The organism is Vibrio tetraodonis (genome assembly GCF_003350295.1).
GTDB classification, from domain to species: Bacteria; Pseudomonadota; Gammaproteobacteria; order Enterobacterales; family Vibrionaceae; genus Vibrio; species Vibrio tetraodonis.
The window spans coordinates 1-460678 of sequence record NZ_QLYY01000005.1 but is presented as its reverse complement, the minus strand read 5'-3'; the positions used below and the strand labels follow the sequence as shown (position 1 = coordinate 460678).

Below are 460678 nucleotides of genomic sequence, written 5' to 3'. Positions count from 1 at the left end.
GCCTATAATTTAGTACGTTTAGAAATGATTCATATTGCCGAAGATGCGAATGTAAGTCCAACTCGGGTTAGCTTCACAGCAGCAATAAATTTGATAGATGCCCAGTTGCGCTGGCTAGCGCTCAGCCCCGATGGCACTTTACCTGTTAGGCTCAAACAAATGCGAGAGAGCATCAGCCATTTCATTTTGCCAGATAAAAGAAAGGACCGAACGTTTCCACGTTCAGTCCTCTTTGTTCGGGCCAAATATCCATTTAAATATAAGTGTTAATACTTATCCGAACGGCATTACACCATTAGGTGTGGCATTTAACTTCCTCGATAAGAAGAAAAACTATAGGGAGAGACCAGCAGGGGAACGTGTATAAGTGATGTTGGATCACTTAGCCCGAATCGAATAACGATATCGTCGAGAAAGCTGGGGTTTTCGCTTTGCGCAAAATACGCTCCAACATAAAAAATCAGCTGATATTTACCAGCTTTGTATTCACTTCCGTGAAGTAAGGCGTCGTCAGTTCGACCATCTTGGTTGGTTATCACAGTGCTAACCTTTGTCCAGCCTTGGTTCTCTTGACGGTATATCTCTATGCTAATACCAGCTGCAGGTAGGCCTTTCATGGTATCGAGTACATGTGTGGTAAGCTTTGTCATTGGAGATTGTCTTCACTTTAAGGCTTATTTTGCTTGTATTTACAGTATAGGTGGACTTAGGTTAGTGTTAGAAAAAGAGTCGCCACTTTGCCATTTATGGAGCCGTATACTGATCGAGATGTTTTCGTCTGCGTAAAGAGAGTCGGATAATAGGAAAAATAAAATCATGAGCAAATTAACACTATTTTACGACGGGACCTGCCCGCTTTGCGCTAAAGAAATGCGTGCTATTCGAGATAAAGATAGTCATGGCGAGATAACAACTATCGATATTTATAGTGAGGCTTTTAGCAAATACCCAGAAATTGACCCTGTGGCTGCCAATAAAGTACTCCATGCGGTAGATGATGGTGGGCGGCTCTTGCTTGGTTTAGATGCTGCGTATCGAGCATGGGATATTCTGGGCCGAGGCTGGATGTATGCTCCTTTAAGGTGGCGCTTTATCAAACCAGTAGCCGATAGGCTTTATTTGTATTTCGCTAACAACCGTTACCGCATTTCGTATCTGTTTACTGGTACATCACGCTGTGATAGTCAATGCACCATTAATCCCACCCAAGGGGAAAAACAGTAAAGGAAGTACTTAATGAACTACGATGCACATAGCATTGCTATGATGGAACCTAGGAATCGAGCTCGTTTTATCAATAGCTTATCTGGATTTAAAAGTGCGAATTTAATAGGTACACGCGATAGTGATGGCAATGAGAACCTCGCTATTGTCAGCTCTGCGTTTCACCTTGGCGCGACCCCTCCTTTGATGGGGCTCATTATCAGGCCAAGTAGCGTTGAGCGTCATACATTAGAAAATATTTTGGCCACCGAGTGTTATACCATCAACGCGGTGACACACGAGTTTCTCGCAGCGGCTCATCAAACATCAGCGCGATACAGTAAGCTTGAATCTGAATTTGAAAAAGCAAACCTTACTCCCTACTACATTAATGACTTTAATGCGCCATTTGTGATGGAAAGCCCGTTGAAATTAGCGATGAAGCTGGTAGACCATCAAACTCTGGCGGTTAATGGAACAGAGATGGTGATTGGTGAGATACAAGATGTTCTTGTGTCAGATAGCGCGGTAATGCCAGATGGTTATGTTGATATAGAAGCGCTCGATCTGGTCACCATATCAGGTTTAGATAGCTATCATATTACCCAGAGAATAGGGCGTTTGAGCTACGCCAAGCCAGATCAAAAGCTGCATCCATTGACCAAAGAAGGTGATCCTTCTTCTTGGGATGCATTTGGTCTGAGTGATTTTGACCGCTGATTTAACGATCGACTCTGACATGTCTAGCCAGAATACGTTTGCCTTCGGCTTTAACATCACCTCTACTTCGCCATGACCAAAGGCGTTGTCTAGCGTTTTGTGCTTCTGCTTTTAAATCAATGACAGGGTTTAGGTAAGGGCTATCTTCAGGTAACTGATACATGGTGGCTTCAAGTGGTGCTAATTTCCATGGCTCAAACAACAAAGGTGTTGGTACATGCTGTAATTCTGGGACCCATTGGCGAATAAATTCCCCAGTGGGATCCTGCTCTTGGGCCTGTTTGGTAGGGTTGTATATTCGTATGGTATTGATGCCAGTCACCCCAGCTTGCATCTGAAACTGTGCATAATGTATACCGGGCTCGAAGTCGAGAAACTGCTGAGCTAAATGCGCGACACCCAAGCGCCAGTCACAATGGAAATGGTGGGTTAACACACTCACTAACATGGAGCGCATGCGAAAGTTGAGGTAGCCTGTTTGGGCTACGCTGCGCATGCTTGCATCAACCATGGGTAACCCTGTATTCCCGCTTTTCCACGCTTCAAGTAAACGCTTATCGTTTGGGCTTTGCTCTATCAATGCTTCATACGCATGGTTAATACACCTGTGTTCCATTTCACTCTCTGACTCAAACTTTTGTATGAAGTGACAGTGCCAATGAAGCCGAGAGCTAAGTGCGCTTAGACTGCGGCGCCAACCTGGGTTGTTCCAATGTGCAAGCAGTACCTGATACACCTCTCGTAAAGATACATTGCCCCATGCAAGGTAGGGTGATAGGCGAGAGCAGGCGTGTTGGGCACTCAAGGGGCTGGAGAGATTTTTAAAGTAATTTTTGCCGCGGTGATTAAAAAAGCTGCTCAGTACTTGATGAGCATATCGGCTTCCACCATGCTGAAATGGTTCGGTCTCGCTTTGCCATGAACTAGGCGATGTAAAGATAAACTGATCTTTACACTGGTAATTCAAAATAGGGGAGCTCGCGGTGATAGATATAGGTTCGATTGGGGCTCTCATGGTGTTATTCCACTTGGCATCCCATTTTTCTCTGCTTTTGGCGCCGCGAACCACAGCGCCTTGCTGACTTTCAACCCACTCAATTTGGTGTGACTTAAACCAGCTAGCGAGCCTAATATCACGTTCGAACGTTTTTTTAAGGCCAATTTCTTGGTGAGAAAATACGCGATCAATATGGTAATCCACCGCGATAGATTCAAAACACGCCAGCGCTTCTCCTTGCATAATGGTAACGCTATGGCCGTGTGAATTCAGTGTTTGATTGATATCTTGAAGTGACTGCCAGACGAAACGCCAATGCCTTTCGGAGTAATGCTTATCCTCCAAAAGCTCAGTTTCAAAAATGTAGAGTATCAGTGTCTTTGTTCCGCGGTTTAATGCTCGATTAAGCGGCTGGTGGTCGGTTAGACGAAGATCTCTTTTGAGCCAAACTAAATTGATGCGCTCCATTTTTACTTCCAATGCAGTTAGTTACAAAAGTTTTACGTACAAATAGAGCTGAGGATCGTCTTATCTAAAATATTCTTTGTCTCTGGTCTATTTGATCGAGATGACTTTATTGGTTGGTCTGAAGACAGTCAGCAGCTTCCGGCCGCGCAGTGGCTGACTAGAACGTCGTGTGGTAAACCTTGCCGACTGACGACAACCACTATGTCTGCGCAAGTCAGCGCTGCTCAAGCTGGAATAGGTATGGCAATTTTTCCTCACTTTATTGGTCAACAAAAAGGCTTAGTCTGCGTACAAAAAGACGTTGGCTGCGACCAACCTATTTGGTCAGCAGTGCATTCCGACCTTATTCACTCTACAAGAATAAGAGCTGTGACTGAATTTTTAACCGAGCTTATACAGGCCAAGAATCAAGAATTAACTTCTGAAAGTGCTGGTGGTGCGCAGTGAGGTGAGGGTTGGCCCAAAAAACGTATTTCGAATATATGGCAATGCACTTTTAATAGGCTGAGTTTGATTTAGTTTCTTCTATGCTAGTACAGTAGTTCACTGATAGTTTACATGCTCCTTAAGTCCTAATTCAGTGAGGTACGGGTTGTTTTGGGTAAAAAGCAATTGGCGTGCATCGACGCCAGTCCAGATAGCTTCTAAGTTAACTATTCCAAGGCCTTAATATGGGCCGTGCTTATCAAGCCTTCTGATCACGATTGAGGCTTGAGTCCAAATTTTACCCGCAGCTCAGGTTAATGAATCTTTATTTGATTAAGTCAAAGCTTTTCTTGGTTGTTGAGGCTAGAGCTGAATTAACTGAAAAGGAAGATAGTGCTTATGGGCATTCAAAAAAACATTGGTGTTGTGCCTGGTTGGCAGGGAGGCTTTGAAGAGTCAAACCCTGAATTTGCGTACCCTAATCCAAACCTAACCTCATTGCCAATGCTAGACAATATGGCGAATATTGACTTGCTGCAACGTCAGCAAGCGGTGAAGTGGCCAGAGTTCAGTTGGGAAACGGAAAAAGGCAGCGAAAACCCAAAACGCTGCTTTCAGATGTTTGCCCCCGATATTTCAAGACTTGGATACACAGATAAAGGGAGGGTGTATTCGATTATCTGTCCTCAGCAAGGGGTCTATTCACCCTCACTAGGGACTATGAATGTTGAAGTCACAGTGACAGGTCAGCGAGGCTGGGTGAATGAAACCGATCGTGAGCTGGCAGCTGATATGAGTGTGGTTGGCAAAATTTGGTTTAGCCCGAGCGCATTGCAAAATCCTATCGTTAAGTTGTTATGGTCTCACTTTGAAAAGAGTAAGCAGCCTTTTCCTTTTCGAAAATCGAGCGCGATTGTTGTTTATACCCACAAAGTGGGGCAAGCGGACCAGCCGATATTCCCACTAATTAAAGGCGAAAGTAGCGACTTTGATATTCCTGATTTTGCCAAACATCCACAGGCATGGAGTGTCGGGCATTTAGGCGTAGAAATAGGAGCGCCCTTAAGGACGGGTTACCCAGTCGTTGATGAGTTTAACAAGCTGATCATGGATGTGTTTAATTTAGGCTCAGGCAATATGCTGCAAATGGGTAATGTGCTGACTTGGAATGTCTGGTTTACTGAGCCTGAGCTCGTTAATACTGAAGAATGGAGAACCCATGCCCAAAGATGGCGTGAATCTATCGATGTGGACCATTGCTCTCCAGATGGTGATGGAACTAAAGCTAAATACTTTGATGGCACCCTATTTAAACCCAATCTTGACCTTATTAAAGAACTAGAGAAGGAAAAAATCGGCCACTTCCTCAGTCATTTGGAGGGAGAGGTTAAAGAAGGTATCAGTAAGTGCCTTAAAGAGATTTAAGTTTATGCCTCCGCTTAACAGGAAGCGGAGGCTTTTTCCTGCCCGCACCTTAATCCAATTAGGGCAACTAGCCCTACGAATAAAATCATTTGGTGAAATACTAACTAAGGACGCAATAGAACAAGGGTAAACTTTTTAAAGAAAAAGATATCTATTGTTTTGAGATAGTGTATAGTGTTCGCCAGCTCATATGGTGAGCTATTAATGGCTTATTTAGTTCAAGACTTTCTCAGTTTTCTTCCGATTTGATTCGTCATCTCTTTTCTGCGATACCTTTTTCTTCATTCCTTATTTAGTAGCTCACTTATTTATTTAAACAATCTATCGAGATATTCATGTCAAATAAAACAACTGGCTCAGTAAAATGGTTTAATGAAACTAAAGGTTTTGGATTTATCACTCCAGACAACGGTGGTGCCGACCTATTTGTTCACTTTAGATCCATTGCCACAGATGGCTTTAAAACGCTTGCAGAAGGCCAAAAAGTGTCTTTCAACGTAGAGCAGGGCGGTAAAGGCCCACAAGCTGCTGACGTTACTGTTCTCTAAGAGCCTAAGCGAGATCTTGCCTTTTCCTAGTAATGGCGAGATCTCTCTTGCATGTTGAATAAGGAGTAGAATGAATCGAAGAAAAGTGTATTGGTATTATGTTTTGCGTGAGCAAAAAATACCAAAAGAGAAGAAATTAATTGTACCAAATCAGATATTACCTTTATCACAATAAAGAATCATGGTCATCGACCATAAATCAGCTCAATAGCGACGTGTTGCAACGTCATATTCTCCCCAAAGCAAATGCGAACTTCTTTAATCTGAATTTTTCATTTTGTGAGTCCGAAAATACGGGTGAAATAAAAAATTCACAGGGTATGGTCTTGGGAAATTTTACTATTTCATCGTGCAAAGGAGACTAGACGTTGAAAAAACCAACAGGTCGTAAATTAAAAACCATCAATGTTGAAGATAACATCAACGATGATCGCAAAGAAAGTATTCATAAAATAAGAAAAAAAATCGAAGACATCCTACTGGAACGTGAACAGAAAAAGTTGTGGGATCTGTGAGGTAAATATGCGAAAACCAATAAAAAAATCAAATGCAAGAATACGGAAAAATAACTTCGAAGAACGATTTTCCGCTATGGTGGCGGAATATAACAAGGCCAAAGACCTTCTGGATACAATGAGTGAAGGAACTCCAGAATATGCCAAACAAAAAAAGGTTTGTGACAGGTTATTTGCAAATGCTGAAAAATTTATCAATGCCAAATAAAACGTTAATCACTTTTAAAATAAACAACATAGGTCTCTGACTAGATAGGGGCCTCACTTCAAGAAATCAGTGGTACTTGGAACTTAACCCTCCGAATAGAAAACTTCCAAACAAACATCTTTAAATTGCTTCTTGTAACCAAGCTTCTAATTTTGTTTCTAGCCCTAAATGTGTAACTAGCTGGTTATCAATCGGTTGGTTATTAATGATACTACGAGCAAAATAGATTGCGCTTGCAGCGCCAAAGGGGAGATCAAAAAGTTGCTGGGGAGTATTTTGCAATGAAATGGCATCGAGCATTTTTTGTGGAAAACCCCAATAGCTCAGGAGATAAACAGCAAGTTGATAAGAGTCGGTTTTAAAGATGTGAGTTTCAATATGTGATTTGTCTCTACCCTTTGTTTTGGGATCGAGCAAAGCGCGCATCAAATCAGGCGTGATCTTGAGTCGCACATATTCTCCAATTCTATGTAAAAGGCCAGCAAGATAAGTGAAGTCTTTTTCGTCATCTGGGACCATTTTTGCAGCCAGCGAAGCCACTTTATAACTGTTGGCTTGAAGTTCTTGCAGCTGTGCACTTGGAGAGTTATTGGAAATAGAATGAGCTTCCATCATATCTAAAATATTTGATATGGCTTGTATACCAAGTCTTGTTACTGCTTCTTTGAGGCAAACAGTGTCCTTACCACAGTGAAACATTGCATTGTTAGAAATTTGTATTATCTTTGCGCTCAATGCTGGGTCTTGTATCAGGGTATCGGCTAAATCGTCAAGGGATGGTTGATCGCATTCGAGGATTCGTTTCATTTGATAGAAGTTAGCCGGATAGGTTGGCAGTGAGTTAATGCTGCTAATAGCATTTTGGATGATATTATCTGGAAACACTTCTAGTAGCATAGAGATTCGGTTGATTTCTCTTTCTAGTGTCTTGGGATCGCAAGGCTTGGTAAATGCAAGGTGGGAAAAAAAACCCCCTCTTATGGTGAGGTCACCATCAGAGTACCCTGAAAGCGACGCGCGAATCACACTGGGATACTTCTTACTCACTTTCTCAAGTAGTTGAGCTCCATTCATTTTAGGCATGAGGATATCTGAGATAACTATGTCTATGGCTTGGCTTTCGAGTATTTGCAGCGCCTCTTGCCCACTGGTTGCTATAAATATCGACCATTTATTGGCAAATAACGCTCTTTTTAGACCTCGAAGGATCATCTCTTCATCGTCAACTAACAGGATCTTCATCACGATGCTCCTTCTTTATTTGAGCTTTTGGCGCCGAAATTGGCAACTTAATCGTAAACCTTGTTCCTTCTCCAACCTTGGTTTGGGTATGAATAATGCCTTTATGGTGCTCAACAATACATGAGTATGCGAGATTCAACCCTTGCCCAGTGCCTTTTCCTACATCTTTAGTTGTGAAAAAGGGATCAAAAATTTTATCGACAATATCTTCGGGAATGCCTGTGCCGTTGTCTGCTATTTCAATAACAAGATATGTTCTTTCAGGAAAGACACTCACTTTTATTGTCCCTAATTGTCCATCTTGTCCTTTAAATTTCTCTTCAATGGCATGTGCAGCATTGATGATAAAATTGAGAATAACTTGGTTGAATTCATCTCTTCGACACGGAATTTTAGGAGTGCATGGACTAAAGTCAGTTTCCACATTGGCGACATAGCGCCATTCGCTTCTCGCGATTGTAATCGTTGATTCAATGGCTTCGGTTATATCGACTTGCTGTACTTCGCCGTGGCCAGAATGTGTGAAGGATTTCATCGCGCGAACAATTTTACTGATTCTGTCGAGCCCTTCTAAAGACTGGTCGATAGCAAGTGGTATTTCTTCAGCGATAAAGTCAAAATCGTGTTTTTGTAAAACGTCTGAAAAATCTGGCACGTTTGGTTGTGGTGTTGATTGCGATTGATGGCTTTGTTTGAGTTCGTTGACGATATCTAAGACGGCTTCAAAGGAGCTTTTCAAAAAGTTGGTATTATCTGCCACATACTGTGTTGGCGTATTTATCTCATGAGCGATACCGGCGGCAAGCTGTCCCATAGATTCGAGTTTCTGGGATTGCCTAATAGCTTTCTCTTGTTCCAATCTGTCAGTGATGTCTCTGACAATACAGCTGAAGTACTTAGTCTCTTCATTGACACCATCAAGCTCAGATAAACTGACTTCGATTGGAAACAGCCTATGGTCTTTTCTTTTCCCTTTAAAGACAAGCCCACTCCTTAGTCTATGCTCCAATGCCGCCGTTTCTTCCACCGATTGTTTGTCAAAAGAAGGCATCAGGCTCTCAATAGACAGACCCTTGATATCATCGCCTTCATAGCCAAACATTTTTATGCCCATTTTATTGATGCTCTCGACTCTATTTTCACCATTTATGATGATAAGACCGTCGGCTAAGCTGTTGATAATTTGTCTTTCTCTTTTGATGCTTGCTTGCACTGAAGACTCGGCCGATTGCAGTCGGCTATCGATCATCGAAGTAAAAATAGTGGCGACAAAAATAAGCACGATAAACATAGTCACAGCAAAGGCAATGACATGTGAGTCACCCATAATGTGTGCGGAGTGCTCGATATCGGGGTTTTTAACGTAAAACCGAACCGCTAACATAGCGGTGTAATGCATCCCAGCTATCGCGACGCCCATAATCATTGAAGTGAAAGTTCGATCCACAAAGCTTCGATACTGCGACTTAATCTTGCTGCTGTACTGAGTCCTGATAAGCGATATGGCGACCAATGCAAAACCAAAAGCAACGATCAGAGAAGTAATAAATAGAGTAAAATCGTATACCATTACGGCATTGGTTTGCATTGCTTCCATACCTAGAAAGTGCATGCAGCCAATGCCGAGGGCTAAACTCAGTGCACTCAACAGCATATTTGGTAGCGAGAACGTTCGTGATTGTAGAATGTGGAATGCGATTAGAGCACCCACAATAGGGGGAAGGAGAGAAGCGAGTGTTATAGGCAAGCTGTACTCCATCGGCATGGGGATCATGTAGGCCAGCATACCAGTAAAATGCATTGCCCAAACGCCTAGCCCATACACCACTGCGCCAAAAAATTTCCACAGAGTGGCCACTTTAAAAGAGTCTGAATACCAGATGCGTTTAAGTATAATTAAGCTGGTATACGCCGCTAGGCTCGAGACAAAAATAGATAACAAGACTAAATACACGTTAAATTGAGCACTAATCTCGGTATAGTAAGCGGGGTTGATCGACTGAAAACGCCAAAACTCGGTCATCATGTTACTCTCTTTGCCTGGTGATTAAATAAGAACTAACGCGGTCGTGATATTATAAAACGGCCTCTAAATACGGTTTGTATCTTGTGTTTTCTCTATCTTTTCTGTTTCTAACATTGAGACTCGAACTTCGCCAGATATGGCTTTGTTTTCGATACAGTGATGAATGATCTTCATCAGGGTATGGGTGACACGTTGGCCTTTTTTGGCGACCAGTTGACCGCGCTCGGTTGTGATCTCTTGTTCAATAACCATGCTGGGATTGAGGCTGCGAACATCCACAGACATGAGTTTATTGGTTTCAACCAGTGATACTTTGAAGGCTTTCAGTAAATCAGGGTCGTAAAAATCAGCTTGTTCGTCTAATGCACGAAGTGTTTCTGAGCTGGTAAACCCGCTTCTTTCAAGCGAGCAGAAGTCACAGACTATTTTGAGCATTCTTGCGCCTAGAGGAATCTCTTTTCCTTTGACGCCGTCGTTTGGTATACCCTCACCATTAAAACATTTTTGTTGGTAAAGTAGTGTTTTGGCAATAGAGTCCATTCTGGGGATCTGTTTTAATAGATCGTATGCTAGTGAAGGGTGCTGCTCGAACAATTGTTTGTCTTGTTCTGAAACTAGTTTTCCACTCTTTATGTTTTTTAGCGTGGTTTCAGGGAAGATAATGTAACCAAGCTGAGAAAGTTTTATGATTGGCTCGAAGCTCCAGTGCTTTTTCAGCTTGATTGCTTTGGCAAGATTAAGCATATGAAATTGCACTCTATGTGTGTTATCAGTAATGTCGGGGACAGCGATAGACATGACTTCACTCAACACATTAATAACTCCCTTAAGGGTTTTGTTTAGCAGTACTCGCTCCGCGATAAGCAGATCGTATTGCCGAAGCCCCGCGTTAATGTAAATAAGTAAGTCTTCCGATGAGCAAGGTTTATTGATGAACTTAAAGACATCCGCATGGTTAACCGCATCTGCAGCCGTTTTTTGATCTGAATTGCCAGTAAACATCATGCGAACAGTTTCAGGGGAGCTTTCTTTTACTGCCTTCAAAAGCTCTAATCCACTCATTTCGGGCATTTTCATATCAGAAACAATAACAGCGTATTGTTTATTGCTAATAAGTTGTAATGCTTCTTTTCCGCTGTTTGCTAGTTCAATATCGATATGGTTTCTGAGGTTGCGCTTGAACGAATTCAAAATATTGACTTCGTCGTCAACCAACAACACTGTTCTATTCATTTTAAGCTACCTGATGCATATTGGTTTAGTTTAGACCACATTCATCGAGCTCAAAGTGACTAGTGCGCAAAAATTCTGTGTTAGGTGATTAATCTACCGCTCGATAGACCACAATACCGGGTATAGTTTTGACATATTCTAGGAAAGGGGTATCTACCACGCGATTGTTGGTTCGTTTGGAAGACGCGTTACGATAGACAGGGCCGTTATCCGTTTGAATAAAAATGCCAGTATGAGTTACATCAAGCCCTTCGATATTAGAGTAGGTGCCAACATAATCGCCATCTCGCATATTCTTTATGACGTCTTCATCCACCTTGTCACTGGGTATGTAGGTGATGTCGCGCCTTTTTATGGGTAAGCCAGCCAGAAACAGGCCTCCATTTTCCTTTTGGTTGAGGTTTTTTGTGACCATGATAAAAAAGTTAGATAACTCAGCAGTGATATCAATTGCGTTATAGGCCTCTTCACTTACCCAGTCTGAGAAAAAGTGACGTCGGGTTCTATAGTCTACTTTACCGTTAATGTATCGGGTCTGGATAAGATTATCTTTGAAGTCATCTAGCTGCTCTGATTTTCGCAAGGCTTCCACGTAATCAAGGTAGGTAAAGCAATCGAGCTCACCTAGCTTGATCACTAACTGTTCATCGGTATTTTGATCACCAATCATCCGATTAGCAGCGTAGGGAACATCGATAAATACAGAAGAAAACTGGCGAATTTTGTCTGAAGTAGAAAGTTGTTCGGTATCAATGATGGCTTCTAAGCGTGTCTGTGCTTGGGTATAGAACGAAGCATAATCAGAAAACAACCTTGTTTTACTGTTGTTTGCATCTCTCGCAGATGACTCTGTGTTCCAAGCAGATGCTGGATTATGAGAGAGCGTGCTAACGCAAAGTACCAATAGGGTTGTTAACTGCTTCATAACAATGACCTACTTCCTTCGAATTCTAGGTGTTTAGGGGATAAATAAGCGCTTGCTTCAGTCTCGCTATTTATCCATAAAGATCTGGCATTCTAATGTTAAAGTTGTCATTAGTCTGTTTTGAATTTGAGAAAGTACCGAATTATTTTAAGAGAAGTCGAACGCTTGCTACTACAAAGTCACAAGGTGCTCTTCTATCTCATATTTTTTTGTATAGGCTAAATTTATAGAGTTACTGAGTGTTTTGATAACTTAATGCCAAGGAGCTGGTATGGATGAGGCCTACGACAGAGACTTGATTGGCTATGGCGCCAATCCGCCTCATCCTAAGTGGCCGGATGGTGCACGTGTTGCACTGTCATTTGTGCTCAATTATGAAGAAGGAGGCGAACGTTGCCTCTTGCATGGCGATGATGAATCCGAATCCTTCTTATCTGAAATTCCCGCTGCTATGCCCATTCCAAGTGCTCGGCATATGAGTATGGAGTCTATCTACGCATATGGCAGTCGCGCTGGCGTATGGCGTGTTTTGCGTTTGTTTGAGCAATATTCCTTTCCCTTGACAGTTTTTGCGGTTGCCATGGCGATAGAACGTCACCCTGATGTGGCCAGAGCAATGGTAAAAGCAGGGCATGAACTATGTAGTCATGGCTATCGCTGGATTGACTACCAGCATATGGAAGAAGCGCTCGAACGAGAGCATATGGCCAAAGCGATACGTATTATCGAACAAGTGACGGGCACTCGTCCGCTGGGTTGGTATACTGGCAGGGCCAGCCCCAATACTCGCCGCTTGGTTGCAGAAGAAGGCGGTTTTTTATACCACTCTGATGCGTATGATGATGATTTGCCGTATTGGCAAACACAAGCAGGGCGGTCTCAATTAGTTATTCCTTACACCTTGGATGTCAACGACATGCGTTTTGCCACCACACAAGGTTTTAATAGTGGTGAGCAGTTCTTCCAGTATTTAAAAGACAGTTTCGATGTTTTATATGATGAAGGAGCGTTGGCGCCCAAAATGATGTCTGTCGGTTTGCACTGTCGTTTGATTGGCCGTCCTGGGCGAATTGCAGCGCTAAAACGCTTTTTAGATTATGTCCAAGCAAAGGAAAAAGTATGGGTATGTCGGCGGATTGATATTGCTCGGCATTGGCATCAGCACCATCCATATTGCGTGGGAGAGAACTAAGATGACCCACTTTAGTTCATGTACGCCTTCAAGCATGTCCTTGAATGAATTTGTTGATCAGTTTGGTGAGGTGTATGAGCACAGCCCTTGGATTGCGGAATCTTCTTACCGACAAGGGCTAAGCGAAAAAGACGATGACATTGAGTTCTTACACCAACGCATGGCCCAAGTACTAATTCAAGCTGATAGAAATAAGCAGCTTGGTGTTATTTGTGCCCATCCAGATTTAGCAGGACGGGCTGCAATAGAGAAGCAGTTGAGTCATTCTTCTCACAAAGAGCAAGCAGGGGCTGGACTTAGCCAATGTACTTTGGAGGAGTTTAAGTTATTTACTGAGTTAAATGATAGATACAAAAGCCGCTTTAATTTTCCCTTCATTATGGCTGTGAGGGGGGCGAATAAAGCACAAATTATCGATGGCTTTAAAACCAGAATTGATAATGAACCTGAGTTTGAATTTGCTCTAGCTCTTGAAGAAGTGAATAAGATTGCGCTATTTCGTTTACGAGATATGTAAATGAGCCACTTTCTGAACTCTGGTAAACAAGCACTGATGTGCTAGTAGATTGGTGAGGGTACCGCCATGTCATTAGACGTTGAACATTATATTAACCTTGCTGATGAGAAGCTGGGCGCTCAGGTGATTTATGCCACGGATGATTTCTTTGCCGATAAAAGTCGTTTGATACGGCGGGATGACCCTAAATGGAGAGAAGGCGTTTATGATGAAAATGGAAAATGGATGGATGGCTGGGAAAGTCGCCGTAAACGTGAAGAAGGCCATGATTTTTGTATTGTGCGCCTTGGCTTAATTGGAGTGGTTGCAGGCGTAGATATCGATACCTCTTTTTTTACCGGAAACTTTCCGCCTGCAGCATCAATTGATGCCTGCTATTGGCCTGATGGCGATCCGTGTGCGCTAACTCAATGGCAAGAAATCCTACCTAAAATGACGTTATATGGTAATAGTCATCACATAGAGAAAATCGATACCGACGAAGTATATACTCACTTACGTCTCAATATTTATCCTGATGGTGGTGTAGCTCGTTTACGAGTTTATGGCCGCCCCAGTGTCGATTGGCAAGGTTTGGATCACAGACAAAGGGTTGATCTTGCAGCGGTTGAAAATGGTGGCCGCGCATTGGCATGCAGCGACCAACATTACGGCAATAAATCCAATATTTTGGGAGTTGGGCGAGGCGAAAATATGGGAGATGGTTGGGAAACGGCTCGCAGAAGAACGCCGGGTAATGATTGGGTACTTGTCGAGTTGGGACACGCCGGAAATATCGAGTGTGTAGTGGTGGATACAGGGCACTTTAAGGGGAACTTTCCCGATTACTGCTCGATTCAAGCTGCTTATGTTGAAGATGAGACAGGCGAGGCATTGATAAGTCAAAGCGCGCTTTGGTCTGAGTTATTACCTCCTCAAAAACTCAACGCCGATGATATTCATGAATTTACCGCAGAAGTCGTGGGTTTGGGGCCTGTGACTCACGTACGATTAAATATTTTTCCGGATGGAGGCATCAGCCGCTTACGTTTATTTGGTACTAAGGCGTAAAGGTGGTAAGGCGATGGTGATTAAATCAAGACGGTTAATTGTTGAGACGCTCACACCCCATGAGTTTGCTGCCTTTGGTGAAGTGATTGAGATCGATAACCGCCAGTACACCAGTATCAATAATGGCCGTGCGCACCGCTTCCATAAGCTTGCGACAGCAGATGTGCAGGATGAAGGTGGGGAGGCCATTATCAGTATCTTCAGAGCACATATCCCAAGCTTTCCACTAATAATTGATTCACTCGAGCGTCATCCACTTGGATCGCAGGCTTTTATCCCACTGCTAGGAAACCCGTTTTTAATCGTTGTTGCACCAAAAGGTGATAGCCCAAAGTCTTCTAAAATTAGGGCATTTGTTACCAACGGTCGTCAAGGGGTGAACTATTTCAAAGGCGTTTGGCACTTCCCTTTACTCGCATTGGTGGAACGGGATCAATTACTGGTTATTGATCGAGATGGGGTTGGGGAGAATTGTGAGACTAAAGCATGTGATGGCGGTGTGGTTGAGTTGCACAAAGAATCGATCCCTTCTTCCACTTTATTAGGATTAAGCTGGCGTTAAACAGGAGCTCACTATGGATCCTCACATCACAGAGTGGCTGAATTTAGCAATTCGCTGGGCTCATATGGTGGTCGGTATTGCTTGGATTGGAGCCTCTTTCTATTTTGTTTGGTTGGAAAATAATCTTAATCGCGTTAATCCCAAACAAGGATTAGCGGGCGATTTATGGGCTATTCATGGTGGCGGTATCTACCATCTTGAAAAATATCAGCTTGCCCCGAACAACATGCCAGAGCGCTTGCACTGGTTTAAATGGGAGGCCTATTTTACGTGGATAACGGGCATGCTGCTTTTATGTGTTATCTACTATTTGAATGCTGAGCTCTACCTCATGGCTGCTGATTCTATGCTCTCTGCCCCTGTTTCTGTGGCACTCGGTATCCTATCACTTTTTGTGGGATGGTTCGTCTATGACGCGCTTAGTGACTCGGCGCTGAGAAACTACCCTGTAGTATTGGCATTGGTGCTGTTTACCTTCATTATGACCGCTAGTTATGGAATGGTTCAAGTTTTTAGTGGCCGCGGGGCCTATATTCATATTGGCGCCATGATAGGCACCATTATGGTTGGTAACGTCTTTCGGGTTATCATGCCTGCTCAGCGTGATTTGGTGCAAGCAATACAAGAGCAGCGACCACCTGATCCCGCATTGCCTGCAAAAGCGTTACTTCGTTCTAGGCACAACAACTACATGACACTTCCTGTCCTATTTATTATGATCAGTAATCACTTTCCTAGTACTTATGGCTCAAGTTTTAACTGGGCTATTTTGGCCGGTTTATCTGTTGTGGGTATTATGCTGCGTCATTATTTTAATACTCGTCATCTCAGTCAGAAGTTTGTTTGGCTCATCCCTGCAGCTGCACTGGGAATGATTATACTTGCCTTTGTCTCTTCACCCTATAAAAGTACAGGTAACGCCCAGCAGAAAACTCATGATGTCGCTATGGCGAGCGTGGATGATGTGAAAAGGGGACTTATTAGCTTTGAGGAGGTCAATGATGTCATTCGGCTGCGTTGCACGGTTTGTCATTCTACCGAGCCTTCCAACCTCTTATTTTCTACCGCACCTGCGGGTGTGATGTTTGATACCCCACAAGACATTGTACGTCACCTCCCCTCTATCATCATTCAGTCGGTTCAGAGTGAGGTGATGCCACCGGGTAATACTACGCAAATGACCGATGAAGAACGTGCTCTGATCGGAGCCTGGGCGGCGCAAGAGAGGCCTGAGAAGGAGTAAGTTAGATTGAGACGTCGTCGTGGGATGCGATATTTTGTATTTCGCATCAATCAGTTGAATCAAGCAGACTCGCTAAGCATGGTCTCATCTTCGTCTATACTGAAAGACAAAGTCATAAGTCTTGAAAATAAAACCTGTATCATTTCTGAGAGGTTACTATGCGCCAAGCCGTTGTTGTCAGTTTGATGAGTATTGGGTTGCTGTTTGCCAATGTGGTTTCAGCCCTGCCAGCCCCAGAAGGAGAGCCAATACTCTGGGTATCTGGCAAGATCACTGAGTCCAATAGCGCGGATGGAGTTGAATTTGATAGTAAAATGATCAAACAGCTAGAGCAGGGGACCATCACTACTCACAACCATGTTGTTGCAAAAGCGCTCGAATACAAAGGGCCTAAATTGAGTGCTTTGCTTGATTATGTCGGGGCCAAAGGGTCATCACTTAAAGTGGTGGCTTGGGATGACTATGTGGCTACTATCCCAATAGCAGATATCCGAAAGTATGGCGTCCTTCTTGCCACTCATGAAGATGGGATTAAGATGACCATTGATGGAAAAGGGCCTTTTTTCATCGTTTTTCCGTTTGTAGAACATCCTGAGTTAGATAAGGATCTGTACTACGCATTGTCAGTTTGGCAGGTGCGCGACTTGATCATCGAGTAGCTTACATGAGCGAGAATTTCTGGGAAAGAGGTAGGCATTTCGTTGCTATTATTGCTGCACTATGTCTTATGTTGGTACTCGTCATTGTTTACGTTTTTTTCTCAGTATCAAAAATAAAAGAGGTGACGCCAGAGCCCTATGTCACCATCATTAACAACAATATTACCGCAAAAACTAAGTTGCTAACTGTAAAGGCAGCCATCCTTACTTATACCACTCATCGGGACAAAAAACATCTGGCACAGCTCAAGTTCAAATCCAAAGTGTTTCGAGCAAGTATCTATCATGATTTACTCGCAGAAAGAACCCTTGATTTGCATTCTGATTATGGAGACGTCAATGAACTCAAGCAGATCAATGACCAAATTGCTAAAGCTTTCGATGGCATAGACAGGCTCACTTTAGGTGATATACAAAGCGCTCAGACAGTCAACGGTTTGTTTGATAAATCCTACAAGCGGTTGAATGCCTATCTGGCGGGATTTGTGAACAGTGTTCAGCAGAGGCAGGCGGAGTTCCTTGATTTTAAGGAGTCATTTTATAACAAGCAGTATGTTTATTTGGGTATTATCCTTTTGTGTTCAATGTTAATGATTGGTGTGATTTCCTGGATGTACTTGAACCAAATACGTTTGGGTAAGGATTTGGAAAGTAAAACGAAAATCATGGAGGAAGCCAAAAAAAATGCGGAGCAAAGTGCAAGTGCCAAAGCACGTTTCTTGGCCAATATGTCACATGAAATGCGTACTCCTCTCAATGCGATTATTGGCCTGAGTCAAAAGGAGTATTATCAGTCATTAGATGAACAGACACGCCATTTTATCTCTATGATCAATAGCTCGGGTGAACATCTTCTAAAGCTTATCAACAATGTTCTGGGCTTGAGCAAAATAGAAAAAGGTCGTTCGGCAATCTCTTATGATGATTTCTATATCAGTGAGCTTATCGATGTATCAAAAACCGTGTTTGTGAATTTTGATAAGCAGCATGAAGTAGAGGTCTTTTATAGCACAGGGTTGACAAGCAATTATAAAATTCGCTCAGATAAAACCAAGCTTGTTCAAATCATCAATAATTTAGGCTACAACGCCCTTAAGTTCACTGAGAAGGGATTTGTTGATTTATCTATCTCTATTGTGAAGCAAGAGGACCAAACTCAACTCAACATTTGTGTGAAAGATAGTGGTATAGGGATGACCCAGGAGCAGCTTGACAAAGTGTTTCAAGAATTTACTCAAGCTGATGAATCGATCACAAGAAAGTATGGAGGAACGGGGCTTGGGTTATCCATCTGTCAATCTTTAGTCTCTATGTTTGGCGGTAGAATACAAGTAAGCAGTGAACTCGGACAAGGCAGCGAATTTGTCGTCAACATACCTACACAGATAGTGGAAGAAAAGCCTTTGTTGAGCCCGCTATGGGAAAAGAAATCGGTACAAGTTATTTCCAGTCACCAAGATGTACGCTCATTGATAATTCGAGAACTAGACGCCTTGGGTCTTTATGATCCGCAAGGCTCGACATTATTGTATTACCTTAGCAATGGAGAGCAATTGGGTGATCAACTTAATCAATTCGCTGAAACCAAGCCTGATTCTATATTGGTCTATGGTCATCTGAACACACCTATGCCTTTGTTAGATAACACGAGACTGCTAAGTAAGCCTTATGATTTATTAAATTTGATAGATCATTTACAAGAGGAAGTGACATTATCAGTGCCCACTTCTAAGGCTAAAGCACAGCCTGAGCAAAGAAAGATCTCAGCCATGCTAGTGGAAGATATTCGTATGAATCAAATAGTGGCAGAAAAAATGTTGTCGACATTGAGCGCAGAAACAACAACGGTCAACAATGGGCAAGAATGTCTCGATGTATTGCGTCAGCAAAGCTTCGACATCATCTTTATGGATATTCAGATGCCTGTTATGGACGGCCTAGAAGCTTTAAAGCGAATCAAGTCTGAAGGCCTTGCGCCAAATACACCAGTTATTGCCCTAACTGCTAACACGTTTGATAGTGATGTGGAGCAATACTTGGAACAAGGGTTCAGTAATGTTCTTAGTAAGCCTTTTAAACTGGAGTGGTTAAAGGGCATACTCGATAAGCATGCCCATAATCGGAGGTAAGCTTCTTTCGACCATTCGCTTAGCGCGTTTTTATACCCACTAACATACCGACACGCTGATTTTCGATGCCAAGTATTCGTTTCTTGAATGGGTTTAAGTTACCAAAATCATAACAGTGTGCTGAAAATACGCTATTGAAACCTGCTTTTATTAATTGCTCTCGCCAGTGTAGTTCAGAGTTGAAGCAGACACCCACTCCTGCTGTGTTAGCACCGAGCGCAGAAGTAACAGGCTTGAGTAATTTAGATGAGGTTAACTGGTATATTAGCTTGCCCGGCGAATTGGTATGCTCTTTCCCTTCATAGAAGTTTTCAAAGATGATCACTATGCCCTCAGATCCTAGCATATTGTAGGCTGATTTCAGCCCTTCTAGTTGCAGAGCGTGGGTTTCTGCATAAGAATGGGCAATAAAGTGGTGCAGTACCCAGTTAAACTGGATCATATCGTAATCTTGTAATCCCTTGAACTCCTGATAGACGCTATTGACTAAGACTTTATGGTCATTGGGTTTGTTTTTGGTGTTCATATGTGAGTCAGGTTCAACAATGTCGACAGAACAACCCGGATATTGGGCAATGAGTTTGTCAGCATATAAGCCGTTTCCCCCGCCTACATCGAGAAAGTGAGCTTGGTGTGGATAGTGCACGTTTTGGTCAATCACACTACATACGAGTCGAAATAACGACTTGTCTATATACTCAACATCAAAATTTGCAACTTGTTGAGGATTCAGTAATCTAATATTTTCAGACATAATAAAATACCCCCAGTATCAAGTATTTAGCAAATTTTATGCCGTCAATTACTAAAAGTTAAGTTATTGTTTTATAGATGCTTATCAGAATTGAATACATTGAAACTGACTGAATTCTTATTATGCGTCTTATTTTGGAGTTTTCGTCTAACTTTATTAATCGCCTATCGAGCCTGGTTGAAAGGCTTTTTCTCCCATAATGTAGGTTTGATGTATGTTGCGTTCATCGCCAAGCATCATAAGTACAAATAATCGCTCTTCTAGCGTTTTGGCTTGCTTCATTCTCATCGCAAACAACGACGTCGACTGTAAATCGAGCACAACAAAGTCCGCTTCTTTACCTACTTGGAGGTTGCCTATTTTATCTTCTAGATGCAGCGCTTTTGCTCCTCCTAGCGTTGCCAGATAGAGTGACTTTAGTGGATGCAGTTTCTCTTGCTGAAGCTGCATGATTTTGTATGCTTCATTCATGGTTTGTAATAGAGAGAAGCTGGTGCCTGCGCCTACGTCGGTCCCCATACCGACTCGGATTTGATGACTTTCTAACTTGGAAAGGTTGAATAAGCCTGAACCGAGAAAAAGGTTTGAAGTTGGGCAAAACGCAACCGATGAATGAGTTTGTGCCAGGCGCTGGCATTCATGATCCGATAGGTGAACACCATGAGCAAAGACAGAACGCTTATGCAAAAGCCCATAATGATCATACACATCAAGATAGCCAGAGCGTTCAGGGAAAAGCGCTTTAACCCAATCAATCTCTTTAAGGTTTTCAGACAGGTGCGTATGCATATAAACGTCAGGGAATTCTTTTAACAGTTTACCCGCCATTTTAAGTTGCTGTGGACTGCTGGTGGGGGCAAAACGAGGTGTAACTGCATAGAGAAGTCTGTCTTTGTTGTGCCATTTTTCAATTAATGCTTTTGAGTCTTGATAAGCCGACTCCGGAGTATCGGTTAGCTCTGGGGGAGCATTTTGGTCCATGAGCACTTTTCCCGCGATCATTCGTAGGCGGCGCTTATGTGCCTCTTCGAAAAAAATATCAACAGATTGTTTGTGTACGGTACCAAAAACTAAGGCTGTCGTGGTTCCGTTACTCATCATCTGTTGGAAAAATAAGTTGGCCATATCTCTAGCGTATTGAGGATCGCTAAAACGCATTTCTTCTGGAAAGGTGTAGTTTTCTAACCAATCGAGTAACTGTTCACCATAGGAAGCGATAATCCCAATTTGAGGATAATGAATATGAGTGTCGATAAATCCTGAGGTAATAAGTTTATTCTCATACTCTTGGGTGAGAATTTTCTTTGGCAGCGTTTTCATTAGTTTATTTGACTCGCCAATATCGACTATGTATCCATCTTCAATGACGATAAGACCATCTTCAAAAAACTCATAACAATTGTCGAGACCGACGTCTTTGGGATCGGCGATACAATGCAGGATGCTGGCGCGATATGCTTTGCGTTGACTTGCCATATAGACTTCCTTTCTTGGCTGCAGTCGGTAATTAGGCGATTTTATCTTGTGCTGAACTGCCACTTTTCTCATTTTGTTCAGTGACTTGCAGATGTTTAGCACTGCCTTGGTAGTGCGTTATCAGCTCTCCAGCAACAGACACAGCTATTTCGGCAGGGTGTTTACCGCTGATCTCACTTATGCCAATCGGGCAGGTAAGAGAATGGATTTGTTGCTTTGAGTATCCTCGCTGAGCTAAGCGCATATGGAATCGTTTTCGTTTCGATTTTGAACCGATGACGCCAAGGTATAGGCTGTCAGCTCGGTCCAAGATAGCTTTTGTCAGATCGAAATCGAGCTGATGGTTGTGTGTCATGACTAGATAGTAGCTTTGGGAAGCTTGGTCGCGGACTTCAAGAACAGGGTCATCAGAGACAACCTTTGTCACATTACTTGGGACCAAGTCAGGAAAGATGTCACTACGCTGGTCAATCCAAGTGATATGGAATGGGAGTGTTGACACAACATGTATAAGTGCTTGGGAGACATGACCCGCACCAAAAATGACCAAAGAGTTTGAGTGACAGCCGACCGGCTCAAAACTTAAGGTTGCCACGCCCCCACAGCATTGGCCTAATTTGGCACCAAGATTAAACCGCTCTATTTTCGGAGATGTTTGGCCAAAAGAGAGCATGTCGCGCGCGATCTGTGTTGCCAAGTGTTCAAGGTGGCCACCTCCAATGGTTGCGATCAATCTATCTTCGGTAATCAGCATTTTGGTTCCCGCATTTCTTGGTACAGAACCTGTTGTTTCTAGTACAGTTACCATTACACAAGGTTGTTGATTTTGTTCTAGTTTAGCTAATTCCTGAATCCAATTGTCGCTGTACATGGTTTTCTCCTTAGCTGATTACCTATTTAAGGCCTCAGGCACTGGCATTTTTTGCACTGTGAATCGCCATTAACACCCGCTCAGGCGTTGCCGGGGTATTTAATTGTGGCGCTGGCCCTTTAGGTACAGCATAAGTAATGGCATTTCTTAATGCGCTCCATACAGAAATAGCAAGCATAAAAGGAGGCTCGCCGACCGCTTTTGAATGATAGACGGTGTCTTCTGAGTTGGCGTGGTTTTGAAGTAATTGCGTATTAAACTCCAATGGCATATCAGAGATGGCAGGAATTTTGTAACTTGCAGGTCCGTTTGTTGTTAAACGTCCTTGCCCATCCCAGCATAATTCTTCGGTAGTAAGCCAGCCAACGCCTTGAATAAAGCCACCTTCAATTTGTCCTATGTCTATTGCTGGGTTCAGCGATGCTCCAACATCATGCAGAATGTCCACTCGCAGTAGTTTGTATTCGCCAGTCAAGGTATCAATAATTACTTCCGAGCATGCTGCGCCATAAGCATAATAATAGAAAGGACGACCACGCGCTCTGTCATGGTCATAGTGGATTTTTGGCGTGCGATAAAAGCCTGTGCTCGACAGTGAGATCTGGTTGAAATAGGCCAATTGAACTAAGGCATCAAATGTCATCTGCTTTTTACCAGCCATGACGTGACCATGTTTAAATACCACCTCTTTCGTCATTACCTTAAAGTGCTTTGAGGCAAACTTAATCAGTCGCTGCTTTATCGTCTTTGCCGCATTTTGCGCGGCTTTTCCGTTGAGATCAGTACCTGAAGATGCCGCAGTAGGAGAGGTATTTGGAACCTTGTCGGTATTTGTGGCTGTAATTTGAATGCGTTCTATTTCAACCTGAAACTCTTCTGCGACAATCTGCGCTACTTTTGTATTGAGGCCTTGCCCCATCTCAGTACCACCATGGTTAAGATGAATACTGCCGTCAGTGTATATATGGATAAGAGCACCAGCTTGATTTAAAAATTTAGCCGTAAAGGAAATACCAAACTTTACTGGTGTAATGGCGAGTCCTTTTTTAAGAATCGGGCTTTGTTTGTTGTATTGATTAATAGACTTGCGGCGAGCTTGATATTTACAATCTCTAACTAGCTTATTGGTGATACTTGTTAGGCAATTATCTTCAATTTTTTGATGATAATGGGTGATATTTCGGCCTTGGCCACCGTAATAGTTAGCTTTGCGGATGTCTAGGGGATCTTTTTTCAGGTAATGGGCAATTTCATCCATGATGTGTTCTATTGTCATCATTCCCTGGGGCCCACCAAAGCCTCGAAAGGCGGTATTGGAGGCCTTGTTCGTCATACATCTGTGCCCTGTAACACTTGCAGCACCGAGATAATAAGCATTATCTGAGTGAAACATCGCGCGGTCGACAATTGAACTGGATAAATCTGGCGAGTACCCACAGTCACCTGAAACAACAATGTCGACACCTTCTATTATGCCCTCATCATTGAATCCCACCTTATACTGATTATAGAAAGGGTGCCTTTTTCCAGTGATTATCATATCTTCCATGCGAGGAAGACGCAGTTTGGTTGGTCGTTGAGTGAGATTGGCAATTACAGCGGCAATGCACGCAGGTATCGCCGCTTGTGTTTCTTTTCCACCAAAGCCGCCACCCATCCTGCGTATTTCAATCACCACCTTGTTGATTGGTAAATTGAGAACCTGAGCGACTTTATGCTGCACTTCTGTTGGATTTTGGGTTGATGAGAAGACTTGCATCCCGCCATCTTCAGTAGGTATCGCGCTGCTTACTTGTGTTTCAAGATAAAAATGTTCTTGACCACCAATTTCAAGCTCACCTTCGATGATGTGTTTGGCACGCTTAAAGGCGCGTTGTAGATTTCCCCTTGTCTGCTGATGGCTTTCGCTGACAAACTGCTTTTGTTTTAGTGCTTGTTTAACGTCGAGCTGAGGTGGAAGAGGTTGATACTCAATAATAACGGCTTGTGCTGCTTCTCTCGCCGTATCGATTGAATTTGCGGCGACTGCAAAAATGGGTTGACCATAATATTGGACTTCACCGTTCGCAAGTAAAGGGTCTCCGGGTAAAATCGCGCCTATGTCTATGTCTCCTGGAATATCTTGCTGTGTAATCACGCATGCGACGCCTGCGAAATTATAGCAAGAAGAAGTATCTAGTTTTGTGATTTTTGCGTGGGCTTGTGTGCTTGTCCCTATATACACATGCAGCTGATTGGGATACTCAAGTCGGTCATCAACATAAGTGGCCTCGCCCGTTACCTGTTTGGCAGCACTGTCGTGCTCGACACTTTTACCCACGCCAGTTTTGAGCGTTTTTTTGTGTAATTTAGACATAGGTGGTCACTCGTGTTTCAATTTGACTGCTGAGATAGTTATATTCGATAAATAGTCGTTGAAGCATGTTTGCCGCAGTGGTTGAACGATATTCCTTACTGGCTCGAAAATCGCTCACTGGCTTGAAATCTTTGCTTAATGAAGCCATCGCGGAGTCAATCGTCTCTTGACTCCATATATTACCAATGAGGGCTCTTTCGCATTGAGTGGCCCGTTTGGGAATTTCAGCCATTCCACCAAAAGCAACTCGAGCGCTGACGACTTTGCTATCGTTTACTTCGATATTGAAAGCGCCACAGACTGCAGAGATGTCATCATCCAGACGTTTAGAAAGTTTGTAGGCGTGAAAAAAATCCGGCTTTCTAAGTTTGGGTATTTGGATCTGCTCAATGAACTCGCTTTTTTGTTGTGCTGTTATTTTATAACGAACAAAGAAGTCTTCGAGAGGTAAAGTACGAGTTTTATTGCCACAACGCAGCTTTAGCTTGGCATTTAGCGCGATGAAGAGCGGGGCAATATCACCAATAGGTGATGCATTAGCAATGTTACCACCCAATGTACCCAAGTTACGTATTTGCGGAGAGGCGAATCGATGTAACAGTTCCCTAAAGTCAGGAAACAGCCTCACAAGTGCTTGCGCTGCATCAGTGATATTGGTGTTGGCACCAATGTGAAGCATGCCTTCTTTTTCAAAGCATACTTTCATATCTTCGACTAGGTGTAAGCAAATAAGAGTTTCAATTTTTTTATGTTGTTGAGTAACCTCGAGAGCGAGGTCGGTGCCTCCTGCAACCAACTTGGCAGAGGGGTTTACACTGTAAATTTTGGCAAGTTCTTTCATGGTGCGTGGCAGGTAGGCTTTGAGTTCACCATATGTTAGTGATGCGGATTCTTGGTTTAGTCTCTTGAGTTGCGAAATGGTATTCTTCTCGCTGGCAAAAAAATGATCGACTAAGGGATGGTTAGACTCAAGAGAAAGCGCTGCATCGAGTATGCTTCTGTAGCCTGTACAGCGACACAAGTTTCCGGCCAGAGATTCTATGATTTCTTGTTTGTTAGCGCTGGGTCTGTTTTTGACAAGTGCAAACATCGACATGATAAAACCAGGGGTGCAATATCCACACTGAGATCCGTGATACTCAACCATGGCTTGCTGAACAGGATGTAACTGATCGCCTTGACGTAAATCTTCAACGGTAATGAGTTGCTTTCCATGTAATGAGGATACGAATGTAATACAAGTGTTAATTGAACGATATTGGAGTTGACCGTGTTTGACTTCAGCCAAAACTGCGGTGCAAGCACCACAGTCTCCAGATGCACAGCCCTCTTTGGTACCTGTCTTGTAAATATGTGATCTTAAGTATTGAAGCACCGTCATATTGGGTGAAATATGATGTTCTTGTTTGACTTCTTGATTGAGCATGAAAGTAATCAAGAGACCTCCAATTTAGCACTGTTACGAGCTTTTCCTTGGCGGATGAGATAATACCAAGCAATCTATTGTCAATTTTAAGTATATGAATGATGGTCGATATTTTCTAACATCGAATAAAAGTAATTAACTTGTTTTGCTGATAGTGATGTAGACAGCTTAATGAAAGGTAGAGTTGAGGGCGTTTAATCTCAGTATTAATCAGGTGTGTTATTTATAGGATAAAATACCAGTCAACTAAGGTCGACTGGTATTATGCCTCGACTAGATGTTATGAGTTAATAACTCGCGTTCAGAGTAACTCCATTGTATGTGCTGTAGGCATTAAGCATTATGTGGTAGCGACCATTTTGTGTATTTGAAATGGTGCAAACCTCATTATTACCTGAGCGATAAGGGCGACAGTCCCAAGTGCCAGTTGTTGGTTGTGCGCCAAAGCGTACATATAGATCTGCATCACCAGAGCCACCAGTCGTTGTTACACTGAGCGAACGGCCTGCAGGCACATCAATATAGTACTGTTTCTGTGCCCCACGGCTCGCGCTGATATTGCTGACAGGGGTTCCATTGGTCAGTTCACCATCAGGAGTTGGCGTTGGATTATCACAATCTGGTTCACAGGCGCTGCCACTGAGGCTGTACGCGAGCTTGTTAACTGTACCACGAGTGTCAGATATTTTACCTGATGTTGCACGTGTGCTGATAAGGTTAGATACTTGTGAAGGTGATAATGCATTGTTTTCATGCAGATAAAGAGCGGTTACACCTGCCATATGGGGCGCTGCCATAGAAGTACCACTTATTGTCCTGTAGCCACCACCTATCCATGCTGATTTAATGCTTGAGCCCGGAGCAAAAACATCTACACAGCTTCCCCAATTCGAGAAGCTTGAGCGGCTATCACTGCTTGTGCTTGAGCCGACAGTTACCGCACTCTGCTCACGAGCTGGTGAAGAGTTACAAGCATCAGCGTTTGAGTTTCCTGCTGCCAATACAAAAGTGATTCCAGATTGAACAGCACTCGCTACTGCACTATCTAGTGAGCTAGATACGCCGCCGCCTAAGCTCATGTTGGCCACCGAAGGGCCAGAAGCATTGGCTGCAACCCAGTTTACACCTCCTATTACCCCTGAGTTAGAACCAGAACCGCGACAGCTGAGTACTCTGACACCAACAATATTGGCATTCTTTGCTACACCATATTGGCTACCAGCAATAGTGCCCGCTACATGAGTTCCGTGTCCGTGACAGTCGGAACTATCATTATCGTTGTCAACAAAATCGTAGCCTGAAGTTGAACGGCCACCAAACTCGCTATGATTGTTTTCTACACCAGTGTCGATAACGTAAGCCGTGACACCCGTACCGTCATAGTTGTATGTATAACTGCCGCTAAGCGGTAAGTTACGTTGGTCAATACGATCCAAGCCCCAAATAGCATTGGTTTGGGTGCCTTCGTCGGACAATACAGGATCGATAGTTACGATTCTGTCCTGCTCAATATAAGCCACTTGTGGATCTTCACGAAGTGCTTTGAGTTGCTCCTTCGTCAGAGTGGCAGAAAAACCACTCAAAACATGATCGTATATTCTCTCTGTTTTAAGCGAGTGTTGACTAGCCAATCCAGTTACAGTTTGCTGAGTAAACTCTACAAAAGCTTGCGAGCCCTCAAGCAACATTTCTGGTTTTTTGAGCACGACGATATATTTATTTTTTATGCCCTTCTCATCTTCGACTGTGAGTAAAGGTGCAAGATTTTGACCTTCAGCTAAGACCGATTTCACCTCGCCTTGTTGTGCAAGCGCCAAGCCAGACATAACTGAAAGAGCAGAGGCGATACAACAACTTATAATATTTTTATGCATGTTATTTTCCTTTGGATAATAAAAAATATTGTTGAACATGACCTACCACAAACATCAAGCGTTTAACATTTTTCGGCTCTTAAAGAACCTATCTACAAGTTACGCACAAATTACACACATGGAAAAATTGGGACTTTTAATTGTGCTGTTTTATCAATAAGTTTGCGTGTGATTTATGGAAATGTGTGAAATCTAAATATGAGGCCACTTTTTTATTGAGACGCACTTCAATAATCAGAGTCTTTACTCTATGAACTGTTGTGGACGTGCTAAGGGAGGGTGAGTCGTGGAAAAGGGAGAAAATATAGGGCCTGCTTTCACAGGCCTTGGCTGTGCCTAGACTTTAAATCGACCGACCAAGTCGTAAAGCTCATTGGCTCTATGGTTAAGCGCTTGGCTACCTGCTTTATTTTCATTGGCTAGATCAGCCGATTGAGAGCTTTGGTCTGAGATAACCACAATGCGTTCAGAGATCTCTTGACCCACTATGCTTTGCTCTTCTGTTGCCGTAGCAATAAGCGAGTTCATATCCATAATAGTGCCAATCGATTCTTGAATTTGGATCAGAGCTTTGGCCGCCGCATTCGCTTCTTCTACCGTGCTCGCGCCACGTTTTTGGCTTGATTCCATCGCCTTAACTGCGTCATCGGAAGCGGATTTGAGCTGTTCGATCATTTTATGAATTTCACCTGTACTGTCTTGTGTGCGGCTGGCCAATTTACGAACTTCGTCAGCAACCACAGCGAAGCCACGACCCTGCTCGCCCGCCCGAGCTGCTTCTATTGCGGCGTTTAGTGCCAGTAGGTTTGTTTGCTCAGCAATATCCTGGATCACTTCCAAAGATGAGGAGATATTCTGAACATCACCTTCTAATCGAGAGATGACGCCATTGGCTTGAGATACTTCTTCTGCAAGCGCTTCAACTGATTTGGCTGCCGAATTGACGATATTTTGCGCATCTTTAGCATTGTCATCAGCTTCTTTAGCTGAGTCAGCTGCTTGGCTGGCGTTATTCGATATTTCTGACGCTGTGGTTGTCATTTGGGTCATTGCTGTAGCAACTTGTTCGGTCTCTGAGCGTTGTCCTGAAGCAATTTCATCCACCTTGCCCGCGCGTCCAGACATATTTGTGGTCTCGGATACTACTTGTTGACCGACTTCACTCACACTTCGAATGATGGTTTGCAGGCTTTCAACAAACGCATTGAAATTTTTGCTTAGCTGCGAAAATTCTGGTGCTTTGAAATCTTCCATCCGCGCTGTAAGGTCAGCATCCCCGCTGGCGAATGAGCTGATTGATGCGTCAAAAAGTTCGAGCGGTTTGAGGATGGTACGATTGACCCCAACGGAAAAGACAGCAACAATGACTGCGATAATGATACAGAACACTATGATTGCGGATAAGGTTTCTTGTAAGGCTTCGGTTGTGGTGTTTTCCATTTCAGCGACGATTTCATCGATGTCATCGGTATAAAAACCCGTGCCCAGCATAAGATCCCATTCGGGTATATAGATAGAGTATGCCAATTTTGGAAGTGCTACTGTTTCGCCGGGTTTAGGAAAGTAGTATGTTGTAAAGTCACCGGTTTTTGAATTCCGTATTAAATCTCGCACTAAATAGTTACCTTTCTTATCCTGTAAATCCCAGTAACTATCACCTACCCCGCCCATGCTACTGCCTTGTATTTGCCTAATACCCTTGGAGTTGTAGCCAAACATATAACCTGTTTTGCCGTATTTGAGTGCTCTGAGCGTTGGGAAGGCTTCTTCGAGACTTGCCCCTTTGTCAATCAAAGGCTGAACAGCGGACTGTGCCATTTGAAGATAGTGCTTAAGCTCTTCCTTCTTCATGTGCATCATATTGCTTCTGGTAACTTCGATTTGTTGAGCATTGAGCTCGTTAGTTTTTACATAAGTAAAGCCAAGCATGCCTAAAGCTATTACAAGCAATGGGACCAGTGCCAATATATAAAGGCGGCTTCGAATTGTAAGGCTCATACAAACATCCTGTTTTCAAAGGTTCATAGGGCGCCAGTGTTAGTGCCAAGTTATAATTTGCCGAACGCAGTTCCATGGTCTCAGCGTTTCACAGACGAGAAAAGGTTCAACTATTTACTCCTTTAAGATTAGACAATATGTAAGAGTAGGTATGCTTTATTGATAAAATAGTTTCTTATGGGTTAGGAAGCCAGAATACTGGAGAGTATATTTTTACAGAAGAAGGGCCTTGTTTATCATTTTTGTCAGTATGTTAACTGGTTAAGGGCTGTAGGTAGTTTATCGAGATTTCTTGTATTTTTCACTGGACTGATGAGTTGAGTTGTACTGAAAAATAGCCATAAGTATTCTGTCAAGTTTATATCTATCGAATGCTGACAGTGGTCGCCAAAGTTTAGGTCTAGGTTTTTCGGCAATACAAAAGTTCTTATTTATGGTAGAGTGTTGGGTCTTTTTGATTTTCAGAGCATGACCTAATGAGCACTAAGCAAGAGCTGCAAAACCTTAACAATCGCCTCGACAAGTATAATCGTAAGCTAGATGCTGCTAAGGCTCGTGGCGATCAAGAAATGATCACCAAGTTTACTGATGAAGTCGATAAACTCGCAAAGAAAGTTCACACTATCAAAAGTAAGCAATCCTATGACTTGAATAAAGAGCGCAAGAAGCTAAAAGCCATGGGCTTTTCTCGTGAAATCACCAAGTCAGAGCAAGCCGATATTGGAAAATTAAAAAAATCAGTTAAAGGTTTAGTGCTGGTACATCCGATGACAAAACTGGGTAAGTCGATGGAGCTCAGTGTCATGACAGGCTTTGCGTCGAGTCCTTTTTAGTCCTTACCCATCTTATATTCTGTCGTTTGACTAATCATTGTCTTTGTTGACCGTATAATTTCTTGTTATCCGTTTGGTTTTATCTTATTGATATAAAAAGATATCTATATTATTTTTTCTCTCCATAGTAGTGATGTTAGGAAGTATCATGAGTGAGCGATGCCTTGAAATTGTTCCAATAATCCCAGCCCATGACGCAGCAATATGCGAGATCATTAAACGGGTTGGTGAAGAATATGGCGCGGTGGGAGAGGGGTTTGGCCCATCGGACGCTGAAGTAGAGAGTATGAGTCAGTATTATCTGCCTGAGCAGAATTCTTTGTATTTGGTCGCTCTACTTAATGGCAGAATCGTCGGAGGATGTGGTATCTCTCCATTTTCCGATGATGGAAGAGTATGTGAACTCAAAAAGCTTTTCTTGCTAAAGGAAGGTCGAGGACTAGGGCTTGGAAAGCAGTTAACTCAACAATGTCTTGATTTTGCTGAGCAGCAAGGGTTTGAGAAATGCTACTTAGATACTCTGTCGAGTATGTCGCAGGCAATTAAGTTATATGAGAATCTTGGTTTCAAGCACCTTTCCTCTCCACTAGTGGGTACCATACATGGTGGCTGTGATGTATGGATGCTTAAGCACTTCTAACATCTTTATTTAGTCCAGAAAAACCTAAAGTTAGGCCCAGCAAAGCAGGCCTAATTTAATTTCTAGATTTACTATAAATCCATCAAACTTTCGATCGACTCTTCTACCGATAGGTGATAGTACGAACGTATCGTTTTTCCATCAACAGCATCAATCAATATGTTGCTAATTCCAGAGGTGCCGTGTTCTTCTATCATCTCTAGGCTTTTTTCAACATTGTGATACGTGAGTTTGTGATTATTAGTGAGCACAATAGTGCATGTATGTAAGTTCATAGCCAACTTCCTTTTTTATATATTTTATTCTTCTTCATTGTAACTCTAGATGAGTTTCAACTGATAGCAAATTCGATTCGTTTCCGAAAATGGCTAGTATTTCGGCTCCGCAAAGATAGACTTTACTCAAGAATTCAAAAGATAAAAATGCCATGGAAAGAATTCCGACAATCCCGTTACATGAGTGTCAAAAAGCTCGTCAAGCCAGAGATGCACGTTTTGATGGACGCTTTTATATTGCGGTGAAAACAACAGGTATCTTCTGCCGCCCGATTTGTCCGGCAAATTTGCCCAAAGAAGAGAATGTGACCTATTTCTTTGATAAGGCTCAGGCTTTAAAAGCCGGATATAGACCATGCTTGCGGTGTCGACCTGATAGCGCACCCAACTCATGGGCTTGGAAAGGTGTCGAAACGACATTTTTACGTGCAGTTAAACTCATAGAAAAAGGAGAACTTCAGTCATATAGTCTCAATGATCTATCTCAACGATTGGGTATAAGTGACAGATACCTACGTCATCTATTCCAACGCTACCTCGGCATGCCTCCCAAGCAGTATGCTTTGTACCATCAACTGATGTTTGCCAAGCAATTACTACACTCTAGCTCGATGTCAGTTACCGACATTGCTTTTGCAAGTGGTTTTACCAGCGTTCGCCGCTTTAATGATGCATTTAAGCAGGTTATGAGGTTGACCCCCACGCAAGTGCGTAAGCAGGGGGAGGTAACCCAGAATAATAAAAATTACATTGATCTTGCATTCAAAGGACCGTTGGACTGGGAATATATGTTGCAGTTTTACCGTTTAAGAGCGATTGAGGGGCTGGAATATGTCAGTGATAAGAGCTATCAAAGAAACTTTGTGATTAATGGAGCATCAGGCACGTTTATGATTTACCCTATTCGACCTGGAGTATTACGAGTAGAGTTTGAACTCTCTGATCACTTTCAGCTAAGAGCTTTGGTTAATAAACTGCGTAGGATGTTCGATCTGGATAGTGATATCTTAACAATTGAAAATGTTTTGCAAAGACTGAATCCCAAGTTAATCAAACGAAGCGGTATACGCATTCCTGGGGTTTGGGATACTTGGGAAGCGGGTGTGCGAGCCATATTAGGTCAGCAAGTGTCGGTAAAAGCTGCCATCACACAGCTTAATTTATTGATACATGAATTGCGAAGCGAAAAAGTAACTCAATTTCCGACACCACAAGAGGTTAGTCAAGCCGATCTCTCTTTTTTACGTATGCCAGAAAGCCGAAAGCAAACGTTACTCAGTTTTGCTGAATATGTGCAAGAATACCCTGAAGGGCAGTGTGACAAATGGTTAGATATTAAAGGTATCGGCCCATGGACTGTCAATTATGCAAAATTGAGAGGTACATCTGAAGCTAACTGTTTTCTGCAAGGAGATTTAGTTGTGAAAAAAGTCCTGAAGCAGTTTCCTGAACTGAATTCTGAAAGTGTTTCTCCATGGGGGAGCTATGCCACTTTTCATTGTTGGAGCCATGTATGAATATCTGTTATACCACCTTTAATTCGCCATTAGGTAAGATGACTATTCAAGCGAATGACGATGGCTTAATGGGAGCTTGGTTTGAGACTCAGACCACACAACCGCAAGACTTAGGTAAAAAAGCTCCAAAGCATCCTATACTTATTTTAACAATCAACCAGTTACAGGAATATTTTTCACATCGTAGAGAAATGTTTCAATTGCCACTGGCTGCTAAAGGTACTGAGTTCCAGCAACAAGTATGGCAAGCATTAAAGACAATTCCTTACGGAGAAACATGGAGTTATCAGCAGCTAGCAGAAGCCATAGGGAATCCGAAAGCAGTGAGAGCGGTTGGATTGGCAAATGGAAAAAACCCTATTTCAGTGATAGTACCTTGCCATCGAGTTATTGGTAAAAAAGGTAAGCTTACAGGATATGCGGGTGGGTTAGACAGAAAAGCAGCATTACTAAAACTAGAGCATTGGGAACCTGATTAATGCGGTTAAAATATAGGGGTATTTTTGTAATATTCACTTTGATGTTACAGGGATGCTTTGAAGATAATTTAAATAGAATGATAAATAAGCCAACTTATGACTTTGAAGGGGTCTATGAAAACTTATATACCCAAGATTTACTTTTGTTCAAAGATGCAAAAGTTACCATCAGCAAAGTTGGCGCTCCAGATGTCATCAAGTCATTCAAAGTTGAGGATAATTATTTAATTATCACAATGAGAAACAGCTCTTTAGAGAAAAGAGAAGATATAGTGATGCGCATCCACGGTGACAATGAAGCTCTAACTTGCAGTATTTGCGCAAAATATCAGTTATCGAGTGTTTGGCAACGCAGGCTTGAGTAACAAACCTGTATCTCCCAGAGTAGCCGACGTCTGCCCTAGGAGCTTTATATCGAGAGGTCAGAACAAAGAAGCATTAAGTATGAGGTGAAGCCCTATACTCGCGGCGTATCCCATAGCAATGACAGGCGCCCATTTTAGGTGGCCGAAAAAGGTATATTTACCATGCGCGGCGCCCATGAGAGCTACGCCAGCCGCTGATCCGATTGACAGTAAACTTCCTCCAACACCTGCGGTCAACGTGACCAACAACCAATTTCCCATTGACATGGAAGGCTCCATGGTAAGGACCGCGAACATAACGGGAATATTATCGATGATTGCTGACAGTATCCCGACCATAATATTGGCTGAAATAGGATTCCATTGAGAATACATGATCTCAGAGACGAGCCCTAAGTAACCTAAAAGACTCAAGCCGCCAACACACATTACTACCCCATAAAAAAATAAAAGCGTATCCCACTCTGCATGAGAGACTCGCCGGAATACATCGAATGGAACGACTGAGCCAAGACGCTTTAACGCATTATCGTCACGGTTAGCAATAGCGATAGCAGCCTTTCTTTGCAGTGATGATTTGAGTGTTTTGCGCAGGAAAAAACCGAAAAACTGTAAGTAGGCGAGGCCCATCATCATACCTATGACAGGTGGGAAGTGCAGAGCAGCATGAAACGCAACGGCAGTGGCAATCGTAATGATGAATAATACGACAATCCGGCGAGCGCCGCGTTTAAGTTCAACATGTTGATGGATGACATCTGGCTTTGTTTTGGGCACAAACAGTGACATTATTGCCGCCGGTACCAAATAATTGGCAACCGAGGGAAGAAAGAGCGGCATAAACTCAGAAAATGAGACATAGCCTGCTTGCCAGACCATTAATGTTGTGATGTCACCAAATGGACTAAAGGCTCCTCCAGCATTTGCCGCTACAACGATATTGATACAGGCGATGTTAATGAACTTGTTATTCCCTGCTCCTACTTTCATCACTACAGCACACATAAGTAATGCGGTAGTTAAGTTGTCTGCAATCGGAGAAATAAAGAAAGCCAATATCCCAGTAAGCCAGAACAGTGACTTATAGTTAAAGCCTTTACCAACCATCCATGCTTGCAGTGCATCGAATAGTCGTCTTTCTTCCATCGCACTTATATAGGTCATTGCGACGAGCAAAAATAGCAGTAATTCTGCATATTCTAAAAGGTTATGTTCGAGTGCAGATTGAGCAATGTGTATTTGCCCTTGCTGCGAGTAGACATAGCCAATCAGCGCCCATATAAGACCAGCCGCCAATAAAACGGGTTTGGACTTTCTTAAAGAAAGGTGCTCTTCGAGCATGACCAAAGTATAAGCTCCAACAAAAATCGCCAAGGCAGCGTAACCAATAAATGATTGAGTCAATGGTAGCGTTTCTTGGGTATTGATGGCGGAAAAAGAGCTAATAGGAAATAACAAAAGGGCGATTAAGGCTGGCCATCGCATCGTCATTATTTCACTCCTTGAAAGACGTTACTAATAACAGTGCCATTATTCTAGAGTGCTTTTTAAGATGGGTATGTGAGTTAGGTTCAATCTGACTTAATTATAAACAACCTAAGATCTTGGGTTGTTTTGTTTGATTTATTTTAAAGCATAAAATCTGTTTAATATTTGAGCTAAGGTGGAGTTTTTATGTATTCAACTTGTTTCATTTTTGTTGCTAAAAGATACTCTAGCCAATTTTTAAACATAAAGAGTGACATATAATGAAGCAAAGTGGTGTTTTTCTGTCCTTAAGTTTGGCTTTTTTCCCGCTAATGAGCGTGGCACAAGAATTTAGTATCTTTTGTTATGATCAACAAGAAGATGAGTGGGACTGGTCGGAGAATAAACAGGTGTTTGACTGGCCAGTGATGACCCAAGAGCAGCCTTGGGAAAACAGCTATTTCAAATTTGTACCCATTTCAGAGAGCACATACAAATCTCTTGATGGTTTCTGCCCTCAAGGTAGTGTGCCCCAGCCGGCGGAAGGGAACTTTTCGATCTGGAAAGTTTTTTATGTTTCTGATGGTCAGCGTTCGTATTTTGCGCCGGGAAAACGTTCCTACCACACCCTGATTGACCATGTTTTTCTTCGCTTTAGCGATGCGAACCTAAAAGAAAATGTGCAGCGCGTTACCAATACGCTGGATGCATTGAGAGAGATGAATGGTTATCGTTATAACTACATTGATAAAAATGAAAGAACTGAAATAGGTTTGATTGCCCAGGAGGTTGAGCGATTGTACCCTGAGCTCATTTATACACATTCTGAATCTGGATATATGCAGGTAGATTATAGAGGAATGGTGGCAATTCTCTTAGAATCGATAAAAGAGCTCGATGAGCGAGTGTCCGACATGGAAAACAAGCAGCCTTAGTAGAGCAGTAATAGTTGGTCTTACATGTATAATACTTCGTTGAAAAATGAATGAGATTGGCGTTATGTACGATTCTCAACGTCAATTTGGCTGCGATCTAAAAAGCGCTCTGCGTAAGATATGTGCAAATTTTGTTCTATGAACAGAGTGAAAAGGTCGCCATCGATATGTTTGTTGGTGACCATCTCTTCCATGATAGCGATGGCTTTACTGAGTGTGAAGGCTTTTTTATAAGGGCGGTCGGCGGCTGTCAGGGCCTCAAATATGTCTGCAATTGCAAGAATTCTTTCTTTTACCGAGAGTTCATCTTCGTCCAGCTGACGAGGATAACCTTTACCTGCCAGTGTTTCATGATGTGTTGTTGCAAGTCTGGGTACTTGCTTTAGGTCATCAGGGAAAGGCAGACTTTCTAGCATTTTAATTCCGCTTACCATATGTTCATTGATTCGGTAGCGATCTTCTTTGGTTAACGTTCCTCTTTGAATTGATAAATTATAGATTTCGCCATGGTCACTCAAATATTCAGGTGCTTGCATCTTAATACCATAATCGTAACAAGGAGGGTGAAAGCGGGGTATTTTGTGCTCTGGTAAATCTTTGAGTAATGTTTGCATTATAGAGGATTCAGATAGGCGGTCTTTTTCGACAGGAGAGAGGCCGATAGTATCATCAAATTGACGACACCAAGTTTGGGCCCCAATTTTTTTGAGTTTGATGATGTCTTCATCCGTTACGGGGCGATCGCCTGTATTTAGTGATGCGACAAAAGTAAATTCCTCTTGAAGCCTGACTTGTTGTTCCTTAATCCATGAGAGAACTTGGTTTTCATCTTCACCACTAGCTCTTTTCATATAGCCCTTAATGGTAATATCTCGCCACAAAACCTCAAAGCGCATACGTATTTCATGTAAACGGTTGTAGTTGGCCTCAAGTTTTGTGCCTTTATCGACAATATATTCTGGTACGGTTATCTTACCGCAGTCATGCAGCCATGCCGCCATTTGAAATTCTCGTTTTTCGCGCTCATTGTTAAAACGAAAGTCACTAAAGGGTTGTTCTGTTGAGGTTTCTGCGGCTTCTGCAAGCATCATTGCAATGACTGGAACTCGGTTGCAATGGCCTGCGGTATAGGGAGATTTATCATCGATTGCTCTTGCAATAAGCTGAACAATAGAGTCAAGTAAGGCCTCCTGTTGTTTTTCATGAGCTTGTAATTGATTAGCCATTTCTACGACAGAATCAGATAGCTGTGAAATTTCTCTAATTCTACTTTTGACAGGTTGAACCTGATTGTAGTTACGATTTTGTATCTTTTGTGTTTCTTTTTTGAGTGACCGGATCGCCTGAATCACAGGAGTACCAGATAGCCACGCGAGCCATAACATAGGTAGCATGATTAATGCAGATATCCCCGTGGCGTACAAAACCTGACGTACGACTTGGCTGTGAAGAACGGAAACGGGTAGCGTTATGGCCAAGAATTCACTGGGAGAGGAAGAACCTACTGGTTGCAGATAAACATAGGTATTTCCTGCTTTTGTGGTGGTACTGATTAAGCTGCCATGTTGTGATGGCGATGCCATTAGATCGTAAAAGGCAGCATGAGGAATGACTCTATGTTTTGTTGCAGAGGAGTCACCGAGCCATTTGGCGAGGAGAAACTCTTTTTGTGTATCGTTAATTTGTTTGATAGCACGATTAATTATGGGTAATAAATTGGCGTAGCCTTGATTGAGTGCTATGTGAAACTCGGTTTCAAAACCCTGATTGAACGGAGCGATGTCTTCGATGACAGTCACTCCATCAGTGAAATATTGATGTACTGCGTGCTTGAGAATGGCACTAGTGTCAATAAAACCTTTTATTTTTCCTGTTTTTAAAAGGGTCAAGCCCTCAAATGAGTCGCTGACTTTGATGATTTCTATTTCGGGGTAATTCTTTTTGAGGCTTGGGATAATAGACCAGCCCGACAAAATGGCTAACCTATCGCCATTAAATGCTTTGAGATCGTTAACTTGTCCTAAATTGTCCGCAACTAAAATACCAAAGGGTAGAGAAAAAATCGGGTCACTAAATACCCCTTTAGCATAGCCATCTTTGTGGTATTGAAGAGAATGTAAAGCATCGAGCTTATCGTTATTGAATTGGCTAACAAGTTCACTCCAATCGAGCCCGTTACTAAATGCCCATTGTATACCTGTCATCTGGCCTATCATTTTAACCATATCAATGGCATAGCCTATTGGCTCTCCGAGTACACTATAGTCAATGGGCGCCCAATTTCTTTGATTGGAAACACGCAAAGGGCCTAAACTTTCAATCAGAGCTTTTTCTTGTTCTGTCATCGATAAAAGAGGCAAAGTAGGTAAAGGTTTCTCTTGAGGAGTCGGGTGAGTATCGGCGAGAAGTTCACCTGTCTGACGAAAAACATAGGCTTCGCTTAGCTGCTCTTCAAATGTTTGGTTAAGTATGGTGGAAAGGGTTGAGAGTAATACATCGATTCCTATTACTGCTGTGCCTGAGGTATTTTGAGTGGCGTAAGTTTGTCCGGACATAGCCACTTGGCTAAAAATATAGGGCTCGGTTTTAATGACTTTGTCCGCTTGGGCATGAGCCTTTCTATACCAAGGTCGCAGTGAAGGGAAATAGCCACTTAACGTTTCTTCGGCTTTGCGTACCTTAAGATCCTGACTGACGAAAGAAACCGTTTTCTTTCGTTGCCCGCCTTCTGTTTGTTTAACATTAACCATTACCCATCTGTCGTCAGGTTGTGCGTCCATACTTTTTCGTAATGTCTGTTCGACATCAAGATTGATGATTTGGTAAAAGTCATCATCTTTTGTACCAAAAAAGACACTATAAAGCTCAGGAGTTGCCTCTAATGTTGCAAGAAAAGCAGGTAACCACTGCTGATTCTTGTTGAGCGGATCGATGACTTGTGCAAGTGTGAACGCAATGTTTCGCATACGGGTGTCAGTTTCTTTCATGGTGTCACTGACATTCTCGGCAACGGTGGAAGACTCTTTGAGTTGATGCTCTTCTAACGTTTGATAGATAAAGTGATAATGAATGGACAGTGCTAGTGTTGCGGTAAGAGCGGTGACCAGCAATAGTAGAGATCCAATGGTTACGCGGATCGAAAAAGTTTGCTTCTTGGCTTTAGGCTGAGTCATGAATGTGTTCCAAATCTGATAATGTCTTACCGCAAATAAATACGGACTAAAAGCGTGTCAGTTAACTGGAAAAAACGTATCGAAAGCCACTAGAAAAAGTATCGATCCGCTTGAAATTATTCTTTGATTACCAATTCTATGAGGTGATGTTAGTCACTCAATCAGTGTTGCTAACCTCATAAAATTAAAGACATGTTTGGGGTTATTTGCAAAGTATGTGTTGCTTGGTTTTGGATTCTGTGATCAAAAAGCCCCGAAACATGTGTTTCGGGGCTTGACGCTTTACTTATGAAACCTATGAAATCATTAAGTATTAATGGTCATTAGGATGGTTTCTCTATGCTTCTGAGTGTTTTAGATTCACTTGTTCTTCTTTTTCACCTGCTAGTGGGTTGTTAAAGCGTTCTTCATCGAGTGCGCCTTCCGACTTAGCAACGATGACGGTAACTGCGTTATCACCTGTGATATTAACTGCAGTTCTGATCATATCAAGCAATCGGTCAACACCCATAATTAACGCTATACCCTCTAAAGGCAGGCCAACTTGGTTAAGTACCATAGCAAGCATAACTAGGCCGACTCCAGGTACGCCCGCAGTGCCAATAGAAGCGAGAGTAGCGGTTAGGATAACCATTAGGTAGTCACCCATGGTGAGGTCAATATTAAACGCTTGAGCAATAAATGCTGTTGCTACACCCTGCATGATCGCCGTACCGTCCATGTTCACTGTCGCTCCAAGAGGGATAGTGAAAGAGGAAATGCGGTTATCCACGCCCATACGATTTTTCGCTGTTTCCATAGACACAGGGATGGTTGCATTTGAAGAAGCAGTCGAAAAAGCAAACATAATCGCATCTTCCATTTTCTTCAAGAAGGTAATAGGACTTAGGGCAGTAAAGCCTTTTAGCATCAAGCTGTAGGTAACTAGTCCATGAAGAACTAGGGTGCCGGCAAGAACCAAGAAATATTCGGCAAGGTTTGTTATGGCGCTTAACCCCAAACCAGTAAACAGTTTAGCCATTAGGAAGAAGACACCGTATGGAGCAAGATTCATCAGTAGTGCGACAAGCTTCATAATGACTTCGTTTAAATCGGCAAATACGGATGCGATTCTTTCACCAGGTTTTCCTGCGGCACTGATTGCAATACCAAACAGTACTGCAAATACGATCACCTGCAGAGTTTTACCTTCAGCCATAGAGCTAATAGGGTTAGTCGGGAACATGTTGATAATAACTTGTCCCAAAGAAGGTGCTTCGGCTGACTTAAACGAACTGGCAGCAGTGAGGTCAGCTCCTGCGCCCGGCTGGAAAACACTTCCCATAACAAGAGCAAAAGTGATAGCAATAGTTGTCGTCGCAATATAAAAAGCGAGCGTTTTACCACCCATTCGGCCCAAGGTCGAAAGATCTTTAAGTGAGCTTGTACCACAGACCAGTGAAACAAAGACTAGCGGTACAACAAGCATTTTTAAGCTGGCGACAAAAATTTGGCCACCAACGTCAAACAATCCATTGACTATGTATGTGTCGACAAATCCGTTGTCGGCGAAAAGGCTGCGAATGGCAAATCCTGTCAAGATACCCGCTACCATACCTAAGATAACACGGCTGGTGAGCGACATAGGTTTCTTGGTATTCATCGTGAACACTCCTTATAGTTATTCACCTTGAGTTCACTTCAAGGTGCTCGGAGGGTATCAGGCGAAGAGAAAAATACGAACGTAAAATTTATTGTTAGATTTGTAGATGTGATACACATCACTTAAATCGCATAAAATTTAACTAATGGCTAACATTTTTTGATGATTTTGCTGATAGATTTAATCCTTACTTTACACAAAAAGACGTTTTAGCTCAAAATGGCGACATTATCTTCATATTATTCATTTTGTGTATACTTTTTCTTTAAATGATCTATATTGAATTATAATTCATAAATGTTTAATTTTAATGCAGTCGGTGTTTAGAGTTAGCTTTATGAATTATTACTGTACGTATGACTCTGGAGCTCAGTTTTGAATGTGGATTACTCTTTGTATTGACTTAAATGTCAATTTTGTTGGGTTCTGCCAGCTAATAACTTTGTGTCTTAGATTAACACGTCTGTATATTACCATGGTAACAAGTGCATAGTTAGTGGATAGTGTATTACGATTTTTCGTTTAAGCAGCGGACCTAGGGTTTTGTTACCTCAATTTCATTCATCGTGTTTATAGATTGTTTTATGCCCCTATTAATAAAGGTAGCCCTACCAAGAGCATGACTTTTGCGGTTTAATGGAGGCAATTGTAGTATTGGGAAGAATAAGTAATGAAAATATGGGTAGATGCTGACGCGTGTCCAGTTGTGATTCGTGATGTATTATTTCGTGCATCTGAGCGAACAGGGGTCGAAGTGACGTTGGTGGCAAACCAGTTTATTCGCACTCCAGCATCACCAAAAGTGACCATGCTGCAAGTTCAGCCTGGCTTTGATGTAGCAGATAATGAAATAGTGAAGCGCTGCGAGAAAGATGATTTGGTGATCACCAGTGATATCCCTTTAGCCGATGAGATCATAACCAAGGGTGGACATGCATTGAGTTCTCGTGGCGAGCTATTTACGAAAGAAAATATTAAGTCTCGCCTTAGTATTCGCGATTTTATGGAAACCATGCGCAGTAGCGGCGTACAGACAGGTGGACCAGCTCCTTTAAGTCAAGCTGATAGGCAGCAATTCGCTAATCATTTGGATAAGTGGTTAGTACAAAGGCAAAGAAATTTAAAGTTGCATAAATAGGGCACTGCCTGTCCGCTTTACACATTATTAATAGCTTTAGTGGCGAGCTCTTCAGAGCTCGCGGATATTTAATCTTCAAAGTTTTATTTTTGTGTTGAGTAGAAGGTGAAACCTACATCGACATCACACAGAGTTAGGCACCCAATTTTCTCATTATTTGTCTAAATCTTTTTTCGTTGTCTATGTCCATCATGGCTCTGCCATGATATGAACTCTCATAGTAAGAATCATAGGCATTAGATAAATCAATTGGCCAAAACCTGTTTGAGTCTTTATCGAACATAATGTTGCCAGAATGCAGATCTCCATGAATGATACCTACATCATTTAGATCAGATATCATTTGGAAAAACAACGTACGCGCATTATCTGGTAATTCAGATGGATCGCACTTATCTAAAGACACCCCTGGTACTTCTAACATGCGTAAATAAAGCCCATCCGCTTCTTCTATCACTTCAGCGCTTCCTTCTCCATAGATACGAGTGAATAGGCTACATTCTTTTTGCGCGATCTCGTTGGCAAATCGGCTAAAGCTTTTTAACACAAACCCTTCATGAGCGATATCTCTTCTAACCTCTCCGCATAAACCACTGCCTAGCATCTCTCCCTTTTTTGTTTGGGGCATGGTTAAGGATAAGCCGAGCTTTTTAGGACGCTTTTTATTGGATACAGAACGTACCTTGTTTGCCAAACTAAGTTCATCAGTTTGTTCTCTATGGCCCCTATCTTGCTGATTGACGATACTACTGATTGTGTTTAGATACATGTTTCCACCCAAGATATTCAATTAATGTCATATTTTATTGGTGGGGCATATATTAATTCAAGCTTTCATCATGATAATAAGTGTAAAACTTTGTATTGGAGTTTGAATAAGGTCATCAATTAGTTACGTCAGAAGACTTTAAAGAGGTGAGTTAAGCATGATTTTTAGTACAGAGTGTCATCAGAGTTTCTGAGACGTCCTTTCCTTCTATACGGTAGCAATCGGTCATTTCACCTATAATTTTGAACCCAGACTTTAAATACAGGTTTTTCGCAGGAAGATCATCAGAAAGAACATTAAGATCTAACCAATCGATAGCTCTATTTATACTTGGCCAATATATTTTTCTCTCGCTTTTGAGCACGAAATTTTGACATGTGCTTTGAAAATTCTTTAGTGATATTTCTAAAGCTAGACTTTTTGGAAATACATAATAAAAACGAGACCGTATCAATGGTTACGGGGAGTTCCATGACTAAATTTCGTTTATCATGAATCGCTAAGAGATATTCTGCAACAACTTGGTCAGTGGCCACTACATCACCTCTGCGCTTTGCAAGCATACTTAACGAGGTCGATAAGTCTGATTGAAGGAGCCTAGTATAGGGCCCTTCTGAGAATTTAGAATCCCCCCACCCATTTCCTACATAATCTAATATTTTGAAAGCTTTGAGGTCTTCGATATCTGACACAGTTTCTAGCTGGTGTTGACGTGGGTGACCTTTGTATGTGAACAGGGTTATTGGGCCAATAAAAACCGGCACCTCTGCAGCATCGACATATTCTAATCTAGCTGGTGTGGGGAGAGAGATAAAGGCATCAGCTTGCCCATTAAAAACCATTCTCTGTGCACGTCCCCATGGAAAGCCTTGGTGAGATACGACTAACCCCATTTCTTTTTCCAATATTTCTTTCGCAATATCAACCAGGATCCCTTCCATCTGCCCATCTGAGTTTTTATATGAGTAAGGTGGGAAAGAGTCATAATAAACAAGTCTCAGTGTATCGTTTCCAAAAGAAAAAAAACTAATGAAAATCAGAGACAAAATGGCTGTTTTACGAATCATAGTCGATGTAACGCTGAAAGTTGTATTGATACATAAGTCAATATTAGTGTGTCGAGAGAGAAAGAGCGAGTAGGTTGATGCGATGTATTAAATATGAAAACTATAAAGAGGGTTGTCGGCTGCGAGCACAAGCAGTAAACTTATTATTTTGGATGTAAATAAAAACTCTGATTTTTATAATAAAAAATTCCGATTTAGTTTAATGGAGATGGATAATGAACGAGAGTTGGGCGAATTTTTTTCCGTACTTTGCTGGAGCTTTTAAGCTTATCATATTAGGTATTGGAGCCTTTTTAGCAATTAAGTGGCATTTTGATGAAGAGATAAGGGTAAGACAAGCAGAAGGTATGGTGTTTGATAATAACCCAAGTTTGATGAAAAAGTTGGCTATGAAATTGAGTATACCATTTTTTCTTAGCTTTTTAATTCTTGTCGTTATTTATTTGACTGACAGGCTTCTCTACTAGCAGAGTTTATTACGACTTTAAATCATTACTAATTGCAAATAATTCACTATACACTACTGAATACCTTAACTGGTAAAATCGAAGTATTAAGCACCCAGATATTTTCTCTACCTCTAAGCCTTGATTTCGTTTTGTTCTAAAGTGGTCTTTCAATTCATCATTCTGGTGGAAAGACATGAACGAATGACGCCGCTACTTTCTTTTCCGTTCCCCAAAGTTTGCATGATCGCTTATTTTTCATCCATGTCTCTATGAGACCTGGTGTGATTTTCTGACCCACTTACTAAAACCACGTCTTTCCCAAGGCCAATAGCATCATTGCTTCTAGTAATAAATAAGGCTAGTTAAACCTCTGTTTTTCTTATAAAGGGTGCTTACCATTTACATTTATTGACATTTTTATCTTTAGGTGATGTTTTATAAATGATAGTGTTAATGATTCTCAATTGCATTTATGCTCGTTATATAAACACTTTATGAAAAACAACATTAAATTCAATCTAATATCTATGGCTATTATGGCCGCTAGCACTCCTGTTTTAGCCGAACAAGAAGAAACAATAACCGTTGTTGGTGAAAGAACTCAGCACTCTCAAGTGACTACGGCTACTAAAGTCGCAACACCTGCAAAATTGGTTCCTCAGACCATTGAAAGCCTGCCTGTTGAAGAAATCACCGCCTTTAGTAACAGCACTCTCAGTGAAGCCCTGGTTGGTATCCCTGGCGTTAATGCTAGCGGCGATACTCGATTTGATGGCTTAAATATTCGTGGCTTTAAAGCCTCTAATGATTTCTATTTAGACGGATTTAGAGATGACATGCAGTACACGAGAGATCTTGGAAATATAGAAACAGTCGAGATTCTAAAAGGGCCTGCAGCTGTTCTCTATGGCAGAGGTAGCTCTGGCGGTATTATAAATCGAGTCACCAAAAAGCCAGAAGCTGGTCTAGGTTCTAAATTGACAACTAGGATTGGTAGCCATGATTTCTACCGAGTTGATGCTGACCTCAATGGTGAAGTGAATGATGACGTTCAGGTGCGTCTTAACATGTCTTATGAAGATGCAGGCAGCTTTCGTAAAGGTGTCGATAGCAAGCGAAATATGCTTGCTCCTTCCGTTAACTGGAATGTCAACGATGACGTGACATGGCTTGTTCAGTATGAACGTCACGAATCAGAACGTGTTCCAGATAGAGGAATTCCAAGTGTTAATGGCTCTCCCGTTGATGTTCCAATTGATACGGTATATAGCAATACAGACCGTGACTACATAAAAGACATTGCCCAATCAGCACGCTCTAGACTCACTTGGCAGATTAATCCTGAAATGCAGCTTCGCCATCTTTTTAGTTATACCAATCTTAGTAGCGAATTTGATAACACTTATGTATCAGGTGTAGAGGCGAACGGAGATTTAAAACGCTCTCGCTGGCAGCAAGATTTAAACGCCAGTAACTTTTCAAACACTTTTGAATTAGAGAACCAATTCGGCACTGGTATCGCTGAGCATAACTTGCTCCTTGGCTGGGAGCAGTCATGGCAGGAACGTATTCCCAAATTATATAAACACTCTGGTACCATTCCAACTGCTAATGCCTACCAGCCGGATATGATACCTAGCTATGATGGCTCCATGAAGCTTCAATTTGATTCTGAGCACAAAGTAGAAAGCTATGGTTTGTACCTTCAAGATCAGGTGACAATTGGCAACTGGATTGCTTTAGCAGGTATAAGGTATGACGACTTTAAAATTAAAACTCATAAGAATACCGATAACTCTGAAGAAACTGTTTCTAATACAAGTTGGAGCCCTCGCCTTGGCCTAGTTTGGAATCCAGTTGAAGAGCATGCCGCTTACCTTTCGTACAGCAAGACGTTTTCACCTGTCGGTGGTGGTCTTATCGGTATTAGTCCGGGTAAAGAGGCCAATCAGTTAGACCCTGAGCATACCCGTTTATATGAAACAGGCATTAAAAGTGATTGGTTTAGTGGATCTCTTGCAACGACTTTGTCGGTATACCGCCTAGAGATGTACAACCGAAGAACTAGAGACCCTCTAGATCCAAGCAAAATCATACTTACTGGCCTGCAAAGAACTGAAGGTATCGAGCTGTCGTTCAATGGCTTTATTACCGAACAAATTACGGTGAGAGGTGGCGTCGCATACCAAGATGCAGAATTGGTAAAAGCGGAGGGTAATGTGCAAGGTAACCGCCCAACCAATACCTCTCAATTGAATGGTCAATTGTTTGTTGGATATAAGCAAGAATCTGGTTTGTTTGGTGAAACCGGGTTTATTGCGGTTGGCGATAGATTTGCAGATAAAAAGAACGAGGTCAATCTACCTGGCTATGCTCGCTTCGATGCCCGCGTTGGATATGAGTGGGATAACTGGATTGCCCAGCTAAGTGTCGAGAACCTCTTGGATAAAGAGTATTACGTCAGTGCTACGAGTGCTAGCCAGATCATGCCAGGTTCTCCGAGAGAGTTTTACCTAACGACGAGTTATAAATTTTAACCAAAAGGTATGGCCAGAAAATGCTGGCCATTTTTTATGAAAAAACGCAGATTCCCCCTACATAACAACAAATGGTTACGCCGAATACATGCATGGACTGGAATCGTACTGATCCCTCTCATGCTTCTTTATGGCCTGACGGGTTTGTGGCTTCAGCATAGGTCAACACTCAAAATACCGGGTCCCAAAACCGAGATGATTGACCAGACCCTTAACTTAGATCATCCGTTTAACAGTACTCATGAGTTTAAGTCTTTCTCTAGAAGTCTATATCTCGACTGGTTTGATGATACTGAAGTGATGGTGAAAGAGTCTATATCCTTACCTACCAAGGCCGGATCCATTTCTATTCCACCGGTGTGGAGCTTAAGTAAGGTTGGTCTTAACGGTAGTCTTCGTGTTTATTACGTGCCAGAAACATTGGTGGTGAGAATGAAACAGCAAGATCCTAATTTTGGGGCTTTCATGAATAGACTTCATCGAGGAATGGGGACTGGGATAAGCTGGCAGTTCTTTGGGGATTTAGCCGCCCTATCTCTGATTTTATTCTCGTTGACGGGCTTATTTATGTGGACCAAGTTACATGGTACCTCAAGGGCTGGTGTCGCTTTGTTTATCTCCGGGATAGGGGCAACGCTTACCATTGTACTTATTAATCTATTGTAATTGAAAAGAAATAGATCACCCAACGGGGTGATCTATTTTAGGTGGCAAGCTAATTAGTGCTGATGCTTCATGCCGCTCATCACCTTTTTGATAGGGGCAGAGACGACTTTCTTTTCGCCGTTAGCAAAGGTGAGGGTGACATCAATATTTTCACCTTCAGCTAGAGGTTTTTTCAGGTTGAACAACATAATGTGCAAGCTACCAGGCTTTAATTCGATCATGCTATTCGCTGGGATAGTGAGCTTATCGACTTGACGCATCTTCATTACGTCGCCTTCTTTTATGACGTCATGCAATTCTACTTTGCCTGCCGCTTCTGTTGTTGCTGAGACTATCACACGATCTTTATCGCTGTGGTTCATGATTTCACTGAACACTGCGCTGGTTGCAGCATTAGGCGGAGTTGCGCGTGCATAGGTATGTGAGAACATAATGTCGTCGCAAGCATTAGCAAGTGGGCTAAGAGCGAGAGAAGCGAGAAGTAGGGCTTTGAACTTCATTACGAATTTCCTTGTGAAGTAAGTGTTTTCATTGCTTGGACCAGAGGTGCTGGTGTCAGCGTGTGCGGCACTTTAGTGATTAATTTGCCGTCTGGTTTTAGGAAGTAAAAATAAGAGCTGTGATCTAGGGTGTATTTGAGCTCTGAATTTTTTAACTGAGTTTTACGGAAAATGACACCGTATTTATGAGCTAACGGCGTCGTGACATCCAATGGCGCTGACAACCCCTCTATCATAGGATGAAAATATTGTGCATATTTGTATGAATCTTCCGCTGCATCTCGCTCGGGATCGAGGGAAATAAATACAGGTCTAAATTTCGATTTGGTTGAATCATCAATTTGGTTGAACGCACCTGCCAGCATGGCAAGCGATGTAGGACAGACGTCCGGACAGCGCGTAAAACCAAAATACACGATACGAATTCTTGAGTCCTGTTGATCAAAAATAGAAACAGGCTTGTCATCTTTGCCAAACAGAATAACTTCTTTGCTTGAGGCTATGGGAACCTCTTCGTCGGGCTTTGAATCCAGATAAGAGTTAATGCCAAATCCGAGTGCAAATGCTGCGACTAAGATTAACGACCATTTTTTACTCATTGTTCCATCCTAATTGATGTGTATATACTTTGCTGACCGTCAGTGATCTCCCCAACCCAAGTCATAGTGGTACTGGTGCAGACTGGGAGCGTCACTGACCCGCTATATTGATGAGCACCGCTTTTGTCGAGCTTAAACATTAGGGTCCCCATCTCCATTTCATAGCCCTGCAATACTACAAGCAGACTTTGTTCCTCAGTACTTGGCCAATCAATGATGAGTTTGGTCGGGACTAAAGGTTGGCTAATATCGCGATCAGCTTCTACACGAATATTACCAAGTTCACAAGCTTGAGTCGTCAGAGGGCAATATTCTGACAAAGGTTTGACTTGCGAGCGTGTGCTCACCCAACGATAGAGATCACTTGCAAAGAATCCTACACCAAGGGTACAGACTACCAGAAAGAGTTTGAGTATCGAAGGCACAGGACATTCTCAGTTTAAAGTAAGCGTTGATCCTATCACTAGACACAGATAAATGGCCAAGCCGAAAAAGAAATTTGTGCGGGCCGTCAATGAGTTATTTGTTGATAAAGAATGACCCAATCTAAAAGCACGCAATAATGAAATTAAGTGCTTAAAAAGCCAAACCTTAAATGTAGCACGCCATTCTCCCCGATATGCAATAGACATCACATTTATATGAGTGCTAATTATTTATGTGTAGTCTTGGATAAATGGTTTGGTTTAGCCTGTTTAAGCCAGATGAAGTTGAGTGATAAGAGATGGATGTACTGCTTGATAATGTCAGTATAGACTTGCGTAACTTGTTGTTTGAGATTGCTATTGCCCTTGATGCTGTTGGGGTTGATGATATCCAGCATGGCTATCGTGTTGCGTATATGGCCTATCAATGTTCTAAGAAAATGGGCTGGGAAGAGGAATTTTCTCAAGTTTCTTTTTCGCTTGGGTTGCTTCATGATTGCGGTGTATCTCAGCCTAAAGAGCGCGCATCGTTATTCGCAGCAATGCAACCTGAGAATGTACAAGCACATTGCGACAAAGGATACCAACTTTTAAAGGCTTGTTCGCCTCTGTCAGGACTCGCTTTGCCCGTCTTGTATCATCATACCGAGTGGCGAACGCTGGCTCAAGAAACTCGACCTTCGCCAGTTGACAAAAAGCTCGCCAGTTTGATTTTTATATGTGATAGGGTGGATTTTCTCTATCTCGGAAGCACTCTTGACCAATTTGGTAATCTCACAAAAAACGATAAGAACCTAATCATTGATGAACTCGCTGAACACTCAGGTTCCTTATTTGAGCCTAGTCTAGTGATTTGTATGTCAGAGCTTATAAACAGTGATGACTTTTGGTTTTCTATGCAGCCAGAGTATATCGAGACTTTAGCCAGTCGTTTTCCAAGCGTGCCTTTTTTTTCGGCGCGAATGGGCCTAGAGGATTCTATTTCAGTTGCTGAACTTTTTGCGGAGATTGTTGATACAAAAAGTCCATTTACCAGCCAGCATTCCCGTAAAGTCGCCAACCTTAGCGCCTTTCTTGGCAAAAAACTAGGTTTTTCGGCCAAGGCGCAGCGTATGTTGTATCTAGCTGGGTTAGTGCATGATATCGGCAAATTAAAAACGCCTTCGGTTGTTCTTCATAAACCAACAGATTTGACCAAAGAAGAATACGCATGTATCAAACGTCATGCGACAGATACCAGGCATGCCTTGATGAATATTTTTCAGTCTAGCCAGATCGTGGATTGGGCAGCTAATCACCATGAGAGGCTTGATGGTACCGGATATCCTCTCGGAAAGACGGCGAAAGATATTGACTTACCCAGCAGAATCATTGCTGTTGCGGATGTTTTTCAAGCTTTGACTCAGTCTCGGCCTTATCGTGATGGTTTAAAAATGAGTGAAGCTATGCCAATAATACGCGCTTTGGTTGAAGCGGGTAAGTTAGACAAAGTAGTGTTTGAGTGTTTACGAGCACATGAACAGCATTGCTTCGGAATCTCAACTGGTTATGTCGAAGAAGCCAGCGTTTAAACACGCTGGCAATTGCGTCTTATGAGCCGTTACTTAGCAAGAATTGTTTGAAGCGAGATTGGGTTTCAGCATCGGCTTTGTTGTACCAAAAATGCAACATTTCTTCAGCTGTTGAATCAGTCTCTAGATTTTCACTCGCCGTTTTGTTTGCTGACGATGGTATTGTAGAGGAAGTCATGGTTCCAACTGCTGCCACACCACCTCGACGGTTATAGTCGGCTAGCTCTAATTTGAAATTTCGACCAACCTGCATCCCATCTTTAATGAGTTTGTCTTCTTTGATTGTTAAAGCTGCGCCACTTGCTGTGGTTAGCTGCCACTTAAGGTTTTTGATTTCCTTTTCACCTTCATAGCGATCTTTGTACTTAGGCAGATCAAAGTTTAGTTCGGCATCGCTGGTATTAAATTTAGCAATAATTGGATCGCTTTCTAGGATGATACGATCGCTACCTTGAGTGAAGTACGGCTGGTAACGAAATAGTATTTGGTTTTCTCCATCAGGCAGAGTGAGGTTTTTTGTTGAAGAGAAGAAACTGCCAGAAAGCTCTGGCTTACTATCGTTTACCACCAAGACATCGATAGTGTCTGGTACTGTAATAGTCACATCAGCCATAGCTAGATTACTTATCGTTAGAGCTGCCGCAGCCAGTAGTGTTGGTTTGATGTTCATGACTCGATCCACTTTGTTTGGAAAGCGTACACTTTGCCTAGTGCTATCCGATATTTCAATTGGAGGAATGTCAAAGTGATAAGATTTCACGGAAAGTTAACTTTCCTAGTTAATAATTGGATCACTAACTAGGGATAATCTTTATAAAGTTTCGGTCGAAATCCACTTTAATATGTAACACAGTAAATTTGCTTCGCGAATTTTTAAGCTTGACTCGAAAACAATGTTTATTTTTTTCTTTAAAAAAAAAGTCTCTTAAATACTCAAACTATGTCCATCGGAATGTGACAAGAGGTTGAGTTAGCTGATCACGCTCCCTTTTTCTGGTGTTTTTTCTGATAAGGGCAAGAACAAGATTCCCAGTTCAGGGAGATAGACAAGAAATAAGAGAGACAAGTATGAATAGGATAACTTTGTATGCTGCGAGTATCGCTTTGGCATCATCAACCTCAGTAATGGCTTTACCTGCAACCCCAACCATTGATGTATACGGATCGAACAACCTTCAATTTTCTAAGATTGAACTCGCGATGGATACCACCTCTGGATACAACCAGATGGTGAAGTATTTTGATGAAGCTAATATCACAATCAAGTTTAACCAATGGAGTGGCACAACAGGAGATACATACAAGGTTTACTTTGATGGAGTTGAAGTTGCCAGCGGCAATATTTCAGGGAGCCAAACATCCGCTAATTTCAAGTATGCGCGAGGCGGGCGTTATCAGTTAACGGTCGAAGCATGTGATTCGTCGGGCTGTAGTGCTAGCTCTCCAGGACAAATTGTGGTTGCTGATACTGACGGTGCACACCTAGAACCCTTGCCGATGAATGTCGATCCAAATAATAAAAACTACAACATAGACGCCAACACTGTTATGGGTACGTATTTCGTCGAGTGGGGCATCTACGGACGAGAGTTTACCGTAGATAATATTCCCGCTCATAACCTCACCCATATCCTTTATGGTTTTATTCCTATCTGTGGTCCCAATGAATCGCTTAAATCAGTCGGTGGCAACAGCTATCAGGCACTAAAAACGGCTTGTACAGGAGTGCCTGACTATGAGGTGGTTATTCATGATCCATGGGCGGCATACCAAAAGAGCTTTTCTCAAGCCGGACATACCTTTAATTCACCTATTAAAGGCAACTATGCCATGTTGATGGCACTCAAACAGCGTTATCCAGATCTTAAAATTATTCCATCTATTGGAGGCTGGACTCTTTCCGATCCCTTTTATGATTTTACCAATAAGACCAATAGAGATACGTTTATCGCTTCGGTTAAACGATTCTTAATCACGTGGAAATTCTATGATGGTGTTGATATTGATTGGGAGTTTCCTGGTGGTGGTGGTGCTGCGCCTGATTTGGGTGACCCCGTAAATGACGGCCCTGCTTATGTGGCTTTAATGCAAGAACTACGTGCTATGTTGGATCAACTCGAGCGAGATACAGGCCGAACATATGAGCTGACCTCTGCGATTGGTGTAGGCTATGACAAGATTGAAGATGTCAACTATGCCGATGCGGTCCAGTATATGGACTACATATTTGCGATGACCTATGACTTTTATGGTGGTTGGAATAATGTGCCTGGTCACCAGACAGCCCTCTATTGCGGAACTTTCATGCGTCCTGGTCAATGCGACGGTTCTGGTGTGGATGGAGATGGTGTTCCCTACAAAGGTCCAGCTTATACGGGGGACAATGGAATTAAACTTATCCTTGATCAGGGTGTGCCAGCCGACAAATTAGTGCTGGGGACCGCCATGTATGGAAGAGGCTGGGAAGGGGTTAAGCCAGATACTTTGATAGATCCAAATGATCCTATGACAGGCACAGCAACAGGGAAGCTTAAAGGTTCGACACAGCAAGGAGTTTGGGAAGATGGTGTGATCGATTATAAAGGTATCAAAACCTATATGCTTGGGGCCAACAAACAAGGTGTTAATGGTTTTGAGTATGGTTATGACAGCCAAGCTGAAGCACCTTGGGTTTGGAACTCTAAAACAGGTCAGCTTATTACTTTTGATGATGACCGCTCCGTAAAAGCCAAAGGCGCTTATGCTAGAAGCTTAGGTTTAGCTGGTTTATTCTCATGGGAAATTGACGCTGATAATGGTGATATTCTTAACGCTATGCATGAAGGCTTAGCGGGTGGTCCACCGGCGAATAGAGCTCCTATAGCCAATGCAGGGCCGGATCTTAATGTTGTTGGTCCAACAAAGGTTGTTATTGATGGCTCTGCATCCACGGATCCTGATGGACGTATTGAAAGCTACCTATGGGAGCAGACAGCAGGAACGCCAGTAACCTTAACAGGAAATGATACGGCTAAGGCAAGCTTTGATGTTTCAGAAGTGACGCAAGTTGAAACTCTGGTGTTTAGGCTAGTAGTCAGTGATAATCAAGGAGCAACAGGGACAGACAGCCTTGTCGTCAAAGTTCAGCCTAAAGATACTGGGCCAGGCAACACACCGCCTATTGCCAAGGTATCTGCCCCAGCTAAAGTTAAAGCTGGAGACTTAGTGGTCGTTGATGCTTCGGGGTCAATTGATGCGGATAATGATCCATTAACTTACCGTTGGGATATACCTTCCCAATTGAAAGCTGATATTGATGGAGCGCGAGTCAGTTTCATCGCTGCAGAGTACGATCTAGACACCTCACTATTGTTTACTGTCAATGTCAGCGACTCAAAAGCCAATTCGGTTGCATCAGCGACGGTCGTTGTAGCAAAAAAAGGGACAGGTGGTGGTCAATGTGACAATCTCTGGGATGCAAGTGCCACCTATAATGGAGGCGACAAAGTGACTTGGGATCAAAGAGAATGGCAAGCCAAATGGTGGACACGAGGAGATAATCCCTCGCAATCTGGGCCATGGGGCGTGTGGGAAGAGTTAGGACCTGCCAACTGCTCTACGAATTAAGTCGATTGTTGTAGCGCATACGCTTGATTGTGTGCGCTACGCGGTATTATCTAATCTAAATAAACCTTTCTTCTTAATGCGATTACCATGGCGATGTTGTCCTTGGCATACGCACTCTCATTGATGAAATGTGACTCGTCATATCTCTGATTGTTCTGGTATAGATGAAGAATGGTGCTCGATAATAAGCCATTGATTTCCATCCCATCGATAGACAAAAGTAAATCTTGCTTGGACTACTGAAGTGTCTATAAAGCTGAAACTATAGATCCCAGAGTTGATTGCTATATTCCCGATAATCCGAATATTGTATTCATCTATTGTTCCGACAGGGTTACGTTGTAGAAAAATGTCAAAATAATCTTCTATTTCTTGATGATTGTGGCGCACCACATTTGAGATTGTTGGTAAAAGAATCGCGTCTTGGGCATAGAGTGTGGAGACAAGCTCAGGGTCACCAGTTTGTAGCGCATTGTTCCAGCGTTGGAACAAATCTAATATTTCCGTTTTCATTACTTTCATTCTTGCCTTGTACCGTCATAATGTGGAGCGTGTTTTAATGATTAATGTCGTTCAAAAAGCATGGATGTGCTTTTGTTATTGATGATCTATTGAGATACTATTTTTATCAACGTTGTGTTATGTTATAACATAACGTTTGCTCGTTTCAGGTCAGATGACTTAACGGTATTAAAACGTGTCCTCCTTGCTTGTATGGCAGAACTGAACTTAAAGAGAGTTTAAGGATGTGATCACATATTTTATTCATGTGGTGGTTGCAGCAACCATTCGGAGCAGTTTAAACATTAAGTTTAGTCGCTTAGTTATGGTCAATTAGAAAAATATATTACTTTTCATAGTTATATTGATTCAAAACAAAATAGTATAAACTACGTATGAAACAAATTTGATACAAGTTTGATATTCATCTAGTCTAATAAAGTAAGTTGTAATTAGTTATGTTATCACATCACTGGTGTTAATCTTTAGCTCTTGGATGTGAAAGCTAGGTATAGTTAATAATTAAGGTGAGTATAGATATGTCAGATGTACGTACACGAGTAGACTTTAAAGTTGGGCTTAAAAGTAATATCGATGCGGAAATAGTATCTTTTCATGGTCTTAAGACAGAAAAAGAACATGTGGCCGTCATATTTAAACAAGCGGACAAAATGTCAGACGTGCCTTTGGTGCGCATGCATTCTGAATGTTTGACTGGCGATGTATTCCACTCTTCGCGTTGTGATTGTGGAGAACAGCTTGAAGAAACGATAAATCGAATGGGAGAGTCTGGTGGCATTATCTTGTATCTGCGACAGGAAGGGCGTGGTATTGGTTTATACAACAAAATTGATGCCTATCGACTTCAGAGTCAAGGTATGAACACCTATGAAGCAAATAATCATTTAGGCTTTGATGATGATCTTCGTGATTTCACAGAAGCGGCACAAATGCTTAAAGCGTTATGTATTACCAAGGTGAAGCTAGTTACGAACAACCCTAAAAAAATTAACGAGCTTTCAGCTTATGGTATTGAAATTGTGGAAGTCGTCAATACTTCGGCACACATCAAAGACGGCAATGAACACTATTTAAAAGCCAAAGTTTCCCATGGCAACCACCTATTAACCGTATAAAAGAACAGCCCAATGCACTTGCGTGTATTGGGCTAATTGTTTCTATCCATATTCAGTATGTAAAACTATCAATTAACCGCGCGTATATTGCCTTGTCTTAAATTATTGAGCACTTCAGCTTTTGGTCCGTCGGTTATGATAGTGCCTTTTTCCATCACGATGATTCTATCGACCACATCCAACATGGACGTTTTATGAGTGATCAAAACCAGTGTTTCTGACTCTTTAAGCTGAGAAAGCTGCTGTTTAATATGCATTTCAGAGCGATTATCCATAGCACTGGTTGGCTCATCCATTAGAAGGACTGGTGGCCTATGTAAGAATGCTCTTGCAATCGCAACCGCTTGTCGTTGCCCTCCAGAAAGCAGCAGTCCGCCTTCACCGACTTGGCGCTCAAGACCTGCCGGATCTTGTTGAGTAAAAACGGTCACTCCAGCGCGATTGGCTGCGTCCATGACATCTCGGTCATCGGCGAGCGGGCGACCAAGTGTGATATTGTCACGTATTGAACCATAAAACAGCTGACTATCTTGGGGAATGCACCCAATGTTGCGTCTGATGTCAATGTGGTGAAGTTGTTGTATGTCTGTATCGTCAATACGGACATGGCCCTCAGTTGGCTGATAAAGCCCTAGGATTAGCCGTTCAAGAGTGGTTTTTCCTGAACCTATTCGGCCTATAATAGCAATTTTCTCACCAGGGTTTATGGTGAGATTTAGATCGCGAATTGAAGCGACAGGAGAGTCCGGATAGTGGAAAGTGACCTTATCCAACTCGATTTTACCTTTCACTATTGGCCTATGAATATAGCGTTTTCCCTCTTCTTGTTCATCGGGCATGGCCATTATTTGCTCTATGATAGACAACGAAGACTTAGCTTGATTATATCGAGTAGAAAGGAGTGATAGCTGAACCATAGGACCTATAGCTCTGTTACTGAGCATAGTAGCAGCTATAAGGCCGCCCATAGTAAGCTCACCATCGGCAATCAAATACACCCCAAGAATGATCATCCCTACGTTTGAGGCTTGTTGAACAAAGCCCGCCGTGTTGTGAATACCGTCTGTTATTCGTCGACTTTTAATACTCCAGTTCGACATGTGGGCAACGGCTTCTTCCCATTTGAACTGAAATTGACTTTGAGCCCCAAACAGTTTGAGCGTCTCTAATCCAGATAAACTTTCGATGAGGTTGGCATACTTTTGTGATGCCAAACGAGACCCTTCTTCAATCGATTGCTTGAGTGGTCCTTGTATGATGGCGGAATAGATGATGAGGATCACAACGCCTAAGATAGGAATCCAGACTAGGTTTCCTGCCATCAGCCATATTAATAACAAAAACAACAGTGCAAAAGGAAGGTCGATAAGAGAGCCAATCGTTGCTGAAGTAAAAAATTCTCGAATTGATTCAAACTCCTGCAAATGTCTTGCGAAAGCGCCGACTGAAGGAGGTTTGGCTTCCATTCGAATCCCAAGAACTTTACTGAAGAGTTTTGATGATATGAGTACGTCAGATTTCTTTCCCGCCACATCGATAAAATAGCTGCGAAGGATTTTCAGTGTGAGTTCAAAAAGAAAAATTACAAAGATACCACTGGCCAAAACCCACAGTGTTTCAAAGGCTAAATTGGGGACAACCTTGTCGTAGACCAAACGTGTAAACATAGGGGCTGCTATTGCAAACAAATTGATCATTATCGAAGCGATAAAAACGTCTCGATAGATATTCTTTGACTGCCACAATGTTGACCAGAACCAGTGACCTTGACGAGTTTTTAAAATTTCTGGTGAGCGTTCATCATAACGAAACTGCTTTTTCACCAGAAAATAGCGGCCAATATAGAGCTCATTAAGCTCCTCAATCGATATCGAAATGGGCACCAGTCCTGATTCGCCAGTGACTACTTCGGCCTCTTGCTTTTCTAGGTTAATCGTATTGAGTACACAAGCGTCCCCACCTTTAAGAAGCAATACAACTGGGAGGACTAGCTCTGATATTTCGGTTAATTTTGAGCGGTTTTCTTTCGCGACCAGTCCAGCGCGTTCAGCTGAACGAGGGAATAGAAACGGGGTTAATTTACCAGACGATAATGGCAAGCCGTTGATCAGAGCTTCTGGTGAATTCGCTAACCCAAAGTAGCGGCTAATGTATATGAGTGAATTGAGTAAAGGATCTTGCATTAACGGCTGTAACCTTCTTACTTATCTACAATGAAGCCTTGGAACACATCGATAAAATGCTCCGCTAAAAAGTCGAGTTGCGCCTGAGTTTCTACACGAGATGCAATCGTCTTAATTCCAAGGTTATGTGCTGTGCGCGAAATTGAAGTTAAGGTAAATTGCTGTTTTTCCTCGTCTAAGTGGTGCGTATAAAGATAGTCAACTTTAACATAAGCGGGTCTGAATTCGTTGATGTAATCCAAAGATTGGAAATTTCTTCCGTAGTTATCGACACCAAAATCAGCGCCAGCGTTACGAATCGCATTACAAAAGAGCGCTGTATGATGAGGTGTATTAACAAAGCAGTTTTCAGGAATTTCAAAATGCAATAGCGGGGCAGCTGACTTGTGACGGCTTAAGATTTGCGTAACCCAGCGAATAAAACTTGGTTCAGCAATACTACTTTGTGAAATGTTAATCGCTACAGGATCAGAGAAAGTGCCTTGTTCGAGTTGATTAATCATAGTTTGAATGACGTACTCATCGAATAGATGGCTGGCATGAAGCTGCTCCAAAGCAAACATATACTGATTGGCACTGAATCTTTCACCATCCCTTTCAATCGCAGAGAAAACCTCTCTGTGGTAGGTTTTCCCTGAGCCATCATTCGCGGCCTGATAGCGGAATTTAAACCAGTCGTTACTCATGGCTTCTTCGACTAGCGCTTTCCACTGTTGTTTGCCCATTAGATTTTCAGAGTTGTCACTGGTTACGTAACCATAGGTAATTTCTGGATCAGATTTTGCTGTCGCTAACGCGTTATCCAGCATAGTTAGAATGCTGGATGTGTCTTTTGGCACCTCGTTGTACACAACACCTAGCGCTACATTTGATTTCGCCATCCCTGTTGGGTCAGGGTTAATGCCTTGGACATAGTTAATGATGCTCTCAGAGACATTTTTCAGTTCACTTTCACTCATGTTAGGGATGATAAATGCAAACTCTTCGGGAGAGATTCGCGCTATGGTGATATCTGGGAAGGTTAATGAAACACTGAGGTGATCAGACAGCTCTCTGACCATACTGTCACCAGCTTTATAACCTTTCTCTTCATAGAGATCATGAATAAAGCTTGCGTCAAGCATGGCAACCCCACCAACTCCACCTTCGCCTAACCAAGCATTGAGCTGATTCATATAGTAGGCGCGATTACCCAGTTTTGATACGGGATCAATGTAGGCGCGTTCTCTGAGTTTTTGGGCTTCTTGTGCTTGGGCTTTAAATGATTGCTCCAATTGGGAAGACATACTATTGATACCGTCGACAACATAGATAAGATCTTTAGTCGAAGGCCTGGGTAATGGCTCTCCAAATTGATTGCGCGCCACTTGCTCCATTTTAGTAACGATGAGTTGTAAAGGACGCAGTGCGCGTTTGAGGATAAAAGCAATCGACATTAAGCCAATGGAGAAGATAAGACTAAAGGCTATAGCTAATCGAACAAATGCATTCCAAAGCTGGGTGTAGGCGTCCCCAGTATGGCTTACGATTTCTACCTCAGCGAGTTGCATCCAGCCGCTGGTCACGACCCGGCGATCGTGGATACGATCAAATAAATGCAGGCCAGTAAACCAGTCGGGTACATCGAGTGGTTTGACGGGGTAGGAACGGATAATTTCTTCCCCATTATCAAGGAAAATGAGACGCACGATGGAATAGCTACTGCCATCAAATAGAGCATTAACGACCGATTCAACCGCTACTTGATCTTTACTTTCTAGGTAGGGTGCCAAAGCAAGACCGACAGTGTTGATGGTATTGTTCATTTCTGACCGTTGCTGCTGGATCAGGCTGTTTCGCGTCGTGTTAAATTCGATGATGAAAACCGAAACCATCAGCATCAAAAATACCGCTATCATTCCCGCGACAAGCTGTTTATATAAAGTCATATTGCCTACTCATCGTATTTCAAAATTGGTTTATTCAATTTGAGTGATTTCTCTCTGGCCCTGAGATCATTCCATAAGCTTAATCTTGATGATTTCCCGGCCAGTTGCCCTTTCTTCGATTTCATTAGCCACAGATTTTTACCATTAAAGCTGTATACAGGTAATAAATCTCGACGTTTGGATGCTCTTTTAATCTGTGGATCAATGTTATCGAGCAAAATAGGTTCTGCGCTTGGTTTCGAATAATAGGCCAGTACCATATGAAATTGGTTTAGCTTAATTGCTTTAACGTAGACCAGCCTGAGTTTTTTATCTGGGACCCCAAGCTCAAGCAGTGAAAAATACTTTGCGATAGTAAAATCTTCGCAATCTCCGCCATTACTGCCCAAAAATTCAAGTGGGGTTGCCCAATAGTCTTTCTTGCCCCAAAGCCTATCATCATTGACGAAATTGAGTTGATTGAAAAAGCGATTTACTTTGACCAGCTTTTCTTTCTCCGGAAGTCCTTTGAATTGGACCATTTCACGACGCCAAGTTTCGACTCTTTTCCCTGCTCTCTCTCCATATGTCTTCCTAACCGCATCAACCCAGCGTTGTTCTTGGGTATTGAGTGCCTGTGAAGCGGTTGAGACCATAAGAAACACTAGAAGTGAGAGCAGAAGTTTCATTTCGTCACTGTCTATGCAAATAAGTAAGTAGAGTTGCTGGCATTGTTATTCCTTAAGTGCGTTGTTTTTGGCTCCGAAGATCGGCTTTAGCAAATATTCCATTACTGTACGCTTTCCTGTAATTATATCAACTGATGCTGTCATACCAGGTATAATGGGCAATGAAGCATCATTATTTAGGCTTGTTTCTTTGGTTCTAACCCTTACAAGGTAAAAGCTGTTACCCTCTTCATCTGTGGTTGTGTCAGCACTAATATGCTCAAGTTTGCCCTCTAGTCCACCATACTTAGTAAAATCATAAGCGCTAAATTTAACAATGGCACTTAAGTTTGGCCTTAAGAAGGCAATATCTTGAGGAGCGATCTTGGCTTCTACTAATAATGTGTCTTCACTGGGCACAATTTCCACAATGTCCATGCCTGGTTGGATAACCCCACCAACCGTATTCACATTGAGAGTTTTTACTGTCCCAATAACAGGAGATATGACGACAGTTCGATTGACTCTATCTTGGAGGCCAACACTCGATTCTGTAAGTGCAGAGAGTTTGTCTTGCGTTTGGTTGAGCTTTTCTTGTTGCTCGGAACGAAACTTTTGCGCAGCATCAATTCGGTTTAGCATTGACTCTTGAATAGCAGATTGGAGTACTGGCACTTTAAGCTCGCTGGAAGTCATTTCTCTTCGCGTATCATTGACTTGCCGCTGCAGTTTCAGTAATTCTATTTGTGGCACCACACCCTCATCAGCCAATGGTTTGGTGATTTCGAGCTCTTTGAGAGCAAAATTATAACTTTCACGTAAATTTTTTACCCTAGCTTGTATTTCAACCAGATCTTGTTGCTTCTGCTTTACTTGTTGGTCAATGAGTGAAATTTGGTTATTCAGGTTGTTGAGATCTTGCTGATATTCAGCTCTCTGCCTTGCAACAAGGCGTGGTTGTCGTTCAACCAGAGAGGGAGGAAAAGCCAATTTATTAAAATTAATTTCTACGCTTTTTTGCCAAGAGCTCGGGGTAAATTTTTCATTGACGGTAACGCTCGTAAGTGAGGCAGATAATTGCAATACACTTGCGGTGAGATTGGCAATTTGCTGCTCACGTTCGCGAAAGTCGGACCGAAAACGTGTGTCATCTATTAGCAGTAGTTGTTGGCCTTTTTGAACCGTTTGTCCCTCACGTACTAAAATTTCTTTAACAAGTCCACCTTCAAGGTTTTGAACGATTTGAACTTGAGACGAAGGGACTACTTTTCCTTCTCCCACGGTTACCTTATCAATCTGTGCCCAAGACGCCCAAACTCCCGCTAAAATTAAAAATAGCAACATCACCCACAGCATAATACGGGCACTACTGGGGGTGTTGAGTAACAAGGCGGCGGTTTTATCATCCACGTACTCAAGTTCGCTGTCAGAAAGCTTGCTGTAGTTATCCTGAGTCATGAGTTGATTCCTGTTAATGTTACATGTCATTTAGTTGTGTATTAAGAATAGCCAATTTTATTAAGATACAGTAGTAAGTTATAGCTGTATCAAGCACTTAAACTGCGGAAAAGTGATAATTTGTGCGCTGAGTAGGGTGAACGTATACGAACAATAGCGTGTTTTTGGCGTGGTTTGATTTAGGCTGTTTTCCGCGCATTAATCTATAGTTTAGTGACTAAGCTTTTCGGGTTAATCGAAGTTTTTATTGGACGCAATAATTCCAAGGAGTGGCAATGAAAAAAACAAACAAAGGTTTTGATACAGAAGCAGCGTTATATGAAAGCGTTTACAACGCGATTAGCCGCTCCCAGGGTGTTATAGAGTTTGAGCTTGATGGCACTATTTATAACGCGAATCAAAATTTTCTCGATGTTGTTGGGTATTCTTTGAATGAAATTAAAGGCAAGCATCATCGCATGTTTGTCACGCCTGCACACGCTAGAAGCAAAGCTTATAAGGATTTTTGGGCTAAGTTAGGCAAGGGTGAGTACGATTCTGGTGAATATAAACGTGTTGCGAAAGGAGGGCAAGAAATCTACCTTCAGGCAACGTATAACCCGGTATTTGATAGTAATGGTAAGGCTATACGGGTGATTAAAGTTGCAAGTGATATTACCGATACCAAGCTTGCCAGCATCAAGGCGAAAGCACATACACAAGCGATTGACCGATCACTAGCGACGATAGAATTCGAGCTAGATGGCACCATTATTACAGCGAATCAGAATTTTCTTGACCTGATGCATTACACCCTCAACGAGATTAAAGGTAAACATCATAGAATATTTTGCGAAGATGAATATCGCCAAAGCGTGGAATACAGCCAATTTTGGGATAATTTGGGTAAAGGGGAATTCAGTTCGGGTGAATTTGTTCGCGTGACTAAGGACGGACAAACCGTTTTCATACAAGCGACCTATAATCCTGTGTTCAATGAACAAGGTAAATTGGTCAAGGTGCTAAAAGTTGCATCAGATATTACCGAGTTCAAAACGATCAGTAATGAAGCTCAGGCCAAAGCCGATGCGATTGACAAATCATTGGGAACAATAGAGTTTAATCTTGATGGAACAATTATTACCGCTAACAAAAACTTTTTGGATCTCATGGGTTATAGCTTGGCAGAGGTTCAAGGTAAACATCACAGGGTGTTCTGTGAGAAAGAGTATAGTGAAACAGAGCAGTACAGAGAGTTCTGGCGTGAGCTCGGTGCAGGGCAGTTTAATTCGGGGGAATTTAAGCGCATTGCCAAAAATGGTCGAGAAGTTTATATCCAAGCCACTTATAACCCAGTCTTAGACCTCAAAGGCGAACCATACAAAGTGCTTAAGGTCGCCTCGGATATCACTGATCGTAAGAAAATGTCTGAGGAACGAGCAAAACAGGCCTCGATGATTATGGAAATGTCGACACCAGTGATGCAGCTTTGGGACAAAGTACTTATGTTACCTGTGATTGGCCTGATTGATTCAAGTCGAATCCAGATGATCATGGAAGCTGTGCTGCAAAAAGTGATCGATTATGAAGCGCGTGTGATTGTTATTGATATTCAGGGAGTTCCGACCGTGGACAGCGCTGTTGCTAATCATCTTTTGAAGGTTGCCAAGGCTACAAGGCTGATGGGGTGTGTATGTATCGTGACAGGGATCTCTCCAGTGGTTGCTCAAGCTATCGTCAATCTTGGTATCGAACTCAATGATGTAGTGACTCAGTCCACGCTCAAAGAAGGCGTGAATAATTCCTTTAAAATCGCTGGGTACACATTAAGCGATAGCAACGATGATCAGGACAAATGGCATGAGTAATACTCCAGCAGATATGATTAAAGTGGTTGTTCATGATATGAGTCGTTGCTTGATTGTTCCAATACAAGAAGAGCTGTCGGTTGATGATGCAAAGCGAGTACAAGAAGTGTTGCTGGATAAGCTAGGAGCACGACACGTTAAAGGTGTTGTCATTGACTTTTCCGGTGTTGATATTGTTGATAGTTCGCTGTGGGATGTATTTATTAAGCTAGTCAATATGGTCAAGGTTATGGGCTCTCGAACTGCAATTACGGGGCTAAGTCCTGGGATCATAGCATCGATGATTGATTCCAACATGGACATTGAAGGTTTGACGACCAAACGAAATATGGAAGAAGCACTGGAATATTTGCGCTCTTATCAATGAGCATAAAGGTAAGAGTCTGAGTGCATGAACCTATTATTCCTGGGGGCTGGGTGACAGAGAATGCCAAACTAGACATTGTGACTGACTCAGATGTCGGTTACGCCAGTTTAGATGCGAAACTTTTTGCGCAGCAGCTCGGTTTTTCTACTGTGGACCAATATATGATTTCAATAGCGGTCAGTGAGTTAAGCCGAAACATCCTTAATCATGCTGGGCGGGGGTTTTTGTACCTTAAATCTGTCCAAGAAGGAGAAAAAACAGGGGTTGAAATCATCGCTAAAGACAACGGTGGAGGTATACGAGACCTCGAAAAAGCTCTGAGTGATAACTACAGTACAGGCGGGACCATGGGCGTGGGTTTACCTGGCACTAAACGACTGATGGATTCGTTTCATATAGAGACAGAACTAGGTGTTGGCACTGCTGTCACGGTAAGGAAATGGCTAAAGTAATGACAGAAAAAATTGAGATCGCGATTGGTGAAAAGCCGCTCGAAGACGTGAATGGCGACGATGCTTTTTATCAGCAAAATGGCAGTGATTATTTTATTAGTCTATTTGATGGGGCTGGACACGGTAAAAGCGCGCACAGTATCGCCAGTACGACTAGGCGCTTTTTAAAACAGTTCTATCAGACAGATCTTGCAGAATTAATGGAGCAGTTACATAACAACTTACGAAGTACAAATGGCGGCGTTGCCATTATTGCCAATCTGGATATGGAGTCGCTGTGCCTAGAGTATGTTGGTATTGGTAACATTTTCATGTGTAAGGTCGGTAAAGAAGTACAAAGATTTATCTGTCAACAAGGTGTACTCGGCTATCAGATTCGGACGCCTAAAAAAAATAGGGTGCAGATGGTGCCTGGAGAAATATTAATACTTTATTCTGATGGAATTATGAGTAATTTTGATCCAAAAGATTACCCAAACATCTATACTGATAATGCTGAAACTATTGCCCAGAATATCACTCGGAAGTTCGCGAAAGCGTCTGATGATGCCACGTGTCTAGTAATCCGAGTTAATTGAGAGCTCGGAAATGGATTATGAATCTCGAAACTGTTCTAAAAGAAATGGAGCAAGCGTCTAACCAAGACAATATCAAGCTTGCCGAATATAGCATAGAGGACAGCCCATCGGTTGTTGACTTCAGGAATAAAGTGAAAAGGCTTGCTCTTGATTGTCATTTTTCGAGGGTCAACGCCGTTCGTGTGGCTACTGCGGCCTCTGAAGTTTGTCACAAAATGCTATCGACATGCGATAGCTTCAATGCGTCACTTTCTTTTTCACGGACTGCTGAACATTGGGGGATAAAACTCGAGTTTCACAGCGCTGTTGGGGCGCTTTCATCTATGAATTATGACTACATCTTTGATTCTTTCAGTATCGAGACTGCGAGTAATCATTCTCATACCGTGATGGCCTTTAAGCGCTTTCCTGATCTTTCCTTTAATCCACAAGAGAATACCGAGTTTCAACGCCATAAACTCAATCAGCTGTCGCAACAAGAGTTGATGCGTGAGCTACAAATATCGTTGGAAAGAACCAAAGAGGCTGATGTGGCAAAGGGTGATTTTCTGGCCAACATGAGTCACGAGATACGTACCCCGATGAATGCCATTATTGGCTTGAGTGAGCTGGTTCTCAAAACACAATTAACGTCAAAGCAGCATGATTATATTGGTAAGATTAACTCAGCGGGTCGTGCACTACTGGGTATCATCAACGATATTCTCGATATCTCGAAGATTGAGGCTGGTAAAATGGAAATGGAAAATATTCCGTTCCAGCTTGATAAAGTTTTTGATGACCTGTGCACCATCATCACGCTAAAAGCACAGGAAAAAGGTATCGAGGTGATTTTCTCAACCCCACCTGAACTGCCCAACTCACTCGTTGGAGATCCTTTACGCCTTGGCCAGATACTCACCAATCTATGCAACAACGCAATTAAATTCACTGAACAAGGCGAAATTATTGTTAAGATCACTCATTGTGAACAAGTAAATGACAGAGTTAAGTTAAAGTTTGAGGTCAAAGATACGGGCATTGGCTTGAAACCCGAACAAATACAAAAGCTGTTCAGTGCATTTAGTCAGGCAGATACCTCAACCACTCGAAAATATGGCGGAACGGGCTTAGGGCTTAGTATTTGTCAAAACTTGGTTCACTTGATGAATGGTGATATCTGGGTAGAGAGTGTTTATCAGCAAGGAAGTAGCTTCATTTTTACTGCTGAATTCGGAGTGCTTGACAATGAGATAGAAAATCAGCAAGAGCGTATTTACAACTGGAAAAAGCTCAAAGGCATGAAAGCTTTGATTGTGGACGATAACAAGAGTGCTCGTGATATTAACAAGGAACTTCTTCACTCCTATGCTCTTGATATATCCACTGCGATAGATGGCTTTGATGCGATTGATAAAGTTAAAAAAGCCATGGCTGAGGATCGACCCTATGAACTTGTTTTAATGGATTGGCAAATGCCTGAAATGAACGGCATTAAGGCATCGGAAATCATTAAAACGCTCGACTGTTCTCCAAAAATCATTTTAATGACTGCATATGGAAGAGAGGAAGTGGTTCTTCAAGCTGCAGAGGCTAAGATCGATGGTTTTCTGGTTAAGCCTGTTAGCGCATCGGCTTTGTTGGACACTGTCATGGAAGTCATGGGTAAAGCAGTGGTTGTTGATAGTGCAGGGCAAAAAAATGAAACCGAACTCCTATTCGAAAGCTTTGCGTCGGTGCGTGGGGCTCCGGTACTTTTGGTTGAAGACAATGAAGTCAACCAAATTATTGCTGTGGAGTTACTGGAAAGTGTTGGCCTGAATGTGGAAGTGGCGAACAATGGTAAGGAAGGGGTAGACAAGGCCCTTGATGGTGAGTACGCGCTGATTCTCATGGACTTACAGATGCCGGTGATGGATGGTTTAGAAGCTGCAAGCGTGCTGAGAGAACAACCTACTCACCATGATATCCCCATTATTGCAATGACAGCTAATGCGATGCAGCAAGACAGAGAACGGTGTGCCGAAGCGGGCATGAATGATCATATCGCTAAACCGATAGATACCAGTGAGTTGTATAGTAAGTTGCTCAAGTGGATTGATCCCAGTTTTAAAGATGAGAATTTTGAATGTTCACCGACTCAACACAGTGATGAGGTTGACAAAGAGTCAGCACTACCAGAACTAAACGGTATCAATACTGAAGAAGGTTTATCTAGAGTCAATGAGGATAGATCTTTGTATACCAAACTCCTCACTAGCTTTTCGAAAAATAATCAAACGACTTTCTCTGATTTAAAAACATCGTGGCAAGACAAAGATTATGCACAGGGTGAGATTACTGCGCATACCTTGAAAGGGGCCTCAGCATCGCTAGGGGCGCACCGCTTATCACAGGTTGCTTTTACCTTTGAGCAAGCGTTTAAACAGCAGGCTAAAGACATTCTGCCAGAGGAATGGAATGAACTTTCATCTGCCTTGCAGGAGGTCCTCGAATCTATTGCGCTTATTGACACTCAAATAGATGCTTCGCCCATTGTGTCTCAGGAATTTGACCTTGAAAAAGTAAAAGCTCTGAGCGAGGAAATCAGGGAACAGCTAGAGCTAGGCGAATTTGAAGAGGAAAGCATTGCAAGCTTAGTTGCCATGTTACAAGGAAAAGCTGCAGCTGATGGACTAGAGCGCTTGAATGAAGCGATTGAAATATACGACAGTGACGAAGCGCTAGAATGTCTAGATAAAATACTGTCTAACATATAAGAGTTGAGGTTAGAGGCTAGAATGGATAAAACAATCTTAGTGGTTGATGATGTTCCAGATAATATCCGAATTCTGAAAAGTGTATTGGAGAAAGGCAATTACTCCGTAAGGGCAGCCACAAGTGGTGAGAAAGCGCTAAAGCTCGCAAATACGTTGCCTCAGCCTAATATTATTTTACTTGATATTATGATGCCAGAGATGGATGGATTTGAAGTCTGTCGAAGACTTAAGCGTGAGCCAGAAACGGCCCATATTCCGGTTATTTTTATCTCAGCGAAAGACGACACAGATGATCAATCTAAGGGGTTTGATCTAGGCGCCGTTGATTATATTACCAAACCTTTCTCACCGTCTATTGTTCTTCGTCGTGTCGCCACTCACCTTTCTCTAACTCGTTTAGCTGAAGTTGATTCTTTGGCTCTATCAGCGATTCGAATGCTGGGTGTTGCAGGTCATTATAATGATACTGACACAGGCAGCCATATTTGGCGTATGGCCGAGTACTGCAAGTTATTAGCCAAAGCTGTGGGTTGGGATTATGAAAACTATAACTTATTGGAACTTGCGGCCCCTTTGCATGACACAGGGAAAATTGGCATACCTGATGCGATACTTAAAGCGCCCAGACCTTTGTCTGAGGACGAATGGGTAGTGATGAAAAAGCACTCTGAAATTGGTCATGAAATATTATCTATGTCTTCTAACCCTGTATTCCAGTTGGGTGCTGAGGTAGCCAAATCTCATCATGAACGCAGGGATGGAACGGGATACCCAGAAGGCTTAGCTGAGGAGGAAATACCACAAGGCGCTAGGATCGTCGCTATCTGTGATGTATTCGATGCTTTGACTATGGAACGTCCTTACAAAGAGGCGTGGTCAATTGAAGACGCGTTAAGCGAAATACAAAAGAACGCTGGCTCACATTTTGACCCACATTTAGTGGATACCTTTTTAGGCTTAGAAAGTGAGATTAAAGAAATTTGTCACAAATGGAGTCTTAAAGACGAAAACTCGATTGAGTAGCTTTATTGCCCAGTCAAGCGCTAGCACCATTTCTACTTCTGAATGGATGTCCAACAGACTTCTAATGTCGATTGTATCTCCAACTTTACTCAAGTCTCCTGACAGGTTCTGACAGTGAGGTGGATTATAGTCATTCCACTGTTCACTTACTTTATCTGTTGAGGAAATAATATGTTAACTATTGATGCCTATGTTCTTTATGTAGAGGATATTCAAATTAGCCAAGGTTTTTATACCAAAGTGCTTGGTTGTGAGTCGAGAGCCCTGTCACCGACCTGTATGGAAATTAAGTTTGCAAACGATACAACATTGTTACTAAAACAGAACTCAAATTTAGTACCAACAAGTTGTATAACAGGTGGTGGAACCGAGTTGTCCATATTGGTTGAAGACCAAACAAAGCTCGAGTCTCTATACCAAAACTGGAAAAATCAATCGGTTGAGTTTGCTCAAGAGCCTAAAGAACTGTCGTACGGGGTTAGCTTTGTTGCGTTGGACCCGGATGAGCATCGTATTCGTGTCACCATTCCCATGGGTTTATCTGCCTAGATTGGACTTGGTCTATGCGCTTTCAAACAACTCGAGCTGCGCTTGCTCGAATTTTTTCTGGTGGCGGTGTATTTTGCCTTTCGGTGTCTCATCGACTCCGAATGAGAGTACGCTAGTGACTGAGTAACCAGTAATAACAATTTCTCCTAGCTGATCTAACTTCGAGTTCAGCTTTAGTATGCAGCGTATAGTAGAGCCGCTTTGAAAACTCATTTTCTGACTTAGAACGCTTTGTTTAAAGTCTTTATCACACATGGCAAAGTTGATATGTTGACCTTGCCATATCCCTTTCCATTTATATTTACCCTCCCCAAGTACAGGTGCAATGATTTCAATGGTTGCATCATCAAAGGTTTGTATTGGTAATCGATGGGAGGGCAATACAAATTTCTTGAATTTGGATCGTTTGATCAATGACTCTGGGACTAATGGCGTACCATGACAATCTAGTTCGTTTACTCCAACCTGGGTGACTTTTGAATAGGCACAAAGATGTTTAAATAGGTTTGAGCGGCGTGTGATCACTTTATGACTTTCGTTGACGACTTCTGCCACTTGTCTGATGGTTTCAGGTTCGATTTTATCCTTGTTCCCCTGCTGTTTTAATGCTTGTATTCTAAGCCTCTTCTCTTCAATACTTAGGCGTAATTCTTCTTTTTGGAGCCGTTCTAACTCTGAATCTGATTTGGGAAGCAAAGGTATCGCGATCGAAGCAACACCAACGATGACAGATAGAATGCCGGCATTTGAATTGGCTAACCTCCAAATATCACGAAGTCCACCTTCTTGGCGAGCTTCACTCTCTATTGTAACTGACACATCAAGAATATTGGCTATTTCATACAGTATTGAAATGATCTCTGTCTCACATTGGTTGCGAACTATGGCATCCATAGAATGAGATTCATTATTAAAATAATAGTGAAACTGAAGCTTTCTCTCTTTCAACTGTTTATCCATACAGTGTCTTTGTGTGAAATGATAGGTAATCAAGTATGAAATTCAAGGGATGCCTTGTGACAGGACTCAAATTTCAAATTTAGGATAAAGAGTTGGTCTTCGTTACGTGATAAATGACCCGAATCGGCGTTTAAGTGATGAGCTCTATAACAATATTTGTTTCTGTTCTCCAACGGCTTAGTCTGTTGACCAGACATTTTTGATATCGGGCCAACCCCAGTTGGTTAGCTCAACATTTTTAAGTACACCATGAAAGCGCAGTGTCTGTCGATGGTGAAATAAAGGTGTTACCCAGTACTGATGAATAAAGGTTGAAGCAATGGGCTCTATTGCATCGAGATACCGATCGAGAGGTGTCGTTTCACGAATTTGTTCTAGCGAGTGTATGAGCCACTGTTTGGCCTTGTGACCAATACAAGTATGAAGTACCGGATTAGTGTACAAGTTGTAAAAGGTTGAAGAATGTCGATTATCATCCAAGTTAATATTGGTCACGACTAGCGTTTCGGTTAATTGGTTGTTTTGCGACATTTCATAAAGCTTACGATACGAGTAGGTACTAACTCTAGCTTCAATACTCAGTTTATTTAATAGGCTTTTAATGGCGAGAGCACAATCTATCAGCGCTCTGTAGTCATAGACAGCAATGTCGATATGTGGGGGAAGGTCAGCCTCTGGCTCTTGTGGCCTTAGCACTGGTGGCCATGCAGGAAGCATGTTGTATGCTTTGCTGCAACCAAATAGTGTCTGGTTATGTTTGAGCTGGTCATAAACATGCTGTGGATTGAGTATGCATGATAAATAGCGTTTTTGGTTGTCATCAAGCGCGGAAGGAGACGATTGATTGAATAAAACCAGCATGCACCCATCTTCGAGTCGTGATTTGTGGCTATTGTTGTGAAGTTGAGCGTCATCTGTATGAGAAAGGTGGTATTCACACTCGTTATTATCTTGGACTCCAGGTTGGTTGGTTTGAATTTGTCTATTCGTCAGTTCTTTTTCGTCCAATTTCCAGATAGTGACTTGGTCAGTTAAAGCACGGCAGCCATAATAGCGCTCGAATGCTTGTAGACAAAGGCGATCTTCTCTGTGTTCTCGTACTTCAAATGGTCCAGAGCCGATAACACCATAATGGTTTGCATTATTGACTTGGCTGGTAGGTTGGATGGCGTACTTCACACCTGAAACCAAACCGCCAAACCCAAGATCGGGTTTTGAAAATTCGAATACAACCTTATTAGGCTGTGGTGAAGTGACGCTTTCTAAATGAGCCAGCTCCTCTTGGTAGTTCGGCAATGTCGATAGTTTAGCAAAAAGACTCACAATACTATCGGCATCAATAGCGGCGCCATTATGGAACGTCAATGCAGGCCTAAGGTAGAAAGTCCATTGATGACCGTTTTTTTCGCATTGCCAGTGGTGAGCTAGTTGAGGCTCCAAGTGGCCTTCTAGGTCGCTACTCACTAGGCAGCAGTATATTTGCCTGAGTAGATAGCGTTCGCTCGAGCGCTGTAATTGGTGTGGCACTATGCGTTCAAAAGAGCGTTTATAAGTCAGCTGTATATGCAGTAGTCCCTCACGTATTGTGGCTCCTGACGTACTTTGTAGCAAACGCCCAAATGCTTTTTGATCATCATCGAGAATGCTTAAGGCCTGTTCGTATTGACCTTGTCGTATGCGTTTGCTTGCCAACTGAGATTTGAGGTCTGTCAGTGTTAAGTTGAGCACAAGAGTTGACCTTTGATGCCTTCCCACTTTGGGGGCCCATGATAGCCACTCTAGTTGTTGCATTTGATTGAGTAAGTTTCTTGCATGGCGATGGCTAGTAAATAGCCGTTCAGCGATATCCGGTAGAGCTGTTTTAATGTCCTCCCCAACACCAAGTGGTTCAAGGCGTGCGTAATAGCGCAGCAAATTGAGATCTGACATTTCGGCTCCAAAATAAGCATTTTATTGAAGTGTTATTTTCCCTATTTTATCAGAAGGTAGTCGGTTTCAGTGGGATTATGGTTATTTTTATCAAAATTAGGAAAGATATTTTTATAATGTCTCAGTTTTAAGTTTCCCTATATGGCGCGATAATGGCTGAGGTAATAAGAGAGGACAAAATGATGAATACGAATAAGCATAACCAGATGGCGACCTATTATAGTGCCAGGCTAGAGCTTGCCCAGTCTAAATGGGAGCGTCGTGCTATTTTGAACTTGATTAACCTATGCCAATGGTCATTCTGATTTGGTTGGACGGCTTTAAGATAAACTGAAACCACAAAATAAATAACTTATGCAGCACTAGCATTTAAACATGCTCCTAACACCCCTAAGAACATGCGGTTAGTGCTGCTTTTTCTCATCATGAACTCAGCGTTTTGTTAACCCTTTATGATTTAGGTAGCCTTTGATGTGTGGGCGGGACTCGCCAGCAAGCTTGTTAGTCACTTCTTGAGACCAAATACTTTGCTTTTGATTGGAGCTGCGACTTGCGTAGTAGTCTTGCATCTTTTTATCGTAACTCTCTATGTTGGATAAATCTAAAGCTTGATAGCTGTTTTCATGCATGATCACTTTCGCTGGTAGTCGGGGTTTGATCTGCGGATCTTGATCAGGATGACCAAGGCACAATCCGAACAAAACCGCGCAATGCTGCGGCAATTCGAGAAGTTCATCGACCTCAGATGCCGAATTTCTGAGTCCCCCAATATAAACGCCTCCTAACCCCAGTGATTCAGCAGACAAAAGGCAGTTTTGAGCCATGATTCCACAGTCTACCGCTCCAATGATAGTGAGTTCTGTATACTCAGTATTGACGTTAGGATTGATAGTAAAATGCCTGTGATAATCGATGCAAAATACCAAAAACTCCGCTGCGCTTTCTACATAAGGTTGATTGCCAGCGAGCTTTGCTAAGGTTTTACGTTTGTCTAAATCAGTGACGCGAATAATAGAGACCACTTGAAGCATGCTTGAAGAAGACGCAGCAAGTCCTGATTGAATAATGGTATCTAGCTGCTCAGGGTCAATCGCTTGCTCGGTAAACTTACGAATGGAGCGATGAGATAAAATTGTTTCTATAGTCGGGGTCATCAGAACATCCTTTATAACCTAATGATTGAGAAACATATCGACAGTGGGCTCTTATGTCTAGTCGTCATATTGTGGAATTTGGGCTGGTTCTTATAAAGGCGAACTAATTGGTTTATTGGAACTAGAGAATAAAAGGGTGTTGGTCTTTAAGTAGCGAGAGGACCAACACACTTATCTTTTATAGAGGCTTGGTGATAGTAATAGGTTCTCCCCTGTAGGTGCCACTAATGTTCACGCTTCTTACCTGGCCACCTAATACATTCCATTCTAAGTTAATGTTTTCAAATGGAGTCAGTGTGTTATGAGCTTCCAAGTTAGTGTATTGAGGGGTTTGGTTTAACATATCATACAAAGTAATTGGGCCTAGCTGTGCTTTTCCCCATTCATTGACTAATTGTTTGGTAATAAAATGAGTGGCAACGATCAGCGGAGGGCCAGAAATATTAGCAAACTGGAAATAATCAATTTTGCCTTCTCCTATTGCAATCGCTTTATCATTCTGGACAAATAAGTTTGTCATGCTGGTTGCATCAAAGTTGATTGTTTTGGAAATCTGCTGCGTTTGATTATCAAGTAAGTAGATATTTTTTTTCGTAACTGCAACGGTAAACTTACCATCGGGCGATGATTCTAAATACTTTATAACGCCTTGGCCTTGGATACTATATAAGGGTTTACTCGGTGCGCTTTTATTTACCCATGTGATTTTGTGCTTTGTTTTATTTTCGTCTTGTAAGGCAAATACAATCTGTTGGTTGGCAGCGAAACTGGCGGTAGTAATAATGGGGTAATTGTCGTCTTTTTGAAGTTTGATCATTGATGGAGAACCAAAACTTCGATTGGTCATTGAGATCAACTTAGCTTCTAGTTTGCCAATTGTTTGGCTGTCACTATCCGCAATGAGCAGGATGTCTTGCTCATCTTTAGATACAAGGATATTTTTTTCAGAGACTTGATCCAGTAGCGATAGTTTATTTAGGTTTATTTCATCTAACAGCCAGAGTTGGTCCTTTGTTGTATCTAAGCCATTATCCCAACGGGCTAGAATATTACTCTGACTGTATAGGGGCTTCATCCATTCAAAGTTATCATTGTAACAGGCTGCAGAAGAGGGCTCAATCACCACTGGCGCTGGTGGCAAGGTTGGTAACTCGCTGCCAGATGCCCCGCCGATAGTATCAATAGCCATAGCTGGTTGAATTGTGATTACGTCAGGAGCCTCTGAAGAGCTGTCGTGGCCAGTGTTATCTTGCAGACTGGTCAGTAAAATACCATTGCCTCCGCTTGCTTCACATGCATCGGCCTGGATAGCGTGGTTTTGAGGGTTATAAAGCTTATAGGATTGTACGCCATTTAATGCAGGTAATACTTGCTTTAGCTCTCGAGAAGCATCCTTTTCAAAATATGGCAGTTTACTTGCGTTACCACCAAAATCGTCGTGTTCCTTATCATGGTCTGATTCGTGATGGTCATCACTTCTTAGACTTGCTCTTGTTATTGGACTTGGGTCTATTGCTCCCTCTGAGGGCGCTTGCTGGTAAGTCGCTAAGCCAGCTGCTCTTTTGACTGAAGTACTCAGTTCTTTAACCGTATCTAAGTCGTCGAGATAGAGGAGTTTATTGTTGGCTGGGTTTAGTGCAATCGATTTAAGTGACTTGAGTCCCTTTTCCTCCTGAGAACCATGTATAAGAACCGCTCCATCAAGGTTCAGCTGTTGTGAACTCTCTTTATCTAAGTTTATTGAGTTAAGATCAAGCGTTTTATGCTTTATCATCACATCAAGAGCATGAGCGATTTTGACCAAAGGAGAAGCGCCACTTGGACCGCTTTGTTGCGCTTGAATAAGCGATTGAGTTAAGACTTGGCTCTCATTTTTAGGCCCGTAATTGATATCGAGTGTGTCGAAGTTAACACCAACATAATTGCCTAATTTGGCCTGTAAGTAAGCTTTGGCATTGACGACTTGACCTTGAACCATGGGATTATAAAGCATTTCGCTGTGTATTAAGGTTGTAAAGGGAGAAATAATATCAAGTTCGCCGGGAGCGGTCAGAATAGTGCCACCAACATTGAGCATCTTAGGGTAACCACTGCTTAGTAATACTTTTTGTTCATATTGACTGCATTGGCCATCAAAGTTTGTATCAGCGCATGTTTTTTGATTGTAGTGAGCATAGCTCGCTGTTGGCGAAGTACTGTCTGAGTTATCACTGCCGCCACATCCATAAAGCGAGATTGCTGCTGAAACAGCGATTGCAACCACGCAAGGTGATGGTAGTTTGTTCATTTTGATCAATTGTTTACCAAATTTGGTTTAAAGTGTTATCGTGTGCGCTTATTTAATCACTTATGCAAATAAAAGATCAAATGATATTGATAGTAACTATCATTTGCATTACTATCTCGGCCTGATTTTGTAGGGAACACAAAGTTTTAGGAGTAATTGGTCGTGAAAATAGTCGCTCAAACCTTCGGTATTATGGCCTGTGCGGCTTTTATTGCCGGGTGTGGAGGAGGCAATGAGTCGGATTCTAAGCTCGACGCTACTAACCTTGCCGCTAACACGACGACAGATAATGTCTCTTCTAGCAATAACCCCAAATTCCCAGCACCAGAGAAAATGGACATTCTATCGACGTCAGATGATAACCCTATCTACGGGAATATGATTTCTTGGGACGACCTCAGTGTGAGCATTTGGAATTCGCCAGTCACATTCGATCAACCTGAGCACTATGAATATACCACTGATGGCGGAAGTACTTGGCAGACGGTGGTTTCCAAACCTCAGTTTATTGGCCCGCAAGCATATGCAAAAAATAAGGTTGGTATACGCGTAAAGCAAAATGCTCTTGAAGGTATGCCAACTCCGCCTAGCGAGACTCTTTTTGCCACCAGCACCAGTCGAGGTGAGTTTGTAGCACTGCAATTTGTTCCTATGGATAATATAAACCAAGTGATGACCTTTGGTGATATTGGCTGGGACTACACGCGAGCGAACTGCGTTGCAGAATATAATCCAGATGGCTCCGGTGAGCCTATTTTTTGGATTACGAGTGAACGCTTGAAAAGTACTACATTTGAGAAGACAAATGACCAAGCGTCCAAATTGGATGTTTGTGGCATTAAAGGGTGGGGACTTATCGAGGCTGACGCAGCGAAAAGGTTACGAAGTCGTACAGTTGATGAAAAAGTCAGAAGTGTTGTAATCAATAGCCTTTCAGGTCATCTAGCGGCGACTAGAAATGGAACACTCGTTTCTATTAAAGAGTCCGGTGAAGGCGAGATTGATCGATATCTCTCTCACCAATGGTTTGCTGTATGGTCTTTGCCTGCTGGTGCTCAGTTAGTCGATGAGATTGATGGCGCCCAGCTTACTCAGAAAGTTCGATTAAGTGAACAAGCTGCTCGTTTACAACAAGCTCGTGATGCGGTGGTGAATCTACTTAGCTTGTTAGATTATACCGTGGTTGATTACACCAGAGTCAGTGCTGACAGAGCTCAGTATCAAACTCTATTAAGCAGCGCCTTGGCATCATGGCAAGATATCTATTCTGGGCACCAGCCCGCGATGACTTTTTTTGTTCAGCAAGCGATTCTGGCCAAAAATCGTAGCGACAGCAAAAGCCAAGAGTTTGTGTTAAAGGTGAACAACTATATTAGTGACTTGCGTGAATATGAGTATAACTTTTTAGTCGCAGCAGCTTTACTCAAAGAGCTGCAAGTGGTTGATAGTCTGGCTAAGCTCCAGCAGCAAAACGCTATTATTGCCAGTAGCATAGCTGCACTGGATGCGACACAGGACGGTAAAAACCAGCATATTGGCGCTAATCGTCTCCACAAGGCCTTTTTTACTTCTCAGCAATTAAGGGCTGAGTTAACGGCCTGGCTTGAGAGTCTACCAAACCTAAAAAGTAATGGTGCCTTGGCGCTGATAAATAAATACGATTTGTTAAGTCACTACGATAAGGAAAAGATAGAGCCGCTTATTACAGAGGCACGGGAAAAGGCACAAAACTCAGGGGAAGTTGTCTCTCAATCTGAAGCCATGATTGTTGATGCAGCTGGTAAACAGTATGCCAAGTTGGATAAAGCAGGGCTGTATTTAGCCAAAAATACTACTTACGAGCAAGGTTGGCGCTGCGTGTTAGAGCTTGGTTCGGGGGATAGAAGAAGAATTTGGATGCTACAGCCTAGATTAGAAGCAAACGCTTTGGAGTATTTGGCTTATCAAGGCAGCAATGATGAAAGTAAAAATGTGTTAGGCCCCAAAGGGTATATTTCAAAAGTCAATCAAGAAGCACTTTGCGGGGTCAGTGATTGGAAAGTGCCCAATATTCTCCAGCTACAAAGCTTGGCCTCTGTGTATGTTAAATCCTCCGGGTATTTAGGTGATAAAGGCCTTAGCATCGACACCAATGTATTTGTCAATCATCCGTACAATCAGCCAGTTTATTATTGGTCTTCCAAGCCAGATAAAGAGGGTAAACAAACGGCTTACTCCTATGCGTCAATAAATGACAATGACAATAACGAATACAATGACAGTGACAAAGAGGTGTCCAAGTCCCTACTGGCTAATAGTATGACGGCTCTAGTGCGTCTTGTGAGTGAAAACAATTTACTTAATCAATGGCAATATTTAGATGTAAGTGGTGGGTCGGTAGAAAGCCGCGTAGAGGCAAGTTGCGCAAAAAATCTAATTACTGGCCATGTTTGGCAGTTGTTTGATGATAACGACAATAGTAAGAGATTAGTTTCTCAAAGCGAGCTTATGGATCGTTTAAACAGCCAGAATTCAAACCAAGTGTGTGGAGCTTCGAATTGGCGTTTACAGGGTATTAGTGAGCTAACTAGCCTATTACCGATAGATAGAGATGTATTTGTTTACAGCGAAGTCGTGGATCCTCCTAGGATGTTAGAGACATATTTTATCTCTATTACGTCTACGTCGGATAATAGCTTTAGCCATATGAATTTGAAAGATCGCCAATTTGGTCTTGATAGTAATAAATACCTATACCGTTTTATCGCAACACCTTAAGTCTAAATGAGACTGAACAGCATTTTCAGGAGTTTATCAATGTTACGTAATACAAAGCAACGTGGGGCAGCAGCGATTGAATACGCTATTTTAGCCGCGGCCATGTCTGTGGTTCTACTCTCATTTGTGGGTGGCAGCGATGGCAAGCTGACAAGAGCAATTGTTGGCGCCTATGACACTGTGATTGAGTCACTCGAACAGACTCAAGACTCAGGCAATTAAAAAGACAAACAAGGACAAGTCATGACAGCGAAGAGATTGATGTTGGTGTCTATCTTATTGTCAGGTATAGGGATAGGATTGCTGCTTTTAAACTCACCCAAGCCACAGTCACTTGAGGCTAGCCAAGCTGCAGCGGTGTTTAAGCGAGTTCTGGTTTCAAATCAAAATATTGAAGCAGGCGATGTGTATAGTGCTACTATGTTTCGTTGGCAGGCAGTGCCCCAAAATGAGTTAGATGATTATTTAGATTACATTACAGAAGATGAGCTTGAGTCTGCTCACCTTTCTGCTGGGATTGCGCATATTGCGATTGAGAAAGGTCAGGTGATAAGTTCTGCGGATTTAACGCCACCTAGAGGCGGTGTATCACTGGCACTAAAAGTAAGGTCAGGTTATCGAGCTATATCTGTGCCTGTTGACCAAGTCACGGCTAACTCAGGCTTTGTTCAACCGGGCGATAAAGTTGACGTGTTACTTTTGGCATCAAAGCTTAGCGAACTGAAAAAGTATGACAATCGAGTTGAAGGCTTATATGTCAGCACTATTGCGCATAATGTGCGTATCCTTGCTTTCAACAACTTGTCATCATCAGAAGGGTTTCAAGAGCAGCGCCGAGACTACGGCGCCAAAATACCCGACAACAGTTCAGTCTCGCTCGAAGTCACGCCAGAGCAAGCAACACAAATTGTTTTAGCCAATCAACTCGGTCGGCTTACTTTGTCTTTGCGCGGTGCTGGAGAACCGAACTTGACGGAACCCGTTAATTCCATGATTACTTCGACGCAGCTTAACCCACAAAGCAAAATAATCGCGCCAGATGTGGATTTGATTGAGCTTCGTCCAAATAACAAAAATAACTAACAATTTCAGGAACAACCAATGACTACATTACTGCGCTGGTGGGGCTTGTTATTGCTTCCTAGCTTGTTTTTTACATGCTCTTCTTGGGCGTCAGCGCTTGAAGTAAACATAAATGAAGCGCAAATGGTACGTTTGCCCCAAAAGGCAAAATCGATTTTTATCTCTAACACGCATATTGCTGACTATCAGCCAATGACAAATACCAAATTAATGGTATTTGGTAAGCAAGCTGGCACGGCGACAATGACCATTTTGAACGATAAAGAGCAGGTAATATACAGCAATAAGATTCGTGTTGTTCATGATACTCAAGAGTTAGATAGTCTGATTAAAACTCAGTTTCCTGAGGCCTCAGTCAAGACTGAATCTTTGGGTGGAAAGTTATGGCTTAAAGGTTCAGTACCAAGTCCAGCTATGGCACATAGCATAGTTAATGTGGCGAAAGGCTATCTATCTCCGATCACTGCGTCCCAAGGCTCAAATGATAGTGATTCTTCTCAATCTGATAGCTCATCAACACAACAAGCCGAGCCAAGCTCAGAGAACAATGATGAACTGATCAATCAGCTACTTGTCACCATGCCAACCCAAGTCAACATACGTGTTCGAATTGCAGAAGTTTCTCGTAATGTGTCAAATACATTGGGCATTAAATGGGGATCATTAATGGGGGAAGGGAGTAGCGCTGAGAATGTGATTGGCAGTTTTATGTACAACAAACCATCTGGTGTCAGCAGTTGGACTAAACCTAACTTTAGTGCCTTAGTTGATGCCTTGGCATCGACGGGTGATATGTCGATTTTAGCTGAGCCCAACCTATCGGCAATTTCGGGTGAAGAAGCGAGTTTTCTTGTCGGGGGAGAAGTGCCAATTCCTTTGATTCAAGGCGATACTGCAAAGGTTGAATACCGTCCTTTTGGCGTTAATCTTAACTTCAAACCTATAGTGCTTGGCCCTGATCGAATCAGTCTAAAAGTTGAGCCGGAAGTGAGCAGTGTCTCGGTGGACAATCAAGCCGTATTTAATGGTAATGTGCTGCCCTCTTTCACTTCACGTAGGGCTTCAACCACGATAGAGTTGGCGAGCGGACAAAGCTTTGCTCTTGGTGGTTTGTTGCAAAGTAGTGAAATCGATCAGTTACAAAAAGTGCCAGGAATAGGGGATATTCCAATCTTAGGTACTCTATTTCGCTCTAACCAATATCAGCGTCGAGAGACAGAGCTAATCATCATTGCGACGGCTTATCTGGTTGAGCCTACCCGCTCTAATAACTTTGCTTTACCGACGGATACTTTGATCCCCCAGAGTGACCTAGAAAGGTTATTAGCACTACCGAGTAAAAAGGATGCCGCAGCCAGCGGTGATGCAACTTATACCGACAACCGCAAACCGCGTTTGTTAGGTGATAATGGATTTTACTACTGAGGTGAAGATGAGACTAAATCTGTTTGTTTTGCCGATTTTATTGGTATTGGGTGGCTGCGTGCATGACCGTATTGCTAAACAACCTGCTATTGATGTTGTTGCTGTCACCAATAAGCTGACTCTTACACTTGATAACAATGAGCTATCTACCGAGCAGATCCTGAAAGTTGAAGACTTTATTGCTAAACGCGGTAATCCCTATGGTTTGCGAGTCAAGTTGGTTAGTGGTTCAGCCCAGGGAGGTGATCAATTAGAGAAAATACGTCAAGTTTTACTCGCTCGCGGCATTAGTGAAAGCAAAATAATTACCCAGGACGCAAGCCCACCTCTGCAAGGTGATATTCAGCTTATTGTTGAATCATTTCGCGCCAAAGTGGCAAATTGCGGAGCCAGCAAAATGCAGCCAGTAGTGTTTAACCAATATCAATCACATCAGGCTTATGGCTGCAGCAGCGCGGCTGCTCTTGCTCAAATGGTTGCCAATCCGAAAGAGTTGATTGTGGGAGAGCGTTTGGGACCTGCCAATGGCGAAAAAGCAGTTGCTGCTATCGATGCTTATGTCAGCCCTTCGGCGAACAATAGTAGTAGCCAAAACTCGGATTCCAGTGTCGGTATTACAGCAGGTAACCAATGATGAAAGTCGATAGCTTTTCAGTATTAGTCGCGGCCTCTCCTTCCCTTGATACTTATCACTTAAGTTTGGCGTTTGCTGAGCGTGGGATAACCCAACTGACTCAAGTTGCTTTGGACAGAGAACTACTCATCAAGCAAGCCTTATCGGACAGCCACGATGTGATAGCCCTAGATGTAATGAGTATGCCTGTAGAAGAGGCGCGTGTTTGGGTGAGTGATATGAATCGTCGTACGGGCTGCAAAGTGATTGCCATCGGTGATGATCAGACTATCCCTTACTATCGTGCTATTTGTGAAGCAGGGGCGATTGAATATCTGGTTAACCCTGTGCTTGAACATGGCTTAGTGGCGGTGGATTTTCATGACCAGCAGCAAACTCAGTCAATGGGCAGTCGTATTTCTGTGGTTGGTTGTAAAGGTGGGGTCGGGACTTCGACCGTTGTCGCCAATTTAGCTCGAATTTTGAGCGAGAGGCGGCAGTCAGTGATGGTCGCTGACCTTGATTTTTCAGCAGGCGATCTGGATTTACATTTTGACGTACAAGGCAATGCGGCATTGGTCGAAATGCTGCAATATCCTGAGCGTCTCGAACCTGTGGTATTTGAGCGAAGCAGCATAAATGTAGATACAAATCTGTCGCTCCTAACTGGTTATCTGCCGTTGGATAGCGATCCATTTTGGCCAGAAAAACAAGCGCTTGAGCATTTTAGTAAGTTTTGTTCACAGCACACAGACAGTCTAATTTTTGATATCCCGGCGTTTTCACTGAGAGATCAAGTAGGTATGAGCGCATTAAAGAGCTCTGATGCGCGTATTTTGGTCATAGAACCTAGTTTGGCCGCGATTCGTAATGCTGGACAGATATTAAGTATTTTATCTTCCGGGGAGCAAGCGGCTTTCAACAGAAAGAACTTATTGGTGGTCAATCATACTAAATCTGATAAAGCGTCATTATTAACATTAAACGATATTCATCGTGCTTTAGGCGCTGAAATTGATGTCTCGATTCCTTTTGCTCCTTTACATTTTTTAAACAAAAGCGCGCTTGGTCAGTCCGCAGTCAAGGGCCACCGTAAAGTCAGCCGAGCGTTTTGTTTGTTAGCTGATAAAGTGATGGGCGTTGAAAGCCCGAGATCATTCCAGTTTTGGAAGAGGGGCGCTTAATGTTTAAGTCTTCTCGACTCATTGACACTCCTAGCCATACTCAGCTAGGTACGCCTCACTCCGATCCCATTCGTGATCATTACCAGCTTATCCACTCTAAGGTGGTGAATACGATAGAAGCGAGTGCGGTTGTAAAACTGAGCTCGAATGAGTTGGAGGCAAGAATTCTTGCATTGGTTACAGATGTGGTTGCTACTCACCAACTGCCGCTCGGTCATCGTGAAGTCACTAAGGTTGTTCAGCAATTGGTCGATGAGTTACTGGGTTTAGGACCTCTTCAACCTTTAATCGACGATCCCAGCGTAAGTGACATCATGGTTAATGGACCTAATGAGGTGTATGTCGAGAAGCTGGGTAGGTTGCATAAAACCGCCATCGAATTTCGCTCTGAAGAACAATTACTTAACATGGCGAGGCGAATTGTCAGTAAAGTTGGACGTCGCATTGATGAAAGTTCTCCTTTGGTTGATGCTCGCTTGGAAGATGGCAGCCGTGTTAATGTGATGATCCCTCCGCTAGCGCTCGATGGAACGTGCATTTCTATTCGCAAGTTCAATCATGAAAAACTGTCCTTAAGCCAAATGGTACAAAATGATGCGTTGAGTGAAGGGATGATGCATTTGCTTGATGTCATTGTTCGTTGTCGATTGAATGTGCTCATCGCTGGAGGAACGGGTGCGGGTAAAACCACATTGCTCAATGCGATGTCGTTTAGCATCCCTCCTCATGAACGTATTATTACTATTGAAGATGCGGCGGAGCTTAAACTCCAGCAACCTCATGTGGTGCGTTCAGAAACGCGCTCTGAAAATGCCGAAGGATTGGCTGCAATCACTCAAAGAGAACTGGTTAGGAATGCATTAAGGATGCGTCCTGACCGCATCATACTTGGAGAAGTAAGGGGTGAAGAAGCCTTTGAAATGATGCAGGCGATGAATACAGGTCATGACGGCTCTTTGTCTACTTTACACGCCAATTCACCTGCCGATGCATTAGTCAGAGTTGAAAACATGCTTATGATGGCGCAATCGACCTTACCCTTATTTGCCTTGCGTCGTCAAATTGCCGATACGATAGATATCGTTATACAAGTTGATAGGATGCGTGATGGAAAGCGGCGCATAGTCGCGATAACCGAAGTGGTTGGCATCGAAAGCGATCAATATATCACTCAAGATTTGTATCATTTTGATACTCATGGTGAAGATCACCAAGGTAAGATTTTAGGTGAATATGTCAGTGCTCGGCGCCTTCCTTCCTTTGTTGCTAAAGCACAGCACTATCAACTTGATTCTCAGCTGCGCGCTGCAATGAGGCTTGCAGTATGAGCATAATCTTGTTCACGATTTGGTGCTTAGGCAGTCTACTGGCTTTGAAACACTATTGGCAGCGTCGTCGGTGCGTCAAACTGCGGTTAGTCCGATATATTGCTCAGCCCAAGCCTATAGCGAAAGCTATTGTTAAGCCGCGATATTCAGCAGGGCCAGTTGGAGGCTTTTGGCGCCGGACTCAAGCACTATTGCGACGTCAAGATAAGATATTTCTGGCTTTAACAGCTTGCATACTGCCGTTTTTGATTTCTTGGTGGCTACCACCGCAACATTGGTACTGGCAAGCTTTGTTAGTTATCTCTTGTATGATTGGGCTGTTTGGCGTTTTGTTTGCCTTGCGCCGCAGGCAGCAGGTCGAAGAGTTTGAGAAAGCTATTGTACAGGTCTTGGGTTTAGTGAGCCGAGCGGTTTCTGCTGGGCTGTCTGTTCAGCAGGCGTTAGAGCAGGTAGCGAAAACTCAAGAGGGGGTACTAGGTAGAGAATTTTCTCGCATTAACGATAACTTATCTCTTGGTATTCCGCTGCGCCAAGCTTTGGATGAGGCATGTACTCGTTTGCCCTATAACACTTTTCGATACTTTACTGTCGCGTTAGTACTCAATCAAAGTAATGGCGGGCAATTGAGAGATATCTTGCACAACCTGAGCAGAACGCTGCATGACAATCGGGCGATGCGAAAGAAGGTTGCCAGCATAACCTCAGAGCCTAGGATGACGGCGAAGTTTTTGTCGTTTCTGCCCGTTTTTCTTGTATTGGCGGTTTCTTGGATTGATCCATCTTTGTTCGAATTACTCATCTACAGTGAAAGTGGCCAGTGGGTGCTCATTTATTGTGGCCTCAGCCTAGCGCTAGGTGGGTTGATGCTGCATTCGCTCACCAAAAATAGGAAGTTCTCATGATCACCATGATAGCGACTGTTTTGATTATTACTGGTGTCTTTAGTTCCTTGATGTGTTTTAGGCTAGCGCGTCAGCAAGACTTGGTTCAGCGCCGCCTTAATCAGGTGAGCTCTGTGTCTCTTACCGCTAACTCACAAAGGATCAAATGGCGTTGGAAGTCCGACCCTGAGCGTCGTAAAGCATTAGCGTTAATCGGGTTTAATCACGATTTAGCTGAAACACTGTTTGTATTGTTTCGGCTTTCTATCATGGTCGTGGGTGCATTGCTGTGGTTTGCTCTGAGAGATCTAACAGGGTCTCTAGTAGATGTGGCTCAGTGTGTCGCCATTTCTATATTACTCGGTATTCTAGTCGACCGCTTACTAAAAGTATGGGTGGACAGGATTCGTTGCCAAGTAGCCAGGGTACTTCCAGATGCACTCGATCTTATGGTTGTGTGTGTTGCGTCTGGCTTGACGCTTGAGAGAGCATTTCGAATTGTGGGCGAAGAAATGGCAGACGTTTCTTCGGCGTTTTCTGGTCAATGGTGTCAGACGGCGACAGAAATGGCCGTACTTGATTCGCCCATACAGGCACTCACTAATCTAGATCAAAGGCTGGAACTTTCCGATATCAACAATATGGTGGTAACCATGTGTCAAGCACTGAAGTTTGGTACACCACTTTCGCAGGCTTTGAGCCTAATAGCAGCGGATAGCCGCCATTATCAGTTGCTTGAACTCGAAGAATGGGCAGGTAAGATCCCAGCAAAAATGTCTTTCCCTCTTGTCGTTTTGATCATGCTTCCTGTGGTGGTCATGATCGTTGCCCCAGTTGTCTTAAGCCTATTTGATACCTTGGAGAGATTATGAGCCGGTTGTTGATCCTCTTATGGGCTGGAATCTTTGTTGTGGGTTGTCAGTCGACAAAAAATCAGCCTAGCGACCAAGATTTACAGCTTGCACAAACCGCATTAACTAATGGCCATCCAGATAATGCTTTAGAAATATACAAGCAAAAGCTCAAGCAAAACCCCAATGATGCGCAGCTGCTCTTTTTGGCTGGTAATGCTTGTAATCAAGCTGCGCGATACGATGAAGCGCTACATTATCTGACAAAAGGCAGTGCACTGGCACCATCATCAGAATTTGATCGGGAATTAGGTCGAGCGCATCTTGCTATTGGTAATGTCCAACTCGCTGAAAGTAAGCTGTTTGATGCTGTTGAGACGAATAAAATGGACGACGTAGCATTAAATAGTTTGGGTGTGGCTTACTCACTACAAAAAGACTACATCAAGGCTCGTGATGCGTTTAAAAGCGCGATAAACATTCGGCCCGACAGTATGGAGTATCGAAATAACCTAGCGTTAGGTTGGCTCTTAGATGGTCGGCCAGAACAAAGTATTCAAATCTTATATCCTATTTATAGCCGAGGAGAAGCAACAAGTAAGATGCGGCTGAATCTCGCTTTATCTTATGCGTCTAGCGGTAAGCTTGACGCGGCTAAAACTATCGCCTCCGCTGAGCTCAGTCGATCAGAACTTGAGAGCACGCTTTTTTATTACCAAGCTCTTGCGAAACAAGGAATTCGTTAATGATGTTTCGTCGCAACAAAGGTAGTCAGACAATAGAGTTTGCGTTGGTAATATTGCCGCTGATGATGCTTGTGTTAGTCGGCTTTGAGCTAGTTCGGCTTATGTGGGTGACTATGGTTTTTGAATCTGCGGTATCGTCAGCGATTCGTGATGCCCGAACAATGATACCTTCGCCTACCGTCGCAGAAAAAATGCGCGAGCATATTGCTCAGTTCCCTCTATTGAGTTTGGATAATATTCAAGTTGATGCTCCTAGCTATGCCGATAGTGTAGCGTCTTTAGCATCAGGTCAGTTGGTCAGTTCGCCTCAGGCTGTGCTTGCCCAATATCGTATTAACTATCAATTCCAGTTTTTGTTGGCTCCCAAATTTTCAGAGTCTTTGCCATCTCTGACCAACTTAAGCCGCACAGTGTTGGTGAGCTATGATGTGTAAGGCGCACAGGCAACGCGGTTCAGCTGCTATCGAATTCCCTGCAATGGTTGTAGGGTTTTTGGTGATCGTTCTGGGTTTGTTCGCGGTATACAAAATCTTGTATCTACAAACTCGCTTAGACAGTACGGCCTATTCTCTGGTCAGCGCTGCATCGCGAGCGCTAGTGCCAAATGGGCAGATCACACCGTACTACCCCGAGAGTGCTGACCACCTAATGGTTTTAGCGAAACCCTCCTTACCCGATGATTTGGATTTAAGCCGCGTAGGTTTGATATTGGAAATGCGCTTTTCTTCAGGGAATGAGACCCAAATTATCACCCAACGCTTAGGCAACGATTGTCAGGGTGAAAGGCAGATTGAATCACTTGCCTCTCTTGCTCCCAAAAGTCAGAGAATGATTGCGTCTCTTCAAGGAAAGACGGCTGACCTTTACCAAGTCACTTTGTGTGTGTCTAAACCTTTAGAATCTGTGAACTCGATTTTTGAGTGGTTAGATTTTCCGTTGGCTACAAAGCTTCAAAGTCAAGCTGCGGTGATTGGGAGAAAGTACAGTGCGTAATCGGGTGTTTGGTTCTGTTTCTTTGTCTTTTCTTGCTCTGTTAGTACCTTTATTAGCATTAGCACTGACTACTATTATGGTTGGGTTTAATATTCAGCTCCACAATCGTGCGATGCAAGCAGCCGATACGGTAGCATTAGCTTGTGCATTTGGTGCCACCTCTGAAGCTGATCTTTCCCAGGCTTACTTAGACTATTACCAACCTAAAATACGTGGGGTGAGTGGTGAGTATCAGTTTGGTACGGACTGTGAAATTAGCATCAATTATCATCTTGATAGTCCCTTTTCTCTATTGGGCATAGGTCAGGGCTCTAACGCTGCTGAGTCTCGAGCATTGGAGCATACCCACATTCACCACGTAGCAAAAGTGACGCCTACAGAAATGGCGCTAGTACTGGATATTTCTAGTTCCATGGTTGACTCCATTCAAACCCTGAAAAACATTCTTAGCCGAGCGGTTAATCGCATTGAACATAACAATGTTGAGCTTGCTGGGCGCAGAGCGGTGAGTATTTCAATTGTGCCTTTTTCTGACGGTGTGTCTGTGATTAATCCCGCATGGGCAAATGTCACGGGTGTGCAATGTGCTAATGGGATAAGCAAAGATGAAAACGATAGGTTTTCTGCCGAAAAGACAGTATCTAACTTAGATAAAATTCACTCAGAAAAGACAGTGGAACTGAAAGAACAAAATGATTTTCTTCTTGATTGCAGCGGCTCCTCGCCCGTTATGCCACTGACCGACAATATGCGGGAGGTTAAACATGCCATTGAAAATTTGCAAACTACAGGTGGAACAAGTTCATTCCAAGGATTGATTTGGGGCGCTAGACAGCTCATACCCGAGTGGCGTCAAGAGTGGAATTATCGTCCGTACTCTACTCATCCTACACAAAGGTTAATTTTGATGACAGATGGTGTTGACGGCAGTTCAGCGTTGGATGAGCTTATCTCTGCAGGAATTTGTGATCGCTTGGCAAATGAGTTCGGTATTCAGTTGAACTTTATAGGCTTTAATATTCCTGACTATCGACTGGATCAGTTTAGCCGCTGCGTTGATGCCGCACTCAATATCGAATTGAAAGGTCAAGTTTTGTCGGCAACCAATACTCAGGAACTGGATGAGTATTTTTCAAAAGTATTGTATGTCGACTATGACACGACACTTAACTTTGGACAGAAATAAGTTCAGAAAACATAAGGAAATAAAAATGGTTAAGTTATTGGCTATGGTGCTCGTTATATGTACCCCTTTTACCACATTTGCATTTCAAGAAGGGGAGACACTGACAGAGAGTGCTTCGAATGAATTAAAGTTGGATCCTAATCGACTGACTATTGTCGATTTCTTTGCCGAATGGTGTGTGTCTTGTCGCCATGAATTACCAGTCGTTAATCAGTTATATAGAGAGCTATCTGGGACAGGCGTTACTTTTGTGGGTGTTGACGTTGATGAGGATATTGAAGTCGGGCTCGAATTTCAAAAGTCTCTGGGGCTTAATTTTCCTGTGGTAAACGATCCAAAGCAGCAGCTAATCGCACAATTTAAGCCTGTAGGGATGCCCGCTCTGTATTACGTATATCAAGGCCAAGTGGTGAAAGTTCGTTTTGGCGCGATCACGGATATTCGCAGCGTTATTTTAGATGACTTGGCCCAAATGGGAGTTCAGCTATGAGGCTAAGCATATTGATTTCAACTCTGTTTCTTACTTCAGCTGTGTTTGGCGCAGCGCCCAAAATCGATTTGAGTCATTTGGGTAAAAAAAGCACTGTGGAGAATGAGCATCCAGTGCAGCAAAAGACGGTTGAAGAAGAGGTTATCTCAAGTCAGGTATATACCAGTGGCCGCTCTGAAGTCGGAGTTCGGCGCAATATTGAATTGGTGAAACCAAAGGCAGAGAACTTAAATTTACCTAAATTGACACCCAAGGCAGAGATCAATGACACCTCCGCCTTGGCTTTTGTCGATGAAGCGCTTGGTATTGAGGCGGTCAAACCCTGGCAAAAAGGGACACTTGCTAAAAAAGAAATGAAGCCCGGTGGGCCTGTACCTGAATTCGATTTGTTTTCTGAAAAAGTCTTTTCGTACAAACAAGGCTCAGTGGGTGGCAGTGGCGTCGGTGGCGGCGGTTGCGGTTGTAACTAGATTATTAAACTAAATAACAATGAAGAAATTACCTATTACTCTGCTTGGCGCAGCGGCTGTGGCCAATAACGTAATGGCTGAAGATCATATTTCAGTACACTACCTTAATTACCAGGAATACGATGACAAAGTGAAAGCTGGTGACAGTATTGTTTCGATTGAAAAAAGCATTGGTTTGGATTGGACAATTAACCTTGAACTGGGTTATGACACTGTCTCTGGGGCATCTCCATCATGGGGGCCCACAACACCGATTGCGAGTGTGGCTGATGCAAATAATCGAGCACTCAAAACTCAGCAAGCACAGGGGATGACAGACCAAGTTATACGTGCAGGTTATGATCCAAACAGCAGTAACTACAAAGTGCAAAAGTACGAACTAGAAGACACTCGTCAATCAATTAATGGCAGCGTCACTTATCGAGATGAGCTGCGCAATGAATGGACTTTTGGTGGTAACTATTCCACCGAAGAAGACTATAGAAGTCTTGGTGTGAATGCCAAAGGGTTAATATATGCTGACTCCCAAAAGAACCGCTCATACAGTTTGGGTATGTCAGCTTTGTTCGATGAGACCATGGCATTTGGTAAGTATGAAACTACGGGAAACTCGCAAGCTTGGGAAGATATATTTACTGCTAACTTAGAAGCTGGATTATCGCAAACTTTTACGCCTAATTATTATATGATTTTAACGGCTTATGCGGGATATCGCTCCGGATATTTGAGTAACCATTACTTGACCGTCCTAAGGGAAGTAGATATTGATGGCAATGGCAGTATAGGGTCTGATGAAGTCTTTTTGGGTCAGGATTCGCGTCCAGATAAACGCGTGTCTGGTGGTGTAAATATTCAAGCTTTCTGGTCCCTGTCTGATTCCATTGTGCTGCGTCCGCGTTACAAGTTTTTCAATGACGATTGGGGCGTTAGCTCACACCAGGTTGGGGGTAAATTTTCTTGGCAGCTAAATAGTTGGTTAACACTAGCACCTGGATATTTTTGGTACACACAATCGGCGGCTGATTTTTACCGCGACCCTGATGGAAGTGACCCAACTTTTGCATCAACAGGATATGCGACATCGGATTTGCGCCTGGGAGATTTTACCGCTAACTCGTATGAGCTTGGAGTGAGTGTAAAGCTGCATAAAACGTTACGTTTGAATCTTTTGGGCGCTTATTATGAGCAATCCAATGGATTTGAAGCCCAGTGGTGGGCGGTTGGAGCAACCTATGAATTCTAGTTTTCCTTTTATGCATAGGTTTCGAGCCATGACAGTCGTGTGTGAAGTCCAGATATACGGCACTGCTGATGCGCAAAGTGTCGCGGCGATGATCGAGTCCAATACCCAGCGATTAGAAGAAAAGTATAACTTTTATTCACAGTCATCATGGCTTAACCAAGTTGTTAATCAGCGTAAAACCTCTACTGTAACCTTGGATGATGAAAGCTACACAGTGTTTGAAGTTGTTAGACGTTTAGTCGATGGAACCAAAGGAATATTCGATCCAACAGTTGGAACAGTTAAGTCGCTAATCAATAAAAACCCCGAACTGGATAAATCTACGGCTTATGAGAGTGCTAAACACTTTATGGGGCCTAAAGCTTGGTCGATAGCAGAGCATACGCTTACTGTCCCAGCACTAGAGACTCAGTTTGACCTTGGTGGTGTGATTAAGGAATTTGCTGTTGATCAAGCAATTAATATCGCTCAGTCACTGGGTGTATCATCAGCATTGGTTAACTTTGGCGGAGATATTAGAGCCTTGGGTCAAAAGCCAGATGGCTCTGCGTTTAATGTGGCGGTGAGAAACCCAAAGAATAAAAGTGAGCCGTGGTTCTCTTTGCCATTAGTGAATGCGGCGCTAACCACTTCGGCTCATTATGAGCGGAGCTTCCAATTTGCTGATCAGCAAAGCTCGCATATTTTATCTCAATGTGGAACACACCCTAACGTACTCTCAGTCAGTGTGCTGGCTTCTACCGCACTAGAGGCCGGTGCATTGAGTACCGCACTCACTATCGATCCCAAACTAGAAGTACCAAGCGAGGTTGGGGTTGTATTTATTGACGATCAATTATCCATCCATCAGGACACGGAGTTTGTCGCATGCTAAGGACGTTTATTCTTGCACTTTTCATCTACTTTCCTTGGATCGCTTTGGCGCAGGAACAAGAGTTTCTGCCTGTTGAGGAAGCCTTTCCTTATCAATGGTCTGTGACAGAGCAAGGGGTACAGATCCATTTTGCTATCCAGCCGCAATATTATCTCTATAAAGGCAGGTTTAAGTTCTCTTCCAATAGCAAAGTTTTGCTTAGCGAACCTCAGTTTTCGTATGCGGGCAAACCTAAGCAAGATAAGTATTTTGGTGATGTGGTTGTCTTCAATCAACCTGTTACGGTACTTATTCCATACAGTGGTGAAGGGCAAATTAAAGTCCGCTATCAAGGTTGCTCTGAACAAGGTTTATGTTATTTACCCAAGACAATAACACTGGACTTACCAGCTCGCTTGTCTAGTTCACCACCTGATTTGAGTTGGAAAAATATCAGTGGCTTAGCAGAAAATACCACAGGATTATCTGAGCTGTTGGTCCACATGCCCAAAGCACAAGCCTTGCTGATTTTCTTTTTACTCGGTCTTGGCCTTTCCCTTACTCCCTGCGTTTTACCTATGGTGCCAATCCTTTCGAGCATTATCGGCGGTGACGCTAAGATGACAGGCAAAAAAGGGCTGATGCTGTCAACTTCCTATGTGTTTGGTATGGCTTCAAGCTATGCGTTGACAGGTATTTTGGTGACCACCTTAGCCAAAGGGGTTAACCTTCAGGCGGCCATGCAGCAGCCATGGTTATTGTCTCTGTTCGCTATCGTATTTATTCTACTTGCATTGGCCATGTTTGGTTTTTATGAGCTACAGCTTCCATCAACATTGCAGCAAAAGCTGACGTCTCGTTCAGATAATATTGGTGGAGGAAAAATTGCTGGTGTTTTTGTCATGGGCGCTCTATCTGCTTTGGTCGTATCACCTTGTGTGAGTGCGCCACTAGCAGGTGCTTTGTTGTACGTGTCGACCACACAAAACTGGGTGCTAGGTGGTGTGACCTTATTTGTTATGGCATTAGGCATGGGGGTACCATTGATTTTAATTGGGATGAGTGGGGGTAAGTTGTTGCCTAAATCCGGGCCTTGGATGATAGCCATCAAACAAGTATTCGGTATTTTTTTACTTGCTGTGGCGATTGTTTTGATCAGTCGATTTGCGCCCTCATGGCTTGTTATGCTGTTATGGGCACTACTTGCTACTGGCAGTGGTATTCATTTTGGGGCTTTGGACTCTGCCCAGCCTGGTTGGGCGAGAACGAGAAAGCTAGCGGCATTCATGTCTTTGTTTTACGGACTTGTTATTTTTGTGGGCATGTTACTTGGCTCACACGATCCTCTTAAACCTTTGAGCCTTGTTTCTGCACCAACCAAACAAGGACAAACGTCTTTATTGCCTTTTGTAAAAGTGGATTCTGTACGCGCATTAGATCAAAGCCTAGCTTTAGCGAAGCAGCAAAACCAGCGAGTAATGTTGGATCTGTATGCGGATTGGTGTGTGTCGTGTAAGGTCATTGAAAGCGAAGTGTTTACTGATCGAATGGTACTTTCTAAGTTTTCTGACTGGAAGACTATAAAGTTTGATGTCACTGAAAGTACTCCTGAACAGATGGCTTGGTTAGCAGATCGAAACGTGTTTGGCCCTCCTGCAGTCTTCTTTTATGATGCCAGTGGATCAGAAATTGCTCCGCAGAGAGTGGTCGGCACTATTGGACTTGAGCATTTTAAGTCGGTCATAGCTAAGTTGTAATACGTCTAAAGTACATAGATTCTGATGACTTGATTAGAATTGTGTTTTTGGTCACTGCGCTGTGTAATGTGGGCATACTATAGTTATCGGACATAAAGGCAATTGGGTAATATAACCAGATGGAAGGCGTTGTTGATTTTAGTCGCTGGCAAAAAGAGCATGTCCGCACTCAAGAAGAGCTTTACCAACTCTATGCGGAAGTAAAAACATATTATCAAAACGAGCCTTTTTCGACCCATAGTGCCCGTATAGAGAGACTCAAGTCTCTTAAGCGGGCGTTGGTTGAAAACCAAGATGCTCTTATCGATGCATTAAGTTTAGATTATGGTTCAAGAACTCGTTTCGATAGCCTAGTTTGTGATTTACTCCCAGCAATAATGCACATCAATTACACCATTAAGCATCTCAAAAAGTGGATGAGATCGAGTCGGAGAAAGTCTGGTTTATTTCTATTTCCATCTTCGGTGAGAGTCGAGTATCAGCCTCTTGGTGTGGTGGGGGTGATCGTCCCATGGAATTTTCCAATTGTTTTGAGCATTGCCCCAATTGTTACCGCCATTGCAGCGGGCAATCGCGTCATGGTTAAGTTAAGCGAGCATACTCCTCACACCAATCTTGTATTAAGTAATATCTTTACCAGTGTGGAGGGGCATATTTATCCAGTTGAGGGTGAAGCTGATATCTCAAGCTATTTTTCTAAGCTGCCTTTCGATCATCTTATTTTCACTGGCTCAACTCAGGTCGGGAAATTGGTTGCTCAAGCTGCGGCGCAAAACCTTACCCCCATAACTTTGGAGCTGGGCGGTAAGTCACCAGTCATCATAGATAATGACATCGATCTAAGATCGGCCGTGGATGCGGTATTACTTGGTAAATCGATTAATTCAGGGCAAATTTGCGTCTCGCCAGATTACGTACTCCTACCTAAAGGAAAAGAACAGACATTTGTTGATCTGTATCTAAAACGCTACCACGAGCTGTATTTGCAAAACAAGGATACGACCCAGATCACACACATCATCAACTCAGCTCAATATCAGCGGCTTAGCAGCATGTTAGATGATGCTCGCGATCGAGGCGCTGATGTGCACACAATTGAAAATATTGCCTTGGAAGAAGGTCAAATGCTGCCTCACCTTGTAACGGGTGTCACAGAAAATATGCAAGTAATGCAGCAAGAGATCTTCGGCCCTATCTTACCTGTGATTGGCTACAGCCATCTCTATGAAGCACTGAGCTACATTAATTTTAACCCCAGACCTCTCGCTTTGTATTTGATGTCAACCGATAAAGTTCTGCAGCGCCAAGTTATAGAGCAAACACACAGTGGCGGTATTGCAATTAATGACTCATTACTGCAGGTTGCCATTGAAGATGCTCCTTTTGGTGGCATTGGCGCATCAGGTATTGGTCAATACCATGGGAAAGAGGGCTTTTTGACCTTTTCCAAAGCAAAAACGGTTCTGTATACACCAGCTTGGTTGCCAAGAAGTACCATGTTACTGCGATTTAGAAACATGGCTGAAAAGCTCCTCAGTTGGTTGTTTGTTCGCTAGAAATTTATATATTTCAATAACTTTCATTTATTGCATAGTGTTTTTGACTATCAATAGAAAACTCAAAATAAACTTACCTTGTCATGTAGGCTTCAACGAAGTGAAACACAACTGTCACAATTGAGTCCTAAAGTTAGCATCGATCATGTGAAACAAAGTGGCAATGATGCCAGCTAAGGAAATTGTGATGAAAAAGACAGTTATCGGTGCAATAGCACTTCTAGGTGCAATGGCAGTGACTTCCGTTTCTGCTAAGGAAACGATCTCTGCGGTAGGCTCTAGTAGCGTAACGCCACTGATGGAAGTTTTCTCAGAAACATACATGAAAACACACTCGAACGTGTTTATTGAAGTGCAAGGCCCAGGTTCATCTGCTGGTGTCAAAGCGGCAAAAAATGGCTCGGCAGATCTTGGCATGTCATCTCGCAACTTAAAAGCATCAGAAAAGGAACCTGAGCTTAAAGAGATGAAAGTTGCGCTTGATGGTATAGCGGTTGTAGTTAACCCTAAAAACACGTTGCAAGCTTTAACTGCTGATCAAGTTAGCGCTATTTACAAAGGTGAAGTAACTAACTGGAAACAGGTTGGTGGTGAAGACAAACCTATTGTTACCATTACTCGTGACACAGCTTCTGGTACACGCGGCGCGTTTGAAGACATCATGAAGCTTACCAAAAAAATCTCTGGTACCAAGGTTTCGGCCATTTCACAGCGCGCGCAAGTGGCGAACGGCAATGGAGCACTGAAAACTATGGTTGCTTCAAACCCTTACGCTATTGGTTATATTTCTCTAGGTACGGTTGATAACTCAGTCCATGCTCTACCCATTGATGGTGTAGAAGCTAATGTCGATAATGTGAAAAATGGCTCGTACAAAGTAGCTCGTCCGTTCTTGGTATTGTACAAAGATGGCAAGCCTTCAGCTGAAACACAACAATTCCTAGACTGGATGCACACTCCTGAAGCTCAATCTTTGGTTGAGAGTAATGGCTACATCTCAGTTCACTAATTAAATTGATATTTTTATTGCTCAGCCTTCTTTGGGCTGAGCTTTTGCTTTACTTCGAGCAAACTCAGTTTGTAAGAAGGGTATGACGATTATGACCATTGCAACAAATAGTGACGAGCTTATGAATACTCAAGCGACTCAGTTACCTAAGCCACGTTTGCGCACTAAACGTCGCGTTGATGTGAAAGAGCGTATCTTTCATGGCTTATTCCTCACTAGTGCCGTTATTGGCATTGTGTCTCTGGCGGTTATTGCCTACTTCATTGTTCAAGAATCCATTCCTGCCTTTGAGGAGGCTGGTGTCTCTGGCATTGTTCTTGGGCAAGATTGGTTGCCTCCAGCACTTTATGGTGTGGCGACTATGATTGTCGCCTCTGTGGTTTCAACGTTTGGCGCTGTGTTAGTCGGCGTCCCTGTGGGTGTTTTGACCGCTATTTTTATCGCTGAAATTGCCCCAAAACGCCTTGCAGATATTATCCGTCCTGCGGTAGAACTATTGGCAGGGATCCCATCGGTTGTGTACGGATTCTTTGGCCTTGTCATCATAGTACCTTTAATTCAAGATATTTTTGAGGTGCCAGCTGGGAATACCATCTTGGCAGGGATAATTGTTCTTGGCGTGATGATTCTTCCGACCGTTATTACTGTTTCTGAAACATCAATTCGCGCTGTGCCTCACACCTATAAAGAAGGCTCGTTGGCGCTTGGCGCTTCAAAAATATTCACGATTTTTAAATTGCTTGTTCCCGCAGCGCGTTCAGGAATCATGACGGGGGTTATTTTGGGAATTGGCCGTGCGCTTGGCGAGACAATGGCCATCATTATGGTGATGGGTAATGCGCCTGCTATGCCGCAAGGTATTTTAGATTCAGCGCGCACTTTGACCGCTAATATCGCGATTGAAATGTCATACGCGAGCGGTGTGCATGCCAACGCTTTATATGCGACTGGCGTAGTGCTTCTGGTATTTATCATGATGCTAAATGCTGCACTGCTTTATCTCAATCGTGAAAAAGCCAAATAAGCGGACGAGGAAGTAATCATTATGGATCGCACGGCATTAAAACAACATCGCCAGTTTAAAGATAATATTCTAAACGCTTTAATCTGGACTGCTGCGGCATTGACCGTTGGATTTTTATTCTGGATCATCTGGTACATATTATCCAACGGGCTCCAACACGTAGATTGGAACTTTATTACCGATAACTACACTCGTACAGGTGAAGAGCATGGCATCTTCCCTATGATTGTCTCCACGCTTTATATGGTTATCGCTTCGATTGCGGTTGCCGCTCCCATTGGGATCATGACGGCGATTTACCTTACCGAATATGCCAAGGTTGGTAGTAAGCTGGTTAAAGTGATTCGTTTTTGTACCGAATCTCTCGCAGGCATACCTTCTATTATCTTTGGTTTGTTTGGTATGACTTTCTTTGTCGCTATTCTCGGGCTGGGTTTTTCGATTCTTTCCGGTGCTTTGACCTTAAGCATTTTGATATTGCCGGTGATTATTCGTACCACAGAAGAAGCCTTGATGGCGGTGCCTCAGACTTATCGAGAAGGCTCGTACGGCCTAGGCGCTTCCAAGATTTATACCATTTGGCGACTTATTCTGCCAAGTGCTATGCCGGGGATCATCACCTCTGTTATTTTGAGTATTGGCCGAGTGATTGGTGAATCTGCACCGGTATTTTTGACCGCAGGCATGGTAGCTCGCATACCTGACTCGCTTCTTGATTCAGGTCGAACGCTTACTGTTCACTTATATAAGCTCACTACGGAATTATTTACTATTGAAGAGTGGAATCAAGCATACGGTACAGCGACAGTGCTGATTGTGGTGGTTCTTGTGATCAACATGATCACTAAGCTCATTGCGCGCCAATTTAACACAGCGAACTATTAGGCAACAGAGCGTTAAAGACCCATTTTAGATTTAAGAGATAAAGATCATGAACAAATTTGATATCGAAAATTTAGACCTGTTTTATGGTGACAATCAGGCACTCAAGTCGATTAATTTACCGATTCCTGTTCGCCAAGTAACCGCATTAATTGGACCATCTGGCTGTGGGAAGTCAACCTTGCTTCGTTGTCTTAACCGAATGAACGACCTGATCGAAGGTGTGAAAATCACAGGTAAGCTGGATATGGATGGCAATGATATTTACGGCAATATCGATGTGGCAGATCTGAGGATAAAAGTCGGCATGGTATTCCAAAAGCCAAACCCATTCCCAATGAGCATCTATGAGAATGTAGCTTATGGCCTTAGAGCGCAGGGCATCAAGGACAAAAAACACATTGATCAGGTTGTTGAGCGCTCATTGCGCGGCGCCGCTTTGTGGGATGAGGTAAAAGACCGCCTAAAGTCGCATGCGTTTGGTTTATCCGGTGGCCAGCAGCAGCGCTTATGTATTGCTCGTACCATTGCAATGGAGCCAGATGTGATTTTGATGGACGAGCCAACTTCGGCGCTTGACCCTATTGCGACCCACAAGATCGAAGAGCTGATGGAAGAGTTGAAAAAGAACTACACCATAGTGATTGTGACTCACTCAATGCAGCAGGCGCGCCGAATTTCAGATCGTACCGCTTTCTTCTTGATGGGTGAGCTGGTGGAGCATGACTCTACTCAGGTTATTTTCAGTCAGCCTAAAGATGATCGTACTAAGGGCTACGTGAATGGTGACTTTGGCTAAGTTTTAGAATCATAAGATTATCACTATAACAAAAAAGCGATGGTCTCTTGCCCCTCATTATGAGGGGCTTTTTTGTGGGTGACTATAGTTTTCAGGAGGAGAGAGTACTTCTGGCTTAGATAACTCAGTTTCTTGAATATTGGTGTCCCACTGATAATTTCTTAGTGGTGAGGCACTGCTGCTATTAACTTGACCAGTTTGGCTCCAGAGTCGATTGGGATAGAAGATATAGCCAAGTTTGAGCATGTCCTTGGCTAGCGTTTGTAACTCTTGCTGGTTGTTCGCGCCAACCACTTTTTCCCACGGGGTAAAAGCAGTAATAGGATAATCTAATTCGGTGACAGGGTTATCGACTTCACAGCCATGATGAATCACATGACTCGCGCCGGCCTTCTGATTGATTTCCTGTTTCACTTCCTGAGTAAGATGTGAAATTTTGCCTAGGTCATCATCAACTATTCTACGTTCTTTCTGGGCAAGTGCGCTTTGCACTAGTTTTACCACGGGCTTAAGCCGTGTAGGTTTTTCAGAACTAAATTGGCTTAGGTGTGGTGCAACACAAAAGAGATCATAGTCTGCAGTTAAGGGGACACTATTTGACGGCTCTGCCAATACCATGAGTGGTTCTATTTTTTGTCCTTTAGTCATTACCCAGTAGCCCTTTTTAAGGTGTGGCATCACTTTAAACATGGGCAAAATATCCGCATGATACTGACGATGGAAATGTGTATACTCGCTAACAGGCATACGTTCATTAGGATAAAGAATAAAATCTTGGTGAGGCTTTCCATGACTGGTGACCTCAATGACCCCATCACTTTTCGATATCACATGAAGCATTTGTTGTTTGATGAGGAACTGCAATCTTTCACCAGAGATCAGCAAAGGTACTGCTTTTGCATAGCCGTCACGTATAGACTCAGTGACTTTAAGGTTGAATCTCTCTATCTCTTCTTGGCCTTTGTGAACCAACTTACTATAGGATTGATCGCAACATATAAAGCCAGCTTGTGGGCCCCAATCCGAGGACTTGCCTTTTACATGCAAATCTTTGGTTGCGTAACCTTCTTCAATAAGAGCGGTAGAGAGCGGGTTTACAGGGCGAATCATGATAATACAGTCGTGTCGCTTAGCTGTATTTATAATAATATTTTTGTGAGCAGGAACAATTCCCGATTGTTGAACCGCAGAGTCATCGAAATACATAATCGTTAAAATAGTGATGGATGATACAGGTCAATATATCTAACGAGATGGCTATGAGATTGGCAATTTCGCCCAATACCCATGTAATTTTAAACCAATGAAGAATGGTTAGGCTTTGTCACTCGTGTGAAGTAGGTCAATACTGCCTTTGCTTCTGCAGATACAAAAAAGCCCCGATATTCGGGGCTAAGTATTCAATCGAGAGGTGACTAGGCGTTTTGTTTGTGCTTGGCTTTGCACACAGCGGCAGTAAATACTACGTCTGTTGAGCTGTTTAGTGCTGTTTCAGCAGAGTCTTGTACAACACCAATAATAAAGCCTACCGCGACAACTTGCATTGCGATTTCATTTGGAATACCAAATAAACCACATGCCAGAGGGATCAGTAACAGCGAGCCCCCGGCAACGCCTGATGCTCCGCATGCTGAAACTGCAGCAACAATGCTAAGAAGCAGAGCAGTAAGGATGTCGATTTCGATACCCATAGTATGTACCGCAGCCAGCGTTAATGTGGTAATGGTGATTGCAGCACCCGCCATGTTTATCGTTGCACCAAGCGGGATAGAGACAGAATAGGTATCTTCATCAAGCTGTAGTTTCTCACACAAGGCCATATTCACTGGAATATTTGCCGCGCTTGAGCGAGTGAAGAAAGCCGTAACGCCACTTTCGCGTAGACATTGGAACACGAGAGGGTATGGGTTTTCACCAGTTTTAACCAATACAATAATTGGGTTCACAACTAAAGCGATGATAAGCATAGCGCCAAGTAAAACAGCCAATAGCTGTGCATAGCCCGCTAATGCATCAAAGCCTGTTGTGGCTAGAGTCGATGATACGAGACCGAAGATACCAAATGGCGCGAGACGAATAATAAAGCGTACGATTTGGGAAACGCCATGGCTAAGATCTTCAAACACGGCTTTGGTTGTCGAAGACGCGTGGTGCAGAGCCAAACCTAAACCAATCGCCCAAGCCAAAATGCCAATGTAGTTTGCATCCATTAGCGCATTAACTGGGTTATCTACGATTTTAAATAGCAGCGTATTCATGACTTCGCCAATACCTTGAGGCGGCGTCGCACCTTCAGCACCAGACACGAGAGTTAACGTCGTTGGGAACATGAAACTTAATGCGACGGCTGTTAGTGCTGCGGTAAAGGTACCAAATAGGTACAATACAACAATTGGACGCATGTAAGTGTGTTGGTTCTTTTTCTGGTTGGCGATTGAAGCGGCAACAAGGATAAAAACAAGAATGGGAGCGACAGCTTTTAGAGCACCGACAAATAGACTTCCAAGTAAGCCAACACTTTGTGCGTATTCGGGAGATATAGTGGCAAGACCTACACCAAGTACGATACCGGCTAAGATCTGTAACACCAAATTTCCGCGCGCAAAACGGGCAAAAATAGAGTTGTGTTGCATAGTTTTCCCTGCAATGAATTGTTATATAAATTTCACGTGAATTCAGTTTTCGCTAACTGAGAGAGCTAATACTAGCGATTTGAAATAATGTGTCTAGGGTTAATTGACGATTAGAATGAAAATTTGGGCATATGCACCGACGGCTTAGCCGACATCGACTGAATATACTTTAGCGCAGTAAAGTTAATGATAACTTCTCATCCCCTAGGTTAAATACCACTGCCACTATAGCTCTTTTAGTATCTTGTATCTATTGTTGTATTGCTTAGCCACGTTCATGTTTTGTGCTTAATCTATATTTTTGTGGGTATGAGGGAATTGGGTATACACTTAAAACCACGACTAAATTTACGGTTTGGATTGATGTTATGGCAAAACAAAAGCCCCAAGAACCGGAAGATGTAGCGGGTCCTAAATCCGCTCAAGAGGAGCAAGAGGCACAATCGCCCAGTCCGGAAAGTGTTCAATGTGGTGAAGACGTTTTCAGTGATGTTAAACCACTAAGTGAAGTTGCTTTCTTTATCATGACCCCAACAGGGAAAATATTTAAAGGTAAAACCAAATATGTGGGTCTTCACTCCAACAACTTGATGTTGCTTGAAACTCCTAATGCATCGCCAAAAGAACTCGCGGTGTATTTTCAGCGTGGATTTCCCATCAAAGCGTGTGTGATTTCTGAATCAGGAGGTGGTGCTCGAATTTATTTCAAAAGTAAGGTTGAATATGTCATTGATGCCGGAGAAAACAGCCTTTTTCTGATCTCTCTTCCTTTGGCAACTCAAGTTGCTTCTGGTTTGAGAGAAAGTGCCCGTCTGGAGCTAGCTCTAGATGGCATACTGGCTCCTACCAGCCATAACTTTAGCTGTCAGGTACGAGATATTTCGAGCCATGGCTGTCTTGTTGTTTTAGAGCGTGATTTAGCCAAACACAGAGTCGGTGACATTATTTCTTTGCGTATTGAAGATAAAAGCGGTGAAGAATCGGTGTCTTCAGAAGTACTTGAAGCTGTGGTTCGTAATGTTAAAACAACAGGTCGTTATAATAAGATTGGGGTAAAGTTTGAGGAAACTAGCCTTGAGCCAGTGGCAAACTTGATTGATAACTTACACTTTTGTCGAATGAGCCAAAAGTTCACATTGTAGCCATGGGTTGGTAAAGCATAGCTATCAAGCCCGACTCAAGGTGAATCAAGCTTGATGACGGTTAGCTGATAGCTATAGCACTATTTTACTAAAAGCCTTTTATATTCTCCGCTTCTAATTCAGTAAAGTATTTCACGGTTTTGACTTTCAATTCTTGAGTTGAAGGCTCGTCACACACAATCACAGATTTAGGGTGAAGCTGCAGCGCAGACACAGTCCAAAGGTGATTAACACATCCTTCTACAGCGGCTTCTAGTGCAAGTGCTTTGTTATGTCCAGTCACTAATATCATGATTTCTTCAGCGTCGAGGAGTGTGCCTACACCTATGGTTAGCGCGTATTTCGGAACCTGGTTGATATCACCACCAAAGAAACGAGAGTTAGCAAGACGAGTATCTTCAGTCAGCGTTTTTATTCGGGTTCTAGAAGATAATGATGAAGCAGGCTCATTAAAGGCGATATGCCCATCATTACCGACGCCACCCATGAATAAGTTGATGTGGCCATAAGATTTTATTTTATCTTCGTAGCGCTTACATTCGGCTTCATGATTGTTGGCGTTCCCATCCAAGAGGTTGATATTTTTCTCTTGAATATCAATATGATTAAAAAAGTTGTTATACATAAATGAGCGGTATGACTCTGGATGATCAGCGGGTATACCTATGTACTCATCCATGTTAAAGGTAACTACGTTTTTGAAACTTACCTTTCCTGCTTTATACAGATCTATCAATGCGTTATAAGTTGCTAGCGGAGTACCGCCAGTTGGAAGTCCAAGCACAAAAGGGCGTGCTTCTGATGGGTTAAATTGATGAATGCGCTTGGCAATATGTGCTGCAGCCCACAGACCGACTTGAGCTGCATGGCGTAATGGGATGAGTCTCATTGGTAACCTCTGATGAAAAATACTAGCACTTCGATTTGTTATTTTTCATTATAAAATAAGATCCGGTGCTAGGCTATCGTTTTCCATCAGCATTGCTCATATTTTGATTCTATTGAGTTTTAAATACGCCTTTATAAACGGTTTTACTGCTAAAACTTTCTATCGAGAAATAAGGGCTAATATTTGATCTTGAGGGCGATTTTTCATTTTATTCATCAACTAATCCTAAGAGTACTGTACACTTACATAATAAAGGTAAATGCACCAAGCCTCAGGATAATCTGGGTCTATACAAATAAAACCGTTTTGAATTATATGTGAAGAAAGTAAGCTGATGAATTTGATAGGGATAGCGATTGGCGCAACGGGTTTGTTATTACTGGGCACATTCATATGGATGCTTGTATTACAAATGCGTAAAAAGAGATTAGAGCAAGAGCGCGTAGAGCGCGGTATTGCCAAGCGCAAAGCACTGGAAAAAAATCGCCAGCAAGAAGAGAAAGATCGCGTCAATAAAGCCGAAGGTGGAGATATACCAACGATTTTGTTCCTTGCTAAAGAAGCTGAGCGGATGAACCAGAAAGATGCAGTTTACTGGTATACGAAAGCGGCTCAGCTTGATAACACCACAGGTATGTTCGGAATTGTTCGTTTAAGTGAGAAACTCAACGATGTTGTTTTAAAAGAACAAGCAAAATTTTGGCAAGTGTGTATCCAAGCTCAAGAGGGTAGTATGCCTCATAAATTTGAGATGGCGACTGCACTCTTTAATGGTCTGGGTACAGAGCAAAATGTAGAGAAAGCTGTTCAAGTCATGCGAAATGCTGCAGATAGTAACTATGTTGAAGCTCAGCTATTTTTAGGTGAATGGTTCGTATCGCCCAGAAACCCAGAGCCTAATCCAAGCCTGTCGACTCAGTACTACCAGAAAGCAGCTGCGATGAGAAGCAATGAAGGGCGTTTAAAGCTTGGTCAAAACTATCTGAATGGGATTGGTGTTGCACCTAATTTCCTCAAAGGCTGTTACTGGATGGAGCGGGCTGGTGAAAAAGGGCATACTGAATCCATGTATCAAGTCGCTGAAGCGTGGATGAAAAAGCCACCTGATGGAGAATGTGTTGCATATATCTGGTTGTTCGTTGCTGCTCATCTTGGCCATAAACAAGCGGCAGGGCTTCGTGATCAAATAGCTCTAACTATTGGTGTTGATACCGTTGTGGGCTTGCAATCTCTTGCTAAGCCGATCTTGAAGAAAATTCGTGAGAATAAGGTGGGCAAGCACTCGGTAATTAAAGCCTTAAATAAGCTCTATAAGCGGGGTATTATCCTAGAAGATCAAGAAGTTTTGCGGGAACAAGATCCTGATACCGATGCCGAAGCCCCTCAAGATACTGTATCTACAGAACCGGCGAGTGATGAAGCTTCAGCTAATGCACCGTCTTCTGATCAGAACCTTGATTTTACTCAGTCAAATATAGATAAAGCTTAGCGGTTTATTACTCCTGAATTGGTGTTTTTATGACCAAATATTTACAGTATTACAAACCTACCTTCTTGATTTACATTTATTAATAAATGGTAACTTTTGATTGATTATTATTGCTAATTCGCTCACATTAGGCGAAAACAATAGCGAGGTAACCAATGTCTACAGCGAGCTTTGTACGCTTAATTTGTCTTGCTGCCATTTGGGGCAGTTCTTTTCTCTTCATGAAGATTTCGACTTTTACCTTTGGTCCAGCATTTCTTATTGAGTTTAGAGTTGGTTTTGCCGGGCTTAGTTTGTTTCTGGTTTCTATTTATTTACGTAAAAAGCTAGCGTTTTTGGATAGCTTTAAGCATTTCATGATAATAGGCTTACTCAATTCAGCGCTACCATTTTTATTGTTCGCCTATGCAGCTCAAACCCTTAACGCCTCAACTCTTGCAGTGCTTAACTCTACGGCGGCGATCTGGGGAGCTTTAATAGGTGTGTTTTGGCACAAGACTATTTTGACACTAAAAGCCTTCATTGGTATGGGTTTTGGAGTCATTGGTGTGGCTGTACTCGTTGGGCTAGATGCGGTAAATATAGGTATCGATGCGACTTTGCCGATTGCTGCAGGTGTGATGGCTGCTTGCAGTTATGGTTTAGCAACCAACTATACCAAAACAGCGCCAAGTATTGATTCCTTTGAAAATGCGCATGGCAACATGTGGGCAGCGGTGCTTTGGATTTTGCCTTTGCTTCCTTTTGTACCTATGCAAGGAGAGCCCTCCATTAAAGAAATGTGGTCGGTATTGGTGTTAGGAGTTCTTTGTACAGGCGTAGCCTACTTGCTTTACTTCAGATTAGTTGTTGATGAAGGGGCCTCTTCCGCGCTTTCAGTGACATTTTTGGTCCCCGTATTCGGTATTCTGTGGGGGGCGCTTATTCTTGATGAACCTATAGGATTGAATACTTTTGTTGGTACATTTCTAGTTCTATTGGGGACTATGTTAGTGACTGGATTTTCACCTGCTCAACTTATTCGTAAAAGACAAAAGATTGAGCAGGTATAGTTATCATCACTTAGCTTTACGGTTAACAGTTTAGCTCTAAGGTCATAAAGTTACTGTTGGGGTCAGGTTGATAGTTTGCAAAGGGAGAGCAGTACTTAAAGCCGAATTTTTTGTACAACTCTCTTGCTGGTTTGAAAAATGACATGGATCCAGTCTCTAGGCTAATACGCTGGTATCCATCATTCTTCATTTGATCGATGATATGTGACAATAATGCGGATGCGACCCCCTGATTACGCGCTTTTTCAGCAGTGCGCATTGATTTTAATTCGACATGTGAGTCAGAGATGTGCTTGATCGCGGCGCACCCTAGTAATTCACCTTCTTTCCAACTTGTCCAAACTATGGTGCCTTGTTGTTGCAATTCTTTTTGATCCAATGCATGAACGCTCTCCGGTGGTGATGTGGCATTCATATCTTCCATGTGTTCTTCAAGGAGTTTTATCACTTTAGGGTGATTTAATTTATCTACTTTAATTTGCATTCCTTGCCCTTGTAGACGATTTAAAAACGTCACTCATTCTGCATCATACTCTTTTTGAAGACAAATACTCTTCTAGTTGTATATGTGAGTTACATCAAACTACTGATTGCAGTACGATGATTTGTATAACAAAGCCTTAGATCTCATAAATAACAATTCACTAGGTTCATCTTTCAATTGATGCTTGATTCTAATCTCATAAATCAATCTTATAGATCAGCAGCTCAAAAAAATCGATATCTCATATTGAAATGACCAATAATAGGACGAGTGAATTAAGATGAAAGAAGTTAAATTTAGGACGATAGATAAATTGTTCATAAAAATGTCTATCAACGACAAAGTATGGGTACTGTTCGTTCTTTTTTTAGTTGCCATAGGAAGCATTGCAGGGAAAGGGTTTTATTCGCAATTGCAGCAAATAGAACCTCGGGCGATTGAGATTGCACATCAGCGATTGGATGCCATCATTCATGCAGTACCTGTCAATTCAATAGAAAACCAAGTCGATATTAGTAAGGTTGAACGTGTTAGTGAGCCTAGATATAAAAATGGAGTCGCAACCGTATCTAAAAAAACCTCTGATGGTTCGATTTACCAACTCACATTTGATAATCAAGCACAGGATCGTCAAGCGCGCTCCCGAGCTATATATGATTTAGTTTGGGCGAGTATTTGGCTGGTACCTTTTGCTCTTTTTTCCTATTGGACCGCGACTTTTATTGGCGGTGCACTATGGGTTTTGCATACTACAACGCAGAAAATAGCGGCTGGAGATCTAACCTCACGTTTGGGTTTCCACCCTGGGCGCGATGAGTTTGGAACCATTGGTTGTGCGTTAGATGATGCTATGGATACGCTAACTGATCTCGTGAACAACGTTAAGGCCAATACCGATACTTTAAGTGAAACGTCTGCATGTTTTGAGCAAGAAGCCAAGCTCAGTGAGGATCAGATTCATTATCAATATACGTCTTTAGATTCGGTTGCTACGGCGATGGAAGAATTGACGGCGTCTGCCAAAGAAGTCTCTAGTATAGCCCAGCAAGCAATGCATAGAACGGAAAGTGACATGCAGCACATTGACCAAAGCCAAAAGCGTGTTCAACTTACCATTGATCAGATAGACCAGCTTTTGGGTTATATTGAGCAATCCTCTCAATCGGTAGAAGCTCTGAATAAAAAGACGGCCGAGATTCATGAAGTCATTACTACGATTAATAGGGTGTCTGAGCAGACCAATTTATTGGCGTTAAACGCAGCGATTGAAGCGGCAAGAGCGGGAGAGCAAGGTCGTGGCTTTGCTGTAGTCGCAGATGAAGTTCGTGCACTTGCTGGCAGTACACAATCAGCAACCATTGAAATTCAATCAATGATCGAAAAGCTACAATCTGAAAGTGGTAATATTGCTCATATCACTCAGAAAACGGTTGAACAAGCACGGACAAGCAGTCAAATGACCCAAGAGGTTGGTGATGATATACGCTCGATTTTTAATTCTGCACAATCACTCATGGATATGAACATTCAAATCTCAACGTCTGCTGAGCAGCAAAGCACGGTAGTTAATGATATTGCGTCCGAGTTAAGTGATATCCGCTCTACAGCGAATACGATTCGTGAAGTTGCTGAACAATCATCAATTGGTATCAGTAATCTAACCAAGGCGTCAGAGTCTTTGTCAGACACACTTATTCTATATCGCACCTAGTTTATGTTTAGTGCAGAGCGACAAGCCTATCTGAGGATAAGCTTGTTGCCGCTAAATTTGAGCTTGGATAGCAGAAGCTTGGAGCCTTCAATGCCTTTTTCATCAAATTCAACGCCATAACTAGCATAGTGGATTGAACTTTGTGAATTTCGAACATGACCTGTCATTGATTGGAATTTGTGCTTTTTAGCCAATGCTTCGTGAATGCAGACTGTAATTTCATCGCCGACTTGAAAAGCCTTGCTTAAAGGTGATGTGACAAAACGACAGCCGTGGACAGACAAGTCTCGCATTTGACATTCCATTTTTATTCCCTGACATTTCACGCTCGCTGGAAGGTCGAGGTTATATCTTGGCTCCCTACGCAGTTGATTCACTTGCATGGTATTTGGAATGTTAAATGCCACGATTGGGATGGGACTATGCAAAACGTATTCTAGTTGTGTTTTGAATGACACTAAGGCACCTTCACCACGTGGTGAAATAGCCCTGATTGTTGCCCAAAATCCGGACTGGAAGAAAAATCCTGTATCTTCGAGAGACAAATTTGGCAGTTCGGCTAGGATCAGGTTGTGTGAGTGAGCACCAATGAATAGTGTTTTGCAACTAAACGCACGGCCAACAGGTGTCGTTATGGTGACGGTTAGCTCGCCGCCATGCTCTAGCATCGCAAGGGCATCTGTACTGTTGATCGATGTAAAGCCTTTCTCCGAAGAAGGATTCGAGAGACGATCTGAATGATCCTCTTCCTTTAGTTCCATCTAGCCTCCAACAAAATGATGTCCTTATTGATGATATTATAATTATAAATCGACCTAGTCAAAGTTTAGAATGCTCATTTATCGTACAGAGATGTGCTGGATTTTACCCAAGGATTGGGAGACCTTAATGTTTTCGTGAGCTTATGCAACTGAAGGTTATGCAATTTAATTTTTCTTGGTAAATTAATTGTAAATAAATTTGTCTATTGGTTTGGACGGATTTAAGCTAAGCCTACTGGTTTAAAAGGACTTAATCATGATTCATCACTCTAGCTGGAAAACCCCCCAGAATTTTTTAATTATTATCTCTATTGTTGTGCCGATTGCTTTTTCTAGTTGGATGGCGCTGCTCAACAACTTTGTTGTTGAGCGTGCGAATTTTGATGGTTCAGATATTGGATTGCTGCAAAGTGTGCGTGAGATCCCTGGCTTTCTGGCGTTCACTGCTGTCTTTGTTCTGGTGTTCATTCGAGAGCAGAAGTTCATTTTGCTTGCACTTGGCGCCTTGACCCTAGGAACTGCAATTACCGGGTTCTTTCCGTCTCTATTTGGGTTACTTTGCACCACACTTCTCATGTCGACAGGTTTCCATTACTTGGAAACGCTGAAGCAGTCTTTGTCTCTGCAATGGTTGTCAAAAGACGAAGCACCAGAAATGCTGGGTAAGTTTATTTCGATTGGTGCCCTTGCATCTTTATTTACCTATGGAGCGTTATGGGTCTGTTTGGAAGTTTTTAGTCTAGATTACCAATGGGTTTATCTTATTTTTGGGGGGGTAGGTTTTACTCTTGTGGTTTGGATGGCCTTGGTATTTCCCCAGTTTCAAACCGAAGTTCAGCAAAACAAAAAGCTAGTACTGAGAAAACGATATTGGTTGTATTACGCCTTAACCTTTATGAGTGGCGCCCGTAGACAAATATTTACTGTATTTGCGGGATTTTTGATGGTTGAACGATTTGGTTACACGGCTGCAGATATTACCCTGCTGTTTTTAATCAATTATTTGTTTAACTTCTTATTTGCTAAAAAGATTGGTCGCTATATTGGAAAAGTAGGCGAACGCAAGGCCTTGATGTTTGAGTACGTTGGTCTCATTGGTGTCTTTGTGGGTTATGCCTTAGTGCAGAGTGCGCAGTGGGCGGCGGCTTTGTATGTTATCGATCATTTGTTTTTTGCTTTAGCATTGGCTATCAAAACGTACTTGCAAAAAATTGCCGATCCTGCGGACATGGCTTCAACCGCAGGTGTTTCTTTTACTATTAATCATATAGCGGCGGTATTCATTCCTGTATCTTTTGGTTTTATTTGGCTTGTATCTCCTGCGGCTGTTTTCTACATCGGGGCGATAATGGCAGGCGTATCCCTGATTCTATCTTTAAATATTCCAGCCAAACCAGAAGAGGGTAATGAAGTGCGTATTCTTTTCTGGAACTGAGCGAATATTTGCTAAGCACTTTAGCTAACTAGAGCTTTACTCTATAATCTCGCACGTTTTTAATAAGGGTGTTTGTACCCTTTTACCTTGGATTTATTATGATTTCGAAAAATCAGCTCAAACTTTTGCGTGCTTTAGGCCAGAAAAAACAGCGTAAAGCTCAGGGACTGTTTTTAGTCCAAGGAGAAAAAAACGTACTTGAGTTAGCAAACAGTAACTTAAAAACCAAGCATATTTTTGCAACGGCAGATTTTCTGGCCTCTTATCAAGATGAGCTTAATCGTTTTGAGTGTGTGCAAGCAACGGAAGATGAACTTACCAAAGTCAGTACTCTAGTGAGCAATAATGCTGCGATTGCAGTTGTTGAGATACCGGATACCAAGGTACCTAAAGCTGAGGGAGTTATTATTGGATTAGATGGTGTTTCTGATCCAGGAAATTTGGGAACCATAATCCGTGTTGCCGATTGGTATGGTATAAAGCACATCGTTGCTAGTAGAGATTGCGCGGATCCGTACAACCCGAAAACCATTAGCGCTACTATGGGCAGTTTTGGCCGAGTGACAGTGACGCAGCTTGACTTGCCTGAATATCTTGAGCAGTCTGAGGTTCCTATTTATGGAGCATTTCTGCAAGGTGCTAGCGTCCACAAAACAAGCTTTTCAGGCCAGGGTATTTTACTGATGGGGAGTGAATCTCACGGTATTCGTGAAGCCGCAGCCAAGTTTGTGACTGACAAAATTACTATTCCCTTATTTGGTGGGGCTGAATCACTTAATGTGGCTATGGCTACAGGGATTATTTTGGATAATATGCGTCGCCAGCAAGCATATAATGAAGCTTGAGTACTCAGGATGTATGAGGTAGTGATCGAATGAGTAAAACATTGAATGAATGCATAGTGCCTATGTATCCCACTTTACAGGCATTAGATGTTGATACTTTAGAGCCAGGAGAACACAAGTTTTGGTTCGCTGTTGCAACTGATGCAATTGGTCACCCTCAAACTTTGCCCGTGAGAGTTTTTAAAGGTAGTAAACCTGGTAAACGTATCGTCATTACCGCAGGTATTCATGGTGATGAACAAAACGGGATTTTGACTGCTCAGAAATTGGCAAGAGTGTTGGAAAACCAAACGATCAAAGGTTGTATTACCATAGTGCCGACCGTGAACCTATCAGGTATAGTTCGCCACAGCCGAGACTTTCATTCTGCGGCTCCTGATAGTTCATCGGCAAACCTCAATCGTATCTTCCCTGGCAGTCCTAACGGAGATGATGCTAATCGTTACGCCAACAGCCTTTGGCAAAACCTGCTTCAGCCCAATGCGGATCTGGCTATCGATCTTCACTCGCAAACCAGTGGTTCAGCGTATCCTTTGTATACCTTTGCGGACTACAGACTGGATGATGCGATTAAGATGGCAAGGCTAGTTTGCCCAGATGTTATCTTAAATGATCCCGGGGATCCTGGCATTTTGGAAACCGTGTATAACCAAGCGGGCATCCCCTCGATTACGATTGAAGTGGGCATTGGTCGATATACGGATATTAACATGATAGAGCGTGCTGCTCATGGCATCTTAAACATTTGTAAGCACTATAAAATTATTGATGGTCAAGTTGATACACAGAAAACACCATGTGTTGAAGGGAGTCGCATAACAAGTATAAGAGCAGAGCAAGGAGGCTTTGTTATTTGCCATGTTTCTTTGCTTGAAGTTGTCGAAACAGGGCAGGTGTTAGCAACACAATACAATAGCTTTGGTGACGAAATTCATACCTATCGCTCACCTATTAAAGGCACTGTTATTAGCCATAATGTTGAATCTGTGCGTGCGCCAGGCTCGCTTGTGGTACGCTTAATTGATTAGTACCACATTTAGATTATTGCCTTATCTATTCTCGACCGAGATTCTGCATACCATGCGTTATGACTTTTGTTGAATTTGCTGACTACTCACCACAAATCCACACTCTTTAAAAAACAGTAAACCCTACTAACATTATTAATATTACTGTCATTATATAAAGCGATAATCGTGTAAGGTGTAGAAAATGAGTTTAAAGAAGCTGTTAGCAACTGGGTTTGGGTTGATGTTAGGTTTGATTTTTGTGCTCGCAATAGTCTCATCTATTAGGTTCAACCAATCAAGTGATTCATTTGGTACCTATAGAGGATTGGCATTGACAAGTGTTGCGACAGGCCGAATACAGGCGAACATCCTTGAAGGTCGGTTATCTGCTTTAAAATATATTCAGACCAATGATACCGTACATATTGATAGCCTAGCACAAAGACTAAATATCGCTCTCGAACTAATAGATGAACAACTAAAAACAGAACTTAGTAAAGACTTGGAAAATGAGTTCCGTTCAATCCGAAGCCAACTTGAACAATATCTAAATGGCTTTCAACAAGTGGTCGAATATACCCAGGATATCAACCAGCTCGTCGACCAACAACTCAAACCCTCTGGTCAACAGATGAGACAATCAATTACCGACATTATGAGCCGAGCATACACCGACGAGGACATAGAGGTTTCGATTAATGCTGGCAGTCTACAGCAGTACGTCCTTTTAGCACGTTTATATGCTTCACAATTTTTATCAAGCAATCAACAAAGCTACGCTGAGCGTGCTATCTCCGAGTTCACAAAAGTTGCAAAGTGGTCTGAAAAACTAGAGTCTTCGCTAATTTCCAGTGAACAAATATCTCAGTTCAACCAATTTGAATCTTCCCTTCAGCAGTACAACTCAAGTTTCAAGCAAGTTATTGAAGCCGTGAACAGCAAAAACCGTGTCATCACTGGAACCTTAGACGTTGCCGGTGTGGCTGCCGCTACATCGATTGAAAATGTTAAGCTTACGACCAAAAACGAACAAGATACAGTCGGTCCCGCGATGGTTGAACGCTTTGCGAGTACACAAATTCTGATTGTATCACTTTCAGTCTTTATAGTGGTGTCTGCATTAGTGATTGCGTTTAAGATTTATCGCAGCGTTTTCACTGTAGTAGGAGGGGAGCCAAGCGAAATCCAATCAATAGTCGCAGAAGCTGCATCTGGCGATCTATCTTCTCAGGTAAAAGTTTCGGGTCAAGAAACTGGCATATACGCAAACATTATAAAAATGCGAGTTGAGCTGAGGAGAATAATTGAAGGGATCCATCAAATCTCTGACAGCGTATCTTCCTCATCAGGCAAGCTTAATGAGGTTATGACGATTACGGAAAATAATGCTCAGCAAGAACTTAGCCAAATGGAACAAATAGCCACGGCGATTAATGAGTTATCAAGCACAGCTAGTGAAGTTAGTCAAAACGCAACACACGCAGAGAGTTCTGCGAAGAAAGCGACTGATAGCGTTAACGTCGGGAGCAACTCTCTTAATGCGTCAGATGATATATCCAAAAAAGTGGGCGATTCCATCGACGAAACATCTAAAATTGTCAATCAGCTACAGGAGTACTCTATCGAAATTGGTACTGTGGTAGAGGTTATAAACTCAATTTCAGAACAAACTAACTTACTAGCTCTCAATGCAGCTATTGAGGCAGCGAGAGCTGGAGAACAAGGACGAGGCTTTGCTGTGGTGGCAGATGAAGTTCGTGCATTAGCTGCCAAAACACAAAAGTCTACAGTCGATATCCAAGATATAATCTCAAGACTGCAAGCACAAGCAAAGGAAGCAAATCAGTTTATGGAAGCTAATCTTTCTCTATCGCATCAATCCAGAGATTATTCAGAGCAGCTAAGGTCAGCCTTTTCATCGATAACAGAGTCGGTGAATCTGATTTCAGATATGAATACACAGGTTGCTACGGCTTCCGAAGAACAATCAGGTGTCACGCAAGATATATCTCGTAATGTTTCTCAAACCTTTGACATCGTTAATCAAAACGTAGCAGGTGTCCAAGAGAGTAAAAGAGCAAGTGAAGAGCTTTCCGAGTTGGTCGCGAAACAAAAAGACTTGCTGACCTTCTTTAAATTGTAGTGGTAACAAAATTCGTTTGCGGAAAGACAACTCCTCATTCTGGGCCGCCTAATCTGTTCATGCATGGTCCGGGAAGGGCGCTTTCCTGTTACTGTCCGATGGTATTTAAATAATGTAGAGGGATTTTATGTAATGAGCTTACGCTCGCTTTAGTCCTTGAGCCAATGTTTAGCAACACGTAAAGCATTTGCCGTTTTCAGCTAATCTTACGCCATTATCAATTGGTGAGATAACAATTAGCATTATTAGTTATTTCAACTCCGATAAGTCCAGAATACGAATTTTTTCGTAACACTCATTAAAGACAAAATGGGAGAGTCAAGAGTGAGTGAAAAGATTGGACTATATTGGTTTCATTGTGATTTAAGAGTTCAGGACAATGATCTGCTTTTCAAAGCTTCTCGGGAAGTGGATCGGTTGATTTGTTTTTATTGTTTTCCCAGTGTGGACCAGTACCTTTGCCAATATTCACAAGAGCGAGAATTGGGTGAACAGAGGCAAGCGTTCTTGTCTCATAGTGTCGTATCCTTATCCCAAACACTTGGCAGTTTGGGTCAGAAGCTTATCGTTCAACATGGTGAACCTTTCGATATACTCTCAGATTTTATCAAACAATATAGAGTTACCCACTTCTACAGTGATTTGTTCTCTGGGTCTAATGAACAGAGTACGGTTGAATTATTATCCCGCCTATACCCTCAACTCATATGCACTCAGCTACCGGTAAATAACCTATTTAGTGAAGCATTATTACCTTTTTCATTGGAAGATCTGCCCAATACTTTCACTCAATTCAGAAAGAAAGTTGAGCATCTTCCCATAGGCTTGACGCCGAAGATTTTGGAATTACCACCAATTGTGTCAGGCTACATGGATTCAAACGCATTTGAATCCATACCTTGCAAGCAGTTTTTAGGTGGTGAGCACGAAGGAATGGCTCATTGTGAACACTATTTTTCAGGTCACTTGGCTAAGCAGTATAAGCAGACTCGTAACGGGCTAGATGGTATTGAATTTTCGACAAAGTTTTCACCATGGTTGGCTTTGGGATGTGTGAGCCCAAAGAGAATTTTTATTTTACTCAAAGAATTTGAGAGTAAGCAGGGTGCCAATGATTCAACCTATTGGATTTTTTTTGAACTACTCTGGAGAGAGTACTTTCGATGGTACGCGAGAAAGTGGCGAGCGCGCTTGTTTCATTTCTCCGGCATAAACCGACAGACGCCGTTAACGAGCTTTTATAGTTATCGGTTTCAGCAATGGAAACAAGGCGAAACACAATTTCCTATTGTTAACGCCTGTATGAAGCAGATGAAAGCGACCGGATATATGTCCAATCGCGGTAGGCAGTTGGCAGCAAGTTGTTTGATTCACGAACTTGAGCTCGACTGGCGTTATGGCGCGGCGTATTTTGAAACTCAGCTCATTGATTATGATGTCGCTTCAAATTGGGGAAACTGGCAATATCTGGCAGGTGTCGGAGCTGATCCGAGGGGATCTCGCCAGTTCAATTTAGATAAGCAAACTCAGATGTACGACCCAGATGAAACCTTTATCAAAAAATGGCGAGGTAAAGCGGTGATGAGACAATTAGATCAAGTAGATATGGTGGACTGGCCGATAGAACCCGCTAAAGGAGACAACTAATATGGGGTATCGTACCGTTCGTCTCATTCTGGGAGATCAACTCAACGCTCGTCATTCATGGTTTAAAAAAGCAGATAGCTCTGTCTTATATGTGATTGCTGAGCTTCATACAGAAGCAACCTATGTTAAGCATCATGTCCAAAAAGTTTGTGCATTTTTTTGCGCTATGGAGGCCTTTGCCAATGAACTACGAGAGATGGGGCATCAAGTCGAGCACTTAAGGCTTGATCAAACCAAAGACTTTGAGGCTATCACTGATCTTATACAATTTGTCGTGCAAAAAGCCGATGCGACAAGATTTGAGTATCAAAGGCCTGATGAGTATCGTCTATTGAGTGCTTTGAAGGGATTTACTCTCTTGGAATGTCATATTGAATGTGTCGAGACTGAGCACTTTCTGTTGCCATATGATGAGATTGAAGAGTTTTTTCCGACAGGGAAACACATCATGATGGAACATTTCTATCGTAAGATGCGCAAGAAATTTGGCATTTTGATGGATGGGAACAAACCTGTTGGTGGGAAATGGAATTACGACGCCAGCAACAGAAGTAAGCTCAAAACGTCAGATATAGCGACCCTACCTTCGCCTTTACTTTTTAGCACCGATGTTTCTGAGGTATTGAAATCTATAGATGAACACAAAATTAAAACCATAGGGCACATGTCTGGACCGCTTTTATGGCCGATAAATCGCAATCAAAGCCTGACGCTTTTAGCTCACTTCTGCTCAATATGCCTACCAAACTTCGGCCGCTTTCAAGATGCAATGACCAAAGAACACAAAGCTAAATGGTCGCTGTATCATAGCCGACTTTCTTTTGCGCTGAATACTAAGATGTTAGACCCATTAGAGGTGATAGATAGTGCACTATCAGCCTATGAAGCGAACTCTGAGGTTGATATTGCTCAGGTAGAGGGGTTTATTCGCCAAATTTTGGGTTGGAGAGAGTACATTCGAGGTGTGTATTGGGCCAATATGCCCGATTATGCTGAGCGTAATCACTTTCAGTTTCGTCGCGATCTACCAGGCTATTTTTGGTCAGGTGATACCAAAATGTCATGTGTAAAAGAGGCGATTGGTCAGTCTCTAGAGTTTGCTTATGCCCATCACATCCAACGTTTAATGGTAACTGGAAACTTCTGCCTTCTCACTGAGATAGAACCAGACCAAGTCGATGACTGGTATTTAGGGATATATGTCGATGCAATCGAGTGGGTTGAAATGCCGAATACACGCGGTATGGCTTTATTTGCCGATGGTGGAATCGTTGGAACAAAACCTTACGCAGCGAGTGGATCTTACATCAATAGAATGAGTGACTACTGTAAAAGCTGTCACTACGATGTGAAAGGCAAGTCAGAGCCTAATGCTTGTCCACTGAATAGTTTGTACTGGCGTTTTATGCATAAACACAGGGAGCTTCTCACCCAAAACCCTCGCGTGGGCATGATTTATCGTTCGTGGGACAATCGTGACGATGATGCTCAAGGAAAAATTTTGCAAAAAGCGGAATACTATCTGCAACACTTGGATGAACTCTAATTATGATTAAGTTAAATAAATGTCAGAAACTCACTTTTGAGAGGGAGCTAAACGGCAAAATTAGAGTATGATAAAGACTCCAATTTAACAAAGTCTTAACAGATATGTACAGTGAATGGATAACCAGCGAAGCATTAATTGCGGCGTTTTTGATTTTTTTAGGCTCATTCGTTCAAACAGCAATAGGCTTTGGTTTGGCTATCGTTGCTGCGCCTTTGCTTTTTTTGATATCACCAGATTACGTGCCAGCACCTATATGTTTAGTTGCTCTATACATTTCCATTCTCAATGCCCTCAAACATAGAGAGAGTGTCGAAATTGGAGGGCTTAAAATGGCGTTAATCGGCCGTGTCCCGGGGTCGGTTGCTGGTGGTTTACTACTTGTGATGGTATCGACTGACATCTTAGCTTTATGGTTGGGTTTACTGGTATTGTTAGCTGTCGGAGTGAGTCTACTGCCATTTCGTATCGAGCCTACTTCATCGAGGATGGGCATCGCGGGCTTTTTCTCTGGTTTTTTTGGCACCAGTTCAGGGATTGGTGGCCCCCCAATGGCATTATTGCTACAACACCAAGAAGCGAATCAACTGAGAGGAAACCTCTCGGCGTTTTTTGTCTTTAGCTCAATTATGTCTTTAATTGTTCAGGTTCCGGTTGGCTTTTTGACATTCCACCATTTATGGATAACCGTGCCTTTACTTCCTGCAAGCTGGTTTGGTTACAAGTTAGCACTGGCAACCACTCAGAGTTTACCCAAAGAAAAAATTCGTCTCGCAGCCCTGCTGCTTTGCACTATTAGTGGTGTGACAGCGGTATGGCAGGGGGTATCATAATTTTTGTGCTGATGTTCATTCTGTATTCAGAAAAAATAATGATAATAGAATCGATACTAGGGTTTTTGATGAGGAGAAGGATCAGGTGTTAAGAACGATAGGTAATATTCTGTGGTTTGTACTGGGCGGAGTCATGATGGGACTAATGTGGTGGTTCTTTGGTCTACTTGCGTTTATCAGTATAGTGGGAATACCTTGGGGGCGAGCCTGCTTTGTTATAGGAAAATTTTCCTTTTTTCCTTTTGGTCACGAGGCTGTTGCTCGTGATGAACTGACCAAGCAAAAAGATATAGGTACTGGAACTTTGGGGCTCATTGGTAATGTTATTTGGTTTATATTTGCAGGAGTATGGCTAGCCATCGGGCATATCATGTCTGCGGTCGCTTGTTTTATAACCATAATAGGGATTCCATTTGCTCTCCAACACTTGAAATTGGCCTATATCTCTTTAGCCCCGATCGGAAAAACCATTGTACCCAAAGAACAAGCGGCAATGGCAAAATATGGACGCTAATTAGTCATTACTCTCAACAAATTTATACCCTACCTCAGCAGCATTTAAACTCTGCTGAGGTTTACCTCTTGATACAAACACGATAATTCTTGCACTACCACTTTAGTTCTACTTTTTGTTTAGCATGACCTAATTCAAACTGTGAAAAGTCATTTATTCTTTATAGAGACACAGACGATAAAGAGGCAGGTTTTATTTAAATTCTTCTATTCTAAAAAAATGGAATAATATCATTCACTCATCCAGTTTTATTTATGCTTTATGTCATAATATTTTGTTAATATAATTTTTATTCTATTACTAGAAGCTGGATTATCATCATTAATGAGTCACTATATTATTTGTTTATATCCCAATATAATCTATTTGAATATCCATATAACTAGTTAATTATTCTGTTTTTGGTGTTTTTTTTCTCTTATGATGAAGCATTTATTTGTATTAGTTAATATTATATACAAATATCCCTTTGCGTTTTGTGTAATTAAATCGATACAACAAGATATTTGTATTTTTACTGTATGATTTTATAAATTATAAGTTAAATTTATTGTACACGTGTTTGATTTATTAAATTGATGTTAAAAATAGGTAGTATTTTTTTTAATCATTAGTGTTATGGTTCTAGTGGCATTTATCAATGCCATGATAAGGAGAATCATAATGAAATTAGACAACCGTCTATTGGCTGTAGCCGTAGCCAGTGCTCTTTCAATGTCAGCACATGCCGGTGAGTCAGTCTATCTGAGCAAACCCATCAACTTTACTTCTTTTTCTGGGCTGAACTCTCAGCTTGGTGTGGATAATTCCTCTAGCTTCAAAATGGTAAAGCAGGTCAACATACAGAAGCGTGGTATTCACAAAGTTAAGGTTCAACAAAACATTTGGGGTGTACCTGTTTGGGGACACTACCTAAATGCAACACAAAGTTTCCGTGGGGGTGCGCTTAAGTCGGTTCAGGGTAACTATGTCAAGATGACAGGCGTTGATCGTAAGTTTGTTAAGCCTTCTTTCAATCGCGCTCGAGCCTTAGAGCTAGCAAGTAAGGACATTAAAACTGGCCTAACAGGTGATAAGTCGTTATCCAACACGCAAGATAAGCTTTATGTTTACCAAGATGGCGACAAAACTCGCTTGATTTATGTGGTTTCTTACTTAGTTGAAGGTCAAGGGCACCCATCACGACCTTTCACTATGCTCGATGCTCATAGTGGTGAAATCATTAAACGTTGGGAAGGTATCGCGCACGCAGAGATTGGTACAGGCCCAGGTGGTAATGAAAAAACGGGTATGTATGAGTATGGCACGGACTACCACTATCTTGATGTTCAAGAAGAAGGTACTGACTGCATCATGGAGTCGGAAAACGTTGTTACCGTTGATTTAGATGGGGCAACTGACGGCACAACACCATACAAATATGAGTGTCCACGTAACGAACACAAATCAATTAACGGCGCACACTCACCGCTAAACGACGCACATTACTTTGGTAATGTTGTGTTCGATATGTACAAAAACTGGTTTGACACTGCGCCTTTGACATTTAAGTTGATGATGCGAGTTCACTACGGAAGCAGTTATGAAAACGCTTTTTGGGATGGTCAAGCGATGACATTTGGAGATGGTGGAAGCCGTTTCTATCCTCTTGTCAGTCTTGATGTATCAGCTCATGAAGTCAGCCATGGATTTACAGAGCAAAACTCGGGTCTAATTTATGCGAATCAGTCAGGTGGCATGAACGAAGCTTTCTCAGATATTGCTGGTGAGGCTGCTGAGTACTTCATGAAAGGAACCAATGACTGGATGGTGGGCCGTGACATTTTCAAAGAGGAAGGTGCACTGCGCTACATGGACGATCCATCTCGTGATGGCGTGTCTATTAATCATGCATCTGAATACTACGATGGGCTGAATGTTCACTACAGCTCGGGTGTATTCAATAAAGCCTTCTACCATATTGCGACGACAGAAGGTTGGGATACCAAAAAAGCCTTTGAATTGTTTGTACTGGCAAACCAGATCTACTGGGCGGAAGACAGCAACTATTGGCAAGGCGCTTGTGGTGTTAAAAACGCAGCTAATGACCTAGGTTACAGTACAGATGATGTCGTTGCAGCATTCGATATCGTTGGTGTTGAACCTTGTGCTGAGCCACCACTACCACCAGAGCCAGAATACCAACGCCTAGAAAATGGCGAATCAGTTAGGGTTGCAGGCGAAACAGGATCTAAAACCTACTTCGATATAGAGGTACCTGAGGGCCAAGACAAATTCACTGTAGAGTTGACTGGTCCAAGTGGTGACCCAGATATCTATATTGGTTTGGATTATGCGCCGAATCAGCAACAGAACATCTGTAAGAGTGATTCTGTATCTGATGAAGTTTGTGTGATTGAAAATCCTGAAGCTGGACGTTACACAATCAATGTATTCGGTTACTCAGAATATGCAGATGCAAGTCTAACGGCTTCGTATGGTTCTGACAGTACTAATGTGCCACCAGTAGCGTCGTTTGACTATGTTGTCACAGGTGAAAAAGTCGACTTGACTAGCACAAGTACTGATAGCGACGGCCAAATTGTGTCTTACCAATGGGATCTTGGTGACGGTACCTCGAAGTCTGGTGCTGTTGTTAGCCATACTTATGCAGCAGCAGGTGATTACGTGGTAACTCTAACAGTAACGGATGACGCAGGCACAGCGACTTCGACCAACAAGACGGTCACTATTGAAGGTGGTCAAACCGATGCATTCCCACTAAGACTGCAATTTGGTGATAAGCAGCCAAATGGTAAAGCGCGAGTTAAGTTAGCATGGGAATATGCGACGGACGACTACTACGTAGTGAAGCGTGACGGTAAAGTGGTAGGTGCGACTGAGTTCACATCTTACGTTGATAAGTTCCGCCATAATGGCAGCATAAATGTTGAATACCAAGTCTGTACTTCAGGTGGTATCTGTTCTGAAACCAAGCGCTATCGCTTTATCAAAGTTCAATAACCAACCCTAAACCTTCAGGGCTCCATTTGGAGCCCTAATTTGCAATTCGTCTAAAGAAGTCACAAGGAATTGAGTCTCATTATGAAAAAAACACTATTAGCTATTGCTTTAATAAGCAGCACATCTGCTTTTGCCTCAATGGATAACAGCATATTAAAAGAGGGTGAAGTTTGGATTACTACAGATGCAGATGCGAAGGAGCTGATCACTCAGCATGGGGCTACTGTATTGAAAAGTTTTGCCCATAAAGGCTTTGCAGCGTATCCAAATGCGGTTATCGCGAAAGTTAAAGAGAGTCAGCTTGCTGCGGTATCAAGCCACATGCACAAGGATAAACATAGATGTGGTGGTTACATGGTGCACGCTGATAAAGAAAGTGCGATAAAAGCGGCATCTATGCCTCTTTCTATGAGCGATTTCGAAAAACCAGTCATTAGCCATAATGATACTGTGGAGTCTCTGATTGCTCAGGTCGAACCGAATAATCTGGTTGAAACGATTGAAAATCTGACGAGCTTTACCAACCGTTTTTATACTACCTCTACGGGTATCGCGGCGTCAGATTGGTTGCTTGAACGATGGAGTGAGGAAATTAAGGATGTTCCTTTTGCATCGGCACGTCAAATAGCTCACAGCGACTACCCTCAAAAATCAGTTGAGGTGACATTATTGGGGGCTAAACATCCTGAGGAAATCGTAGTAGTTGGTGGTCACTTAGATTCGACTGTTGGTTCATGGACAACAGAAGGTACAATTTCTCCGGGAGCCGATGATGATGCTTCGGGAATTGCCACGGTCACTGAAGCGCTTCGCCTTATGATAGCGAGTGGTATTCAGCCTGATCGTACGATCAAGTTTTATGGCTACGCTGCTGAAGAGGTGGGTCTGCGTGGGTCACAAGATATTGCTGAAACCATGAAGGCGGATGGCGCTAATGTGGTATCAGCGCTGCAACTTGATATGACCAACTATAACGGATCTGCGCATGATATTACCTTTATCACTGATTACACAGATTCAAATCTAACCGCATTTCTGAAAGAGCTCATCGATACTTACACTAGCGAAATCACTTACGGGTTTGATCGTTGTGGTTACGCTTGTTCTGACCATGCTTCTTGGCACAATGCTGGATATCCAGCAGCTATGCCTTTTGAAACCATGTTCCATGAATATAATTCCAATATTCATACTGCGGAAGATACGTTAGAAAATTCTGACCCTACCGGCAGCCATGCAATGAAGTTTGCCAAATTAGCCATTGCTTATTTGGTTGAAACGAGCCTTGATGATGTTGAATCTCCGGTAAAAGAACTAGAAGATGGCGTGCCTGTTGAAGGCCTCTCTTCAGGGTATTTCGATGAGCAATTCTTTACCTTCAATACGACTGAAGCTGGAGAAGTAACCATTTCGATTTCTGGCCCACAAGGTGGTGATGCGGACCTATATGTGACCTACGAAGGCTCAGTATCGAAGACTGAATTTGATTGTCGTCCATTCCAAAATGGTAGCAACGAGCAGTGTGTGTTCAACAAGCCAGCAGGCGAATTCAACATCATGGTTCGTGGGTATAGAAACTTTGAAGATGTCGATATTGTCGCAAGTTACAGCCCTGAAAGCTCTCAAGACTAACCTTTCATCTAGTCACATTTAATCAGATTACAACAGTATAGGGCTCCTCATGGAGCCCTCTTTTGTATTTAAGCAACATTAAAATAAGGATGGAACTTTGTATGAATAAAACGCTTATCGCTATTGGCTTACTTGGATATATGTCAGCATTTTCAGTAGGATCGACCGATTTAAAAGAGAGAGAAGTTTGGATCACTACAGACGCTGATGCTAAACATCTTATCGTGGAACATGGAGCAACGATACTTACTAGCTTTGCTCACAAGGGTTTTGCAGCCTACCCTAATGCGGTTGTCGCAAAAATTGATCAAGGCCAGCTCGCGGCATTGTCGAGTCATATGCATAAAGACAAACACCGCTGCGGCGGCTATATGGTGCACGATAACGAGGAAAGCGCTTTAAAAGCAGCAGCAATGCCCCTTTCCATCAGCATGTTTGAAAAACCAGTCATAAGTCATCACGAAAAAGTCGAATCACTAATCGGTCAAGTGGAACCCAATAACATAGTGAATACTATTGAACAGCTTACTAGCTTCACTAATCGTTTTTATACTACAACCACAGGAGTGGCAGCCTCCGACTGGCTTTTTCAGCGCTGGAGTGAGGAAATAAAAGAGGTGCCTTTTGCCTCGGCAAGGCAAATCTCACACAGTGATTATCCACAAAAGTCGGTTGAGGTAACCTTACTCGGTGCTAAATATCCTGAAGAAATTGTTGCAATAGGCGGGCATCTTGATTCGACAGTGGGTTCATGGACAACTGAAGGGACGATTTCTCCGGGGGCAGATGATGATGCATCGGGCATTGCTACAACAACTGAAGCTCTACGCCTTATGCTATCTAGTGGTATTCAGCCAGACCGAACAATTAAATTCTATGCGTATGCAGCAGAAGAAGTGGGCTTGAGAGGTTCTCAAGATATTGCTGAAACGTTAAAGGCAGAGCAGGCTAATGTGATTTCTGTGTTGCAGCTTGATATGACCAACCATCAGGGTTCGGCTCATGATGTGACCTTTATGACGGATTATACAGACGCTAAGTTAGTCGAATTTCTTACCGAATTAATGGATACCTACGTCAGTGAATTAACTTATGATACCGATCGTTGTGGGTACGCATGTTCTGATCATGCGTCTTGGCACAATGTAGGTTACTCAGCAGCAATACCAGCACAAAGCTATTTTCATGATACCAACCCAAATCTTCACACACCAAATGACACGCTAGAAAATTCTGACCCTACCGCAAGTCATGCAACAAAATTTGCCAAATTGGCGATTGCTTATTTGGTCGAAACAAGTCTTGATGATATTGATTCGCCAATAAAAGAATTGGAGGATGGAGTACCAGTTGAGGAGTTATCCTCTGGCTATTTTGATGAGCAGTTGTTCAGTTTCACAACAACGGAAGCGGGCGAAGTAACTATTTCCATTTCTGGTCCTCAAGGTGGTGATGCGGACCTATATGTCACTTATGAGGGGCCAGTATCCAAGACTGAATATAGCTGTCGTCCATTCCAAAATGGGAGTAACGAGCAGTGTATTTTCAATAAACCAGCAGGAAGCTTCAATGTTATGGTCCGTGGTTATCGGAATTTTGACGATGTCAGTATTGTGGCAAGCTTCAAGTTAGAGAGCTCTATTAATTAACGCCTAGAGTGTAAAATAATGCCGTTCATTGAATATGAACGGCTATTTATGTTTGGTGTTGTGATACAGGGGTTACTTACCTAACCAAGCTGATTTCGTTGCTGCTTGAATGAGTTTTTCTCGATTTTCTGGTGTTGCTTCTGGCTCAGATTGACCAAAAATGGCAGCGAGCCAGTGGCCATCTGTTGGGTTAGGAAAAAGGATATACTTGCTGCCAAAAAGATCTTTATCTTCTTCCATTTTAGCTATGCGTCCTTTCACATCACCTTTGATGTAATACTTACGCCTGAAATCATTGAGGTTGTCACCAAGAAAGACAACCACGTTATAATGCCTCAATATTTCATTTTGGCGTGTTTCTTTGTTGGATGTGTCTGTCAACACGGTGAGATGAGCATCGTCTTTTAGCGGGAAGCCCATAGCTAAGATATTTTGCTTGGCTAACTTCCATGTTGGCTCTCCTTGATCGCGAGAGGTGACGTAGAAGATGTCTACATTATTGCGAGTTGCGTATTCAAGAAAATCATTAGAACCAGGGCTTGCAACCATACCGTTTGTTGGGATCCACTCATCCCATAATGGATCTTCAAAGAAATCCTTATTGTTTTGTATCAACTTTCCCCAGTATTCAAGTGGCAGCACTAAAGTATCATCAAGATCTGTTACTATAGCGAGAGGCTTATCTCCCTTTTTATGTTCCGCTAGGGCGGTGTCAAGATGCATTTTGGCAAGATTAAAGCCCTGATAATAGAGTGCTCTATACTCTGCTGCGGTCTGTTTCCAAGCAGCGGAGTAGCCGAGTAAATTGTGATTGTTATCAGTGGCAGAGCTCGTATTAGGGAGGATAGATGCCAGTGTCACTAAGCCCCAAGCTACCATATTTTTTCTGCTGTTATTCAATGTTCGTTCCAATCCGTTAGTCAATCCTTTTAGGATTTTGATGTATAGCGTAAAACCTTCCGATAGTCACTTCAAAAATGCTTTCTAACCAATAATGCACGTTATTGATCCAAAATTTACTCATATCTTTTTCATTAATTAGTTTGCTCCTTAGTTAATGGGATATGCGTTTGGTCTCACAGGTAAAATAGACAATAAATTATTTCATTTGGTGAAATAATTATAAACATTAATAAATTAGTCTGTATTTTATTTTTTATAAATTAAAAATAATAATTCAAATATCAATTATTATTATAATTAAAATAAAAATTAAAGTTTTTACTCTATCACTTAATGATTATTAATATCAATATGTATTTAGGCTTGTTTTTGTTTTTGCGATCCATGGTTAAAATGAAAATAATTCCACTTCTCAAATTATATTGATAATTGTATTTGTGTCGAGACTATTTTTTTTAATTAAAATTCGTTCTAGACAACCATGGATGAAAGGGCAATATTATGATTATAAAACAATTGCTTATGCACTTGATTTCTAGTTAAGTATAACGCTCAATTACAGTCATTTCTGATTATAATAATATAGTTTTATATGAAAGAGAATGAGATCTATTAAAAGGTAGGACCTAAATGACAAATTTGTAGAGGTTTTTATGGTATTAAACAAAAAAAGGACACTTATCGCTGTTGCTATTGCTTCATGTATGGCATGGAATACAGCAAATGCGACAATAAATGAGCCCCAAGGTGTATCTGTTCAAATGTTAAGTGGCTTACAGAATAGTAGCCAAGTAGCCTATATTAATGCTAGCTATTGGATGAATGGAGAAGTTGAGCCACCATCGATGATGACCATCAGAGATAATGTTTTAAAGTTTGAACGACGTTATCTAATTGACTTCAGTACAATTGAAGACCCATCTCAAAAAGAAGAAGCAAAAAAGCTTCTTAGTAATAAAACTGGACTATCATTTACTAGCGATTTTTTGGTTATTACACCACATAAAGGAGAGTTGCTCTATACTCCGCTAGTCAATGAAAACGATCCTAACATGTTTGAACTAGAGACCCCTCTAATCTCCGAACTTCGAGACGGCAGTGAAAGTGTCAACTCTGATGCAAGTACTCTTCCTCATGTAGCATTCTATTTGAGGGTAAATCGTCCAATTACTGACCAAGAATGTACCTTTGATAAGTCACTCAACTTTGAAAATAAGGGTCAAAGAGTTTTTTGTGATAACGCCAATATTTCTCTTATTTACCGTGTTATTTTGGAGCGTTCTCTACCCTATGGTAAGTCTGGTTCTGCAACTCCTGATGCAAAAATTGTTCGTATTAGTTTAGATGATGATACATCAGGCGTCGGTATTCATCTTAATGAAAATCTTGATCATGAGTTTTCCCATATCGATCTCGTGGCTAACAACACAGCGCTTATAGGAGCCTCTAGCGTTGGACCACTTGCCCCCATTGCTACGATTGGTACGCTTATCGGTCTTGGTATATCAGGTACCGACTATAATACTTATGATGGGTATGTGACAGATTGGGCAACAGATGCTATAGCTCAAGATTATGAATTTGCCTTTAGTGCTTCAAACGATAAAGCGTCAATCTTGAGGACCGTCCCAAGTAGAAACTTAAATAAAAATTATAACAGCACGGAAGTATCTACTTTCCAGATAGGTGGCAGCCTAGAAGCAGGTGCTGGACCTGATGGACCTAAAGCTACTTTGGGCGCAAATGCGAGCTATAGTCAGCAACTTCGCTTCTCTTTCGATACACAGGATTACCGTGTTGAAAGAATAGGTACCGATGCTCAGAACATTCGATTTAAATGGGCGCGTGAGCAATATGATACTGCTGAGTCACTGATGAACCGTTCGACAGACGCTCTCTGGGCCAATGTGTATCCATTGGACATTAGCAGGATAAGTCCTATCAGCTACACAGGTTTTGTTCCGAAAATGGAAGTTATTTATACGGCGGACCCAAGTGTGACGGGTAAAACTGAATTTACCATTGACTCTTCGGTGAATATCCGTCCTATCTATAATGGGACCTATAAACATATTATAACAAACCATTCATATCATGGCTTTGAAAACGATGGCCGTCGCCGAGTTAATGAGAGTGTGTCGTTTGAAGTGGATTGGAATCACCCTGTGTTTACCGGTGGTAGACCTGTTAACCTGCAACTGGGTGGGTTCAACAACCGCTGTATTGGTGTTAGCAAGGATGGAACTATTGTGCCTGAAACTTGCGATTCTACCAAAGATGCACAATCTTTCATCTTTGATAAATCAGGGCGGTATATGAGTGCAAACGATGTGAGCATGTGCCTAGATGGCGAGTCATTAGACAAGCTTCAAACATGTAGCCAAAACCTGAGCCAGCGTTGGAGCTGGAAAGATAACAGCAATCACTTGGTCAATGGCCTTAATAACCAGAATTTAGGTCATGATAAATCAACGGGTCAGTTAGGCTTGTATTCGCAAGAAACCGACAATGCTGAAGTTAGCCTTCGCACAATCACGACTTATGCCGATGTCTTTACTGCTGACGCTCAGTAGTTTACTTAGTGTTTTAGACGTCGACAGCGTGTAATTAGGACCATTATACTTTTTATTTCTATCTCAAGGACACACTTACATTAAGTGTGTCTTTTTTATTTCTATTATCAGCTTGAATTCCCCACTATCATATGCGCATGATCTCTTATTTGTAAAATAAGAAGGAATTTTGCTGATGAGTTGTCCGCATAACAGTTTTCGTGAGATGGAAAAAGACATTCATACTGATTTTAAAGATGATATGTCTTATGGTGATTACCTTAAATTGGATAAAATTCTTTCCGCTCAAACCCCTTTATCTGCACAACATGATGAAATGTTGTTTATCGTTATTCATCAATCCAGTGAGTTATGGCTAAAGCTTGCTGGCCACGAGTTGTGTGAAGCAATAGAAAATCTTAAACAAGGAGATTTTGGGCATGCATTTAAAGTGATTGCTCGTGTCAAACAGATTTTCAATCAACTTACTCACTCTTGGACCATTCTTTCGACATTAACCCCTGTCGATTACTTAAAATTTCGAAATGCTTTGGGTCATTCTTCAGGTTTTCAATCTTATGGTTATCGAAAGCTTGAATTTTTGCTTGGCAATAAAAATCAAGCATTTCTTAAAGTTCATGAAAGCGATGCTAAAGTTTATCACGAGCTTAAAGAAGCATTAGAAGCGCCCAGTTTATATGACGTAACACTATCTCTGCTTAATGACCAAGGGTTAGAGTTAGATCAAAACCACTTGTCGAGGGATGTGAGTTTACCTTATCAGAGAAATACGTCGGTGCTCAACGCGTGGGTTAGGGTTTATCGAGGTGCTGACCGATATTTTGAGTTGTATGAGTTAGCAGAAAAACTGGTGGATATTGAGGATAGTTTCCAGCAATGGCGGTTTAAACATATGTATACAGTGCAGCGTATCATAGGCCACAAAAAAGGGACTGGTGGTTCATCGGGTGTGGCATTTTTAAAAAAAGCGCTTGATATAAGCTTTTTTCCAGAGCTGTTTGAAGTACGTACACAACTTTAGACGAGGTGAGATTAAATATGGATATGACCAAAGACCTGCAAACGCATTATCAGGGCTTTGATGTGAGTGAGCGCATTTTATTATCTGGGCACTCTCATCAAGCATGGCCTGATGTGGCCAAACAGGGCGTGGTAGATTGTTTTAATGATGCTGCCAAGCACATTGATGACAAGTGGGAGCTTGTGTTTGAAAAAGCAGAAAAAGTCAGGAATTTCTATCGCCGTGCTATGTGTGATCCTAGTGGACAAATGGCACTTGGAGAATCAACACACGAGCTTATCTTGAGGTTTTTATCGGATCTCAATTGCTTCAAAGTTAAGAAAAGCACACAGATAAAAATAGTCACGACGGATGGCGAGTTTCATTCAATGCGCCGTCAGTTAAATAGACTAAAAACACTGGGCATTAATATCGAGATCGTCCCAACTCTACCACTTGAGACCTTATCCAATCGGATTATCGCAAAATTGGATCGATCGACTGACGCAGTCATGTTGTCAGCGGTCTTCTTCGCAACCAGCCAAATATTTGAGCAAGTCGGTGAAGTTGCACAGGCTGCAAAATCACTCAACATTCCATGTGTTGTTGATGCCTATCATGCGATTAACGTGCTTGAGTTTGATCTTGCCAAGTGGCAGTTACAAGGTGCTTTTGTTATTGGTGGTGGGTATAAATATTGCCAAGCAGGCGAGGGCAATTGTTTTATGCGTATTCCTCCTGACTACCATGGCTCCCCCATTATCACAGGCTGGTTTGCTGAGTTTGATACGCTCAGTCAAGCCCCTGGTCAAGTGAGCTATGGACAAGGGCAAGCTGCATTTGCTGGCTCAACTTATGATCCTACTAGCCATTACCGCGCTGCTGCTGTGTTTGAATTTTTTGACCAGCAGGACTTATCGATAAGGCGACTTGCTGATCTTAACAAGCAGCAAATAAAAAGGCTTTGGCAAGGCATTGAGAGTTTAAACCTAGACAGCACAGTCTTAGCTCTTCCGCAGCACAACATTGAAGATAACGCAGGCTTTTTATCTTTGACCTCACCATATGCCTGTGATTGGGTGAATCTACTTAAGGATAGAGGTATCCATTGTGATAGCAGAGGAAACAAGCTCAGACTCGGCCCAGCGCCCTATGTATCCAATGAGCAAATCGATAATGCGCTTAATGAGATAGAGACGGTAGCTAAGCAGTTTTCTTAACGGTCCCTAAAAGCATACAAACGGAAATGTATAGGACACTCAATACCGTAAGTGTCCTAGTATCCTAAAGAGTTGATTTGTAGTATTTCACCATTTTTTTGATCAATATCCTTACAGTCAAGGCTCTGTTGCTCTCTAGTTCACGAAAGACTGTTTATCATCTTACCTAAACCATGAACACTCACACGCATTAAATATTAAAAATTTAATGCTTTTCGATAAATATTTGTTGTTTCTTTGGCTTTTGATGCTAAGATGCCTCCATCAATTAATAGGAGACTTTTATGCAACAGATTCAAATGTACAGCCGAAGAATAGGACTAATTCTTAACATCTTGTTGGTGTTATTACCCATAGCAACGATTTACTTTTGGCTCACGGTGCAAACTTCGAGTGATGTTTTAAACGAGACTGGCATCATCCAGCTATCTTATGATATTGACGCTTATATTCATCAGCCTTTAACGCTACAAACTCGCCTCTTGGCCTTGTTGGCTAGCGGCTTGCCTTGTGGGATTTTGTTTTATGCCCTTGTTTTATTAAAGAGGTTATTTAGAAGTTATGAAAATGCTGAAATATTTACTCTTCAGACGGTTAAGTATTATCGGCAGCTTGGTTTGGTATTCTTTTACTGGGCGATTGGTGGTTTCATATACTCAGGGCTTATTTCAGTGGCGTTAAGCTTTAATAATCCGCCAGGTGAGCGTGTTTTGTCGCTAAGTTTTTCAGGTTTGGATGTGATGGTCATATTCTGCGGTTGTATTGTATTGGTTATCTCACATGTTATGCACCAAGCCCAGCAAATTGCCGATGAGCAAAAACACACAATTTAGGAGTTTGCGGTGGATATTATAATCAATCTGGATGTGATGATGGCCAAACGCAAGATGCGCTTAAAGGAGTTATCTGAGCGAGTAGGTGTCAGTGAGCAAAACCTATCAATCTTAAAAAATGGTAAGGCTAAAGCCATTCGCTTCAGTACATTAGAAAAAATCTGTCAGGTCTTAGAATGCCAACCTGGTGATATTTTAGAATATCAGCCAAGCGCTTAATCAAGATAATGTGAACTAGGCGCTGCTATTCATCGCCAGTGACTGAGGAGAAATCTATGTCCACTAAACCATCAAGACTATGGCTTGGGCTGTATTTGTTTGTCATGGGTATAATTGCTGTGAATATCCATATACAAATGATGCATATGGGGGTGTTATACCCGCAATGGAAACCGACTCAATGGATAGAGACCGCTATGTTTGTCATTCAAAGCTTAGGGGTGTTATGGCTGAGTTTGCAATTGGTGCGTTGGAAGTCATCAATCAGCTTTGCTCAACTATTTGGCATCGCTTTTGTCACTATGGCTGCAATCCAAGAGCTTTTTATCCGTTTACCACTTACTGCTGGCTATACCGTGGACCAGAAGTATTTATTTGTCTGGGCTTTAAGTTATCTTCCCGAGCTTTTAGTCACCTGTGCGACAACGCTTGGTGTTATTTGTCTCTATCGCTACTTAACGAGGCGTTACAATATATTTATCATAGCAATAGTGGTCACTTTTTATAGCGTTTGGGTACACCTCTGGCTAACCCCATTTTTACAAGAAATGGTGGACCCACTTGCTCAGTATCTTACTCCGCCATCCGATTCGGGGGTGCTGTCTTTCCCATATCCTAGGATAGTCGACATTATTGCATCAGTGACCTTTATTGAACCTATGATTGCCGCCTATTTTGTGTGTTATTTGATTGGTCAAAATGGTACTAGAAATCTAAAAATTCTTGTGCTCAAAACCATCGCTGCACTATTAATACTGACTCAAAGCGGCGCAAAGTTTGTATTGTATATGTGGATTTCAACGATCGATGATTTGATGGACCGTTTGCTAAGTATCAGCCAATTTACCCTAGAATGGGTGTTTATTGGCGTGGCGGTTAGTGTTGCTGCTGCGTATTTTCAATCAAGGAAAAGTAGGGAAGTCTCTCTCACCAATGCTACTGACTAAACTCCTGATATCCTATTGAGATAAAGCAAACAAGGTTCAGTTTTCTGAATTCTGGCTAGGATATAGTCTTGTTTTCGTCTACTTGATTGATAATAAGGCTGTTTATGTTTGATTCGATTCCGATACGTTCACTTGTTTTGGTTTCATTAATTGCCAGTAATATGGTGTGTGCAGCGAGCGCTGACACGCCATATGTGATTGATGATGAGATGGTAAAGAGGCAAGTGGCTTTATCTCCCAATAAGGAGCCTAAAGCTCCCAGTCCATCTGATTATGGGTTTGGTCCGGATGGGCGTTTTTATCACCCAAAGGAAGCGCCAAGCTCGCATCGGGCCCAGCCATTTGAAGGCCAGTTGGACTATTGGGATACACAAAGCTATCAGCATAATATGACGGTTGAAGCCTATTATCCGATAACGGTTGAGCCTTTTCATACTTGGCAAAATATGGTGGATTTTGATGGCAAGCGCTACTTATATCAGTATGTCAGAGGTGACCTAAAAATCTTTGATGTGACTAACCCTAAAGATGTGCGTTTGCTACTAACCAAAGGTCATACTTGGGGGAAATCTGGCCCTGGAGAGCTGCAGTCACCTTTCAAAGACGGAGAAATGATGGGCGCAGCCTCGATTCAATGGAGTGAGTCTGAGCAAAGTTATGTGATGGTGCAAGCTTATGAGGTTAGGCGCTTTGGCTTGCTTAAGGATAAGTATCGTAGTCCAGAACAAGTTAAAGCCATTCGGCAAAGTCAGCATTTAAAAGGCTTTAAAGTTTACAGCATGAGAGGGCCCATGCCGGAAGACTGGACTTTGCTTGCTGAGCGCACCACAGATATTCTTCACCCAGATGCGCCCGTTGGTCAACAGCAAGGCTCTGGTGTACGCGATATCCCAGTGTATTATGGTGACGGCGTTATGTATCTTGCTGCTGCCCCAGATAAACGATATGCCCTAACTGAATATGCCAACGATCTTTATAGCGCGGGGTATCAGGCGTGGGATATGTCAGACCCTCGCAACCCTCGTTTGCTTGATATGCTGTCGGTTCCGGGCCAAATTGCCGGTGATGATGAGCATGAAAAAGTGTATCAAGATAATCCGAGGGCAGGTAATCGCACGTCGTGGATGGGCGCTCGTATGTCCTTATTTTTGAGTGATAAAGATGCGGACTATGCCTATGCAGCTATGGGTGGATTAGGTTTTTATGTGGTCGATATCCGTGATCCTAGTCAGATGAAGGTCGTAGGACATGTGAACTTTCCACCGAGCGTAGCAGGCACAGAAGGGGATTTTATTGATGTGTCTCAAGTCCAAGAGACGGGTCTAGTATACTACAGCGGCTATCCACTTAATGAAGACTGTTATGAACCCTATAAGGACGTTTATATCATCGATGTATCAGAGCCCAGTAGTCCGGCGGTAAAAGGAGTCCTCCCTCGTCCTATGCCGCCAAAAGAGGCAGATTTTAAAGACTATTGTCAGCGTCGAGGCAGCTTTGGCCCCAAACGAACAGGAGCCTACCATCAGCCAGGCACGGCCCAATCTGGTTTGCTGCCCTACAACTTCTACAATGCTGGTCTACAAGTGTTTGATGTTTCCAAGCCAAATGAAGCGTCTGTCGTAGCTTATTTTGTTCCACCTTTTGCACCAGACAAAGTGGTTGACTATGCCATGGGCAATTTATCTCATTCTGTCTATGTTGAGTACGACCGAAACCTATTTTGGCTCTTCACAAACCATGGCTTCTATGTCTTGTCGAGCCCAGTGCTAGGAGAGCCTAGTTTCCAAGCACCGAAGAAACCATGGCCTATTAAAGGAGAATAACGGCATACTCAACATGAAAATTATTCATGTTGAGTATGAAGAAAACTAACTTTAACTTGCGTACTGTTGTGGTTTAATGATTACTTGGATGTTAAGACGTATGGATGTCTAAATGGTTAAGCTTACAATATTAGACGGCGGAATGGGGCGCGAGTTAAAACGCATTGGCGCGCCCTTTTCTCAGCCCTTGTGGAGTGCGCAAGCACTCATCGAATCACCAAAGCATGTCAAACAAGCTCATCACGGTTTTATTGATGCAGGCGCACAAATCATAACCGTCAACAGCTATGCTTGTGTACCTTTCCATTTAGGTGAAGCTATTTATGCGGAAAAAGGATATGCGTTGGCTCAGCAAGCCGCCCAGCTTGCCCTAGAAGTGAAACAAGAGTCAGATAAAGAAGTGCTAGTTGCTGGAGCGATCCCTCCAGCTTTTGGGTCTTATCGTCCAGACTTATTCGATGCGCAAAGAGCACAGGAAATCACAACCCATCTAGTCGATGCTCAGCAGCAATATGTGGATGTTTGGTTGGCAGAAACGGTTGCAAGCCTTGGCGAAATGAGGTTAATTACGCAAGTATTATCTAACACTGATAAGCCCGTATACATCTCTTTTACCCTGCAAGATGAGACTACCCAGTCACCATGCCTTCGTTCTGGAGAGCCAGTTTCTGACGCAGTTTCTGAGCTGCTGGATAAAAACGTAGCAGGTATCTTCTTTAACTGCTCAATACCTGAAGTGATCGAACATGCGATCCAAGAAGTGAATCAAGTAACAAAGCAAACCGCTAAAGGGCTTATTATTGGCGTGTATGCCAACAGCTTTGCGCCGATTAAATCTGATCATCAAGCCAACGAATCTTTACAAGAGATGAGACACTTCTCACCTTCGGAATACCTTGAATATGCGCAAAAATGGTATCAACTGGGCGCAAGTGTCATTGGGGGGTGTTGTGGTATCGAGCCAAGCCACATCCAAGCATTAGCAAACTGGAGAGATAGCCTTGAAAAATCTTAACTTAGGACTGGCTATCCCTGCGATTGTAACGGTTTTATTTATATTGCTGGTTTCATCGCTTTACCCAGAGCAAGCTCAAGGCTTAGCGGGTAATGCGATGACTTTTGTTACTGATTGGTTTGGCTGGTTGGTACAACTGAGCAGCCTTGCGTTGGTTGGTTTTTTGCTGTGGTTGGCGTTCTCAAAATACGGAAATATTCGGTTGGGTGATGATAAGCCTGAATACTCTAATTTCTCTTATGGAGGAATGATCTTTACCGCAGGTGTGGGGGCCTCTTTAATTTATTGGGGAATTGGCGAACCCATGTATTATCTACAATCGCCTCCTCTTTTTGCAGAAGCCAATAGTTACAGCGCTGCAGCCTGGTCTGTTACCTATTCTATTTTTCATTGGGGGATCACTGGCTGGGCGATTTATTGTTTCCCTGCGATTCCGTTTGCTTACGCCTTTTACGTCAAAAAGCAACGAACTTTGAAGCTTTCTACCCTGTGTGAACCAGTACTAGGTCGCAATAAATTAATTGCTAAGTGTATAGATTTGCTGGCGATTTTTGGCACCTTATCGGCTTTCGCCAGCTCATTGGCATTGACGGTTACTCTGCTTAGCGCGGGCGCTGCTCAGTTATTAGGCGTCGAGAATAACCTTGTTTTACAGGGCAGTATAATATTGCTGTTTGTACTGGTTCTTTTTGCTGTCACCTTGGTGGGATTTAATAGAGGAATCAATAAGGTATCTGACTATACGGTGATATCGGCGATTATTTTCGCTCTATTTGTTCTGTTCTCGTCCAATGTACAATTTATTTTGAATAACTTCACCGACTCTCTTGGGGTCATGCTTGATAGTTTTTTCCGCATGTCACTTTGGACAGATCCGGTGCAGCAAAGTGGTTTTCCGCAAGCTTGGACCCAGTATTATTGGTTCTGGTATTACGCTTATCTGATCATGATGGGTTTATTCATTACCCGTATATCCCGAGGTCGTACGATACGCGAAGTTATTCTTTATTCCATTTCCATGGGCTCTTTGGGCTGTGCGTTCTTTATCTCTATTTTTGGTGGTTATGCGGTTTGGGCTCAGTTATTGGGGGGGGTATCCAATCCAAGACTGGATGGGTGAAGGTGGACTCACTTTTGCTGTAGTATCTTTAATTCAAACACTACCAGCTAAGAACTTGGTTCTTGCTCTGTTTTTGATTATCCAATTCTTTTTAATGCTGACGACGATGTCGAGTGCGAGTGTTGCTACCTCTATGCTGACGACTAACCAGTTGTCGTTAAATGGAGACCCTGATATTAAGGTTAAGCTTCTTTGGGCAGCAGCCATTGCATTGATTAGCTTTAGCGTGTTTCTAACCGGGGGAGGCATCAATACCATAAAATCGCTTTGTGTGGTGGCTGGGCTTCCTATGATGTTTATTTATGGCATTTTGATAAAACAAATCATGATGGAACTTAAGGGTAAAAGCGAGCTACGGGAGCCTCTCACGCAGCCATTAGTATCTAAAAAGTTGATCGCCTAGCGGTAAAAAATATCAAAAAGCAGACCAAGAGTAGAGGCAGTGACGGGCGGTTCTTGTTAAGATGAAATGTATCAGTGCAGTCGCCTAGGAGATTTCATGCTTAACCCTGTCACAGCCAAAGCCGTCATTGATCATGCCCTATTCTTAGGTGCTGATTTTGCCGAGCTATTCGTTGAACATCATCAGACGAATACGGTTCAAGTTGCTTCAAGTGAGGTAGATAAAGTTAATTCGGGTATCGATTTTGGTATCGGTATCCGGCTTTTTTATGGCCAAAAAGTCCTATATGGCTACACCAACAGTACGGATGAAACTGAATTAAAGCGCGTTACGTCTTTGCTTGCAGCCAAAGATAAACGTGAGCAAATGGCCTCAGTAGGAGAGTTGAATTTAAACCCTTACTCAGTTCAACACAGCTGCACAATGCCTCTTAGTCAAGACGCGAATCTCGATGCAAAAATTGCCTTTTTGCTGGATGCAGATCGAGCAGCGCGTGAAGAAAGTGAATGTATTAGCCAGTTTATCGGTAGCGTCCTTCAACGTGAGCAGAAAATCGCTATCTTCAATTCCGATGGCTTACAAGTGGATGATACTCGTCATTATATTCGCGTCGCAGGTAATACTGTTGCACAAAAAGGCGGTGAGCAAACATCTGGCTCTGAAGGCCCCGGTGCTCTCTCAGGTTGGGAATTTAGTCAGCATTTGGATGCGAAAGAGCTTGGGCAAACTATTGCTCAGCAAGCTTTGGTGAAATTAGGTGCAGACGCGTGCCCATCAGGTGAAATGCCAGTTGTGATCGGTAATGGTTTCGGCGGTGTGATTTTCCATGAGGCCTGTGGCCACTTGCTTGAAACCACAGCCGTTGCTAAGAAAGCTTCTGTATTTCATGACAAAATGGGTGAGATGATTGCACACTCTGCGGTAAGCGCGGTAGACGATGGCACTATGACCAACGAATGGGGATCAATCCATATTGATGACGAAGGCATGCCGACGCAGCGTACTCAGCTAATTAAAGATGGTCGACTAACCAGCTTTATGGTTGATAAAATGGGCAGTCTAAAAACAGGTTATCAACCAACGGGTTCTGGTCGTCGTCAAAACTACAAGTTTGCCCCAGCTTCGCGGATGAGAAATACCTTTATCGAAGCGGGCAGTCATTCTCTTGATGATATGTTTGCTGGTATAGAGCGAGGTATATACGCCAAAAAAATGGGAGGAGGCTCAGTTCAACCTGGAACGGGAGAGTTCAATTTTGCGGTGAGAGAAGCTTACTTGATTGAAAATGGCAAAGTGACCAAGCCCCTCAAAACGGCGACCCTAATCAGTACGGGACCGAAAGTACTCAAAGAAATCAGTATGGTTGGCCAAGATATGGCTTTGGCACCGGGCATGTGCGGTTCGGTCAGTGGCTCTGTTCCTACCACAGTTGGCCAGCCTTCGCTTAAAGTAGACAATATTTTGGTTGGAGGTGGCAACTGATGAGCCAAGAACAACTTTTAGAATCCGTGGATTACGTGTTATCTCAAGCCAAACAACATGGCGCTGAAGCGGATGTGATTGTCAGTCGTAACAGCAGTTTTTCTCTAAAAGCAAACCAAGGCCAACTTGATGAGTATAAGGTAAGCTCTAGCCAAGTTATGGGTGTGCGCGTTATCAAACAAGCACGCGTAGCGACCAGTTATTCCGAATCATTGGAGCCATCTAGTTTAGATTCGATGTTGGCTAATGCGTTAGAAAGCGCACGATTTGCCAAGCAAGATGAGCATCAAACCATCGCTTGTACCGATAGCCAGATTGAAACTGACGTAGCCGAGCTGGCCCAGCAAGACACAACATCAGTCGATGAAAAAATTGAACTAGCCCTTGGGTTAGAGCAAAACCTTATCGATAAGTCGGAAGGCGTCAGTTCACCTTACAATGGCTATAGCGATGGTGAAGTCCAGCTTATTGTAGCGAATACGAAAGGTAGCTTGTGTCAGCACTTTGAACGCTCGTTTAGCTGTTATGCCTATGCCTTACTTGAGCAAAATGGTAAACAAGCCATGGCGGGTAAAATGTCGGTCGGTCGACGCTTCACTGATTTAAATTCGAAATTATGTGTTGACGAAGGCTATCGTCTAGCCCAAGAGCTACTGGATGGGACTCCAGTAGCGACCGGAAATTATTCTGTTGTGTTCGCTATTAATGCCCTTAGCAGTTTATTTGGTGCTTTCGGTAATGCTTTTTCTGGTGTGAGTGCAATGAAAGGAGTGACGCCGCTCTCCGACAAAGTTGGACATAAGGTTGCCAGCGAACTGATTTCTCTGTCAGATGTGGCTTATATGCCGAGCGGTATGGCGATTTCGGGCTTTGATAGCGAAGGTTTTGCAACCCAAGACAACATCTTGATTGCAAACGGTGAGCTGAAAACCTTACTGCATAATAGCCATAGTGCAAGCTATCTAGGAGTTCAATCGACAGCAAACGCTGCGCGAGGGGCTAAATCCAGTTTGGATGTTTCGGCAAACCACAAAGTGATTGCACTTGGTCTTAGTAGTCTTGCTGAAGTCCAGTCTGGTGAATATCTTGAACTTGTAGAGCTGCAAGGTGTTCATTCTGGCGCTGATGTTGTCAGTGGTGATTTTTCGTTTGGCGCTAGTGGGTTTTTGTGTCGTGATGGGCAGCGTATTCAACCGGTGCGCGGAATAACCGTGGCTGGTAACTTCTACAAGATGTTAGCTGAAGTCGATGCTGTAGGGGATACACAAATGAACAATGATAGTCATACCTTCTTTGCACCAGACATTCGATTTGCTCGATTAAGTATCGGCGGTAAATAAACCCAAAAGTCCAAGAGAGGACTCGCAGAGTCCTCTTTTGTTCGCCTATAAACTGGAAAGCTATACAAAGTCTTAAGATGAGCAACTGTAGTGGGAAACGCCGCCAGAGGCAAAAAACTCTAGCGGTCTTAAACGATAGTATTTTTCCTCTACCTGTGATGATTGCTCACCATAAGGATCTTGGAGTACTTCTTCTAACTCATGAATAAGTGAGTAATCCCCTCGCTCTGCTTGCTGATAGGCAGGCACAACCAGCCATTCTCGCCATGTATACTTGGGATTCACTTTTTTCATCTGATCCGACGCAGATTCAGAACTTGAAGTGGAAAGAACCTTATCTCGCCATGAAGATAACCATTGCTGCCATTCATTGATGACTTCTTCACTTGGCTTGGAGTAGAAGCTTGGCTCAATACCTGAGACGTCATCTGGAATATGACAAAGCTCGCGGAATAAGATGGTAAAGTCGACATGGGTTTTCATCATCAGAGTAATAAGTTGATTGAAAAGAGCATTGTCGAATGTTTCCCAGCCAAGTTTGTCGGCCCACATCTGACTGACTTTACTCTGCATCATGGGGGAGAAGCCTTCACAAATATCGTCCAATTGCTCTTGTTGCTCTGATGAAGAGTGCAACAGTGGCTTGAGTGCGGCGCAGAAGGTTTCAAAGTTTTTTTCTGCAGCCAAGGGTTGATTTAGAAAAGCGAAATGGTTTCCACCGCCTGTCCATGGTTGGAAATAAGGTTCAAAATATTCACAAAAACCGAATGGTCCGTAATCTAGAGTGAAACCTCCTGCAGCGCAGTTGTCACTGTTGAAGTTACCTTGGCAGTAGCCGACACGAATCCAATTTGTGACAAGAGAGGTTAATCTCTCTCGAAATTTATGGGCAAGAATAACGACTTTCTGTGTGAGTGGCAGTGATTGTTCAATCTCATCTTGATATTCTCGCTTTATGATATGCAGCACTATCATCTCGAGTTCTTTCATGGCCTCAGCATCAGTAAGGCTGCGAGCACGACGACTAAAAAGTTCAAGCTGCCCAACTCGTAAGAAAGAAGGCGCGACTCGCGTGGTAATCGCGACGGGGTTAGACACCATGATGTCGGGATTCTCTGAGCGAGTACCTTCACTATACCATGGTCGGTCGACAGTGTCGGTTCGAGATACAAAAAGGCATAAGGATCGAGATGAGGGTATCCCTAAAGCATGCATGTATTCTTGAGCAAGATATTCCCGCACACTTGAGCGAAGCACTGCTCTACCATCCGCTCCTCGACAATAAGGCGTTGGACCACCGCCTTTCAGTTGCATTTCCCAGCGCTTGTTGTTTAATACGCCTTCAAATACTGAAATGGCTCGCCCGTCACCGTAACCATTACCGGTTCCAAATGGGCACTGTTGTATGTATTCGGTACCGAAGATCGAGAGTGCATAACCCGTTGCCCAGCCTGTATTTTTCATCTCTTCAGGCACATGACTCATGTCACCAGAAAAAAGGTGTTTGAACTCTTCTGACTTTGCTAGTTTGTCACTGAGGCCTAGTTCTTTAAAAAACGTCTCACTGTGACTGATGTAAACGGGATCAGCAATTGGAGAAGGTTTAACTGGCACATAGTGCCCAGAGAGCACCTGTCTTGGCAGATGGTCCTCACCACTGCTTGTTGCATAGGGATCGGGATTCAGAGTGTTGAGCAAAGAGTAGTTTGATGCCGCAGCAAGGCTTTGAATGTCAGTCACTTTGTTCAAGATCTGGTCGTCTTTTGGCTTACTCATTGCCTTAATACTCCAATGATGAATTGTAATCTCTAGCCATGATACGGTGCTATTGATAAAAAGACATCAGTTCAACGCTGATCATTTTGTCTGGCGGGTTATAAGTTAGCAGTCCGAGTTTTCAACTCTGACACTGCATACACAGCCTCCAGTTGGGCATGTACCTCCTGTTCTTCCTCCAAAAGAGTCGTATATTACGTAACAGCCTGTAGGTAGAGTGTTAATGTTCTGACTGTTGAGTTGTCCGGATGAAAATGAATGGTTAAACCCAATGACTGTATGTCTGTTACCTATCGCTGTGGTTAGATTCCCACTTGTTTCCAAGGTTAAAAAGTCTAGCATGGTGAGAGCGTCTGCTGATTCCCCTTCACTTTCAGGGCATAAAGTTGCCCAGTCAACCTCCACAGAGCCGATTCCGAAGTCAATCACATATTCACTTTGATTCGGGTTCCCGGAATAAACGAGATCAGGTGTAAGCCCTTGGATATACGCTTTTGAATTGACTTGAGTTATCACGGACTCCATTGCAGCCGCGATTGAGTCTAGCGATGCAACGCGAGCAGAATTATTTATGTTCATAATTCTTGGGGCAGCGGTAACCGCCAACACACCTAAAATTAAGATAATCACGATCAGCTCGATGAGGGTGAAACCCTTACAACAATCATTAGTATTCAATTCATTAATTGGGCTCAGGTTATATTTACACCCTAATTATGAGAAACGATATACCTATGATCAAGCGAGAAAACTAAAGATAGTCTTAAGTCAATTATTTCGAATATAGATTGATCTGTCTGTGAGTAAAATTCGTAAACCGTGTCCAACGCACAATTTACTTTCTTGACATTTTATGAATAAAATTAACCCCGCTAAGCTTGCGAATAGTAAATGGACAGCTGTTACTCCCTTAAAACGAGAAAAACATTTTTTGGTGACAGACGCTGAATATGATGAGGAAGGTAGGGTTGTCTCTTGCACCCTGCAAGCGATTCTTTCAAAAAATGACTATCTTATCGATTGGCGTGATTTAAAAGATGCAAGCCAGTGGCAATATGGTTGGAAGTAGTGTTGATAGCCGTTAAGTGATAAATTCAATCGCTAACAGCAGTAAGTAAGACATTATTATGGTGCAATGGCCCTGTATATTTAAACTTGAAGGGGATTGTGAGCTGATTTTTCTCGCCAGCGAACAAGCTTTATCCAGCGAACTCGACGGTCTGATTTTTAGCTCGTCCGATTGTCTGATTGACGGTCTTGGCCAAACCTATCAAGTCAAATCTTGCCGACTTGGCTATACGCTTGAATCACGGGACCGAATGCTCTCGCTTGCACGTGTAACTGAGCTTATTCAGGAGCACCAGTTTGTTCAAGCCGAAGTATGTCTGACAAAAATCCAGTTCATTTCTATTGCCGAGGCTATCAACTCGATAGCGGTGTTGTAGCGATAGGTTGCTAATACTGCTCTTATCTTATGCCTACTCTTCGACATAACTATTCGGCTTTATTTCTAACTAATAATAGAATCACTTAACTAGTTTGTGTTATGTTATAACGTATCAAGTTGGTTCAAAGCTGTCATGTAATGGAAAATCCGAATTCACCCGTTCTATCAATCGAGCATCTTTGCGTTGACGGTCCTGATCACTGGCGAGCCGTTTCAGATGTTACCTTCGATGTTTATCCAGGCGAATGCGTGGCAATTATTGGTCCAAATGGTAGCGGAAAATCAAGTTTGCTTAAAGCTATCATGCAAGAATATCGAAGTGTTTCTGGCTCTATTGAAGTCTCAGGTCAGCGCATTGAGTGCTTGCATCGGCAAGATATGGCCAAACGTATTGCTTTGGTTGCTCAGCATGAACATGTTGATCCACGAATGAGAGTGACTGAGTACGTGGGTTTGGGGCGATTACCACATCGCTTTTGTTGCACTAATAAAGAGCATTCTAGAGCTATAACGCAAGCCATAGAGGATGTTGGTCTTGATCATAAAAGTCAAATGTATTTTGGACAGCTGTCAGGAGGAGAGCAGCAAAAAGCCAGCATTGCTCGTGCTTTCGCTCAAGAACCAAGAATTCTACTTCTTGATGAGCCTACTAATCATCTCGATCCATTGGCTCGCCTTGAATTGTTAGCGCTTATAAAGAAAAAAAACGTCGCGTCAGTTGCGGTGTTGCATGATTTGCCTTTGGTCACTCCTTTTGCTGACAAAGTGCTACTTATGTCAGAGCAAAAAATGTCTGCATATGGGGCGCCAGATATCTTATTACAAGATGAGTTTATGACGCCTGTTTTTGGTTTACGTGTGATTCCATTTAAGCACCCCAACATCGATTGCACCATTCATCATTTTGAAGCCGCCTCATCTAACCATTATTCACCCTCAATAGGAACTCAGCTATGAAACGGCTTTTCGGTTTTGCCCCCTCTTTGCTACTTTTTCTGCCATTGTCTATCGCGTTTGCGAAAAGCACCGTTTACCCTGTCACAATCGATAATTGCGGAAACCCATTGATCATTGAACAGCGTCCCTCACGCGCTGTCATCCACGATATCAATATGTCGGAAATGGCGTTCTCCCTTGGCTTGCAAAAGGATATAGTTGGTGTCACGGGCATCACTGGCTGGTATAAAATGTCACCTTCTTTTAAGCAGCAGTTAGGAAAGATTTCAGAGCTTGCTCCCAAATACCCATCACTTGAAACCCTTATCGCTTCAAAAGCGGACTTCTTTTTTGCCGGATGGAATTATGGGATGAAAGTTGGAGGCGATGTTACTCCAGAAACGCTCAAGCCTTACAAGATAGATACACTGGTTCTCAGTGAAAGCTGTAGCCATACGATAAGTTCTCAGCAAGCTGCGAGTATGGACCTTTTGTATGATGACGTTAAGAAACTAGGTGTCATATTTGATGCACAAGACAAAGCCGATCATTTGATTGAATCCTGGAAAGCACGTATCGAGCAAGTCAGTGAGAGTAACCCGGCGAAAAGCCATTCTCCTGTAAAAGTATTCTTATATGATTCCGGACAGGATAAACCTTTCACGGCTGGCAAATATGCTATGCCAAATGCTCTTATTGAAGCTGCTGGCGGTACCAATGTGACAAGTAAGATGTCTGCTGGTTGGGCGACAACGTCATGGGAAAGTGTTGCTCAAATGAATCCAGATGTAATCATATTACTTGATTATCAAGGTGCGAATGGCGCCGATTCACTGCAACGTTTTTTGGAAGCTCATCCATTAATGAAGTATACCAACGCGGTTAAGTCGGCTCGTTATGTTCGACTGAGATATGAGCAGCTTACCCCTGGCCCTGCCAATATTGAAGCCATTGAAAAAATTGCAGAAGCTATCCGCCCTAAATATTTCTAAGTCTGTTTGGTTTTAATCGTGGTTAAATATCTACTCGCATGGCTTGTTGGAGTTTTTGCGCTGGTGACTGGTTTTATGCTTAGCATTAAATTTGGTTCAGTGACGTTATCATTCTCAGACTTAGTATCGGCGTTGGCTGAACTTAGCCGAGATGAACTGAGTATTACCAGTCGTATTCTGGTCGACATTCGATTGCCAAGAGCAATACTCGCAATTATTGCTGGAGCTGGTCTAGCTATGGTTGGTGGTTTACTCCAAACATCGACTCAAAATGACTTAGCCGATCCTTTCTTGTTTGGGTTGTCGTCAGGTGCATCAGTTGGTGCCGTCTTAATTCTTACTCAGTTTGGTAATGCATTGGGTATATGGTCATTGCCGATTGCTGCTTTCACAGGTGGGATTGTATCAGCTGCTGCTGTTATTTCTCTTTTTACGATACAAAAGAGGAAAGGGGGAAATGACCTCATATTGTGCGGTTTGGCCATTTCTTTCTTATTTGGCGCTTTGACGAGCTTTTTAATTTATTCAGGTGACCAACGTGCAGCCAGCTCGATTCTATTTTGGACTATGGGGGGATTAGGCCTTGCCCGTTGGGAGAATATTGGTTTTGCAGCTTGTGGTGTACTTGTGATCTTGGGATTAGTTTTTAAACGTTGTCGACAACTTGATACCTTGTTGGTCAGTGAACAAACTACTCGTTCTTTAGGCATCAACGTACATCGTCTTAAAAGCGAAATTTTTTTCTGTTGTGCACTTTGTACCGCTTCAATTGTTTCACTGACTGGTGTGATTGGCTTTATCGGGCTTATGGTTCCTCATCTTGTGCGCCCGTTTTCAAGTGTGACACATAAGCAGTCCATTCCTTTGATCGCGCTATGGGGGGCGGTCATTTTACTTTTTGGTGATTTGATCAGTAGAACTGCTCTCGCACCACAAGAATTACCTGTTGGTATAGTCACAGCGGCTTTAGGTGGTTTGTTCGTACTTTACCGTGTGGGGTACCAAAAATCATAAATGTGCTATGGATGAATATTATGAAAGATGTAAAAGGCGTATTTAGAAACTTAGAGAAAATGTTGGAACAAGCCAGTTGGTTTGATCATGGTTGGGAGATCTATAATCGTGGAAACTACCTCCAGCTCTACAAAGAGAATTGGTGTAACCACAACCAAGGTGGTATTCATTTTGAAACTTTTATCGAAGGACCACAAATTAAGCAGAAATCTTTTCCTGTTTGTATGCACGCAGAGGAAGACTGCCCATATCAGTCTGAATTTATCCGTCAATTTCTAGAGTTTGAGCAAGAACGTATTGTCAGTTGGAAAGGATATAAAGTTCTGACAAGCAGTTATGGGATATGCCAGCGCACTTTACCACTTAATTTTAAAAATTTGGAACAACGTATCTTTGAGGAGTTTAACCGACTGCGCATACTAGAAGCGAGTATCGATAAGGTTCTCTTAAATGTTTAGCCTCACAATGATGTACATATAGCCATAGGTGTAATGATGAAAAAGAATAAAAGTCCATGTATTGATATTTGTGAGTTTTCTGGACCTAAAGGATGGTGTATTGGTTGCGGTCGAACCAGAGATGAATGTCAAAAATGGAAAACACTCAAACCTTATGCTTTGAATATTTTATGCAAGGAACTCGATAGGAGAATGGCACATATAAAGCAAAATTAGATTGGAGTGCAGAGATTTCCCCATCGTCTGCACCTGCTATTCCACCTTTCTTACACCTTTATTTCTCCTGGTGTTGGGTTTTTACACAATAAATTACCACTCTATTTGTGATGGAATTTTGCAAATCAAAACTCAATGATATTTGAGCGTTTAACTTACATTTTGTATGGGTATTATAGTACAAGCTTTGTTGCTCTTTTGCTTTGGAGACATCGATGAAATCTACTACGAAACGACATCAAGACATTACCGAAGTGCTCGATAAGCCATTCACCATTCGAGTCGATGGGAAACCTATCCCAGCCGTTGAAGGAGAGAGTGTCCTCAGCGCTTTACTTGCATCAAATATACGTCATTTTATGACTAACGATTATGGCACTAACTCTGGCCCTTATTGTGGAATGGGAGTGTGCCACTGTTGCCTGTTGCATGTTAATGGCCGTTTTAAGCAACGAGCCTGCCAAACTCTTGTGAAACCTGATATGGAGATAGAAACCAACCGCAATCAGGTATTAGAGAGGGGGAAGAAACATGGATAAGAAAGTCGTCATTGTTGGAGCTGGACCTGCTGGAATATCAGCGGCCACTGAACTTGCCAAATTTGGTGTGCACACCACTGTGATTGATGAAGCGCCAAAAGCAGGTGGTGTAATTTATCGTGGTCCTTTGCGAAAAACCCATGATTTGCCTCATTTAGACACTAAGCTCAAAAAAGCTATGGATAAATTGCAGGAAGATTATCGCAGTAACGCTTCATATATTGACCTTAAAACTCAAACGAAAGTCTTGGGGCCTTTAGGTGACAGAACTTTGCTCATTAGTCATGATGATGAGCTAGCTCAAATTGATTATGACTACTTGCTATTGGCTACAGGTTGCCAAGAACGCAGCATTCCTTTTCCAGGGTGGCAACTACCCGGGGTAATGCTTCTTGGCGCTATCCAACTTCAGCTAAAAAGTGGTTTGGTCAGGCCTGGTAAAAAACTGGTGATCACAGGCACAGGTCCACTGCTTATTTTAGTTGCCTGCCAGTTGCATAAAGCCGGTTGTCAGATAGATGCGATTTATGAAGCGGCAAAATTTTCTTCGATTGCAAAGGAAACAATCGCTATCTTAAATCGGCCCCAACAGGCACTGGATGGATTATCTATGATGTTGTATCTAAAGCAGCATGATATTTCAATCCATTATGGCTGGGGGTTAGTTAAAGCAGAGGGAGAGGGACAGTTGCAGCAGGTTACTGTCGCTCCTTACGATGATAATTGGTGCCCCGATCATTCTAAAGCGGTAAAACATAATGTTGATACCTTAGGAGTCGGGTATGGTTTTGCAGCACGTTCTCAGTTAGCTCAACTTATCGGGCTTGAAATTCAATACGATCATATGAGTGGTGCTATTCCGTGTGTCGATGAGTGGCAACGTAGTAGTCAGGAAAACATTTATTGTGCTGGTGATAGCGCAAAAATTGCTGGTGCTGATGCTGCTGCTCTGGAAGGAAACATAGCGGCTAAAGCAATTGCCTCTGAGCTCAGTAAATTGGGGCGATTGGATGCCCAACAAGATATTTCAGCGATGCGTAAACGTTTAGCGCGCTTGTATCGCTTTCGTGAAGCTTTTGACCATGCTGGCTATAGAGAACTCGGCTTACTCTCGTTACCAGACGAAGATACGGTGATATGTCGTTGTGAGCAGGTGAAGCGAAAAGCGATTGATGACGCCATCCAGCAGGGGTGCAGAGATATTGTGACTTTGAAAATGCGCACCCGCATAACTATGGGTGATTGCCAAGGAAAAACCTGCGCGCATTACTGCTATGACAGGCTAAAAAAAAAGGGCTTAGCCGCTGAGCAAGGCATGGTTCGCCCGAGGTTTCCTCTCGACCCTATCCCATTTTCTGCTTTGGAGGAGCAATCATGAAAACCTATGATGTTGTTATTTGCGGTGGTGGTGTTATTGGTGCTTCGATAGCCTATTTCTTGAGTAGAGAAAAAGATCTTAATATTGCGCTTGTAGATTACAAATACCCCGGTAATGCTTCACGAGCGTCAGCTGGTGGTTTATGGGCAATGGGCGAATCAACTGGGCTAGGTTGCGGGGTTATTTTATTCAAAACCTTATCTAAACAGATGCAAGAGTCGGGATCTGATATCGCGCCTAAGATGCAGCCCCATATCATGCCTAAATCATTTTTTGATATGGCAATGATGTCAAATGCTATGTATCCAGATTTGTACAATGAGCTGGTAGATAATCATGGTGTTGATTTTAAATTTGAGCAAACCGGGCTTAAGTTTCTTATGTTTGACCAGTATGATCGAATGTATGCTGAACAAATAGCAGCCGCAGTTCCCGATAGACATCAGTATGTGCGATGGTTGAGTCAAAGTGAACTGCACTCAGAAGAGCCGAATGTATCTGAGCAGGCAATTGGCGCGATGGAGTTTGATTGCGACCATCAAATAAATCCTTACCGCCTTAATGAAGCGTATCTTGAAGCTGCAAGACAAAATGGCGTTGAGCTTTATTTAAATACCAAAGTTACGGGGATTGAAAAGCATCAAAGCCGTATAACGGCGGTTGAAACTGAGCACGGAAAATTGCCCTGCAAAGTCATTATTAACGCGGCTGGAGCCTGGGCTGAGAATATCAGCCGCTGGGCAACCGGTTACGATCTGCCGGTTTTTCCTGTCAAAGGTCAAGTTATCATCACCGAAAAACTCCCCAAGTTGCTTAATGGTTGTTTGACTACCAGCGATTGTTATATTGCCCAAAAAGACAATGGTGAGATATTGATCGGTTCGACAACCGAGGAGCGAGGTTTTGATACGACCAATGATATAAAATACATCAAGCAACTTGGGTTAGGCGCTATGAAGTCGATACCTGCCCTAAAAGACATGAACATTAAACGTTGCTGGGCTGGACTCAGGCCTGGCTCACCCGATGAACTACCAATTATTGGCTCTGTACCGGGTACTGAAGGGTATTTTAATGCTTGCGGACACTTTCGCACCGGTATGTTGACTTCAGCAATTACAGGGAAAATTTTGAATGAACTTGTCAGAGAGCGGCCAACTTGTGTCGACATATCGGCATTCTCGTACCAGCGCTTTCTCAACAAAAGGGGAGAAATGGTGGGCAAGTATCACCTAGACCATGCTCTATAGCTCTTCTCACTTTTGGCTCAAGAGTCAGTTAAGTCTGGCTCTTACGCCAATCGATTGAAACCGTTAAACTTAGAGTGTTAATTTTAGCGTATTCAGTCTTTTTTCGATTACCTCAAACAGCGTGACACACAGCCTATTTTATTTATCATTATGGGCGTTATTAATCCACAAACATTCAAACAACGTGAATTTGGTCAAGCTATGAGACAAGCAGCGAAAGTGTCAGACACTATACTTTTCGAGTTTGTCGAGGAAATAACAGTCCCCATAATGGAGTAGATCATGATTAATAAGCGTTTTTTTAAAACTAAAGATGAGGTGGAAGTGACTTTCGAGCTCTCGGCTACGCAAGTGCGTGAGTCTGTTTCGATTGTGGCTGACTTCTCAGGTTGGCAGCCTATGGCGATGAAAAAAGTCAATAAATCAAAATCCTATAAGTTTAAAACGCGGTTACCTAAGGACAATCATTTTGAATTTCGTTACTTAATTGATGGTCACCTTTGGGTGAATGACCCGAATGCAGATAAATACCAACCTAATGGATTTGGTTCCGATAACGGTTTAGTTTCAACTTTTCATAACCTTGAATTAAATTGACAAATTGATATTTTTATCAAAAATTGGTATTAAGAACATAAGTTGGTTCGTCTCTTTTTGATTTAATAATGACAATCAGAAGGTGACAAGCCTTCCATAAATACGTAACCTTAGTCTTTTGTTTTAACCATGTATAGGTCAAAGTGTGCAACCCAATAGTTTGAGATCCCGTTTTAGAGAGCTATCTAAATCGAGAAAGATGATACTTTTGAGTCTTCCTATTGTTGCTGCATTGGTTATGTCTGCAACAAATAATACCAGTCAAAGTAAACGTACAATTCACCTTGCTATACAGGACTCCAGCCTTGTAAGTGACCAAAATAGTCAGGCAGAAATAGTTAGTGACGTACCAGATTATGAGTACATCATCAAGAGAGGAGATAACCTTAGTACTATTTTTGATCAGCTCGGCTTTGGTTACAGTGAACTGATGAAAATCATGGAAACGGACCTAAACTACTTGGCATTAGATACCTTAAGGCCCGGTAACACTCTGAGGTTTTGGCGAGATGGTGATACAAAGCGTCTTGCTAAAATGGAATTGGAATTCAGTATCGTTGACAGAGCCGTCTATAAATTACTCGATGATGGTAGCTACGCATTTAACGAAGTGAAGATTCCTGGGGTATGGAAGGAGCATGCATTAGTCGGCGAAATTGCGGGCAGTTTTTCTCAGTCTTTACATCGTGTCGGCTTAGGCAGTAGCGAAAATGAGCAAATCGTTACTTTATTGAAAGATAAACTTAATTTTTCCAGGGATCTCCGTGCGGGAGACGTGTTTGAAGTTGTTCTATCGAAGCAGTATGTTGGAGATATAGATACAGGAAATAAAGAACTGCAAGCGATAAAAATTTATAACCGTGGCCGAGAAATCACCGCCTACTTGCACTCAGATGGCCAGTATTACGATAAAAATGGCAACAGTTTACAAAGAGCTTTTCAGCGCAAACCTGTCAGTGGACACTATCGCCTTAGTTCAGGCTTTAATCCAACCAGAAAGCATCCAGTAACGGGGCGAATTGCCCCTCATAATGGTACAGACTGGGCGACTCCAACTGGAACGCCGATTCAAGCTACGGGAGATGGCGTAGTTATCATGACTCGCAAGCATCCTTATGCGGGGAATTATGTAGTGATTCAACATGGAAGCCGTTATAAAACTCGCTACCTGCATTTAAGTAAAATTTTGGTCAGCAAAGGTCAAAAAGTATCTCGCGGGCAGCGGATTGGCTTGTCAGGTTCAACAGGTCGTGTAACAGGCCCACATATTCATTATGAGTTGATTGACCGAGGCCGCGCTGTTAATGCGATGACGGCTAATATACCTATGGCAAGCTCGGTTCCTAAAAGTGAAATGTTAGCATTTAAAGCACGCCGTGATGAGTTAGACATTATGTTAAGGCAGCAAGAAATTCAGCTTGCTGGCCATGCTAGATCCGAACCAACGGCAGGTTAACACTCGAAAGGTAGTTTTTACACTAGGATTGCCATTGAGCAAGAATAGCTGAAACAATAAGTGAATGACTCTTTCAGTTGTTGAAATAAAAACGCACACAATGCCCAGCAATGTGTGCGTTTTTTGTTATCTTTAATAAACTAAAAGGTAGTGTCGCTATTTATAGTCTGATGGTGAGCGTAAATTGTTCATAATTTGATATAAATGATGTTCATTTTTTAGTCTCAGTATTACAGATAGCTATTTATCGACTAGAATTATTGATTGAACCGTCAATTAGGATTTGTTTTATGAAAATGTTGCAAAAACTGCCGACGAAAGTACTCATTTACAGTGCTCTCATCGTTGTCATTATCGGGTTTGTGTCTGTTGCTATGTTGGCCAGTCAGTCAAATCAGAATGTAATGCTGAGCCAAAGTCAGGTTTCCAAGACATACACAATAAAGGGCAAGCTAGACAGTTTGCTGGAACAAATCCTCAATATCGAAACTGGGTTTCGCGGTTATATGCTGACGAAGTCTCAAGGTTCTCTCATGCCATACAATCTAGGTGTAGAAAATATTGAGAAAGATATGAAGTATTTAGCGGATATCTTCATAAACAATCCCACTGATGATCAAACCAAACGCTTAAACGAGATCAGACGATTGTATGAAGAATGGAGAAGCGTCGAGATTGATAAGGGAATCCAGCTAAGAGGTTCGGCCAGTGATGCCGAGGTACTCGACTTTATCCAGCAAGATCGTCGCAAGTACGTGGATGATATGCGAGTTATTTTCCAGCAGATTGATGGTGCGGAAGAAGCGTTTTTGCAAACTCGTTACAAGGCCCTTAAATCTTCTCTGTCCTCTTCGGTTTTCAACGTTATTTTATTGTCGGTAGTCTCGTGCCTTGTATCGGGTTTGTTCCTGATGTTTATCAATCACTCGTTGGCAAAAAATATCGACGAAATGTCAAACGCGATAAAACAACTTGCCAAAGGTGTGTTGAAACCTCTGCAGCTTGTCCCATCAAAAAATGAGTTTTTCAAAATCAAGCAGACTTATAACCAGTCAATTGAGCAGCTTTCTCAGCTGATTCGAGAGTTAACAGAATCGTCGGATAATACCAATTCCGCATCTAGTCATCTAACTCAGCTGATGCAAAATACAGCGGATAATACTCAGGATGTGCTTAATCGAGTCGAGAGTATTTCTACGGCGATTAATGAGCTATCGAGCACCTCCAAAGAGGTTTCATCAAATGCGGTACAAGCCGAAGAAGAAACCAAGAAAGCAATCAGCAATGTGAAGAATGGTAACACAGCGTTGGATAAATCAATTGTCTTGACTCAAAACATCAACAAATCCGTACAAGAAACAGCCAGTATGATTGAGGAGCTGAAAAATAGCGCGGTCAATATCGGTGAAGTGACCAATGTGATTAGTTCTATTTCAGAGCAAACTAATTTGCTGGCATTAAACGCCGCGATAGAAGCTGCCCGTGCTGGTGAACAGGGACGTGGTTTCGCTGTGGTTGCCGATGAAGTTAGGCAGCTAGCGGGTAAGACACAAGAGTCTACGCAAAACATTCAAGAGATTATTACCAAGCTCCAAGAGCAATCGGAGAAAGCCAATAACAATATGATCGCGAATGTTGCCTCGATACAGGAGTCTGTGGACTTATCTGATAACGTGAAGTCATCGTTTGATGACATAGCAAATTCTGTCGAAGCCATTTCAGGTATCAACACCCTTGTTGCTACCGCTTCTCAGGAACAATACAGTGTGACTGAAGAGATATCTCATAGCACGGTAACCATGTTTGATTTGGTGAATGAGAACGTTGGTGCTGTTGAACAAGCGAAGAGCTCTTCGTCAGACTTAGCGCTATTAGCAGACAAACAAAATACTGAGCTATCGTTTTTTAAGGTTGACCAAAGCTAGTGAGTAATGGCGGATAAGTGATGCAAGTTTCTTGATTGGCGACGGCTACAAATTTTAACTAAGGCTAACGCTCATACAAGATAAGAGTTTTTACTAAAAGAAAAAGCCAGTAACTTCTGAAGTTCTGGCTTTTTTTTGAATTACTGTTTAGGCTCAAACCATTGGTTTGGGACTTTTACAGCAATAATTGTACTTTGACAGCTCAGCGTGTCATCGGCAAGTAAATCGCAGGTGAGTACAATTTTGCTCTCTTTCGCTTCTGAAATCGAAGCAACTAATTGAACGTGGCTGTCAATTGGAACGGGTTTTGCGAATTTGACCTCTAAATTCCCAGTTGCAAACCACACTAACTCACCTTGTCCTATCTCTCTACCACGCATCAAATAGCCTTTGGCAATCGCAGTACACACACAGTGGCAATCAATTATGGTTGAAATGATGCCACCATTGAGAAAATGTAAAGGTCCGGCACTATGGTGTGGTAATGGAGTAAAATCACATACAGATTGGTTTTCACCACTCCAGTAGCTTTGAATTTTCAGTCCTTGATGATTCTGAGGTCCACAACCAAAACAATGGTTATTTGGGATTTGTTCTTGAAACGATCGTCTAAGCTCCATGCCTGCTCCTCAGATTTGAGTATTATAAAATTCAATCACTTAAGTCGACCTTAGTTAAGCACGTTCCATACATTCTTCAAGTTAATAATACAATTATGTGATGCTTTACGATTATTTCGAACTGCATAGAGTTAGAAACAAAGGATATTTATCCATATGTTATACAGTATTATGGAATAGTCTCTTTGTGGGATTCTATCAGTAATTATAAAAACATATATATCAATAGAATTTATCTCAAACTTTAAGAGATAAATGCCGATAATAGTGAGATCTTAATATCATTTAATTGATGATATGAATGATTTTATGCGCTTTGCATCTTATCGTTTTGTTCGCTTTTTAAGCGTTTAATTAAATAGGATGTAATTAAAATGAAAAATGGATATAAACTTTCTACGCTTGCCATCGCTGTCATGGCGTCGGCGTCGGTCTCTGCGGGTATCACTGTTGAACCCAGTCCCTTTATCACAGATGTGAAGGGAAATATTGTTGAAGACCATTCTCAGAAATCGACAAAGCCTGCTGCTTTCTCGCCGATGAATATGATGGTTCCGCCTTCAGAGCAACGGGGTGACTGGTTCAATATGTCAGCGAATTACTCAAACCTTCAGGGTGTGGGTGCTGACTATGTGTATGAATCCATGCTTCCACCACTTAAACCTCAACCAGTGATTGTTGCGGTACTCGATTCTGGTGTTGATATTGAACATGAGGATTTAAAAAACAAGTTGTGGACAAACAAAGATGAGATACCAGGTAATGGTATCGATGATGATGGCAATGGCTACATCGATGATATTCATGGCTGGAACTTTTTGGGTAACTCTCTGGGTGTAAACGTAGATCAAGATACCTTAGAGGTTACTAGAGAATACAAGAAGTATCTTGAAATGGTTGCAGGGCAAGAGTGGATTCCACCAAAAATGCTCGAATATTTCAAAGGTGTAGAAGCTGATTATCAAAGCTCTGTGTCTAATTATCAAAATTTACTTGATAAAGTGGTTAAAGCCACAGAGGAAGCTAATGGCTTTAAAGCCGCTATTCTAGAGTTAGTTGAGCATAAAGATTTTACTGTTGATGGGTTACAAATACTACTGACGAACTCAAACCCAGAAGTGGTAGAGGCGGCGAAGGGCTTGTTGGCTGTGTTTGAGTCATGGTATTCATTCGATTATCTCGAGTCTCGCAAGGTTCGCTACCAAACTTCCCTCGATTATCACTACAACTTAGAGTTTGATACACGTAAAGACATTGTTTTGGATGACATCGATAATGCGTGGGAAAAAGGTTACGGTAACAACGATGTAAAAGGGCCGGTTGGCTCACACGGTACACATGTTGCTGGAATTATTGCTGCTGAACGCCGTAATGGAATCGGTATTGATGGTATCGCTCAGTACGCTCAGATAATGGCAGTGCGCATGGTGCCAAATGGTGACGAAAGGGACAAAGACATTGCTAATGCTGTTCGTTATGCGGTCGATAACGGAGCAAAGATAATCAACATGAGTTTTGGTAAGAGTTACTCTCCACGAAAGTTTGTTGTTGATCACGCGTTTCGCTATGCTGCCCGCAAAGGCGTTCTAATCGTTCACTCGGCGGGTAACAGCCGTAATGACAATGATGTCAAACCAAGCTTCCCCAATAGATTTGCAAAACATCAGTGGTCCAAACCTATTTCAACATGGATGGATATCGGTGCTTCGGCAAAATATGCCGATGATGCCCTTGTCGCGAGCTTCAGTAACTACGGTCAGGAAACGGTTGATGTATTTGCCCCTGGATATCGAGTTCTCTCTTCGACACCTGACAATACTTATTCCACATATAGTGGTACTAGTATGGCAGCACCAGTCGTTTCAGGAGTAGCCGCTATGGTATGGTCCCATTACCCTGATTTATCCGCAGTTGAGCTAAAAGAACTGTTGATAAGTAAAGCTCGTACTTATCCAGAACTTTTAGTTAAAAACCCAACAACACCTGAAGATTTAGTGCCATTTAGTACTTTATCTATCTCTGGGGGGATTGTTGACGCAGAAGCGATTTTTGATGAGCTTCAAAGTCGCTAATTTTATATTTCCCATTGTAAAGGGCTACTTTGAGTAGCCCTTTTTTGTCTCTATCTCTCCAAATCAATCACTTTACAACGTATAGGCAAAATTGACATCGCGGCTCCTGAAGACAGCTGACGAATAAAGTCCATTGCTTTGGTAATATCTGCCGTTTCAATTTTAAGCGCATTATCAATGCGCCCATCATTAGTCATGTCTGTATCGACGACACTCGGGCACAAGCAACATACCTTTATGTTATAGGGCAAAAGTTCCTGATATAGAGACTGGCTATAGCTTACTATTGCAGACTTAGTGGCTGAGTAAGCCGCAATTTTCGATACAGGTGATAAACCTGCTGTTGAGCCAAGATTGTATATTTCCCCATATTTTTGATTGCACATTTTTTGTGCTACTGCATTACAAACGATCATGGTCGAAGTGAGATTAACATTAACTAGATTGATGAGTTGAGATGTAGAAATATCAATGTGGCCAGCCTCTAATACACCAGCGCTACTGACAAGTATATCGATGGAATTCAGATCGGCTAAAATGGCTTGAATTGATGTGTCTACTTTTTCTGGATGAGAAAAATCTATGCTAAATGTTCTTATAGAGAGAGCAGGAAACTTTATACTGAGCTCAGAACTGAGTTTCTTTAGGTTCTCAGTGTTATGAGCGAGTAGCACTAAATTATAGCCTTGCTTAGCAAGGTAGTGAGATATGGCGTTCCCAATACCACGGCTAGCACCTGTGATGACTGCTGTTTTTGTCATAGTCTGTACTCTTTGGATCATATGTCTTTAATATCTATGGATAGACTACTAAATATTTCCACATAAAGTAATAGTTATTTTTTCCTTATTTACATGTTTTCACAAAGGCTAACTTGTGAAAATTACATGATATATCTCAATGTACAGTCTAACTTACGATATTTATATGATAATTATTACCTATAAGCACATACATAAAATAGTTATTTAATAAAATTTTAATATTTATTTTTTTGTAAGTAATATAATGATTATAGATTAATTTTAATATAAATCTTAATTTGATATTAAAATTAATTCCATGCTTGGTTCTAATTATTATTATTACTCTTTAATACCTTGTTATTAAGTCTTAATTATAATGTTTTAATTGACTTATAATAGATAAAAATATGCAATTGTTATGGTATATAATAAGTTGACTTACTACTCTTAAAGGAGTTAGTCTGTACAAAACTTGTTGATTTTTTTGGATAAATATTCATTATGTGAATAAGGAAGAAGTTTTTTCTTAATTTCATTCGTCATACGAATTTCAATTGAGCGAAGAATTGTGTGAGAATGACCATAGAGAAATGATTACAGTAAATAATATGCATCAAAATTCTTTAAGCACCCCAATTCTTATGATGATGGTTATGGTCATATGGCTTGAGTTAGTAAATGAAGAATCTTTATTAAAGCCGAGAATTTCTATTGTGATACTTAGTAGCTTGAAGTTGATGCATACTGTTTGTATTAAAAATTCAGATTCATTTATTATTATTAAGCTTGCTGATGAGATGAATCAAACTCCATGATTTAGCTATGGCTATTGCGATAAGAATGACTTTCCTAGGTTAGATGAATAAAGGCAATATTGCTCCCTATAGAGAAAGAAGAACAATTATCATTAAAAGAATATTAACATGGGAATGCTAATGAAAAATTCATTTCTGCTCCAGCTCGAAAGGAGACGTTCTGTATATTACTTGGGCAACTGCGTCACTCTCCCTAAGCAATATATCTCCGATCTGGTTAATAGAGCGATTAAGCTGTCGCCGTCGGCATTTAATTCTCAAAGTACACGTGTTGTCGTTTTATTCGGTAACCACCACTGCAAACTTTGGGCTCTGGTTAAACATGAGTTAAGTAAGGTCCAGACGTCTGACGCATTAGATATAAGTCTGTCAAAAATTGATGCATGTTTTGCATCTGGCTTTGGTACGGTTCTCTTTTTTGAAGATATTGAAGTGATTAACCAGTTACAGCAAAGCTACCCCGACGACTCTGATAGCATGGAAAGTTGGTCTGAACAGGCTAATGGTATGGCGCAACTATCCGTTTGGGCAGCTTTAGCCGCCGAGAATATAGGAGCTTCTATCCAACATTACAACCCAATTATTGATCAGGGTGTAGCACAAGAGTGGAATATTCCTAGTACTTGGAAAATGAGAGCTCAACTGCCTTTTGGCACCATAGAAAAGCGCCCTGAAGCGAAATCCATTATCAGTGATGAAGAGCGTTGCATTATCTATGAGTAGTTTGGAACGACGCCGACAGTGCGTTTTGAGCACCTGCTTACGCCCGGTATCTAGCCTAATTTTGGAGGATAACGGAGCCAAGCATACCCACTCTATAAAAATTTGGAGTGCGCCCAAACTACAGCTCATATGGCGATAGGTGAATTGAAAGTAAGTTTGTTTTTTTATACTGTACAATGAGTTAAGTAATAATGCCGTTTACAAGCCCAAATATGAATTACCTAAGACGAGTTGACCTCAATCACTTAGTAACCTTACAGGCACTGCTGTCTGAAAAGCATATTTCTCGTGCTGCAATTCGGCTCAGCAAAAGTCAGCCTGCGGTTAGTCACTCTTTGGCTTATTTAAGAAAAACCTTTGATGACCCTCTTTTGATCCGTCGAGCGGGGAAACTGGAATTAACGTCGAAAGCCGAAGAGCTTCTCCAGCCTTTAGAAGAAGCTCTCGCTCAATTGACCACTTTGTTTGAACCACCAGAGTTTTCGCCAAGGCTAGCCAATCGAACTTTCCGTATTGCGATGTCAGACTATGGTGTTAGGGTGCTTTTACCCAACTTATTGTCTCAAATACGGGCAATTGCTCCCAACATAAAATTTATTATAAAGCAGGGCAGCAGAGAGGCAATGATAGCCAGTGTTATGGACGGTGAGTGCGATATCGCCTTTGGGGTCTTTCCAGATATTGATAAGGAACTTCAAACAGAAACACTGTTTGAAGATGAGTTTATTTGTGTTGCCGATAAGTCAACACTTCCTGATTGTGGCTATTTAAGCTTATCAGCTTGGTTGTCTCGTTTTCACCTTCTTATCGCTCTTAAAGAGGGTGTTGATAATGAAATTGATAATTCACTAAGTAAAATAGGACATAAACGCAATATAAGTGTGATCCTTCCTCATTCGAGTATTGCCGGCGAGTTAGTGAGAGGTACGGACTTGATACTAACGGTAGCTAAGAGGACATTAGGAACACTGGAAAAGCAATCAGAATTGACTCTGTTTAGGCCGCCATTTCACATTGATTCGTTTAATTTTGATGCGATTTGGCACAAAAGAAAGGCAACGGACCCGAGTCATATTTGGCTTAGAAAAATGATTTATCATTCGCTGACAGTAAAGGTTACGCCTAATTCAGTGTGTGTTTGAAGGTATTATTTTCGGCCAATATTTCTATGAACTTTTTAGGTAAATGTTGTTTCTGTTCATTACTATAATTTTCCGATTAAAATCACTAAATTGGACTATTTTTTGCACTTTTGATACATCGACATGTCTATTACATCATCATTTAGTAACAATAAAGCAACATTAAGACTTCGATGAGGAGGGGATCTTGCTAAATCCACAGACAATGACCTTACCAGCTCCAGCACTGGCTGCATTGCTTGATAGTGACTTTAGGCTCAGTTTTGCGTCTTTTATCGAACAGATTCAGTTAGTGAACAAACCGTTGTCGCTAGCAACAATTCGTTTCATATTAGAGAATGTCGATTTGCAAGATGATGAAATAAAATCATTAGCAAGTTTTGATGAAGATAATTATTGTCGCAAGCGTTTATTTAAGAATCAGCATTGTGAAGTGTTGATCTTGAGCTGGCTCAATGGCCAAAGAAGTAAGATTCATGATCATCTCAATACAGCTTGTGGTGTTCGTGTGCTCAAGGGGGAGGCCATAGAAACCCTATTTGAAACGGCTGAGAATGGTTACATTTATGCGGCTCAATCAACACATCACCGAGAGGGAAGTGTGACAGTGAGTATGGATAATGACATTCATCAAATTTCCAATTTACAGGCAGATGATAAACCTTTGGTCACACTACATGTTTATTCACCCCCACTAAGTCAGTTTCATTTGTATCAACTTGAAAAAGGCCAACCTGAGCTACTTGACTTGCAGCAAGACACTTGGTTTTACGAGATCTAACTTTCAAAGTTCGCTTATCTCAAATATAGAGAGGCGTTATAGCCTCTCTAAAGTTTTTAATCTGCTCTTGCTAAGAGTTTTCCCAACCCTTGGCTTCTTAGAGTTTGTTCCATAATATCGATAACTTTTCGGCTTGTCTTAGCTGTAATTAGTGGCGAGCTGGTTTCATTGTTGATAATTAATTCTGAGATATGAGTTGCTTCATGTTCAAAACCTCCTCCCGTGATGGCAGGGGATATCACTCTGTGTTCCTCTTTGTAGAACACATCAATTTTGGTTGGGTTCCACCACTTTTCGTGGATGATAATCTTTATGTCTGGGCCTAGTATAATGGCACGGCGCTCTAAATTTCGAGTAATTGAAGCTTTAATATTACCCTTTATGCCTTGTTTAAAGCTGAACTCGATAGTTTCATCGACCTCAGATTCTGGGTTGTCTTGCCAATAGTTGACTTTGGGAAGGAAAACATCTGAGCCAGTCAGGTGACATATGTCAACATATAACCACAATGGGTATACTCCTACATCTAGAGTGGCTCCGCCGCATAAGTCGGGATTGAATATTTGTTGCTTGGTATCGAACTCGTGCCAGTTGCCGAAAGCTGCCTCAATCGACGTGATTTCGATGTGGTTTTGCTCGATAAACTGACGCAGACTCTGATACGCAGGGAAAGCAACTGACTTCATCGCTTCTATTAAGAGTACTTCCTTTTCAGAGGCTAAGCTCTGCATTTCATCCCAATCTTTTACTGTTGTAAAAGCGGGCTTTTCCACCAAGACGTGTTTGCCAGCACTTAAAAATAACTTGGCCATGTCATAGTGAAAAGGATGGATGGTTGCGATGTAAACGGCATCAACATTCGGATCGTTTGCCAGATCTTGATAAGAGGCGTAGGCTTTTTCTGCGTTGTAGTGATCAGCAAACATTTGCGATCGTTTTTCTGATCGAGAAGCAGCCGCATATAAGTATCCGTTTGCAACATGCTTGGTTAGGTCCTCGGCAAATCTGTGGGCTATTTTACCCAGTCCAGCAATCGCCCAGCTAACTCTGTGTCCTGACATCTTTATTCCTTAAATCGCCTATTCGGATTATGGCCAATACTAGGGTTCTAATGGGCTTTGAGTCAATAGTGAAAGTTTCCAACCGATAACAAGACTGAGTTAGGTGCGAATAACACATAATGGTGCACTTTATGGGGATAGTTAGTTGATAAAAAGTCGATTCTCTTAGCATTAAAACATGACATTTTGACCTTATCTGATAATAGTAAATTTTAATGACGTGTATTTTGTGGGCATAAATGAATAAAGAGGAAATATTAATACTATTTTTTTAACTCGGTACAAAAGCGACTATCGAGGTTGTTGCATAAAAATCAACTGACAACTAACACTAAAAGACCAGCAAAGGCGTTTCGATGTTGTGAATTTTGCTCGTAACTAAATGGCAATCTACATCATATTCAGGACATAAAAGGTTCGATTTATCATGAAGATAGTGGCAAATATCATCATATTGGTATCATCAGTAGTATTTTCTACCTTAGGCTATGCAGCGATAGGAAATTACCCTGTAATACTCATTCATGGTTTTCAGTCAGATCAATTACAGTCAAAACCCGATAGAGCGCAGGTCGAGAGAGATGGAGAAGATTCTTGGAAAGAGTATTGGATTCAATATGCCGATGCCCGTATAGATTGGCCTTCTCATGAGCGAATTGAAGGAAAAATTTCCAGTCAATATGTATGGCCCAAGTTACAAGAGCTGTCGCGTGATGGAATTTGTCGGTCTGGATGTATCTTAGTCACCCACTCTGCAGGTGATCTTATCGCGCGCTACATACTCGACAATCAAGAGAACTGGCTGTTAAATGCGGGGCTTGAACCTCTTAATATTGTTGCAACCTATGATTTTGCAGGTGCGGGAGGAGGCTCCGAGCTTGCCGATATCATTATGAATGTTGCGGAAGGTGGTGGCCTAGCCAATCGTGCTATGCGTTACGCTATTTCGTTATGGCTTGGCGAGATGCCCAATCAAACGAATACCGGCGTACTCAATGATCTGAGGGTGTCTAATGCACGAAATATAGCGAGCTTGTCAGACAATCGGATTCCTAGGATTCGTTGTATAGGTAATGGTACAGAATACTACAAAGCAACGTCGGTATTTTTGCCAGGTAATGATGATGGAGTTGTTGCTGCACATTCTGCATGTGGAGCTCTCAGGGTCGGTAGTTTTAACAGTTGTTCGTCCAGTTTAGCGATGAATGGCAAAGTAGAACGACAGTCCAATGGAGTCTCAGAGTTTATGCCAGCTCATTATCCTGTGCTGATGGGAGATGGTTATAGTCATAGTGATGTGGTTGAAGCTGAGTACAAGGGTAAATTGACGTCGAGTATCAATGATATCTCTCTTGCTAATGGACAAAGTGTGGGAGTCGAAACCTATCAAGAAAGTAAATGGTGGCGAAGTAAGTATCTCTACGTTGAGGGTTCGGATAGCAGAACCATGTCTGAAATCGTGTCCAACCTTCACTGATTTTTTGGGGGGAAACGTGTACCTACTTGTTGGACATTTGACATGACTGTTTTGGCAAGAAAAATTGGCGTGCTCTCCGCTGCTGTGACTTTGGGTGGTGTATTGCTGTGGCTTGACATTGACTTGGGTGATGAAGCCGATATTGCTCAATCTAGTAGAGTGACGGCTAAGGCTGATGTTAGTCAGCTACCATCAGATATTGGCTCAACTACCCCTTATCCAGCTTTAGCAGTTAAAAATGTGCAACCCAACTGGCACAATGTCGCATTGCGTCATGAAGATGAACTCAGTTTTCCGTCCTATTCCCAACCGATTAAAAATAGCACCTATCAAAACTGGAATCAGTTTATACCCATAGAGGTTCCTGTTTTGAATGGACAAACGACCGCAGCCCTAGTGGCTGAGAAGTTTCGCTACTTTTATCCTGAAGCGATTCAGGTGGAGTTAGTGAGCAATGAAGTGGTTCAAACAGCCACACTAGATGTAGTTGATACAAATACTCAGATGTCCTTGGCCTCTTTTGATATTGATGATGGGAAATGGCACATTACACCCTCTAAAACTTGGCCCCAAGAGTTGAGGTTGGTGGCCAGAATCGATTTCAGTAGAGGCTATGATGTTATTAGTGCCGATGTTCGCTTGTATCATTCTGTGGCGAGTATCGATTCGGTATCTCCGAGTTTCGCAAAAGGTCCAGATTTAGTGATACCCGTTAATTTAGACATCAAGAAAGCAGGCATATTTCGTCTTAGGGCTAACTTGTATAAAACGGATGGTACTGCTTTAGCGTCCTTGGTTGAAAAAGAGCACTTGTTGGAAGGGTTACAAACAATGGAGCTTAAAGCATATAAACGAGTGTTGCCAAGTGGAAGATCCAGTTATGAATTGGGCGATATCATCATAGAACGTATGTCGGGCTTCCCAGGAGAGAAGGCTATGTATGGTAATGCTAGGCCTGAACGTTTCCCACTAGGGAGTTTTGACACGGACTCCCTTACCGATGAAGCTTATCAAATGACAGACCATGAGCGCCAGCAGCTCAAATTCTTAAATCAATTGGCTGGCAACTAACTCTGTTCTGTTGTGCTAACTGTACAAACCTTTGCTTCAAATTGATTGGCTGGCAGTACCGAGCAGTGTTAATCTTTTTCTACAAGCCGAGCAAAAGACAAATCTGAGCTTTTAACCAAACTCCCAATTTATTAGGCGGTATTATGCGTGGCGCTCATCAGCCAGACTTGAATCAGTCAACTTCTCATCTTTCATCAAGCCGTTCAACCATGACTGAACGGCGATCTTTGCATGTATTGGTCGAATTAATACAATTTATTGGTCCATACCGCTGGAAAGTTTCGGCTGCGTTGCTGGCTTTAGTCATGACCGCATGCCTAACATTATCTGTTGGCCAAGGAATTCGACTACTTATTGATCAAGGTTTTGCCCAGCAATCTGGAGAAGCACTTAATGTGGCCATCGGTTTTATTCTATTGGTCACGTCATTGATTTCACTCGGCACATTCTTTCGTTTTTACCTAGTGTCTAGTGTTGGGGAGAGAGTAAGTGCAGACATACGTCTCGCGGTATTTAATCATGTTGTAACACTGCATCCTAGTTACTTTGAAACTCACGGAAGCGGCGATATAATGGCCAGAATAACAACAGATACTACATTGCTGCAAAGCATCATTGGGTCATCACTTTCAATGGCTATGCGTAGTGCTCTGATGTGCTTAGGTGCCATTATTATGTTGTTTGCGACCAATATTAAGTTAACTCTTATTGTTCTGATTTCTGTCCCTGTTATCATTCTACCTATTCTTGTTTACGGTAAGCGAGTTAGAAGACTTTCTCGACAAAGTCAGGATTCTATTGCTGATGTCGGAAGCTATGCAGGTGAAGCGATAGAGCAGATTAAAACAGTTCAAAGTTATGGAAGACAGAATTTAGAAAGTCATGCTTTCGCTATCGAAGTAGAACAAGCCTATGATATCGGTCGCCGCAGGGTGAAACAAAGGGCCATTCTTATCTCAGGCGTTATCTTAATTGTATTCAGTGCTATTGCAGGTATGCTATGGGTGGGTGGCAATGATGTGATCAATGGCACTATTTCAGGTGGAGACCTAGCAGCGTTTGTTTTCTATTCGGTTATGGTCGCATCATCGTTGGCAAACATATCTGAAGTGATGGGCGAGCTGCAAAGAGCGGCGGGAGCAACGGAGAGATTGATTGAACTTCTTCAAGTTGAGAGCCAAATTACCTTCCCGAGTAAGCCTTCAACGGATGTAGCTTGCTTATCTACCGAGCTTAGATTTGATGATGTCACTTTTTCTTATCCATCGAGACCGGAACAACCTGCTATTGAAAAGCTGAAGCTAACGGTAAAAAAAGGCCAAGTAGTTGCGCTAGTAGGGCATTCAGGGGCAGGAAAAACAACATTGTTTGAATTATTACAGAGGTTCTATGATCCGCAGTATGGTTCAATAACACTTGGCGGTACCGATATTCGTGATTTGGATCTTAACGCTTTCCGTAAAAAAATGGCGATTGTTCCTCAACAGCCCGCTTTATTTAGTCAAGATGTATTTTATAACATTCGGTATGGTAAGCCGGATGCTACGGATGAAGAAGTGATTAATGCAGCGAAAAAAGCGCATGCGCATGATTTTATCCTTAAATTACCTGATGGCTATAATAGCTTCCTTGGTGAGCGAGGCGTTCGTCTTTCTGGTGGGCAACGTCAGCGTCTCGCAATAGCACGAGCTATTCTTAAGGATCCAGAGATATTACTACTTGATGAAGCAACAAGTGCACTAGATAGTGAGAGTGAACACCATATTCAACAGGCGCTTGATGCTTTGATGCAAAATAGAACAACGGTCATTATTGCTCATCGACTATCGACTATCCAACATGCCGATCAGATAGCGGTGTTAGAGCAGGGTAAATTAGTCGATATTGCCGACCATAAGCAGCTACTTAATCGCTGTGAGTTGTATCAGCGGCTGGTCGCCCTACAGTTTAATCCGGTCAATGAGTAGGTATAGAGCACAGCCTAAAATGAGACTACCCTGAAAGCCCTTAAAGAGTCGCATCATAATGAAAGTCAAGTGTATTTTCAAATTAGGAATTTGGAGTGGAATGCTCATAATATACTGAATATAAAGGGTTAAATGTTTGGTTTGAAACTTGCTTGCACTGCTTTGTAACCTTCATTAGCAGAGTAAAAATATGGCAAATTTCAAACCTCTTATCATAGCATTCGGATGTTTACCTGGTTTTACCCAAGCTTTAACTACCGATGACTTCACCTTTGTATCAGGTGATGCGGTGAGCAATTATTCTCTGAAGGGAAAACCAACCAACGCCTATTCTATTGCAGACTCATTGCCGCAGGATGTTCTAAAAAATGTCTACTCAATGCTGCCTGAAGGCGCTGTCGTAAACAGCGCCTTCATTGCGCCAGATAAGTACTCAAGCATCGATATTGATGATGAACTCAACGGCGCTCCTTATGCTACGGCTAAGGTAACGTTTTTAAACGAGGGGGCAGGGTATAGAAATAGTTTGGGGTATTTCGTCTTTGATACTAACAATCCGCCAACTTCAAAAGATGAAGTCGCTGCTCACGTTATTATCTTCCCAAATGCTTCCAAACCTGGAGAAGGTGAACTTCAAGAAGGGGATACGATAGACCTCAACGTTCAGCTAACTAGCGGCCAAACCCTTGCTTTTTTCGTCATACCTAATGGGTGGGGTTGGAGTGGTTCTTATAATAATATCAACAGTTTGGGTAATTGGGGGACGCCATTCTACAGTTATCCAGCCATAAATCCTGAGAATACAGCGGAACATCGAAGGCATAATGTTGCGTTTATCGATCCAGCGAATGAATTCTTGGTGTTGGGGTTTGAAGATCTTTATAGGCCAAACGGTGATAATGATTTCAATGACTTAATTTTTACTGTACAGGTGTCCCCTTTTACAGCTGTAGATGGTGTAAACCTTGACGGTTCTACGGACTCTAAATACGAAACGCTAACACAACAAAACGATCCAGATATTACGGTTACCTCGGTTTATCCAAGTTCTGATACCTATGCAATAATGGGGTTCGAAGATAGGTGGCCATTAATGGGTGATTATGATTTTAACGATGTGGTTCTGAAGTATCGTGTTGTAGAGCAGCTTAACGGTCAACGCGAATTGAAAAGTATCAGCATTGATTACACTGTGCAGGCGATGGGAGCAGGTTACTCTAACGGTTTTGCGGTCAAGTTGCCCAATGTTGCCCAAAGTAATATTTCATCAGCGGTGGTTACACGTAATGGAGTAGAGTTAGCGCACAGTGTTGTAGATCCCGAAGATAGTGATACGGTATTGATTGTTGAAGAGAATTTGAGGTCTACGCTAGTAGAGCTGGGAGAGTTGTCTGCTGAGTGTAACTTCTATCGTACACAAAGTCAGTGCCTTGATACACAGAATGAAAATGTTCTTAATTACCAATTGTCAGTCTCTTTTACTACACCAGTCGCACGAGATTTAATTGGTTACCCCCCCTATGATTCGTTTATTTTTGCCGCTACTAATACTTATCACGGAAACTTTTTCCAGTATATGCCGGGAATGAAGTGGCAAACTCATTTCAAAAAATTCACTGGAACTAGTCGAATGGATACAAGCTTATACAACCAATACGACGATCATTCATACGGGTCACAATGTTTTTTGACTGCTAACAATATGCCTTGGGCTATTAATGTGAGGGACGATTGGGCTCACCCAATGGAATATATAGATATCAGCCAAGCATATACCAATTTTCCCAAATGGGTCGAAAGCAGTGGTGAAACTAACAGCGGTTGGTATCAACAACCAAGCAATGGCTTAGTTGTACCAAGTTCGAATCAATAAGGAGTGTAGAATGAAACTAAAATGTAAACCTGTAATACTCATGACTTCCTTATTCCTTATGGCATGTGGTGGCGGAGGAGGCGATGGTGGAGACGTCGCTGGCGGTAATAGCGGTCAAACGGCAGTTTCTGAAGCAACAGTCAGATCGCAAGATATTGTCGCTGATAGGGATTTTGATTTTGAGCTAGGGAGTGAGATAACTCTGTCGGTTGATAATTCAAGCGGTGAGACTGGGGCGCTTCATTTGTACTCTAGTGTTGAGTATGTATCGCAAGACGGGACGATATACGCTGATCCTATGTCCCGAATTACCACTATTTACCCCAATGAAACACCGACAGTTTCGATTGAAGTAAATGAAAATTGGTCTCAGTTATACGCGCAATGGGTGCCAATGAATAGTGGCTCTATGGAGAGGTCCTGGGTAATTGAATTAAACCAACCGAGCCAAAGCTACAGTCTTTCATTTTGAGTCAAATAGTTGGTCAATAAAGTTTTTATTATTGACCAACGCATATAGTTCACACATCTCCTGGCTGTTCTTGAGTGGCGTTCCATCCCATGAAATTATACCAATGGTAACGAGCTATACCAGTATATTCATGCAGCGCAAAATCAGTAACGGCGAAGTTGTACCAAAGTGGTATGGTAGAAACCCTAGCGTCCATATAATCAGCCCTAACAGGCAAGGTGTTAACCCCGAAGTGCTTAAAGTAGAGCTGACTTCGTTTCATGTGTAAGCCAGAAGAGACTAACACCACAGTTTCTGTTTGTTGTTGGTTAAGAAGTACTGAAGTGAACTGAGCATTTTTCCAAGTGTTGACGCTGTCCGCTTCCAGAACGATGTCTTGTACAGGGATGTCGAGTCTTAATAGTTCCTTTTTATAGATATCAGCTTCAGTAACACCGTTTCCTTGTGCATCCCCACCACTAATGATGATCTTACATATCGAATCTTGTTCGGCGCAGTCGTAGTATTGTGCTGCCGTTTCATGTATTCGTCCAAAGGAAAAGAAGCTTGGTTCAAAGTTATTACTTCTTTCAATAAATTGTGTACCAGCACCGAGTAAAACGATGGCATTATTGTCTGACCATTTCACTTTATGTTTCACTTGATACTGTTCTTGTAATGTGGACAGTAAATAGCTAGGAATAATTCCTGTGCCTATAAGTAAAAATAGAGAAGAAAACATCAGTAATGAAACAAAAAATACTTTTCTCCATTTTAACGCTTTGGCTGTAAACGCAAATATTAGCAATAAAGAAAAAATAACAAAACTCATACATACCCTTTAGTTAAAAATCACCCACCCAATGAAAGTAATACTCATAAGTATACCTGAACTTAGCCTTTGATGTATGTATAAACTTTAATAGTACTATAATTTATTTTTGATAAAAATATTTAAATATCAGTACTTTATTAGATAAAACAGTGAGCTAAAAACCTTAAATTTTGCATGTTTATTACGTTTTTTTATTTTAAAATGATCATGGTCAAATTTTCATGACTACTTTTAAAGCAAAATCCATATAATGTTTACCATGTCTATTAGGTAGATTTAAAAAGTATTATATAAGAAAATACAAGAATAAAATTAAAAATAATTATCTTAAATATGGTTATTAATACTGTGGATATTTTATTGTTTGTCTTAACAAATTTTTATCTTTCAACTATTAATAACCTTTCAATCTATATAGATAATAAAATAAATAGGCATACAAGATGCGAGTATTACTTACTTCTTTAGTCGTGCTTAAGAATTAAAAGCTCCGTGATCATAAACGGAGCTTGTCAGTAGATTACTGAAACTGGATGTGGACCTAAGTTTAATACTATTGTGAAGAATCTGCTTGCTTGTTTTGAGGCACTTTTCTCTGTAAATGTAATGCCTTAGCAATTTTGCTTTTGTTGCTGAGTGCTTTTGAACGCTCAGCTTTGAACGGTTTTTTCGTCCATGTCGCTTTATGTAGCTTTTCTGTTTTTACAAATTGGCTAATCAGCAATAGATTCAAAGCCTCAAGAGTGTTAGCGAAAATGTCTTCATACTGTTTGTCTTCCGCTTCTTCTACCGCTTTCTTATAGGCCCGCATATGGTCAAAAAATTCGGTTTCTGTTATCAGAGATCGGCCCTCTTTTTGCGCCTCTTGCAGTAGTGTATGTGCTTGATGGTTCGCGGCACTATCGGTATCGCTCATTTTAACAAACATTTGTTGGAAACTGGCTTGGTGTAATTGTACAAATTCATTCCAAGGGTTTTCTTTTGAGGTAAGATCTTTACCCGCATCTTTATACAGTTTATTAAATCTGACTAGGCTGTATATAAGATCGTTAGGGTCAATATCTTCGCCGACCACTTTTTGCTGCCTTTGTTGATAGCGTAAGTTGGCATCGAGTGAATAGCCAGCTCCCGTTTGAAGACTGCCAGTTGTGCTTGTTACTATATCGCTCCCCACATAGTAGCGGGTGAACTGGCGCTGCACTTGGTCATTAAAGGCGAGCTGTTTGGCGTCAGGCTTAAACCAACGTTTCTGTATGGTAACTAACCCTGTCAGGTCGAGTTGTAATAGGGTTTTTATGCTAATAATAGAGTCGAGCTGGTGGCTAGCCAATGCTTCAGAAAGCTGCTGTTGTAGCTTAGGAAGCTGCAGTAGATCGGTTAAATTAGTGCTTGCTGACAGTGTAACGTTGACATCTCTGTAGTCGCCGCATCGAACTCGACTTGGATGAATAAAGTGTCGCTCGCGTTCATGAATAGTAAGCGTAATGGGGCCAACTTGCACTTTGGCGGTTTGATTGATGTCTTTTTTGGTCTCCGTAACATGTTGTCTGACTTTGGTAAGTCGATTAAGTCGAGTTTGAGAGTAGTTAAAGTCAACGTTTTGCAGCGCTTGCTTTACGCGGTCTGTAAGGCGAGAAAAATCGTTTTCTGAATGTGTTGAACACGGGGATAACTCGCGAGCAGAAGCATTCAGCCATGCATGGCACAAATGGAAAAATTGCAATTGTTGATGGCGGCCAATATTGCCATATTTATCTTCTAATCTGTGCTTATTGCATTCATGCGATCTATTCCATCGAGTGGATGACTTGAGATAATCATGTTTTTTGACGCTACTGGAGTAATCTATGATGTCTTTTTCTAATTGCTCCGAAAAGGCGATCCATTCCTTGGGCTGTTTGGTATCGGGCAAAAAAGCGTTGAGAAAAGGCGCAACTTGAGTGATTTTTTCTGGCTTTGTTAGATGCTGGGTAAGGTCTTCATACACTGTCTCAACGGTGCTTTCTTTGCTTTTGGAAGCTTGCACTGCAGCTTGAGCTCCGAGTGTATAATGAGGACTAATCGCAAGCTTTGCTGTTGCATTTACCTCGCCCTCAGAGGTTCGCCTATTTTTGATACCATGCTTATATGCTTTCTTCTGCTCTGGTCGAATTGACTGATATAGGTGATCAAACTTCTTGTCATCTAAGTTGGTCAGATGCTCAGAGAGTAGAGGGACCAAAGTATCTTTAGCATTCAGGGCTTTTTGCTGCTGCTGTATCAGTTTAGATGAGGATTTTTTTGCTAGATACTGAGCAAGCTCGGTGTGATTGGTAAATTTTTTGTATTTAGTTTGAGTTGTTGAAAACTGAGTTTGAGCGCCTGCACCCAACTCAACTTGGTCACCTATTTTAAAAGACAGGCCTGTCCACAGCCTAGCCATAACACGTTGAACTTTGTTGACTCGCACTGAGCCTTCATCATTATTATCTAGGCGACGGCCAGACTCGAAGCCTAATGTTTTACTCAATACTTTCGCGCCGCTTGCATCAACACTACCAGTGATATTAATGCCCGTGGAGGTTTGCTGCCTAGAGCCCACTTTACCCAAAAAAGCCGTTTCTTTACAGTACTTTTCAGTTCGTGATTTATGATCTTCTACTAATTTGTCAATTTTACTTAATCGCCCGAGCTCTTTATTTAATAATCGAGCCTCTTTTAAATTGATGTTATCGCTTATAACGCTATCTTTGCCAACTTGATGAAGCTTTAACGTTTTCACTTGATGCGATATATCTTTCTTCAGCCGTGAAAGCTTGACATTGTTAGCGTCAATTTTTCTATTTTTGATATGAACAATACACTGGGCTAGGCTAGGCAGCTTGTAAGATTGCACATGTTCGCTAATCGAGCGAAGAGTAGGAAGATGAGTATCAATGTTCTGCATTTGTAAAACTGTTGTCATAAGTTGTTGGCATGTAAGCTAAACTCCGAATATTTCGTTTTTATGAATATATTGTCGTATGTGTATTTTTTGTACGTTATGGATTTACCTGGTGCAAACACTAGTCATTCAAATGTTGGCAGAAGATCACAAGGCTCTCACTAATAAAATTTATAATTGCTGTCTCTATATCATAATTTATGAAAAATATGAGTCGTTGTGCTTGTTAGAGTTGTTGGCCCTAAAAGTATTGCTATCTCTCGTAACCTGTATCCACTATTACTACTGTTTTTAGCACATAAATTAAATAGCCTGCTTGACCATTTGTATATTATAAATCTGTTATTTCATAGACTGTTTTATTGGGCGCAGATCATAAATAACAATTAAATGTAAATAATAATAAGATCTATAGTTTGACATAAAACCATCAAGAACTAGCTTTAATTTATTAATTACTGTGAAGCGGAAAATTTAAATGGGAGCTAAGGTTGATTTAGACTTTTCATTAAAAAATTCTATGTTTAATGAAATTAATAAGCAGTGCCAAAGGTTAGATTACTTTGTCAAAAATACCTTTAAGGATAAGGACGTAGAAATAAGATTGTTAAATAATAGTCAAGATCTGGAGGAATTATCATATTTAAGAAAGAAAGTTTATTCAGAGAAAAATGAATCTATTTTACATGGATATAAAGAAAAATTATTTCTGGACGAATATGATATAGACTCATATATATTTTCTTTTTTCTCAGAAGGAAAAATGACAGCAAGTCAAAGAGTGCGCTTTTATCCTTTTGAAGTAGGTCACTATATTAATGACAATGATATAACAGCCTTTTTAGGTCAAGGTTTGGAAAATGATTATATTGAGTATTCTAGATTAGTCGTTGATAACACTCCGGGGATCAGAAGTCGCATGGTCGCGCATTGCTTGGCGCTTGTTTCCTCGACATCCATCATACTCTCGACAGGTATTCGAAATGCTATTACATACACTAAGCCTAGAATGTCTCGTAAGAATATTAGCTTTAGTAACGACACATTGGAGTTCTATATCAAGGAAAGAGATCATAACTACTTACTATTTAAAGTAGATATGTTTCAAGACATGATAAAACGTCTAAATCTGGATGTTGATAGCGAAGAAGAAGCGATCGACATTCTGGATGAAAGAGTTAACAACAAGCAGAGTATCTAACTTTATGAAAGAAAATATTTCCTTGGTACAAGAATTTTATACCGATGTTTTTATAAATAGAGATTTTTCTAGATGTAAAGAATACATGGATGAAAATTATATTAACAATAGCAACTTTGTTGATAATGGAAGAGATGGATTTATGGAGTACTTTAGTAATTATAGTAAGAAGTTTCCTAATGGTTCAGCTTCTATAGAAAAGATACTTTCAAGTGATGATCATGTACTTGTTTATGCAAATCATTGGACAAAATTATTAGGTTTGACACTAAGGTACAAAGCTATAGATATTTATGAAATAAAAAACAATAAAATAAAAGAGCATTGGGACTCTGTTGAAGGATTGAATGGAATATCGATATTCATATTTATGGTTAAACGTATATTTGGGTTATAAGGGTGAATAATGTCTAACTTAATTAATGAGTTAAAAGAAATATGTGATTATGAATGGAGTAAAATAAAGCGAGGGCAATTCTTTAAGCTAGCAATGGAAATGGATAATCCGGATCTCTATGTTCTTGCTATGGTACAAGTGTATCACTACACCAAGTATAATTCTCTAAATCAAGCTTCGGCGGTATTTCCAGAAAGCTATAAGAATATTGGTTTGATCCATTTTGCTTTGAAACATGCAATGGAGGAACTAGGTCACGAAAATATGGCGGCTCATGACTTGAAATCACTTGGGATCAATGAAGATGTTCTCAAGTCACCGCCATTGCCAGCGACGGCAGCACTAAGTGGATATCTAGATAGTGTTGCGATGAAATTGGGTGTGGCAGCTCGCCTTGGCTACAGTTTTTGGGCTGAAGATAGTTATGAACATCTGCAGCCGCTGTTAGAAGTATGTAAAAGCAGGCTGGGATTGAGAGATGACCAAATGACCTTCTTTATTGCCCATGCGGAAATTGATGCCCAACATGCCAAAGATGTGGAGATGGCGATCACTAAGTGGGTGACATCAGATATCGATAGGGAAAACATTAAGCAGGTAGCGAGAGTGACATTAAATCTTACGGGTAAAATACTTGAGGATGTTGCCGAGCAGTATCTTGAAAGGCAGTCGAATATTAATGCCTAAACATACCATTAAAGTGAACGGTGAGTTGATTGATTGTGCGCATAACCAAGGCCTTTCTTTGCTAAGCCAATTAGAGCAGGTTGGCTATTGTATACCCAGGGGTTGCGGTATTGGTTGCTGTGGCGTGTGCAAGCTCAGACTTAGCAAAGGTCAAGTGGTTATGGATCACAAAGGTGGCATATCAGACAAAGATATTGAGCAGGGCTATATATTACCCTGCTGCTCTTATCCTAGCGAAGATATAGAGATTCAAGTGTAGTTACCATCTCTTAATATACCGTTTGTGGTACAGAGGTAGTCACGTTGTTGCCAATACCTAGCTGTCCGTTAATATTATCTCCCCAGCATTTCATAACACCATTATTGAGTAAGGCACACGAATGTTGCTTGCCCAAAGAGATGCTGTCTATATCCTGGCTTATATCCACGTTAACAGGTCTTTCCTGAGTAATGTCATTACCATTGCCCAATTGTCCATACTGATTGTTCCCCCAGCATTGCAGACTAGAGTCTGAGAGAACTGCACACACATGGTAGTCACCCGCAGCTAAATCAACAGCATTATCGATGAGATCGACATTCTGAGGTAAGGCTGAATTTTGTCTACTTCCGATTCCTAGTTGACCAAATTGATTGTTACCCCAGCATGAGACACGGTTATTTTCCATCAGAGCACAACCAAAGAATTTTCCGGTAGAGATCTTGATAGCTCTACTCTCAAGGCCTACGGTTTGAGGCAATAAGTATGAACGAGTGTCTTGTACATGCCAGGGTGGAAAACCAATACCTAGCTGCCCAAAGTAATTGTTCCCCCAACATTTAACCTGTCCACTATCGTTAAGTAGGCATGAAAAGTTACCCCCAGTTTCAATTTGTTCGATACCTTGCTCGTTAAGAACGGCTTGGGGATAAAGTCGTGGGTTGGTTGATCCTGTTCCTAATTGACCATAAAAATTTTCTCCCCAACATTTAGCGGTTTTGTCAGCGAGAATGTAGCAAGCATGATCATGACCAATACTAATCTTAGTGGGAATATCGTCTAGTTCGTAATCGGTTGGAGAGATGATCCGATGCAAATTTGGTCCCAGTAGGTGTCTACGGTTGCTCCCCCAACATTTTACAGAGCCATTGGTTAATGTTAAGCAAGCATGGGTCCCTCCCAAATCAACCGAATAGATAGAATGACGAATATTGACGTTTTGTGGCGTGTTAAAAAAATCCAGATCCGACACACCCACCCCTACTTCACCAGAATAGTTATTTCCCCAGCAGCTTAACTGGCCATATGTAGATATGGCACAAGTATGAGTACTACCCAGGTCCATATGCTGCCATGTACGAGGTACTTGAGCTTGGACCGAGGCAATCCCGAGTAATAACAGTATGAAACCAACTTTCATTAATAGCCTCTGCTTTATTATTGTGTGAATATGCATCCTGACTAATAACGTGTGAATTTTCTAGAGGTTTAGATAAAAAATCATTACTTTATTTAATTGAATTAAAAGGGTTTTATATGGGTACCTTATATCTCCGTATAAGATTTTTAGTATCGAGTGTATGTTTGGGCTTTCAATGATGCCCAAACATGTATTTTTTACTGATGAGGTCAGGTAATAGGCAGATGGATTTCTGTTAGCAGGTCACACTCATCCACTTGATGGCTAAAGTTTATATACCGAAAGAAGCAAGGAAAATCCCGTAAACTGGCTCCGCTTTGAGGAAGCCACTTTTGATATAGGTATTCTATCGTTTCATTCATACGGCTATAGCTTCCCTTGTGAATTACCACTGCGCATCTACCGCTAGGGATGACTCCAGATTTTACCCCATATTCATTTTCTGGTATTTTTCCTTGATAAGAACCGCAAATATCAAACTGGAACTCTTCATCTGGTGTGATACTTGGGTCAGAGTGCGGGATACCAAATGTGTCATGTGTTTTTATTGGCGATAATCCTGTCGACTTTCGCCACTGTATAAACTTTGAGACGGTTTCGTAAATCAGCTTTTCAGAGCCGATATGCTCAATTAAAGCAATTTGGGTTTGTTTGAAATCAATGATGTTTACATCCATTACCTTATCTCCAACTTTTGGGGGATGATAGTCATATCGTGAGTGCCAACCATGCCACTCAGGTTGATTTCTAAATTGAGAAGGAGACTGACCAAATATTCTCGAAAAAGCGCGAGAAAATGCCTCTAGGCTTTCAAAGTGCGCTTCAAATGCAATGTCCGTAATACTTACTTCATGTTCGAATGCCAAACGAAATGACGCTCTCTTCATGCGAACCAACAATACATATTGGGTAGCACTTATACCCACAGAAGACTTGAATATTCGATGAAAATGGTATTTGGAACTTGCTGCCAGTGCGCTGAGTTGTTCTAGTGTGAACTCATCATCTAGATGATGATCAATAAAATCGCATACTTTTTTGATATGCTGCTCACGGCGTTTGGTCGTTGTCATTCTTTGCTTATTCCCAATTCAGAAGTCGCACTAATAGTAATTAAGATGGTTTATGGTTGCTTGATTGAGATTGCGAGATCTCTTTCTAAGCTGGTTTATACGTAAAAATGAAAACAGCATGATTTTCAATCTGAGAGTCTGTTAATAGGTGTTTTGGCTAGTTTAGTGTAATCTGAGTCCAATTGTTTAAAGAGGTTTTCTTCATGTCAAAAAAATCAAAACTTCATAACGAAGACAAACTAGTCAAAAAAGCGTTAGAAATTGGTGGTAAAATGGCCAAGATGCAGGGTTTTGACTTACCTCAGTCTCCTCAGCCTTTGAAAGTAAAAGCCATCTATCTGTTTTTGGTTGATGCTAAGCAAATTACACCCTTGCCAGAGAGTAAACTTGATGGAAGCAGTATCAAACATAGATTAGCACTCTGGATTCATAATGCCTTACCGGACGATGATCCTTTGAAATAGAGGTGTTGGGACTTCCATACACGATAAATTGAGTAACAAGCGATGGAGTTTGAATACTTGCTCCTGCTACCGAGGGCCGTTAAAAGTTGTAAGACATGTTAAGCCAAAATGTTGGGGTTGTTATGCGGCTATCTGATTGCGGAGGCCCACCAACCGTTCGCCATGCGACTGTAGTATCCATCTCAATGTTTTTAAATGTATATTGAAAACCTAAACCAGCGCCTCCTATGGTTCTGTCATTATCTAATGTTGTCCAAGGAGTATGATTTGTTCTGGTATACCCATAATCAAAAAATAGATATGAGCTAACTCTAGTGTTATAGACACGACGAAGCTCTATCTGGCTTAAAATACCCTCATCCCCGTATGACTCTCCAACAGGGTAAGCGCGGACTCCATTTGGTCCTCCAAGGCCAAAATCTTCTGAAGAATCAAGGTTCTCAAATGCCTTTTGACCTGTAATCCGAACGTATAGGCTGTGGAATTTGATAGGAAGATTATTGATGCGTCGCACGTCGAAATTTATCTTATCAAACACACCATCAGTATGAGCGGTTAGATTATCAATCGCATATAAACCGTCATCAAGGTCAAGGAAGCCATGAGTCCAAGTTATCGAGCCATATGTTACCCCACCTCCACCTATTAGATCTTTAAAATCAAAGTTTAATGCCGTGGTGATAACATGACTTGATTTCTCAGCTTTTGTCGCTGTAGCCCCTTGTTTATCGACCAACCATTTTTGCTGATAGGTGGTGAAAAGTGATATATTTTGTTGCTGGGATCGTACTAAAGGATATTTTAAGCCTGCACTTAATATATCTGCTGTGCCGTGAGCATCTAGGCTCGTAAACTCTTTACCTAATTGATAATCCGTATGTTGAATCCCAATATTTCCTCGTAAGCCAGGATAAAGCAGTGGTAAGCCGTATGACAATGAACCGAACCACATATTTTCTTCAGTGTACACCAGGCTAGTGTCTAGTTTGTCACCAAATATGAAAGGGCTATTTAGATAGCCATCTAGCTGAATACGTCCACTTCCCGTATAACGATTCCCCTTGTTATCCAGTTTAACGCTCCCTCCATAAGGTTTGTCAGGGCGAATGTTTACAACGAGATCTCCTAAGCCAATCTTTTCGCCGGGCTTAACCACAGGAATCACGCTGAATCCGGGTTGATCATCTAAGATCAGGCAGATGTTTTCAAGCTCAGAGCCTTTTATGACACTTCCCGAATTAAGCACAGATAAATACTCTTGCGCTGATTCTTGATATTCGACACTAGTGTCGTCGCTTGATACTGAAATCTTGCCATAGCGACCTTCAATGATTTCTATTTTGAGTTTACCTTCTGTTAAGGTTTGAGCTGGTAGGATAGCTCGAGCAAAAGGGTAGTCTTGTTGGTGGTAGAAGTCTGTTATTTTTCTGGCCAAGTTTTGTAAACCAGCAAAATCATATTCTTTCCCCTCAATATCTAATATTGCTAATAATGCTTGGTCGTTAAATACAGAGTTACCGTTAAGCTCGATGCTTTCTATTTGAACGATAGCGCCACCTGACTCGATATTTTGAGGTGTTGCTGGGGTTGTAAATGATGGTACAGAGGATGATTTGGGGGTCACAATTTGGTTGTTAAGCTCTTGGCTTGTATGTCCCGCATCAGGTTGTTGCTGAGCTTGAGAAAAATGGGGCATAGTGCTGGTAAGCATGATTAATGTGCTGGACCAAAATAGCGCTACTCTAGTCAAAACCTTCTACCTTTACTCGCCTTTACCATTAATATCGATTTGATTGAATAGGGTCCTGAACTCTGGTGGAGCCCAAGAAGGGAAACGAATACCTCCATCGATGATAAATACCTTTAATGGGCCCAATATATCATTTTCACGGCTTAATAAGGCACTTGAGATAGTGCTGTTATCGTCTGAGGTGTTCGCAGTACTTTCTACATCATTACTGCTGATTTGCACTATATCTAAGGAGCCAATTTCATTTGAATAATCTAACTGGGTAGGAGAGACGACGATTTTGTAGGGTATAGGCGTTATAGACTGAACAACAGACACCGCGGTAGTCTGTGGTATTGAAGAGTCTATTGGCTCAGGTACGGTAATAGGTTGTTCAGTTGCGGCAATAAGACCGGTATCATCAGCCACAGTTTGAACGATGTTTTCAATATCACTGGCTTTTCCGGCAGCGTAATACCAATTAATGCTTTCACTTGTGCTGGGATCTAAGTCGTTCATACGTAAAAATAACGCGTAAGATCCATCAATTTGGTCTGTTATTACTTCCGAGGTGCGCGGATCCTTTTGCATGATTTTGGAAAATTTGCCAAAACCTGTGGTAACAGTATCGGCACCATCAGAGGTTGAATAGAATAATACCGCTGCGCCAGTACCATCGAGTGTTTCAGTAATTTCAATCGCTTTGGCTTGAGTGTTTTGTTCCGAAATCTGAACAAAACCATCGGAGATATTTCCTTTCGCCATATAACTTTTATCTGACTCACCAATAAAGTCGTCCCTAGTACCAATCCATAAACGAACATTGGTTAAGGAGGTCGTAGTACTGTTATTCGATATGGTCGTTGTAGTTCTTACAAATCTTTTATCCTTTCCTAAAGTGTATGAGTGAGTAATATCAATGGTGTTTGCTGTTTCAGCAACATTAACATTAGTCGTTGCCACAAGAGTTCCTATTCCTTCATCGTAGTTGGCTATGTTTATTGAAAGTGAATTCTTAACACTGTCAAGTAAGGTTACGCTGCCTGCCTCTCCGTTGGTTGCCAACACTTCTCCATTGTAATTCCAATTGTTCGTGCCATCCCCATCAGTCCCAACCCCAAAATCTAGTGGATAATCCTGATAAGTCAGTTGGTACCAATCAGCATTGCGGCTCGATGAGGTGCCGTCATCGTAGTAAAAAGGTTGAAGTAGTTCCCCAGTATCCGTTATTGCAGCGTCAGCATTGTCGCCAAATTTGATCAAATTATTACCGAAGTAGAGGTTATTGACTGCTCCGCTACTGCCTTTTTTCCAAGTAAAATTTGATGCCTTGGGGATTAATACGTCTACATTGTCTGCAATTGAATAGGTACTAGTTGATCCCGAAGTCGAATCTAGACCATATTCAAATGCTAAACTCCCAAGGCCCGTTGCCACCAAGTTAGCGTTAATGTTGATATTGTTGTTTGCGGTTAACGTGAGTTTGTTTGCTGACCATGAAACAGCATCATTAACATATAAGTTACCGCCTGTGCCTGTGGTTTGAATTTGCACGTTTCCGCTGGATAAGTTGCTTGATAGTGTAGAACCTGAAATATCTCCTCCACTGGCAGCAACGATAAAGTCGTTAGGGTCTATCAGCCATGTACCACTTTCTCCTTGGGAGGATGATGTAGTAACACGGGTATCATCTTTGATGTCGATATTTTTCGCACTGGTTTCAATAAAACCACCGTTTCCTCCATTTGGTGCGGAAGCATCAATTATCCCTGTTACTTTTGTTGTCCCGTAATCCATATCACCCAGTAGGATAATCTCTCCTTTTTCTCCGGTAGATAAAGTCTGTGCTTCTGTAATACCAGTGTGATTGATGACGCTAGTAGCTAGCTCATCAACAGCCTTTGCCGATAAGTAGATTAATCCCCCATCTGCATGAACAGCTCCACCTTGTGATATCAAGCTTTCAATAGCACCTTCTTCTACTTGAAGTTTCACTGGGCCCCCAAGATCGAGAGTGACTTTATTCCCTGAACCCATTAAAACATTACCAGATTGAGCTGAAATATGACCTTGATTAATTATTTTTGCAGCGATTAATGCAATTGTCCCATCTTGGCTTGCGCTTATATTACCTTGATTAACTATGACGCTAGTGCTTTGTCCTTCAAACACATAGTTGTCAGTCAAAAAATCGTGGGTGCTGATGTCTAATGTTGAGGTGACAAGCCCGCCGACATTAATTTGTGCATCAGAAGTAAACGTTATTCCATTCGGGTTTACGAGAAAAACACGTCCATTTGCATTTAACGCGCCTTGGATGACAGAGACATTGTTTCCTAATACCTTATTTAGTGCTACAGATGATTGAGAAGGTTGAATAAAATTAACAGTATTTTCTTTTCCTATTGAAAAGTCTTGCCAGTGAGTCACAAGTTTTGGGCTGGCTTGGGTAATGTTCATGGTATTCTCAGAAGCGGTAATCTTTCCTGAGCCACTAACAATATCTCCTCCAGTTGGAAGAGTTGCAGAAATAGAAAAAGACAACGATAGTGTAGCCACAAAAAAGAGTGACTTTCCTATAATATGTGGATACATAAGAGCTTTCCTTTACAGCGTATCCTATGTAAAAAATAGCATAAAATTATATGTTTTGATGGTTTTTCAATATCGAGGTTAGATGTATAGCTTAAAAATTAGGAGGGAATATTAGAAGCCTATCTTTATTATTGATATTAGTTTGAAGCCTAGAGGTTGAATGTCACAGTTAAATACTTTTACTAAAGAAGCTATGATGATGTTTTGTTACTAGGCTTGGAGATGTAGAGTAAAGTAGAGTTCGTGATTATTAAAGCCGATAGGCAGACGGTATTCCCCTTGAATCATAGGTTGTTTTATGGCCGTCAAGTAGAATTCTTGTACCATCGGTTTTTTGTATTTCAAACACTTCCCACCCTGATGTTCTTCGCTCTGCTGGCTGTGGCACATAGCCAGCGGGACAGCTAAACGCTTTACTGTCATAATGACTTTCTATTACACGAAATACATTAAAATATCGCCCATTATTTTGTGTAATCCTTGCCCATGTCCCCTCTATCGTTTCGTAGTTTCCATTGTTATCCAGTAACCAATCCCAGTCGCTGCCATCGGGTAGTCCACAATAAACATAAGTCATTGAGTATGATATTGAGGGATAAAGCGACAATATAAATAAAAAATAAGCGAGTATCTTTTTCATTACTATTTAATTTCTGCCATATAAGTTTAAAATATTTTAATTTTTACAATGAGCGAAGGTAATGATTTTGAGGACGGCTAGTATTGTGATAAGACTTATGCCCGTCCATAAAATAGGTCGAGCCATTTGGAAGTGTTATTTGGAATACTTCCCAATATGAGGTATTGCGGTCAGCAGGTTGGAGGTTATAACCCGAGGGGCAATCAAGGTTTTTTTCATCAAAGGTTGCTTTCTCTACGTTGAATACATTGAAGAAACTTGAATCATGAAGAGATACTCTTCTCCATTGCCCTTCTATACTAATGTAGTTTCCTTGTTCATCAAGCAACCAATCCCAATCACTACCATCTGATAAACCACAGTAGATATAAGTGAGAGTTGTCGCTTGAGAAGTATTTATTACACTCATGAAAAAAAATAAAATTACGGCTAATGTCTTCATTATAAAATTGTTCGGTATAATTACATCGGATGTTTTTTAACATAAAAAAAACATTTTTGAATTGGATATTTTAAATTAATTGCCTTTCGTCACTAAAATTGATTATTTTAAAGATAAATCAATCACTATTTTGATCTTTATATTTTATTGGTTAGATATTCTATATCATCCTTTTTATCGTTTATATTATGTGGTTAAATAGTTTATATTATGTGGTTAAATATATTATCGCATTTAATGATTATTAAAAATAAACACATTACTAACTAGTGAGACTCTATGTTAAAAAATAACACTCTTTATTTCATTACTTTCTTTATGGCCTTTGTATCTAATTTAGTCAATGCAGACAATCTACCACAACCAAAAGTGTGTCCAGATAAGTTTCAACCATGGTGCAGTGATATCAAGTTAAAGAAAAATATTACCAATATTATATCCCCAATAGAGAAGGTGAACCGCATCCAAGGTGTTCGATACCAACTTAACGGTTCAGATAGGACAGAGTTTGGCTTCATTGCTCAGGACTTAAAGCTTGTTTATCCTGAAGTTGTTCATGATGATCCAGAAGCAGGTTATTTGAGAGTTGACTATCGCTCAATGATTCCAATCTTGCTCGAAGCCATTAAAGCACAAAATAAGCGCATTCAAACCTTAGAGAGTCAGATGAATAAATAAAAACCATCAATCTCTGACTTCAATATGAAACGGATATTTGGTCTTAATTCTTAGGCTATGATAAATATGGTAATTAATTATATTATCTGGCCTAGATCTATTAATGAGAAGTATGATAAATATGTTCTCATAATTTGTAGAAGAGAGGCCATCGATTTTGAACTTTAAACTATCCAGTGAAGCTAGGTTAATTTATCAAGCCAGTGTTGCAATTTTTCCATTGTGTTTAGCAGTAATCCCTTGGGGAGTACTATGTGGTTCGTTGACGATTCAAGCAGGCCTTTCTCCGATACAGGCACAGGCAATGTCATTGTTTGTGTTTGCTGGCGCCGCTCAGTTGGCGGGTATTTCTCTATTTGGAGTAATGAGTCCTACATTGCCCATACTGTCTTCAACTTTTGTTATCGGCTCTCGTCATCTTCTTTATTCAGCGGTTTTTCAGGCACATATTATGCAGCTATCTTGGTTTAAGCGTATGGCTTTCGCTTTTTTTCTTACCGATGAAATGTTTGCTGTTTCAACCAGTCATATTGATAAAACTCGCTCGTTCAGTTACGTGTATGCCATGACTGCAGGAGTGGGCTTTTATTTGGTTTGGAACCTTGCGACGCTCGGCGGAATAATCGCAGGTTCAAGTATTGATAATATTGAGGAACTCGGACTTGAATTTGCAATCGCTGCAACATTCATTGCTATTGTTATCCCATCAATAAAAGATCGTTCGACTCTTTTTGCGGTGCTTGTCAGTGGCTTTTCTGTACTGGCTTTAGACATGGTAGGATTTGAGTATTCTCTTATTGGTGCGACGATACTTGGAATGATTACCGGCTTTTACACATCGAATGGAGAAAAAAATGACGCTTAATACCGAGTGGGTGATTTTCTTAATGGCTCTGATCACATTTTCATGTCGATATCTGTTTTTTATGAAATCAATGCCGATTTCTCTTGGTAGTAAAACCAAGCAGCTTCTTAGGTATACGGCGCCTTCTGTACTGACTGCCATGTGGGTACCAATCGTATTTTTAGGTCATGGTTCTTCTCTTGAGGCATTGTACACTAGTCCATTTTTTTATGCTGGCGCCATTACCGTTTTGTTGAGCTTGAGATACAAAAATACATTACTGATTGTTGCCGGTGGTATGGTGGTATTTTCTGTTCTCAACTGGTTGTTAGCTTCACTATAGATAGATAAAAAGCGATAACTTCTACTTTTATATATAGGGTCGCTTAGAGAATATATATCTGTCAATCACCTCAGGTTTTCACCTGATATCATGTGTTATCTCATTAGGGTAGGCTGTGGCTATGGCTTGCTCTAAGTCGCTGACTTTTATACCGGTTATGGAATAAATCAGTGTGTTCTTCGAATAAGAACAGGGCAAGTCTTACTATTGCTTTATTTTCTTATTTAACTGATAAAAGCCATGAAATTTATAAAATCATTAATGAACCAAGTTCAAACTCGATTGACCCTATGTACGAATAACCAAAAAACAAGAGATCGGAATCCAGCTAGAGTTGACCAACTGACAGCTTCTTATCAAGAACATCCGTCATGCCATACAGAAATGGGTTCATCCATTCTAAAAGGAGTTCGTCGATGATCAAGAATGTTGCTGTTATGGCCTCGATATTATGGTCCACGCATATTTTCGCTGCCTCTAATGATGAAATCGTAAACTTCTTATCTATCCATGAAGTACCAGATAGTCTCTCCATTCTTCCTCCTCCACCGACTGAAAATACAGTTCAATGGAGTGCTGATAAGCAAGCCTTTATCCAAACACGACATCTTGAAGGAGATAGAAGGTGGAAGCTTGCAATAGCCGATGCCAACTTATCTGCTAATCACATGGGTGATGCATTCAGTGGCGTTTTAGGCATTGATATCTCACCTACAACAACACCTAAACTTATTGAAGTTCTGAAAAGGGTACGTGGCGATAGTGCTAGGCTGGCGGTTCGTTCAGCTAAGCTTGAATATATGAGAACCCGCCCATTTGTTTATTTTGATACCCATTCCTGTACGCCAGAAAGCGAGAAGACCTTGTCAAAAAATGGGTCTTATCCTTCAGGTCACGCTTCATATGGTTGGGCCGCGGCTTTGGTGTTAGCAGAGTTAGTCCCTGAGAAACAAAACGTGCTGCTAGCGCGCGGCTATGACTTTGGGCAAAGCCGTGTTGTATGTGGTGTGCACTGGCAAAGTGATGTTGATGCGGGAAGACTAATGGGCTCTGCGGTATTTGCAAGGTTGCATGCTAAGCCTGAGTTTCGTCAAGCAATGGCAGAAGCCTCAAAGGAGTTAAAGAAACTAGGCGTGATACCTAGTGCTCAATAATAAAAATTAGATTTTTCGCATAAGGATGCCAAGGATATGGTGTCCACTTTTCACCAAATCACCTAAATTTTTCTGTATTGATTTCGACAATAAATAGCCTGAAATGCATTAATTATGTGCTTGATTGTATATATTGATTTTATTATAGTCACTAATAATCAATCTGTTAGATTGAAGATGCCTATCCATTGGCGAAAATAAATCAATTTCGTGTTAAGAAATTATCTATTCTCGATAATTTTTGGCAGATTTTATTTTGGATACTGCTTTTTTCTGGCTCTGTTTGGCTTGGAATTTCACCGTTAGAGGAGTCTCCACTGTGGTTAAAAATCGTCGTTGCAAGCCTTACCATAGTAGGGTTTGTTTTTGGACTCACTCGCTGCGCGAAATATGCCCTTCAAATAGAGTTTCGCCATATCGATGAAACAGGTGCTCAATGGGTGAACGTAGCGAAGTCGTATTCGGCATCCGATAACAAGTTATTTATACAACAAGTACAAATATAGAAGGACTGGAGTAGGCAATAAGCCATATAAATATTAGGTAAATTATTCAGGTGTATCGACCCTATCTTTGTTGAGGAGAAGTATGGATATTGAAATAAGGCGATCACAAGCCTCAGATGCTATGCAAATTAGAGATATTTACGCATCCACCAACGCATACAGTAATACGCTGCAACTGCCTTTTCCATCGGCTGATTTTTGGCAAGATAGGGTCGAAAATATAGCAGATAACTGCCATAGATTTGTCGCCTTAGTAGAGGGTGAAATCGTCGGGGATATTTCTCTCATCATTAGTGTAAATCCACGTCGCAGGCATGTAGCTTCTTTTGGGATGGGAATTAAAGACAACTACTCTGGTCGAGGAGTGGGTAGTAAGTTGCTTTCAACCATCATAGATCTGGCAGATAACTGGCTAAACTTATCTCGCATCGAACTTACCGTATACACAGACAACCAAGCCGCGATTGGTCTATATAAAAAGTTTGGCTTTGTTATTGAAGGTGAATCTGCCGCTTTCGCCTACAGAAATGGCGAATATGTGTCTGCCTATCATATGGCGAGATTTAAGAGCTGACTCCTGATACTGATATTCTTTAGTGGCATAGCCTTTGAATGTGTTAGTAAGTCATTAATGATTATTATACTCTGCGAAAAAAAGGGGCCATATGGCCCCTTTTTGGTGGTTCGATTTGCATAGTTAGTTAGCAACTAGGGGTGTATTTAGTCTTACACTGGCGGCTGTCATTCTCGGGCCATAAAAGCCTTGCCAACTTTCGCTATCTTGACCTCCGTCTTCAAAGCGAATATAGCGGGCACCCTCAACATAGGGAATATCAAATCTTTCTTCATGCCAATCCGTATCCCAGTTACACTCACCTTCAAGATATCTATCACCTGTTGAGTATGTTTTTAGTTCTTGCTTTTGGTCATTGAGTATAGTTGCTTTCATAAAGTATCTATCTCCACCACAGTAGGTACGAGTAAACATTTCAGAGACAATGAAACTAGGTTTTACTTGAGCAAGTTCTTGTGCTGATAGACCAGTACTGGCGACTAGGTCTATCGTTTGATGACGCTCTGCGAGCAAATAAGAGGTAGCGAAGAAGTTTGCAAATTTTGGTATATCTTTTATGTCAGCTTGTATCAAGTTACCGCCTGGATATTTATCCAGAAGCTGTTTTATCTCCGGAGATGCTGTTTCAGCTAGAGGCTCTCCGGGTAAAAAATGTTGCATAGCTAGGGTGCCTAGATATTTATGTAAGAAGCTCCATCTACCATATTCTTGATCGGACAGATAAAAATTAGCTTCGTCATTAAAAGTCCAGCCTTCACCATTTGCTTTATCATTATTGGGATTGTTAACAAGGTTTTTGTGTTTATCAAGGTTGGTATCTCCAGCTACAACGCTGTTGACAAAGTAATTGTGTGATTCAGCACTTGTATATAGGTTTGGATCATGCTGATAGCTCGTTTCATGAGCACATACCACGGAAGCACCGCTAGTAAGAACTCCTAGAACACTTGGCTTTCCGTCATTAATTTGGATTAGTGGCGAGCCACTATCGCCGTGGCACATACTCGAAAAAGGCTCATTTCCGATAGTACAATATGAGTTTGCTGATGATGCCAAAGGTGATACGCCAATTGATTTTTTGTTTTCACTTGTGTTGGTTGCATTTGCCGCGGAAGCATGCTGTTTGCATGTTTCAACGTCTATTATGCTCATATCAATGATGGCAAGCGTGTTCGCTTGTTCCTTTGTTGTTATACGTCCTCTTGACCCATAACCTACACCATACAATGTTGGATTGTCCTTATTGATAGTACCAATCTCTACTGGTTCTATATCGTTTACCTCACGACGAAGCTTAATTATTCCTATATCATGAGTAATATAATGCTGTATATCAAATGATTGAGATTCGTCTTCATCGATGGTTTCAAATATTTTTGTATATATAGAGTTAAATGATGGGTGTATATGTATGCTCTCTGCCTTATATATTTCACTATTACCTGAATCGTTTGGAAAACTTATATTAAGGCTCTCTAAGCTACCTTTCTTTTCATCTAAGCAGTGTGCTGCGGTGAGTATTGTATCTTTACTTATAAGTGCACCAGTACAACTGTTCTCTATTTGCACCTGCTCGGTAAGCTGTGAGTCCCGAGTTATTTTGGTAACCCATGGAAACTCATCTGGCTGGGCGTTTGTACCATTTACTACCGCATATACTGGAGCGAAAGGCATAGAAAAACAGCTTAATAAAATTAAATTTCTCTTCATAACTCTTACTATCCTATATCATTATTGATATTTTAAATTCCAAGTTTAATTTATCAAGAAAGATAATTAGCAACAATTAGCCTATTTGTTATTTTTAATTAAATAACAATTAATGATTACTTAATGAAAAGCGGCTAAAAAATATTGAGATTTTTTTGATCTATATTATTAACTTTTCTCTATTCTATAAGATAGTTAAAAATTACCTAGCCCAACTGAATATAGCAGCGGTTGACTGTTTTTGTCTGAGATAAGTTTTAGGTTTACTTGCCGACAATTCATGCTTTAGCTCACTAATCGTTATGCTTAAAGTTCATCGCGGCGTGTGGTTTTAGCCTCATCACAATTATTATTCAGTTTTTTCGAATAACACCATCATCGATATGGGATTTAACTCTTACTTATGTACGACTAGTATTGAATTTAAGTCAAAAATAGTGGTCATAACGATAAGTTTGTTGTTATTTGAAAATATTGAGGAATGAACTATGAAAGCACTGTTTCGATCGTTATCAGTTTCAAATTCGGGATTTGAAACACTCATTTTGCGTATTCCAGTCGGCATTATATTTATGGCACATGGAGCACAGAAATTATTTGGTTGGTTTGGCGGTTATGGTTTAGCAAGCACAGGGCAGTGGATGGAGTCGATAGGGCTTGGCCCCGGTGTATTAATGGCCTTTTTAGCGGGCAGTGCTGAATTTTTTGGTGGGCTTTTTATTCTGCTTGGGCTTTTAACCCGTCCAGCGGCAATACTGACCGCTTTTACTATGGTGGTGGCCATCTTTAGCGTGCATATCGAAAATGGATTATTTATGTCTAACAATGGCTACGAGTTTGGTTTGGTGTTACTTGCTGCCTCGGCTTCATTAGCCGTTAGCGGTGCAGGTAAAATGGCGTTAGATAACCATATAGCGAGACGTCTAAGTCAGCCAATAGCAGTCTAGTTCGGGGTGCATAAATTATCCGCGCGAGATTGAACATATCCCGCGCGGATTTTTTATACTCAGCCGACGCCCTCAACCTATACTCAGTGCGTCAGATAAGGTAAATATTGGTTTCTATCGTCTATCGATACTACACGTAAAGGTGTGGCTTGGAAAATCTGCTGGTACTGGCGGTGGCACAGGGATAGCGTTTAGTCTGATAACAGCAAGTTCTTCTGTTTCAAAGTAGTTTGGCGCGTGGTATACACGGTAGTTGAATCCATAGAATCCATCGTGGTATTCAACATATTCTGATTGGCCAATCCATGCATCTTGCGATTCTGTTTTTAGCTCATGCAGCTCATTTACACAATATTTAGAAAGATGGTATGTAGATTGTTCATCATCATTAAGCATTTTAATGAAAGAAGCGGATGCACTTGTTGATGCAACAAGTAACATTGATGCAAGGGATAGAGATTTTAACTGCATAATCAGCCAACCTTATATTATTCAATTCGTTATTTTTTGTTTGAAGTTTAGCTCGTGTATAGTCAATAAATCGTTGATTAATATGATCTTTGACTGCGGAGCAAGGCGGATGATAGTGTTTGATTATTATACTGAAAAGCTCTATCTCATTACTGATAAATGAAATACATTAATGTTTAACTGCCATCACTTTTTTTTATAAATTAACAACAAGATAATAAACATATTACTCTACGAAGTGTTGTTGAACTGTATAAAACTTTGTTTACGTATCACCCACTGTCAAAAGTAAGATAGTGGAGTAGTAGCAGTTCACGTTCTTGAGTTTCACTCTACCAATCAGTTTGACCACAGTTTGCCATTATTCTAGGGTTTAAATAAACGCATCTTTCTTATTGTAATTCGTTGAGATAACAATTGATTTATTGATAAAGGTTAGAGTGGAATGCTGAACATGGTTAAGAAACTAGCTCCGTTACTCCTTTCTTTTTTTTTTGCTTTTGGAACTATTGCAGCTACCCAACAAGGGACGCTAACGTTTGAAAGTTCACTTGGCTTATTAAATGGTTCTTCAACAGAATTAGTTTATCAAAATTCTGGGCAGAAGCTTAGTCAGCTTGATTGGGAAATTGAAAGCGTCCCTACTGTGAATTTTTCAGCTTCTTGGTCTGCCAGTGAGCGATGGATTCTTGCTGCACAGTTGTGGTCAGTTCTAACAAGCGACGGAGATGCCCATATGGAGGATAGGGACTGGTTGGTTGCTAACCAAGATTCACCATCGCATATTTCCATTCATCCAGATACTAAGCTTAGGCACGCATTTGAAATAGATTTGAGTTCGACATACTGGTTAGTGCAGCGAGGCTATTTCAGTTTAGGTCTACTAGGTGGTTACCAATATAATGAGTTTAAATGGGACGGTATCGGAGGAACTTATTCATACAACAACGGTGCTGATGTCGGCTCTTTCGCTGATATAGTTGTCATTGATTACAAACAACAGTTTAGTGTCTGGTATATGGGTCTAACAGGAGAATACCAATTAAGCTCTCGTTCATCACTGAACAGCACTATTAAGTGGAGCCCTTTCGCTTATGCTAAAGATGTTGACAACCATTACTTGCGTAATTTGAGATTTTACGACGATGGTAACGATTTCTCCAACTTTCTCTCATTATCGCTCAATTACAGCTTTAGTCTTTTACCTCAAACTTATATTTTTACTGAGTATGTCTACACGAAATATTTCGAGTCAAGAGCTGATATAACGCAAGTTAACACAGATACTGGTGCCACGTCGTTTTCGCCCAATGCAGGCGGTTTAGACAACGATCATTCAATCATCTCAATTGGGCTGAAATACATGTTTTAAACTTTCATCAGGTACGTAGGATTGGGTGTAGTATGCCTTACTGCGTTTTGGGGTTATGAAGAACAAGTCCATCGGGTTTGACTTTGCCCATCATCGAATTAGCCTTTGGTGTCGGAACGCTTGACCCAACCGATGTGGCGAGAATTCTTGCGCAGGTGCTAGCCACAGTGGCGGCTGTCGTCACCTGAGATTGCTGCTGATTATTGATTGCGTTGTGCATTGCCAAGCCAATAGTATCGGCAAAGGTACTGTCAGTGAGTTTGGTGCCTTGTTTAGAGAAAGGCGAAGAAGACTCGTTCGATGTCGGTTCGGTAAATTCATTCATGTGTGGGGCTTCAATGGCCTGCATGGCAGCTTCTTGCGCGGCTTGTCCTGCTCTTCTCGCTGCTTCTTCTGCCTGCATAGCGGCTTGCTTCGCCACCTGATTTGCGGCTTTCTTTGCTGCCTGTTTGGCTGCGCGCTTCGCTGCTTGTTTTAGGAACCAATTCATAGTCTTTCCATATCCGTAATGTACAGATCGCACGTAATGATTTATTCATAGTAAAGAAAAGTGAATCGAAAAAAGAGGGAAAAAACTATTAAACCTCGGTAATAAATGAGCATTGTTACAATGTGTTAGGTAATTCATACGATTATATTAAATCGTTATTAAGTATTATAATATACTGAATCTGTGATTATCATAGCCTTTATTGATTAAAATTATAATTTAACTAATATTTATATTGACTCTATATATAAATAAAAATATATTAAGTCATCTTTATAGAAAAGTTATAACCAGTTGGATGGTCTATAGTTTTATTTAAATAATATGAGATTAATTATACTTCCTATACTTTTTTTTCTCTCTCTATTCTTGCTTTTAGATAGAGAAGAAGAAAAAAGAATAAAATCCATGACTATTGGTGATTTAAGTTTTACTCTAGATAAAAAAATATTAGGTAAGCCATGGATTAGTAAAGAAAAAAACTACTTATCTTTTGATCTCTCTTTACCTGATCTTAGCCCTTATCAGAGCGAGAAACATGGTAAGAATAAGGTTAGAATCAATGTGAAAGTTGTAGGACAAAATTATATTACCATTGAAGCTAGATTAGATAATATTAAGAATCACTTTGGGACGACTTTCAATGCTAATTCGCCATATTCAGATTTAGACTATTACTCTACTGACGCTAAACATAATGTTGAGTATTTTTATATGGAAGCTCAGGATGACTTACTAATGGCTGACTGCCATAAAATAAAAGAACCTTACTCACCACAATGTGATATTTCATACATATCACTATCAGATCAAGTAATAGTGACATACTTTTACCCTCGAATATTCTTATCTGATTGGAAGGTAATACACTCAAAAATAAGATCGTTATTAACTAGTTTAATTAATAAGGAAAGTTAATGTATCAGCTAAATTCTCAACAATTAAACTTACTCAAGCAGCATTACCAAGCAAAGCAATATGTTGAAGCTTACAAAGTAATTACTAATAGCGTCAGTCAAGAATACAATGCCTATCAGTGGTTTGACTTAGCTGCTGGAATAAACGCAAATCAGGGTTATGCGTCAGCATATATTCGCGGTTATACGGTAGTTGCAGAAGCTTTAGGTGATGTTATAGCCGGTGAAGATATGACAATTATTTCTCGCGATCAGTTACAAAATGCGTCTGATGGCATCGCAGCATCGGTATTACTTGGAATAATAGAAAACAATGGCATACTACCTGATGAAAGTGATATTTATAGAAAGGATGCGCAGGTAGCAAAAGATTATTTACAGCTTAATGATGCAGAGTGGGGAGGAATCGTTCCTGCTGCTATCGGCTATATCAATTATCAAGGCGATATACCCCAAGGGCTGGAAAATAACACACTAATGTTTATCTCTACGATTTATGCCAGTGCGTATGCTGGGGCGGCGGGAACCGCTGATGCGGCCTCTTCCTTCATTGACGAACTTTCATCCATGTTTGGTACTGAAGTGAATGCGGATCTTGATAGTAGCCGTTTTAGTGATTTCTTCAGTGATATTTTTGATAACCTATCGTCATTGTTTGGCGGCGACACGTCAGCATCAGAAAATAGACATTCTGTAAGTGTAAATAGATTGGTATCTGCGATGTCGAGTTTTGAAGTAGGGAATTATTCTGGAAGCCTTATTCAGCAGGGTGTTAGAGACAGCCTTTCTCCCCTATTACTAGATAGTTCGCCAGCTCGCTAATGACTGTAGCATTTAACAAGCAGGTGAAGCACACTTAAAAAAAGAGTGGGAGAATTCCCACTCTTTTGGTGAAAAGCATTCGGCTAAGCGATTAATACTTAGCTTTGCACATTGCTAAAATAGCCGTAGCCATTTGCTCTGAGCTAGGTAGATCTGCGCCCATTGACTCATAGCCGATGCCTTGAAGTTGCATATTCATGCTTTGGAATAACGCATTCAGTGCGCCTCTTCTTTCTGGATTACGCAGCTCTTCAAGTGAAGCCACTGCACAACCACGCATATCCAATGTCGCTGCAGCTTCGATCAACTGGTTTTCTTTTTCTGTTAGTGGGGCTGTATTAGCAACTGCACCAGTTGAAGCGAAAAGAAGTGTAGCCAGCAGCGTTGTTGTCATTTTCATAGTATTAAACCCTGTTATTTTGTTAGGTAGAATTGATAAAACAACAAATAAATTGTTGATTTGTATGAATTTAAATTCGAATTCAGCATAGCTACAAATCAGAATCTTCGACAAACAAAGGATGAGAAATTATGCGAAAGCTGTGAGTGATGATGCGGTGAAAAGCAACCATCAAGATTGTAAGCGGCGTGATTTGTGATGCGCCCAGCGATGAAGGGGATTTACTTGGATTTATATCATCAAAAACTTCGGTGATGTAAAGGAGAAATTAGTCACTATTTCATACGCTTATATGCGTATTCAAACCATTATTCAATCAACCTGAAGGCGTTGTTGCTCGTAATCCTCTAGTGCTTGGTTAATGTGGCGAACTGAGAAAAAAGCCACACCATCATCAAACATAAAAGCGCCTATTGGGATAAATAGGATACCTGTCATATAAATGCTTAGCTCACCACCAGTTATTATTGTATGGAGAGACCACATAAAGCCCAAAAAGCCAAAAGCAGCAATAAGAGCGCCAGCGATAAGGTTGTATAACTTCATTAGGGTTTCAAACAAGCTAACCTTGATACGAAATGAGCACTGCTCTATGCCGGAGATATCGGGTGTATTCTTAAATGCTCGCAAAACATGCCGAAAGGCGACACTATCACCTAGTCTCTGATTGAGTAAAAAGACAGCGTTTAGCCTAGGTGTACTTAAACGCACGCCATGCACGCTCTTAAAATATTCAATATCCAGCTCATTTCTTAAGTGGCTTTTTAACTCGGATGATACTAAAGGCTCTTGCAACGCGGCTAAAATTTGGGCTTGTCTATTTTTACGCAGATAAAAGTAATACTCAGTCACTTTCTGGATGTTGAGCAAAATAGAGACCAAGGCAATCGTCATCGCTATCCAATATTTGCCTTCGGAAATGGCGTCTAGAAAAAGGTTCATTATTTTAGTCGCTACGTCACTTAAGTATATGAATGTTAGTGCGTGAATTTACGGTGAAGCTGAGATTAAATCAAGATTAATTGGTAGAGAACAAGATTTTGATATAAGAGAATATGTAAGGGTTTAGTTTTTTTACATTGAAAGAAAATTCGGCAGTAGCGTGCTGGATAACTGTTTTATTTTCTCAAAGATTGGGTTCTACCTATGCTGACTCACCTTACCCTGTTTGAATTATACATAATTGGGGCAAAATAACGAAGAGGTATCAAGCAACTCGCGAATGAATGTCGTTGGTTATAGATTCAGATACTCATGCACTGCCAACATTTTATCTACAGCAATAAAGTCTATAAACTCCAGAACTATTATTTGTAGCTATTCCTTTAACCCATAAAGCATTTGCAGCGCTTCTAATTTGCCTTCTGCATGGTTTTTAAAGTAGTTATTGAGAATCGAGACGATTTTTTCGGCCTCTGGGTGATCTTTGCGCACGGCGGCATGTAAAGGGGTGGAGTCAAAATAGGTTTTACTGTAGTGAAGGGTGCCTTTGGGGATTTTCATCCCATAGGCGGTCCATCTTGCCACGGCTTCATCGGCGACAAGTACATCGGCTTTTTTGGCCAGCAAATAGCGAAAGCTGTTGGGTAAATCTAAGGTTTTGACGATTGTCATGTCTGGGTAGTCGCGCAAGTTGTTGGCGTAGGCATAATCGTTAACTAGTGCTACTTTCATGCCTTTTAAGCTATCGAGTGATTCATATTCAAATTTGGTGAAACACCATATCATTTTGCATATAAGGCTCTGTGTATAAGAGAAAGTGTTGCCTTTCTTCGGTTTTCCACAGCGAAATAATCACGTCACTTTGACCCGATTTGGTTTCTTTTAGTACCCGTGTCCATGGTTTAACCGTGTATTTGAGATCGTAACCAGCAGAGATTAACGCATCGGCAACAATATCATGGGCAATACCGCTGCCTTGCACCGAATTCATAATGTAAGGCGGCCATAAATCTTGTGAGAGTTTTAAGGTGGCTGACCAAGTAAACTGGCTCCAGAGAAGCAATAGCACAGAGCCTAAATAAGATAGCGTTATCCTCATTACAACAGTCCTCTCACCACGTTTTCATTTTACAATAATTATTCACCTTCCCTTTGGAGGATAGCTTATATCTGCCGGGTTAGCATTTGGGTATCGACTAGAGATGGGCAGAGTCATCGCCACTGGTGTAGGTCTCAGTGAGTTTTAATATTCGCCTTGTGGCAACGCATTTATCGCCAAACCTTTTTATTCCGTCTGCTCTCATATCGGCAGACATCTCATTGATATAGGCTTGAAGGTTGTTTTCATTGTCGACATAGTAGGAGGCAACGATATTTGTCTTACCGTCTTCCTGCTCGGTATTTTGGTATAGTTCGGCCTTGATAAACCCTTCGAATTTTAACATTGCTTGGATATGTGGTTTGAGCCATGCCATATAGTCATCGGCAATCTCATTTGAAATAGAAAGGTTGACCTCGTATAAAATCATGCTGAATTCCTTTTTCGTTTAATAAAGGTCATGTATTGTTGATCTTAAGTAAGGGTTAAGTCTATCTCAGCTAACTCTGGATAATCGCTAAATTCTCGAATTATCGTTTTCGCTGAGTTCATCACCTTGTCTTTCAGTTGATTAAAGTGAAGTGGGTTGTCGCGTGGCTTCCATGGAACAGTGACGATACATGATATCAATTGGTTTTCATGACTCAACGAAAATGAAAACAGGTTGTAGTACCCATGGTTTGCCATTATTTGAATGTAGTTTGAGTTATATTCCCCTAATTGATTTGGATAACACACTCGGCCAGCGTTTTGCTCGGTAAAATCAAAAGTATCATCGATTTTATGGTACTGATTTTGGTAATAGATATCTTTGTAAGCGCAAGGCATATTCGAGATGATCTGACTTTGTTCTCCACTGGTGAGTTTCAAAGAAAGGTATACCTCGTCCAACTTTATCCTATGGTTAATCTCTGTAGTGATACTCACAAATTATCCGATATTCAGTCTGTTACAAGAAGAAAATAATGGTTGGCCGTCTTCGAGTCAATAAAAGACGGTTGTCCAGAAACGTTTCTCTATGAGTTATGCAAAGGCTATGTTTTTGAGGTACTTAATTCCTGAATTTGATTGAACACTTCTTCAGCCTCGGCGGTAAGTCTAGAGTAGGTTCTTATGTCACCATTTCTTTGCGCGTGCATCGCTTGCTCTAGCAACATTGAGTGACGTTTTTTAAGTTTTTGCGCGGGTCTGTTTTTAAAGAAAGAAAACATGGATAGCTCCTTTGAAGTATGAATTTATATGTACGTTCAAGGGGAGAAAAGAGCTCAATGTATGAGTAACTTCTAGCTACTGATCTAATTATGATCGGAGAGTAAAAGTAGGCTTTCTAATCGAGTTGAAACACATAGTGTATTAAGGCTCAAAGATAAGCTCCCAATCGGGAGCTTTTACCGGTGTTATATCCGCACTATTGTCTATCTTGATCAAAATCACCGTGGAAGTGATCATGATCAGACACGCTTTCGGCCGCTTTGAGCTTCTCGCCAATACGCAGTTTTTCCTTAGGTTGCGATGTAAGTGAGCTTGCCATTGCTTGTGGCTTAGTTTGGATCTCTTTATCAGGGAACAATTGCTCGCTTAACGCATAATAGGTAGTGGTATAAGCCATGGCTTGGGTGTTTTTGTATATGGCTATATGGTTGATGTTGTTTATATCGTCACAAGCTTGGTGGTAGCATTTATCGTAAGAAACCCCCGCTTCGCCCCCATATTTTAGGACTTCTGCGGCGGTTTTTACTTTTTCAGCGCCGGTAAATAGGCCGCCAAATGCAATCCCCCAGTCGGCAAAACCCGCGTAGTCTGAACGCTTTGACAAAGCTTGAGGTATGGTTGATTCTTCCCTTTCCGTGAAAAACTCATTGAAAATAGATTCAATATCCGAGGTACCATAAGGAGGTTTAAAATCTCCCTTATAGGCGTTATCTGGGCTGTCTTTGGTATCAGATAAGTCGCCATCCATTACACCGTAAATATAGTTGGGCGAGCCTATCATATCGAAGTTTAGGTACATTTTAACCCGGTTGATTTGTGTGTATCTGGCTTCGACTAAATCCACTTGTTCTGGGGTCAACTCACTTGGATCTTTTAGGCCTAGTTCATCGAGGATTTGCTGCTGGGCTTTATCATAAATCGGTGCAAACAAGTTTTCTGTGTAATATTCAGAACCCACAAGCCCCGCTTCTTCGGCTGCCCACCAAGCAAAGCGAACCTTGTTTTTCACAGGCACTTCTAGCTCAGATAAAGTAACCGCATATTCAAGTAATCCCGCGCTGCCTGAGCCATTGTCGTTGATCCCCGGGCCTTCAGGAACCGAATCAAGGTGCGCGCCGAGCATAACGACCTGCTCTGGGTTACCAATCGGGGTTTCGGCCAAAATGTTTTGTGTGACTACATCTTCATCTTGAGTGTTGACCGTTAGGCTTGCCAATACTGGCTCGGATTGGCTCTTAACGTACCAGTCGTATCCAAGTTCAAAGCGTGCACCGATGGCGGGAATAACAACTTGGGTTGTGCTGCCCAAGGTGCCGCTCACCACGGATTTTCGCCCTTCATTATTGCCTTGGTTAAACACGATTAGCGCTTTTGCCCCTGCATTTTGTGCATTAGAGGCTTTAGTATCAAATGCACACCCACCACGTTGAATTACCGCGATTTTTCCGTTGAGATCTTTACCTTCAAAGTCAGAAGCCTCACACCCATCTGTGCTGTCATAATCGGGCTCATCGAATCTAAAATCAGGGGTGACAAAGGCCAGCTCGCCATTAAGCTCACCATCAGTTTTTCCTGAATATGACATCAGAGCAAAGTCAGGCTCGACCCCATCGGGCGCCGTTTTTTTGCTGATTAGGTTTTTACCGTCTACTGTGGCTTTGGTTCCAGCAAGCTCTTCCCATGCTCTAAAGTCGAATTCTTGGAGTTTGACAATAAAGCCACGCTCTTTCATTGTTGCGACGATAAACTCAGTCGAATTCTGATACCCCATGGTACCCGCGGCTCTTGTAATGGATTTTCCGTCAGTGGTTTTGGATGCCAAGCCTTCAAGAGTGACTAGGTGGCCAATTAACTGCTCTTTATCAACACTATCACTGACGTAATTTGCGCCGCGGCGCGGATCATCCCAGAAACACCCTGTCAGCATGGTTGTACTGATCACTGTTGCGAGGATAGATCTTTTACTTGTTATGCTTACCTGCATTTTTGACTCCTTGTTAATCAATCCGTTTTATCTTTAATCAAAAATTCAGATAGTAAGAAGACTAATACTTGTAAATATTTATGAATATGAATGTGTATCAAGAAATAATTGTCATAAAAGTGAAAATAGAGGTACGGATTAATATTCTCATGCGTTTTAGTTCACATGTTTTTATTGATATTTATGTTTTTAGTGATGGGGGGAAAGAATAATTATAAGAAAGGGATAACTCTATTTATTACATTTAAATGTGATTTGATATTAATTTATCAAGGGGGCTGTTTAACCCCCTATGAAATATTTAATTAATAAGTCTTTATTAATTCTATAACAGTATGACCTGTTGGTAGCTTTTGAGTCTTAACCACTTTTAATTTACTTTCGCTAAATAACTCTTCAAGATCGGTGAAGCATCTTTGATAGGTACCATCTTCGCAGATGACAGATTGAAATAAGGCATTAAAAAGCAATCGAGGTGAGTTCTCTTCTGGCTCAACGAGAGGTTCTATTACTAATAGCCTGCTGTTTTTTAGCGATTGACTAATGTTATTAAGAATTTTTTGACACGACTGTGCGTTCCAATTGTGTAATACGTTTTTTAATACATACACATCATAGTCTTCTGGAATATCAGCAAAGAAATCACCTGTGCAAGTATGGATGCGATCTTTGATGTTCGCTGGCAGAGACTCAGAGCTTCGCTGGCAGACATCTTGTCTATCAAAGATACATGCGGTCAGATGTTGATGGTGTTTTACCAGCTCCATTGAGATGACGCCACTTCCTCCACCGATATCAATAACACTTTTCGCTTGGCTAAATAGTTCGGCGCAGACATTTGCTAACAAAGTGCCAACGGGCCTTGAGAAGTCTCGCATTGCTAAATCATATACTGAAGCTCTGGTTGGCGTTTCATCCAAGTATTGGTACAAGGTTTTATCAAACACATGCTTAAACCCAGACTGACCAGTTTTGCATGTGTGATGTAACCCTTCATAGCCGCGATAATATTCGTCACCAAATAGCATGCAAAAATGGCGCATTGATTGAGGATGATCGGATATGAGCAGCTCTGAGCTTGGGCTATTTTTGACAATCTTTTCTTGGTCAATTGAGAAAAAACCAAATAGCTCAACCACTTTAAACATATTGAGCAAGATGGTTTGGTCAGCATTGCAGGCATGTGCCAGTGCATCGATTTCTAAAGGTACCTCTTTAAGCAAGTCGGCGACACCTAACTCAGCGAGAGTAGAGAGCGTCTTGGCTGCGAGAGGCATCATCATTATTTCTGATAACTTTTTTGCTGATTCTGCATTATTCATAACACCACCATTATTTGTCAGTTGTTATGCAGCAAGCTAGTTAACCTTTCTTAATATTTAATTAAGATGTGTAAAATCGATATATAGATAACTCAATCAGCTTCTTTGTAAGAAAATAGTAAAATTAATATCAGAGAAATGTCTTAATGTTTATTATGTTAATTCAATATCATGAAAGCTATGACATTTATTTTTTATAAATAACCAACTCCAATCATTAAACAAACACCAATTGATTTCCTTAAATAAATCCTAAGTTTCAAAGACTATCTTTCTAAGTATTCCCGATGGAAATATTGTGGCTTATATAAACTTATAACTGTATTTTATGAGAGGTGAGTGGCGTGATAAATCTAAATTCAATATTTAAAACTATCTCAAACTATTCATCACTTATTCCTGATAAAGTTGCCGTTATATATAAAGACAGCTATTTAACTTTTGCCGAGCTAGAAGAAAAATCGGATCAATTAGCTGGTCATTTGCGCGAACGGTATCATCATCAAAAATCAGGTAAAATTGCGCTTTATATAGAGCCCAGTCTTGACCTACCTATTGCGATATTAGGTATTATGAAAGCGGGCCATAGCTATGTGCCACTTTCCTCGTTTCAGCCAGTTCAGAGGATCGCGCAGATAATTGATGATTCACAATCCTTTCTTGTTCTAACCAATAAAACCTCTTATCAAAAATACAAACTTTACTTAAACCAATCGATAGTTCTTGATATGGACGATATTAATTGGAGCGCACAAGCTGTCAATACCGAGTATCCAGAGTTAGATGGGTCGCAGCTTGCTTACACCCTGTATACCTCAGGCTCGACGGGCAGGCCTAAAGGAGTAGAAGTTGAGCATCGTCATTTAGCTTATTACATTGACTGGTTTAACACCCATGTATGGTCACAGACTAAGGCGCAACTGCCTTTGACGTCATCACTAAGCTTCGCCGCGGCTGTGACCCAATTATTCTCTCCACTCGCGCGTGGTGATACGCTGCATATTTTGCCAGAAGGTTCACTGAATAACCCCAAATTCCTATTTGAGTGGTTTGCAGCTCATTCAAACACGGCGATTTACTGTGTACCGACCCTTTGGAAGGAGTTACTTAACTACAAACACTTGATCGATCCTACGGTGAGCTTTCCTGATACGGTCTTTTTGTCAGGTGAAGCAGTGGCAGAAGATCTCAAGCAGCGCACTTTTGCTGACATAGACAATATCAGATTATTCAACCTCTATGGACCAACCGAAACCGTCGCCAATTGCGCCTTTATTGAATTACAGCCAGAGTCACCCATTACAATAGGTAAGGCGATGTCGGGTAGTGAATTCATTCTACTTGATGACAACGGCATGCAAGTTGAGGGTGGGGCAATTGGAGAGATTTGTATTGCAGGGCCTGGCGTTGCTCGCGGCTATGCGAACCTTCCACAGCTAAGCGAAGATCGATTCTTTACCCATCGGGGCTTGTCGGCCCATAAAACCGGTGACTTAGGTCAATTCGATGCTGAGGGCAACATGGTCTACCTTGGCCGAAAGGACCGTCAGGTCAAGTTGTGCGGCGTAAGAATTGAGCTAGGTGATATAGAGGCCTGTTTACGTCGTCATTCCAGCGTTCAAGATGCGGTGGTTAAAATGGTAGACGAAGAGCTTATCGCCTATTTGGTTACCAGTGCTAAGCCAACCGCTTGGGATCTCAGAGCTTATCTTAGTGACTATTTTTCGCCAGTGATGACTCCAGCTCAATTTGTCTACCTAGACAGTTTTCCAAAGCTACCGAATGGAAAGCTTGATAGTGCGCGATTGCCAATGCCTGCCTCGTCTCGGCCTGATCTTAAGTGTGACTATCGCGCCCCCTCAAACGATCTAGAGCAAGATTTGGTCGATATCTGGCAAGAGGTATTAGGTCTCAAGGGACTTGGTGTGGATGATGACTTTTTTGCCTTAGGCGGGAATTCATTGCAGGCGATGAGAGCCAGAAATATGATCCGCCGTCGTTTGTATAGTGACCTTGATTTTGATCTTGTGATGCGCAATGCCACGCCAAGTCAGCTTGCTGCAATTATTCCCTATTACCTCACCGACGGCACAGAATCAGACTCGATTTCTCAACCCAAAGCGGAGGAATCACAAGATACATTTAGCGTACTTTCTCCATCACAAGCGTATTTTGTTACTTTGGAGCAAACCAGTGCTAACCCTGTCGCTTATCAGCCTGCATTTAGTGTTTTGCTTGAAGGTCAAGTCAATGAAGACGCTATCCTATGGTCAATAAATAAGGTTTTGGATAACAACCCAGTACTGCGCTCTCGTTTCAATCTTGATGATTTTACGGCTAAGCAAGGTGGCTATACGCTTGAACAATTCAATATTCAGCACCACAAGCTAGCGAACTTAGATAAGCCTTTGGCGGATTATTCTCAGCAAGAATGGTTGGCAATGGCCGATATGTCTGTGATCGATATTGATACCACTCCTGCTATCAATGTGACCTTGCTTAGTCACCAAGATAGTCAATATGTGGTGCTGGTTCGGGTCCATCATGCTGTGTTTGATCATGAGTCAATTGCGCTGTTCTTTAACCAGTTCAAACAAGCCTATCAAGCTTATTCGGTAGGCGATCTGAGCTTCTCAAGTAAGAGTGCTCACAATCTCAACTTGGCTCATCATAAAGGCGCTGTGGTTGAGCAAGAAAGTCAGATTCACTTTTGGCTTTCAACTTTGCAGCGATATTTACATCAGGGCGCGGACGCTTCTTTGCACGCAGTGAAAGATTACCCGACTCCAGATGGTTACCAGATTGAACTGTCTGACATCTTTACTCAGCAAATTAAAGCGTTTGCCCGCGAACATAACACCACTACATATGTGCTACTTCTCACGCTGTTTAACCTCACATTAAATCGCGAAACGAGATATAAGAATGTGACGATTGGCCTGCCTACATCGAGTCGGTCATTACTTCAAAATGATGATCAAATTGGCTGCTTCGTTAATATGGTGACTTATTTTCAGCCCGTCTCTGATGCTGACAACAGGCTGGCGCTAATACAGTCAAGCAGCAAGACAGTGTATTCGCTTTTGGACAATCAATCTGTTTCTTATCAATTGCTTGCTGATGAAATGCGACGTCATGCTTGGTTAGATAAGCTGCGTTTTCCTATTACATTTAACTATTTATCTGCAATGCCTTCGACACAAAATGTGGCGCAATGTCAAATGACGGCCCAGCACATAGTAGAACCATCTGCACGATGTGATTTAGCACTGACTGTCGATGATGGTGAGAGATTGCGTTTGAGCTTTGACTTTGAAGCATCTGCCTTCACCAAGCAGCAAATCATGCTCTTTGCAGAGCAATATTTAGCCATGATATCCGAGACACTATCTTTGTGATTCTGGGTTTGTTTGACCGATGAAAGATCATCCAATTGTGGGAGTTTGGAAATATGTCGACATTAGTTCATCTTCAGTTTGCTAAACAATGCCAGTTAACACCAGATAATATTGCCCTGCGTAGTCGTGGTGGAAATCTCACTTACCGTCAACTTGAACATTGCGCAGATATCATCGCACAGCAATTGCTCTCGCGGGGGATTAGCTCTGGTGATGTTGTAGGCGTTTATATGGAGCGCAGCCAACATCTTGTTTCAACACTATTGGGTATCATGAAAGTTGGAGCTTGTTATCTTCCGCTAGATCCTTATTACCCGCACAATAGATTAACCTATATGGTTGAGCACTCTGAAACCAAGCTGGTTGTCACTGATCGAGCGGACGAATTGGAATGGTTGCCAGAAGATTGCCAGATCATCGATATTGTAGCCGCTGATTTCTCTCAACCAGTGTTGTCAGTTGAGCCTAGCACTGATGATAATCAGCTTTGCTACATTATGTACACTTCGGGGTCGACCGGCACACCGAAAGGCGTCATGGTCAAACATGATACCGTGGTCAACTATCTCAATTGGATGCAAAACGCTTTTAAGCTCGAGCAAGATAGTTGTGTCTTAAGCCAAACCACTTTTAGTTTTGATATCTCAGTTTGGGAGATGTTTTGGCCATTGATCACGGGTGCGAGTACTGCGCTTATCTGTGAAGAAGTTAAGTACGATCCTGCATTGTTGGCGGAGTTTATCAAGTATCATCAAGTAACGGTCGCACAATTTGTCCCAACCGCGCTTAGAATCATTGTCGATGAAAGAGTCCTAGATCAATGCCAGTCACTTGAACACATTTTCTCTGGTGGAGAAGCGCTACCTCAGTGTTTGGTTAATGATTTATCGAAGCAATTTGAGGGTCAAATTCACAATTTATATGGCCCAACAGAAGCGACTATCTTTGCTTGCCATTGGTTATGTCAGCCCAATTCAGCCGACACCATAGTGCCGATAGGTCGCCCCATTCCTCATGCGGAAGTTCTGGTATTGGATGAGAATTTAGAGCTGGTGCCGCCCAATCACAATGGTGAACTTTACTTGGCCGGAGACATATTGGCTTTGGGGTATTTAAAACGTGAAGACCTTACCGATGAACGTTTCTTAACAAATCCTTATTCATCCAGCGAGACATCGAAAATGTATCGGACTGGCGATCTTGTCAGTGTTAGAGATGATGGCGTACTGCTTTTTCATGGTCGAATCGACTCACAAATAAAGCTAAGAGGCCATCGGATTGAACTAGCGGAGATTGAAGCCCAGTTGCAGGCATTGCCTTGGATATCAAATGCTGCAGTGATAGTCGATGGCAGTGATGATGGAAAAAGCCAATACCTGACAGCGTTTTATGTCCCTTATCAAGACACGGATACCGATATGCCGGCAATTAAGCGAGAAATGGCACAAGTGCTGCCTTATTACATGCAACCCTCGCGCTACTATGCCGTAGACAGTTTACCCACACTCCCCAATGGAAAAATCAGTAAATCAGCACTTGGTGCTAAGTAACGAGAAGGCGCGACAACATGCTAAACAACAGACAGGACTCTGAAGTCGAAAAGCAGATCATTGCTATTTGGAAATCAGTATTAGACGTTAAGAAAATAGCGGTAGATGAAAACTTTTTTGATGCTGGTGGCAACTCATTACTGATGAGTAAAGTGCATCGTCAAATCAAAAAACAACTTGATATTCCTATTAATATTATTGATTTATTTCAATGTCCTACTGTTGAGTCTCTAAGCAAAAATATATTGAAAAAGTATCCGAATGTTTTACGTGAAACATCAGATGAAGTTTAAACATCAATACCTTTAGTTAAACCTTAGTCATTAGGAAATACCGATCCCTCGCCTTGAGGCAGGGACGCGTTTGCCCTGATTTTAGAAACCCAATACACCCTATTACCAAATCACGATATAGAACCATGAGGTAGCATATGAAAGACCAAGCAACATTGCGCGATAAAGACATAGCTATTATTGGCATGTCAGGCCGATTCCCTGGAGCCGAAGATCTCTCAACGTTTTGGAGTAATCTTGCTGAGGGGCTAGAAACCATTACCACTTTCAGTGAGCAAGAGCTGAGGGAGTCGGGCGTTGATGAAGAACTGATTGCTTCACCTCACTATATCCCTCGTCGGGGAATTTTGGGCAATGCCGAGCATTTCGATGCGCATTTCTTTGATATCACGCCTCGTGATGCGGAAATTATGGATCCTCAACACCGTGCGTTTCTGGAATGTAGCTGGCATGCGTTTGAAGATGCGGGCTATGTTCCGGCAAGTTATCCAGGCAAGGTCGGGGTCTTTGGTGGAACTGGCGCAGCATGGCATTTGAACAAAGTCCACTCTCATCCAAGTGTGACTCAGTTTGCTAGTGGCGCATCGATTGTTACCAACAATGATAAAGACTATGTCACCACTCGAGTGTCCTATAAGTTGGATTTAAAAGGCCCAAGTGTCAACGTACAAACTGCCTGTTCTACTGCTATGGTGGCGGTCGTGATGGGCATTAACAGCCTGTTAAGCGGCGAGAGTGATCTTGTGGTGGCGGGCGGCGTGTCCATTGATACTCCTGAGCGTCGTGGCTATCCGTATATGCAAGGCGGCATGGATTCAGCAGACGGACGTTGCTACGCGTTTGACTCTCGAGCCAATGGTACTGTCTTTAGCCGCGGAGTGGGATCTGTATTACTGAAACGAGCAAAAGATGCCATTAAAGATGGAGATCATATCTACGCAATTATTAAGGGCGGCGCAATCAACAATGATGGCGGCTTAAAAGCAGGCTTTACCGCTCCAGGCATTGAAGGGCAAGTAGAAGTTGCCAAGCAAGCTATTGCGAATGCCGATATTGATGTAGAGAATATTCGCTTTGTTGAAGCGCACGGCACGGCGACAGCGCTTGGCGATCCGATTGAGTTTTCTTCTCTGTCGCAGACCTTTCAGCAGTACACAGACAAAAAGCAGTTCTGCCGTTTAGGTTCGGTTAAGACCAATATTGGTCACACAGATGCAGCATCTGGTGTCGCGAGTTTAATCAAAGCCTCGTTAGCACTCAAATCTGGTCAGCTTCCAGCGTCTTTGCATTATTCTAAGCCGAATCCAAACATCGACTTTGAAAGCAGTCCCTTTGTGATGAATACTGAGCTTACCTCGTTTAAGCAGTCAGATAAGCCCAATAATGCGCTCGTCAATTCGTTTGGTGTGGGCGGCACTAATGCCTGTGTTATTTTGGAAGCGGCGCCTGAACTTTCCTCTGGTGATGAGCACCAAGCTCCGGTATTGATGACATTTTCAGCCAGAAGTCGCAATGCGCTTGGCGAAATGAAACGTCGAATGGCCGCGCATCTCGAAACTAACCCAGATGCAAATCTTGCTGATGTTGCTCATACCCTACAAACTGGACGCAAGCAGTTTGAGTTTTCAACCAGTGTGGTTGGCCAAGACCGTGAATCCCTTCTGGAATCTTTGGGCAAGGCATCCCCAGTCGCGGTTAAAAACAAGTCTAAGCGTCCTGTAGTCTTTATGTTCCCAGGGCAAGGCAACCAATACGCAAACATGTCGTTGGACCTTTACCAGACATATCCTGTGTTCAAGCAAGAAATGGATCAGTGCTGCGATTATCTCACTGCAATTCTTGAACAAGATCTGAGAGAGATAATCTTTCCAAAGGACGAAGAAGTTGCGGCACTTATTAACCAAACAAAATTCACTCAGCCAGCACTGTTTGTCGTCGAATACAGCTTGGCCAAATTGTGGATGTCATGGGGTATTCAGCCAGATGTGATGATCGGCCACAGTGTTGGTGAATATGTGGCTGCTTGTTTATCGGGTGTTTTCTCTCTAGAAGACGCATTAAAAGCGGTCGCGATTCGTGGCAAGCTGGTTCAAGCACTGCCGCCAGGTGCTATGTTAGCGGTATTGATGGAGGAAGCGGAATTAAGTGAAAGAATCGCTAATCTGGATTTGGACATCGCTGCTGTTAACTACCCAGAGCTGTCTGTCGTTGCAGGTGAGTTAGAGGCGGTGAAAGCATTCCAATATGAGTTGGAAGAAGAAGGTATATTCTGCAAACACTTAGATACCTCACATGGCTTCCATTCCAGCATGATGGATCCTATGTTGCCTGAGTTTAAACAGGTGATAGATGGTATCGAGCTTCACACTCCGCAAATTCCGTTTGTCTCTTCGGTGACAGGTGAGTGGATCTCTGAGGCATTAGCCAAAGACAGTGATTATTGGGTGCGCCATGTAAGAAACCCTGTTTTATTCTCGCATGCGTTTAAGACCTTGATGGAAGAACACCAAGACGGCTTTATTGCACTGGAGGTGGGACCTGGTCGCTCGCTAGAATCAGCAGCAAAACAGCACTTTAAAGAAGAAACTGATATTGAAGCGGATATATTCTCTTCGCTCCCCACTGCAAAAGAAGTGGCGTTATCAGGTCAATATTTCGTCTCAACACTCGGCTCTATGTGGGCGCACGGTCTGAAAGTGGATTGGTCGCTATTATACACAGGTGAGCGTCGTTGCCGTGTATCTTTACCTGGCTATCCGTTTGAGCGAAACGAGTTTAAGCTGCCGAGCATTCAAGGCGGTAATGCTGATAGTCCATCCCTAGCGGTTGACGAATCTTCTCTAAAACGTAAAAAGCAAGATATTGCAGATTGGTTTTACATGCCAGCATGGAAACGTACTGTGCCTGCGGCATTTATGCCAAACGAGAAGGCTGAAAACGAGACGGACTGCTGGATCCTATTTGCCGATGAATACGGTGTTGCTGCCCAAATGCAAACTCAGCTACGTGAGACTGGTGCACGTATTGTGAGCGTGCTTCAAGGGGACAGTTATGTTGATAATTCAGTACCTGAAGATCATACCTTCAACTTCATCATTAACCCTCGTGAGCGTGAAGATTACATTCAGTTACTTCAGGCAATCAAAGCACAGGGTATGGCGCCAGTGCGTATTGTCGATATGTGGAACTTGTCACCTCAGCATAAAGGCTTGGATCTAGAGCAGTGTCAGAATGGTCAATACGCTTCTTTCTATGCGCCATTGTATCTACAGCAAGCCTTGGTGAGTGAAAATGTGTTAGATAGGGTGCGTTTATTATTCGTTACCAACAACACATTTAGCGTGTCAGGTGAAAAGGTTATTTGCCCAGAGAAAGCCTTGCTTGTTGGCCCTGCTAGAGTCTTCTATCACGAATATCCAGATGTACAGTGTCATTTGGTTGATATCGATCTCCCACTTAATGAACAGGGCGAGATTGACCAATATAACCAGCAAGTAGCCAATTACTTAATTGCTGAAACTGACCTTGCGACAGACGGTAAACTAGTGGCGTATCGAAGCGGTTGCCGCTGGGAAGAGGAATATCAAGCGGTTCGTTTGCATGAACAAGTGTCTGGTATTAGCGCTGAGTTCAAAGATGAGGGCGTGTATCTCATTACCGGAGGGCTCGGTGGCCTTGGTATGTTAGTCGCAGGCCATATCAGTGAATTGTGTAATGCGACACTGGTATTAACTTACCGCAGTCGTTTACCTGCCAGGGAAGAGTGGCAAGCTTGGATCGAGCAACATCCCGTTGATGATGCCATGAGTGAGAAGCTGGTGAGCATTCTTCGTCTAGAGGAAATGGGTAACACCATAGACTTGGTTCAAGTCGATGTGTGTGATTACGCTGAAATGGAGAAAATGTGTCAGCGCTACCCAAGATTTGACGGCATTTTCCATACTGCGGGTATTGCGGGTGGAGGAATTATTCCGCTTAAATCTGATCAAGACTGCGCGAGCGTTATTGATCCCAAATTGACGGGAAGCCTTATCCTCGATGAATTAACCAAAGACAATCAACCTGATTTTATGGTGCTGTTCTCTTCCATCACATCGATACAAGCAGATGAAGCACGTATTGATTACTGCGCGGGTAATGCCTTTTTAGATATCTACGCCAGCTATCGTAATCAGAACCGTAATGGCCGCACTATTTCAATAAACTGGGGTAAATGGGGTGATGTCGGCATGGCGGTTCAATATGGCCGTGAATTGGATGAGAAAAAAGCGCAGCTGGCTCAACCTGAAGATTCGGGGCTATTGACACTGGTTGATCGTAAAGGTCTAGAAGAAGTGTATCGAGTGAATCTCGATGTTCAAAAAGACTGGGTATTGAACGAGCATTGTTTGTCTGAGCAGCCAACCATGGTCGGAACCACCATACTGTCTATGCTGCATAACTTCGTCAATTACTTCAAACCGCAAGAGCCGCTGCAGGTGAAAAACCTGCTGTTGACCAAACCGGCTATTTATCACAATGCTTGGCCACGTGAAATGCGCTTATTTGTTCGCGCAGAAGGCACTGGCTATAGCTTTAGCCTGCGTAGCCGAGGTATTCGAGAGATTGATTGGGAAGAGCATGCAATCGGTAATCTTGGTTCTGGTGTTGAGACTACAGAAAGTCTTGCCGCTTATATTGAGCCACTCGAAGCCATTCAAACGCGTTGTAGTGAGCGTTTAGACGAAGAGGATGTTGGCAAAGAGTACATCAATGCGATAACTGGCGAGGTTTTCCTCTCTCTTAGTGACCGCTGGAGTACCACTAAGACAGCATGGCAAGGGGATAATGAGTGGCTGATTCACAAAGAACTTGATGCTCAGTATCAGGGTGATTTCGAGCAGTACCCCTATCACCCAGCGGTAATAGATTCTGTGTCGATTCGTTGTATCAACCTGATCTCAAGAGAAAACTTCTTGCCAATTAGTTACGGTAAGGTCAGCTACTTAGCGCCGCTTGACGGGGATTGCTATGCCCATATCAAGCTAAAGCAAGCCTATAAAGAAGAAGATAACACCATCATCATGGATATCACTTTCTTGGGCGTAGATAGTCAGCCATTAATGGTGATAGAGAATTACACCTTGGTTCGCATGAAAGCAGACAACCAAGTGCAAGACTCCGTCTCAACGTCAAGCAAGGCAAGGTTTGATGTCAATGTGTCTGACAAAGACATCATGTTCTACGAAGGACTTGATGCACTCAAGCGTCAGTTAGCTCATTTAGAGTTTGAGCAAATGGTGGTTGTGACGAGCGACTTGGGCCAGCTTATTCACGAAGCGATTCCTGAGCGAGAAGAGGTAGAAACCATCGCGACCGACTCAGAGGCAAACCAAGGTCATGCTCGTCCTGAACTGTCCGTTGAATATGTGGCGCCAGAAAATGACATTGAGAAAGAAGTCATTGCTGTCTGGCAGTCTGTTTTGGGAATTTCAGGGATAGGAATCGATGATAACTTTGTTGAACTTGGAGGCAACTCTCTGCTTGCGGTGCAAATTGTCTCCAAAGTATCGGCCAAGTTCGAAGTCGATATCCGAGTGGATCTTTTCTATCAAGATCAAACCGTAAGAGGGCTTGCTGGATTAGTCATTCAGGCTTTCGAGTCACTATTAGAAAGTGAGTAAAAATGATGCCCGAGCAAAGCTTGGGCATCACATGAATTTTTGGCTGCTTTCGCGAGCAGCCTAATCGACCAAATACGATAGGGGCATGGCTGTGACGACTAAAACACATAAAATTTTGCAATCAATGGGGATTGAAGAGCTCAAAAGACTTGCTAGAGAGAAAAAAAATAGCAAAACACAGCTCACAAAAGCGAATCCAACATCGGATAACAATCGAAAGATTTTTCCTTTGACTGATGCACAAAAGAGTATTTGGGCGTTAGAGCAGTACCAAAAAGGTAACAAAGCTTATAACAATCCACTTGCGGTTACTTGTCACGTTGACCATGAATTTAGCCCCGATCGTCTTCAAGACACATTAAACAAAATGGCCGATCGCCATAATATATTTCGAACTAAGATCCGTATTGTTGACAACGAGCCGTGCCAATATGTTGATGACAAAGTGACGATGTATGCTGGATTTGATGATATTTCGTCCATGCCTGAAGAGGAAAAGCACCATTGGATCATGCAGGTGGCAAAAGAAGAAGGATGTAAATCTTTTGACCTAGAAAATGATGCATTATTTCGCTGGAGAATGGTGAAGACACAGTCTAGTGAATACGTAGTCATGCTGACCTTTCATCACATTATTTCTGATGGCTGGACGGTCAGTTTATGCTTTTTGGAGTTCATGAAAACCTATTTTGGGCATGGTAATGAACAAGCGCCTCAATTTACGGAATATGCGCTAGACCAAAGCCTCTATTTTGAGCAAGGAAAATATCAAAAAGGTATTGAATACTGGAGTGATAAGCTAAGCGGAGCAGAAGGGATTCTAGATATTGCCACGGGTCATCCTCGCCCCGATACAATGAGCTTTGCAGGCAGTTATGTCAGCAAGTTTCTTAGTGGAGATTTTTGCCAAAAACTTCAATCGGCTGCAGCTAAGCAAGGTGCGACCACATTCCATCTAATGCTGGCAGCCTATCAACTGCTCTTGCATAAATACAGTGGTCAACAAGACATCATTGTTGGCGTTCCTTTCGCTAATCGTCTGGATGCAAAAACGCAAGATATGTTGGGTCTTTTCATGAATACCTTGCCACTGCGTTTTCAATTAGATAGTCACTCGAGCTTAGCATCCGTTGTTGAAGCTGCGAAAAGAGAAAGCTCGCAGGCAATGACGCACCAAGATGTGCCTTTTAATCGTATCCTTGAGGCTATTGATCATCCACGTGATTTAGCAATCAACCCATTGTATCAAGCCGTGTTAAGTTACCAAGTTTACCCCCATTCACGCGGACAAAAAGGATTTAGCTATACGCCATTAAAGGTCGATTATGGTGTCGCTAAATTGGATCTAAACCTATGGGTAGAGGAAGACGGAGAAGGTTTAGTTTGCACCATTAATTATGATACGGCTCTATTTGAACGCGCGACAATAGAAAAAATGCTCGATGGTCTAAACACGATTCTTGCTGCTATTGTAGAAACGCCAGATAAGACAATTGCTGATTTGTCTTTGCTGACTCAGAGTGAAGAGCAGCAACTGCTTGAAAACTGCGCTGCCAAAGAGCAGACGTCACTACAGCCGATCCACCTTAACTTTGAGCATAATTCAGAACATTTCCCCGATGATATTGCGTTGAGTTGCGCTAATCGGACGCTTAGTTACCAAGAATTAAATCAGTCAGCTAACCAGCTAGCGCAAAGGCTACTGTTAGAGGGTGTTAGCCTAGGTGAACCTGTTGCTATCGCGATGGATAAAAGTGAACTCAGCGTGGTTGCTATTTTGGCGATTCTCAAAGCGGGTGGCTGTTATCTTCCTATCGATATCAATTTGCCTGAGTCAAAAGTCGAGTACATCTTAAACGATGCAAAAGTGAACAACCTTGTATACGCAGGAAATATTCCACAACACTTAGAAGACCTTGCGCAGCGAACATCATTAAGCTGGATCGATCTACTGGATGAACGAGAAGGCCATGAATTATCACAGGAAAACCTGTTTACTGACCCGAACAGTCAGCGTCCAGCTTATATAATTTACACTTCAGGCAGCACGGGCAACCCTAAAGGTGTGTGCGTTTACCACTCGCAGATCAGTGCCTATTGTCAATCAGTTGCACCAGTATTGGCGCAATCTGAACAAGCTCGCTATGGAATGTTTTCTTCATTCTCAACTGACCTCGCTCATACCATGCTATTTCCTGCTCTTGTTGGGCGAGGGGAGCTGGTTATTATCACTAAAGAGATGTTAGAAAGCCCAGAAACACTGGCAGCTCATCTAAAAGACCAACCAATTGATTGCGCTAAAATAACCCCTACGCATCTTTCTGCCTTGTTGAATGTTGCCAATGCAAGGGATCTGTTACCCAAAAGCACTTTAGTTCTTGGAGGAGAAGCCTTACCAGCTTCCTTGGTGGAAAAAGTCAAAACCTTAAGGCCGGACTGCCGCCTTGTGAACCACTACGGACCAACAGAATGTACTGTTGGGGTGACCACATATTTATTACCCAATGAGTTAACCCAATTAGACGCTAAGTTTGTTCCAATCGGTCAGCCTTTACACGGCAATCATGTATTGATTTTGGATGCAAACCAGCAGCTTGTGCCATCGGGTTTAGCGGGTGAAATTTGTATCGGGGGCCGACAAATTGCAAGCGGGTATATAGGTGAATCGAACATCAGTCAACGTCAGTTTATCGACCACCCATATCTAGCGGGAGAGCGCTTGTACCGCACAGGAGATAAAGGTCGATTCAACAGCCATGGCGATCTTGAGTATCTTGGCCGGTTGGATAGGCAAGTAAAGGTCAGAGGCTTTAGGGTCGAACTCGGCGAAATTGAGAAAACCATCGGTGAGCAAGGTTGTGTTGAGAGTGCGGCTGTGATTCAAAAGCATCAAGATCAGCTAAGTCAGTTGATCGCCTATGTGAGCTGCTCTCCAGAGCAAACCAATAGCGAAACTCAATCAATTATTAAGCAGCAAGTTGAGAACAGTTTGCCCGCTTATATGCATCCTGAGAGCTGGGTTTGGCTTGAGTCTATGCCCATGACAGCCAGTGGAAAGATAAACTACCGACAGTTGCCTGAAGAGTCGATAAGTAATCAAGGTAACAATGCAGTAGAGCCCAAAAATGACTTGGAGGTGCGTTTACAGGCAATTTACTACAGGGTGTTAAGCCGCGATATTATGAGCACGGAAACCAAGTTTCTTGATCTTGGCGGCAACTCTATCAGTGCTTTGAAACTTCTGATTGAAGTGAATAAAGCATTTTCCATGGCAATGACCTTAGGCGAGTTTTTTGCACACAGCAGCATAGTCGAGCTCGCCATGTACATTGAGCAATATTCGGAAAGTACTGGCGGGCGTCAATCGTTAGTGCTTCTAAATGAAGGTAATTCAGAGACCCATCCAAGCTTGGTTTTAGTCCATCCGGCTGGTGGAAATGTGCTGTGCTATGACGAGTTTACTCACGGCTTAGATAGGCGTTATCCTGTTTATGGTATTCAAGTGTCAGACTTTAGCACTGTGGCTGAATACAATCATGAATTGTCTCGTTTGGCTGAACATTACGTAGAGCAATTGGGCAAGCTGTCTCAGCATTCTGATCTTATTATTGGTGGATGGTCTTTAGGTGCAACGATCGCGTTTGAAATGGCTTGTCAGATTGAGCAGCTTACGGGTAATCAGCCCAAAGTTTTGGTGTTTGATCAGCCAGCGCCTCAAGTGAATGTCGACGATAGTACCACTATGCAAGAGCATGAAAGGCTGGCCTATTTTGCGCACAAAGTTGAGCGGTTTACTGGAATACCATTTAATACTTCGGGTCCCCAATTGGCTGCTATGTCTGATATTGAGAGAAGCCATGTATTTCTTGATGGCTTTCGCCGTGCCCAAATGGTACCAGACAATATCAGCGCGGAAGACTTTCAATATTTTCTGACTATCTTACAAGCGCACATGACAGCAACCGACCAATATCAAGGACGTGTTTATGGTGGGCAAGTGATCGTTGCAGAGGCGCAAGAGATATTACCCGGCCGTATCCGTTTGAATGAAAGGGGACTGGGCTGGCAAGCCTTTAGCCAGCAGCCTGTGAGTGTCATTCCAGCATTGGGCGATCATATCTCTATGATGAATGCTCCATTCGTGACTCAATTGGCACATGGCCTGCAGGAGACCCTAATTTGACCAGTATTGCTACGGCGACGCAGGAGAATGAAGTCGTTGTTTCAAACAAGGAATGGTGGGCGATAGTCGGTGGTCTTATCGGTGGCTTTATGGCCATATTGGATATTCAGATCACCAACTCGTCGATGAAAGTCATACAGGGGGCGTTGTCTGCTTCCTTGGATGATGCTTCTTGGTTGATGACTTCATACTTTACGGCCGAAATAGTAGCGATTCCACTGTGTGGGTGGTTATCTCAAGCTTTGGGAACAGGGCGATACTCTCTATGGTGTATTGGTGGTTTTCTTTTCTCCTCGTTATTGTGTTCTATGGCGTGGAATCTCGAATCCATGATTGTATTTCGGGCTATGCAAGGTTTTTGCGGCGGAGCGCTTATTCCTTTGTCTTTTCGGCTCATTATTGAAATTCTGCCGCAAGAGAAAAGGCCGATGGGGATGTCGCTCTTTAGTATCATTGCGACGTTTGCGCCAGCGATTGGGCCTGCCGTCGGTGGCTGGCTTACCGAGCACTTCTCATGGCATGCGATTTTTTACGTCAATGTTTTCCCCTCAGTATTGGCTTGGGTGTTGATTCAGCGCTCTATGAAACACCCCATCATTGATTGGAAAATTATTCGCCAAGGCGACTATTTAGGCGTCGTGACTGTGATGGTTTTTCTTGGCACCTTAGAAGTTATCTTGGAAAAAGGTGGAGATGAAAACTGGTTCGATTCAAGGATGATTTGTATTTTAACCCTTATTTCGGCCATCAGTTTTATTATCTTTGTATACGATCAGATGGTATGTCGTCATCCATTAATCAATATTCGTTTGTTTAGGGATCAGCAATATTCTCATGCCTTATTGATTTTTGCCATGCTGGGGTCGGCGATTTACGGCACCTTATTTCTGGTGCCTTATTACCTCACCATGATTCATGATTACAACGCAACAGAAATAGGTCATGTGGTGATTTGGATGGGGCTGCCGCAGCTGGTGATTTTACCATTTATACCCTATTTGATTCGTCGATATAATCCTAAGTATCTTATCTTCATTGGTTTTATGGGATTGGCCATCAGTTCATTTATGGACTGTTTTATGAGCGCCGATTTTGCAGGGCCGCAGATGATTGCTTCCATGTTGGTAAGAGCATTGGGTCAACCTTTTATCATGGTGCCACTTTCTATGCTCGCGACGCAAAACATCAAAGCGGAAGATGCCGCATCCTCTGCGGTTTTGATTAACGTATTTCGCAGTATTGGCGGCTCGATGGGCACCGCAATATTGTCGACGTATTTCATCACTCGGATTGATTTTCACCTCGATGCGGTTAAATCCAGAGTCTCAATTGGTAGCCAAGAGTTTTACCACTATCTGGGCGATGTAAAAAATGTTCTTTTAAATCAGGGGCTACCGACCGATAACGAACACCTGCAGCAAACGGCCGTCAACATTCTTGGAGAAAGAATGGCTGTGCAGTCACAAATCATGGCATTTAACGATCTATTTATGATCATGGGTGTCATGATGCTGGCAACGGCAATTATGGTGTTGTGTTCAAACCGTGATTTTCGGCTTCAACTCAAGCAGGAGGAGGCAATATGAGTGATAAAAAGTCTATGGGGATCAGCAGCTATTTGTTATCTCGTGAAGCTCGCCTGACGATTATTATCCCTATCCTCATATACAATATTGCTTTTTGGGTGTTGGGTGCCGGTTTAGCTTTAATCATCACGGCATGCTATTCAGCGGCGCTAGAGATGTTTAGTCGACGCACTGGTTCCTTGGCTATTATTGCGCTTATTTTAACGTCAGGTTGCGTTCACTATTTATATTTGCATGGCTACCGTTTTTTGGGAATTGGCGAAGAGAGCGTTTTACTGTCTGTGGGTGGCTCTCTCTCCGTTATTCTTGTGTTTGGCTTCTATTCCTTCATTGGCCGCCCTGTGGTGCGAACGCAAGCGGAAAACGCGCTTCCTCGTTTGACTCAGATGTCTATATACGGCACGCCTAAATACGCTCGGGTATGGCAAGAGGTGTCTCTTGCTTGGATGTTTGCTTACGCAGTTAAAGCACTGCTTGTGGTTGTGCTTGCAAGCGATCTACCTAATTATGCGGACTATTTTGTTTTTGTTGGCGCGTGGCCTCTGACCATCGCTATGATTTGTTTTAGTTTTTATTGGCCTAGCTTTCGCTTGGCATCAGAAAAGTCAATCAAATCTTCAACAGGCGACTCATCACCGTAGAAGATTGATCGTTATGGGCAGACTTTACACATCATTGATAACCAAAAACTCAAAGGGAAACAATATGAATAAATTAGTCAATCCGGCAATTGTTCTTGATAGCTATCCACAAGGTGCTATTGCTACGGATAACTTTCGTTTATCAAACAATCCGCTCGGAGAGCTAAAGGAAGGTGAATTCTTGGTTGAGAATTTATGGTTATCACTGGATCCATATACTCGTCCTCGCCTGAATAAAACCACGGCTTATGTTGAACCGATCGGATTAGGCAATGTCATTCAGGGTGAGACGATTGGCAAGGTGGTTGAAAGCAAAAGCTCAAAGTATCTGGTAGGAGACCTAGTGGGGACTTTTTCGGGCTGGCAGAAATATTATATTGCTCACGAAGACGAGCTCATGGTTAATCGTCTTCCTGATACACATTTATCACCCACTCTCTTTCTTGGCGTATCAGGCACACCTGGCCGCGCCGCATATTTTGGTCTGTTTAAAATCGGCAAACCTAAGGCAGGTGAAACCATGGTCGTCTCTGCGGCATCAGGTGCGGTCGGTTCTGTTGCTGGGCAAATAGGAAAAATGCTTGGCTGTCGAGTGATTGGCATCGCAGGGAGTGAAGAAAAGTGTCGTTATGTTGTCGATGAGCTTGGATTTGATGAGTGCGTAAACTACAAAGATGACAACTTTAGTGACGCCATTGCCAAGGCTTGCCCTGATGGGGTGGATGTTTATTTTGAAAATGTGGGCGGCCGAACGTCTTCGATTGTAGCTAGGCACCTCAATGAAGGGTCACGTGTTCCTATTTGCGGAAGTGCTGCTTTATACAACAAAGGTAAAGATGTTGACTCGAATACCTTGTCACGTTTTTATTCATCGTTACCCACAGCCCCTGAAAATCGTTTTTTCCTAGTGACAGAGTGGATGAATGATGCTGCAAGCGCGGTTCGATGGTTAACCGATGCGGCTGAAAGCGGTCAAATTAAGTTTCGTGAAACCATAACCGATGGACTGGAAAATACGCCCCAAGCGTTTGTTGATTTGCTGGAAGGGAATCATTTCGGCAAACCATTAGTTAGGATTTAGTTTTTTCGCCTTTTTTAATGAGTTGGTCATGTTATGAAAAAAATACTCAAGATAGTTATTCCGCTAATGACGTTAGTAATGATTGGTAGCGCTTATTGGTATTACTACGGGCGTTTTTTTCAAACCACAGATAACGCCTATGTACAAACCGATATTACTCACGTTAGCTCGCGGATTGACGCTGAGGTAGTAAAAATCTTTATTCATGACAACCAACGAGTTAAAAAAGGCGACGTATTGGCACTGCTTGACGACAGAGAATTAATCATAAAAAAACAGTTAGCAGAGGCCAATTTAGCTCAAAGTCGGGCAGAGCAATCTAATGCGGATGCCGCCTTCCAAATGCAGAAAAGTACCATTGAAGAATATCAAAGCAAGGTCATTTCTGCCAAAGCAAAATACCAATACTCACTGGAACAATATAAACGTTTCCAAGCGTTAGAGAAACAAAATTACATCTCTAAAGGGGAGCGAGACAATAGCGCTTCTGCTTACAAAGTGGACGAAGCGGCTTACTATGAAGCACAAGCCAGTTTAAAAACGCAGCAAGACAAACTTTCTGTGCTAAAAAGTGAAATTGAACAAGCCAATGCGATGGTGATTAAAGCTGAGGCGAGTCTCTCACAAGCCAAGTTAGAACTCGGCTATACACGTATCCTTGCTCCCATTGATGGCGTCATTAGCAATCGAAATTTACAAGTCGGTATGATGGTTCAGCAAGGACAGTCCATGGTCAGCATAGTGTCTGATCGCATTCCATGGGTTTTAGCCAATTTCAAAGAAACTCAGAAAGCTCGCATGCATAAAGGGCAACCAGTCAATGTCACTATTGATGCCTACCCCGGAAAGACATTTGCAGCAACCATTGATAGTCTCGCTCCGGCTACAGGTGCGACCTTTGCTCTACTTCCACCTGATAATGCTACAGGCAACTTCACCAAGGTGGTTCAACGAGTACCTGTAAAGATAATCTTTGACCAACCTGTTGAGATCGACAATGGTTTATCGGCTGTTGTGACCGTTGATACTCGCTGAAATTTGCAAAAATTTAAACCTTTTTTAAGTCTGATAGATTAAGTTGGTAGCATGTGTCGGCCTTTTGTGTTGACTGTGATTCTTGATAAGTAGGGAGATGAAATGCGTATATTACTTGTTGAAGATGATCCTATGCTGGGTAACGCAATTACGGCCTCCCTTGCTAGGCATCATTATACCGCTGATTGGGTCACTTCTGGAGAAAGTGCTTTGCATGCACTTAAAGCCGATGATTTTCTTCTGATCATTCTTGATATTGGTCTACCTGGTATCAGTGGATTACAGGTACTAAAAGAGCTCAGAGACAAAGGGGATAAGACGCCGGTATTAATTCTCAGTGCCCGAGATGAGTTAAACGATCGTGTTTATGGACTTAATCATGGGGCAGATGACTATTTGGTCAAACCCTTTCAGCTTGAAGAGTTACTGGCAAGAATGGGCGCTCTGATCAGACGTTCTGCAGGGATTGCAGATGATACTATTGTGGTGGGAGACGTATCCGTGTCTGTCAATTCTCACAAGGTTGCGGTGGCGGGCAAGGGGATCAATCTAACACCTAATGAGTTTAAAATACTGCTGTATCTCGTCACTAATTCAGGTCGGGTGCTGAGTAAAACCCAAATATTACAGAACATGCATGGCTGGGATGAAAGTGCAGGGCTCAATTCTATCGAAGTTCATATTCATAATTTAAGAAAAAAAATGCCCAAAGATACGATAAAAAACATTCGTGGTGTTGGTTATATTGTTCAGTAAAAACATGAAGTTAAAATCAATAAAGCGCCGCGTTGCAACCGTTAGTGTTGAGCTGTGCTTGGCGGTGATCACTGTCTCCATCATCTGGGTTTACTTTGATACGTCAAAAGCAATCAATGATGTTAATGATGCGCGCCTTGAAGATTTGAGCGAGAGTTTTTTGAAGGTGCTGGTGATGACTGACCCTTCGGTCTTGGGCGAGAATCAAGACATGGCGCCAGAAGACATGTTAGCTCAAATCACAAGTAAAACGTCACCAGAGGACAAGCTTGAGCAGTGGTCATCAGAAAAGCTGCTTAAAGATGATTTTGCATATTTGTTGCTAAACCGACAGGGTAGCGTATTGGCTAATTCGGCTAACGCGCCACCTGTCGATTTAGACTTGATGCGTCGACCTGGTCTCAACGACATAAAAGACCATCAAAAGGGCAATACATGGCGCGGGGTTACTATGGTGTTGACCCAACCCAAAAGCGGCGAATTACTCTGGTTATGGCTTGGAGAGGACAAGCAATTACGCGGTAAGATTGAAAATAAAATCGCGATGCCAGCCATTGTTCCCTTGCTGGTGACTACTCCGCTTTTATGTGTGCTACTAGTGCTGTTTACCTACCATTTGTTTGCCCCTATCAGCCGTCTTGAAAAGGAAATATCTGAAAAGTCGATAGACAATCTGTCTCACGTCAACATCTCTGATGTCCCTACCGAGATTGACGGCTTAGTAAAGCGTTTAAATTTCTTATTTGATCAGGTCGATGCGGCTTGGCAAAGAGAAAAACGTTTTAACCAAGATGCGGCGCATGAGCTAAGAACACCACTTGCCGTCATAAAGCTCAACGCCCAGAATGCGCTTAAAACCGATAATGCAGAAGAAAAGAACCACGACCTCGCCCAAATAGAAGAGAGTATTGTTCGTTCAGAGAGGACAATTGAACAGCTTCTTACTTTAGCCAAGGTAGAAAGTGGGTTAACGGTAGATCTCGACAAGCCCGTTGATGTGGTCTCTTTGTTACGCAGTGTTATTGCCGAGCTGGTGCCGCTGGCACTTAAACAAAATCAGGAGATGATGCTGGATGCTGAGTTCGAATCTTGCGTCATACAAGGAAATGATATCTTTTTAAATTGCCTTTTTCGAAACTTGATTGATAACGCGATTCGCTATTCAGGAGATGGCACTAGCATATGGGCAGAAATTGTTCCAAGCCATGATAGCGTACAAATCATCATATCTGATAGTGGCCGTGGGATGAGCGCACAAGATATCGAACGTATTTTTGATCGTTTTTTCCGAGCCAGAGAAACACAAAATAAGGTTCAAGGCGCCGGATTAGGCATGGCGATAGTAGAGCGGGTTATTGCTTTGCACAATGGCACTATCACAGTACAAGCGCAGCACCCGGGTCTGGCTTTTATCATTACTTTGCCCTTTCAGCGCAGTGAAACCCAAGCACTAATAGCCGAAATCTAGAAAATTGCTTTCAAAGCAAGTATCTGAACAGCATTAATTTTTAAATAGTGAAAAAATTCTTGCGTGTTTTGACTAGACCCAGCAAGGTAAATACGCATTACTAAAATGTTATATTTTTAACCAACATTGGAAGTGAAAATGCACATCGAAGTAACTTGCTCACCGAATAAAGAAGATCTTGAATTTCTAAGTAAGGGAATTCAGTCTTTTAATCAAAAACACATGTCTGATGAAGTCGTTTTTGAAGAAGACACTAAGTTTGCAGTATTAGCTAAAGATGAAAATGGCATAGTGCAAGGTGGTATTAGAGCCACTGCATTTTGGAATTATTGTATAATTGAACTGCTTTGGCTCTCCGAGGACACTCGTGGTCTGGGAGTTGGCACTCAATTAATGGAAGCTGCTGAACGCTTTGCCAAATCAAAAGGTTTTCACTATTTGCGTACGGAAACCTTGCGTTTCCAAGCAAAGCCATTCTATGAAAACCTTGGCTTTACAGTTTTTGGTGAGTTACCCGACTACCCTATAGGACACACAACATATTGTTTAGTCAAGAAAATATAGCAAACCGCTGAGCGGAGCGTTATATTCCCAGTTGACACCTGTTGCGCAACACGCTACACTTCGCTTAATGATCAAGACATTCAAACACAAAGGCTTGAAAAAGTTCTTCGAGACTGGAAGCAAAGCTGGGATTCAAGCTAAACATGACCGCCGTTTGAGAATGCAACTAGCCGTTATAGATACCGCGTCGGTTATCGAAGATATCGATTTACCAGGATTTAAGTTGCATCAATTGAAAGGCAATCGAGACGGTGTTTGGTCAATAACTGTAAATGGCAATTGGCGAGTAACATTTGAATTCAAAGATGGTAACGCCTACATATTAAACTACGAGGATTATCACTAATGACTATGCATAATCCACCGCATCCGGGTGAATTCATTTCCGATGTATATATGGAACCTTTTGGTTACAGCTGTAGATTTGTCGCGAAACAATTGGATGTCTCAGCCTCAACTCTTAACAGAGTCCTTAAGGGACAGAGCTCCATTACCCCTGAAATGGCATTAAGATTGTCTAAGGCTTTGGGTAGAAGTCCAGAAAGTTGGCTATCTATGCAGGACAATTACAATCTTTGGCAAGCTAAACAAAACGTTAATTTAACCAAAGTTCATCCTATCAGCTTCGCTGCAGCGTAATGGGAATATAACAAGAGCCTAAACTCCAACAATGTTAAGTTGTCATGGTTTTGGCAAACAACGCAAAAAGCTACACCAATACATTGCGTGTTAGGCGGACGCCGGCGGATCCCCCCATAAATTTCCTAGTCCACAGGTGTGCAAGGCGTTGGTATTCCTATTAAATCCATTTAGTCAGTTGTATTTTTGGCGAAATTCGTTAGATCAGAATGAGCGATGTGCATGTAATCATTGTTTTATATGGAAATTATGAGGGGATTCGTAAGACAGCGGCGTTAGATTACAAATGGATACTAAATGCAAATTATCGAGAAAAGTAGAAACCTAGATTTGGATGAATTTTTATCTCAGCCCTTATATGCTTTTTTAGCAAGTGAGTCACAGGATGGGCCGTGTTGTTCTCCTGTCTGGTTTTTGTGGGAAGATGGGAAAATTTGGATCATCTCCGTAAAAGGTGACTCCTTCTCTAAAAGAGTGGCGCAGCAGCCCAAAAGCGCCATCAGTATTGTGTATTGGGATAGGACATCGGGTAAATCTATCCATGCGGGTTTTAGAGGCATTGCAAATGTTCACGAGTTTGACTCTTCGCGTGCTGAACGTTTATTGAATAAGTATCTTGGTAACGACAAATCAAAATGGAATGCACGTTTTATCGACTTTCAGTCTAACTCTGAGAATGTCTTTGTATGCTTTGCGCCTGAAAAAGTCGTATTGCGTGACCAATCTTATTAAAATAAAGCCTTGTAAACACCCCTGCGCTGCGCTTTTTGGACTTGGTATGAGTGTTACAAACATTTCAATGATCTTTTCTCGAATTTAAACGGACTTTTGATGCTCGCTATTCCCTTACCATTTGTCGCGTCGTTGTTGTTATTTATAGCTGGCGTGGTGCTTCGATGCCGTTACCCACAAACTAGTCAAAAACCATTCCGGTTTATCATGCTGTGTGTATTAATGATGATGGTCGTAGGGCTGAGATGGACGCTAGATATTGCCTTGGTTCGCTTCCTGCAGCCCGTTCTTAGCGCATGTGTGCCAGTCGCGGCTTGGCTCTGTTTCGCGGGAGCTCATCGGAGTATATCTAATACGCAGTTACATTGGTTAGGCCCGTTTGCGGTTTTGGTTGGCTCATTTTTTTATCATCATATCTGGGTTGGTACCGTCGATGTTTTGCTGATCTTTCTCTATCTCGGCTATGGTGGCTTGTTGCTAAAGTCGTCGTTCAGTGTGCCGGAAAATGTCCGGCTAACTGATCTATCGAAAGTGGTTGTAGCTGAGCGGGCTGCGGGTGGACTTCTGCTGTTTTCTGCTTTGGTTGATGGCGTGCTCTCTTATGATATTTTGCTGCTCAATGCGCAGCACACGAGCTTGATACTCTCGGTTGGTTATCTTGTGCTTATTCCTGCTATTGTTGCTGCAGTGGTGGTTGTTAGCCTAAGTACAACCTCTGCGAGCGAATGCCAACAGCCTCAAGTTGAGCCTTCCATGTTAAATGGCTTTCCTGAACAAGCGGATATGCCAACCAATTCAGTGAAAAGTTTAGATGAAGACAAAGCTGAAGAAACTGCGCAGATCATGACTAGGTTTGATGCATTGATGAAAGAGCAACAAGTATTTAAAGACCCTGATCTGTCTCTTAATCGGTTAGCGAGAAAGTTAGGTATTCCGGCCCGAAAAATATCGGCTGCGGTTAATCAGACTTATAAGCAAAATATCTCAAAGGTTATCAATGCTTATCGAATTGAGCATGCGAAGACCCTTCTTAAGCAAAGTGATGAGGCAATAACGGATATTTTTCTTAGCTCGGGCTTCCAAACCAAATCTAATTTTAATCGTGAGTTTTCAAGGATAACTGGGCGAACTCCAAGTGAGTATCGAAGCTCGCCACAAGGATTAGATTGAATCGGTTTGCTTGCTGTTTAGCGGTTTAGAAAGTTAAGGATGTCATTTAACATCAATTGATGTAGCTCGCGGCGCGATGCACCTATGCCATCTTTGCAAATAATGCCATCGCCTGATACCTCATTTTCGAGCATAACCTCTGCTCCGAGTTTACAGTCTTGCATAAAACTGAAATGGGCCGCTTTTTCATAGACTTTGTAGCGTCTTAAATTTAGAGATATGTGCTCAGCAATATAGCCAGACTCTAATGCCTGAGGCAGATCGCCTATATCGACGCCAGCCGCGAGTATTAAGCTTGGTACATTAATGTCTCTTAAACTCTCGGTAGAAAAGCTTCGAGCAAGACCTAAATCCAGACTCACGATACGCTTGATTCGCGGATCTCGCAGCGCTTTATTGTGTGGCTCTGAGACTTGGTCCCTTGATAACCCAAGCTCTTGAGACAGTCCACAGGTTCTTGGGTTAGGGTATAGTAGACAATCAGCCTCAAACCTTGCTCTATCTATTTTCGCTCCAGCCAATAACATCACTGTCCAGCCGCCCAATGAATGTCCAATCGCAGTAATATCGCTAGGGTTAGTAGATGGTTTCCATTTGGTTGCGGTTAATAAATAATCCAGAATGCGTGACACATCTTGCGGTCTTTCCCACCATTTTGCGGCTTGGACGGATGATTGGTCGAAAGAGGTAGTTCCCGGATGATCAGCGGCCGCTACTATGTAGCCGCGCTTAGCAAGCCCGGTTGCCAACCAGTTTTGGTTTCGCCAGTTTCCTCGGTAGCCGTGTGATAACACCACCACAGGAAATATGCCTGATTTGATATGGGCACCTTTAATCAAATGCGTTCCAACGAAAGCTGGGTTGTCACCAATCAAGGTTGTCGCTGAAACATCTTGTGTAGGATACCAAATAGCGGTATTTAGTGGTCGATGAGGGTCATCGGTTAAGGTGATTTGTGTGAATCCAACACCTGAAGCAGTGACGGTAGCGCAAAGAAAAAATAAGGATGCGAACAGAAAATATGTCCATTTCATGATTTTAGCTCCGACTGAATTGATTGGAGCTAATATGGACTAAAGCTAGGTCTCACGAGACCTAAAACACGATCGAGGACGCTCTAGATCGTGTTTGACTACCGAATGTATCGACCAAGGTTTGGTTGTTTGTCTCCAAGACTTTTCTATTAATCTTTATAAAAACAACTTTCGGAATTCGCGGTATTTTCAATCGGACACGATTCCATATAAGGATCATGAGGTACGCAGAAGGTATAAGCGCCATCTGTTTCTGCACGAGTGCCTTTTACCCAATCATAAGACCAATTATTGTACACAGCATATCGACTGCCAGGCTCGTTGCTCTCTGCACTCCATACATATCGTTCATGCATGGGCTCTTGATTTGAAGGCTTGGTGTTTTTGTCATTAAGATAATCAATGATTATTTGATAGGGTGGAAGCTCCCAACCGCTATTGGCACAGCGCCCAGATGCTTTAGAAAAATCCTCCCAATCAACGTAGTACTCGTAGGCTCCATTAAGGAGAAAGTACTCGCTACATACCCATACTAAAGAACCATGAGAATTGATTTGCGAGCATTGCTTCTTCTTCACATTAGAATATGAGTTAGTGGACCATGTTTCCGAAAAGTAATCCGATGGCGGGATATAGGCATCATAATCTATCATGGAGCCAATTTTATCACCTTGGGCCCATGACTTACCGGTTTCGTCGGTACAGGCTTTGTTAACAGTATGGGTAACTTCGACATGTGGCATGGGTAATCCAGCGACACTGATCTGTTTGATATGCGTAGTTGTCGAGTTATCTACGGCAGCGCACTTTCCAAACCAATTAAAATCACCGCTCCAACTACCTTTAATCGTCCAGCCTTTAGAGAAAGTGCCCATATAGCATTCGTCGCAGCCAATTTCTGGCTTTTTATCCAAGAAGTCACAGGTAAAATTGCCTGGCGTACTCCATGAATTGCATGAAAGACGAGTGGACGTTTGAGAAACTTCCGATGCTTGTTCCTCAAGGCTCTGTGATTCATTTTCACTGGCAATCGCGATAGGTGGGGCGAGCATCAAAGGTGCCCATAGCAAAGTAAGAAATTGAATGATTTTCATAGTTTACCACCTACCTAATTCGCCGACTTTTTGCTACTCACTAATGTTCAATGTTTTGCGAAACACTCAATAGCAATGTGTTGATAATATTCCAAACTACATTAATTGAGTTAATAATCAATAGGAATTTAGCATGTATCGGTATGGAGTAAAACTCTATATCGGATGTATGTTTATGTTTTCCCATGAATCTTAACTTTATTCACTGATGTGGTGATGGGACTCACTATGCAATTCTGTACTTTGTTTAAAATCCGTCACTTTTACGGCTAATATTATCATCTAAAGACAATATTATCAGTGATTTGCTTTTTTATCGTATTCCATGTTCTTGATCAACTCATATGCACACATAAGCGTTTAGATTCGTATGTGTGGGGAGTATGATGACTGCCAGTGGTAGAAATTGTTGTACTGGCGATGACTTTATTTGGGGCAGGTTTTCGTTAGTGAGCCACGTAATAATGAGTTCCACAAAAACGTTGAATAAAGGAAATCGACCATGGTAACCGATGCAGTAGAAACCAGAGAATCTGAACAACCAGCTGTCGAATTACATTCTGAGAAAGTTGGACTGTCATTTTATGATTACAGTTCAAATGGTTGGCAAGACTCCCCTTTGACCATCAGTACTGACGATAATGTCGGGGCACTGAATAGTGACGGGTATTATAAGGTCAGCAAGTTAAGGCTGAAGTATAAGTTAAGAATTCATATCTCCAAAGTTGGAAAGGAGCAGATAGTCAAAGCAGGTAGTACTGTTATTGACTACATCAAGAATCATCTAACTTTACGCGTTCACTATGGTCAGCGTAGTGTCGTCGCTGATAACTACGCTCTAGAAAATGACACAGGAAAGATAGCCTTTAGTCGTGCACATCGGTCGTCAACCGCGCCAGCAGCATTTAGCGATATTGTTTCAAACGAAGTGGTTAGTGAAGAGAAACAAGGTGGTCACGGTCGGGATTATCACTATTACCTTTCTTTCGATATTTCTGCACAGGCTGACCATAAGTTTGAGATAGGTAGCAGCCTTTCGACAGCCAAACCCATTTGGTTCACCATGGAGGAGATAGCCAATAATTTCTTCTCGGCAGAACACATAGAGCCGATCCACTTCTTTTATAACGACCACGATAACAAAGAAGTAAGCGCTAGTAATCAGAGAGACGTTGTCACAAATCAGAACTTTGTCGTTTTTTCAAAAGAGCTTGAAACGTATCCAAGAGGTTCAAACCAGTCAGGAAGACTTCAGCTAGGTCAGAAAAATTATTATGGGTTCGATCCTTCTTTTACCAATCTCAGCGGTTGGGCTCAAAATGATATCAATCTCGAAACGACAGAGGTAACCACTCAACTCAACAAATTAGCTAACGCGTTAGTTGGTGCAGGATATGAGGGTACAAGCTTTGAGTACACGAGTGATTTAAGCAAGGCTAAGATGGTTTTCAAACGAGATCCTAACCAAGCATCACAAGGTGCATACACCATCTTCCAGAATGGGAGAAATGAGTTTATCACCAATACCGGTAGGCTATTTACTTGGAACCACAGTTACCATGTGGTGATACATGAAGCATTACACGCATTTGGTCTGCGACACCAAAGTAATCAGGTTCAGTCGATAATGAACTATAACAGTCTGCCGAATGGTGGCCTGATATCGTACCAGAACAATGATGCTTTTTCAGATTTAGATAAGCTGATGATAGGTAAGCTTTATCAATCAACCCATCCAGCAGCAAGTACTGATTAAAGCGCCGTTGATTTCTCAGATGAGCTGGTCAATTACTCTAATCAAACGGAAACACAGTAGTTGGCGCAGCTCATTGAGATGAACATGTTCTTGTAACACCCAGAGCAGAGAGAACTTCTCTCATCTAAGTATTGGGTCATATCAGTACTTATCAATCTTAATTGAAACCAAGAAACAAAATGTTCTCTCGGTTCTTCAGGACTGAGATGGAGACAGAGGTAATTTGTACCCTATGTGTTTTTGATATTTATTATGTGATCTAATGTTTGCAAATTGTTTCATATTTTTTATTTATTGTTTGCTTATGGTAGATTCGGTGAAATCTGAGCTTTCCGAAAGAGAAACGACCGGTAATAAAAAATATTATCTGTGCAAAAGTCGGAGGAACAATGACAGAGATAATTACTTCTGAAACACCTGAGGATAAAGAAATAATTCTTGGAGATGATAGCTCGAATCAGGCTATCAGCTTTAAGCTAGCCCAAGCATTCTACAATGAAATTACAGGTAAGTCTGAAAGAGTAACTGAAGATTTTAACCCGTCGTTTATTCTTACGATGGATAATATCAGTCAACTACATCACCGGATTATTCAGTCTACTACTCAATATAATGTGCAGTCGGCCAATGCTTCATTCTCAGTTGAGTATGTAAATGATTCTAGCGAAAGATTTAGCTCCATAGAGAGATTTATGGCACATGCTGGTTCAAAGGGGCAACCCGTTGAAGAAGTTGCTATTAGTTACAATCTTCTTGTAGTTCTACCACAGACCCATAAACCACAGGAATACAGAATCAACATATTACTTGCTTCACGCTCTGCAAAGGTTGAAGGGATGAAAGAGCAAATCGATGTCATTCCTTTCTCTATTCCTTTGTGGCAGTTTGAAAGTAAGTTTACGTGCAGAGCTTCTGTAGACTTTGTTGATATTACAGTCGCTAACTCATTTATGTCTGTTATTAAAAATTGGATTGACTGCCTAGAAGTTACTAGTATGAACCCAGTCCTAAAATGGGTTAGGCCGACGTCGAAATATCTACCCCTGATAGGTCAGTATAGTCTTCTTGCAATAGGAGCATATTTCACTAATCAACATGTGTCTTCTTATTTTGAGAACCCAGAACCTACAACCACAGCCTCATTTGTGTTGATAGCTTTTTTATTTAACTTTCTTCTGTTTAAATTTGGTAGGTTTATTGGTTACAAATCTGAGCGGCATCTTGATAGCATCTATCAACTTTCTTACATAGACTTTTCAGGTGCTGATCGTCGGTTAGCGACAGAGTCATCATCTAGCGTCAAGAAGAATATAGTGAAGTCAATCGCTTATATTCTTTTCTCAATTACAGTTGCATTAGTCTCAAATGAGCTATCTAAGCAAATTTTCATCAGTTAATAAAGCCAGATAAATAGATAATACAACTGTCGCTTAGGTCTTTCGTATTGGCTCCTGTAGACAGGTAGAACCAAATACTTAGAGAGTTTGAATAGTATGGAAAATATCGAAATGATTATTGCCACAGCAATAGTCACATTAGTTGTAACAGTTTTGGCTGGAATTACAGTTGAGTATTTTAAAAAAATTAAGCCTAAGTTGAGCTATTCAATAAAGGAATCTATCCCAATTACTTTGAATGATAACAAGATCGGCGCAAATGTAATTGAGGTGCATAACCCTTCCTCTAAAACTGTCAAAAATATTACGATTAGGATTAAGTCTTTAGGTGTCGATATAAAGAATAGTGGTGTTAACTCTACTACGGGTTTAGATTACGATATTGATGAATTGGGAGACAGCATAGAAGTTAAAATCCCATTTTTGAAGTTTAAAGACTATGTGTCTATCACAACTATTATGGAAGATAGATTTCATATTCCTAATAAGCCAGAGGTGACTATTCGTTCTCCTGACCAGTTCAAGTCTATTTTGGAATCAAAGGAAGATACAAGTATCGTTAAGCGTTTTGATTCTGCTATGGTGCCTGCGACTGTAGCTGCTATGGTTGTTGGTTTAAGCTTATCCATAAGTAGTAATGGTATATATACATTAATGAGTGCTCGCATCGACCAATCAACTCAATTGACACTTGCAGCAACAAAAGTTGATTTTCCTCAACTAGTTAGTCGATATTCAACCGGTAATGATTTTACATACTATACCCAAGGTCCATATATTTACTCATTGGTGATGAACTCCCATACGCAAGAAGAAGTTCAAAAATATTATGACTTTCTGGGTTTAGTTGTCCAACACGCATCGAGAATTAACTCATCAAGTAAAGCGGCTTTAGAATTTTTCATTGGGAGAGTTAGCTTAGTAATGGGAAATGAGAGTAATGCAAAGTCTTGGTTTTCAGCATCTATGAACACAGATGAGGCGGAGTACTTATACTTAAAAGATATTTATGGAACAACTGATTAACAGAACAAGTTAGCACATGATTAAAATACTACAAATTCTTTTGTGTTTAATTAAAAACTTACAAGTCAAGTCATTCGATTCAGATGCAAAAAAATGCACCTGTGTTTAAATTGTAGGCATAGACAACAGGAAAAATATGACTTTCGAAAAATTTGTAGCAATTGTTGGTTTGATTGCAACGATACCTGTCTATCAAGGTTGGGTAATTAAAATTTGGGTTTGGGGTAAGGCTAAAAAGGTTTCATCTTTGGAACAGCGACTTGAGCAAATAGAAAAACTGCACAGTGATAACAAGTATCTGATGATTTACATTGGTCAGTCTATTCTTATGGTACTTGCTTTGATTGCTATTGCACAGGTTTACCAGCTGATGAATATCGCTTCGGATGGGGAGGATATATCGTCTATTTTTATTAGCTTGATATCTCTAATAGCATATCTTGTGGCTATTAATTGTGGGGGTAAACTCACCAAGGTTAAGAACTTCGATAAGTATCGTGAAGACATAAACGGAAAAATCGAGCGTTTACAATCCTAACAAAACACTCTGGCGCCAATCTTTAATTTTTGGCGCCGTTTAATCCTCTTCGTAAAATCAATGCTTTACATTTGAAACATCCTTGTAACGCAACCTCTAAAATACCCCTTCTAGGACTATGTGTTTCAGGCTGGGAAAGGCCTGAGTGCTTTTAAAAGGCCACTCAATGCTGATTTAGCTTCCCCACTTGACACAAATCAACTGACTGTTTATATATTTTTGGTGAATATTTAAACAAAAATGATACCTGAACCACACTATTGTTAATATTGTTAATTTATTTGTTTACTATTGATTCTATTTATGCGATCACTATTGACTGAACTAACAGTAGGAGTGTGAGCTATGAGAACATCCAATACTTTTAAAGTTTTGATTCCATCCGTGCTTATTTCCGTTCTGTCTGCAAACGCACAGGCTAAGATTTATCCTGACCAGTTGGTTACGGATCAACTGGGTGAAGATGTCTGCCGTACGGGTTACCGCCCGATAGACCGCTTCGAAGCAAATGCACAAAAGGACTACATTGTTTCTCGCATGGGTCAGTGGCAAATTACTGGGTTAAAAGATGACTGGGTGATCATGGGACCTGGCTATCACGGTCGAATCAAGCAGGATACTCCCAATAGTACCACTTGGTGTTACCCTGTTAATGCGGTGTCTGAAATTACCACTATGCCTAAGGCATCCATTCCTGAAGGTGATGAGGTAGACATTCAGTATGCGCTGGTAACTGATCACGCTAACTTTGTGCGTCCATTGAGTTATCTTGCTCATTACCTTGGTTACGCTTGGGTTAGTGGCAACCATAGCCAATTTGTCGGCGAAGATATGGATGTTAGACGTGAAGGCGACGGTTGGGTGATTCAAGGCAATAAGGATGGCTCGTGCGACGGCTACCGCTGTGATGAAAAAAGCAAAATCACAATCAATAATTTTGCGTATACTCTCAACAATAGCGACTTCTCCCACGGTGACATAACCGAATCTGATCGCCAGCTGGTAAAAACGGTGACTGCGATTGCTCGCAATAGAAGTGACATTCCACAGCAGGTGGTGGTGGATCTGTCATTGGATGAGTCAACCAATTGGTCTAAAACTGACACCTATGGTTTTGCTCAATCGGTATCCACAGAAAATGAATTTATGTGGCCTTTGGTTGGTAAGACTAAGCTGTCGATTTCAATTGAAGCTAATCAGAGTTTCTCTAACACTAATGGCGCCTCAACTAGCCAGCAGGTGACGCTCCAAGCAAGACCAACTGTGCCTGCTAATTCTGAGATCCCAATTCGTGTCGAACTTTATCGCTCGAGTATTTCTTATCCATACAGCTTTGGTGCGGATGTAAGTTATGATGTCACATTTGATGGATTTTTACGTTGGAGTGGTAATGCTTGGCATTCTCACCCAGATGACCGTCCTAACGTAAAACACACTTTTACTATGGGACGTGGTAGCGACAAATCAGCAGATATTCGTTATCAATGGGACCACCGTTATATTCCGGGTGAAGTCAAATGGTGGGATTGGAGCTGGGCTATCACTGAAAATGGCTTAGAAAATATGCAAACTGTGACAGGAGAGAGCCTACGTCCATTTTACTCTCGTGTTTCTGGTGATTTTAATGCGGAATCACAATTTGCTGGTACGATAGAAATTGGTCAAGCCACACCGATAAGTAATCGCGTTAAGCGCTCAGCGGAGCCTCTGGTCAGTGAACAAGTTGGTGATGTCGAAATCACAACCAACTTTGATGCGCAAGAACTAGCAGAGCTTGGCTTTACTGATGCTCACCTAAGCATTACACCTGCCGAATAATCGAAACCTGAATTCCAGCTTCGCTGGCAGATGTCAGTCCTAACAGAGCAGCTTAGCTGCTCTGTTTATTTGATTTGGGCTTAATAAAAGCAAAAAGGTGAACCAATTGGTTCACCTTAGATTTAAGCAATTATAGGCTGTGATATATTGAATATCTTATGCTTCTGCACGGCGGTCACGATTATGACCACGCTCACCGCGATAGTTTCCGCGATTGTCGCCACCACGGTTACGATCGAATCGACGCTCTCCATCACGGCGTCCACCTTCGCGATTACCACGGAAGTTACCTTCACGACGACCACCTTCGCGATTGCCACGGAAACCACCATCGCGACGTCCGCCATCACGACCGCGACCTGAGTCACGACGTCCACGAGGCTCACGGAAATCGTCAAAGTCACACACGACAGCATCTACCTGCTTTTGGCGGATACGTAGTTTACGCAGTTTACCCGCAGTTTCAGAAGGCATTGCTTTAGGTAGCTGAACGTAAGTTTCACCTTGCGCAAGTTTGATAGCGCCGATTGAGCCTTTAGTCAGACCAAGCTCATTGGCTAATGCACCAACGATGTCTTTAACCTGAACGCCTTGTTCACGGCCAACTTGAAGTTGGTATGTATCCCAATCTTGATTGTTGAAGCTACGATCTCTACCACGGCCATCTCTACCACCTTCACGACGCTCTTTACGGCGTTGTTTGTCGCGTTCGATTGCTTGGATCATCGGATCTTCGCCAATGTAAAACAATGGGCGTTTACCTTGCTGACGCTTAAGTAAGATTGACGCCAGTGTGGTTGCATCTAGCTCTAGAGTCTCCTGAAGCTTTTCTACTAGCTCAGTGAATTTTTCTAGAGATTTATGTTCTTTATCTTGCTCTAGTTCAGCACCTAGCTTAACTAAGCGAGCTTCTGCCACTTTATCACGCAGTGGAAGTTGGATTTCTTCCATCGATGATTTAGTCACACGTTCGATAGTACGAAGCATACGGATCTGATTGGTGCGAACTAAAAGGATCGCTTTACCTTTACGTCCTGCACGACCTGTACGGCCAATCCTGTGAATGTAAGACTCTACATCAAAAGGAATATCATAGTTAAATACGTGAGTGATTCTTGGAACGTCTAGGCCACGAGCAACAACATCCGTTGCAACAAGAATATCGATCACACCTTGTTTGATATGATCAACAGTACGCTCACGTAGAGACTGTGGAATATCACCATGCAGCGCTGAAGCTTTAAAGCCGCGAGCACAGAGCCAGTCTGCTAGGCGCTCTGTATCTTGACGGGTGCGAACGAATACAATAGACGCGTCAGTTTCTTCGGTTTCCAACAGGCGAGACATTGCTTCATCTTTCTCAACACCTTTTACAACCCAGAATTGCTGCTCAACTTTATCTACAGTGTGATTCTTACCTGCGACATCAATTGTCACTGGCTCACGCAAAAAGCGCTCAACAATGTTTTTTAGCATTGGAGGCATAGTTGCAGAGAACAAAACACGCTGAGCAGACTCAGGAGCATGCTCCATGATTTCTGTAACGTCGTCGACGAAGCCCATGTTTAGCATTTCGTCTGCTTCGTCGAGAACAAACGTATGTACTTCGTCTAGATGCAAACGTTCGCGGTTGATCAAGTCTTGAACACGACCTGGTGTACCAACAACAATGTGCGCACCGTTTTTGAGCGCTCGCATTTGATCAACGATGGATGCGCCACCGTAGATCTCAAGAACTTTTAGACCGGATATGTTTTGGCCTAGGTTTTTCATTTCTGCAGCAACTTGGATCGCTAGTTCGCGAGTCGGTGCAAGAACAATAGCCTGAGGTTTACGTTGAGCCAGATCTAGCTTGTTCAATAGTGGAAGTGAAAATGCTGCGGTTTTGCCAGTACCAGTCTGAGCTTTACCTAGTGCATCGGTGCCTTCCATCAGGTGAGGGATAGCAGCAGCTTGAATAGGGGTTGGTGATACAAAGCCCATTCCGTCTAGAGAAGAAAGGATAGCGTCATTTAGCGCTAAATCGCTAAACTGAATTACAGAATCTGTCATTGGGATCCTACTAAAGTAAATGTCAACAAAAGGTCCCACGAGCTCTACCAATTCCATTACCAATCCAGTGAGTGCTGAATCCGTTCAGATGCGGATAAGTCGTAAATCGCATCAAGCCGCTAGGGACATATCTAAGGGGGGCGAATTATTCCTTAAAACCATAAAAAAATCCAGAAAAAATTGAAATACATCACAATTTTTTCCTAGTTTTGATTGATTAAGAACAGAAGATTCCAGCGCTTTGTTCATTAGATAGATACAGGCCTACTCGGTGTTTGTCATTGATATACATAATAAATTAGTAAAGTTCATATGAATTAGGTGGTCAATTTCTGCGATATACATTAGGGGCATTACCTAGTAAAATGTGATACACAAATTGGCTCGACTGGATGTGGTTGTGACGGGTTGAACCCCGCAATTGGTTTAATCAGCTGTAAATGTACTGGTTAATGTGATACATCCAGAAAATAAAACGAATTAGTTAAGAAGTTTGCATGTTCCAAGATAATCCCCTACTGGCTCAACTGAAGCAGCAGATACAAGAAAACCTTCCTAAGAAAGAAGGTACGATTAAAGCGACTGAGAAAGGCTATGGCTTTTTGGAGGTCGATAACAAAACGAGTGTCTTTATTCCGCCACCGTACATGAAAAAATGTATGCATGGAGATAAGGTAAGAGCCATTATTCGTACCGAAAAAGAGCGCGAAGTTGCAGAGCCAGAAGCCCTATTGGAACAGGGCATTAACCGTTTTATCGGTCGAGTTAAGTGGTTTAAAGGTAAGTTAAACGTTAACCCTGATCATCCACAACTTAAAAAATTATCGCTTAAAGCTAAGGTCACAAAGGGCTTAAAGCGGGACGATTTGAAGGAAGGGGACTGGATTGTTGCCCATCTAATCCAACACCCATTGGCTGACGATAATGGCTTTTTGGTCGAAATATCAGAAAAGATTACGGATGCCGATGACAAAATAGCGCCTTGGTGGGTGACATTAGCACAAAATGAATTACCCAATACCGAGCCTCCAGGCATAGAAAACTGGCAGATTAAGGATGACGCTGATCTAGAGCGTCTAGACATGACGCACTTGCCTTTTGTCACTATTGATGGTGCTTCGACTCAGGATATGGACGATGCTCTGTATGCTCAGAAGCGAGATGATGGAAGCTATGAGTTAATGATCGCGATTGCTGATCCTACGGCCTATATTACCCCAAACTCTGAAATGGATAGAACTGCACGTCAACGTGGATTTACTATTTATTTACCAGGGCGCAATATTCCTATGCTGCCAAGAGAGTTAGCTGATGACCTGTGCTCTTTGGTAGAAAATGAGTTAAGACCCGCGCTTTGCTGTTCTGTTCACATTGGAGCTGACGGTGAACTAGGCGATGACGTTAAGTTTTTTGCAGCCACTGTGAAATCCCACGCACGTCTAGTTTACGATAATGTTTCAGATTGGCTGGAAAACAGCGAGTCACAGTCATGGCAACCTGATAGCAGCACAGCTTCAGTGATAAACGCCCTTTATGAGTGTTCGCAGGCTCGAATTCAGTGGCGCGAGAAAAATGCCGTTGTTTTCCCAGATCGCCCAGACTACCGTTTTGAACTTAGCGAAGATAATGATGTTCTTGCTATTCATGCAGACATTCGTCGTAGCGCAAACAAAATAGTTGAAGAATGTATGATTACTGCAAATATTTGCGCAGGTAAAGTTCTTCAGTCTAGTTTCGATTCAGGCGTGTTCAATACCCATTCTGGTTTTAAACAGGATAAGCTGAGTGATGTTATCGATCTTATCAACAGCGAAAACAGCGAGCAGACCTTTACCATAGAGGGCATTGCTACATTGGCTGGGTTCTCTGAGCTTCGCCGTTGGTTAGCTAAGCAAGATACCAGTTATCTCGAACACCGTATTCGCAAGTATCAAGCGTATAGCGAAATTGGTAATCAAGCTCTACCTCATTATGCAATGGGGCTTGAATTGTATGCTACTTGGACCTCACCGATTCGTAAATATGGTGACATGGTCAACCATAGAATGTTGAAAGCTCATATTATGAGCAAAGCATCGGTTCAAACTGCTGATGGTGATCTTGGCGATGAATTAGCCCTGCACCGTAAACACCATAAAACGGCGGAACGTAATGTCGCTGATTGGCTATATGTGCGCACTTTAGCGGAAGAACCAGCAAAAGGTACCCAATTTCATGGTGAAATTTTTGATGTTTCTCGAGCAGGGTTACGCGTTCGTTTACTCGAAAATGGTGCGGTTGCATTTATACCTGGTGTTCTAATATTGGCCAATAAAGAGCGTTTAAAATGTAATTCAGAGCTTGGATTAGTGTCTATCGACGATGAGATTGTTTACCGAGCAGGTGATATCATTAAGGTTGTGCTAAATGAGGTAAATCAAGAAACTCGTAGTATTGTAGCTAAGCCTGTTGAAGTATTTTCTGAGGCAAAAGAAACCTAGTAAAGCGAGATGGATAAGTAAGGGCTCATTACTTACTTATCCGCTTCCCTAATCACTCTGTTTACCAAAACACTGATTTTGGATCTTTACCCATTTCTCTCATAATCACCGTTAAATCAATACTTTTCACAAAAATGTAACCTTACCTACATATTATGCCAGCAGTGTATATCCTTTATTTGAATCGGAGATTGTTATGATTCGCACTGTTTTCACTGTTTTCACTGTTTTATTAAGCGCATGTTTTAGTTTTAACCTAGTGGTAGCCAGTGAGGTCAATGTGTCAGGCTCGACCTCAGTAGCGCGCGTGATGGATGTGTTGGCTGAAGACTTTCATCAAAGCCACCCTGAAACCTATATCGCAGTACAGGGGATTGGTTCAACAGCAGGTATTACCTTATTGAAAAAAGGAGTCGCCGACATAGGTATGAGCTCTCGTTATTTGACAGAGAGCGAGCAAGATGAATCTCTCACTGTCACTCCTTTGGCTTATGACGGTCTTGCTGTTGTTGTGAATAAATCCAATCCGATCAGCAATATCAGCCGAGAGCAGCTTTTTGACATTTATAAGGGCAAGATAGTCAATTGGAACTCAGTGGGTGGTCTTGATCAAAAAATTGCAGTTGTGACTCGGGAGGCTTCATCTGGTTCTAGGTACAGCTTTGAGAATCTTCTTGGGCTAACTAAGATAGTCAATGGTCGACAAGTTTCCTCAATCAGTCAAAATAATTTGGTCGTGAACAGTAATAGTATGGTGAAAACCTTGGTCAGCCATAACAAGCAAGCGATAGGCTTTATATCAACTGGTTCTGTAGATAGCTCGGTAAAAGCGATTAAATTCGATGGAGTAGAAGCGAGTACTCAAACTATAGCGACAAATAAATATGGTCTATCTCGACCTTTTTTGGTGCTGTATAAACGCTCTGAATTAGGTGAACAAGCGAAATCGTTTGTTGAATATTTGCAAGGAAAGCAAGCGAAGGGCTTAATCCGCGAATACGGATATACACCCATTAGCAAATAGATAAGTTACGGGAGAGGGGATGCTGGCCCCTCTTTAAAAATGAAGTTGTATTACTGAGACAACAACTGCTCCAGGGCGTCTAACCCCTTCGATCTCAACTTTGATTTCACGTTCTATCTCCAATCCTTTTTTGATAGGTGTCACTTTAGATAGCTTGCTGACAGCGCGAACGCGGCTATTAGCTTTGACTGGATATGGAAAACGTACTTGGTTCAGACCAATGTTGACCACCATTTTGGCTGTTGGGAAAAGGGAATGATCTGGGTTGACACTGTCTGTGAGCTTTGGAAGCATAGCCAGAGTTAAAAAACCATGTGCAATTGTTGTCTTGAAAGGTGACTCAAGTTCGGCACGCTCTGGATTGGTATGTATCCACTGCATATCTTCAGTGACTTCACCAAATTGATTAATACGTTGCTGCGAGATTTCAAGCCACTCGCCTGTATGAATCACTTGGCCAAGCTTTTCTTTAAGCTGATCGTAAAGTACCTGTGCTTCAGGTTTTAATTCAACCGGCTTATTCTCAACATCATTTGATGCGTTGGGTGCCTGGACCTCATCATTGACCGCTGGTCTTTGCATGTCCCAAAAACGTGCAAATAAATAGCGGTGGTTATTTGTCTTTTGTATAAACTCATCCCAATATTCACGCACGGCAGGAGACATCCACTGCATAAACTCGGATTGCGACTTTTCACCACGATGTTTGAATAGGTCTGCGACTTTCATAAAACCTCAGAAATCTGATATTAATATACGTCAACTTTTTAATTTTGAATCACTTCACAATTGTGCGCAACGACTTTCGGGCGTACACATGTTTTCTGACTGCTACATTGTTTTTATTTATCAGCTATTTAGCAATAAAACATTATTTTATTAGATGATTGTCACTAGAGTACATACCCTAGATAATCGTCTTGTGTGAGAACGAAAGTTATTCATTGCTCCGATGCCCGCTCAGCACGTAGACAATCCATGGTCTAGACTACCAAACAAAACTCGTGCCAAGATAGGTTGAACCAAGCTATTAGCTTTATTTATCATACCTTAAGCTCTTTTCTTTTTTCATTGTATTGTTAATGCGGAGAGAAATGGTTTGGCTAAGGCGGCAATATTTGTTCTCCCTTAGGCTAACGCAATGTTAAGGAGCTGGATAAACCATAGGGAATTCTAGCATAGGGTGTTTTCCTATCATGCAGCGATAACCATACACCGACATAATCATCTCTGCGGACAAAGCGTCTTCGGGGGATGCATCGCAGGCTATGATGCCTTCGTTGAGTATGACAAGACGATCAGAATATTGTGCGGCAAGATTTAGGTCGTGTAACACCACCACTACCGCCGTATTTTGTTCATCTGCTAGCTGTTTCATTTTGGATAAAGTACTGTGCTGATGTGTGAGATCCAGAGCTGAAGTCGGTTCATCAAGCATTAATATTTTACGCTCCCCCGACTGTGCTAATTGCACGAGAACACGAGCTAAGTGCACTCGCTGTTTCTCTCCTCCTGACAAAGATGGGTAGAGCCGTTCGGCAAGATGGAAGACGTCAGTCACCCTCATATAGTGATGGGCAAGATCTCGCACTTCACTACTGGCTAATGTTAAGGGAATTGCGCCTAGCTCGACGACCTCTTGCACAGAGAAAGGAAAAGTGAGCGTATTTTGCTGCGGTAACATGCCTAAATGTTTGGCTAATTCCTTAGCATCCCAGAGATTTTTTTCTTTACCAAAATAGGCTATATCGGCGTTGGATTGTCTCTCACCACAAAGTACTTTTAGTAGCGTGCTTTTACCTGCACCATTTGGTCCTAAGAGGGCGGTAACTTCGCCAGCACGGATTTCGAGACTCACATTGTTGAGGATGAGACGTGAGCCTACGCGTACAGAGATATTGTTTGCGCAAAGTGCATGACTATTCATTAAAAAATCTTTCCTCTTTGCTTAAATAGGAGGTAAATAAAAAATGGAGCGCCAATCATTGCGGTGACGATTCCTACCGGAAGTTCGGCCGGCGCAAGCACTGTGCGTGAAATCATATCGGTTACCGTAAGAAGCAATGCGCCTAGGCAGGCTGATATTGGTACCAGGGAGCGATGATCGGGGCCACACAACATGCGGCCTAAATGAGGAATGATTAAACCGATGAAACCTATCATGCCAGACACACTAACGGCGACGCCAACCCCGATCGCAGTTAATAACATCAACAAACGCTTGAGCTTTTGTACTGGGATCCCGAGATGAGCAGCTTCCGCTTCACCCAAGAGTAAAGCGTTTAAAGGCATTGCATTGCGTGTGAAGCAGACTAGCAATACGAAAAGAGTAGTGGCGCAAAGTAAAATACTGGTCCAACTCGCGCCGGCTAGCGATCCCATCTGCCACAATGAAATGTCTCGCAGCATCTGGTCGTTGGCAATAAAATTGATGTACCCAAGGCCCGCAAAAGATAGAGCAGTTATTGCTACACCCGCTAATAGCATGATGGTCACAGACGTACCTAATTTGTTAGTACCTAATCGATATACAAAACCAGTGGCCACTATGGCACCCAAAAATGCAAATAAGGGGACAGCAATGATATTAATAACATTTGGGTAATCAGTGTTGTATTCAGAAAATAGGACGATCGCGACGGCTCCGCCGAGAGATGCGCCTGCAGAAACCCCTATAATGCCTGGTTCAGCGAGAGGGTTGCGAAACAATCCTTGGGTTACTGTGCCACAAATTGCCAATATCGCGCCGACAAGTATACACAGCAGGGTTCGTGGTAGACGAATTTCATGGATGACCATATGAATATGATCAGGAAGCTGGTTTGAATGTGTTACGACACTCATTAGACTATCCATGAAGCTGATATTCATGGGACCGACACTAATAGATCCGACAGCGGTAAGTAAAATAAATGAGCTTAAAACAATGAGTATTGAAGAAAGGGAGGTATGACGTAGCATAGTAAAGAGCTCTACTTCATTGTATTAAGTATTTTGTTTAAACGCTCGGCCTCTGAGAGGCTTTTTAAACCCAAACCACCAACGATTGCGTGTCCATCAATTGGAACAATGTTTTTGGCTTTTCCGGCCGGTGTCGCAGCAAGGAGAGGCATTTTGTCAAAAATGGTCTCTATCCCGCCGATCTTATCAAGGCTTCGGCCACTGACTAATATGATGTCAGGCTGCATCTCTAACATTGATTCTGTAGAGAGCGGCTTATACGAATCAATTTTTTGCGCTGCTGGGTTTAAACCACCAGCTAATTGAATGATTGCGTCTGGTACCGTGTTTGCGCCTGCAACATTTGCAGGTCGACCCTCATGTACGAGAAGAAACAACACTTTTTGCTTTCGTTGCAATGTTGAGCGGTTTGTCTCTAGCGCTTGAATGGTTTGTTGTATGTTGGCCTTTAGAGCTTGTGCTTTCTTTTCACTGTGAGTGATTGAGGCAATGTCATCGATGCGTTCTAATAGGCCTTCAGGTGTGGGTGATGAATTGATCACATCAACACTCACCCCTGCATTGGATATTTGGTCTAACACATTTTTGGGACCCATTTCTTCAGAGCCAATAACAAGGGTTGGATTAAGAGCAAGTAGACCTTCTGCGGAAAGGCTTCTGTGATAGCCAATCTTGGGCAGTTGATTTTTTGATGGCACTTCACTAGTGATATCTACTGCTACGATTTGGTCTTGTTTATCAAGTGCGATCAGTAGTTCGGTGACAGCACTACCGGCACTAATTATTCTGTCACTTGCTGATGTTGATGCTGTAACAAGAAATAGGGAAAGCGTGGTGACGCCTTTAGCAATGATAGGTTTGAGCATAGCTTGACCTTAGTGTTTTGTGTCTTGGGTAAGTAACTGGGCAGCTTGAATATTATTTTCTTGCAGAAAGGCAAGTAACTTTACTAAATGCTGCACATCTGCCGTTTTTTCCGCTCCTATAACGATAGATTTTTGATTAGATTGATATGCCTGCTTCACTGCATGGGAGAAAGAGTCCCAATCTGAATACTCTTGACTATTTAATGCCCAGTAAGGCTCTGTTGGTAAAATGTTCAGTGTGATTACTTGGTTTTCCACACTCGTTGTCATTGGCGAGTCTATGGTGGGTAACTTTACCTCCAGAGAATCAAGTTTGACGGCAGCGGTTAGCATCAAAAAAACCATAACAATAAAAATAATGTCTAATAAAGGTGTTAAGTCCGGTGTTAAGCTAATGGGATTCGATTGTCGATTCACTTTGATCATGGCATCGCCTCATGAGAGGCTGGGGATGGTTGAGTTTTTGCTTGTTGAAACTCGACCCCCTCTAGCCAGAGGTTAGTAAAATTGAGAGTGTGCGCCAGTTTAGCCATTACCTTGTCTGCCCAAAGGCCAAGTAGCTGAGCACTTGCGATAGCTGGCAAGGCAATGAGTAGGCCTGCCGCCGTTGTTCGCATTGCGATACCTAGGCCATCGGCTAAGTCATTTGGAGTAATGTTACCTGATGATGTTGCAACACCTTTAAACATCTCTATCAGACCAAGTACAGTTCCGAGTAGCCCAATTAGAGGGCTTATCACGCCAATTAAGCCAAGAAGACGAAGGCCTGAGTTGAGTTGCAGACGTTTTTCTTCCAACCACATACCAGCGGTATCTTCGCGTAAATTTTTCGGATAACAATGATGTTGGAGCAAGATGGAAACGCCCTGATAGAGAGGTGGTCGATTGTGAGAAAACTTTTCAGCAAGGCGAGTAATTTGTTGAACATTTGAAGGGGAGATTTGCTTTAGTTCGGCGTGAATGGCTTTTCTTCCTTTACCAGAGTAGATACAAAGCTGGATGAGGCGTTCGAGTACAATCATTACTGTTACGAATGAGCATAAGATGAGTGGCCATGTCATTAGGCCCAGTTGTTGCTGGAGGTAATTTATGTGTTCCATTGTTAATCCATATTGAAACGTACGGGAATTCTGACTCTATGAGCGATTTTCTGGCCGTTGATACTGTGTGGAGAGAACTTCCACTTCTTTATCGCCTTTAGTGCGGATTTATCTAAGATAGTTTGGCCTGAAGACGATATGAGTTGTTGAGACACTTGCTGGCCATCTTCATCTAACCAAACTTCATAAGTAACCACGCCTGTTAATCCTCTTTTTCTCGCCAACCTAGGGTAAATGGGTTGGACTGGCTTGGATATAAAACTTGGTTTGTCCACCAACACGGGTTTTGTGGTCGCGCCCTGATGAGAACTTGCAAGTTGAGGTTGATCAATTTTTTCTTCTGTGGGCTTATGAACTGCTCTGTCTGGCTGTTGTTGCGGTTTGTCTGATTGTTCGCTGACCTTTTTTTTACTTACAAGCTTAGCGCTATCTTTTTTATTAACAGACGTGGCCGTAGCTAATCGTCTTTTGACATCATCAGTGACTTGTGAGGTTGTTGATGAGTTTTGCTCTGTTTTGGGCCTAGCTCTCTCACTCTTTTGGTTTTCTGCAGAAGGTGATGTGAAATGGACAGAGACTGAAGAAGGTGCATTGCCTACAGGTATGACATAGGCTTTAGGCTCAAATTCCACTCCAAAAATCATGCTATGGATAGCAATTGATAGACTACCCGCAATCACATACCTATTTAAATGCATATCAGTGTTATGACAAAAATCCTCAAGAGATAAATTATCTAACAAGATGCAAATAATATCAATTATCAATTGCATTATCATTTCTGTACTTCTATGATTGCGTGAATTTTGTCACGCTAGGCTGTTACTACGGTAAAAAGGCTTTCTCATTGATGTTCGAGGAATGTATCTCACTGTTGTTAGCGGCTTGGTGCTATGAGGAACATATATGCAGACATTGAAGGAAAAAGTGGCCGAATTGGTCTTTGCAGAGCCAGCGTTATTACCCGCAGAAATTGCTGAGGTATTAAATGTTTCTGAATTTGAGGTTGTGAGCGCTTTACCGGATGACATGGTGGGTCTTGCTGGTGGGGAGCAAGCCCAATTCTATCTTGAAAAACTGGTTGGATTTGGCCCTGTGACGACTATTGTGCATTCCTTTGGTTCAATTTTTGAAGTAAAGGCGCCTTTCCCAAAAGGTAAAGTTGCAAGAGGTTATTACAATCTGATGGGAAAAAGTGGAGAGTTACATGGCCACTTAAAGCTGAGTAATGTGGTTAATATAGCTTTGGTTAGCAAACCTTTCAGAGGTCGCGAGAGTCACTATTTTGGTTTCTTCTGCGAAAAGGGGAACAACATATTCAAAGTTTATCTGGGTAGAAATGATCAGAGAGAGTTAATTCCTGAACAGGTAATCGCGTTTAAGGCAGTGGCAAGAAGACTTAAAGTAATATCAATCGTAGAAAATAAAAATCCGATAAATCAATCATCATAATAACAAGGAGATAATATATGGATGATCACGTTAAACAAGAGCGTTTACAAGGACGCTTGGGTCCCGAGATTCAAGAGCTTCGTCAACATTGTCTCACTCTTCAACTTGCTACTGTTGATGAGCAAGGTCAGCCTAATGCCAGTTATGCGCCGTTTGTACAAAATGAATATGGGTATTTTGTATTAATATCTGACATTGCCCGCCACGCTCGTAACCTTCTTGTGAGCCCCAATGTTTCGATTATGATGATCGAAGATGAAGGACATTCCAAACAACTTTTTGCTCGTAAACGTCTGACGTTTGATGCTACTGCAGTGGTAGTAGAAAGAGACACACCTTTATGGAATGATGTTATCACACAAATGAGTGAACGATTTGGCGACATTATTGATAACTTATGTCAATTACAGGACTTTATTTTATTTAAAATGCAACCTAAAAAGGGATTGTTTGTGAAGGGTTTTGGTCAGGCTTATCAAGTGTCTTGTGATGATCTCGTTGACTTTGTTCATTTGGAACAAGGACATAAAAAAGTGCAGCAGTCTTAGCGTAAAGGAGCACATGATGCTCCTTTTTTGCTTCGGCTTTTTAATCGATATGTTCTCGTTTTCAATGATCGAGATTAATCTGGAAAGCTGACACCTGCCTCTCTAAAGAGTCTCTGGCACGCTTTCCCATCACTGTGGAATAGATGGCAGCGATTGGCGGGTATATCAATAATGAAATTATTACCTACCTCTATGTCTAAGGTATCTGGTTCGCGATATATAACATCTGCGTCGGCTGCGCCAATATGTAGGTAAACTTGAGTTTCATTTCCGAGTTTTTCGACGATGTTAACTTGTCCCTCAATTGAAGCATCACCTTGACCACATGGCAGCAAATGTTCTGGTCTAACTCCCAGTGACATACGTGAACCTCTTGTGACGCTTGTTCCGTCAACTGGGATCCAAAATGCGGTGCCATTGGCAAGCTGAACCATGACTTTATCGTCTTCTACCGCCTCAATGAAAACACTAATAAAGTTCATCTTAGGTGAACCAATAAAACCAGCAACGAAACGATTACTTGGATAATGATAAAGCTCTAATGGCTTGCCAACTTGTGCAACATAACCGGCATCGAGAACGACAATTTTATCCGCCATTGTCATCGCTTCCACTTGATCATGTGTTACATAGATCATGGTACACCCCAGCTTTCGTTGCAGCTTGGTGATTTCTGAACGCATTTGTACCCGCAAGGCAGCATCTAAGTTGGACAAAGGTTCATCGAGTAGAAACACTTTAGGTTGTGACACCAGAGTTCGCCCGATAGCAACTCTTTGCCTTTGACCGCCAGATAAAGCTTTGGGTTGTCGGTCGAGCAGATGACTGAGTTGGAGTACATCGGCTGCGTGTTCGACACGTTTATCAATTTCACTCTTATCTGCTTTACTGAGCTTGAGACCAAATGACATATTTTCATACAGATTTAAATGCGGATATAGAGCATAGGATTGAAAAACCATACCGACGCCACGTTTAGATGGCTCAATATGATTCATCAGTTTAGAGTCAATATAAAGCTCTCCTGATGTAATGTCTTCGAGACCAGCAATACAGCGCAGTAACGTTGATTTACCACACCCTGAAGGACCGACAAAAACAACAAACTCGCCTTCTTTTATGTCTAGATCAACATTCTTTGAGATTAATACGTCGCCATAAGCCTTTGATACATTCTTTAATGTGACACTTGCCATCTCGCTTGTCCTTGATCAAAATTCTATCTTTTTATTAGGTTGCATATCAATTATCTATGTGTGGTTATATTAAGCTGCACCGATGGAAATCACCACTGGGCGTAAAATATGGTCACAGGTAACTATCAAGTTGTTACGAAAGCTAGTGCTTGCTCGACATGCTGGGTTCAATGTAAGAAATTAGGGTGGTGGAGTTCACACCACCCGCCATCGCCAATACAGAGTCCGTTCCCCTACGTGAAAATAACCGTATCAGACTCACTAACAAAATCGCTATTTGGTGTATGTGATGTTACACGATTATTGCCTATTACGGCGACTCCTGGCCATGTAATCCAGTTTTTCGACTTAGCTAGAAAAGTCTGATAAAAACTGGAAAGGTTCCTACTTGTCCGCTCTGGGACCAAGCTAGTTTGCTTTTTTGACTATTGTTATACATCCTCCTAGTCCTTGTCTATCTGGGGGGAGTAGTGAGGGAGTAGATGCATCTGTTGTTTGATGGTGTGTCTAGATCAAATTCAAAGAAATACAGAGCTTATTGGTGAATTTGATCACGGCATGCGTATTTTATGTGATTTATGTCATTTTTGTTCATCGATGCAGATCACGAAAATACGCCATAATAGGCGAGGCGTAGAAGATGGGATGATGAGCTAATTGATAATTTGGCGAGAATTAGTTATCCCAGTGGGTAATAACCCCTGAAATAGCTTGAGCTCATAATTCAAAGACAAAAAAGGATGTGAACATGAGAAACCCCCTGACTAAAGTAACTCTAGCCGCCCTGTCGGTGTTTACTTCCATAAGTGTGAATGCGGCTATCGAAGAGGGGCAGTTGACCATATGGGTAGGAGGGGATAAAGCTTATGAAGGAATGGCTCAAATAGGTCAGCGTTTCGAAGAAGATACAGATATTAAAGTCACGGTGGCTTTTCCTGAAAAATTAGAGGAAAAATTCCCTAAAGTTGCCGCTTCCGGAGAAGGGCCTGATATTATATTTTTTGCTCATGATCGCTTTGGTGGTTATGCAGAAGGTGGATTACTTGCCGAAGTCAAACCCTCGAAAGAAATTGAGCAAGGAATTGTTGATTTTGCGTGGGATGCCGCTACGTATAAAGGTAAAAAAATAGCCTATCCTGTTGCTGTCGAGTCCGTCTCTTTAATCTATAACAAAGCACTATTACCTGCACCGCCAAAAACGTGGGAAGAGATCCCAGCCTTAAATGCAAAACTTCAAAAGTCAGGTAAAAAAGCCATTATGTGGCCACTGCGAGATGGTGCTTATTTCACTTGGCCGCTTTTATCAGCCGATGGTGGGTATGCGTTTAAGCAAGTCAAAGATGGCTATGATATTAACGATGTAGGAGTGGCTAAAGATGGAGTTCAAGCCTCTTTAACCTTTATCAATGACATGATTAAAAATAAGGTTATTTCTGCTGATATGAACTACTCCGTTTCTGAGTCAGAGTTTGCGGCTGGCAAGGTTGCTATGACCATCAATGGCCCTTGGGGTTGGGCGAATATAGATAAAGCAGGAATTGACTATGGAGTAACGACATTACCTAAATTCAATGGTCATGCTTCAAAGCCGTTTGTCGGTGTTTGGGTTGGAGGAATAAGCTCGGTTTCTCCAAACAAAGAGCTGGCCGTTGAGTTTCTTGAGAACTATTTGCTCACTAATCAGGGGCTTAAGAGTCTTAATGATGATAAACCACTTGGTGCAGTGGCTTTAAAATCATTCCAGAAGTTGGTTGACACAGATGCTCGTATTGCCGCAACAATGGATAATGCGATGAATGGAGAGATAATGCCAAACATTCCCCAGTTTACGACCTTTTGGTATAGCATGAAAGATGCACTAGATAATGTGGTTGATGGACGTCAAAGCGTAACTGAAGCATTGAAAACAGCTGAAAAAAGAATGACGCAATAACTAACTTGGTATCGAGAAGGGGGGGGATGAGCCTTCCTTCGTTTTTCTATCATCGTGAGCAGGATATTATATGCAGTCAGTTCAAGGCACGGTTACCATGCCATCGCCAGGAGTCAGCTCGCTTTCTAACAAAAAAGTGTTGATCAAATGGGCCTTTTTGGGCGTGTTAGGCATTATCAACGGCTACGCTAGTATATTGATGTACTCAAGAGGTGAGTTCGCGTTTGCGCTCCTTACCCTTACCCTCACTGCACTAGCCTTGTTCATTTTTGGCAGTGCTAAAACCTATGCACATCGTTATATCTATCCGGGTATCGCCGGAATGATACTATTTATTCTTTTTCCTCTAGCCTATACGGTAAGCCTTTCTTTCACTAACTACAGTGCTAAAAATCAACTGTCTTTTGAGCGTGCTCAATCTGTTTTACTTGAACGCACTTACCAAAGTGGTGAAAGCTATCCGTTCTCGCTATTTCGTACATCGACAGGGTATCGTATTGCAATCACTAAAGCGGACAGTTTGTTTGTAACCGATGAGTTAGATTTGGAGACGTTGAACTCCGAGCTATATTTATCGTTTGCAAAACAAGTTGAGGGGAAAAAAGAAGCAATAAAAACCATCATAAAAAACAAGTCTTTGCTTGGTGGCCTTGCACTTCACTTACCGTCAGGAGAAGTGGTAAGAATGAGCGGACTGCGTAAGTTTGCTGCCGTGGGACCAGTTTATACACTGCAAGCTGATGGTGAAACTTTATATAACAATGAGACTCAGCAGTATCTGCGTCCAAATAATGAAATTGGCTTCTACCAACCAGTCAATGACGAGGGACAGTTTACAGGTTCTCCGGTCTCACCTGGCTATATTGTGACGGTTGGGACATACAACTTTGAACGCGTTTGGAAAGAAGATGGTATTAAACAGCCATTTGTCAGTATTTTCGTCTGGACTGTGGTTTTTTCCGCTTTGAGTGTTGGGCTCACTCTCATCCTAGGCTTAGTTCTAGCGAATATCGTTCAGTGGGAAGCGTTAAAAGGTCGCGCCATTTATCGAGTGCTTTTGATTTTACCATATGCCGTTCCTGCATTCATCTCAATATTGATTTTTAAGGGCTTATTTAACCAAAGTTTTGGCGAGATCAATATGGTATTAGAGGCTCTTTTTGGAATTAGCCCTAGCTGGTTTTCCGATCCTTTGATGGCTAAAGTCATGATCATTATCGTTAATACTTGGCTTGGTTTTCCTTACATCATGATCTTATGTATGGGACTTTTAAAAGCCATTCCTGATGATCTCTACGAAGCATCAGCGATTGACGGAGCAAATTTCATTGATAACTTTCGTCGAATTACTTTGCCGTTAATGATTAAGCCGTTAACACCTCTTCTTATCGCGAGCTTCGCATTTAACTTCAATAACTTCGTATTGATTCAACTTCTTACTCAAGGCGGCCCTAACATGATAGGCACGACAGAGCGAGCCGGTCATACGGATTTATTGGTAAATTATACCTATCGAATTGCGTTTGAAGGTGCAGGTGGACAAAACTTTGGTTTGGCAAGTGCAATTGCAACTTTGATTTTTCTTCTCGTCGGGGCATTAGCATTGCTTAATCTTCGTGTCACCAAAGTCGCTCAGGAATAAGGAGAGTTGTAATGGCAATGGTACAAGGTCAGTCACTGAAATACCGAGTTTGGGCGACACACATCTTGTTATGGTGTTTTCTTGCTTTGATTCTATTTCCTTTATTGATGGTTATTGCAATTTCCTTGCGTGAAGGTAATTTTGCAATTGGGAATATTATTCCTGATAACCCTTCTTTGGAACACTGGAAATTGGCGTTGGGATTTTCGGTGACAAATGACGACGGCTCTATCACTTCTCCACCGTTTCCAGTTCTGACTTGGTTGTGGAACTCGATTAAAGTTGCCGGTATCTCATCAATTATGATTGTCGTACTTTCAACAACATCCGCGTATGCTTTCGCTCGAATGAAGTTTAAGGGGAAAAATACCATTCTTAAGGCGATGATGATCTTTCAAATGTTTCCGCCGGTACTTGCATTGGTGGCTATTTATGCCTTGTTTGATAAGCTCGGTCAGTACATTCCATTTTTGGGTTTAAACACTCATGGCGGCCTAATTTTCGCTTATCTTGGTGGGATAGCTTTACATGTATGGACGATTAAAGGGTATTTCGAAACCATAGACAACTCCCTTGAAGAAGCAGCAGCTCTTGATGGTGCTACACCGTGGCAAGCGTTTAGATTGGTTCTTTTGCCTTTGTCGGTACCGATTCTTGCGGTTGTGTTCATTTTGTCATTTATCATGGTGATTGGCGAAGTTCCAGTGGCGTCGGTGTTGCTTTCTGATGTAGACTCATATACGTTGGCTGTTGGAATGCAGCAGTATTTATACCCACAAAATTATTTGTGGGGAGACTTTGCAGCAGCAGCGGTTCTATCCGCACTACCAATAACGGTGGTATTTTTATTGGCGCAGCGTTGGTTGGTAGGAGGTCTTACTGCTGGCGGTGTGAAGGGCTAATTCTAATAACTAGGGTGCCTGCGAGGTTATCCCATTGCTTCTCGACTCTACCTACTTTGGTTTGGCCGCCGATCAGTTGAGGAGAGAGCAGCTCTGGCGTTACGCATAGCTGGCTGTTAGCTTAGATTCCTTACGATGTTACTACTAACAGTTTTTGTAACCATAACCCGAGTAAAATCGGGTTTTTATTTAGGTGGTACGCGCATGGGTTCTTTGTCACTGTTTAGTATTCTTATGGGGCTAAGAGAAGCTTTACAACTCTCGATTAGAAGGGGCGCAGCCTAGATATTTTAGCAGAACGTAAATACTTTCTTGTGATAAAGCAACTTTGCGAAACAAATCGGCAAAGATATCGTCTCCGCCGAAACAAGTTTGGATATAATGATTAATGTCGCTACTGGTATACCCCTCAGCGTATAGGCATCTTACCCACTGATATTCGAGAGCTTGCTTGTTGAGTAGGGTTGTTTCACTGAGAGTGATCTGGTTCAACTTCAACCTGATTCCTTAGCCTAAATTAATCTTTGCTAATTAAACCAGACTAAGGTGAAGAAAAAATGACAAGGCAGTGACTTTCACTAGTTTATATCGTTTCACTATTTGAGATATTTAACATGGGCTTCCATCTCTTCCCCAATTTTTGTCCGCATGTTCATCAATCTTATGGCGGAGTCTCTTAACTGTATATCATCCTCTGTTTCTGGTACCCACTCTGGAACGGCAGAGGGTTTTCCTTCTTCATCTACAGCCACCATGATTACAATACAGTGAGTTGTAAGCCTGTTTTCCAGTACTTTGGGATCACTGGCTTGTACATCAATAGCAATATGCATGGATGTTTTCCCTGTATAAATTACTTTTGCGCTTACTTCAACAAGGTTGCCGACATGTATCGGAGCAACGAAGCGAATACCGCCAGCGTAAGCTGTAATGCAATATTTACCACTCCATGCAGCCGCATTCGCGTACGCAGCCAAGTCAATCCATTTCATTACGGCTCCGCCGTGGACTTTCCCGCCAAAATTTACATCTGCAGGCTCGGCTAAAAAACGGAGTGTTATTTCTCGTTGGCCATTACTCATTCGTCAATTCCTTAATAATTTCCATTATCTTATTTAATAATAATGTTAATTAAATGCAATCATTAATTCCAGCTTAGTCTAAAAACACAATATGCCCCAGAATTGAAGGATGAGTCACTGAGAGGGTGTATTTTAAACAGTGGGGTTAAGTGTGAGGTTTTGTCCAGTGAGTATTAGTATGAGAGAGCGGAAAGGCGTTTGGTTGAGTAACTGAATTAGTACGGAATAGAACTTACAATGGCCGCAGTGGCGACAGCGGCCAGATAGAAAGTAAACGCAGTGGTTTTTTGAGTATGGTATTTAATGTCTTCTATGCTACTTTGAGATGTCTTCATATTCCCCCTCCAAGACAGAGCCACTAGATGACTGTTGAAAGCGCATTCTGCTCTGGCGTAAAGATTTTTCTATTTTTCTTCCTGTTAGAAGAGCGAAAATGGTTAGTGGAACTAACATTATCATGCTGAAAAATAATGTAAAAACACCTATAAATAAGGCTAATACGCTTACTATTACTTTATTCATATCAACTAAACCTCTTGTTTGATGTTTCTATAATAAAGCGTCATAAATGAACCAAAGATGAATAGAAGGTAAGAAAATAAAAAAGCCGCTTTCTTGGAAAGCGGCAAAGATAAAGGATATTGTTATTGTAGTTGTGGAGATAGGTTCCTAATTTGTATTAGGAAAAGCTTGTCTGTTCATACACAGGGATAGGTTTTGTAACGAACCCCCATCATTTGTTCCATACAGTGTACAACTTGACAGCTATATCCAAACTCATTGTCATACCAGATGTAAAGAACACATCGGCTGTCTTGTGCAATAGTTGCTGCTCCGTCTACAACACCAGCAAAACGTGATCCTACTAGGTCAGTTGATACAACTTCGGTGGACTCTGTGTAGTCGATCTGGGCAGAAAGTTCAGATTTGAGCGCCATCTCACGCAGGTAGGCATTGAGTTCATCTTTATTTGTTTCTGCGCCAAGGTTAAGGTTGGCCACAGCCATAGAAACGTTTGGAGTCGGAACTCTGATCGCGTTGCCTGTTAGTTTGCCTGCGAGTTCTGGCAGTGCTTTTGCGACTGCTTTTGCTGCGCCTGTTGATGTTAAGACCATATTCAGAGAAGCGCTGCGGCCTCTTCGCTCTCCTGAATGGAAGTTGTCAATGAGATTTTGATCATTAGTAAATGAATGAACTGTTTCTATATGTCCAGAAGTGACGCCATACTTATCATTGACCGCTTTTAGAACAGGTGTAATGGCATTTGTTGTACAACTGGCCGCAGAGATTATGGTGTCTTGAGGAAGGATGGTATTGTCATTGACGCCAAAGACTATGTTTTTGATATCACCTTTTCCAGGTGCGGTCAGCAGCACTTTTTCTGCGCCTTCACAGTCAAGGTGTTGAGCGAGACCTTCGCTATCTCTCCATACCCCAGTGTTATCAACCACTAGAGCATTATTGATTCCATAAGCGGTGTAATTGACGTCTTGAGGTTTATTGGCATAAATGAATTGGATATAGTTACCATTGGCAATGATGGCCTTGCGTTCTTCATCAACGATTATGCTGCCGTTGAATTGGCCGTGGACAGAGTCTCTTCGTAGTAAGCTTGCGCGTTTCTCCAAATCACCTTCTTTGCCGCCACGTACAACGACAGCGCGTAAACGCAGAGGGTAACCCGGCCCACTTTTCTCTACGAGAAGGCGAGTGAGAAGTCGGCCAATACGGCCAAATCCATACAAAACAACATCACGGGGCTCAGTAACTGTCTCTCCATTCATTGCGCCAAGCAAAGAGGTATGAAGAAAATCCTTCACCCCATGGTCATCATCTCGGCCTTTCCAAAACTGATGAGCGAGTTGCCCAATATCGACTCGACATGGTGATAGTTCCATCTCAGATAAGCCTTTAATAAGCGGGAGCGTTTGTTCGGTAGATAATGGCGTTCCAGTGTATCTTCGAGCAAGCTTATGTGCCTTGATAATATCGATAGTAGCGGCATTGACCAAAGTTTTACCAAACAGGAGAACTTCAACGCCTTTATCACGGTAAAGTTGACCAAGTAGGGGAGAGATTGTTTCCGCAATCGTTTGGCTTATCTGCCACTCTAAGAGATGTTTCTCTGGACTCATGGTGTTTTTGGACCTTTCACGTTTTTTGGACTGGCTCTACACCACTGTGTAGGGTAGCTGGTGTAGAGGAAATATAATTTTATTTTTACGGCGCGGATTGTAATACCTAGTGTCTTTTTCTGCTAGAAAAAATAATTCATTGTTTAGATGATTTCTTATTGGCTAAAAACACATTTTTCAACATATTACGCTTGTGGATGTTTAAAGTTATCAGAGCTTATTTTTTAACGAAAAATATAATGATCACATTATTATTCATAATTAAAGGCGTAATTGTGTTTTTATTGTGTTTCAAGTCACGTTTTTTTTGGGTTTTTCTGAAAATAAATTAGTATCTGTAGTCTGAGGAAGAATTCTAGACACGCATGACCTCAACATGGAAGAAATTAATGGATATAACATGAGGCTATAAGTACTAAATCTAAAACTTAGTGAAAAGCCCTATGGGGTTGTCAAAAAATCTCATAAATTCCGTGTTTTAGACAAGATTTTATTGAGTTATGGTCTAATATAAGATCTTTAGTGGATGTAAAATGATTCGAAGGAACGAGTCTCGATGCTACTCTCCAATATCTCGATTAAAAGTCGATTATTGATCTTGTGTCTAATCCCTACGTTAGTGATTGTCGCGCTCTCTGTGCATCTGGTCAGGCAGGTACAAGTGAAGCTTCACACTAACTTAGTGGTTAGTGAAAAAGTTGAATCATTGAAATACTTAGCCCTGGTGACCACTCATTTGCATCAAGCTCTTGATCAAAGTAATGACATGCATACTAGAGCTAACGGGGAACTTCTTGCGAAAAATTCCATTAACACTATCTATAAGGTCGCCCATACTGAAGAACACATACACCATGGCATTTCAGATTCAAATAACACACTTTCCGATATTCAGAATCTTGATGAACTGATATCAGGAATCGTTGAACTGGATGGTAGAGAAAGACTAGATAAAGGTAGAGAGATATACAGTGCGTTGTTAACTCTTTATAACGCGGTACTTTCAATGGACGTGCACGGTTTAGATATGAGGACTCAGCAACTTGATGTAGCACTGACCGACCTTAATTGGATGTATTTTTGGATGGAGCAAGAGGTATGGCTTGCTCAGGAAGTAGAAGCTAATCAATTATCTTATATTCAGTTTGTAGAAGAGTACTTTAAGATAAATGGACGACAGCAAATCCACCTAAATAGAATTATCAGTAGAAGTCCTCATCTCCATCAGTTTGAACCTTTAATAGAAATGCTGTCGGAAATAAACTTGCAGCGAAGCCAATATTCAGAGCAAATCATTTCGTTAAGCCAGATAGAAACCTATGACTCTAAAAACTTTTCTTTCTGGGTTGAAAACCGGAATCATTTGGTGGCGAGCCATTTAGAAGCATTATCGGAGGGGCTACGCGGCGAGTTATTGGCAAACATTAAATACCATGAACGCGTACTCTATGCTTTTGCCGTTATCAGTATGGTTTTTTTGGCAATGATGTTTTTTTGGGGAGCCAGTACCTTATATCGAATTAATTCTAAACTGGCCAATATTCTCTCTGCCCTTGGCAGTCTGCGAGGTAGCAAACACATTGATCTGATCCAGGTTGATGGTAAGGATGAGTTCACTAAGTTTGCTCAAGGAGTGAACTACGTTATCCAAGTACAAAAAGACTATGAAAAAGCTTTGCTTCTAGCCAAAGACAAGGCGGAATCTGCAAACCAAGCTAAAAGTGTATTTTTGGCTAACATGTCTCATGAAATTAGAACACCTTTGAATGGCATTATAGGGATGACGGAGATTTTATCGGAAAGTCACCTCAACCCATCTCAGAGAGAGTTGCTATCTGATATAGATGTGTCTTCCCAAGCTTTACTTGTACTGATTAACGATATTCTCGATTTGTCGAAAATTGAGTCTGGAAGCTTCGAATTGTCACCCATTCACACCGATATTCGTGAAGCGACGTTCGAAGCCATGAGTATGGTCAGTACCAAAGCACTGAAACAGCAAGTAGAATTGAATGCACATTTTTCTTCAAATATACCTGATAGCCTGTATTTGGATGAGTTTCGTTTTAAGCAAATTCTTATGAATTTCCTCAGTAATGCGGTTAAATTTACCCAAGAAGGTAGTGTTTCCGTGGTTATTGAGCTTTGTGAGGATGGCCCAAAGACGGTTTTGAATTGCCGAATTTTAGATACAGGAGTTGGCATACAAGGAGAAAAGTTAGAGGAAATTTTCCTACCTTTCATTCAACAAGATGATAGCATCACCTGCCGATACGGTGGTACGGGATTAGGCTTAACCATTTGCCGCCAAATTGCTGAGCTTATGGGCGGGGAAGTATCAGTAAGCTCGACTCTCGGCGTTGGCAGCTGCTTTAGTTTTAAAGTACCAGTACAAGAAAAACATATAGGTACATCAAGTCCAAACCAAATAAAAGGTCAGGCACTTCTGGTTGCCAATGACAGTCATTATCTAGCGTTAATTCAAAGTGAAGCCAAACGTTTTGGGCTAGAGCTTACTACAGTGCTTAATACCCATCAGGCTGTACTTATAAATGACCAATTTAATGTAATATTCTACAACTATCATCCCCAATGCAGTTCGCGAAAAGATATTGCAGCGTTAAAGGCGCACTTTAATTTTTCTGAAATTATAGGGCTTCAGCATCATTTATATATGTTGCCTGACTATGCAGTATTCGTGTCTTCTAATCTAACATTACCATTTCTCGGTCGCCGGTTTGAGTCTGCGATTTCAAAAGCAATAAGTGCAACTAAGCTTGATGTGATTGATGCAAGTAAAGAAAGGGCTCCAAGTGTTGCTGGTGGTGAAATAGGGTGTATTTTGATTGTTGAAGACAACTTAATGAACCAGAAAATTGCTAGTTTCTTTCTTGAAAAAATAGGCATTGAGCACCAGATTGCTAGCAATGGAGCAGAAGCAGTGGCTATGGTTCAATCTGGTCAATCATTCATGGCAATTCTTATGGATTGTATGATGCCTGTGATGGATGGACTTACGGCTACTAGAAATATTAGAGCTTGGGAAGCAGAATTAGGCAAAGAGCGAATACCGATCGTGGCATTGACAGCAAGTGTTTTGCCTGAAGAAATAGATCGCTGCTTTGATGCTGGAATGGACGCTTACTTATCCAAACCCTACAAATCTCAGCAGCTCTTTGATGCACTCGAACAATTAAATGTCGCTGTCTAGGTCGTCAATCGGCAGCCAATTGACTTTAACACCAGCTTGAAGAAACATTTCTTGGCTAATTTTAATCTTCTCTCCCCAGCGAGATAAAAAATCTTGAGTTTGTTCAGGGCAGTGTACGGAAGAAATTCCCGTTTGGATGATTTTTGCAGCGCAGTTAGGGCAGGGGAAATGGGTAACCCATATCTCGCAACCATCGAGATCGCGTTTAGCGAAGAGAATAGCATTTTCTTCTGCGTGGAGGGTTTTAAGGTATTTCATTTCTCTGTCGTCTGTCATTGCACTATCCGAAATTCCGTGCGGATAACCATTAAATCCTACCGAGACGATACGATTTTGTTTAGTAATAACAGCGCCGACTTGAGTTGAAGGATCTTTGCTCCAAGAGCCTACTAGGACTGCCATCTGATAAAATCGCTGTGCCCATTTAGATATCATGTTGTTATTCCTCTATGAAAGAAAACCCTAAACAGGGAAAGTGGAGTGGCAAATATCAAAGATAATATCTTGTTTTGTTCTGATTTAGTCTAGAAAAATTCATTTAGCAATTATGGCTATGGTCCCACAGTATGATTTTTGTGATTTTTGCCACATTTTAATGTTTACCAAACAATATGGAAAACAGGTAATTTGCCCTTTTGTTTGTAAGATATATCTCACAAGGCCGTGAGCTTAGTGATAATTATGGATGCCATTATCACTACTTTTTGTTTTCAAACCTTTGTACATAAAGATTTTTTTGATATTTCTTTAAGCTTGGGCTGAAAATGCGATCGAAACCACTATTGCTAAATTTCTTGGTTATCTTAATCTTAAGTTGTCAGCAGGAAGCAGACATGGAACAGGAAAGACCCACGGAAAGGTCATCTTCAGGAAGAAGATTTGATTATTTAGGATGAATAATCAGCACGGAGAGCATTAGGACATTAGCTGGACGCTGGTAACTAGGATGGTTACAACAAGGAAAGTTAATGGACACTCAAGGGACAGAGAATTAGCTGTTAGGACGACAGCACAAAGGACACCGCTTTAGGACGAAGCGAAGAGAGTTAACTAGGATAGTTAACGGGCTGGATTGCCGAGGACACCGCTAGGAAGGCGACGTTAAGGAAAGTGCTGAAGGAATCAGCGTACTATCATGGATTAGATGCATGGAGCACTGCAAGTAGCCGGAATGCTGCGAGTAAGAATAAACCCCACTAAGCGAAAGCTTAGTGGGGTTTTCTTTTATGTTTTGATAACTTTTTAATCCTTTAAGAAGGATTATAAGAAATGAAAAAAGCCAACCTCAATAAGTGAGGTTGGCTGTGAAACTGTGAACAATTCATCATTCACTAACAACGTCAGTTGGCTAGGTGACTCTCTGATTCTAGAGGGTCATAACTACTTATGCATTTTATGTGCCATGTTGTATATCGCGTAAATGCACTGTTTTCGACCAGTAAATGCTGAATTTTAGGTTTCTATGTGCATTTTGCAATTGCAAAATGCACATGCATTCATATTGCTAATGGTAAGTGTAATGATATAGTGTCACTTGAAAATCACTATCCTACCTGTGTCGTTAGCTCGTTTTGTAAGGTAACTGCCTAGCAAGGATTGTATTCATATGAGCTGATTGTTGTTACTCAGCGCCTCTAAATGGAATAAAAGTAGTAAAGCTGAGACTTCATCCGGATAATTATTCCTCTGAGCACATCAAGAAAAGCCATGAAGCTGATCGGTTTTTCGGCACTAATCCATGCTAGACCAACAGAGCCAACAGGAATATCGTACCCCTCAGGCTCGTCGATTTTTAAGCGCACGAAATGATGCTTATTTTGGAGATTGTTACCTGTAGTCATTCGAACAGAGTCATCCCAACCAAGTAAATTTCCTTGTGATTCGCCTGTGGCTTCAACTATACCTTCAACATGTGCGGAAAATATTTTTCCTGGATAAACGGATGAAGAGAACTCTGCAGCTTGTCCTGGCTTTACATTACGTATTGCTTGGTGATTAACACGCATTAGCACATACTTTTCATTGGTGTACATCTGCAATCTGGGTAGCTGAGATACCAGTTGACCCTGTCGAAGAATAAAATTAGTCACAAACCCATCAGCTGGAGCATAAACATCGGTACTGTCTAGATCCCATTTAGCCTTGGCGAGTTGTTGCTCCGCTGTTTTTAACTGAGACTTTTTCGTTTGAGTGTTTAATTGCGCTTTTTCGATGGCCAGTTTTGCTTTTTCAACGTCTACTTGTTTAGTCTTTAGCTGTGATTCAAGAGTTGTCATGTTTTGCTTGGCTAACGTTGTCGATGTTTGCTGTTTGTCGATATCACTAGCGGTTATCGTATTACTCACGAGCTGATTTTGTTTCTTATAACGGCTTAGCATTTTAAGCTGCAAGCGATAGTCTGCTTTTGCAGCGCCCAATTGACTTTTGATGGTATCTAACTCTTGCAGAACAGACTGGTAGGCGCTTTTGGAAATGGCAATATCTTGATAAGCGACATCTAATTTTGCCTTTGCTGAAGCTTGCTTTTCCTTTGCTTGAGTATAGGTAATTTCGTATTGAGTTGGGTCTATTTGGTAAACTAATTGCCCTTTGTGAATTTTTTGATTGGGGGAAATATGGATTTGTTCGACTTTTCCTGCGACATTTGGTGAATCTGGTCTAAGTTGGATATGTGGTGATTGAACAAGTGAGCCGCCGGATAAGTCCATCGGAGCATAATTGAGTAGTCCAACCCAAACAAACAGTAACCAAGAGACACCGCCTAAATAGGAAAATGACTGGGTAACCTTATTCCACGGCATTCCGATCAGCCTGAGAAGATAAATGAGTAGTGACCATACAGCAAGACCTTCTAACATTATGCTTCCTCATGTTTATCATTTGATTGCGGCGCATGCTTCCATGTATCTCTCAAGTGCACAATCGCTTTTTCCATGTCAATAAATGCAAACATCACAGCAACAACCCAAACCCAATGCCAGATAAAGCCTATCCATGTTAATGCCGTTATCAGCCCAATCTGATGATGTTCTTTACTGTGTGCTTTGTTGATTGGTAGCTCGTGAAATCTCCATATACCGTACAAAGTCGCGCTAATGGTAACAACCAAGAGAGCCGTTGCGATGACATGCAAAACAGTATCTACACCTGTGTCGACAAAAGGAACACTGAATAAACTCATAATCACTCCCAAATAAATAGAGAAAGTATTGTGATCGAGATTTGAACTTCTAGTTTTAATGTGACAGATTAATTTAAAACAGGTATTTGAATGACGTGATTTGTACATGAAAGGGATTAGATTTATGCGAGCTTTGGGTATTGAACATATCCACCGAGTAGCAAAGCTTAGATATGGCATACTAGATAATGGTTTGGGTATTCCAGAGTCTGCCTTTCAAAACCCCATGACATTAATCCCCATGTCAGAAATCAACGTTTGGTACGACAGACTAGAGCAAGAGACGAGGAACCCAGATGTGATCCTTGATATCAGCTTTGATGCTGATCTGAGCCATATTGGAGCGATGTCCCGTTGGTTACTCTCTGGTAGTGATTTGGCTTCTACGATTAGAAGGGTCAATTATGGTTTCACAAGCCTTCAAAACGGAGCGTTTCTATCTGCGTCTATTAGTGGTCCACTGATTAAATGGACCTATCAAAATCCGTTTGTCGCTTCTCAATCTAAAGTTCATGATAGTATTCGTATTGCATTGGTGTTGACCAAGGTATTGCGTTTATATCTTGGCAGTGATTTTTCGCCCTTACGGGTACAGCTGCAGGGTAGCCGCAAGAACAGTGCGAGTTATCAAAATTACTTTGGTTGTGACATTGAGTGGAATCACTCTACGACTCAAGTGTGGTTTCATGCGGATCTGCGCTTGGCAACTATGCAAAAAACGAGAGTACAAATTGGTCCGCTAGCAATGAATTATTCTGATCTTGATGAGCTATTGAACATGCCAGATGCAGAAGATGAAATAAAAGTGATCTATGAGATCCTAAACTATAGTCGTCATCATGGCTTGCCAACAATAGGATTGGTTTCTAGCCTACTCGGGCTATCAATACAGCAATTTCAGCGCCGTTTGAGAAGCTTAGGATTGAATTTCACTACGGTTAGTGGTTATGTAATGAGTAATATTGCAGTAGAAATGATGCGCCGTGGACTGTCTCCTGAGGATATTTGCTTTAAACTGGGGTATCAAAACCAAGGCAGTTTTTCACGTATGTTTAAGAAACAGAGAGGCTTAACACCAAGTCAATATAAACAGCGTTATTTCACTTAACGCTGTTTAAGCCTTACCTTGGTTGTTATTGATTACTGAACCAACGCTCCCCATACGCAGCGCTGTAATCTGGCTCTATTATATCGCTCGAAGAGTCTGCGGATTGTAGAGGCCCGACAACCGTTTTATAAGGCAGTACTCCAGCCCATACTGGCCGGTCCAAGTCATATTCTTCATCTCTTACTCCATGACAACTGATTTTAACGGACGCTTCTGTTAAAGGCATTTTAAGTAACATGGTTGCAGCAAGCTCTCGCTGATTGCTGGGTCGCACATCATGGCTTCTACCGGGTGCTATTTGTTCTAAGAAGTGATTAAGTAGTAGGTCTTTCTCAACGTTATCGCCGAAAAGTTCAAATTTTCCTAACACGGCTGCTGAACGGTAATGAGCACTATGATGAAATGCAGACTTTGCTAGCACCCAACCATCAAATAGAGTAAAGGTTAAACAGGTTTGATATGACTTACCCAAGTAGCGTATCAAACGGCTGTTGTTTGCTCCGTGAATATAGACGTAGTTGTCTATCCTCCATGCAAGCATGGGTAGAAAGGGCAGCGAGTTACCATATTAACATACAGGCATTAAGCTACTATGAACATAGCAGGATAGTGAATCGATCGTGGCAAGCGGTAGCGCTGGGTTTTGGCAACATGCCGCTAGAAGAGATAGGGCCTATCATAGAATTACTTGCTAGGTTGTTTAAATCATGATTCTATGCCTAATATTATCAATAGTTTTAAGGAGTTTTTATGTGCCGTTGGTTAGCTTATCAGGGTGAATCAATTTATCTCGATGAGTTGGTATACGAGCCTGAGCATTCATTAGTGCAGCAGAGTATCGATGCCAGAAAAGCGGTTACGCGAGTAAATGCAGATGGTTTTGGCCTTGGTTGGTATACAGAAAGAGAGACTCCAGGTCAATTTCACGAAGTATTGCCAGCGTGGGGGGATGAAAACCTTCGCTCTCTCACCCATCATATCCGCTCTCACCGATTTATGGCGCATGTGCGCTCTTCCACAGGAACTCAAGTGTCTCGCTCTAACTGCCACCCATTTATTATTGATAATTGGATGTTTCTTCATAATGGGCAGATCGGTGAGTTTGAGCAGGTGAAATATGACTTACATCAGCAGTTACCTGAAGATCTGTTCTTAAAGAGAATGGGAACCACAGACAGTGAGCTTATCTTTCTGCTTATGCTCAAAAATGGCTTACGAGAACAGCCCGTTGACGCGATAAGACAAACTCTGCTGGATATTACTCAGTTAATGGAGAACCGCAACATCAAAGAACCCCTGAAAGCATCAATATGTATTTCCGATGGTGTGAAGCTTTGGGCGGTTCGCTACAGCTCTGATAATGAGGCGCCGACCGTGTTCATACGTAAAAAAGGATCTAACATTTCGTTGGCATCTGAGCCTTTGGAGCGAAATCGTGATTGGAAGAAAATTACTGCGCAGAGTATCTTAGTCATTGAAGGTGATACTGTAACCTCACATACCATATAGAAGTTTGGCAATTCTATGTCGTTAAATCATACCAACCTTAACTTGCTACGCTCTTTACAAGTATTACTCGAAGAATGTCATGTAAGTAGGGCCGCATTTAGACTTAATATCACGCAATCAGCAATGAGTCGTCAACTTGCCCAATTAAGAGAATTGTGCAGTGATCCCTTGCTAGTAAGGCAGGGAAACACTTTAGTGCCGACTTCAAAAGCCGTGGGTATGCAAGAGCAGCTCACTTATCTTTTGGAAGAATTTGAACGACTGCTACGCGACAAGCCATTTGACCCTAAAACATGGCAGCAGGAGTTCGTGTTCTCTTCCAGCGACTATGTGGCTCAGTATATCGTCCCTGATATGGTTTCTGAGATGGTAAAGCAGGCGCCTAATGTGAATCTCGCTTATCGCTTATGGAAGCCAGACTATATGCAGAATTTTTCTGAGATGGGTATACATTTGGCTTCTACTATGCAACCTAAAAAGCCCGAAAATATGATGAGTATTAAGATTGGCGAAGACACATCAGTGTGTCTAATGCGTAGAGGGCACCCGGTATCAAAAAATAAAGATATAACGGTTAATGATTTAGCTTATTACCCGCACGTTAAAGTAACGGGTGGGGGAGATAAAGACTCAATAGCAGACGAAGCATTGCGAACCATGGGCGTGGATCGTCGTATCGCATTACAAATCCCATTTTTCTCGGCAGCAGTGAATGCGTTGCTCTCAAGTGACTATCTTATGATAGTGCCTAAGCATATAGCGGCAAATCTATCTCAAGAGCATCCACTGATGTTTTCTTCCCTGCCATTTGATCCTGACCCTCACCGATATTGGCTGATGTGGCATCCAAAATACGATCAAGACATGGCACATTCTTGGATACGTGACTTGATACTTGGTTGCATTCGTACATCCAAACACTCGGTCGCTATGATTTAAAGTCATAACTGCTATCACTAGCTTTGATTTCAAATCATTTCTCTGATTCGATAATCTAAAAGCATGGGATCTTTTAGAGAAATAGTATGACAATCACAATTTGGTTATCACTTTTTACAATCTGTATTTTAGGCGCCATGTCACCGGGGCCTAGCCTTGCTATGGTCGCGAAGCATAGTCTAACTGGTGGTCGGGGAAATGGGTTAGCGACAGCTTGGGCCCATGCTTTGGGTATTGGTGTTTATGCGTTCGTGACTTTGATTGGTTTGGCTGTCGTCCTTCAGCAGTCACCTCTGATCTTCAAAGCGATTAGCTATTGTGGTGCGGGGTATCTAGCCTATCTTGGTTATAATGCATTGCGCTCTAAAGGAGGCGTGGCAGCGAAGCTAGAATCTGGCGAAGAGACCTCGCTGTGGCAATCCGCAAAGGAAGGTTTTCTAATTTCGATTCTCAGCCCTAAGATCGCGCTATTCTTTATTGCTTTGTTTAGTCAATTCGTTGCTGTTGGAGACAGCCTAACTGCAAAGTTAGTGATTGTTTTGACTCCGTTGGTAATTGACGGTTTGTGGTACACCATTATTACTTTTTTACTATCAAGCCCGCGCCTGTTAGATAAAATTCGTTCCAAAGCGCAATTAATTGATCGCTTGTCAGGTATTGTTTTGATACTTTTAGCATTAAGAGTTGTTATGACTGTATAGCACAACAAATTTTCGAGTAAGTTAACCAAAGGAGCAGTTTGCTCCTTTGGTTATGGTTGGAGAAAAGTGATGGTAAGACTTGCCATAGTGGGGACTAACTGGATTACTGACCAGTTTATTGAAGCGGCGTTGAAAACCCAAAAGTACCAACTCGTTGGTGTGTATTCTCGTTCACTTGACAAAGCGAGAGAGTTTTCTGAGAAGTATGGCTCTTTGGCTTTGTATGATGATTTTGATGCGTTTACAAAGTGCTCGTCGATTGATGCTGTTTATATTGCCAGTCCTAACTCACTTCATGCACCTCAAGCAATAAAATTACTTGAATCGGGTAAACATGTCATCTGCGAAAAGCCATTGGCAGCCAACGATACGTTAGCAAAAAAAATGTATCAAACGGCCTTGGATAATAAAGTTGTCTTATTTGAAGCTTTTATGTCCCCTCATACTCCAAACTTTAAGCTGCTTAAACAGCATTGCAGTAAGCTTGGTAAGCTTAGCAAAGCTTTTATCACTTATTGCCAGTACTCTTCTCGTTATCCTAAATATCTAGCGGGGGAGATGCCTAATACTTTTAACCCAGAATTTGCCAATGGCTCAGTGATGGATATTGGCTACTATTGTGTAGGTTCGGCGGTCGAGTTATTTGGTGAGCCGCTGTCTGTTAAAGCACATGCCCAGCTTTTAGACTCAGGTGTTGATGGCAGCGGTAGCATTATTTTGGGTTATGATGGATTTGAAGTGGTTCTGCAGCACTCCAAAACCAGTGATTCTTATCTACCGAGTGAGATTCAAGGTGAAGAAGGTGCGCTGCTAATGGAAATGATTGCTACCGGTAAAAAGTTAACCAAGATTACCAAAGGCAGTGTAGGCATTGATTTAACGGTCAAACAAGATCCTAACCCCATGTATTATGAAGCATTGGCGTTTGCTGACCAATATGCTCAGAATCAAATTGATGAAGAGTGTATGAAGCGCTCATTGATAGTGGCTAAGTTATTGACAGAAATTCGCAGGCAAACGGGTGTGAAGTTTCCAACTGATGGAGAGTAAAGGTATGAAAGCAGAAGTGAAATGGGTGGAAGGACTCAAATTTTTAGGTCTTTCTGAATCTGGACACTCGATGGTTATGGACGGTAGCGGTGGTGAGTCGGCACCCAGCCCAATGGAGATGGTACTTATGGCCGCAGGTGGGTGCAGCTCTGTTGATGTCGTTGATGGGTTAAAGCAACATGGACAACGAGTTTCGGCGTGTAGCGCAAAGTTGACCACTGAACGTCGTGATACTGCCCCTCGACTATTTACTAAGGTAAATATTCACTTTGAAATATCCGGAGACGGCTTGGACACTGCCATTGTTAAGAAGGTCACGGCAGAGTCACTACAAAAATATTGCTCAGTGTGCTTAATGCTGGGGACTGGTGTCGAAATGACCCACAGCTGGGAAGTGAGTTAGTACTCCAATGAACCTATCGCTGTTGTATGCGTTCTATAAAGTTGTTATTAAGGTTTGGATTTGAATAAGCATAGATTTACTTGCTGTGGTATTTTAGCGATTTTGCTTTGGAGCAGTGTGACTGGGATGGCGCGAGCGGTCACAGAATTACTAGGACCTGAGGGCGGCGCTGCAGCGATTTATACAGTCGCTGCTTGTTTTTTGGTACTTGTGATGGGGCTTCCTAAACTAAAACGCTACCCTCTAAGGTATGTTTTAGTAGGGGGTGGGTTGTTCGTTGCTTACGAAGTTTGTTTAGTCCTTTCTATCGGATTAGCACACTCACGTCAGCAAGCTATTGAAATGTTGGTAATCAATTATCTCTGGCCAGCGCTCACCGTTTTATTGGCAGTAGTGGCAAGCCCTAAAAAGACCAATTTACTCATTTATCCTGCCATTGCACTAGCGTTTTTTGGAGTCGCGTGGAGCATTTCTGGTGAACAAGGTTTATCTATCAATCAGATAGTAGCGAATGTGAAAACGAACCCAATTACTTATTCCATGGCATTCGTTGGGGCATTTTTGTGGGCAATTTACTGTAACCTTACGAAACGCTTGGCTGGTGGGCAGAATGCTATTACCCTATTTTTTATCATGACGGCGGTCGCGCTATGGGCCAACTATGCGATTACTGCAGACCAAGATATGAGTTTGGATCTCGAATCTGCTACCTGGCTTATTCTCGCTGGTGTGGCGATGGGAAGCGGTTATGCGCTGTGGAATTATGCAATCATCGGTGGCAACATGGTGCTTTTAGCGACCTTATCATACTTTACTCCTGTACTCTCCACGGTTATCTCATCTTTCATATTGGGGTTAGTACTTACTGATGCATTTTTACAGGGTGTCGTTTTAGTGACATTAGGTTCTTTGCTTTGCTGGTGGGCTACACGCGAGTCGAAAAAGGTTGGAACTGAGGAAGGAAAAATTTGTGACAACTGATTTACCATCGAATATCAATCGGGGTACCTGGTTGGACTAGAGTGAGTAACTCATCCATCTCTTCATTGGTGATAGCAATACAACCATTGGTCCAGTCAAAGCTTTGAACAAAGTTAGCTGGGCGTGTTTCGCCATTTCGTAGGCCATGGATTTTGATATTTCCGCCAGGCTTTATTCTCCGTGTGGTTGCATAATCGATATCGCTTTGGTTAGGGTAGCTGATGTGGATTGAACGATAAAATTCTGATTCATCAATAATAAAGTCTAAGTAGTAACGCCCTTCTGGCGTGCGTTGATCACCTTCTTGTCTTTTGTGGCCTTTTGGTGACTTCCCTAACGCAATGCGAAACTCACGTATGATCTGATGGTCATCAATCAAATACATTCGGCGTTTCGACTTATCGACTTTGACTAAATCAACTTGTGCCACCGAGATAGACGTAAAAATAAGACAGCACGCTGTGATAGCAATTTGAGCGATCTTAAGCTTCATTTCCCTTCAACTTAAAATAGAAAGGTAGCGTTTGAGCTACCTTTCGTGACAAATTATTTCATCAGGGCGAAATAGAAAACATATCACGCTCTGTAAATCCCAGGTTCTTTAATGCTTCGATTGCTTCCGCGCGACTCTTAGCATCGACTTCAAGGGAAGTCATGTGGGACCCATCGAAATAAACGATGACATAATGAGTACTGGGATCTGGCTTTTCAATTGCCGACATCATTCCTCCAGTTACCATTTCTCAATGTACTAGGACTTGACTAATGCCTCTTTATTTCTTGCCTTCATTTCGGTTACAGCTTAGCCAATTCCTCCTCAGGCCTATGATTTGAACGAGGCATCTTGTCCACCTTTTTAATAAGTTTAAGCAGGTTTGTTGCATTCCAGCCAGTTTCTTGCGAAGAAAAACAGGATTTCTGCATCAGGTCTAACTCACTTTTCACTTCGTCAATCACGGTTTTGTCGTCAATACTCACCTGATTAAGCCACTGTGAGGCGCAGTGCTGAGCCTTAAAGTAGTCTTCGGACTCTAGAGCATCGATAAGAGTTGAACTTGAATTTGGCTCCAATTTTCGGTCGGTTTTTGGTTCTGAGCCCTTAACTTTACTTCGTACTAGCAGTCCACTGGTGATGAGCCAAAGTAGTGCAAATAGGGCGGTGAGATATGGCCAAAACCCCGCGTCATGCACGGTAATGGTTTTAGTCTCAACAGGCGTGGAATACTGCGGCGCTGGAATTGAATTATTGAGATTCTCTCCTGGCTCAACAGTGAGAGATAACCCTTCGATGTGCGCTGTATTTTGTTTTTTGTTTTGACTATCCCACCAGTTGAGGTCCAGGCTTGGTAGCTCGATACCGCCAGCCTGTTTAGGGATCAATACTTGTTTAAGCGTCATACGCGTAATGCCATTTTCAAGCTGCGAAAACTGGGGCTTTTCTGCATAAACGCGAATATTTTCTGGGTAGTTGATATTGAGCTTAGGAAGGCGTTCTTGAGGTAGTCCTTCTACATCCAAGGTTATCTCACGAGTAATCGAATCGCCCACTTTGGTCGCAAGCTCGGTGCTGGGTGTGATTTTCTCTCCATTGGCTGCAGTCCATGTCTGTTTAAGAGACAGCATTGAACTCGGTAGCCATACGCCAGAGTATCCCTCAGGCTTTGGTTCAACATTTATGTTAAAGACTTCTGCGGGGATATCGACTGAGACAAGCTTTGTTGTACCCACTCTGTCGTTCCCGTAAATCACTGACCCTTTGAATGCAGCGCTGTGCAAGGTATAGTCTCCAGAGTTGTCGGCAGTCACTCGATAGTTTTGGTCAAGTACGGTGACTTCAACGCCATCAAGTACACTTTGATACTGATTAGGCTCACCAATTTGTGTGAGGGTAAGCCCCTCGACTTTTGGTGGCACAACTTGGGGATTTTGTAAGCGTCTTGGATCTGCTTTAATGATCAATCGCGTTCTTAGCGAAGCACTTTCATCTGGGTAGAGTTGGGTTTTATCTAAAGAAGTTCTGAGCTCGACCAAATCCGATACTTTTGGCTCGTCAGAGTCTTGTGTTACTTGTATCGCAATGGGTTTAGAGCTATTGCCGTCAATGGTAAAAGCAGGGATTTTGGCAAGCCCCAGCTTTTGTGCTGCCAAGGTGATATTCCATTCACTTCTGACGGTCCGATTGCCATTGACAATATTTATTGATGAACCAAAGCTCGGCCTGCTGACGTAGAAATCTTTTTCAAGGGCACTGAAATCTAGGTCATCAGAGGACGCTTTTTCGTCGACCACAACACGCAATTGGAAAACTTCATTTTTGACGACTTTATTCTTGCTTACGGTTGCCCATATATTGGCAGCGATAGAAACAGGGCTAAAAAAGGCTATTGTTAGAGCGACTATGCTCATCAGTTTAAATGCTCTTTGATTCATAATTACCACTTCTTACCTGTGTTCTCTGGTGGTTGCTTTGATTTTGCTTGTAATATCAGTTGTGCTTTGAGAAGACGACTGGGATCTCGAGCACTCTCTACTTGTTCAAGTTTTCGCAGCGCTGGATCGATAGGTTCAGCCCCTTCCTGTTGAGAGAGTTGTTGTGATTCTTGTTCTAAGGGTTTATCGGGCGTCTTTATTTCCTTTGGCGTTGATTCGTGCTCAGAAGAGGTTTGTGCAGTTTCCTCTTTGTCTTGTGATTGTGACTTCTGCTCATCTTTTGCCATTTTTTGTTCGTCAGACTGGTTCTGCTTGGACTCTTGTTCTTGGGATTTTTCCTCTGCTGAAGAATTTTCCTCTGATTGAGAGCCTTGTTGTTGCTCTGATGAAGAACTCTCATCAGACTCTTGTTGCTGTTGCTGTTGCTGTTGCTGTTGCTGTTGCTGTTGCTGTTGCTGTTGCTGTTGCTGTTGCTGTTGTCGAACAATTTCTAGGTTATGTTTGGCATCTGAGTTATCAGGTTGCTGCTCTAGTACTTGTTCATAAAAGCTTATCGCTTGGTCAAAATCTTTGTTTTGAGCATATGCATTGGCAAGGTTATACTTTCCTCTCGGTGTTTGTACGCCCTTTAATGACTCAATAGCAGCGGCAAAATCACCTGCTTCATATTGTGCCATGCCTTGCCATTCTTTATTTTTAAATAGCTCTGCTGCTTGCTTATATTCTTTAGAATCAAACAGCCTTTTTGCTTGCTGATCGTCATTAAGCCAAGGTGAAGCCTCGACACTATTGATGTTCATGGTAGGCAGAATGACAACGAGTAGAGCGAAGACCACACCACGACGAAACATGATGAGTGCAGGTATTAGTAATAATGGTACTAACCAGATACCGTTGTTTACTCGGTCCATGATTTGTTTGGCTTGATTGAGCTTACTGGTTGCTTCTACTTCATTGGTTAAGCGACTGATCGCTTCAATATCACTGTTGTTAAGCTGGATAGGAGTGAACAAGCTTTTAGATGTGCGAGCAAGTTTAGCCATGTTGACGAAATTTGATTTTGCCACCACAGTGTGTCCAGACTCAGTTTTAAGTAATGTACCATCGGAGAGCTGAATAGGAGCCCCGGATTGGCTGCCCACACCTAAAATCGTCAGTCGCCACTTTGTGCCCTTGAGCAGAGTTTCAATGTTATCTGCTTCTTGGTCATCGATGTCGTCTGTAAAGAGCACTAAGTCACCTTGAGACAAGCCAGTATTTTTCATCATACTAATGGCCTGCTTTACAGCAATTGCAGCATTAGCACCTTGAAATGGCATGAGATCTGGGCTGAGATTTGGGATTAAGTTTAAAATGGTGTGGGTATCTGACGTCATTGGACTGACGGTATATGCATCTCCGGCATAGACGATAAGACCTGTACTCCCTTCATTCCACTGCTTTAGTAAGTCACGGGCTTTATACTTAGCTTGAGTTAGTCGATTGGGTTTAATATCAGTAGCATACATGGACATAGACATATCCATGATAAGCACTCGACCACTTTGGTTGGAAAAGCTTGGCCTTTCTGATGCAGTAAAGCTTGGACCAGCTAAAGCAACAATGGCAATAAACCCTGTGAAAGCTGCTATGCTGATGCTCAAGTTACGAGAGGAGTTATGACTAAGGCCCATTGCCTTTGCTAAGTGAGGAGCAATCAAGGTTTTACTTCGACTGCGCTTAATCAGCCAAATAACCATGATAGCAAGTGGTAGCATCATTGCTAACCACTCTGGGTAAAGAAAGCGAAAATCAGACATGGTTTCTCCTGATAATCAACAATGAAAAGAAGCTGACAAGTGCAATAGCTAAGGGGATAGTGAACCAATCTTGCTGGGGTCGCCAAGTTTGCGTTGTTTGACTAATAGGCTCAAGTTCATTGATGGTATCGTAGATGTTGGAAAGCTCTTGGCTATCTCTGGCCCTGAAGTATTTTCCACCAGTCATTGAGGCAATTTCCTTTAGGGATTTCTCATCTAAATCTTTTGCTGTATTGACCTTTCGAGTCATAAAGAACTCTTTTACCAGCATCTCACCCGCTCCGATACCGACAGTGTAAATAGTGACGTTGTATTTTTTGGCAATATTGGCCGCCTCAATCGGGTCAAGAACTCCTGCGGTATTGGTGCCATCACTGAGTAATATCATCACTCGTTGAGGGGCATCTCCGTCGACGAAAGTTTTGGTCGCTAAACCTATCCCTTCTCCTATGGCCGTCTTATCGCCAATCAGGCGAAGAACGGTCTGGTTGAGTTGCTGGCTGACTGTTTTCCTATCTAGCGTTAGTGGGGTTTGCAAATAAGCATGATCGGCGAATAGAACTAAGCCCAAACGATCCCCTTGACGCTGATTAATAAAGTCGCCTAATACCTGTTTTACTGCCGTTAGGCGATCAATGTAGTCCCCATTTAACTGCATGTCTTCTTGGCTCATTGAGTACGAGAGATCGACCACTAGCATCATATCTCTGTGCTTAGGTTGTGTGATGACAGGATCGCCGTACCAAACTGGTCTTGCAGATGCAGTAACCAGAGTAATCCAGATCACTGCGGTTAAGCCTTTAGCCATTAAACTCCACGATGAGTTACCTGCCGGCGACTGGGGCAGGTAGGGCATATAAACAGGAGATGATGTTTGAGCTGGGGGCAATAAAAAATAAATTAGTAGTGGCAAAGGCAGCAGAAGGAAGTTCCACCACCATACAAACTCTATATTAGCCAACTTTTGTCCTCCTTCGTTTGGGGGGAAGTGCTTCATTGACCCATTGTGAGCAATGAGAGACGAGTTCTGACGCATTACCTAAGGGCTCTTTTGAATAAAGAGCAACTTGCCAGACGTCGTAATTATCTAAAAATAAGGGGGCTTTTACTTGCGTATCGAGGAAGGCATACCACTCCTTGCCAGTCAGTTTGGCAACTTCTTCTCTTGGGTAGTAACACAATGCAGCTTGGCGAAGCAATTCAAACGCTTCTGCTGGCTTTTCACCAGCTTGAATCAACCTTAAAGCGGTTTTCTTTGGCGCCAGCCTTTTCTTATTCCAACGATAAATGAGCCATATGACCAAAATAGATAGAAGAGTGGCGCCAGCACTTGCCCACCAGCCCCAAGCGATAGGAAACCAAGAGGGGAGTTCAGGCAAATGCATCGGATTGAGTGGTAACAGAGAATCCTTGTTTAATGTGCTCATTGATCACGTCCTGATAATTGTTGTAGTAGTGATTTTTGAGTCGAGAGACAAGTAAAGCTCAAACCATGACTGTGAGATAAGCTTTTTAGCTGATGCTGCTTTCTTTCAAACGCTGCAGCAATCTGATTACGTACTTTGCGAGAAGAAAAGTCTACCCACATGGTACTGCGCTTATCAGACACCTGCTCAACTCCCCGATAGTCCGTAATACCAGACTCCAAGGGGTCGGATATTTGAACTAATCTCACTTGATTGTGGGATCGCAGGCGAGAAATTAACAACTGATTTTGCTCGGAAAAGCGTAAAAAGTCGCTGATTATCACAACTTCGCTGCCTTTAGGGCAAAGACGGTTTAATGCATGAAACCCCTCATTCATATCGTTTGAGCGGATATTAGCGGGATCAAGCAATATGCTTTGATGCAGCTTTACCAAATTTTGGATCATTGCCAACGGACCTTGGTTACGGCTGCTTGGCTTAAGCTCGGTAAGCTGGGTTCCTGTATCGACAATGGCGCCCACACGGTCTTTTTGTGCCACAGAGAGCCAGGCTATTAAGCTCGCCATATGGGCTGCGAGGACTGACTTAAACATGAGTTTTGAGCCAAAGCGCATGCTGGCACTCAAGTCAATGTACAGAACAATCGGCTTTTCTCGCTCTTCCGTGAATAACTTTGTATGAGGTTTGCCAGTGCGAGCCGTAACTCGCCAGTCTATGCTACGTACGTCATCGCCGGCTTGGTATTGCCTGACTTCTGCAAAGTCCATCCCTCTGCCAAGTTGCTTACTTTGGTGTTGGCCAAGTACCTGAGACCATAAACTCTTTGCTGGTGGTAACCAGTGAATAGCGTGTTGTTTAAAATACAACAGTTCATCAAGACAAAGATTTACGCCATCAGAATATGGAGATAGCTGTTTATCCATTGGTAAACCCTACGCGCTGCCTACGAGCGACAGCAGTCGATTGACGACTTGGTTGGTGCTAATCCCTTCGGCCTGAGCTTGATAGCTAAGTAGGATACGATGTCTAAGGACAGGGAAAGCCATCACTTGAACATCTTCGGCGGTAACATAATCACGGCCTGATAGCCAAGCGTGAGCGCGCGCGCATCTATCAAGTGCAATCGTAGCACGTGGGCTGACCCCCATCTCTATCCAATTATTCAGTGTATCGTCGTATTGAGTCGGCTGGCGCGTCGCCATGACAAGTCGGATAATATAGCTCTCGACGGTTTCCGCCATGTGAATGTTCAATACTTCTTGTCGTGCGGAAAATATGTCTTGCTGACTAATCTTAGGAGCTGTAATGTTTTGCTCACCTTTGGCCTCTCCTCGATTGAGGCGTAGTATCTCGAGTTCGCTCTGTGCATTAGGGTAGTCAACATTAAGGTGCAGAAGAAATCGGTCGAGCTGCGCTTCGGGCAGAGGATACGTCCCTTCTTGCTCAATAGGATTCTGTGTTGCCATGACGAGGAACAAGTCCGGTAGAGGGTAGGTTTTTCTGCCGGCGGTAATTTGCTTCTCAGCCATAGCCTCTAGCATTGCAGCTTGTACTTTTGCTGGCGCTCGGTTGATTTCATCGGCTAGGATTAAAGAGTTAAATATAGGTCCAGCTTGGAAGGTAAACTCCCCTGTTTCTGGGCGGAAAATATCGGTTCCTGTCAGATCCGCGGGTAATAAGTCAGGAGTAAATTGTATGCGGTGAAAGTCGCCTTCTATACAATCGGCAAGTGACTTAACCGCTCGGGTTTTCGCAAGGCCTGGCGGTCCCTCGACTAATATGTGCCCATCAGCAAGCAGTGCAACTAAAAGTTGTTTGACTAGCTCAGTCTGACCAATGATTTGTGTGCTTAAATACTGCTGTAACTCGTTAAATGGTTGAGAATTCATCAATACTTATCTCCTAACTTTTTCTCTTAGTGGTTTTATTGACGAAAAAGTTCATCTAGTCTGCTTCTATGATCTAGCGATTGAATAATTGTTAATCAAATCAGATACCAGATATAAATATCATTATTTCAATTGTTTACATTATGGGGATTAATGCTCATCTTACAAGTCATCAATATTGAAAAATGGGTTTTACAAACTTGCAAACACCAGCGTTTACTCATGCCAGTATTCGAGAGATAAAACATGGTTAGCTCAGCTTAAGCAGTTAGGGTAAAATAATTTATTGTGATGAATTTAATTGAGCCCCAAAAATATGAGTAACATAGAAAATGAATTAGAGCTGATGGCTAACGAGATTAGTGATGAGCCAGAAATTGCTCTGCCGTCACTTGAAGAACAAAAAATGATAGCGGCCGAGCTGAAAAAGCTTGAGGAAGCAGGAGAGTTAACCCCTGAAGTACTGGAGCGTTACTTTGGCAAGTTTTATTCGAAAACGGACAAGCCAGTTCATTAAGCGTAACGCTTGTCTCCACTTCTATCGATGACAGCCAAGATTTAGCTTGTCGAGGATGGTGGATCGTAACGGTGAGACTTTTTAAAGTAGTTGAACAGGGCCTTTAATATGGTTTTATCTGTGACAGATGCGCCATCAAATTTTAAGCCGTAACTGAAATAGTCTTCGACAGGGACGACGTGCATAATGGTTGCTTTAATCGTTATGCTTGTTCTGCCATCTTTGGTGACTTCTTGTGGTAGGTTAATTTCTATATCGACAAGACTATTGCCTTTAAATTCTGTGTTGGAGCGGACTTTGGCGCCTTCCATACTAATGTCACTTGTTAGACCTTCAGCATGAGTACTTCCCTGTGACATTTTAACCCGAATTTTGTTATCTGCTCTTGGCTCGGCACGTTGCTCATCTTCTGGCATTGCCATCGACTCATTGACATTCGTTTCAAAGCCTCTTAACTGCTTGTCGAGTGTCTCGGATATTTCATGCAGGTCACCAGCAACCAGCGAGGTTGTCTTGGCTTTACTGCTACTTTCTGAAAGCACTTTAAACAGTTCTTTTAACTTGGTGTCTAGATATTGCAGATTATCAGCTTGCTCTCGATTGAAATTAGCAATCACTTCAGCACTCTCTGTGGTTTTACTAATTCCATCAGACATGGTGGTAAAAGACTCGACGGTATTAGCAGAGGTTTTCTGAGTTTGATGTACAGCGCCAACCACGGCTTGCATTGAGTTGACCGAGTTTTCGACTTTTTCCATCAGTTGAGTGATAAGATCTGAAATTTCTTGGCTTGAACTTGATGTTCTTGCAGCTAGATTTCTTACTTCATCTGCCACAACGGCAAAGCCTCTACCTTGATCGCCAGCGCGTGCCGCTTCTATTGCAGCGTTGAGTGCGAGTAAGTTTGTTTGCTCGGCAATATTGTGAATAGACTCTGTAATTTCATTGATTTGAAGGGTGAAGTTTTTCAGCTCCTCGATTTGTTCGGCGGTATGATTAACAGAGTCCACGGCTGTGTTAAGTTCTTGAATACTGTTGTTTACCACCACAATACCAGCTTGCGCGGTTTCCATGGTCGTTTTAGATGTACTCTCGGTGCTTTTAATGTGTTCGCTGACTACATCAGAAATCTCTAGCAGCGATGTAATGGCTTCTAGCACCTGAGATGAATTTTCTTGCTCTAACTGACTGCTTGATGATATTTCAGAGGAAACCGCTGAGACTTGGTGAGCGGAATGAGCCATTTGGCGGCTATTTTGTTGGACGACATTAATCACATCATGCAGAGACACACGCATCTGCTCGATGTTTTGGGTTAGGTTGCCCATCTCATTATTAAAGTGTTCCTTTTCATTGTAATCTTTTAAATCACCTGTGGTTATGCGCCGGGTGGTTTTTACCGCCTGCCCAATTGGCCCGAGTACATTTCTTAACGTTACTTCTGCAAGAATAATTGTGATCAGGAGTGAGATAATCGCGATGATGATCTGATTGCGCTCCATTTTAAGAATCTTCTCGAAGGATTCATCATTAAACATGAGCACGGCTTTATTCATGTTTGCCAACACTTTAACACTGTATTCACTAAGTGCTGCGAGATTTTCAGGACTATCCCCATCTTCTAAGATACTGGCGACATTTTTCTTTTGTTGCTCCCACATCTGTTTGACTACCTTTAGCTGCTTCTGGATGTGGGGAGGCGCGGGCGGAATATCGACTGGCTTAGTCATGCCTAAATCTTTGTAGGTTTTTCCTCCACGGGTGAGCGCTTCGAGAGTAATATCAAACAACTGCTGCGTTTTTCGGCTGGCTGAGATGTCGGGCTTACTCTTCTTCTGGTGAGCAATATCCATTGCAAGCAAAAACTCTTTGGTGAATTTCTGAGTCAGCATTCGCTGTCTGCCCGCGATATTAATAATCAAGCCGTCACTTTTTTGTTTATCGAGAGAGGTGATGGTATAGCCAATGATAGTGGTAAGAATCAGAGTAAAAAGTACGGTTAGGAGTCTGAGTTTTGCCTTGAGGCTTAAACTGGCAAAGTTGAACAAAACATGTTTCTGCATTGACATCGATTTTCCTTAAACCTTTCTCGAGTTGATTTTTTAATCACAACTTAAAAGTTATATCCATACTTCACTATCATCAAGTTGGGAAGGCTGAACATTTTTCAATCTGTGGTGTAAAGGGGGGGGGATGTTTTTGGTATTGACTCGCTCTGCCTTAGCCGTACGCAAAGCCCAAAGAGTGTTGCTAGTTAGAAGTTATAAAATAAAAAAGCGCCCTGAATGAGCGCTAATGATTTGTAAAGTAGCGTGGTTAGCGAGCTAAGGCACATTATGACCTTTAGATGCTACCCATACTCGATACCATTGTTCACGAGTTAACTCTAATTTGAGCGAATCAGCAGCCATTCTGACCCTTTCTATTTTACCTGAACCAATGATTGGTATAGGTTTCGATGGGAGCATTCTTACCCAAGCGTATATAACTTGCTCTATACTCTCTGCCCCCACTTCACATCTAATTGCTTCTAATTCGTCTCTCACCCTTTTGGCTTGCTGGGTTGAACCAGTAAAAATACTGCCTCCACCTAAGCAAGACCAAGCCATTGGTTTGATGCGATTCATCTGGAGTAAGTCCAAAGTTCCATCATGGGCAACATCAAAATTGATAGGGTTTATTTCAACTTGGTTAGTGACCAGGGGCTTGGATAATCGAGATTGGAGTAAATTGAACTGACTTGGAGTAAAGTTTGAAACGCCGAAGTGTTTAACTTTGCCTACTTTGTAGAGTTCACTAAACGCATCAGCAACTTCATCAGCATCCATTAATAAGTCTGGTCTGTGGATAAGCAAAAGATCAATCTGTTCTATGTTGAGCCTTTTCAGTGAGTTGTCGACGGACTGATGAATATGCTTGGCACTTGTATCGTAATGGTTAATTTTACGGGTAGGAAATTGTGCGTCACACAGCATAATGTCACACTTAGTCACTATCTCAATCTGCTCTCTGATCGAAGGGTCAAGTTTGAGTGCTTCTCCAAATAAGGACTCACACTGATATCCCCCGTAAATATCAGCATGATCAACCGTTGTGATGCCTAAATCTATATGCTGCTTAAGAAAAGATAATCTACTTTTCGCTGTCATTCCCCATTCAGCAAGCCGCCAATAACCTTGAACCAACTCAGATAATTCTGGTCCTTGGGGAGCAATTGTCATCTTCGATACCATAGCTTCGTTTCTCTTTCGGCTAGATTTGGCGTTACAGTATGCTTGTTTGGAAAATTACTCAACTGATAAAAATGATAACTTAGACTCTTCAAATAGCCTTTCTTGCTGGACGTAAATCAGTTCGTCAGTATTAAAACCACGTTGTTTAGACATTTTTTCAAATTTCTCTATGACTTCAGGACTGACGGTTGGAGTTCGAGAAAGTAGCCATAAATAGTCGTGATTTGGCCCAGAAATGAAGGCATAGCTGTAATTATCTTTATCTAGTTCAAATACGACATAAGAGCCGTAAAAAGGCCCGAAAAAGGAGACTTTTAGATACCCCTCATCGGCACTGTTGACAAAAAAGGCTTTGCCTTGGGCCTCGCTCCATTCATCTTTTTTTGCATCGTATCCTCGATTGAGAACGGACACTCCGCCATCATCTCTTAGTGAGTATTGCGCCGTGACGTCGGATAACCCACGTTCAAAGGAATGGTCTAGCCGCGCTATCTCATACCAAGTACCAAGGTATTTGGAGAGTTCGAAGTTATCAACGGGCTCAACGGATTTAGGCATGCCTAAGCAGCCAGATAAAGCGAATAACATGGCAGCAAGTAGTATATTTTTCATTGGTATCTCCGCAGTCAAACTAGATGATACGTCATGTATCTCGAGAGGATCACTACATAAACTTGAGAGGGATAAAGTGTTACTTAGTATCGCTCGTTAAACCCCTTAATAAGTTGTACTACATAAGCAGTGATGGCAAGTATTTCAAATACCCAAAACAGAGGGATTAGACCAAACGGCTCAATTAAAGTCCCGTCATCATCGACGTGAGACCCAATTAGAGCATACGTTAACAAGCACAGTAAGCCGATAATACACAGTGTCACGCTAGTTCTGTTAGGAATAAGTTTTTTCATATTGCACCTTTGAGATTGTTTTAGCAATGCACTTAGTCGTTGGGTCAATCTATGAATGAATGCTTCTTCGTGCAAGCTTTTAAAATGGACTTTCAGCCTCGAATGTCATTCGCTCTTTGGTGTATGGGTGTTCTATCACAAGGCGTTGTGCGTGAAGGTGTAATCGCTTTGCTCTTTGTCCATAGAGGCCATCTCCATGCATGGGCATGTTGAGTCCAAGATGATGAGCACAATGAACCCTTAGTTGATGAGTTCTGCCAGTTTTGGGGTAGAGGTATAACCTACTTTGTCCTTCTTTGACCTCGACACACTCCCAGTAGGTCTCGGCCGATTTACCATGTTCAAAACAGACCAGTTGACGGGGCCTGTCATCGGGATCGCCTCGCATGGGTAAATCAATTTGGCCGCTTTGGTCCTGCACTTCTCCTTGTACGATGGCTACGTAGCGTTTTTCTACTGTTCTAGTAATAAACTGTTTCTGTAAACTTTTGTTCGCTCGTTTGGTTAAGGCGAACACCAGTAGGCCTGATGTCGCCATATCCAGCCTATGTATAACAAATGGACCTTCCGCGTTAGGGTAGAGTTTTTGGAGTCGAGTAATGGCTGAGTCTTGTATGGTTTTACCAGGAATAGAGAGAAGGCCAGCAGGTTTATTAATGACAACGAGTGCTTCATCTTCAAATACAATGTCCATCGTATTATGTTCTGCCCATGCTTTCTCAAGAGGGTTATCATTCACATCCATACCTTGAAGCATGTGGCCGAGTATAGGCTGACATTTACTGTGACAAGAAGGGTAGAACGTCTTATGTTGGCGGATCTCTGATGCAGGGGAGTTACCCCACCAAAATTCAGCCATAGCCAGAGGTTTAAAGCCATGTTTAAATGCGTAGTGAAGAAGTTTTGGCGCCGCGCATTCCCCTGCGCCCGCTGGAGGAGTGATGCCTTCAAATATCGAGTTTAGTGATTTTTCTTCCGCGAGAATATTTAAAAAGCGGTACTGCTCAAACAATTTGTGCTGCAGTGCATTCGATAGCATTTTGCGCTTATCTTTTAGCTGGTTTAGCTCATGGTCAAGCTTCTGCCACTCGCTTTTCACCTGATCAATCTTGTCTTGCCACTCTACTTTTAGGTATTTAAGCGTGTTTTTATCATCGACACTTTGCTTTGCGAGGCTGTCCAGTACACGCTTAAGCTCGGCTCCGTTGAGGTGCGATTGAGCATCTTGGCGCTGCAATTTTCTTTCAGCCCGATTGGTGATCATTTTTGCTCGATGAGTGCTTTCTTCTTTTTTATAGTTTGATTCGAGTTTTTCAACCTGACGGGCAAATTCTGTTAGTTGAGTACTGTTATTAAGAGTATCTATCTGGTCATTGATTGACATGATCTCTTCATTCTCAGTATGGAAAAAGCTTTGCTTAGCAAATATATCAAACACAGGAGGGACAAAACCGGTTAGTTTGCTTTTCCCAGCTACTTTTCCTGAAAAAGCCGAAAGATAGCCAATTTCGCCTTGTGGAGATTTGACGATAAGCACGCCGAACATTTTCCCCACTCCATCAGAGTGACTATCGAGTCCAAAATTGTGAACCCATTCGCTTTGGGTGAGCAGGTATTGCTGAAGCTCACTGGCGGCAAGTTTACACAATGGATGTGGCTCATAGAAAAACGGGAAAGTGAATTTCTCAGGCAAGCTATATTCATCAATACAAGCATTGAAAGGAGTAAAAAGAGATGTACTGTGATGCATAGGATTTGCCAAAGTGACCAAATAGGAGCCAGATTTTACTCATTTATCGATGAATTTCCAGTGGCTCCTACTTGGGTTAGTCTCAAGCTTCTTTGGGTTTCAACCTTATCTTAGGCTCCTAGGTTGCTCCCTACCTTTAGCTGCTTGAATCGTTTGATATTACGAAACAACACCAAGACCGCAATGCCCATAACAATGGTTGTCATTGCATTGATTACAGACTGCGAAGAGCCATCGTAAAAGCTGCTGGCTACATCAATAGCAATCGCCACCAAAACCAGTCTAATAGAGGTTACCAAAGATGCAGCAATGCCTGTCATCTCTGGGAATACCTGCATGGAGTCTGCAAAGAAAAGTCCGATAGAAAGTGCGGCTCCTACTGAAAATACGCACACAATAAAGGTCAGAAAGTCCGGCGAACTTAGCATCTTATTAGGTACCAGCCAAAAAGAGGCGATGGAAAGAAACATCAGGCAGAGCCCAGAGCCTTTTAATTTTTCTACACCGAAGCGGTCGATAAGGCGCCCGTTGCTCAAGCTAAACAGAGCAAAGGTGCCTAGTGTGGCCATTTGGTGAAACGGAAAATACTCGGGCTTGACCTCAAGGTTATCAACATACAAAAGCGACATATTTGAGACAAATACCATGTAGCCTGCGAGAATTAAACTGGTTATCAGCGTGCTATACCAGAATGAGTAGGATGAAAGTACGCATTTATAGTCAGTCATTACTCGCTTGGGAATCAGCTTTTTACGTTTTTTGCTAGGTAGAGATTCAGGAACAAACAAAAAGCATTTAACTGCTGAGATAAACACCAAGATGGCGATAAACTCAAAATTGCCATGGTATCCCAAGTGAATACTGATCCACCCACCAATGAGTGGTGCAAAAGCCATGACACTGACTGTGAGCGCGTTGAGGTCTGCCACTAATTTTGCTGCGGACTCTTCTTCAAAAAGATCGAAGATCATTGTAGTACCCACAATGATACAGGCTGAACTGCCAAAACCTTGAATTAGACGAAACGCGAGCAACTGTTCAATAGTTTGAGCAAAGACACAGCCAATGCTGGCGCTAAGAAATATCAAGAAACCAAACATCATAATAGGTCGGCGACCAAAATGATCTGAAAGTGGCCCGTAAATAAGTGAGCCTAAGCAGATACCAATAAAATTGTAGCTAATGATTCTCTGAACCATGACTGCATTAGTGTTTAAATCCTTAAGTATGTCTGGAAAAGTAGGCAGATAAATATCAGTCTCCATGGATGCTGCAAGAAAGATAAACACCATTAAAAAACGAAACCACTTTCCATGATGAGATATAGGGAACATAGTTAATCCAACTGAATTATATTTTTTAGATACCACAAGCTGGCTTTACTGAAAAGTAAAGATATATGCTTGATAAACATTGTTATTTTAGGAATGCGGTTGGCTAGAGAGGATGTGTGCCATAGGGTAGTGCATGCCCATCACTCAGTTGTGAATAAGTGATGACTTAATTTAACATTTTATTTTTATTTGACAAGTAGCATTGTAAGCAAATAAAAAAACAATTGCATACTGTCACAATTTTGCGATGAGTAACCCAGAGTTGTTACTCATCCACTACAAGAATCAGGTGTTCTCGCAAATAACCCAATAGCGAGCAATTGGGTAAGGGAAAACGTTCCCCACCACGATATCAATAAACTCTCCCCCGTTTGCTTCAATCACCCACCGCGAGGCGTGATTCTTCTCATCGGCAGTGATCAAAGCCTTCGATATACCGAGCGACTTTGCAATCGGTAGAGCGAGTTTTAGCATGGTCTTTCCATGGTCTTTCCATGGTCTAGTGCACGGTAGGAAGGTGCGATATCGTATCCGATATGGCCACCTTCAAAGCAAAGAAATGGGTTATCAATGGTGTGACGAACTCTGATCACGCCAAGGATATTTCCCTTTGTGTCTACCATCCAAAAATGACTGCAAGGGACATAGTCTTGACGCAGATTTATACCATTTGCTTCGTCAGTTAATCGCTGAATATAGGTATCAAAGTCATCGACGCCTTCACGATAGTATTCGGCATTGATACTGTCATTGCTCTCAAAGTCTTGATAGAGAGCGAAAAACGCAGCTCGATACTCAAGTGATGGTGATACCAGTCTCATTTCCTTCCTCGCATTTATTTAAACATATGTTTCGCGTGGAACATCAGGTGGTCTTCAATAAAGCTTGAGATGAAATAGTAGCTATGGTCGTAACCTTCTTGCATACGCAGCTCAAGGTTTGAGTTGTGTGTTTTTGCAGCATGGACCAAAGACTCTGGCTTCAATTGTTCGTGTAAAAAATTATCCGCATCACCTTGGTCGACCAAAATAGGCAGTTGTGATGAATTTTGCTTGAGTAGCTCTGTAGCGTCGTAAGCTTTCCAGGTCTCCTGATCTTGTCCTAGGTAAGATCCAAACGCTTTTTGTCCCCATGGGCAGTGTGTTGGGTTACAAATTGGGCTAAAGGCTGAGATGGATGTGAAGCTATTGGGGTTGTTCAATCCAATGGTCAAGGCTCCGTGTCCTCCCATACTGTGACCTGAAATCGCTTTGATGTTTGATACAGGAAAGTTAGCTTCTATTAACGAGGGTAGCTCTTTTACTACGTAGTCGTACATGCGGTAATGCTTAGACCAAGGCTCTTGGGTCGCATTTAGGTAGAATCCAGCGCCTTTGCCTAAATCGTATGCATCATCGTCCGCTACATCATCACCGCGCGGGCTAGTATCAGGAGCGACAATCGCGATACCAAGCTTGGCTGCGGTATTAAATGCTCCAGCTTTTTGCATAAAGTTTTCATCGGTGCAGGTTAATCCAGAAAGCCAATACATGACAGGAACAGGAGATTCCTTGCTTGCATTTGGTGGAAGAAATAGGGCAAAGCGCATTGTGCAGTTTAAGGCAGTTGACTCGTGAGTGACTTGTTTGTGCCAGCCGCCAGCAACTTTGTTTTGACTGATATTGGTTAAATTCATAGTGCCATCTCTAAAAAGCCACCATAACGTTTTTTATGATGGCTATGAGTATTCTAAAAGGAGGGGTTATCTATCCATATGGATAACAGAGCGGATGCTTTTTCCTTCATGCATGAGGTCGAAGGCGTGGTTCACTTCTTTTAGGCTCATTGTATGAGTAATAAATTCCTCAAGGCCAAATTCACCTGCCATGTATCGTTCTACAATTTCAGGCAATTCAGAGCGGCCTTTAACACCGCCAAAAGCACTTCCACGCCATACGCGGCCTGTCACCAATTGGAAAGGTCTGGTGGAAATTTCTTGTCCAGCGCCTGCCACCCCAATAATGACTGACTCTCCCCATCCTTTGTGACAACACTCAAGAGCTTGACGCATAACATTAACGTTGCCGATGCATTCAAATGAGTAATCGACACCACCATCTGTCATTTCGACAATGTACTCTTGAATCGGAGCATCAATAGATTGAGGGTTGATAACGTCTGTTGCGCCGAGTTGTTTAGCGAGATCAAACTTACTTTCGTTAATATCGATGCCTATGATGCGGCTAGCACCTGCCATTCTAGCGCCAATGATAGCTGAAAGGCCGATTCCACCGAGGCCAAATATAGCGACAGTGTCACCTTTTTCCACTTTGGCGGTATTGAGTACAGCGCCCATGCCAGTGGTAACGCCACAACCCAATAAACACACTTCCTCTAGAGGAGCCTCTGGGTTGACTTTGGCTAATGAAATTTCAGGAAGTACTGTGTATTCCGAGAATGTTGAGCACCCCATATAGTGAAAAATTGGTTGTCCGTTAATTGAGAAACGCGTTGTTCCATCAGGCATTAAACCTTTACCTTGTGTTTCACGAACCGCTTGGCAAAGGTTTGTTTTTCCTGATGTACAAAACTTACACTCACGACATTCAGCGGTATACAAAGGGATGACATGATCACCAACTTGTACACTGGTGACACCTTCGCCGACCATTTCAACAATTCCACCCCCTTCATGACCAAGAATGGCGGGGAAAATACCTTCTGGATCTTCGCCAGATAGAGTAAAGGCATCAGTGTGGCACACACCTGTTGCAACAATGCGGACTAACACCTCGCCTTTTTTGGGCAACTGGACCTCAACTTCTTCCATCTTAAGTGGCTCGCCTGCCGCCCATGCGACTGCTGCCTTAGACTTAATAAACTCTTGACCTGGTTTGATATCGAGTGCCATTCAAACTTCCTTTTAGCTTTAAGTGTATGTGTTTTATAAACTTTCCGCTCTGATTTAATCACGAATCACAGCCTGTTCCCAGCTTTAAATCAACACTTATGCTCGCTTTGTTTGGTGTCTCACTATTTTGAGAACTGATTGTAAGTTAGATGTGGTTAACGAGGACCAGAACCCAAGTCGTTCTGTTGCAATCCGGGCGCTTCAGCAATTTCGCTGAAGTTTGCATTGTGCTGGGAAGCGTCGGGTAAAAAGAGCTCTAGTTGTTCGATGGATTGATGAAGGCTTTGTTTTTCAAAGAGAGTGTTATCATGAAGTATAGTCTGATCATCAGTGAATGTATCAATCTCTTGGTGAGTCACATGCTCAAGATTGGCAGGGATTGTTGGATGTATTGACTCTGTCATCGCTGTCAAAATGGCGGCAATATTTTCAGGCTGTTGCTCAGCAAGCCAAGTCACCAGTTCTTCAATTTGGTTATTATCCGATGTGGAAAGTCGTTTGACGATATCTATTGATAACTCCGGATGAGTTTGTGCGAGTGAACGGAACAAGAAGGTAGTATCAATATTATCTATTTCAGCAACCCGCTCAATTAAAGCTATTGCCCATGGTGATTGCTTATTAATTACATTTCTAATAAAAGTGATTGAATTTATTGGGCTTGATTTGGCAAGCTGTTCGACTTGAGACAAGGTTATTTCTATATCATTTTGCTCATTTTGATGTTCGGCTCTAGGGTCGAGCTCTCCATGTATCGAGTTTGGAGTGTGCATAACAAAGGTTTCTTGCGCTTCTACTGGTAGCGCCTCACGTTCAGACATGCGATAAATGGTGTAAATCATCAAACCAAGATCCACCATGATCACGAAAGTAAAAAGAGCGTTTTGATCAAGGCTACCCATTAATACTGAAGCGGTATAAGGTCCAATGATTGCGCCAATAGCATAGATACATAGTAACCCTGACACGACGGGGACAAGCTGCATGTTTGATGTATGGTCAAAGGCTTCTGCGATACTAAGGGGGTAGAGACAAGCAATCAGCCCCATGGTTACAGCGGCCAAAACAAAGGGGGCAAACGGCGACTGCCAGTGGATTGAAACGGGTAATGCGAAGCAGACAATGGCAAGCACAAAGCTGCTACCTAAAATAACCTTACGGCGCTCGAAACGATCAGACAGATATCCTATTGGTATTTGGAGAAAAATACCTCCTGCGGCTGCTGCACCCATAAATAGGGACAGTTCAAGCCCACGAAACCCCATACCTCCAGCATAGATAGGTAGCAGGTTTACCAATGTGGAATACAAAACACCGCAAACAAAGCATGTGACGAAACCTAGTGGAGAAATCGTGAAGATAGTCTTAAGTGGTATGGTTGGTGTCGATTCAATGCTGGGCTCAGAGTGTGCGATAAAGATGATAGGTGTGATGGAGATACTAAATAGCACACCGCAGATCAGAAACAGGGTGATTTCACTCGGCGGTGCTATGACAAGACCGAACTGACCAATTGTAATGGCGCCCAATATAATGATCTGATTGATGGCTAGGAGTCTTCCTCTAGTAGACTGGGTTGATACGCTGTTAAACCACACATCTAAGGTTGCCGTGGCACACGCGATGCAAAAGCCCATGACAGTGCGCATTAATACCCAAATCCACATATCCGCATTGAGTCCCATGGTCAGGATAGCGGTGGCTCCCAAGCTCCCGCACATGGCAAAGGTTCGTACTAATCCAATTCGACGTAAAATTCGCTTACCCAGAATGGCGCCCAATAAAAAGCCGACGGAATACATGGAAAGGATAAAGCCTATAGTTTCGACACTACTGTTAGTTTCGGCGAGCGACACTGGCAATAAGAGTCCGCTCAGCCCGTGACTGCCCATCAAAAGAAACGAACTGATCAACAAAAGCGCTGCTGGATAAATCGGCATGATTAATCCCTTCTACAATGTGGCTGCATTTACTTGAGCACCGCGGCTTAAGACATTAACAATAAACAGTTTTTGTGCCTTAGTGGTCTAGAACTCTTAAAATTTTTCGCCAAACCTTAAAGATAAAATAATTTATAGATTATTCTCTCATCATAGGAGCAAATTTTGTGAGATGGAAAATATTTCGTTCGTATTACCTCAGCGGTCTAATTGTTTGATATGAGTAGTGAGTCGTTAGGTTTTTACTTTGCTCTGTTAGCCAGTTTCACAAAAGTCGCCGGATAAGATTGACATTGGTTTTTCTTACTTATGACAATGGGAAATGACGACATCTTTATCTTAAGCGGGTTTGATGGTGAAAAACTATACAGATTGAGTTGATATGAAATTACAAGCCACGGCATTATTTATTGCTATTTGTTCTATGCAGTCCAGCGTTTTTGCGAAAGAGCAAGCTGAAAATCAAGTAATAGAAGATCCTAATAGCCAAACCGTTTACTTTGAGAAAAATGATGATTGGGTAAAACTCAAATCAGGAGAAGTGATCAAAGGAGAACTCAACGGCACGATTAAAAAAGATTCTAATTCCTACAAGCAGGAAGTTGAGTTTGACAGTGATGATCTTGGCGATCAAGAAATCGAGCTAGGAGATATCCAAGAGCTTCAGACTGCGGGGTATTTCACTATTCGCGTATCTGATGGCGCTATCTATGATGGCTATCTTTCTATTCGTAATGATCAGCTCTACCTAACCAGTGCGGATAAGGAGATATCTTTTCCTGTCACAGAGGTTGTGTCCATATACCGTGGGAAAGAGAAAGACTCTGAACAGTGGGATGCAGAATTTACGTTTAGCATGGATATGAGCAGTGGTAACACTGATGAACTTACCTTAAAGGGAGGCATTGATGCAGAACGTAATACAGTAGAGTCAAGAACCAAACTGAACGCCAGCCATGAAAACAAAGAATCCAATGATGAGAAAACCGCCAATAACTCTACGCTTAAAGGCTCGTACGATATTTATATTGATAATCGGTTATTCTTCAGGCCATTAGATCTTGAGGCTGAAAGCGATGAATTTAAAAATTTAGATTATAAAGTGACAGCGGCAATGGGTGTGGGTTACTTCTTTATCGCCAATGAAACGACAGAATGGGATGTGACTATTGGTCCTGCATACACTCATACGAAATTTATTACGGTAGAAGAAGGCAGTTCATCAACCGCAAACAGTGGTGCATTCAAACTTGATTCAAGTTTTGAGTATGAACTAACCAAAAATATCGACTTTAACTATGGTTACAGGATGACTTGGGAAAGTGAAGAATCAGGAGGCGTTCAGCATATCAATGAGCTAGGATTTGATATTGATCTTGTGGGCGATCTCGATCTTAGTATTGACGGTATATGGGAGCATGTCTCTGAACCTGCCGCTGATTCAGATGGCAAAGTACCTGAAAAAGATGATTATAAAATGTTTGTTGGCCTAAGTTACGAAATTTAGAGTAATGAAGTTTTAGTTAAAATAACGCATATAAGATTACTGCTGGTATGCGTTATTTTCTGCTAATAGCGCTTATTTCACGTCTAAAATATTTTTATATTAGATAGCTTTTCTATTATTAAATATAGAAATAATTTCATATAAAATTACAATATAATATTTTTCCATTTAGGTAGAATGCTACTAAATGTAAATTATAATAATTTCAAATTTATGGCGAAGGAAATAATCCCCACTCCCTTACAAAGTCCAGATCCTTTTACACAACCTCAAAGTGTTTCGTTGCCACTAGAACCCAGTGAAATAAGCATGCCAACACCGCTTGTTTCATCTTGGGATGGACTTATTGATGAAGCGGAACAAAAAACGCAATTAGTTAATTTTGAGTTTGTTAATGTAAACAGTGAGCAGGAAATACCTTTAAGCTCTCCACTGCAAGCCCAATCGTTAGACGAAAGGATCTTAGAAAAACAGGGATTAATCCATCAACTAAACCTAAGAATCGCAGACAAAGATGATGATTTTGAGCGCTATGAGAGTCTTGATTATATAGAAGCTGAAAACAATGAATGGAGAAAGCGGCAAGAAGCGATAAAAGCTCGGAGTATATTAAGAAGTGAGCTTATTTTACTTCAAGAAGAAAAAATCAATCATGAAGTTATTAATACTTCATTGAGTTATATTATTTCGGGCAATCAACTTAAAGAAAAACTTTTGTATTTATCGCTCAATACACCTGAAATTGAAGTTGATAATAAATTTAAAAGAAAGATATTATTTAAAGCGATAGAGAACGTACTTGACGCTCAAATTGACATAACCGATAAAAAGATATTAGCAATCAAGAATCGATTACTCACCCTTACGTCGTGTCAACCGAATCTGTACCAAAGAGCACTGGCTGAATTGGAGCAGAGAAAAGCGCTAATGGTGGCGGAAAGTGAAGACTTTAAGCTGGCTAATGCAGAACAGCTTGCTATAAAAGGGAGGTTCAGGCAACTGTACAAAATAGGTCAAGGGCAAGATATTACTTCTTTTGAAGAGCATGTGATTTCATCTATAGATAGTAAATTATCTTGGGGAACCGAGCGTTTGGTCAGTCAAAAGGCCAAAATACAACATAGTAAATGGGCCGCATTTGTTGACTACGTCATTGCCCATTCATCGCTTATACCTTCGATTTCCGTCCCCAGCATTGATTCTGGAGAAGAGAATGTGATGGTTAAGTTCTTTAAAGACCTTGATGAAGCGCTCCTGCAACAAAGTTCTAGGGCAAAAAAAAGAATCATAGGTGTTGGTGAAGTCTTCAATCAAGTCCTGGATACCATGGATCGACTGAATACTGGTGACATATGGACTCATGACATAGTGTCAATGAACAGCAATCAGGTAGAGCCTTGTTATGATCTAAAAAGCGCTTACTCCATTCTGCTTCATACAGGAGGGTTTGAGCAAGGTCCGTTTGAAAAATTGTATTCACAAATAGATTATCCCACAGTACCGGTCACGACGATTGTTGAGCATTCGAGTCCAAGGCAAGTAGACAAAGGATTGAGTCGGTCCCATTTCATTACTGCTGCCCTATCTAAGCTAGAGCCCCTTGTGCAACCTGACATGAGCTTTGAAGGTTATGAAGAAATCACACCATATTTCCATAGAACAGCGGATATGACGCCGTCGCTCACTCGAAGCTCTACTTGGTCAGCTGACATCAGCCGTTTTCGATCTATTCTGACTTCTCTTTATCCTGAAGCTTCGATGGTTGAGCGGAACTTTGATGAAGTATTTATGTATATTGTTGGAAAATCGTTGAATACAGATGATACAACCAGAGTCATCAGGGCGTACTGCTATCGTGGGATGGACGATAGAGTCATTGTTTATACCAGGCAAGGTGACCGACTACATCAATTTTCTGCCGATACAATCACTCTCCAAAAAGGAGACTCGCCGGAAGTTGACGCTCTCTTGCAAAGTTTATTTGTTTTTCCCGACAGGCAGCGAGCCGTTAGGGTGTATTCCGAGCAGGCGACAACAGGCATCATCTTACCGAAAAAGAAACCCCTTTTGGCCGGTGATCTGGCACGTCGTCATTATAATGGTGTGTTCTTTCCATATAGGCACGAGCAACAGTCTACGATTGAGCGTATTTTGAGTTTAGGTCTTGATGATAAGTACGAACAAAAAGTAGATGAAACACTGACTAATAATCAGGCTTTTATTGTCAATAAAACCAATGATCATCTGAATTTATTACCACTGATGAATATATCCACTGGTGGCAATGATGTGGAAGATGAACAAAAGACCAAAATCCGAGAGTGGCTAGATGACTTCTCCCGCGGTGAAAGGAAAGCGAGCTTTGGAACCGCTGACTATATCGGAACAGAGGCGGTATCAAACCCTGACCTGATTTTTATTCCTGTGGAACAGCAGGAGTCGGAAGCTACAGAAGGTTTATTGGTAAACTTGAGACTGTCCATGGTGATTCCGATTCCCAGAAACTTTATCGACAAACTTAAACTCTATAGCTCCCCTGATTTTAGGCTGTCATTTTCTCTTGGCTTTTATTCGAAAAATCGCGAAGAAATAAGAAATATCCCCATTACCGATCCCAGTTGGACGGGGGAAATGAGAGACATAGCAGGTTATGCGCAGCGGTTATCATTACGTCGAAGCAATATTACCATGTCAGAGCTGGATGAGGCACTTAGACGTGTAGCTCAGTACTGCATGAGAACCGCATTTGGTTTTGAAACCCCGACGGAAATGGAAGTAACAAAACTCAATGAAATATTTCGATTGAGAAATTTACATCAACCTTATACCAGGTTTTTCAAAGATCATATTTCAGACGATACCAAGGTAAATCAATACATAGGAGCAGTCAACTTTAAAGCTGGAATGAATGATTTTGTCTCTCTTCTTAGGTTACACAAAGGGTTTACTTGGAGAAGTTCAAGTGAAGAATCTGAAGAAAGGTATTTCCGACCAGATGACGAAAATGCTTTTGCAAATAAGATCTTTGATGACATTAAATCTTATTACCTCACTGAGTGGGACGATGAAGTGGTTTCTTATCGTGAGGAATGGTGGAAAGATACTATCGAGTGGTGGCGTACGCCTTTAAGAATTGCGGGTTACACTATTGCGTCTGTGTTGGCAGTGATGTTCCCTGGTTTATCCGCGGGCATTATAGCAGGAATCGCGACCACATTTATTACCGACACTGTACTCGATATTGGCTTATTGGGAGTTGAAGATAATCCAGCTCAAAAACAAAAGCTTATGGATGGAATTGTTGTTAAGACTTTCATCTCAATTGGTGGTGAAGCTTTGGGGGGAGCAGGAGCTCAGCTAACGGCGAAAGCAGTCAAGCGCTTGCTCCTCAAACGTGCTTCGATGCAACTTAGAGGTGGAGAGTTAATTAAGGCGAGGAAAACGATAGAGGATTACTCTGATGATGCCATTGAAGAGATGGCGCAATCTATGAAAACTCGTCCAGAGATGCCAGCTCTTACTAAGCTCTTGGCTAAAAAAGGAGATGGGTTACCAAGTATTAACCGCCAAAGTGTCGATATGCAATATGTTTTGAACCGATATGGCGTAGCGGTGGATAACAAGATTAACCTATTTAAACGGCTTAAGAACTTCTACAACAGCCATGATAAAACTACAACGGTGATGGAAACTTTAGAAGGAATTCTGATTTTAACCCTTACTGGAGAAATTATTGTTTTAATTGAAGAGTGTCTATCTGATATGGTGAAAGACAATGAGTTTTATCAAGTCTTAAAGTTAATTTTACTCTATGGTATCGCAGCAGGAGCAACGACGGTATCCAGCATGCAAAGAAGCCCAGAAATGCTCGAAATAGAAACTAAAGTGTGTTTGGAAAAAATGGGTATGTCGGAAGAAAACATCTTACTGTTCAATCAAGCTAGCGCGCAGCGTGGTTTGTTTGATAAAGACATAACCAATGAAACAGACTTTGTGCAGGCTTTGAATAAGTTTGATGATATGCCAGCAGGTGCTTCACCAAAAGAAATGGAATCACGGCGGCTACTCAAGCTTGATAGATTCTCGAAGATGTCGCGTCGAATAAGTTTTGACCCCTTGTACTTGAGGTTGTCAAAATATATCAATCGAAGATCAGTATCTGGCGCTGAGCCAGCTATTACCGAGTAAACCCTCTCTAGTTCAAGGTAGTTAATATTGGTCTTAAATTCATAAGCACTCACTATCACTGTATTTTACTTAAATGTAAGTTTCTTATCAGTGTATTTTTGACCCGAAATCCATTAGAATTCGAGCTTGGATCATTGAGAGGTTCATCGGTATTTGTTCCTAAAAGTGCTCCAACGTTTTTTAATCTTACTTTTCTTAAATTAACTAACTGTTATATAAAGAAAAATAAATAAATCAATCAAGTGTTGCTTGGTGTGCAACACCACTGTAAGGACAGTTAAATGCCTATTATTACTCTTCCTGACGGCAGTCAGCGTCAATTTGACAACCCAGTCTCTACTCTCGATGTTGCTCAATCTATTGGTCCAGGTCTTGCGAAAGCAACCATTGCTGGTCGTGTTGATGGCAATCGTGTTGATGCTTGTGATCTTATTGAGCAAGATGCAAGCCTTGAAATTATTACGGTAAAAGACGAAGTTGATGGTCTTGAAATCGTTCGCCACTCGTGTGCACACCTTTTGGGACACGCGATTAAGCAGCTTTACCCCGAAGCGAAAATGGCGATTGGACCAACTATTGATAACGGTTTCTATTATGACATCGATTTGGAACACTCTTTAACGCAAGAAGATCTAGAAAAGATCGAAAAGCGAATGAAAGAGTTAGCCAAAACTAAGTATCAAGTTATCAAGAAAAAAGTCAGCTGGCAGGAAGCTCGCGATGCGTTTGAAACGCGCCGCGAAACTTATAAGATGGAAATTTTGGATGAAAATGTCGCGCGTGACGATCGTCCTGGATTATACCATCACGAAGAATACATCGATATGTGTCGTGGTCCTCACGTACCCCATATGGGTTTTTGCCAACACTTTACGCTCTTGAATGTTGCCGGTGCATACTGGCGTGGTAACAGTGACAACAAGATGTTACAGCGTATTTATGGTACGGCCTTCCACGACAAAAAAGCGTTAAAAGCGCATTTAACTCGCCTTGAAGAAGCGGCGAAACGTGATCACCGTAAAATTGGTAAGCAGCTTGATTTGTTCCACATGCAGCAAGAAGCACCTGGAATGGTGTTCTGGCATCATAATGGTTGGTCTATTTTCCGTGACTTGGAAGTATTTGTTCGTGAAAAACTAACAGAATACGGCTACCAAGAAGTAAAAGGTCCTCTTATTATGGACCGCGTGCTTTGGGAACGCTCTGGCCACTGGGACAAATATGCTGAAGCCATGTTCACGACTGCGTCAGAGAACCGTGATTATGCGCTTAAGCCAATGAACTGCCCAGGCCATGTACAAATCTTTAACCAAGGCCTAAAGTCATACCGCGATCTGCCATTAAGAATGGCTGAGTTTGGCTCTTGTCATCGTAACGAACCATCTGGTGCTTTACATGGTATCATGCGTGTACGAGGCTTCACTCAGGACGATGCACACATCTTCTGTACTGAAAGTCAGATTCAAGAGGAAGTCACGTCTTGCATCAAGATGGTATACGATACTTATCAAACATTTGGCTTTGACAATATCGTAGTTAAGTTATCGACTCGACCAGAAAAACGAGTAGGTTCAGATGAAATTTGGGATGAATCTGAGAGAGCGCTGCAAAAATCGCTTGAAGCTATGGACATTCCATATGAAATTCAAGAAGGTGAAGGCGCATTCTACGGGCCTAAAATTGAATTTACTTTGCATGACTGCCTAGATCGTGCTTGGCAATGTGGTACGGTTCAACTTGATTTCAATCTTCCAAGTCGTTTAGGTGCCACTTATGTCGATGAGAATAATGAGCGACAAGTGCCAGTGATGATTCACCGTGCGATATTGGGTTCATTGGAAAGATTCATCGGAATTTTGATTGAAGAATACTTCGGATTCTTCCCAACTTGGCTGTCTCCAGAGCAAGCCGTAATTATGAATATTACTGACAAACAGTCGAATTATGCTCAGGAAGTGGCCCAAAAACTACAAAAATGTGGAATTAGAGCTAAAGCAGACTTGAGAAATGAGAAGATTGGCTTTAAAATCCGCGAACATACTTTGAAGCGTGTGCCGTATATGCTGGTTTGTGGTGACCAAGAAATGGAAGCCGGAGAAATCGCAGTACGTACTCGTAAAGGTAAAGATCTCGGTAAATTTAAAGTGGATGACTTTGTTTCCTACATCCAAGAAGAGATCTCAAGCCGTAAGCTCAATCTGGAGGAATAAGCTATTAAAGGCGGAAGACGCGGCCAACAACCGGCCAAACAAAATGCTCATCGTTTAAACGGTGAAATCCGAGGCGTACGTGAGGTTCGACTCACAGGCGCTGACGGCGAATCAGTTGGTATCGTATCGATCCAAGAAGCGGTTGCTGCAGCTGAAGAAGCTGGTATGGACCTTGTAGAAATCAGTCCAAATGCTGAGCCACCTGTCTGTCGTGTGATGGACTATGGTAAATTCCTCTTTGAGAAGAGCAAAGCTGCAAAAGAGCAGAAGAAGAAGCAAAAACAGATCCAGATTAAGGAAGTAAAATTCCGTCCTGGAACTGATATTGGAGACTATCAGGTAAAACTACGCAACCTGACGCGTTTCCTTGAAGAAGGCAACAAAGTGAAAGTAACTATTCGCTTCCGTGGCCGAGAAATGGCACACCAAGACATCGGTGTTGATGTTCTAAATCGTCTTAAGGAAGACACAGTCGAATTGGCTGTTGTTGAATCTTTCCCTAAGAAGATTGAAGGCCGTCAGATGATCATGGTGCTTGCCCCTAAGAAGAAGTAATTAGCGGCTTACAAGTAATAAACCCTGTCACTTTCTCTGATTAGATTTTAGTGACAGGGTTTTATTCGCCCTGATTACATGTTGTTTAAACTACTACAATGCGGAGTTATTCATCATGCCTAAGATGAAAACCAACAAAGGTGCTGCTAAGCGTTTCAAGAAAACTGCTGGTGGTATTAAGTACAAGCACGCTACTAAACGTCACATCCTGACTAAGCGTACTACTAAGAACAAGCGTCAACTACGTCCAAACGCAATCCTTCCTAAATGTGAAGTGGCTGCAGTTGTTCGTATGATGCCATACGCTTAATTCTTTTTAGTTTATTTATCGTTTAGTTTAGGAGAAGCATAATGCCTCGCGTAAAACGTGGTGTACAAGCTCGTGCACGTCATAAGAAAGTTCTAAAACAAGCTAAAGGTTACTACGGTGCACGTTCACGTGTTTACCGCGTAGCTTTCCAAGCAGTTACTAAAGCTGGTCAATACGCTTACCGTGACCGTCGCAACAAGAAGCGTCAATTCCGTCAACTATGGATTGCACGTATCAACGCGGCATCTCGTCAAAATGGTCTATCTTACAGCCGTTTCATCAACGGTCTTAAGAAAGCATCTATCGAGATCGACCGTAAGATCCTTGCTGATATCGCGGTATTCGACAAATCTGCTTTCACAGTACTTGTTGAAAAAGCGAAAGCTGCTCTTTAATCAGAGACAGTGATTAGGATTAAGAGAAAGAGGAGCGTTCGCTCCTCTTTTTTGTTTTTGTCATTTTTTGTAATGCTTTAAGTCACAATTCCATCATTTAATATCAGCTTGTCATAAAACCTTGCAATGAGTGTGTTCCCGATACACGAATTGAATACGGTTTCCTCATAAAATAAATACTCTGATAGTGGTAGTGGGAAACGGACATCATGCATGATTACATTATCGTTGGTGGCGGTATTATCGGTGCATCAACAGCGTGGCAACTCAAAAAGAAATACCCCAATAAACGCATTTTGTTGCTAGAAAAAGAACAAGACTTTGCACAGCATCAAACGGGGCATAATAGTGGTGTCATACATGCAGGAGTTTATTATCCACCAAATAGCCTAAAGGCAAAGTTTTGTAAGCAAGGTGCAGCAGACACTATCGCGTTTTGTCATCGACACCATATTCCTGTCGAAAATTGCGGTAAGTTGATTGTCGCGACCTCCCAGATCGAGCTTGAAAGAATGGAGGCGCTTTTTGAACGCTGCCAACAAAATGGCATTGATGTTGAGCGGCTTGATCAGTGCCAGCTTAAACTCGCAGAACCTAACATCACTGGCCTTGGTGCTCTTCATGTTAAGCAAACCAGTATTGTTGATTACACTAAGGTGACTCTTGCCATGGTTAAAGACTTTACTGACCTAGGAGGAGAGATAAGCTTATCGACTGAAGTATTATCTGGGCAGGAGTTTGAGCATGAGATCCAGCTGACTTGCATGCGCGAAGGCCAAAGCATGCAATTGAATACTCGTTATTTGATTACTTGCAGTGGCCTAATGGCGGACAGATTGACAGCGATGCTGGGCATAGAAACCAATTTTCAGATCATCCCTTATCGCGGCGAATATTATCAGCTAAATGCAAAGTATAACCAGATTGTAAATCACCTTATCTATCCGGTGCCTGATCCAGACTTACCCTTCTTAGGCGTCCACTTGACCAAGATGATTGATGGTAGTGTTACTGTCGGTCCTAATGCGGTTCAAGGCTGGAAACGAGAAGGTTACTCTAGAGTGAACTTTAGTGTGCGTGACACGATGCAAATGCTCAGTTACAAGGGCTTTTGGCGAGTATCACGTAAACACTATAAAACAGGATTAGTCGAACTCTATAACTCTTGGTGGAAGCCCGCTTACCTTAAACAAGTACAGAAATATTGTCCCTCGTTATCGCTTAAGGATTTAAAACCGTATCCAGCAGGAATTCGCGCTCAAGCTGTGTTGGCAGATGGCACCTTAGTCCATGACTTTCTGTTTGCTGAAAGTATTCGCAGCTTACACGTGTGCAATGCGCCCAGTCCAGCGGCGACTTCCTCAATCCCTATTGGAAACTATATCTGTCAAAAAATTGCTGATAAGTTTGAGCCTGGCACTTAATTTGCTCGTATCTGAAAGAGGACATTAATAGCGGCAACGAGGCGGCTATAATACCTTATGACGTAGAGCGAGGGATGGGCGATGAAAAAGTGGGGATTAGTTGTACTGAGCTTACTTCTAACAGGCTGTGGTACTAAGTTTGTTTACAACAATCTCGACTGGCTATTGATAGAATATCTTGATGATTTTGTTGAGTTAACCACGGAGCAAGAAGCGTTGATCAGTGATAAACTCGACAGCGTGACCGAGTGGCATAAACAGCAAGAGCTTCCGCGCTATATTCAACATTTAAATCAGCTGATAGCACTTGACCCCAAAAAAGTAACCTTGGCTGACATACAGCGGCAAGAAACCGAACTTAAGGCACATACACAAAGGTTACTTCGTCACATTGCATCAGATATTTCCATATTGGCTAAACAGCTTTCAGATCAACAAGTAGAAGAGCTCGTGGACAGTATTAGAGTCCGCCACACTCGCTACAAGCGCAAATATCAGAAGCTGTCAGAATCGGAAATTAGAGAAAACTATCAAGAAAGGCTCACCGATAACATACAGGACTGGTTAGGGCCACTGACCTCAGAGCAAAAACGATGGATAGCAGACTGGACCTCTGAGCTTTATGTCACCTCTTATGATTGGATAGACCACCAGACCAAAATGCGTATCGAGATAAACCAGTTACTAAGCAATCGCTTAGACGATAGTTATTTCGAACCTCATTTTGAGCAGTTGATGTTTAATCCAACCAATTTCTACAGCAAAGAGCTGCAGCAGAAAATAGCTCATAATAGGGCTACTGCTCATCAACATTTGGTGAAAATCATCAATTCAATTTCAGATAAGCAAATGGCTCATTATCGCCAAGAGCTAAAGGATTGGCGAGATATCGCGCTTGAAATACATAAATAAAAAAGCGCCCGCAGGCGCTTAGATGAGTTTAGAAGAAACCCATGGGACTTACATCATAACTTACTAGCAGATTCTTAGTGTTCTGATAATGATCAAGCATCATCTTGTGAGTTTCGCGGCCAATGCCTGACTTTTTATACCCGCCAAATGCGGCATGCGCAGGGTAGGCGTGATAGCAATTGATCCAGATGCGACCAGCCTCAATTTTTCTGCCCATGCGATAAGCAAGATTGGTATCACGAGTCCATACACCAGCGCCGAGTCCATATTCAGTATCGTTGGCAATCGCTAAAGCATCTTCTTCATCTGTAAATTTAGTGATAGCGATGACTGGACCAAAAATCTCTTCTTGGAAGACACGCATTTTGTTGTGGCCTGCAAGCAAAGTCGGCTGGATGTAGTAGCCTGAACCAATGTCGCCTGATTGTTGAGCGATCTCACCACCAAATACAACTTCTGCGCCCTCTTGACGACCAATATCGAGATAGCTCAATATTTTGTCGAATTGTTCCTGGGAAGCTTGAGCACCAACTTGGGTATTGGTATCAAGAGGATTACCTTGGACTATGTTCTTCGCCCGCTCTGCGACCTTTTCAACAAAACGGTCGTATATGGATTCATGCACTAACACTCGGGAAGGGCAAGTACAGACTTCACCTTGATTGAAGAAGGCCAGTAATGTTCCCTCAATACACTTTTCCAAATATTCATCTTCATGGTCAAAGATATCAGGGAAATAGATATTGGGTGATTTACCTCCAAGCTCTACGGTTGAGGGGATCAGGCTGTCTGCCGCACATTTTAGAATATGTTGTCCGACATCGGTTGAACCTGTAAAGGCGAGCTTGGCGATACGATGACTGGTTGCTAATGCTTGACCTGCTTCTCTACCGTATCCGTTTACTACGTTGACTACACCTGCTGGAATAAGATCGCCTATCACTTCCATTAAAACTAGAATCGATGTTGGGGTCTGTTCAGCGGGTTTAAGAACCACGCAGCAACCAGCGGCTAGAGCCGGCGCCAGTTTCCAAGCGGCCATCAACATTGGAAAATTCCACGGAATGATTTGGCCTACCACGCCAACTGGCTCAGGGAAGTGGTAGCTTGCGGTATTAACGTCAAGTTCAGCTGCGCTACCTTCCTGAGCGCGGATGCAGCCCGCAAAATAACGAAAATGATCAACAACCAGTGGTAGGTCTGCAGCTAAGGTCTCGCGAATGGGTTTACCATTTTCCCATGTTTCAGCCACTGCAAGCATTTCTAAATTGTTTTCTATTCGATCAGCAATCTTGAGTAGCAAATTGGCACGTTCACTGACACTGGTCGCTGCCCAAGGTGCTTTAGCTTTATGAGCGGCGTCTAGTGCTAGCTCAACATCAAGCTCATTTGAACGGGCGACCTGACAATATGTTTGACCATTAACAGGGGAGATATTGTCGAAGTACTCTCCGGATTGGGGGCTAACCCACTCACCACCGATGAAATTATCATAGTGAGTTTTGAATTTAACAACAGAATCGGCGCTATTGGGTTGTGAATAAATCATAAAAATATCCTTATTTATTATTCAAATGGAGTGTTAACTCATTATTTGCGGTGCAACACAACGCAAATCACAGGCCAAATGTTGCAAGCTTGTTGTCAATCTCGTGTGAAGCTAGAGTAGCTGGGCTCTCAGGAACCTAGACAAAGAAAAACCTGAGTGTAAACAAGGATGATTTCATTGTTAACTGTGTCAATTTGGTGCAGGCACAATGTTCAGTTATGGAACAGTTATGGAACAACAAATATTACAGATGGACTCTTGGCTAGCCTCACCGCCAGCCAAAAAACTCGATATTCTAAACGCTTCACTTGTCCTTCATTATGGCGATCCTGAGGTTGAACTAGCTTGGCAGCATGCATCAAAAGTCATGGATTCTGGTATTCATTTACTGGTGTTGGGAGAGACGGGAGTTGGTAAGGGAGAGTTTGTCAAAGCGCTTCATCAATATAGTTCTCGCCGTCATAAACCTTTAGTGGCGGTCAATTGCGCCGCATTACCCAATGATCTAATCGAATCTGAATTATTTGGTTATGCGCCAGGTTCGTTTACAGGTGCGCATCCAAGAGGATATTGTGGCCGAATAAGACTCGCCGACAAGGGCATATTATTCCTTGATGAAATCGGTGATATGTCCATGCAGGCTCAGTGTCGATTGCTTTCAGTGCTGCAGGATAAAACCATCACTCCACTTGGCTCTGCACGCTCGTACAAAGTGGATATTGAAGTGATAGCCGCCACGCATCAAGACTTAGATTGGTTGGTGGCCAAAGGGCGTTTTCGCCAAGATCTTTATTATCGCCTCAATGGTATGGCCGTTGAGCTACCTGTGCTTAGAAACCGTAAAGATAAAGCTGAGTTAATAAAATCTATTCACGAAAAGTATCGCAATCATTCTCAAACCATCTCGCCAGATTTATTTAAGTATCTAATCAATTACTCTTGGCCGGGGAACTTACGTGAGCTGGATAATTTTATTAGAGTGGTAACCGTTATGGCAGATGGAAATGATGTTGTGGATGTCACTCATTTGCCGATGCAGTGGCAACGCCGTTTTAGCAAAACGAATGATAGGGAGCGTATTAGTACGGAGTTGAAAGCGACCCTCAATAAAACGATCGAGGATGTATATGTTGCTAATGAAGGCAACATCAGCAAGGTAGCTCGTGAATTAGGAGTAAGCCGTAATACGGTATATCGAAGATTAAAAGCTCAGAAAGTGTTGTAACTTCACTATCAAGATGGTGTTTGAAAGCCCCCTTTTTGCTGTGCTTCTTTTACTAGAGCTTGACGTTTTTCTTCGCGTTTTGGTGCGATTGGTGTATCCATACTTTTGTCTTTCTTTGTGTGGGTGACTAACGCAAAGTGCTTGTTTGTCATCATATCCTGTCCCTCTAACCATCATTTTATATTGGAAGCTACCTATTATCTTTAGTTTGTTGTTTTGAGTAATTTACTATGACGAGTAGATAATTGTTCCAACAATCAAAGCCTAGTCTATTTTCATTGTTTTTAATAACAACATTAATAAATATAAAAATAATTATCGATATTATTAGTCAAAACTAACATTAGTACATTATAAACTTAATTAGTAAAACTATTTATTATTCGCCATTTATAATTTTTATTTAAAACTTAGAGGTTGGTTCATTACAAATTTATTTTAATGAATGACCTTGTTGATTAATAAGAATCCTCTAAGTAATTGTTTTGAAGTAATTAATTTTTTTAATGTTAAGTATGTTTTTATTGGTGGTTATTTTTGGAGGAAATGTCAACTCCTTAATTATTTACGGTTGTAATGCATTACCTAATTAAATATTTTTAACATGCCTGATGGCTTTTTAATCAACATAATTATAGGTAGTAAAATGAAAAAATTAATATTATCAACGTTAGCTGTAACATTATTTGCGTCAAATAGCGCATTAGCAGAAGATAGATATAGCCCAAATGAGCTTCTTTATGGTGGTGTTAGTATTAGTGCCGATGGTGTATTGACTTCTAAAGCTAGCTTTGCCTGTGCCGCACCAAGGGATGTTGAGTTTACTATGAGCTCTGATAATAGTGTTCAATTAGCGATTAAAGATAGGCTTATTGACTGCCGAATGATCCCTTGGGTTCAGGATTTTAGCATCGACCTTAAACCACTAATTCAACAGTATGGTTACCACCAAAGCGAGCTAAGCGTCGTAAACAAAATTACGTTTGAACAAGAGTAGTCTTCTATTTTTTAACCATTATCTCCCATTTTAATGAGAAGTAATTAATCAAAAAAGCGATGATTTTATTTCCCGTAAAATCTCGCTTCTTTTATTTCAGTTATTAGACTGGCTTAGCGTCCAACCCTAATTAGTTTAGTGTACGAGGATCGCCATCAGTGGGCACATTGCCTATGACCACTACTTAGCACGATAGATCCTTCCATGATAAGTAAAAATTACTATAAATACATTATCAAAATAATTATTAAAATTATTTACTATTCTGTTCCTATAATTTTTTATTGAAAACTTAGATGTTGTTTCATTAAAATAAACCATAGTCTTCATTATATAGAATTTATAATGTTTTTTAAATGATTAAAATATTTAATGTCATATCCATTTTTAGTGATGTTTATTTTTGTAGGAAATATCAACTCCTTAATTATTTACGGTTGTAATCGATTGCCTAGTTAAATAGTTTGAATGTGCCTGATGGCTTTTTAATCAACATATTTATATATAGGTAGTAAAATAAAATGAAAAAATTAATTTTATCAACGTTAGCTCTGACTTTGTTTGCGTCTAATAGTGCATTGGCGGAGGGTAGATACAGCCCAAATGAGCTTCTCTATGGTGGTTATAGTATTAGTAGTGACGGGGTACTAACTTCTCAAGCTAACTTTGCTTGTGCGGCTCCAATGGAAGTTGAGCTGAAGACGAGCTCAGACAACAGCGTTCAAGTTGCTATTAAAGATAGGCTCATTGACTGCTTGATGATCCCTTGGGTCCAGGAGTTCAGTATTGACCTTAAACCACACCTACAACAGTATGGTTACCATCAAAGTGAAGTCACTATCGTCAACAAGATTTCGTTCGAGTTGCCAGAGTAATTTAATTCCGAGTTCTGAAGTTGTTTTCTAACTTAGATGTAAATTAATCTTCAAAAGAAGCGATGATTTTATTCCCCGTAAAATCTCGCTTCTTTTATTTAAGTTATCAGACTGGTTTAGCATCCAACCCTAATTAGTTTAGTGTCCAAGGATCGCCATCAGTAGGCACATTGCCTTGTGACCACCATTTAGCACGATAAGTCTGCCCATGATAAGTGACAAGGTCATCGGTAGTGTAGGTCTGTGTTGAGCTCCATTCGTGAATTTGCCCATCATCTTCAGCTTGCCATACCGCGCTCGATCCTGGTTCGTCGCCTTGTGTCCACCATTGGGCTGTGTAATTTAAGCCATTGTATAACACTTGATCCCCGGTATTATAAATGGTTTCCGGATCCCAAGTGCCACTTCCTGTTTCTTCATCAGTAACGGTGATGACACGTTCATTGGTTGTGGTCTCACCTGCCGCATCGGTGACTTGATAAGTGAGGGTGTATTGGCCAACAATCTCAGTGTTAACTTGTCCTGATACCTGAATGGCAGAATTACTGATGTCGCCATCTTCGGCATCGGTAGCGCTTACGCCTTCCATAGGATCAAAGTCTGAGTTGACTAAGATGGTTTCATTGTTTACGCCGTTTATCACTGGCGCTGTGTTATAGACGGTAACTTGCCTGATCTCTTCAGTCGTGTTGCTGTCTGAATCAGTTACCGAGTAGGTGAGAGGGTAGGCACCTACTCTGTTAGTATTAACTTCGCCACTAACGACAACATCTCCCGTTAAATCTCCATCTTCGGAGTCATAAGCAGAGACGCCTTCCATTTTGTCGTAGCTACTACCAAATGGAGTACGATCATCACCAATACCACTAATAGAAGGCTTGCCATCAGTTGGAGGAGGTGTTTGACCATGAACATAAGGACCATAGTCTTTGACAAACTGCTCATTGTATTGCTGACCGCTGCTATTGGCTCCCATATCCCAGTTGACCGACCAAGTCATAATACCGCGCAATGGCTGTCCTTGGTCTTTTAGGCTATCTAAAGACTTATACATATCATTAGGGTCAGTCACGAAGCCACTGGCTGCTGCATCTGGGTTAGCCGGAACGCCAAATACCAGTTTTTCATGTGGGATCTTAGTATAGCCACGAGTGCCATTAATAATACTATCGGCAATGTAATAGATGAATACGTCTTGGTCTTTATAATTTTGCGGAACCCAAGTGTTTATTTCATCGACCCAAACACCATCCCCACCTTGGTTATAAAACTGTGGATTGATAAAATCGTAATACCCTTCAAGAGCCGACAGGTACGGTGTATAAGCACCCCCTGAACGCAGGTATGGGAACTCTGGTGCCATGGTAATCATAAAGTTTTGCCCCTGAGTCCTATAGTGATCTTTCACTATGATGAGGGCTGCAGGTATCACAGTTGCATTATCCGCTGCGGTAATCGCAGCTTGCTCCAAGTCAATATCTAAGCCATCAAAACCATAGGTATCCACTAGGCGAATAATTTCATCAGCAAGCGCCTGCTCGTCTCCACTACGAAGCTCAATATGCGCGTCGGCACCGCCGAGTGCAATCAGAACACTTCGACCTTGTTCATTGAGGTTCGCTATCTGATCTTTGAACTCTGCCTCAGACATACCAATGCTTGGGTCTAGTTGAAAAGTTGGAATATGGTTTGTTGCGCCTTCATGGACTTTCATGAAAGAGACGTTGACAACATTATATTGTGGGTCAACTTCGGTAAGTTCTACGCAAGGTGCGTTACCACCTTTATAACCATCACCCTCACACCAGTTATGCCAATATCCAACCAACACATTGCCATCTTGATCGACCAGCTGTTGCCCATCACCAGCGACGGCTTGACCACTGCCTAATGAAAGTGCAGAGAGAATACTTAACGCTAAAGCTGTTTTTCTGTTCATTCCGTTAACCTCCAATATGCTTATTTTTCAAAGCTAATTAAGTGCTCAAGTTGACGCTACATAATCTTGAGAGGAGAGTAAAATTTGATGACAGAATACTTGGTACTGCTCCAATTAATTTGATACAAATGCAAATTATATGCTTAAATGTATGCTTTAATTCGATTAAAATACTTCTATTAAGTGGTTTGGTGAATGTTTATTTTTTCGGAGTTTATATATAAAGAGGCAAGAATGTTCAAAAAGTTCAGTCTTGCCACTAAGGTATGAATTTATGAGATGGGGTGATTATTTCGCGATCTGAAGAACCAGTCGCTGTAAGGCCATTTTTGCGTCGGCAGTTTGAGCGGATATCTGTTCTACGGCTACTTTTTCTGCGAAGGTCCTTTTTTTCTCAAAATCTATCGGCCGACCGTCTTTCCAAAGCTCAAAATGCAGATGTGCACCTGTGGTGCGTCCTGTATTACCGCTAGTTCCTATCTTTTGTCCTTGAATTACATTGTCTCCTCGCTGAACGAAACGTTTGGATAAATGAAGGTAGCGAGTTCTCAAACCATCCGGGTGAAGGATGACAACGTATTGACCGGCCAATGGATGGTAACGAGAAATCACCACGCGTCCAGACGAAATACTGACTACAGGCGTGCCAACAGGGACGGCATAATCCGTACCCAGATGAGATGTGACCTTATGAGTGATGGGATGTCGACGAGCAGGGTTAAACGGCGAACTCACTCTAAACCAGCGTGACACGGGGGAAAGCAGCAGCTTGTCTTTATAAAAGTGCTCGCCATCAGAGCTAAAAAGAGCCCCTTTGTCATCGCTGTAAACATAAAACATATGCTGATTGTCTTGATACAAAAAAGCTTCTAACTGGTTTTGGTCATCGATCTTAAACGCAAACTTACCTGAACGAGAAACTGAACGGATAAAATCAAACTTACCTGATGCCAAAGAAGTTAAATAACCTATGGTATCCGGTGAGGCGCCAGACGCTAGCGCAGAACCATAGAAAGAATACTCTACAGTGCCGCTAAAAATGTCAGGTTTTACAGTTGCAGGGACAGGGGGTAACACTTCCTTGGCAGGTGGCTTGGTCGCTAATGCCACATCTCTGGATTCAAAATGATCGGTATCATTACTGCCAAATGGTATCACTTCGATGATGGCGCATAATGCCAAAGGAATAAGAGTTAAATGCCAAAAAGACAGGAAGTCTTTATAGCTTTTTTGTTGAATAGACGTTGGATACATGAGAATGCTATTTTAATTTTTTGTCAATCATAGAGTTTTAAATGGGGAAATCTAGAGAAAATTTAGGCTTGGTGTTTGGGCAGGGTTATCTAGATTAGTGAGTTTTGATTGGTTTTCCGATTAAAAATCTAATTTTTTATTCAGTCATGTTTCAAAATGAATAATTTCATAGTGAAAAAGTATTTTCTTATAGTGAAAGTGCATGGCGATGAAAACTATATTTTGTGGTTAACCTCCAATGAATGCATATATATAAAAGTGTATCTCTTCGCATCTGTAAAACGGTGACAATGAAGGGGATGCGCGAGTGCTACTTTCAGGCGTTACAGTAAGAACCTCAAGATAATGTTTCTTTTGTCTTTTCTTACATTCAATTATTTGAACTAAGACAACAAAAATTATTGATATTTTCTTTATTCCGATATTGATTAATGAGCGAAATGAATATTAAAACGTGCTGTTTACTTGCCAACAAGATCAATTACCTAGTAAGACAGTGAAATATACCTGTCAAAGTGAAGTTTGAAGCATAAATTTCGCCACGTTGCATTGTTGGCACCAGTTTGTATAGTAGCGCTGCACCCGAGGGTGCTATCCTGCACAGGTGGTTATGACTATCTGTATTTAGTATCTGAAAATGTAGTTGATACTTTGACGCGATATTTCATCGCGTCTTTTTTTATCTCGCTGTACGGTATATTTTTCAGAATTTAGTGGTAATTATGTTAGCTTGATTAGGTTGCAAATATCTCAATTATACGTACAATGGCTATCGCCAAATCGTAATTAACCCCTTTGGGGTAACTTGTTGCCGCAATCAAAAAACATTAATGGTTGTGGAGAACTAAAATGCAATTAATTTGCAAATTTGTTCCGGGAAATACACTTTCTAGGGACGTGTTAGACTATATCCTGTCGCCGGATGAATGCATCGGGCAACTTTCGCGTACGCGCAATCTTCAAGACGTGGTCGGACAGCTTCCCAAGCCTCTGTCTGAAAGTCTTCCTCAGTCGGCGAAGAAAGACATCCACCGATTACTTACCGCCATTAAACAGCGTCTTGTTCGCGCTGATTGGGTTGCTGTGTCGTCGTTTCCTCGCAGGAGTCCACTTTCAGAAAGCCAGCTTCAGGCATATCCTGCGTTAAAGGCGCGCATGGATAAACTTTCCGCTCAGCCAGAAAAGAAAGTGGTGAAAGCCAATTATGCCATGGTAACTGACGATGTACCCTTGGCACGAAACCTATCCTTTAGTCCCGTTGAACCTGCGCCAGACAAAAAAATCGTGGTTGAGTTTACTGGCCAGTGGCCGGGCAATGCGGCCTATTTAACGCTCTCAAGTACTGAAAAACAAAAAGAAAAGCTGGCAAAACCTCGCAGAGATGTAAATAACAGCCATCGCAGCGTGTCTGTGTTCAAAAATCTAGAGCCTGAGCCGAGAAATCTTTATCTCTCTATCCCTATGAGAGGAGCGCCAAGGGCGTTGAATTTACTCTTGGCAGAAAATATTGCACCGGTAGACGAAGACCACCAAATGCCAGAGTGGGAAACCGTTTTGGTGCCTGTGCGTCCGCTGGCCTATCTAGATTCAAGCCAAAATAAAGACAAAGCCTCAGAGCTATGTGGCGGCTTTATTTATGTGTTTTGGAAAGGAAAACTGTGGCGGGAAATGGCCATCACAGACAAAGCTTACTATCAAGATATTGACGTAGAATATTACCGTAACCTCTATAAAGAAGAACAAAACCAGCCACAACCTAAAGTTATTGAACGTGTTGCAGAAGGGGCAGTGATGCCTCAATTTTGGGTTCCGTATAAAGTGGCAGGAGAAGTGCAGCAAGGTGAGACTGGGCTCAAGATCATGTTTTCACCAAAACAGAAGCGATTCAAACAGATAGAGTTATTAGAATCGGATCCAGCTCTATTAGAGAAAAGTAGTACACCCTTGGATGAATTGGGTCATTATAGCGAACAACAGGCGTTTAGCGCGCAAGAATTTACCTCAGATGTGGCCAGCGCCAAGGTGCATGGTACCAGTGAAGACGATATGCCATGGCTAACAGGTAAACAAGTCGTGCTGCGCAGTTACGACCAAAGCAATACGGTGATCGCCTATGTGGACGGTAAGAATAGTGGTTTTGTACTTTCTGTTGAAACGGGCCTGCTGGATTTTAATACCTTGATTACTCATTATGCTGTGGTTTCTGATAGTGAAAGTGATTGGGTGATCAGCGAGGTGCTAGAGTATAGCGAAGCAAATCCGCATTTTGCTACTGCTCAGCTGGGCGGTTTTCCTCCTAAGGGTAAATTTACATTGCAAATCACGTCACCGGGCCATACACACCATTCTGAAGTGGTATTTCGTGACTTAACATTTCAGCAAGTGTTGGCTTGGTCTGAATCAGCAAATCCTGCGCCAGAGCTTGAGCCGCTTCCTGAGGCTAGTGAACAAGAAAAATCCGCTATGGATAACCTCAATGACTATATGTCGCTATGGCGAGAAGAATTAGGACTATCAAAATGAACAAAAAAATTATACTTGGCGTCTCGGCCATGGTGATATTGGGGCTTGGTGCAGGCGCGGTATTTAGCCCACAAATGACTCAATGGTTAGACGCAAGGGCCAAAGCCAAGGCCGAGCAAGCAAGATACGATATAGCGCTTAAAAAAACAGTCTCTTTTCTTGACTCGCGCCCCGGTGAATCATCCGCTTTAGCTTGGTGGTATTTGAAGGTGTCTGACCCTCGGACCGCGCCGCTGGCACAGTGGGACAAGCCAGGTAATAAACCGCAGATAATGACGCAAATTTATGTCGAGGAAAACCAAAAACAAGCGGGCTTATATACCATGAATCTGGATGGTACCAACTTACAAACCTTATTGACCGCTGACGAAGTCAATGGTCTGGTTAGCTGGACAAAAAACCTGCGCGTGCAGCGCTCACCCAATGGCCGCTATATGCTGTTTAATACTGGACTATTCGCTCAGCAAAAAGGTTGCGTCCTGGCGGATCTAAAAACCCGTCAAATTGAGCGCTTTGGCGGTGACTGTAACTTTGGGGGTTGGCTACCAGATAGCAGCAAAGCCTATGTGTCTCAGCTTGGTAAAGCGTATCAGCTTGACACTAAGGCAATGAAGAGGAGCCTATTACCCTTGGCTTTGCCAAACCCTGATACTCCTGAGGTGAATAAGGTTTGGCTGGATGGTAATGAACATGCAATAGACAGAGTAAAGTGGGTACGGCTGGTGAATAATGGCGCTCAGCTACTGGTTAAAGTCAAAACTCGCTACAATATGGGTTATCTTAATCGGGCGGCGACGTCGAGCTATTTAAGTTATCAAGTGGGTGATTGGCAAAATTACCAACAGGCAGAGTTTTACCCGCAAGACTGCATTCGTGAAAACTATATTTATTGGCGTGAAGATGGCGGCGCCTATAGCTGCTACACAGCAGAGGGCTATCGCGCCTATAATGCTAATGATTTTAGCCAATCGGCTTTACTGGCAGATGATACTCGCTACCCACTTCAGCTTGGGCTTTTGAGTGGCAGAGAATCGCTTACCCCTAATTTGACTCGCCAGCGGCAGCCAGACGAGTCATCACCAATAGACACACTGCGTTACTTTTATAAGCTGCCTAACCCGCGTGATGATATGAGTGGTTTTTCACTGTATATTCCACCAGCTATCAGCTCAGACTTAAACCACTATGACCTAGTGCAACAGTTACCCGCTTTACCTACTTATAGTCAATACAAATCGGCGTTTGCTATTAACTACCAAGAAGAGTTTGATAAATGTGAGTTACTTTGGCAAACGCCGAATGACTCTAAATGGACTCGTCGCGATTTTAATGGTTGTAAAAGGCTGTGCCAAATAGAGAAAGTCGGCAGCCATTTTATTTCGGGTGATTGCAAGCCAATGAAGGAGAACCGCCGTGGCTAATTCTAAATCCATCTCTGGCATTTACTTATTTGGCCAGCTTGCGCAAGGAGAAACGCGTGATCCTCATTGTCGTTACTTCCCCCTACCAAATATCTGTTTTGCCCGCGCCGATGACAGCGCCGCAGTGACAATAAGCTACGACGGTGAGGGCAAACAAACCCAAACCCCAGCCAAAGCATCGCTGTTATTTAGTGATGCGCTGGGCAAAATCACTGCCTTTACCGCCCCTGAATCAGGCCAACTCAGTCAAAACTTACCATTGCAAGGTAACCCTGCATTGGCGACCAATTTTGAAGCAGGCAACCCTAGGCTGCTATTTTTCCCGCCTTATTTAGCGCCGGTGCATTTACTTAGCGAGCAAGGTAAAGATGGAAAATGGCTGGCAAATTTGTACAACGATTTGATATCCAATGCTAATCAGTCGCCCGAAAAAAACTATTTTCCTGTACCTAAAATTGAAAACATTCAAACTGATAAAATTATACCCAGCGATCAGGTCGGCGACCCTAATTACGCTAAATCCATAGGCGAAGTGGAACGATCATTAACACAAAAACAGCTAAACTCAGTAAGAGCTCTGGTATTGCCGCAGCAATTTACTATTGTGGTGCAGTTTTCCAGTGCGCTATTTGAAGGTGCCAGCGTTACCCTGTCTAACTTTCCGGATCAGCTAACCATTGTCGGCAATAGCGGAAACAACACCAACTTAACCGCAGTCAGCCAAGTAAAAGATGTTAGTTTTGACGATATCGGAGGAAAAAAAGAAAAGACCTACGCCGCCACCTTTTGGGTGATGTCGGATTCGGTATTTGCCTTAAAAGAGGCCAACCAATATTGTCGTTTTGATATTGATTTAACAACAATAACCAATGACGATGGCCTTGAATTTTGGAAAGACGAAAACGTTGAGCAACACAGCTTTTGTGAGCGCGTATTGCATTTACCAATCCAAACCCCGCTTGGTCGCAGTGCTTTAGTCAACGGTGATCCTGTCTCGGTCGAAGAAGCGCTGTTTAATCAAGCGCCTCACCTATACCCTGATTTACTTGCAAAGCTTAAACAAAGCCCGACAGATTTACCAGAAACACTCGCCAGTGAACAAAGTAAACCTATCGCTGCTCAGTTATGGCATAGCGTGCAAATGAACAAAGCCTATGTCGAAAGCGCGGCGCAGGCAATGCAGCACAAGCTAAGCTGGCAAACGGTGGCTAAGATAGCGGCGGCTTCAATGGGCACGAGTGCAGACAGTGAGTTAAAAAATATTGCTGGGGCCACGGCCGCCTCATTAGCCATCATGAGCAAAGCTTATGAAATAGATAATGCCGCCTTTGGCCAAAAAGCGATTGATCTGATTAAACTTTTTGGTGATAAAGGCAATATTTTATTCGATGGCTTAAAAGATAAAATTAACCTTGTTGAAGTCCCGCATCAATGGCGAGCACTCATGCAGAATATGCAGGTGTTAGAAAACGTTGGCAAGGGCTTTTCAATTGCAGATGCCGTGATGAAAGGCGGCAGTCTGGTTGATGCATATAAAAAGGATGCGAAAGCGAGTAAGAAACTTGACACTGTGGTGGTTGAGTATTTGGCCACCGTGCAGCAGCCTGGTCAGAAAGCGCTGGCAGATTTTAAGGAGAAAAAAGCGCTGTCTGAAGTAGAAAAGAAAGCGCTTGAACAGCTTAAACAAATACTACCTACACTGGGTGATAGTGATGAAGTGACCGTCGATACGCAAGTTAAGCAAGGGCAACATCTATTTGAGCTAAGAAGCACCACCTTTGCTTTTGATCGTAGTGAATTCGCCAGCACACAAGCACGAGAAAAGTTGGTCAAATTGGGTGAGATTCTGTCTCAGTTAGATCAGCCTATTCCTATTACCATTAAGGGTCATACTTGCTCAAGAGGCTCAGTTGACTATAACCAAGATTTGTCACAGCGCAGGGCTGACTTTGTACGAGAATGCATTCTTGAGGGTATTGCATGTAACCAAGCGGTATGGAAAAACTGTATTAAGAGTATTGGCTACGGAGAGCAAGCTCCACTGGCTGCTAATGATTCAGAGCAGGAAAGACGGCGCAATCGCCGTGTTGACATGATCCTTCACTTTGAAGCCATATTGGACTATCCCTTATCTCGCAGCGCAATTACTGTGGTTGAAAAAGCGCGCCAAATGGCGATTGCTGAGGAACTCAAGCTCGATAAAGCGACGCTGGACGCCATTGAGCTTGCGCTGGATACTGCTCTTGATGCCGCTTCCATTACGCCTTGGGGAGCGGCTGCGAATTTCCTATACACGGTGACCAAAGAAGGTTCATCGCTGGTTTCGAATTTGTATGATTTGTGTACGGAGAATGCTGACACCCTGAAATTGCGTAATAACCTTGAGCAAATCCAACATCAAAACTTCGTCTCTCAAGAACAGCTGCTTTCTTTTGGTTCACAAAGCTTAAGCGAGCAGATGAAGGCGAGTTATTATAAACGGGCACATGCGTTGAATGGCTTAAGTCGTTTATTACTTGAGCGTAATTACCAACAAATGAGTGGCGATGAGGTTAGCGTTGAACAACAACATATTGATGGTTATATCCAAAAATTTTTATTAAAAGACCAATGGCAGCTAGATGAAAATGGTTTTGGTATGGTTCATTTAGATGAATACTATATGGACTCAGATTACGCTGAAGCAGAGCTATCACTACTCAAAGCCAGTACTTATTCTACTTATGCCCAACTTGGGGCGAGTATTGTCTATGACAGCGTGGATGATTGGCTATCCAATGAGCAAGATGATGCTCCTAAACCTTTTATGCAATATTGTCCAATTCATTACCGCGCGTCATCAAGCATCAAAGCGTTGATCGATATGTTTAGGGTGCCATTTGATACTAATGAGCTCGAGGCTTTGTACCAAGGTGCCAAACAGTCGATTTCGGTGAAAACATTGCGCGAAGGTGCGCGCCAAGAATGGCTGCCTTTGCATGAGCATTTGCAGCAGTATGATTCTTTATCTCCATTCGATGAGGTGAGGATCATTGTGGTGTTAGATAACAAGGCCATTCAAGCCGTGCCTGAAGAAAAACGCCAACTTTTGCACCGCGTTGGTATTGAAACACAAGCAAAATGGAGTTGGTTAAACCACTCAGAGGTGGTGGATACCATTTTAAATGGCTCTAAAATCGTCAGTAAAAGCTCTGAATACTTGCGTGATATCACCCCTCTGCTTAAGAAAATCAAGTTAACATCAAGTGAGCGGAGTATAGTCACTCAAGGCTCAGGTGAACAAATTTGGGGAGCGATTATCGAGCCGTCTTATGTGTTTGGCGCCAATAAGATCAAAGGTACACGGCCATGGTTATTAAACGACTCAATTGAAGCCCATTTTTTAAAAAGTCTGTTTAAAGAGCAAGGTAGAGAAGTTCGCTCAGGCGAACTGGCAATGAGCTATGAGTATTTGGCGGGAATAAAAGGTGTTAAAAAGTCACTAGTGCCGATATCGTATGACAATTGGGGCCCATGGGATACGTCAATATTTAACTTAACTATGAGCCCTTCAAGGTTGTACCAATTTGGAGATAGTAAAGATCCTAAACATGCGGACCATTTATTAGTGTCTGACAGTTTCTTATTTGCACCACAGCCAGACTCGGACATGGCACAGTTCCCGAAAGTGTTTGATGAGCCGATTGTTGAGCTTCAGATTATGCAAAAAGGACTCTCTGGAGAGCACTCCGATTATAACAATTACTACAAAGATGATGTTAAAGGCTTTGACTGGGGCAAACATGTCGCCTGCCTTGCTGTCGTGAAAACTCGCCATTGTGATGATACATTATTCTCTAACGCAGGCTTTGCGCCGGGTAAAGTGGTTGGCGTAGATGCTAAGTTACGAGAAGTCGATATGGCAAACAGTGTTGATTTTATACCGGGAGTGTCAGGTGGAGAGCGTTTTTCTTTGGGTAAAACCGAGTTGTATCGAATTGGAAGCATTGTAGAGAAGGATGATAAGTGGACATTTGAACCTTTTACCTTGCAAGACGGTGGTAAGCCATCACAACCTATGCTTTCTAGTAGTCTTAAATCTTTGTGTCGATACTATTTGGACATGGAGCCTGATCAGTTAAGAAAACATGTGGTAACCAGTTATGGGTTTGGCAAAGAGACGGACATTTATGCACAAGTTCTCAAGCCAGAGTATGTGAATGCGTTGGGAAGGAAAGTTCATGGTCTGAAACCGTTCAAACGGGTAGAGACGCTATCCGATAATTTGTTTACTTACCTAGAACTTAAACTTGAGCTTATTGGCCCGATGGGTTCAGGATTAAATGCTGAGTCTGATAAACTTAAGGTCAATCTTCATTCATTTGATCGAAACCATATCCCCAAAACATGGTACATGTGTAGTGATGATGTTCTCCGTGGTGCCAAGGAAATTATCCAGATTGAGGAAAAAGATAATTACTATACAAAGCGAACTATTGCACAGACCTATGAGCAAAGATACTCAGATATTTTGCCAGCTATTCGTTGGTTAGAAGCAAAAGAAGGTGACTCTGAAACGATTTCAGACAAGCAGCTTGACCTGATTAATCAATGGATTGAAAGCCAATAGCCCAGTTCGTATAAGTGATAGTTTCCAAACCCAATGCTGTGAATTCAACATTGGGTTTTTTCACCGTATTTGCTAATACAATACTGGGGAAACTTACTTTCTAAGATACTAAACAGCATGATTAAAGCGTATCGCCTGTCTAGGAAGTAACGAATTGACTCAGCGTATAAAAACCATCTTAGCCACACTAAGCATGAGCTTAGTGTGGCCGGGCAAGCCCAGATCCTCCGTTGATTTATATTAGGTTTTTTGACCTTTTTACAACACCTCAAAGCACAGCGCTAATGTCGAAAAACCATCCAATAAATAGCGCTTATTAACCATATGATTCATATTCTTTAAGCGGTTTCTTCTCTATTTGTTTAACTCCTCACCTTATGAACAAAAAACCTTTTATATCAATATATTAATAACTTGGAATTTGTTGAAAAGAAATGAGTTTCTTAATCTGGAGCATAATAATACCGTGATAAGCCATACTATTTTTTCTCAGGCTACTTCGTGTATTTTCGTGGCTATGCTCTTTTTGGAATCCTTATGAAATTTATATCGTTAAGCCGTTTTGCAATAGAAATTAATTTTGATAGATGCTCTTCTGTATATCCCGTTTACCCCACATGGTTTGGATATGAATACTGTAAATTTAAATACTGCACACTCGTCTGCTCAGGCTCAATCATCTGTTGACGCCTCTTCAACCAAAATCGAGACAAGAAGCCCTACTTTTATCGGCGACCTGTTAAAACAGCATGTCACTAATATAGGCCGGAATAAGGACTTTATGTATGCGATGACTTATCACTCAGATAATGAGTTCGGAGCGATTCGCCAAGCCGATAAGGCCGACTTAATGACGCGACTACAGAAAATTTGCTCTAATCATCAGGGCGATATACCAAATAAAAAATTTATTGACTGCATTCATGACTGGTATTTAAGGATTCCGAATGAGTCACGAGTATCCTCTGGTGGCGATCCAAATCAACACCTGAGTAATAAAGGTATGGATATCGCCAAGATGATCATCGCAGCAAACCCTAATCTTGGTAGTGGTAAGACGTCGCTTAGAATTGTCGATATTGGTGGTAATGACGGTAAGCTGACCCACTTTGTAGCTAAGCACTTAGGTGACCTAACAGGCAAGCCTGTTGAACCTTATGTTCTAGAAGTTCAAACGGAGACATCTTGGGATCAAAACAGTCGATCTGTAGCGCTTCCCGATGCAGGGAAAAACGAACCCGTTAAAACGATTTATTACAATGGTACAGACATAAACACAGGTTCGGTATCGGGAGAAAAAGCCAAAAACCCCCTAACGGATGGTACCTCTTTTGATGTCGCTATGTATCAGCATTCCTTGCATCATTTTCCTAGTTCGGTTGCCCAGCAAAACAGCCTAAAGCAGGTATCAGATATGCTTGATAAGAGTGGTGTGGTTACGATTTCAGAGCATAACAGCGCGCTGAGCGAGCATGAGATTGATCTGATGCATGCGGTCACTGAACTCTATTCGGAAATGGATAATGATCCAGACATATCCAAAGAGAAGCTACTTGATTGTTACAACACCTATATGAAAGAGCAAACGCCATCCGAGTACTTCTCAAAAGAAAAACTGCTCGACATGGCTACAAAAGCTGGCTTTGAGGCTGCGAGTGTAACGAAAGCAAGTGTTACGCCTGATCATGTGTACTCTATCACTTTAAATAAAGGGGATAAGAGCCTTGGACATCAATCCGTGGTAGACAGTTTGACGGATAGAAAGACCTTAATGCCAAGTAGGGAAAAATTTGAGACTGATTCTAGGGCCATGGCGCTGATAAGAACGTTAAGCTCAAGTAATGCTTAATACTTACACTAAGTGAGAAGGGGGCCACTCAGGCAGTGGTCCCGTAGTGATTTCAGTTAATCACGGTTACTGATTCTTCATGTACCCTTCGACACCGCCTTTCAAAAACTTATAGTTGGTGTAGTTTTGTCCATCGAGGATATACTGAAGCCACTGTACTTGTTTTCCTACCGCATCAAACACCATGATCTTGGTGGAAGGTTTCTGTTGTTTTAAAAAGGTCTCAAACCGCTCGACGGGGACGTTACGCACAGGCTTACCTTTGAAAAGTTGTTTTTCCCTTTGGTTTGGGTCTCGCACATCGACAATCACCACATTAGCACCGCCTAACATGGCTTCAAACTCTTTTGGAGCCAAAATGTGTGCATTAAAATCTTCTTTACTGATCAACTGCGAACTGTCTTGCATGACCTTACCTAGCAACACGCTGTTTGCGGGGTAGTCTGATGCCCAAAGGAAAATCCCGGCATCATAGGCAACGACATTACTGACGCCTGCTTTCATTGCTCGCTGTGCTGCTTTGTACGACTTTTTACATGTGATGCCGTTACAGTAAAACGCGATGGTTTTGCCATCCTTAGACAAATCTTTAACTTTATTCTCAAAGCCTTTGTTGGCAAGGGTAATATGTTTGGCACCATCTATATGCAGTACATCAAATTCAAGTTTTGAACGGACATCAACGATGTTGAGTGTGTCCATAGTTTGTTTTAAGTCAGCGAGTTCTATGGTCTTCACATCGGAATAGTCGGCGCGATAGGGGAAGTCGATACTGAAAGCCGAAAAAGAGACGCAAAAAAGCAATAATGCGGAGAGTCTAGGTAACATGGTACTTATCCTTGTTCATTCTCATGTAAACAGAAGTCTAGTACCTATTGATAATATTGCTTATACTCTTTGTTACATACGAATATCATTGAATTCTTATATAAAGGTAAAAAGCAGAGACAAACTGTTTATTTGCCGATAGTTGGTAGTCTTTGCTTTAAACAACTTGCTTGATAAAGGGCTAAACTCATTAAGCATTTTGACTGAGCTTACTTGATTCACCTGCGGCGGAAATATCGTACTTTTTCATTTTGTGGCTGAGCGTACTCACAGGCAGAGACAGCTGCTCTGCGACACGTTTAATTTGCCAATTGGCAGCGTGCAGGCAATCGAGGATGACGGTCTTTTCATACTCACTTACCGCCTCTTTCAGCCCTTTTGAATAGTCAGTCGTTTCTTGGCTGGGTTGCTGATTGTGTACGTTGGGTTGTGCCATTTGCACGGGCTGTGATTCTGATTGTACCGGTTCATTGAGCAGACTGGTGTCACCAAGTTCAATGTGAGTGATGGTTTCAAAATCTGACAGCAATAAGGCGCGTTCCACGATATTTTTTAGCTCGCGTACATTACCTGGGTAGCAATATAAGCTTAGTTGTTTTTGTACATTCGCACTCAGCCCTGGTGCTTGAGTAAGCCCGAGGTTTGCAGCGCTGTGTTTGACGAAGTGTTCAGCCAGCGGAAGAATATCCGCTTGTCGCTCTCTAAGCGGGGGTAGGGTGATGGGGAAAACATTCAGTCGGTAGTACAAATCGGCACGAAATTCACCGTTTTTGATCTTCTCCATTAAATGGCAGTGAGTGGCGGCGACGACGCGCACATCGACTTCTACCTCTTTACTGGCTCCGACCGGGCGTACTTTACGCTCTTGCAAAACGCGCAGTAATTTAGCTTGAAGCAAAAGTGGCATATCGCCGATTTCGTCAAGAAACAAAGTGCCGCCGTGAGCCGCTTCAAAAAGGCCGATTTTGTCTTTATCTGCACCAGTGAAAGCGCCTTTTTTATGACCAAATAACTCAGACTCTAACAGTTGCTCGGGAATAGCGGCACAGTTTTGTACTATCAGGGGCTGGTCTGCACGGTTTGAATTTTGGTGAATGTACTTGGCAATCACCTCTTTACCCGCGCCAGTTTCGCCTCGCAGTAGCACATCGACTGGCAGAGCCAGCACTTTGTCTAGACGCCTCAGTACCTCAAGCATTTGTTCACTTTCTGCAATGGGGCCTTGATAGTGGCTTTGCTTGCGCCGTTTAAGATGCTGGTTTTCTCGAACCAACGCCGCATTGTCTGCGCTGAGGTTTTTGATCATATGACCATATTCTTCTAGCCAAACGGCTTGACGAATGCTGTTTGCCGCCATTTGGCAAAAAGCGGTCAGGGCAGATTCATTATCGATCACATTGAGGTCGAACAGCGCGAGCAAGCCAATGGTTTTGCTGCTGTCGTCAACTAAAGGCCAAGCGAGAAGGTTTGCGCTTTTACTGCCCAGCACAAGCTCAGTTTCATAAATGGCTTCACAATCGTAACCGTTGTATTGATATAGCTCATTCAGCAGTACGACCTCGCCATTTTGGATGGCATAGTTAAATGGGTCGGTCGGACTGGTGTGATCAAAGGCTAATGCAGACCATGGATGTGACGAAAGCGGCTTCTCATTGTGATGCACGATACTGGGTATCAGCGCTTGCCCTGTTTGGTCTAGCACATAGATAATGCCGTGTTTAGAGAAGGTCATTTGACGCGCTGCTGTAAGCACCGCGTCGAGAGTTTGTGCCATTTGAGAGCGATCAGCCAAAGACTGGCTGATCGCAAGCAAAGCATTACCCAAATCACTGGAGTTAGCTGAACGCATAAGACAGCGTTCCTTGCTCATCGACGCAAACAGTGATTTGGCTATGCGACTCATCCTTGTCATGAACCAATAGCTGAGTCGAAAGCTGCGGCAGTAACTGACGGTTAATCACCGCATCAATGTTACGTGCGCCTGTCTCGGCTAAACGGCAGTTTCCTAGGACAAATTCAACCAGATTATCATCGTAGCTTAAGGTCAGTTTGTGATGATTTTGTAGACGCTCTGAGACTTTGCCAAGCTTATGGTGAATGATCTCTGTCATTGCTTCATCAGATAGTGGAACAAAAGGCAGCACCGACATACGCGCCAGCAGGGCTGGTTTGAAATGCTGACTTAATGTCGGGCGAATGGCCTCAGCAATGGTGCTCGCATCAATATCTTTAGATTGTTGTACCAAAGACTCAATCTCGTGCGTCGCTAAGTTGCTGGTCATAATGATGAGTGTGTTCTTAAAGTCGATGGCACGACCTTCCCCATCATTGAGTGTCCCTTTATCAAAAACTTGATAGAAAAGGTTGAGTACTTCAGGGTCAGCTTTTTCGACTTCATCAAGTAAGACGACAGAGTAAGGACGTTGGCGAACGGCCTCTGTGAGCATACCGCCTTCACCATAACCAACATAACCCGGAGGCGAACCGATAAGTCGAGACACGGTATGTTTCTCTTGAAACTCTGACATGTTTATTGTGGTCATAAAGCGTTCGCCGCCAAACAGCTGATCAGCAATAGCACGCGCCGTCTCGGTTTTACCGACACCGCTTGGCCCAACGAGCAGGAAAACGCCCGTTGGAGCATCTGGATTACCTAAACCAGCTTTGGCGGTTTGAATACCTTCTGCTAGGGCGTCAATGGCATACTCTTGACCTTTGATGTTGTTGGTTAAGCTGTCTTTTAGGTTGAGCGTTGTTTCTGCTTCATTTTGTAGCATTTTACCCATGGGAATGCCTGTCCAATCAGAAATAACATGGCTTATCTCATCAGGACCGACTTCAAAATGAACTAATGGGTTATTGCCGCGAATGGACTCTAATTGCTCCTGACAGGCAGAAATGGCAATACGCACCGCTTCTTCATCCAGTTCCAAATAAGGGGAGTCGCTTTGTTGTTCGTCCTCTTGCTCCTCTTCTTCATGACTGACTAATTGATGTAGCCTGCTTCGAAGGGCGATCATTTCTTCAATTTGCTGCTTCTCTTGTTGCCATTGAACCTCTTGCACTTCCAACTCAGCTTGGGTTTGCTCCATTCGCAACTTGAGATCAGGAATGGATGCAAGACTGTGTTTATCACCAGTTTGTTGCAGTGCATCGCGCTCAAGTGCTTCAAGCTCACGGGTCTGCGCGGCAAGTTGCTGCTGAAGCGTTTCAACCGATGCTGGAATGGCGTTCAAGCTAATATTAACTCGTGCACAAGCGGTATCGAGCACATCAATGGCTTTGTCAGGCAGTTGTCTGCCTGAAATATAGCGAGCGGAAAGTGCTGCTGCGGCGGTAATGGCATCATCGCGCACATAAACATTATGAGACTTTTCATAAGCTGGACGAAGGCCACGAATAATAAGCGCTGCCTGCTTTGGAGAAGGCTCATCCAGTTTGACGAGTTGGAAGCGACGCGCAAGCGCTGGATCTTTCTCAAAGTACTTTTTGTACTCTGACCATGTGGTTGCGGCGATGGTTTTCACTTCACCGCGAGCAAGTGCTGGCTTGAGCAAGTTTGCTGCATCACTACCACCAGCTTGATTACCTCCTCCAACGAGCGTGTGTGCCTCATCAATAAACAAAATGATAGGGGTAGGAGAGTTCTTTACTTCGTCCAATACCGCATTAAGGCGTTTTTCAAATTCTCCTTTGACGCTTGCTCCGGCTTGAAGCAGTCCCATATCTAAACCATACAGCTCGACACCTTTTAAGTTATCGGGCACTTCACCTTGAACGATCTTAAGCGCAAGTCCTTCAACAACAGCAGTTTTACCTACACCTGGCTCACCGACTGCAATAGGGTTGTTTTTACGCCTTCTTGCCAAAATATCAACAATCTGACGGATTTCTTGATCGCGACAAAATACAGGGTCAATTTCGCCTTTACGCGCTTTCCCCGTAAAGTCAGTGGTGAATTTACTCAGGGCTGAACCTTCTTCCCGCGCTTGCGTTTTTTCAGAGTTTGCCACTTGAGCTTCAAGAGATTGACTGGTGAGGTCGGCAAAATTTCGTTTTAGGCTGTCTTGATTGACACTCTCTAGTAACGCAGCATAAGCATGCTGACCATATCTCAGAGGATTGCTCACAAGTGTTAATAATAAAGCCCCTGAGCGAATTTGAGATTGGGAGAGATCCAGTGATGAGACTAACCAACTTTCCTGTAGCCATTCGATTAGCAGTGCAGAGAAAACAGGTTTCCCGCCGTTGCCTTTGGGGCTGGTGTCTAATGTTGAGTGAATTGATTGGCGTAGAATATTTTCCGAGCAGTCAAAATGCGCGAGAAGAAGATCAAAGTCACTATTTGGTCTTTCAAGTAAGCTAAGCAAATAGTGCTCAATTTGTACTTCATTGGCCTTTTCGGAGACAGCCAGAGCTGCTGCGTCTTCTAGCGCGACCTTGGCGATAGGATGCAGACGCTGAATTAAGGAGGATAGATTGATGTTTATCATTGTCTTTATCGAGCTTATCAGTTGTTTTTAATTGGCCAGAATTATACTAAATAATATCAAGACGTTTTTTTTATCGGCTATTTTTATCGGTCTTTTTTAGTTATTTTGATGGTGATAATGACTGTATTGAAACCATATTTATTATGCTTGTTAGACAGTATGATTATTGTTTTAGTTAAATTGACTTCAATGCCCGTTAATAACGCTTTTTTTGCATATATGTGAGCCATTGTTTTATTAATTAATATGAGTAACAATTAATTGTAATTGCTCTACAAAAACTTGTTTAATTTTTCAATTTATTGAAGTGTTTAAATTATAAATAAAAGTATTTTTTTTATAAGTTATTGTTATTTATTGGTTTTAAAAGTTGGCATGGTGTTTGTAATGGTAGTTTAGGTCGCGGTAATAAGCGATTTGGTGAATTTAAATAAAAAAGTTTAGAAGGAATATAAGATGCCAACTCCAGCGTATATGTCTATCACAGGTGAAACACAAGGCAATATCACAGAAAGCGCGTTCACAGCTGAATCAGTAGGTAACACATGGCAAGAAGGTCATGAAGATGAGTTTCTAGTACAGGAACTTGATCACGTATTGACTATCCCACGTGATCCACAAAGTGGTCAGCCAACAGGTCAACGTGTACACAAGCCAGTTGTGGTAACTAAATCGCAAGACTGTTGTTCACCACTACTGTTTAACGCTCTTGTTTCAGGCGAGAAACTACCTGAGTGTAACATCAACTTTTACCGTACTTCTGTTCAAGGTAAGCAAGAGCACTACTACACAATCAAGCTTATTGATGCTCTATTAGTTGATATGCAAACTCGTATGGCTCACTGTCAAGATGCACACACATCTGACCGTGTAACTGAAGAAGTTCTTAGCTTCACTTACCGTGCAATCGAAGTGACTCACGAAGTTATGGGCAAAGGCGGTAACGACGACTGGCGTGCTCCACGCGAAGCGTAATCGTCAACACGTTAGCGTTAGGGGCCAGCTTATGTTGGCCCTAATTTTATTATTTGTATCAGGTAAAAGGTATGACAACTGACGTAGAATTTAAATTTGAAATTCAGGGCACTGGTCATGAGTTTCGCGTTGAAAGCTTTCAAGTAACAGAAGAACTGTCTAAACCATTCCAAGTTAGTCTTTCATTACTTTCACTTGATGCTGATATTACATTTGATGAACTGATTCGCAAACCAGCCTTGCTCACCCTTTATGGACAGGGAGTGGGATCGGCGCGTTTGTTTCATGGCATGGTGAATGAAGTGCGCTTTGCCGGTCAGGGACGACGTTTTGCTCGATATCAATTAGTGTTGGTTCCGCAAACTTGGTTTATGACTCAAAGGCAAGATTGTCGAATATTTCAGAACCTTTCGGCTCCTGACATTATTTCCCAAGTACTAGATGACGCTTCCGTTACCGATTATAGACTCGATATTACAGGTACTTACCCAGAAAAAGAGTATGTACTTCAATACCGAGAGAGTGACAGTAACTTGGTCCAACGCATGCTTGCTGAGCATGGGATGTGGTATTATTTCGAACATACTGATGCCAGCCATACTATGGTGATAGTAGACAGTAATGATGCGATACCCGAACTGCTGAGTACACCGCTCAATGCCTCTCATATTGGGCCTCTTGTGTACCACTCTGAAGCGGGTGGTGTCGCTGATCGTGAGCATATCTTCGATCTCGCGGCGATTAATCGGGTGAGAACAGGCAGCACCACATACAGTGATTACAATTACGAGCAGCCGAAAATTCCGCAAGAGATGGGGAGCGATGGCCCACTTGACCAAGATCTTAAACAGTTCGACTACCCAGGACGCTATGTTGACCCCTCTATGGGACAAATCAGAGCGTCTGAGTGGATAGCTGACCATCAGGTTGAGAACCAACAGATAGAAGCCAGCTCAAGCATTATGCGCATCATCCCTGGTTATAGTTTTAGTATTAGTGAACACCCACGCAGAGCGATCAATCGTGACTATACCATGCTATCTGTGGTTCATAGTGGCCATAATCCTCAAGTCCATGAAGATGAAACCAATGGATTGCCTACGACCTATGAGAATCAGTTTGTTTGTATTCCACGCGACGTGATTTACAAGGCGCCTAAGCTGCCTGCACCTATGGTTGATGGCCCGCAAACCGCGGTTGTCGTTGGTCCTGATGGGGAAGAAATATACACGGATGCGTTAGGTAGAATTAAAGTTCAGTTTCATTGGGACCGCTACGGTAATAATGACGAGCACGCGAGCTGTTGGATCCGAGTCAGCCAATCGATGGCAGCACCCACATGGGGAGCAGTGTATCTGCCTCGTATCGGGCATGAAGTTGTGGTGACCTTTTTAGAAGGGGATCCTGATCGTCCTCTGGTTACCGGCGCTGTATATAATGGCTTGCATTACCCTCCTTATGCTTTACCGGAGAATAAAACTCGAACCACTTTTCGTACTCAAACCCACAAAGGCACTGGCTACAACGAGCTTAGCTTTGAAGACGAAGCCAATCAGGAAGAAATTTATATCCATGCGCAGAAGGATATGTCGACCAAAGTTCTCAATGATCGCTTCCGAGATATTGGCCAAGACGAATTTTTGAAAGTAGGCCGTCATCAAACCAATGAAGTTCACGGCGATCATCAAGAAACGATTGACGGTCACAAAACTACGCAGGTCAATAGCACCTTCACGGAAACCGTCGAGCAAGATGTAACTGTGACATACAATGCCAATGAAACTCAAACGGTTAAGAACGATTCTACGCTTTCGATTAATGACAATCGTACCACTAAAATTGGTTTAAATGACGATCTGGATGTTGGTGAAAATAGCAACCTTACAGTAGGTGCTTCTCGCTCGGCCGATGTTGGCGCTGATGATAACCTCAGTGTTGGCGGCAATTTAACCGTTGCGGTTAAGGGGAACACTTCCTACAAAGCAGATGCGGCAACTCAGGTTATTAGTGGCGATAAAATAGTGTTGAAGACTGGAGGCTCGTCCTTAGTTATGAACAGCGATGGGACGATTAAACTCTCAGGGACCTCGATTACGGTTGAAGGGAGTGACAAAGTCATTATCAAAGGTGGTAATGTGGCGATTAACTAAAGCCTGTTTACCTATTACCCCAAACGCAATGAATGTATATAACCATAGTTCGCAGGCCCTATGAAGCAACAAACTTATATAGAGTTATTTGAGCATGAAACACAGCAAGTCGACCAACCGGCTTGCTTTTCCCGTTTTGGTCGAGTGGTGGATTTTAACCAAGCAACCAATAGTGTAAGAATTAACTTTGCCGACAATCCGCTTGAACAACCTATCTGGGCAAGGTTAGAACGTCACTTTGAAGCATCGGAACTTAAATTGTCCGTCGACAATCAAGCGCGTTGCTGGGTAGAGTTTGTTAACCATGACCTAACCTTGCCCGTTGTTACAGAAATCTATTTCGGAGTATCTGGTGACGGTAAAGAATTGATACTCAGTGCTGATAAGTTGACGGTAGAAACTTCGAATGAACTAGTCATTATCAGTGGTAATGCTGAGACTCATTATCGGGGCAAGGAAGGGAGTGTCACGACCGATGCTGGGCATGTAATTTCTGAAGCCAGCATGGCTCAGAAAATTTTGGGTGGCACGATCGCGATAAATTAGTGATGGTAGATGTTTAACCATGAGACAAAGAATAACCCCAGAACAGCTCGAACAGGAGTTCGGTCAAAAAGATGTTGATAAAACGATTGAATCCTTGCGTAAAAGTATTGCAGATTTAGAGCATATAAAACCTAGTTGGCTGTCATTTTGTCGCGAAAAATCACAGCTTGCTAGTGACTCTTTTTCATTTCTATTTAAGCAATGGGTGCGCTTGCACCGTAACGGTTATCCAAGCGTTAAACAAGACTACTTGAGATTAGTTGAACGCCAAATGATGGAGCTAAAGCAAGTCTATATTGCTTTGTTTAACCTCCATCCAGGATTGATTTACGAGCAAAGAGATTCTTCACCAGAACTTTTTGTATGGCTGATGCTTGAGCCTGAGTTTTCCGATGATCCGTTTAACCTTCATGCGGCTTTATCTTCAGTGCAAGATATGCACTCAGATATCGCCATGCTAATGTTTGTGCAAGCAAAAGTAGCCAATTTAGATAAAGTGGTCGCTCAGTACATAGAAGGTGGAGTGGATAATAAGCAATGGTGCTTTGAGCTACTAAAATGGCGCCAAACATTGAGCATTGGCCTCAGCAAATATTGGCTAAAAAACAATACTCTCAATGAATCGACGTTACATGAAACCTTAACTAGCTTTGATGTTTCGGAAAGTACGGAGTGGTTGAGCCAACAAAACAGAGATGAAGATTATCTGTTTGAATTGTTGCTAGCCAAGCACGACAGAGGTTCTTGGTTTAGAAAACGTTTTGGTACGCAAGAATCTGCTCTCTCTGGCAGCAAGCTGATCATTTACGCAAAATTACTCGATCTTAAGGAGTTCGATCAGTTCGACCCCTCCAGTCATAAGGCGCCAATTCAATTGTTTTTGTCAGCTCACCCTAAATGGATAGATATCACGATCAACCATTTAATTTGTCTAGACGATGATGACGATGAAGCGACAGAGTGGTTGTTTTCACTCTACACCATTTATGGTGATACTTTTCCTTTAAAACCGAACGAACTGGACATCGAATATGACTTGGAGGAGGCCAAAAAAATCATACAAGATTGGTATGAAACGCAAAGTCACCTGCCGAACAAGCAATTACGATGTGGTGAGGTCATGAGTTATCAAACGAGCATACGAGCGATGCAAGATCCGCTAGTTTCCAAAGAGTATAGAGAGTGGATATGGCGTCAGCTTTGCATTAATGGTCGAGTCTATATGCCTTGGCATTGGGTTATGCCATGTTACCAACAAGATTGGGTGTTTGACAAAATGCAGCAGCAGACGGCTGCTTCAGAAAGATTTGACTTAAGGGATCAGAATGCAACTGTGGGATATTGAGCAGACTGAAGGTGTGCTTGTCAAAGGGCGATTTCAACGAGATGAGAATGGACATGAGGTATGGGTCCTAACGGCAAAGCGTCAATGGAACTTTGTTGACAACCAATGGCTAGAAGTAGAGGCGGAAGAAATTTATGACGATCCTGTACAGCTTGCTGAGCCTAATTCTTCAGTAATGAAAATAGATCATGAGTTTGCCGTTACTAAACAAAACACCGATGTACTCGTCTATGGTAAAGCGCGAAGCTACGCGAAACGTCCAGTGCCCTATCATGAATGCCGTGTTCTGATTGATGGTCACATTGATAAAACTATCTCAGTTCACGGAGAGCGCCAATGGATTCGCCACGGTGGTGCGATAACCGTTTCAAACCCTCAGCCTTTTATTGAAGCTGATATCCACTATGGTCAGGCGTTAGGAGGGGATGAACGCAACCGTGTTGGGTGCGGGATAGCTTCAAGCACCGAACAGTTATTGGAAAAACCGGTTCCTAGCGTATTTTTTCCGAGGGAAAATTGGGCACCAAACAGCAAAAGCGTTCGAGTGGCAGGATTTGGGCCGATCGCGCCTTTTTTTTCCGAAAGGACTCAGTATGCAGGCACGTTTGATGAGCATTGGCTTGAGCATCGACGCCCTCTATTACCTGAAGATTTTGACCAGAAGTTTTATCAATCTGCGCCTTCTGATCAGCAGTGTTGTGGTTTTCTGGAAGGCTCTGAGAGACTAATGATGAGTGGTTTTAATCACGATGATGTGATTACATTTCGTCTACCGACAGAAAAATATGTCGCGCAAGTGCTTATAGAAGAGGATAACCTGATGGCTCCAATGCACATATACACTTTGTTTGTAGATACTGAGCAAATGACACTGACAGTGAGCTACGGTGCTTCGTTCCCATGTCAAGGAAAAGAGCACTTACTAGTCTCTGCCAAAGTGTCCCAGTCAAAGGAGAAAGCATGAGTCAGTTGTTTGGTCGGTATGTCTTAGATACGGAAGTCGTCACTCCCATGGGAATGAATCTTGGGCTGTCATTGGCTATCGCTAAGGCCGATTTATCACGATTCAATCAGCATCAAACCGATACTGGAGAGAAATATATCTTTTCTAAGATAGATTTTTTAGATGCAGACGATAGATTTGAGCGCTTCATAGAAATGATTGATTTATTGATCAATTCACTACTGAACAAACTTCCTAAAATGCTTAAACCTATCCCTGTCATAGTGTCGGTACCCGAATCGGTCGACGACAAGAAAGTGATGGCTTGGCTAGAAGAATGTGAACACGCTAAGTGGTTGTCAAAACTTGAAATAGTGCACTCTACTGGACCTAGATTTATTGAGCAGTCTTTACAACGACTCGAGCACCATGACGCTATCATTAGCATTGCTGCCGATTCATTGTTCGACCAGCTTGAAGCTTTTATTTCTCAATCTAAAGTAATGGGAGATAAAAACCCTTGGGGAATGATTCCAAGCGAAGGTGGTGCGGGTGTCATTTTAACTAGAAAAAACATCATTGAGACACTTAAACTCAAACCTCTCGCTATGCTCGAATACTTTATTTCTGAAAAGGGCTGCAATGATAGGCGAGGTATGATGAAGTTAGTGCGAAATGCAGCGCGCACCTACCAACATTTGGGCCGTGTTTATACGGATATGCAGAACTCTCGAGACCATACTGAGGACTATGGTTTTGCACTGGGAGCAAAAGCAGAGAAATTTGATAACCCTCAGCAACCGTTTTTAATTAATGACCTCTGGGGCACTTTGGGACAAGCATCATCTTTGGCCTTGCTTGCTGCTTTCACTCAGGTTCATTCAAGCTCTGACAGTGCTTCTTTGCTGATGTTTGGTAATAATGGTGACCGAGGTTTATTAACCGTCTCCTTGTGTACAGACAATAAAGTTAATTCTTTAAACTTTAAATAATAACTATATCCATAAAAAAGCGTCAAAAGAATCATGTATTTTACCTAGTTCACCGTCATTCTAACTAAATTACTAGATATAGTGGGCTTTTTATTTTTACCTAGTTGAAAAGTAATATTCAAAATAATTAATATGCCCATCTAGTAAATATTATCAGCTGGCTAAAGAGTAGAACGTGTCTGATCAAAATGGGTCAAGTGATAGCTATATCAATCAACTAGTGCATAAAGCGATTGAGAGAAAAAAACACTTAGAGCATCAGGAAGCACAGCGCAATAAGCCTAAGTTAGAATATGTTTTATTCTCCCAATTTGATGTTCTGGAATCATTTCCATCAAAGAACGGCAATACAACGCTTTATCATCTAGCAAAACAGGGTGAACCTGAGAAGCAGGTTTGCTGTAAGGTGGCGAATGAAGGGACGTCTAGTCACGAACAGTCACTCTTGATTGGTGAAGCGAGTAAACTGGAGATATCTCAGCACCCTAGTGTTGCCGACTTTATTAAAGTCGGCAATGAATTTGATCGTCCATATATCATGTATGAGTGGATACATGGCGAATCGCTAGCGGAAAAAATTGAAAGACACAATAAAAAGGGTTTTCGACACGATCATATTGCTTGGCTCATCTACCAATTAGCTGGCGCACTTGAATATATGCATACTCGCGGTGTTTGCCACCTTGATATTAAGCCTGCAAATATCCTGGTGGCCGAAGACGATAGCATCAAGTTGATCGATTTTGGTGCTGCTCGCTATTCAGATGAGGAGCAGAGCCCTACTGAAGTTAGCATGAATTACGCGTCTCCAATGTATGTAGAAAGCGGCATCGCCAAACCTCAAGATGACGTTTATTCTTTAGCATTACTAACGGGGCACTTATTTTTAGGTTCTACTTTTGGCAACGTTTGGCGCCAGCTTTTGGGGCAGAAAAAGCGCTGTCGTTTGATTCCCAAGCATGTCTGGCTGTTAATTAAAAGTGTACTTAACAAGCCTCGCTCGCATGGCTATACCGCAATTTCATTTGCTCAGGCACTGGCGAGAATCGATACACAAGCGCTCAAAACAGACAATAGTGCTCCTTTGTTTTCTAACCTGAGGAATGCTGATCTTGTTCTTACAAAGCATAGTGCTGCCGACAAGTTTTCATTTGGCCGTTTTAAATATCTAGAGGCGGCATTAGTCGCGTCAGTGCTTTTGGTGAGCGGAACCTATACCTATGATTATTTGCAGCCCGAGTGGAAACCTTCTCCCAAATCAGGCTTTACCGAATCAGTGACATTAGCGAAGACGATTAAACCTGCTCAAACGGCCTCGTTTCTTGCTCAGCCTCCATGGAAAATTGAATATGCGCTAGAGGATATGTCAGATGACCTTGTGTTGATGGCGCCATATCAAGAAGCCTATCAGGTTCAGCAGGGTAAGTTGCTCGATGTATACCAAGATAATCAAGACAATCTGATTGAGAGAAGAAATGTTGCTTCTGCCTTGCCTCAAAACTTACAAGAAATTCGGTCCGACTTGGTTACCTTACAGGCCAATTTAAATAATGACGGCGTTTTGTTTGCGAAAGCTCAACGCTCACTGAATAAAGTGATGGCGAATCTCAACCGTCTCAACGTTCAAGCTCAGGAAATGGCTAATTTTATGGGGCGTCAGGACAACGAATTAGTGGATCTGATCCTGAGCGGCCAGGCGAGAGCTGTTGATGACTACATGAAAACAGCATGGGCTAATCATCAGGCTGAATCTTACTACTATAGCCAAGTTCTTCCCGGTGCTTTACTGGACAAAGTGTATGCGGCGATCGATACCAATGCCGAGCAACATTACTATTCGCGTGCTATTGAACAAGCGCAAGTGGCGAAGCAGTTTTACGGAAATACGCCTGAATTGGCCGTTAAAATTAGAGCGCTTAAAGTCGCGAGAAGTGAATACATCCTATTTAGTACAGTGACGGAACAATCCATATTTGGCAATGCAAAGTTGAATGCTTCGCTGCTGGAACTTGAAAAGAACGCACCGAAAAAGTTCGGTGAAGTCACAGAGTTGCTCAACAGTATGGCCAAGGATGCCATTCGTAAAAGTCATCAACAATCCAAGCCTGCCCGAGGTGCGCTAGCTGTTCAGAGGGCAATCAGTGATTATCATCCTGATGTAAGGAGCTAACTTTGGTCCAAGATATTCAAGTACTTCTCAAGCCTATCAATGCCACGTCTCCTGTTGGAGAAGATGCGCGCTATGAGTTTAGCTATGAAATGATGGAATCTGAAGTGAAAAAGTTCGGTTCATTGTTTGGCGAAACTGTGGATTGGAAAGTTGTGGAAGATCATGCGACTCAAGTTCTAACTGGGCACAGTAAAGACTTCAAAGCTATGTGTTACCTGACTCGCGCTATGGTGGAAGCGAATGGATTAGAGGGGTTAGGCAAAGGGCTTAACCTAATTGGTGAGTCGCTTATTTGTTTTGGCTCTGATCTATACCCACGTCGTAAACGAGGCAGAGATGGTGCTATTGAGTGGCTCAATCACCAGATGAAACTTGTGCTGCCCAAGTTGGAACCCAAACAGCTAACATGGGAAAGTGTCTCCGCTTGCATTGATAGTGTTGATAATATACAACGGCATTTTGACGAAATATTTCAGGATTCAGAGGCTGATTTTTTCGAGCTCAAAAACGAATTAACTCGGTTATCACAAGCCCTCACATCAGACGAAAAACATTCGGCAAATTCTGATGGGCATGAGCCGCCAAGCTACAATCAAAGCTCTCAGGTCGAAGAGAAAAATCAGGCCAAAACTGCATCAGTAGCGACTTTAGCTGAGCCTTCGGACCAAGAGATATCTGAACCTATTTTTCATGAAAAGAAAGAGCTGGATATTGATACCGACTTTTCGTCTCCCACGGCCTCTAAAAGAACGTTGAAAAAAGTCGCGGAAACCATTCTTAGCGCAGAGCCAGAGCTGCCTTTGTCTTATCGTATTCATCGCCATCTTACTTGGTCTGATATCACAGAATTGCCAAGTCATCAGAATCAAGAAACACCGCTAATTCTTGCTGTATCGCAAGATAAACAGGCTGAATATAGTGATAAAGCTAAGCAAGAAAGTGATATTGACACAATAAAGCGCCTTGAGCGTACCTTAGCCGATGCCCCTTTTTGGCTCACTGGGCATTTCTATGTTTATCAAATGTTGAAAAACCTCAACTTGGAAGAGGCAGCGCAAGCGGTTCATGAAGAAGTGAATCAGTTTGTTCAGGCGTTGCCGGGTATAGAACAGCTTTCATTTAAAAATTCGATACCGTTTGCTAATGAAGCGACGGTGGAGTGGCTCAGTAAATTTGGTCGCTCTAATAAAGGTTCAGATCAGCAAGCCATGCCCCAGGTTGTGATTGCTGAAGATGACCTCGTATCGATGGACGATGTAACTCTCGAAAATTTGGGAGAACGCGTAGCAGAAGTGGCTCAAAATCTAGCGCTAGATAGCTCTGGGAGAAGGCAATTTATGCTGCATTTACAAATCGTAAAAGCTTACCAAGCTGTTGGTCTTTACGCTCTATGTTTGCCTTATCTTGAAAAGTTATGGTCAGTTAGAGATGAAATGAACCTGTTCAGCTGGGAACCACACCTCTCTTTGCAATTAGATGATTTTACCCAAAAGATTCTTAAGCAGCTTTATCCATCCAGGGAGCAGCTGCCAGAAAAGTTTGAGGCGTGGGAGTCAATCTACAACTAACAATACAATTAGATAAGGAACTAATTATGTCACGCGATGGCTCGGTAGCTCCTAAAGAGCGAATTAATATCCGTTATGTTCCAGCGACAGGTGATGCGCAAGAAGACGTTGAACTGCCGCTGAATATGATGGTTGTCGGTGATTTCACCGCTCGCTCTGACGACACGCCAATTGAAGAACGTACGCCGATCAACATTGATAAAGACAATTTTAACGAAGTTCTAGAAGGTTATGCTCCTAACCTTAAAGTTAACGTTGAAAACCGTCTGACCGATGAAGAAGGCGCACAGCTCGCCGTTGACCTAACGTTCAAGGACATGAAGGACTTTTCACCAGAGTCTATCGCTAAAAATGTCCCTGAATTAAACAGCCTTCTTGAACTAAGAGAAGCTTTGGTTGCATTAAAAGGTCCGTTAGGCAATGTGCCTGCTTTCCGCAAGAAGATCGCTGCGGTTCTTCAGGACGAAGAAGCTCGTAAGAAACTACTCGAAGAACTCAGCATTGGTGAAGATCAAGACGCTGAAAAGGCTGAATAAGAGGATAATATGACAGCAGAAGCACAAGCTCCGGAACAAGAAGCGGCCTTAGCTGACTCTGGTTCCCTTCTGGACAGTATTCTAACTGAAACAAGATTAAAGCCAAGTGATGAAGGTTTTGACGTTGCCAAGCGTGGCGTTGAAGCATTTATCGGTGAGCTACTGAGCAGCAGCACGACTGAAAAAGTTGATCAGTCATTAGTCGATCTTATGATAAGTGAGATTGATCAAAAGCTTTCTAAACAACTTGATGCAATCCTTCATAACGAAGAAGTTCAAGCGATTGAATCAACATGGCGTGGATTGAAATATCTTGTTGATCATACTGATTTCCGTGAAAATATTCTGATTGAATTGATTTCGGCGAAAAAAGATGAAGTTCTCGACGACTTTGAAGACGCTCCTGAAGTGGTCAAGTCTGGTCTTTACAAACAGATTTACACTCGTGAATATGGTCAATTCGGTGGTAAACCGGTTGCCGCTGTAGTGTGTGACTATCAGCTAACGTCTTCTAGCCCAGACATCAAACTGATGGAATATATGGCTAATGTTGGTGCTATGTCTCATGCACCATTTATTACCTCAGCATCTTCTCAGTTCTTTGGCTTAGATAGCTACGAAGAGCTGCCTAACATGAAAGACCTTAAGTCTGTATTTGAAGGGCCTCAATACACTAAGTGGCGTGGTTTGCGTGAACATGAAGACTCTCGCTATCTTGGTTTATGTACCTCTCGTTTTATGCTTCGCAATCCTTATTCTGTTGAAGATAATCCGATCAAAGCCTTTGATTATGATGAGTCAGTTGCTGATGACCACAACAACTTTTTGTGGGGTAACTCAGCGTATGCAATGGCGTCAAAGATCAGTGAGTCGTTCGCTAAGTATCGTTGGTGTCCAAACATTATAGGTCCTCAAAGTGGTGGTGCTGTTTTCGATCTACCTGTTTACAACTTTGAGTCTATGGGACAGATCGAAACTAAAATTCCAACTGAAATTTTGGTTTCTGACCGCCGCGAGTTTGAACTTGCTGAAGAGGGTTTTATTGCTCTAACCATGCGTAAAGGGTCTGATAATGCGGCTTTCTTTTCCGCAAACTCAATCCAAAAGCCTAAGGTTTTCCCAAACACGCCGGAAGGGAAGAACGCGGAGATGAACTACAAGTTAGGGACTCAACTGCCTTATATGTTCATCATCAACCGTTTAGCTCACTACATCAAGGTGTTGCAACGTGAGCAAATCGGTTCATGGAAAGAGCGCACGGACCTTGAGATTGAGCTGAACAAATGGATTCGTCAATATGTTTCTGATCAAGAGAATCCACCAGCAGAAGTACGTGGTCGTCGTCCTCTACGTGCTGCTAAGGTTGAAGTATCGGATGTTGAGGGTGACCCAGGTTGGTACAAAGTATCAATGTCTGTACGTCCTCACTTCAAATATATGGGTGCGAGCTTCGATCTTTCTTTGGTTGGTAAACTAGACCAGTAATCTAAGTACGTTACTAATAGCGAACGGCCAGTTTTTCTGGCCGTTCTTTTTGAGGTTAAACATGGAAAAAGGTTATCGCTTACTTGAACGTATCGAACTAGGTGAACCCAAGAGTTGTTATGAAAAAGTGGTATCTCATAAACACTTGATCGACTCAATTCATATTCATCTTGCAGATCTGCTCAATACCCATGCGGGGAATGCAATGATAGACAATGATTATGGCCTTCCTGATTTTAATGATGTACTGGCCAGTCAATCAAACTTGATACGCCATATTCAGCAGAATATACGCACGACAATAAACAAGTTTGAACCTAGGCTTGGCAATATTGAAGTGACTTATCGTCAGGACTTTCATAATCCCTTACAACTGAGTTTTGGTGTTACAGGTGAAGTGAACCATAACGGTGGTCAGGTTCCAATGTCTATCAATGTGTTTATGGGCGTTGATGGTCAATTTAACCTCTAGAGTCAGGAGTAATACTTAGTGAGCAGCAGTAAATATTTTCAAGATGAACTTTCTTACCTTCGAGAAGCCGGAAGTGAGTTTGCTAAATATCATCCTAAATTGACAAACTTCCTTGGTGAAGGAGTTCATGATCCTGACGTAGAGCGCTTGCTTGAAGGGTTTGCATTTCTAACTGGTAGAATTCGAGAGAAAATCGATGACGAATTGCCAGAGCTGACTCAGTCACTCATGACCTTGCTTTGGCCTCATTATATGCGTTCGATACCTTCTATGTGCATTTCTGAGCTCACGCCACATGTAGGAAGCCTGACAGAAAAAACCATAGTCGAACGCGGAATTGAAATGGCGAGTGAACAGGTAGAAGGGACCCAATGCCTGTTTAGAAGTTGTTATGATGTCGCTTTATATCCCATCAATATTACTAAGGTTGAACAGTCTAATAGCCGAACCAGCTCTAGTGTCGATGTATCTATTGCAGCTGAGTTTGGTCAAGATTTATCAAGGTTGAAGATGGATTCATTACGTTTCCACCTTCATGGAGAACTGCATATTACTCGTAGTGTCTATCTGTGGTTGTTTCGCTATCTAGACTACGTCGAACTTGATCTTGGAGGCGGTTTTACACACAGGCTACCGGCTTCTTGTATTAAACCTGTTGGTTTTGGTGACGATGAGGCTATCCTTCCATACGGCAGCAACTCTTTTTCTGGCTACCGTTTATTACAGGAATATTTCTCTCTGCCAGAGAAGTTTATGTTTTTTGATGTCACAGAGTTAGGTTGGTTATCTGGGGTTCCGCAGCGCTCAACAATGAAAATATCTTTTTTGTTTAAGCGTGCTTTACCTTCGGAAGTTATCCTTAAAGATAAACACTTGCGATTGCACTGTACACCAGCCGTTAATTTGTTTAGTAAAGACTCAGACCCTATTCGATTAGAGCACCGTCGAAGTGAATATAAAGTCAGACCCCAGAGCAGTAACCAAGATCACTATGAAGTGTATTCGATCGGCAAAGTAGAAACATGGAGCAAAAATGAGCGTAGCCGAAAGAGGCTGATTGAGTTTGAGTCTTTCGAGCATCAAATTAACCAGCGTGATAAACGAGAATTTTTTAAAACAAAAGTGTCAAGTCGCATCAGTGGGAGAGGACTTGAGCGCTACATTTCATTCCATACCCACAACAGTGACATTGCTGAACTTGGTTCTGAAACGGTACTAATGAAGCTCACCTGCAGTAACGGTGATTTGTCTGAAAGGTTATCAGTAGGCGACATAACGTACACATCGAGTAATTCACCGACGTACGCTAATTTTACTAATATTACCAAGCCAACCCAATCTGTTAGCCCGCAAGTTAATGGTGAACTGCAATGGCAATTGATTGCCAATATGTCACTGAACTATTTATCGTTGGCAAACATTGATGTGCTTAAAGTACTCCTCTCGACTTATGACTTCCATTCCCGCGTTGATCGCCAAGCCCATCGAGCTTCGATACATAGGTTAGATGGGATCAAGAAAAGTGAAATGCAGCCCGCCGATAGAGTATTTCGTGGTACAGCGGTCCGGGGTACTCAGTTTAATCTCACTGTAGACTCCTCCTACTTTGTTAATGAGGGTGATATGTTTTTATTAGTCAGTGTGTTGAATGAGTTTATACGTTTATATTCGAGTTTGAACTCTTTCACCGAGCTTGAAGTCTTTGATGAAAAAACGGGTGAAAACTATCACTGGCCGAGTCTTGTAGGGCAGCAGACAGTATTATGATTGAGCAGATTGAGAAACGGACGCATGAGTTTGGTTTTTTCCAAGCAGTGTCACTACTGGAGAAATATTATCAGGCTGAAACGGACTTTAGTTACCAAGGGATTGGCCTGAATAAATATATTTCTGATGAACATATACGTTTTAGTGTTTCCCCAAGCCTCACTTTTCCGAAAAGTGATATTGATTACGTTGCTCATTTTGAGATGGAGGGAAACGCTTATACTCGAGTGGAGGTTAGCTTTCTTGGGTTACATGGTTCAAGTTCTCCTCTTCCATCATCGTATACAGAGAAGCTGACCGGTCGTGAAGATGAAGATAACCCAGTAAAACAGTTCTTTGACTTTTTCCACAATAGACATTTGTCTTTAATTTATCGTGTTTGGAAAAAATATCGTTACCATATTCAATATCAAAGTGAAGCGAAGGACCCATTTTCTGCTCGTATGCTGCATCTTCTTGGTTTGTCGTCAGTTATGCAAGATACTGAAGTCAGCGAACTAGATAGAGCCAAACTGCTATCTTATGTGAGTCAACTTTCCACAAGAACACGCTCCCCTAAACTGATATCTGGCATTGTTACGCATTATTTCAACTTAGGAAGTGTGTTTGTTGATGAGTGGGTTTATCGGCGAGTTGAAATACATCACTCTCAACGAAATCAGTTGAACCATAGCAACTGTGTACTAGGTCATGATCTTCATTTGGGTAAATCCCTGCCAGATTTGGTGGGCAAGTTTAATTTACGTATAGAAGATATAGACTTCTCAACTTATCAAACATTCTTACCTGGCAGAAGCAACTATAAAACGCTAGTGGGCTTAATGCAGTTTATTTTACGTGACCCTTTAGCTTGGGACATGATCATGAAAGTAAGGCTTGAAACTATTCCGAAAAATACCTTAGGGAAGGGAGAGGGCAATTTACTTGGTCAAACGCTATGGCTAGGCGCCCCAGCGAGAAAAGACGTGTCGATAAAACAAATTGGGCAGTTATAAGACAATTTGAAAGGGAAGATATTGTGCTGTTACTTTTCATGTCATTTTTTAAAATTATTTTTACACATATATCATCAAAAGACTTATATTACCTTAAGTAAAAAAGCCTCAATTTCATTGAGGCGATAAATTAAATAATAAAGAATTAATTACAAACATCATTTGACTATGTAAATAAAGCTAGGAGTTAGTTTAGCTTAGAATAAGTCATATCAATAACTTAAGAACCTATTATGAAGTATAAGAAAATAAATTACATATAACCAGTTGGATTGACAAAGAAAAAAATAAGTGTTAAGGATTTACGGCTAAGGTAGAGGAGAACAAAATAAGTACTCATTTACTAGCTTTGATAACTAGCATATTAAACCATCTTGAATGGCTTTAATTGCAGCTTGATATGTTTTATCAACATTCATCTTTTCTCTAACTGATCTTAAATAGGTGTTGACTGTTGCGACACTGTACCCAGTAATGTTGGCGATTTCTTTTGCTTCGTTGCCTTCCTTAAAGAAAAATAGGCAAAGTAGTTCTTGGTCTTTAGGAACTTCATAGAAGATTGGATGCTTTTGCTTAATTAAACTATCCAAGAAGCCATCTACTTTAAAAATACGGGAAAATCTCATGCTTGGGATTGTGTCTGTTATAGCTGCTTTATAGCGCTCGATGAATTTTAGTGAAAAGTTTTCAACAATTGCTTTATTTTTTGTGCAGTGATGTTTGAAATCTCGTCTACCTCTTGTGCCAGAAAGTACTAACTTAATTCCATAATTGTCACATGCCTTGGTCAATGCAAAGTGGTTATGTATACCAAGTTCCTTCTCCATTATTGTAATAAACTCAGGTGTTACTTTATCTTGAACTGTATAAAACTCAGAAGAGGGGAATGAGACTGCCTCCTGGCATGTAGCATCTATATCGAGGGCAATATCAATAGATCTCAAGCGTCTTTTGTAATACATGAGCTTAGAAGTATAGGGAATATTTGATAGAATCATACTTTCCTGTCCTTGCCCTATCATAAGTGTGAAGAACTCGGAGCCTGTAAGAGTATATAAATCTTTGCAGTAGCTATAAATATCGTCATTCAGCTTCAGAGACTGCTGTGACTTGATATCAATCAAGTTTCTATCGTAGGATTTAAATGGAGAACTTGTTTTCATACCCTCTCTTGTCCTGTTGGTTAGAGTGTTATTTCCATTCTGGTTGCTGGATAAGTGTAAAAATACTCCTTGCCAATTATATGGCCACTAAGATTTTCGTAGTATGCATTCATTGAGGTTTCTAACGTTGTTAACTGCATAAAATCAGCCTTATAGGTGCGACAAATTTGTTTCGCTAGTTCTACTGTTTTGGTGCCTATGCTTGCTGAGCGATATTTGGGTGTAATATACAGGTAATTCAAAAATAGCGTATTGTCTTGAGACTCACAGTGTTCAATTGCAAACATACCAACAGGGGAGTCCTGTATGAATAAACCGTACATTTCAGGGATACCATCAGACTCTATGTATTGCTTAAATAACTCTGTGCGAAACTCGACGCCTTTATTTCTTACATAGCCCCATTCGCTTTCTGCCCATTGAGCAAAAAGAGAGAGATATTCTGGATAGTGGATTAAATTAATCGCAGAAACTTCGCCATGTTTTTCGCTGATAAACTTCATGATTTATTGGATTGTGTTACGGATTGCATAGACAGAAAATATAAGCAATCATAGCATTTAAATAAAGAAAAACTTCGTGGATTTATACAGTTAATCGCATTGCTATTGCCGTGAGGCCCAATCCTAAAACATCTGTTTGAGCATAGAGAAACAATGGAAATTAGAACCGAGCGTCTGATTATGACGCAGTTGAAATTGTGTGATCGCGATCTATATTATGTTTTACATTCCGAACCTGAGATTATCGCGTTGTGTTTTGATGAACCATCAAGTGACGAGCTAGATGCAAAATTTGAATCTTGTTTACCCACTTGGAGTAGAGCGTCCGGAGAATGGCTTTGTTTGACAATCTCAATGTTGGAAACGAATAAAAAGATTGGTATCACGGGATTCAAAATAAGAAATGGTGTGGCAGAGGTTGGGTATTTGTTGCTACCTAGTTTTCATGGTATGGGTTATGGCACTGAATCATTAAAAGCATTGCTCAATTGGGCCAGAATAAACTGCGGTATTACCGAGTTTAGTGCTGTTGTCACCGAGGGCAACATAGGCTCGGAGCGTGTGTTAGAAAAGTGTGGTTTTACTCTTCAAAAAATAATACCTAATGCATATCAAATTGGTGATCGTGTGTATGCCGACCATTGCTATGGCATTTGTAATACATAAGCAATATTCGATTGTAAAAGCAAAAAGCCACATAAAAATATGTGGCTTTAAATTTATATCTACGCCCAAGGTTAGAAAGTGTCGTAATTGTGTGTATGGGCCTTATCGTCGAATCGGTTCGTGCAATACCACAGTGTTATTTAAGGATTCAATACCATTAAATGACTCTATTTCATTGCACAGGGTATGTATCGACTGAAGATCGGGTGCTTCAATGAGAACAATAATATCGTACGCGCCACCGACGATACTGGTTACTCTCACCTCTGGAAGCTCTTTTAGCGCTTCCGTGACATTATTCTTCTTACCTTTTTCACAAGAAATCAGCAGGTAGCTAGACGCCGGCCTATCATCTTTCTCTACTCGGATTTGAGCGGTATAGCCTTTTATGATACCAGTTTTTTCCAGTCGACTGATTCGCTCAGCGACTGCGGTACGTGATAAGCCAATATTTCGCGAAAGATTCGCTATTGACTCTCGGCCATTTGACAAAAGACTTGAAAGTATTTTCCTATCTAATTTGTCTAATCCTTGAAGGTTAGTAGTTGACATTATATCCTGCCTTACGTTGTTTTTATTAGTCTGCTTTTATAAATTGATGGTTTCGGGTAGTGAGAAGTTATACAGCTCAGCTAAAGTAAATGGGTTCTTTTGCGCGAGCGGCTTTATTCTCAGTTTCAAGTCTCGACCTGAAACAGTTATATCACTAACAAAGCTACCATCATGCTGATTTGTTAGTGTTGATTGGCCCAACAGTCGGTAGATTGCCCACTGACCATCCTTGCTCAATACATATTGTTTACCTTCATCGGTAACGTCTTGGATTGTTATACTTACGTTGAACTCACCACTTTTGGGTGGCCATTCCAATTCTTGAATTCGACTCGGCCCATGGTAATAGCTCATTTGTGAATCCGCGACTGACACGGTCGCGCGTATTGCACTTGAGTCTAAGTCAAGCACTTTGGTCGTAAATGGAATAGACACACGGTTGGTACTCTTATTAATTAAGGTGTCTCGTATTACATTATAATTTTTAAGTTGTACCAAAAGCTGCGGTGTAAGAGGCATAGTTTCACCTTCAACACGCTTTGGAGTCCAAAGGTTAGTATCGTAAAACGAAGCTAGATTTTGTTGGACAAAAGTATCAATGATCCCACCTTTTGCAAACAGTAGCTCAAAGTCTTCTAACGTGATTTCTTCTTCAGCGTTTAGGTCGAAAGGATATTTGTTAAGCGCTAACTCTGTATATTTGGTATATACCTCGCTATACCATTGGTCTTGAACACCTTTTGCTGACTCTGCGATCATGACAGACCAACTTTGTTGAACCAAGCCTGATAGCCAACTGCGCACAGGTTCAGGTGACTTCTGAGCGATTTGTTTTAGACGTATGATGGGATCTGCTTCAGAGCTTTGCATACGTTTTCGCGCAGCAAGTAAAGAGGCCATTTTCGGGTCTGGTGAGTCGGCAATGTCCTTCATGTATGTGCGTAGCTGACTCAATGCTGTTACGATTTCATCCCATGGAGTAGGGGAGTTTGGCGTTTCGTTAATTTGTAATTGATTCAGCTGATAGAAAGCTTGTTCTACTCGCTGCATGAGTAAGTAGTCGGGTTGTACAAACTCTTCCGCTGAATCGGCAGCCTTGTCGATGGCTTCTGTTGCCAGTTTAGGCAGTTTATTAGCGAACAATTCTTTATCACCTGTTGGTGAGAAATGCGTATTCGAGTAGACCTGCTTCAACACAGTAGTAAGGGGTGATGATGGCCCTGATACCAGATCAATGGCGTTAGTAAGGTCACCAATGGAGTCATACTTTTTAACTTTTAACTCACTCAGTGCGTTGCGCCAATAACTGACGTAATCATCAGCGTATCGCTTGCGTATTTTGTCTTTAAAGACAGCGAGCTCCTTTTTACTGGGTATCACATTCTTAGACAGTCCTAACACCCAGTTATTGGCGATTACATCTTTAGACATAAGATCAACTCGTGGACGATAAAAAGTACTGAACCCCGTCGCAGTGTAGACTTTACTGATATCAATTAATTGCTGATCAACTTTGTCATTGAAGACATTATTGAAGTCAAAGCCCACGGCACGCTCTAAATTAAGAGTTCCAAGATCAATAGCTTCAGCCTGATGAATTAATTGAGCATAGACAAGATCGATATTCGATTGTGCGAGCAATGTTCGGCGTGTAGCTCGCACAATTCCCATATTAATATCGACGGGAGGGAAATCGGTTCTGAAATATGCCTTCAGGTATTTCATGGTTGTGCTGACTTGCGCTGACTCGCCAATTACCGCAGATAAGGTTGAGTTGGTTTGTGCAGTCATATAAGCCAAATCACGTTTATTTGGCTCTTTTAACATCAGGTAGCCTTTCAAAACGGGTAGGGCTTTAAGAGGCTGATCCTGATATTTGGTTAACTGCACACGATATGTTTGCTCGATAACCGGTACTAACTCTTTTTGTATAGAGTCAATGAGGACTTGATACGCCATCTTAGTTGTCGGCTCTAATCGGCTTACATGAAGAGAAAGTATCTCTTCATCAATGGCCTTACTGCCTTCTAACCAAGCATCATATATGGGGTTAATCTTCTTAATTGCATTTGCCAAGCTTTCGTCTAATTGTCGACTCGAGCTTAGTTCGACAGTTTCTTTTTCAATATCCAGCAATTGGTATATGACCTTTAAATTGCTATCAAGAGTTGTTGCTAAAAGGTAAGCACCTCCGGAAAGAAACAGAATAGAAGCAGCCATGGCTAATCGGCTTTGCCTAAGTATACGCTTAAGGTAATTCTTGTTTTCGCCTGCAAAATCGGCCTCAGGCAGTATCTGAGATTCGACTAAGAAACGAGTAAAGTACGATGTTTCAGAGAGTTGAGTATGTTCTGAAGCAATGATTGGCAAATTAAAGTAACTGCTGCAACTTTTAGCAAGTAAGTTGTACTTGCGTCCACCCTGTAGGCATGAAGCGAAAAATAGTTCTCGAAGATCGAGATAATACGCTCCACGATTGACGTCACATAGACGTTGTACGACATACTCTATTTCCTTTTGGCAGATCTCTAGCTGTTTAGGAAAAGACAGAATAGCCTGTTTTTCTTTTGTATCGTTTGAGGCAGAGGTAGAGTCTAGTGCATTACTTTCGATTACTCTAATCAGGTTTTTAAAACTATCGCGATAATAGTCGACAAGAACACCTTTAGAGTCTTTTAGAGCAATGGATAGGTACTCGATGTTATGTTTAAGAGGACTCTGCTGAACATATTCTTTGAAGCCTTGGAGCTTGTCCAATTTAGAGATCACCATATAGATGGGAAGCGCTGTACTTGTTCTATCACAAATAGATGAAATACGTTCGATAAGCGTGGTAAGAGTATAATCGATCTGCTCTTCTTCAGAAATAATCAAGAACTCGAGATCGGTGAAAAACAAGCAACCAGCAAATGGTTTACGTGGCCGACTTTTTAGTATCTCTGCAATCAGTGTTGTCCATAGTGACGAGTCGGAAGCTGACACTTCTTGAAAGACTAAACGCTGATCAGGTTTTAAATAGATAGCATCATCAGATTCATACCACTCAAAGAAGTCATTTTTCTTCGTCTTTGAATTGTCCAAGGCTTTAATAGCATTTGAACTAAACAGGAATTGCTTCTTGCCAGCCGCTCGGTTACCCAACATCAAATATATCGGCTTAGCTTTAGAATTATTAAGCAGAGGCCTAATGACCAGGCTTAATGCTTCCTCTTCTGTTTCAAGCTGCTGGTCTTTATTCTGCTTTCTTTTTTTAACAAAAAGAATGGCTTGATAGGCTAGAAAAATGAGTGCTATACCACCAATGCCGATAAACCAAATAGTCTTTGTAACAGTATCGGGTGCCCAAAAGTGTGCTGCTGAGAGTCCACCAATAAACACTATAGCGAGTACAGTGGATAGAAATATAGGATGACGTATTATATTTTTTAACATGATTATTCAGCCACAACTTTATCGAGTGATGTTTGGGTTTGTGTCGCTTTGAGTTGAGCGATTTTATGTAAATAGACGTTGATTAAATTCAACGAGCGATCGAGTTCTTCAGGGTCATTAGTTTTTTCTGCATATTCAATTCTGCCCAATAAAGGGAATAAAGAGTTACTGTATTGATATGCGAGTTCGGTATTGGAGTCGTTGGTATCAAGCTTTAAGTTCGCTATCGCGGTACGAGCACGTGCAAAGCGACGACTTATTTCTCTAAAATCCCTTTGCATTTGCTCGTCATAGCGAGCCAGCTCTGCTGATAAAACTTGCACTGAAGAGGAATCTGAATAAATTGTTGCAAGATTTTCAATGATTTCTTTCAATGTTTTAAGCTTGGTTACTTTTTCTGGGGATTTATTCAAATCGAATACCATGGTATCAATCACCCCAATGAGAGGTTGTTTTAGCCTCTCGATAGTATCCTTATTTTCAGTACTAAGATCATGAGTAACTTGCAACAATATGGACACGTTGTTCGATGCTATTTTTTGTTCATAGTCTGTAAGTAGTAGGTTTTTCTTCAGATAAAAAGCACTTAAAGCTAAGATAAATACGCTTACAGCAATAGAAACAGCCCATACGGCAGAGTGACTTTTTTCAGGTTCAACATCGGCTGAGGGTTGCGTTTGTTTGGCTGGGGGATTTACTTTTACTGTGATTGCCCCAGCCACTTTATCATTATTTGCTTTGGCCTTTTCTTTTTGCTGTAGTGCCCTGTTTTGTGCTTGTTCTCGCTTATCTTCCAACTCTTTTACATCGTCAATGAACTGGCTAAAAATACGTCTTATCCCTCCTAGAGAGGGCGCTTTATGTCCATAGTGGAGTCTCAATTCTTCCTCTATTCTCAGACATACTCTGTGTCCTGCTTCCAGAATAGCCATGTCATCGACGGTGACATTGAATAGCTTGACTCTCTTTTCGCCATGTTCGACTAGCCACTCTAACGCGCCCATGCGAGCACTAGATTTGGACACTTCTGGGTAACATGATGACCAATAAACGACGCATAAATCTAAAATAACATTTAATGCGTCTACAAAACTGCTAAGACCATCATTATGAGCTGACGCTACAGCATAGTAGCAGCCACAGCGTAAGTCTTTACTTTCATTTTTTAGTATGTCTTTAGAGAGTTGTTGTACTTTTTTCCATGAGACGCGCCCTGTTACCTTATTGATATTGTTTATCTGTCGCTTTATCTCCTCAAAATCATCGAGGTTATTCGGGTTGACACCGCAAGGAGTCTGCTCGCTTATTGGTCGTCGAGCGAAGTCTGAAAAGTACATGAAATCCTACCCAAGTGACGCTAGTTATAAAGACTCAATCAATTTTATAAAAATTCTTAATTAAGACGTTTCATTATCAAGGGAGGATTTTACGTGGGAGAAAAGTAATTTGTAGATAGAATATTAATTAAACCTGATTAAAAGTTATTAAATGTGAGCGCCGCCTGTTGCTACTAAAGTTTAGTTGATAGAACTATAAATTAAAAATCGTGCGACATAGGTAATATGGCTAAATATACACCATGTTATAAATCTGGTTGATTATAAAAATATTTACACATGATGGTGTGCTATCTAAACATCTTGTTTGGAATTTAATCGGCTAGTCGAAATGTTCATTTTCATAGTGAAAAGGAAGGTAATACTAGGAAAAAGGAAATATTTATGTGGATTTTTTTTTTCGCTATTGAATTTGTAACCTACCCTGCTATTTTGCTCTTTCTTTCATTTGTATTTTTACTTTAGACCTTTTGAGGATAAAAGGATGAGTAAGTTAAGTCAGTGGAGCTTATTGGCTCTAGCATTTACTGTATCTGCAGTGGCCAATGCGAAAGGAGAGCGCTACGGTGGCTCTGTCAGTATGTTGAGCATAGATAACATAGAATATGAGCAGGGAGAGAGTGGTACTGCAGATGCTATCCGTTATGGCTTAGTGCATACTCGGCCGATCGATGAAGACAATAATCGTTGGAGATGGTGGTTAGGTTTTAACTATTTAAGCGAGGCTGTTGATGCTCCGTCAAGTGGTATATATCAGGAAGTGACCAACTATGAAATAAGGGTTGTTCCGCAATATGCATTAGGAAGCTGGTCTATCTTTACCCCTTATATTGGTGCTGGCATTTCTGCTGCTTATAGTCAATATTCGAACCGTTGGCCTGTCGATGGTGAAGGGGTTAAGTATGGTTCACAGCTTGATGATATTGATCAGTTTGAAGCAGGAGCTGTGGCGACTATAGGTACGGTCATTAAGTTAGGAAGTGACCCAGATGCGCATATTCAGATCATCCCTCAAGCTTCATACATTTTACCTGTCTACAACGATGGTTTAGGTGGGCTTGAACTTACCGTGTCACTTCTGTTTTAGAGGGCAATAGCTTTGTTGGAGCGATTAGTAATAGTTATATCAAAGCACCCTGAAGAGTACACGGGGGCTAAATTTATTGAGCTGCCAGAAAATGGCGGCTCCATTGGCCGTAATCCAGGTTGCTCAGTACCTTTGATTGATCACAATCGTTATATATCGAGTACACATTGCCTTATTAGTATTTATGGCGATGCATACTACATTAGTGATGTTAGTACTAATGGACTAATTGTAAATGGTAATAAGCTACTAAAAAACCAGCCTATTCCCATTCACGAAGGGGATTGCATTTCGCTTGGTCAGTATGAACTATCGGTGAGTGTTGAACGAGAGTCAAGCCGTTTAGACATTGCCAGCGATATTACTCCAGATAGGGATAATAAAGATCCATTGGCCAATTTAGATGAGATAGAGTTTGAGTTGGAGCAAGAGGGGCCTTTAGAGGAAATGTTCCTAGAAACTCAGTTAGAAGACTCTGACATGTCTGATCCTATGGCACATCTTGAGTTCTCGTTAGACAAAGATGATGATCATCTCATTAGGTCTGAAACAAGTGAGATTGAAAAAGCTCCTTCAATCGAAAAGTCTACGCGCCAGCTCGTAGATGATAGCTTAAATGTCTATTCAGAATTTGATGCACCTAGTTTAATTCCAGAAGATTGGATGTCAGGTGATGAAACTAGAACTGTTGAGAAATCGATAGCCAAAGAGCCGATTTTAAAAGAGTTAAACGACCGTACGATTGCGCAGCCCGCTTCCACTAAGCTTTCGACTCAAGAATGGGAAGAAGTCGCTCCTAGCCAACAAACAACAGAAATAGAAGCTGTAGCTCCCTCAGATACAGTAAATATTATCGATGCTTTTAGAAAAGGGTTGGGCATATCAGATGATTCACTGTTGAGAGAGGATCCGCGCCTTTTCGAGCAAATGGGCATGTGTCTACGTTTGTGTATGACTAAATTGCAGCATGAGTTAGTTGAAATTGAAGAGTTGAAACAATCCCACGCAGCGACAGATACTGACTTAATAAGTTTAATGTTGGATCTCAACAAACAGAGCATGCTTTCGCCGAATGAACTAGTGGAACAAATGCTTGATGAAATCAGTGAACATAAATCACTCTATGAACAAGCTCTCAATAGTTATGTTCAGCAAAGTATTAGTCAATATGATCCCATAGTGTTCGAACAAAAAAATGAAAATAAGGGTTTTTTGATCAAACAGAAATTGTGGGATTCATACAAGTTACACTACCTAGATAGCTTGAAGGGTGTACATGGTGTCGGCACAAAGAAACTCGTACAAGAAAACTACAATAGGTTATTAAAAGAAAAGCATGCGTAAACTTACCTACCTGCTAATCCTGCTATTCTTGTCAGGTTGCTCAATGTGGGAGCAATTTAAAGAATCAAGTGGTATTACGCCAGAAACCTCTTCCATTGAACTCGTTATCGAGGCATCTCCCGAGCTTAATGTACGTAAAATGGGTCAGCCTTCACCTGTTATTTTGCGAATTCACGAGCTTTCATCTCCTGTACTATTTCGCAACTTAGACTTTTTTGCATTATTTGACAACGACAAGGCATCTCTTGGCGATGAATATATTAAGCGCTATGAGTACCAACTAAAACCTGGTGAGCAAATTCATCAAGTATTGGAACTGGACCCTGCAACAAGAGCGCTAGGTTTTTCGGCTGCTTTTCGTGACATCAATGGTTCATCATGGAGAAAAATCGAGCTAATTGAAGAAAAATCAGAGTATTTCCTAAAACTGAAGCTAGATGAAAACGAGTTATCGTTCGATTCGACGCGTGGAATTGAGCAAACCTATTTTTAAGGGGCACGAGATGTCGCTATATAATCCAGTTGTGTGGCAAGATGGCATGTTCATGAAGCCACAACACTTCCAACAGCTAGACCGCTCTCAGTCTAAGCGGAGTAGTATGCTGTTCTCAAATAGTTCTCCATTAATGTGGGGAGTTAATCGAATCAAGATTAATACTGAGCTTTTGACTCAAGGAAAGATTGCAGTAACAAGTGCGGCGGGTGTACTTCAAGATAAAACGCCTTTTGATTTGCCAGCTCTTGCCGATGTGCCCGATGTTAAAGAAGTTGATCCATCGATAACCGATAAAGTGATTTACTTGTGTTGTCCACTTCCCTCGGAACGCGAAGAGCTGTTCGGATCTGATAGAAATGATGCACGTTATATAGTGAGTTACCAAGACGCAGTTGACTCATGTTACGATAGTGAAGATACCGCAAATATTGCCATAGGTAAGTTAAAATTTTGTCTGATGTATGAAGATGAGGACCGCAGCGCCTACACTGGTATCCCTATTTTGAAAATATCGGAAGTGAAGACGGATGGCAGTATTGTTCTCGATGATCGCTACATCCCTACTTGTATCGATATTAAGGCATCAGAGCTGCTTTCCAAGTTTACCAATGAATTTGCTTCTATGTTAAAACACAGAGCGGACTCTATTGTTGAGCGCCTTGGTACGGTCGATCAGCAGGGAGTCTCTACTGTGTCTGATTTTATGCTTTTACAAGCACTTAATCGCTACGAACCTTTACTTTGGCACTTTTCCAGTGTCGAGGGTGTGCACCCAGAGTCCTTATATCGGATCCTTCTTCAAGTAGAAGGTGAACTCTCGACTCTATGCTCCACTTCACGTCGACCACCAGAATTTGTAGAATACAATCACAGCGATTTAACGGTTTGCATGTCAAAAGTATTAGAGCATACCAAACGTACTCTGAGCGTAATGTCTGAGCAAAGAGCAATACCATTGACACTGCAGGAACAGAACTTTGGTATTCGTACTGCGGTCATTCCTGACAAGAAAGTGGTTGACTCCGCCACCTTTATTCTTGCAGTCAAAGCCGACGTTACGCTGGATATACTTCATACTCAGTTTGTCAGCCAAACCAAAATCGGTTCAATTGATAACATACGAGATCTTATTAATCTCCAGCTGCCAGGAATAGGAATTAAACCTATGCCTGTAGTACCAAGAGCATTGCCTTATCATGCAGGTTATACCTATTTTGAATTGGAGAGAGCCAGTGAAGAGTGGGCAGCATTGGAGCAGGCGTCGGCCATTGCGGTTCATGTTTCTGGTGATTTTGCTAATCTATCTCTACAATTATGGGCTGTAAGAGTATGAGTTACGTAGATAATGATGTAACGGTTGTTTTATTCCAACCCGATTTGGGTAAGCCTATGGAGGTTATGCCTGCTCCTGATTTATCCCGCAACATAGCACTGAAAGATCCCAGTATAGAAAAAATGGGCGTCAATCCATTGGTGGATCAATTTTCATGGTTAATTGCTAGCCTGTCTTGCATGTCTTCCATTCCTTGGCTCGAGGATCCTCAGCCATTCAGGGAACAGATTGCTCGCGAAATTCGTAAGGGCGAACGAAAGTTGAATGAAATGGAAGTTGATCGGGCATCGGTATTAGTGATTCGGTATTGTCTGTGTGCTGCTATCGATGAGGCAGTATGCCGCCAAGAGTGGGGGGCAAACAGCAATTGGAGCCAAAATAGCTTGCTCGCGGAGTTTCATAACGAGACCTCAGGTGGCGATAAGTTTTTTACCATTCTAGAACGGCTTAAGGCTGATCCTAGACGCTATCGGTATGTAATTGAATTGCTCTATTTGCTAATACAGTTAGGCTTTCAAGGTAAGTATGGTATTGAAGAGCGTGGACAGGAAAAGCTTTCTGACATCGCTAATACCATCTATCGTCTAATAAAAGACGAGCGAATGGTGGAAAACGAGAAAGTTTCTCTAGTTAATTTAAAAGCAAAGTACCTCAAACAGCCTTTAAAACGGGTTATTCCACCTAAAGTAATACTCGGCATATCAGCATTATTGTTTTCAATAATGTATCTTATTACCTATGTGATTATTGACACCAATTATCAGAGTCTTCTGAACAGTTTTTAATAAAGTCTGCATAGTGCAGACTTTTCCTTTTAAGTATTTTCATTGACATCAACATTACTGATTCTTAGGTTTAACAGCATGTCATTATGCTCTAATCAGGGTGACTAGCTATTTAGTTAGGTATTATTCCAATCACAGACTAAAGTTTTCGTATTTCTTCGATATTAATAATATCAAAAACACCGCTTTATCTTTTCTCTTAGTATTTTGGTTAAAATATATTATTAATTATAAACTTACTTAACCAACAATATTAATTACCTACTAATTATATAATTATAAATTGAAATCGATTTCATTTTTGTTATGAAGTTTAATGATAAAATTAAACCATCGAACTACTAGATATAACGGAGTGAGTTCAAAGATAAGATCTATGTAATAACGAATAAAAATAAAAACCTCATAAAAAACATAGGTTTATAAATTAAAATTATTCCTATCATTTAAATAAATTCCTTTTAAAACAAAAAGATGAAGTGATTTAACACTAGAGTAACATTTCATACTATATGAGATCTCCTTCAACATTATGCAACTAAAGTCAAAAAGTATTTGAACTGAAATATTAAGCCTTTACTTTAAAATAACAGAACGGGTACAGCTGTTTCCTGATTCATATATAACTAATAACGTTACTTGGCTTTTATTTGTAGCATCGGTTAATAGCAGATAAACAAATTATCGAGCTATTACTAATGGAGTCTCATCAATGAAAAAACTTGCTTTGGTCACAGGATCAAAAGGTGGAATAGGTTCTGCAATCTCTTCGCAGCTAGTTAAGGAAGGTTACCGTGTTATCGCAACATACTCTACGGGCAATCATCAGAGTGCTCTGGATTGGTTTAATGACAAAGAGTTTAGTCAGGATCAGGTCCGCTTATTTGAGCTTGATGTCACTAATACCGAGCAGTGCGCTGAGCGTCTCATACAGCTAATGCAAGAAGAGGGAACATTGGATGTCGTGGTGAACAACGCGGGTATTACTCGAGATTCAATGTTTAAAAAGATGAGCGCTTCTGCTTGGAAGGAAGTTATCGATACCAATCTCAACAGTGTATTCAATGTTACTCAGCCTTTATTTGATGCCATGTGTGAGAAGGGTAACGGCCGAATCATTAACATATCATCAGTAAATGGCTTGAAGGGCCAATTTGGTCAAGCCAACTACTCAGCGGCTAAAGCAGGAATGATTGGCTTTTCAAAAGCGCTTGCTGCTGAAGGTGCTCGCAGCGGTGTTACGGTGAATGTTGTTGCACCAGGCTACACTGGTACTCCTATGGTTGAGCAAATGAAGCCAGAAGTGCTGGAGTCAATTAAAGCTCAAATTCCGATGAAACGCTTAGCAACACCAGAAGAAGTTGCTCAGTCTGTATCGTTTTTAATTAGTGATTCTGGCGCTTACATTACAGGTGAAACCTTATCTGTAAATGGCGGCTTATACATGCATTAATCTGGGGTTGTTATGGAAAAAGTGTATATTGTTGCAGCAAAGCGTACACCCATTGGTAGCTTTGGAGGCACTCTCAAAGATATATCAGCAGGGGATTTAGGAGCTATAGCAATCAAAGCGGCTCTGGAGTCTGGGAATATAAAGCCCAATCTTGTTGATGAAGTTATCGTTGGCAATGTGGTTGGTGCTGGTCAAGGTATGGGGGTTGGCCGTCAGGCGGCTGTTCACGCTGGCATTCCAGTGAATGTGCCAGCCTACACTGTGAATATGGTTTGTGGAAGTGGTATGAAAACTGTGATGGATGCAGTGAGCCATATCCGTAGCAGTGATGCTTCAGTTGTTGTGGCTGCAGGTGTTGAAGTTATGTCGCAAATTCCATTTGTTGTCCCTAGTCAAGTTCGTGATGGCCATAAAATGGGCCATATGAGTGTGATGGATTTGCTAATCAGTGACGGTTTGACCGATGTATTTAATCAATATCACATGGGCACAACGGCGGAAAATATTGCAAGAAAGTTAGACATCACCAGAGAGCAGCAGGACGAGTATGCTCTTTCAAGTCAAATGAAAGCCGCTGCTGCCATTGAAGCGGGCCGCTTTGAAAATGAAATAACTCCAGTTGAAGTTAAGCAACGCAAACAAACCATCAATTTCATCACAGATGAATATCCTAAAGAAGATGCTTCTATCGATGGTCTATCAAAACTTCGCCCTGCTTTTGAAAAAGATGGCACAGTTACGGCCGGCAACGCATCGGGTATTAATGATGGTGCAAGTGCGATTGTGGTTGCTAGCCAAAGAGCGGTCGAAGAATATGGCCTTGAGCCGATAGCGGAAATTATCAGCTATGCACAGTCGGGCTTAGAACCTGAAGTAATGGGGCTAGGGCCTGTAGAAGCTGTGACACAGGCTTTAAGTAAAGCCGATATTTTAGCAAACGAAGTTGATCTCTATGAGCTCAATGAAGCTTTTGCCGCTCAGGCTCTTGGAGTAATACACCAACTTGCTGATGTCCACAATGTTCCCGTTGGCTCCATATTAGAAAAAGCGAACGTAAATGGTGGTGCGATAGCACTTGGCCATCCACTTGGCGCGTCAGGCAACCGAATTCTCGTTTCTCTAGTTCATGAACTTAACAGACGAACTGGAAGCTATGGTGTCGCTTCCTTGTGTGTTGGTGGTGGTATGGGAACGGCAGTAGTCATCAAGTCAATTGCTTAAATTCAACGTAGTGAAAATAAGCCGAAAATAATGGAATTAACCTAGGAGCATTATTATGTATACCGATTTTTTCAAATCTTTCACAGACCAAACAGAGAAAAGCTTAGAACCATACCTAAAGTTTAATAAGCTTGTGACTAAAAATGTTGAAGTGTTAACTGAACTTCAATTAAACGCAATTCGTACCTACAGTGAAATGGGCCTAACCCAAATGAAAGCGGCCAGTGAAATTAAAGATGTGACTTCACTTACAGCCTTCAACAGCCAACAATTATCGGTTCTTTCTAAGCTGTCTCAGCAAATGATGGATGATAGCAACAAGCTACAATCCATTGCGAAAGAATTCAAAGATGATGTTGACCATTTGACAACGGAAAACCTCAAGACAGTGACTCCAGCATAACACTGACTCCAGCATAATATTGACTATGGTGCCGCCTGACTCGCGGCACTTTTTCCGATCATAGGAGTAGCAACATGTATCAACACTTCTTCTCGGACTACCTTGTGAAGCTTCAAGAAACCAATCAAAAATGGTGGGAAGATCTGGAACTAAGCAGGGCAGCCGTTAACTCCCCTCTCAACAAAGCAATGCAAGAAGTTAACTTTGAAGATACCTCTAAACTTTTTGAAAGCGCGGCCAATCAACCAGCAGTGTTACTACAGATCCAAGCTGAATGGTGGCAACAACAATTACAAATATGGCAAAACGTTGCGTTAGCACAAAATGGAGAAACCGTTGTTGAGGCAGAAAAAGGCGATAAAAGATTCTCTGATGAAGAATGGAAAAATGATGTTTTCTATAACTTTATTAAGCAATCCTATTTGCTGTTTAGCCAGACTTATTTGAAGACAATAGATAGCATCGAAGGTCTAGATGAGAAAGCCAAAGAGCGTATCAGCTTTTTCTCCCGCCAAGCTATCAATGCGGTTTCGCCGAGTAACTTTATAGCAACGAACCCAGAATTGCTTAAACTGACACTAGAGCAAAATGGTCAAAACTTGTTGTCAGGACTTGAGCAATTGAAAGAAGATGTAGAATCAAGTGCTGACATCCTAAAGATCAGAATGACGAACAACAACTCATTTAGACTTGGTGATGATGTTGCGAACACAGCTGGTGATATCGTTTATCGTAATGAGTTATTTGAGCTTATTCAATATCGACCATTGACTGAAAATGTTCACTCTACACCTTTGCTGTTTGTGCCTCCTTTTATCAATAAATACTACATTCTTGACTTGCGTGAGAAGAACTCACTCGTTCGCTGGCTACTTGAACAAGGGCACTCAGTATTCATGATGTCTTGGCGCAATCCAGGTGAGAAGCAACGCGAAGTTGAATTTGGTGATTATGTTACAGAAGGCGTTGCTAAAGCGGTATCGGCGATTGAAGATATTACGGGTCAAGAGCAAATAAACGCGGCTGGATACTGTATCGGTGGGACGGTACTCGCAAGTACCATTGCCTATTATGCAGCCAAGAGAATGAAAAAACGAATTAAGAGCGCGACCTTTTTCACCACGTTACTTGATTTCTCTCAACCAGGAGAAGTTGGGGCTTACATTAATGACACCATCATTAGTGCTATTGAAGCGCAGAACAATGCAAAAGGTTATATGGATGGACGCTCATTAAGCGTAACTTTTAGCTTGCTCAGAGAGAATAGTCTTTACTGGAACTATTATGTAGACAACTATCTCAAGGGACAAAGTCCGGTCGACTTTGATTTACTCTACTGGAATAGTGACAGTACAAATGTGAGCGCTTCATGTCACAATTTTATGCTGCGTGAGTTGTACCTTAACAATAAATTGGTGAAGCAAAAAGGCGTAAAAGTAGGCGGAGTGTGGATAGATCTTAATAAGATTAAAATACCGAGCTACTTCGTGTCTACAAAAGAAGATCATATTGCTTTGTGGCAAGGTACTTATCGTGGTGCGCTTAATGTGGGCGGGAATAAGACCTTTGTTTTAGGTGAATCTGGGCATATTGCCGGTATCATCAACCATCCCGATAAAAACAAATATGGCTTTTGGACTAATGAGAGCTTAGATGAGAATGCAGATGAATGGCTAGCGAATGCAAACCATACGGAGGGTTCTTGGTGGACACATTGGCATCAATGGCTCTTAAATTTTAGCTCCGAAGAACAGCGTAAACCGTTTGATGTTGGTAGTGAACAGTTCCCTGCTATAGGTACAGCGCCTGGAGACTACGTTAAACAAGTACTTCCAGTCAAAGAAGCGACCAGCTAGCATGACCTTATTATATTTAGCCCTGAGAAGATAACTCAGGGCTTTTTTATTTGCCTAAAACTTACTACTACAACTCAATCCATCACATAAATACCACTATTTATTTTCAAAAATCATTTCATCTAACACATAGGCTAATTCTTACTATCGAAAGCCTATCTTTGTTTAATAATATCGATTGTATTTTTACTAAACATCTGATTATGATGTGATTTATACCTAGAGAAAGGAATCGAAATGAAAACAATTGGTGTGATTGGTGGTATGAGCTGGGAGTCAACGGCAAGCTACTACAAATTAATAAATCAGGCAGTTAATGATGAAAAAGGAGGTCTACACTCAGCCAAAATGATTGTTTATAGTGTGGACTTTGCGGAAATTGAATGTTTACAAAAAAGTGAAGAGTGGGGCGAAGCTGCTTTAATCTTGAGTCAAGCCGCTCAGTCATTAGAAAAGGCTGGTGCCGATTTTATAATTGTTGCGACAAATACAATGCATAAGGTTTTCCATGAGATTGGGGAAAGCGTTACCATCCCGATGCTTCATATTGCTGACCCAACGGGTCAATGTCTTGTTGATAAGGGAATTACAAAAGTAGGTTTGATCGGAACGGCATTTACCATGGAACAAGATTTTTATAAACAACGTCTTAATAGCGAGTTTGGTATAGAAGTCATCGTTCCCAATGGAGTCCAACGTAGGCTTGTCCATGATGTGATTTATGATGAGCTTTGTGTTGGAAAGATAAGTGCTCGCTCAAAGCAAGACTTTAAAACAATTATTGAAGATCTAACAGCGGAGGGTGCTCAAGGCGTCATTTTGGGATGTACCGAGATTGGTTTACTCATCAATAATACTGATACCGATATTCCGGTGTTTGATACAACGGCAATACATGCTCAAGCAGCGGTAAAAGAAGCTTTACAAAAGAATTAAGCAGTTTGGGTAGTGCATATTCTAACATTGATCCTGTAGGAATCTTATCTCAAAGAGGGAAAAACCGTATCAACAAAATCGGTGTCACGGATTGTTCAATTGTTAACGTTTCAGGCAATACTTTGAGAGTCAAAGGGCTGGATGTAATAAATGGGTCACTGGTCGTCGATATTAAACCAGTGTTTAAGCAATTCCTTGTCAATAAAGAGGATGTTACCCAACCTGTTTGAGTTGATAGTGTTATGAGTGATTACTTTAACGTCTAGGAAACGAGGCCTGTTTGAGTCTAGTTACAGCTTAACTAGGCATTAAGAGAGATGAAGTCAATGGTAAATTCATCTCTCTATGCAAGCAGTGTTCAGAAGTTAAATTGGTCTAACTTGGTTTGAATGATGTCGTCGGCGATGAATTTGTGAGTGGCTGTTGTTGGATGAGTCACTCCCCAGAAAACATATTTATCTGAGCCGTGGTAAGCACATTCATTAGTTAGTGAATGACTTTTCAGATAGTCCGATGCTGAGTTTCTATTGATATTCAAACACGAGTCGGTCGCATTCTCGAATCCATATGAACTAGGATTAGATGTGATTTGGTTAAACCGCTCGTGAGCATCATAAAGGACAATAGTAAGCCCTTTGCCTTTATAGAGTTCAGCTTGCTCTTTGATAAAAGCGTTGAATTCAATAATGTTGGCTCTTACTTTATTGATTTCCTCGACGGTTGAATACTTAAACTGAGGCGCTTTTGTCGCATCGGGCAGAGTAAACAAAAGAATGTTCGTTATTCCAGACTCGGTTAAACGAATCAGTGCACTGCTGAGATCGGCTTTTACATCAGCGACAGTGCGATCGTAATTCATCAAGTCGTTGAGGCCAAACTCTAATGTTACTAGGCTGTTTTCTGGTTTGTAGTTTTCCGCTTTATCCACGTATTTAAGATATGATGTGACTTGCTTGTATACACCAGTTAGCACACCATATTGGTTCACTCCCGCAGCCCCTCCGACTGCCCAGTTATACAATGGGAGGTGTTTATGTTTAGCAAGATATTCGGTCCATACAAAACCATTTGAAAAATGTCCTAAATACCATGAGCTTCTATTTGGGAATACCCATTGTGATGCATTATATAAGTTGCCAGTGTCTGACAGGCTATCGCCAAATGTAATGACTCTATTGATTTTATCATTATCAACGGGGTCATTGGTCCAAATGCTATGATTGTACGAAGCTTGACTATTTGATGCGTAGTACATTAGGTCTGCCGCATCATGAGTTACCCCCAATGTCTCTTTGCAGCGTTGTTCAATATCAGCCTGAGCGGTACTGGTATAGAACATATTCTTAACCGATATAGAAGAGCGCCAATACCCCTGTATTTCATAATATCGACCGTATTCATCTCTTGCCCACTTCCAATCGGTATCCGTGTCATTTCGATTGTGAGAGAGTCGGTACCAACATCTGACATAGGTACTGGTTTGTCTACCCTGAATTGTTTGGCCGTATTCCATCTGTCCAAGATTCAGGTTTGTTGACGTTTCATCTGCGAGTGCTGGCGCCGCCAAAATGCAACCAGCTAAAAGTAGAATTTTATTCATGATCCTTCACTTATTATTCTGATTGTAGAGTGTTTGCTCATCTTTGATCGCATGGCATGCACTAAACAGTCAAAATATTCATGAAAAAAATCAATCAATATTCGATTTAGATCAAACTTTATACAGGAATCTTTAGTTATCTAAGTGTTAAATTTGTTCTATTTTGGTTCTTAATTTGTTTCTAATATGAGATATGTTTCTTATTTTGCTGATTGGAGTTGACTTAGGGGATATTTGCCATTCGAACTGGTGGTTTTGGGGTATAAAAAAGCGCAACTTCTGTTGCGCTTACAAGATAAAATTTGAGTTATAGTTCGACGTCTATTAATTTGCTGACTTTGTCACCTTTGTCATCCATCACGGTTAAGCGAACTTGATGTTCTCCATAACTTGGGAATAGAGCGGTGAACATACGTCCTCGTTTGATGTCACCGTTTGGTAAAACCCATTCAGTATCAACAATACGTCCGTCTGCATCTGTACTTGTCGACCACATAGTCACCAAGCGGCCTAGATGTATGTACTTAGCTGTTGCCTCTGGTAAAATATTGTCATCTTCAGCAAAAATCGTCTCTGTTATTGTGTGCTGATCGCCACGGTCATCAGTAACGGTTAAAGACACTGTATAACGACCATCATTGAGGTAAATCCAAGTAGGAGAAGCTTCTTTGCTCGTTTCGCCATTACCAAAGTCCCATAAGTAATCGACAATACTGCCGTCAGGATCTGAACTCATGTTACTTGCTGTGACTGTCATTCCATCGACCGTTAAACTAAATGCAGCAATGGGAAGCTGATTGGGCTCTGGCGTTTTTGACACTCGAATCACGCCGTAGGTATTATCAGCTGCTTGGTTGATAACTTCAATTGCAACACCGTGTTCGGCAAGTAATCTACCAGCATCTGGCGCTTGAGGGTTAGAGTAATCTTCGTTGTCAGCAAAGTAGGCATTGCCGAGAAGGCTAACATCACGCAGTATATCTCCTTCTTTATTTTCAAGAGTCATCGACGCTTGATCTTGAAGTGAGAAGCTTGCATCACGCAATTGATAGCGAGTTTGAGCCGTAGAGCCCGAATTTTCCCAAATCATTGCATTTTGATCTGCATCGACAACCCCTAGCCAGCCTTCCCCTGGGTGCTTTCCGACCCAGTTATCTGTCATTGAATTGTCAACGTACCAGACGATAAGGCCGGGCTCAAAAGACATTAAGCTTCCAAAGCGCTTGATATTATTAAGCCCTTCATCAACATCATTGTGACTGCGCCACTGCAGCAAATAGTAGTGGGGTGACTCGTTGAAGCCGTTATTTAATCGATAATCATTGAGTGCAAAACTAGATTCAGCTTCTCCATCATCGATTAAGGTTGCTACACCATCGGCGATGATTTCAATGTTATCGATATGTAGCCCTTCCATTGCTAAGCCACCATCGGTAATGTAATCAAAACCGAGTGTGATGGTTTGTCCAGACCAGTTTGAAAGATCAAATTCTGCATCGACCCAGCCGTCAGATTCACCTGAAATAGCAGGAACGAGATCAGTGGTATTAGGATCGTCTAATGTGGTAATACTTCCTTCAATTTGCTGATCGTTGATCAAAACCCTTGCAAAATCATAGTCTTTCTCAATCTGATACCATGCTTTAAATACCAGTTTTATATTGGTTGCTTCTGGTAGAATTACTTCACGTGACATTGAGTTTTTGAGATCATCTCCTTTACCAGAATGGAAACCATAGCTACCAGAGTAAGGTTTTTGCCCTGTGGTGCGTTTAATCGGAAGATCAATACGAACCATGTTTTGTTTGTCATTGTCTATGGTTTGATGAAGTGTGATTTCCTCTCCTTCATCTGTTAAATCATCAACGGAAATGGTTTGATTTATGAGCCACTTTCCTCCGATTGACTCTTGTAAGTATTGTTTTGCCCAAGAGCTAAATGCGGTAGGCTGAGTGCCGCCAATTTTACCTGCCCAACTACCAGACGACATAATGGACCAGTAGGATACAGGCTCACCTTTACCTGTATATTGAGTATCATATTCATCAGGCAGACCTAAGTCATGGCCGTATTCGTGAGCACAGACACCAGCGGCGGCATCAATGGGCTGGATTGTATAATCGAACGCAGCATAACTACCGCCAAAGCGGCTTGGTACAGTGCTGCTGGTACCTTGCAAGACATGATACTTTCCGAGGTTATATCGGTGTGACCAAATAGCATCGTCTTTTAATACGCCGCCGCCTGCTTCTTCACCCACAGATGAATGGAAAACCATTAAATGGTCTATCACGCCATCTGGTTCACGGTAGTCACCATCTTGGTCATAGTCATACCGATCTTCAATGTCATAGTCGGCGAGGTTAATACTAGGATCTTGAGCGAGTTGATTGAGAGCTTCACGAACTAGCTCTTGAGCATTGAGATCGTTGTCCGTAGAAGGGGAGTTTCCGCCATAAAATGCGGCTTCTTTTGATGCTCGATACCAACCTGCAGCCTGTCCGGCTACGCTGTAACTTTTACCTGATTCACTTTCATAGTATTGGCGCATGGAGATAAGGTTTTCTCCATTGGGGCCAGTATAACCAGTATCGGAGAAAAGTAAGCTTTGGTAGTGTTCTGGCTGATAGCTATCGTAGAGCATATCAGTGTGTTCAGAAGTGAGTCTGTTTTCATTCCAAGGAAGATCCGGAAAATCGACCAGAACAGCTAAAACTTTATCAGTACGTTTATCTGATAGATCAAAAGCAAATACATGTGCTTTATGTTGACCTTTATTGGTTTCTATTGACTTTAATATCTTCGCTCTTTGTGCAAGTGCTTTTTTGCCGAATTGAGCATCTCCCTGAAAATTATTACCGAGTTTTTTATTTAAGTAATTATTAAGAGCAAGCTTCTGCTCTTCGACTGAAGAATTTTCATCAAGAATGCCTTTTCTTTCTAGCATCTCGATAATTTTCTCTTCGTTAATAACACCTAGATCAATAGGTGTTTTCGCGTTACCACTGGCACTAAATAATGCCATCACTGCTGTTGCTAGCAATGTTTTCCTTATGCAAGCCATATTATTTCCTTATTATATTTTTATTGCCAACTCCACTTTTAGTCGTGGTTATTACGTTGCGTGAACAACTCTCCTGACGGTGAGAGATTCTTTGATGGCATTCCAGCACCTATTCCTTAGGCGCTGAAATACATTGTCTATTCTTCATGTGCTCATGCGTAGTTTGTTTGCTGTTATTATCAATCTTGTTGGTTTTACTATTTTTTTTCGAAAGATAAATCTGGAGAGACTTAAGCTTCTGATCATAAGATTGGTCTTTACATATGACGTTACGTTCGACTAAGGAATCCAATAGCTTTTCATCATCAGGAAGAGGATTCGCAATAACGGTAAAAGACATCAATGTTAACAAAAAAAACACAACATTCATTTTAATTTTATAAACTACTTATATTTTTCAACAAAATATAATCATAAATAATAAAATGCAATGGTTGTTTTTTGCACGGCAAGACTTTGCTCTAACCTTCAACATAATATGTAAACACCCCAATTGATTTATTTGGGGTGTTATTTTCAAAACTTTTATATAAATGATAATTCTAATATTAATGTTTAAATTTAATATTATTCGAGATTAAATAGGTTCAACCCAAATACATCTTTTATTCTATATAATGTGCGTTCGGTTTTATTCTTAGCCACTTTACTGCCTTGCTCTAACACTTGTAAAAGGTAACTTGGCTCAGAGAGTAATCTAGCGCGCTCTTGTCGGATTGGTTTCAAGATTTCTTGTAAGCATTCATCTAAAACACGTTTGGTTGTTGCATCCCCCAGGCCACCAGTACGATAGTGTTCTTTTAACGATCCTATGTAAGCGCTATCAGGGTGAAAAGCATCAAGATAGGTAAAGACGACATTGCCTTCAACTTTACCTGGATCTTCAATGTTAATGTGTGTTGGATCGGTATACATAGATTTTACAGCAGCAGTAATTTCATCGGGGCTAGAGCCAAGATTAATCGCATTGCCCATGGTCTTTGACATTTTTGTTCTGCCATCAGTACTTGGTAACCGTGAGGACTTACTGAGTAATGGTTGACATTCACTTAGTACCTTCTTTCCAGCCAGCGAATTTACTTTTCTGACGATTTCATTGGTTTGTTCAAGCATGGGTAACTGGTCATCACCGACAGGTATCAATGACGCATTAAATGCTGTTATATCAGCTGCTTGAGATATTGGATAAGTCAAGAAGCCCGCAGGCACTGATCGATTAAATCCTTTGCTGTTAATTTCAGCCTTTACGGTTGGGTTGCGTTCTAGTCTCGCGATAGTGACTAAATTGCTGTAGTACATTGTGATTTCGGAAAGTGCAGGGAGCTGTGATTGTAAACAGATAGTGGTTTGTGCAGGATCGATACCTACGGCTAAGTAATCAGCGACAACATTAAGAATGCTAGAAGAGACTTTAGAAGGAGTGCTGGCATTGTCGGTTAAGCCCTGCATATCTGCGACAAGTATCGTTTGATCGTTATGATTTTGTAGTGTAACTCTTTGCCGCAGCGAACCAACATAGTGACCTAAATGCAGAGGTCCTGTAGCTCGGTCGCCTGTTAATATGATCTGGTTTTGAGTTTTACTATACTGATTTGTCATGAATTTATTCTCCTATCTTGAGTGATCGCTACTGGAGATAATTCATAGAGCTTGGCGCCTGTATGCTGTTATTCCAGCAGCATACAGACGAAACAAGTCTTGGCTGCTCTATATAGAGCGCCACCAACAAGTTTGAAATGATAAATGTGTGTATAGGTTCATATTAGACAAGCTAACATAGGGAGCTGTTAGGGGCAACATATTAAAGGCAGTAACCTTGAGTAGAGTAGTTTAAATCCACATAAGAAATATTGTTACTTCTCATGGATTGTGGGTGAAAAAATTTTCTCCAACTTGCTATTTATATAGGTAGACTTGTTTAAAAATAATCAATTGATAGATAACAAAGTAAAATTATTCTCCAATTAAATTTGTATACTGTGACACGTCTTAAGTTTGCTACAAAGTAGTGTTTTACCGAGTAGTTTTGTCGTAGGTGAATGGTCTCATGAATTCAAAATCCCTGTCTTGTCTGCTTTTTATTTCTGTCTGTTTAATTTGGGGAACCACTTGGTTTGCCATGGAAGTTGCACTGGAGACCATCCCTCCTATTTTTGCAACCGCGATGCGTTTCTTGTTGGCTGCTCCGTTATTAGCAGCATTGGCAAAACTGTTTAAACAACCGCTGCTATTTCCAAAAGGCAAGGGGCAATGGGTGCTGATTGTCGCTATGATGTATTTTGCCATTCCATTTACTCTAATGATCTATGGTGAGCAGTACATATCATCGGGTTTGGCGTCGATAATCTTTGCCAACATGCCAGTTGCGGTCATGCTAATGTCTGGTTTGTTTCTCGGGCTACGTTTAGCAAAGCATCAGCTATTCGGTCTTGTTGTTGCAGTGTTGAGTTTGTCGCTAATTCTTGGGACTGAGATGCAGTTAGGTGGCACAGATTACGTTATTGGTACCGCTTGTCTTGGGATGGCTGTGGTAATTCATGCGGTCATGTACGTATTGGTGCAAAAACATTGTAAAGATATTCAAGTGCTCACTTATAATGCGTTGCCATGTTTTGTTGCCTCTATTTTACTGTTTTTTGTCTCTTTCATGGGCGAGAGTATTGATTATCACGCTTTCAGTAGCGAGTCGATGTCAGCAGTTGCTTACTTAGGCTTTGTTGCAAGTGTTGGTGGGATTGTCGCCTACTTTAAGTTAGGGCAGGTGTCTACTCCATTTCAAGCATCTATTTGCTTTTTAATCTTCCCTGTCGTGGCTCTGTTTATCTCTGCTTATGTTAATGAAGAAGTCTTGTCTGCCCGATCATTGGGACTTTTAGCGCCTTTATTAGGTGGGATCTTGTTAACTAAAATGTCAAAATCCGCGTTTACATGGAGAGCGACGAGAGCCAACCGTCAAACAACAAGTATGTAGGCTTGTATATTGAGCCAATTCTGATAAGTTCAAGCGACTCTATTCCCTTAAAAGGTAACAGTATTGCGCCATGGTGATTGTATATAGACTGATTAAGCTTGCTATTATATGTGGTGTTTTTTTCACCATTTATGATCTGATTGGGCAAGGCCAAATAACTTGGCCAGCCCGCTTGCTTGGTATTACATGGTAACTTTTGGAATGACTGGATTCAGTTTTTCGTTCAAAGCTTTAGTGATATAGTCGATAAAAACACGCAGACGAGCAGGCATGTACTTTGTCTGCGAATACTGCATTGCGACAACGCCATGATAATTACTTTTGATTGTCCAGTCTGGCAGGATGGGAACAACCTCGCGCGACTCAATGGCTTGTGTTATCACAAAATCATGGAATATGCCTATACCTAGTGCTTGCTTTACACCGTTGAGGCGCATTTGTGAGTGGTTAACGGCGTAAGGTCCAGAAACCGCAACGGAGTGAAATTCATCATCTCTAAAAAAATCCCAGATGTTATCGGTTGCTGTTTCGGCAAGGTATAGGCAATCATGGTTAACTAGTTCTGTTGGATGAACCGGTATCCCTTTAGTTTTTGTATATTCAGGACTAGCACACAATACGAGGTTAGTTTTTCCAATCTCTTTGAGAACTAAGTTTTCATCCGGTTTGTCGGTGAGTTTAAACGCGACATCAATACCATCTTTTAGTAGGTCAATTTCTCCGTCAGCGACACGCAACTTAAGTTGTATACTGGGATATTTTTGAAGAAAAGGGATAACAAAAGGCTGCAGCACTGAGTTAAGGAAAGCTTCGGGAGCTGCGATAGTCAGTGCTCCTGTTGGTTTTGTGTGATCAGTTGTAGAAAGCTCCCACGCTTGCTGCGCTGCATTAACCATCACAATGGCTTGGTCATAAATCTGCTGGCCTGTTGGCGTAATGATCAATGTTCGTGTTGTACGTTCAAATAGCTTGACTGATAGGGCCTGCTCTAGTCTCGTCACTAGCTTGCTGAGTGCAGATGGAGTCACGTTGAGTTTCTTTGCTGCGGCAGTAAAGCTACCTTCATCAACAATCAAAATGAACGAAGCCAGATCTGGAAGTAGTGCAATAAGTTTCGAGTTAACCAAATTAAGCCTCAATGTTTTATGACGCAATAACCGCGTATTGTGATTCAGCCTACCATTTCACTCCACCCATCTTATCATGTGATTTATGTCATAAAAAAGCCTTATTTGTTCCTTGAGTTCATTAATGTTTTTCCAAAAGACGGGATAATGAAAACGGTGAGCTTGGATTACACTTACGCCCTGAGCTCAATGTCGTCCGAATGCTGAGACTTTTTCTGGCTAGATACGGCTTACAGCGCAATGGCTAATATTATAACTAACAAGGAATTGAACATGGCTTCTGCATTTTATGATCAAATAAAACAACAGATTGAAGAAGTAAAGGCGGAAGGTCTTTATAAATCAGAACGCGTTATCACTTCTCAGCAACAAGCTGCTGTGAAGATCTCAACCGGTGAAGAAGTATTAAATTTCTGCGCGAATAACTACCTAGGTCTAGCCAATCATCCAGAGTTAATCGAAGCAGGCAAAGCTGGCATGGATCAGCATGGCTTTGGCATGGCGTCGGTTCGCTTTATTTGTGGTACTCAAGATATCCATAAAGAGTTAGAGCAGAAGCTTTCAACATTTTTAGGTAAAGAAGATACGATTCTTTACACTTCTTGTTTTGATGCGAATGCGGGATTATTTGAAACGATTCTTGGTAAAGAAGACGCCATCATTTCTGATGCGTTGAACCACGCTTCTATTATTGACGGCGTTCGTTTGTGTAAAGCCATGCGTTTTCGCTACGCGAACAACAATATGCAAGAATTAGAACAGCAGTTGATTGATGCGAAAGAAGCGGGAGCACGTAACATCCTGGTTGTTACAGATGGTGTATTCTCAATGGATGGTGTAGTGGCGAACTTGCCTGAAATTTGTGATTTGGCTGAGAAGTATGGCGCACTAACTATGGTTGATGACTCTCATGCTGTCGGTTTTATGGGTAAAACCGGAGCAGGGACACACGAATACCACAATGTCGTTGAGCGCATTGATATCATCACAGGTACGCTTGGTAAAGCTATGGGTGGTGCTTCAGGTGGCTATACGTCAGGTAAAAAAGAAGTGATTGATTGGCTGCGTCAGCGCTCACGTCCATATCTTTTCTCTAACTCAGTCGCACCAGCGATTGTTAATGCATCAATTCGCGTTCTTGACCTGTTGCAAGAAAGTGGTGACCTTCGTGATCGTCTTTGGGAAAATGCCAAGCACTTCCGTACTCGTATGACTGAAGCTGGTTTTACTTTAGCTGGAGCTGATCACGCTATCATCCCTATTATGCTTGGTGACGCAAAAGTTGCTGCAGAGTTTGCTGAAAGAGCTTTAGCAAAAGGTATTTATGTTGTTGGCTTCTCTTTCCCTGTCGTACCCAAGGGCCAAGCCCGAATCCGAACTCAAATGTCAGCAGCGCATTCTCATGAGCAATTAGACCGTGCGATTGATGCTTTCATCGAAGTTGGTCGAGATATGGAGATTATTAAGTAATGAAAATCAAAGCCCTGTCGAAGCTGAAACCTGAACAAGGTATATGGATGACTGAAGTGGACAAGCCACAGCTTGGTCACAATGATATCCTAATCAAAATTAAAAAAAACGCTATTTGTGGTACAGATGTCCATATCTACAACTGGGATGAATGGTCGCAAAATACGATCCCTGTTCCTATGGTTGTAGGACACGAATATGTGGGTGAAGTTGTCGGTATCGGCCAAGAGGTTAGGGGCTTTGCAATTGGTGATCGTGTCTCTGGAGAGGGGCACATTACCTGTAGTCATTGTCGTAACTGTCGTGGTGGTCGAACACATTTATGCCGCAATACCGTGGGGGTTGGTGTCAACCGCGAAGGTGCCTTTGCTGAGTACTTGGTTATTCCTGCATTTAATGCGTTTAAGATCCCTGATGGCATTTCCGATGATCTTGCCTCGATTTTTGATCCCTTTGGCAATGCGGTCCACACTGCTTTATCATTTGATCTTGTTGGTGAGGATGTGCTGATAACAGGCGCTGGGCCAATCGGTATTATGGCAGCGGCTGTTGCTAAACATGTTGGCGCTCGCCATGTGGTTATCACAGATGTTAACGAGTACCGCTTAGAGCTTGCACGCAAAATGGGTGTGACTCGCGCCGTCAATGTTGCCAATGAAAGTCTAGAAGATGTGATGACCGAATTGGGCATGACGGAAGGTTTTGATGTTGGGCTTGAAATGTCTGGGGTTCAGGCTGCATTTAGCAGTATGTTAAAAACCATGAATCATGGTGGTCGCATCGCGCTTTTAGGAATACCTCCATCAGACATGGGCATTGACTGGAACCAAGTCATCTTTAAAGGCTTAGTCATCAAAGGCATCTATGGTAGAGAGATGTTTGAGACCTGGTACAAGATGGCGTCATTGATTCAATCAGGCCTAGATCTAACGCCAATCATTACGCACCACTTTAAGGTTGATGACTTCCAAAAAGGTTTTGATGCCATGCGCAGCGGACAGTCTGGTAAAGTTATCCTTGATTGGGAATAATGATTGATTTTGTATTAACTTTTAAGCGAGTTTTAATTTACTACAAAAGTTGAATACGCGGCTGAGCCTTGGTGCTTGGCCGTTTATTTTTGTTATTGAGTTTGCAACGGATAAAAGAATACGTTTTATTATTTCCTCTTTATCCCCTCATATTGATATTTAATTGCTTTGTTTTACGATCTTTTACTGCCTGTAAATTTTATCTCCGACTTATGATGCTTCGATTTTAATGCTTGTCTGATTAAAGGAAGAGGAAGAATATGATCAAGAAGACAATAATGGCAATGAGTCTTGTAATGTCAATGTGCAGTATTACCCAAGCTGCAGAGTGGGGATATGAGGGAAAGACTGGTCCTGACCACTGGGGAGAGTTTGCTAAAGGATGTGCACTAGGAAAAAACCAAAGCCCTATTGATATTAATGATACGTTTGAAGCTGAGCTAGAGTCACTAAACATCCAATATAAGGGCATGGTCACAGGCTTGACCAACAATGGTCATACGTTGCAAGCAGGTGTTACGGGTGACAACTCCTTTATACTTGATGGTGTTGAATTTAACTTGGTTCAGTTTCATTTCCATACCCCTTCAGAGAATCACATCAAAGGTCACACTTATCCTCTAGAAGCACATTTTGTCAATGCTGACAAAGCGGGACATTTAGCTGTTGTGTCAGTGATGTATGACCTTGGAAATGGCAAGAATGAAGAGATAAGTAAGCTTACGGAATCGATGCCTAAACTTAATCAGACTATTTCTTTAAAAGAGTCATTTCCTGTAGCGGATATGCTGCCTAAGATGACCAAATATTATCGTTTTAATGGCTCTCTAACCACCCCTCCTTGCTCAGAAGGTGTACGTTGGATCGTGGCTAGATCGCCACAAGCATTGACCTCCGAACAAGCGCAACAAATGCAGAAAGTCATGGGTGAAAACAATCGTCCGCTGCAAAATCAAAATGCTCGAGTTGTACTTGCAAGCGATTAATAGACGATAAAAATGAATGAGGTTCTATGCTGTGAAGTAAACATCATAGAACCTGGCTTAGTCTCTGATAATTCTTATTTGCTGGCAATCGTTGCGTATTGCCGAAGCAAGTCTGTTAAACTTGCAACCCATTCAATTGTATTACTCGGGGCTTCATCGAGCAGAACCTCAACGTGCGCACAATGTGTTTCCAGTGCAATGGCTTGTTCCAATTTGAAAGATACAGCGTAAAAATGCCACAAAAGCAGTCGTTGCATACGCCTAATGTTCTGCGCTGAATGCTCGGATTCACTAAAAAGAGCTGGTAACTGACTCAACGCTATTGCACTCATTCTCAGCAGGGCATCAAATTGTGCTTGCTGGAATTTATCTTCAGAATCTGTTTCCTCATTATCAAATGTAAAAAGCTCTGTCATTGATTGTTCATCGATCAGTCGATGTATCATTCTTAGGCTGAGTTCCTCTAGCTCATCGCTGGAAGTATTTTCCAAATAAAGTAGGGTGTAATCGTGTTCCACAAGGTTTCCATGGTAAGTGATCTTCGATTGTTATTTTATAACACTACAATGAGAAATCTAGCTTATCTTACGGGAGCTTGTGATGGGGACAAAAATAGAACCCGAACAAATAAAGAGCCCCACTCGTGAGTGGGGCTACAGTATATAGTTGTGTTTGCGTTGTGTTAGCCTCTGACGTTGTCCGTGAATACTTGGTTCACGAGTACGTTAGTTGATACAGTTATAAAGCTAGATGCCTGTTAACAATTTGCAAACATAAAACGCCAGTGTGTTTGATTTCGTAATCAATTTTGTGAACCTTGTCCATGGTTTTATATTAACTAGATGCATATTTCATCAGAGTAAGTAGGAAACAAGCGATTAAATCAATGTACTTACAATCCGCAAGAAAGCATCGATATGAGTATCTGGCTTTGTTAGGATTGTGATTTTGGTAGGAAAACCCCACTTGCTGGAGAGCAAATTTATATAGGGTATCTATTATCTAATTGTTCACTCGGTTTTTTTACTGACACAGATAAATTCACCATAGGTTTTGGAATGAAAAAAATTGGTTTACTGTTTACACATTTAGTTTGCGGTGTTTTGGGTTTTGCGCTTGGGGTTTATGCTTTACCTATACTTATCCAGCCTGATTCACCCTCTATGAGCTCTGTCGAAATGGTGACTAACAACGCCATTTATACCGCGACTTTTCAGCGTGATCGCAAAGACAGTGATTTCCTACATTGGGGGGAAGGATCCGTATCGATAAGTGACCAACAAATTGCTTTTGTTGGTGAACTAGCCCCGGGTCCTGATTATAAGCTTTATTTATCCCCTAAGTTCATTGAAACAGAAAAGGACTTTAATGAACAAAAGCACAGCATGGCACAAGTCGGAGATGTTAAGACATTTGATAGGTTTGCTCTTAACCTGCCTCAAGAATTAGATTTGTCTCAATATAATACCGTAATAGTTTGGTGTGAAACGTTTGGCGAATTTATTACCTCTGCGCGCTTTAAGTAGTCAGTGTGGTTCCAAGATTGAGTTGTGTGAGCCAATAAATATTGGCAGTCTCGGCCCCTTGCTATAAAGTGAGATTTTCTTGGGGTTTACCCTAGTGTTATTTACTTTGATGGGGGGCTGGGGATGAATCATTTTTATCTTGTTATCGACTTTCTACTGACTCATAAATTTATCTTTACGCTGCTTATTATTGGGCTTATTACGATTGTTCGAAAAATTGTACTATCGAAAATTCGTGGTGATGTGGCGTTTATCACTGAAAAACAGCGTAGCTGGATGTCGAGAACGAAGAATGGGACTTTTACTGTCACTGTCATCCTCTTGTTCATATTATGGAAATCGGAGATCAATGAATTTGCCTTGTCAGTGACAGCCATCGCTGTTGCTATAGTAGTGGCATCAAAAGAGATAATTTTGTGTTTCACGGGCTCTATTCAGCGCGCTAGTTCTCGCTCTTTTCGAATTGGTGATTGGATTGAGGTTGGCAAATTATGTGGTGAAGTTATCGAACACAACATGATGGCAACCGTGATTCAAGAAATTGACTTGCACCATGGTCAATATCATTACACAGGAAAGACAGCGACTCTGCCAAATAGCATGTTTTTCACCTACCCAGTCAAAAATCTCAATTTCATGAAACGCTATGTTTATCATAACTTTTCTATTGTGGTCGCTGAGTTCGTTAATCTTTATCCTTTGTTGCCGATTATGGTTAATAAGATTGATGAGCATTGTCATTATTTCAGTGATGTCGCCGTTCGCTATAATTCCATGATTGAGAAACATGCCGGTGTTGATTTGCCTGGGGCTGAACCTCATATTCATATCAGCAGTGCTCCGACAGGTGAACAAGTCGTTCATTTCATGCTTTTTTGTCCTACGGAGAAAGCAACCCACCTTGAGCAAGACATCAGGAAGGACTTTATGGCCTTATATGAGGAAACGTTTAAGCCTTCAAGTGAAGTAACGAGTTAATACTGCCTCTAGGTATCCTATTCAAATGTATTTATTCGACAGATGAGTCTTCCCTCACTAACGTTATAGTGGATGTAGGAGAGGAAAGAGTGTGTGAATAAAGTACCTGAGTCACCGTGTGTTCGCATGTGTTGCCTCGATGAACAAGATATATGTCTTGGTTGCTATCGGACTCTGGTTGAAATTCTGGAATGGAATACATACAGTGCGCAAGAGAAACTAAAAGTGATTGCACTGTGTGAGCAACGTAAAAAGGCTAGGTCAAATAAGGGTAAGGACTAGGTGTCTTTACCCTCGAGTAAAATGACTAAGCATCTGTAGTTTCAAGCTCCACTCGAATGGGTTGCTCATCAATAATCTCGTTTAACTCACACAACCGCTTAACTAGACGCCCATCGAGCTGAGTGCCCGCTTTGACGAGACAAGTACCATTACTAGCAAAAATGTCACGCACCAGTGTCATACCAGAGCGCAAATCATAGAGACTGGTGAGTGTCATTGTAAGATCTGTATTTTGTGCTGGAGGCTGTTCTGAATCTTGTTTGTTCTCTCCACCAAGGTCTGTTTCTATTTCGTGGTAGAGGTGTTGTTGATACAGTTCTGTATGGCCTGTAACCGCTTGCTCTATTTGTTCTCTAGCATCTTTTACCGTCACCGGCTTGGGTAAGAATGCATCGACTTCTAGCCTCATACAAGAAGAGATGGTCTCAATATCTGAGAGGGAAGTAACGGCAATGATACTAGTTTCCGCCACAGCACGGGTACTCCCCGTACGAATGGCTTTTATAAGTTGCAGCCCGTTGATATGTGGCATATTAATATCAGTAACAACGAGGTCGACATGATTGTGTTCTATCTTGTCTATGGCTGTTTGACCGTCTGGAGCACTTAATATATTTTCGTAACCACTCTTGAAGAGCATACCAATTAATGCCTTTCGAGATAAGTTATTGTCTTCAACAACCAATATCGTGAATTTGTCTGGTTCGAATCGTGCCATACGTTTCCCCTTTGCTTTTCAGTCGATACTACTTGACTAGCTTATGAATAATAGTAGAAGAGCAAAATTCGAACCACTTTCAAGATGATTTGATAGGAAATTAATCGCTTATTTGCCTATCGAAACAAGCCCCCTTTAATAATCATCAATATCAGCTATTTACATCCCATTTAACACGTACTTAATGAAAAAACAGCGGATGCTCCTTGCGTATGCTGTGTTGAAGATCTGTTTATTTTGATTCTCAATTTGAAACTATTGAGTACAGAACAAAGTCAATTTAAAACAATTCGCAATGAATTAGCTGGCAATATTCAAGTTCAGCCTGAGGTCAAGCGACAGTTTAGACAGCTTGTGCTTTAAAATCCGCTGAGTTCTTTTAATATCGGAAACAGCAAGTTGTTTGTCGTTTGAATGGATGTTCACGCTTATTCTAAGCTCTCGTCCTACTTTAGTTACTGCGTCGAGTTCTATGTGTTGCACGGATTGCTTGTCTAAAGCGCAGACCTCTTTATCAACTACCTCAAGAATCTCTGTGCTGGGGGACATCATAAGCATTTCTCGAATGGCTTCTTTTAGCATATCAGCGGGTACTTTAATGAAATAAAATGATATAAGGATCATCATTACAGGATCAGCATAAACAGAATATCCCTCAAAGGGCGATAGTGTTATTGCCCAGGCAAAAATGAAACCTAATGTCACCGCTACGCTGAGCAATGTGTCCATTTGCCATTGTTTAGCTTCTGCTGTGATTAGGCCAGAAGAGAAGCGTTTCGATTTTTGAGCTATATACCACCATGCGTACCCACACCCTAATACGTTAACGATTCCGAAAAGGGTAGCAATGGATGCGTCAACTTCTCGGCCGCCAGTAAAAAGAGCCATGATTGCAGAATACAATGAGTAGCTAACTATGATGAGAATGACGCTACCTTTGATAGCGATCACAACGGGTTCTAGTACTGCTTTCCCGAATGGAAAATGTTGGCGAGATGGATTTTGAATATATTTTGATACCGCGAGCGACAATAAAGTTAGCACCAAACTGACAGAAGAATAGACGCCATCAAACACTATCACAAGAGAGCCAACAAGCACCCCAAGAATGAGTCCACCCACGGCAAAGCCTGACGCTAAAAGCGCTGAAAAAATCAGAATGCGTTTTTCGTTCAAGCTTGTTTTTGCACACATAGAGTGATCTCGGTTATATTCACTCTCTTATTCTTCTTACTAAAACCCGATTTTACAAATGTTATTTGTATTAATAACGACCAATTATGGGTCTTTATAATTTTTTGTCATAAAATTCAATGATGTAAAACAAAGTTATAGTGTCAATTTTTTTGACTATGACTGTCTGGTTTGTGATTTTTTCATCAATCGTGGGTGAATGTGGCACTAGAAAAGCCTTATTTTGTTAGGAAGAGGAGAATGGCTAGAAATCAAATAAGTATTCATTCAGTCTATCAGCTAGCCATGACATACCAGGGTGCTCAGTCATACCAGCAGCCGTAAACATACAATAATCTTCTTGGGTCAATCCGTAGGTATGCTTGATAACCGCTAGCTCTTGTTTACGGAGATGATGACGTATAAGTGGTTCTGGCAGAACGCCCCAAGCATCTTCAGTTAAAATAGTGCTTAATATGTTATCAAAGCTTGAAAAGCCTATGTGTCGCAGGGAAAAAGGTTGAAGTTCAGGGTTATCTTTCTCATTGAGATAAACCATGACCGCTTGCATCGCGTGGCGTAATTGCTCGTCTGATACGCGACGCATTTTACTGAGTTGGTGATCAGCTTTACATACTGACATTAGGCGAATCTTCCCTAATGGGTGATAGCTAATCAAAGGATCATCAACTCTCTCGTAGTCGACACCAAATGCAAAGTCGACCTGTTGAGTGGCGACTAAATTTGTTAGATCTCCGCTCGATGCCAGCACAATATTAAAGGAGGTAGCAGGAAACATATTATTGAGTTTGTGTGAGAATTCTTGCCACATGCTATCAGGAAGTGAGTCATCTCTTGCTATCCATACCTCTGCATTAAACTCTCCTGAGACCTGAGCACAAGTTTGTCTTATTCGCGATAGCGTAACCAATAGGCTCTGACAATCTTTATAAATTGCCTTGCCAGCTTCAGATAAAGTGAGATGATTACCTGTGCGGTTAAATAGCTCAATTTGGAGCTCTTTCTCTAGTGCTTTTATCGACATACTAAGCTTGGTACGATTGCAATTTAGCTGTCTGGCGGCGCCTGAAACTGAACCAGTATCAGCGACCATACAAAAAGCTTCAATTTGAGATTGGTTCATCTTGATCCGTCACTTCTCTGGTGAGTATGCATATCTATGTTACAAGGATACACAAATCTTATGTGTTTTATGAAGCGAAAAGCTATGAATTTAATGTAGTTTTGGTAATCTTGTTCAGCGCCAAATTGAATGAAGTTATAGGGAGATCATGATGGCTAAGAGCTGGGACGAATACGCAGCAGCCTGGGATAATGAACCTTCTGCATTATTGTATGCGGATAAAGCCTTTGAATCTCTTCAACAAATTGTTGATATTCAAGATTTAAGAGTTCTGGATTTTGGTTGTGGTACTGGTTTGCTAAGTCAAAAGTTGTCTCCACTTGTGAAGGATATCGTTGCACTAGACAGTTCAGAAGCAATGATTGAACAACTGGATGGCAAGCAGCTCCATAACGTAGAACCGGTTGTTGATAGTTTAACTCGCGGATTAGTAGCTATGCACCCTGCGTTTCGCCATCAATTTGATTTGGTCGTCGCGTCATCAGTATGCAGCTTTTTACCAAATTATTCAGATGTGGCTGATATTGTCTTTAGCGTACTTGATAAAGGGAAGTATTTCGTCCACTGGGATTGGTTTTCTGACCATAATGAAGCAGGTGCGATGACACCGACACATGTCTTACAAGTTCTGAGTAGCGTTGGTTTTGATGAAGTTGAAGTAACGACCCCATTTAGTATTGAGACGCCGAGAGGCAAATCAACAGTATTAATGGCGATTGCAAAAAAATAAATCCCATTGAAAAGATTTAGAGCCCGAGTTGTTTCACTCGGGCTCTAGAGCTATATCGTCGTTTGGATAGAGTATTGCGCAATTTCTTCAAGCACCTCAGGATTAGCTATTGCTCCTTTATTTTTGACTTCTTTGCCATGCAGTACTTGTTTTACGGCCAGCTCGACAAGCTTTCCTGACTTGGTTTTAGGGATGTCGCTGATGGCATATATCTCAGCGGGAACATGTCTCGGCGAGCATTTGGTCTTAAGCTGTAACTTGATGTTTGCAATAAGCTCTTCATCAAGTTCGACGTTACCAATTAATTGAACGAATAAGACCACCTTTTCATCACCATCTATGACTCGACCGACAGCAATAGAATCTTTTACCTTGGCAAGTTGGTTGACTTGCTGATAGATTTCAGCCGTTCCTATTCTCACTCCTCCTGGGTTGAGAGTAGCGTCACTCCTACCATAAAATATCATTCCACCGCAGGTTGTTTTCTCGACATCATCACCATGATGCCAGGCGTTCGGATATTTGTCCCAATAGGCGTTATGGTAACGCTCGCCATTATCTTTCCAAAAACCGATAGGTTGATTGGGAAAACTGTTTAGGCAAACCAATTCACCACGCTGTTTGACAACAGTCTGGCCTTGTTCATTAAATACTTGTACATTCAAAGCAAGAGCTGGTGCTTGGCATTCGCCGCGATATACTGGCGAAATGGGATTTCCTAATACAAAGCAGCCACATATATCGGTACCGCCAGAAATAGAAGCTAAATGTAGATCGGTTTTTATTTGCTTGTATACATAATCAAATTGACTCGGATACAAGACTGATCCTGTAGAGCATAAGGTTTTAAGGTGACTCAAGTTATGCTGTTGAATAGGTGAATACTGAGCTTTTTCTAGTGCTTCCAAATATTTGGCTGAAGTTCCGAACAAGGAAACATTATATTTTTCAGCTATGTCCCAAAGAGCACTTTCAGATGGGTACATTGGACTACCATCAAATATAACTAGGGTTGCGCCGCTAGCTAATGCCGAGACGTGCCAATTCCACATCATCCAGCCACAGGTGGTGTAATAAAATATCCGGTCGCGTGGCTGCACATCGCAATGTAGTTGATGCTCTTTTAAATGGTTTAATATTGTTCCTCCAACTGAGTGAACAATACACTTTGGTTTTCCTGTAGTTCCCGAAGAGTAGAGAATGAAAAGAGGTTCGTTAAACCCGATACGCTGATACTCGATAGGCTGCGGAATAAAGCTGCAAACTACAGACTCCCAGTCAATGACTCGATCATTTCCGACATAGTTATCATTGGTTTCTTTCAGGTAATTGATACAGCACACATGTTGGATACTCGTTATATTATCAGCAATCTGAGTATTTTTATCTTTCATATGAAAGACTTTTCCATTGAAGCTGTAGCCATTGCAGCAAAACAACACTTTTGGCTGCACTTGACCAAAACGTTCTTTGACACTTTCTACGCCAAAGTCTGGAGAAGTTGAGGTCCAAATAGCACCAAGACTGGTTGTAGCCAGCATAGCGATAACGGTTTCGGGCATATGAGGTAAGTAACCTGCAACCACATCACCAGATCCGACCCCAGATTGTTTTAGCCACTGTTGCACAAGAGACACTTTATCACACAGTTGTTGCCAAGTGATTTCGGTTTCCTCACCCAGCTCGTTACTAAATAATATGGCGACGCTATTCGGCTCCTTAAAAGCGTAAGCGAGCAGGTTTTCAGCATAATTCATTCTGGCTTGTGGAAACCATATGGTATCCCGGCTTGGCAAGAGTTGGTTCCATTTCGGCACGCCTTCACCATAAATGCAGTCACCTTTGAAGCCGATAACATCGCAGAATTGCCATAGGTTTGCCCAAAATTGCTTTGGATTTTCTATCGACCATTGATGCAAGTCAGAATAGGACTCTAAAGCTTCACCCTGCATGTTGATGTGCTTTATAAACTGATGCAGGTTGGATGCCTCTATACGCTGACTAGTGGGTACCCAGATAGGGGCAGGTATGGTGATATCTTGAATAGACATGACTTCCTCGTCTCAAGTAGTTTCCTTTCAAACATGGCTAAGTTTTGTGTTAAAAGCGTCTAAAGTCAAACAAACAGCAATCGATCATATGATTGATAATTAAGAAGAAAGTTTATGTTTGTAAAGAAAATGTTACACGGCTCTATCTGGAGGATCTATGAGCGTCGATTGTCACCGATTTAGTCAGGCGATAGGCTTTATGTAAAGGACTTGTTAAAGAGCGTTGCCATGAGTGATTACGTTTCTAAACCTATTAATAATCAAGGGCTTGTGGATTGGAGCCGAGAAGAAGACCAGATTTGGCATGACTTAGTTTCACGCCAACTATCGCTGGTAAATGATAGCGCCTGTAAAGAATATTTACGTGGTTTGGAGTTGTTGGACTTACCTGTCGATAGAGTCCCTCAATTGCCAGAAATCAATCGTGTTTTACAAAGAGAGACAGGATGGGCAGTCGAACCTGTCCCGGCTCTAATAAACTTTGATCGCTTTTTTGCTTTGTTGGCAGACAAAAAGTTCCCCGTAGCGACTTTCTTACGCTCAAGAGAAGAGTTTGACTATCTACAGGAGCCTGACTTCTTTCATGAAATATTTGGCCATTGTGCGATGTTGACTAATCCAGAGTTTGCTCGTTTTACTCAGACCTATGGCGAATTGGGGCGTGATGCTGACAGCAAAGAACGAGTTTATCTAGCCAGGCTCTACTGGTTTACTGTTGAATTTGGCTTGGTTAAGGAAGGTGAAGATTTTAAAATCTATGGTGGAGGTATTCTATCCTCGCCCGGAGAAACAGTATATGCGCTGAATGACGAGAAACCGGTAAGGGAAGTATTTGATATTCATACTGTTCTTCGTACACCTTATCGTATTGACATTATGCAGCCAGCGTACTTCTATCTGAACAACATCGAACAGCTTTATCAACTCAGCCAAGAGGACTTAATGTCTCACGTCCATAGGGCTATGAAGGCTGGATTACTGTCCCCACTATTTGAACCAAAGGAAAAACAACATGCTTAATGAATTGCGCTGTGAAGCGTGCAGCCCCGAGTCGATCGCATTAACACAAGAAGAGCAGAGGCTTTTGCTGACGGAGCTGGATAACTGGCAAATTATCATCCGTGATGATATTCCTCAGTTAGAAAAAGTATATAAATTCAAGAATTTTCAACTTGCATGGGATTTTTCAAACAATATCGCACAGCTTGCTGAAGATGAATTTCACCACCCAGCGATACTTTTGGAGTGGGGTAAGGTAACGGTAACCTGGTGGAGCCATGCCATAAAAGGGCTGCATCGTAACGATTTTATTTGTGCTGCTAAATGTGACAGCCTAAGTTAATTTTAAGCGGCCTGAAGCGACACTTCCCCCAGTACTTCAGGCCTTTTTTATTGCGATTTATCCAGTTGGTTTTTCGTGCTAAATATTGCGTGCAATGGCCATTTGCTCATCGCGGCATATTTGAAGCCAGTATTTTAGCGTTTGCTGTAGCATTTTTACTTGGTCACCGATTCGGTTAATTTCTTTTAGTTCTTCATCGGTGAGAGGCCGAGCAGGTAGATTTTTGGACAGTTCTGCGAAGTAATCTACCGTGACGCCTTCTGAAGACCAGAAATTCATACCGTAACCTTCGTTTTCGTCTGGACTAGTATCATAGTGGTAGTTCCAGCCATCAAGGTCACTATTGATGTAAGTAATGGTATTTTTACCATATTTATCTGTCATAAAGGCATCAATATCAGACAAGCTACCTGTAAGAAACATGTTATATTCTTCAGTGGTGAGTTCTATAGACTCATCAGCTAGTACACTAGAGAGTAATGCCATACGCATTAATGGAGAAACTTCACCTACGCCATTATTCCAGTCGTCATACCATTGGTTCAAATCCCCCCAGCCGTTTTCAAATTGCTTTACTAAAGCCTCAGGACAATTTGACTGACTTTGCATAGAACGAGTAATTGTATATGCAAGGCTATCAGGTGGCGCTTGGTTGTAAATACTGTTAAATAAGCTAGCGATATCGTTGGCAAAGTCATCGCCATTATAATGTTCGTGAGAACCATGCATTCCTGAACCACCACATTCCATAAAGCGTTGTAGTGTATTCATGTCTTTAGTAGATAAGTTGTACTCATCGGCATGGATTAATACGTCCATAAGAACAAGTTGAAAAGCGTCTTCTAAGGCGTATCCCGTTAATGGAGATGTTTGGGATATATCTTCCCACATGACTTTCATGGCATCTTCAAATGCACCTAGGCCCTTAGTTTGTTGTTCTATTGCTTCAAGTTGTGCACTGTATGCTTCGATACTTGCAGCGAGTGCTAATGCAATCGCATCCTCGGGATTACTACTCACCATAGACTGGACAACTTGTTTTTGGTGGGCTGCCACCATGGCCAAAACTTCAGAATCTGCTGGCTGTTTGTCGAGCAAAGCAATCGAGGGGTCTATTTTCTCAAGGTCGCTTTGGGCTTTCTCAATTGTTGCAAGATAGGCTTCAACATTCTCTGGAGCTACCTGTGGGTTTGTATGCTCCATGCTGCCTATAAGCGCGTTAGTAATATTGTTGGTTATCATTCCAAAATTCCTAAAGTAGTAAGGTAGAGTAGGGCTGCTTGTTGCGATTATAAAGAGACCTTCAAAGTAGTCAGACGGATTTAACCTGAGTTTTTATGAATCTATGAATGACTTAGATATGAACCTGTTGGTTTGTGAACTATAGATGTTGAGATTTGATGGTTTGACAAAAAATCAGTGTTCCTCGCTATGTGTTAAGCCTAGATAGAGGATCAGAAAAGAGAATTCTGACACTCTATCAAAGGCTTAATCACTAGATGTTACGAGCGATGGCCATTTGTTCATCACGACATATTTGTAACCAGTATTTAAGAGTCTGTTGCAGCATTTTAACCTGATCGCCGATTCGGTTTATTTCCTCAATATCTTCATCGGTTAGGTCTCGTGGCTTGAAGTTGGTATAAAGGTCGACCAAATCATTATTGTCTATACCATCACCTTTCCAGTCGATCTGGGTAGTTATTTTACCATCTGAGTAGTTATATCCTGTCTGAATTTGCCAAGTTGTGTTTTCGCACAAGAACTCAAGTGCGGAGTCAGAGCCGAACGTCTTTTTAATTAGATCATCAATATCAGTTAATGATCCCGTTAATATCAGCTCAACATCCTCTTGTGACATTTTAGGGTTGTTGGATAACACTTCACTAAGAAGAAATAAGCGTAGCATAGGGCTTAGATCGTCAGCTGTACCCTCTGTCCACCAACCATAGTCATCATAGTAGTGCTCGTTGATTTGTGAATATAAAGCATCAGAACCCGTAGCACCATCAGCATCCTCAAAACCCTCTAATGCTGACATAACCTCATCCAGTAAAGAGCCTTCCGGAATAGTTGCGTTATTCATAATGCCTTCGTATAGGCTTTTGGTGACTTTAGCAAGTTCTTCTGGTGTATTGTAATCTTCTTCGTGTAAACCATGGCTGCCGCTTCCAGTGCTTTCGAGAATATGGCTGATGTCTTCTTTGTTCGCTGCATACCAGTCTTCGAGCCCGTATTTTTCTGGGTGAATCATTATTTCCAGTAGTGCGATCTGAAAAAGATCTTCAAGCTCTTCTGGTTGGACACCACCTTCTTCAATGCCCTCTAACATTAGCCACAAAGCCGACTCAAACATTTCGACACCGCCATTTGTCCAACCGTAGATTATTTCTAACTGTTGGCTGTAAGCCTCAATACTAGAGGCTAATGTTAGAGCAATCGCATCCTCGGGATTACTACTCACCATAGACTGGACAACTTGTTTTTGGTGGGCTGCCACCATGGCCAAAACTTCAGAATCTGCTGGCTGTTTGTCGAGCAAAGCGATGGCGGGGTCTATTTTTTCAAGGTCTCTTTGAGCTTTTTCAATTGTTGCAAGATAAGCTTCAGCGTTTTCAGGCGCTACTTGTGGGTTAATATGCTCAATGCTGCCAAGAAGCGCATTAGTAATATTGTTGGTTATCATTCCAAAAAAATTCCTGAAGTAGTGAGGTAAAGTAGGATGACTTGGTGCAATTATAAGATGGTCTTCTACGTCGTTAGACGGATTTAACCTGAGTTTTTATGAATCAATGAATAACTTACATATGCCCCTGCTGGTTTGTGAACTATAGATGTCGAGATTTGATGGTTTGACAAAAAGTCAGTGTTCCTCGCTATGTGTTAAGCCTAGATAGAGGATCAGAAAAGAAATTTCTGACACTCTACCTAAGGGTTAATCATTAGATGTTACGAGCGATGGCCATTTGCTCATCACGGCATATTTGTAACCAGTATTTAAGAGTCTGTTGTAGCATTTTTACCTGATCGCCGATTCGGTTTATTTCTTCGAGTTCTTCGTCTGTAAGGTCTCTTCCTGGAAATGTGTCCAGAACTTCAATGAGATCATCTGGGTAGATTCCTGCGCTTTCGGTAAAGTCAGGATAACGATCGGTTTCTACATGGTCGCCAGCACCACTACCAGAAGCTCCATTGCTTGGAGCCCATCCATCAATATCCATTAAGTAGAGACCCAGTTCGCCATCAGAGATTCCCAATAACTCTTCGAAATCGCTGACATCACCCATTATTAATTGGTCCCATTGCTCTGCTGTAATGGTTCCTTTGTCTGCTGCATCAGCAAGAATGATTATTTTTAATGTTGGGCTCAGTCTCTCACAATTTTTAGAACTTAGTTCATCTGAGCCGTTGATAAAACCATTGGGATCTGTCCAATAATGACGAGCGCAGTTTATTAGTCCTAATCGATTCTTAGGGTCATTGTAAAATGTGAGAATTTGGCCAGTCAGTGAATCAGCTGGGATTTGGTTTCCAACCAATGGAGTTAAGGAGGGAACTAGTGTATTCAAAAACCAATTAATAATTTTTTTTGGCGGATAATCATCATACTGGCCATATGGTGCATGCAAACCGCTTCCAAAGTGTTCTGTAATTTGTGCCAGATAGATTTCGTAGTCGTCGCCAAGCAAAGCAGTAAGGTCTAACCCCCACTCATCAGAGTGCATAAGTAAATCTATCACTAGTAGCTGCATAAGGTCTTCATATTCGGTGCCATCAACACCGTCTGCGAGGATAGACTGGTATATCATATCTAGCATTGGTTCTAGAACAGCACTTCCGCCCTCAGTCCATGCTTGTATGTCTTCTAATTGTTTACTGTAAGCTTCAATACTTGCAGCCAGAGTCAACGCAATCGCATCTTCAGGATTGCTACTCACCATAGATTGGACGACTTGTTTTTGGTGGGCGGCAACCATGGCGAGAACTTCGGAATCCGCTGGTTGTTTGTCGAGCAAAGCGATGGCGGGGTCTATTTTTTCAAGGTCTCTTTGAGCTTTCTCAATTGTTGCAAGATAAGCTTCAGCGTTTTCTGATGCTAATTGTGGGTTAATATGCTCAATGCTGCTAAGAAGCGCATTAGTAATATTGTTAGTTATCATTCCAAAGTCCAAATATTATAGAAAAGTTTTATCGACAATTGCATGCGATTATAAAATGTTCGAACTAACTATTGGATGGATATAATCTGAGTTGTTGTGATTGTTTGAGTGTTGAGAAATATAAGTGTCTTTTTTCAGTAATTTTCTGCTTCTTCTGGCAGGTGTTGTTGTCTAACTGTCTGTTACTAATAGAAAAATTCAACTTGTAGTCACTTAATGCATTTTTAACGCTTTAACTTCCTGATTGTAAAGGCCAATAAGAAATTTATATTTACTGAGCAAAATTTTTGTGTCTGAGAGTATTTCCTTATTGAGCTGCATATAGCGTTGACTTGAGGAACTGTTGATAGCCAAGCCAGCTTGGTTACAGTGATCGTATATACTGGCCCAATTCGCGTAGGCGACCTTAACCTGATCGGATTGCTCGCCTATTCGCTTGGCTTCGCCTTGGAGCACAGCGACAGTTTGCTCAGAGTTCTTGAGCTGCTGACGAATCTGCTTTTGCTCAGCATCACTACTTGATTGAATCAAGGCGACAAGTTCATTTTGAGTATATTTTTTGTGTAAGAGGGTGGTTTGTCGATGTGAATTTAAAAAATCATTGAAGTTTCTAGCTTTTTCGTTGTACCAGACCTCGATCTCTTGTTGCAAAATGAGTGCTTTGTTCCATGTCGTTTCAACACAGTGACTCGCTGTGCTTTTCATTGGTAAAGTGAACACTAAAGTTGCCGCTATAGTGATATATAGCCTGTTAAATATCATATTAGCTATAGTATTGGTGAAATATGATTTAAGTATAGAAAAGACGCCAAACCTATATGAAAAAGATATTAATGTTTGTTGTACTGCTACTTGGCCTAGCTTGCGCGGGGGGAGGCTATTACATCTTTTACTTTAAGCCGCAGCAAGATGCTGAAGCAGCAGCGGAGAGAGAAAGGAATAAGAAACCTCCCAAACCTATTACTGGTAAACAAAAAGAGCATAGACACCCTGAACCTGAAGTAACAGATTACTATGTAAGCCCGGATAAATTGGGTGTGAGAGAGGCACCTAGGTATGACGCTTTTGTCGAAAGCTTGGTTTATCGAGGAGAGAAACTGCATATTTTGGAGAAAAAAAATGGCTGGGGTCGCATCTCTCGTTACTATGTGTATGAAGAAGGTGGTGAAGAAATTGCCGAGTGGGTTCCTATGGAAGCCTTAGTTGAAATTGCCCCAACAATCACAAAGGAGGAGAGAGTAAATACCGTAAGCAGTTATATCGAAAAGTCAGATGATTTCAAACAGCATTTTGAAATGTTTGTGAAAATCTCAGATGAATTGCTAAAAGAAAAGACATGCACCCCAGAAGATTTTGAAGAAACTAATGGATGGATACGCTCACTGACTTTTAAATATCGAGATGTGTATTTTATCTATTGCGGAGGCATTAAACAGGCTAACAAGATTTACCTAGATGTTCGGACGGGAGAAATCTTTTATCGATAGATCAGGTGTTTTACTGATTTTTCTTTACCTAAATTGATGTTTCAATTGGAATCGAGAGGCTAACGTCCATCATTTTAGATTTTTTTATTTGTCCGTAATGTCACTAGACATTAGAATATCAGGGTTTCATTTTATTGGTTTTGTGAATGATTAAACGCTTTTTTGCATCGTTTTGTTGGATTGTATTGGTTGCCTTGGCATTACCATCGCAAGCATTTTCGTATCTAACAAAGTGCACAAATGCTGCGAACCAACCGCTTACTCATAATACCAGCTACGATCCTAGTGTTGATTCGGTAGGAAGGAGCCCAATATTCACAAAGTCATCAGAAATCGATGGGCCTAGTACACCTGTATCGAAGTCTGGAGTTGATGCAGAACTGCTGGCAATCGCTCAGTTTGTACGCCTAAGCTCATTTACTCGAGATGGTAACGATACTAAACAAAATTTTCCTTTTGACGGGGACAGTTTTGATAAATCATCCCTAAGTATCACTACAGATACACTTTTTTCTAGCAGTCCAATAAATCATTGGTTAGGGTTTCATTCTCAGTACCGAATTTCTGGCTGGAAAGAGTCTAACGCATTGTATGTTGCTCTTAATGGCCACTTCTCATAATCATTCCATTTAAACTAGGAAGTTATTCCTGATGTCTCACGCTTCTTTTTTTGAAGCATATAAAAGCACAATGCATTGTCATTATTGATATTTTTATTTCTATAAAATGCATTGTTCACTCGGACTATACAAACTTATATAGCTTAAGCATGACTTTGGCTCAGTAAAAATAACCAAGATATCAATATGAAGAATAGTCACCCGAATAAAAAACAATCTAGAGTGATAAATCGCTATTCCGGATGGAAGTATGCGGTATTAATTGTGACAGTCGTCATCCTGACATTAAGCGCAATACCCACTTGGTATGGGGAGCAACCCTCCATTAAAGTGACAACGTCACATGAAAGTAAGGTTGTAGATAATCCACTAGAACTGAATCGATTTTTTGAGCAAAACAATATTCACGTTAAAGAAGTTCGTCAAGAGCAGGGTGGAACGACTGTCGTATTCAATAATGAGACAGACCAAACGCATGCGAGAGAAATGCTAAATACTTTACTTGGTAAGCAAGACTCTATTTCTTTTTCTTATGTGTCTGTAGCACCCAAATGGTTGAGTGAACTTGGGTTTAATCCAATAAAGCTTGGCTTAGATTTACGAGGCGGTGTTCAATTTCTACTTAATGTTGATGTAGATAAAGCATTTGAAGAGCAGCGCAACACCATTGTCGATGAAATTAGAGATATGCTACGTCAAGAGCATTTGCGAGGAGTGAAACTCTCTCAGGTTGGTATCGATGGGTTTGACCTTAAGAGTAACTCCAGCGACGCATTGACAAAATCGGCTAATTACATACGCCAAAACTATCCGGGTTGGGATGTTAAACGCCATTCTGGTCACTTAGCTGTGAAGCCAACAGCCCAGAATAAGTCGGAATTTCAATCGGTGACCATAAAGCAGAACTTAAAAATTATGCGTGATCGAATTGAAGAGCTGGGTATTACAGAAGCTATGGTCCAGCGTCAAGGTGAGCACAGTATCCGCATTGAGCTTCCTGGTGTTCAAGATCCGTCACAAGCCAAGAATGTGATTGGCGCGACCGCCACTCTTGCATTTCATGAAGCTAAATCAGGCTCAAAACCATCGTCTTATGGAGATATTGTTTTAAAAGACAATAGTGGGCGTGATGTTACTTTGTCGAAGCGTCCCGTTCTCACTGGCGAGCATATTGTGAATGCTCGGGCTGGAATGGATAAGATGGGCTTTTCTGAAGTGAACATCTCTCTAGATCATGCTGGTGGCAAGATAATGAGTGATTTTTCTGGAAAGCACATCGGTAAGCCAATGGCAACTGTATATCGCGAGTACACAACTAATGCTAATGGCGAGACAGAAAGGACTGAGAAGGTCATTAGTGTTGCAACCATTCAGTCTCAATTAGGTAGTCAGTTTCGGATCACAGGGGCAGGGTCATTAGATGAAGCGCAAAATTTAGCTTTATTGCTGCGAGCAGGTTCATTAACTGCTCCTGTGACTATCGTAGAAGAGCGTACGATAGGGGCCTCTTTAGGAGCTGAAAATATTGAGAATGGCTTTGCTGCCTTGGCTCTTGGAATGGCAATGACTCTGACTTTCATGGCTCTATGGTATCGCCGCTTAGGCTGGGTGGCCAATGTGGCATTGGTGATCAACATGGTAAGCTTATTGGGGCTTATTGCTTTACTTCCCGGTGCAGTCCTCACTTTGCCCGGAATTGCTGGGCTGGTTTTGACAGTAGGTATGGCCGTAGATACTAATGTACTGATATTTGAGAGAATAAAAGACAAAATGGCAGAAGGCCGCACTTTTGCTCAGTCCATTGATCAAGGTTTTGATAGTGCACTAAGTACAATACTCGATGCCAACATTACCACTATGATCACAGCTGTCGTTCTTTATTCAATTGGCAACGGTCCAATTCAAGGTTTCGCATTGACGTTAGGCTTGGGTCTGTTGACCAGTATGTTTACTGGTATTTTTGCTTCACGAGCGATCATTAATTTGGTTTGGGGTCGTGATGGCCGCCGCAATGTAAAGGTGTAATCATGGTTCACTATCTTAAGAATAACATTCGTCGAATTCGTTATATTACTAGCTTCGTTTCAGTCGCCTTAATGGTTGTGTCTCTGGCTGCATTTGCAACTAAAGGCTTAAATATGGGGCTTGATTTTACCGGCGGTATGGTGACAGAAGTTCAAGTGGATAAAAATTTGGGCAATAATGATTTACTTGAGCACCTTAAACCTAAATTAGGTGAATTTACTTCGGTAACCCACTCTGACCAAGAGGGGCGTTGGATTATACGCTATCCAGTGCCGGATGAAGGTGTGGAATCTCCTGATATAACGACATTATTGACAGGTATTTCGCAAAATGTCGATGTAATTAGTAACAGTATGGTTGGGTCTCAAGTCGGTCAAGATCTGGTTGACCAAGGTGGTTTAGCATTACTCATATCTATGATGTGTATTCTTGGCTACTTGTGCTTCCGTTTTGAGTGGAGGTTGGCTAGTGGTTCTTTACTCGCACTTATTCATGATGTCGTCTTGGTATTAGGTTTTTTTGCACTGACTCAGATGGAATTTAACTTAACCGTGTTTGCCGCCATTTTGGCTATCTTGGGCTACTCACTCAACGATTCAATCATCATTGCTGACCGAATTCGAGAGTTGTTAGTTGCAAAGCAGTCAACACCGATAGAAGACATTAATGATCAAGCGGTGATAGCGACGTTTTCTCGGACTATGGTTACGTCAGGTACTACCTTACTTACTGTGACCGCTTTATGGATCATGGGAGGTAATGCACTTGAAGGGTTTGCTATTGCTATGTTTATTGGCATTCTTTCGGGCACTTGGTCATCAATTTCTATAGGGACTGTGTTACCAGAGTGGCTGAAGCTCGAGCCTAAGCATTATCTTCCCGCAGAAGTAGACTCTGCACCTTAGCATGGCGTTAAAGCCCCGTGATGTTCTTAATGGGGCATATGGTGACTACTGAGTGGTAGATTCAAGAAACTCGGTAAAGCGCAGCCATGACTTTTTGTCCGCTTTTTCTCTATAGCGTTCGCTATCGAACACAGTGAACGCATGCGGAGCACCACTGTAAGTGATCATTTCATGGTCTACGTTTTCATTCTCGAGCTCATTGGCTAAGGTTGCAAACTGATCCATGGTAATCGCGCTGTCAGCAGTACCATGAAGCACCAATATTGGCGCGGAGGTATCTTTATATGATTGGCCCTTTGGTGTTTTCAGGCCGCCGTGAAAGGTGACAAAACCTTTCGCTTTCATACCTGAACGCGCAGCTTCAAGCGTCGCTGCACCGCCAAAGCAATATCCCATTACTACAACATTATTTGAATCTGCACCCAGACTTGTAGCATAATTTAAGCTGCCTAGTACTAACGCTCTCAACTTCTCTCGATCCTTGTATAGCTCACCTGTATGTTGTTTTTTATCCTTCACTTCTGTAGGACGAATACCTTTACCAAAAAGATCCGCTGCGAAGACGTTATAGCCTAAATCATTCAGCATTTTAGCTCTTTTTCTCTCATAGTCCGTGAGGCCATCCCAATCATGGATAAGTAATACCAGTGGCGCTTTCTCGCTTGTTTTTGCCCAGTACCCCTCATATTCTTGACCATTTACATTGTAAATTTTGTTCTCACCTGCCATAGCTGTGCTTGCCGATAAAAGAGCAGCTAAGGTTAATAGACGTGTGTTCATAAATCCCTCCATTCAACCAATGAAGTGTAGTTGCAATGGTATAGTCAGGAAATATTCAACGTCGTATGTATAAAAGAATATCGAACACGTCACATTCAGAGTGTTCTTGGTGTAGCGATTAAATCTTCTATGTTTCGGCTTACGGTCGAACTTTTGCTAAATGGAATATTATAGAGAGCAGCGAGATCGCAAGTCGCTTTGAATACTGCGTCGAATTCAACTTTTCTTCCCTCGTCGTAGTCCTCCTTCATACTGAAGTAACTGCCCTTATATGAAGGGTTGTCCAGTATGGATATAAGTCTAGTTATGTCAAACGCTGGGCGAGGTATGTCGTGGTATTCAAATAAGTTTAAAAATTCCTTGCTGCCACGAATCCACCTAGGCTTCCCAATCCGATAATACTGACTGTCGGCATAATTTCGTCCCTCAATGTCATTAGTGGTTGATGTGATTTATTAGTCGTTTGATTCTAACAGTTTGTAATTATTAATATAAAGTCCTAGAAACCTAATTGAAGTTTCAAATTAACATGATATTAACTTAGGTGTCATTGACATCATTAATGCAAGTGATAGCCTGATTGCCCGTTTCGTACCACAACCCATGGAGTGAATAATGATGGTCCGTAATTTATGTGCCTTGGTATTACTGTTAAGTTCTTTTACGAGTTTAGCGTCTTGGAATGACGATAAGGTGGACCTGAGTAATATCGAAGATAGCCTTGAGGGAATTAAAAAGTCACAGCAAAAATCACAAGATAGTATGCAATATGTAAGAACTATTGATGGCTCACAATATGTTCCAGAGCCTAAAAGCAGTCGAGATAAACCTGCATACAGCTACTTCAGTTTAGAGTCATACGACATTTATAGTAGTCAAGGTGGTAAACGCATGGTGCAAGCCACGATAACAAACCATTCTGGTAGTGGTGTGTCACTTAAGCCAAGTCAAATAAAAGCCTATTTTGGTAACGAGCAATATGTCTCACCTACACGGATTGTGCAGGATGGAAGTTTTGCGCAGGAAGAGACAAAATCAGTAACTTTGTATTTTGGCGAGTCTAGTGAATCTGTTTTAGGGTTACTGACTCGTTCTTATTAAGTTTTTGTAAATTGAATCTTAGATGGCAGTTTGATTTGTGATGTATAGATGGGGCTAAAATACCCCATCTAAATATTAATTTAAGCCAGTTTAACTAACTTCTCGACGAGCTTTTCTATACCACTTGCAGCTTCACTTATTGTTGAAGCTAACATATAAGCTGGCGTTGACAGAACTTTATGTTCTTCGTCAAAAACGATTTCATCAACAGGGCAGTTGATATGCTGACCGCCCAATGCGTTATACGCTGCAGCAGTGCCTTCATCATTACCAATTGTAGCTTTGACACCATTATCGTAGATCATAGGAATAATGGTTGGAGCGATACACAAGTAACCCGCAGGTTTGTTCGCTTGTGCGAAATCGCGGCAAGCGGATTTGACATGGGTATTTATGCTACATTCGGCACCATTAACGGCAAAGTCTGTGAGATTCTTTGCAGCGCCAAAACCTCCTGGGACGAGCAATGCATCAAAGTTGTCAGCTTTTAGATTTGCTACGTCTTCAATATTCCCGCGGGCGATGCGAGCCGCTTCAGTGAGGACATTGCGTTTTTCTGGCATTTCTTCGCCAGTTAAGTGATTAATCACATGTAGCTGTTCAATATTGGGAGCAAAACAATGCCAGCTCGCTCCTTGTTTTTCAAGTGCGTGCAAGGCTAATACCGATTCGTGAATTTCTGCACCATCGTAAACGCCGGAACCACTGAGAATTACTGCCACTTTTGTCATTATTATCTCCTAAGTTTTTACATGGGTATAAGCTGGATTCAGATTACACGATCTAAGTGAAATTGGAATTCGCTAGACAGCTTTTTGACACTTTTTATCATTAATGAATATCACTGCTACGAGTTGGTACGTATTGATCGCTAATTGACTTCAATTAGCTGTCAAATATAGCTTGATCCCAATAAGGGATATCCGGACATAGTTTTTCTACCATAAAGTCAATAAAAACGCGAGCTTTGAGTGGCAAGTGTTTTCTTTCAGGGTAGACAACATACACTGCATGAATAGGTAAGGAGTAGTTGGTCATGATAGGCTTTAAGTTTCCGGATACAATATCTTTAGATATAAGAAATGTTGGCATTTGCGCAATACCGAGACCGTCAAGTAACACTCTGCGTATTGCTTCACTATTGTTTATCGTCAAATTGCCCTGTGGTAAGACACTCGAGACTCCTACAGAGCTCTTAAACTCCCAGTTTTGCCCGCCTTTGAAATAAGCATACCGTAAGCAATTGTGCTGACTGAGATCCTTGGGCTTTTGTGGCTCCCCATAGTGTTCAAGGTAATGTTTTGAAGCGCATAATATACTTCGGCATATCGTCAGTCGCTTTGCAACTAGGTTTGATGTCGGTAAATGGCCAATTCGGATCCCTAGATCGAAGCCTCCTTGAACCAAATCTACCATTTTGTCCTCAAGTTCCATATCGACCTCTAGGTCGGGATATTTGGTCATAAATTCAGCAAGAAAAGGCGTAATATGGTTTACACCAAATGACATAGGTACTGTTATTTTTAATTTACCTCGTGGCTTGCCTTGTAGTTCAATAACGGTATTGATCCCTTGCTCAGCCAGTGCGAGAGATTGAGATGCATAGTCATAATATTGCTGACCTGCTTCGGTAAGACTCAGCTTTCGCGTGGTTCTATTAAGTAAACGACATCCGAGCTCCTCTTCTAGTAGAGTTATGCGCTTACTTACCGCTGATTTAGTAATCAACAATTTCTTCGCGGCTAACGAGAAGCTTCCGCTTTCGACTACAGCAATAAAAACGGGTATAGACGTATATGAATGCATTAGTTGAGAAAAAGTAAACAATTAGTTTCTTGATGAGAGTATTATCATGTATTGGAAAACAATCTACAATGCCTGCTGAAGATCGAGGAGAATAAAATGAAGTACGATTGGATACTATTTGATGCAGATGAAACACTGTTTCATTTTGATGCATTTAAAGGCATGCAACTCATGTTTTCGCGCAAAGGTGTGGACTTTACCCAAGCAGATTACAACCAATACCAAGAGGTCAACAAACCTCTATGGGTAGACTATCAGAATGGTAAGATTGATGCCCATGAACTTAAACACTCCCGATTTTTACAGTGGGCCGAAAAGCTTGGTACTACAACTATGGAGTTAAATAGTGCTTTTCTGAATGCCATGGCAGACATTTGTACTTTATTGCCCGGAGCACGAGATTTGATTGACTCTTTATCTGAGCGAGCAAAGCTTGGGATCATTACCAATGGTTTTGAAGAGTTACAGGATGTTCGGCTTGAAAAAACAGGATTGAAGAAGTTCTTTGAGCAAGTAATTATTTCAGAACAAGTCGGGGTTGCTAAACCAGATAAAAAGATCTTCGATTATGCTCTGGGAAAAATGAATTATCCATGTAAAAGTAGGGTTTTGATGGTGGGGGACACGCTCCAATCTGATATTGTAGGCGGTATCAATTTCGGTATCGAAACCTGTTGGTTAAATAGGCATAACGCAGATAAAGAAGAGGGCCTTGAGCCTACCTACATTGTAAGCTCACTTGTGGAATTGAAAAAGATTCTCATTCCTTAACATGTTGTGATCCCTAGTCTATAGTTTTGAGTATAAGTGTTGTAATTAATTTACTAGGATGTAGCACTGTGTTAGGCGTAATAGTTCAATGGGACGAGAAACATGGCTATGGATTGATCTCAACTAAGAATCTGCCAGCCCAAAAAGTTTTCTTCCATGTCAGAGACATGAGTACTGAAGAAGGTCCTCCTTACGTATCCGAACAAGTAGAGTTCGATGTTCTTGGGGACATGAACGGGTGTAAGATGGCAACAAATATTAGCCCGGTCATTATCAAATTTATACAATAACATTAGCGAGCACGTGTCTTGACATAGTGCTCCAAGTTTTTGTTCTCTGAAACCTCAAATCTCTCATCGAGAATAAGGATTTCATCCATTCTATCTAACCTGAATTGGCGATAACCCTTCCTGAGCTCACACCACGACACCAACGTCCAAGAGTATGCCCAGAATATCAGACCCAAAGGTTGAATGGTTCGTATTGTCTGTTCATTGGCTTCAGTCGTATAGGTCAATTGGACTTTGTGCTGGTCATTTATTGCATGGCGTAATATTTTTGCGGATTTTGTGGCGAGTCTTTTTGTATGTACATCAGGTACCCGCATTGGAAAATTCTCAACCTGCTTTTTAAGTTTATCGGGCAGCACAGACATGATTTTGGCAGAAGCAGTCGTAGAGGCTTCCGCAAGCTCTTTGTCGGATAAACTTCGAACCATTCGCATTCCCAGTTCCAATGCTATCATTTCTTGCTGGGTGAACATTAATGGAGGCAGATGGGAGCCACGCTCTAAGACATAGCCAATACCCGCTTCGCCCGCTATTGGCACTCCAGAGTGTACCAATGACTTTATATCCCGGTATATGGTGCGCTCACTGACCAACAAGGTTTGAGCAAGCTCACTTGCCGTTACCGCATAGCGCTTTGAACGTAATAGAGTCAGTAGAGTAAGTAATCTTTCATGTTTGGCCATTAGAGCCCTTAAGTACCCAATAATGATATTTGTTAGCGAGGCCTTTAAATAGTTTGTGGCCTATCAATATGTTAACTCGATGAACGGTGAGCAATCAGCAGGAAAACTAGCAAATATGAATGCTTATATCAATAAATGTGAGCCTGATCAGATAGATAATATAGAAATAAATAGGTCGTACTGAACCTAACTCAAGTGGCGATTAAAAAGCCCCACTGTATCAGTAAAGCTTTGTATGGTTTGTCGTCGCCTACTCACAAGGGGGAGACATATGAATTACAGCTAACCCGCCAAGGGATGTTTCACGATACTTTTTATTCATATCTTTACCGGTTTGATACATAGTAGCGATAACCTTATCTAACGATATGAGACACTTACTGGTTCTCTTCAATGCCATCCTTGACGCATTGATAGCCTTCATCGCACCCATCGCATTACGCTCTATGCAAGGGACTTGAACCAGGCCACCAATTGGGTCGCAGGTCATTCCTAATGAATGCTCCATTGCTATTTCTGCTGCAATACAGATTTGCTCGTTGCTTCCACCGCGTAGTGCGGTAAGACCAGCCGCAGCCATTGAAGAAGAAACACCAATTTCCCCTTGGCAACCGACTTCAGCACCTGAGATTGATGCATTAGTTTTGTATAAAATACCAATGGCACCAGCAACGGCTAAAAAGTCTTTGATTTGCTTGGTATCTAGGGCTTTAACAAAACGATGGTAATACATTAGTACTGCGGGGATCACACCAGCAGCTCCATTGGTAGGGGAGGTTACGACTTGCCCTCCAGCAGCATTTTCTTCACTGACCGCGAAAGCGAAAAGGTTTATCCAGTCCATTACTTCCATAGGATCATTTTCAACGGCTTGATTGGCCTCAAGTTTCTTGAGTAAGTTAGGCGCTCTTCGGGTAACCTCTAGGCCGCCCTCAAGTATCCCCTCGGTTTCGAACCCCCTTACCATACACAAAGACATCACTTTCCAGATTTGCTCTGCTTTCTGATCAATCTCTTTTTTGTCGAAAAAGCAGACTTCATTTTGCAGTATCATACCGCCTAAACTAAGGCCCTTTCTCTCCGCCATTTCAAGCATTTGCTCAGCGGAAGTGAATGGGAAAGGTACTTCTACTGGTTTGTCTGAGCTGCCATTTTCCAGTTCATCTGCAGTGAGGATAAACCCACCACCTATGGAGTAGTAGGTCTCCATTTTGAGTTGGGTTCCAGAGGAATCATAGGCCGTTACAGTCATACCGTTCTCGTGCAGAGGGAGGTTTGTGGTATGAAAAATAATGTCTTTCTCATATTCAAACCTGAGCTGTTTTTTGTTCGCTAACAGTAATGTGTGGTTCTCAAAAGTGTCTTGCAGTGCTTGTTTGGCACTGGTCATTTTTATGGTGTCAGGTTTATTACCCATCAAACCAAGTATGATTGCACGATCTGTATGGTGGCCCTTACCCGTAAGAGACAATGAGCCGTATAAGTCGACTTGGATTCTGTCTACTTTGGATATTGATTCGCTTAGCAGGTCTGTGAAATGGTAGCCAGCTACCATGGGCCCATTGGTGTGAGAGCTTGATGGCCCAACTCCAACTTTGAAGATATCAAAAATCGACAGCATATCTTTACTTCCTGTTTAAATGGTCTGTTATCCAGACTCTCGTTAAATATAGTTAACAATTTGGTAACCTTGTTGACACTATAGATAAACAGAGGCTTTGTACAGGAATTATGGAAAAATCGGGTAATAATTGAGAGGGAAAAAAGATAAGGGCACAATCAGTGCCCTCGTTTTAAACTGGTTGATTTTTAAGAGTTAAGCGTGTTTTGACAGCGCCAAGAGCAATAAGGCAGTAACACAGAAGTTCCATCGCCTCTTCAGATACGTTTTTAACTTCGCGTATGTAATATTCATGCATCACGCTATGCCAGAAGCTTCCCATGCCATACAAACGCGAAAATACGACCAGTAATACGACGCCACCAATCAAGGTATTCATGTGGCGAACGTCCAGGATAGTAGCCATTTGATTAATCGTGTTTTTGTGTCCCTTGAATCCATATGCACAGCTTGCGATTGTGACAAGAAGAGCGGGGTACACCCATGCTCCATGGAAGATCATGTCAAACCAAGCGTCCATTTCTCTGATGGTCAATACGATTAAAAAACCGAAAATTAATGTTGCCGCATGACTGAGCTCTTTACGCTCGCGGATCACAAGGAAGAAGGAACTAGCGGATATTATCAGCATAAGCGATTGAAGCGCCTCAGTGATCGATGTTTCTCCTAAGCCATGTTTTAAAATGGAAAAGTCTACACGGATAGCTAAATTTACCAAAAGCCCAATCGCAAGTATCACCAAGGCATTGAGCGAAGACCTGTATAGAATCTTTTTCGACTTATCTGAAATACTAACTTGTGCATCCAAGTCGTGTTCGTTAAAAGTGGATTGCTTGTGCTTCATAGTGACAACCAGTTAATAAGAAATTATTTGAGATATTACTCACATTTTAATGTAATTGTAATGTCAGTTGTCATGATAGCGTCAAAATAAAACACTGTGCAATTATGATGTTTGAGAGAATTTTGTATTTCGCTTCGAATCAAAGGAGAGGAAAAAACAAGTGTAAGTTTGTTAAACGATCGAAGGTGTCTAAACTAAAGGTAAGACAAAATCATCATTCTATTCGTCGGATATTAAAGCTGGTGTTGGCTGGTGCGTTAGTCTAAACACTGGGAGATAAGGATTTACAGATGCCGGAAAAGAAACATCGTTTAGTAACGCGTAGCGACTTTGATGGGTTAGTATGCGCGGTTCTGCTCAAGCAACTCGGTCTCATTGACGATATAAAATTTGTCCATCCTAAAGATATGCAAGACGGGCTGGTTGATATCACTTCCCTAGATATTGTGACTAACCTTCCTTACGTTAAGCATGCTCATCTTGTTTTTGACCACCACCTCTCTGAAACCATTCGTAATCCGGGTGAAAGGCCCAATCATATTATTGATCCAAATGCCCCCTCTGCGGCGAGGGTTGTATGGGAGTATTATGGTGGTGAGAAAGTCTTTCCTCAAGCTTGGTTGGGTATGATGGAAGCGGTCGATAAAGGTGATTCAGCACAGTTCACACGAGATGAAGTGTTAGACTCGACAGGGTGGAATCTACTCAATTTTCTCATGGACGCAAGAACTGGGCTTGGACGCTTCAAAAACTTTAGGATCTCAAATTACAATTTGATGATGGACCTGATCGATTATTGTACGACCCATACCATTGAGGAAATTCTCGAGCATCCTGATGTTGCAGAGCGCATAGAACTCTATAAAGAGCATGAGGATTTGTTCAAGCAGCAAATCCAGCGATGTGCGACGGTTCATAATAACCTAGTCGTACTGGATCTTACGGGCGAGGATACAATTTATGCGGGTAACCGCTTTATGATCTACGCGCTCTATCCCCAGTGTAATATTTCAATCCACAAGCTGTGGGGGTTTCAGAAGAAAAATACAGTATTTGCGACCGGAAAATCCATATTTGATAGGAGCTCTAAGACAAATGTTGGCGAGCTGATGTTGAAATATGGAGGAGGTGGTCACAAAGCTGCAGGAACGTGTCAGATTGAAAATGATAAAGCTGATCAGGTGTTAAAAGACCTCATTGATGCTATAACTTCTGACGGTTGAAGATATTGAATTTTTTTAGCTGATACAATCAAGACAATTTGTGAAATCTTGCGCGTCTCACACTCTATCAGGATTGAGGTTGTTTTGATGTATTTTAAGGTTTTAAGTCGGGGTAGGGGTTTCGTATGTAGCTAGCGGGTATAAGTTATGGCTCAACACGCCTAGCCGATATGACGTGTCTATTCTTTATTTCTATATTGGCATTACACGGTTGCGTCCAAGCTGTTTGGCCTCATAGAGAAGCTTATCCACCCTTTCTATTAGTGACTCTGGGGATTCACCAGGTTGCAGTTCAGCTACACCAAATGAAGACGTTATGTTGCCTATGGATTCTCCTGAACGTCTATCTTTAACCGACAACTTTTCTATGGAGCGTCTCAAACTGTCTGCAAATTGCCTAGCAATTCGGAGTTGTTTATTTGGTACAATGAATGCAAACTCTTCCCCACCATATCGGTAAGCATGAATACCGTCTCTACTACTGAGCTGGAATCGCTTAGCAATCCCTTTTAGCACTGCATCCCCGAAGAGATGCCCATAAGTGTCATTAAGATTTTTGAAGTGATCGATGTCAGCGAGTATCAGACACATAGTCTGTTCCGCTTCACACAGCACACTGATATCATTATCGAAAGAACGCCTATTGTATAAACTTGTCAACCCATCAAAAAGAGCGTCTTGTTGCACTTCTGCGAGCTGTTCTTTGAGCCTTTGGATTTCATTTGCTGCCGTTTCGAGTTGAGTGTTTAAAAAACTTGTAGAGTTTCTGATTTCTTTAGATTCGGAGATCAAGTGACGCACGACTTTAGTTACGTCTTCAATAGACATGGCTTGGTCCTCAAACCGTTCCAGGTTTTCAAAGCTTTTATCTATTACTTCAGAAAAATGAGATGTATCAGAAAGAGTATCCGTCATGGAGGAGGCCACTTGGTTGACCAATACTTCAACATTGGCTTTCAACTCCTTCATATCCGTCTCAGAGCGACTTGCTACAAAGCTATCGTAGAGTTGTTTTCCCGCTGCTGGCGGACACAATCCGTAATTCTCGATAATATCATCCAACTCCTGATTCATTTCAGGAATCGCATTATCAACATAGGTGTACCACAAAGCATAATTAGCTGGCGTTGCCGCCACATGGTTTTGCATCATGAGTGGGACAGCTTTTTTTAAGTTAGCAGTCGATTTTTTGAAATCGTCGTCTAGCATCTTCTGATTAATATTCTTCGTTAACTACCCAATAAAATAAGATTAGCGGATTTCAGCATGGGCTGCTTGAGTTAATATGTATAAAAAATTAATGTTGCTTGGATATTAATAAGTTAGCAGGCCACTATTATCCACATACTAAACTAGCAACTCAGTTGCTTGACCTTTATCCTTACTTTCTAGTAGCTCAGCGCCACGAAGCATTGCCTCAATCAAGTCGCCAGCATTAAACTTTTCCAGTGCTTCGTGTGCGCCAACTTGAAGTGCTCTGTCTGTACAAATCTCACTCGATAGTGAGGTATGCAGTATGATATAGGCTTTGCTCAAACCATGATCATTTTGAACTTCGAAAGCGAGCTCATAGCCATCTAAGCCAGGCATTTCAATATCACTCACTAATAGCTGAATGGGTTGGTCTTTATTGGCTTGCTCTCGCATTAAAGTGAGGGCTTCAACCCCATTGTTGCAAATTTGGTAGCCAATATTAATACTGTCTAGAGCGTCCGATAACTGCTTTCGCGCAATTGAAGAGTCGTCTACCAAAAGGATCTTCAATGCTTTTAACCTCTCTCTCTCGATGTCGGTAAGCATAGGTATAGTATTAGACTCGTATTGAGGGTAAATTTTTGATAATAGAAGTTCAACATCCAACATCTGAACAATTTGATCCTCAAATCGTGTAATACCAGTAACGAAAACATTTTTACCCGTTGCTTGAGGTGAAGATTCAATCGACTTCCAATTGCATTCGATTATTTTTTCAATAGAACGAACCATAAAGGCAACAACGGTTCTCAAGCAATCCGTTACAATCAAATAGCATGAAGAATACTCTTCAGGCTGAATGGGGCGTAACCCAATGGCAGCCGGCATATTAATAACTGGAATTGTGTTATTACGAATCGTCACTGTACCTATAACATGGTGGTGTGAATACGGGATTTGGGTAGTTGGCTGATACGGTACAATCTCGCGGACTTTTAATGTACCAATAGCAAAAAGTTGTTTACTGTGGGTAAGCGTAAACATCAACATCCCTTGTGACTGATTTGCTTTACTGACTGTTTTTGCCATATTCAGAAATACTCGTCTCTTCTATTTGCCCATGTCGATGTTATATCATTTATAAATCTTATCAATCTAGAGCGGATACTTTAGGTGATAAATTAAATTTCCGTTCGTTTTTTGACCTTTTGCTGTGGTGTTTTCACTTCATTTAGTTACAATGTTTGTCAATTTGATGTGATGACTTAGCGAGAGCAGTACATGGCTAACTCTGCCGCAGCTTTACATATCCTGGTAAAGCACAAAGAACAAGCTGAAGACATAATTAAGCAGCTTAAAAAGGGTGCAAAGTTTCAGACTTTGGCAAAAAAGTACTCTACTTGCCCTTCAGGAAAGAAGGGAGGAGACTTGGGCGAGTTTCGTCGCGGACAGATGGTTGCGCAATTTGACAAAATTTGCTTTCAGGGAGAGACACTCGTTCCTCACATAGTGAAGACTAAGTTTGGGTGGCATGTCGTTAAAGTACTGTACAGGACATAATATCTTTGTTCAGAATAGAGATACTTAGATTAAAAAACCCCGCTCAGCGGGGTTTTTTACTTACTGGATAGATTAGATTTTCGTCCAAGCTTGGTCCCAGTACGTTCCTGTGCCAGGCGCATAAGCCCATGCTGCACCTGCGCACCATCCAGTATATGGATGTGGTTTACACTCATAATTCCCACCGGCATTTGTTACCTTATCTCCGGCTTGATATGGTGTCCCTTCAACATACTGAGGATAATCACCTGGGTTGCCCCCATCTTCTTTGGCTTTCACCAAAATAGTAACGCTTTCGGTATCTGTGCCTGAACCATCCGAAACGGTTACAGATACAGATATATTGGTATCTTGAGAAAACTCAGGTGTAACAAAGCTAGCAGAACTGTTGTTAGCATTTACATCGACGTCCTCGGATGACCAAACGAAAGTGAGACTATCACCATCAGGGTCTGAGCTACCAGATGCATCTAGTGTGATTTGTTGCCCTGATTCAGCTTCTGAAGGGCCAGAAATGACAGCTTCTGGTGGCCTATTCTCAGGTTGAGAGCCAAACTGCGCACTAACATTTACCGTATCGTAAGCAGACGCGCCATCTTGGTCAGTAACCGTCAATTTGAAGCTGTATATGTTATTTGAAGCATCATCTTCTACAGAAATAGTTGCTACCGCGCTAGTGGCATTATTGATAGTTAACATTGGCCCCGAAATTTGTTCCCACAAGTAAGAAACATCACCCTCAGCATCATGAGATTGCGAGCCGTCCAATGAAACGACACCTGCTGTCGACACAACTATGTCGTCACCAGCGTTTGCCACTGGTGGACGATTTACACCTTCACCGCCATTGAGGAGCCCATTTTGCATGGCGTTTAGAATATCACCATTATCACCATCAATTTCCCATGAGAATAATCCTGCAAATCCATTCGAACGAGCATAAGCAGCTTTGGCTTCGACAGATTCCGTATTGTCGTAGCTAATCACTTCTCCAGTGGATTCTTTGTACAAATATGGAGCTTGAGCTTGTGCGTCGTAGAAGGTTTCTACGCCTGGTTGTCCGATATAATCAGATACAATATCTTTATAATCGATGACACCAGGCTCCCAGCTACCATTGATAGCACCATCACCAGTACCTGTGATTGGGTTGCTTGGATCTGTCATGCTTTCACGTGTTACACCTTTCCAGCCACGTCCATACATGGCTGCACCCAAAACAAGTTTGTTCGCTGAAACACCCTGTTTCAGCAGTAGAGTTGAAGCGTTGCGCGTGGTGTATTCAGGTCCTTCTTCAGGATCTTCTGTCCCATCACACTGTCCTTGGGAAATATGTGAACCACAGTCAAGAGCCGCTTGATGGCCCAAGTTATTATCCCAAGCACCATAAAAGTCGTATGACATAACGAAGATGTAGTCCATGTACTGCTGAGCGTCAGAATAATCGACATCTTCAATTTTGTCCCAACCAGCACCAATAGCGGAAGTTAGCTCATAAGTTTTGCCAGTTTGAGCTGATAACTGATCCAGCATATCACGCAGTTCTTTCATCAGATCTATATAGGCCTGTCCATCCAATTCTGGATTACCTAAATCTGGGTTTGCACCATCGCCGCCGGGAAACTCCCAGTCTATGTCAACACCATCATAGAATTTCCATGTAAGAAGGAATTCTTTAACTGAAGCAACGAAGGTGTCACGGTTCGCTTTATCGGTAAATCCATAGAAGGGGTCGGATAATGTCCACCCTCCAATTGAAGGTAAAATTTTAAGATCTGGATAACGTTGTTTGAGTGCCATCATCTGGCCATAAGTACCTTTAATTGAAGAATTGCTGGTACCTGGTAGGCTCGAGCCTAGTGCTCCCCATTGATCATGAACCACAACCTCATAGTCTTTTGAGTCGCCACAGGCTAGTTGCAGAGCTCGTTGAGCGTCGCCATCAGTAAGTGAAGCATTTGGGCCACACATAGGAATGAAGCCGTAGATAATATGGGTGAGGTTGTCAGCTGGTATGTTATCCACGGTAAAGTTTCGCTCGTATTGACTCCACTCGACAAAATAGCTGCCCACTACGGTGCCCTCAGGTTGAGGTGGGAAAGATTGATTGTTACTGTCAACGTCCATTGTAAGTGGATCCATACCACTACCATCTGTATCAGTGACTGTAATTCTGTGAACGGCTGATGAAGAGCAATCGCCGTTAGCATCACACACATTAACCGTCATATCATATTGACCAGCTTTGTCGACTTGAACTGTGGTTGTGCCTGAAAATGCAGAGCCTTGGGGCCCATTAATAGCCTCGGTATAAACGACCTTATCGTCGAGTTTTACTTGCCATTGCGTTGCTGGAGTCCCGCTGTTGTACCAAACATCCCAATCTACAGGAAAGGAAACACTGTCATGTCTGACAACCGTTTTCTTGTAAGACTGTCTTCCGGGTTCTCCATTGATTTCTACGAAAGATTGGTTTTTAACACTGGTCATATTCCAGTCAAGCTGTGGTGGAGATGGTGCGGCTTGCACATTTAGGCAAGCGGTCCCAAGAGTTAGGGCAATTATAGTTGAAAGCGGGGTTCTTCTATTTTTCAACTGACGTCGGCATTTAAATCTAATATCCATTGCTTTTTCCTTTTTTCAAAACCTTTTAAGCGGCCTACAAATATATACAGATGAATACTTCCGATTGGCAGGCACTTAAAATTTAGCTTTGATTTTTATTAACGATCAAAGGTGTATTTTGTTTGTGCGATTGATATATGTTTTGGATTAAATTTCATTATTTTTTTAGGATTTATGAAATTTTTTATGATTGTCGTTTTTAGAGTTAAAGCTTCAAATTACGTTGATTTTGTAAAAATAACAGATGGTGAAAAATAACATTGCTGACAATGTTAAATAAATTCGCTGTTTTTTCTTATATCATTTCATATATCTATATTTTGATAGTTAATTATTAATTGTGTTTTATTGTGCTAGGTTATAAACTGCAGGCATGGCATTTGTTTTTTATTTATATAATATCTATATAATCCATTAAATAATAGAAGCATAAGGAATTTATCTATAAATAGATTATGAGTAATCTAAACTGGGTATAAACATGAACTTGAATCTTAAGTTTCATATTTAACTTTTTAAAAAACCGCTTTTTTCACATCTATCTTATTGGGTAAGACCAATAGTATAAATAATAAAGATCATTATTATTTATATGTAAGTAAGAGTTCATAATATTTTAGAATTTAAAATAGATTCCGTGTTTTGTTTGAGATATTTAATTTAGGTTAGAAAAGTATAACGACAGGCAGTGTGGTAAAGGTGAAACATGGATATGAATTATTAATCCGGTGACAATAATGTATAATAAAATTTGGCCCATCATTGCTGAGGGCCAAGTTATTATTGATTTAAGATAAGTGAGTTTGTAGCTTTTCTACTAGCTCGTTGATACCGTCTACAGATATGTCTTTGTGAGTGGCGAATCTGACAGGGTTACCCGGGCTAATAAGAATGCCATCACTTCTTAGCTTTTCAGCGATAGTGTATATGTCAATATTGGAATCCAGTTTAGCAAACACGAGATTAGTTTGAACAAAGTCGGGGTTGACATGAAAGCCTGGTATTTGATTGAGTTTGACTGCAAGTGTCTTTGCGTTTTTGTGGTCAGTCTCAAGCTGGCTGACTTGTTCAGTGAGTGCCAGTTTACCAGCAGCTGCCAGAATCCCTGCTTGTCTCATCCCGCCACCAACCATTTTTCGTAAACGACGCGCTTTTGCAATGAATTCCTTGCTTCCCATAAGCAGCGAGCCTATTGGTGCAGCGAGCCCTTTAGACAGACATACTGTCATAGAGTCAAAATACTGAGCAATTTCTTTAATATCAACATTAAGAGCAACCGCAGCATTGTATGCTCTCGCCCCATCTAAGTGAAGTCCAAGCTTGTGGTGGTCACAAAATTCGCGAGCTTCCGCCATATAGGAAAGTGGTAACACCTTTCCGTTAATGGTGTTTTCAAGGCTTAGTAATTTTGTTCGAGCGAAGTGACTGTCATCAGGTTTAATTGCCGCTCTAAGTTTGTCAAAATCAAGCGTGCCATCTGGATTATTTTCAATTGGTTGTGGCTGGATAGAGCCTAATACTGCAGCACCGCCAGCTTCATATTTGTAGTTGTGTGCCTGCTGACCACACAAATATTCATCCCCTCGCTCACAATGAGCCATTAAGCCAAGTAAGTTAGCCTGTGTTCCTGAACTTGTAAAAAGAGCCGCTTCGAAGCCATGCCTTTCTGCTGCCCATGTCTCTAGTTCATTTACGGTCGGATCGTCACCATAGACATCATCCCCAACAGGGGCGTCAGCCATAGCTTGTCGCATTGCTTGGGTAGGTTGAGTGACGGTATCCGAACGGAAGTCCATGTTTTATCTCCTATAAGTATCCACATAATTTTGCTTTGCTGATACATGCGATAGTCTTAGTATCCGTAATTTCACCTTCGATGATTTTTTGTTCTATTTCAGAGAAAGGTAAGGAAATTGCTTCTATGATTTCGTCATCATCGCACATAAGTTGGTGAGCTTTTGATAGGCCTTTAGCAATGTATAGATATTGAATTTCGTCACAAAAACCAGGCAAAGGCGTCACTTTTCCAAGAGATATCATAGTTTCAGCATGATAACCAGTTTCTTCTGATAATTCTCTCACAGCACAAAGTTCGGGAGGTTCACTGTTTTCGATCGTACCCGCAGGCAATTCAAGTAGCCATTTCTTTAATGATGGCCGGTATTGGTTTACCAGTACTATGTCACCATTAGGGAGTATTGGAAGTATCACCGCAGCACCAGGATGAGAGATAGTTGTATGGGTAATAACTCTACCATTAGGTAGTGTGGTTTTCAGTTCTTGGAGAGAAATGCCTTTCCAAGTGTGGAGAATTTTCAAAGGTGAGTCCATATAATCTATAATTTAGTCATTATTAAGTGATGATATAATGCAAATCATCAACGATTGAAAAAAGGTTATTAGACATTATGTCTCAAACCTTAGACACTGTTACAGTGATTTACGTCGCAATTTTGAAATCAAAGTTTTCAATGCGTTACGTAAAAAGTGCTTCTGGTATAAAGGCCGATCAAAACGAAAAAATCCACTTGTAACAGGGTTATAACAAATGTATAAAGCTATGCAGATTACATACGCTAGTTAATATTCAGAGGAACACACTATGATTAGCCCTACTAGAGTGTCCCATGCGCAAAAAGCGTTACTCTCTGAACGAATCAATAAACTCGCTCAAGCCTTGTCTGACGGTGTTTATGAACGAGAAGATACGATAAAAATGTGTTTGCTTGCTGCCTTAGCTGGTGAAAGTGTATTTTTACTGGGTCCTCCCGGAATTGCCAAGAGTCTGATTGCCAAGAGGCTGATTCAAGCATTCGACAACGCCTCATATTTTGAATACTTAATGACACGTTTTTCAACCCCTGAAGAAGTGTTCGGACCACTTAGTATTCAAGAACTTAAAGATAATGGCCGCTATGTACGTTTGACCGAAGGCTACTTGCCAACCGCTGAGGTAGTATTTCTTGATGAGATTTGGAAAGCGGGCCCCGCTATTTTAAATACCTTGCTGACAGTAGTGAACGAGAAAACGTTCAAAAATGGTAACAATATAACCAAAGTCCCGATGCGTTTGCTCGTTTCAGCATCTAATGAACTGCCTGATGAAGATAGTGGCTTAGAAGCGTTATACGATAGGATGCTCGTGCGTATTTTTGTCAATCGAATTCAGAACAAGCAGAACTTCAAATCTATGCTGACGGTCGGGACAATACAGGAAGCGATTATACCTGAAGGCTTAGCGATTACCGAGCACGAGTACCATCAATGGCAATCAGAACTTGAGCAATTGGCTTTGAGCGATGCTACTTTTGAAAAGTTGTATGTGCTGAAGCAGATGTTAGAGAATGCCGCTGCTCAAGGTTGTGAAATCAATGAATCAGAGATGTATATTTCAGATCGGCGCTGGAAAAAATCGGTCAAACTGCTTAAAGCCAGTGCTTATTTCAATGGTCGTGACGAGGTTAATCCACTTGATTTGTTATTGCTTCAAGACTGTTTGTGGAATAGCCCTGGTTCTCGTGAAATAGTTCAGAGTGTGATCAAGCAGTTCGCCCTTACTTGTGCTTTTGATCAGCAGGATGTCGAGCAGCAAATCATTTTATGTCGAGATGAGTTGGCCGAGGTGCAGGCAGAGCTGGAATCTGAGTTTGGAATGCTGTTGTCAACGGAGTCCACAACGGGTCTTAGAAAAAAACAAATCCACAGTTACAACATATCAGATGCAAACCTCTATGAAGTGGGTAACGCGTCTGGCTTAGTTAAGCTGGTTTTGTTGCAAAGTAACTTGTCGGTTTCAGAATCTGAAAAAGGTGACAGCCGTTGGGTCTATGTGCCCAAGGCAGACCTAGAAAAGGTCATCAAAGAAGGTCACGGTGACGTTTATGGCTATGTAAATAAAAATACCAACTTGTGCCGTATACGATTTGATCTTGATGTAGAGAGTAATCTGGTGATTAAAGATATAGCAAATCGTGCCGTGCTTGTATCTGTAGTGACAAAAGCAGGTTTGGATAAGAGCTTATACCAAGCTTGGCTAGGTAAGTCTGAACAAGCACTTGATCAGCTCAATCAAGCAGAGCATCACCTCCTTAAAGTACGTTCCGATTTTCATGGCGCTTTACCACACATTTTTGTTGACCAAGATCTTCCTAGAATCATGGAATCGAGTCTGCAAACACTTCAGCAAACGCTGGAGTCAACAAAGACTGAATGTGAACGTACAGTACTGCGTTTTCGGCAGTTAAATCAGTTCTTTGCATGAGAGGTGATCTAGATGTTGGGCGCTGATGGTTTAAACTTGGCTTTAATGATCGCTGATTCAGGGATCATAGATTCGGCGGTAAACGACTTGATGGCGCGCTCTCAAGTCATGTCTTTGACTGAGAACAGAGGCGTAAGAGCAAAAGTAAAAAATCATCTTCTTAAATGGCGAGGCACGGTTAAAAAGCGCATCACCAATGTCTGTGAGACAGAGCGGTTTCAGCAAGAGCTCGCTTTGTATCAGGATGTCATCCATTGGAATGAGCAAACCTTTTTCGATAATATCCCAGAGGTCATTAAAAAGCTCGAATGGCACTCTGCTTTTTATCTCAAAGCACGTAGGTTAATTGAAAAGAATAAAGGGCTTTATAACCCTATGTTTCCTCATTACTTTTGCGATCAGTGGTACCAAAGCTTGTCTGATGCAATTCGTCAGGCTCAAGTTTCCGAACTCGAAGCGAGCAAAGAGAAACTTCTCCAAGATTTATATCAACGTATGGAAACGATGAAAAACATGGATGGAGTGACTCAAGAAGGCGATGAAAGCAGTTTGGGTCGGCTATGGGATATGGCTGCGGCCAAATTGAGTAAAACCGATCTTTCAGCGATGAAACGCCATGCAGAGTTTTTGAAAAAGAATAAAGGCTTACAAGACATCGCTCAACAACTGGGTCGCATGGCCAGTGAAGTCAATGATCCTGAACTAAACCGAGCACCGACAGAAGATATACAGATGGTGGAGGAAAAGTCAGATGAAGCGACAGATGATATTGTTGGCATATATGAGAGTGACGATTTAAATAAACTGCTGCCAAATGAAACTATGTTCTTGGCTTACCCAGAGCTAGAAGTCATATTCTATAAACACTTGGTTGATAAGCGATTGTTGAACTATAGAATGCAAGGTAAATCAAGAACCTTGCGTAAAGTCAAAGCTCATCGGCCTGAAAACATGCAAGCCGATGTGGAAAAGGGGCCATTCATTGTATGCGTTGACTCCTCCGGCTCTATGAGTGGTTTCCCTGAACAATGTGCTAAAGCGATTGCTTATGCGCTTATGCAGATTGCGCTCGCTGAAGATAGGGATTGTTTTGTAATTTTATTTTCTACAGAACAAATCACCTATCAGCTGACTCGGCAAGATGGTTTAAGAGATGCGAGTGACTTTTTAACCTATAGCTTTCACGGTGGTACTGATCTGGAACCCGTCCTTGTTAAGTCAATTGACTTAATGAAAGGGGAAAGATATCGAAATGCTGATTTGGTTGTCATTTCAGATTTTATTGCGCCCAAACAGTCGGAAGAGTTGCAGCAGCAAGTTACGAACTTAAAAAAACAACACAATCGCTTCCACGCTATTAGCTTGTCCAAGTATGGAAACCCCGAACTTATGTCCTTATTCGATCATTGCTGGGCATATCACCCCAATTGGGTGGGGCGGGTAATGAAAAAGTGGTAAACCTAGACTGTAGCTGAGCTCTCCTGGAGAGGATCTTGGTTACGATACCCCCTTGTTAACCCAACGACGGCAAGGATTGACATCAAAAGCATCAGACACCCAAGTGGCATTTGGTTGGGCGACGGTATCATAGAGGCAAGCAGAGTTGCCATTCCAGCCCCTAAATTTTGGATGCCTCCTAGCAGCGCGCCGCCTGTTCCTGCATGATAAGGGAAAGGGGAGAGCGCCCCCGTCGTTGCTGCAGGGAACAAAACACCGGCTCCGAGAAAGTAGATAGTCGCGCCTCCTACCAGTGTTAGAGCATCAGTTAGTCCCATTAGACCGGGAATAAAGACCACCAGCGAACCTACGGTAATAGCGATTAATCCAACTTGCAGTGCAGACTTCTCGCTCTTTCTTGTTGCGATCACGCCAGATATTGCGGCCCCTATCAGGTAACCAGGAATGGGTATGACAAATAGTATGCTTACTACGGTTGCAGGAAGCCCTAATACTCCTCCGAGAAGCACGCCCGCTGCCGCTTCAAAAATAGCGACTCCGGAAAAGGTGGCCACTAAGCAGAGTAAGTAACCTTGAAACTTTGAATTGGACAGAACATAACGATAGCTATGGATAACTGATTCGCTGCGACGCTTCGATGGTGGCAGGGTTTCATCGAAACGTGTCATTATCGCGATGACGACCACAAGGCTAAACAGAGATAAAAATAGATAGCTCGCTCGCCAGCCAAAGCTTTCGGTTAAATAGCCTCCTAGTACAGGGGCTAGGAGAGGGCAAAAGATAATACACATGCTGATTAAGCTATTTACTTTGTGGAGGTCGTTTCCAGAGAATACATCTCGTGAGAGTGTACGACACATTGCGCCGCCACTCCCTATGCCTAGCCCTTGAATAAAGCTACCAGCTAAAAATGCTTCGAAATTTTCAGCGTACAATGACATTACACTGCCGATAATGTATATGCCAAGGCCAAAAATGATAATTGGTTTGCGCCCAAAGCGATCAGAGAGGGGACCATAAGCAAACTGTGATACGCCATATGGAATGAGGTAGCAGGCCATCACTGCTTGTAACTTAGTTGGTGAGACAAGAAACTCGCTAGCCATGTAGCCAATTGAAGGCACATACATTGTTTGCGTCATTTGGCCAACGGCGGCTAAAAGCGCGATAAACAATGTAAGTTTAATAACTTTATATGATGCGTTCATTTCAATTAACAAAAGGCTTATAAGTAAATGATATAACTAGTCTATTTATGCTAAAGCCATATAAAATAGAGACTTTGAGCTATGAATGTGAGAGATGTTAGAATTATGTTGATGACTTTGCAACCAATAATGTGATTTTAAGCAAGATATTATTCTATGGTTTGGATTAGAAAATCTAATCAATAGTCTAGGCAATTTCAAGTTTGCTCAGACATGTTCTACATAAACATAGGTCGGAAGAAAGTTCGGTTGGAAGGATACGTTTCTCAAGTGAGAAGCACCAACATGTCTGCTTTCCTTGGGCTAAATCACAGCTAGCTGGCCCGTTGCAAGAAGGGCAACTATGGTCAGAAGTTTCACCTGATAATACATCGATGATTTCATCTCTCTTTGAGTCTGAGAAGGCTCTCCATTCTATGATCTCTTCCATGGTTCTCAAGCATCCACTACAGATACCGCGATCATTTTTGCATGCTGCTATGCAGGGCGTTTTCAAGTTTAGCTCCCTATACCTGTATACAATTTTTGAATGTCGAACAATGCTATACAATGCAGTTAAAACTGCAATCATTATTAGAAATTTCTATTTTTGAGGATCTTAGAGTGAGCGATGGCTAAAACGGGTATTTATCACAATCGAATAACTATATAAGAAACTTTGAGGTTTCTTTTTCTTTGTTTGATGGGAGGGGGCCACTGTAGAGTGATACTTTATTTCTGCCATTATGCTTCGACTGATAAAGGGCTATGTCGGCACGTTTTACCCAATCTTCCACACTTTCTTTGTTAACAAGTTGGGCGACACCGGAGCTTATAGTGACTTTCGCTTCTTCGGGATACTCACTTTGCTCTATATGTTGGCCCGTGTATATCATGGTATTTTTTGCGGCAAACTGGTCTCTTTCTGGCAACACCAGTAGGAACTCGTCTCCGCCTAGTCGGAAAAGTAGGTCGGACTCTTCCATATGACGATACATGACCCCCACTACTTGCTTGATAACTTTGTCACCGACATCATGCCCATACTGATCGTTGATTTTCTTAAAGTTATCTATATCAATCAAGGCGACTGATGAGATTGGGTAATTAGCGCATACGTTCTCTAGGTGTTCTTGAAGCTCGTGTCGATTGAGAGCACCAGTCAAGCTATCACGTTCTGAAAGATAACGGAGCTCCTTTTGCAGCCTCTTGATTGCTTGAACAATCACCTGAGCAATAACCGCTGTAGCAAGCAGAGAAAAAGCGTATCTGGAAGTGGTCGCTAGGTGTTGATGGGGAAGTGCTGCTAAGGTACACCCTATCAAAAGAACGACATTAGCGCTTAACGCAAGTTTTATGGGTAACAGAAAAACCACACTGATGATAATGGGGAACACCCAATATGTGGCTAACGTACCAAATATGTGAATGGCCATAATCATAGACGTTACAAGCAAGATAAGGGGAAGGGTATGGCCAAAAAAGCCTTTACGCTTGTATACAATGGCGGTCACTTCGAGCAAAAGAGTGATTTCGAAAGTAAGTAGAATAGCGCCCAGCATTATTTCACCGATCAGGATATTATTGATCCCGATAGGTACAAAAAATATTAATGTTGTTGCAGCGACAAACTTCAGTACTTGCTTTTGCCTACGTATGTCTAGGATAGCGTCGGTATGATCATCCTGAAGTTTGTATTTTTTTCCCATCATATTTTGTGAGTTTACGTTTAGCCCTGTATAAAACGTAAGCCCTAAATATGGCTAAATCAATTTTGCAGGCAGAGTTATTCAGGCGTCGTGATACTTCCTATCTCTAAAACAGGGGCCACATCGATATCCTCAGCGTTCATCATCGAGGAAATCCGTTGAACTGAAGATAAGAGCAATGACTGTTCCCACTCTTCGAGACGTTGAAACTTATTAATAAAGTTTTGCTGGAGTGGTGTAGGTGCTTGCTCTAAAACCATTCTGCCTTTGTCGGTTAAATGAGCATGAACTTTACGCTTGTCTTGTACGCTACGAACACGTTTGACAAGTTCATTGCGCTCGAGGCGATCCAAGATAGTCGTCGCAGTTGCTTGACTCATGTTGGTATGGTTTGAAAGCTCACGAATAGTGACTTCTCCGAGCTCTCTTATTGAACGCATTAAAATCAATTGTGGCCCAGTTAAGCCAGATTCTTTACTTAGCCTTTTCGAGTGCAGATCAATGGCACGGATGATCTGTCGAATTGAGATAAGAACTTCTTCGTGCTTTTCCAATCTTGTTCCTTATATTAGTAAAGCGGTGGAGGCGAGAAAATACATCAAATTTTGCAGTATTTGAAGCCTTGCAAATGATAAATATCAAACTGGACTATCATCTTAGTGGATAGCATGGTGTTTATGAAACGTCATTTCAGTATTTTAGCTGTAAATGTGATGTGGTCAAATGTTTAGAAGTCAAACTTAATCTCGATGTTTAGATTTTCCATTATTGATTAAACTATCTTCTTTTAGTGTCTTTTTTGTTCAAAAATACAACAGGTAGTCCGAAAGTACTGGAATGATGTGTATCTGTGCGTACAATGATAGCGGATTGATTGAGCCTTGATATAGAGAAATTTGTTTTTATCACTAACGATTTTTCTATCTGAGGGTTTGGTCAGGGAAGAAAACCAACAAGAGAGGAATAATGACTAAAGGTATAGATAAGTACAGTATCGACAGTACTGACTACACGGTCGGTCAAGATAATGTCCAAAAATGGGGGTTTGACGTACATAACCCTGTATTTGGAATTAGTGCAGGCCTGATTGGCTTGTTTTTACTCATGACAGCGCTCATGGATGCAGAATCAGCAAAAGCGCTGCTTGATGGAGTAAAATGGAAGATTATTGGCAGCTTTGACTGGTTGTTCATCTGGTCAGGTAATATATTTGTCCTATTTTGTATCGCTCTTATTGTTACGCCGCTAGGCAAGATTCGTTTGGGCGGGCAAGATGCCACAGCCGACTACTCCTATGTCTCTTGGCTTTCCATGCTATTTGCTGCAGGAATGGGCATCGGCCTTATGTTCTGGAGTGTTGCAGAACCTGTCGCTTATTTTACTGGTTGGTATAAAACGCCATTAGGTGTTGAAGCCAATACGGCGGAAGCTGCGAAACTGGCCATGGGCGCAACCATGTATCACTGGGGTCTTCACCCTTGGGCGATTTATGGTGTGGTTGCTTTATCTCTCGCCTTCTTTGCCTATAACAAAGGTCTCCCGCTATCAATTCGTTCTATTTTCTATCCAATACTCGGCGATAGAGCTTGGGGCTGGGCGGGTCATGTCGTTGATATTCTGGCTGTATTAGCGACACTATTTGGTTTGGCGACCTCGTTAGGGTTAGGAGCCCAGCAAGCTGCCAGTGGCATTCATCATGTATTTGGCTTTGAAGCCAACATGGGGTTACAAGTGGCGGTTATTACGATTGTGACTCTGCTTGCGGTGGTTTCTGTCATTCGTGGTATCGATGGTGGTGTTAAGGTCATTAGTAACATCAACATGATCGTCGCTTTCTTATTGCTTATTATGGTGGCTTTGATTGGTTACGCCGTAGCCTTTGGCAACATAGGTACGACCTTGATGGCTTATGTTGAAAATATTATCCCGCTAAGTAACCCTCACGGCCGTGAAGATGAAGCTTGGTTCCAAGGTTGGACTGTTTTCTATTGGGCATGGTGGATTTCGTGGTCACCATTTGTTGGTATGTTTATCGCTCGTGTTTCCAAAGGTAGAACGGTTAGAGAATTCATGACAGCAGTGCTGATTGTTCCTTCGATTGTTACGCTACTTTGGATGTCAGTCTTTGGTGGCATGGCTATCGATCAAGTGGTGAATAACGTCGGTGAGTTGGGCGCAAACGGTCTTACCGATGTCTCTTTAGCTATGTTCCAGATGTTTGATGTGTTGCCGTTTGGTAGTGTGCTATCAGTGATTGCCGTCGTGTTGGTTCTAGTATTCTTTATTACCTCATCGGACTCTGGTTCTTTGGTTATCGATAGCATTACGGCTGGTGGTAAAGTGGATGCTCCAGTTCTACAACGTGTTTTCTGGGCCTTTATGGAAGGGGCGATCGCAGTTGCGCTACTTTGGATCGGTGGTACTGAAGCCGTTCAAGGCTTACAAGCCGGCGCTATCTCTACCGCGTTACCCTTTACCTTTATCCTGCTACTTATGTGTGTAAGCCTACTTATGGGTATGCGTACTGAAAAATACTAGCGTTAAGTAATAGCACGACTAACTATAAAAAAGGGCGACTAATCGCCCTTTTTTATATCCAGACTTCACCAAGTTTTGTGGTGCGCTTGTAGTGATGGGCTATTTGAGCTTGCAGTAATTCTGCGGTTGCTACGGCATCAGTCAGTGCATGATGTGGCGTGTAGTTGGGCAGGCCATAGCGGGTTCTACTTGCCCCAAGGCGCACGGACTCAGGCTTTTTGCCTATCAATCGCTTTAAAAAGCTGCCATTGGCTTGCTGCTGATAAAGAGTTTCTAGGTGCATGGTATCAATAACCGGAAACTCAATGCCTTCGTTGATGCGATCGGTCAGCGCTCGGTCAAAAAACTCCCGTTCTATTCTCTGATAATGCACGACCATGACTTTACCAGCCATTTGCTCTAACACTTGTCCGTATATCTCAATTAAATCGGGTGCATCCAGTATATCACTATGGGTAATGCCATGAATAACCACAGATTCTTCCGCAAGTTGTTGGCGAGGTCTTACCGTCCAATGACGAGCTTGATTAAGAAAAATGCGATTAAGAGTAAAAGGGACTGTCCCTATGGTGATGATGTCATCATGGTTAGAATCTAATCCCGTGGTTTCAAAATCCATCGCCAAAAAAGTCGTCTCCTCAATAGGAGTCATAGAGCTAGGTACACTGGCGGCGTAATACTCTTTCAGTGCTGAATCTTTGCTTTGCTTATGTTTGATATCAAATGTTTTTTGCCAGTTGATATGAGACGCATTGATGAGATTATTGATCATTGGCACCTACTTAAAGTTGTTACTAGCTTGGTAACGATATTTGAGAAAGTTTTGCGCGTTACTCAAAATTTGGAAGGCATCTTTAAGGTTACGACGCTCAAAGTCAGACAAGTTTTCCGGTTCTATGTTGTTATCTGGCTCAATCTCGTTTTCGACGTCGTAGGCTTGGTGGCGTATTCGTACCATGGAAATAAACTCAAGCGCGTCTTTGAGATCACGCGCCTTGCCTTTAGGTAAAATACCGGCTTCATGAATATCATCTAAGCGCTCGAATGAGTTCGTTGACCGCGAGCCCACCGCAAGGGCATGGACTCGAATCAGGTCCGCAAGGGGAGCTGTACCTCTACGCTTGAGGTTGATCGAATTCTTATGCTGGCCGTCTTGCTCCATCACAAAGGCTTTAAAGAAGCCAAGAGGAGGAGTGCGGTTCATGGCGTTACGTGCGAGACAAGCAAGAAAGCGGTTATTTTTGCGCGCTCGTCGGATAATAAATCCATTGAGTTGCTCAGCCCATTTTAGCCGGCCATAGACACCGACAAGATCAAAGAAGATAGAAGCGTTGAGCAGAGCTTTAGGGTTGGGATCATCAATCCAGTCAGAGAAACATTCTTCCCATTCGCTGCGCGTCATGCGCCAAACCGGATTGGTCGCCATAATATCACCCGTACAATAGGTATAGCCGCAGCGATCCAAACCGTCGCAGATTCTTTTGGCCAAGTCGGCAAAATACTGGCCGTGCTGTTTACTGTCGTAGCTGTTATCAAGGATGATGGCGTTGTCCTGATCTGTGACCAGTATTTGTTCATCGCGCCCCATAGAGCCAAGGGCCAGAAAACAATAGGGAATTGGCGGTTCACCAAGCTCTTCTTCTGCTAGCTCTATGATTCTTTGCTTGAAGCTTTTACCGATCACTGACATGGCGCTGCCAACCATGTGTGAGTTGGCATCTTCATTAACCAATCTTACAAAGCTGTCTTTGACTTGCTCGGCCAGTGAAGCCAGCTCTTCGATGGACTGCTGCTGATAAATACTGCTTACTAACAGTAAAGAGTTTTGCGACTCATAGCGGACGATATCGGTCGTTTCGACAATGCCTATCGGCTTTTTATCTTTTAGTACTGGCAAATGATGCACATTGTACCTAAGCATAGTAAGCATGGCTTCGTACACATAGGCATTGTGGTCAAGTGAGATGACTTCCGTGGTCATCACGTTAGAAACTGGGTCGGTTGGGTCCAAACCTTCAGCCAACACGCGAGTACATAAGTCTCGGTCGGTGATAATGCCGACCAAAGGAGATTGATCTTCTTCGTTATCTTCAAGAATATTTGGGTCGATAACCAGCAAGGAAGACACATTTTCATCGGCCATTTTTATCGCCGCATTTTGAATGGTTTCATCTTTTTCAAGAAAGGGTGTTTCGCCTTTTAGAAGGGTGCGAACCTTAGAAGTGGTGAGATCGTTTTGCTCATTACTGCTGGAGACGGCTTGGCGCAGACGAGCCGTATCTTCTACCTCTACAAAATCGGCGAAAGTTTCATGGTTATCGTAGAGTTCCTGAAAAGCAGATTCAGGTATACAGTAGAGCAGGGTATCTTTAATGGCTTTGGCTGGAAAGCGCACTTTATTATTGGTTAACAGCCCCATTTGGCCAAATAGGGCACCTTCATCCAAACGGTTATACAGCTCGCCTTTGCGCCGATAGACTTCGACCACACCGCTGCGCACCATGTAAAGATCATGGATTTCATCACCAAAATGGATAACCGGCGTATCTTCACGAAAATAAGAAATCTCAACATTACTCGCGACGAAGTTAAGCACGTCGTCGTCGAGCTCATCAAACGGTGGGTGTTGAGACAGGAAATTCTTTATATCCAGTAATTCTGCTTCCATGAAGGTGTCCGGTGTAACTGTGTTATTTTACATGTTACATGATCTTATGAGTGACTTCATGGTAGGCGCCTAAAAACTCACAGAAAAATACTGTGGGTAGCAAACTACTTGGTGAGCTCCTCAATAATAGGGCACTGGCTTCCTTCATCGCCTGGGCATGCATTGATCCACGAGGTAAGCTGCTGTTGTATCTCTTGCAATTGGCTAATTTTCACTTCCACTTCATTAAGCTTTTGCTGCGCTTTTTGTTTAACTGCGCGGCTGGTGCGTTTCGGGTTTTGGGCCAGTTGGACAAATTCCTTACATTCTTGAAGTGAGAAGCCTGCATTTTTAGCGCGAGAGACCAAATTCAGTTCTTGTATGTGTTGGTCATGATACTCACGATAGCCTGCATCGCTGCGACTGGGCGGGCTGATCACCCCTTTTTCCTCGTAAAGGCGAATCGACTTACTTGATAAGCCAGTAAGCTTGGATACCGCTCCTATATTCATGCTGACCTCTTTGCGTATTCACTCTCAAGGTGACTATGACGGATCTTTTTTCGTACCTCAAGTCCCTTTGCTTGTTTTGTCTGGCTGCTGACAGGATAAATTTCGCTGACAAATTAAAGGCGAGCTTGTGCTTGATCAACAAAAATGGGTTTGCTTACTTCTAAGAGCTTTAAAAAGTTGAAGCATTAAAAAAATATTGAGTAAGATTATGGTAGACGAGGGAGAAGTTGCTCCCATTTATGCTCTATTACAGGATATCGCTCATGCCCAAATCGTTTGTTTTAGTGATTAATTCAGGGAGTTCTTCCCTTAAGTTTGCCGTTATTGATTCCTCGACAGGCGAAGAAGTTATTTCTGGCTTGGGCGAGTGTTTCGGTCTAGCGGAAGCCGTTATTAGCTGGAAACACCAAGGTACCAAAACGCAACATGAGATCAAGGCGAAGGATAACCACCATGAGTATGCGATTGAGCAAATTGTTACCCTGATAGAATCCTTAGGGCTGTCAAAACAATTGGTTGCAGTAGGGCACCGAATTGTCCACGGCGGTGAAAAGTTTACTTCTACGGTTCGCATAGATGATAAGGTACTGGCTGAAATTGACGCTTTATCTAGCCTTGCTCCGCTACACAATCCTGCGGGCGTAAAGGGAATTAAGTCGGCGTTAAATGCATTTCCTAGTCTGCCGCAATTTGCCGTTTTTGATACCGCGTTTCACCAGAGTATGCCAGATAAAGCCTTTACTTACGGCATTCCACAGCAGCTATACAAAGAGCATGGCATTCGCCGTTATGGTTTTCACGGTACTAGCCATTATTATGTCAGCCGTGAAGCGGCGAAAATGCTTGGTCAGACGGTTGAAGAGTCAAATATTATATCTGTGCACCTCGGTAATGGCGCCTCGGTGTGCGCCGTGAGTGCAGGCCGCTCTGTTGATACCTCTATGGGCTTTACGCCTTTGGCTGGGCTTATGATGGGCACGCGCTGCGGGGATTTAGATTCAGGGATCATCGAATTTTTAATCAAAAAAGGCTGGAGCCATAAAAGCGTGTTTGAAACCCTAAATAAGAAATCGGGTTTTCTCGGGGTTTCTGGGCTAACTTCAGATGCCAGAGGCATACTTGAAGCCATGGAAGAAGGGCACAAAGGCGCGAAATTGGCCTTTGATGTCTTTACTTATCGAGTCGCAAAATATATCGCAGCCTACCTTGTGCCGCTCGATAAGTTGGATGCAATAGTCTTTACTGGCGGCATCGGTGAAAATGCGCTGCCGATTCGCAGCGAAATCATTAAAAACCTTAAACTGCTTGGCTTTGTTGAAGACGCAGTAGCCAACCAAGCCGCTCGCTTTGGCCAATCTGGCATTATCGCCAAATCCGAGTTACTTGGCGCCGTGGTCATGGTGATCCCAACCAATGAAGAATACGTGATCGCCAAGCAATCGGTTGAGCTGCTTTAAACGATAAAACAGACAGTTAAAAGCGAGCTTTGTGCTCGCTTTTTTGTGTGTAGAGCTTGGGTAAACCATTGCGAAGGATGTATGTGACGGAGAAATAAAAAACTTGATGCATATTGTTTAATTTTTGTGGGTTATGGTAGGTTTGTTGTAATTTGGGCTGGTGGGGAAACGAGCTGGCCTGTTATTAAGAATGTTATGCCACTATTACCCTCGCATTCCACCATAGGTGCCAACTTTACTTTTATTCTGAAATTTGTTCGCGAGAGCCTGTACTAGCTCATATTTAAACTTCACGCCACTATGCCTTCCACGGTAGAAGTTATCAATTGCATATTCTGTGTTTAGAGTTCTATATACGTTAGATGACGACTCTAACTTTTCGATATAGTTATTGTTCAAGAGGTAAGAGTTTAGTTGTCTTACAGTATCAAACTCTTTTACGCCCTTGTTAAACAACTCATCTAATAGCTCCTTTGCCGCAAGTCCATTTGAATTGAAGTAGATCTTATTAATACTGTCGATATCAATATTATTTATCGGTGCGTCATATTTAGCAGAAAAGACTCTAACTTTCTTATTATTTTTAAAAGCTCTAATTATATTTGAGTAGGAACCTTTGCTTTTCTCATCCCAAACTACATAGCTAATGTTTGAGTCAAGAGTCATCTTTTCATCTTTAACTGTTTGGCGTTGTCTGCTTCCACGAATGCCATCTGGAACTTTGACATATTTCACATCAAAGGCTGCATCATGGTTTCGTGGTACTTCGCTAATTGTATATACAGTGACATCGGTCAAGCCGATTTTAGCGCAGTACGTTTGTAAAAGAGAGTCGAATCCATTTGCGTCACCGACCAAAATTCGATATTTCCCTTCGCTTTTTATAGCTTCAAGACTTCGCTTTATTCGCTCAGGCAAAGTCTTGATACTGATCGACCCAGAAAAGAAAACGCTATCCATTATCTATGTACTCTTGTTTTAGTCAAAGTTACAACATATACGTTGTCTACATTCCCTTGATTGTACATTGTTTTGGTCAACTCATTAAGAGTAGAGCCTGAACGGAATAAGTCATCAATAATCAGTACTTTATCTGATTCGTAACGCGAGTCTACCTTAAATGCACCACTCAATATTTGCTGTCTTTCAGTTATATCCTCAATGGATTTTAACTCAGCGGTGTCTTTTACCTTCTCGACATAGTTTTGGTCGTACTTGATTTCTAAAGTTTCCGCAACTGCTTGCGCAATTGCATAAACAGGTTGCAAATCTCGTTGTTTTGAGGCTGGGGCTGGAACAATGACTTCGATATAGGGAGTTACGAAGCGAGTTCGTAAAAAAGCAACAAGCTCAGCTACAAGATACTCGATATTTTCTTCTTCCCCTGAGTATTTTAGGCGATTAAGTGCCTTACCAACATCAGAATATGTATTGTCAAATGAGCCATCCTCAAGCCTGACACTACCTATTGTGTGTAAATCTAATGCCCAACCTGCTTTCCAATTGCCTTCAATGTCAAAGCTCATGATTAATACCTTTTGAAATAGTGTTTTACTAAGTTACAAATGGTACAGTGTTCCAGTTTGTGTGCATTGATGCATATCAATTATTATACTAGTGGCATATTGATAGGTTTGATATTGGTTTACAACGTTCGCGCTTTCATTTTAAGCAAGTTTAGTGTTTATTGCACAATGGTTAAGCTAAGGTATTAGCGTTGTTCACACCTTAATTTGGCGTTAAGATTTTTGAGGGAAACATGGAAAGAGATATCATACTATTTGTAGTTTCGATAACTGTGAGTTTTATCCTTGGTTGGTATTTTTCGTCCAGGAAGAAGAAGTATCACGAGATGTTATCTGATCTCGAGAACGAGTTAAGCTACATCAAAAAAATTAAAGAAAGACCGCTGGAACTAGTAAGGCATGCATTCTCAAAACTATTCCTAATTCTGTTTCTTGTTTCGTTAGGGCTACTCATTCCATCAGCTTTTAAGTTCTTTTTGAATGAAAGTTTTGAAATCATAGTTGCATATGTGCAGTTCATAGTATTCTTCTCAGCTACTGCGTTTTCGTTTTGGACATACAAGTTGTTTAGCAATGTTATTAACTACGAGGTAGCTGCAAGGAAGTTAGAAGGCAAAATCGAGAAAATGAAGTCAAAAATAGAACAATCCTAACAATAAATTTAAGAGTGATTCACAACGCTTGGCGCTTTCACTTCATGCAAGTTTAGTGTTTATGGCACAATGCTTTAGGTAGGGTGGTCGCGTTGCTCATTACCTAATTGGGCGTTATATTTTAATCAATTTCAGTGGTAAGTATATAGGATAATGAGTGTGAATTTTATAGATGGAATTGCAGTGTTGGGTGCTCTAGCTTGGACGCCTCATCTAGTGTCGATGGTGAAAAATCATTATACAAAGCCCAAGGTACGTATTATCACATCTCGAACTGCTGAAGTTGGTTTTACTTCACTAGGTCCCATTTTGAATCTTCATTTGGCTTTTTCAGTTGAGCGAAAAGACATTGTCGTATCTGATCTCAAGATAAGGTTAAAGCACTCTAGTGGTGAAGAACGTGTTTTCGAATGGCAAGGCATTAAACAGAATGTAGGTAAAATGACGACAGCAGACGCAGGCTCTGTACCTTTCGAAAAAGAGCAGTCAGTGTTAGCTATCAAACTTAATCAAGCCGACATAGAAGAGAGGTTTATCCGTTTTCAAGATATCGCATTCCTGTCATCTAAAAGAGACTACGAAAACAAAGCCATCAAGCGTGTTACCTATCTTAAATCGGAAAACAAGTATGATCCTGAGTCCTTTTTACGTGACCAGGAAATGACAGAACTATATAACTTCAATAAACATATGTTCCCGTGGAAAGAGGGAGAATATACAGTAACAATTGAAGTTCAATCGCCGGAGAAATTTGTTCTAAATGACAATGTTCTATTCTTCTTCCTTTCAGCTGTCGACATTGAAGAGTTAGCTAAGAACAAAAATTTACTAGAAGCCGATTACAAGCGCCAAGTTATGGGGTATGTGGAAGGACAAGAGGATATAGTTTGGCAATGGCGAACCCCTGCTTTAGATAAAGTGGAATAAAAATCTAACAAACAATTTAATAGTGATTCAGGCTTCCCAATTGAGTATCGTGCTTCATACCTTAATATAGCATTAAATTTCAATGCTTTAACTAATCCGCTATCTTCTAATTTAGTAATGTAGCTGACAAGCTTTTGTTTAATTTTTAGCCATGCCCCCATCGATTTTTTTTACGTTCGAAGAGGGTTCAAAACCGTCACTTTGAGCGTTTTGCTAGTCAAAATAACTATTTGGTTGGTAAATGCCGCAAAACGCCTTGTTGGGAATGATAAATAACTGAAAATATTGATATGATTCGGCTTATTTTTTATTAAGGCTAACTCCCATGCGGTATGAATCTTTCCCATATGCCCCAGAAGAAAGGCAAGAAACCACAAGAGAAAGAGCAGCGCGACAACGTCAAGAGCGCAGAGCGGAATTAACTTATACCGCTAAGGACGAGAAACGTTGGGCAGAAAACAGAGAGCGCGTTCTTGCAGAGCGTGAAAAAGCTGCCCGTGTGTTTGAACTTGGCTGGATGCAATCACCATGCACACAGTCTCAAGAGGCATTGTGGGCAAGTCTATTTACTGCCGGCACCAAAGAAGACCAGAAACAATACATCAAAAGTTGCAATGCTCACCTAAACGAGCCTGTAAGGCAGGGTGAGATTGTGCTGCTTCCCACGACAGAGCCAAAAACAGCAGAAGATAACAAGCTCCTCGATGAGTGGTTAGAGCAAGCCAAGATTGCGAGCAAGGAGTTAGGCAAACTGCTTGATGAAGAAGTCGATACGCTAAACCGTCACTTCGACTTGTTCTCCCATCAACTCGATGAGCGAATTAGGGCTGACGGTTTACCTTCCGACTACTATGCGCAAGTCGCCACAGGTGTGGGTGCGACATCGGCGCTGGTCGAGCAGAATTTGAAAAACATCCAAGGCGTGCTTTTAGAAATTAACGATTTATATGCCGCTCAAGTAGCGATGGCAAGCAGAACAGGCGGGGTGAACTATGGAACCTTTGTCTCTGAACGTGCGGGCTTGTTTAAAAAGCTTGATGGCTCTTTTGCCATGTTGTCTAAGCGTAGTGTGCAAATTCCTATTTACACTCAAATTAAACGTAACTTGAAGTTGTCGACTAAGTCAGTAATCCACAATGCAGATGAAATTCTAAAGACAGGCTTTGTTAAAGATTTAGGCAAGCGTATCGGCAATATTTGTATTGGTATTTCCGCCGCGAGAGGGCTGGGATACATTGGCTTAATGATCGGCGCAGCCAGTGGTGTTGATAGCATCTATGAAGCTTGTAAAGTCGATGGTAAAGGGGACTGTGGCAAGACAACAACTCGTGAAGTTGCTGGCTTTATTGGTGGTGTCATTGGAGGCGTTAAAGGTGGAACTGTTGGCGCAGGGATAGCGGTCTCATCTGTTTCTGGTATCGCTTTATTCATTGGTGTTACGGCTTCTGCTCCTGTACTTGCTGTTGCTGCTATTGGTGGCACTGTGGCAGGAGGTTTAGTTGGTGGTGTTGCGGGATCTACCGCTAGTAAATGGATTGTTGATGAGATGTATGCTTGGAGCTCTCAATGAGTATTAAAGATATAGCATTTTTTCTTTTGTACTTTGCTACCGTTTGGGCTGTGCCTGGTGTAGTTATGGCTTCAATTGTTTCTCTGGGAAGCTTTAAACATATTATTTTTATGGATCAGCAACTTGCTAAAGATCTAAGCAAGTACTACGACGACAAAGGCTACATGCGCCCTAAATATCAATTGTCTTGGGAAATAGGTAGTCGCTGTTTTGACTACTGGGTTAAGTATCCTTTTATTCGCAAGCGTTCAACGACGGATTCAAAGAAATTCAAATTATTTATGTGGGTGAATGCTTTAGGCATGTGGAGTTATATCCTCTGCTTTGGATTGATGCTGATAGGAAAGATGTTTAACTAAGCTAGATTGATTCAGTTTACCTACTGAAAATTTGGTGTGTGTCCTGATTATCTTGCCAGAGGACGCGACTAATCCGTTGGAAATTTTTGTTTCTGATGGAGTACACGCATAATTCGGATAATGTCGCCTTCTATCCAATAGGAAACGATCATCGAAATCTCAGGAATGATAAGTAATCGCCCACGAATACCGTCTCGCTGTACACCCATAAGAGGTTGCCTTAGCAAGTTTTCTACTTTTACCTCAATGAGGTTGTCAGTTTTTTCTGCCGCATCAGGGTTAAAGTCATAGAGAAATTCAAAGATTTTTTCACGATCATTAAGTGACTCTTCTTCCCATAAAATCATTACTTACCTCGATTACGGATTCTGGCTTTGCGCTCTTCCATTTGAGATTTAGCAGTTTGGTGCTCAACGAAAACGGATTCTCCCGAGTCAAACTTTTCAAATGCTAGGTTTACTTGTTCAGTTAGCCATGCATCATGAGATAATGTTTTTCTTTGTTGTTCAGCGAGTTGTTCAGTAAGTTCACGACAAGCATCACTCAGTGTGCGACCTTGGCTCTCAGCCATTTGTTGAGCTAGGCGTTTCGTTTCCTCATCAACACGAAATTGAATTCTAGTGTCCATGATGTATTCCTTTGTTGCTGTGTGTACAAATGTTAGCACTAGCCTTTGAGATGGGCAACTAACAAGTAGCTCAATCCTAGGCGTATATAAGTTTACGCCTCTTAGCGTGGCTTAGTACGTTTGGTGTATATCCTAAATTAATTTCACTATGTTTATCATCAATGCCATCTTTCGTTTCGGGCTAAATTGGTTATGATAAACCACTTATTCAGTGGCTAGAAGTGCGAGGGCGAAGTGTTAGTAGAAAAATGGTTAGATATCGAGGGCGACCAGCTTTATTGTTTGGCTACTGAGCGCAAAGAGTCTCAAGAAACGCTGGTGTTGATTCATGGTTTAGGCGAATCGCATCTCTGTTTTGCGGATGCAATCGACTGGCTGCCGAATTACAACCTAGTCATGTTTGATCTGTGTGGCTACGGCTATTCTCCTGCTTCAGCTATTTCTCATTCAACGGAAACTCAAGCAAAGCGCATATTAAAAGCGCTTGAGCAATTAAAGATTGATGATTGCTTTCTCCTTGGTCACTCTTGGGGAGGCGATACGTCTACCTTGGTTTGCCAACACGATATAAAAGGTATTGTGCGTGGTTTTATTAATGCCGAAGGTGGCGTTCACGCAGAAAATATAATTTTGTCTAAGATAATTGCTGAACAATATTCTCAGTTAAGTCCTGATGAATTTTCTAAGTGGGTGAAAGGTGTTGGTTTTTCACAGCGTTTTTCTATGTTTTGGGGCCACGGGGCGGGTATTAAGTATTTATCGTCTGTTCGGCGTTGTGACCCCGTTGTTTTAGGTAGTACAGCAAGTGAAATTTATGCTCAGCACGCCACTCAAGATGTGCGGGGTGTTGTTAGTTGGGGACAAATCTATGAAAGCTTGCCGATACCTAAAGTTTACTTTTGGGGTACCCAGAGTTTAAGTGGTTGTGAACGTGCTGAAAAATTCATTTCGACATTGAATAATGTTTCGTTCGAAGGGGCCAATCACTGGGTTCAAAATGAACCGTCTAAGTTTTACCAAGAGGTGGATAAATTCATCACTGAGGTTGCCAAAACATAACCCGTATCTAAGGCTTTCGGGGACTTTTCTTAAGCATGCCACTCAGGAGTTTATAAAGTGTATATTCGTTTTGTCGTTGGCTCTGATGGGCAAAGCCCAAGGGAAATGCACGGACCTTTTACCGAAGTTGCGTACCTTCGAGAACAAGGGCTATTAGCATCTTATGAGGAAGATATCGTTTCAGACATATTTGACAAATTCAATCAAGAGTTACCTTGCCCACCTTGGTCATCGAGTCATTGGCCAGACGATGCCATTTCTTGGTTCAAGGTGACTGCACAGTACTTTGTGTCTGAGATGTATAATTTAGTGGCGCTTTTAAACGAACATGGAATTCAGGTTCGAGTTTTAAAGTGTGACAAATTATTCAAAATATTTTACGAAGATGAATTTCAAGTCGTTGCCATGGACAAAAGGTTTTAAGATGAATGGCGACGTGAAAACGTGTAGCCATATCCAAATTGCCCACATCAAAAAAACATGCTTCTCATAGTTGGTAACTTTACTTTCACTCTAAGTACTAGACATTATGTGTCTCATATTGCACAGTATTTTTAACTTCATAGCTAAAAAAGGAATAGCAATGTTCAGTCACGTTATGGTCGGCGCAAATGATATTAATCAATCCAAAAAATTTTACGATGCCGTGATGGCCGTTCTAGGACATTCAGAAGGTGTGATGGATGACAAAGGCCGCTGCCTTTATGTAACAAAAGATGGTGTATTGGGTATTACCCACCCGATTGATGGCGAGACGGCAACTCATGGCAATGGAATGACAATCGGGCTTAAAGTCAGCAGCCCTGAATTGGTGGAGGCATGGCATGCCGCTGGTCTAGAAAATGGCGGTACAGCGTGTGAAGCCCCTCCTGGTATACGTGAAGGCGGAGGCCGGAAATTATATTTGGCTTATTTGCGAGATCCTGCTGGCAATAAGCTTTGCGCCACTCATATTGTTTCGTCGAGATAAAAGTATGGAACATGCTCCAATAAAACCGCTGATTAGTTTTGATGATTTTGCGAAAGTAGATATTAGGGTTGGCCTTATTCGTGAGGTCAGTGAGGTGGCTAAGTCTGATAAATTGATGAAGCTTACCGTGGACTTTGGCGATCATACCCGTTCCATTCTCGCGGGTATTAAACAAGAACGTGATAACCCTATGGATATTGAGGGTAAGCAAGCTTTGTTTGTGGTGAATTTGCCGGAGAGGAAAATGGCTGGTGAAGTCTCGCAAGGTATGTTGTTCGACATTGGTTATGAAGACAAACTTTTGCCGTGTTTAGCTTGTCCAGAAATGCCTATGCCCAATGGCGCCAGAGCTGGATAAGGTTTGATTGTTAGAATGGACAAAAATGAAACTAGATAAAATCACCAAACATACGGTGATACTTTAGCTAAGATTGAACTGTAATTATTCGTTGAATTAAAAAAGGACTGAAAACTATCAGTCCTTTTTGTTACCTTGTGTTCTTCAGATTGAAAGTCAGAACTATTGCGCTAGCTTAAACACTAATGCACTTACCGCAACGGCTCCGGTCGCAAGTACAAAGAAAGTCGAGAGTTTGCCTTTGTATACGTGCAAACTTTTTACTTTGTAGACGGCGATCATTGGCATGATAAATAAAATCATCGCAATAATTGGACCTGATAGCGCTTCCATCATACCTAAGATGCTCGGGTTGATAATCGACACCGCCCAAATACTTAAGAAGAGTGCAAGGATACACATCACATGTGCTTGACGATGAGAAAGTGGCGTGCTTTTGGTCAGCATACCAATCAGGCTTTCACGTGCGCCTAAGAAGTGGCCGATGAAAGAAGAGGTGATAGCAATAAAGGCAACAATAGGGCCAAGCGTTGCGATAAATGGATTCTCAGTAGCATTGGCAAGGTAAGAAAGTACGGATACGTTCTGAGCCTTAGCTTCAATCAATTGCTCTGGGGAAAGAGTCAGTACACAAGAGCCTACAAATAGCATCACAAACACAATCAGCATTAGGTTAGTGCGGCGAACGATCACTTCTGATTTCGGTGTGGCTTCTTTATCGCCATAATGTCTGCGCTGAGCATTAGCAAACGAAGACAGAGCAGCGACATGGCTAAATGAGAAGATCACGACGGGAGTAGCTAGCCATAGAGTGCTACTTAAATCGGATATTGCTGGCATAACCAGCTCTGGCAAATGCCAGCTAGGGATCAGGTAGACAGATAAAAACAGCAAAATAGCAACCAGTGGATAGACCATGATTGAGAATGTTCGCAGCATGGCTTTTTCACCTGCGAGCATGATGGCGATCAATCCAGCTACTAATACACCAGATAACCAAGCCCTCGGCATAGAGGCCATATCTGCTTGGTTAACCATAAAACTATCGACTGTATTGGTAAGACCAACACCATAAATCAGCAGAACAGGGAAAATTGATAGGAAGTAAAGAAGAGAAATACCTTGTCCTGCAGCTGGACCAAAATGTTCAACAACGACGTCAGTAAAGTCGGCATCGGTTCGGCGAGAAGAGAGAATAAAGCGAGTAAATCCTCTGTGGGCCAAGTAAGTCATAGGATAAGCAAGTATGGCCATTATAATGAGTGGGACTATGCCACCTATGCCTAAGTTGATGGGCAAAAATAGGATGCCTGCACCGACGGCGGTGCCAAATAGGCTTAAGACCCATTGAGTATCGTAGGATGTCCACGGGCTTGCTTTCGCTGTTAACGTATTTTGAGTATCACTCACTTGTGCGTTACCTCTGTCTGTCATGGAAACGCAAGGCTATATATTTTGTAAATAATTATCACGACATTTATACGTTATGGTGATCCAACTCACGAAGTAAAGTGTTAAAAAGAGGTGTCTGAATGTTTGTTAACCAGTTGTTTATTTTAATATTAAACCAATTCAATTAAATGATTAGAGTAATATGCGGCCTAACTGGCAAAAAGAAATGTTTAAGACTCAGGCACTACACCGCCATTGTGCCGCATGAGTTGGCATGTTTGCATCAAGTAGTAACCAGCTACAGAAACTACCTGCCGGTGTAAGCCAGCTTTTATATCAACTTTTTTGCATAAGTTTTTTAAACATGGATGATTGGCGAATAAACTGAGCGTATATTTGCTGCCTATACTCCAATTGTTGCTCGTCATTGAGTTGGCTGTAGTGTTCAAGTGCTCGCTCTGCAGATGGAGCATCGGGAATGGTTGTAAAGGCGCTCAATGCTGTCACTACCGATTGTGCTTCGACCGACTCTAAAGAGAACGAAATTTGTTTCGCTTTTTGAACTAACGCTTGGAGAACAATCTCTCTTTCTGCTTGCTCTATTTTTGATTTGAGCTCGTTTTTGATGCTCTTGAGTCCCGCTTGTTCGAGCTTGCTTATTAGTTCGTTATTCATTTTTTTATCGAGTAATTAGTGGGTTTAGGCTAATGGCTTGGTTTATATAGTGTCTTGTTAAACCAATAATAAAGGCTGAGGAAGAGCAAAGTCTGGTGTAGAAATTAGTGTTTCCAACACCTCTTTAGTGATAACAGGTTTATTTTCTACAATTGGAAAAGTAAGGGTTTGGTCGCCCTTCAGTGTGACTTGGTAATGCGTTTCTACCGTACGAATATGACCGAATTGCTTTATGTTGGTAACAAGAACCTTTACATTTTTTACTGAAAGGAAGTGACCCTTATAGTAGAGCTCGACATCGCTTATCATGCACATCTCGCCAAGCATTGGTAGGAGTCCATCTAAGTCCTCAAATTCAATTGTTACCATTTTTACACCCATCTCTCACAGTATTTTTCGTTGCACAAGTCCTTGTATCTGTTTTCGTTAGGTCGCGGAGGTTACATTAGGTTTAGGATGATCGATAATAAACTAACGTGAACTTTTATGATCTGTAATCAAATCAAAATTTTAATGGCTTGTTTTCGGTAAATGAGCTTGAGGTGCCTTTTAAAGCAAAGGACCGGTTGATAGGCTTTTATCTGGGTAAATCTCAATAGAAAAACAGCCAGTTATATGACTGGCTGTTTTGAGATGCTTAATTAGACGTCGTAAGTGGTTGACGCTGTATCACCGCCAGTTCCCGTCCAGTTTGTGTGGAAGAACTCACCGCGCTGGCGATCAATGCGCTCATAGGTATGAGCACCAAAGTAATCACGTTGCGCCTGAAGTAAATTGGCTGGCAGACGAGCAGTGGTATAACCATCTAGGAAAGTCAGGGCAGACGTTGTACATGGCATAGGGATACCAGCTTCAAGAGACTTGGCAGCAACTTTACGCCAAGCGGCAAGGCTATTTTGTAGAATGCCTTTGAAGTAATCGTCAGAGCCTAGGAATGCAAGCTCAGGATTTTTCTCGAATGCATCGCGAATATTACCTAGGAATGCAGAACGAATGATACAGCCACCACGCCACATTAGGGCTACGTTACCGTAGTTCAAATCCCAGCTGTTTTCATTGGATGCTTCGCGCATTAACATGAAGCCTTGCGCGTAAGAGATGATCTTAGAAGCAAGTAGCGCTTGGCGAAGTGCATCAACCCATTCTTGCTTATCACCTTGAACCGGTTCAATGGTTTTGCCAAACAGCTTTTCTGCTTGTACGCGTTGGTCTTTCAGTGCCGATAGGCAGCGAGAGAATACTGACTCAGAAATAAGAGTGAGTGGGATACCAAGATCAAGCGCATTGATACCTGTCCATTTGCCCGTGCCTTTTTGACCCGCAGTGTCGAGGATTTTCTCAACCAGAGCTTCACCATCTTCATCTTTGTAACCGAGAATATCTGCGGTAATTTCAACTAAGTAGCTGTCTAGCTCGGTCTTGTTCCAGTCAGCAAATACTGCTTGCATTTCATCAGCAGACATACCTAAACCATCTTTCATAAACTGATAAGCTTCGGTGATCAGCTGCATGTCGCCGTATTCAATGCCGTTGTGAACCATTTTAACGAAGTGACCAGCACCATCGTTACCGACCCAATCACAGCATGGCTCCCCTGCATCTGTTTTTGCAGAGATGCCTTGGAAGATAGGTTTTACTGCTTCCCAAGCTTCTGGTGTGCCGCCTGGCATGATAGATGGTCCAAAACGAGCACCTTCTTCACCGCCTGATACACCCGTTCCGATAAAATGAATACCTTTCTCACGAAGTGCTGCAACACGACGGTTGGTATCTGGATAGTTGGTGTTACCACCATCGATGATGATGTCACCTTTATCTAGCAGTGGAACCAGCGCTTCAATAAACTTATCTACGACGTCGCCGGCTCGTACCATAAGCATAACTTTACGTGGTGCTTCTAATTTTTCAACTAACTCCTCAAGGGAGTATGCGCCGACGATGTTGGTGCCTTTTGCTGGACCTTGAAGGAACTCATCTACTTTTGCAGCAGTACGGTTATGCGCTACCACTTTAAAGCCATGGTCATTCATATTTAGGATAAGGTTTTGGCCCATTACCGCTAGACCAATAACACCGATATCACCTTTCATTATTTCTCTCCAATTTTTAATGGACGCTCGCGTTACGCGATCTTTTCTGCTGCGTCTGAATCTAGGTACCACTCCGTCTTTCCAGTTTGCGACTGGATTTTGGCTGCGGGATAGGGCAGCTCGTTTGCGGGAGTGGTATGAATCTCATGAACGATCTCTACTTTTCCAGCACCAAGTACAAGGTAGCTGATACGCTTGGCCGCTTGTAAAACTTTAGCGGTTTTAGAGACACGGATCTGGCCTGACTCTGGATGAGAAGCTAAAACAGATAGCTTTTCCTCTTGGTAGTTAGTCTGGCCTGGGAATAGGGAAGCAGTGTGACCATCAGCGCCGACACCAAGTAGGATCCAGTCAAAAACAGGCGTGCCGTTCTCGGTTGGTATAACGTCAACCATTTCCTTGGCAAATCGCTCGACTTCTAGCTCTGGCTTTTCTTCACCACGAATGCGATGAATATTGCCAGCCGGTATATCTACTTGGCTAAAGAGCAGGGCATTCGCTTCACCAAAATTACTCTCTTTGTCTTCTGGTGCCACACAACGTTCATCGCCCCACCAGAAATGAAGATTTTTCCATTCAATCGATGTTGAATAGGCTTGAGTTGCCAGCAATTTAAATAACATTTTGGGTGTGCTACCGCCTGACAGCGAAATGTGCACAGGTCGATTGAGTTCGCTAAGCGCCTTTAGGTCGTCAGCTAAGCTTTCCACTACCTGTTGCGCGGTTTGGAAGATCTTATGGTTGATCATAGTTCACAATAATCCGTATCTGTTAAATTCTTACATGGGAAACGCCAAGCTCTGTTGTCTCGTTTTAGCAGCTCGTCTGACTCTTTCGGACCCCATGTGCCACATGCATAACCAAATAGGGCCTGTGGATCTTGTTTGAAGTCTAGAATCGGCTGGACATATTGCCAACATGCTTCGACGGCATCGCTGCGAGCAAATAGAGTCGCATCGCCATTGAGCGCATCAAGGAGTAGGCGTTCATAGGCGGTGAGCATTTGTGTTTCTGGCAAATCCGCGTAATGGAAGTTCATCGCCACTTCTTTGGCTTTGAATCCTGCGCCTGGCTCTTTAAGACCAAAGCTTATCTGAATGCCTTCATCTGGCTGGATACGAATAACTAACTTATTCTCTGGTGCATTTTGGCCAAAAACAGGGTGAGGCGTTTGTTTGAAGTGGATAACCACTTCTGTGACTCTGGTCGGCAGTCGTTTTCCAGTACGAACGTAAAAAGGAACGCCATTCCAACGCCAGTTGTTGATGTAGGCTTTGAGACCAATATAAGTCTCAGTTCGAGAATCATCAGCCACACCATTTTCTTCGCGGTACCCGACTAGGTGTTGACCACGCACATCTGATGCTGTGTATTGACCAAGGACTAAATCACTTCTTAGCGCTTGTTCATCAAGTGGTTTAAGACACTGAAGCACTTTGATGACTTCGTCTCGCATTGAATCGGCATTGATTTGTGCAGGAGGCTCCATTCCTACCATAGCAAGAACTTGGAGTAGGTGGTTTTGGAACATATCACGAACTGCACCTGAGCCGTCGTAATATCCGCCACGTTCTTCAACACCTAAAAATTCAGCCCCAGTGATTTCGACATAGTCAATGAAGTTTCGGTTCCATAGAGGTTCGAACATGGCGTTTGAAAAACGAAAGACCAGCAGGTTTTGAACCGTTTCTTTGCCCAAATAGTGGTCGATACGATAGATTTGATGCTCTTCAAAATGCCCATGGATCTCTTTATCGAGTTTTTGCGCTGATTCAAGGTCATAGCCAAAGGGCTTTTCGATGATTAACCGCTTCCAGCCGTCTTCTTCTTTATTTAGCCCATGTGCTGCAAGGCTTGCTGGAATGACATTGTATAAGCTTGGAGGCGTTGCAAGATAAAAGAGCGTATTGCGCTGTTCGAAATGATACTGTTGAGAGAGTTGGTCGAGGCGGGTTACCAGTTTACTGTAGTCTGCGGTATCTGAGGTATTGATAGCTTGGTAATGCAGATGGTTTATAAACGCATCGAGCGTTGCAGGTTCAGTTTTTTCCATTTCCTGAAGAGAGTGCTTCAGTTTTTCGCGGTAAGACTCATCGCTGTATTCAGTGCGGCTGACACCAAGTATGGCGAAGTTTGTTGGAAGCTGCTTACTCGCATAAAGGTGATACAAAGCAGGGATCAACTTACGATACGTCAAGTCTCCCGAAGCACCAAAAATAACGATGCTGCTGTTTTCTGGTATTACCATCATCTTTCCCTTAGAAACGAGGTAGTTATCATATGTCGTTCATACAGTGAACTCAGAGAGCCAACCCTACCAACGGCAATTCAAAATTGGTAATTGGTCATGCCTATTATTCTGATAGCTAGAAATGAATTATTTCGAGCCACGAGATAAATCATAATAAGGCAGAACATTGTCCATGACTATTGATTAGACATCAACCTTTGTGAAAGCAATCGATTAAATATTGACTGATTATTGGCACATTTGGTGTTTTCTGCCACTTAAGAATCCCCACTAACAGTATACAAAGGTGTTAAATCAGTGCTGATTATCGCGCGTGGCCGTCTAAAATTGTGTTTTTAAATGTGCTTTGACGGTTTGAATATAACCGTTTCGGTCGATAGGAACGATTTGTTCTGCGTCTAAGAACATTTTGGCATAGTCTTGGTCGACTTCATGCTCTAAAAATAACAGGTAAAGCTTGGGATCAATATGCCCAGTTGTTGCCATATGGGTCATTATGTTGAGGGATTCGGCAAGATTTTTCGCCTTTTTATACGGTCTATCACTCGACGTTAATGCTTCGAATACATCTGCGATCGCCATAACACGAGCTGGAATGGAGAGTTCCTCCTCGTTGAGCCCCCGAGGATAGCCTTTACCATCGATTCTCTCGTGATGTCCTCCTGCGATTTCAGGAATATTTTTAAGGTGCTCAGGGTAGGGAAGACAGCCGAGCATCGTCAGTGTTTGGATGATGTGGTCGTTGATCATAAAACGCTCTTCATCATTGAGAGTTCCATAACGAATCGATAGGTTGTAGAGCTCTCCACGGTGGTATTTCAATTTGCCCGGTTCGAGTACAAATTTCTCTGTCCAGACATCTTGTGGACTTTCACCCTTAGTCCAAGGGATCTCATGGACTTTCTTATCACTCAGTATTGGTTCCATGACGGGCAATGGTTGTCGCTCACCCGCGCGTTGCTTTTCTATCCAAGATACGCCAGCTTGATCGTCGAGTGTCCTTTTCCATTGTTTTTGCGCAATTTGATTGAGCCGAACAATGGCACTTTCGTCCATTTGCTCACTACCTATATTGCATTCAGCAACAAACTCGAACTCACTGTCCAACATAGATTGAGTATCTTCAAGGGTTTTCTTTAATGCAGTGGCATCGCCGCCATGATACATGCCTTGCCAATAGTCGGCTTCTGCTTGAACTTTGAGTAACTCGAATCGCATTCTTACTTCGTGGATTCTGTCGTAAATGGTTTCAAGCTTGGTAGCTTTATCGATTACGTATTCCGGTGTGGTTACCTTTCCGCAGTCGTGAAGCCACGCTGCGAGTTTGAGCTCCTCCCATTGATCTTCTGTCATTGAAAACTGAGGAAAGTAACCTTGGTCGTTATGGGCGACTTTGGTTAACATTTGGGTCAGTTCCGGTACGCGTTGACAATGACTGCCCGTATACGGTGATTTCGTATCGATTGCTGAGGCGATAAGCTGGATAAATGCATTCATCATATCTTTTTGCTGTTCCATTTGATGAATGTTTTCTTTGGCGATTTCAGCAAAGCTCAGCAGCTCTTTCAGGAAGGCATGTTTATCGCTTTGCTCTTTTGTAATGGCCCTTTCATACCCAAGAAGCAATACCCCTACCAATTGAGATTCTCTGTTAAGCAAAGGGAAAAAGTAGACATCTGAGTTATAAAAATCATCAATATATTTCTTAAGCGCGTTATCACTGCGATTCAAATGGACTATTTCACCTTGTCGTAAGTCTTTTTCGAGCCAAGCGATGTCTTTAAGAAATTCATTAACATCAATTTTAAACGGTATGATGGCGTGGTTGGCGATGACCTCAAAACTGCGTTCTTTTTCATTAACAGAGAAAAGAACGATAGTTTCAGCACGTGTAACAAGATAGCTTTGATGAGTGATGGTTTTAGCCAAAATAGAGAAATCTTTGTTACTGGCTGTCTCACGCAATAATCTCAGAAGATCATGCAGCGTGTGCTCCATTAATTCTATTGATTCGGTTAAGTTAGACACTTCGCGAATTAAACTTTTTGGGTAGCGTGTCTTTTTGAAATCAAAACGGGCAATATTGTCGGTCAGTTGGACCAGATTGTGCAGCGGTGTGGATAATTTGGTGGCAACAAACCAAACAGTAAGAAAGCTCACCACTAGCATGGCCATGGCCACACGAATTTGTCTGTTTCGCATTGACAGTAAATCACCGAGCAACTCGTCTTGTGGTATAGCTTCTGCAAGTAGCAGTCGGACATGTTCGTTTAACCATACTGGGGTTAAAGTGACTGACCAAATGTTGCCGTCTCTTTCAATAACTTCATACAGAGTTTCTGTACTGTGTCGGTTTAAAATTGGCTCAAATAAGCTGTTTTTGACCGCTTGTCGCACGGACTCTACTTCTTGATCCAAATCTATATTGGATTGGTGCTGTGCCAAGAGTCTGAATTGTGTGTCAAACAAAGCTACCTGAGTGGCTTTGGACAGACTAAGTTCAGCGATTTGATCTGAGAGTGACGAAAGTGTGAAGTCTGCAGCCACCACTTCTTGACCGTCAGCTGACCTGCGTGACAATGTCACGCCATTTGTCTTCAAGAAATAGAAAAAATAGGGCTCGGTAAGACGTATTTCCCCGTCGGCATCAGCGTTGATGTACCAGGGTCGTACACGAGGATCGAACTTGTTGTCATTGGTTTTTTTGTATCCAACACGGTTGTAATCATGATCTAAATAGTGAAATTCGTTTAACCCTTCTGCTTTGGTGAAGTTTATCATGATCCTTGCGTTGGGGGGCGCTTCAAACCGTTCTCGTGATGATTCGTCATGCAGTGGGCGAAGCATAAAAAATTCACCGTGTTCGTTGCCATAGAATAAAGCAACAAGGCCTTGATTTCTCTCAAATATTAAATTGGCAGAGGCTAAGAAACGTTTCGCCTCAATGGGTGGTGTACGCTCTTTAATGACCGCGTTTAACGCCATAAAATCGAGGGTCGTTAAAATGGGACCAGCACGTACTTTGAAGGTCGATTCGAGCTTGCGGCTATTTTCATTACTCAGTTCCTTGGCACTTACTGCTAATAGTTCTTGTGAGTGATGATAACTAATAGCAATAAGCACGATGCCAACCAAAGTCGTTAGCACCAGAAATAAGCTCGTGATGTGAATACTCAGAGAATAATGTCGTTTCTTCATTTATATGTCGCTTAATGGCTTCTCCATAAGTATCGATCAATATATAAATCCTGCAAAAGGAAAGATGAGTTAAGGCATCATTTGTCATCTAGTTTGATGATTTTCAAACTAAATTGTGCCTACATCGACTATAACTATTATTGACACAGTTTAATTGGAAGCAAAGAGATGTTAACTCGGACGTATCAAGTTGAAGTATTAGCGACCTCAGAGGTTGTTTGGCAAGTATTAACGGAAAAGGCGTTGTATGAGCAATGGGCCAAGGCCTTCTCACCACATTCTCAATTTGAAGGAGAGTGGAAAGAGGGCAGCAATATTTGCTTTTTCGACCCGGATCTTGGGGGGACTCGCGCTATCATTGACAAAATAGATACAAACAGAGAAATTCAATACACTCATGTTGCAATTTCGAATCCGGAAAATGTCAAAGATATTGATAGCGATACGGCGCAGAAATGGATAGGAACAAAGGAACATTACCAGATTATCCCTAACCAAGAATCTGTCACCTTAAAAGTAATGATTGATACGCATCCAGACTTTGTCGATATGCTTGATGATGGATGGAAAAGAGCGTTCCCATTGATCAAGGTAATAAGCGAGCAACAAGGCCGTTAGTTTGGTAAAGTGCACGATTACTCTGCACTTTAACCGACTAAGAATTTAAAATGAAAAAAATCATTTTTGCCTTAACACTCATGTTTTCGATTCAGGTTTTTGCATCAGACGTTGACCTGAAAGCAACCATGAAGCAAATGAAGCTTGAGTTCAAGCAAGCTGCACAGGCAACAAGCGTCGATGGTATGAAAGTACCTATTGATAATATGTTGCAGCTTGTTGAGCAAGCCAAAAAAGGCAAATACCCACCAGAAAAAGTTGATACTTATATTGAAGGTTTTAGTAAGCTATCGACAACCCTAAAACAGATTGATTCGCAGCTTGATGCAGGAGATCTCGCTTCCGCTCAAGAGTCACTACGTCAGGTCGATGAACTTCGTATTGAATATCATGATAAACGCAATCCTAGTATTTGGAGCAAAATATTTGGCTGATGTGATTGCCATATTTTTATCTGAGTAAAAGTCACTACTTGTATGATTGTGTGAAATTTTCACGCATTAAGGCCTTTGAACAATTGAAGAGTAATGATGCCTCGGCGGAAGAAGTTTAACCGATTGATGCTAACAATCAGTGCCCTAAGCTGGGCACTGATTGCATTGATGCCTGTCATCAATGCGCATGGCCCCAATGCTGGGGTATGGGCGAGCTTGTGTACGCTTAATGGCTTTAAGTTAGTTCAAGTTGAAGAAGGAAAGCCGACAACTCAGCATGGTAAGGCTTGCTCTTTCGGTCACTTCTCTTGTTTTCACCAAGACACGCTTCCAACCCCATCTTACGTATCACGCATTACTTATGTAATCAGTGAGTATTATGCTTTTTTAGCCCCTAGCATAAGATACCAATTAGCTTTTGCCAGAGCACCACCACCTTCCTTTTTTTAATACAGAAAATCATACATTTAAAGTAAACGCAGCGTAGGCAAAGTACTTGGCTTTGACTGATGCTCTTGTCTGCGCGTCAAAAAAAGGAAAGTACCATGTTGGGTAATCAAATTCAGACCTCACCTAAGGAAGCACCGTGTTCTGCAACGGACAGAACTCAAGTTAAATCAAGATATTTTATGGTCTGGCGCTGGCATTTTTATGCAGGTTTATATGTTATTCCCTTCATTATCATGCTCAGTCTAACTGGATTGGTCATGTTATTTGATGATGAAATCGAATCGATTAGGTATCACGATGAACTGATTGTTGTGCCTGAATCTGTTGCACTTCCTGTCTCTCTCCAATTAGACAAAGTACAAAAGGCTTACCCCCTCGGGAAAGTCACTCAATACATCCCCTCCAAAGACCCCAGTTTGGCAAATAAATTCGATGTTCGTTTAGCTGATGGTCGCTCGGTTCTGGTGACGACAAACCAGTACACAGGTGAAGTAATAGGTGAAATTGATCGCAGTGATAGCTGGTATCAGCTAGCTAATGATATTCATGGTACCTTGCTCATGGGTCAATGGGGAGATTATTTTATTGAGATAGCAGCGAGCCTGAGCATATTACTGATTATGACAGGTGTATATTTGTGGTGGCCGAGAGACAATGCCAGTAAAGCGGGCTTCTTTAAAGTTCGAATCTCAAATATGCGCCTATTAATGAGAGATGTACATGCAAACTTTGCCGCTTTGTTTTCGTTTGTCCTATTGTTCTTTTTACTATCCGGTCTAGCTTGGACGAGTGTATGGGGCGCAAAATTAGTGCAGGCTTGGAATACTTTTCCTGTCTATTACACTTGGGGCGATAAACCTGAGTCTAATCTTACTCACGCTGATCTTAACCATGGCAGTGAAAAAGAATTACCATGGAACCTTGAACAAGCGGCACTGCCCGAATCAAGCGGACATATTCATGGTGCAACAACCCACGCTGGAAAAACGAACTTTACGATTAGCGAGCACGCAATCAATATTGATTCTGTAATCGAGCAGGCGAAAAAGCTTGGATTTACGCAATACAAGGTGTTTCTCCCTCAATCTGAAAAAGGTGTTTTTACACTCGCGGCAAATTCAATGGGCGGAGATATTACTGATCCACGTTTGGATAAAACCACGCATATTGACCAATACACAGGTGATGTCTTAGTGGATGTTGCTTGGGATGACTACAGTGTGTTGGCTAAGTTGATGGCAGCTGGCGTGTCCCTGCATCAAGGGGATATGAGCATCATTAATAAGGCGTTAAATGTACTGTTTTGCCTTGTTTTTCTCTTGATATCACTTTCTGGGGTAGTGATGTGGTGGATCCGAAGACCGTCAGGAAAAACTCGCATGGGGATACCAAAGCACTTTGAGAGCGATGGCCTCTGGAAAACGGGCATTGCAGGACTTCTATTGGTTGCTGTGTGCTTTCCTTTAGCTTGTTTGGCTCTTGTATTGTTTGGTTTGATTGATTGGCTTGTTTTTAAACCGAAGAAATCTGCGCTCAGCTAAGCGATAGAATAAGGCCACACATGAGTGGCCTTTCTGTAGAGCTCCAGTCTATGAGACTTTCCAGTGTATCTTTTCACCGGCTCTAATTGGTACAACGATATCATTGCCAAACGGCATGGACTCTGGGACATGCCACTCTTCTTTTGTCAGTGTTACCGTATCTGAGTTTCTAGCAAGACCATAGAAATCTGGCCCATTGTGGCTTGCAAAAGCTTCCAAGTTTTCTAACTTACCTTCTTGTTCAAACACTTCTGCGTATAGTTCTAGTGCTGCATGGGCAGTGTAAGAGCCTGCACAGCCGCACGCTGCTTCTTTCATTCCCTTGGCATGGGGAGCTGAGTCAGTGCCCAAGAAAAACTTCTTGCTACCACTGGTGGCTGCACTAATCAGAGCAGCTTGGTGGGTATTACGCTTTAAAATCGGTAAGCAGTAGAAATGGGGTTTAATCCCTCCCACAAGCATGTGGTTACGATTGTAGAGAAGGTGGTGCGCCGTAATAGTTGCGGCAAGGTTATCGTTAGCGTTATTGACGAAGTTTACGGCATCAGCAGTGGTAATATGCTCAAGCACGATTTTAAGATTTGGGAAGTCGTTTACGATGGGAGCAAGAACGGTATCAAGAAATTCTTTCTCACGGTCAAAAATATCCACTTCGTGATGTGTGACTTCGCCATGCACAAGTAGCAGCATTCCGACTTCTTGCATTGCCTCCAGTACGGGGTAGATATTTTTTGCCGAAGTAACGCCTGAATCTGAATTGGTTGTCGCACCGGCCGGGTATAATTTTGCGGCCGCAATTTTACCGCTGGCTTTAGCCTTTTTAATTTCATCTACCGACGTATTATCCGTCAAATACAAAGCCATTACGGGCTCAAAATGAGAATAGGGCTGGTTAGCCATGATGCGATCTCGATAAGCTATCGCCATTTCAGTATCAGTGACGGGTGGGATAGTATTGGGCATGATAAGAGCTCGGCCATTATATCGGCTTATATCTCTTACTGTATCAGGTAAAACATCACCATCGCGTAAGTGAACATGCCAGTCATCGGGTCGAGTGATCGTAAGTGTTGTCATTGTTGCTCCCACCATAATTTTAGTTGTCGGATTGGAGCCTAAACAAGCGTGAAAAATGAGAAGGCAAACGCTTACGTCTAGGCGACGGGATGATAGAGCAAAGTGCTGCTAAATGCATCTAATTTTTGTCGTTGTAAATCAAAGAGAATAAGGGCTTTATGCCTTAACCACATTTTTAATCAATATTTACTCGGATATGAAAATTCCAACAAGAGTTAGGTATAATAGCAAAAATAATTAAAACTATTAGGGACAGCATGTCAGCACCAAGCCTTTCTCAAATCAATGTGTATCCAGTTAAGTCATTAGGTGGCATTACTCAGTCTAACTGCTGGGTGGAAAAGCAGGGCCTTATGTTTGATCGCCGCTTTATGTTGGCCTTAGCTGATGGCTCCATGGTCACAGCACGTAAGTACCCTCAGATGGTCACTATTCAATCGAGCTTAACCGCCGATGGCTTAATTTTTGTTGCCGAGGGCAAATCACCGCTTAAGCTTCGATATTCTGACTTTAAAATGCAAGAGACGCCAGCTCAAGTCTGGAAAGATAACTTTGCGGCTTATACAACCACAGATGAGGCTGATGATTGGTTTAGCGATGTACTGAATTTAAGAGTTGAACTGCTCTTTAGTGGTGAACAATCAAACCGAATACGTGAAAAAGTAGGGCATAATGTGAGTTTTGCCGACGGGTACCCCATGCTTGTGATAGGGCAAGGATCGCTTGATGAACTTAATCGCCGTAGTCCTCAGCAACATTCAATGGATCAGTTTCGTTCCAATCTCATTGTATCAACAACCGAGCCATTTGAAGAGGACAGCTGGAAGCGTATTCGCATTGGTGAAGTGGAATTTGAGTCTGTAAAGCCTTGTGAACGCTGCATTATGACTACCGTCGATGTGAGTACAGGTAAACTTCGAGAGACCAAAGAGCCGCTTAAAACCTTGTCTCAGTTTAGAGCGAATGAGCGAGGTGGTGTATTTTTTGGGCAAAACCTTGTTGCAAAAAATGAGGGTATGATTCGCCAAGGTGATCGAATTGAAGTCCTTGAGTATAAGGAAAAAGAATTCTATCCAGACAACTCGCCAACACAGTTAAAGATGACTTGTGTTGAAAAAGAACCTTTGGCAAGAGACTTCATTACCTTTTGGTTGGAACCTCAATCTGGCATAGTGCCTAAGTATTTGCCAGGGCAACACCTACCGATTTCGATTCAAATCGGTGACGAGAGGGTTGCAAGGCGTTATACCTTATCTTCCAGCCCATCAAGACCTGGTCGACTAGCGATCTCGGTAAAACGTATTGACGACGGTCGAGTATCAAACTGGCTCCATGAGCATTTGAATGTTGGCGATTCTTTGGTGTGTGAATATCCGCAGGGCAGCTTTCATCTGGATGAGCAGTGCAATAAGCCCATTCTTCTCTTGTCTGCGGGAAGCGGTGTGACACCGATGCTTTCGATGCTCAGATATTTGTCTGATAACGATCAAGCGGACGATGTGTTCTTCTATCATCAGTGCCGAAGTGTCGAGGATATTCCATACAAAGAAGAACTCGATGAATTAAAACAGAAGCATCCGGGCTTGAGAGTATTAATCTCTTTATCGCAACCTCCTATTGATTGGTTTGGCTTAAAGGGGCGTTTGACCCTATCGCACCTCAAACAGATCAAAGATGTGGAGAAAAAACAGGTCTTTGTCTGTGGCCCAGATGAATTTATGCAAAAGGCGAAAAGCTTGTTGCTGAAAAAAGGGTTACCCGAAGACTGCTATCACCAAGAGGCGTTTGGTGTCTCTAACATAAGCGCGAAGCCATTAAAATCGCTTCAACTCAGTGTTAACGGGCATGTTTTTACGGGCGACAACCAAAAGCCGCTGTTAGATCAAGCAGAAGAGGCTGGAATAAGTATTGCGAACAGTTGTCGAGCTGGCTTGTGTGGTGCGTGTAAAGTGACGATTCAGTCAGGTAAGGTTCATCAGCCTGATGTTCCGGGTTTGCAAGATTCTGAGCGAAATATGGGGATTGCACTCGCATGCTGCTGTGTGCCTGAGACGGATATCGACGTTACTAGCTAGTTTTGGACGTAAGCTGGGTAGAGCGCTTTGAAGCGTTCTACCTTTTTATTGTTTATGTGACGACTTGTAATATTGTGTCATTATTTTTGGCGAAGCTTTCAATTTCTTTGGGCGCTTTTCTGTCTGTGATGATGAGATCAACATCGGCGATAGTACCTAGCTTCACCATAGCGTTACGGCCAAACTTACTGTGATCGACACCGAGTAATACTGAGCGGCTGTTTTCAATAATGGCTCTTTTCACTCGTACTTCGTGATAATCGAAGTCGAGTAGGGAGCCATCATAATCAATTCCTGAGATCCCTAAAATACCAAAGTCGAGCCTAAATTGTGAGATAAAATCAAGGGTTGCTTCACCTGTAACACCGCCATCTTTTCCGCGAACTTCTCCACCAGCAAGTATGACTTTAAAATCAGGCTTGGACATCAGGATTGTCGCGACATTGATATTATTTGTAACCACACGTAGATGGTGGTGATTACTGAGCAAAGCCCGCGCTATGGCTTCGGGAGTGGTTCCAATATCAATAAACAAGGTAGCACCATCAGGAATGTGTTTTGCAAGTTCTAAAGCAATTTGTGACTTCTCTTTTTGATAAGCGATTTGGCGAGTTTGATAAGAGGAGTTCTCAGCACTTGATGTGATGGTGGCACCACCGTGATTGCGACGAATCTTATTATCATCAGCTAATTCGTTGAGATCTCGGCGTATAGTTTGAGGGCTGACGCTGAAACGCTCAACCAATTCATCAGTACTTACAAAACCTTGTGTCTGCACCAGCTCTATGATTTCTTGATGACGCTTAATGGCTTTCACTTACAGTATCCTTGTATGAGGGAATGACGCAATTTTACGTCTTGTGACCATGAAAGCAACTCAATCACCGAATAATATGATATTGAGTAAGTATGTCTATGCATCACTAGACTGTGTTCTTTAACTTGGTTGACTTGTTGCATTCGGCTGTTTGTGGGGTGTTCGACGTTTTCGGCTGCCACTAATTTAAAGCGCTAAACCTCGTCTACACTTTCGGTAAAACAATTATGTTTCAACAGAACCCAGTGAAAGAGATGTTTGTATGGCATCTGTTAACCAGCGTCAGGTAATATTATGAATCAGATAACTAAGAATACTCGACCTACCAAGGTGTCGGTTGTGGCGAGGCAGCCTATCATCGACAAAAACAAACAATTGTTTGCCTTTGAACTTTTGTACCGAGAAGGTGACACTAATGCGTTTAATACACCCTATGGGCAAAGAGCCACGATGCGTTTGCTATCGGAGCAGTTTCTGACTCTACAAAAACGAAATCTCAGTGAGAAAAGAGGCTTGGTCAACTTTGAATACATTGATCTGATTGAAGGGGTTCCCTGTGACTTTTCGCCCGAAGATATTGTGGTTGAAATATTGGAGACATGCTCGGCAACTCAAGAGCTGTATGATGCTATTGTCGATCTAAAGCAAAAAGATTATTTAGTGGCACTTGACGATTTTGTTCCCGCTCCCGAGTGGGATCGTTTCTATCCTTTGATTGACTTTATCAAGCTCGATGTCAGAGAGTTATCTTTTGATCAATGTGCGAGTATTATTCGAGACTTCAAGAACACGGATATCCAGTTTATCGCCGAAAAAGTTGAAGACCATAAAGAATTTGTTCAAGCGCAAAAATGTGGTTTTGACTTATTTCAGGGCTATTTTTATCAAAAGCCAGAGGTAATCAAAACCCAAAAGCTCACCGCTTCTGCTGTCGACACATTCAAACTATCGGCATTAGTTGCTAAAAAAGATATCGATATTGTAAAGGTTAATCAAATCGTTGAGCGCAACCCTGCACTTTCCGTTCAGCTACTCAATTTTGTTAACAGCGATTCACGAGTGAGTACACGGATAGAAAGCACGCAGCAAGCGCTTTCCTATCTAGGCGGAGCTAGGGTACGCAAGTACGTTACTTATTCAATGGCCTCGGCACTTTCGCCAAGTAAACCCTCTATATTACTCAGAAATTTATTGATACGTGCCAAGTTTATGGAAGGACTGGCTCAGAATGTTAATGATACGTCGGTTTCTGAGTCAGCGTACTTATGTGGCATGTTATCTCTTATCGACGGTTTACTCGATATGGCTTTAAAAGATGTGCTGGCTTCATTAACACTTTCCGATTCTCTTGTTGCTGCATTGGTTCATAGGGAAGGGACCTTAGGAGATTTATTAGGTATTGCTGAGGCTATCGAAATATTGGATTGGAAAGCGTTAGAGAGTCTGCAATCCAAAACAATGCTTGATGATAAGACCATAATGACGTGTTTAGATAAAGCGAATAGTTGGATTAATGACTTTAGCTCATAAATAGCGACTCAATAAAATATTTGGAAACTGAAAAGGCTCACTTAAAAAGTGAGCCTTCCTATTATATCCAGTTAGAAATTAAGCGACTTTAAAGCGGTTGACTAATTCTTGTAAACTACCTGAGACCTCAGCGAGTCCAAGTGCGGCACAATCAATTTCTTCCGATGCATTTCTGAGATCGCCAGAAGAATCCTTAACGTTTGATATGTTTCTATTGATCTCATCACAACTGACTTTTTGTTCTTCCGTCGCTGCGGCAACGGTAGCATTAATCGTCGCAAGATCGTCAATTTTTGAGCTTAAATCACGTAGGTTACTGCTTACATCGCTCACCAGTTTAATACCCTCTTGGGCCGAGAGGTTACTGCGCTCCATAGAGTTGACTGTCGATAGTGTCACTTCTGATAAACGAGATATATTACTTTGGATATCTATGGTGCTGTTCTGGGTTTTTGTAGCGAGTTGACGCACTTCATCAGCTACGACGGCAAAGCCGCGTCCACTTTCGCCTGCTCGTGCTGCTTCAATGGCTGCGTTCAAAGCAAGCAAATTGGTTTGCTCTGCGATACCTGTAATAATTTTCAAAACACTGTTTATTCTTTGTACTTCATCCTGCAATTCTGAAAGTGCTTCGGCAGAAGATTGTACTTCATGCCCTGTACGTTCAACAAATTGTGCTGCTTGCTGAGCTTGCTCTGAGTTGAGTAATGCACTTTCTCTGCATTGGTGGGTGTAGTCGGATGCGGCGGCACTACTTTGTGAAACCTCAAGCAATGCCTCATTAAATTGCATCATGGATTCGGTGACACTGCTTGCTTGTATGGTTTGATCTTCCGCCGCTTTATATGAATTATCGGTGATCTTACTAAGTTGCTTGCTTGAGTGAGTGATCACCTTGGTACTGGCTTTCACCGAGTCTATGATAACTTTTATCTGTTCAATAAAGGTATTCACACTTTGTGTCACTGAGTCAAACTCTGGAATGTTAGACATTCTTAATCGAGTATTTAAATTTGCGTCTTTAGAGTTCAACTCATTGAATTGATGTTTCAATACATAGAGTGGTCTGAGTAAATAGTTGACTAAAAAGATAGTCAGACCACCAAAAATGATAGCCATCACAAGGGTTGTTACAGCGCCAGCTGACGCAATGTAATTGCCCAAGGCTTCTTTAGGTGCAAAGGCTTCTTCTTCGTCTACTTCCGACATGATTGCCCAAACTTGATTGGGCACTTTGACTGGTCCATAGGCAGACAGGACAGGAACCCCTCGATAGTCTTCGAAGATATCAAAGCCATTGATGCCTCTCAATGCTTCAGTGATTCCCGGAGTATCCACCGGCTGTAAAGAGATACTGGTGTTTTTAAGTTCGATATCTCTGGCGGCGCTAATCCCTTTTTTTCGAATGGTTTCAAGATATGCGCTTTTGTCTTCCATCAAAAATCGGCTCTCATTCCTTAATGTGCCATCAGAGCCCACAAGATAGATTTCTCCTGAGTTACCAAACCCTCTACTTTTCCAATGACCATCTTGAGTCATAATATTGTTAATCTCATCAATGGGCATTTGAAAAATGAGTATGCCAACCAGATTGCCCTTGTCGACAATCGGAGTGGACATAAAGCTTGCAGGTGCGTTGTAGGAGGGTAGATAAGGGGCAAAGTCAGTAAGGTATACTTCTCCTTTATCTAAAGATAATGCTTTTTGGAATGCTTGTCCTATGCCGGAGTTTGAATAAGGCCCCGTTTTTAGACTGGTCGCAAAATCGAGTTCTTTAAACACGCTGTAGACAATATGGCCGCTTTCTGGGTCGACAATAAAAATATCATAGAAGCCAAAGGTTTGGAGAAACTGGCGAAAAGAGTCGTGGAAACGCTCATGCTCTCTCGCATATCTTGATGAATTCTCTATTACGGTCAGTTTATCTTTGTTACTCAGTGGATTGGGGTTATCAGCAATAAAGTCAAACTGCATATTATAGGTTAAATCGGTTAAACCGGAAAACATATCTGGAATACTAACTTTATCTGTATTGAGCTGGTCATACCGAACCGCAAACTCTCTCAGATAGTAATTATTGACCTTAGATTTTACTTCTGAAGAATTGATTCGCCTGATAGGTTCATACGATTGGAAAGCTTGCGTAAAGTCAACCGCTGCTTCTCTGGTTGCGATGTTGTTGGCCATGGAAATGATTTGTCCTTCGATGTCGGAGAAATAATTCTCCACCTCGGCCCGAACCAGCTCTTTTTTGGCGGTCAATTTGTCTCGACTTTGTTTGAGCAACACAGAACGCATTTCTTGCGTCGATAAGTAAGTACTAATGGATGTGCTTGCAACAAGAGAGAGGGTGATTGCTCCCAATACGGCGAGTATGAACCTGAGACGTAGTGACATCATTAATCTCCATTTGTTAGATCATAGTGTTTTCTCAGAACTAAACAAAACTATAGGCACCTGGTTGCTTACTATGGTTTAACGTTGGAATTTTTCGCTCAAAAATGAGACTTTGAGAGGGTTTAGCAGAATTATGTTACAAAGCTGGAGTGTGGCCTCTATGCTGCTTAACATCGATAGATAAGAATAATGTGAACAGAGTCTTACTTTGTATTTTTATATGTGCGCTTTTTCATACTAAAGTTTAGACAATAAACAGTTATAAGAGAGGGCTTGGCTTTGGGTGTCGCAGAAACAAATCAAACGGATTCAAACCAGCAACTAAGTTCTGAAGATAACCTTCAAAGTAGTTCGTCAAACGTCGATCACGAAGAAAGTAGCAATAGTGGCCCGTCAGAAACAGCGAGTACGATTCGTCGTGGTGAAGATGCTTTTGATACGGTTATGCCACTTTGTGATGTTGCCTGCGTTATTTCTACTCCCACTGGCAAGGTACTGAAATGTCGCACGAAATACATAGGTCTACACTCAAAAAGTATTTTGTTACTTGAGATGCCAACGGTATCTCCTCAAGAAAAACTCATATACATGCGTCAAGGTTATCCTCTTCAGGCCTGTGTTATTTCTCCCAAAGGGGAAGGCGCTCGGGTGTATTTTAAGACCAAAATTGAATATGTGTTAAGTGGAGGGGCCACCGATATACTTTTAGTTACACTGCCTGCTGCCACTCAGGTTGTCATTGGTTTGCGTGAGAGCGCGCGTTTAGAAATCAATCTCAACGGCATTTTAGATCCAGAGGGTAAAAAATATCCATGTCAAATTAGGGATATTTCTCAACAAGGCTGTTTGATTGTGGTTGATAGAGATCAAGCCAATTATCGGATCGGGTCTTTGGTTCACCTTAGTATTTGCAGCTCAAACAAAGACGTTCCAGTCATAGAGGAAACATTGAAAGCCCTGGTGAAAAATGTCTCAAAAATAGGGCGCTATTATAAGTATGGTATTAAGTTTGAGGATGAAAGCTTAGAAGGAGTTAACTCCTTGATTGAAGGGCTAAACTTTTGTGCTTTACAACAAAAGTTTATGTTATAGCTATCCAATTAACATACCATAGTGAAGGCTAGTCATTGTTTCGACATAGCATTAATAATATTTTACACTGTATGGCAATTGAAATTGGTCTTAGTGAGATTGGAAGTTCCATCTAAGACCTATTTGCTGGGGTAACAAGTGTGAGAAAGTCGGTTAAACACCTTCATCCATCCTTATCTATTGATAGAGCACCCTCTGACGTTTTCATGAATTTCGAAGCTTTTCTGTCGAATACGGAAACACGTATACATAGCCACCCATGGGGACAAGTGCAGCTTATTAGTGGGGGTATTTTAGAAATGGAAGCGGAAGGCACTCGATTTCTTGCTCCGCCTCATTTAGCGATTTGGGTTCCTGCGGGTGTGATGCATACCAGTTATAACCGAAAACCTTTGTCATACTGCTCTTTAAACATTGCTCAGCGGCTAACAAAATATTTTCCTAGTAGTACGAGTTTGATAAAAATTTCTCCAATCGCTTTGACCATCATTGATGATTTTCGCACCAGAAATATTAGTATACCTCAGACGGAACAGGATAAGAGGTTGATTCAGGTCTTACTTGATCAACTGGCCACTCAGGATACACAGCATCATTTCTTACCCTCTTCAGATAACAAATACTTAGTAAAAATATTAGCGGAAGTGGAAGAAAACCCTCTGGATAATAGAAGCCTTGCACAATGGGCAGAAACAGTGCATTCCACAGAACGTACTTTAGCGAGATATTGTCAGTCTGAGTTAGGAATGAGTTTCACCGAGTGGAGGCTAAGAGTTCGCTACCTCTACTCGATGGAATTGCTAAGAAAGGGGCACTCGGTTAAAGAGGTGGCGTTAACCCTTGGCTATCGTCAAGCCAGCCCATTTATCGCAATGTTTAAAAAGTACGCTGGACAGACGCCAGAACAATACAAAAATAAACTGTTATAAGTCGTCTCTAGCGACTAAAGTTGCGAGAGCACGAAATCCAGACCACCAGTTATTGCGGCAACCTGCGCGAGATTACACTGCTGTGGTGTCGCTTTGGGGCTATCAGGGTAGACTTCGGTGGTTGTGCCATAGGTACAATTTGTCATTCCACCGCACAGTCCCAGCTTAACCATCGGATAGTTAATCACCCCAGTTTGAATAACGGGCGAGCCGATAATTTCTCCGTTTTTGTCCGCGGGTGCTATGTGAGTTACTTGGCTTACAGACTCAATGATCGCTGCTTGAAAATCAGCCTGTGGGTTTTCACTGTCACCGACAGTGTAGAATCCATCTGGAATCTTGCCAGGTATATACTCGATGCCATCACGAGCCGCTAACGCTGGTCTAAATTCTGTTTCATCGGTGTCGGTAGTTTCATGCAAATCGAAATGAACCATAATAGTGCCGTCAATTGAGCCCACCAGTTTGATAAGGTTTGCCGACTCTTCTGCTGGGCTGTTCGAATAAAAGGAGCGGTTAGGATCAGTAGCAAGAGGGTTCCAGCGGTTTATGGTCTCATAGCCCCATGGGCTAACGCAGGGAGCAACGATGATATTAAAGTATTCACAGTAGCTTTCCATCTTGTTCTCGATAAACAGAAGTGCCCCCTGAACACCGCTTGTTTCATACCCATGCACACCACCAGTTATCAATACAACAGGTTTGTTGGTATCCCAGTTATTACTTTTGATGCAGAATAGAGGATAGCGCTCAGTCTCATAAGACAGCGCTCCATATTGCTCGATTTGGAATCTGTGCTTAAGTGCGAATATTTTGCTGACAACCTCCTCATGGTAGCTACGCTTGATTGAGGTGCTATCACGCCACCGCTTACGCTCAGCATCCTGCCACTTTTGACCTGCGACTCCTATGGGATAAAATTCCTTTGTTTGCATGACTGTTTCCAAATTCCTTGTAAATCGGAAGCACAGCATAAATTGCCTTTTTTGTTGAAGCAATTCATATAACTTAAGCAGATAACATTTATTCAGTACTATTTATGTCAGCAATTAAGTTTGAGTAATAGTATCTAGGTGGTACATTTAACAGCATATCAGTATGTCTAAAGGGGCCTTCATGGCTGGTGCGAGTTTATTAACATTGTTGGATGACATTGCCACAGTGCTAGATGATGTTGCTTTAATGTCAAAAGTGGCGGCAAAGAAAACGGCAGGAGTACTTGGTGACGATTTAGCGCTTAATGCTCAGCAGGTATCAGGCGTTGCTGCTGAGCGAGAGATCCCCATTGTGCTCAGTGTTGCAAAAGGCTCTTTTCGTAACAAGCTTATTTTGGTGCCAGCTGCGCTGATTACTAGCTCAATTGCACCTTGGCTGATCATGCCTTTACTCTTAATCGGTGGACTATTTCTTTGCTTTGAAGGAGCAGAGAAAATAGCAGAAAGCTTATTTCATGCAAAAGAGGTAGAAGAGGATGAGGTGCCATCAGGGTCAATTGAAGAATATGAGAAACGCAAGATAGCAGGTGCTGTAAGAACTGACTTCATATTGTCGGCCGAAATCATAGTGATTGCTCTAGGCACAGTGCAGGGCCACGCTATGATGACACAAATTATGGTTGTTAGCTTTATTGCTGTGCTAATGACGATTGGTGTTTATGGGCTAGTGGCAGGGATTGTTAAACTTGATGATCTTGGTTTTTATTTGAATCGAGTTTCTCAAGGGAAGGGAATAAGAGCTTGGCTGGGTAAAAGCCTTATTACTTTTGCTCCTAAACTAATGAAATTTTTAGCTATAGTCGGAACTGCCGCAATGTTTTTAGTCGGTGGCGGTATTGTGGTGCACAATGTTCCTCTTATTCACCATTGGGTGGAGCCGATCATTATGAAGGCTTCAGACTTACCATTAGTTAGCGTTTTTCTTCCATCGGTTTTGAATGGATTGATAGGTGTTGTCGCTGGAGCTATGGTGCTGCTGCTTTGGACTGCCATAGATAAGCTGCGTTCTAGAGATTAGAAAGTGAGTAGTTAAAGCCTCGCTATCTCTACCAGGGCTTCGATTAGTATCTCACTTGGCTGGGCACCAGAAATCAGGTGTTTTTTATCAATTATCATGGCGGGAACGGCATTGATTCCTGCTTCAAGCCACTGGTATTCGGTTGATGAAACCGCCTCTGCCCAGCTTTCATCTTGCAGAACGAGCTCGCAAACATTGCGCTCAAGCCCAAGTGACTCAGCAATATCAAGCAGCACTGTAGTATTACTGATGTCTTGTCTGTGTGTGAAATACGCTTGAAATAAAGCCATTTCTAAATCTAACTGTAGATTTTCTGACTGGGCCCAAAGCAACAACTGATGAGCTTTACGTGTATTATAAATCCTCATATCGTCAGAAAATTTGAAATCAAAACCCAAATCCCGACCCAGTTCAGAGATAGTCTGCCTCGCGGCTATGCTGGCTTCAAGTGAAGTACCATACTTTTCTGCGATGTGTTCTCTAAGGTTTTCGCCTTCGGATTTCATCATAGGGTTGAGTTCAAAAGGGTGCCAATAGATATCGGCTTTGAGACTGTCCGACAGCTTTGACAGGGCGTGCTCAAGATTTTTGTAGCCTATGATGCACCAAGGGCAGACGATATCAGATATTAGATCGATACGAATAGTTTTTATCATAGGTGCCTATGCTTTCTAGATGCTCTGACTGCTGTAAGTTGAATTGTCCTAAGCTCTCAAAAAGAGAGCTTAGGACAGGGTTAAAGCTTGAATTTATTGAGTATAGCGTCTTGTTCTCTGATATTTTCAGTTTGAGCTTGCATGGCAATGTTAGCATTCCCCGCTGCCTCAGAAACTTGTTCCGATAAATCTTTAATTTTTACAGTGTTAGAGTTGATTTCTTCTGCAACTAGACTTTGTTCTTCGGCAGCAGATGCAATCTGAATATTCATATCACTGATGCTTTGTATCGCATCTCGAATAGTGTTGAGTGCGTTGTTTGCTTCTTCTGCACGTTTCACTGCGTTACTTGCGGTCTCTTTACTCATATTCATCGCATTGGCAACGGATGTTGCACCAGATTGCAATTGCTCAATCATGTTACGAATTTCTGTTGTTGATTCTTGAGTCCTTTGCGCAAGAGTTCGGACTTCATCAGCAACTACAGCAAACCCTCGACCTGACTCACCAGCCCTTGCCGCTTCGATTGCAGCGTTAAGTGCAAGCAAGTTGGTTTGGTCGGCGATATCATTGATTACTTTCAGTATGGTCTCGATGTTGTCAGTAGCAGATTCTAGAGTTTTCACTTCCTCAACGGCTTCATCGATTCGCTGAGATAGCTCACTGATTGAAGCCGATGTATCACCGACGACTCGGGTCCCCATTTGAGTCGCATCGTCGGCATCTTTGGCGGCTGATGCAGCGCTTTGTGCATTGTCAGCGACATTTCCTGATGTGACCGCCATCTCATGCATAGCGGTTGCCAGCTGTTCAAGTTCGTGTAGTTGATCTTGCATTGCACTGGCTGACTCCTGAAGACCCACAGAGGTCATCTCTGAGCCACGCAGAATCTCTTCACCAATTGACTTAGATTGGGATAGTAGCTGCTGAAGCTTGCCCGTAAATGAGTTAAAACCCTCGGCCAACTGGGAAAACTCCTGATCTGTTGCCGTATCTAGGCGCTGGGTTAAATCACCCTCACCGGAGGCAACGTCTTGGATTGCATTATTAAGAGCGCCTAGGGGACGCATTAACGCTGTCATTAATACCAGCAGAATAGCCATACTTATCACCAAAGCGATGACAGTGTAGATGATGGAACTGTTACGCAGATCGGCGAGGGACTGATAGGCAATTTCTTCATCAAGGATAACGCCAATATACCAGTTTTCACCAGGTACTTTAGAAAAGTCGAGTGTATAGTCTTTTCCTTCAATAGAGATTTGTCGGGGATCTTCTTGAATAGAGACATCTCCGAGAAAATCTTTCATCGGTTTACCGTTCATTTCAGTGTTGGGGTGAGCAATGGTTGTTCCATCTCCAGACACAATGAATACGTAACCCGCGTTGAAGAGCTGCACCTTGTTTACGAGTTCGGCAAGACCCGCCAAGCTAACATCATAAAAGATTGCACCGATAAATTCGCTTCCATCCATAACTGGGGTGGCAATTGACACCAAAATTTCACCCGTTGCCGAATCTGCATAAGGGGCCGTTATGATAAGCTCGCCTGATTTCTTGGCATCGATATACCAGGGTCTGGCGCGAGGATCCCATGTAGGGCCAGGGTTCCACCCAGGATCGTTGTTGATATTGGAGCCATCTTTCTCAAACCCTAACCCAGCCAGCAAAAAGGTTTCTTTTACTATTGGCCTAGTGATGACCATTTCCATTGCGCTCGGTGTGAGATTAGCTTCTAGCATGCTGGTGGCATAGTTCGCAATGATCTTGCGGCTATTGATCTCTGCTTCAGTTGTGTCTCGGACACCATCTACGATTTCTGCGACACTTGAGGTAACGAGAGACTTGATTTCTTTTTGAACCGTGTAGTACTGCTGGAGTGTCAGCAAAGACACTGTGGCCAAGAATAAAAGAGATGATGCGGCCACAATTTTATGGCTGAATTTCATTGTCGACTTCCCATGTCATTAACGCTTATGTCTTCTAGTATAGTGTCATAGTGAGTAAATGCTTATTATCATTGGTTAAGTAGCACCAAATTTATTAGTTAGGATTAAGGGCATAGCACTCAAAAGCTCAGATTAGTTGTTTATTAGCAATATGTGAATGTACGGTAAGGCATTGCAATAAAACGTTATTTTGGTTACTCTTTACTGTCCCAGAATGGTTTGTTCTAATTGCTTGTATACTTGTTCGTTTCCTTCGAATAGATCGTTAATCACTTGTGATTTTTTTACTCCAGACTGAATTCGTTTAGTCGCTTCTCGCAAGGTTAAAGTGATATGCTGCTCTGCCGAAAGTGTGTTGTCATTTTTTAATGGTGACCACTTTTGAATACTCACCGTCAGAGTGCTTTGTGATAACTCGGGTTCCATATCGACGAGTTCATCGAGCAGCACAGATAAAAGCTTTTTCTCTGCCTGTTGGGATTGCTGATCTTCGCCGAGTCTGTCGATGATTGCCGAACCTAACGGAGTTAGTTCTACGTAGCCACCCTGTTTAGGTAGTGGTTTTGTTACTCTTGAAGAAACTTCAACCCTTTGTGCGCGAGTATTGGGGAAAAAAGTAAGGCCAACCAATGCATCAAACGGCAACCAAACCGTTTGCCCATCCTCAATGGCATATTCGATTTTCCCCAGTTTTAGCAAAGCTAAGCCTTGATTGACTCTCAGTAATACATGTTTAAGGCTTCTTTTCCTCGGTTGTACAACCAAGTAAGGGAACTCATTATTGTGGTGGGAGATAGCGTAATGCATGAGGTGGTATTAGTTTCTGTGTTGCACGAGTGACTAGAGTAACGTTTCTTATGATAAAAACCAATAAAGCAGCGAGTTTTTATCTATCCAACAAGTAAATGCTGGTCTGACCTGAGTGTTATCTATGATGTATAGCTGCTAATCCAATGATCTCAGAGTAGAATAGAGCTGTTCTCTAATAAATAAGTACAATATGACTGTTAATAAAGACCCTTATCACGAAATTCGTCCTTACAATGATGATGAAATTCCAGCAGCGATTAATCGCCTCATTGCCGATGAAGAATTCATTAGTGCAATTCTTCAGCATAAGTTTGCTAATCATGCTGCTTGGTTTAAGGCCTTAATGTCTCCGTTGGTGAAAGTCTATCTCAAAATGAAGTGGTCTAAGCTTAAGTCGGTAGACAGTATTCAACTCGAAGTAAAAAAATATCTTGAACAAATAGTGAATACGACTACCAATGGCGTGTCTTACTCGGGTTTGGATAAATTAGACAAGCAGAAGTCGTACCTTTTTATCTCAAATCATAGAGATATCGCAATGGATCCTGCTTTGGTCAACTATGGCCTCAATAAAACCGAACACAAAACGGTTAGAATTGCGATTGGTGACAATCTGCTTAAAAAGCCGTGTGCGACCGAGCTAATGAGACTCAATAAAAGTTTTATTGTTAAACGTTCTGCCAAAGGGCCTAGAGAAATGATGAAAGTACTAGGCACTCTTTCAAGCTACATTAAGCATTCTTTAGACTCAGGAAACTCAATTTGGATTGCACAAAAAGAAGGCCGAGCAAAAGATGGAAATGACTTCACTGATCCAGCGATTTTAAAAATGTTTCACGTAGAAGGTCGCAAGCAGGAAATTGAATTTTCACAATATATACAGTCTCTTCGAATTGTTCCTGTTTCTATTTCCTATGAAAATGATCCTTGTGATGTGTCGAAAGCGCTAGAGTTACATCAACTTGAGACTCAGGGTAGCTATGAAAAAAGCGAATTTGAGGATATTGAAAGCATTGTTCAAGGTATTGTTGGTGAAAAAGGGCGAGTGCATGTCGCTTTTGGTGAAGTGATAGGAGGAGAATTTGATTCACCAGAAGCTTTGGCTGAAGAAATTGATCGACAAATTCATGATAACTACAAATTCTACCCAATCAATGAGTTAGCAGCGGGTAAAGATGATGTTGCTCAAAATGTTAAGGATAAACTCTCAACGAAACTGAGCCAGCTGCCAGAGGGGGCAAAATCACATCTGCTAGCTAGCTACGCTAACCCACTCAAAAACAAAAGCGCTTAATGAGCGCTTTTTTAAGGTGCAACAGCTCCACCCAGCTCTAAGTTCTTAGGCCATTTGGATATACGGTTTCCACCAAGGAAAATATTGCCTTTCACTGTCATTTTATCGGGAAACTCTGTGATTTTCGAACCACCAATGTATAAGTTTCCTTCAACAACTATGCCTTCTGGTAATGCATTTAAGGGAGTTCTGATGACACTCAGGTCCCCCTTCACTTTTAAGCGGGGTGGGAGCCTTGTTAGTGGAGTATCTGTTAGGTTTATGTAGCCGCCGACTTTGACCCCTCCCGGCCAAGACGCGATTTGTGACGCAAGTAGGTTTGCATAACCTTTGATATTGACCCCTTTAGCGATCTTTTTGAGTGCACTATTTGAAGCATCTAAACTGCCTTGAATATCAACATCTGCTGGGATTTCTTTGATGCTTGTTTTGGCAATATTAAGGTTACCTTTAACCACCAAACCTGCTGGCAATTCCAAGTAAGGCTTATTACGAAGATCTAAATTTCCGTAGTTATCAATATGGTTCAAGATATGATAATGGTTAATTGGCTCGCTCAATACTGTACTAGCGAACAAGCCTGTTATAACAAAGATGAGCCATGGCCGCATGTTTTGACTCCAAGAGTGCTTTGTAACAAGTATTAACGAAAGGCTGTTACTGGGTCAACATTCATGCTGCTTCAACGACGAAAAGCAGGAATTTAGTCCTCTGTCCTATATTATTGGGCGAGAGAGCGTGTTTTGAGCTCAAAAATTAGTTTTTCAGCACTCACACCAAATTGGAATTTGACCGTTAGCTGAGTGGAATCTTCGGTGACAGGTGATACTTGGTATTGGACTTCCTTAGATACTTCGAAAGCAAGCGCAACATATTTTTCTAATTCAGTTTCTAGTGCCTTTTTGTGTTCAGCGTGTATAACGACTTCTGCGATGTCATCGCCTTCTTTAATAATGAAACCCATTTCTCCAGCACAGCCGCACGCTTCGCAGACTTCAGCCTTTTCTGTTGTTTTGTTCATCATTTTAATCCTCTTACAAAAAGTATGGTTATTCTATCCTTCTGTGTAGCAGTTATCCATAAAAACATTTGTATTTATAAACATTTCTATTTCGAAGTTGCGTTTAATTCAGGCTTGAGAATTGATAGACATGTCAAATAATGTGATGTTAATCATATTGTAGAGAAATATCATGTGCTTATAAGCTAATGATAGCATTCATCGAGTTGTCAGAAATCGTAATTTATACGATTATCGCAAGTTAATTATACGAATCAACAATGCTTTCCGTTATTTGCATATTTATTTTTGATTTCAAAGGGAGGTGTACTATTACTCATCGCAGTGGATGTGAGATCACCTAGTTGTTCTTTGGGACGCTCTTTAGCCTTTTTTTGTTGACATCATAAGTTTGACTGAGAGTTATGCAGGCATGTTAGAGGGCACCATAGTTGATTTGTGTAAGTTAGATGGATTTACAAAGAGAAGAGCATAACCATGCCAAAACGTAGTAAAGAAGATACTGAAATCACGATTCAGAAAATAATGGATGCTGTCGTGGACCAACTGTTGCGTTTGGGATATGACAAAATGTCATACACCACCCTAAGCCAGCAAACGGGCGTGTCGAGGACAGGAATAAGTCATCATTTCCCCAAGAAAACTGACTTCACAGAAGCACTAGATGGGCGAATCTTTAAGTTATTCATTGAGCATTTAAACTTAGATGGAAGCCTAACAGACTTTTCAGACAGCTGGAGCAACGCGTTGGAGCGTTCGGAGTTTTTGGCAATATTACGTTTGTTATTTCACCACATTGTTACGTCAAAAAATGCTCATAGCTTTGCAAAAAGTGGTATCGAGCGCATATACCAGACCGCTGAATCTCAGTTTGGTGAAACTAGTGCCAAAGAGGTGGAGTGGTTGATTGGCAAGTCTTTAATACGGATGTCGCAATAGCCGATTCATATAAATGCCTTCCAAATATGGAATAATGCCGATCGGTTTAGAGACTTGAACGATCCTGGGATCGTATGATAATCCCCACTAACTTTGTTAGTGGGGATTTTTCTATGTTGGCTGAAGAGTTAGTTCTAGCTCATGATACTATTGAAGATGGCAAAAATTATGAGTCTGTAATTAATGCCATTCAACTTGAATGGATAGAGCAAGCTCTCTATGAAACATCTAAAGCGAGTATCAGAAGGCGTCGGCTACCAGCCCAACAAGCCGTATGGCTCGTCATTTGGATGGGATTGCAGAGAAATAAATCCATTAAAGAGGTTTGCAGGTTTGCAG

General features: G+C 42.0%; 403 protein-coding genes and 4 pseudogenes. 244 read left to right on the top strand and 163 right to left on the bottom strand.

Translation table 11 applies throughout. The features are described 5' to 3' along the window. Positions 1-270 (top strand): annotated as a pseudogene (locus DPF90_RS02290) (IS4 family transposase); the annotation flags it as partial. Positions 271-308: 38 nt separating this feature from the next. Here the strand turns inward: DPF90_RS02290 and uraH are convergent. Continuing rightward, positions 309-650: a hydroxyisourate hydrolase gene (gene uraH / locus DPF90_RS02285; RefSeq protein ID WP_114784229.1), complete on the bottom strand. Its 342-nt coding sequence runs from the start codon at positions 648-650 to the stop codon at positions 309-311. A 166-nt stretch (positions 651-816) separates the two neighbouring features. Between uraH and DPF90_RS02280 the strand changes: the two genes are divergently transcribed. Next, positions 817-1224 carry a thiol-disulfide oxidoreductase DCC family protein gene (locus tag DPF90_RS02280; protein WP_114784227.1) on the top strand — a complete coding sequence of 136 codons (408 nt, stop codon included), beginning with the start codon at positions 817-819 and terminating at the stop codon, positions 1222-1224. Positions 1225-1236: 12 nt separating this feature from the next. Continuing rightward, positions 1237-1923: a flavin reductase family protein gene (locus DPF90_RS02275; protein ID WP_114784225.1), complete on the top strand. Its 687-nt coding sequence runs from the start codon at positions 1237-1239 to the stop codon at positions 1921-1923. 1 nt (position 1924) lies between these two features. On the opposite strand, the gene DPF90_RS02270 is transcribed toward DPF90_RS02275, so the two are convergent. Continuing rightward, positions 1925-3388 carry a cryptochrome/deoxyribodipyrimidine photo-lyase family protein gene (locus tag DPF90_RS02270; protein ID WP_114784223.1) on the bottom strand — a complete coding sequence of 488 codons (1464 nt, stop codon included), beginning with the start codon at positions 3386-3388 and terminating at the stop codon, positions 1925-1927. Between the two features lie 201 nt (positions 3389-3589). Here DPF90_RS02270 and DPF90_RS02265 point away from each other — a divergent pair, with 201 nt between their 5' ends. The 5 genes from DPF90_RS02265 (at position 3590) to DPF90_RS02245 (ending at position 6510) form a co-directional block, all read left to right on the top strand. After that, positions 3590-3835: a hypothetical protein gene (locus DPF90_RS02265; RefSeq protein WP_114784221.1), complete on the top strand. Its 246-nt coding sequence runs from the start codon at positions 3590-3592 to the stop codon at positions 3833-3835. Positions 3836-4213: 378 nt separating this feature from the next. Beyond that, the gene (locus tag DPF90_RS02260; protein ID WP_114784219.1) at positions 4214-5239 is read left to right on the top strand and encodes a hypothetical protein; all 1026 of its coding nucleotides are present in this window, start codon (positions 4214-4216) and stop codon (positions 5237-5239) included. Positions 5240-5574: 335 nt separating this feature from the next. After that, positions 5575-5787, top strand: a complete 213-nt coding sequence (gene cspE / locus DPF90_RS02255) for a transcription antiterminator/RNA stability regulator CspE (protein ID WP_114784217.1) — start codon at positions 5575-5577, stop codon at positions 5785-5787. Between the two features lie 368 nt (positions 5788-6155). Further along, the gene (locus tag DPF90_RS20320; RefSeq protein ID WP_172971877.1) at positions 6156-6302 is read left to right on the top strand and encodes a hypothetical protein; all 147 of its coding nucleotides are present in this window, start codon (positions 6156-6158) and stop codon (positions 6300-6302) included. Between the two features lie 7 nt (positions 6303-6309). Continuing rightward, complete coding sequence (locus DPF90_RS02245) at positions 6310-6510, top strand: hypothetical protein (protein ID WP_114784216.1); 201 nt, start codon at positions 6310-6312, stop codon at positions 6508-6510. A gap of 120 nt (positions 6511-6630) precedes the next feature. Here DPF90_RS02245 and DPF90_RS02240 read toward each other — a convergent pair whose 3' ends face one another. The 4 genes from DPF90_RS02240 to DPF90_RS02225 all read right to left on the bottom strand — a co-directional run bounded on the left by DPF90_RS02240 (position 6631) and on the right by DPF90_RS02225 (position 11936). Further along, positions 6631-7752 carry an HDOD domain-containing protein gene (locus DPF90_RS02240; protein WP_114784214.1) on the bottom strand — a complete coding sequence of 374 codons (1122 nt, stop codon included), beginning with the start codon at positions 7750-7752 and terminating at the stop codon, positions 6631-6633. Beyond that, positions 7733-9778 (bottom strand): MHYT domain-containing protein, encoded by a 2046-nt coding sequence (locus DPF90_RS02235; RefSeq protein ID WP_240314442.1) that lies wholly within the window; start codon positions 9776-9778, stop codon positions 7733-7735. The genes DPF90_RS02240 and DPF90_RS02235 overlap by 20 nt, the downstream gene beginning before the upstream one ends. 63 nt (positions 9779-9841) lie before the next feature. Continuing rightward, complete coding sequence (locus DPF90_RS02230) at positions 9842-11011, bottom strand: HD domain-containing phosphohydrolase (RefSeq protein WP_114784212.1); 1170 nt, start codon at positions 11009-11011, stop codon at positions 9842-9844. Between the two features lie 88 nt (positions 11012-11099). Further along, positions 11100-11936: a DUF1460 domain-containing protein gene (locus tag DPF90_RS02225; protein ID WP_114784210.1), complete on the bottom strand. Its 837-nt coding sequence runs from the start codon at positions 11934-11936 to the stop codon at positions 11100-11102. Positions 11937-12207: 271 nt separating this feature from the next. Between DPF90_RS02225 and puuE the strand changes: the two genes are divergently transcribed. The 7 genes from puuE (at position 12208) to DPF90_RS02190 (ending at position 19288) form a co-directional block, all read left to right on the top strand. After that, positions 12208-13128, top strand: a complete 921-nt coding sequence (gene puuE, locus DPF90_RS02220) for an allantoinase PuuE (RefSeq protein ID WP_114784208.1) — start codon at positions 12208-12210, stop codon at positions 13126-13128. 1 nt (position 13129) lies between these two features. After that, positions 13130-13645, top strand: a complete 516-nt coding sequence (gene uraD, locus DPF90_RS02215) for a 2-oxo-4-hydroxy-4-carboxy-5-ureidoimidazoline decarboxylase (RefSeq protein ID WP_114784206.1) — start codon at positions 13130-13132, stop codon at positions 13643-13645. A 66-nt stretch (positions 13646-13711) separates the two neighbouring features. Further along, positions 13712-14695: an allantoicase gene (alc, locus tag DPF90_RS02210; RefSeq protein WP_114784204.1), complete on the top strand. Its 984-nt coding sequence runs from the start codon at positions 13712-13714 to the stop codon at positions 14693-14695. Between the two features lie 13 nt (positions 14696-14708). After that, complete coding sequence (locus DPF90_RS02205) at positions 14709-15257, top strand: ureidoglycolate lyase (protein WP_114784202.1); 549 nt, start codon at positions 14709-14711, stop codon at positions 15255-15257. Positions 15258-15270: 13 nt separating this feature from the next. Next, on the top strand, positions 15271-16500 hold the full coding sequence (locus DPF90_RS02200) for a urate hydroxylase PuuD (protein WP_114784200.1): 1230 nt from the start codon (positions 15271-15273) through the stop codon (positions 16498-16500). 158 nt (positions 16501-16658) lie between these two features. Next, positions 16659-17159 (top strand): putative pterin-binding protein, encoded by a 501-nt coding sequence (locus DPF90_RS02195; protein WP_114784198.1) that lies wholly within the window; start codon positions 16659-16661, stop codon positions 17157-17159. A 5-nt stretch (positions 17160-17164) separates the two neighbouring features. Further along, entirely contained in the window at positions 17165-19288 is a 2124-nt protein-coding gene (locus tag DPF90_RS02190; protein WP_114784196.1) for an ATP-binding protein, read from the top strand. 19 nt (positions 19289-19307) lie between these two features. Here DPF90_RS02190 and DPF90_RS02185 read toward each other — a convergent pair whose 3' ends face one another. The 7 genes from DPF90_RS02185 to DPF90_RS02155 form a co-directional block, all read right to left on the bottom strand. Beyond that, entirely contained in the window at positions 19308-20042 is a 735-nt protein-coding gene (locus tag DPF90_RS02185; RefSeq protein ID WP_114784194.1) for a class I SAM-dependent methyltransferase, read from the bottom strand. A gap of 156 nt (positions 20043-20198) precedes the next feature. Then, on the bottom strand, positions 20199-21518 hold the full coding sequence (guaD, locus tag DPF90_RS02180; protein WP_114784192.1) for a guanine deaminase: 1320 nt from the start codon (positions 21516-21518) through the stop codon (positions 20199-20201). Positions 21519-21549: 31 nt separating this feature from the next. Next, positions 21550-22389 carry a xanthine dehydrogenase accessory protein XdhC gene (xdhC, locus tag DPF90_RS02175; RefSeq protein WP_114784190.1) on the bottom strand — a complete coding sequence of 280 codons (840 nt, stop codon included), beginning with the start codon at positions 22387-22389 and terminating at the stop codon, positions 21550-21552. A 34-nt stretch (positions 22390-22423) separates the two neighbouring features. After that, positions 22424-24745, bottom strand: a complete 2322-nt coding sequence (xdhB, locus tag DPF90_RS02170) for a xanthine dehydrogenase molybdopterin binding subunit (RefSeq protein WP_114784188.1) — start codon at positions 24743-24745, stop codon at positions 22424-22426. Next, positions 24738-26171 carry a xanthine dehydrogenase small subunit gene (gene xdhA, locus DPF90_RS02165; RefSeq protein ID WP_205395149.1) on the bottom strand — a complete coding sequence of 478 codons (1434 nt, stop codon included), beginning with the start codon at positions 26169-26171 and terminating at the stop codon, positions 24738-24740. Before xdhA ends, xdhB begins: the two co-directional genes overlap by 8 nt. Before the next feature lie 287 nt (positions 26172-26458). Then, positions 26459-28045: a S8 family peptidase gene (locus DPF90_RS02160; RefSeq protein ID WP_114784184.1), complete on the bottom strand. Its 1587-nt coding sequence runs from the start codon at positions 28043-28045 to the stop codon at positions 26459-26461. 336 nt (positions 28046-28381) lie between these two features. After that, positions 28382-30043, bottom strand: a complete 1662-nt coding sequence (locus DPF90_RS02155) for a methyl-accepting chemotaxis protein (RefSeq protein ID WP_114784182.1) — start codon at positions 30041-30043, stop codon at positions 28382-28384. Positions 30044-30519: 476 nt separating this feature from the next. Between DPF90_RS02155 and DPF90_RS02150 the strand changes: the two genes are divergently transcribed. Both DPF90_RS02150 and DPF90_RS02145 read left to right on the top strand, forming a co-directional pair. Then, positions 30520-30876, top strand: coding sequence for a YibL family ribosome-associated protein (locus DPF90_RS02150; protein WP_114784179.1), 357 nt, complete (start codon positions 30520-30522; stop codon positions 30874-30876). Positions 30877-31024: 148 nt separating this feature from the next. Next, positions 31025-31516, top strand: coding sequence for a GNAT family N-acetyltransferase (locus DPF90_RS02145; RefSeq protein WP_114784177.1), 492 nt, complete (start codon positions 31025-31027; stop codon positions 31514-31516). Between the two features lie 71 nt (positions 31517-31587). On the opposite strand, the gene DPF90_RS02140 is transcribed toward DPF90_RS02145, so the two are convergent. Then, the gene (locus DPF90_RS02140; protein WP_114784175.1) at positions 31588-31791 is read right to left on the bottom strand and encodes a hypothetical protein; all 204 of its coding nucleotides are present in this window, start codon (positions 31789-31791) and stop codon (positions 31588-31590) included. A gap of 152 nt (positions 31792-31943) precedes the next feature. Between DPF90_RS02140 and DPF90_RS02135 the strand changes: the two genes are divergently transcribed. The 3 genes from DPF90_RS02135 (at position 31944) to DPF90_RS02125 (ending at position 34152) form a co-directional block, all read left to right on the top strand. Then, complete coding sequence (locus tag DPF90_RS02135; protein WP_114784173.1) at positions 31944-33308, top strand: DNA-3-methyladenine glycosylase 2 family protein; 1365 nt, start codon at positions 31944-31946, stop codon at positions 33306-33308. Next, a complete protein-coding gene (locus tag DPF90_RS02130; protein ID WP_114784171.1) occupies positions 33305-33787 on the top strand; it encodes a methylated-DNA--[protein]-cysteine S-methyltransferase in 483 nt (160 codons plus the stop codon). Before DPF90_RS02135 ends, DPF90_RS02130 begins: the two co-directional genes overlap by 4 nt. Before the next feature lie 77 nt (positions 33788-33864). Beyond that, a complete protein-coding gene (locus DPF90_RS02125) occupies positions 33865-34152 on the top strand; it encodes a hypothetical protein (protein ID WP_338062851.1) in 288 nt (95 codons plus the stop codon). A gap of 57 nt (positions 34153-34209) precedes the next feature. On the opposite strand, the gene nhaD is transcribed toward DPF90_RS02125, so the two are convergent. Next, on the bottom strand, positions 34210-35643 hold the full coding sequence (gene nhaD, locus DPF90_RS02120; RefSeq protein WP_114784167.1) for a sodium:proton antiporter NhaD: 1434 nt from the start codon (positions 35641-35643) through the stop codon (positions 34210-34212). 257 nt (positions 35644-35900) lie between these two features. Here nhaD and DPF90_RS02115 point away from each other — a divergent pair, with 257 nt between their 5' ends. After that, on the top strand, positions 35901-36554 hold the full coding sequence (locus DPF90_RS02115) for a tail fiber domain-containing protein (protein ID WP_114784165.1): 654 nt from the start codon (positions 35901-35903) through the stop codon (positions 36552-36554). 62 nt (positions 36555-36616) lie between these two features. Here the strand turns inward: DPF90_RS02115 and DPF90_RS02110 are convergent, their stop codons facing one another. After that, the gene (locus DPF90_RS02110) at positions 36617-39727 is read right to left on the bottom strand and encodes an HD domain-containing phosphohydrolase (RefSeq protein WP_114784163.1); all 3111 of its coding nucleotides are present in this window, start codon (positions 39725-39727) and stop codon (positions 36617-36619) included. Between the two features lie 337 nt (positions 39728-40064). Continuing rightward, positions 40065-41369, bottom strand: a complete 1305-nt coding sequence (locus DPF90_RS02105; RefSeq protein ID WP_114784161.1) for a dicarboxylate/amino acid:cation symporter — start codon at positions 41367-41369, stop codon at positions 40065-40067. A 670-nt stretch (positions 41370-42039) separates the two neighbouring features. Here DPF90_RS02105 and DPF90_RS02100 point away from each other — a divergent pair. Further along, positions 42040-42507 (top strand): YaiI/YqxD family protein, encoded by a 468-nt coding sequence (locus tag DPF90_RS02100; protein WP_114784159.1) that lies wholly within the window; start codon positions 42040-42042, stop codon positions 42505-42507. Positions 42508-42640: 133 nt separating this feature from the next. Here DPF90_RS02100 and DPF90_RS02095 read toward each other — a convergent pair whose 3' ends face one another. The 3 genes and pseudogenes from DPF90_RS02095 to DPF90_RS02085 all read right to left on the bottom strand — a co-directional run bounded on the left by DPF90_RS02095 (position 42641) and on the right by DPF90_RS02085 (position 44217). After that, positions 42641-43276: an OspG family effector kinase gene (locus DPF90_RS02095; RefSeq protein ID WP_114784157.1), complete on the bottom strand. Its 636-nt coding sequence runs from the start codon at positions 43274-43276 to the stop codon at positions 42641-42643. Positions 43277-43427: 151 nt separating this feature from the next. Further along, a pseudogene (locus tag DPF90_RS20415) lies at positions 43428-43595 on the bottom strand (GNAT family N-acetyltransferase); the annotation flags it as partial. A 1-nt stretch (position 43596) separates the two neighbouring features. Beyond that, positions 43597-44217 carry a substrate-binding periplasmic protein gene (locus tag DPF90_RS02085; protein ID WP_240314441.1) on the bottom strand — a complete coding sequence of 207 codons (621 nt, stop codon included), beginning with the start codon at positions 44215-44217 and terminating at the stop codon, positions 43597-43599. A gap of 341 nt (positions 44218-44558) precedes the next feature. Between DPF90_RS02085 and DPF90_RS02080 the strand changes: the two genes are divergently transcribed. The 3 genes from DPF90_RS02080 (at position 44559) to DPF90_RS02070 (ending at position 47995) form a co-directional block, all read left to right on the top strand. Beyond that, positions 44559-44810, top strand: a complete 252-nt coding sequence (locus DPF90_RS02080; RefSeq protein WP_114784153.1) for a hypothetical protein — start codon at positions 44559-44561, stop codon at positions 44808-44810. 476 nt (positions 44811-45286) lie between these two features. After that, complete coding sequence (locus tag DPF90_RS02075) at positions 45287-47329, top strand: TonB-dependent siderophore receptor (protein ID WP_114784151.1); 2043 nt, start codon at positions 45287-45289, stop codon at positions 47327-47329. 36 nt (positions 47330-47365) lie between these two features. After that, positions 47366-47995, top strand: coding sequence for a PepSY-associated TM helix domain-containing protein (locus tag DPF90_RS02070; protein ID WP_114784149.1), 630 nt, complete (start codon positions 47366-47368; stop codon positions 47993-47995). Between the two features lie 53 nt (positions 47996-48048). Here DPF90_RS02070 and DPF90_RS02065 read toward each other — a convergent pair whose 3' ends face one another. From DPF90_RS02065 to DPF90_RS02055, 3 genes are read right to left on the bottom strand one after another with little or no spacing between them, the layout of a single operon-like run. Continuing rightward, a complete protein-coding gene (locus DPF90_RS02065; protein ID WP_114784147.1) occupies positions 48049-48495 on the bottom strand; it encodes a copper chaperone PCu(A)C in 447 nt (148 codons plus the stop codon). Further along, positions 48495-49094 (bottom strand): SCO family protein, encoded by a 600-nt coding sequence (locus DPF90_RS02060; protein ID WP_114784145.1) that lies wholly within the window; start codon positions 49092-49094, stop codon positions 48495-48497. Before DPF90_RS02060 ends, DPF90_RS02065 begins: the two co-directional genes overlap by 1 nt. Then, positions 49091-49519: a hypothetical protein gene (locus DPF90_RS02055; protein ID WP_114784143.1), complete on the bottom strand. Its 429-nt coding sequence runs from the start codon at positions 49517-49519 to the stop codon at positions 49091-49093. Before DPF90_RS02055 ends, DPF90_RS02060 begins: the two co-directional genes overlap by 4 nt. A 299-nt stretch (positions 49520-49818) precedes the next feature. On the opposite strand from DPF90_RS02055, the gene DPF90_RS02050 reads away from it, so the two are divergent. Further along, on the top strand, positions 49819-51090 hold the full coding sequence (locus DPF90_RS02050) for an HD-GYP domain-containing protein (RefSeq protein WP_114784141.1): 1272 nt from the start codon (positions 49819-49821) through the stop codon (positions 51088-51090). Positions 51091-51109: 19 nt separating this feature from the next. On the opposite strand, the gene DPF90_RS02045 is transcribed toward DPF90_RS02050, so the two are convergent. Beyond that, positions 51110-51760, bottom strand: coding sequence for a DUF2057 family protein (locus DPF90_RS02045; RefSeq protein WP_114784286.1), 651 nt, complete (start codon positions 51758-51760; stop codon positions 51110-51112). Between the two features lie 398 nt (positions 51761-52158). Between DPF90_RS02045 and DPF90_RS02040 the strand changes: the two genes are divergently transcribed. Continuing rightward, the gene (locus tag DPF90_RS02040) at positions 52159-54696 is read left to right on the top strand and encodes a glycosyl hydrolase family 18 protein (RefSeq protein WP_114784139.1); all 2538 of its coding nucleotides are present in this window, start codon (positions 52159-52161) and stop codon (positions 54694-54696) included. A gap of 138 nt (positions 54697-54834) precedes the next feature. On the opposite strand, the gene DPF90_RS02035 is transcribed toward DPF90_RS02040, so the two are convergent. Then, the gene (locus DPF90_RS02035; RefSeq protein ID WP_205395145.1) at positions 54835-55209 is read right to left on the bottom strand and encodes an SgcJ/EcaC family oxidoreductase; all 375 of its coding nucleotides are present in this window, start codon (positions 55207-55209) and stop codon (positions 54835-54837) included. Between the two features lie 527 nt (positions 55210-55736). On the opposite strand from DPF90_RS02035, the gene DPF90_RS02030 reads away from it, so the two are divergent. Beyond that, entirely contained in the window at positions 55737-56333 is a 597-nt protein-coding gene (locus DPF90_RS02030; RefSeq protein WP_114784135.1) for a GTP cyclohydrolase II, read from the top strand. Between the two features lie 68 nt (positions 56334-56401). On the opposite strand, the gene DPF90_RS02025 is transcribed toward DPF90_RS02030, so the two are convergent. From DPF90_RS02025 to DPF90_RS02010, 4 genes are read right to left on the bottom strand one after another with little or no spacing between them, the layout of a single operon-like run. Then, on the bottom strand, positions 56402-58516 hold the full coding sequence (locus tag DPF90_RS02025) for a type I secretion system permease/ATPase (RefSeq protein WP_114784133.1): 2115 nt from the start codon (positions 58514-58516) through the stop codon (positions 56402-56404). Between the two features lie 17 nt (positions 58517-58533). Next, a complete protein-coding gene (locus DPF90_RS02020) occupies positions 58534-60444 on the bottom strand; it encodes a bifunctional diguanylate cyclase/phosphodiesterase (protein ID WP_114784131.1) in 1911 nt (636 codons plus the stop codon). A gap of 5 nt (positions 60445-60449) precedes the next feature. Beyond that, complete coding sequence (locus DPF90_RS02015; RefSeq protein ID WP_114784129.1) at positions 60450-61112, bottom strand: transglutaminase-like cysteine peptidase; 663 nt, start codon at positions 61110-61112, stop codon at positions 60450-60452. Positions 61113-61157: 45 nt separating this feature from the next. Next, a complete protein-coding gene (locus DPF90_RS02010; protein ID WP_114784127.1) occupies positions 61158-62549 on the bottom strand; it encodes an HlyD family type I secretion periplasmic adaptor subunit in 1392 nt (463 codons plus the stop codon). Between the two features lie 275 nt (positions 62550-62824). Between DPF90_RS02010 and DPF90_RS02005 the strand changes: the two genes are divergently transcribed. The 7 genes from DPF90_RS02005 to DPF90_RS01975 all read left to right on the top strand — a co-directional run bounded on the left by DPF90_RS02005 (position 62825) and on the right by DPF90_RS01975 (position 70103). Further along, positions 62825-64396: a PAS domain-containing protein gene (locus tag DPF90_RS02005; protein ID WP_114784125.1), complete on the top strand. Its 1572-nt coding sequence runs from the start codon at positions 62825-62827 to the stop codon at positions 64394-64396. Beyond that, a complete protein-coding gene (locus DPF90_RS02000; RefSeq protein WP_162813975.1) occupies positions 64389-64763 on the top strand; it encodes an STAS domain-containing protein in 375 nt (124 codons plus the stop codon). Before DPF90_RS02005 ends, DPF90_RS02000 begins: the two co-directional genes overlap by 8 nt. 20 nt (positions 64764-64783) lie before the next feature. Continuing rightward, positions 64784-65215 (top strand): anti-sigma regulatory factor, encoded by a 432-nt coding sequence (locus DPF90_RS01995; RefSeq protein WP_205395144.1) that lies wholly within the window; start codon positions 64784-64786, stop codon positions 65213-65215. Continuing rightward, complete coding sequence (locus DPF90_RS01990) at positions 65215-65793, top strand: SpoIIE family protein phosphatase (protein ID WP_162813974.1); 579 nt, start codon at positions 65215-65217, stop codon at positions 65791-65793. The genes DPF90_RS01995 and DPF90_RS01990 overlap by 1 nt, the downstream gene beginning before the upstream one ends. 17 nt (positions 65794-65810) lie before the next feature. Further along, positions 65811-68531 carry a response regulator gene (locus DPF90_RS01985; protein ID WP_114784119.1) on the top strand — a complete coding sequence of 907 codons (2721 nt, stop codon included), beginning with the start codon at positions 65811-65813 and terminating at the stop codon, positions 68529-68531. Positions 68532-68552: 21 nt separating this feature from the next. Next, positions 68553-69554 (top strand): HD domain-containing phosphohydrolase, encoded by a 1002-nt coding sequence (locus DPF90_RS01980; RefSeq protein ID WP_114784117.1) that lies wholly within the window; start codon positions 68553-68555, stop codon positions 69552-69554. A gap of 171 nt (positions 69555-69725) precedes the next feature. Beyond that, positions 69726-70103, top strand: a complete 378-nt coding sequence (locus DPF90_RS01975; RefSeq protein ID WP_114784114.1) for a VOC family protein — start codon at positions 69726-69728, stop codon at positions 70101-70103. Between the two features lie 12 nt (positions 70104-70115). On the opposite strand, the gene DPF90_RS01970 is transcribed toward DPF90_RS01975, so the two are convergent. Beyond that, on the bottom strand, positions 70116-71063 hold the full coding sequence (locus DPF90_RS01970; RefSeq protein ID WP_114784112.1) for a hypothetical protein: 948 nt from the start codon (positions 71061-71063) through the stop codon (positions 70116-70118). A gap of 177 nt (positions 71064-71240) precedes the next feature. Further along, positions 71241-72992, bottom strand: a complete 1752-nt coding sequence (locus tag DPF90_RS01965; protein ID WP_114784110.1) for an SgrR family transcriptional regulator — start codon at positions 72990-72992, stop codon at positions 71241-71243. Between the two features lie 152 nt (positions 72993-73144). On the opposite strand from DPF90_RS01965, the gene DPF90_RS20230 reads away from it, so the two are divergent. Continuing rightward, complete coding sequence (locus DPF90_RS20230; RefSeq protein WP_162813973.1) at positions 73145-73297, top strand: hypothetical protein; 153 nt, start codon at positions 73145-73147, stop codon at positions 73295-73297. Between the two features lie 126 nt (positions 73298-73423). Here DPF90_RS20230 and nfsA read toward each other — a convergent pair whose 3' ends face one another. Beyond that, complete coding sequence (gene nfsA / locus DPF90_RS01960) at positions 73424-74146, bottom strand: oxygen-insensitive NADPH nitroreductase (protein ID WP_114784108.1); 723 nt, start codon at positions 74144-74146, stop codon at positions 73424-73426. A 178-nt stretch (positions 74147-74324) separates the two neighbouring features. Next, the gene (locus DPF90_RS01955) at positions 74325-76433 is read right to left on the bottom strand and encodes a hypothetical protein (RefSeq protein ID WP_114784106.1); all 2109 of its coding nucleotides are present in this window, start codon (positions 76431-76433) and stop codon (positions 74325-74327) included. A 162-nt stretch (positions 76434-76595) separates the two neighbouring features. Here DPF90_RS01955 and DPF90_RS01950 point away from each other — a divergent pair, with 162 nt between their 5' ends. The 23 genes from DPF90_RS01950 (at position 76596) to pstB (ending at position 99563) form a co-directional block, all read left to right on the top strand. After that, positions 76596-79190, top strand: coding sequence for an Lcl domain-containing protein (locus DPF90_RS01950; protein ID WP_114784103.1), 2595 nt, complete (start codon positions 76596-76598; stop codon positions 79188-79190). Between the two features lie 39 nt (positions 79191-79229). Continuing rightward, positions 79230-79412, top strand: a complete 183-nt coding sequence (locus tag DPF90_RS01945; RefSeq protein WP_114784101.1) for a Flp family type IVb pilin — start codon at positions 79230-79232, stop codon at positions 79410-79412. Positions 79413-79433: 21 nt separating this feature from the next. Beyond that, on the top strand, positions 79434-80273 hold the full coding sequence (cpaB, locus tag DPF90_RS01940) for a Flp pilus assembly protein CpaB (RefSeq protein WP_114784099.1): 840 nt from the start codon (positions 79434-79436) through the stop codon (positions 80271-80273). An 18-nt stretch (positions 80274-80291) separates the two neighbouring features. After that, entirely contained in the window at positions 80292-81698 is a 1407-nt protein-coding gene (locus DPF90_RS01935; protein ID WP_114784097.1) for a type II and III secretion system protein family protein, read from the top strand. A 7-nt stretch (positions 81699-81705) separates the two neighbouring features. Beyond that, positions 81706-82332: a CpaD family pilus assembly lipoprotein gene (locus DPF90_RS01930; RefSeq protein ID WP_114784282.1), complete on the top strand. Its 627-nt coding sequence runs from the start codon at positions 81706-81708 to the stop codon at positions 82330-82332. Then, positions 82329-83495, top strand: a complete 1167-nt coding sequence (locus tag DPF90_RS01925; RefSeq protein WP_240314439.1) for a CpaE/TadZ family protein — start codon at positions 82329-82331, stop codon at positions 83493-83495. Before DPF90_RS01930 ends, DPF90_RS01925 begins: the two co-directional genes overlap by 4 nt. After that, positions 83495-84823 carry a TadA family conjugal transfer-associated ATPase gene (locus DPF90_RS01920; protein WP_114784093.1) on the top strand — a complete coding sequence of 443 codons (1329 nt, stop codon included), beginning with the start codon at positions 83495-83497 and terminating at the stop codon, positions 84821-84823. Before DPF90_RS01925 ends, DPF90_RS01920 begins: the two co-directional genes overlap by 1 nt. Continuing rightward, complete coding sequence (locus tag DPF90_RS01915) at positions 84820-85725, top strand: type II secretion system F family protein (RefSeq protein WP_114784091.1); 906 nt, start codon at positions 84820-84822, stop codon at positions 85723-85725. The genes DPF90_RS01920 and DPF90_RS01915 overlap by 4 nt, the downstream gene beginning before the upstream one ends. Next, on the top strand, positions 85722-86576 hold the full coding sequence (locus DPF90_RS01910) for a type II secretion system F family protein (RefSeq protein WP_114784089.1): 855 nt from the start codon (positions 85722-85724) through the stop codon (positions 86574-86576). Before DPF90_RS01915 ends, DPF90_RS01910 begins: the two co-directional genes overlap by 4 nt. Beyond that, positions 86573-87301, top strand: a complete 729-nt coding sequence (locus DPF90_RS01905; RefSeq protein WP_114784087.1) for a tetratricopeptide repeat protein — start codon at positions 86573-86575, stop codon at positions 87299-87301. The genes DPF90_RS01910 and DPF90_RS01905 overlap by 4 nt, the downstream gene beginning before the upstream one ends. Further along, positions 87301-87735: a TadE/TadG family type IV pilus assembly protein gene (locus tag DPF90_RS01900; protein WP_114784085.1), complete on the top strand. Its 435-nt coding sequence runs from the start codon at positions 87301-87303 to the stop codon at positions 87733-87735. Before DPF90_RS01905 ends, DPF90_RS01900 begins: the two co-directional genes overlap by 1 nt. Continuing rightward, on the top strand, positions 87725-88294 hold the full coding sequence (gene tadF, locus DPF90_RS01895) for a tight adherence pilus pseudopilin TadF (RefSeq protein ID WP_240314438.1): 570 nt from the start codon (positions 87725-87727) through the stop codon (positions 88292-88294). The genes DPF90_RS01900 and tadF overlap by 11 nt, the downstream gene beginning before the upstream one ends. After that, positions 88287-89480, top strand: coding sequence for a vWA domain-containing protein (locus DPF90_RS01890; RefSeq protein ID WP_114784081.1), 1194 nt, complete (start codon positions 88287-88289; stop codon positions 89478-89480). Before tadF ends, DPF90_RS01890 begins: the two co-directional genes overlap by 8 nt. 25 nt (positions 89481-89505) lie before the next feature. Continuing rightward, entirely contained in the window at positions 89506-89970 is a 465-nt protein-coding gene (locus DPF90_RS01885) for a TlpA family protein disulfide reductase (protein ID WP_114784079.1), read from the top strand. Continuing rightward, entirely contained in the window at positions 89967-90440 is a 474-nt protein-coding gene (locus tag DPF90_RS01880; RefSeq protein WP_114784077.1) for a DUF4266 domain-containing protein, read from the top strand. Before DPF90_RS01885 ends, DPF90_RS01880 begins: the two co-directional genes overlap by 4 nt. Before the next feature lie 19 nt (positions 90441-90459). After that, positions 90460-91683 carry a DUF3570 domain-containing protein gene (locus DPF90_RS01875; RefSeq protein ID WP_114784075.1) on the top strand — a complete coding sequence of 408 codons (1224 nt, stop codon included), beginning with the start codon at positions 90460-90462 and terminating at the stop codon, positions 91681-91683. After that, complete coding sequence (locus DPF90_RS01870; RefSeq protein WP_114784073.1) at positions 91673-92557, top strand: FAD:protein FMN transferase; 885 nt, start codon at positions 91673-91675, stop codon at positions 92555-92557. Before DPF90_RS01875 ends, DPF90_RS01870 begins: the two co-directional genes overlap by 11 nt. After that, entirely contained in the window at positions 92551-94293 is a 1743-nt protein-coding gene (gene dsbD, locus DPF90_RS01865; protein ID WP_114784071.1) for a protein-disulfide reductase DsbD, read from the top strand. The genes DPF90_RS01870 and dsbD overlap by 7 nt, the downstream gene beginning before the upstream one ends. A 119-nt stretch (positions 94294-94412) precedes the next feature. Beyond that, positions 94413-95849, top strand: a complete 1437-nt coding sequence (locus tag DPF90_RS01860) for a coniferyl aldehyde dehydrogenase (RefSeq protein ID WP_114784069.1) — start codon at positions 94413-94415, stop codon at positions 95847-95849. A 187-nt stretch (positions 95850-96036) separates the two neighbouring features. Continuing rightward, positions 96037-96858, top strand: coding sequence for a phosphate ABC transporter substrate-binding protein (locus tag DPF90_RS01855; RefSeq protein WP_114784067.1), 822 nt, complete (start codon positions 96037-96039; stop codon positions 96856-96858). A gap of 91 nt (positions 96859-96949) precedes the next feature. Continuing rightward, complete coding sequence (gene pstC / locus DPF90_RS01850; protein ID WP_114784280.1) at positions 96950-97882, top strand: phosphate ABC transporter permease subunit PstC; 933 nt, start codon at positions 96950-96952, stop codon at positions 97880-97882. A 21-nt stretch (positions 97883-97903) separates the two neighbouring features. Beyond that, complete coding sequence (gene pstA, locus DPF90_RS01845; protein ID WP_114784065.1) at positions 97904-98767, top strand: phosphate ABC transporter permease PstA; 864 nt, start codon at positions 97904-97906, stop codon at positions 98765-98767. A gap of 46 nt (positions 98768-98813) precedes the next feature. After that, positions 98814-99563 carry a phosphate ABC transporter ATP-binding protein PstB gene (pstB, locus tag DPF90_RS01840; protein ID WP_114784063.1) on the top strand — a complete coding sequence of 250 codons (750 nt, stop codon included), beginning with the start codon at positions 98814-98816 and terminating at the stop codon, positions 99561-99563. Positions 99564-99620: 57 nt separating this feature from the next. On the opposite strand, the gene DPF90_RS01835 is transcribed toward pstB, so the two are convergent. Continuing rightward, the gene (locus DPF90_RS01835; protein WP_114784061.1) at positions 99621-100769 is read right to left on the bottom strand and encodes an anthrax toxin-like adenylyl cyclase domain-containing protein; all 1149 of its coding nucleotides are present in this window, start codon (positions 100767-100769) and stop codon (positions 99621-99623) included. A gap of 209 nt (positions 100770-100978) precedes the next feature. Then, the gene (gene sstT / locus DPF90_RS01830) at positions 100979-102196 is read right to left on the bottom strand and encodes a serine/threonine transporter SstT (RefSeq protein WP_114784059.1); all 1218 of its coding nucleotides are present in this window, start codon (positions 102194-102196) and stop codon (positions 100979-100981) included. Positions 102197-102564: 368 nt separating this feature from the next. Here sstT and DPF90_RS01825 point away from each other — a divergent pair, with 368 nt between their 5' ends. After that, positions 102565-103338 (top strand): PilZ domain-containing protein, encoded by a 774-nt coding sequence (locus DPF90_RS01825; protein WP_114784057.1) that lies wholly within the window; start codon positions 102565-102567, stop codon positions 103336-103338. Positions 103339-103426: 88 nt separating this feature from the next. Here the strand turns inward: DPF90_RS01825 and nagB are convergent, their stop codons facing one another. Then, positions 103427-104227: a glucosamine-6-phosphate deaminase gene (gene nagB / locus DPF90_RS01820; RefSeq protein WP_114784055.1), complete on the bottom strand. Its 801-nt coding sequence runs from the start codon at positions 104225-104227 to the stop codon at positions 103427-103429. Positions 104228-104561: 334 nt separating this feature from the next. Here nagB and DPF90_RS01815 point away from each other — a divergent pair, with 334 nt between their 5' ends. Then, positions 104562-105716 (top strand): tetratricopeptide repeat protein, encoded by a 1155-nt coding sequence (locus DPF90_RS01815; RefSeq protein WP_114784053.1) that lies wholly within the window; start codon positions 104562-104564, stop codon positions 105714-105716. Positions 105717-105871: 155 nt separating this feature from the next. Next, entirely contained in the window at positions 105872-106768 is an 897-nt protein-coding gene (locus DPF90_RS01810; protein WP_114784051.1) for a DMT family transporter, read from the top strand. A 22-nt stretch (positions 106769-106790) separates the two neighbouring features. Here DPF90_RS01810 and DPF90_RS01805 read toward each other — a convergent pair whose 3' ends face one another. After that, positions 106791-107252 carry a GNAT family N-acetyltransferase gene (locus DPF90_RS01805; protein ID WP_114784048.1) on the bottom strand — a complete coding sequence of 154 codons (462 nt, stop codon included), beginning with the start codon at positions 107250-107252 and terminating at the stop codon, positions 106791-106793. A gap of 280 nt (positions 107253-107532) precedes the next feature. Here DPF90_RS01805 and DPF90_RS01800 point away from each other — a divergent pair, with 280 nt between their 5' ends. Further along, positions 107533-108963 carry a methyl-accepting chemotaxis protein gene (locus DPF90_RS01800; protein ID WP_114784046.1) on the top strand — a complete coding sequence of 477 codons (1431 nt, stop codon included), beginning with the start codon at positions 107533-107535 and terminating at the stop codon, positions 108961-108963. A 26-nt stretch (positions 108964-108989) separates the two neighbouring features. Here DPF90_RS01800 and DPF90_RS01795 read toward each other — a convergent pair whose 3' ends face one another. Then, positions 108990-109724 carry a PilZ domain-containing protein gene (locus tag DPF90_RS01795; RefSeq protein ID WP_114784044.1) on the bottom strand — a complete coding sequence of 245 codons (735 nt, stop codon included), beginning with the start codon at positions 109722-109724 and terminating at the stop codon, positions 108990-108992. Between the two features lie 256 nt (positions 109725-109980). On the opposite strand from DPF90_RS01795, the gene DPF90_RS01790 reads away from it, so the two are divergent. The 11 genes from DPF90_RS01790 to DPF90_RS01740 all read left to right on the top strand — a co-directional run bounded on the left by DPF90_RS01790 (position 109981) and on the right by DPF90_RS01740 (position 125981). Next, a complete protein-coding gene (locus DPF90_RS01790) occupies positions 109981-111159 on the top strand; it encodes an MFS transporter (protein WP_114784042.1) in 1179 nt (392 codons plus the stop codon). Between the two features lie 98 nt (positions 111160-111257). Continuing rightward, complete coding sequence (locus DPF90_RS01785) at positions 111258-112004, top strand: TrmH family RNA methyltransferase (protein WP_114784040.1); 747 nt, start codon at positions 111258-111260, stop codon at positions 112002-112004. A gap of 29 nt (positions 112005-112033) precedes the next feature. Next, on the top strand, positions 112034-113032 hold the full coding sequence (locus tag DPF90_RS01780; protein WP_114784039.1) for a succinylglutamate desuccinylase/aspartoacylase family protein: 999 nt from the start codon (positions 112034-112036) through the stop codon (positions 113030-113032). 184 nt (positions 113033-113216) lie between these two features. Then, positions 113217-115157 (top strand): HAMP domain-containing methyl-accepting chemotaxis protein, encoded by a 1941-nt coding sequence (locus DPF90_RS01775; RefSeq protein ID WP_114784037.1) that lies wholly within the window; start codon positions 113217-113219, stop codon positions 115155-115157. A gap of 324 nt (positions 115158-115481) precedes the next feature. Then, on the top strand, positions 115482-116804 hold the full coding sequence (locus tag DPF90_RS01770) for a DASH family cryptochrome (protein WP_114784273.1): 1323 nt from the start codon (positions 115482-115484) through the stop codon (positions 116802-116804). 1 nt (position 116805) lies between these two features. After that, positions 116806-118350 carry a cryptochrome/photolyase family protein gene (locus DPF90_RS01765; protein WP_114784035.1) on the top strand — a complete coding sequence of 515 codons (1545 nt, stop codon included), beginning with the start codon at positions 116806-116808 and terminating at the stop codon, positions 118348-118350. A gap of 104 nt (positions 118351-118454) precedes the next feature. After that, entirely contained in the window at positions 118455-119183 is a 729-nt protein-coding gene (locus DPF90_RS01760) for a sulfite exporter TauE/SafE family protein (protein WP_114784033.1), read from the top strand. A gap of 85 nt (positions 119184-119268) precedes the next feature. Further along, positions 119269-119697 carry a YccF domain-containing protein gene (locus DPF90_RS01755; protein WP_114784031.1) on the top strand — a complete coding sequence of 143 codons (429 nt, stop codon included), beginning with the start codon at positions 119269-119271 and terminating at the stop codon, positions 119695-119697. Positions 119698-120360: 663 nt separating this feature from the next. Next, positions 120361-122700, top strand: a complete 2340-nt coding sequence (locus DPF90_RS01750; RefSeq protein WP_114784029.1) for a M4 family metallopeptidase — start codon at positions 120361-120363, stop codon at positions 122698-122700. A gap of 81 nt (positions 122701-122781) precedes the next feature. Next, positions 122782-124332: a M28 family metallopeptidase gene (locus DPF90_RS01745; RefSeq protein WP_114784027.1), complete on the top strand. Its 1551-nt coding sequence runs from the start codon at positions 122782-122784 to the stop codon at positions 124330-124332. Between the two features lie 101 nt (positions 124333-124433). Then, positions 124434-125981 (top strand): M20/M25/M40 family metallo-hydrolase, encoded by a 1548-nt coding sequence (locus DPF90_RS01740; RefSeq protein ID WP_114784025.1) that lies wholly within the window; start codon positions 124434-124436, stop codon positions 125979-125981. Between the two features lie 72 nt (positions 125982-126053). Here the strand turns inward: DPF90_RS01740 and DPF90_RS01735 are convergent, their stop codons facing one another. Continuing rightward, the gene (locus DPF90_RS01735; protein ID WP_240314437.1) at positions 126054-126881 is read right to left on the bottom strand and encodes a 5'-nucleotidase, lipoprotein e(P4) family; all 828 of its coding nucleotides are present in this window, start codon (positions 126879-126881) and stop codon (positions 126054-126056) included. A 656-nt stretch (positions 126882-127537) separates the two neighbouring features. Here DPF90_RS01735 and DPF90_RS01730 point away from each other — a divergent pair. The 12 genes from DPF90_RS01730 (at position 127538) to DPF90_RS01680 (ending at position 140859) form a co-directional block, all read left to right on the top strand. After that, positions 127538-129457, top strand: coding sequence for a leukocidin family pore-forming toxin (locus DPF90_RS01730; protein ID WP_114784021.1), 1920 nt, complete (start codon positions 127538-127540; stop codon positions 129455-129457). 175 nt (positions 129458-129632) lie between these two features. Then, positions 129633-130478, top strand: coding sequence for a tryptophan 2,3-dioxygenase (kynA, locus tag DPF90_RS01725; RefSeq protein WP_114784019.1), 846 nt, complete (start codon positions 129633-129635; stop codon positions 130476-130478). Positions 130479-130495: 17 nt separating this feature from the next. After that, complete coding sequence (locus DPF90_RS01720) at positions 130496-131677, top strand: aminotransferase class V-fold PLP-dependent enzyme (RefSeq protein WP_114784017.1); 1182 nt, start codon at positions 130496-130498, stop codon at positions 131675-131677. A gap of 284 nt (positions 131678-131961) precedes the next feature. Further along, on the top strand, positions 131962-132510 hold the full coding sequence (locus DPF90_RS01715) for a DUF2975 domain-containing protein (protein WP_114784015.1): 549 nt from the start codon (positions 131962-131964) through the stop codon (positions 132508-132510). Between the two features lie 9 nt (positions 132511-132519). Next, entirely contained in the window at positions 132520-132729 is a 210-nt protein-coding gene (locus DPF90_RS01710; protein WP_114784013.1) for a helix-turn-helix domain-containing protein, read from the top strand. A 56-nt stretch (positions 132730-132785) separates the two neighbouring features. Next, on the top strand, positions 132786-133676 hold the full coding sequence (locus DPF90_RS01705; protein ID WP_114784011.1) for a hypothetical protein: 891 nt from the start codon (positions 132786-132788) through the stop codon (positions 133674-133676). Between the two features lie 104 nt (positions 133677-133780). After that, positions 133781-135499 carry an LVIVD repeat-containing protein gene (locus DPF90_RS01700; protein WP_114784009.1) on the top strand — a complete coding sequence of 573 codons (1719 nt, stop codon included), beginning with the start codon at positions 133781-133783 and terminating at the stop codon, positions 135497-135499. Between the two features lie 112 nt (positions 135500-135611). After that, positions 135612-136514 carry a homocysteine S-methyltransferase family protein gene (locus tag DPF90_RS01695; protein WP_114784007.1) on the top strand — a complete coding sequence of 301 codons (903 nt, stop codon included), beginning with the start codon at positions 135612-135614 and terminating at the stop codon, positions 136512-136514. After that, positions 136501-137634: a BCCT family transporter gene (locus DPF90_RS01690; RefSeq protein ID WP_275895322.1), complete on the top strand. Its 1134-nt coding sequence runs from the start codon at positions 136501-136503 to the stop codon at positions 137632-137634. The genes DPF90_RS01695 and DPF90_RS01690 overlap by 14 nt, the downstream gene beginning before the upstream one ends. Further along, positions 137579-138037: a BCCT family transporter gene (locus DPF90_RS20575; protein ID WP_275895321.1), complete on the top strand. Its 459-nt coding sequence runs from the start codon at positions 137579-137581 to the stop codon at positions 138035-138037. Before DPF90_RS01690 ends, DPF90_RS20575 begins: the two co-directional genes overlap by 56 nt. 96 nt (positions 138038-138133) lie before the next feature. Further along, positions 138134-139519, top strand: a complete 1386-nt coding sequence (locus DPF90_RS01685; RefSeq protein ID WP_114784005.1) for a TldD/PmbA family protein — start codon at positions 138134-138136, stop codon at positions 139517-139519. Next, positions 139519-140859, top strand: a complete 1341-nt coding sequence (locus DPF90_RS01680; protein ID WP_114784003.1) for a TldD/PmbA family protein — start codon at positions 139519-139521, stop codon at positions 140857-140859. Before DPF90_RS01685 ends, DPF90_RS01680 begins: the two co-directional genes overlap by 1 nt. 72 nt (positions 140860-140931) lie before the next feature. On the opposite strand, the gene DPF90_RS01675 is transcribed toward DPF90_RS01680, so the two are convergent. Both DPF90_RS01675 and DPF90_RS01670 read right to left on the bottom strand, forming a co-directional pair. Beyond that, positions 140932-142635, bottom strand: a complete 1704-nt coding sequence (locus tag DPF90_RS01675; protein WP_114784002.1) for a protein adenylyltransferase SelO — start codon at positions 142633-142635, stop codon at positions 140932-140934. A 105-nt stretch (positions 142636-142740) separates the two neighbouring features. Further along, positions 142741-143313, bottom strand: a complete 573-nt coding sequence (locus DPF90_RS01670) for a prepilin-type N-terminal cleavage/methylation domain-containing protein (RefSeq protein ID WP_205395143.1) — start codon at positions 143311-143313, stop codon at positions 142741-142743. Between the two features lie 175 nt (positions 143314-143488). Between DPF90_RS01670 and DPF90_RS01665 the strand changes: the two genes are divergently transcribed. From DPF90_RS01665 to DPF90_RS01605, 13 genes are all read left to right on the top strand, one after another. After that, the gene (locus DPF90_RS01665) at positions 143489-143704 is read left to right on the top strand and encodes a TIGR02450 family Trp-rich protein (RefSeq protein ID WP_114783997.1); all 216 of its coding nucleotides are present in this window, start codon (positions 143489-143491) and stop codon (positions 143702-143704) included. 58 nt (positions 143705-143762) lie between these two features. Next, the gene (locus tag DPF90_RS01660; RefSeq protein ID WP_114783995.1) at positions 143763-144080 is read left to right on the top strand and encodes a DUF4144 family protein; all 318 of its coding nucleotides are present in this window, start codon (positions 143763-143765) and stop codon (positions 144078-144080) included. A 140-nt stretch (positions 144081-144220) separates the two neighbouring features. Further along, positions 144221-145039, top strand: coding sequence for an ABC transporter ATP-binding protein (locus DPF90_RS01655; protein ID WP_114783993.1), 819 nt, complete (start codon positions 144221-144223; stop codon positions 145037-145039). Next, positions 145036-146010, top strand: a complete 975-nt coding sequence (locus DPF90_RS01650) for an ABC transporter substrate-binding protein (protein ID WP_114783991.1) — start codon at positions 145036-145038, stop codon at positions 146008-146010. Before DPF90_RS01655 ends, DPF90_RS01650 begins: the two co-directional genes overlap by 4 nt. Before the next feature lie 15 nt (positions 146011-146025). Beyond that, positions 146026-147024 (top strand): FecCD family ABC transporter permease, encoded by a 999-nt coding sequence (locus DPF90_RS01645; RefSeq protein WP_420855699.1) that lies wholly within the window; start codon positions 146026-146028, stop codon positions 147022-147024. 20 nt (positions 147025-147044) lie between these two features. Beyond that, complete coding sequence (locus DPF90_RS01640) at positions 147045-147482, top strand: hypothetical protein (RefSeq protein ID WP_114783989.1); 438 nt, start codon at positions 147045-147047, stop codon at positions 147480-147482. 33 nt (positions 147483-147515) lie between these two features. Beyond that, positions 147516-147698 (top strand): DUF1289 domain-containing protein, encoded by a 183-nt coding sequence (locus DPF90_RS01635; RefSeq protein ID WP_476756195.1) that lies wholly within the window; start codon positions 147516-147518, stop codon positions 147696-147698. Positions 147699-147913: 215 nt separating this feature from the next. Then, positions 147914-148237 (top strand): (2Fe-2S)-binding protein, encoded by a 324-nt coding sequence (locus DPF90_RS01630; protein WP_114783985.1) that lies wholly within the window; start codon positions 147914-147916, stop codon positions 148235-148237. Next, positions 148230-149615, top strand: coding sequence for an FAD/NAD(P)-dependent oxidoreductase (locus DPF90_RS01625; RefSeq protein WP_114783983.1), 1386 nt, complete (start codon positions 148230-148232; stop codon positions 149613-149615). The genes DPF90_RS01630 and DPF90_RS01625 overlap by 8 nt, the downstream gene beginning before the upstream one ends. Beyond that, the gene (locus tag DPF90_RS01620; protein WP_114783981.1) at positions 149612-150865 is read left to right on the top strand and encodes an NAD(P)/FAD-dependent oxidoreductase; all 1254 of its coding nucleotides are present in this window, start codon (positions 149612-149614) and stop codon (positions 150863-150865) included. The genes DPF90_RS01625 and DPF90_RS01620 overlap by 4 nt, the downstream gene beginning before the upstream one ends. A 282-nt stretch (positions 150866-151147) precedes the next feature. Further along, on the top strand, positions 151148-151462 hold the full coding sequence (locus DPF90_RS01615; protein ID WP_114783979.1) for an isoamylase early set domain-containing protein: 315 nt from the start codon (positions 151148-151150) through the stop codon (positions 151460-151462). Between the two features lie 199 nt (positions 151463-151661). Then, positions 151662-152918 (top strand): peptidoglycan DD-metalloendopeptidase family protein, encoded by a 1257-nt coding sequence (locus tag DPF90_RS01610; RefSeq protein WP_114783977.1) that lies wholly within the window; start codon positions 151662-151664, stop codon positions 152916-152918. Positions 152919-153208: 290 nt separating this feature from the next. After that, positions 153209-154843: a methyl-accepting chemotaxis protein gene (locus DPF90_RS01605; RefSeq protein WP_114783975.1), complete on the top strand. Its 1635-nt coding sequence runs from the start codon at positions 153209-153211 to the stop codon at positions 154841-154843. 140 nt (positions 154844-154983) lie between these two features. On the opposite strand, the gene DPF90_RS01600 is transcribed toward DPF90_RS01605, so the two are convergent. Beyond that, the gene (locus DPF90_RS01600) at positions 154984-155463 is read right to left on the bottom strand and encodes a PaaI family thioesterase (protein WP_114783973.1); all 480 of its coding nucleotides are present in this window, start codon (positions 155461-155463) and stop codon (positions 154984-154986) included. Positions 155464-155837: 374 nt separating this feature from the next. On the opposite strand from DPF90_RS01600, the gene DPF90_RS01595 reads away from it, so the two are divergent. Next, the gene (locus DPF90_RS01595; RefSeq protein WP_114783971.1) at positions 155838-157535 is read left to right on the top strand and encodes a S8 family peptidase; all 1698 of its coding nucleotides are present in this window, start codon (positions 155838-155840) and stop codon (positions 157533-157535) included. 50 nt (positions 157536-157585) lie between these two features. On the opposite strand, the gene DPF90_RS01590 is transcribed toward DPF90_RS01595, so the two are convergent. Continuing rightward, positions 157586-158296 carry an SDR family NAD(P)-dependent oxidoreductase gene (locus tag DPF90_RS01590; RefSeq protein WP_114783969.1) on the bottom strand — a complete coding sequence of 237 codons (711 nt, stop codon included), beginning with the start codon at positions 158294-158296 and terminating at the stop codon, positions 157586-157588. Positions 158297-158835: 539 nt separating this feature from the next. Here DPF90_RS01590 and DPF90_RS01585 point away from each other — a divergent pair. The 4 genes from DPF90_RS01585 (at position 158836) to DPF90_RS01570 (ending at position 161742) form a co-directional block, all read left to right on the top strand. Further along, entirely contained in the window at positions 158836-159096 is a 261-nt protein-coding gene (locus tag DPF90_RS01585; protein WP_162813972.1) for a hypothetical protein, read from the top strand. A gap of 120 nt (positions 159097-159216) precedes the next feature. Next, positions 159217-159819, top strand: coding sequence for a nitroreductase family protein (locus DPF90_RS01580; RefSeq protein ID WP_114784269.1), 603 nt, complete (start codon positions 159217-159219; stop codon positions 159817-159819). A gap of 191 nt (positions 159820-160010) precedes the next feature. Then, a complete protein-coding gene (locus tag DPF90_RS01575; RefSeq protein WP_205395142.1) occupies positions 160011-160961 on the top strand; it encodes a LysR family transcriptional regulator in 951 nt (316 codons plus the stop codon). A 205-nt stretch (positions 160962-161166) separates the two neighbouring features. Continuing rightward, complete coding sequence (locus DPF90_RS01570) at positions 161167-161742, top strand: cysteine dioxygenase (RefSeq protein ID WP_114783965.1); 576 nt, start codon at positions 161167-161169, stop codon at positions 161740-161742. 56 nt (positions 161743-161798) lie between these two features. Here DPF90_RS01570 and DPF90_RS01565 read toward each other — a convergent pair whose 3' ends face one another. Further along, positions 161799-162803 carry a Gfo/Idh/MocA family protein gene (locus tag DPF90_RS01565; protein ID WP_114783963.1) on the bottom strand — a complete coding sequence of 335 codons (1005 nt, stop codon included), beginning with the start codon at positions 162801-162803 and terminating at the stop codon, positions 161799-161801. A gap of 427 nt (positions 162804-163230) precedes the next feature. Here DPF90_RS01565 and DPF90_RS01560 point away from each other — a divergent pair, with 427 nt between their 5' ends. From DPF90_RS01560 to DPF90_RS01540, 5 genes are all read left to right on the top strand, one after another. After that, positions 163231-164280, top strand: coding sequence for a hypothetical protein (locus DPF90_RS01560; protein ID WP_114783961.1), 1050 nt, complete (start codon positions 163231-163233; stop codon positions 164278-164280). 42 nt (positions 164281-164322) lie between these two features. Then, on the top strand, positions 164323-165351 hold the full coding sequence (locus DPF90_RS01555; RefSeq protein ID WP_114783959.1) for a hypothetical protein: 1029 nt from the start codon (positions 164323-164325) through the stop codon (positions 165349-165351). Positions 165352-165560: 209 nt separating this feature from the next. Beyond that, positions 165561-167318 (top strand): ABC transporter transmembrane domain-containing protein, encoded by a 1758-nt coding sequence (locus DPF90_RS01550; protein WP_240314444.1) that lies wholly within the window; start codon positions 165561-165563, stop codon positions 167316-167318. A gap of 190 nt (positions 167319-167508) precedes the next feature. Then, positions 167509-169191 carry an LruC domain-containing protein gene (locus tag DPF90_RS01545; protein WP_114783955.1) on the top strand — a complete coding sequence of 561 codons (1683 nt, stop codon included), beginning with the start codon at positions 167509-167511 and terminating at the stop codon, positions 169189-169191. 10 nt (positions 169192-169201) lie between these two features. Beyond that, complete coding sequence (locus DPF90_RS01540) at positions 169202-169663, top strand: hypothetical protein (protein ID WP_114783953.1); 462 nt, start codon at positions 169202-169204, stop codon at positions 169661-169663. A 49-nt stretch (positions 169664-169712) separates the two neighbouring features. On the opposite strand, the gene DPF90_RS01535 is transcribed toward DPF90_RS01540, so the two are convergent. Continuing rightward, complete coding sequence (locus tag DPF90_RS01535; RefSeq protein WP_114783952.1) at positions 169713-170474, bottom strand: YdcF family protein; 762 nt, start codon at positions 170472-170474, stop codon at positions 169713-169715. Between the two features lie 556 nt (positions 170475-171030). Continuing rightward, positions 171031-173421 (bottom strand): hypothetical protein, encoded by a 2391-nt coding sequence (locus DPF90_RS01530; RefSeq protein ID WP_114783950.1) that lies wholly within the window; start codon positions 173419-173421, stop codon positions 171031-171033. 457 nt (positions 173422-173878) lie between these two features. On the opposite strand from DPF90_RS01530, the gene DPF90_RS01525 reads away from it, so the two are divergent. From DPF90_RS01525 to DPF90_RS01510, 4 genes are read left to right on the top strand one after another with little or no spacing between them, the layout of a single operon-like run. Next, positions 173879-174601: a hypothetical protein gene (locus tag DPF90_RS01525; protein WP_114783948.1), complete on the top strand. Its 723-nt coding sequence runs from the start codon at positions 173879-173881 to the stop codon at positions 174599-174601. 4 nt (positions 174602-174605) lie between these two features. Continuing rightward, on the top strand, positions 174606-174998 hold the full coding sequence (locus DPF90_RS01520; RefSeq protein WP_162813970.1) for a nuclear transport factor 2 family protein: 393 nt from the start codon (positions 174606-174608) through the stop codon (positions 174996-174998). Positions 174999-175007: 9 nt separating this feature from the next. Then, a complete protein-coding gene (locus tag DPF90_RS01515; protein ID WP_114783944.1) occupies positions 175008-175685 on the top strand; it encodes an iron-containing redox enzyme family protein in 678 nt (225 codons plus the stop codon). Then, positions 175678-175944, top strand: a complete 267-nt coding sequence (locus DPF90_RS01510; protein WP_114783942.1) for a 2Fe-2S iron-sulfur cluster-binding protein — start codon at positions 175678-175680, stop codon at positions 175942-175944. The genes DPF90_RS01515 and DPF90_RS01510 overlap by 8 nt, the downstream gene beginning before the upstream one ends. Before the next feature lie 10 nt (positions 175945-175954). On the opposite strand, the gene DPF90_RS01505 is transcribed toward DPF90_RS01510, so the two are convergent. Both DPF90_RS01505 and DPF90_RS01500 read right to left on the bottom strand, forming a co-directional pair. Further along, a complete protein-coding gene (locus DPF90_RS01505; protein ID WP_162813969.1) occupies positions 175955-177085 on the bottom strand; it encodes an RCC1 domain-containing protein in 1131 nt (376 codons plus the stop codon). A 209-nt stretch (positions 177086-177294) separates the two neighbouring features. After that, positions 177295-178158, bottom strand: coding sequence for an AraC family transcriptional regulator (locus DPF90_RS01500; RefSeq protein ID WP_114783938.1), 864 nt, complete (start codon positions 178156-178158; stop codon positions 177295-177297). A gap of 203 nt (positions 178159-178361) precedes the next feature. On the opposite strand from DPF90_RS01500, the gene DPF90_RS01495 reads away from it, so the two are divergent. Then, on the top strand, positions 178362-178622 hold the full coding sequence (locus tag DPF90_RS01495; protein ID WP_114783936.1) for a DUF5062 family protein: 261 nt from the start codon (positions 178362-178364) through the stop codon (positions 178620-178622). Between the two features lie 79 nt (positions 178623-178701). On the opposite strand, the gene DPF90_RS01490 is transcribed toward DPF90_RS01495, so the two are convergent. From DPF90_RS01490 to DPF90_RS01475, 4 genes are all read right to left on the bottom strand, one after another. Next, positions 178702-180333 (bottom strand): ShlB/FhaC/HecB family hemolysin secretion/activation protein, encoded by a 1632-nt coding sequence (locus DPF90_RS01490; RefSeq protein ID WP_114783934.1) that lies wholly within the window; start codon positions 180331-180333, stop codon positions 178702-178704. Between the two features lie 51 nt (positions 180334-180384). After that, complete coding sequence (locus tag DPF90_RS01485) at positions 180385-182946, bottom strand: two-partner secretion domain-containing protein (RefSeq protein WP_114783932.1); 2562 nt, start codon at positions 182944-182946, stop codon at positions 180385-180387. 250 nt (positions 182947-183196) lie between these two features. Next, positions 183197-183586, bottom strand: coding sequence for a hypothetical protein (locus DPF90_RS01480; RefSeq protein WP_114783930.1), 390 nt, complete (start codon positions 183584-183586; stop codon positions 183197-183199). A 43-nt stretch (positions 183587-183629) separates the two neighbouring features. Next, positions 183630-183995: a hypothetical protein gene (locus tag DPF90_RS01475; protein ID WP_205395141.1), complete on the bottom strand. Its 366-nt coding sequence runs from the start codon at positions 183993-183995 to the stop codon at positions 183630-183632. Positions 183996-184307: 312 nt separating this feature from the next. Between DPF90_RS01475 and DPF90_RS01470 the strand changes: the two genes are divergently transcribed. From DPF90_RS01470 to DPF90_RS01445, 6 genes are all read left to right on the top strand, one after another. Continuing rightward, on the top strand, positions 184308-184706 hold the full coding sequence (locus tag DPF90_RS01470; protein ID WP_114783926.1) for a tail fiber domain-containing protein: 399 nt from the start codon (positions 184308-184310) through the stop codon (positions 184704-184706). Positions 184707-184863: 157 nt separating this feature from the next. After that, positions 184864-185571 carry an AzlC family ABC transporter permease gene (locus DPF90_RS01465; protein WP_240314436.1) on the top strand — a complete coding sequence of 236 codons (708 nt, stop codon included), beginning with the start codon at positions 184864-184866 and terminating at the stop codon, positions 185569-185571. Beyond that, on the top strand, positions 185561-185893 hold the full coding sequence (locus tag DPF90_RS01460; RefSeq protein ID WP_114783924.1) for an AzlD domain-containing protein: 333 nt from the start codon (positions 185561-185563) through the stop codon (positions 185891-185893). The genes DPF90_RS01465 and DPF90_RS01460 overlap by 11 nt, the downstream gene beginning before the upstream one ends. Before the next feature lie 416 nt (positions 185894-186309). Continuing rightward, the gene (locus tag DPF90_RS01455) at positions 186310-187047 is read left to right on the top strand and encodes an acid phosphatase (protein WP_114783922.1); all 738 of its coding nucleotides are present in this window, start codon (positions 186310-186312) and stop codon (positions 187045-187047) included. A 188-nt stretch (positions 187048-187235) separates the two neighbouring features. Further along, positions 187236-187553: a hypothetical protein gene (locus DPF90_RS01450; RefSeq protein ID WP_240314435.1), complete on the top strand. Its 318-nt coding sequence runs from the start codon at positions 187236-187238 to the stop codon at positions 187551-187553. A gap of 82 nt (positions 187554-187635) precedes the next feature. Further along, positions 187636-188127 (top strand): GNAT family N-acetyltransferase, encoded by a 492-nt coding sequence (locus DPF90_RS01445; protein ID WP_114783919.1) that lies wholly within the window; start codon positions 187636-187638, stop codon positions 188125-188127. A 123-nt stretch (positions 188128-188250) separates the two neighbouring features. On the opposite strand, the gene DPF90_RS01440 is transcribed toward DPF90_RS01445, so the two are convergent. After that, positions 188251-189837 (bottom strand): trypsin-like serine protease, encoded by a 1587-nt coding sequence (locus DPF90_RS01440; RefSeq protein ID WP_114783916.1) that lies wholly within the window; start codon positions 189835-189837, stop codon positions 188251-188253. Between the two features lie 488 nt (positions 189838-190325). Here DPF90_RS01440 and DPF90_RS01435 point away from each other — a divergent pair, with 488 nt between their 5' ends. Beyond that, positions 190326-190784 carry a DoxX family protein gene (locus DPF90_RS01435; protein ID WP_114783915.1) on the top strand — a complete coding sequence of 153 codons (459 nt, stop codon included), beginning with the start codon at positions 190326-190328 and terminating at the stop codon, positions 190782-190784. Between the two features lie 114 nt (positions 190785-190898). Here the strand turns inward: DPF90_RS01435 and DPF90_RS01430 are convergent, their stop codons facing one another. After that, positions 190899-191255, bottom strand: coding sequence for a hypothetical protein (locus DPF90_RS01430; RefSeq protein ID WP_114783913.1), 357 nt, complete (start codon positions 191253-191255; stop codon positions 190899-190901). A gap of 454 nt (positions 191256-191709) precedes the next feature. On the opposite strand from DPF90_RS01430, the gene DPF90_RS01425 reads away from it, so the two are divergent. Further along, positions 191710-192627, top strand: a complete 918-nt coding sequence (locus DPF90_RS01425) for an omptin family outer membrane protease (protein WP_162813967.1) — start codon at positions 191710-191712, stop codon at positions 192625-192627. 37 nt (positions 192628-192664) lie between these two features. Here the strand turns inward: DPF90_RS01425 and DPF90_RS20410 are convergent, their stop codons facing one another. Further along, complete coding sequence (locus DPF90_RS20410; RefSeq protein ID WP_237475571.1) at positions 192665-193117, bottom strand: RebB family R body protein; 453 nt, start codon at positions 193115-193117, stop codon at positions 192665-192667. A 408-nt stretch (positions 193118-193525) separates the two neighbouring features. On the opposite strand from DPF90_RS20410, the gene DPF90_RS01415 reads away from it, so the two are divergent. Together DPF90_RS01415 and DPF90_RS01410 are read left to right on the top strand one after the other, a co-directional pair. Further along, positions 193526-194035, top strand: coding sequence for a hypothetical protein (locus DPF90_RS01415; RefSeq protein ID WP_114783908.1), 510 nt, complete (start codon positions 193526-193528; stop codon positions 194033-194035). Further along, positions 194035-194856: a hypothetical protein gene (locus DPF90_RS01410; RefSeq protein ID WP_114783906.1), complete on the top strand. Its 822-nt coding sequence runs from the start codon at positions 194035-194037 to the stop codon at positions 194854-194856. Before DPF90_RS01415 ends, DPF90_RS01410 begins: the two co-directional genes overlap by 1 nt. Positions 194857-194947: 91 nt before the next feature. Here the strand turns inward: DPF90_RS01410 and DPF90_RS01405 are convergent, their stop codons facing one another. The 9 genes from DPF90_RS01405 to DPF90_RS01370 form a co-directional block, all read right to left on the bottom strand. Then, positions 194948-195256 (bottom strand): hypothetical protein, encoded by a 309-nt coding sequence (locus DPF90_RS01405; protein ID WP_114783904.1) that lies wholly within the window; start codon positions 195254-195256, stop codon positions 194948-194950. Positions 195257-195568: 312 nt separating this feature from the next. After that, positions 195569-196198 (bottom strand): hypothetical protein, encoded by a 630-nt coding sequence (locus tag DPF90_RS01400; RefSeq protein WP_114783902.1) that lies wholly within the window; start codon positions 196196-196198, stop codon positions 195569-195571. A gap of 375 nt (positions 196199-196573) precedes the next feature. Next, the gene (locus DPF90_RS20505) at positions 196574-196930 is read right to left on the bottom strand and encodes a type 2 periplasmic-binding domain-containing protein (protein WP_275895320.1); all 357 of its coding nucleotides are present in this window, start codon (positions 196928-196930) and stop codon (positions 196574-196576) included. 28 nt (positions 196931-196958) lie between these two features. Beyond that, positions 196959-197297: a transporter substrate-binding domain-containing protein gene (locus tag DPF90_RS20500; RefSeq protein WP_275895319.1), complete on the bottom strand. Its 339-nt coding sequence runs from the start codon at positions 197295-197297 to the stop codon at positions 196959-196961. Between the two features lie 97 nt (positions 197298-197394). Then, positions 197395-197727 carry a DUF4286 family protein gene (locus DPF90_RS01390; RefSeq protein ID WP_114783900.1) on the bottom strand — a complete coding sequence of 111 codons (333 nt, stop codon included), beginning with the start codon at positions 197725-197727 and terminating at the stop codon, positions 197395-197397. 44 nt (positions 197728-197771) lie between these two features. Beyond that, on the bottom strand, positions 197772-198224 hold the full coding sequence (locus DPF90_RS01385; RefSeq protein ID WP_162813966.1) for a hypothetical protein: 453 nt from the start codon (positions 198222-198224) through the stop codon (positions 197772-197774). Positions 198225-198331: 107 nt separating this feature from the next. Then, positions 198332-198508: a DUF6435 family protein gene (locus DPF90_RS01380; protein ID WP_114783897.1), complete on the bottom strand. Its 177-nt coding sequence runs from the start codon at positions 198506-198508 to the stop codon at positions 198332-198334. Positions 198509-198705: 197 nt separating this feature from the next. Further along, entirely contained in the window at positions 198706-200493 is a 1788-nt protein-coding gene (locus DPF90_RS01375; RefSeq protein ID WP_114783895.1) for a M28 family peptidase, read from the bottom strand. Positions 200494-200798: 305 nt separating this feature from the next. Next, complete coding sequence (locus tag DPF90_RS01370; protein ID WP_114783893.1) at positions 200799-201815, bottom strand: methyltransferase; 1017 nt, start codon at positions 201813-201815, stop codon at positions 200799-200801. 344 nt (positions 201816-202159) lie between these two features. On the opposite strand from DPF90_RS01370, the gene DPF90_RS01365 reads away from it, so the two are divergent. The 16 genes from DPF90_RS01365 (at position 202160) to DPF90_RS01290 (ending at position 226574) form a co-directional block, all read left to right on the top strand. Beyond that, positions 202160-205213, top strand: coding sequence for a non-ribosomal peptide synthetase (locus DPF90_RS01365; RefSeq protein WP_114783891.1), 3054 nt, complete (start codon positions 202160-202162; stop codon positions 205211-205213). Between the two features lie 53 nt (positions 205214-205266). Continuing rightward, positions 205267-206763 carry a non-ribosomal peptide synthetase gene (locus DPF90_RS01360; protein ID WP_114783889.1) on the top strand — a complete coding sequence of 499 codons (1497 nt, stop codon included), beginning with the start codon at positions 205267-205269 and terminating at the stop codon, positions 206761-206763. A gap of 17 nt (positions 206764-206780) precedes the next feature. Next, entirely contained in the window at positions 206781-207056 is a 276-nt protein-coding gene (locus tag DPF90_RS01355; RefSeq protein ID WP_114783887.1) for a phosphopantetheine-binding protein, read from the top strand. Positions 207057-207193: 137 nt separating this feature from the next. After that, on the top strand, positions 207194-212719 hold the full coding sequence (locus tag DPF90_RS01350; RefSeq protein WP_114783885.1) for a type I polyketide synthase: 5526 nt from the start codon (positions 207194-207196) through the stop codon (positions 212717-212719). 91 nt (positions 212720-212810) lie between these two features. Continuing rightward, positions 212811-216902 carry a non-ribosomal peptide synthetase gene (locus tag DPF90_RS01345; RefSeq protein WP_114784261.1) on the top strand — a complete coding sequence of 1364 codons (4092 nt, stop codon included), beginning with the start codon at positions 212811-212813 and terminating at the stop codon, positions 216900-216902. Next, positions 216899-218488 (top strand): MDR family MFS transporter, encoded by a 1590-nt coding sequence (locus DPF90_RS01340; protein WP_114783883.1) that lies wholly within the window; start codon positions 216899-216901, stop codon positions 218486-218488. Before DPF90_RS01345 ends, DPF90_RS01340 begins: the two co-directional genes overlap by 4 nt. After that, complete coding sequence (locus DPF90_RS01335; protein ID WP_114783881.1) at positions 218485-219129, top strand: hypothetical protein; 645 nt, start codon at positions 218485-218487, stop codon at positions 219127-219129. Before DPF90_RS01340 ends, DPF90_RS01335 begins: the two co-directional genes overlap by 4 nt. 64 nt (positions 219130-219193) lie before the next feature. Then, positions 219194-220210 carry an NADP-dependent oxidoreductase gene (locus DPF90_RS01330; RefSeq protein ID WP_114783879.1) on the top strand — a complete coding sequence of 339 codons (1017 nt, stop codon included), beginning with the start codon at positions 219194-219196 and terminating at the stop codon, positions 220208-220210. A 33-nt stretch (positions 220211-220243) separates the two neighbouring features. Beyond that, positions 220244-221245, top strand: a complete 1002-nt coding sequence (locus tag DPF90_RS01325) for an HlyD family secretion protein (RefSeq protein ID WP_114783877.1) — start codon at positions 220244-220246, stop codon at positions 221243-221245. A 102-nt stretch (positions 221246-221347) separates the two neighbouring features. Continuing rightward, on the top strand, positions 221348-222001 hold the full coding sequence (locus DPF90_RS01320) for a response regulator (RefSeq protein WP_114783875.1): 654 nt from the start codon (positions 221348-221350) through the stop codon (positions 221999-222001). A gap of 4 nt (positions 222002-222005) precedes the next feature. Continuing rightward, a complete protein-coding gene (locus DPF90_RS01315) occupies positions 222006-223469 on the top strand; it encodes an ATP-binding protein (RefSeq protein WP_114784259.1) in 1464 nt (487 codons plus the stop codon). 138 nt (positions 223470-223607) lie between these two features. Next, positions 223608-224033, top strand: a complete 426-nt coding sequence (locus DPF90_RS01310; RefSeq protein WP_114783873.1) for a GNAT family N-acetyltransferase — start codon at positions 223608-223610, stop codon at positions 224031-224033. A 67-nt stretch (positions 224034-224100) separates the two neighbouring features. Further along, entirely contained in the window at positions 224101-224379 is a 279-nt protein-coding gene (locus DPF90_RS01305; RefSeq protein WP_114784256.1) for a type II toxin-antitoxin system RelE/ParE family toxin, read from the top strand. Continuing rightward, on the top strand, positions 224379-224672 hold the full coding sequence (locus tag DPF90_RS01300; protein WP_114783871.1) for a HigA family addiction module antitoxin: 294 nt from the start codon (positions 224379-224381) through the stop codon (positions 224670-224672). The genes DPF90_RS01305 and DPF90_RS01300 overlap by 1 nt, the downstream gene beginning before the upstream one ends. Positions 224673-224969: 297 nt before the next feature. Further along, positions 224970-225404 carry a pyridoxamine 5'-phosphate oxidase family protein gene (locus DPF90_RS01295; RefSeq protein WP_114783868.1) on the top strand — a complete coding sequence of 145 codons (435 nt, stop codon included), beginning with the start codon at positions 224970-224972 and terminating at the stop codon, positions 225402-225404. Positions 225405-225500: 96 nt separating this feature from the next. Further along, positions 225501-226574 carry a helix-turn-helix domain-containing protein gene (locus tag DPF90_RS01290; protein ID WP_114783866.1) on the top strand — a complete coding sequence of 358 codons (1074 nt, stop codon included), beginning with the start codon at positions 225501-225503 and terminating at the stop codon, positions 226572-226574. Between the two features lie 17 nt (positions 226575-226591). Here the strand turns inward: DPF90_RS01290 and DPF90_RS01285 are convergent, their stop codons facing one another. Together DPF90_RS01285 and DPF90_RS01280 are read right to left on the bottom strand one after the other, a co-directional pair. After that, positions 226592-227608 carry an alpha/beta hydrolase family protein gene (locus DPF90_RS01285; RefSeq protein WP_114783864.1) on the bottom strand — a complete coding sequence of 339 codons (1017 nt, stop codon included), beginning with the start codon at positions 227606-227608 and terminating at the stop codon, positions 226592-226594. Between the two features lie 149 nt (positions 227609-227757). Beyond that, positions 227758-228702: a hypothetical protein gene (locus DPF90_RS01280; protein ID WP_114783862.1), complete on the bottom strand. Its 945-nt coding sequence runs from the start codon at positions 228700-228702 to the stop codon at positions 227758-227760. A gap of 502 nt (positions 228703-229204) precedes the next feature. Between DPF90_RS01280 and DPF90_RS01275 the strand changes: the two genes are divergently transcribed. The 5 genes from DPF90_RS01275 to DPF90_RS01255 all read left to right on the top strand — a co-directional run bounded on the left by DPF90_RS01275 (position 229205) and on the right by DPF90_RS01255 (position 235237). Then, on the top strand, positions 229205-230458 hold the full coding sequence (locus DPF90_RS01275; RefSeq protein ID WP_114783860.1) for a zinc metalloprotease: 1254 nt from the start codon (positions 229205-229207) through the stop codon (positions 230456-230458). Positions 230459-230847: 389 nt separating this feature from the next. Beyond that, the gene (locus DPF90_RS01270) at positions 230848-231855 is read left to right on the top strand and encodes a hypothetical protein (protein WP_114783858.1); all 1008 of its coding nucleotides are present in this window, start codon (positions 230848-230850) and stop codon (positions 231853-231855) included. Positions 231856-231951: 96 nt separating this feature from the next. Continuing rightward, entirely contained in the window at positions 231952-232881 is a 930-nt protein-coding gene (locus DPF90_RS01265; protein ID WP_114783856.1) for a hypothetical protein, read from the top strand. Positions 232882-233017: 136 nt separating this feature from the next. Next, positions 233018-233419, top strand: coding sequence for a hypothetical protein (locus DPF90_RS01260; RefSeq protein ID WP_114783854.1), 402 nt, complete (start codon positions 233018-233020; stop codon positions 233417-233419). 345 nt (positions 233420-233764) lie between these two features. Next, complete coding sequence (locus DPF90_RS01255; RefSeq protein ID WP_114783852.1) at positions 233765-235237, top strand: aerolysin family beta-barrel pore-forming toxin; 1473 nt, start codon at positions 233765-233767, stop codon at positions 235235-235237. Between the two features lie 156 nt (positions 235238-235393). Here DPF90_RS01255 and DPF90_RS01250 read toward each other — a convergent pair whose 3' ends face one another. Further along, positions 235394-237289 (bottom strand): DEAD/DEAH box helicase, encoded by a 1896-nt coding sequence (locus tag DPF90_RS01250; protein ID WP_114784254.1) that lies wholly within the window; start codon positions 237287-237289, stop codon positions 235394-235396. A 497-nt stretch (positions 237290-237786) separates the two neighbouring features. Here DPF90_RS01250 and rnb point away from each other — a divergent pair, with 497 nt between their 5' ends. Next, complete coding sequence (rnb, locus tag DPF90_RS01245) at positions 237787-239769, top strand: exoribonuclease II (RefSeq protein ID WP_114783850.1); 1983 nt, start codon at positions 237787-237789, stop codon at positions 239767-239769. A gap of 196 nt (positions 239770-239965) precedes the next feature. Continuing rightward, on the top strand, positions 239966-240793 hold the full coding sequence (locus DPF90_RS01240) for a phosphate ABC transporter substrate-binding protein (protein WP_114783848.1): 828 nt from the start codon (positions 239966-239968) through the stop codon (positions 240791-240793). A gap of 33 nt (positions 240794-240826) precedes the next feature. On the opposite strand, the gene DPF90_RS01235 is transcribed toward DPF90_RS01240, so the two are convergent. From DPF90_RS01235 to DPF90_RS01205, 7 genes are all read right to left on the bottom strand, one after another. Further along, positions 240827-241522 carry a MaoC family dehydratase gene (locus DPF90_RS01235; protein ID WP_114783846.1) on the bottom strand — a complete coding sequence of 232 codons (696 nt, stop codon included), beginning with the start codon at positions 241520-241522 and terminating at the stop codon, positions 240827-240829. A gap of 415 nt (positions 241523-241937) precedes the next feature. Then, complete coding sequence (locus tag DPF90_RS01230; RefSeq protein ID WP_114783844.1) at positions 241938-242720, bottom strand: heme ABC transporter ATP-binding protein; 783 nt, start codon at positions 242718-242720, stop codon at positions 241938-241940. Further along, on the bottom strand, positions 242720-243754 hold the full coding sequence (locus tag DPF90_RS01225; RefSeq protein WP_114783842.1) for a FecCD family ABC transporter permease: 1035 nt from the start codon (positions 243752-243754) through the stop codon (positions 242720-242722). The genes DPF90_RS01230 and DPF90_RS01225 overlap by 1 nt, the downstream gene beginning before the upstream one ends. Before the next feature lie 11 nt (positions 243755-243765). Further along, a complete protein-coding gene (locus DPF90_RS01220) occupies positions 243766-244620 on the bottom strand; it encodes a heme/hemin ABC transporter substrate-binding protein (protein WP_114783840.1) in 855 nt (284 codons plus the stop codon). 9 nt (positions 244621-244629) lie between these two features. Next, positions 244630-245046, bottom strand: a complete 417-nt coding sequence (locus tag DPF90_RS01215; RefSeq protein WP_114783838.1) for an ExbD/TolR family protein — start codon at positions 245044-245046, stop codon at positions 244630-244632. Continuing rightward, complete coding sequence (locus DPF90_RS01210; RefSeq protein WP_114783836.1) at positions 245043-245720, bottom strand: MotA/TolQ/ExbB proton channel family protein; 678 nt, start codon at positions 245718-245720, stop codon at positions 245043-245045. The genes DPF90_RS01215 and DPF90_RS01210 overlap by 4 nt, the downstream gene beginning before the upstream one ends. A 2-nt stretch (positions 245721-245722) precedes the next feature. Next, positions 245723-246493: an energy transducer TonB gene (locus DPF90_RS01205; RefSeq protein WP_240314434.1), complete on the bottom strand. Its 771-nt coding sequence runs from the start codon at positions 246491-246493 to the stop codon at positions 245723-245725. Positions 246494-246626: 133 nt separating this feature from the next. Between DPF90_RS01205 and hutX the strand changes: the two genes are divergently transcribed. Further along, entirely contained in the window at positions 246627-247172 is a 546-nt protein-coding gene (hutX, locus tag DPF90_RS01200) for a heme utilization cystosolic carrier protein HutX (RefSeq protein ID WP_114783834.1), read from the top strand. 17 nt (positions 247173-247189) lie between these two features. After that, on the top strand, positions 247190-247720 hold the full coding sequence (gene hutZ / locus DPF90_RS01195) for a heme utilization protein HutZ (protein WP_114783832.1): 531 nt from the start codon (positions 247190-247192) through the stop codon (positions 247718-247720). 74 nt (positions 247721-247794) lie between these two features. Here hutZ and malK read toward each other — a convergent pair whose 3' ends face one another. Beyond that, positions 247795-248916 carry a maltose/maltodextrin ABC transporter ATP-binding protein MalK gene (gene malK / locus DPF90_RS01190; protein ID WP_114783830.1) on the bottom strand — a complete coding sequence of 374 codons (1122 nt, stop codon included), beginning with the start codon at positions 248914-248916 and terminating at the stop codon, positions 247795-247797. Between the two features lie 748 nt (positions 248917-249664). Here malK and malE point away from each other — a divergent pair. The 3 genes from malE (at position 249665) to malG (ending at position 253393) form a co-directional block, all read left to right on the top strand. Further along, the gene (malE, locus tag DPF90_RS01185; protein WP_114783828.1) at positions 249665-250849 is read left to right on the top strand and encodes a maltose/maltodextrin ABC transporter substrate-binding protein MalE; all 1185 of its coding nucleotides are present in this window, start codon (positions 249665-249667) and stop codon (positions 250847-250849) included. A gap of 70 nt (positions 250850-250919) precedes the next feature. Further along, the gene (gene malF / locus DPF90_RS01180; protein ID WP_114783826.1) at positions 250920-252491 is read left to right on the top strand and encodes a maltose ABC transporter permease MalF; all 1572 of its coding nucleotides are present in this window, start codon (positions 250920-250922) and stop codon (positions 252489-252491) included. 11 nt (positions 252492-252502) lie between these two features. Further along, positions 252503-253393, top strand: a complete 891-nt coding sequence (malG, locus tag DPF90_RS01175) for a maltose ABC transporter permease MalG (RefSeq protein WP_114783824.1) — start codon at positions 252503-252505, stop codon at positions 253391-253393. Positions 253394-253645: 252 nt separating this feature from the next. Here the strand turns inward: malG and DPF90_RS01170 are convergent, their stop codons facing one another. The 3 genes from DPF90_RS01170 to DPF90_RS01155 all read right to left on the bottom strand — a co-directional run bounded on the left by DPF90_RS01170 (position 253646) and on the right by DPF90_RS01155 (position 256610). Next, a complete protein-coding gene (locus tag DPF90_RS01170) occupies positions 253646-253891 on the bottom strand; it encodes a hypothetical protein (protein WP_114783822.1) in 246 nt (81 codons plus the stop codon). Between the two features lie 98 nt (positions 253892-253989). Further along, complete coding sequence (locus tag DPF90_RS01165) at positions 253990-254475, bottom strand: acyl-CoA thioesterase (protein ID WP_114783820.1); 486 nt, start codon at positions 254473-254475, stop codon at positions 253990-253992. 698 nt (positions 254476-255173) lie between these two features. Beyond that, positions 255174-256610: a glyceraldehyde-3-phosphate dehydrogenase gene (locus tag DPF90_RS01155; RefSeq protein ID WP_114783816.1), complete on the bottom strand. Its 1437-nt coding sequence runs from the start codon at positions 256608-256610 to the stop codon at positions 255174-255176. Positions 256611-257166: 556 nt separating this feature from the next. Here DPF90_RS01155 and DPF90_RS01150 point away from each other — a divergent pair. Then, the gene (locus DPF90_RS01150; protein ID WP_114783814.1) at positions 257167-259821 is read left to right on the top strand and encodes a hybrid sensor histidine kinase/response regulator; all 2655 of its coding nucleotides are present in this window, start codon (positions 257167-257169) and stop codon (positions 259819-259821) included. Here DPF90_RS01150 and DPF90_RS01145 read toward each other — a convergent pair. The 3 genes from DPF90_RS01145 to DPF90_RS01135 all read right to left on the bottom strand — a co-directional run bounded on the left by DPF90_RS01145 (position 259804) and on the right by DPF90_RS01135 (position 263002). Further along, positions 259804-260256 carry a dCMP deaminase family protein gene (locus DPF90_RS01145; RefSeq protein ID WP_114783812.1) on the bottom strand — a complete coding sequence of 151 codons (453 nt, stop codon included), beginning with the start codon at positions 260254-260256 and terminating at the stop codon, positions 259804-259806. The two genes, DPF90_RS01150 and DPF90_RS01145, sit on opposite strands and share 18 nt — an antisense overlap. Positions 260257-261455: 1199 nt before the next feature. Further along, entirely contained in the window at positions 261456-262679 is a 1224-nt protein-coding gene (locus tag DPF90_RS01140) for an HlyD family secretion protein (protein WP_114783810.1), read from the bottom strand. Next, a complete protein-coding gene (locus DPF90_RS01135) occupies positions 262679-263002 on the bottom strand; it encodes an MFS transporter (RefSeq protein WP_114783808.1) in 324 nt (107 codons plus the stop codon). Before DPF90_RS01135 ends, DPF90_RS01140 begins: the two co-directional genes overlap by 1 nt. A gap of 106 nt (positions 263003-263108) precedes the next feature. Here DPF90_RS01135 and DPF90_RS01130 point away from each other — a divergent pair, with 106 nt between their 5' ends. After that, positions 263109-264110 (top strand): AraC family transcriptional regulator, encoded by a 1002-nt coding sequence (locus DPF90_RS01130; protein WP_240314433.1) that lies wholly within the window; start codon positions 263109-263111, stop codon positions 264108-264110. A gap of 25 nt (positions 264111-264135) precedes the next feature. Here DPF90_RS01130 and DPF90_RS01125 read toward each other — a convergent pair. Next, positions 264136-264657: pseudogene (locus tag DPF90_RS01125) on the bottom strand (pyridoxamine 5'-phosphate oxidase family protein); the annotation flags it as partial. A 203-nt stretch (positions 264658-264860) separates the two neighbouring features. Here DPF90_RS01125 and DPF90_RS01120 point away from each other — a divergent pair. The 6 genes from DPF90_RS01120 (at position 264861) to yddG (ending at position 269693) form a co-directional block, all read left to right on the top strand. Beyond that, positions 264861-265619 (top strand): class II glutamine amidotransferase, encoded by a 759-nt coding sequence (locus DPF90_RS01120; RefSeq protein WP_114783803.1) that lies wholly within the window; start codon positions 264861-264863, stop codon positions 265617-265619. Between the two features lie 15 nt (positions 265620-265634). Beyond that, positions 265635-266558: a LysR family transcriptional regulator gene (locus tag DPF90_RS01115; protein WP_114783801.1), complete on the top strand. Its 924-nt coding sequence runs from the start codon at positions 265635-265637 to the stop codon at positions 266556-266558. Between the two features lie 86 nt (positions 266559-266644). Continuing rightward, positions 266645-267259: a LysE family translocator gene (locus DPF90_RS01110; protein WP_114783799.1), complete on the top strand. Its 615-nt coding sequence runs from the start codon at positions 266645-266647 to the stop codon at positions 267257-267259. 69 nt (positions 267260-267328) lie between these two features. Beyond that, positions 267329-268309, top strand: coding sequence for a Gfo/Idh/MocA family protein (locus DPF90_RS01105; RefSeq protein WP_114783797.1), 981 nt, complete (start codon positions 267329-267331; stop codon positions 268307-268309). A gap of 4 nt (positions 268310-268313) precedes the next feature. Beyond that, on the top strand, positions 268314-268712 hold the full coding sequence (locus DPF90_RS01100) for an OsmC family protein (RefSeq protein ID WP_114783795.1): 399 nt from the start codon (positions 268314-268316) through the stop codon (positions 268710-268712). A 60-nt stretch (positions 268713-268772) separates the two neighbouring features. Continuing rightward, a complete protein-coding gene (yddG, locus tag DPF90_RS01095) occupies positions 268773-269693 on the top strand; it encodes an aromatic amino acid DMT transporter YddG (RefSeq protein ID WP_420855696.1) in 921 nt (306 codons plus the stop codon). A gap of 1 nt (position 269694) precedes the next feature. Here the strand turns inward: yddG and DPF90_RS01090 are convergent, their stop codons facing one another. From DPF90_RS01090 to DPF90_RS01060, 7 genes are all read right to left on the bottom strand, one after another. Then, complete coding sequence (locus DPF90_RS01090) at positions 269695-270186, bottom strand: L,D-transpeptidase family protein (protein ID WP_114783791.1); 492 nt, start codon at positions 270184-270186, stop codon at positions 269695-269697. Positions 270187-270488: 302 nt separating this feature from the next. Continuing rightward, on the bottom strand, positions 270489-272123 hold the full coding sequence (locus DPF90_RS01085; protein ID WP_114783789.1) for a BatD family protein: 1635 nt from the start codon (positions 272121-272123) through the stop codon (positions 270489-270491). Positions 272124-272125: 2 nt separating this feature from the next. Then, positions 272126-273922: a vWA domain-containing protein gene (locus DPF90_RS01080; RefSeq protein WP_114783787.1), complete on the bottom strand. Its 1797-nt coding sequence runs from the start codon at positions 273920-273922 to the stop codon at positions 272126-272128. Beyond that, positions 273915-274883 (bottom strand): vWA domain-containing protein, encoded by a 969-nt coding sequence (locus DPF90_RS01075; protein WP_114783785.1) that lies wholly within the window; start codon positions 274881-274883, stop codon positions 273915-273917. The genes DPF90_RS01080 and DPF90_RS01075 overlap by 8 nt, the downstream gene beginning before the upstream one ends. Beyond that, positions 274876-275349 (bottom strand): DUF4381 domain-containing protein, encoded by a 474-nt coding sequence (locus DPF90_RS01070; protein ID WP_114783783.1) that lies wholly within the window; start codon positions 275347-275349, stop codon positions 274876-274878. The genes DPF90_RS01075 and DPF90_RS01070 overlap by 8 nt, the downstream gene beginning before the upstream one ends. Further along, positions 275346-276272: a DUF58 domain-containing protein gene (locus tag DPF90_RS01065; RefSeq protein WP_114783781.1), complete on the bottom strand. Its 927-nt coding sequence runs from the start codon at positions 276270-276272 to the stop codon at positions 275346-275348. The genes DPF90_RS01070 and DPF90_RS01065 overlap by 4 nt, the downstream gene beginning before the upstream one ends. A 9-nt stretch (positions 276273-276281) precedes the next feature. Further along, on the bottom strand, positions 276282-277238 hold the full coding sequence (locus DPF90_RS01060) for an AAA family ATPase (RefSeq protein ID WP_114783779.1): 957 nt from the start codon (positions 277236-277238) through the stop codon (positions 276282-276284). Positions 277239-277554: 316 nt separating this feature from the next. Between DPF90_RS01060 and DPF90_RS01055 the strand changes: the two genes are divergently transcribed. Further along, a complete protein-coding gene (locus DPF90_RS01055) occupies positions 277555-277755 on the top strand; it encodes a restriction endonuclease subunit S domain-containing protein (protein ID WP_114783777.1) in 201 nt (66 codons plus the stop codon). Between the two features lie 41 nt (positions 277756-277796). On the opposite strand, the gene DPF90_RS01050 is transcribed toward DPF90_RS01055, so the two are convergent. From DPF90_RS01050 to DPF90_RS01005, 10 genes and pseudogenes are all read right to left on the bottom strand, one after another. Beyond that, positions 277797-279824: a methyl-accepting chemotaxis protein gene (locus DPF90_RS01050; RefSeq protein ID WP_114783775.1), complete on the bottom strand. Its 2028-nt coding sequence runs from the start codon at positions 279822-279824 to the stop codon at positions 277797-277799. Positions 279825-280079: 255 nt separating this feature from the next. Next, entirely contained in the window at positions 280080-280988 is a 909-nt protein-coding gene (locus tag DPF90_RS01045) for an aldo/keto reductase (RefSeq protein WP_114783773.1), read from the bottom strand. Between the two features lie 54 nt (positions 280989-281042). Further along, entirely contained in the window at positions 281043-281600 is a 558-nt protein-coding gene (locus DPF90_RS01040; protein ID WP_114783772.1) for a lipocalin family protein, read from the bottom strand. 83 nt (positions 281601-281683) lie between these two features. Beyond that, a complete protein-coding gene (locus DPF90_RS01035; RefSeq protein WP_114783770.1) occupies positions 281684-281896 on the bottom strand; it encodes a DUF3955 domain-containing protein in 213 nt (70 codons plus the stop codon). Between the two features lie 79 nt (positions 281897-281975). Next, positions 281976-283646 (bottom strand): RluA family pseudouridine synthase, encoded by a 1671-nt coding sequence (locus DPF90_RS01030; protein ID WP_114783768.1) that lies wholly within the window; start codon positions 283644-283646, stop codon positions 281976-281978. 110 nt (positions 283647-283756) lie between these two features. After that, positions 283757-284980 (bottom strand): multidrug effflux MFS transporter, encoded by a 1224-nt coding sequence (locus DPF90_RS01025; protein ID WP_240314432.1) that lies wholly within the window; start codon positions 284978-284980, stop codon positions 283757-283759. A gap of 285 nt (positions 284981-285265) precedes the next feature. Further along, positions 285266-285801: pseudogene (locus DPF90_RS01020) on the bottom strand (GNAT family N-acetyltransferase). Between the two features lie 14 nt (positions 285802-285815). Continuing rightward, complete coding sequence (fghA, locus tag DPF90_RS01015; protein ID WP_114783766.1) at positions 285816-286655, bottom strand: S-formylglutathione hydrolase; 840 nt, start codon at positions 286653-286655, stop codon at positions 285816-285818. Between the two features lie 66 nt (positions 286656-286721). Beyond that, entirely contained in the window at positions 286722-287870 is a 1149-nt protein-coding gene (locus DPF90_RS01010) for an S-(hydroxymethyl)glutathione dehydrogenase/class III alcohol dehydrogenase (protein ID WP_114783764.1), read from the bottom strand. 155 nt (positions 287871-288025) lie between these two features. Further along, positions 288026-289810: an MFS transporter gene (locus DPF90_RS01005; RefSeq protein WP_114783762.1), complete on the bottom strand. Its 1785-nt coding sequence runs from the start codon at positions 289808-289810 to the stop codon at positions 288026-288028. A gap of 382 nt (positions 289811-290192) precedes the next feature. Between DPF90_RS01005 and DPF90_RS01000 the strand changes: the two genes are divergently transcribed. The 8 genes from DPF90_RS01000 (at position 290193) to DPF90_RS00965 (ending at position 301311) form a co-directional block, all read left to right on the top strand. After that, positions 290193-291317 carry a DUF481 domain-containing protein gene (locus DPF90_RS01000; protein WP_114783760.1) on the top strand — a complete coding sequence of 375 codons (1125 nt, stop codon included), beginning with the start codon at positions 290193-290195 and terminating at the stop codon, positions 291315-291317. A 282-nt stretch (positions 291318-291599) separates the two neighbouring features. Next, positions 291600-295505: a hypothetical protein gene (locus tag DPF90_RS00995; RefSeq protein ID WP_162813965.1), complete on the top strand. Its 3906-nt coding sequence runs from the start codon at positions 291600-291602 to the stop codon at positions 295503-295505. 281 nt (positions 295506-295786) lie between these two features. Beyond that, the gene (gene thrS / locus DPF90_RS00990; RefSeq protein ID WP_114783756.1) at positions 295787-297715 is read left to right on the top strand and encodes a threonine--tRNA ligase; all 1929 of its coding nucleotides are present in this window, start codon (positions 295787-295789) and stop codon (positions 297713-297715) included. A 3-nt stretch (positions 297716-297718) separates the two neighbouring features. After that, on the top strand, positions 297719-298270 hold the full coding sequence (gene infC, locus DPF90_RS00985; RefSeq protein ID WP_114783754.1) for a translation initiation factor IF-3: 552 nt from the start codon (positions 297719-297721) through the stop codon (positions 298268-298270). Between the two features lie 115 nt (positions 298271-298385). Further along, a complete protein-coding gene (gene rpmI / locus DPF90_RS00980; RefSeq protein WP_004401085.1) occupies positions 298386-298580 on the top strand; it encodes a 50S ribosomal protein L35 in 195 nt (64 codons plus the stop codon). 41 nt (positions 298581-298621) lie between these two features. Next, a complete protein-coding gene (gene rplT / locus DPF90_RS00975; protein ID WP_114783752.1) occupies positions 298622-298975 on the top strand; it encodes a 50S ribosomal protein L20 in 354 nt (117 codons plus the stop codon). Between the two features lie 209 nt (positions 298976-299184). Then, the gene (gene lhgO / locus DPF90_RS00970) at positions 299185-300399 is read left to right on the top strand and encodes an L-2-hydroxyglutarate oxidase (protein WP_114783750.1); all 1215 of its coding nucleotides are present in this window, start codon (positions 299185-299187) and stop codon (positions 300397-300399) included. 81 nt (positions 300400-300480) lie between these two features. Then, a complete protein-coding gene (locus DPF90_RS00965) occupies positions 300481-301311 on the top strand; it encodes a DUF6279 family lipoprotein (RefSeq protein ID WP_114783748.1) in 831 nt (276 codons plus the stop codon). A 28-nt stretch (positions 301312-301339) separates the two neighbouring features. On the opposite strand, the gene exaC is transcribed toward DPF90_RS00965, so the two are convergent. Further along, positions 301340-302860: an acetaldehyde dehydrogenase ExaC gene (gene exaC / locus DPF90_RS00960; protein WP_114783746.1), complete on the bottom strand. Its 1521-nt coding sequence runs from the start codon at positions 302858-302860 to the stop codon at positions 301340-301342. A gap of 229 nt (positions 302861-303089) precedes the next feature. On the opposite strand from exaC, the gene DPF90_RS00955 reads away from it, so the two are divergent. Further along, on the top strand, positions 303090-304085 hold the full coding sequence (locus tag DPF90_RS00955; protein WP_240314431.1) for a sigma-54-dependent Fis family transcriptional regulator: 996 nt from the start codon (positions 303090-303092) through the stop codon (positions 304083-304085). A gap of 8 nt (positions 304086-304093) precedes the next feature. Here DPF90_RS00955 and DPF90_RS20225 read toward each other — a convergent pair whose 3' ends face one another. Then, positions 304094-304240: a hypothetical protein gene (locus tag DPF90_RS20225; protein WP_162813964.1), complete on the bottom strand. Its 147-nt coding sequence runs from the start codon at positions 304238-304240 to the stop codon at positions 304094-304096. A gap of 491 nt (positions 304241-304731) precedes the next feature. Here DPF90_RS20225 and DPF90_RS00950 point away from each other — a divergent pair, with 491 nt between their 5' ends. Both DPF90_RS00950 and DPF90_RS00945 read left to right on the top strand, forming a co-directional pair. Further along, positions 304732-305082: a hypothetical protein gene (locus DPF90_RS00950; protein ID WP_114783742.1), complete on the top strand. Its 351-nt coding sequence runs from the start codon at positions 304732-304734 to the stop codon at positions 305080-305082. Between the two features lie 521 nt (positions 305083-305603). Continuing rightward, positions 305604-305957 carry a hypothetical protein gene (locus tag DPF90_RS00945; RefSeq protein ID WP_114783740.1) on the top strand — a complete coding sequence of 118 codons (354 nt, stop codon included), beginning with the start codon at positions 305604-305606 and terminating at the stop codon, positions 305955-305957. Between the two features lie 133 nt (positions 305958-306090). Here the strand turns inward: DPF90_RS00945 and DPF90_RS00940 are convergent, their stop codons facing one another. Together DPF90_RS00940 and DPF90_RS00935 are read right to left on the bottom strand one after the other, a co-directional pair. After that, complete coding sequence (locus DPF90_RS00940; protein WP_162813963.1) at positions 306091-307896, bottom strand: immunoglobulin-like domain-containing protein; 1806 nt, start codon at positions 307894-307896, stop codon at positions 306091-306093. Between the two features lie 288 nt (positions 307897-308184). After that, positions 308185-309150 carry a peptidoglycan DD-metalloendopeptidase family protein gene (locus DPF90_RS00935; RefSeq protein ID WP_114783738.1) on the bottom strand — a complete coding sequence of 322 codons (966 nt, stop codon included), beginning with the start codon at positions 309148-309150 and terminating at the stop codon, positions 308185-308187. Positions 309151-309999: 849 nt separating this feature from the next. Between DPF90_RS00935 and DPF90_RS00930 the strand changes: the two genes are divergently transcribed. The 4 genes from DPF90_RS00930 (at position 310000) to DPF90_RS00915 (ending at position 319552) form a co-directional block, all read left to right on the top strand. Then, on the top strand, positions 310000-311673 hold the full coding sequence (locus DPF90_RS00930) for a hypothetical protein (protein ID WP_114783736.1): 1674 nt from the start codon (positions 310000-310002) through the stop codon (positions 311671-311673). Then, entirely contained in the window at positions 311670-313094 is a 1425-nt protein-coding gene (locus DPF90_RS00925) for a TolB-like translocation protein (RefSeq protein WP_114783734.1), read from the top strand. The genes DPF90_RS00930 and DPF90_RS00925 overlap by 4 nt, the downstream gene beginning before the upstream one ends. Next, a complete protein-coding gene (locus tag DPF90_RS00920; protein WP_114783732.1) occupies positions 313087-317703 on the top strand; it encodes an OmpA family protein in 4617 nt (1538 codons plus the stop codon). Before DPF90_RS00925 ends, DPF90_RS00920 begins: the two co-directional genes overlap by 8 nt. A gap of 628 nt (positions 317704-318331) precedes the next feature. Continuing rightward, entirely contained in the window at positions 318332-319552 is a 1221-nt protein-coding gene (locus DPF90_RS00915; protein WP_114783730.1) for a methyltransferase domain-containing protein, read from the top strand. Between the two features lie 66 nt (positions 319553-319618). Here the strand turns inward: DPF90_RS00915 and DPF90_RS00910 are convergent, their stop codons facing one another. The 3 genes from DPF90_RS00910 to tssH form a co-directional block, all read right to left on the bottom strand. Continuing rightward, on the bottom strand, positions 319619-320380 hold the full coding sequence (locus tag DPF90_RS00910) for a rhodanese-like domain-containing protein (RefSeq protein ID WP_114783728.1): 762 nt from the start codon (positions 320378-320380) through the stop codon (positions 319619-319621). Between the two features lie 190 nt (positions 320381-320570). Beyond that, positions 320571-322229 (bottom strand): sigma-54-dependent Fis family transcriptional regulator, encoded by a 1659-nt coding sequence (locus tag DPF90_RS00905; protein WP_114783726.1) that lies wholly within the window; start codon positions 322227-322229, stop codon positions 320571-320573. Beyond that, positions 322216-324873 carry a type VI secretion system ATPase TssH gene (tssH, locus tag DPF90_RS00900; protein WP_114783724.1) on the bottom strand — a complete coding sequence of 886 codons (2658 nt, stop codon included), beginning with the start codon at positions 324871-324873 and terminating at the stop codon, positions 322216-322218. Before tssH ends, DPF90_RS00905 begins: the two co-directional genes overlap by 14 nt. A gap of 456 nt (positions 324874-325329) precedes the next feature. On the opposite strand from tssH, the gene DPF90_RS00895 reads away from it, so the two are divergent. The 13 genes from DPF90_RS00895 (at position 325330) to tssG (ending at position 340817) form a co-directional block, all read left to right on the top strand. Continuing rightward, positions 325330-325848 (top strand): Hcp family type VI secretion system effector, encoded by a 519-nt coding sequence (locus DPF90_RS00895; RefSeq protein ID WP_114783722.1) that lies wholly within the window; start codon positions 325330-325332, stop codon positions 325846-325848. A 71-nt stretch (positions 325849-325919) separates the two neighbouring features. Continuing rightward, positions 325920-327998, top strand: a complete 2079-nt coding sequence (locus tag DPF90_RS00890) for a type VI secretion system Vgr family protein (protein ID WP_114783720.1) — start codon at positions 325920-325922, stop codon at positions 327996-327998. Positions 327999-328058: 60 nt separating this feature from the next. Further along, positions 328059-328544, top strand: coding sequence for a hypothetical protein (locus tag DPF90_RS00885; RefSeq protein WP_114783718.1), 486 nt, complete (start codon positions 328059-328061; stop codon positions 328542-328544). Between the two features lie 19 nt (positions 328545-328563). Then, complete coding sequence (locus tag DPF90_RS00880) at positions 328564-329889, top strand: hypothetical protein (protein WP_114783716.1); 1326 nt, start codon at positions 328564-328566, stop codon at positions 329887-329889. After that, a complete protein-coding gene (locus DPF90_RS00875; protein ID WP_114783714.1) occupies positions 329870-330853 on the top strand; it encodes a DUF2169 family type VI secretion system accessory protein in 984 nt (327 codons plus the stop codon). Before DPF90_RS00880 ends, DPF90_RS00875 begins: the two co-directional genes overlap by 20 nt. Next, positions 330850-331824, top strand: coding sequence for a hypothetical protein (locus tag DPF90_RS00870; protein ID WP_114783712.1), 975 nt, complete (start codon positions 330850-330852; stop codon positions 331822-331824). The genes DPF90_RS00875 and DPF90_RS00870 overlap by 4 nt, the downstream gene beginning before the upstream one ends. A gap of 175 nt (positions 331825-331999) precedes the next feature. Further along, positions 332000-333994 (top strand): serine/threonine protein kinase, encoded by a 1995-nt coding sequence (locus DPF90_RS00865; RefSeq protein WP_114783710.1) that lies wholly within the window; start codon positions 332000-332002, stop codon positions 333992-333994. Between the two features lie 2 nt (positions 333995-333996). Then, on the top strand, positions 333997-335562 hold the full coding sequence (tssA, locus tag DPF90_RS00860) for a type VI secretion system protein TssA (protein WP_114783708.1): 1566 nt from the start codon (positions 333997-333999) through the stop codon (positions 335560-335562). Positions 335563-335588: 26 nt separating this feature from the next. After that, positions 335589-336098 (top strand): type VI secretion system contractile sheath small subunit, encoded by a 510-nt coding sequence (gene tssB, locus DPF90_RS00855; RefSeq protein WP_114783706.1) that lies wholly within the window; start codon positions 335589-335591, stop codon positions 336096-336098. Positions 336099-336107: 9 nt separating this feature from the next. After that, positions 336108-337583, top strand: a complete 1476-nt coding sequence (gene tssC, locus DPF90_RS00850) for a type VI secretion system contractile sheath large subunit (protein WP_114783704.1) — start codon at positions 336108-336110, stop codon at positions 337581-337583. Between the two features lie 61 nt (positions 337584-337644). After that, on the top strand, positions 337645-338055 hold the full coding sequence (tssE, locus tag DPF90_RS00845; protein WP_114783702.1) for a type VI secretion system baseplate subunit TssE: 411 nt from the start codon (positions 337645-337647) through the stop codon (positions 338053-338055). 18 nt (positions 338056-338073) lie between these two features. After that, entirely contained in the window at positions 338074-339822 is a 1749-nt protein-coding gene (gene tssF, locus DPF90_RS00840; protein WP_114783700.1) for a type VI secretion system baseplate subunit TssF, read from the top strand. Beyond that, entirely contained in the window at positions 339819-340817 is a 999-nt protein-coding gene (gene tssG, locus DPF90_RS00835) for a type VI secretion system baseplate subunit TssG (RefSeq protein ID WP_114783698.1), read from the top strand. The genes tssF and tssG overlap by 4 nt, the downstream gene beginning before the upstream one ends. A 356-nt stretch (positions 340818-341173) precedes the next feature. Here the strand turns inward: tssG and DPF90_RS00830 are convergent, their stop codons facing one another. Further along, entirely contained in the window at positions 341174-341980 is an 807-nt protein-coding gene (locus DPF90_RS00830; protein WP_114783696.1) for a helix-turn-helix transcriptional regulator, read from the bottom strand. Positions 341981-342000: 20 nt separating this feature from the next. Further along, positions 342001-342483: a GNAT family N-acetyltransferase gene (locus DPF90_RS00825; RefSeq protein WP_114783694.1), complete on the bottom strand. Its 483-nt coding sequence runs from the start codon at positions 342481-342483 to the stop codon at positions 342001-342003. 153 nt (positions 342484-342636) lie between these two features. Between DPF90_RS00825 and DPF90_RS00820 the strand changes: the two genes are divergently transcribed. Further along, positions 342637-343149, top strand: a complete 513-nt coding sequence (locus DPF90_RS00820) for a GNAT family N-acetyltransferase (protein ID WP_114783692.1) — start codon at positions 342637-342639, stop codon at positions 343147-343149. A gap of 102 nt (positions 343150-343251) precedes the next feature. Here the strand turns inward: DPF90_RS00820 and DPF90_RS00815 are convergent, their stop codons facing one another. From DPF90_RS00815 to DPF90_RS00805, 3 genes are read right to left on the bottom strand one after another with little or no spacing between them, the layout of a single operon-like run. Continuing rightward, positions 343252-343701, bottom strand: coding sequence for an Lrp/AsnC family transcriptional regulator (locus tag DPF90_RS00815; RefSeq protein WP_202408543.1), 450 nt, complete (start codon positions 343699-343701; stop codon positions 343252-343254). Positions 343702-343737: 36 nt separating this feature from the next. Continuing rightward, positions 343738-347133, bottom strand: coding sequence for a type VI secretion system membrane subunit TssM (tssM, locus tag DPF90_RS00810; protein ID WP_114783688.1), 3396 nt, complete (start codon positions 347131-347133; stop codon positions 343738-343740). 2 nt (positions 347134-347135) lie between these two features. Continuing rightward, a complete protein-coding gene (locus tag DPF90_RS00805) occupies positions 347136-348470 on the bottom strand; it encodes a type VI secretion system ImpA family N-terminal domain-containing protein (protein WP_114783686.1) in 1335 nt (444 codons plus the stop codon). Positions 348471-348954: 484 nt separating this feature from the next. On the opposite strand from DPF90_RS00805, the gene DPF90_RS00800 reads away from it, so the two are divergent. The 11 genes from DPF90_RS00800 (at position 348955) to DPF90_RS00750 (ending at position 359614) form a co-directional block, all read left to right on the top strand. Beyond that, positions 348955-349557: a hypothetical protein gene (locus DPF90_RS00800; RefSeq protein ID WP_114783684.1), complete on the top strand. Its 603-nt coding sequence runs from the start codon at positions 348955-348957 to the stop codon at positions 349555-349557. Positions 349558-349569: 12 nt separating this feature from the next. Then, the gene (gene tagH / locus DPF90_RS00795) at positions 349570-350901 is read left to right on the top strand and encodes a type VI secretion system-associated FHA domain protein TagH (RefSeq protein ID WP_114783682.1); all 1332 of its coding nucleotides are present in this window, start codon (positions 349570-349572) and stop codon (positions 350899-350901) included. Further along, a complete protein-coding gene (gene tssJ / locus DPF90_RS00790; protein ID WP_114783680.1) occupies positions 350894-351394 on the top strand; it encodes a type VI secretion system lipoprotein TssJ in 501 nt (166 codons plus the stop codon). The genes tagH and tssJ overlap by 8 nt, the downstream gene beginning before the upstream one ends. A 10-nt stretch (positions 351395-351404) precedes the next feature. Further along, positions 351405-352730, top strand: coding sequence for a type VI secretion system baseplate subunit TssK (gene tssK / locus DPF90_RS00785; protein ID WP_114783678.1), 1326 nt, complete (start codon positions 351405-351407; stop codon positions 352728-352730). Beyond that, positions 352727-353515: a type IVB secretion system protein IcmH/DotU gene (icmH, locus tag DPF90_RS00780; protein WP_162813962.1), complete on the top strand. Its 789-nt coding sequence runs from the start codon at positions 352727-352729 to the stop codon at positions 353513-353515. The genes tssK and icmH overlap by 4 nt, the downstream gene beginning before the upstream one ends. Before the next feature lie 712 nt (positions 353516-354227). Then, positions 354228-354968 (top strand): SDR family oxidoreductase, encoded by a 741-nt coding sequence (locus tag DPF90_RS00775; protein ID WP_114783674.1) that lies wholly within the window; start codon positions 354228-354230, stop codon positions 354966-354968. Positions 354969-354980: 12 nt separating this feature from the next. Further along, a complete protein-coding gene (locus tag DPF90_RS00770) occupies positions 354981-356189 on the top strand; it encodes an acetyl-CoA C-acetyltransferase (RefSeq protein ID WP_114783672.1) in 1209 nt (402 codons plus the stop codon). Positions 356190-356244: 55 nt separating this feature from the next. Then, a complete protein-coding gene (locus DPF90_RS00765; RefSeq protein ID WP_114783670.1) occupies positions 356245-356592 on the top strand; it encodes a phasin family protein in 348 nt (115 codons plus the stop codon). Between the two features lie 74 nt (positions 356593-356666). After that, positions 356667-358448, top strand: a complete 1782-nt coding sequence (phaC, locus tag DPF90_RS00760) for a class I poly(R)-hydroxyalkanoic acid synthase (RefSeq protein WP_114783668.1) — start codon at positions 356667-356669, stop codon at positions 358446-358448. A gap of 237 nt (positions 358449-358685) precedes the next feature. Further along, a complete protein-coding gene (locus tag DPF90_RS00755) occupies positions 358686-359384 on the top strand; it encodes an aspartate/glutamate racemase family protein (RefSeq protein WP_114783666.1) in 699 nt (232 codons plus the stop codon). Positions 359385-359389: 5 nt separating this feature from the next. Continuing rightward, entirely contained in the window at positions 359390-359614 is a 225-nt protein-coding gene (locus DPF90_RS00750) for a TrmO family methyltransferase domain-containing protein (RefSeq protein WP_114783664.1), read from the top strand. A gap of 128 nt (positions 359615-359742) precedes the next feature. Here DPF90_RS00750 and DPF90_RS00745 read toward each other — a convergent pair whose 3' ends face one another. From DPF90_RS00745 to trpS, 3 genes are all read right to left on the bottom strand, one after another. Beyond that, complete coding sequence (locus DPF90_RS00745) at positions 359743-360987, bottom strand: SGNH/GDSL hydrolase family protein (protein ID WP_420855698.1); 1245 nt, start codon at positions 360985-360987, stop codon at positions 359743-359745. 304 nt (positions 360988-361291) lie between these two features. Beyond that, positions 361292-364048, bottom strand: a complete 2757-nt coding sequence (locus DPF90_RS00740) for an immune inhibitor A domain-containing protein (protein WP_114783660.1) — start codon at positions 364046-364048, stop codon at positions 361292-361294. Positions 364049-364615: 567 nt separating this feature from the next. Then, a complete protein-coding gene (gene trpS / locus DPF90_RS00730; RefSeq protein WP_114783656.1) occupies positions 364616-365647 on the bottom strand; it encodes a tryptophan--tRNA ligase in 1032 nt (343 codons plus the stop codon). Positions 365648-366095: 448 nt separating this feature from the next. Here trpS and DPF90_RS00725 point away from each other — a divergent pair, with 448 nt between their 5' ends. Beyond that, positions 366096-367019 (top strand): DMT family transporter, encoded by a 924-nt coding sequence (locus DPF90_RS00725; protein WP_114783654.1) that lies wholly within the window; start codon positions 366096-366098, stop codon positions 367017-367019. A gap of 182 nt (positions 367020-367201) precedes the next feature. Here the strand turns inward: DPF90_RS00725 and DPF90_RS00720 are convergent, their stop codons facing one another. Beyond that, positions 367202-368146: a LysR family transcriptional regulator gene (locus DPF90_RS00720; protein WP_114783651.1), complete on the bottom strand. Its 945-nt coding sequence runs from the start codon at positions 368144-368146 to the stop codon at positions 367202-367204. 273 nt (positions 368147-368419) lie between these two features. On the opposite strand from DPF90_RS00720, the gene DPF90_RS00715 reads away from it, so the two are divergent. The 3 genes from DPF90_RS00715 (at position 368420) to DPF90_RS00705 (ending at position 371633) form a co-directional block, all read left to right on the top strand. Then, positions 368420-369616 (top strand): glycine C-acetyltransferase, encoded by a 1197-nt coding sequence (locus tag DPF90_RS00715; RefSeq protein ID WP_114783649.1) that lies wholly within the window; start codon positions 368420-368422, stop codon positions 369614-369616. Then, positions 369616-370647, top strand: coding sequence for an L-threonine 3-dehydrogenase (gene tdh, locus DPF90_RS00710; protein ID WP_114783647.1), 1032 nt, complete (start codon positions 369616-369618; stop codon positions 370645-370647). The genes DPF90_RS00715 and tdh overlap by 1 nt, the downstream gene beginning before the upstream one ends. 263 nt (positions 370648-370910) lie before the next feature. Next, complete coding sequence (locus tag DPF90_RS00705) at positions 370911-371633, top strand: carbonic anhydrase (protein WP_114784248.1); 723 nt, start codon at positions 370911-370913, stop codon at positions 371631-371633. Positions 371634-371707: 74 nt separating this feature from the next. Here the strand turns inward: DPF90_RS00705 and DPF90_RS00700 are convergent, their stop codons facing one another. Next, positions 371708-372151: an exoribonuclease R gene (locus DPF90_RS00700; RefSeq protein WP_114783645.1), complete on the bottom strand. Its 444-nt coding sequence runs from the start codon at positions 372149-372151 to the stop codon at positions 371708-371710. A 540-nt stretch (positions 372152-372691) separates the two neighbouring features. On the opposite strand from DPF90_RS00700, the gene DPF90_RS00695 reads away from it, so the two are divergent. The 3 genes from DPF90_RS00695 to DPF90_RS00685 all read left to right on the top strand — a co-directional run bounded on the left by DPF90_RS00695 (position 372692) and on the right by DPF90_RS00685 (position 374419). Then, positions 372692-373159: a DM13 domain-containing protein gene (locus DPF90_RS00695; RefSeq protein WP_114783643.1), complete on the top strand. Its 468-nt coding sequence runs from the start codon at positions 372692-372694 to the stop codon at positions 373157-373159. A 123-nt stretch (positions 373160-373282) separates the two neighbouring features. Continuing rightward, positions 373283-374137 (top strand): mechanosensitive ion channel family protein, encoded by an 855-nt coding sequence (locus DPF90_RS00690; protein ID WP_114783641.1) that lies wholly within the window; start codon positions 373283-373285, stop codon positions 374135-374137. Between the two features lie 93 nt (positions 374138-374230). Continuing rightward, positions 374231-374419 (top strand): DUF1289 domain-containing protein, encoded by a 189-nt coding sequence (locus DPF90_RS00685; protein ID WP_240314430.1) that lies wholly within the window; start codon positions 374231-374233, stop codon positions 374417-374419. A 25-nt stretch (positions 374420-374444) separates the two neighbouring features. On the opposite strand, the gene DPF90_RS00680 is transcribed toward DPF90_RS00685, so the two are convergent. From DPF90_RS00680 to DPF90_RS00670, 3 genes are all read right to left on the bottom strand, one after another. Further along, on the bottom strand, positions 374445-375137 hold the full coding sequence (locus tag DPF90_RS00680; protein ID WP_114783639.1) for a response regulator: 693 nt from the start codon (positions 375135-375137) through the stop codon (positions 374445-374447). A 300-nt stretch (positions 375138-375437) separates the two neighbouring features. After that, entirely contained in the window at positions 375438-376331 is an 894-nt protein-coding gene (locus DPF90_RS00675; protein WP_114783637.1) for a cation diffusion facilitator family transporter, read from the bottom strand. Between the two features lie 244 nt (positions 376332-376575). Beyond that, entirely contained in the window at positions 376576-377454 is an 879-nt protein-coding gene (locus DPF90_RS00670; RefSeq protein ID WP_114783635.1) for a LysR family transcriptional regulator, read from the bottom strand. Positions 377455-377605: 151 nt separating this feature from the next. Here DPF90_RS00670 and DPF90_RS00665 point away from each other — a divergent pair, with 151 nt between their 5' ends. Beyond that, positions 377606-378184, top strand: a complete 579-nt coding sequence (locus DPF90_RS00665; RefSeq protein ID WP_114783633.1) for a class I SAM-dependent DNA methyltransferase — start codon at positions 377606-377608, stop codon at positions 378182-378184. A 50-nt stretch (positions 378185-378234) separates the two neighbouring features. Here the strand turns inward: DPF90_RS00665 and DPF90_RS00660 are convergent, their stop codons facing one another. Next, entirely contained in the window at positions 378235-380235 is a 2001-nt protein-coding gene (locus tag DPF90_RS00660; protein WP_114783631.1) for an acetoacetate--CoA ligase, read from the bottom strand. Positions 380236-380463: 228 nt separating this feature from the next. On the opposite strand from DPF90_RS00660, the gene phhA reads away from it, so the two are divergent. Continuing rightward, positions 380464-381255 carry a phenylalanine 4-monooxygenase gene (phhA, locus tag DPF90_RS00655; protein WP_114783629.1) on the top strand — a complete coding sequence of 264 codons (792 nt, stop codon included), beginning with the start codon at positions 380464-380466 and terminating at the stop codon, positions 381253-381255. Then, the gene (locus tag DPF90_RS00650; protein ID WP_114783627.1) at positions 381248-381577 is read left to right on the top strand and encodes a 4a-hydroxytetrahydrobiopterin dehydratase; all 330 of its coding nucleotides are present in this window, start codon (positions 381248-381250) and stop codon (positions 381575-381577) included. The genes phhA and DPF90_RS00650 overlap by 8 nt, the downstream gene beginning before the upstream one ends. A 78-nt stretch (positions 381578-381655) precedes the next feature. On the opposite strand, the gene DPF90_RS00645 is transcribed toward DPF90_RS00650, so the two are convergent. The 4 genes from DPF90_RS00645 to DPF90_RS00630 form a co-directional block, all read right to left on the bottom strand. Then, positions 381656-382819, bottom strand: a complete 1164-nt coding sequence (locus DPF90_RS00645) for a hypothetical protein (RefSeq protein WP_114783625.1) — start codon at positions 382817-382819, stop codon at positions 381656-381658. A gap of 253 nt (positions 382820-383072) precedes the next feature. Next, a complete protein-coding gene (locus DPF90_RS00640) occupies positions 383073-384263 on the bottom strand; it encodes a hypothetical protein (protein WP_205395140.1) in 1191 nt (396 codons plus the stop codon). A 256-nt stretch (positions 384264-384519) separates the two neighbouring features. Continuing rightward, positions 384520-385737, bottom strand: a complete 1218-nt coding sequence (locus DPF90_RS00635; RefSeq protein ID WP_114783623.1) for a hypothetical protein — start codon at positions 385735-385737, stop codon at positions 384520-384522. 213 nt (positions 385738-385950) lie between these two features. Then, the gene (locus DPF90_RS00630) at positions 385951-386442 is read right to left on the bottom strand and encodes a hypothetical protein (protein WP_114783621.1); all 492 of its coding nucleotides are present in this window, start codon (positions 386440-386442) and stop codon (positions 385951-385953) included. A 113-nt stretch (positions 386443-386555) separates the two neighbouring features. On the opposite strand from DPF90_RS00630, the gene DPF90_RS00625 reads away from it, so the two are divergent. The 4 genes from DPF90_RS00625 to secF all read left to right on the top strand — a co-directional run bounded on the left by DPF90_RS00625 (position 386556) and on the right by secF (position 390774). Then, positions 386556-387224, top strand: a complete 669-nt coding sequence (locus DPF90_RS00625; RefSeq protein WP_240314429.1) for a flagellar basal body-associated FliL family protein — start codon at positions 386556-386558, stop codon at positions 387222-387224. 146 nt (positions 387225-387370) lie between these two features. After that, positions 387371-387844, top strand: a complete 474-nt coding sequence (locus tag DPF90_RS00620) for a hypothetical protein (RefSeq protein ID WP_114783617.1) — start codon at positions 387371-387373, stop codon at positions 387842-387844. Between the two features lie 186 nt (positions 387845-388030). Then, positions 388031-389869, top strand: coding sequence for a protein translocase subunit SecD (gene secD / locus DPF90_RS00615; protein ID WP_114783615.1), 1839 nt, complete (start codon positions 388031-388033; stop codon positions 389867-389869). A 2-nt stretch (positions 389870-389871) separates the two neighbouring features. Continuing rightward, positions 389872-390774 (top strand): protein translocase subunit SecF, encoded by a 903-nt coding sequence (gene secF, locus DPF90_RS00610; RefSeq protein ID WP_114783613.1) that lies wholly within the window; start codon positions 389872-389874, stop codon positions 390772-390774. Positions 390775-390819: 45 nt separating this feature from the next. Here secF and DPF90_RS00605 read toward each other — a convergent pair whose 3' ends face one another. Together DPF90_RS00605 and DPF90_RS20220 are read right to left on the bottom strand one after the other, a co-directional pair. Then, the gene (locus DPF90_RS00605) at positions 390820-391554 is read right to left on the bottom strand and encodes a dienelactone hydrolase family protein (protein ID WP_114783611.1); all 735 of its coding nucleotides are present in this window, start codon (positions 391552-391554) and stop codon (positions 390820-390822) included. Between the two features lie 95 nt (positions 391555-391649). Next, positions 391650-391805: a hypothetical protein gene (locus DPF90_RS20220; protein ID WP_162813961.1), complete on the bottom strand. Its 156-nt coding sequence runs from the start codon at positions 391803-391805 to the stop codon at positions 391650-391652. Positions 391806-392169: 364 nt separating this feature from the next. Here DPF90_RS20220 and DPF90_RS00600 point away from each other — a divergent pair, with 364 nt between their 5' ends. Continuing rightward, the gene (locus DPF90_RS00600; RefSeq protein WP_114783609.1) at positions 392170-392655 is read left to right on the top strand and encodes a hypothetical protein; all 486 of its coding nucleotides are present in this window, start codon (positions 392170-392172) and stop codon (positions 392653-392655) included. Between the two features lie 80 nt (positions 392656-392735). Here the strand turns inward: DPF90_RS00600 and elbB are convergent, their stop codons facing one another. After that, positions 392736-393386, bottom strand: coding sequence for an isoprenoid biosynthesis glyoxalase ElbB (elbB, locus tag DPF90_RS00595; RefSeq protein WP_114783607.1), 651 nt, complete (start codon positions 393384-393386; stop codon positions 392736-392738). A 154-nt stretch (positions 393387-393540) separates the two neighbouring features. Then, entirely contained in the window at positions 393541-394461 is a 921-nt protein-coding gene (locus DPF90_RS00590) for a LysR family transcriptional regulator (protein WP_114783605.1), read from the bottom strand. Positions 394462-394557: 96 nt separating this feature from the next. Between DPF90_RS00590 and yjjG the strand changes: the two genes are divergently transcribed. After that, complete coding sequence (yjjG, locus tag DPF90_RS00585) at positions 394558-395232, top strand: pyrimidine 5'-nucleotidase (protein ID WP_114783603.1); 675 nt, start codon at positions 394558-394560, stop codon at positions 395230-395232. Between the two features lie 68 nt (positions 395233-395300). Next, a complete protein-coding gene (locus DPF90_RS00580) occupies positions 395301-395522 on the top strand; it encodes a cold shock domain-containing protein (RefSeq protein ID WP_240314428.1) in 222 nt (73 codons plus the stop codon). A gap of 2 nt (positions 395523-395524) precedes the next feature. On the opposite strand, the gene DPF90_RS00575 is transcribed toward DPF90_RS00580, so the two are convergent. The 3 genes from DPF90_RS00575 to DPF90_RS00565 all read right to left on the bottom strand — a co-directional run bounded on the left by DPF90_RS00575 (position 395525) and on the right by DPF90_RS00565 (position 398670). Continuing rightward, positions 395525-396205: a helix-turn-helix transcriptional regulator gene (locus DPF90_RS00575; protein WP_114783601.1), complete on the bottom strand. Its 681-nt coding sequence runs from the start codon at positions 396203-396205 to the stop codon at positions 395525-395527. A gap of 250 nt (positions 396206-396455) precedes the next feature. Next, on the bottom strand, positions 396456-397826 hold the full coding sequence (locus DPF90_RS00570; protein WP_114783599.1) for an L-serine ammonia-lyase: 1371 nt from the start codon (positions 397824-397826) through the stop codon (positions 396456-396458). A gap of 172 nt (positions 397827-397998) precedes the next feature. Continuing rightward, entirely contained in the window at positions 397999-398670 is a 672-nt protein-coding gene (locus tag DPF90_RS00565) for a hypothetical protein (RefSeq protein ID WP_114783597.1), read from the bottom strand. Between the two features lie 290 nt (positions 398671-398960). On the opposite strand from DPF90_RS00565, the gene DPF90_RS00560 reads away from it, so the two are divergent. Then, entirely contained in the window at positions 398961-399893 is a 933-nt protein-coding gene (locus tag DPF90_RS00560; protein ID WP_114783595.1) for a DHH family phosphoesterase, read from the top strand. A gap of 192 nt (positions 399894-400085) precedes the next feature. On the opposite strand, the gene DPF90_RS00555 is transcribed toward DPF90_RS00560, so the two are convergent. Both DPF90_RS00555 and DPF90_RS00550 read right to left on the bottom strand, forming a co-directional pair. Continuing rightward, positions 400086-401102, bottom strand: coding sequence for a GGDEF domain-containing protein (locus tag DPF90_RS00555; RefSeq protein ID WP_114783593.1), 1017 nt, complete (start codon positions 401100-401102; stop codon positions 400086-400088). Between the two features lie 138 nt (positions 401103-401240). Continuing rightward, positions 401241-402176, bottom strand: a complete 936-nt coding sequence (locus DPF90_RS00550) for a chemotaxis protein (RefSeq protein ID WP_114783591.1) — start codon at positions 402174-402176, stop codon at positions 401241-401243. A gap of 192 nt (positions 402177-402368) precedes the next feature. On the opposite strand from DPF90_RS00550, the gene DPF90_RS00545 reads away from it, so the two are divergent. Continuing rightward, positions 402369-402647 carry a peptidylprolyl isomerase gene (locus tag DPF90_RS00545; RefSeq protein WP_114783589.1) on the top strand — a complete coding sequence of 93 codons (279 nt, stop codon included), beginning with the start codon at positions 402369-402371 and terminating at the stop codon, positions 402645-402647. Positions 402648-402719: 72 nt separating this feature from the next. Here the strand turns inward: DPF90_RS00545 and DPF90_RS00540 are convergent, their stop codons facing one another. From DPF90_RS00540 to DPF90_RS00530, 3 genes are all read right to left on the bottom strand, one after another. After that, positions 402720-405272, bottom strand: a complete 2553-nt coding sequence (locus DPF90_RS00540; protein ID WP_114783587.1) for a glycosyl hydrolase family 18 protein — start codon at positions 405270-405272, stop codon at positions 402720-402722. A gap of 788 nt (positions 405273-406060) precedes the next feature. Next, positions 406061-407068 (bottom strand): low-specificity L-threonine aldolase, encoded by a 1008-nt coding sequence (ltaE, locus tag DPF90_RS00535; protein WP_114783585.1) that lies wholly within the window; start codon positions 407066-407068, stop codon positions 406061-406063. A 10-nt stretch (positions 407069-407078) separates the two neighbouring features. Next, on the bottom strand, positions 407079-407603 hold the full coding sequence (locus DPF90_RS00530; protein WP_114783583.1) for an NUDIX hydrolase: 525 nt from the start codon (positions 407601-407603) through the stop codon (positions 407079-407081). 271 nt (positions 407604-407874) lie between these two features. Here DPF90_RS00530 and DPF90_RS00525 point away from each other — a divergent pair, with 271 nt between their 5' ends. Both DPF90_RS00525 and viaA read left to right on the top strand, forming a co-directional pair. Next, complete coding sequence (locus DPF90_RS00525) at positions 407875-409533, top strand: ATPase RavA domain-containing protein (protein ID WP_114783581.1); 1659 nt, start codon at positions 407875-407877, stop codon at positions 409531-409533. A gap of 12 nt (positions 409534-409545) precedes the next feature. Next, positions 409546-410991, top strand: coding sequence for an ATPase RavA stimulator ViaA (gene viaA / locus DPF90_RS00520; RefSeq protein WP_114783579.1), 1446 nt, complete (start codon positions 409546-409548; stop codon positions 410989-410991). Positions 410992-410993: 2 nt separating this feature from the next. Here viaA and emrD read toward each other — a convergent pair whose 3' ends face one another. From emrD to DPF90_RS00500, 4 genes are all read right to left on the bottom strand, one after another. Further along, positions 410994-412199, bottom strand: a complete 1206-nt coding sequence (gene emrD / locus DPF90_RS00515) for a multidrug efflux MFS transporter EmrD (RefSeq protein ID WP_114783577.1) — start codon at positions 412197-412199, stop codon at positions 410994-410996. A 187-nt stretch (positions 412200-412386) separates the two neighbouring features. Further along, positions 412387-412695, bottom strand: a complete 309-nt coding sequence (locus DPF90_RS00510; protein ID WP_114784242.1) for a cysteine-rich CWC family protein — start codon at positions 412693-412695, stop codon at positions 412387-412389. Between the two features lie 148 nt (positions 412696-412843). Next, positions 412844-413890, bottom strand: a complete 1047-nt coding sequence (locus tag DPF90_RS00505) for a GGDEF domain-containing protein (protein WP_240314427.1) — start codon at positions 413888-413890, stop codon at positions 412844-412846. Between the two features lie 74 nt (positions 413891-413964). Continuing rightward, a complete protein-coding gene (locus DPF90_RS00500) occupies positions 413965-414441 on the bottom strand; it encodes a MarR family winged helix-turn-helix transcriptional regulator (protein ID WP_114783575.1) in 477 nt (158 codons plus the stop codon). A gap of 412 nt (positions 414442-414853) precedes the next feature. Between DPF90_RS00500 and DPF90_RS00495 the strand changes: the two genes are divergently transcribed. Further along, a complete protein-coding gene (locus DPF90_RS00495; RefSeq protein WP_114783573.1) occupies positions 414854-416425 on the top strand; it encodes a BCCT family transporter in 1572 nt (523 codons plus the stop codon). A gap of 52 nt (positions 416426-416477) precedes the next feature. Here DPF90_RS00495 and DPF90_RS00490 read toward each other — a convergent pair whose 3' ends face one another. The 3 genes from DPF90_RS00490 to cueR form a co-directional block, all read right to left on the bottom strand. Further along, positions 416478-417197, bottom strand: a complete 720-nt coding sequence (locus tag DPF90_RS00490) for a 3'-5' exonuclease (protein ID WP_114783571.1) — start codon at positions 417195-417197, stop codon at positions 416478-416480. A gap of 6 nt (positions 417198-417203) precedes the next feature. Continuing rightward, positions 417204-419093, bottom strand: coding sequence for a DUF294 nucleotidyltransferase-like domain-containing protein (locus tag DPF90_RS00485; RefSeq protein WP_114783569.1), 1890 nt, complete (start codon positions 419091-419093; stop codon positions 417204-417206). Between the two features lie 104 nt (positions 419094-419197). After that, positions 419198-419584 (bottom strand): Cu(I)-responsive transcriptional regulator, encoded by a 387-nt coding sequence (cueR, locus tag DPF90_RS00480; RefSeq protein ID WP_114783567.1) that lies wholly within the window; start codon positions 419582-419584, stop codon positions 419198-419200. A 263-nt stretch (positions 419585-419847) separates the two neighbouring features. On the opposite strand from cueR, the gene DPF90_RS00475 reads away from it, so the two are divergent. Next, positions 419848-421041, top strand: a complete 1194-nt coding sequence (locus tag DPF90_RS00475; RefSeq protein ID WP_114783565.1) for an acetate/propionate family kinase — start codon at positions 419848-419850, stop codon at positions 421039-421041. 204 nt (positions 421042-421245) lie between these two features. Here DPF90_RS00475 and DPF90_RS00470 read toward each other — a convergent pair whose 3' ends face one another. Together DPF90_RS00470 and DPF90_RS00465 are read right to left on the bottom strand one after the other, a co-directional pair. Then, complete coding sequence (locus DPF90_RS00470; protein WP_114783563.1) at positions 421246-422001, bottom strand: hypothetical protein; 756 nt, start codon at positions 421999-422001, stop codon at positions 421246-421248. Further along, positions 422001-422567: a ComF family protein gene (locus tag DPF90_RS00465; protein WP_114783561.1), complete on the bottom strand. Its 567-nt coding sequence runs from the start codon at positions 422565-422567 to the stop codon at positions 422001-422003. Before DPF90_RS00465 ends, DPF90_RS00470 begins: the two co-directional genes overlap by 1 nt. A 233-nt stretch (positions 422568-422800) precedes the next feature. On the opposite strand from DPF90_RS00465, the gene DPF90_RS00460 reads away from it, so the two are divergent. From DPF90_RS00460 to DPF90_RS00445, 4 genes are all read left to right on the top strand, one after another. After that, entirely contained in the window at positions 422801-423220 is a 420-nt protein-coding gene (locus DPF90_RS00460) for a hypothetical protein (protein WP_114783559.1), read from the top strand. Positions 423221-423379: 159 nt separating this feature from the next. After that, entirely contained in the window at positions 423380-424147 is a 768-nt protein-coding gene (locus DPF90_RS00455; RefSeq protein WP_114783557.1) for a hypothetical protein, read from the top strand. A gap of 325 nt (positions 424148-424472) precedes the next feature. Then, positions 424473-425717 (top strand): hypothetical protein, encoded by a 1245-nt coding sequence (locus tag DPF90_RS00450; protein WP_114783555.1) that lies wholly within the window; start codon positions 424473-424475, stop codon positions 425715-425717. Further along, on the top strand, positions 425714-426076 hold the full coding sequence (locus DPF90_RS00445; protein WP_205395138.1) for a hypothetical protein: 363 nt from the start codon (positions 425714-425716) through the stop codon (positions 426074-426076). Before DPF90_RS00450 ends, DPF90_RS00445 begins: the two co-directional genes overlap by 4 nt. Before the next feature lie 68 nt (positions 426077-426144). On the opposite strand, the gene DPF90_RS00440 is transcribed toward DPF90_RS00445, so the two are convergent. Both DPF90_RS00440 and DPF90_RS00435 read right to left on the bottom strand, forming a co-directional pair. Further along, a complete protein-coding gene (locus tag DPF90_RS00440; RefSeq protein ID WP_114783553.1) occupies positions 426145-426423 on the bottom strand; it encodes a type II toxin-antitoxin system RelE/ParE family toxin in 279 nt (92 codons plus the stop codon). Beyond that, positions 426423-426704, bottom strand: a complete 282-nt coding sequence (locus DPF90_RS00435) for a type II toxin-antitoxin system TacA family antitoxin (RefSeq protein WP_114783551.1) — start codon at positions 426702-426704, stop codon at positions 426423-426425. The genes DPF90_RS00440 and DPF90_RS00435 overlap by 1 nt, the downstream gene beginning before the upstream one ends. 234 nt (positions 426705-426938) lie before the next feature. Here DPF90_RS00435 and DPF90_RS00430 point away from each other — a divergent pair, with 234 nt between their 5' ends. The 4 genes from DPF90_RS00430 (at position 426939) to DPF90_RS00415 (ending at position 429091) form a co-directional block, all read left to right on the top strand. Then, the gene (locus DPF90_RS00430) at positions 426939-427763 is read left to right on the top strand and encodes an alpha/beta fold hydrolase (RefSeq protein ID WP_114783549.1); all 825 of its coding nucleotides are present in this window, start codon (positions 426939-426941) and stop codon (positions 427761-427763) included. A gap of 57 nt (positions 427764-427820) precedes the next feature. Then, the gene (locus DPF90_RS00425; RefSeq protein WP_114783547.1) at positions 427821-428186 is read left to right on the top strand and encodes a hypothetical protein; all 366 of its coding nucleotides are present in this window, start codon (positions 427821-427823) and stop codon (positions 428184-428186) included. A 160-nt stretch (positions 428187-428346) separates the two neighbouring features. Beyond that, positions 428347-428733 (top strand): VOC family protein, encoded by a 387-nt coding sequence (locus tag DPF90_RS00420; RefSeq protein WP_114783545.1) that lies wholly within the window; start codon positions 428347-428349, stop codon positions 428731-428733. 4 nt (positions 428734-428737) lie between these two features. Then, entirely contained in the window at positions 428738-429091 is a 354-nt protein-coding gene (locus tag DPF90_RS00415) for a tRNA-binding protein (protein ID WP_114783543.1), read from the top strand. A gap of 162 nt (positions 429092-429253) precedes the next feature. Here the strand turns inward: DPF90_RS00415 and DPF90_RS00410 are convergent, their stop codons facing one another. The 7 genes from DPF90_RS00410 to DPF90_RS00380 form a co-directional block, all read right to left on the bottom strand. Next, entirely contained in the window at positions 429254-430525 is a 1272-nt protein-coding gene (locus tag DPF90_RS00410) for an aromatic amino acid transport family protein (protein WP_114783541.1), read from the bottom strand. 294 nt (positions 430526-430819) lie between these two features. Next, a complete protein-coding gene (locus tag DPF90_RS00405; protein ID WP_114783539.1) occupies positions 430820-431158 on the bottom strand; it encodes a hypothetical protein in 339 nt (112 codons plus the stop codon). A gap of 57 nt (positions 431159-431215) precedes the next feature. Beyond that, on the bottom strand, positions 431216-431527 hold the full coding sequence (locus DPF90_RS00400) for a hypothetical protein (RefSeq protein ID WP_162813960.1): 312 nt from the start codon (positions 431525-431527) through the stop codon (positions 431216-431218). Positions 431528-431799: 272 nt separating this feature from the next. After that, on the bottom strand, positions 431800-433248 hold the full coding sequence (gnd, locus tag DPF90_RS00395; protein WP_114783534.1) for a decarboxylating NADP(+)-dependent phosphogluconate dehydrogenase: 1449 nt from the start codon (positions 433246-433248) through the stop codon (positions 431800-431802). A 32-nt stretch (positions 433249-433280) separates the two neighbouring features. Then, complete coding sequence (gene pgl / locus DPF90_RS00390) at positions 433281-433997, bottom strand: 6-phosphogluconolactonase (RefSeq protein WP_114783532.1); 717 nt, start codon at positions 433995-433997, stop codon at positions 433281-433283. After that, entirely contained in the window at positions 433994-435496 is a 1503-nt protein-coding gene (zwf, locus tag DPF90_RS00385; RefSeq protein ID WP_162813976.1) for a glucose-6-phosphate dehydrogenase, read from the bottom strand. Before zwf ends, pgl begins: the two co-directional genes overlap by 4 nt. A gap of 324 nt (positions 435497-435820) precedes the next feature. Continuing rightward, a complete protein-coding gene (locus DPF90_RS00380) occupies positions 435821-438697 on the bottom strand; it encodes an HD domain-containing phosphohydrolase (RefSeq protein WP_114783528.1) in 2877 nt (958 codons plus the stop codon). Positions 438698-438865: 168 nt separating this feature from the next. On the opposite strand from DPF90_RS00380, the gene DPF90_RS00375 reads away from it, so the two are divergent. From DPF90_RS00375 to DPF90_RS00360, 4 genes are all read left to right on the top strand, one after another. Beyond that, on the top strand, positions 438866-439315 hold the full coding sequence (locus tag DPF90_RS00375; RefSeq protein WP_114783526.1) for an SRPBCC domain-containing protein: 450 nt from the start codon (positions 438866-438868) through the stop codon (positions 439313-439315). A 50-nt stretch (positions 439316-439365) separates the two neighbouring features. After that, positions 439366-439749, top strand: a complete 384-nt coding sequence (locus tag DPF90_RS00370) for a cytochrome b562 (RefSeq protein WP_114783524.1) — start codon at positions 439366-439368, stop codon at positions 439747-439749. A gap of 96 nt (positions 439750-439845) precedes the next feature. Continuing rightward, on the top strand, positions 439846-440199 hold the full coding sequence (locus DPF90_RS00365) for a hypothetical protein (protein WP_114783523.1): 354 nt from the start codon (positions 439846-439848) through the stop codon (positions 440197-440199). 95 nt (positions 440200-440294) lie between these two features. Continuing rightward, positions 440295-441740, top strand: coding sequence for a PepSY-associated TM helix domain-containing protein (locus DPF90_RS00360; RefSeq protein ID WP_114783521.1), 1446 nt, complete (start codon positions 440295-440297; stop codon positions 441738-441740). A 48-nt stretch (positions 441741-441788) separates the two neighbouring features. On the opposite strand, the gene pyrC is transcribed toward DPF90_RS00360, so the two are convergent. Next, on the bottom strand, positions 441789-442817 hold the full coding sequence (pyrC, locus tag DPF90_RS00355; protein WP_114783519.1) for a dihydroorotase: 1029 nt from the start codon (positions 442815-442817) through the stop codon (positions 441789-441791). Between the two features lie 257 nt (positions 442818-443074). On the opposite strand from pyrC, the gene DPF90_RS00350 reads away from it, so the two are divergent. Further along, positions 443075-444892 (top strand): hybrid-cluster NAD(P)-dependent oxidoreductase, encoded by a 1818-nt coding sequence (locus tag DPF90_RS00350; protein ID WP_114783517.1) that lies wholly within the window; start codon positions 443075-443077, stop codon positions 444890-444892. 52 nt (positions 444893-444944) lie between these two features. Here the strand turns inward: DPF90_RS00350 and DPF90_RS00345 are convergent, their stop codons facing one another. After that, positions 444945-445709, bottom strand: coding sequence for a DeoR/GlpR family transcriptional regulator (locus DPF90_RS00345; protein WP_114783515.1), 765 nt, complete (start codon positions 445707-445709; stop codon positions 444945-444947). Between the two features lie 294 nt (positions 445710-446003). Here DPF90_RS00345 and DPF90_RS00340 point away from each other — a divergent pair, with 294 nt between their 5' ends. After that, positions 446004-447239 (top strand): EAL and HDOD domain-containing protein, encoded by a 1236-nt coding sequence (locus DPF90_RS00340; protein ID WP_114783513.1) that lies wholly within the window; start codon positions 446004-446006, stop codon positions 447237-447239. 78 nt (positions 447240-447317) lie between these two features. Here the strand turns inward: DPF90_RS00340 and DPF90_RS00335 are convergent, their stop codons facing one another. Continuing rightward, positions 447318-449639 carry a methyl-accepting chemotaxis protein gene (locus tag DPF90_RS00335; RefSeq protein WP_114783511.1) on the bottom strand — a complete coding sequence of 774 codons (2322 nt, stop codon included), beginning with the start codon at positions 449637-449639 and terminating at the stop codon, positions 447318-447320. A 270-nt stretch (positions 449640-449909) separates the two neighbouring features. On the opposite strand from DPF90_RS00335, the gene DPF90_RS00330 reads away from it, so the two are divergent. Then, positions 449910-450728, top strand: a complete 819-nt coding sequence (locus DPF90_RS00330; protein WP_240314425.1) for a PilZ domain-containing protein — start codon at positions 449910-449912, stop codon at positions 450726-450728. A gap of 140 nt (positions 450729-450868) precedes the next feature. After that, positions 450869-451657 (top strand): AraC family transcriptional regulator, encoded by a 789-nt coding sequence (locus DPF90_RS00325; RefSeq protein ID WP_114783509.1) that lies wholly within the window; start codon positions 450869-450871, stop codon positions 451655-451657. 14 nt (positions 451658-451671) lie between these two features. Here DPF90_RS00325 and DPF90_RS00320 read toward each other — a convergent pair whose 3' ends face one another. Further along, on the bottom strand, positions 451672-452592 hold the full coding sequence (locus DPF90_RS00320) for a M14 family metallopeptidase (protein WP_114783507.1): 921 nt from the start codon (positions 452590-452592) through the stop codon (positions 451672-451674). Between the two features lie 181 nt (positions 452593-452773). Here DPF90_RS00320 and DPF90_RS00315 point away from each other — a divergent pair, with 181 nt between their 5' ends. Continuing rightward, complete coding sequence (locus DPF90_RS00315) at positions 452774-453670, top strand: DUF808 domain-containing protein (RefSeq protein ID WP_114783505.1); 897 nt, start codon at positions 452774-452776, stop codon at positions 453668-453670. A gap of 11 nt (positions 453671-453681) precedes the next feature. Here DPF90_RS00315 and DPF90_RS00310 read toward each other — a convergent pair whose 3' ends face one another. From DPF90_RS00310 to DPF90_RS00300, 3 genes are all read right to left on the bottom strand, one after another. Then, positions 453682-454326, bottom strand: coding sequence for a DsbA family oxidoreductase (locus DPF90_RS00310; protein WP_205395137.1), 645 nt, complete (start codon positions 454324-454326; stop codon positions 453682-453684). 80 nt (positions 454327-454406) lie between these two features. Beyond that, positions 454407-456275: a methyl-accepting chemotaxis protein gene (locus tag DPF90_RS00305; protein WP_114783503.1), complete on the bottom strand. Its 1869-nt coding sequence runs from the start codon at positions 456273-456275 to the stop codon at positions 454407-454409. Between the two features lie 201 nt (positions 456276-456476). Next, the gene (locus DPF90_RS00300; protein WP_114783501.1) at positions 456477-457082 is read right to left on the bottom strand and encodes an AraC family transcriptional regulator; all 606 of its coding nucleotides are present in this window, start codon (positions 457080-457082) and stop codon (positions 456477-456479) included. Positions 457083-457275: 193 nt separating this feature from the next. Here DPF90_RS00300 and DPF90_RS00295 point away from each other — a divergent pair, with 193 nt between their 5' ends. Then, the gene (locus tag DPF90_RS00295) at positions 457276-458379 is read left to right on the top strand and encodes a 1-acyl-sn-glycerol-3-phosphate acyltransferase (RefSeq protein ID WP_114783499.1); all 1104 of its coding nucleotides are present in this window, start codon (positions 457276-457278) and stop codon (positions 458377-458379) included. Between the two features lie 11 nt (positions 458380-458390). On the opposite strand, the gene DPF90_RS00290 is transcribed toward DPF90_RS00295, so the two are convergent. Continuing rightward, a complete protein-coding gene (locus DPF90_RS00290; protein WP_114783497.1) occupies positions 458391-458990 on the bottom strand; it encodes a hypothetical protein in 600 nt (199 codons plus the stop codon). Positions 458991-459100: 110 nt separating this feature from the next. After that, positions 459101-459400, bottom strand: coding sequence for a DUF406 family protein (locus tag DPF90_RS00285; RefSeq protein ID WP_114784231.1), 300 nt, complete (start codon positions 459398-459400; stop codon positions 459101-459103). A gap of 477 nt (positions 459401-459877) precedes the next feature. Here DPF90_RS00285 and DPF90_RS00280 point away from each other — a divergent pair, with 477 nt between their 5' ends. Continuing rightward, positions 459878-460339 (top strand): TetR family transcriptional regulator, encoded by a 462-nt coding sequence (locus DPF90_RS00280; RefSeq protein ID WP_114783495.1) that lies wholly within the window; start codon positions 459878-459880, stop codon positions 460337-460339. Positions 460340-460452: 113 nt separating this feature from the next. Next, positions 460453-460678: transposase domain-containing protein (locus DPF90_RS00275; RefSeq protein ID WP_205395146.1), on the top strand; the 226-nt coding region annotated here is incomplete at its 3' end.

Excerpts from the sequence above, each read along its gene's own strand:
- DPF90_RS01745 (WP_114784027.1), top strand. The coding sequence starts at position 122,782 with ATGAAAAAAACACTATTAGCTATTGCTTTAATAAGCAGCACATCTGCT.
- rplT (WP_114783752.1), top strand. The coding sequence starts at position 298,622 with ATGCCTCGCGTAAAACGTGGTGTACAAGCTCGTGCACGTCATAAGAAA.
- DPF90_RS00715 (WP_114783649.1), top strand. The coding sequence starts at position 368,420 with ATGGCTTCTGCATTTTATGATCAAATAAAACAACAGATTGAAGAAGTA.
- DPF90_RS00470 (WP_114783563.1), bottom strand. The coding sequence starts at position 422,001 with ATGGATAGCGTTTTCTTTTCTGGGTCGATCAGTATCAAGACTTTGCCT.
- DPF90_RS00445 (WP_205395138.1), top strand. The coding sequence starts at position 425,714 with ATGAGTATTAAAGATATAGCATTTTTTCTTTTGTACTTTGCTACCGTT.
- DPF90_RS01680 (WP_114784003.1), top strand. The coding sequence starts at position 139,519 with ATGAGCCAAGAACAACTTTTAGAATCCGTGGATTACGTGTTATCTCAA.
- DPF90_RS01055 (WP_114783777.1), top strand. The coding sequence starts at position 277,555 with ATGAGTAACATAGAAAATGAATTAGAGCTGATGGCTAACGAGATTAGT.
- DPF90_RS01235 (WP_114783846.1), bottom strand. The coding sequence starts at position 241,522 with ATGAAAGTCGCAGACCTATTCAAACATCGTGGTGAAAAGTCGCAATCC.
- DPF90_RS02205 (WP_114784202.1), top strand. The coding sequence starts at position 14,709 with ATGGTGATTAAATCAAGACGGTTAATTGTTGAGACGCTCACACCCCAT.
- DPF90_RS20220 (WP_162813961.1), bottom strand. The coding sequence starts at position 391,805 with ATGAAGGAGGACTACGACGAGGGAAGAAAAGTTGAATTCGACGCAGTA.
- emrD (WP_114783577.1), bottom strand. The coding sequence starts at position 412,199 with ATGAACGCATCATATAAAGTTATTAAACTTACATTGTTTATCGCGCTT.
- DPF90_RS00370 (WP_114783524.1), top strand. The coding sequence starts at position 439,366 with ATGAAAAAAATCATTTTTGCCTTAACACTCATGTTTTCGATTCAGGTT.
- DPF90_RS01915 (WP_114784091.1), top strand. The coding sequence starts at position 84,820 with ATGAGCATAATCTTGTTCACGATTTGGTGCTTAGGCAGTCTACTGGCT.
- DPF90_RS01920 (WP_114784093.1), top strand. The coding sequence starts at position 83,495 with ATGTTTAAGTCTTCTCGACTCATTGACACTCCTAGCCATACTCAGCTA.
- DPF90_RS01590 (WP_114783969.1), bottom strand. The coding sequence starts at position 158,296 with ATGACAAAAACAGCAGTCATCACAGGTGCTAGCCGTGGTATTGGGAAC.
- DPF90_RS00670 (WP_114783635.1), bottom strand. The coding sequence starts at position 377,454 with ATGAACCAATCTCAAATTGAAGCTTTTTGTATGGTCGCTGATACTGGT.
- dsbD (WP_114784071.1), top strand. The coding sequence starts at position 92,551 with ATGCTAAGGACGTTTATTCTTGCACTTTTCATCTACTTTCCTTGGATC.
- DPF90_RS01130 (WP_240314433.1), top strand. The coding sequence starts at position 263,109 with ATGAAAGGGATTAGATTTATGCGAGCTTTGGGTATTGAACATATCCAC.
- DPF90_RS01120 (WP_114783803.1), top strand. The coding sequence starts at position 264,861 with ATGTGCCGTTGGTTAGCTTATCAGGGTGAATCAATTTATCTCGATGAG.
- DPF90_RS02145 (WP_114784177.1), top strand. The coding sequence starts at position 31,025 with ATGAGTGAGCGATGCCTTGAAATTGTTCCAATAATCCCAGCCCATGAC.
- pyrC (WP_114783519.1), bottom strand. The coding sequence starts at position 442,817 with ATGACAACACTTACGATCACTCGACCCGATGACTGGCATGTTCACTTA.
- DPF90_RS01500 (WP_114783938.1), bottom strand. The coding sequence starts at position 178,158 with ATGACAACGACCAAACGCCGTGAGCAGCATATCAAAAAAGTATGCGAT.
- DPF90_RS01650 (WP_114783991.1), top strand. The coding sequence starts at position 145,036 with ATGAAACGGCTTTTCGGTTTTGCCCCCTCTTTGCTACTTTTTCTGCCA.
- DPF90_RS00930 (WP_114783736.1), top strand. The coding sequence starts at position 310,000 with ATGCAATTAATTTGCAAATTTGTTCCGGGAAATACACTTTCTAGGGAC.
- DPF90_RS02225 (WP_114784210.1), bottom strand. The coding sequence starts at position 11,936 with ATGAAGCAGTTAACAACCCTATTGGTACTTTGCGTTAGCACGCTCTCT.
- DPF90_RS01875 (WP_114784075.1), top strand. The coding sequence starts at position 90,460 with ATGAAGAAATTACCTATTACTCTGCTTGGCGCAGCGGCTGTGGCCAAT.
- DPF90_RS00725 (WP_114783654.1), top strand. The coding sequence starts at position 366,096 with ATGAATTCAAAATCCCTGTCTTGTCTGCTTTTTATTTCTGTCTGTTTA.
- DPF90_RS20230 (WP_162813973.1), top strand. The coding sequence starts at position 73,145 with ATGGCTGAGGTAATAAGAGAGGACAAAATGATGAATACGAATAAGCAT.
- malF (WP_114783826.1), top strand. The coding sequence starts at position 250,920 with ATGCAGTCAGTTCAAGGCACGGTTACCATGCCATCGCCAGGAGTCAGC.
- DPF90_RS01530 (WP_114783950.1), bottom strand. The coding sequence starts at position 173,421 with ATGACAACAGTTTTACAAATGCAGAACATTGATACTCATCTTCCTACT.
- icmH (WP_162813962.1), top strand. The coding sequence starts at position 352,727 with ATGAGTTACGTAGATAATGATGTAACGGTTGTTTTATTCCAACCCGAT.
- DPF90_RS00560 (WP_114783595.1), top strand. The coding sequence starts at position 398,961 with ATGCCGGAAAAGAAACATCGTTTAGTAACGCGTAGCGACTTTGATGGG.
- DPF90_RS02190 (WP_114784196.1), top strand. The coding sequence starts at position 17,165 with ATGAGCGAGAATTTCTGGGAAAGAGGTAGGCATTTCGTTGCTATTATT.
- DPF90_RS00505 (WP_240314427.1), bottom strand. The coding sequence starts at position 413,890 with ATGATGGGAAAAAAATACAAACTTCAGGATGATCATACCGACGCTATC.
- DPF90_RS00495 (WP_114783573.1), top strand. The coding sequence starts at position 414,854 with ATGACTAAAGGTATAGATAAGTACAGTATCGACAGTACTGACTACACG.
- DPF90_RS02195 (WP_114784198.1), top strand. The coding sequence starts at position 16,659 with ATGCGCCAAGCCGTTGTTGTCAGTTTGATGAGTATTGGGTTGCTGTTT.
- tssC (WP_114783704.1), top strand. The coding sequence starts at position 336,108 with ATGACAGCAGAAGCACAAGCTCCGGAACAAGAAGCGGCCTTAGCTGAC.
- DPF90_RS01760 (WP_114784033.1), top strand. The coding sequence starts at position 118,455 with ATGTACAGTGAATGGATAACCAGCGAAGCATTAATTGCGGCGTTTTTG.
- DPF90_RS02125 (WP_338062851.1), top strand. The coding sequence starts at position 33,865 with ATGATAAATAAGCCAACTTATGACTTTGAAGGGGTCTATGAAAACTTA.
- DPF90_RS00475 (WP_114783565.1), top strand. The coding sequence starts at position 419,848 with ATGCCCAAATCGTTTGTTTTAGTGATTAATTCAGGGAGTTCTTCCCTT.
- DPF90_RS01870 (WP_114784073.1), top strand. The coding sequence starts at position 91,673 with ATGAATTCTAGTTTTCCTTTTATGCATAGGTTTCGAGCCATGACAGTC.
- DPF90_RS01275 (WP_114783860.1), top strand. The coding sequence starts at position 229,205 with ATGGTAACCGATGCAGTAGAAACCAGAGAATCTGAACAACCAGCTGTC.
- DPF90_RS00815 (WP_202408543.1), bottom strand. The coding sequence starts at position 343,701 with ATGTCAACTACTAACCTTCAAGGATTAGACAAATTAGATAGGAAAATA.
- DPF90_RS01925 (WP_240314439.1), top strand. The coding sequence starts at position 82,329 with ATGATGAAAGTCGATAGCTTTTCAGTATTAGTCGCGGCCTCTCCTTCC.
- DPF90_RS01790 (WP_114784042.1), top strand. The coding sequence starts at position 109,981 with ATGATTCATCACTCTAGCTGGAAAACCCCCCAGAATTTTTTAATTATT.
- DPF90_RS01715 (WP_114784015.1), top strand. The coding sequence starts at position 131,962 with ATGCAACAGATTCAAATGTACAGCCGAAGAATAGGACTAATTCTTAAC.
- tssK (WP_114783678.1), top strand. The coding sequence starts at position 351,405 with ATGTCGCTATATAATCCAGTTGTGTGGCAAGATGGCATGTTCATGAAG.
- DPF90_RS01210 (WP_114783836.1), bottom strand. The coding sequence starts at position 245,720 with ATGGAACACATAAATTACCTCCAGCAACAACTGGGCCTAATGACATGG.
- DPF90_RS02095 (WP_114784157.1), bottom strand. The coding sequence starts at position 43,276 with ATGTATCTAAACACAATCAGTAGTATCGTCAATCAGCAAGATAGGGGC.
- DPF90_RS00825 (WP_114783694.1), bottom strand. The coding sequence starts at position 342,483 with ATGAAGTTTATCAGCGAAAAACATGGCGAAGTTTCTGCGATTAATTTA.
- DPF90_RS00485 (WP_114783569.1), bottom strand. The coding sequence starts at position 419,093 with ATGGAAGCAGAATTACTGGATATAAAGAATTTCCTGTCTCAACACCCA.
- DPF90_RS02240 (WP_114784214.1), bottom strand. The coding sequence starts at position 7,752 with ATGAAGATCCTGTTAGTTGACGATGAAGAGATGATCCTTCGAGGTCTA.
- DPF90_RS01265 (WP_114783856.1), top strand. The coding sequence starts at position 231,952 with ATGGAAAATATCGAAATGATTATTGCCACAGCAATAGTCACATTAGTT.
- DPF90_RS01990 (WP_162813974.1), top strand. The coding sequence starts at position 65,215 with ATGACAGAAAAAATTGAGATCGCGATTGGTGAAAAGCCGCTCGAAGAC.
- DPF90_RS01255 (WP_114783852.1), top strand. The coding sequence starts at position 233,765 with ATGAGAACATCCAATACTTTTAAAGTTTTGATTCCATCCGTGCTTATT.
- DPF90_RS01375 (WP_114783895.1), bottom strand. The coding sequence starts at position 200,493 with ATGCAGGTAAGCATAACAAGTAAAAGATCTATCCTCGCAACAGTGATC.
- trpS (WP_114783656.1), bottom strand. The coding sequence starts at position 365,647 with ATGACAAATCAGTATAGTAAAACTCAAAACCAGATCATATTAACAGGC.
- DPF90_RS01400 (WP_114783902.1), bottom strand. The coding sequence starts at position 196,198 with ATGAACCTTTTTCTAGACGCCATTTCCGAAGGCAAATATTGGATAGCG.
- DPF90_RS01045 (WP_114783773.1), bottom strand. The coding sequence starts at position 280,988 with ATGGTATCGAAGATGACAATTGCTCCCCAAGGACCAGAATTATCTGAG.
- DPF90_RS01510 (WP_114783942.1), top strand. The coding sequence starts at position 175,678 with ATGCCTAAACATACCATTAAAGTGAACGGTGAGTTGATTGATTGTGCG.
- DPF90_RS00460 (WP_114783559.1), top strand. The coding sequence starts at position 422,801 with ATGGAAAGAGATATCATACTATTTGTAGTTTCGATAACTGTGAGTTTT.
- DPF90_RS01620 (WP_114783981.1), top strand. The coding sequence starts at position 149,612 with ATGAAAACCTATGATGTTGTTATTTGCGGTGGTGGTGTTATTGGTGCT.
- DPF90_RS01295 (WP_114783868.1), top strand. The coding sequence starts at position 224,970 with ATGCAAATTATCGAGAAAAGTAGAAACCTAGATTTGGATGAATTTTTA.
- DPF90_RS00800 (WP_114783684.1), top strand. The coding sequence starts at position 348,955 with ATGAGTAAGTTAAGTCAGTGGAGCTTATTGGCTCTAGCATTTACTGTA.
- sstT (WP_114784059.1), bottom strand. The coding sequence starts at position 102,196 with ATGCAACACAACTCTATTTTTGCCCGTTTTGCGCGCGGAAATTTGGTG.
- DPF90_RS00490 (WP_114783571.1), bottom strand. The coding sequence starts at position 417,197 with ATGATCAATAATCTCATCAATGCGTCTCATATCAACTGGCAAAAAACA.
- DPF90_RS00690 (WP_114783641.1), top strand. The coding sequence starts at position 373,283 with ATGAATCATTTTTATCTTGTTATCGACTTTCTACTGACTCATAAATTT.
- DPF90_RS01270 (WP_114783858.1), top strand. The coding sequence starts at position 230,848 with ATGACAGAGATAATTACTTCTGAAACACCTGAGGATAAAGAAATAATT.
- DPF90_RS01970 (WP_114784112.1), bottom strand. The coding sequence starts at position 71,063 with ATGGATAAACAGTTGAAAGAGAGAAAGCTTCAGTTTCACTATTATTTT.
- pstA (WP_114784065.1), top strand. The coding sequence starts at position 97,904 with ATGGATCGCACGGCATTAAAACAACATCGCCAGTTTAAAGATAATATT.
- DPF90_RS00640 (WP_205395140.1), bottom strand. The coding sequence starts at position 384,263 with ATGATAACCAACAATATTACTAATGCGCTTCTTGGCAGCATTGAGCAT.
- tssH (WP_114783724.1), bottom strand. The coding sequence starts at position 324,873 with ATGATAAACATCAATCTATCCTCCTTAATTCAGCGTCTGCATCCTATC.
- DPF90_RS00770 (WP_114783672.1), top strand. The coding sequence starts at position 354,981 with ATGGAAAAAGTGTATATTGTTGCAGCAAAGCGTACACCCATTGGTAGC.
- DPF90_RS01980 (WP_114784117.1), top strand. The coding sequence starts at position 68,553 with ATGGATAAAACAATCTTAGTGGTTGATGATGTTCCAGATAATATCCGA.
- DPF90_RS00525 (WP_114783581.1), top strand. The coding sequence starts at position 407,875 with ATGATTAGCCCTACTAGAGTGTCCCATGCGCAAAAAGCGTTACTCTCT.
- DPF90_RS02230 (WP_114784212.1), bottom strand. The coding sequence starts at position 11,011 with ATGAATAGAACAGTGTTGTTGGTTGACGACGAAGTCAATATTTTGAAT.
- DPF90_RS01140 (WP_114783810.1), bottom strand. The coding sequence starts at position 262,679 with ATGTTAGAAGGTCTTGCTGTATGGTCACTACTCATTTATCTTCTCAGG.
- DPF90_RS00340 (WP_114783513.1), top strand. The coding sequence starts at position 446,004 with ATGAATCAGATAACTAAGAATACTCGACCTACCAAGGTGTCGGTTGTG.
- DPF90_RS01260 (WP_114783854.1), top strand. The coding sequence starts at position 233,018 with ATGACTTTCGAAAAATTTGTAGCAATTGTTGGTTTGATTGCAACGATA.
- tadF (WP_240314438.1), top strand. The coding sequence starts at position 87,725 with ATGATGTGTAAGGCGCACAGGCAACGCGGTTCAGCTGCTATCGAATTC.
- DPF90_RS01545 (WP_114783955.1), top strand. The coding sequence starts at position 167,509 with ATGGCAAATTTCAAACCTCTTATCATAGCATTCGGATGTTTACCTGGT.
- DPF90_RS01205 (WP_240314434.1), bottom strand. The coding sequence starts at position 246,493 with ATGCAATTGATAATTGATATTATTTGCATCTTGTTAGATAATTTATCT.
- DPF90_RS00630 (WP_114783621.1), bottom strand. The coding sequence starts at position 386,442 with ATGAAAAGCACAGCGAGTCACTGTGTTGAAACGACATGGAACAAAGCA.
- DPF90_RS02010 (WP_114784127.1), bottom strand. The coding sequence starts at position 62,549 with ATGACTCAGGATAACTACAGCAAGCTTTCTGACAGCGAACTTGAGTAC.
- DPF90_RS01300 (WP_114783871.1), top strand. The coding sequence starts at position 224,379 with ATGACTATGCATAATCCACCGCATCCGGGTGAATTCATTTCCGATGTA.
- DPF90_RS01575 (WP_205395142.1), top strand. The coding sequence starts at position 160,011 with ATGCCGTTTACAAGCCCAAATATGAATTACCTAAGACGAGTTGACCTC.
- DPF90_RS00540 (WP_114783587.1), bottom strand. The coding sequence starts at position 405,272 with ATGGATATTAGATTTAAATGCCGACGTCAGTTGAAAAATAGAAGAACC.
- DPF90_RS01455 (WP_114783922.1), top strand. The coding sequence starts at position 186,310 with ATGATCAAGAATGTTGCTGTTATGGCCTCGATATTATGGTCCACGCAT.
- tssE (WP_114783702.1), top strand. The coding sequence starts at position 337,645 with ATGGAAAAAGGTTATCGCTTACTTGAACGTATCGAACTAGGTGAACCC.
- DPF90_RS00805 (WP_114783686.1), bottom strand. The coding sequence starts at position 348,470 with ATGTACTTTTCAGACTTCGCTCGACGACCAATAAGCGAGCAGACTCCT.
- DPF90_RS01285 (WP_114783864.1), bottom strand. The coding sequence starts at position 227,608 with ATGAAATGGACATATTTTCTGTTCGCATCCTTATTTTTTCTTTGCGCT.
- DPF90_RS00555 (WP_114783593.1), bottom strand. The coding sequence starts at position 401,102 with ATGCTAGACGACGATTTCAAAAAATCGACTGCTAACTTAAAAAAAGCT.
- DPF90_RS01930 (WP_114784282.1), top strand. The coding sequence starts at position 81,706 with ATGAGACTAAATCTGTTTGTTTTGCCGATTTTATTGGTATTGGGTGGC.
- DPF90_RS01815 (WP_114784053.1), top strand. The coding sequence starts at position 104,562 with ATGAATTTGATAGGGATAGCGATTGGCGCAACGGGTTTGTTATTACTG.
- DPF90_RS01225 (WP_114783842.1), bottom strand. The coding sequence starts at position 243,754 with ATGCTACGTCATACCTCCCTTTCTTCAATACTCATTGTTTTAAGCTCA.
- DPF90_RS00545 (WP_114783589.1), top strand. The coding sequence starts at position 402,369 with ATGGCTAACTCTGCCGCAGCTTTACATATCCTGGTAAAGCACAAAGAA.
- DPF90_RS00775 (WP_114783674.1), top strand. The coding sequence starts at position 354,228 with ATGAAAAAACTTGCTTTGGTCACAGGATCAAAAGGTGGAATAGGTTCT.
- phhA (WP_114783629.1), top strand. The coding sequence starts at position 380,464 with ATGAGTGATTACGTTTCTAAACCTATTAATAATCAAGGGCTTGTGGAT.
- DPF90_RS01040 (WP_114783772.1), bottom strand. The coding sequence starts at position 281,600 with ATGAAAAATATACTACTTGCTGCCATGTTATTCGCTTTATCTGGCTGC.
- DPF90_RS01230 (WP_114783844.1), bottom strand. The coding sequence starts at position 242,720 with ATGAATAGTCATGCACTTTGCGCAAACAATATCTCTGTACGCGTAGGC.
- DPF90_RS01675 (WP_114784002.1), bottom strand. The coding sequence starts at position 142,635 with ATGAGTAAGCCAAAAGACGACCAGATCTTGAACAAAGTGACTGACATT.
- DPF90_RS02000 (WP_162813975.1), top strand. The coding sequence starts at position 64,389 with ATGAGTAATACTCCAGCAGATATGATTAAAGTGGTTGTTCATGATATG.
- DPF90_RS01050 (WP_114783775.1), bottom strand. The coding sequence starts at position 279,824 with ATGTCAATGCAGAAACATGTTTTGTTCAACTTTGCCAGTTTAAGCCTC.
- cueR (WP_114783567.1), bottom strand. The coding sequence starts at position 419,584 with ATGAATATAGGAGCGGTATCCAAGCTTACTGGCTTATCAAGTAAGTCG.
- DPF90_RS00405 (WP_114783539.1), bottom strand. The coding sequence starts at position 431,158 with ATGAATAACGAACTAATAAGCAAGCTCGAACAAGCGGGACTCAAGAGC.
- DPF90_RS02115 (WP_114784165.1), top strand. The coding sequence starts at position 35,901 with ATGAAGCAAAGTGGTGTTTTTCTGTCCTTAAGTTTGGCTTTTTTCCCG.
- DPF90_RS01405 (WP_114783904.1), bottom strand. The coding sequence starts at position 195,256 with ATGAAAATGACAACAACGCTGCTGGCTACACTTCTTTTCGCTTCAACT.
- DPF90_RS01665 (WP_114783997.1), top strand. The coding sequence starts at position 143,489 with ATGAATAAAATTAACCCCGCTAAGCTTGCGAATAGTAAATGGACAGCT.
- DPF90_RS01145 (WP_114783812.1), bottom strand. The coding sequence starts at position 260,256 with ATGATATCTAAATGGGCACAGCGATTTTATCAGATGGCAGTCCTAGTA.
- DPF90_RS01440 (WP_114783916.1), bottom strand. The coding sequence starts at position 189,837 with ATGAAGAGAAATTTAATTTTATTAAGCTGTTTTTCTATGCCTTTCGCT.
- DPF90_RS00290 (WP_114783497.1), bottom strand. The coding sequence starts at position 458,990 with ATGCGGCCATGGCTCATCTTTGTTATAACAGGCTTGTTCGCTAGTACA.
- DPF90_RS02245 (WP_114784216.1), top strand. The coding sequence starts at position 6,310 with ATGCGAAAACCAATAAAAAAATCAAATGCAAGAATACGGAAAAATAAC.
- DPF90_RS01640 (WP_114783989.1), top strand. The coding sequence starts at position 147,045 with ATGAAAGATGTAAAAGGCGTATTTAGAAACTTAGAGAAAATGTTGGAA.
- DPF90_RS00400 (WP_162813960.1), bottom strand. The coding sequence starts at position 431,527 with ATGGTAACAATTGAATTTGAGGACTTAGATGGACTCCTACCAATGCTT.
- DPF90_RS01805 (WP_114784048.1), bottom strand. The coding sequence starts at position 107,252 with ATGCAAATTAAAGTAGATAAATTAAATCACCCTAAAGTGATAAAACTC.
- DPF90_RS01785 (WP_114784040.1), top strand. The coding sequence starts at position 111,258 with ATGATTTCGAAAAATCAGCTCAAACTTTTGCGTGCTTTAGGCCAGAAA.
- DPF90_RS01525 (WP_114783948.1), top strand. The coding sequence starts at position 173,879 with ATGGGAGCTAAGGTTGATTTAGACTTTTCATTAAAAAATTCTATGTTT.
- DPF90_RS01115 (WP_114783801.1), top strand. The coding sequence starts at position 265,635 with ATGTCGTTAAATCATACCAACCTTAACTTGCTACGCTCTTTACAAGTA.
- DPF90_RS01280 (WP_114783862.1), bottom strand. The coding sequence starts at position 228,702 with ATGAAAATCATTCAATTTCTTACTTTGCTATGGGCACCTTTGATGCTC.
- malK (WP_114783830.1), bottom strand. The coding sequence starts at position 248,916 with ATGGCAAGTGTCACATTAAAGAATGTATCAAAGGCTTATGGCGACGTA.
- DPF90_RS00870 (WP_114783712.1), top strand. The coding sequence starts at position 330,850 with ATGAGTCAGTTGTTTGGTCGGTATGTCTTAGATACGGAAGTCGTCACT.
- DPF90_RS02025 (WP_114784133.1), bottom strand. The coding sequence starts at position 58,516 with ATGCAAGATCCTTTACTCAATTCACTCATATACATTAGCCGCTACTTT.
- DPF90_RS01695 (WP_114784007.1), top strand. The coding sequence starts at position 135,612 with ATGGTTAAGCTTACAATATTAGACGGCGGAATGGGGCGCGAGTTAAAA.
- DPF90_RS01155 (WP_114783816.1), bottom strand. The coding sequence starts at position 256,610 with ATGAGTCCAGAGAAACATCTCTTAGAGTGGCAGATAAGCCAAACGATT.
- DPF90_RS00665 (WP_114783633.1), top strand. The coding sequence starts at position 377,606 with ATGGCTAAGAGCTGGGACGAATACGCAGCAGCCTGGGATAATGAACCT.
- DPF90_RS01480 (WP_114783930.1), bottom strand. The coding sequence starts at position 183,586 with ATGAAAAAGATACTCGCTTATTTTTTATTTATATTGTCGCTTTATCCC.
- DPF90_RS01810 (WP_114784051.1), top strand. The coding sequence starts at position 105,872 with ATGTCTACAGCGAGCTTTGTACGCTTAATTTGTCTTGCTGCCATTTGG.
- DPF90_RS00875 (WP_114783714.1), top strand. The coding sequence starts at position 329,870 with ATGCAACTGTGGGATATTGAGCAGACTGAAGGTGTGCTTGTCAAAGGG.
- DPF90_RS00695 (WP_114783643.1), top strand. The coding sequence starts at position 372,692 with ATGAAAAAAATTGGTTTACTGTTTACACATTTAGTTTGCGGTGTTTTG.
- DPF90_RS00320 (WP_114783507.1), bottom strand. The coding sequence starts at position 452,592 with ATGCAAACAAAGGAATTTTATCCCATAGGAGTCGCAGGTCAAAAGTGG.
- tdh (WP_114783647.1), top strand. The coding sequence starts at position 369,616 with ATGAAAATCAAAGCCCTGTCGAAGCTGAAACCTGAACAAGGTATATGG.
- DPF90_RS00285 (WP_114784231.1), bottom strand. The coding sequence starts at position 459,400 with ATGAACAAAACAACAGAAAAGGCTGAAGTCTGCGAAGCGTGCGGCTGT.
- DPF90_RS02075 (WP_114784151.1), top strand. The coding sequence starts at position 45,287 with ATGAAAAACAACATTAAATTCAATCTAATATCTATGGCTATTATGGCC.
- DPF90_RS02020 (WP_114784131.1), bottom strand. The coding sequence starts at position 60,444 with ATGACTTTATATAAACAGCTTGTCGCGGGAATGATAGCGGTATTTTTG.
- DPF90_RS01730 (WP_114784021.1), top strand. The coding sequence starts at position 127,538 with ATGGTATTAAACAAAAAAAGGACACTTATCGCTGTTGCTATTGCTTCA.
- DPF90_RS02130 (WP_114784171.1), top strand. The coding sequence starts at position 33,305 with ATGAATATCTGTTATACCACCTTTAATTCGCCATTAGGTAAGATGACT.
- DPF90_RS02040 (WP_114784139.1), top strand. The coding sequence starts at position 52,159 with ATGAATAGGATAACTTTGTATGCTGCGAGTATCGCTTTGGCATCATCA.
- DPF90_RS01360 (WP_114783889.1), top strand. The coding sequence starts at position 205,267 with ATGTCGACATTAGTTCATCTTCAGTTTGCTAAACAATGCCAGTTAACA.
- DPF90_RS01550 (WP_240314444.1), top strand. The coding sequence starts at position 165,561 with ATGACTGAACGGCGATCTTTGCATGTATTGGTCGAATTAATACAATTT.
- DPF90_RS00945 (WP_114783740.1), top strand. The coding sequence starts at position 305,604 with ATGAAAAAATTAATTTTATCAACGTTAGCTCTGACTTTGTTTGCGTCT.
- DPF90_RS00645 (WP_114783625.1), bottom strand. The coding sequence starts at position 382,819 with ATGATAACCAACAATATTACTAACGCGCTTATAGGCAGCATGGAGCAT.
- DPF90_RS01060 (WP_114783779.1), bottom strand. The coding sequence starts at position 277,238 with ATGAATTCTCAACCATTTAACGAGTTACAGCAGTATTTAAGCACACAA.
- DPF90_RS01720 (WP_114784017.1), top strand. The coding sequence starts at position 130,496 with ATGGATATGACCAAAGACCTGCAAACGCATTATCAGGGCTTTGATGTG.
- DPF90_RS02050 (WP_114784141.1), top strand. The coding sequence starts at position 49,819 with ATGGATGTACTGCTTGATAATGTCAGTATAGACTTGCGTAACTTGTTG.
- DPF90_RS01475 (WP_205395141.1), bottom strand. The coding sequence starts at position 183,995 with ATGAGTGTAATAAATACTTCTCAAGCGACAACTCTCACTTATATCTAC.
- DPF90_RS02280 (WP_114784227.1), top strand. The coding sequence starts at position 817 with ATGAGCAAATTAACACTATTTTACGACGGGACCTGCCCGCTTTGCGCT.
- DPF90_RS01380 (WP_114783897.1), bottom strand. The coding sequence starts at position 198,508 with ATGTTTTCTTTCTTTAAAAACAGACCCGCGCAAAAACTTAAAAAACGT.
- DPF90_RS01605 (WP_114783975.1), top strand. The coding sequence starts at position 153,209 with ATGAAAATGTTGCAAAAACTGCCGACGAAAGTACTCATTTACAGTGCT.
- DPF90_RS01430 (WP_114783913.1), bottom strand. The coding sequence starts at position 191,255 with ATGCAGTTAAAATCTCTATCCCTTGCATCAATGTTACTTGTTGCATCA.
- DPF90_RS01110 (WP_114783799.1), top strand. The coding sequence starts at position 266,645 with ATGACAATCACAATTTGGTTATCACTTTTTACAATCTGTATTTTAGGC.
- DPF90_RS00600 (WP_114783609.1), top strand. The coding sequence starts at position 392,170 with ATGATGGTCCGTAATTTATGTGCCTTGGTATTACTGTTAAGTTCTTTT.
- DPF90_RS01885 (WP_114784079.1), top strand. The coding sequence starts at position 89,506 with ATGGTTAAGTTATTGGCTATGGTGCTCGTTATATGTACCCCTTTTACC.
- xdhB (WP_114784188.1), bottom strand. The coding sequence starts at position 24,745 with ATGTCTAAATTACACAAAAAAACGCTCAAAACTGGCGTGGGTAAAAGT.
- DPF90_RS01900 (WP_114784085.1), top strand. The coding sequence starts at position 87,301 with ATGATGTTTCGTCGCAACAAAGGTAGTCAGACAATAGAGTTTGCGTTG.
- DPF90_RS00635 (WP_114783623.1), bottom strand. The coding sequence starts at position 385,737 with ATGATAACTAACAATATTACTAATGCGCTTCTTAGCAGCATTGAGCAT.
- DPF90_RS01470 (WP_114783926.1), top strand. The coding sequence starts at position 184,308 with ATGTTAAAAAATAACACTCTTTATTTCATTACTTTCTTTATGGCCTTT.
- DPF90_RS00410 (WP_114783541.1), bottom strand. The coding sequence starts at position 430,525 with ATGACAGACAGAGGTAACGCACAAGTGAGTGATACTCAAAATACGTTA.
- DPF90_RS01535 (WP_114783952.1), bottom strand. The coding sequence starts at position 170,474 with ATGAGTTTTGTTATTTTTTCTTTATTGCTAATATTTGCGTTTACAGCC.
- DPF90_RS01105 (WP_114783797.1), top strand. The coding sequence starts at position 267,329 with ATGGTAAGACTTGCCATAGTGGGGACTAACTGGATTACTGACCAGTTT.
- DPF90_RS01775 (WP_114784037.1), top strand. The coding sequence starts at position 113,217 with ATGAGTTTAAAGAAGCTGTTAGCAACTGGGTTTGGGTTGATGTTAGGT.
- DPF90_RS01635 (WP_476756195.1), top strand. The coding sequence starts at position 147,516 with ATGATGAAAAAGAATAAAAGTCCATGTATTGATATTTGTGAGTTTTCT.
- DPF90_RS00955 (WP_240314431.1), top strand. The coding sequence starts at position 303,090 with ATGGAACAACAAATATTACAGATGGACTCTTGGCTAGCCTCACCGCCA.
- DPF90_RS01985 (WP_114784119.1), top strand. The coding sequence starts at position 65,811 with ATGAATCTCGAAACTGTTCTAAAAGAAATGGAGCAAGCGTCTAACCAA.
- DPF90_RS01220 (WP_114783840.1), bottom strand. The coding sequence starts at position 244,620 with ATGCTCAAACCTATCATTGCTAAAGGCGTCACCACGCTTTCCCTATTT.
- DPF90_RS01880 (WP_114784077.1), top strand. The coding sequence starts at position 89,967 with ATGAGGCTAAGCATATTGATTTCAACTCTGTTTCTTACTTCAGCTGTG.
- pstB (WP_114784063.1), top strand. The coding sequence starts at position 98,814 with ATGAACAAATTTGATATCGAAAATTTAGACCTGTTTTATGGTGACAAT.
- DPF90_RS01000 (WP_114783760.1), top strand. The coding sequence starts at position 290,193 with ATGAAATTACAAGCCACGGCATTATTTATTGCTATTTGTTCTATGCAG.
- DPF90_RS01250 (WP_114784254.1), bottom strand. The coding sequence starts at position 237,289 with ATGACAGATTCTGTAATTCAGTTTAGCGATTTAGCGCTAAATGACGCT.
- gnd (WP_114783534.1), bottom strand. The coding sequence starts at position 433,248 with ATGAAAGGTGATATCGGTGTTATTGGTCTAGCGGTAATGGGCCAAAAC.
- DPF90_RS02110 (WP_114784163.1), bottom strand. The coding sequence starts at position 39,727 with ATGACTCAGCCTAAAGCCAAGAAGCAAACTTTTTCGATCCGCGTAACC.
- lhgO (WP_114783750.1), top strand. The coding sequence starts at position 299,185 with ATGCATGATTACATTATCGTTGGTGGCGGTATTATCGGTGCATCAACA.
- DPF90_RS01520 (WP_162813970.1), top strand. The coding sequence starts at position 174,606 with ATGAAAGAAAATATTTCCTTGGTACAAGAATTTTATACCGATGTTTTT.
- DPF90_RS00570 (WP_114783599.1), bottom strand. The coding sequence starts at position 397,826 with ATGCTGTCGATTTTTGATATCTTCAAAGTTGGAGTTGGGCCATCAAGC.
- xdhA (WP_205395149.1), bottom strand. The coding sequence starts at position 26,171 with ATGCTCAATCAAGAAGTCAAACAAGAACATCATATTTCACCCAATATG.
- guaD (WP_114784192.1), bottom strand. The coding sequence starts at position 21,518 with ATGGCAAGTCAACGCAAAGCATATCGCGCCAGCATCCTGCATTGTATC.
- DPF90_RS01355 (WP_114783887.1), top strand. The coding sequence starts at position 206,781 with ATGCTAAACAACAGACAGGACTCTGAAGTCGAAAAGCAGATCATTGCT.
- DPF90_RS01705 (WP_114784011.1), top strand. The coding sequence starts at position 132,786 with ATGTCCACTAAACCATCAAGACTATGGCTTGGGCTGTATTTGTTTGTC.
- DPF90_RS01565 (WP_114783963.1), bottom strand. The coding sequence starts at position 162,803 with ATGTCAGGACACAGAGTTAGCTGGGCGATTGCTGGACTGGGTAAAATA.
- DPF90_RS01215 (WP_114783838.1), bottom strand. The coding sequence starts at position 245,046 with ATGATCAAAGTGAATCGACAATCGAATCCCATTAGCTTAACACCGGAC.
- DPF90_RS01835 (WP_114784061.1), bottom strand. The coding sequence starts at position 100,769 with ATGTATTTCGATGACTCTGCGGTTCAACAATCGGGAATTGTTCCTGCT.
- DPF90_RS01935 (WP_114784097.1), top strand. The coding sequence starts at position 80,292 with ATGACTACATTACTGCGCTGGTGGGGCTTGTTATTGCTTCCTAGCTTG.
- DPF90_RS00910 (WP_114783728.1), bottom strand. The coding sequence starts at position 320,380 with ATGTTACCTAGACTCTCCGCATTATTGCTTTTTTGCGTCTCTTTTTCG.
- DPF90_RS01320 (WP_114783875.1), top strand. The coding sequence starts at position 221,348 with ATGCGTATATTACTTGTTGAAGATGATCCTATGCTGGGTAACGCAATT.
- malE (WP_114783828.1), top strand. The coding sequence starts at position 249,665 with ATGAGAAACCCCCTGACTAAAGTAACTCTAGCCGCCCTGTCGGTGTTT.
- uraD (WP_114784206.1), top strand. The coding sequence starts at position 13,130 with ATGACCCACTTTAGTTCATGTACGCCTTCAAGCATGTCCTTGAATGAA.
- DPF90_RS02140 (WP_114784175.1), bottom strand. The coding sequence starts at position 31,791 with ATGAACTTACATACATGCACTATTGTGCTCACTAATAATCACAAACTC.
- kynA (WP_114784019.1), top strand. The coding sequence starts at position 129,633 with ATGAGTTGTCCGCATAACAGTTTTCGTGAGATGGAAAAAGACATTCAT.
- DPF90_RS01390 (WP_114783900.1), bottom strand. The coding sequence starts at position 197,727 with ATGATTTTATACGAGGTCAACCTTTCTATTTCAAATGAGATTGCCGAT.
- DPF90_RS01750 (WP_114784029.1), top strand. The coding sequence starts at position 120,361 with ATGAAATTAGACAACCGTCTATTGGCTGTAGCCGTAGCCAGTGCTCTT.
- DPF90_RS01460 (WP_114783924.1), top strand. The coding sequence starts at position 185,561 with ATGACGCTTAATACCGAGTGGGTGATTTTCTTAATGGCTCTGATCACA.
- DPF90_RS00925 (WP_114783734.1), top strand. The coding sequence starts at position 311,670 with ATGAACAAAAAAATTATACTTGGCGTCTCGGCCATGGTGATATTGGGG.
- DPF90_RS00315 (WP_114783505.1), top strand. The coding sequence starts at position 452,774 with ATGGCTGGTGCGAGTTTATTAACATTGTTGGATGACATTGCCACAGTG.
- DPF90_RS02275 (WP_114784225.1), top strand. The coding sequence starts at position 1,237 with ATGAACTACGATGCACATAGCATTGCTATGATGGAACCTAGGAATCGA.
- DPF90_RS00950 (WP_114783742.1), top strand. The coding sequence starts at position 304,732 with ATGAAAAAATTAATATTATCAACGTTAGCTGTAACATTATTTGCGTCA.
- DPF90_RS01515 (WP_114783944.1), top strand. The coding sequence starts at position 175,008 with ATGTCTAACTTAATTAATGAGTTAAAAGAAATATGTGATTATGAATGG.
- DPF90_RS01660 (WP_114783995.1), top strand. The coding sequence starts at position 143,763 with ATGGTGCAATGGCCCTGTATATTTAAACTTGAAGGGGATTGTGAGCTG.
- DPF90_RS01560 (WP_114783961.1), top strand. The coding sequence starts at position 163,231 with ATGAAGATAGTGGCAAATATCATCATATTGGTATCATCAGTAGTATTT.
- DPF90_RS01065 (WP_114783781.1), bottom strand. The coding sequence starts at position 276,272 with ATGGATAAACAGCTATCTCCATATTCTGATGGCGTAAATCTTTGTCTT.
- DPF90_RS01025 (WP_240314432.1), bottom strand. The coding sequence starts at position 284,980 with ATGTTCCCTATATCTCATCATGGAAAGTGGTTTCGTTTTTTAATGGTG.
- DPF90_RS01825 (WP_114784057.1), top strand. The coding sequence starts at position 102,565 with ATGGCAAAACAAAAGCCCCAAGAACCGGAAGATGTAGCGGGTCCTAAA.
- tssG (WP_114783698.1), top strand. The coding sequence starts at position 339,819 with ATGATTGAGCAGATTGAGAAACGGACGCATGAGTTTGGTTTTTTCCAA.
- DPF90_RS01910 (WP_114784089.1), top strand. The coding sequence starts at position 85,722 with ATGATCACCATGATAGCGACTGTTTTGATTATTACTGGTGTCTTTAGT.
- DPF90_RS00305 (WP_114783503.1), bottom strand. The coding sequence starts at position 456,275 with ATGAAATTCAGCCATAAAATTGTGGCCGCATCATCTCTTTTATTCTTG.
- DPF90_RS00310 (WP_205395137.1), bottom strand. The coding sequence starts at position 454,326 with ATGATAAAAACTATTCGTATCGATCTAATATCTGATATCGTCTGCCCT.
- pstC (WP_114784280.1), top strand. The coding sequence starts at position 96,950 with ATGACCATTGCAACAAATAGTGACGAGCTTATGAATACTCAAGCGACT.
- DPF90_RS01085 (WP_114783789.1), bottom strand. The coding sequence starts at position 272,123 with ATGAATCAAAGAGCATTTAAACTGATGAGCATAGTCGCTCTAACAATA.
- DPF90_RS01165 (WP_114783820.1), bottom strand. The coding sequence starts at position 254,475 with ATGAGTAATGGCCAACGAGAAATAACACTCCGTTTTTTAGCCGAGCCT.
- DPF90_RS01010 (WP_114783764.1), bottom strand. The coding sequence starts at position 287,870 with ATGGCACTCGATATCAAACCAGGTCAAGAGTTTATTAAGTCTAAGGCA.
- DPF90_RS01445 (WP_114783919.1), top strand. The coding sequence starts at position 187,636 with ATGGATATTGAAATAAGGCGATCACAAGCCTCAGATGCTATGCAAATT.
- DPF90_RS01415 (WP_114783908.1), top strand. The coding sequence starts at position 193,526 with ATGACTATTGGTGATTTAAGTTTTACTCTAGATAAAAAAATATTAGGT.
- cpaB (WP_114784099.1), top strand. The coding sequence starts at position 79,434 with ATGACAGCGAAGAGATTGATGTTGGTGTCTATCTTATTGTCAGGTATA.
- DPF90_RS01505 (WP_162813969.1), bottom strand. The coding sequence starts at position 177,085 with ATGAAAGTTGGTTTCATACTGTTATTACTCGGGATTGCCTCGGTCCAA.
- exaC (WP_114783746.1), bottom strand. The coding sequence starts at position 302,860 with ATGATTTATTCACAACCCAATAGCGCCGATTCTGTTGTTAAATTCAAA.
- DPF90_RS01485 (WP_114783932.1), bottom strand. The coding sequence starts at position 182,946 with ATGTATCCACATATTATAGGAAAGTCACTCTTTTTTGTGGCTACACTA.
- DPF90_RS00465 (WP_114783561.1), bottom strand. The coding sequence starts at position 422,567 with ATGAGCTTTGACATTGAAGGCAATTGGAAAGCAGGTTGGGCATTAGAT.
- DPF90_RS01495 (WP_114783936.1), top strand. The coding sequence starts at position 178,362 with ATGTCAAAAAAATCAAAACTTCATAACGAAGACAAACTAGTCAAAAAA.
- xdhC (WP_114784190.1), bottom strand. The coding sequence starts at position 22,389 with ATGTACAGCGACAATTGGATTCAGGAATTAGCTAAACTAGAACAAAAT.
- DPF90_RS02135 (WP_114784173.1), top strand. The coding sequence starts at position 31,944 with ATGGAAAGAATTCCGACAATCCCGTTACATGAGTGTCAAAAAGCTCGT.
- rnb (WP_114783850.1), top strand. The coding sequence starts at position 237,787 with ATGTTCCAAGATAATCCCCTACTGGCTCAACTGAAGCAGCAGATACAA.
- DPF90_RS02045 (WP_114784286.1), bottom strand. The coding sequence starts at position 51,760 with ATGAACATCAAACCAACACTACTGGCTGCGGCAGCTCTAACGATAAGT.
- DPF90_RS02005 (WP_114784125.1), top strand. The coding sequence starts at position 62,825 with ATGAAAAAAACAAACAAAGGTTTTGATACAGAAGCAGCGTTATATGAA.
- DPF90_RS00830 (WP_114783696.1), bottom strand. The coding sequence starts at position 341,980 with ATGAAAACAAGTTCTCCATTTAAATCCTACGATAGAAACTTGATTGAT.
- DPF90_RS00905 (WP_114783726.1), bottom strand. The coding sequence starts at position 322,229 with ATGCGTTCAGCTAACTCCAGTGATTTGGGTAATGCTTTGCTTGCGATC.
- DPF90_RS00915 (WP_114783730.1), top strand. The coding sequence starts at position 318,332 with ATGAATACTGTAAATTTAAATACTGCACACTCGTCTGCTCAGGCTCAA.
- DPF90_RS02070 (WP_114784149.1), top strand. The coding sequence starts at position 47,366 with ATGAAAAAACGCAGATTCCCCCTACATAACAACAAATGGTTACGCCGA.
- DPF90_RS01740 (WP_114784025.1), top strand. The coding sequence starts at position 124,434 with ATGAATAAAACGCTTATCGCTATTGGCTTACTTGGATATATGTCAGCA.
- DPF90_RS01600 (WP_114783973.1), bottom strand. The coding sequence starts at position 155,463 with ATGGAGCTTAGACGATCGTTTCAAGAACAAATCCCAAATAACCATTGT.
- DPF90_RS00890 (WP_114783720.1), top strand. The coding sequence starts at position 325,920 with ATGACAACTGACGTAGAATTTAAATTTGAAATTCAGGGCACTGGTCAT.
- DPF90_RS01905 (WP_114784087.1), top strand. The coding sequence starts at position 86,573 with ATGAGCCGGTTGTTGATCCTCTTATGGGCTGGAATCTTTGTTGTGGGT.
- DPF90_RS01855 (WP_114784067.1), top strand. The coding sequence starts at position 96,037 with ATGAAAAAGACAGTTATCGGTGCAATAGCACTTCTAGGTGCAATGGCA.
- nagB (WP_114784055.1), bottom strand. The coding sequence starts at position 104,227 with ATGAGACTCATCCCATTACGCCATGCAGCTCAAGTCGGTCTGTGGGCT.
- DPF90_RS01305 (WP_114784256.1), top strand. The coding sequence starts at position 224,101 with ATGATCAAGACATTCAAACACAAAGGCTTGAAAAAGTTCTTCGAGACT.
- DPF90_RS01150 (WP_114783814.1), top strand. The coding sequence starts at position 257,167 with ATGCTACTCTCCAATATCTCGATTAAAAGTCGATTATTGATCTTGTGT.
- DPF90_RS02235 (WP_240314442.1), bottom strand. The coding sequence starts at position 9,778 with ATGATGACCGAGTTTTGGCGTTTTCAGTCGATCAACCCCGCTTACTAT.
- DPF90_RS01100 (WP_114783795.1), top strand. The coding sequence starts at position 268,314 with ATGAAAGCAGAAGTGAAATGGGTGGAAGGACTCAAATTTTTAGGTCTT.
- DPF90_RS02015 (WP_114784129.1), bottom strand. The coding sequence starts at position 61,112 with ATGAAACTTCTGCTCTCACTTCTAGTGTTTCTTATGGTCTCAACCGCT.
- yjjG (WP_114783603.1), top strand. The coding sequence starts at position 394,558 with ATGAAGTACGATTGGATACTATTTGATGCAGATGAAACACTGTTTCAT.
- DPF90_RS01610 (WP_114783977.1), top strand. The coding sequence starts at position 151,662 with ATGATACTTTTGAGTCTTCCTATTGTTGCTGCATTGGTTATGTCTGCA.
- DPF90_RS02260 (WP_114784219.1), top strand. The coding sequence starts at position 4,214 with ATGGGCATTCAAAAAAACATTGGTGTTGTGCCTGGTTGGCAGGGAGGC.
- DPF90_RS00335 (WP_114783511.1), bottom strand. The coding sequence starts at position 449,639 with ATGATGTCACTACGTCTCAGGTTCATACTCGCCGTATTGGGAGCAATC.
- DPF90_RS01655 (WP_114783993.1), top strand. The coding sequence starts at position 144,221 with ATGGAAAATCCGAATTCACCCGTTCTATCAATCGAGCATCTTTGCGTT.
- nhaD (WP_114784167.1), bottom strand. The coding sequence starts at position 35,643 with ATGACGATGCGATGGCCAGCCTTAATCGCCCTTTTGTTATTTCCTATT.
- hutX (WP_114783834.1), top strand. The coding sequence starts at position 246,627 with ATGCAGACATTGAAGGAAAAAGTGGCCGAATTGGTCTTTGCAGAGCCA.
- DPF90_RS02035 (WP_205395145.1), bottom strand. The coding sequence starts at position 55,209 with ATGAAAACGGAAATATTAGATTTGTTCCAACGCTGGAACAATGCGCTA.
- DPF90_RS01685 (WP_114784005.1), top strand. The coding sequence starts at position 138,134 with ATGCTTAACCCTGTCACAGCCAAAGCCGTCATTGATCATGCCCTATTC.
- DPF90_RS01615 (WP_114783979.1), top strand. The coding sequence starts at position 151,148 with ATGATTAATAAGCGTTTTTTTAAAACTAAAGATGAGGTGGAAGTGACT.
- DPF90_RS01700 (WP_114784009.1), top strand. The coding sequence starts at position 133,781 with ATGTTTGATTCGATTCCGATACGTTCACTTGTTTTGGTTTCATTAATT.
- DPF90_RS02265 (WP_114784221.1), top strand. The coding sequence starts at position 3,590 with ATGTCTGCGCAAGTCAGCGCTGCTCAAGCTGGAATAGGTATGGCAATT.
- DPF90_RS00765 (WP_114783670.1), top strand. The coding sequence starts at position 356,245 with ATGTATACCGATTTTTTCAAATCTTTCACAGACCAAACAGAGAAAAGC.
- DPF90_RS02085 (WP_240314441.1), bottom strand. The coding sequence starts at position 44,217 with ATGGAAGGGATCCTGGTTGATATTGCGAAAGAAATATTGGAAAAAGAA.
- DPF90_RS01035 (WP_114783770.1), bottom strand. The coding sequence starts at position 281,896 with ATGAAAAAACTTATTCCTAACAGAACTAGCGTGACACTGTGTATTATC.
- DPF90_RS01315 (WP_114784259.1), top strand. The coding sequence starts at position 222,006 with ATGAAGTTAAAATCAATAAAGCGCCGCGTTGCAACCGTTAGTGTTGAG.
- DPF90_RS00300 (WP_114783501.1), bottom strand. The coding sequence starts at position 457,082 with ATGCATTACGCTATCTCCCACCACAATAATGAGTTCCCTTACTTGGTT.
- DPF90_RS20500 (WP_275895319.1), bottom strand. The coding sequence starts at position 197,297 with ATGAGGATAACGCTATCTTATTTAGGCTCTGTGCTATTGCTTCTCTGG.
- DPF90_RS00380 (WP_114783528.1), bottom strand. The coding sequence starts at position 438,697 with ATGAAGAAACGACATTATTCTCTGAGTATTCACATCACGAGCTTATTT.
- DPF90_RS00375 (WP_114783526.1), top strand. The coding sequence starts at position 438,866 with ATGTTAACTCGGACGTATCAAGTTGAAGTATTAGCGACCTCAGAGGTT.
- DPF90_RS00365 (WP_114783523.1), top strand. The coding sequence starts at position 439,846 with ATGCCTCGGCGGAAGAAGTTTAACCGATTGATGCTAACAATCAGTGCC.
- DPF90_RS00350 (WP_114783517.1), top strand. The coding sequence starts at position 443,075 with ATGTCAGCACCAAGCCTTTCTCAAATCAATGTGTATCCAGTTAAGTCA.
- DPF90_RS01540 (WP_114783953.1), top strand. The coding sequence starts at position 169,202 with ATGAAACTAAAATGTAAACCTGTAATACTCATGACTTCCTTATTCCTT.
- DPF90_RS00415 (WP_114783543.1), top strand. The coding sequence starts at position 428,738 with ATGGAACATGCTCCAATAAAACCGCTGATTAGTTTTGATGATTTTGCG.
- DPF90_RS01765 (WP_114784035.1), top strand. The coding sequence starts at position 116,806 with ATGGGGTATCGTACCGTTCGTCTCATTCTGGGAGATCAACTCAACGCT.
- DPF90_RS01975 (WP_114784114.1), top strand. The coding sequence starts at position 69,726 with ATGTTAACTATTGATGCCTATGTTCTTTATGTAGAGGATATTCAAATT.
- DPF90_RS00880 (WP_114783716.1), top strand. The coding sequence starts at position 328,564 with ATGAGACAAAGAATAACCCCAGAACAGCTCGAACAGGAGTTCGGTCAA.
- DPF90_RS01965 (WP_114784110.1), bottom strand. The coding sequence starts at position 72,992 with ATGTCAGATCTCAATTTGCTGCGCTATTACGCACGCCTTGAACCACTT.
- DPF90_RS20410 (WP_237475571.1), bottom strand. The coding sequence starts at position 193,117 with ATGAATTGGTTCCTAAAACAAGCAGCGAAGCGCGCAGCCAAACAGGCA.
- DPF90_RS00680 (WP_114783639.1), bottom strand. The coding sequence starts at position 375,137 with ATGGCACGATTCGAACCAGACAAATTCACGATATTGGTTGTTGAAGAC.
- DPF90_RS00295 (WP_114783499.1), top strand. The coding sequence starts at position 457,276 with ATGACTGTTAATAAAGACCCTTATCACGAAATTCGTCCTTACAATGAT.
- DPF90_RS01555 (WP_114783959.1), top strand. The coding sequence starts at position 164,323 with ATGACTGTTTTGGCAAGAAAAATTGGCGTGCTCTCCGCTGCTGTGACT.
- uraH (WP_114784229.1), bottom strand. The coding sequence starts at position 650 with ATGACAAAGCTTACCACACATGTACTCGATACCATGAAAGGCCTACCT.
- DPF90_RS01310 (WP_114783873.1), top strand. The coding sequence starts at position 223,608 with ATGCACATCGAAGTAACTTGCTCACCGAATAAAGAAGATCTTGAATTT.
- tssJ (WP_114783680.1), top strand. The coding sequence starts at position 350,894 with ATGCGTAAACTTACCTACCTGCTAATCCTGCTATTCTTGTCAGGTTGC.
- DPF90_RS02105 (WP_114784161.1), bottom strand. The coding sequence starts at position 41,369 with ATGAATACCAAGAAACCTATGTCGCTCACCAGCCGTGTTATCTTAGGT.
- DPF90_RS00590 (WP_114783605.1), bottom strand. The coding sequence starts at position 394,461 with ATGCATTCATATACGTCTATACCCGTTTTTATTGCTGTAGTCGAAAGC.
- DPF90_RS01005 (WP_114783762.1), bottom strand. The coding sequence starts at position 289,810 with ATGCCGATTTATCCAGCAGCGCTTTTGTTGATCAGTTCGTTTCTTTTG.
- DPF90_RS01410 (WP_114783906.1), top strand. The coding sequence starts at position 194,035 with ATGTATCAGCTAAATTCTCAACAATTAAACTTACTCAAGCAGCATTAC.
- DPF90_RS01080 (WP_114783787.1), bottom strand. The coding sequence starts at position 273,922 with ATGTCTGATTTTCGCTTTCTTTACCCAGAGTGGTTAGCAATGATGCTA.
- malG (WP_114783824.1), top strand. The coding sequence starts at position 252,503 with ATGGCAATGGTACAAGGTCAGTCACTGAAATACCGAGTTTGGGCGACA.
- DPF90_RS02270 (WP_114784223.1), bottom strand. The coding sequence starts at position 3,388 with ATGGAGCGCATCAATTTAGTTTGGCTCAAAAGAGATCTTCGTCTAACC.
- DPF90_RS02030 (WP_114784135.1), top strand. The coding sequence starts at position 55,737 with ATGTCAGATGTACGTACACGAGTAGACTTTAAAGTTGGGCTTAAAAGT.
- ltaE (WP_114783585.1), bottom strand. The coding sequence starts at position 407,068 with ATGGACTTCCGTTCGGATACCGTCACTCAACCTACCCAAGCAATGCGA.
- DPF90_RS00650 (WP_114783627.1), top strand. The coding sequence starts at position 381,248 with ATGCTTAATGAATTGCGCTGTGAAGCGTGCAGCCCCGAGTCGATCGCA.
- DPF90_RS01335 (WP_114783881.1), top strand. The coding sequence starts at position 218,485 with ATGAGTGATAAAAAGTCTATGGGGATCAGCAGCTATTTGTTATCTCGT.
- pgl (WP_114783532.1), bottom strand. The coding sequence starts at position 433,997 with ATGATCAACCATAAGATCTTCCAAACCGCGCAACAGGTAGTGGAAAGC.
- DPF90_RS02160 (WP_114784184.1), bottom strand. The coding sequence starts at position 28,045 with ATGCATAAAAATATTATAAGTTGTTGTATCGCCTCTGCTCTTTCAGTT.
- DPF90_RS20225 (WP_162813964.1), bottom strand. The coding sequence starts at position 304,240 with ATGATGACAAACAAGCACTTTGCGTTAGTCACCCACACAAAGAAAGAC.
- DPF90_RS00450 (WP_114783555.1), top strand. The coding sequence starts at position 424,473 with ATGCGGTATGAATCTTTCCCATATGCCCCAGAAGAAAGGCAAGAAACC.
- DPF90_RS00625 (WP_240314429.1), top strand. The coding sequence starts at position 386,556 with ATGAAAAAGATATTAATGTTTGTTGTACTGCTACTTGGCCTAGCTTGC.
- DPF90_RS01795 (WP_114784044.1), bottom strand. The coding sequence starts at position 109,724 with ATGGAACTAAAGGAAGAGGATCATTCAGATCGTCTCTCGAATCCTTCT.
- tssM (WP_114783688.1), bottom strand. The coding sequence starts at position 347,133 with ATGTTAAAAAATATAATACGTCATCCTATATTTCTATCCACTGTACTC.
- DPF90_RS01135 (WP_114783808.1), bottom strand. The coding sequence starts at position 263,002 with ATGAGTTTATTCAGTGTTCCTTTTGTCGACACAGGTGTAGATACTGTT.
- DPF90_RS20575 (WP_275895321.1), top strand. The coding sequence starts at position 137,579 with ATGCGGTTTGGGCTCAGTTATTGGGGGGGGTATCCAATCCAAGACTGG.
- DPF90_RS00755 (WP_114783666.1), top strand. The coding sequence starts at position 358,686 with ATGAAAACAATTGGTGTGATTGGTGGTATGAGCTGGGAGTCAACGGCA.
- fghA (WP_114783766.1), bottom strand. The coding sequence starts at position 286,655 with ATGAATTTAACCAATATCAGTCAAAACAAAGTTGCTGGCGGCTGGCAC.
- DPF90_RS02185 (WP_114784194.1), bottom strand. The coding sequence starts at position 20,042 with ATGTCTGAAAATATTAGATTACTGAATCCTCAACAAGTTGCAAATTTT.
- tssB (WP_114783706.1), top strand. The coding sequence starts at position 335,589 with ATGTCACGCGATGGCTCGGTAGCTCCTAAAGAGCGAATTAATATCCGT.
- hutZ (WP_114783832.1), top strand. The coding sequence starts at position 247,190 with ATGGATGATCACGTTAAACAAGAGCGTTTACAAGGACGCTTGGGTCCC.
- DPF90_RS01070 (WP_114783783.1), bottom strand. The coding sequence starts at position 275,349 with ATGAGCACATTAAACAAGGATTCTCTGTTACCACTCAATCCGATGCAT.
- secF (WP_114783613.1), top strand. The coding sequence starts at position 389,872 with ATGGTTCACTATCTTAAGAATAACATTCGTCGAATTCGTTATATTACT.
- DPF90_RS01090 (WP_114783791.1), bottom strand. The coding sequence starts at position 270,186 with ATGAAGCTTAAGATCGCTCAAATTGCTATCACAGCGTGCTGTCTTATT.
- phaC (WP_114783668.1), top strand. The coding sequence starts at position 356,667 with ATGTATCAACACTTCTTCTCGGACTACCTTGTGAAGCTTCAAGAAACC.
- DPF90_RS01955 (WP_114784106.1), bottom strand. The coding sequence starts at position 76,433 with ATGAACAAACTACCATCACCTTGCGTGGTTGCAATCGCTGTTTCAGCA.
- DPF90_RS00550 (WP_114783591.1), bottom strand. The coding sequence starts at position 402,176 with ATGGCAAAAACAGTCAGTAAAGCAAATCAGTCACAAGGGATGTTGATG.
- DPF90_RS02065 (WP_114784147.1), bottom strand. The coding sequence starts at position 48,495 with ATGAAGTTCAAAGCCCTACTTCTCGCTTCTCTCGCTCTTAGCCCACTT.
- DPF90_RS02100 (WP_114784159.1), top strand. The coding sequence starts at position 42,040 with ATGAAAATATGGGTAGATGCTGACGCGTGTCCAGTTGTGATTCGTGAT.
- DPF90_RS01630 (WP_114783985.1), top strand. The coding sequence starts at position 147,914 with ATGAAATCTACTACGAAACGACATCAAGACATTACCGAAGTGCTCGAT.
- rpmI (WP_004401085.1), top strand. The coding sequence starts at position 298,386 with ATGCCTAAGATGAAAACCAACAAAGGTGCTGCTAAGCGTTTCAAGAAA.
- alc (WP_114784204.1), top strand. The coding sequence starts at position 13,712 with ATGTCATTAGACGTTGAACATTATATTAACCTTGCTGATGAGAAGCTG.
- DPF90_RS01570 (WP_114783965.1), top strand. The coding sequence starts at position 161,167 with ATGACCTTACCAGCTCCAGCACTGGCTGCATTGCTTGATAGTGACTTT.
- DPF90_RS00620 (WP_114783617.1), top strand. The coding sequence starts at position 387,371 with ATGATTAAACGCTTTTTTGCATCGTTTTGTTGGATTGTATTGGTTGCC.
- DPF90_RS01330 (WP_114783879.1), top strand. The coding sequence starts at position 219,194 with ATGAATAAATTAGTCAATCCGGCAATTGTTCTTGATAGCTATCCACAA.
- DPF90_RS20505 (WP_275895320.1), bottom strand. The coding sequence starts at position 196,930 with ATGAAAGTAGCACTAGTTAACGATTATGCCTACGCCAACAACTTGCGC.
- DPF90_RS00895 (WP_114783722.1), top strand. The coding sequence starts at position 325,330 with ATGCCAACTCCAGCGTATATGTCTATCACAGGTGAAACACAAGGCAAT.
- DPF90_RS00530 (WP_114783583.1), bottom strand. The coding sequence starts at position 407,603 with ATGGACTCACCTTTGAAAATTCTCCACACTTGGAAAGGCATTTCTCTC.
- DPF90_RS01425 (WP_162813967.1), top strand. The coding sequence starts at position 191,710 with ATGGTTAAGAAACTAGCTCCGTTACTCCTTTCTTTTTTTTTTGCTTTT.
- DPF90_RS01030 (WP_114783768.1), bottom strand. The coding sequence starts at position 283,646 with ATGCATCACAGTACATCTCTTTTTACTCCTTTCAATGCTTGTATTGAT.
- DPF90_RS00605 (WP_114783611.1), bottom strand. The coding sequence starts at position 391,554 with ATGAACACACGTCTATTAACCTTAGCTGCTCTTTTATCGGCAAGCACA.
- DPF90_RS00440 (WP_114783553.1), bottom strand. The coding sequence starts at position 426,423 with ATGATTTTATGGGAAGAAGAGTCACTTAATGATCGTGAAAAAATCTTT.
- DPF90_RS00280 (WP_114783495.1), top strand. The coding sequence starts at position 459,878 with ATGCCAAAACGTAGTAAAGAAGATACTGAAATCACGATTCAGAAAATA.
- DPF90_RS01325 (WP_114783877.1), top strand. The coding sequence starts at position 220,244 with ATGAAAAAAATACTCAAGATAGTTATTCCGCTAATGACGTTAGTAATG.
- DPF90_RS00820 (WP_114783692.1), top strand. The coding sequence starts at position 342,637 with ATGGAAATTAGAACCGAGCGTCTGATTATGACGCAGTTGAAATTGTGT.
- secD (WP_114783615.1), top strand. The coding sequence starts at position 388,031 with ATGAAGAATAGTCACCCGAATAAAAAACAATCTAGAGTGATAAATCGC.
- DPF90_RS02080 (WP_114784153.1), top strand. The coding sequence starts at position 44,559 with ATGAACGAGAGTTGGGCGAATTTTTTTCCGTACTTTGCTGGAGCTTTT.
- DPF90_RS00420 (WP_114783545.1), top strand. The coding sequence starts at position 428,347 with ATGTTCAGTCACGTTATGGTCGGCGCAAATGATATTAATCAATCCAAA.
- DPF90_RS01435 (WP_114783915.1), top strand. The coding sequence starts at position 190,326 with ATGAAAGCACTGTTTCGATCGTTATCAGTTTCAAATTCGGGATTTGAA.
- DPF90_RS00885 (WP_114783718.1), top strand. The coding sequence starts at position 328,059 with ATGAAGCAACAAACTTATATAGAGTTATTTGAGCATGAAACACAGCAA.
- cspE (WP_114784217.1), top strand. The coding sequence starts at position 5,575 with ATGTCAAATAAAACAACTGGCTCAGTAAAATGGTTTAATGAAACTAAA.
- DPF90_RS02200 (WP_114784200.1), top strand. The coding sequence starts at position 15,271 with ATGGATCCTCACATCACAGAGTGGCTGAATTTAGCAATTCGCTGGGCT.
- DPF90_RS01625 (WP_114783983.1), top strand. The coding sequence starts at position 148,230 with ATGGATAAGAAAGTCGTCATTGTTGGAGCTGGACCTGCTGGAATATCA.
- zwf (WP_162813976.1), bottom strand. The coding sequence starts at position 435,496 with ATGGTAATACCAGAAAACAGCAGCATCGTTATTTTTGGTGCTTCGGGA.
- viaA (WP_114783579.1), top strand. The coding sequence starts at position 409,546 with ATGTTGGGCGCTGATGGTTTAAACTTGGCTTTAATGATCGCTGATTCA.
- DPF90_RS02150 (WP_114784179.1), top strand. The coding sequence starts at position 30,520 with ATGAGCACTAAGCAAGAGCTGCAAAACCTTAACAATCGCCTCGACAAG.
- DPF90_RS00360 (WP_114783521.1), top strand. The coding sequence starts at position 440,295 with ATGTTGGGTAATCAAATTCAGACCTCACCTAAGGAAGCACCGTGTTCT.
- puuE (WP_114784208.1), top strand. The coding sequence starts at position 12,208 with ATGGATGAGGCCTACGACAGAGACTTGATTGGCTATGGCGCCAATCCG.
- DPF90_RS00565 (WP_114783597.1), bottom strand. The coding sequence starts at position 398,670 with ATGAAGCACAAGCAATCCACTTTTAACGAACACGACTTGGATGCACAA.
- DPF90_RS00935 (WP_114783738.1), bottom strand. The coding sequence starts at position 309,150 with ATGTATCCAACGTCTATTCAACAAAAAAGCTATAAAGACTTCCTGTCT.
- DPF90_RS01370 (WP_114783893.1), bottom strand. The coding sequence starts at position 201,815 with ATGAATAATGCAGAATCAGCAAAAAAGTTATCAGAAATAATGATGATG.
- DPF90_RS00675 (WP_114783637.1), bottom strand. The coding sequence starts at position 376,331 with ATGTGTGCAAAAACAAGCTTGAACGAAAAACGCATTCTGATTTTTTCA.
- thrS (WP_114783756.1), top strand. The coding sequence starts at position 295,787 with ATGCCTATTATTACTCTTCCTGACGGCAGTCAGCGTCAATTTGACAAC.
- nfsA (WP_114784108.1), bottom strand. The coding sequence starts at position 74,146 with ATGACCCCGACTATAGAAACAATTTTATCTCATCGCTCCATTCGTAAG.
- DPF90_RS00660 (WP_114783631.1), bottom strand. The coding sequence starts at position 380,235 with ATGTCTATTCAAGATATCACCATACCTGCCCCTATCTGGGTACCCACT.
- DPF90_RS01860 (WP_114784069.1), top strand. The coding sequence starts at position 94,413 with ATGGAAGGCGTTGTTGATTTTAGTCGCTGGCAAAAAGAGCATGTCCGC.
- DPF90_RS00965 (WP_114783748.1), top strand. The coding sequence starts at position 300,481 with ATGAAAAAGTGGGGATTAGTTGTACTGAGCTTACTTCTAACAGGCTGT.
- DPF90_RS02155 (WP_114784182.1), bottom strand. The coding sequence starts at position 30,043 with ATGAGCCTTACAATTCGAAGCCGCCTTTATATATTGGCACTGGTCCCA.
- DPF90_RS00940 (WP_162813963.1), bottom strand. The coding sequence starts at position 307,896 with ATGAACAGAAAAACAGCTTTAGCGTTAAGTATTCTCTCTGCACTTTCA.
- DPF90_RS01580 (WP_114784269.1), top strand. The coding sequence starts at position 159,217 with ATGAAAAATTCATTTCTGCTCCAGCTCGAAAGGAGACGTTCTGTATAT.
- DPF90_RS01945 (WP_114784101.1), top strand. The coding sequence starts at position 79,230 with ATGTTACGTAATACAAAGCAACGTGGGGCAGCAGCGATTGAATACGCT.
- DPF90_RS01800 (WP_114784046.1), top strand. The coding sequence starts at position 107,533 with ATGAAAGAAGTTAAATTTAGGACGATAGATAAATTGTTCATAAAAATG.
- elbB (WP_114783607.1), bottom strand. The coding sequence starts at position 393,386 with ATGACAAAAGTGGCAGTAATTCTCAGTGGTTCCGGCGTTTACGATGGT.
- DPF90_RS01490 (WP_114783934.1), bottom strand. The coding sequence starts at position 180,333 with ATGCTTACCAGCACTATGCCCCATTTTTCTCAAGCTCAGCAACAACCT.
- DPF90_RS01780 (WP_114784039.1), top strand. The coding sequence starts at position 112,034 with ATGAGTAAAACATTGAATGAATGCATAGTGCCTATGTATCCCACTTTA.
- DPF90_RS00575 (WP_114783601.1), bottom strand. The coding sequence starts at position 396,205 with ATGGCCAAACATGAAAGATTACTTACTCTACTGACTCTATTACGTTCA.
- DPF90_RS00740 (WP_114783660.1), bottom strand. The coding sequence starts at position 364,048 with ATGGCTTGCATAAGGAAAACATTGCTAGCAACAGCAGTGATGGCATTA.
- DPF90_RS01240 (WP_114783848.1), top strand. The coding sequence starts at position 239,966 with ATGATTCGCACTGTTTTCACTGTTTTCACTGTTTTATTAAGCGCATGT.
- DPF90_RS02060 (WP_114784145.1), bottom strand. The coding sequence starts at position 49,094 with ATGAGTAAAAAATGGTCGTTAATCTTAGTCGCAGCATTTGCACTCGGA.
- DPF90_RS01350 (WP_114783885.1), top strand. The coding sequence starts at position 207,194 with ATGAAAGACCAAGCAACATTGCGCGATAAAGACATAGCTATTATTGGC.
- DPF90_RS01595 (WP_114783971.1), top strand. The coding sequence starts at position 155,838 with ATGAAAAATGGATATAAACTTTCTACGCTTGCCATCGCTGTCATGGCG.
- DPF90_RS00435 (WP_114783551.1), bottom strand. The coding sequence starts at position 426,704 with ATGGACACTAGAATTCAATTTCGTGTTGATGAGGAAACGAAACGCCTA.